Genomic DNA, 461373 nt, shown 5'->3' on the forward strand with positions numbered 1-461373 from the left:
CCCAACCAAAGCAGCAGAGTACTTACTTTCTCTGATGGATTAAGACCCCAACGCTTAAGGATGAGCGCCTTTACCCTCCGGATAAATGTCATCAATTCATCACTCAACCTTCATTCTCTCGTCAAATTGACAAAGCGTTGATAAGTTTTTCACGCCAGATAACGTAAGATAAGCCCCTTATTTTCACGTGGTTGAATAACCCTCAATAAAAACAAAACGCTCTCAATGAAAACCAAAAAATATGGATTGATGATGCTCGCCTTGTTTGTTCTTGGCATCATCCCAATGTCGCTGTTTGGCTCTTATCACGATCTCACCTCACAGGTGCCTGAAAGTCTGGGTATTACTTTTACTTTGCTCACTGATTCTGCTGGCAGCAAAGGCTTTTTAATTACGTTAACACTGCTACTGCTTTCTTTATTTCGCTTTAAGCCAAGTCGCACTGAGTGGATGCAAAAACTCTCAATGTTAGGGTTGTTACTTGTGATTGGCTTTGCCAGCAAAACGGGGCTAAAACTGATGACAGAAAGCCCGCGCCCATACACGGAATTGCTCGCAGCAGAACAATTGATTGAAACACCAGAAACGTTTTATCAGTTAGATACAAAGCAACAAGCCAACGTAATTAACCAGATTTCTGAACACGTCAGTGATTGGCGGACGCGCCATTGGCAAGGCGAGAAAGACTATTCTTTCCCATCCGGCCATACGATTTTCGTTTCGATTTGTTTGGCTTTCTTTGGTGGGTTGTTCTTACAGAACAAGTGCTATATCTCTGCACTGTCATTATGGATGTGGGGAATGAGCGTAGCATATAGCCGCTTATGGCTGGGCATGCATCGCCCTGAAGATTTAATAGGCTCAGTCTTGTTTGTCGCGATTGTATTTACTTTACTCCCGACATTTCAGATTAAGAAACAGATGCCGTTTGTTTCTCTTGCTTCGCGCTAATGTGAACGATTACTAGATAAAAAAGAAGCCAGCGATTCGCTGGCTTCTTGCTTTCAAGCGCTACTTTTTTCTAGCCATTTTTTGGTGGTTCAAACGCTGTTAGTTCTAATTCTGGGCCAGTGTATTTTTCAATACGAACCAGTGCCGAGTTCGCCGCACAGCCGTTTGCAAGTCGAGAGGTCGGAATATCCAACGTTAACACGTTACAACCGCCGTTCTTACAAATGCCGGTTTTCGGATCCAAATCCGGCCAACCGCCTTCATGAATACATACTGAACCTTGCTTGATTCGGTCAGTCACTTCCGCGCCAACCAATACTTGACCACGGTCGTTAAACGCACGAACTAGATCGCCCGTTTTAATACCACGCGCTTTCGCATCTTCAGGGTGAATCCAAATAGGTTCACGGTTTGCAATTGCGTACTCTTCGCGAATCTTCGCGTAGTTAAACTGGCTGTGTAGACGATGCGCTGCGTGCGCGGTCATTAGCTGCAACTCGCCATCTTTTGCATTGCCGGTGTACTCGGTTGGTGCCATCCACGTAGGGTGAGGAGGACAGTCTTCCAACTGGTAACCTTCAATGGTTTTCGAGAAGATTTCAATCTTACCACTTGGCGTACCTAGCGGGTTCATGATCGGGTCTTCACGGAAATCCGCGTAACGAACAAACTGTGCGTTCTTCTCGTTCCACTTCATCTCGATCAGTTGGTTATCCTCCCAGAACTTGCTGAAGTTCGGCATTGCTACGCGAGAGCCACGGCCACCTTGTTGCGCCACCTTGTAGAAGCCGTACAGCCATTCCATTTCGGTTTTGCCTTCGGTGTACACATCACGTCCACCCGGTGCTAGCATCTCCGCCATGTCCGCGAATACATCGAAGTCATTACGCGCTTCACCTTGCGGCTCAACCACTTGCTTCATTGGCACCAAGTGTTGGTTACTGTAGTCACCCGTCATCGTTAAGTCGTTGCGCTCGAACGATGTGGTGATTGGCAGAACGATGTCCGCGTGCTTCGCAGCCGCTGTCCAGTAAGGTTCTGAAATCACGATCAGTTCAGGCTTTTGCCATGCTTTAATCAAGCGGTTGGTGTCTTGGTGGTGAGTAAAGTTCGCACCACCTGCCCACCAAATCATCTTGATATCTGGGAACGTCAGTTCATGACCGTTGTGATGGTAGGATTGACCTGGGTTTTCCAACGCCTCGACAATACGCGCCACAGGGAAGCTTTGCACCGCGCCAGACACCGCCCAGTCGTTACCCGCAGAAGAGCCGCCACCCAGTGATGCTGAAATCGCAGGAAGCACGCCAGCGTCACGAGCAGGGTTACCACCGTTTGAGTAGTGGTAAGAGAAACCAAAACCACCGCCCGGTAAGCCGATTTGACCCAACATCGTTGCCAGTGTAACCAGCATCCAGTGACGCTGTTCACCGTATTGTTGGCGCTGCATGCCCCAACCCGCCATCAGCATGGTGCGGTTTTTACTGAAGATGTCAGCTAAGAGCTCAAGTTGCTTCGCAGGTACGCCACAGATTTGCGATGCCCACTCCGCTGATTTTTCTACGCCGTCTTCTTCGCCCATCAGGTACGCTTCAAATTTGTCGTAACCAGCGGTGTATTTATCGAGGAAGGCTTTATCGTGCTTACCTTGTTTCACCAAGGTGTGTGCGATACCCATCATCATCGCTACGTCGGTCATTGGGTGAGGAGCAATCCACTCCGCATTCTCGCCAAAGAACTCGATGGTTTCAGAACGAATAGGGTCAATCGCAATAACCGTCTTGCCTGATTTTTTTAATTGATGGAAGAACTCAAGACCAGCACAGTCTGTTGAGCTCCACGCGATTTTTAGGGTGTTGATCGGGTTTAAGCCCCAAAGTACAACCACGTCGCTGTGCTCTAGTACCACTGGGTACGTGGTTTGTTGCTCGTACACTTCGATAGAGCCCACAACGTGCGGCATGATGATCTGCGCAGCACCCGTTGAGTAGTCACCCAAGTGGCCTGAATAGCCACCCGCCATGCTCATGTAACGTTGCAGCAAGGTTTGTGCTTTGTGCAGCACGCCACTTGAACGCCAGCCGTAAGAACCAGCAAACACAGAAGCTGGGCCATATTCTTTGCGAATTCGCATGTGCTGCTCGTGGATCAGCTTGTAAGCCTCATCCCAAGACACACGCACAAACTCATCACTACCGCGCACACCTTCTGGCGACGATGGGTTTGCCAAGTAGCCTTTACGTACCATTGGGTACTTCACTCGCGCCTTGGTATGCACTTGGTCAGGCCCAGTAGTTTGTAGACTATTTGGTACAGTTTGTGGCAGAGCATTAGTAGTCGAAACCAACTTACCATCTTTCACTTCACATAACATTGGGCCCATGCGGCCCGCTGTCAAAATGCCCTTGCCACGCTGGTTTGAAGACGCAACAGACATAGGCGCAAAAGAAGTAAATGCCATGGCGCCAGCCGCCATACCTGTGCCTTTTAGAAATCCACGACGGGTTAAATTAGTCATAATCTTATCCTTCTATTTATCGTTAGTGACCAACCACATCTTTCGCGTGGTGCTGGAAGAACTTAGTAAGAATTTCTAGGTTTTCGGCAGTGATGTCTGTTCGATCACCCATACTCTTCGCCACTGGTCCCCATGCGTTCACTGTGAAGTGATTTGAAGGAATTTTCGCGTGACAAGTTGCACAATAAACGTTGTCTAGCTCTTCTGCGTATGACCAAACTGGGTCAAGCGTATCCACAACAGGAGAATCGATCGTGCCTGTTAGTGACACTGCGCGCCATTCGTTGCCGTAAACGTCGGCCTTAAACTCACCGCCCTCAAGAGCTTGCTGACCTTGCTCGGTTAGCGTTGCTACGATGGCACGTTGACCTTCACCCATGTACAGCACTTGCTCTGCGCCTTTCATTTGGAATGCGTCCAACTTAACAGTACGCTCATCACCTTCAGAGCTGATTACTTCTAACTTCGTCGTTGGGTTAATTTTACCCATTTCACCCATTGCGATTTCAGTCACAGGGTAAACGACTTTGGCACCAGGTGATGTTTTTGTGGTGAAGCTCATCAACGTTTCAAATGCCTTGCTGTCTAGCTCAGCTTCTGGTGCAAAGTGAGCAACGCCTTTGTGACAATCGATACACGTTTGATCGTTCGCTTTTGCGTACTCGTGCATTTTCGCTGCATCGCGAGATTGCTCAAATTCTTCCATCGCGTCAAAGTCGTGGCAAGAACGGCACGTTGCAGAGTCGTTTTCACGGAACTGCTCCCACACCATCTCCGCAAGCTCTTTGCGGTGCGCTTCGTATTTTTCTGGCGTGTCGATCTTGCCAGTCACGAACTCATGGTAGATGTCTTTCGATGCACGAATCTTCGTGATCAGGTAGTCCATCGGTTCTTGTGGGATGTGGCAATCAGAACACTCGGCACGAATGCCTTTCGCATTACTGAAGTGCACTGAGCCTTGGTACTCTTTGTAAGGGATTTCCATAGAGTGGCACGAGAGACAGAACTCAGTATCAGAGGTGTAATGCATTACCGCTGCAGTACCACCTAATGTTAACCAGCCCACACCAATGCCGGCAGCAACCAGCAGTGCAACATATCGTTTTTTTATTGACATAATTAGGGCGTGTTGATCTTTCGTGAGTGTTTTTTGAACAGCATGGTAAAGAGTTATAATTTGCTTCGCCAAAAGTAAAACTATAACCAATACCATGCCAAGAACAATGCTAACTGATATTCGCTGGGAACTGCTACTCCAAGTTATGAAAAGTACAGGTCGTATTTACGATAAAACTGAACATCGAATGACATTTGAAGGAATACTTTATCGAATGAGAACAGGTGTTCCTTGGCGAGATCTCCCCTCTGAGTTCGGAGAGTGGAGTAGCGTTTACAGACGATTTAATCTTTGGTCAAAGAAAGGGGTTTTAGATAAACTTTTCAAAAGCTTATCTAGTATGGCTGATTTTGAATGGGTCTTTCTTGATGGCTCTATAGTTCGAGCGCATCAGCATAGTACAGGTGCAGCGACTGAAAGCTCAGAGCAAATAGGAAAAAGTCGCGGGGGCAACTCAACCAAAATTCACTTAGCCGTGGATAGTGGCGGCCTGCCGATTTGCTTTGATTTATCAGAAGGACAACGCCACGATATAGTACATGCCGAAAGCTTAGTTGAGCAACTCGATGAAGTTAATACCATCGTTTGTGATAAAGGATATGACAGCGAACCTTTCCGTACTTTTGTTAAGGAACGTGGCGGAGAAACGGTAATTGCTAAACGCAATTACGGACAAGATATAGACAAAGACAGCATGGATTGGTGTCTATATAAGTATCGTCACTTGGTCGAAAATGCCTTTGGGAGAATTAAGCATTATCGAGCTATTTCAAGTAGATATGACAAGCTAGAAAGGAATTATGCCAGCATGTTATCGCTGGCATTCATGTTAATGTGGCTACCGATGTATTGTTGATCACGAAATGTACAGCAAAGATCAACACGCCCTAGCAACACTTCCAAATAAAATGTAATTATAGATCGCAAAATACTACTTTATGGGTAGTTCTCTCTTGATCCACATCATTTCCGTGTTGCTCTATGTGTCTCAAGTATGAAATTTCGTTATTTTCATCCCATAAATGAATATTCAGTAAGAATTCATTACCCAACCAGGCATTCACCACACAAATCACTTTTGTAAGTGCAACCGTTTGATTAAAGAGATAAGAGGATGAGAAACTGGCTCTCTACATAAATGCTGTAAGGACACGCATGTCAGTTTATATTGAGACTCACCGAAGCCGATTAAGACCTATCGAAGCCAGCGATTGGGAACTATTTCAGCGATTACATTCCGAACCAGAGATCATTGAGCTCTGTTTTGATCGCCCGAGCGAAAAACAAATAAAAGAAAAATTTGCTTCGCGATTATTACCATGGACACCAGACAGTCAGCACTGGCTTTGCCTCGTCATACTCGATAAGCAATCTGAACAACCGATTGGCGTCACTGGCCTTGCCATTGAAGAAGGTAACGCAGAGGTGGGTTACTTACTTTTGCCTGAATTTCATGGCCGACAGTTTGGAACAGAAACCCTTCAAGCGCTTCTAAATTGGGCGAGAGCAACACATGACATCGACCGCTTTTCCGCTACGGTCACTGAAGGGAATATTGCTTCAGAGCGTGTTCTCATGAAGTGCGGATTCGAGCTATCTGAAGTCATTCCTGACGCATACCAAATTGGCGACAAGCGTTACGCCGACAAAATCTACTCACTACAAAAATAAGGATGTATTTTGAATAAAGTAGTCATCGTTACTGGCGCAAGCCGAGGCATTGGAGCCGCAACGGCGAAAAAACTGGCCGAGCAAGGCTATGCCGTGTGTGTTAATTACCGTGCGCAAAGTGAAGCAGCTCACCAAGTGGTCAGAGACATACAAGCAAATGGCGGAAAAGCGATCGCCGTTCAAGCAGATGTATCTGACGAGCAACAAGTGCTCAACCTTTTCGATGCAACAGAAAACGCACTAGGCTCAGTCACCCATTTGGTCAACAACGTTGGCATTCTATTTACTCAGTCACCCTTGGCGGAAATCAGCTTAGAACGCTTTCAGAAAGTAATGAACACTAATGTGAATAGCTGCTTTCTCTGTTGTAGAGAAGCGGCGAAGCGATTCAGTACTGGTGGCGCAATTGTGAACGTTTCTTCCGGGGCATCACGCTCAGGCGCGCCATTTGAATATGTCGATTACGCCACATCAAAAGGCGCAATGGATACCTTAACCAAAGGGCTATCGCTTGAATTGGCAGACCGAAATATTCGCGTCAATGGCGTTCGACCTGGTTTCATTTACACCGATATGCACGCCGATGGTGGAGAACCAAACCGAGTGGATAGGCTCAGCCCTCAAATTCCACTAAAACGGGGCGGTACGGTAGAAGAAGTGGCGAATGCGATCGCTTGGCTACTCAGTGATGAAGCTTCTTATGTGACAGGCTCTTTTATCGATCTTTCAGGCGGTAAGTAAAATGGAAGTCAACATTCGACAAGCAAGTCCCGACGATTTGGATGCAATTTTTGAATTAAACCTACAAATCAACGCACTGCATTTTGCCAATGCGCCTGAAGCTTTTGTAGCACCTTCGGAAGACGACCGAGCGTTCCTCACTCAGGCTCTCGAGAATGATGAACGCTTGTTTTTAGTCGCAGAACATGAAAAGGAGGTAGTCGGCTTTTTAACCGCGATGATCACTCAGAATGAAACCGTCAGCTTTCTGATCAAAGATCCAATTTGTCGAGTAGGAACGATTGTCGTCAATGAAGAACAAAAGCAGCAGGGTATCGGTCGCCAACTACTTGAGGCCTGTGAGCAATGGGCGCGCGATGCCAATGCTACACAAGTTCGATTAGAAGTGATGGAATTCAATCAACCAGCACAGCGGTTTTACGACAAGCAAGGTTTTAAAACTAACTCACGCATTATGCTGAAACATTTGTAACGATAACGACAATTAAGCGCTTTTCACGACTAAAGCCACCTAAATCGCATTTATCGATGCAATTTATCCCCTGATTTTAGAAAAGACGATATGATGTGCGGATAAAGGAGATTCGAACATGATTTATCTTTTCGATTGGGGGAACACCTTAATGGTGGATTTCCCTCACGCACAAGGAAAAATGTGCGATTGGGAACACGTAGAAACGATTCCTCTGGCCAAAGAAACACTGGCAACACTTTCCCAAAATCATGCTATTTACATCGCGACCAGTGCGTCTGATTCCAACATGGAAGAGGTTCAGCGTGCGTTCGTCCGCGTCGACTTAGACCAGCACTTAAATGGCTACTTTTGTTTTGCCAATCTCGGCATCGCTAAAAACCAACCTGAGTTTTATCTTGCTATCGCAAAACAGCTAGGGGTCAACGTGAGTGAGTTAACCATGGTTGGCGACTTGCCCCATAAAGACATTTACCCTGCAATGCAAGCTGGCGTAAATACGATTTGGTTTAATCCAACAGGAGCCAATGCGCCAGCCGATCCCATTCCGAATCAAATTCGCTGTTTATCTGAACTCGTACCTTAACCATCACTAACCTGCACTAATCAAGGAAGATGAATGCAAATTAGACCCATCCAGGTAAGCGATATCGAGCGCTTTACCGAACTGTGGAACCGAGTCTATGCCGAAGGTAAATACCTGCGCAGTCCGGCTCCAGATAAAGACACCCTGACCAATATTTTACGTCGCGTAGAACTTGAATCGATTCCTCAATTTGTTGCTTTGGACCATCACGTTCTGATTGGTAGTGTAGAGATTTTTCCTGCCGAACTGTGCGGTTATGAAGGCGGTCAACTCACTAGCACAGGCATTTTAGGTATTCATATTGATAGAACATTCAGAGGAAAAGGGCTAGGTAAGCAGCTATTGTCTGTCGCACTTAAAAGTGCCTGGGAATATGGTTACGACACCATTGTACTTAATGTTTATAAGGACAACCTTGCCGCGATAGCGTTGTACGAGCGATTTGGATTTGAGTACCGTGGTGAACTAGGAGAAGTCACTCTCCCCAATGGCGAAGTGTTGATGAGTCAGAAGATGATGTTAAGCGCGCCTAACAACCCTCAGTAACGTGCCCTCGGACGATAGACTCTGTGGATGCTTGATTTACATAATAGAAATAGCATGCCTCTTCTGCCAAGGTATACCCTTGCGGCCAAATGTACACCACCCGATCAAGACCTGACTGGTCGACAAATTGATAATCGGGAATAGACACAAAGTGGGTACTATTTGGGTGTTGCTGACCAATAATACAAAAGTCACTGCCTTTGCAGGGAACATCAATTTTGGACACGCCACTCTGCGGCAAATCGATTTCTAATAACGCGCCAATGCTATTGGCGCTCGCTTCTGGCATACCACTTAAGGTTTTTACGTTCCTATCAATATAGTGGACTTGGTTTTGCTCGGCGGCATTGTCTATCGCCACTCGGGCGTTGAAAAATTTAAGCGCGGTACCCAATGACGAATTGGAACTGTGTAACATCGACGCATAGGCTTGGCGATGAATGTGGAGTAGTGTTGGCAACGCAGCCAAAGCGATGAAAGCCAAAGTGGCGAGCACTATGGTGATTTCCATCAGCGTAAATCCCTTTAATCTCACTTTTTTATCTCAGCAGAATGAATGGTCGTTTGCCTCACATCCATGTGAGACCTTGCCAATATATCGCTGATTTAAAACGTTTAAAGCCCTAGTAGATGACAAACAAGAGTCAAGGGCCAAAGTTGAGACCGCTCGCCAAGTTACTATGCAAACGCACACATTTATGTGTCAATTTTAGGACTTTATTTATCAATCACTTATTTACTGAAGTAGATTACCCGAGTAGTGGAACGTTATTACGCACAAGTCCGCGACGTACGTTAGTGCACATCTTCCCGAAACGACGGATCTCATCAAACTGCGGAGTCACACACCGCCCCATTGCCGACTCCCAATAAGTAACCTCTGAATCGACCATTCCTAATAATTTCTTTGGACAACCGATGCACTGCCCTTCCGGCCCACACACAAAAGTTTCCGGTTCGTAAATCGGTAGCTCAGCTTTTACTTGCTCGATGATATTACGCATCGCGGTCATTCGATCTGGCTTTAACGTCATCACTCTGCTCCACGGATTAAGATGAAGCAGAATTGTACTCACTGGCACGTGAATGTCCCTACCCAATTTAGGTATATTCTGTTTGAACCGATTTTTTTATCGTCAGCTCTGGCTTTTTAACCACTAGATAGACCGCAGTGGCCGCCAATGCAAAGCCAGAAATGCCCATCCAATCAAACGACTCACCAAACGCGAGCCAAGCTTGAATCGCGGTTGTTGGCGGCACTAGGTAAAACACAGACGCCACACTCGAAGACGCGCCATTTCTCACCATGTACAGCAGCAGCAGGATGGCCACACAAGAGAGCACGACGACCAACCACAACACGGTCAAAATAAACTCCAGTTCCCACTGAACTTGCATGGTTTCAAACTGCATCGCAACAGGCAGAAACATGATGAGTGCGGCCAAATATTGCACCGTCGCACCACCAACCATATCCACCTGTTGGCAATGTTTTTTCTGATACAGCGTCCCTAACGTTATACCAACCAAAGACAGTAAACAGACTCCAATGGCTAAGAACTTATGTTGCTCAGACTGCCACTCCATGTTTCCCATCAGCACCATAGCGATGCCGACAAAGCCAAGAGCCAAACCTAGCCATTGCGAGGGTTTAAATTCCTCACGAACAAACACCACCAGCAAAGCCGCGGTTAAAATCGGCTGAATGCCCACCAACAACGAACTCAGCCCGGCAGGCATACCCAAATCAATAGCGAAATAAGTGCCGCCTAAATAGAAGCCATGGATCAACACACCCACCACACAGCTGTGCCAAAAATCGCTTCCTGTTGGCAGCCTTCTACGCAACATCGCCACAAGAACCAAAAACAGTAAGACATTGAATGCCATACGGATAGAAAGTAGTGTCGCTGGCTCGGCATACTGCAAACCAAAACGCGCACCAACAAATCCAGAAGCCCAAAGGATGACAAATACAAAAGGGATGGCTCGGATTAACATGATCGCCTCACTCACGCTTGTTTTATGTTTTGAGATACTGTTAATGTAATTAGGTACAGTGTTTTCAAAAAGTGACAGATGGAAGTGTTTTTATGGGTACAGATTTATTGGAAAGCGGTGAAGGGAATAAGTACCTCGTGGTGGAAAAGCACCTTAAACAAGCCATCAATGGTGGCGTTTACCAAGTGGATGATCGACTGCCCTCCATTCGCTCATTGAGCCAAGAATTAAGCGTCAGTAAAAACACCGTGATTCGTGCGTATCAAGAGCTGGAAGCGCAAAACTTGGTGTACTCGGTTCCCAAGTCGGGTTATCGAGTAAAAATCGCCTTGCCGACCTCTCGCTCAATTCCGGATCCGACTCGCGTGGATTTGCTCTCGATCTGCAAAGAAATCCTCACGTACCCTGAATACCAAGAGCGTTTGCCCGCAGGCTCTGCCCACCCAAACATTGACTCCCCCGCGATCAAAAGCTTGTACGCCGAGATTGGCCGCCACAGCCGCCAGCAAACGCATGTACCGAGCCATTACCAATTGCCACCCGGTGATCACCTCTTAATCAAACAACTGGCGAAAATCACACAAGATTTGGGCACGCCAACCAAGTTGGATGAGATCATGGTGACGCACGGCGCGCAGCAAGCCATTAGCCTAGCGCTGCGCGCAACGACACAAAAAGGCGATATCGTCGCGGTGGAGTCCCCTTGCTATTTTGGTAATTTATTGATGCTCGAATCACTCGGCCTCAAAGTGGTAGAAATTCCGAGTTGCCCACGAGACGGTATGTGCCCCGAAGCCTTAGCAAAAGCAATGGCGACATGGGACATAAAAGCGATCATCGTAACGCCAAACTTCACCAACCCAACTGGTGCCATGATGCCGCTAGAAAAGCGCCAGCAATTGCTATTGGCGTCTGGCAATATTCCTATTATCGAAGACGATGTGTTTGGCGGGTTAAGTTATAACAAGCCTTTGCCAAGCTTGAGGTTGCTCGATGACAAGCAACGCGTAATTTACGTGAATTCGTTATCCAAAACGCTCGATTCGCGTTTGAGAATTGGTTGGATGTTGGCGGGGCGATATCGAGATCAAATTGAGCAATATCTACTGTGTGAGAACATGGGCAGTTTGAATCTGATGCAATCTGCCGTGGCAACGTTTCTAACGTCAGGCAAGTATCGAACGCATACTGCGCGAATGGGTCGGGTTTATCAAAACAACATGCGCCGATTTATCCAGATGCTTCATCAATACTTAGATGAATACGAATCTCTAAAAAATCGATACCAGATCAACGCCGTGCAAGGTTCGTTCTTGCTTTGGTTGCGCCTGCCCAAAGAAACGGACAGCTATGCGTTGTATCAAGCGTGTAATCAACACAGAATCAGCCTACTTCCCGGTACCGTATTTGGCACTCAAGGACAATATCGACATTGCGTGCGCCTCAGCGTAGCAAACTTTGGTAGTGAAACCGATTGGATTCACGCGATGCAAACACTGGCAAAGTTGATAGCAAAGCATGTTCGTTAACTCGCTCTTGCTAAATGAACTTATGCCCGCATACGTAGACTGGTAACAACAAAAAACTCCACGCAAAGGTGGAGTTTTCTCGTATCGTTATCGCCCTCAGTGCGACTTAATTTGCCACATTCTCGCGACGTTTTCGGCTAAATTGGCTACGTTGACGTCGGCCTCTTTCATGGCCTCAGATAAACTCATCGCCCTTGGTACACAAGCAAACACCGCATCAATTCCGCACTCATAAACCGCCTGATAGTTGTCGCCCACACAGCCTGCTAATGCAATGACTGGTAAATTAAACTGTTTGGCCACCTTAGCAACGCCCATCGGGGTTTTGCCATGTGCGGTTTGATGATCGATGCGACCCTCGCCTGTGAATACGATATCCGCATCCGCAACATGCTGAGCAAGTTTGACCGTTTCAAGCACAATCTCAATTCCCGGTTGCAAACGTGCTGGCATGTACCCGAGCAAGGCCGCTCCCATACCACCAGCAGCACCCGCCCCTTCACGAGTCAGTACGTGCTTACCCGTCGCTTGTTCCGTCAACTCGCCAAACTTGCGCAATGCGTTATCGAGCAGAGTGACGTCTGACGCTGTCGCTCCCTTTTGCGGGCCAAAGATAGCCGACGCGCCTTTGTCACCACAGAGTGGGTTATCAACATCGCACGCTACCAACACTTCGCAAGTTGCTAAACGAGGGTCAAGACCAGAAATATCGATGGACGCAAGCGCCGCTAACCCGTCTCCATTTGGGGTAATTGCATGACCAGATTCATCAAGAAACGCCACCCCCAACGCGGTCAACATGCCCACGCCACCATCATTGGTAGCGCTGCCACCCAAACCAATGATTAAGCGTTGAATACCTCTGTCTAGCGCGTGTTTGATCAGCTGTCCGGTACCAATGCTGCTGGTCAGTTTTGGGTCGCGAGCATCACTCGGCACAAGGTGCAGCCCACTGGCCTCCGCCATTTCAATAACCGCGGTTTCGCCGTCGCCGAGGATGCCATAAAACGCTTCAACATCATTCCCTAATGGCGCGGTCACCGTTGTGAAGACTTGTTCGCCTTGAGTTGCATCAATCAAAGATTGAACCGTGCCTTCGCCACCGTCTGCGACCGGAACCGTAACAAACTCAGCATCATGCCATACGCGAGCAAGACCTGTTTTGATCGCCTCGCTCACTTGTTTGGCGGTTAAGCTTTCTTTAAATGAATCAGGTGCAATTACCACTTTCATACGTATTTCCAGAGACTTATAAGAGAACGAGGCTCAAAATGTACACCAATGCCATTGCCGTGACACCTTGAACGAGCGTAGCCATGGTTTGCGCGCGGTACGCTAAGCCCACCGACATGCGACTAAACTGCGAAACTACCCAGAAGAAACTGTCGTTTGCATGAGAAACCGTCATCGCACCTGCACCGATCGCCATCACCGTTAATACGCGGCCCATTTCTGAATCGAGCCCCAATTGCGTAAGCATAGGCGCAACCAAAGCCGATGTGGTCACCAATGCAACCGTTGATGACCCTTGCGCCGACTTTAGCGCAGCCGCAACGATAAATGGCATGAAAATACCCACGCCCAGCGCCGATAGCGTCGTACCTAAGTATTCACCTAGCGGCGTGGCTTTTAATACCGCGCCAAATGCACCACCCGCACCGGTAATCAAAAGAATAGGCGCAGCAGCCGTAATACCTTGGCTGATTCGCTCGCCAAATTCTTCAATCTTGTTGTCTGACTTGAGTAGGCGAACAGAAAGGAACAGGCCAATCACCAATGCCGTTAGTGGCTGTCCTAAGAAAGTCAGAACATCAAACACAAAACCTTCGCCCAACGGTAAGCTTGGGAATTTCGCGATAGAGCCAAAACAGATCAATAAGATAGGAACAAAAATAGGAGCGAATGCTTGGCTCGCCGTTGGCAATTTGCCGTAAGACGCTTTGAGTGCTTGCCAGTCTTGCTGAATTTCTTCTACGGCTTCAATGCCATCTGGTTCAACATGTTGGAATCGGTTCGCCCACAGCATACCCGCTAACGCCGCAACCGCTGCAACAAACACACCCACACCAATCACTAAACCAAGGTTAGATTCCAGGCCTAAGTTACCCGCAGCGGCAATCGGGCCAGGAGTTGGCGGCACAAACGTGTGCGTCGCGTATAGGCCAGTAGCCAACGCTACACTCATCGCAACGCTTGAGGTTTTTAAACGCTTCGCGAGTGATTCTTTGAGCGAGTTCAGAATGACAAAGCCTGAATCACAAAATACCGGAACAGAAACGATGTAACCGATGATGCTCATAGTCAATGTTGGGAAACGCTCACCCAACACTTTAATAACCGTATCGGCCATGGTGATCGCCGCACCACTTTTCTCCAAAATAACACCGATGATGGTACCTAAAACGATAACCAAGCCAATGTAACCAAGGATGCCGCCAAAGCCAGAAGCAATGGTTTTGGCAATGCTATCTGCCGGTAAGCCGTAAGCAAATGCCGCAAGGAACGCCGCGATGATCAGCGCTAAAAAGGGATGTAATTTGAATTTGGTGGTCGTGAGCACAATAAATGCGATCACCCCGAGCAGGATTAATATAAGGTTCATGATAACTCCATTTATTCTTATTTTGCTGAGCGAGTCCGTGTTGGCTCACTCAACATGTAGGGACGCATGAATTATTAATCGTTTGCTTTCGAATTCCTTTAGGCGGAGTGACAAATGATGTGGTCAAAAAATGACGCGTATTGTGCAAATGCACAATATCACGCCATTTTTGAGAGCCGAGTCGCAATATAAAGCTCCGCTAACCCCACAAAATTGGTGGTTGGCAGCCCTGTTATCTCGGTGATTTTTTCTAACCGATAACGCAGAGTGTTCCGGTGAATAAACAGCATTTTAGAGCATTCCGTCACATTGCCATTGCATTCAAACAACGCATCTAGGGTTTTCAGTAATTGCCCAGATTTGTCTTTCTCTTTCAACTGTTTCACGCCATCAATAATTTGTTCACCTTGCCAAATATCCGCCAACGGCGCTAACAGCACAGGCAAACGAAGTTCATCGAACAGGTACTTACGTTTCTCTGGGTAGAACTGCTTGCCAATGGCTAATACCTGCTTTGCGCTTTGGTATGACAAAGCAACATCTTTAGGCTCATTAAACAACTGCCCTAGCGCAATGTGAAACGTATGCGAATCGTGATCGCTTAAACGCGACATCAACTTATCAATGCGCTCACTTTCAACTTGGCTATCCCACAGCTTGGCGGAATGACACGGTTTCAACACCACAATTTCATTCACCGAGACAATCGCAACCAGGTTGTTACGCTCTGGGTATTCAAGCAGCTCAACAATATTGCGCACGCTCTTCATGCTTTTTGAAGCGGACGGCGTCGAGACTTCAATCACCGTTGCCACTCGTGGTTGAGTCACATCGATAGAAAGACGCATCGCCCAATCTTTCAGCTCTTCATCGGTCAATTTGCCATTGATCCAAGCCAGAATAAACTCTTCGCGATGACGTCTGTCCCACTGAAATTTTTCCACCAGCGCGGCTTGCTCGATTGTCAATTCAGCGGTCATTTTGACCAGTTTGGCGAAATCTCGAATTTTCTCGGGCTCGCCTGTCACACCAACAATACCGACCACGTCTCCATGCAATTTCAACAGCATATTGATTCCGGGTTTGACACCCTGCAACGTCAAACATTGCTGCTCATTCAGCTCTAGCGAATCGCCGTGATTCAACGCCAATACCGCGCCATCATGCACTTGCCCAACGCGTTTTGGATCGCCACTGCCAATGATGATGCCCGCTGAGTTCATCACATTTACGTTGTGACCAATGATGGACATGGTTCGATCGACAATTTGCTGTGCTAAGGAGTGGTCGAGAATAACCATTTCGATTTTCCAGATTGACAATTTAATCATTCAATAAATCACAAATAGCCAACTATCGCGACGATACAGTTAAAAATAACTGAAGCAGCTCAAAGCATTACTCAATTAACCACACGATAAAAATGGATTAAACCCTCATTTTGAGCTGAGAGTTATATACTTAGAACAAAGGTCACCGATGCATTCGTCACTGTGCATCGATACCGCTCGTCTACCTACAGAGGAGGAAACAACATGGAATTACGTAATAAATCGGGTGAAGTCGCAAAAATTGCAGATAATCTCACATTAAAGGAAATCACAGAAATGGGCTACACCGTAGATTTATGCGATGAAGCATTTGACCCCGGTGAGCATTGGAAAGCGGAAGGTAAAACGCAAGGTATGGGCGAGTACCCAGAGGAGTAAGCGTCCTGACGGGCCAGCGCACAAAGCGCTCCATAAACAGAAAAACCGAGCGACTTAACGCTCGGTTTTTTACTTTTGAACTTCTTGAATAAACAAGCCCATCTCTTCAAGATAATTGCCGTTTGAGCATCCCCAATCGGTGACTTCAATCAGCTCGGTAACTAACTGTCCAGATTCATCATTTTGTACTCGCTGCACAAACGCTTCAAAGCGTTCTAACTGCGCCTGAGTTTTAATGCCATGCACAGCATATTCTACAAGCAAGCCGTTGTATGTCTGCCAGCGCTGTTCACCTGAAACATCACTGCTTAAAATTACGGAGCACTTTTGTTGAATGTTCTCGACCGCATCATTTCTTGGCGGCGTGACTGAAGAGCATCCAACCAAAATCGTACCTAGCGCCAATAGCGTAACTTTTGTCTTATTTATCATATCGTTTCCATATGTACTGCCGCGATATAGAAATATTATTACACATGACAAAGATCATCGAGAGCGCCTCACAGATTAATTAACTGATGAACTGTAAAACCCGTGCCAGTCTTAACACTGCGCACTCCGAACGCGTAACAACTCCTGCTAACTCATTAAAATGTAAACAAATAGTAAAATCACGTTTACGCAGTACACTACCAGCAAATTAATTTGTCCCTCCTTTATTATCAACAAGCGTGCAATAATTAGGGGTCTACTCCCAACCATTTGAAGGATCAAAATGACCGCAACGGATTATCTCAACGACCTCAATCAACGTTACCTCGTGATTCACCGCACCAAAGAAGATTTCTTTTGGGAAACTTACATGGGGATCAGCGATGACCATGATGGCTCGACGCGAGCACAAACCGCATGGACAAGCTTTTTGAGCAACGCCGAGCAAATTACTGCCATCAAACAACAGCTTGAAGCCGCGGACTCAATTACCGACCCACAAGAGAAACAGCAAACCATTACGGGTCTTTCTGGTTGGCTGGCGATGTTTGAATCTCACGCAATCGAGGGCGAAAAAGCACAGGCGTTGAAAAATCAGCTCATTGCTTTTGAAGCTGAGCTGTTCGAGAAAAAACAGAACCACGTACAAACGTTTACCGATGAAAACGGCGAGCAAGTGGAAGGTTCACTGCCAGTATTGAGCTCAACCATTCGCACCAACAATCATGAAGAAGTTCGCCAATCGGCTCATCAAGCGTTGCTGAACCTTGAACAATGGCTACTGCAAAACGGCTTTATAGAACTGATCAAACTGCGCAACCAGTTCGCTCGCTCACTTGGTTATGCGACCTTCTTTGATTACTCCGTGCAAAAAACGGAAAAGATGAGCTCTGAGCAGCTGTTTGAGATTTTGGAAGATTTCGAACAACGCACGCGAGATGCGCACCTAAACAGCTTAGAAAACTTGGCGAAAGAGAAAGGCGCAAGCGCACTAACGGGCTTCAACTTTGTTTACTCGTTCGCGGGTGACGTCATGCGTGACCTTGACCCATACGTGCCGTTCTCTAAATCTCTGAGACGCTGGGTAGAATCGTTTGGTCGTCTGAATATTGATTACTCTGGCGCGACGCTAACGCTGGATTTGTTAGACCGCAAAGGTAAGTACCCGAACGGGTTCTGCCACGGCCCGATCCCTTCTTTCTACAATCAAGGCGAATGGGTCGCAGCACAGGTGAACTTCACCAGCAATGCCAAACCAGACCAAGTGGGCAGCGGCTACGATGGCATTAACACGCTGTTCCACGAAGGTGGCCACGCAGCACACTTTGCGAACGTAAAAATGAACGCGCCTTGTTTCTCGCAGGAGTTTGCGCCGACTTCAATGGCTTATGCAGAAACTCAGTCGATGTTCTGTGACAGCCTGTTAACCGATGCCGATTGGCTAAAACAATACGCACTGGATGATGAAGGGAATCCGGTTCCTGATGAGATCATTCAAGCGATGATCAACAGTCGTCAGCCATTCAAAGCTTATGAAGAACGTAGCATCTTGGTTGTGCCGTACTTTGAACGCGCGTTATATCAACTTAGCGATGACGAGTTAACGCCAGAGCGCATCACTAAGCTGGCTCGCGATTGTGAAAAACAGATCCTTGGTTTGGAATGCAGCCCTCGCCCACTGATGGCGATTCCACATTTGCTATCCGACGAAGCGGCTTGTGCGTATCAAGGTTACCTACTCGCGCACATGGCGGTGTACCAGACCCGTGCATACTTCCTTGAGAAGTTTGGCTATCTGACGGATAACCCAGAAATTGGCCCACTGCTGGCAAAACACTACTGGCACGCAGGCAATCATTTGTCGCACAACGAAACCATTTTCAGCCTGACTGGCGAGGGGTTCAATGCTAAGTACCTAGCGGACGTGTGTAATCTATCCCCAGAACAGGCGTGGGAAGTGCAGCAGAAAAAAATCGACTCACTTGCAACACGAGAACGAGCACCAGTTGCTTCACTGAACGCGATGATTAAAGTCGTCGACGGCAGTAAAGAACTGGCAAGCAACGCCATCTCTGACGAACAAATGTGTGACGATTTTGAACGTTACATCGTAGAGACTTATGGTCGATAACACGCCAAGAGCCAGAAGCCACGCTTCTGGCTTTTTACTATTAAGGCACAACAAAAGGAAGCGCCATGCATCAACAAATCATCAAGTTCTGGTTCGAAGAGCTGACACCTCAAAACTGGTTTGAAAACAACCCAGAACTGGACAAACATATTGCGTCACGATTTGCCTCGGTACTAGAACAAGCCGCTCATTGTGAACTGTTTAATTGGCGTGACAGCGCACAAGGACGATTGGCCGAAATCATCGTCCTCGACCAGTTTTCACGTAATGTGTATCGCAACACCCCAAAAGCATTTGCACAAGACCCACTCGCATTAGCATTGGCTCAAGAAGCAATTCGGTTAGGACACGATCAAGAATTAGCGCTTGAGCAGCTAAGCTTTTTGTACATGCCGTTTATGCACAGCGAATCTCGACGTATTCATGTCGAAGCTGAGAAATTGTTTCGCGCATCAGGGCTTGAAAATAACTACGATTTTGAGCTAAAACACAAAGCCATCATCGACCAATTTGGACGTTACCCACATCGCAACGCCATCTTGGGTAGAGAAAGCACACCTGAAGAGTTAGCATTTTTGCAGCAACCCGGTTCCAGCTTTTAACCATCAATAACAACGAGAACGTTGAATGAAATTAGACGCCATATTGTGGGATTACGATGGGACACTCGTAAACTCTGTACCGAAAAACATCGACATCACCAAAGCGATCTTAGCCATCGTTGCCCCGCATTTAACTGGCGATAATTTACCGAAATATCTCCATTCAGAAGCCAACTATAACTACGCAAACCACGCGGCGAAAAACTGGCAAGAGCTGTACGTGGATTACTATGGCATGTCCCATGATGAAATGCTAAAAGCTGGTGGTTTATGGGCAGAATATCAAGAGAAAAACCAAACACCAGTAACCCTGTTTGAAGGCATTGATGGCGTTATTAAAGAGTTTGCGCAGCTGCCTCACGGCATTTGCTCTCAAAACTCACAAAGCAATATTCGTCGAGTGCTGTCCGACAACGGCATCAGCGCGCCGTTTAAATCCATCGTCGGGTATGATGACGTCTCGAACGGACACCAAAAGCCCGATGCGTACAGTGGCATCAAATGCGTTGAGTCGATTTTTGGTCACGCAGAAAATAGACAGCTGATGTACATCGGTGACCATGAAGCCGACACGCAATTCGCACGCAACATCGAACAGCAGTTGGGTGGCCAAAGTAAAGTGATTGCCGTTGCAGCAGCTTACAGCGGCGCGATGCCAGAGCATTGGAGCGTGCAACCAGATTACGTGGCAAGAACGGTTGACGAGCTGTTTTCGATTATTGCTCAACACACGTAATTTTTGACTGCGGTTTAAGGCCAAAACCTTGAATGCCAGCGCTCACCTTGCCCTTTCAGACATTGGAACAATTTTAGCCACTACACCGGAGGCCCCATGGTTACATGGCCATGTTTATTGAAACTCGATGGCGACGATGAACTTATCTATTTGCGTTCTCATGCCGATCTTGATTCCGAATGCGAAGCGCTCATTTTGGGGCCAGATGATTACGTAATTGACTCAAATGGCAACACGTTCGGGTTGCAATACAACGATTCGAACACCACCGTTTTACAACCGGAAGAACGCACTCTGTCCGTCGAGGAAGTTACGTCACTCATCCAGTCGCATGAGTTTAGTCTCGCACAAAGATGCATCATCAAAATTCACTTCACCTCGGTACAGCAAGCTGTTGAGGCATTAGCCAATTAGCTCGAACCCCGCTCATGATGATTACAAAAAATTATTATTTTTATAACTTATGATAATTTCATGTAATTAAAACCGCACCATATACTCTCCTACATCGAAACAAAACAACGTTTAAGCACACATGTTGGGAGCAAACAAATGAAAATGAATCATGTCGGTATTATGGTCGGAGATATGGATAAAGCGGTTGAGTTTTACACGCAAGCGCTTTGTCTAAAAGTCGTTATGGGCAACACGAAAGTGATTGAAGAACGCGAAACCGCAATTGGCAGAATGTGTATTGCGGTCTTTGGTGAGGGCTTTAAAGGCTTCAACATTGCGCATCTAGTGACAAGTGATGGCATCGGACTTGAATTATTTGAAATGAAAGAGCGTCAAGAGCGCCATGAAGTGGATTTTTCTCGCATCGGAATCTTCCATTTCTGTTTGCAGACGGACGATTTTGAAGGTGCAATCAAGCGCACTGAAGCGTTGGGTGGCAAAGTTCGTATGGACATCATGCGTTACCACCCAGAAGACGATAACAAGCCTGCGAAAATGGTCTATCTAGAAGACCCATTCGGCAACCTGTTCGAACTTTACTCGCACACTTATGAAGAAACTTACGCTTCTGAATACGAGTAATTGCATCAAGCAACACAACCGGGATCAGTGCGTTATCGAACCCGGTTGTTCAAACCGTTTTACCAACCATTGTTACGACTCAATGCCTAACGACTTCATCAACGATTCAACGGTATTGTTAACCCACAATATCAACGGATCATTACGGCGCTTTACGCTGTAAACGTAACCGAAGTTACCTTCTAATTTCGGCAGCGCGTCATCAAATTCAATAAAAGAAAAACGCTTATCTAACTGATTGATCAAGTGACGCGAACAAGGAAACAACACATCGCTATCCGCAACCAAATTCAAAATGGTGTTAATGTGCGTGGTACGCAGTTGAATTCTTGGGACAACTGAAAAAGGCTGTAATAAGCGCGAGATGTGATCTTCTTTTTCATTCCAATGTTGGATGATGTGAACCGCGTACGCGTACTCTGAAATGTCATCCAAATACATGCGTTTGCCACCATGCGGATGCGTCGCGCGACAGGCCAGAGCAAAGTCGTCCCGCCCGCCTTTTTTCTGAACCAGATGCTTCGGCAATTTCATAGGGAAATAGTTGATGCCAAAAGCGATTTCACCCGCATCAATTTTGTCTGGCGTGGTTTCCGTCCAGTCTTCGATCACCAAGTTCATAAACGGCGCTTCTTTGGCTAGCAGCTGAGTAAACGCGGCAGAAAGCCATTGCGCAATGGACGAGTTGATCGCAACACGCAGAACACTGCTTTCGGTCGCGGGATCAAAACCATGAGAAACATTCACCAGCTTGTCGATGTCGTTGATGATCCCAGAAAGCTGCGCTTTGATCTCTTCGGCTTTCGGCGTGAGCTCCATATTGGTGCCCTTGCGCACTAAAATGTCGTCGTTAAACAAATCCCGAATTTTACGCAAGCTTCGGCTCACAGCAGGCTGGCTGGTGCACAAACGCTCCGCAGCCGTTGTGGTGTTGCGTGTTTCAAGAATCACTGCAAGCACCTTGAGCAAATTGTAATCAAAGTTCATCAACGTTATCTCTTTAGCTTTTCTCAGATCATATCACTTTTGATATAGACTAAATACCCACAATTCATTTCTGTAATAAACGGGTTAACGACTAAGCTTAGCTGGAAACATATCCTCACAACCAAATGGATGAAACCAGCCATGAAACAAAAATTACTCGTTACTCTATTGGGATTATCAGCGCTAGGTGCCAGCCCTGTATTTGCGGCTAACACCAATGTTGATCTTGCAGAAGATGCTTATATCTACGGCTACTCTATCGATGAAGCGTACAAGTTTTTCTATCACACGGCGGTAGAAAACAACTATCCGCTCAACCGCTTTCAGAATATTCGAGCTCTAGCTGATGACTCTTACACCTCTCACCCAACCATTAATAACGATACGCTTCACCTTATGGGCTGGTTAGATGTTGCTGCAGAACCTGTCATTGTGAGCGTGCCTGATATGGATAAAGGCCGTTACTGGATCTTGCACACAATGGACATGGGCCATTACACCAACGCAGCGTTCAGTTCTCGTACTCGCGGCACAAAAGGTGGCCAGTTCATGTTTGCAGCACAAGATTGGCAAGGTGAAGTGCCAGCGTCTGTCGACGAAGTGGTTCGCGTAGACAGCAACCTTGTGAAGTTGATGGGTCGCATCATGGCAGTGAATGACGAAGATGCGAAAGTCGCGCTTAACTACATGGACCAATGGAACATTCGTACCCTATCGGAATATTTAGGTAAGAACGGTCCAAAACCAGTACAAAGAACGTATCCAGATCCAAAAAATTCAACATGGCTTGAACGCGTGAACTTCGTGCTATGTGATGGTTCGATGGGCAATGCGGACAAACAGTGGTTGGACAAATACCAATCTATCGGCGTTGAACCATGCAAAACTGACTTCACACCTGAGCAGCTAAAACTGGCAAAAATTGGTGAGAAGAAAGGCATGGAACACCTCGTCGAACTTGCGCCTAAAATGACAGATGCTCGTACGTTGCTTGGTACACGCGATACCTTGGGTGATGCGCCACGCGATATTTTTGCAGAAGGTACTTACCTTGGTCAGTGGGGCTTACCACCTATCGAAGCGTCTTACCGTAAATCAGATTTCGACAGCACTGGTCAAAAACTGGATGGTTCGAAGCATGATTACGTGATGCGCTTTAAAGCGCCGAACGTCAGCGAATTCTGGTCTGTTACTATTTACGGCAACGACAACCGTTTGATGGCGAAAAACGACCTAAACCGTCACAGCCGTGGCGACCGAACCATGAAAGCGGACAAAGACGGTTACTACACCATTTACATGAGTGCGAACGAGAAAGGCCGTGCAGACGATCCAAACTTCTTGCCAGTACCTGAAAAACCGTTCTACGCCATCATGCGTTTCTACGGCGCTGACGATGCAATCCAAAGTGGTGAGTATCAAATGCCTGAGATCAAAGTAGTTAAATAATTCGTTTTAACGAACCACTGCTCTGTCGCCTCCTTAGCTCGTAAGTACGTTAAGGAGGCTTATTTCAAGGTGGGTGTCTAGGGCGAACATCAAGCCCAAAAATCAAAGAGACGCCCACTGAATCTAGTGATTATTTTTATTTAGGTATCGTATGGATTTTAATCTAATCCAAACCTTTTTAATTGTTGCTGAATATCAATGTTTGCGAGCTTGGGCGCGCGACCAATTTGCTACAGGCCTAAACGCCTGACTCGGTCGCACATCAAGGCGTTTCGCCAAAAACTCTTTCTCTCTTCTTAAACGCACTCTTTATGACTAAATGCGCATATGTTAAAAATGGCTTAACGATCAATATGGACGTTCAGGTCGTATACTTTTCCATAACCGCACAAAAGGAGTGAAGCATGCCCACCAACAACCCAATCGCAATCCAAGCCCTTGATCATGTCGTGTTAAGAACGTGCAACCTCGACGCCATGTTGCATTTCTATCGAGATATTTTGGGCTGCCCTGTCGAGCGCGAAGTAATGGAGCTTGGTTTAACCCAGCTCAGGGCTGGTAACGCATTGATTGATGTGGTGACGGTGGACAGCGAGTTAGGGCAACTTGGCGGAAAGCCACCAGTTCAAAATGGTCGTAATATTGACCATTTTTGCCTGCAACTAGCGCCTTTTTCCGAAAATGAAATACTGGAATATCTGCGTTCGAACGGCATTGAAACCGAAGAGTTTGCGAAGCGGTATGGCGCACAAGGGTTCGGTAGATCACTCTATATACATGATCCGGAAGGAAATGTCGTCGAGTTAAAACCTCAAGTGATTGATGAGTAAGCTACACTTAACTGTGTTACTGACCATTTGTTTCTCATCATTGTAGAAGGCTCAAAAAAATGAACGCGATCTCGTTAGTCCAAGGCGACATTACCACCGCACATGTCGATGCCATCGTGAATGCAGCAAACCCGAGAATGCTCGGCGGAGGTGGCGTCGATGGTGCCATTCATCGCGCAGCAGGGCCTGCGCTTATCAATGCGTGTTATGCCGTTGATGATGTCGACGGTATTCGATGCCCGTTTGGTGACGCACGCATTACTGAGGCTGGCAATTTAAACGCGCGTTACGTCATTCATGCCGTTGGCCCGATTTACGATAAATTCGCCGATCCAAAAGCGGTGTTGGAATCTGCATATCAACGTTCGCTGGATCTCGCGCTCGACAAGCATTGCCAAAGTGTGGCACTGCCTGCGATTTCTTGCGGAGTGTATGGTTACCCGCCCCAAGAAGCAGCAGAAGTCGCGATGGCCGTTTGCCAAAGACCGGAATACGCGGCACTCGACATGCGCTTTTACTTGTTTAGTGAAGAGATGCTTTCGATTTGGCAACGCGCCCTAACCCAGCACTAAAATCTGTGTGACAAGAGACATAAAAAAACCGGACTGCCAATACAGTCCGGTTTGTCTTATTTATCACTGAATTATCGTTCGTTAAGCGCTACGAATACTAGGGGGTCATCCAAAGCGCCTAATGTGTGCGATCTAGTTTTTGAAGAATCCGTTGTACATCATGTACAAATGCGCCGCAGACCAAGAGAAGTTCGACGCACCTTGTACCGCGCCCGTCTCTGGGTTGTAGTTTTCACGGATTGGCATGTCACCCGTCATACCTTCTGCGTTGTTAAACAGCTCATTCGCCATCGCAATCGCTTCTTCTTTGTAGCCGTAGTTTTCCATCGCACGGAAGCCAAAGTACACTTGGTCTAGCCACACGCGACCACGCCAGTACACATCTTTACCGTAAGCAGGGTTAGTTTGCGATGCGGTCGGCAAAGGCACACCCGTTCCTTGGAATTTATCTGGCGTGTTGAACTCGTCTTGATCACGCATCACCGCGATCACTTTATCGGCATGCTCTTGCGTTGCTGCACCATTAAACAGCGGCGACCAACCTTCAGGGCCTTTTCCACGCTCTACAATCGGCAAACCCGCACAGCCATTTGCAAGAGGTGCAGGAGTAGTGCCATCTTCAGCCACATTTAAGTGAATGTCGTAGAAGAATCCTGTGCTTTCATCAAACATACATTGGTTAATGTACGTCTTGATTTTTTCTGCGCCGTTAAGGAATTCTTGCGCACGATCTTTACCTTCTACGCCATCGGACACCAACTTCGCCATTTCCGCTAAGTATTTGTTGTCTGAGTACATGTAAGAGGCTTGATCCACCGATTCTTGCAGCATAGAGAAGCCAAGCAGCTCGCCGTCCGCAGCGTTATTGTTGGTGCGGTTTTCTGCAAAACGAACTTCCCAATCTTTCTTCGCTAGATCGAGTTTCGCTAAGTTTTCCGCTGACGTATTGCTGTACACCCACTCTTCGCCTTCCAGCTTGATGCTGTTATCAAAGCCGTACGCACTTGCCGCGTAGCGACCAAGTTGATCCACATTTTTGTCTGGATTGCTGATGTCTTCAGCTTGCGAATTCATGTTGTGGATATTGTAGATAAAACCAAAACGAGCCGCGTTATCCATGCCCGATTCCCAGCCTGCCGCTTCTTGTGCGCCGACGTGAATCGTCATGTAATCCACTTCATCAAGAATCTTATTGTAAGACGCCATGCCTTTTACTTTATAAGAATTACCGTTTTGCTCGATGATGTCTTCTGCCGGAATAATGGTCGTGAAGTTAGGATCGCGCGTTTCTACCCAAACGTACATCACGCCTTCTTCCGTGTTGTGTGCTGGGTCCACTGCCGCGCCGTATTCAGGCACACCATTTTGGTTGTGGTCGCGGTTTGATAGCCACCAATCGTGGTATGCCACCAACTTCGGATACATTTCATCAATGAATTTTTGCGCGTCTTCTGGGCGATCAAACTGGTTCACGAGAGCGTGATACACCTCCATCACAGACCATGCCGCCAACGATGGTTTCGTATTGCGTTCGTTCCAGTTTTCAGAGCCAGCACCACCACGACTAACAGGTTTGGTGTACGTCAATACATCCAGCAAGTAGCCTTTGTCTTGCGAACGAATCTTGTCATCAGCTTGAACTTGCTCTTGGAATACCGTGCGAATGTTGTCCATCGCAACATCTGGGTTGAAATGCGCCATCGCGTACGCTTGTTTCCACGAATCCCACGGCCATGTTAAGTTACCAGAGAACCAACGCGCAGTGACCGATGGCGTGACTGTCGCTTGTTCAATATCGCCCGCCGCAGAGCGCCAGTTACCGTTTAGGGTCTCCATCGCTTTTACCGCTACGCGAGCTTGGTCTGCTGTCGCTTCTTTGTTGATAAGACCATTCGCTAAATAGCCGTCCCAACGCGCTTTCGACGCTTCCATGTATTGAGTTGGATTCGCCAATACATCTTGCAATTTCAACGATTCTGACTGCACTTCTTTCGCATTATGCAGGTTAGAATACGCCGTATAAACCGCCGATGTTTGCTCAGCTGGTAGGCTCATCTCCGCGGTAGAACTGAATGAGGTTTCGTTGGTGAACGTCTTCGTCGGTAGAGAACGAGTAATGCGGAACTCGGCATCGCGATCATTACGGATCGCCCAGTTGTCTTTCATCTCGCTAAAGTTAATTTTAATGCCGTTCTCAATGGTCGAAATTTGGCGCTTGTAATCTGGGTAGTACTGCGCAACGGTTTGGTCTTTGCGCGTCGACAGCGCGTATTTCACCAACTCGCCGTCCCACTCCAACGCCAAGTTCATATCACGATCAGTTTTGTTAGTGATGAGCGTTTCCACCAGCGAAGAGCGATCAGTCACGAAGCGCAGCACCATTTGCACGTGAATATCCTCCAAGTCCAACACCTGCACTAACGCACCTGGAATGGAATAGACTTTCGCTTCTGCGTTCGATAAGTCGTAAGTTTGGCCACTCACTTTGTCGGTCAACGTGAGCTTGTCGAACGTTTGGCCAGACATAAAATGCGCGTACTCTTGCGTCACTTGCATAATACCGCCGAAAGCGCCATAACCCGCCGCATCTTCAGGTAGCAAATGGCCATGCCACGCGCCGTTATCCGTCAACGCGTTGTACTTCAGGTTCGAATAACTGTCGTAATCACGCAGGTAAGTTGGATTACCAGTACGATCAATCACGTTAGTAAATTCCGAAGTTGGCGCCTGTGGTAAACGGATTTCAGTTTTATCATTGGAACCACATCCAACAAGCGAAATAGTAGCCCCGATCAGAATGGCAAGTGTGCTCTTTTTAAACATACTTTTTCCCTATTATTTACGTTATTTTTATATCCTCATTTATATAAATGAGTTTTTAGTGTGCAGAAGCCCGGCTCGCACTAAATAAGCACGAGCTTCCAATAATTATTCTTTTATTTTTCTTTAGCGATAGTGATGGATTTTAATAAATCGCCATTAATATTCGGAATTGTGTCAGCCAAAAATATCTGATTACCAGGCGTAAAAGTGAGTAAAACATTTTTTAGTCGTTGACTGTTTTCACTGGTTTTATTTTGAACATCAAACTCAATTAATTTGTTGTACACTTCATTTGCCAGTTTTTCTTCTTGTTCTTCGGTAATCGCAATGCGTCCAACACAAATTGGAGGTCGAATATCGTGGCTAAACACTTCTTCACGAAAGCGCTGTGCAAATAGCGTGTCTAAATTTGAACCTTCTTCAAAAATAAAGCGGCCTGTATCTTTAAATTGATAGTGTTTATCCCCTTTCAGTTCAATGTAATCCATCATTTCTAGTGCACGTAAATAGAGCGCAACGGAAGTATCACTCAGCTGGTATCTCCGTGCGATCTCTTCTAAAGACCACTCAGGTCGACGCAAAAGATAAAGAAAATCAAATAAGTGAGGATATTGATGAAAAATCTCACTGTTGGTGTCGGTGATAAACTGTTCACTCTCTTGCTGCAGCTGCTTACCTCGCATGGATAACTCAACCAAATCCGTATCTAGGTGCGTGGCGTACAACAAGATTTTATCTAAACCAAGAGACGTATTGTGAAGCTGTCTTTTTATAGTAGAAAGCGGGATTCCAAGTCCAATAGAAAGCTCAGAATATCCAATGCCTTTTTCTTTTATTTTTTCTCGGAAAGCAGCAAGTAAATACGTTGCAGAATTATTCATCTAACAATGCCTGTATTTTATTTATTCAGCATCCATGATGATAAATTCAAGAGAGTCCTACTCTTGTGATTTTGGTCTCAATATTCTATCTTGTTGGCGTAAAACATGTCTTATCCATTAGATTTTTTACTTTTCTTTAACTGGATACATTTTACCCATCCAGAACAAGTTATAGCCATTGCTCTATGGGCTTATCAAGATAATAGTCAGTATAATTGTTTTGAAGAGTAAAATTAAGATAGCAAAGATTTTTACTAAAACTTTTCTGATAAGAGCGCAAATTTTCAGATGAAAAGTATCAAAAAATGACACCAATCGATTTATAAAAGCGTGAGATCACAATTGGAAAGTGAATCTATGGAAATTTTTAATTTCAATGACCAGTAAAAACCTTGTTATATTCTGAAAATAACAAGGTTAATTTATAAAATAATTATTGAAGTAAGATCATGCTATTAAGTCAAAATTATATCTGGCTCACATATTTCTTTTTCTCGCCACCATTGTTTATTTATATGTTCTTGATGAACGTAAAAACTCTGCCCCGGCATTGGCGTCAGCAGCGTTATATGTTCTTTTTTACAATGGGTAAGCAAATCTAAAATCGGTTCGTCCCAGCGGTGAGTAAACAGTTCGTATGTAGCCCAATGTACTGGCAACAGTTTTTTCGCATTTAAATCGCGAAACGCTTGCACGGTATGATGAGCCTGCATGTGCCCCCAGTTTTCGACCGGATAACCTTGGCCTTTCACATCAGCAGCCACTTCCAAACAAGCAATGTCGATTGGTCCATATCTCAGTGCGATCTCGGAAAAGTGCGAATCGTAAGCTGAATCGCCACTAAAATAGAGCGTCTCTTCTTTGCCTTTGATGACCCAAGAAGCCCACAAGGTCGAGTTTTTATCGAAATAAGTACGACCCGAATTATGGTTAGCGGGCGTACAAATCAGTTCGATTCCGGCATAGTGCACGCTATCCCACCAATCGAATTCCACGATGTTGTCTGCGCAAACGCCCCACTTTATCAGATGCTTGCCAACCCCTAAGGGTACATAAAACGTCACGGGTTTATCGGCGTAGAAACGTATGGTCGACGCTTCTAAATGGTCGTAATGATCGTGCGAAATCACGATAATTTCAGGAATCGGCAAACAATCTCTGGCGTGAGTATTGGGAATATTGCGTTCAAACCAAGCTTTTGCGATGAACGGAGAAGCGTAATCAAATACCGGATCGGTCAGAATTCGAATGCCATCGACCTCCACCAGCATAGTGGAATGGCCCAGCCAAGTAAGGCGCATCGATTCACTTCGCTGCGCAAACTGCGTAGGTTGAATTGGGGAATGTGGCAGATGTTCGTTAGGACTCAACGGCGTTCTACCACCAAGATAACTCCAACACACCTGCCAGAATGATTGCGGACTAGGCAAATTTGGCATCTCGTTTTTAACGCGGCCGTTTTCAAATTGAGGCGAGTGGTGAACACGGTGCGCCAGCTGCGCATGGTAGGTTTGAGGCGGAATCAGTGAACTTGGCTTTTGTGTCTTTTGTTCACTCGTTAGGTATGTGCGCTTAAGTATCGTTTCAGACATATCGTAGTTTTGTCTCGCTTGCGAACGCTCAACAGTAGGTTTATTAAAACGTGCGTGTATGTCTATTTCGTGACCAAAATGAGGTGTAAGATGAAGATTCAGTTTCAATCAAACGTCTTCTATTTAAGGATACGGTTCTCAAACCTTCTGAATACTGCGTCGGTTTGAAAGGAGAAAACTATGGTGACTTGCAGCCAATACTATTTTATTGAAATCGCCTGTATGTTTAAGCTCCCGATCGAGATCACACTAAAAAATGGTGAAACTCATCAGGGCAACGCGTTCGACACAGGCTACGACATGCAGCGACAAGAGTGCTTGTTTTTAGATATGGATGGTGAGCACATCGCCTTCCCGACTGAACAATTAGTCGCAATGCGCGCGCTCAAAGCCAATCCGCATTTTGATGAAGTGACGTTTGAGTAAACGTCCGTCTTTCATTGACACCGTCCAATAAAAAACGCCTCTCAAGCTGACACAACTTGAGAGGCGTTCTCTGGCACAGTTCACCTGAACTTGTTGTTATTCACGCGACCGGATGAAAACCAGCATCGGCATCATGATCACGAACATCACTCCCACAAGCTGGAAAGTGTGTACAAACGCAACCATTTGCGATTGCTGCTGCAACATCTGTTGGTATTGGTCTAACGCAACCGGGTCGGTAATAGAAAGCCCCTGATTGGCCGCCCAGTCATGCAAGTTAGGATTATAAGGATTAATACCCTCTCCCAGCGCATGCCATTGCTGCTGACTATCACGATATTGGAACGTGGTGGCGATAGAGATACCAAACGAACTACCAATCGTACGGAACAAATTGTAAATACTTGCCGCCGCGACAGATTGCTCTTTCGGAATCGTTAAATACGCCAAGGTGGACAGCGTCGAGAAGGTTAAACCAAGCCCCATGCCCTGAATCATACTCGGCATCACAATCCAAAATGTATCGATCTGCAGTGAGTATTGCGTCATCAAATAACTACCAATCCCGATGCAGCTCAAGCCAAAGACTATTTTGATTCTGGGATCGAATTGCGGATTGAGCTTAATCACCAAAATCAACATCGCCGCTGACGCCAATCCACGCGGTGCCATTAATAAGCCAGTGGTTGAGACCGGATAATCCAACAAGCTTTCCAACAACATAGGTTGTTGAGTCGTCAGGCCAAACATCGCCATCGACACCACGGCAATCATCAACGACGAGACCATAAGATTTCGGTCTTTAAGCAGCCATAATGGCGCTATTGGGCTTTTGGTTTTCCAGCTGCGATAAATCCACATCACCGACCCCATGACAGCGAGTAATATCGCGGTCTGGATCATACGTGAGTTGAGCCAGTCTTCTTCGTTACCTTTATCCAACACAAACTGCAACGCGCCCACACCTAACGCCATGTAACCGATGATCCACCAGTCAAAGTTAGGTTTGGATTTGTTGTCGATGTGGATATAGCGATAAATCAAAGAGGTACAGATCAAACCGAATGGCAAGTTAATGTAAAAAATCCAGCGCCAGTTGATGTTGTCGGTGATCACGCCACCCACGACTGGGCCCAAAATAGGACCAAGCAAAATGCCGATGGAGAAAATCGCCATCGCTTTGCCTTTTTGCTCGTACGGATAAATCTGCACTAACGTCGACTGCGCCAATGGAATCACCGACGCGCCGAAAGCGCCTTGGATAATGCGAAATAGCACCATCTCTTCAAGAGACTGTGCTTGCCCACAAAGCGCACTGGCAACCACAAAACCGATCACAGAAACCAGCATGACTTTGCGTTCACCAAAGCGCGACACCCAGAAACTGGTCATCGGAATGAAGATCGCTTCCGCCATGCTGTAACCCGTCAGCACCCAAGTAATTTGGTCTGCCGTTGCGCCCAATGCGCCCATCATGTGCGATAGCGACACGTTCGCAACGGTCATATCGATTAACACCATGATGGCAGAAAGCATCACGGCGACGGTGGCAATCCCCCGTTTGTCTGCCGTAATTTGATGACTCATTGCACGCTACTTTGCAAATCAATTGTGACTTCTGAGCTCGCACCCACGCGAAGTTGCGGCGCATCGGCCGGTACTTCTAATGCCAAACGTACAGGGAAACGCTGTTTGATTTTAACCCAGTTACCCGTTGCGTTTTCTGGTGGCATCAAGGAGAACGATGTACCACTCGCAGGCGACAGCTGTTCTACCGTTGCTTTCCACACCACGTCTGGGTACATATCAATCACCACATCCGCATGCATGCCAGCTTTAATATGAGTAAGATCGGTTTCTTTAAAGTTCGCGCGTACCCAATAGCTGTCTTTTAAAATCACAGGGAACAGCGTTTGACCCACGCTAACGACCGAGCCCACGTGCGTATTGATTTCTCCGGCAATGCCATCCACTGGTGACGTAATGTCGGTGTAACTCAAGTTCAGCTCCGCTTGCGCTAACTGCGCTGCCGCTTGTTGAACGACCGCAGCCTCTACGCCTTCTTCACCACGGTTCGCAATGGCTTTTTCTACCGTCGCACGCGCTTGCTCTAGGCTCGCTTGGGCATTAGCAAGTTTGTTTTTCGCCGTATCTAAATCTTGGTCCGACGCCAGTTTGCGTTTCACCAGTGAGTCTGTACGTTTGTACTCCACTTGAGCTTCTGTCAGGTTAGAGCGCGCCGCATCTAAGCCCGCTACGGCTTCAGTTACCTGCTTATCGGCAACGTCATGTTGCTGGACCGCCAATTGGTATGCCGCTTTTGCTTGCTTCACTGCCAACAGATATGGGCGTGAATCTATCTTCAGCAGTAGGTCACCTTTATTAACAGATTGGAAATCTTTGGCATCCACAGAAACCACTTGGCCTTTTACCTGAGGCGCTACCGACAAAATTTTTGCCCTAACGTAGGCATCTTCCGTGCTTGGATGACTGTCAGAATACTGCCAAGACCAATACATCGCACCAAATGCGATAACACAGAGAGTAAAGAAAAGAGTTTTTACCAGCTTAGATCTGGAGGAAGAATGCTTCGCGATGTCGCCGCTCATTTATATTGTCCACTTGTTCAATTATGTGATCAGTGTAGGACTTTTCGATCTTCGGACAATAAAATGATCTGCAAGGTAAAGATCCAATTTTGCGTGTTGCTAAGTTGAGTAAATGATGTGCAATCAAAACGAGGATAAAAAAGAGGGGCAGTCCCCGTAACCGCCCCCAAAGTCATGCCAATAATAGTAATGTGCGTGTAACTACTGGTTTTTCTTAGAACTTGTAACCGCCGCTGATCATAAATACCCAAGGGTTAATTTTGACGTCGGTTTTTTGCTTCGCTCCACCTGCTTTGTAAGTTGCTTCTGTTTCAATGTTTGCGTACCACGCAGCAGCGTTGAGGAACCATTGATCGTTGATCATGTAATCCACACCAATATTCGCTGCTAGACCGAATGAGTCATCCAACTTAAGATCTGAAAGACCAGCGCCTTTACCCGTGCTATTGAAGCCCTCATCAAAGAACATGGTGTAGTTGAGACCTGCACCAACGTATGGACGGAACTTACTTTGTGGCTCGCCAAAGTAGTACTGCACCATTAGCGTTGGTGGTAAATGTTTGGTTTTCGCGATATCACTACCAACCAAATCTGTCGAAATATCGTGGCTGAATGGTGTTGCTGCTAGAAGCTCTAGGCTGATGTTATCTGTGAACATGTAGCCAAACGTCAAACCAAGCTGCGTATTTGAATCCACTTTCAATTCTTCTTGAGAACCAAGAATCTTATCGCTGCTGTCATTAGGAACGACAGACGCCGCACCAACACGAAGAACGAAGTCACCTTGTTTATGAGCGAAAACACTTGGTGACACGAGTGCAGCAACCACTGCTAGACTGCAGATTGTTTTTTTCATTTTTTATTTCCTTTTATAGGGCTTCGTTATGTCGTACCCAAAGGTGTGCCTGCTGACTGGCCTTAGATTTCAAGTAAACTCAGCGCCTTGAAGCACACGGGCATCTATATTTTTTTGAGCTGCGCGCAATCTAGCACATAGAAACCCTACTATTTTGATGGAAATCAATTTGTGAAAAATATAGGTTTTTTGTATAGAGAAACGCCATACCGATCAACAAATTATGCAAATCGGATACAATTCTGTAATGCAAACTGTGCGTGTGAGAAGCCATGCCTACTCAAAAACACGAATCCTCTCGCTAGGGCTCGTAGCCAGCAAAAACTTTTTTCTTCCTCTACGTCTTCTATTTTCAAAAAACAACCCACTTAAAACGCTCGTTTGACCCCTTAAAATTGCGATTTGAGGGGTTTGTAAAACACTGAAATACAAGAAGTTATTTTTCTGGAAGATCAGTCACTTGGAGTGCTAGTCTGCTCGCAGCTAAGGAGAAGATATGTTAAAAACCGATCTCATTTTTGAACGAGAAAACTTTTCTCATCACGATTTTCAGAATGCCACCTTTAAAAACTGCCACTTTTACATGTGCAGTTTCGACCATGCCGATCTGCGCGATGCTAAGTTCATCGACTGTCGCTTTATCGAATCCAAAGCGCTAGAGGGGTGTAGTTTTCGCTTCGCGAACTTAAAAGACGCCAGCTTTACAAACTGTATGTTGGCGATGAGCCTGTTTAACGGCGCAAATTGTATGGGCTTGGAGCTGCGTAAGTGCGATCTCAAAGGGGCAAACTTCCAAGGTGCGAACTTTGCTAATCGCGTCAGTAACACCATGTTTTTCTGTTCTGCTTTTATTACTGGCTGCAACCTCACCTACTGTAACTTCGAGCGAGTGTTACTAGAAAAATGTGACCTCTTTGAAAACCGTTGGAACGGTGCGAACCTCGCAGGGGCAACTCTCAAAGGCTCGGATTTATCTCGCTGCGAATTCTCGCCAGAACAATGGGGAACCTTTAACGTTGAGCAGTGTGATCTGACTCATGTCGAACTAGACGGGCTGGATGTTCGCCGCGTTTCTCTGTTTGGTGTTAAAATTTGTGATTGGCAACAAGAGCAATTGCTTGCGCCTTTTGGACTGATCATTATCTAAGGAAAGGCCATGAACCTGTTTAAAGACTTACCGAATAACCTCGACGAGGAAGTGTTCGAAGACCTGCTGACCCACAAAAACCTGCGTATAGAACGCATTGTCTCAACAGGGCAAACCTCGCCCAAAAGTGGCTGGTACGATCAAGAAGAACATGAATGGGTATTGGTTCTTAAAGGAGCTGGAGAGCTGACTTTTGAATCAGGTGTAGTGAAACGACTTGAGGCAGGCGATCACGTGACAATTCCGGCTCATACCAAACACAAAGTGAGCTGGACTGACCCAACGCAAGAAACCATTTGGTTGGCAGTGTTTTATCAATAAACACAAAACGATCTTAAATCGAAAAATAGGCGCTGAATTTGCTCGATACTACCAAGCCGTCACTGGCACTGTTTGATTTTGATGGCACCATCACCCGAGAGGATATGTTTAGCCTTTTCCTCCACTATTCTGCTTATGGCCTGCGCAAACGAGTAGGAAAGCTCGCTATCATGCCATTTTATGTGCTGTACAAACTCGGAGTGTTACCCGCTCGTCTTATGCGTCCGCTCAGCAGTTTTATTGCATTTTCAGGGAAAGAAACGCAGCAAATTGAAGCGATTGGCGCTCAGTTTGCCCATGAAGTGATCCCGCTGTACTTACGGCCAGAAGCGATGGAAAGGTTGGCGTGGCATCAACACAGAGGCGATACCATTGTGGTGGTGTCGGCATCACTCAATGCGTATCTCAAGCCTTGGTGTGAAGCGAACGGTTACCACTTGCTGTGCAGTGAACTGATCTCAGAGCAGCCAAAACTGAGTGGCTTTTACCAGCAAGGTGATTGCAGTTTAGAAAGAAAAGTCTCACGTGTGAAAGCGGCGTTTTCACTCGACGAGTTTGCATCTGTTTATGCCTACGGTGATACACACGAAGACATTCCGATGCTCAAACTGGCAGACTACGCGATGCTCAACTGGAGCGAGTGGAGAGCAAGCGAATAACGATATGTGCTCTGATTTTCAAGACAACCACTCGACCAAAGTGGTCGTTTTAGACTGAAAAAACAAACCCTTCTCACATGAGAAGGGTTTTATTGATCAGGGCCCGAATAAATGGCTTAACGCCATACACCCCATTGACCCGTTGTGCCTGGTTCCTCACCAGACGTCCACCACTGAGCGGTCCATTCTTTACCGTTGTGCGTCACCACATCACCTTGGTCGTAAACAGCCGTCTTGTCCCACAAGTTGGTTGGTTCAACTGGTGGCGGTACATCCGCTTTGATCAGTGACAACGCATAACTGAAGTCTGCGCTTGGCGCTAATACTTGGTTCGCATTCACGTTCTTACTATCGAACATGTAGTGGTTCATCTCTTGATGCCAAATGCCCACATACCAATCGCCCGTTTGCTGCGCGTTAAATTGATCCGCAATTTCTGCCGCCCAAGTCGTCGTATTGTTTGCGCTGATTGGCAGTGAAATATCAACAATTTCATTGCCTGTCGCATTAAACGTACGGAAACGGATGGTGTCACCCGCTTCTACTGGTCCAAAACCTTGCTGAACAAAGTAGCCCAGAGATGTCAGATTATTACCCGGTTCGGTTGGATCAACGGGGTCAGTCGGCGGCGTCGTACCTGTTCCGTTTAACGTAATGTCACTACAGTTGTAGAAACCTTCACCAGCCACATCAATGCGCTGCCAACGAGTATAAAGCACTGCATCGCCGGAACGATCAGCAGGGAAAGTCACCTGAATACGGTAGCGTTTTTCCGCATCAACATACACGTCACCTGCGGTGTCGATCAGCTCTAAATCACTCCAAGTAAGCGGTTTTGAATCATCATAAGTCGGCTTGGTGAGATAGAATTCCCAGTACGATGGGTTGTGCGGCGCCTTGCCGTAAAACACCAATTCAATCTGGTTGTTTGCATCTGGCGTAACATTGGTGCGCTGCCAGTTTGGAGAAGGAATGTTCAAACCTTTCTTAGCGGCATCGCCGGCAGAACACAGTTCGCCGTCACGGACTACGGCTTTAACATGCTCCATATCTCGGTAATTTGGTACGTTTGCTGCAATTTCACTGCGTTGCACAAACGGGTAAGCACCAGATTCTTCAAAAGCCGCTTTACACGCTTGGTTGGGGATCTCATTGGTCCAAAAACCACCGTCTAAATAACACGTATTCTGACGAGCACTTGGAAATTCTACCCAGCCGTGGGCGTTGACGTTAAATGAGCTCAATGCGGCAACAGCGCTTAAGCTCAAAAGAGGAAGTGTTACATGTGATTTCATCGTTCATCCTTAAATTTGCTGACTCGCCGCTCATGAACACAAGCGGTTTAAGCAAAACTAGCAGGATGAGATTATTTCGAAGGTGAGAATAAAGGTGGAAATTGTAAGAGTGCCATCTGCTTTCCAGCATTTGTTGTGTACTTATCTCATACTCGACTGACTCTTTCGAGTCACTTCAAATTCATGTGCCACAAAACCATGCCAATCTTGACCGACTAACGTTCGTCTTTCGGTGTGTCCATTACCACCATGGTTGTGATCGACTTGACGTGCTCACACTCACCCAGTACATCGGCATGGAACGCTTTATATGCGGCTAAACTTTGCGTTTCTACGCGTATTAAATATTCATTGGCTCCCGTAATATTGTGACATTCCACCACTTCATCCACAAAGCGCACGTGTTCTTCAAAACCAAGCTGTGCTTGCTTAGAGTGCGAGGCCAAACCAATCGACACATAAGCGACAAAACCTACGCCAAGTTGCTGATTATCCAGCACCGCTCGGTAGCCTTTGATCACGCCTTTACGCTCTAAATCTTGCACTCGGCGTAAGGTTGCAGACGGAGATAAACCAACGCGTTCCGACAGCTCCACATTGGAGATTCTTCCGTCTCGCTTGAGCACTTGCAATATTCTTTCGTCAAATCTATCCATAATGATGTTTCATTGCTTATTTAATTTCTAATCATCAAATAAAAGCACAATATTGACCTCAGTTCTACTTATAGTTGTTCTCAACTTATCGAGAACTGATTCAAGGAACAATCTATGGAATATCATCAATTGGGCGCTTTGGCGTTGTTCGCTTTTGTCTCCACTTTTACGCCGGGTCCCAATAACATTATGTTGATGACCTCAGGGGCAAATGTTGGCTTTAAACGAACCATTCCACACATGTTGGGCATTACCTTCGGTTTTGGTGCCATGCTAATTTTGGTGGGCATTGGCTTGATGAGCCTCTTCAACGCTTACCCGATTACTCACTCCATTTTGAAAGTATTGAGCTTGAGTTATTTGCTGTACTTGACGTACAAAATCGCCACGAGCGGCAAAACCGAAGCAAAACACGATTTTCGCCCAATGTCTTTTTTAGGGGCGGTGGCATTCCAATGGGTGAACCCGAAGGGTTGGTCGATGGCGTTGACGGCCATTACGGTATACACCAGTGGCGGTTCTTGGCTTGAACTGACTTTTATCGCCGGTATCTTCTGTTTAGCCAACTTGCCATCGGTAACATTTTGGACTGCGGCAGGCATGCAACTTCAACGCTGGTTGACCACATCTAGGCGTGTAAAAGGGTTTAACTATGGGATGGCAGCGCTTTTACTGCTGTCGACTATCCCAATGATATAGAAGACAAAATAGCCGTAAAACCGTGATCTAATACAAAGTTCAGGTAGATACTGAATCAATAATCACAATCTAACGCCACTTTTGGACAATGCCAGGGTCATAGTAGCGAAGCAATGCGCTATTTATTAAAAGCACACTAATCATAAGCTACAGCTATTTTAATGTTCGTTGCTTGCTCGCAGTAACTGCGATGAATCTATCACCCTGGCCAAAAGCTCATGAGCTTAAGGCCCTTTACACAAGGAGCGTTACACAATGCACACTCGCAAGCTTATTCTTGCTGCCACTTTTGGATTATTATTGGCGGGTTGCAGTCAAACATCCACCACAACCAATGCTGAAATGATTCCACCCGAGTATCCAGTGGATTATTTCTTTAAAAACAGCGAAGTTTCTAGCTATCAAATCTCTCCTGCTGGTGACTACATCTCAATGATGAAGCCATGGCAAGACCGTAAGAACGTCTTTGTTTATCCCACAGATAACCCCGATCAGATAAAACGCGTCACATCCGTAACAGGGCGCGACATCGCATACTACTACTGGGTTGGCGAAGACACCGTAATTTACTCTCGTGATACGGGAGGAGATGAGAACTTTTATCTCGTGACGGTTAATGTCAAAACAGGCGAAGAGAAAACCATCACACCGACATCCGGTGTTGTGGCATACGTTATCGACACACTAGACAATCAACCCGATGACATTTTGATTTCGAGTAACGAGCGTAACCCGCAAGTCTTTGATGTTTATCGACATAATCTAAAAACAGGCGAAAATACTCTCGTCGCGCAAAACCCGGGCAATGTGCGCTCATGGGGTACCGATCACGATGGCAACATTCGTGTCATCACCACATCAGATGGTGTTAATACCTCCGTTTTATATCGCGATACGGTTGAAGATGAATTTAAGCCGCTAAAGAATCTCACTTTCAAAGAGAGCTTTAGCCCCATTTCATTCACGCCGGACAACAAAAACTTATATGTGGCATCACGAATTACGCGTGATAAATCAGCCATCGTTGAATACGATGTAAAAGCCAATAAAGAAATACGAGAAATCTTCTCTCACCCGGAAGTTGACGTGAATAGCGCTCATTACTCTGAAGCGCTTAATAAGCTGGTTTCAGTCTCTTACGTGACAGATAAAAACCACTATCACTTCTTAGATGATTCCTACCAACAAACCTTCGAACGCCTCTCAGAGAAACTGCCAAATGTAGAAATTTCTGTAACCAGTGCGACGCGAGATGAAAGTAAAATGATTGTCGTCACCTACAGCGATGTCGATCGACCAAATTACTACTTCTACGATCGTAAAGCAGACAAATTGGAGAAATTGGCAGAAAACGCTCCATGGCATAAGCCAGAACATATGGCGAAGATGACGCCTATCCAATACACCGCTCGCGATGGAGAAACCATTCATGGGTACCTAACGCTGCCGAAGGGTCAAGAGGCCAAAGATCTGCCTTTGCTTGTGCTCCCACACGGCGGTCCATGGGCTCGTGATCACTGGGGATTTCAGCCTGAGGTACAATTATTCGCTAACCGTGGTATCGCCGTGCTGCAAATGAACTTCAGGGGCTCAACTGGTTATGGTCGCGAGTTTTGGGAGAAGTCGTTCAAGCAATGGGGACAATCCATGCAGGATGACATTACCGACGGTGTCAAATGGGCTACCGAACAAGGTTACGCACAAGATGGCAACGTATGTATTTATGGTGCCTCTTATGGCGGCTACGCAACTCTGGCGGGGGTGACATTCACTCCTGATTTGTATAAGTGCGGAATCGACTACGTTGGCGTATCTAACTTATTTACCTTTATGGACTCCATTCCACCTTATTGGGCACCATTCCTTGCAATGTTACACGAGCAAGTAGGCAATCCGAATGATCCTGAAGACGCGAAAATGATGAAAGCCTACTCACCAGTGTTCCATGTCGACCAAATTAAGGCACCTTTATTGGTTCTGCAGGGAGCACAAGATCCACGCGTGGTGAAGAGCGAGTCAGACCAAATCGTTAATGCACTGCGTGAACGAGGCGTCGAGGTCGAATACATCGTGAAGGAAAATGAGGGGCACGGATTCCGCTCTTTGGAGAACCGTCTTGATGGTTACCAAGCGATGGATAGATTCCTAAAAACACATTTACTTGAGCAGACTCAATAAGCCTTTACATCGTTAAGTTCGAAAGGGCATGTTGGCGTGCCCTTTCTTATTTTTTCTACGTATTTTGCTCGCCCCAGTCCTCAGTACCACTGCAATACTCCAATAATCCAGCTCAATTCACAGTGTAAATTTATATAAAGACACTACCCTCTTATGAGAGATCTTGATAACCTTAAATGAGAAAGAGAATAATTATCGAGTAGAGTCAAAGATGAAGAAGAAGCCTCAACCTAAAACGACTGTTGTCACAGATACAGAGACAATTACCCCAAATATGCAGCGTATTACTTTGCAAGGTGAAGCGCTAAGCCAGTTTCCACGCGACTGCGAAGGTAGCTACATCAAGCTATTGTTCAATGAGATGGGCAGTACCGATTTGAGCATGCTAAACGACGATGACCGACCATTAATGCGAACCTATACTATTCGTCGTTTCCATCCGGAAACACACACCATCGAAGTCGATTTTGTCCGCCACACCACACAAGATTTACAGTGTGGCTTTGCCGCGCGTTGGGCGATGGCCGCACAAAAAGGCGATACGATTAATATCGTAGGTCCAGGCAGTATCTCTAATTTGAATACCGAGGCTGACTGGTTCTTTATGGCCGCCGATATGACAGCACTTCCTGCTCTTTCAGCGAAAATTCGTACGCTACCAGAAGAGGCAAAAGGCTACGCCGTGATCAGTGTGATGTCTGCGGCAGACATCCAGCCTCTGCACGCACCAGCTGGTATAGAGCTAATTTGGCTTACAGAAGGTCAAACCCTAGCAGAAGCGGTACGCGAACAAAAATGGCTAGATGGGGACGCTTCGATATGGTGTGCGTGTGAGTTCGATTCAATGCGTGCGCTGCGCCAATACTTCCGCAACGAGAAAGAAGTTGATCGTGAAAATATCTACATCAGCAGCTATTGGAAACAAGGCGTGTCGGAAGACGGGCACAAAGTGATTAAACGTGAAGACGCGGAATCCAATCAATAGTGGTTCATGTCTTTTCGATTCCAGCTCTCATCCCAATAAAAACGCCCGGCACCACCGGGCGTTTTAGCAACATACTTTGTAATGAGGCACTTTAAACCGCTAATCAACAAGCTCTTGCGCCAAAAAGTCGATCAATAACCGCACTTTTGGCGACAAATTGCGACTTTGCGGATACAGCGCCCAAATGCCTTCGCGATCGTCGCGGTAATCGGTCAGCACCTCGACCAACTCACCACTGTCTAACGCCTCTTGCACGTAGTAGTCCGGCAATTGCACCAAACCCAGACCGCGTTTCGCTGCGTCCACCAAAGCAAAACCGCTGTTGCATTTAATCCGTCCCGACACGCGTAAAGATTTATCGCGTTTATTTTCCTTAAAGTGCCAATAGTCGACAGAGCCAACTAAGCACTGATGCCGTCCCAATTCCGACAACGTATGTGGCTCACCAAAACGCTCCAAATACATCGGACTGGCACACACATAGTTTTGGCGCGACGAAAGACGTTTAGCAATCATGCTGGAATCTTGCAAGCGGCCAAGACGAATCGCCACGTCCACACCTTGCTCAATCAAATCCAGCTTTTGGTTGGTCAGCACTAAATCAAGATCCACACGCGGGTACTTTTCCAAAAACTGATGCAAAAGCGGCGCGAGATTCATTTCCCCATACGTCACAGGAGCCGTCACGCGCAGCAAACCGCGCGGTTCGGTCTGCATTTGCGTTACGGCAAGTTCGGCCAGTTCTAACCCTTCCACCAAATGTTTACACTGCTGGTAATAGAGTTGTCCGGCTTCAGACAGGGAGACTTTTCGCGTCGTGCGATGCAGCAATTTCACCGCAAGTCGTTCTTCAAGTGCTGATACCCGACGACTGATTTGTGCCACCGATGTTTTCAGCTTAGCTGCTGCTCCGGTAAAACTGTTGGTTTCTGCCACAGCAACAAATTCGCTGACCCCTTCCCAATTCGCCATGCTGTATTCCTGTCGACCTCTTTTAGACAAATAGTGATGAAAATGTTCTCGTCGCGCTACGCTTTGAAAACGGGAGAATTTTACGCATCAGGCAACGGACGAAGATCGCCGTACTGCGCATCAAGCTCAATGCCGAAGTATTCTTTCAATGCATCCAAATAGGCTTGGCCCGGCTCTAACTCCAATTCTGTCTGCTCACCTTGGCTGGTGTATTTGAGTGTGTAGTTAAGCAATGTCACCAACCCACTTTCTGTTGCTTTCGCCGCAACTCTTGCGCTGGTAAAACGCGAGTGAGGAGAAGTGGAAGTAAAAAAGTTGCCACACGCGATATCACCCGCAAACACAAACTCTAAATCGAAGCTATAAAGGTTGTTCCATGTGTCCGTTCCATCCGTTGACAACACTTGAAGGAAGTAACCAAACTGAGCATCTTCGACAAAGCGGAAGGTTTGTAAGTCCGTCTGAATCACTTGGTTGAGGATAAACGGCAATGGCGCACGCGGCGTATTGGAGCCAAAGCCCACATCAACAATCCATGCTTGTTCATCTAGCGTCACCAACGTGATTTGATGACTACGGCCCGTTGGTGTGCCCGACACATGCACACGTCCTAGTAAACTGCGTGCTTCAAATCCGAGAGTATTGAGTACCTCAAGCATTAAGCCATTCAATTCAAAGCAGTAACCACCGCGAGAGTGATACACCGTTTTTTGAATGATGTCTTCAATCTCAACAGAGATGCCGCGCTGCAAGGCAATATCAAAGTTCTCAAACGGCAGGCTGCGGTGCTGTGCCGCGTGTACTTTGTGTAATGTTTCTAAATCGGCAGGTAGCTCTCTTGGCAAACCGAGCTTGGTTAAATAGGCATTCAGATCCGTCTTGTTCATAATTACTCTTACTTCGCTGATGGGTTGATTGCGTTCTACTCTAGCCCCTCTAGCTAACTTCAGGTCAACTGCCTTTCCGCTTTCCCTGCCGCGTTGAGGAGACGTCACACTCTTATAATCTGCTTACCTTATCATTATTACGTATATGTAAAAATCATTTTCAAAATGGACGGATTATCATTTTTATTGAAACACCTAGAATAGATACCAACAAAACGACGCAGCGCAGTAAGCAAACCTTAACTACGCTTATTACGTCACTCCATATACTGAGAATATAAAGGAAAATCCAATGACTGTTGAAATCAAACCTGGTCAAACTCACATCAAATCCAAGGCAATGGTTGCATGGGCCGCTGGCGAACCACTGAAAATGGAAGAAGTGGATGTACAGCTTCCTAAAGCGGGTGAAGTGCTAGTGCGCATCGTCGCAACAGGTGTTTGTCATACTGATGCGTTCACTCTGTCAGGCGACGATCCAGAAGGCATCTTCCCTTCTATTCTTGGTCACGAAGGTGGCGGCATTGTTGAAATGGTGGGCGAAGGTGTCACTAGCGTTAAGGTAGGCGACCACGTAATTCCACTGTACACCGCAGAATGTGGCGAGTGTAAGTTCTGTAAATCGGGCAAAACCAACCTTTGTCAGGCCGTGCGTGAAACACAAGGTAAAGGCCTGATGCCAGATGGCACGAGCCGTTTTTCTATCAACGGTGAAACCATCTTCCACTACATGGGTTGTTCTACTTTCTCTGAGTACACGGTACTCCCTGAAATCTCGCTAGCGAAAGTAAACAAAGATGCACCACTTGAAGAAGTGTGTCTGTTAGGTTGTGGCGTAACAACCGGTATGGGCGCAGTTATGAATACGGCAAAAGTTGAAAAAGGCGACACGGTTGCGATATTCGGTCTGGGTGGTATCGGTCTTTCAGCGATCATCGGTGCACGCATGGTGGGTGCAAGCCGCATCATCGGTATCGATATCAACAAAAGCAAATTCGATCTTGCAAAACAGCTAGGCGCAACCGATGTGATTAACCCACAGAAATTCGACAAGCCTATCCAAGAAGTGATTGTTGAAATGACTGACGGTGGTGTTGACTACTCATTCGAATGTATCGGTAACGTAAACGTGATGCGTCAGGCACTTGAGTGTTGTCACAAAGGTTGGGGTGAGTCGGTGATCATCGGTGTTGCGGGTGCAGGTCAGGAGATCTCAACTCGTCCATTCCAGCTCGTAACTGGTCGTGTATGGCGTGGCTCGGCTTTCGGTGGTGTTAAAGGCCGCTCTGAGCTTCCAGAAATCGTAAACCGTTACATGGCTGGTGAGTTTGGCTTGCAAGAGTTCATTACTCATACAATGGGATTGGCTGACGTAAACAAAGCGTTTGATCTGATGCACGAAGGTAAGAGCATCCGTACTGTTATTCATATGGATCAATAATGCTACCTCAGGCTCTCCTTTTGGGGAGCCTGAATTCATTCTGTTGTTAGAGAGTTTATTCATGACCATTGAAAATGTAAGCCAAACCAAAGTGTTTGGCGGTTGGCACAAACAATATACACACGAATCCAAAGCCCTAAACTGCACGATGCGCTTTGCGATTTTCTTACCACCGAATGCCACTAAATCGAACCCCGTACCCGCTTTGTACTGGTTGTCGGGCTTAACCTGCACCGATGAAAACTTTATGCAGAAAGCGGGCGCATTTCGTATGGCGGCCGAGCTTGGCATTGCGATCATTGCACCAGACACGAGTCCAAGAGGCGAAGGTATCGCTGACGATGAAAACTATGACCTGGGTAAAGGAGCTGGCTTTTACCTTAATGCGACTCAAGCACCTTGGTCACTGCATTACTTCATGTACGATTACGTGACTAAAGAGTTACCAGAGATCATTGAAAGCAATTTCCCTGTCTCAGAAGTAAAATCCATTTCTGGGCACAGCATGGGAGGTCACGGAGCATTAACCATTGGTCTGAAAAACGCAGAACAATATCGCTCAATATCGGCGTTTAGCCCTATCTGTAACCCAGTCCAATGCCCTTGGGGACAAAAAGCCTTTACTGCTTACTTAGGCAAAGATATTGAGAGCTGGAAGCAATACGATGCAAGTGAGCTTCTCAAGCAAAAACCATCACCACTTCCTATTTTGGTTGATCAAGGTGATGCTGATGGCTTCCTTAACGAGCAACTTAGGCCAGAAGCGCTGGTTGCTGCAGCAAAAGTGCATGATTCAAACCTGAACTTAAGAATGCAATCTGGTTACGACCATAGCTATTATTTCATCTCAAGCTTTATTGACGATCATCTCAACTTCCATGCGAAGTATTTGTTTGCCTAATTAATAGAAGTAACTTGATGAATTAAAAAATAAAGTCACCTACCTAGGTGGCTTTATTTTTGGTGCGTATTAACATACCAATCTTAAATAACATTGGAATAAAGATAGAGAACAATGTGAGGATGAAACCGGGTTCGCTTATACCTCAACCATTAACCCTTCTAATTCTCATTCACAATACAATTCATCGGTTGAAAATAGGATTAATTTCCATTAAAAATCTGCGAACTGACACGAATTCGTTATAGAGCGAAATAATAACGCATATTTCTGACCTTTTAATTAAGAAGTCACTTAATAACCTTGACGTACAGTAAACCGACAGTTACTTTTCAAACATAACATATTATAAAATCTCATCCGGTTGGCTCTATTATTACAATTACAAATAAAGTACCGCTAGCACCTTTGTCCTAGCTCAGCAAAAAGAATAAAACTCAAAGGGCATATGATGAAAAAGATAGTCGCGCTAGGTCTGTTTTTTGTTGCGCCATTCTTATCTGCAAGTACGATCGTATTTAGCAGTAGCCAACAACCTAGTGTCACATTAAAACTGGAAGAGATTCAATCTTTACCAACCACCAGCTACACAACCACGCTGCCTTGGATCCCTGCTTCTTCTGAATTTCTTGGGGTTAAACTTAGCACGCTCCTCACCCACGTCTATGGCAAAGTGCCAGAACAAGTAGATGTCAGTAGCTTGAATGACTATCACTCGACACTGTCTCGACAAGACATTCTTAGATACCAACCAATACTGGCTTACCAACAAGATCAACACTATATAAAAGTCAGGAATAAGGGGCCATTTTGGGTAATATACTCTCTTAGTCTCTATCCTGAGCTCAACTACAATAAATATCACGCGCAAATGGTCTGGCAAGTAAATGAGATGAAAGCAAAATAATAAGAATGAAGTTATCAGAACCCACCTATCAAAAGCAGAGAGCACCACAATACTCTACAACCAGTAAAATGTTGCTTGTGGTGTTTGCCACTTCTTTGCTTCTCGCAAATGTATTGCTTCTGCAGCAGACACGCGCACTGTCACAAAACTTTAATAATGAGCAAAAACAAGCAACCTGGTTTTTATTCCAACTCTCTAAAGAGCTTTCGGAACTTGTCGGAGAAGCGAGACGAGTCGATGAAAATGTATTAAATATCGAAGGTGCAGAGCTGCAATATGAATTGGCCTGGAGTAGATTCGATTTATTAATTAGTAGTAATGAAGCCTACATTTTTTTCTCTCGAAATAATATGCATCAGTATTTCATTGATCTTTTTGAGGAATTTCAGGGTCTGGAAGCGCAATTAGTTGAAGCAAGAACTGGCGATAGCCAAGCTGCGGCTCAATTTTATCGATCCACTCAAACACTGTACTTAAGCTTGGTCGATTTCGTTAATCAGAACTTTCGCCTAAGCAGCAAAGTCTATGAGGCACAGAAAGGAGAAACGCAACGGTTAATGCAAGCGCAGTATATGCTGTTTGCTACATTCGTTTTGTCGATCCTGTCTCTGACTTATTTCTTTTATCGTGAATCCCATTTCCATAGAAAACTGGCGCTCAGCGACCCACTGACTCATCTTGGAAATCGCAATGCACTATTTATCAACCTGAATGAGCTCACTCAAGAGAAAAGGCCTTTTTCTCTGTGGATTTTAGATTTAAATGGTTTTAAAAGTGTCAACGATACACACGGTCACCAAGTGGGAGACACCGTACTGCGTGAAATTGCTAGACGGCTTAAATCTATGGCGTTGAATGATTTTACCGTCTATCGCATGGGAGGCGATGAGTTCGCCGTCATCCTCGAAGGGGAGCATGTTGATGAAGAAGGCGTTCGTGAGCATATCAATGCGGTATTTGATGCGCCAATACTAAATTCCGACAACGTCGCAACACTATCAACCAGCATGGGCTTAGCGCAATACCCAAAAGACAGTAACAATGTTGACTTTCTTATCAGCATAGCGGATAAGCGCATGTACAAAATGAAATTTCAACGTTAAACGGTATTTATGATGAGAAAGTTCATGCAAGTACTGCTTCTACTGGCAGTCATTGCGGCAGGTGTGTTGGCTTGGGTATTTATCCCATCGCACGAAACCATCGGGCAAAAAACGCTTGAGCAGGCACTCAACGACGGCTACAGCCTCGTTGGGCATCGAATCTACTCAACCGATCCGGATGCTGGCAACCGATTCGGCTACTTCGTATTGGCAACGGGTCAAAGTATTGAAGAGCAAGAGCCGTTTTTGGTCACTTCGGATCAGTTTATTCGCATGGAACAAACGGGTGATAACACCTTATCTGTGACCGTCAATGGCCGTATCTACCAATACCACAACGATTTGTGGGTACCAAAATCGAATGGAAAGTTGCAGCACTTTTTGGTCAGCGCAACCGCTAAGTACGTGCGCTAAAAAACGGGAACATTACTACTCAAAAACAAAGCCCCGCATACACTGCGGGACTTTTTACGTTAACAAGAAAAGAACATCGAAAGGATGAGCGTTACTTCGCTAACACTTTCTCTTTAATCACTTTTAGTACCCCAGCCTCTTGGTTGCTTGGCGCAGAATAACGAGCGATTTTCTTAATCTCTTCATGCGCATTGGCAACCGCGTACGAATGCTCACTGACTTGCAGCATTTCGAGGTCATTGAGGTAATCACCAAACGTCATGGTTTCTGCCGGAGTAAAATTCATCGTCTCTTGAAGATGCTTAATGGCCGCGCCTTTAGACGCCTCGGCATTCATCACATCCAGCCAAATTTTTGCGCTCACCACAACTTTATGCGTTGCGCCAAACTTCGCGTTCATGGTCGGGAACAAGAGCTCTTCCGAACCGTCAAAGTGACAAATTGCTACCTTAATAAACTCGTCTTCGACCTCAAGTAAATCCGGCACGTATTCACAGCGGTGGTAATACTTTTGAAACTCTTCCAGTGATTGCTGATCATGCGTTTCGATGTACGCCGAGCGCTTGCCACACAATACGATGTTCGCCCCGTCAATTTCACGAGCCGCTTTCACAATCTCCGCCACTTCCGCTTTAGGCATGGTGCAACTGTAGAGCTCTTTGTCTTGGTACATCACCAAGGTGCCGTTTTCGGCCACATACAACACTCGATCTTTGATTGGTGCGAACGTGTCTCGCAGGCTGTAATACTGACGACCAGACGCAGCGGAGAACAAAATACCTTGCTCTTCCAATTGCAAAAACAGGTCGAAAAACTCTGGATCCAAACGACCGTATTGGTCAAGCAAAGTGCCGTCCATATCGGAAGCAATAAATTTGATGCGAACTTGTGACATTAACTAAAACTCTAAATGACGCTGCGAAAAATATATCCATGTAAGGTACAGGATCTTGTATGAATCTCAAGTCGGGATGACGACGCCTTTCGCAATTACCAAGGGTGCTGTTTAAAGTAATCTTCACTGTGATCGATGAAGGCTCTCACCGCAGGAGACAAGTGTTTACGCGATGAATAAAGCGCGTAAATGTTGAGATCATTTGGCTTCCAATCCGGCAACACTGACTCAAGCTGACCCGATTGCAGATAGATATTGCTCAAATAGGTTGGCAGCATCGAAATACCCATGCCTTGCAAAGCGCCATGCAATAACGCCGTGGCCTCATTGCTGGTTAGGCGACACTCAATTCCCACCGATTCGAACTGGTCGCCCTGAGACAAATGCCACACGTGACGCTCAAAGTTTTTGTAACCCAAACAGTCGTGTGAAGATAAATCTCGCGGATGCGCGATCGCGCGATGAGTTTGCAAGTATTGCGGCGATGCCACCAACACCGATTCACACACCGCAATCGGCTTACCAATCAAAGAAGGATCGGGATCTGACGCAATTCGGATTGCCAGATCGATGCGTTGCTCGGTTAGATCACTCACTGAATCTTGCAGATCTATGTCGATATGCACTTTGGGGTGCTTTTGCATAAAACTGTTTACTGCTGGGATCAACTGTGAGAATCCAAATGAAGTGCTAGACGCGAGACGGATTTTTCCGGACAGCTCACCATCAACGGCAATGTTCGACGTCAACGTATCTGCCTGTTTTAACCAGCGCTCAATCTGAGGCAAGCTGCGCTCCCCTGCGGTGGTGAGTGACACCTTGCGCGTAGTGCGGTGCAACAAACGAGTTTGTAGCCAGTTCTCCATCGCCTCTACATAACGAGTCACCATTGGCCGAGACATGTCTAACCGTTCTGCGGTCGCGGTAAAACTGCCAGAATACACCACATCCACAAATACTTTTGCTGCCGTTACTCTGTCCATACATTTGCTCGAAATAAGAAATAGTGATGCACATTATTGTGTATTTTTCCGAGCGTATCAATTTTCTAATATAGCTCCCGTTCCCAAGCCATCGTCGCTTGGCCCCAAATTCTTTAGGAGCTTATTATGAAAAAATTCACTTTGATTGCTGCATCCATTTTAATGGCAAGCCCTGCTCTAGCGGCAAACCACTCTCCCCTTACTCTTGAGGTTTACAACGCCGATGGTAACAGCTTCCACGTTAACTCAACCTTGGCATACGGTGAGACTGATGCCATGGTCATCGACACTGGCTTCACCAAAGCTGACGCGATGCGCATTGCCGCCAAAGTGTTGGACTCAGGCAAAACGCTTAAAACCATTTTCATCAGCCAAGCGGACCCAGATTACTACTTTGGCGCAGAGGCCTTACACCAACAGTTCCCTGATGCGCAGATCATCACAACGCCAGCGGTTCAAAAAATTATTAAAGAGAAGTTGGCTGGAAAGTTGGCGTACTGGGGACCAAAGCTTGGCGCAAACGCACCGGTAAAACCAGTAATCCCTGTCGCATACGACAAAACATCATTAGAGCTAGAAGGTCATAAGATTGAAATCCGTGGTAACCATGGCACATCAGCACACCGCCCTTACCTATGGATTCCAGATAACAAAGCGATTCTAGGTAACGTAGCCGTGTACTCAAACGTGCATTTATGGATGGCAGATGCCGCTGACCAAACCGCTATCAATGCTTGGGAGCAGCAGCTTAGCGAGATGCTTGCGCTTAAACCTCAAGTGGTCATTCCTGGTCACATGAAAGCAGGCACAAAGCTGAACGCAGACACCATTCGCTACTCGCAACAATACTTGCAGGATTTTCAGCAAGCGAAAAAACACAGCAATAACAGTGCTCAACTCATTGACACTATGTCAGCGAAATACCCAGAAGCTCAATTGCCAATCGCGCTAGAAATCGGTGCGAAAGTGCATACTGGTGAAATGTCATGGTAACCGTGCATTACTTCTTCGATCCCATGTGTGGTTGGTGCTACGTGGCATCACCACTCATCGAAGCCTTGATGGACACCTCTCAATTTAAGGTGGAGCTTCATCCCGGCGGCATGATTGAGAAGCGCGCAATTGAGCCTGAATTTCGTCAGCACATCATCAACAGTGACGCTCGTATCGCAACCGAAACCGGAGCAACGTTTGGTGAAGCATATCTGCAACGCGTGAAAAGCGAAGATGCGTTTGTTCTTGATTCTTATCTACCCACACAAGCGATCTTGAGTGCGGAGAAAATGGAGCTGAATCCATGGCACATGCTAAAGGCCATCCAATCCGCGCATTATCAGCTCGGGTTAAAAGTGAATGAAGCATCGACGCTCAAAGCCATTGCAGAATCGCTAGGTTTAGCAAACGATGTGTGGGAGCAAAACATGACGTTAAGCGAAGCCGATCTAGATGAGAAAATTCGCTCTAGCCGACAGTTGATGCGCCAGCTACACGTTGGTGGTTATCCAACCCTGATTGCAGAAGTAAATGGCGAGTACCTGACCTTGCCGCACTCGGCCTACTACGACAAACCGGCACAGTGGAAGCTGGCATTACAAAAACTGCAATAAGCTCTTCCCCACTCGCTCTTGTTCTTAATCCAAGAGCGAGTGCCAACACCGACATGGCAATCCTGACTCAAACAGGTACAATCCTCGCTCGATTTTTTACTCGCGCGGATACCCACCATGCACTCGCCTGAACATTGTTTTACTCGTTTTACTGCTGATACTTCTGGTTATGAATTACCGACGCAGTTTACGTTTCCGTTCTACTACACGCCGCATCCTCTTTGCGTTATGGCTGCAAAGCAATTGCAACAGCACTTATTAGCGCAAACCGACTTCGAACACGATTTTGGTTTGGTTAATGAAGAAACGGGGCGAGGCAAAATGTTTGGCGTATTACTAGTAGAAAGCTCTCAAGGCGATCTCGGCTTTTTAAGTGCGTTTTCTGGCAAAATTGCTGACCAAAACTTGATTCCAGGATTTGTCCCTCCTGTGTACGACATGCTGACCGATGAAGGCTTCTTCCGCGCAGAAACGGATGCCATCAACGCCGCCAATGCGGAGTACAAAACCTGTGCTGCGAATTCGGAATTGGCGGAGCTTAAAGCGCAAATCCAAGCCGACCGAGCCGCTTATCAGCAAGAGGAGCAAACACAGCGCCAAGTGATGATTGATGGCCGAGCAGCACGCAAGCGACAGCGCCAACAGGGCAAGCAAACGCTCAATGCCGATGATCTCAAAATCTTGTTGGATGAGTTGGGTAAGCAAAGTGTCGCCGAGAAAAATGTTCTCAAATACTTAAAGCAAGCGTGGGATGAAAAGCTTGCAATCAAAGAAGCACGATTGGCCGAGTTAGAGCAGCAACTTGCTCACCTGAAAGAGCAGCGCAAAACGCTCTCCAACGCTTTACAGCACAAATTGCATAAACAATACCGCTTCCTAAACAGCCATGGCGAAACACGCGACTTGGTGGACATTTTTGCGGACACCACAAACCCAATACCACCAGCAGGTGCAGGGGAATGTGCTGCGCCAAAACTGCTCCAATACGCATTTAAACACAGATTCAAACCGCTGGCGCTGGCAGAATTTTGGTGGGGTGTTTCGCCAAAGTCTGAGGTTCGCCAACACAAAAAATTCTACCCATCGTGCAACAGCAAATGTCAGCCGATTTTAGGCCATATGATGCAAGGGCTGGATGTCGAACCTAACCCATTGGCGGAGAATTGGGCAGAAGACAAAGAGCTAGAGATAATCTACCAAGACGACGCTATGGTCGTCGTCAACAAGCCCTCGGGCTTACTTTCAGTGCCGGGTAAAACCATCAAAGACTCTGCTTATACGCGCCTACAAGCGATGTTCCCTGATGTGGAAGGGCCGTTTGTGATTCATCGCCTCGACATGGCGACCTCTGGCATTTTGGTGTTTGCCTTAACTAAACGCGCGAACAAAAGTCTGCAAAAACAGTTTATGGCTCGCGGCGTACAAAAACGTTATATGGCACTACTCGAAGGCGTATTGAACGCGCCGGAAGGGGAAATTTCACTGCCAATGCGTGGCGACCCCGACGATCGCCCACGTCAGTTGGTGTGTTTTGAACACGGTAAACATGCAGAAACCTACTGGCAACTGATTGAAGTCAAAGATGGACGCAGCAAGGTATACATGTATCCGAAAACCGGGCGAACTCACCAACTACGTGTACACAGTGCTCATCACATGGGGTTAAACATGCCGATGGTTGGTGATGGTTTATACGGCGAAAAAGCGAATCGCTTACACCTGCATGCTGAGATGCTAGAGCTGGATCATCCATACAGCAAAGAGCGCATGGTGTTCAGAGCTGAGTGCGAGTTCTAACTTCTTCCAGATTTTAAATAACAAAAAGGCACTGACTAACAGTGCCTTTTTGGGTTTCTAACAACAGAATAAGCGTGATGCGCGATACCGAAAACCGTTAGCTCACCTTAAACTTGGTCCACACCTGAGAGCGCCAACGCCTTGCCATGATGATACCACGCACCCATTCATCGAGAGCGATTGCCATCCAAGCCCCTAAAACGCCATAACCCATGTGGATGCCAAAGATGTAGGAGAAAAACACGCCTAGTCCCCACATACTCAAAATCCCCATTTGCACTGGGAACTTGATGTCACCCGCGCCTTTGAGCCCCGCGATAAAAATCAGGTTAAACACACGTCCGGCCTCGAGCAAAATTGAGCCCATGACTAACGAACCTGCCAATGCGAGTATTTCTGGTTGATCGGTAAATACGCGCAGAATCTCTTCTCTAAACAGGTAAATCAGTGTGGTTGCCGCCGTTGATGCCACAAATCCCACTAAGAAGTAGATTTGTACGCGTTTTAAAATGCTGCTCACCCAACCTTTGCCGATGTAGTAACCAGTCTGAATTTGCGCAGCCTGACCAATTGCCAACGCGAAAGCAAACGAGAAACGGGCAATGTTTTGTGCATAAGTGAAAGCCGCCAACGATGCCGTCCCCATTTGCACCACAAAGTACACAATGCAGATTTGCGCCACGTTATAAGACAGCACTTCACCCGCGTTCATGCCGCCGATTTTTAAGATCTTTTTGTAAATCTCTGCGGGCACTTGTTTCATGGTCGACATCGGTAGTTCAACGCTGCTGCGAGCGAGAATAAACCATAACATTAACGTACCGATGACTTGGCTGACGACGGTTGCTATTGCTACACCCTGCACACCATACACAGGTAAACCGAATGGCTGGTAAAGCGCAATATAGTTACCAATGATGTTGAACACACCCGAGATCAAGTTCACCACCATTGGAGAACGTGAATAACCATGACTACGCAGAATAGTTGTAAAAACAACGCCAATCGTAACGTTAAACGTCATCGCACCGCTTATCAGCAGATATTCATGAGCGTACTGCTCGACTTGCGCTTCCAAGCCGTAATACGGGAGTAGATATATCGCGCCAAGCACGGCAATCACACTCAAGAACGCACCGACAATCACAGACAGCGCAATACTTGCAACGCCGACGTTCACAGACTCTTGCTCGCGCCCAGCACCGTTGTATTGGGCAATCAAAATCCCCGTTCCGCTGCTGACAAACGTCGAAACGATGATTAAGAAAAAGGTAATCTGCGTGATCACACCAACAGCGGATACCGCTTTGTCTGAGTATCCACTCAGCATGAACACGTCACTGGTTCCTAAAGCCGTCCGTAGCAAAATTTCGACAAGAATCGGCCAAGCTAACGCCACGATGGACATTCGTTGGTTGATGTTCTGGCTTTTAGGCATGTTTGTAACCTTTCCTACAACTAAAAACTGCCTCACAAAATGTGTGAAGCAGTTTGGAAAAAGAGTGACTCGAATGAAGCTCGATATGAGGCCGTGATTTAGCGCGGATTCTAGTCGCATATTGGTCACAACGACAACAATATTTCGCTCTGTTTCGGAAAAATATTTCTAATGCTTTTTCACAACGAAAAACTCATTGCCGGAATTTAGAGATCGTCGATTGACGAACAACGAGCTCAATAGGTAGAAGGTGCCATTCATGCGACTCCCAACAGAGTTGAGTCAGGATAGATCCTGCAAATACGGCGGTGGAAATGCATTACTTTGAATTATTAATCGAACCATCTGAAGCCATAAAGATCCGCCATGGAAAACTTTATAAGCCTTTGTTGCGCTTTGAGCACTCTCACCAAACCACACTTCTAGGCCCATACTAAAAATGACTGACATCACATTTGGAAACTTTGTTGTTCTATTCATCGCTAAAATACCGCCTAGAATAAGCGTACACGTTAATTAAGCAAGGATACGTAATGTCGACATTGGCTGGAGCACGCTTAGAGGAAATGGCGGATATCCGCTCAACAAGAAAAAAGAAAATTGTCTTTTTATGCTCCAGTATCGCCGCGGCATGTTTAACTTATGGCTCCATTGCTCAATTGTTTGAGGATAATTGGGGATTAAGCTTTTTCCATGCTCTGTGTGCCTTAGCCTGTTTAGGTATCAGTTATGTGATAAAGGTTCAACGACATCATCAATATGCCGACCTATGGCTGAGTGCAGTCTTGATGTTCGAAGGGTTATTGCTACTTCTGTATAACGATGCCCCCTCAGGCAAACTGCTATGGCTATATCCCATTGTCGCCACTCTGGTGCTGATCAATGAGTTTAAAGTCGGTCTGCTGTTTAGTGGCACCTATATCTTACTGATCTTTTTTGGCGTCGTTTTTTTAGATCGGCTACCAACAGCCAGTGACATCATAGAACGACGATTTATGCTGACCCTAATAGCGACTGCATTTGTGTGCCACACATTCTCGTACTACTACACAAAAGTCCTCAACTACATTCAAACACTTTATCGTGAAGGGATTGAAGAGTTGGCGTATTTTGACCAACTCACAGGACTTGCCAACCGCTGGAGCTTTGAAACTTGGGCGCGTGCAAAGCTCGATGAGATCAACCATTCATCTGATGACAGTATCACTGCTCTGGTCTTCCTAGATATTGATAACTTCAAACATATTAACGACACCTACGGACACGATATTGGTGACCAAGTGCTTCAAGCCTTTGCAACTCGATTAAAAAACAATGTTCGCCATAAAGACAGAAAAACCGACAAACACGACTACTCCATCGCTCGATTTGCGGGCGACGAGTTTGTGCTCATGCTGTACGACATAAACAGTAAAGATGACCTCGACAGCATTTTGAAGCGTATTGTGAATCTATTCCCAAAAGGCTACCGAAGCTACGATATGATTAACGAGTTAACGATGAGTGTGGGCGCTGCTATCTACAAACAAGATGCGAAGGATTTATCTGAATTGACTCGGTGCGCAGATAAAGCAATGTATGCGGCTAAACACACAGGGAAAAACCAATACGCGTATTACGAGCACTGCAATACCGAAGAGAAGTCAGCCTCTGAAACGCCGGCTGTGTCAGAAGCTTGCTAACGGTTAAGCGAATACATGCATCACCCATAGCCCCAGCACCAGAAATACGATTAGCCACACAGCTTGCAGCACTCTGCTCGGCTTATCTTGCTGGCGACCGAATTGGCCTTTAAACGCACGGTCCTTCACTTTGCCCATTAAGCCTTTTCCTAGAGCACGTCGATAGAATTCACGTCTCTTATGGGCTGCATTGGCGACCTCGGTAAAACGATGTCTTTGCTCATTGGTGAGATCTTTGTCCTCGTAACGAGGAGGGAGATCAGAATGCTTGCGTTGTACTGCCATCACTTCCTCCCTGGTCGATGGGTACATTTTTATTAAGTATATACCCAAATAACCAAAAGATGCGTTATAAGTGAAGGACATAGACGAAAAAACCACCCGAAGGTGGCTTTGTTACAGGCAAAAAGGACGCTTTAGAAGTACTCACATAAATACGCAGTCGCGTCTTTCACTTGAAGCTCAAATGAGGAGTTCCCTTCCACTTCAAAAAACTCACCACTTTGGTAAGTCGTCCAATCACTCTCGCCGACACGCTTGACCACAAGTGCACCTTTTACAACCGTCATACGCTCAGGCGCTTGAGTGCCGAACGTGTATTCACCAGGAAGCATTACACCAACGCTAACGTCCTGATCATTCTGGTTAAAGCCTAGTGATTTTACACTACCTGCAAAATAGCTATTTTCCTTAATACTCATTATTGGTTTCCTTATCAAAAGTCCGCTCTTTTTTACCTTGTTTCTTCCTGTTACTCAAGCTCTGAAAGCCATTAAGCTCAACGTTATAAAGCACATCCTTTGCTACTGAGCGAGGCCACCTTTTTCTAGGCTTAACCAGACGACGTAATTAGTGAGATAAAGTCGGTGAATTAGTTAACGCTAGCAAACAATAAAACCATCAATAAGAGTGTATCCGAATGTAAAAGTGGACATTAGATCATAATTTCTTAGTCTTAATGGCGGGATTGTTTGTTTTTGAGAAGGAAGGTTTCCACCATATTAAAAAAGGGAAGAAAAGTAGACCAATGACGGACTCAGCTCGCCGAAGGCGGAAAACAAGACAGGAACCAAAACTTTCATTTTGGGCTCGCCACCAATCCAAAGTCCTCAAAAGCGCATTTGCCGTTTTCGGGGTGGGTCTTTTGACGTTTTTCAGCTATCAAATCCACCTATCCTATCAAGACCATATTGACCCGGAAAAAGTCTACGGCGAGTGGATTGAGATCGGCGCGCCACCCTACCAAACAGAACGTCTGACTTTCACAGAGGATGGGGTATATCGAAACCATCGACTCATCACGACAGAATTTGAATTCGATGGAAAGGTCATCACGTTGAACACTGGATTAGGAAAAACCGCGTACCAGATCTCGGGCTCTCACCTTTCACCTCAGATTCGCCGTATTGAGCCTCTTATTCCAGATCAACGATTCATCCGTAAGGGATTTGAGCATACCGTTCAAGGCTCAGAAACCGGAGCGGCTTCAAAACGTCGCGCTGCATTAAGTGAACATTTCAGCCGTGACTAGCACGTCTTCACGGCTATTTCTCCTTTCAACTCTCTTTCTACTTCAATGAAACAAAACCTTAATAAACAATGAAATAAGGTATTCATCGCATTTATCCCACCCGATACTGAGTAAACAATAATTTTAGTTTCTGCTGAGATTTTATAAATTATTGACTCAGTCTGACACTTTCTGTGTAACAGAGTGCGAGTTTTAGTTAAGTTCTCTCAAGTGCCTCGAAAACCGTCTTAATTTTTTTTGACGAAAAAAAACTCTCTGAAATGCTGAGTGTGATGCTTTTGCACATGGAGTAAATCCAATCATCTTATCTGGTGCAAGAGCAGCCTATGTTCTAGGTAGAACATGAATCCAAGGATTGAGAGAGAAGTTATGATTCGATTTAACCTATGTGCAGCTGGCGTTGCTTTAGCACTATCAGGTGCTGCAGTTGCGGCTCCAACCGCACCAAGTATCGATATGTACGGTTCCAACAACCTTCAGTTTTCTAAAATTGAACTCGCGATGGAAACCACGTCAGGCTACTACGACATGGTGAAATACCATGAGCAAGCGAAGATCACTGTTAAGTTTAACCAGTGGAGTGGCACGCCAGGTGATACTTACAACGTCTATTTTGATGGTGCAAAAGTAGCAACCGGCCCAATCACTGGTAGCCAAACAACAGCGACATTTGAATATGGTCAGGGCGGCCTATACCAAATGGAAATCGAGGCGTGTGATGCGACAGGTTGTGCGAAAAGCGCACCAGCTGAAATCACGATTGCAGATACCGATGGTTCTCACTTGAAGCCACTGACGATGAATGTTGATCCAAACAACAAAACGTACAATACCGATCCAAGCGTCGTGATGGGTACGTATTTTGTTGAGTGGGGCATCTATGGTCGTGACTACACGGTCGATAACATGCCAGTCGACAACTTGACTCACATCCTTTACGGTTTTATCCCAATTTGTGGCCCAAATGAGTCTGTGAAGTCTGTTGGCGGCAACAGCTTCAATGCACTACAAACCGCTTGTACAGGCGTGCCTGACTACGAAGTCGTGATCCACGACCCTTGGGCTGCTTATCAGAAGAGCTTCCCACAAGCTGGTCATGAATACAGCACACCTATCAAGGGTAACTACGCAATGCTAATGGCATTGAAACAACGTAACCCTGATCTAAAAATCATCCCATCTATCGGTGGCTGGACACTGTCTGACCCATTCTTCGATTTCGTAGACAAGAAAAACCGAGACACATTCGTCGCATCGGTTAAGAAGTTCCTGAAAACTTGGAAATTCTACGACGGTGTTGATATCGACTGGGAATTCCCTGGTGGTGGCGGTGCAGCCGCGGATAAGGGCGACCCTGTAAACGATGGCCCAGCTTACATCGCACTGATGCGCGAATTGCGCGTAATGCTTGATGAATTAGAAGCTGAGACAGGCCGTACTTACGAGCTAACGTCAGCTATCGGTGTCGGTTACGACAAGATTGAAGACGTAGACTATGCAGATGCGGTTCAATACATGGACTACATCTTCGCGATGACTTACGACTTCTATGGCGGTTGGAACAACGTTCCTGGTCACCAGACTGCGCTTTACTGTGGTTCATTCATGCGCCCTGGTCAGTGTGACGGTAGTGGCGTAGATGAGAACGGCGAACCGTACAAAGGTCCTGCTTACACAGCAGATAACGGCATCCAGCTTCTTCTTGCTCAAGGCGTTCCTGCGAACAAGCTAGTACTTGGTACAGCAATGTACGGTCGTGGCTGGGAAGGCGTAACTCCAGATACGCTAACCGATCCAAATGACCCAATGACAGGTACTGCTACAGGTAAACTGAAGGGCAGTACAGCGCAAGGTGTTTGGGAAGATGGCGTAATTGACTACAAAGGCATTAAGTCATTCATGCTAGGTGCAAACAACACTGGCATTAACGGCTTCGAGTACGGCTATGATGCACAAGCAGAAGCACCATGGGTATGGAACCGCACTACGGGCGAGTTGATCACATTTGATGACCACCGCTCAGTGCTAGCAAAAGGTAGCTACGCTAAGTCTCTAGGTCTTGCGGGTCTATTCTCTTGGGAAATCGACGCGGATAACGGTGACATTCTCAACGCAATGCACGAAGGTATGGCTGGCGGTGTGGTTCCTCAACCAAACCGTAAACCAACCGCAGCTGCTGGCGCAGATCAATCTGTAACTGGCCCTGCAAGTGTGGTTCTAGATGGTAGCCTATCGAAAGACTCTGACGGTACTATCGCGAGTTACGCGTGGGAACAAGTATCTGGTACAGCAGTGGTACTAGCAGGCGCAGACACAGCGAAAGCAAGCTTTGATGCAGCAGAAGTTACCGTTGAGGAGCAATTCACTTTCAAGCTAACGGTGACTGACAACGAAGGTGCGACAGCATCTGATCTCGTTGTGGTAACGGTGAAACCAGCAGGTGTGGTTGACCCAGCGAACAATGCGCCAGTAGCGCAAGTTGTTGCTCCAGCAACAGCAAACGCTGGTGACGTTGTGGTTGTAGATGCGTCAGCCTCTAGCGATGCAGACAACGATACTCTTACTTTCAACTGGACGCTGCCTCAAGGTTTGAACGCAACGGTTGAAGGTTCTAAAGTAACTTTCACTGCTGCTGAATACCCGCAAGACACTAGCCTAAGCTTTACCGTAAGTGTGAGCGACGGCAAAGCTTCTTCAACGGCAAGCGCAACTGTGGTTGTTGCACAGCATACCACCGATCCAAACCCAGGCACCTGTGACAACGCATGGGATGCAAGCGCAGTGTACACAGGCGGCAACCAAGTCACTCATGCAGGTAAAACTTGGGAAGCGAAATGGTGGACTCAGGGTGACGATCCTCGCCAATCTGGCGAATGGGGCGTTTGGAAAGAAGTTGGCGTAGCTAACTGTAACTAAGCCCAACCTTGCAGACTTTCTGTAAAGTTAACGATCAAAGGACAGCTTCGGCTGTCCTTTTTTGTTTTTATCTCATAATGAGAAAAGCGATACCATAGACGAAAAACAATCCGAGGTATTACTTTCAAATCTAATTGGCCCAAAACGGCTCGAGCCGATTAGTAAGCATGAAGATTACCAAGCACGATCGAGTAAACGGTCAAAACTACTGAAGACTTGTGCACACTTCATCACTCGGCCATGGCCTTGACCTTGCGTTGTCACTAACTCAACATTTTCAATCTCTTCAGCGGCTTGTGCAGAAATACTGTACTTCGTGAACTTATCCTGCTCATCATGAACAATGATGGCTGGAGACGAGCGCTCAGCCAAACGCTTTAGCGGATCAATTGACTGTAATGGGTAACCAAATTGATCTTCAACTTCTGAAACCACAGCATTAAAAAGCTTCATCGAATAACCTGAACGCGCAATGCTACCGAATAGGTTCTCTACGTAATTCAATACCGGTGCAATAAGCAGTAAAGGCTTGTTTTCTAATTTGCTATGTCTGCACTCAAGAGCAGAAGCGGTGCCCATGCTGTGCCCAACTAGACCAACAATATCGTCTACCGTATCTAACACATCTTCTAACCCTTTGACAAAACCCGGAATGTGCCCATACTGCCCTTCACTCTCACCATGTGCTGGATGATCGTATGCCAAAGCGGTGAACCCTTTCGACGCAATATGTTCCATCAACGGATAAAACTGACTTGCGGTGCCAGACCAACCATGAGTTAACACCCAAATAGGTCCAGAGCCCAAAGTGTAGGTTTTGATAATGCCTGCATGCCCTTTAATTTCACCCTTGGTAAGTCCTTGAGGTTCGGTGTTTTTAGGTGCAGTGCGAGCAGGTGTCAGGAGCAACTTACGCGCGGTATTCTTTGCATGGGAAGGGGCCAGCGTATGGTGTAAACGCGTACTGATGTTCACCAAACTGCGCTTAATACTGAAACGTTGCGATGTATTAAAGTAAATTTTTTCACTCATGATTATGTCCTTAACTATCAGCTAAGCACAAAAATAGAACGGTCGTGCTTTTTATACTGATAAGAAAGAGCGAACTCAGCCGCTCTTTATGATTTATGTCTACAAATCTGGAAAGCGAATAACTGGTATCAGCCTTTCCAGCGAGAAAATAAGTTGTCGATCCCTTGCCAAAACAGGCGCAAGCTTTCTTCCTCACCTTTAATTGAGTAAAAAACATGCGCACTCAAATAAAGACCGTATAAATCAAACGTTGCTTGGCGTGTATCTAAGTCTGCTGCAAATTCTTGCTTCTCTTTGCCTTTCGTTATTTGGATCTCCAAGTAGCTCAGCCAAGTGTCTATGGATTTACGCAGTCCGGCCTGAAGTGGGCAATCTTTATCTGCCGTGTCATTCCAAGCGTCTAGAAACATACAACTTCCTTGAAATGCGTGGTTCCAAGTCATCCAAGAGTCGAGCAACCCTCGAATTTTACGTTCGATATTGCCATCCCCTGCTTCACGAACAGGCTCAATAACTCGGGCGGCGAACACTTTATTGGCGTGCTCCAATACCGATAGTTGTAAATTCAACTTCGAATTGAAGTGGGCAAACAGACCACTTTTCGACATACCGCATTGCTTGGCTAACTCACCAATCGTAAGACTTTCTAATCCGTCTTCGCTGGCGATCTCAAAAGCCCGTTGCAGAATAAACTCTTTTGTCACTTTTCCTTTTTGCATAATCTTATTTTTAGCACGATCGTTCTTTTTTGCAATCTAGAGTTAACTGGTCTAACCATACATTAGTGTCATTTTCGACTCGCTAATCACGTATTGAGTTGGTTAATGGGTTAATAATTAAGAAGTTTGAAGTAAGTCTTAAATTTAAACACAGCTTCAGTGTAAGCGTGAGTCTGTTGACTTTTTCACGCATTAATTCAGCCACAACCTGCTACTTTCACCTAAGTTTTTTTATTTAGGTAAGTAATGTAATGGCAAAGAAACAAAAAATAGCCAGCTTAGAGTTTGCGCGTATTATTGCGATGTTTGCAATTATAGGATTGCACTGCCAGATGGCCCTGACATACTGGCAATGGGATGGAATACCGTGGGTTGGCTATATACTCAACCAATTGGCTCGTTTTGCTGTGCCACTGTTTTTTCTCATTTCTGGTTATCTTATCCAGCCCAAGTTAAGCCGCGCACCTATCGAAACACTAAAAAACTACGCCAAGCCACTGATGAAGGTTTGGCTCATTTGGAGCGTGATCAGTTTATTGATGCCATTCCAGTGGCAAACTGTCGCTGAGGCGGGGTATCTCGCCGAAAGGCAGGGCTACTGGAGCTACTTAATGTCGACCCCGTTCAATTCACTCGTCGAAGGCGGGCTCGTTCACCTGTGGTTTATTCCAGCTCTGGTCATTGCCGTTGCCTTAATTGCCTTCCTCGTGCATATCAATATGGCTCAATTGGTACTGCCAACCGCCGTATTGCTATACATATACGGCGTGTTTGCTGGCAGTTATTCGACCATTACCGATCTGCCAGCGCCTTTCTTTACTCGTAATGGGCCGTTTTTCAGTACGTTGCTGGTAACACTGGGTTATCTAGCACGAGAAGAACAGTGGCGATGGTCGCGAAACAATACGATTCGATGCATTCTTCTTGGTATGGCGCTGCACTTTGGTGAAGCTTATTGGCTAATGCAACACGAGGTCGCTTTTAATTCTCACGACTTCCTGTTTGGTACTGTTATCTGGGCCGTGGGTGTCTTCATGTGGCTGTTAGTCCACCCACATTTTGGCGATATGCCTTGGGTATTCAAACTATCTCCTAGCGTGTTAGGCATTTATGTTAGCCATCTGCTTGTGATAATTATTATGATGAATGTCGCTGGATTTATCGGGTTGCAACACCTTGAGAAAGATGTGTTTATTTATCCTGCAACGATTGTCGCAACCATACTGCTTGTGAAAGCAATTGAGGCTTCACCGTTGAGAAAATGGCTGCTGCGCTAAATCCATTCAGCGCTCGATATAGCTAGCTCTAACTCAAAAGGGTTAGAGCTAACCAGTTAAAAATGAGATTTCTCTCTCACTGACCAATTTTTGACTTTCTAATCCTTCAGAATTTGCCGTCACTCACAAAAAACATTGTTCATTTCCTTTAAATTGGCCCGACTATTACAACATTGCTCATTAAACGGAGGCTGTATGTGGGCAGGTCAAGGACTCGTTCCTTTTTTAGAGATTAGCCATTGGTTAACTTACGGTTTATATGCCGCTGTGGTTTTATTTGGCGCAGCAAGCATTGCGTCACTCAGAAAATAGTGGCGCACACTATCATTTCCTAACTCCTACTGTTAATTCGAGCTCTCTCACAACTAACTCATTAATTTGTGGCTAATATTTCTCCAACCAGACAAAGGAGAAATGTCTATGCCAATCTATCCAATTGTAGCTTTCTGCTGTTTGTTGTTCTCTAGCGCCACCTTTGCTGCCCCCACCAATGAACTGAACCTTGTTAATTCTGGTGTCGGTTACGCGGCTCTCATTATCTTTTCGATTGCTTACATACTGGTTATGTTGGAAGAGTATCTGAAAATGAGAAAATCCAAGCCTGTGCTACTCGCTGCAGGGTTAATTTGGATTCTAATTGGCTACACCTTTGCTCAACACAACCAGCCAGAAATCGCCAAATCCGCACTAGAGCACAACTTGTTGGAATACGCGGAACTGCTGCTGTTTTTGTTAGTAGCGATGACTTACATCAATGCTATGGAAGAGCGCAAACTCTTCGATGCCTTACAGGCGTGGATGGTCGGCAAAGGCTTTGGCTTCAAAAAGCTGTTTTGGCTGACGGGGTTTCTCGCCTTTATTATTTCACCGATTGCCGATAACTTAACCACAGCCCTCTTGATGTGCGCTGTGGTGATGAAAGTCTCTGGTGATAATCCTAGATTCGTGAATCTTGCCTGTATCAACATTGTTATCGCTGCCAACGCTGGCGGTGCATTCAGCCCGTTTGGTGACATTACGACCCTGATGGTGTGGCAAGCCGGGCATGTCAGCTTTGCTGAATTCATCCCGTTATTCGTCCCGTCACTGGTGAACTATTTGGTTCCTGCGTTTTTGATGTCACTCTTTGTTCCAAACACCAAACCGAATACGATTCACCAACACGTAGAACTGAAACGCGGCGCGAGACGTATTGTCGCACTATTCATTCTGACGATTGCCACCGCAGTCTCTTTCCACGCTTTACTGCACTTCCCACCCGTTATGGGCATGATGATGGGCTTGGCTTACCTACAATTTTTCGGTTATTTCTTACGCCAAACACTCAAACATTCTTTGGCAAAAAAAGCGGCCATGGCAATTGCCAATGGCGACGATCACGCATTAAAACGCTTAGGTTCAGTCGTTCCGTTTGACGTGTTCCACCGTGTATCTCGCGCAGAATGGGATACCTTGCTGTTCTTCTACGGCGTAGTGATGTGTGTCGGCGGTTTGAGCTTACTTGGCTATCTCGAACTGGTTTCAAACGTCATGTACAACCAATGGAACCCTATCTGGGCCAACGTGATGGTTGGTGTTCTATCTGCCATCGTCGATAACATTCCGGTTATGTTTGCTGTACTGACCATGGAACCAAGCATGTCGATGGGGAACTGGTTACTTGTCACATTGACTGCGGGTGTGGGGGCAGCTTGCTTTCAATTGGCTCTGCGGCAGGTGTCGCATTAATGGGAGCCGCGCGTGGACAATACACCTTCTTTGGCCACCTAAAGTGGGCTCCCGTCATCGCCTTGGGTTATGCCGCCAGTATTGCAGTGCATTTGTGGATGAATAGCGGTTTATTTACCTAAGCACCGCAACTCACGTTCTTCACTTGCTATGCGGCCTAACGGTCTGATGGGTGGTTAACGCCATCCATCACTTCGATAGTTCCCAATTCATATGGGTTGACGCCCTCTAAACAGCCGACATTGTAGCCGTATTCACTCGGGTCAGAGCGACGCTGATGGTGCGTATAAATACCACATTCGCCACAGAAAAAGTGCTTCGCTGTGCGAGTGTTAAATTGATACAGCTTCAAAACGTCTTCGCCTTGCACGATACGAATACCATTCAGAGGCACAGATGCCACAATCGCGCCGCGACGTCGACACATGGAGCAATCACATCGCCTCGGCTTCTCAATACCATTAGGTAAGGCAAGTTCCAGCTCAACTTTTCCGCAGTGACAACTCAGTCGATGTAATGCGTTGATTTGAGTAGTGCCGACTTTCTTAATCATAACTTTTCCTTGTTGTTTTTCTACCTGTGTACATTATGTTAAACAGGCTAGCATCAGCACAATCTTGTCCAAAAACTCGACATTCATCACTTTTCGCGACATTTTATTGGCCGATTTGTTAGTTGCTATTTTGGCAACTGTTTATCTCGTTGGATGGACGTGTTGTCTCCGGCGCGGTTTTTAAACCAAGGAAAAAATTTTATGGATAAAGATCATAGCCTAAGAGAGAACCTCTTGGCTCTGACGCTCGGCAGTGCGTTAGTGTCGCTTGGGGTAATATTTTTCAGCAAAGTAGGATTGCTCACCGGCGGTACGGCTGGTTTGGCGATCTTCCTTACCAAAGTGAGTGACTTCAGCTTTGGTCAGATATTTTTCGCTCTCAACCTCCCTTTTTATATTTTGTCTGTAATGCGCATGGGATGGCGCTTCACCATTAATACTTTCATTGCGGTCTCGATTGTTTCTTTTGCGGTCGATCATCTGCACCATGTGATTGAAATTTCACGAATCGAACCTTTCTATGCAGCACTTCTAGGTGGTGGGTTAATTGGAATAGGTATGTTGGTGATTTTCCGTCACAAGATGAGTTTAGGCGGTTTTAACATTCTAGCGTTGTACCTTCAGGAACGTTTTGGGATTCGAGCTGGTAAAGTTCAGATGGCGCTCGATTGTGCCATCGTAGTGATGTCGCTGTTTATTGTGGATGTGCACCTTATCGCTCTATCCGTCCTAGGTGCCGTGGCGACAAACTTGATTTTGGCGATGAACCATAAACCAGGACGATATCAGGCAAAAGCGCAAATAGCATAATCAACATCGTGTAATGAGTGAACTTACAAAATATGAGCCCCGAGCCATTCGCTCGGGGCTTTTTTATTCAACGTTGAGATCATGTCAACTAACTCGTTGTGCAGTATTGCTGCATCCCCACATCCACTTGAGCTTTATATTTCTGGCTAAGATGGAAGTGCACTTGCATCAGCAAATCATGCGCATGAAACAGCTCAAACGCGTCACCACCATTTTGCTGACAAATGGCTTCGCAGCGCTCGGCATGCTGCTTGGCTTGTCCGGCTTCACCCGCTTTGAGTAAACTCATCGCTAAGCGATACTCAGCACGTTCTTCTTGCATCCAACCACCCGCCACTTTCCAGTAATCCAACGCGAGCTTCGCCGCTTCTAGCATCCTCGATTTTTCCACATCCGTGCGCTCAGCCAGCGCTTCATACTGACACGCCAAGTTGTTTGCTGTGATTGCGATAGAGCGTGCTAGCGGCCCTTCAGCATCTTGTGGCGTCATACCTAGCGCGGCTTTCTCCAGCCATTGGCTCGCCAGTTCAAGCTGAGCAAGCGCAGAAAGCTCATTCGAAATCAGAGCGTAAACTCGGCGTTGGTCTTGCTCTGCTAACAACCCCACACAGTCAGTGCCATCTACGAAGTAGCGCGCAACGGCAATACTGCGTTGCAATGCCGAACTCTCGGCAACCTTGCGTTCATCAAAGTGCTCTAAACAGGTAAGAAACTGTTCTGGGCACTGGAGGTGACCAATCGCGGTGTGCAGCATCAATGCGAATATTCGCTCGATGTGGCTAACGTTTTCCACCTCACTCAGAGCCGTTTCCAATTGAGCATAAGTTTGTTCGGGCTGTGCTTCGTGATGCTGCCAACACTCACTTATGAATGCATCAAAATCCGTTTTGAAAGGCATGTCCTTATTATCCTTTTTCTATTCGTATAACGAATATGAAACTCTACACTATCGTTTCCCCTGTGCAGCACGCTTAGTCACAATATGAGAATCGCCTCACTTAAAGCGGTGTACCTTGCTCCAACGCAAGTAAACGTTGCTTGCGCTCTACTCCACCAGCATACCCTGTCAATTTACCGCTTTTGCCAATAACGCGATGACAAGGCACCACGATAGAAATAGGATTTTTTCCGTTTGCCAACCCAACAGCGCGCACAGCTTTAGGGTTGCCAATCGCGTTGGCGAGATCTTGATAGCTCCACGTCTCGCCGTATGGAATGGTCGTTAGTGCCTGCCAAACTTGATTTTGAAAATCCGTGCCTGTAGCCGCCAAAGGCAGCTCAAATTCATTGCGTAGGCCAGAAAAGTATTCATTCAACTGGGTAACAGCTTGGCGCAAAATCGGGTGTTGATCGTCTCGCGCTCCCAGTTCACTCGGCTTAGTGGTGCATGTTTCAAACCAAATGCCAAGCAAGCCCTCTGCGTTAGATTGGATGGTCACCGTTCCTAATGGGCTCGGCATTTCGGTATAAAATGTTTTCATGATTGATTCCATAAGTGAAACGTCGCGTAGCTTCCCCAAGGGGCCGCAGTGTGCATATTCAGTGATGGGTAACGCTGCATCGCCTTTTTCACCACCAAGTCTTTATCTAAAAAGCAATCGGGTTGAGATTGCCCTCGCAGTTGAGCATAACTGACTGTCCAAGGTCCAATGCCTTTCAAAGCTAGCCACTGCTGGGGGTCGGTTTCTGAGTTGTCCTGCATGAACTGGGCGAAGCGCACTAGCGTCTCTTTACGGCTTTGCGGCATGCGCAAAAAGCTCACGTCGGTATTAGCTATCGCATCTGGTGTCGGGAAAAAGCGTTTTTCTGACTCTCCACTAAGTGTGGTCACCAATAAGTTAAGTTGACCAATCGCCGCTTTAACCGACACTTGTTGGCCTAAAATCGCTCGAACTCCAGCCTCCCATGCATTCCATACACCAGGAATCCGAATACCTTTACTCGACACGAGCCCGGGAGCAACATAATCCAAATGCTGCTCGACAGTACAAATATCGGCGTCAAGATCGAACATACGACGAATGTCAGACACCAAGTTTTGCAGCTTCGTTACATCTTCAATTTCAAACGCTAGCTCTAGGTACCCTTCACCTTTGGTCGCTTTAAACCATGCTTTACTGGTATCCAGACAAACGTTGCGCTGATAACTCTCATCACTCACCAGCTCAACCCCCTCAATCGCTCGTAAACGGTAGAAGTTCAACATGTGCTGCCAATTCAATTCACCTCGATAAGGCAAGGCAATTCGATTGCTACCCATACCGTCAAACTCTTTGCGACGGACTTGAGAAGGCGTCAATTTGAGAAACTTTTGGAAAGCATCGTTAAAGCGGCGTGTACTATTAAAACCGGCGGCGAAGCCTACTTCCGTGACCGACATAGAACTGGAATGAAGTAACTGTTTGGCGAACATTAATTGTTGATATTGCGCATACTGCTTGGGTGACATGCCTAGATACTGCTCAAACAACATACGTAAGTAGCGATCCGAAATCCCAACACGCCCTGCTAGCTCAGACACCGAGTGGTGATGCAACTCCCCTCGATCAATTAACGAAATCGCTCGTTGAAAGGTCGTTTCTACGCCTTTCCATGCCCAGGAACCCGGCGCGCTATCAGGTCGACAGCGCAAACATGGACGGTACCCCGCTTGGAGAGCTTGCGCTTTATCGGTGAAGTACTCTACATTTTCTTCTTTAGGTAAATTAGCCGGACAAATTGGGCGACAAAAGATCCCCGTTGTTTTCACAGCCACATAAAATCGCCCATCAAAGCGGCTGTCTCGCGCGACTCGCGCCTTATGACACTGCTCGAAAGTCAGTGAGGTATGGGGGTGAATAAACATAGTGCTTTCCTTGCTCATGCCTTTTGTCATTTATTGTTCATAGGCATCGTTCAATATAGTGTTATTGTAGCTTGCTTAAGCGCCTACCATTAGCCATTTTCGGAACTCAATATTGAGATTTATTGGCATTAGCGCTTTTGTACACTAAAGTTAGATTCAGAACATCACAACAACGTCGGCTAAAGGGAATTGGCATGGACTTACACACTTGCGTAATTGTACTAAGAAACCAAAAGGTTATTACCAGTAAATCCGTAGATCATTCAATTGGAATTATCGAACGAGACTCAGATAACGAGATCTCAGAAATTCAAATTAATGCCACGGATGGACGTAATATTCGAACCTATCACTACAACAATGTAGAGGAGTCACTAGAGAGCTTAATGAACCTCTGACGGTTTTCTTTAACACACCTTTCTCCCTTGTTAATAGCGAAAGCAATAGAGCACAGCAACCTGTGCTCTTTTTTTGTTTAACAGCAAAAATGTTTATCGAAAATAATGATGGAGCCTGATTTAAAACACGACAAAACTGGCATAAAAAAACTCATAAAAAACACTCAAGCAACTGATTAAAAATAACAAAAATCCATTATTCAATTTTTTAGAACGAGTTTATCAAAATACTCCCGTTATTTTTATTCTCACCGCCACCTAAACTGTTCTCAACAGCACGGGAGCACACGCTTCCCACTCATTGAAAAGAGTCAGAGGACAGAATCATGAAAGCACTATTACAGAAAATTACCACATCAAACGCAGGTTACAGCGCACTATCACTTCGCGTTCCAATCGGCATTATCTTTATGGCGCACGGCGCACAAAAGCTGTTTGGCTGGTTTGGTGGCTACGGGCTAGAAGGCACAGGTCAGTGGATGGCATCTATCGGTTTAGGTCCTGGCGTGCTAATGGCATTCCTTGCTGGCAGCGCAGAGTTCTTTGGCGGCTTGTTCATCTTGCTTGGCCTACTAACTCGCCCAGCAGCCGTTGCTTTAGCGTTCACGATGGTGGTAGCGATATTCTCCGTCCACTTTGAAAACGGTTTGTTCATGGCAAACAACGGTTACGAGTTTGGCTTGGCTTTACTGGCAGCAAGTGTTTCACTGGCGTTTTCTGGCGCAGGTAAGGCCGCGCTAGATAACTTCTTGAACAAAAAGCTCTCTTAGGGAGGCCTTATGATTACGGTAAGACATTCAGCAGACCGAGGTCGAGCAAACTTTGGCTGGCTTGATAGCAAACATACGTTTTCTTTCGGTAGCTATTACGATCCTCAACATATGGGCTTTTCTGAGCTGAGAGTCATTAATGACGATGTAGTCCAACCTGGCGCAGGTTTTGATACACATGGCCATCGTGATATGGAGATCATCAGCTATGTGCTGGAAGGTGTTATCGCGCACAAAGACAGCGAAGGTAACGTGAAAACATTACCTGCCGGGGAATTCCAACTCATGTCGGCAGGGAAAGGGATTTACCACAGTGAGTACAATGCGTCGAACAGCGACACGCTGCGCTTCCTACAAATTTGGATTCAGCCAAATACATTTGGAACCAAACCAGGTTATCAGCAAAAAGACTTTGGTCGCACGCCTGGACTAACAACTATCGCGACTCCAACAGGAGAAAACGGTACGCTACTTATTAAGCAAGATGCCACATTACATCAGTTAATTCTTGAACCAAATAGCGAACTTAACTTTGAGATAGAATCGGGTAGAAACTTATTCGTTCACCAAGTAACGGGAAGCCTTAGCATCGACAATACCACCTTGACGGCGGGCGACGGCGCGAAGGTCGAACAGCAAAGTAAGGTTGTTTTACGCAATACATCAAACGAGAGCACAACCGCCCTGCTATTTGACTTGCCATAACTATCGATTCATCGAGATAAAAAGAAAGCCGCCTGGATTTTCCAAGGCGGCTTTTTAATTTCTCTGACTTTTCACTCAACGCTATTCGTCGGAAGTGCCGGAACCAATTTGCTGAAAACTGTAAGCCGTCAGTGGATCGATCTCTTTAACAATTTCTTCCACTTGCTTAATCGCGTCTACCGACGAGCTAGCTTTACGATAGCTCAAATAGATAGGGCGATACCAATCTTCTACGCCAGACACCTTGTGAAGCTGCCCATTGGCGATAAAGGGCTCTACCAGAGAGATGGGTAAGTAAGCGGCACCGCCCTTCTCCAAAATAAAGTCCAATGCAATGCGCGCCGTTGACGTGCGCAGATACGGAGCCGGGATCTTAGGGTGACGTTCAGAATGTTCTGATGAGAAGCGCGTTCCCCAATCCACATACACGTATTTGTTTTCAAAAACGGTATCTAAAGAGTCTTTCTCAGTCGATACCAGAACGAGAACAACATCGGCCACTTTTTTGCAGTTAAGCTCATCAGCTTTGATTTGGTCGAACGCAAATGCCATATCTAACGTGCGCTCTAGCAAGCTGCGACTGAGCATTTCCCGCCCCATTACTTCTGCCATGAAGCCATAACCACCAAATGAATCTGTGACGACACTTAAACAGTTCTGCAAGTAAGCGTCCCAAATATTTGGCGTACCGCCTAACGTTAATTGCAGCGCTTTGCCATCTTCAAGCGATAACTCTAGCTTCGCTTGTTGCAATGTGGTGACCATCACCTCTGCATAACTTATTAAGCGCTCACCTGCAGAGGTCAACTTTATGTTATTTCGATCACGAATAAACAATTGCGTATCGAAGTAACTTTCCAATTGTTTGATACGTGCGCTCACTGCAGCTTGGGTAATATAAAGATTCTCAGCGGCGCGTCCGAAGTGACGAACCCTTGCCAGCTCTAAAAATGTTCGAAAGACTTTTACATCCATAAACCATCTCCTGGTTAATATAAAACCAGATTAACAACTAATTAAAATCATGACGACAAAAAAGTTTTGTTTTTCTTTTGTTAGCTTTACGCCTAATTTTCGCCGTAGTTCACTACATTCATCAATAACGGTTACAGAGGCTGTTGACATGTCTGACACTGAATTCCGTCATGGCAAAAAACGTTTTTACGACAACGTAAAATTCCCACGCGGCTTTGCAAAGTCTGGCGATTTTACTCTCTCGGAAGAGGAAATCCTAACAATTTATGGGGATACTATGCTTGGCTTAGAGTCAGGCGAATTAACACCTGAAAATAGCGAAGAGAAACACTTCATCAAGGTGCTAGAAAACCCAGGCAAAGCAAAAACAAAACTTGAGCGTACGTGGCTAAAGTACACCCAACTTGCTCGTGGTCGCAAGCGCTTCCACACGCTAAATGGTCGTAATAAGCCTGACGCGACAGAAGATTACATTGAAGAGAGTTTGGTCGAAGACGATTAATAACCAAATAAACTAATTCTCGCCTTTTTCTAGCAGTAGGTAATAGGCGAAAGCTCGTTTGGTTTGACTGAGCGAGCAAAAACAAGCTCATTTCTTCTCCTAAAGCCCAAGGGCGCGTTCTCCCAAGGGCTTTTTTAGTATTTAGTGCTAGTCTACTTGGCAAGCATCGCGATCTTTTTCAAAAAGCTCTCTTTCAAGTGCTCTTGGTCGTACTCCAATTGATAGGTATTGTGGAAGCCAACCTTTAGCTCAACACCATTCCCTCGTAAGAAAACGTTGTACCCGTCGTAATCGGAAAACGCTTCTACACCTTCATACATTTTGCCAAATTCGGTTGGTGTACCGTTGTTCATCACACATTCGTAAGCCTGTAGTACTTTGCTCGGATCTAACTCATTTTTCATACCGAATTCCTCACTGGTTTACACATTTCAATTATGGTTAAGGAATGAGCGTCGTGCCATGTCCATCCCATAATATTTGAAGTTCGTGTGCGGTTTCACACTCTGTAGGTTGTTAAAAAACAAGGTTAAGTGCGAAGACAGAACTTAATTTAGATCATAAATTTTATCTATCAATTCGTCAGTTTCATAATGCAATTTCTTTGTAAAAAATCGGCTTATAAAAGCATTTAGATATAAAAACAGTCGATAAAATCAACACTGGTTAAAGAAAAAGCAAAATTTTGACCTAAAACAATAGCAGTTCGTCATTACTTATTTTATAATGCGAATTAATGTTTCGGTACATCGTAAATTCCAATAACTAGGGGCACAAAATGAGACTTATCCCGTTAACTCGAGCAGCACAAGTAGGTAAGTGGGCAGCTGCGCATATCGCTAAGCGTATCAACGACTTTAAACCTACTGCTGAGCGTCCATTCGTTCTGGGTCTACCAACTGGTGGCACTCCTCTAGCAACCTACAAAGCCCTAATCGAGCTTTACCAAGCCGGCGAAGTGAGCTTCAAAAACGTCGTGACTTTCAACATGGATGAGTACATTGGCATCCCTGCAGATCACCCAGAGTCTTACCGCTCGTTCATGTACAACAACTTCTTTAATCACATTGATATCCAAGAAGAAAACATCAACCTACTGAACGGTAACACTGACGATCACGACGCAGAATGTAAGCGTTACGAAGACAAAATTAAGTCTTACGGCAAGATCAACCTGTTCATGGGCGGCGTGGGTAACGACGGTCACATCGCGTTCAACGAGCCAGCGTCATCTCTTTCTTCTCGTACTCGCATCAAGACACTGACTGAAGACACTCGCATTGCGAACTCTCGCTTCTTTGACGGCGATATCAACCAAGTGCCTAAATACGCACTGACTATCGGTGTGGGTACACTGCTAGACGCAGAAGAAGTGATGATTCTGGTAACAGGTCATAACAAAGCTCAAGCACTTGAAGCAGCAGTAGAAGGTTGTGTAAACCACCTATGGACGGTTTCTGCACTTCAACTTCACCCTAAAGCAGTGATCGTATGTGACGAGCCAGCTCAACAAGAACTGAAAGTGAAGACAGTGAAGTACTTCTCGGAGCTAGAAGCGGAAAACATCAAAGGTTTTTAATCCATAGAATGACAGCCTAGATGCACGCTAAAAATACGAAACCCGTGATCAATCACGGGTTTTTTCTTATCTGAACAGCGGGCTTAAGTCGTTAATAAGCTTTAATACCAAACTGACGAAGACGCTTAGGCAGCACTTCATCTAACTTGTCTAGTTCACTCGGTTCGACTTCGATAAGGTTAAAATGATGCTGCTCATAAACAGTACGAATGGTCTCACGGTCAGCCTCAGCCATCTCCCCAGTATCACTTCCCCAAAACTGTAAATAGACTTTACCGCCTGGCAAATAAAAATCACTGGTGACATCTTGGTCAATCGGCAGCTGACGTTCATAAGCGTGCACCACACCAGCCAAGTACAGCCAGTTGTCGATGAGCAACTCTCCCTTAGAGCGCACGTAATGCCCATCTAATGTTCGGTGTTTGGCTTCAAACTTTTGGCGAAAGCTTGAGTACGATTTATCCGTGGAGTGTGACTCCGCATCTTGCCCTAAAAATTCAATGACAGACTGCTTAAGACGCTTATTACGCAGCACCACATCGTGCCATACGACAAAGGTATTTTTTGTCTCTTTATCGGTTCTTTGCTGGCCACCAGCGCGTATACCAGCTTCAGTGACACTCCAACCTTCTTCAGATTTGGCGATCCACCCCAACTCACTCAACAGTTGGTTCATGCGCTTCGCATTCAGTTTCAGCTTTTCACCCAGCTGCGTGGCGCTTAATGTTTTCCCTGAGCTGGAAGTCAGCTCAATATGTAAATTGGTCGGCCAGACGATGAACTGGCCAAATTTAGGGTGATCCACATACTCGCCGCCAAACTTGGCGCCTTCTTCCGTCAGAATCCATTTTTCGTCTTGGCGAACAATGTAGCCAGCACGTTTGAGATCGGCAAACAACAGCTTGGCTTCAACCTTACGCATTTTCGCTAATGCCGACGTCGATATTTTTTCAGACATGTGGGTACCTCATGCTGCTGTAAAACTGAACACTATGTCATCATAGTAACGTATTGATTTCACGGCTTGAAGTCAGAGAAACAAGATTTCGTGTTACAAATAACAAAGCCAATCTCAAGGGACTGGCTTTGTTATGTTAAGTTGAAAGAAGCGGGGGCTATTTAATAAAAGCAATACAGCCTTGCAAAATCACTAAGTTCACAATGTCGATGAAGAATGCACCGACAATTGGTACCACCATAAATGCTTGTGGTGATGGACCATAACGACTCACGATAGAGCCCATATTCATGACCGCAGTCGGTGTGGCACCTAAACCGAAACCACAATGTCCACTGGCGATCACCGCGGCATCGTAATTACCGCCCATCATGCGAAATGTTACGTAATAAGTGAACACCGCGAGTACGGCAGACTGAATAGCAAGAATAATAAGGAATGGGATCGCAAGATCAAAGATATTCCACAATTTCAAGCTCATCAGAGCCATGGCAAGGAACAGCGATAGCGAAACCGTACCAAGAATATCAACGGTTTCTAAATCAACCTTGCGCACCTTGGTCACTTCCATGATGTTGGTGATGACAACACCAATAAACAGCGCATAAACAAAATCTGGGATCATCAACCACTTGATGCCAAAACTGCTCACCCAACTCTCCAGATAGCTCGCGCCTGTCACGCAAAGCAAAATAATGGATAAGCTTTCGACGACTCTTTTCGCCGTGACACGATCTTCTTCATGTTCGTTATAGGTCACCAATTCAGGGAAACTCTGATGGCTTTGGTTGGTGCGTCCGTATTCCGATTCTAAGTTGTGCTTGTTGAGTAACTTTTGCGCGACAGGGCTGCCAATAATCCCGCCCATGACCAAGCCAAACGTAGCAGAAGCCATCGCCACTTCTAGGACATTGTGCAAACCATACATTTCTTGAAAAGTTTGCGACCACGCCGCACCAGTTCCATGTCCGCCAGAAAGCGTAATAGAGCCGGCGATCAACCCCATGAGTGGATCTAACCCCAATGCGGTTGCTAAGGATACGCCGACCGCATTTTGGATAAGAATGTAGACCGATGCCACAACAAGGAAGATGAAAACCTTCGCACCGCCTTTAATCAGTTGGGTGTAATTCGCGGCTAAGCCAACCGTCGCAAAAAACATCAGCATAAAGGTGTTTTGCAGTGGCAAATCAAATGATACATCCACACCATTTAAGTGCATGGTCGTGATCACGCAAGCCACCACTAGACCACCAACAATTGGCTCTGGGATATTGAATTTCTTTAAGGTTGGTAATTTGGTGTTAATGAACTGCCCTAAAAATAACACGCAAATTGCGACGAGAAACGACTCTTGTGGGCCGATAGATATTACCTGATTCATGAGACCTCTTTACTCTCCTCTTTCTCATTCATTGAGCAAGCGCTCAACGTGAGATAGGTGCCTAAGTCAATCAGATTGCCTCTCGAACCTTTTGTTTTCTAGGGTGTATTTGCCACAAATTCTCATCAAGTAAGAAATTGATTTACCCAAAATCCCACTGATTATCATTATATGAGAATACCAATACCAAGCTAGTGGTAAATGCCTTGATTGGATTAGAAAAATAACACTTCTCAACTTATGAGAAGTGTTTAATTTATGTTCACAATAAAGTCTTCAAAATAGCTATCACATAGGTAGATATTTAGGGAAAGCGAAGGCTGGAACATACGCTTAATTTTAAATTATTACTTTCTCTCCGGCGCACTAGGTGTTATACCTATATATAACACCATTTCAGCCAAGAGATTCACTCATGACCAATTGGCATGATCGCCAACCGATTTTTCGACAGTTGGCTGACCAGATCACTCAACAAATACTGCAAGGTATCTGGCAAGAAGGCGATGCTCTGCCCTCTGTTCGTAGCATCTCTGCGGATATGAAAATTAACCACCTCACCGTCATGAAAGGCTATCAATTGCTTGTTGATGAGGGGTTAGTGGAGAAAAAACGCGGTCAAGGTATGTTTGTCGCTTCAGGGGCAAAACTCAAATTGCTCGCAGACGAGAAGGCACGTTTTCTTCAACAACAAATTCCGCAGATAGCCGACACAATACAGCGTCTGGATATGTCACTCGACGAATTCATTCAACAACTAAAACCACACTTGAAAGGTGACCAATGAGCGCATTAGTCAGTGTAAACAACGTCTCCAAGCAATATCAGCAACAAGGAGAAGCACTGCATGAAGTGAGTTTCGACCTACATGCAGGACAAGTACTTGGCTTACTCGGCCATAATGGCGCAGGTAAATCAACGCTTATTAATGCCCTACTCGGCGCACATGAATATCAAGGCACTGTTCGTATCAACGGATTTGAACCCATTATGCAACGCGACAAAATAATGCAGAGCTTGTCCTACATCTCGGATGTGAACGTTCTGCCAGATTGGATGACTGTCGCTCAACTGCTTAACTATACCGAAGGCGTGCATCCAGGGTTCAATCGCGCTCAAGCAGATACGCTGCTTCGTCAAACGGACATCAAACCTCGTGCGCGCATCAAATCTTTATCCAAAGGGATGAAGGTACAATTGCACCTCGCGATTGTAATCGCGACTAACACCCAAATCCTCATATTGGATGAACCGACACTCGGGTTAGATCTCGTGTATCGTGATACGTTTTATCGTCACTTATTGGAATGGTTTCACGACGGCGAGCGCGTGTTGATCATCGCCAGTCATGAAGTATCAGAGATTGAGCATTTACTGACTGATGTGCTGATTCTCAAGCATGGCCGCCCTGTACTACAAACCTCGATGGACAGTATCAGTGAAGACTACTTCATCCTTGAGGCCAGCGACGAATACCGCACACAAATTGAAGCGATGAACCCACTCTCGTCACAAAAAGGCCTCGGTTCAACGAAATGGTTACTCACTGCCCAGTATGCCCAACAAGCAGAAACAATGGGGGCCATCCATGGGGTGAAGTTAGCGGATCTATTTTTAGCATTGCAGAAGGAGGCAGCGTAATGCGTTCAGTTGTCGCGATGTTGCAAAAAGAGTGGTTGGAAAACCCTCTTGTTTTACGTATTCCACTGTTTGTGTTGGCATGTGGACTTATTCTCTTTGTCAGTTTAATGAGCAACGACACTCTACAACACAATATGTTTTTCCAAATGAGCTTTGGTGGCGATGTCAGTGACATTCACAAAGAGCTTGGTGACGATGTAAACATGTTGATCACCGGCGGGGCGGGACTGCTGTCTATCTTATTAGCCGTTCAATACTTCCCGAGAACACTGCGCAAAGAACGCGCGGAGGGCAGTATTATGTTTTGGCGTAGTATGCCGGTCAGCGACATAAAAACTCACTTAGTGAAGCTAGGGTTTGGCTTATTGGTGATTCCGCTCGTTTGCTCGGCGCTTGTGCTCGCAGCAGATTTGATGTTGTGGTTGCTGAACATCTCTACCGATCACCAATTGGCTTTATTGTACCGCCAAGCCTCGTTAGGTTACGTGCTGCTGCATTGGGGAGAGTTTTTAATCAGAATGTTGTTCGCCGGTATTCTACTGTTACCGCTGGCATTAACCGCAATGGCTATTTCTCAGAAAGTGAACTCACCACTGGTCATTTTGTTTATCGCCATTTATGCGCTGCGCTGGATGCCAATCGCACTATTTGGCTATTACGGCCTAGATCAGTTCTTCTCCGAAGTGCTTTACCTTCCACTGCACGCCATTGTTGCACCAAGCCCATTTAATGCAATTCCTCAAGCAGGTTGGTTAAACGTTGGCATTTACGCTTTCGTCGGCGTTCTTGGTTGGACAGCTAGTCTCAAGTTCAGCCGAACCATTCAATAATCCGTCGTTCGATAAACGGCCAAAATCGAGCCATAAAAAAACGGTCACAACCTGTGTTGTGACCGTTTTTATTTCGACCTCAGGAGATCATGAACTTAAATTTAACCAAGGAATGAAATGTAACCTTGTAAAATGATTAAGTTAACGATGTCGATAAAGAAAGCCCCCACAATTGGCACCACCATAAATGCCTGCGGCGACGGGCCAAATCGGTTAACGATAGAGCCCATGTTCATCACGGCTGTTGGGGTTGCCCCCAAGCCAAAACCACAGTGACCACCCGCAATAACCGCAGCGTCATAGTTGCGTCCCATCACTTTGAACGTAACGTAGTAAGTGAAGATAGCTAAGACCACAGACTGCACAGCCAAAATGACCAAGAATGGAATCGCTAAGTCAAAGATATTCCATAACTTCAAGCTCATTAATGCCATCGCCAAGAACAATGACAAAGAAACGGTACCGAGCATATCGACGGTTTCTGCATCTAACTTACGAAGCTTGGTCACCTCTAAGAAGTTCGTGATGATCACACCAATGAACAGCGCATATACAAAGTCTGGAATCATCAACCATGAGATTTCATACGTGCTAACCCATTGCTCAACATACTTCGCCCCCGTAACACAGATCAGTAGGAAGAAGAGTTTCTCCACCACTTTTTTCGCCGTTACTTTATCTTCTTCGTATTCGTTGTAGGTCACCAACTCAGGGAATTTTTCGTGAGTTTTGGCATCTCGACCACCACGACCATACTCCGATTCAATGCTGTTTTTTTCTACGAGGCGCTGTGCCACTGGGCTACCAATGATACCGCCGATGATCAAACCAAAAGTGGCTGATGCCATCGCTATTTCCAAAACGTTATCCAATCCATACACGTCTTGGAAGGTTTGTGACCACGCAGCACCTGTACCATGGCCACCAGACAGAGTAATCGAGCCAGCAATTAACCCCATCAAAGGATCTAAACCGAGCGCTGCCGCGAGTGAAACGCCAACGCCGTTTTGTATGATGATGTAAAACGATGCGACAGCTAAGAAGATAAAAACCTTCGCACCTCCTTTCATCAACTGAGTGTAATTTGCGGCCAAACCAACCGTCGCAAAAAACATTAACATAAACGTATTTTGTAACGGCAAATCGAACTCCAAGTCGATGCCGTTGAAATGAAGAGCAGTAATCATGCAGGCCACAATAAGGCCACCTACAATCGGCTCAGGTATGTTGAACTTCTTTAAAATCGGTAGCTTAGCATTAATAAAATGCCCCAGGAAAAGCACACTGATTGCGACCAAGAAGGACTCCAGTGCACCTACAGATATTAAATGATTCATATCGCCTCTTATTATTGTTCTCTTCATCCTCCGTAATGATCGAGTGTTAATTTAACCTTCATTCAATAGCAAATGTTCTCGCTTTACTGTTTCGAAAATACTCAAAAGTTGGTGTAGATGCGCCTTAGGCTAGTTTAAGGGACGCTCCTTTAGCGATGTGTCAGTTTTCCGCTGTTAGCCAGCCCTTAAATGTGAAAGGAGCCGATATAGCTCCTTCAAATGCCCCCTCGCAATACCTGTGCGTGACTGCTTGGGGTATAGTGTTGTGAGTAAATTCTGGGTGACACTTTCTGAACCACGTTGGGCTCCTTACTTAAACAGAATGTGTCAATTACTATCAAACAAAGTTCCTTCCCGTTGTAACCTCTAAACGCCGAGATCGCGTTCAAAACAATTGGGTTTGCTTGTTCCTGTCGTAGTTTTTTAACTCTGGCTCATGGTGTGTAAACGAGCCGAATCCAAGGAAACTCTCAAGCTGCAACAAACGTTTTCGTCACAACGGAGCCGGATTATAACATATTGCTGATAATTTTCTTCAATTCAGTGACATTCACCAACCCTATGGTTTCTTTCCATAATGATTAACTGCTGAATAGCATTTTTACAGACAAAAGAGCGAAGCGAATTCAGCTTAGCCTCACCAAGAAATAAACCTTAAAAGCCAATCACTTATCTATGGTCTCCTGAGTACAACGTGTTTTGATAGGCTTTCTGGAGGGCCCAGCAACCAAAATGTACGGTGTTGTCATGATAGTCTTTCGAGGCTAACTACCCGATTCTGGGTGATAAAAACAATCCCAATTATGCATCACACAAAAACATGTATAATTTTTATGTAAGTTATTCAAATAACAAGAGCCCTACATGAAAATTCATTCGCTTTTCCCTGTGCTATTACTCTGTGCCATCTCATCTGCCACTGCAGCGGAAAATATCCGTATTGAATATTCTCCCGTGGAAACAACCCATGAAAACATCGCCCTGCAATCTATCCAAAACAGCGATGTAAACCCAATTTTTCTTGAGCTATCTCAGATCCACTTTCCATTTCGCAAACCACTCACACTGGTTTACGGCGGAGAAGATGGCCCAATGTACGATCCCGATACGCACACGATACACATTCCCTACACTTTTTATTTGGAATCACTCAATTACTTCTCCAATAACCAGTATGAAGAACGCCTTGGAAAATCCCCAAAAACAGGGGCGTTAGATACGTTATTACACACCTTGCTGCATGAAGCCGGGCATGCTTACATCGAAGATCAAAACATCCCTGTTCTCGGAAAAGAAGAAGATGCCGTCGATAATTTTGCCACGATCTTAATGATTGACTTCCTAGAAGATGGCGCAGAGATGGCCATTAGCGCCGCCGACATGTTCGCATTTGAGTCCGATGACAGACCGGACTACTACGACTTCGGTGAGTACATTGATGAGCACAGTTTTGATTTGCAACGCTACTTCTCTACCTTATGTTTGGTGTACGGCAGTGATCCGGAACAGTACAAGTCGCTTCTCGATGAAGTTGAAAAAGACTACCTACGAGATCGCAAAGACTTTTGCCAATACAACTACGAGAACATACGCGCGAATTGGAACGACTACCTGCAACATAATGAACCAAAAGAAAAATCGCCACGTAGAACTCAGTAAGACAAATCAAATAACAAGACGATCGCAATGACAAAACTCACCATATTTTATGACGGAACTTGCCCACTGTGCGCCAAAGAAATGCACGCACTTAAGCAACGAGATGTAAAACAAGCGATAAAAATCGTCGATATATACAGCGATGACTTTTCTGATTACCCACAGATAGACGCGCAAAAAGCCAACACGATTTTGCATGCGCTGAATGACAACAATGAACTGATACTTGGTCTTGATGTGACTCACCGAGCATGGCAGTTGGTCGGTCGAGGTTGGCTATATGCACCACTACGTTGGCCATTACTCAAACCAATTGCCGACTGGCTTTACCTACGCTTTGCCAACAATAGGTATCGTGTCTCATACTGGCTTACTGGTAGCTCCCGCTGCAACTCGGGCCAATGCTCTCGCTAATTGTGATCCTGCTTAAAAATGTGAGTCTCTCTCGTCCACGATCACCAACTTCCTGTACTTCTCACCCGCCAACTCGGTTAATCTGCAATCAGTACAAAAATAATTATTAACACTTTTATTTGGTAAAGCTATTGAAGTTTACCAGTTTGTAACGCTGCGCCGAGACGTAAGGAAGTACCTATGAATCTAACGATAAGAAAGCGACTTTATATTCTTTCCATCATTCCCGTGTTAACGATTGCTTTGGGTATGATGTGGTTTACCTACCTCCAAACCAGTACCTACAACCAACAACAAATCAATCATACGCACACGACGATGATGGCGATGAAGAAAGCGGAACTGAAAAACTATGTGCAGATGGCTCATTCCGCACTCAAACCGTTATTGGATCGTAATGCCTCATTGCAAGAAGCTATTCCAGTGCTCAAAGAGCTAGAGTTCGGCCAATCAGGTTATATTTTTGCGTACGACTCAAAAGGCGTGCGTGTTGTTGTCGGAAAAAACAACAAAGGGGTTGGAGAAAACTTCTATAACCTTCAAGACAAAAAAGGCAACTACCTGATCCAAGACCTGTTGAAAAACGCCAAAACGGGTGACTTCACAACCTACTACTTCCCTAAGTTAGGGCAAACCGAAGCATTACCAAAACTCAGCTACTCCATGTTCATTCCCAAGTGGGATATTATGATTGGCACAGGTTTTTATACTGATGATATCGATGCGATCATTACAGAGATGGAAAACACAGCAAACGATGAGCTAAACAATACCTTAGCCGCTATTGCTATGTTTTGTGTCTCTATTGCCGTTGTCGTGGCCATTTTTGCCGTACTCGTCAACCGTAGCATTATGCGCCCTATCGAACAGTTTGACAGCTCAATCCAATCTTTCGCGCAAGGTGACGCCGACTTAACCGCGCGTATGGAAGAATCTAGCGTGCCAGAATTTAAGCAGCTCGCGCATAACTTCAATATCTTCGTTGAGAGCTTGCAAGGAATTATTAAGAGCGTCAGCCATGTCGGACAAGAGGTAGTATCAGAAACTAACAACATGTCTCAACGCGCCTCACAAGTGGATGAATTGGCTTCTGGTCAACGTGAGGAAACGGAACAAGTCGCGACAGCAATGACAGAAATGACGGCCACCGCTCACGAGATCTCTGGCAACGCAAACCAAGCCGCCGATTCCGCTAAAAACGCCGATGACAACGCACAACAAGCGAAGCACATCGTGGACTCCGCCGCTAACTCCGTTGAAGCCCTAGCGAATGAGGTCTCTGAAGCAAGCACTGTAATTTCACGTCTAGAGAGTGACGTGCAGAACATCTCATCATCACTTGAAGTCATCCAAGATATTGCTGAACAAACCAACTTGCTTGCGCTAAATGCCGCCATTGAAGCAGCACGAGCGGGCGACCAAGGACGCGGATTCGCAGTTGTAGCGGATGAAGTGCGTAAGCTTGCAAGCCGCACTCAGGACAGCACAGGTGACATTCACAAGATGATCGATCAACTTAAAGCAGGTTCGGATGCCGCAGTAAAAGCGATGGAATCTAGCCAAGCACGTGGCGAAGCGACAGTAGAAGAAGCACGTGCTGCATCGGTTGCGCTGCAAGATATTCAAGCAGCGATTGCGAATATCATGGACATGAACACGCTGATCGCTACTGCGACCGAAGAGCAAAGCCAAGTTGGACAGGAGATTTCACAACGCATCGAAGTCATTTCTCAGCAAAGTAGTCAATCGGCGCACCTTGCCAATCAAAATCGCTCGGGCAGCCAAAACCTCAATCACAAAGCCAACGAGCTGTACGACTTGGTGGGACGCTTTACGGTTTAACTTCCTTAATCATATTTAATAGTAGAAACAGCGACGCCAAAACGTCGCTGTTTTTATTTCTGCTATCCTCAAACGACTTAGTTATAATGCCGCCAACATAGCACCCACAGGGGCAAACAAGATGATTATTATGACCACCAATTTCGGTGACATCGAGATTGAACTGAACCTAGAACGAGCGCCAGTTAGCTCAAAGAATTTCAAAAAATACTGTGAAGATGGCTTCTACGACGGAACCATTTTCCACCGCGTTATCGATGGTTTTATGATCCAAGGTGGCGGTCACACCGAAGACATGGCAGAAAAGCCAACGCGCGCCCCGATTGCGAACGAAGCAAACCGTGGTCTAAAGAACCTTGTTGGCACTATCGCAATGGCGCGTACCGATGCACCGCACTCTGCAACGGCACAGTTCTTCATTAACTTGGAAGACAACGATTTCCTAGACCACACCGCAACCACCAACTTGGGCTGGGGCTACGCGGTGTTTGGCAAAGTGACTGCGGGTATGGATGTCGTAAATCGCATCGCGAAAGTGAAAACGACCTCTAAGCTTGGTCACGATGATGTACCATGCGATCCAATCATTATTGAGAAAGTGACAATCAGCGAATAAGCCCATTTGCCTCTTCGGATAAATCGTCGCTATAAAACGAAGAAAGCGCCTAATGTCTGATGACTTAGGCGCTTTTTGTTTTATGACTCAGCCTATGAGTTTGGCTTGTGCCGGAGTTATTGATAGAAAAGCTCGGCTTTTGCTCCGACTAAATCAAGCTCAGAGCCTTGAAAGTCCACCAGATATTCAGCGACAAGGTTATACCCAACCCAATACCCCATGTATTTCGGCCAGCGGCTTTCATCGCTGCCAAGAAAGTAAGCGTCGAAGTTGTAATCTAAGCTGGTCAACTTGTCTTTCATCTCAGCATAGAAAGGACGCCAATCTTGATCTTTGATTTGCTCAAACAAGCTCGGAGTGATGCCTCCATTCACCTTACGTTCGAAATGACAAGCTAACCCTTCCATAATCAGCACATCACCAAGCGCAACGCCATTCTCTCCCGATCGCATACGGAACAGGTGATGCAACTCATGCGCTAGCACCGCAGCCAGTTCTTTCTCAATAACGTTTTTAATATCTGCACGTTGAGTATCAAGCAGAATCTCTACACGATAGGCGCTTAAGCAATAGCCACCAATCCCCGTCTGCGGTACATCATTGCGATCAAACGGGCTAACGGTCAGGTCGATGTTACTGAGATCAAAGTAACTAGAAAGTTGTGAGCTCAGATCATCAAGTTTCTGATGCAAATACTCAGCGAGTGGAGACAACTCTCTCGTCGCATTTAGCAGGGTTACGCGATAGCTCATTTATCTTCCTTGATAATGTGGGTTAAGAGCTGCGAGTTTACAGTGTAAAGAGTGAGCAGTTCTAGCGATTACATCCCTTTGAACAAACTTTGAGATGCACGGCTCACGGGGAGCTTGTTTTCCCCAACATGCACAAACATTCTTCCGGCAAAGTCTTTGTTTACTTTGCTAATTTTACACACTTGCACCACGCTTGATCGGTGCACTTGCCAGAACTGTTCTGGGTTAAGCTGCCCTATCAACTCTTTCAACGATGTACGAATCAAATACTCCTGCACTTTGCCTTGTCCTTGTTGGGCATACACAGAAACGTATTTTTCTTCCGCTTTGAAATACAACACATCAGACGTAGCAATCAGATGAATATCTTCCCCTTGCGTCGCTTTGATCCACTGAAGATATTGCGGCGTTTGTGGGGCGGATAATTGCTGCAACTGTTCTAACAGGCTGCTCATCTGCACATTGCTGCTTTCTTGCTCTCGCTTAGCAAGGCGTGCTTTCACTCTTTCACACGTCGTCAGGAGGCGCTCATCCGAGATAGGCTTGAGCAAATAATCGGCGGCATTTTGCTCAAAAGCTTTGATGGCGTAATCATCGTACGCAGTGACAAACACAATCAAAGGTGGATTGGCGAGTTGATTGAGTTTTTGCGCTAGTGTCATGCCATCCAAAACTGGCATACGAATATCAAGAAACACAATGTCAGGTTGGTTGTGCTTAATAGCTTGCAACGCTTGTTCACCATCCGCGACTTTGGCTATTACCTCTAGCTCTGGCCACACTTCAGCTAGGCTTTTATCAAGATGACGCCTCAATAACGGTTCATCATCAGCAATAATGGCAGTAAACCCTGTATTCATTCCTTTCTTCCTTGCTTACGATTCCATTGGCCAGCTCAAGCGAACACAAACGCCACCCTGAGCAGACTCACTGATAACAACCTCTCCTTGCCCTGCGAACAAAGCTTCAACTCGCTGCTTGAGATTACTCAAACCCACGCCGGAGCCCATGTGCCCACTAACATGATTCAAGCCAACACCTGTGTCTCTAACTTCAATCTGCAAGTTCTGTTGTTCGCGCTTGATGAGTAAACTGAGTTCGCCGCCTTCTCGCTTTGGCTCAATACCGTGAACAATGGCATTCTCCACCAAAGGTTGCAACATCATCGGTGGCAGTTCTGTTGTTCCTAAACCGTCTTCTACTTCAATTTTGTAGCTTAGGCGTCCATCCAGACGTATCTTCTGAATACTCAAGTAGGCTTCAATTAAGGCAATTTCATTCTCAATCGTGGTGTGCTCTTCACGTGAGATTTTTAGCGTCGCACGTAATAGTGCGGTAAGTTGATCCAACATCTGCTTGGCCTTATCAACGTCCTGGGACATCAACGCGCTGATATTTGCCAAGGTATTAAATAGGAAATGCGGTTCAATCTGGCTTTGCATCTGTTTAAGCTGACTTAGCAACAGTGCACGTTCCTGCTCTGCCTTTTCACGCTTGATACTCTCTAATTCACGCTGAGCAATCGCTTCTTTCTCTCGTGAGTGGAAATAAAAGTAACACATGCCGCTGAATAACAAGCCCATCAGCAACACTGGCAGCATGCCCGAAATGCCGAAGTATTCACCGAGCCAAAACTGCGCATTAATGACGCCAAACAACAAACAGGCGGTCAGTGACAAAGCAATTTCTAGTCTACGAGGGATGCTAGGAAACAACTTGTCGACTAACCAAGAGAAGAACAAGGCGGAGTAACCAAAACCAAAGCTCACCAATACATGTACATAGTAAGGACCACCCCAAACAGACAATGTCATTACCGAGATAAACAAACAGAATAAAGTCGTGACAACCACACTGCGTAGCCATCCACTTTCTACCATTAACTTAGCTGAATACATTTAGAATTTCCCTTTGATGTTAAATACAATCATATGCTTATCATTGATTTGTGCGTAAGCAGATTGGTCGTCTCCGGTTAAAAAGCGTGCGGCAACTTCCACTTCTACACTTTGATCGCCGGTATCAATCCATTGGTAGTTAAGCCACTGCGTGACAATCACACCACCATCTTGTGGCGACAGCATCACATCCAACGTAGGGGTTACATCACTTAGCCAGCCCATATCCGCTTTGCCGTTCCAAGAAGCCCACGCTTCCAAATCCCAACTCCAGTGCAGCATTACGTTATGCTGAACGATATTGGCATGCTGAAACCCTTGGGCGTAGCTTGTTGCAAGTAGAGACGTTTGGGGATTAAGGGGTTGAGAGAGAAATTCGCCACGTTCGATTGCTTGTTGCCACTCGCTTTTCGACCATGCTCGGCTGTCGTACCAATATTCAGCAATCACGTTGTGTCCGGCTTGGTTTGCCCAGTTCACCCCAACTAAGGCTTGGAATGCGCTTCCCTGCTCCTCAACTGAAACGGGTTGGTAAAGATCGTCTTGCTGAAACTGATAGCCGACACTTTGCTTTTGCCACAGCATTGATCCGTGCATGGCGATGGACTCATCCCACACGGCAATGGCACTGGCGCCAAGTAAACCTCGGCGCACATCATCGTAATAACCAATAAGTTGATACTCGGTGTCACCCACCAGCGCATAACGACGGATACCAATACCTCGTTGCTCTGCGGCTTGATCAAGTGCACTTTGGTCTTGTTGCCCCCAGCTTGAATCCGTCGCAATCACCGTCCACTCGCCTGCCATATCATAGTGTGAAAGTGAAAACACACCCGCACCCTCTTCTGCGACTAAGCCAACAGGGTTTTGTCGATACGGCTTAAACAGATCCAATGGTCGGTAGCCATAACCCACGCCCCAATCCACGCGCAACTTACCTAAGCTCACATCAAGTGTGGTATCACCGACTTGCCACTCCCCTAGCCAAGCAAGCTCTCGAATCAGCAATTGGTTATCAGCTTCACTCCACCACTCACTCTCTCCCCGTTGGCTGAGGTACAAACCTTGGCTGTACAGAGCAAACAAACCACTGAAGTTCTGATAATTCACCTGCACATCCAACAGTGCATTAAGTGAATCACGAGAACTGCCCTGCGCCTGCATAAATGCGCTATCACGCTGCTTGGCAGTTTCGTAGCTGACAGCCCAATCCCACTCAAAACTCAGCTCATCATTGGCAAAAACTGGGGCTGCTGCGCCACACACAACGACGCAGCAATCAACAAACTGGTGCTTTTGTTAAGGTTAGACTGGTGCGATTTCATGTGACTTCCTTGCTCGTTTTCATGGTTCTATTTACGGAGTTCAGGCTAAAGCTGAGTCGTATTGGCTTTCGGCAAATAGCTTGGGTTGTAGAACTTGTTATCCAGCTGCCAAGGCACGATCTCTTGATACTCGATAACGGTCTTTTTGCTCGGCTGAATGCTATCAAGCAAGGTCATCTCACTGACGTAGTCTTCACCGTTGTCGGTTGCACGCCCGTATAGCGCTTGCTTGGCGAGTTTGCCAGAGCGAAAATAGAGATCGGCTTTGATTGGAAACGCATCTTGCTCAGACAACCACAAGTCGATCTTCTGATAGCTCGCCCCTTTGGTTTTCGCGGTTAACGCAAGGTGATAAGCCACTACACTTTCCCCGTTTACCGAGACAGTTTCTGTCGCTTTCCATTCACCTTGATAATCTTGGCTCCACGTCAGCGTTGAGATGTCGCCAATAGACGCTTCACCAAGCAGCTTTTGCATTGGCGTAATGCGAATCGGACGGCGGCTCTTCGGCATTTGTAGCCAATAGTTGTCGCCCATCATCAACATCTTTTGCCCTGCTTCAACCGCCGATTTGAACACCACCAACGATTCACGATTTGGACGCGTGTACACGTGGTAAAGGCGGGTTTTATCTAATTCTTGGTCTTGATATAAGCGCACCAGAGAAACCACTTTGGAGGAATCATCTTGCAAGCGGTAGCTGTCGGCTTTTTCAATCAATTGCGCGACTTGCTGTGCATCTAACGCTGTTTCATTCGCACTGGCATTCATGCTTGCCATGCCGCTTACCGTCAGCAGTGCAATTGGTAATAGTGATTTGAAATTAAACATAAATCAGTGCCTCCGTAATTGGCTTGTTCACCCCTTTGCGCGCCGAGAAAAACGCCGCAACCAAACAAATCATCAATACTGCAAATCCTGCGACAGCCACCAGCTCCCAAGAGAAGTAAATCGTCAATGGGTAACCTTCTGTGCGTCCTGGCGGTGGCGGCATTTGTACATCCACGACCATCAGTAAGATGGTCACTAGCGCCGTAAACAAAGCGCCGATTAAGCTGCCAATCACCGCAAGTAACCCTGCTTCGCGCAAGAACCCAGCAATGATTTCGCGAGGGTAGCTACCAAGTGCTGACAAGGTGCCGATTTCACGAGTACGCTCGGTGACCGACATGGTCATGGTGTTGAACAGCGCAACAAAGACTACCAACGCCATTACTGCGCCCATGATGCCGAAGATACGGTCGTACAAATCTTTCACTTTGAGATAGAAGAACGCGCGTTCTTGCCAAGGCGTAATTTCAATATTTTGATCACCAAAGTTCTGCTTTTGCTTACTCAGGACCGAAGCCACTTGTTGCTCGACTTGGTTAGTTAAACTGGTATCGAATAGGAAGACCGATAACGCACTGACTTTGTCTGAGCCCAACAACGATTGCGCGCTGTTGATATGCACGTACAGTTGGCGTTTATCAAGCTCAGGTACGCCGGTTGAATAGATGCCACGAACTTTGAAGTCATACGCATTCAATGCACCGTCGGTTGTGGTCGCCAGCAAGGTAATCCAATCGCCAACGTGCACGCTTAGGTTGTTCGCTAAATCAACGCCGAGCATCACTTCTGGCTCTGCTGGGTCATAACGCGATGCATGAATGTTGGACAGCGTCTGCCCTTCGCGCACATCCAAAAACGGTCCTTTCATATCGAATTCGCGTTCGTTCACGCCAATGCCGATAAAGATCGAGGACTTGTTGCCGTTGGAAATCAAACCGCTGAACTCAACTCGTGGCTGCACGCCTCGCACTTCATTCAACCCAATCAATTGCTTGGTGATGTCGTCTGCGTGAGTTAAACCGTTACTCAGTGGCATCTCTTCTTCTTTGGCGAAGTAACCCGGCGTGGTTAACGTCAGATGCCCCGTGTCACGTGCTGTCGACTCTTTCAAACTGTCGTAGGTATACAGACCAAAACCACCCGCACTGGTTAAGGCAAACACGGCAATGGCGATGATCAGCATCGACAACAAACTGCGGCGGCGATTGCGTTGCAGGTTCAACCAAGCAAGGCGAACGGAAACAGGAATTAGCTTGCCCATGAAACCTCCTCCACACTTGCGTGCGTTTGGGTAATTTTGCCGTCCACCAACTCAATGGTGCGGTCACAGCGGGATGCCATACGAGGGTCGTGTGTGGCGACAATAAAAGTGGTGCCTAGCTCGTGTCCGAGCCCTTTCATAATGTCGATGACCTTGTTGGCAGTTTGGCTATCAAGACTTGCGGTTGGCTCATCAGCAATCACCAACGCTGGTTTGTGCACTAAGGCGCGCGCAATTGCCACGCGTTGTTGCTGACCGCCTGATAGGTTATCGGGCATGTGATGAATAAACTCGCCCAAGCCAACGTGTTCTAGCATTTGTGTAGCGAGCTCAGTTTGTTCTGCTTTTGAAAAGCCGTTGAGGTGCAGCGGATACGCCACGTTCTCTAACGCCGTCATCACGGGCATAAGATTGAATTTTTGAAATACAAAGCCAAGCTTTTCACGGCGCATTTTCGCCGCCTGCATTTGCCCAGTTGGGTATGGGCTGCCTGAAAATGTCACCTGACCTTGGTATTGAGTATCCAGCATGCCAAGCACGTTAAGTAAGGTGCTTTTGCCTGAGCCAGACGGCCCGCACAGAGCCACCATTTCGCCGGAAAACACTTCACCAGAAACGTCTCGCAATGCACGCACCGTTTGGCTACCAAGGGCGTAATCGCGGCTAAGTTGATTAAAAACGATCATGACGCCTCCCTAATACTTGGCTAGCAGCGCTTTCGCAGTTTGCGTTTCTAGATTGCTGTCGCCCAATTGCTCCATTTGCGCTAACCATGTTTTGGCTTGTTGAACATCTTCAGCTCGTAGTGCTGCTTCAATGGCGTAGCGATAAATCCAAGACGTTGCGGCGAAAGGTTGCTGACTAAAACTCGGCTCAACGAGCAATGAAAGGTACAGCTCGTAGCCACGCTCAAAGTGATTGAACATGTCAGGTAAAGAGGTAAACGTAGTGGCTGCCATGGCGGTGGCTAGTTGGTATTCCGGCAAGCCTTGTAAACGTTGTTGTTCTTGCAGTGGTACTGGCTGATTCGCCATTAAATCCAAACCCTTTTGGATTGTGGCAAGACCGCGCTCGGTGAACTTCATCTTGTTCCAAGGCATAAACGCCTCACGACCTTGCAACGTCTCAGCACTGCCTAAATACACCAAGGTCACCGGCGTTGCGCCCTGCTCTTCGAGTTGTTTGGATAGTTCGCCGTAAACGGTATCAACCAAACCAGAATCACCCTGCGCTGCTTGGTTGAACTGACTGAGTGTGCGCTCGCTTGGGTTAGCTAGAGCCAGATTGCTGCTGAGTGCAAATGCGGCGATAAACGTACTTGCCAGTTTAAGAGCTTTGACTGAGCGAGATTGAGAAACCATCATGTACTATCCTTAGTTGAACGTGATTTGATGGTTTCAGATTAATGGAGAAGATCGCACACTGCTTTTGCATGCGACCAATGGCAGTTATTTAGAATGAACGGTTGTTTGCTGCGATGAATGACATTCCCTTCTTAAAGAGAGCATATATCCCTGCTTGTTTGTAAGCGTCCATCTTTCACCACAATAGGAATAAAAATACTGGCTTAAAACCTGCGTCTAGTGTATTTATCCATTCCACAGCTTTCCAAGCAGCTTACCCATAACAGACGACATCGACGCTCCTCTCATACACACCTTTGCATGGTGTCTGTTATTTCCAAATAGGATTCTTAGCATCGGAATAGTTCGAACTCTCGAGTTCTGGTTGTTTTCGCGCTCGAACTGGGTGCGTTATTAGGTCGTAGAAAATGAATAAGCGTTTTTTCCCCAGGGTCGATTTGCCACTGCTGATGGCGATCATTCCGATCATGCTATTGAGTACACTAACACTTTGGAGTGCCAGTGGCTTTAATGAGGCCATGCTCTTCAAGCATTTAGCACGCTGCGGACTGACCTTGGTTTGTATATTGGTCATGTCATCGATTCCCGCCGCTAGCTATCAACGCTCAGCTCCATATCTCTACATTATTGCGGTTGCGCTGCTACTTGCTGTCGCTTTGTTTGGCGATAGCACTAATGGCTCTCAACGTTGGCTCGATATTGGCTTTTTTCGCTTTCAACCCTCGGAGCTAATCAAACTCTCGATTCCAATCATGATCGCGTGGATGCTACATATTGAAGGTGGCAGACCAGATAGTAGGAAAATCGCATTCTGCTTACTCATCACAATGATTCCTGCTGGGTTAATCGCGCTACAACCGGATTTAGACGGTGCAGTTTTTACCGTCATTTACGCCTTATTCGTTTTATTTTTAGCTGGCATGAGCTGGAAAATAATCGGTGGCTTTGTCGCGAGTATATTAACGTTGGCGCCTATTTTGTGGTTCTTCGTCATGGAAACGTATCAAAAAAGCCGCGTTACTCAGTTCTTGCACCCAGAGTCGGATCCGTTAGGTTCGGGCTACCAAATCATCCAATCTTTAATTGCGATAGGCTCCGGCGGAATGAAAGGCAAAGGTTGGATGAATGCTACGCAAGGAACACTTGGCTTTATTCCAGAAAGTCATACGGACTTTATTTTTTCGACTTATGCCGAGGAGTGGGGTTTTGTTGGTAGTTTAGTCTTGCTCGCACTGTACTTGTTTATTACCGCGCGCGTCATGTTGCTTGCATGTCAGTCTGACCACTTTTTTAGTCGGCTTGTGAGTGGCGCATTAGCGATGAGCTTTTTCCTGTATGCTTTTATCAATACAGGTATGGTGAGCGGCTTGTTGCCAGTAATGGGAAGCCCTTTGCCGTTCTTTAGTTACGGCGGCACGGCCATGCTGACGCAAGGCATCTGCTTTGGTGTGATCATGTCACTGTGTTATTCCAAATATCGCAACGCATAATGCTGCTAGCAAAAAGTGCGATCAAAAAAGGCTTCCCTCGGGAAGCCTTTTTACAACGGTGGAAGCTAAGAAATTATAGCTCTGCGTTGTGGTAAACCTGCTGAACGTCGTCACAGTCATCTAAAAGATCTAGGAATTTCTGGAACTTCTCAGCATCTTCACCCGCTACTGGAGTGTGAGTTTGAGGAACGAAAGTGATTTCTTCCACATCGATCGTTAGATCTGGGAACGCACCATTTAGTGCTGTTTTCGTCTTGAAGAACTCTGTATGAGGAGCGAATACAGTGATCACACCGTCTTCTAGCTCAACGTCAGTTACGTCTACATCTTCCATCATTAGCGTTTCTAGGATGATCTCATCATCGTCGCCTTTGAACTGGAATACCGCTTGGTGATCGAACATGTGAGAAACTGAGCCCTCAACACCAATTTTCGCACCCACTTTAACAAAGCATTGGCGTACATCTTGGAAAGTACGGTTGCCGTTATCGGTCAGACAGTCAACGATAACACTAGTACCGCCAGGGCCGAAGCCTTCGTAGCGCGCTGGTTGGTAATCTTCACCACCGCCGCCACTCGCTTTGTCTAGTGCTTTGTCGATAACATGCGCTGGTACCTGATCTTTTTTCGCTTTCGCGATCAGGTGGCGAAGAGACAAGTTCATGTCTGGGTCACTACCGCCGTTTTTCGCGCACATGTAAATTTCTTTACCGTATTTGGAATAAACTTTAATTTTCGCGCCTGCAGTTTTCGCCATAGAGGCTTTGCGCACTTCAAAACTTCTTCCCATCGGGATGTCTCTCTAAATTCAAATTTAATGCGAAGGATTTTAGCAAAAAGCGAAACCTTTTCAATTTCGCTTAGCAAAGGAATGGGGAGGTTACCTCATTCGCCACATAGTTTTATACCGTTGTCACGATTCGCGTTAAGCGACACCCATTACTCGTTTGTACTTTTCGACCGATTGCTGAAAAAACGCTTTTTCATCAGCATCGTTAATCTTGGACAACTGTTCTTCTATTGCTTCAGGACCAGATTTGGCCTCTCTGAGCTTCCAAACCAAAAACGACGCTTGTTTATCCAGTTCGATTTTGTTTTTTTCATCAGGCGGCAATAGGGATAGATTGAACGACATTTACAGCCTCAAGGTACTTTAAATACTAGCCGCGCACTATAGCATACAGAGTTACAATTGCAGAATAGAAACGCACTTAACTTGATCAATTTCAAGTTAACTATTTAGGACCCGCACTGATTTTCAGCGCTTTTGGTAAAAACTGCTCGAATATTTGATGCAACCGATCTTTGGTCACAGGTTTGGCGACAAACTCATTCATACCGACGTCAAAGCAATGTTGTTGATCTTCTTTAATAACATTGGCACTCAACGCAATAATGGGAACGTGTTTCCCCCACTCTCCCATTTGTCGAATACGCTCAGTAGTAATGAAGCCATCCATCACTGGCATTTGGCAATCCATAAACACTAAGTCAAAAGCTTGCTTCTCACATAGTTGAAGCGCTTCTTCACCATGATTTGCGACGCTCACTCGAACGCCGAGCTTTTCCAACATAATACGCACGACTTTCTGGTTTACGATGGTATCTTCAACAATCAATACCCAAGGTTGATTGTCATGCTGGAGGCTGGTTTCATTATCTTCAACTTTTGGAAACGTCAAAACATTAGGTCGTTCCGTGTAGGTAGACCGTGCTTTTACTACAACTGGAATCGAAAACTCAAAACAACTACCAAGCCCCAACTCACTTGTCAGTTGGATTTCTCCTCCCATTAAGTTCACCAACTGAGCACCAATCGCCAAACCAAGGCCGGTACCACCGTACTTTCTGGTTGTACTGCCATCGGCTTGTTGGAAACGTTCGAAGATCGCTTGTTGGTTCTCTTTCGCAATACCAATGCCAGAATCAACGACGCGAAATCGAATCATGGCGACATCATGCTCTTGACGTGTTAACTCAACAAGAAGCTTCACATGACCACGATCAGTAAATTTGATCGCGTTGCTCAACAAATTGTTCAATACCTGTTTTAAGCGCGCAGCATCGCCTTGCACTTCCGCTGGCAAGTGAGGATCAATATCGCTAAGCAATTGCAGATTCTTCTGCTTGGCTTTGACGGCGTGTAAGCTGATCACATCATCCAAAATACGGCGCAGATCATAGCTTGCATTTTCTAATTCGACTTTACCTGCTTCGACTTTAGAAAAGTCGAGAATATCGTCGATGATCGTCATTAAAGAGTGAGAAGAACTATCGATGATCTCTACAAACTCTTTTTGCTGAGGATCGAGTTTGGTGTCACCCAGTAATGAAGCGACACCAATAATGCCATTCATTGGTGTTCGAATTTCATGGCTCATGGTGGCAAGAAATTCACTTTTTTTGCGGTTGGCGACTTCCGCTCTATCTCTTTCTTCTTCAAGCTCAGTCTGATGCTCACGGACCTTCTCAACGCTTCGGTTGTATTTCTCCGCCAACACGCTCACTTCATCAAAACACCAACGCTTTGGGAGCGTAACTTTGCTTGGGACCTTCCCGCCACTAAAATCGCTCACGGCGCCGGAAAGCAGTTGGAGAGGATTGACCAAGAGGCGGAAGGCGACCCAAAGCACGCCAATTATGAGTAATAGGATCTTGATCGCTTCTGTCGTGAGCAAGAAAAAAATTGTTGCCAAAGATCTTCATAAATCGAGCTCAGATCCGCCTGAACAGTCAATGTCGCCAGATCATAGGTTTTATCACCAACACGATATTGCATCGGCCAACTTCTTTCTACGACATCCTCAGAAAGAGCGGTTCCCAATTCGACGATAACTTCATCTTCATTAGCGATACGTAAATAATCCACAGAGGGCATGCGCATTGCGCCCTCTGCTTGAGTGAGTAACAGCTCCCTATCCTCCACCCATAAGCTGGCAGAAAAGCTCGATAAGTAACTGGATTCGACCTGCTTTAGCTCGACGTGCAAATGGGCTAAATCTTCGTTAAAAACTCGATATAAACTCACAGCGGAAATGATGACAGTAAAGATTAAACTCAACGTTAACACCGCCAACATAAGTTGGTTGCCGATACTAAATCGACGTTGAGATCGCTCTTTTTCATCCATATGAAATCGCTCCGATAAACTTGCGCTACTCTAAATATAGCCACGCGCAAATAATAATCGAGGATACGATGAAAAGACTTCTACTTAGATTGGCTTTTAGTTTTATTGCGGTAGGAACTTATGCTACTGCCGCTGAAGTGAACTATTACGTTATCGCCGACCAAGCAAGGCCATTTCAAATAGAACAACAGGGGCAAATGCATTCCGGGATTGTGACTGACATCGTCAGTGCCATTTTCGCTGAATCGGATTATCAGGTGAATTATCATACTTATCCGTTTAAACGAATGATCTCCATATTAGAAGAAGGTGGCGAACCAAACTGGCTAACTTACGGCAGCCCAAATTGGGGCAAGGTGCAATCAGAAAACTTGTCTGAAGAGCCCATTTACACTGTAAAACATGTATTGGTCTCTAGTAGTGAGAAACCGTTAGAGTTCAAGAATATGGACACCATGCATGGCCGATCTATCGTATTACTACTCGGTTTTGATTATCCGAATTTAATCCCATTCTTTGAGGATGGTAGTGTGAATGAAATACGCGTTAAAGATTATGATGCCGCATATCGAGTGATAACCCGAACACCAGGAGATACAGCCTTCGTCGAAATGGAATCACGCGTTATGTACAACTTAAAACGCCTCAATTTGTCGCTAGAAGGTTTTCAGATCCAATCTTTCGACTCAGTTATCCCTGACTACTCGATCTATTTGGCCTTTTCGCCCCAAATGCAGCCAGAAACTCAGGACTACATTAATACACGTTTGGCTGAGTTAAAAACATCGGGCGAAATTGATGAGATCATTCAAAGGTATCAATAAATGACCTAACGAATGAAAACGCCAACGATAGTATCGTTGGCGTTTTCATCTATTGAGACATAGATGATGCTTTACTTGGTGTGATTGACAAACTTAGGATCAAACATGTGCCCTAATTTACTCGCCTTAGTTTGCAAGTAGTGTTGATTGCTCGGATTATTACCTTCTTGCAAGGGCACACGCTCAATGACGTTGATATCAACCGCTTTTAACGCAGCCAGCTTACGTGGGTTGTTCGTCATTAGTCGCACCGCATCAATGCCCAAATGCTCTAACATCCCTTTACAGAATGCGTAATCACGCATATCGGCAGCAAAGCCCAAACGTTCATTGGCTTCTACAGTATCGGCGCCATCGTCCTGGAGGTGATAAGCTCGAATTTTATTAATCAAGCCAATACCACGTCCTTCTTGACGCAAATAAAGCAGTACACCACATCCCTCTTCGACAATATTTTGTAGCGCCCTATTGAGCTGAAAACCACAGTCGCAACGCGTACTAAACAAGGCATCGCCAGTAAGGCACTCCGAATGCAACCGAATAAGTGGTGCAGCGCTGTTTGCAGGCTCTCCATACACGAGGGCAAGATGCTCTTTGTTCGTGGCAGTTTCAACGAAGCCATACATCATAAATGTGCCCCATTGGGTTGGCAATTTGGCTTTATCGATGAACTTCACGAGATTGTAGGGCTCGACATGTCTCAGCTCAGCCCGAACGTTCATCAGAATTTCTCCTAAATGATTTTCTCCTTTACCGTCTCCCCCATCCCCCCAAAAGGCATCTTTGTGAGAATGCTCTGTAAGACAAGCGTTACCCGTTCTCATTAACTGCTGCGCTAAAGGTGGATTTTGCAGAAACTTTTCTCTAACGATGAAAGCCATAACGGCCAACTTCATATCCTCCCAGTCACTTCTGACAAAATGTTCGTATTTTCGACTTAAGGCGAATGCTTCATCGGGAGTGCTCGCGTGTTGAATTTTGCTCTGTAACTGCGCATCGAGGAACTTTTGGGCTTGATAATAATGTTCGCTGGTGGGCCAAGTTTGGGAGGATATATTGACTGGGGCATGGCAAAAATTGGAAAGAAAACCGTGGGGCTCATCGGGCTCATAAAAAAGGATTTGGTCAACCATACTCGCGCTCCTTGCTTTGTGGTCGCGATAATCAACAAAAAGCATATCGCTATTGATATATCTTTTAGTAACGCTAGGTAAGATTGTCAAACTTCTACATAGATGAAAATGAGTTTGGATCTAGAACTTTTTAGGTGAAAGAGAGGTGAATTAGAACGTTTGGATAAGAAAAATAAAGAGATGTGAGATGTTGTAGTAAGACGCAATGGCTAAAATGGAGCGAAAAATAAAAAGGGCAGCCCGACAACTACCCTATGGATTGCTATACCAAACTAGAGCAATCAGTGTATCAAGCCAAGCTCCCTTGCTTCTTCAATGGTCAATCCACTTTCACGGATTTCACGTAGCGCTTCAATGCGTCTTCTGGCTTCTGCTGATTTCACTGTTTTCTCAGGCTTCACAACGGCTTCTTCATCAGGTAATTCCCATTTGTGAGCGATGTTGGTCATCTCGTCATGGTCGATAGAATTAATGGACATATTTCCTCCGAACACACCATGTTTTCGATGCGTAATCTATAGCAAAACAGGAACGAGGTGGTAAGAAAAACTGTAGGGAAATGTGACCCCTCCCGCCCTTTCGTTAACTCCTTAATAGATCCATCATTTAAGTTTTGCCAAGGGGCAAATTTACGATTAGATTTGAATAATTCCCCTAAGAAAAGTGTGCTGATCCAGCTCTCAATTCTCGTCTTCCTTGACTTCATTAACAACGCCGGATACCACTTTTTATTTCGCCTAACTTTCGAGTCACTTCACTGATTCACCGCTTGCCACTTTCTAAAAACCATCACACCTGATAATGATAATAATTATCTTTTACATTGGTAAGGTGTTTATATGGATGGTATTAACTTAAATCATGCATACCACAATAATCCGGTCATCCAGATCCGAGATTTATGCGTCGATTACATCACCGATCATGGTGATTTCAATGCGGTAAAATCCGTCAGCTTCGATATCGGCAAAGGAGAAGTATTTGGACTTGCTGGTGAATCGGGATGTGGCAAAAGCACGATCGCATTCTCGATCAACCGTCTCCATAAGCCGCCAGCGTTCATTTCTGGCGGTAAAATATTGTTTGATGGCAAAGACATTCTTAGCCTCTCAGATTCTGAGCTAACCGCTCTGAGGTGGAGTGAAATCGCCATGGTGTTTCAAAGCGCGATGAACTCACTCAACCCTGTCTTAACGATCCAAGAGCAATTCGCAGATGTATTGCGTCATCACCAAGGACTCACCAACGCTCAAGCGAAAGATCGAGCAGAAAAACTATTGGACTTGGTCAATATTCCACGAGAACGGTTAACGGAATACCCTCACCAATTTTCAGGTGGAATGCGTCAGCGCTTGGTGATTGCTATTGCTTTGTCTTTGAACCCTAAGCTGATCATTATGGATGAGCCCACAACCGCTTTAGATGTGGTGGTACAAAGAGAGATTTTACAACAAATCTATCAGCTTAGAGATGAATTTGGCTTCTCAGTACTCTTTATTACGCACGACTTGGCGCTGATGAGCCAATTGTGTGATCGCATTGCCATCATGCGGCATGGAGAAATCGTCGAAGTCAATCAGGCATACGAAATTCGCAATAATCCTCAACATCCCTACACACAAAAGCTATGGGCTTCTTTCCCAAACATCCACGATGTCCACAAACAACCAGAGCAACCAGAGCAACCAGAGCAACCAGGAGCGTAATCATGAATCAGCCTATCATCCAAATGAAAAACGTGATTAAAGAGTTCAGAGTAGGCGGTGGTTTAGCGAAAGAGGAAACCTTCCGTGCGCTCCAAGGCGTGAGCTTTGATCTGTATGCAGGAAAAACGTTGGCTTTAGTTGGAGAATCAGGCTGCGGTAAAAGTACGTGTGCTCGCTTGATCACTAAAGTCTATCCGGCAACAGAAGGCGAGATCCTTTTCAATGGCACTAATATCAATGAGATTACGTCACGCTCAGCGCTCCAAGAGTATCGCAGTAAAGTACAAATGGTGTTTCAAGATCCGTTTGGTTCACTCAATCCAACTCATACCATTCGCCATCACCTCACACGCCCTTTAAAGATTCATAAGCAAATCAAAAGCGAGCGTGACATTCCTGTCCGCTTGGAAGCGCTTTTAAAGCTGGTGGAACTACCTGAAGAGACATTAAATAAGTTTCCTCACGAGCTTAGTGGTGGACAACGTCAGCGAGTAAACTTAGCACGTGCTCTCGCCGTCGGTTCGCAAGTCATTCTTGCGGATGAGCCAACATCGATGCTGGATGTCTCCATTCGCCTCGGGGTACTGAATCTAATGCAGCGCATGAAGCAAGAGCTAGGAATCGGCTTTTTGTACATTACTCATGATTTGGCGACCGCACACTACATCGCGGAAGAAACAGCTGTGATGTACAAAGGGCAAATCGTCGAATGGGGTGATACACACTCAATACTGAAGAATCCGCAGCACCCGTACACCAAACTATTGATTTCAGCCGTTCCCGATCCAGATCTTCCTTTTGGTAACTTAGTGAAAAGTGAACCAAACTATTCGATAGATGCCGATGAAATTCGTAGTCGTAGCAGCATCATTGTCGACGAATTTGATCAAATAGGACCCAATCACTATGTAAAACAATGGACTGAGGCTGCGTAATGGAATTGAGGACTTGGCAAGATCAGATCGCCATGTGGTATGAACATCGGAAGCATGATCAACTTGAAAAACTGGAAGCGATCTTATATCAAGCGCCCGACGGCGTATTTGGCCCAGAACTGAACGAAGTTCAAAGCAAAGCGATTGCTTGCTGGCTAGACGGTTGTTTACGTGTGTTTCAACATGCTAGGTACCGAGATCCTCAAAAAGCGTATCAAACCTTGCTTTACACGAGCGCAAAGCTCGAGCAAGCGGCATGTCAGGTATCGACCGATATTCTGATCAAAGATTGGTGTTTAAAGCGACTTCAGCACCTTACCGTTTTAGCGTTAGAGTTTTGTAATCAGCAATGCGATCAAAATGAGTGGCAACAACAAGCACATAACTTGATCGAGTCGCATGTTGCTTTGATGCGTTCTTTACACTGGAATGAAGCCAAGAAGCATGATCAAGGTTTATCTCATTAATCTGGAAAAATGATCAAGGCTTACTTTGAGGAATTTGAGGTAAAAAAAGCGAGTTTCCTGAGGAGAAACTCGCGAAGTCTATTCAGAATGAATGTAACAATATGAGCCAATCTATTAATCATCAGAAAGGACAAAAGGTTGTCTATTCGTGATAAATAGTAGTCTCAGGCTTGGCTCCTAATGTCAGTGATTTGTTAGAGTTAAGTCTGTTTTTTATCATCGAAAGACATTGTTACATTTCAAATCAATACGCCACGCCTATTGCTTGATGTGTATCAAGCAACGCTTTTAAATCGCCATTTCATCCAGAGCGCGGAATACCATTTCATCCATGTGGCCATCGAAGATTTGACGGCACACCTTCCGACGTACCGCTAATCCAGCAATCAAGCGCTCAATGGTAAGATGCTTGATATCATTTTGAGTGTTAAACAGCTCGACGGTTTTGCTTAATGTCTCATAAGGAATTGGCTCATCCCCTACCCTTAGCCAATCAAGCTTCTCTATGTAATCAGAACACTCTTCTTTGATTGAGGCATACGAGTGCCCTGTCATCGCAGATAAAGCCGTTATACTGCGTTCTAGAGCCTCTGGTGAGGTATATTTAGATAAAGTAATGGTGATCTCGTCTGCATTGATCTCTACCAGGTGTTTTCTTTGCTTCACGCGGCGGCCTAAATTCCCTCTTGGAGATGGCGCTTTGCGTTGGATAGGCTCAAATTCGCCGTCTATGATGCCTGAAAGCTCTTCAAGCTGTTGTCGGGTAACCATCTCATTACGAAGTGGATTTGGCAGCGTAGGCGCCATGTTACGCTTTCCTGCGTTGGTTGTTCGCGCACGTGAATAACGTAAGACTTCTTCCACATCGCATTTTATATCGATCTGGTAGTCCATCACTTTGTCATTCTCGATCATAGTTTCGATCGTCAGGTGATAACCCCACAAATTCACCACAAACAGCTCATCCGTTCCCTTACCATCCGATAAACGCTTCAGCTCTCGGATCAAATCCATCGAGAATCGTCGCCATTCGATGTTGCGTGCCAGCTTCTGGTTTAATTCACTCAGCAGCATGCAGTCAGTATGACGACGCACCATGCGGCTACGGAAGAAAGAATACAGTTGGAATACCAAAGTATGTTGCTTCAAGATCTCTGGTGGGAACAAGAAGAAATAATCACGTGTTAATAGTTCTTCATAAAACGAAGGCTCCCAAACCAAAATGTACAAGTTTGGCTTGATACGAATTTCACCATCGCTTCCCTCTACAGGCGCTTCTTCAGACGCAGTGATGGTTCGAGCAAGAAAACGAAAACGATCACTTTTGAATCCTTCTGGCATGTTTTCACTTAGCCAACGACCAGTAAGTTCATGCAGCTGGAAATCGGTAAACTCAATACGATCAATGCTGTCGCGAATAGAATCACGTGCTGGACCACTGTCTTTTTTGCCTCGAAGCGACAAAATATCAGTAATGTATAACGGCGTCTTGTTCGGCACGTGTGCTGCATCGAGTTGATACTGATCTTTGTGATGATCATGGTATTGCACGGTCAACGTGAACAGAGCAAACAAGGTCATCAGATCATCCACAGTCATGATATTTTTGGATGATCGCGTTTCAATAACCGCTTTGGTACCAGAGATCGACACCATGGATTTCTGATAACTTTTTCGAGTTCTTGGTGGTGCAAGTGCTTGGTCAATGATCCCAGCCCAATTCGTTGGAGACACGACAAATTGATCGGCTTCATCTTTCATCGTTGGAGGGGTATTCAACCCATGTTCATTCAACAAACGCTTGTTGACTTGGGTTTGAGCCAATGCTTTTGAACGTTTTTGCTTTTCGTTTTGGCGTACTTTGTCTGTAACAAGACTTGTTGCACCCAACACTGAAATAAGCTGATTAGGATTAACAAACTTATGTAACATCGTCTTACCAGCAAGTCCTTCTTCAAACCGCACTGGAGTTTGAGTAAACAAACCAATGTTTACTGCTGCACGTAAGCGTTGTTGCAGAGCTGCACGAGTGAGTTGTCCGTCCGTTGCTTCCACAATCTCTGTGGTTGAAACCAATCCATCTTTGCTGCTGAAACCTCGCAATGAGATCAGATTAAGCAACTCTAAGATGCTTTTGGTCACCCCTTTGAAATGTTGGTACTGCTCTACCCAATCTGCAGAGGATTCATGTACCTCAAAAAGATGGCCATCCTTATGGCTTCTAGGTGCTTTAATCAGAATTTTTTCATCAGCCGTCATTTTAGATCCAGATCACACTAGCCGTAGTTGTGCTATGGTTCCGAAGAATAAAGAAAAACAGATCATAAATAAAGAAAAAAGATTGTTTTTTAAATAACTGATCTTTTTGATTAATCTGATCTTAATTGATTATATGATCTAATGATCTGGCTATCGTTTTGCCGCTAAGTGCATGTTCTATAACGTGATTATTTTCATGCATGTCGGAACTATGATCATGTTAATTCTGAAACTATGATCAACAATAGCCTGAAAGCATGATCACATTTGCTCGTAAGCATGATCATTAAGTTTATGAAAAGATGATCAAAAGAGTCTTGAAACGATGATCATGATGTTTTTACAGGTTATCCACAGATGCTGTGTTTAATAATGATCTTAATGAGAATTTTATTGAGCATTGTCGATGTTATTGATACTCGGATCGATGATCAAGAGCTGAGATAGCTATCGTTCTGGAGACAATATTGATGATAAATTACTCATGTGATGAAAATGCATCCAAGTAGCTCTTATTCCGCAGTAAAACCTAGTTTCGGACTATTCTTAGGAAGCATGATCATGAGAGTAAGATTTATCATAGTAACTTGAACAATTTCATTGTTCCGGCTTCTCTATCCACTAATTTCTTCTCCATCCCCCATTCTGACTGCATTCAACCGTAAATTAGAGACAAAAACTCATGCTTCCGAGAGATTCTATAGCTTGATCATATTTCCGATTGATGGATCTTATTTAATCCGCGTGTTTACACCCTCGTCTACTCTATTTTTCCATGATCATGCTTTCGTATTTGTGTTTTATCATGGAAGCATGATCATAAGCATACCTTGATCATACTTCCATAGGAACATCACTTGAACTGCCCTTTTTGGCTCGGATACATGATCAAGGTTGTTATTAGCGTTCATGTTGAAAGATTGCTTTCTATTTTTTGTTTAAATTAGGTTGGCCTAACATAATCCGTAATTTAGCTTAAGAATATAATCGTTCCGGTAGAAAATTGATTTACATTGTAAATGGGTGACGCTGTAACACTTTTATTTTTAAGTTTAAGGTGTCCATTTATTCGAAGATTATTTAATTAAAAATAGTTATGTTTTTTACCATAAATCATAAAAGCGTCGATTTGAGTGTTTTTTTATGTGATGGTCACTCAAAATGTTTGTGCACCTTTTTGTTGTTTTTGGTCTTTACTGCTGTACAATTGCAAGCATAAATCCTTCCAACGGAATTTGGCATGAAAAGAGAAAAAACGATTGAAAACCTTCTTGAGTTGGCGGAGCTGACTCAGCAGGTTCAAGCTGACCGTATTGAAATTGTTTTAGAAGAGCGAAGCGATAACTATTTCCCACCAATGTCTAAGGCGATGATGGAAACCCGTTCAGGTTTAACTCGTCGTAAGCTCGATGACGCGATTGGTAAGATGGAAGCGGCTGGCCATCAATTTACTAAAAATAACGCGAATCATTATTCAATTACGTTAGAAGAAGCACATATGCTTATGGATGCGGCTGAAGTGCCTAAATTTCATGAGCGTAAGAAGAATTCAGGTAACAAACCTTGGATTATTAACGTGCAGAACCAGAAAGGTGGTACAGGTAAATCAATGACAGCGGTCCATTTAGCGGCATGTTTAGCGCTAAATTTGGATAAACGCTACCGTATTTGTTTAATCGACTTAGACCCACAAGGCTCGCTACGTTTATTCCTCAACCCACAAATCAGCATGGCAGAGCATGACAATATCTATTCTGCTGTAGACATTATGTTGGGTAATGTGCCTGATGGTGTAGAAATTGACAGTGAATTTTTGCGTAAAAACGTATTGCTGCCAACGCAATACCCGAACTTAAAGTCGATTTCAGCGTTTCCAGAAGACGCAATGTTTAATGCTGAAGCATGGCAAACGCTATCTGAAGATCCATCACTTGATATCGTTCGTCTGCTAAAAGAGCAACTGATTGATAAAATTGCTGATGACTTCGATATCATCATGATTGATACCGGCCCACACGTTGACCCACTAGTATGGAATGCGATGTATGCATCAAATGCGTTGTTAATCCCTTGTGCGGCTAAGCGTCTGGACTGGGCTTCAACAGTAAACTTCTTCCAGCATTTGCCTACGGTATATGAAATGTTTCCGGAAGACTGGAATGGTCTTGAGTTTGTTCGCTTGATGCCAACCATGTTTGAGGACGACAATAAGAAGCAAGTTTCTGTTTTAACTGAAATGAACTATCTTCTAGGTGACCAAGTTATGATGGCTACTATCCCTCGTAGCCGTGCGTTTGAAACCTGTGCCGATACCTACAGCACAGTATTTGATCTGACAGTAAGCGATTTTGAAGGCGGTAAGAAGACGCTAGCCACCGCACAAGATGCTGTTCATAAAAGCGCACTGGAATTAGAGCGTGTGCTGCATTCTAATTGGCCGTCATTGAATCAGGGGTAATAAGTAAATGGCTTTGAAAACGTCTGAATTAAACGCGAAATTATTTGGCAAAACGAATAAACGTCGTGTTGTGACTCCACAAGAGGCGCAAACCGCGGCAAAAGAAAAAGCTCAAACGATTGAGCTAGCTGTCGCAGGTGAAAACATTGTTCAGTTTGAACTTGTTCGTATTCCTGCAGAGAAAGTCGCGACAGAAACAACGGTGTTTGTTGATAACGCTCGTGAGCAATCGTTCTTAAACGAACATGCTTTATCTGATGTTTTAGTCACACTCAAAGAGCGTGGCCAACAATATCCAGCGGTGGGTCGTAGAACTAAAGATGGCAAGATTGAAGTTTTAGATGGTAGCCGTCGTCGCATGTCTTGTATCCTCGCGGAGCAAGATTTTTTGGTTTATGTTGCTGACAACATCAATACTGACCATGCAAAGTTTTTGTCTGATGTGGCAAATGCTCACAAGCCGCTCTCTTTGTACGAAAAAGGTAAAGAGATGCAGGCTAAACTAGATAGTGGTGAAGCTGAAGATCAGAAAGCATTGGCGAAAATGTTCCAGTGCAGTGAAGCGTTAGTAAGTGGCGCTTTAAAAGCGGCGGCATTACCGTTAGAACTGCTTCAAGCGTATCCCAATGTCGGCGATCTTGGTCGTCCAACTATCGTGAAACTGCACAAACAGTTTTCAACGTTGACGCCAGAGCAGCAGCAAGAGCTGTTAGATAAGTGTCGCTCCAGCGAAGGATTTTTATGGCAGCGAAGCACAGCTCAAGGCGTTGCTCGTCTGACAAAAGAAGTCACGGAAAGCATCGAAAACTGGATTGCTGAGCTTGCACCAGCAAAACCTGGCAAGAAGACCGAAAAAGTCGACTTAGTAAAAGGTCGAGCAAGCTACAGCCGAAAAGGTAGCAGTCTGGCGTTGAACTTGAAGAAAGTTGACGACAGCTTGATGGAAGAGATTCTTGCCTTTGTGCAAAACAAGCTGCAATAACAAAAGATGATTGAATCAACCGCCTCCGGGCGGTTTTTTTATATCTGAGAAGCGTCAAATTAAAGATGTGATACCATTGCGTCAGTTCAACGTTGGATAGACAAAATGCAGACACAATCTGATTTCCTTTCATCACTTCAACTACAAGCTCACCAATCTTTCCAAAGATTCGGCATCGTCATTCAAGGCGAGTCTTCTTGGCAAGATGCATTGGTGTCAGAGTTCCATAAAACACAAATGTATCAACGTTGGTTTTGTGTCGGCGATTTTGGTTTGGAGAACGCATACAGTGTTTCGCCTAAACAAGGGCACATGTTGTTAGGCAGAGAGTGTGACGTTCTATTGTTTGATGCTCGAAATGGTTTTGACGCAAATAGCTTTACCGCCGCGCTTGGCACATTGGTTGGCGGTGGCCTTCTTATTATCATTACTGAGCCGCGACAAACTGCGAACTTTGCTCAGCAATGGATGCACAAACAATGGGAGAAGCTCGTTGTTATTGAGCAAGACAAACCATTGCCAACGGCTCCAGACATCAAGCAAGCAGAAAAAGAAAGCCACTACACGGAACAAGAACATGCCATTTCTCTAATTGAAAAGGTGGTGACAGGACATCGAAAGCGACCATTAATTTTGACCGCTGATCGTGGGCGCGGAAAAACAAGTGCCCTCGGCATTGCGTGTGCGAACTTATTACAGCAGAAGCCACTTAGAATCTTAATTACGGCACCATCTATAAAAGCTGTTGAGCCTGTTTACCAACATGCTTTGCGGTTACTTCCTAATGCGCAGCGTATTAGGAAGGACAGATTAGAATCAGGGCAGGGAGCCATTCAATTCATTGCTCCTGACGAACTTCTATCGAGCCGACCTGAATGTGATTTGTTACTTGTCGATGAAGCGGCTGCAATTCCAGTTCCTATGCTCAAAAGCATTACCGAACATTATCATCGACTCGTTTTTTCTACGACTATTCACGGTTATGAAGGTTGTGGCCGGGGCTTTACGATTAAATTTGTTGATTGGCTTCAGAAACAGCGTTCGGGGATGAAAACATGGCACATGACACAGCCCATCCGCTGGAGCATGAATGATGCGCTCGAATCATGGCTCTATGACGCGTTTTTGTTGGATGCGGAGTTAACGCACCATCAACTTAACCAGGTCGACTCAATTTCCCTTTCTAAAGCCGATAAGGACGATTTGATATCGCAGCCTAGTTTGCTGCGCGAGGGCTTTGCTCTTTTGGTTAATGCTCATTATCAGACCTCGCCGAATGATTTGATTCACCTTTTGCAAGACGACAACAGTCAGCTCTATTTTGCTAAGCAAGATAATGTGGTTGTGGGGGTAATATTAGCGGTCGAAGAGGGTGGGCTTGACGCCGAATTGGTTGAAGAAATTCAGCTTGGTAAGCGTCGTCCTAAAGGACACTTAGCCCCAGTTACGATTGCAAACCACCTAGGATTTCCGAATGTCGCGAATCTATCGACGCTGCGAGTCATGAGAATTGCTGTTCATCCGGAATTGCAAGGAAGAGGAATCGGTCAAAAAATGCTGCAGCAACTTGATCAAATGGCGGCTAAGCACATTGCTTACTTATCCACGAGTTTCGGTGCGACAGAAGAGTTGGTCCATTTCTGGCGACAATCGAACTTCCGTGCAATTCGCTTAGGATCAATGCGCGATGCTGCTAGCGGTTGTTATTCAGTCTTGATGGTCAAAGCTTGTGATTCCAAACAGACGGCTTGGGTCGATGAATCTCAGGCGCTATTTGAAGAAATGTTGTCTAACAATGTGGCTGACGTCTATCCAAAATTAGAAGCCTCAATTTTTCGAGCTCTATTACCGCAACCTTTGGGAATGAGTCCACTTCATCCCGCTAAGTTATTACTAATTGAATGCTATGCTGATGGTGGTAACAGTTATGAGTCCGTGTCTGCTTGGCTTCAGCAGTGGTTACTTAACTTAGGTTTGAACTCCGCTTCCGACTTGATGATCAGTAAGCTTTTTCTTAACCGTAGTTGGACTGAATGTGCTCAGCAATTTGGGCTACCTGGAAGAAAGCAAGTTGAGCAGCAGCTAAGGGACGAAGTAAAGCACATTTGGAACGATTTACACTGTAAACAATAAGGTGAGATTTACACTGTAAATGAAATTATTAGGAGCTGATTTTACACTGTAAATCCAGCTCCTTTTTATTTCAGTGTGTATTTTGATTGAGCTTTAGGTTAAATCGAAATGCTCTCTTAATATCTGTTTAACCGTTATTGATGGATTACTTTCTTTAGTGACGTGAGCCCTATAATAAGAAATGCGAGGTTTGTTCAGAAAACGGATTTGGTTAGACTGAAAGTGTTGATGGGAAGCAAAGTGGTAAGGGTATGTGGAAGTTGTGTCTTGAGTTGTCTGAAGATAAGACCAAGGTGATAGCCCGTCTTCCGGGGGAAGTGGATCTCGGTGGTGAGCTAAATCAAAATGAATTAAACGAGCAGCTCGTCGCAATGAACGCAGAAAAGCTGTTTGTTGTAGAGGGGGAAGTCGTTAGATTCATTAACTGCGCCAAAGAACGTAAAGCCGAAGCTTACGAAGGCATCGTCATTGCGGAAAAACGCAACGCGCAAGTTGAGGTTGAATTATCGAATAATGACATGCTCGCCAGTATGAACGTTGTCGGCGCGTACGGAGGCCGAGGTTTACGTGGCCCCGAGATTGTTCAAGCCCTTGCTCAAGCGCGAGTTTCGAAAGGCATCAACAAACTGGCTTTGAAGAAAGTATTGGTTGTCAGCACTCAGCTCAAACCCGGCGAAACTTTTTCTCAACCTGTAGCGGTTGGTAAGCAACCTATCAAAGGCAAAGACGCTCTTTTTACTCCTCTCGTTAAAGACATCACCAAACGTATCCTCAAACCCAAAGACGGCCAATCTGCTAGCGACAAAATTGATTTACGTAACCTCGGTGAAACTATCGCGGTTGACGTAGGCGATGAGGTGATGCGCCGCACGCCTGCGACCAAAGGTACGCCAGGTTTTACTGTTCAAGGGCGAGTGATTCCTCCACAAGCTGGAAAAGACAGCCCAATGAAGCCAGGCAAGGGCACCGAGATAAGCAAGCACGACCCAAACCTATTGATTGCATCGGTATCCGGTACGCCTCTGATTAAAGACAAAACCATTGAAGTTGATAACGCACTTTGCCTCAATAGCGTTGGTGTGAATACAGGCCACGTGAAATTCAAAGGGAATGTGATTATCGGTGGCAACATTGAATCCGGCATGATTGTTAAAGCGACGGGCTCTATTACTGTAGGCGGCTTCATTGAATCGGCTGACGTACAAGCGCAAGACGACATTCAAGTTGGTAAAGGTATCATTGGCCACACCGTGAGTGATGGCCAGCCAAAAAGTTGTCACGTCAAAGCCAAAGGTTCGATTCGTGCCAGCTACGCCCAATATTGTGATTTGCAAGCCGGCGAAGATATTGAATTGGCGGTGCACAGCATGAATAATGATATTGTTTGTGGGCGCAATCTGACGGTGCTGGATGCGAACGGTAGGAACGGCACGCTCAGCGGCGGAGATGCAAAAGTCGGTGACAAAGTTGTGTGCTTACAATTGGGCGTAGAAGGCGACACCGTCACTAAGGTAGAAGCGTTCGCGCGCTATTCTGCATTTAAGGAGCGATTAGCAGAGCTCAAAGATCAATATAAACGCGCTCAAGAAGGAACGATGGATGTGATTCGTAAAGAGCTCGAATTTAAGAAACGTCCTAAAGCCGAACGTACCGACGAAGAACAAGCTCAGATTGATGTGATGAAAACACAAAACAACGAGCAGCTTGAAGCGATAAAGCAAAAGCTAGAACAAACGGAACATGACTTTGAAGTCGCGTTAGAAGAAAATATTGTCGAAGCCAAAGAGCGTGTCTTCACTCGCGTGACGGTGCAGTTTGGCGACGAACAAGTAACGACAAAGCGCACTCATGGCGGTTGTTCGTTCCGTTTCAATCAATACGAAATTAAAGTCTCGGCGAACTTGGAAGAAGAGGACGTCGCTGCGGTTTAAGCTTTCTTACTCACTGAGCCCACACGCCGCAACAAGATGTGTGGGCTTTTGTTTATCTACAATACAAATCGACAATGTGCTCTTGATAGTAGTCCGCAAGCGCACCGACTTGGCTGCTACACATTACTTTCATTGCTTGTTTAATGTGTTCTATTGGCCAGTTCCACCATTGGATATTGAGTAGAGTTTCAATCTCTTTATCGCTAAATCGTTGACGTACGACTTGGTTGTTTCCAACCACCACCGAATAAGGTTGGACGTCTTTCGTCACTACGGTGCGTGCTCCGATGACGGCTCCATCGCCGATGTTTACTCCGGGCATGATCATCGCCTCGCTGCCAATCCAAACATCGTTCCCCACCACCGTGTCTCCGGCACGCTCGAAACCGTCTTGTACGCCTTCTCCAAATTCTTCAGGAGAGAAGGGGAAGGTCGAAATCCAGTCAATGCGATGACCTTGGTTTCCTGCCATCATGAAGGTGGCTCCAGAAGCGATGGAACAAAACTTGCCAATGATTAATTTGTCGATGCTATCGGGTTCTCTACTTTGCCATTCTTGAAGTGTGACGGGGTCACCCAACAAGTAGCGTACTGCTTGCTCTTCGAAGCTTTTTTGATGATAGAAGCCGAGTAATAGCTGTAATCGCCAACGATGATATTGGGATTAGTGATGTGATCTTTAATGACTTGACCTTTTAACCACGTGTCGAAAACACTCATAACTCATCCTTTCAAATTTAGGTTGTACAGAGTTTAGAGGCTTTCTATTATTTCCAGTAGTTTGATTTTAGAGATTCAGAATTACTGTATGGAAATAAAATGGCTCAGCTACGTACCACTTTACGTCGCTTTGTGCGAGGAGCGAAGTATTGCTGGCGCAGCAAAGCGCCTGAATTGTTCGAATGCGCATGTAAGTCGGCAACTTAAACAGCTTGAAGACATATTGTCGGTGCAGCTTATTCAGCGAACTACGCGCCAGTTTAATTTGACCTACGATGGTTTGCGGTTTTATCAGCAGGTAAAGCAACTGCTCGAAGGCGCTGAGCAGATCAATGAGCAAGTCATGGCAAACGAGATCGTATCGGGAAAATTGAGAATAGCGGCGTCCGCTTCTTTCGGAGCTGCGTTATTCAGCCAAACATTGATCGAGTTTCGATTGCAACATCCACAAGTGAGCGTCGAAGTGATCTTCACAGAGACACCTCTCGACTTGATTGAGGCTGGGTTTGATATCGCATTCTACTTTACCGATACTCCCCCAGAGGGATACGTCGGCCATCAGCTACGCACTTTACACTGTAAACCGATCGTTCATCGCTCGTATTTAGCTGATAAACCAAATGTAAGTACGCCAGAGGAGCTTGGTGACTTAGAGCACATCCTTTATAAAAGTCGTGACTTGGTGTTAGACAAGTGGACGTTTACGCATAAGCAAACTCAGCAGCAGTGCAGCATTGAGTTAGAAAGTACGCTGAGTTTTAATCTTGTCCAGTCCATGTTGGATGCTACTTTGGCTGGCTGTGGTGTTGCCATGTTAGATGAATTTGCACTGGCCAAGCTTGAACCAGCACAAAAAGAACAACTCGTGAGTTTGCTGTCAGTATGGCAAACGGATGCGATTTTGCCGCTTTATCTGCTTTACCCAAAACGTAAGCACTTACCAAGAAGAACGCGAGCGTTCATTGATCACTTTAGGAACATATATTCTGTCGGCGAATAGCGACAACAAACTTAGCAACAATTGAGGAAGCAAAGGAATGCGAAAACACTGTCACCAGCTTTCCTGATGTAGGCGTGTTGGTCAAAACAGGTAACGAAGAAAACATATAACGAGGGTGAGCTTCTTCAAATCAGCATTAAAGGCAATAACTACTGACCGGACACAGAAGAAGCTCATGGATTCAGCTAACTTACATTAAGTATCGTGCTTACAGCTCGTAACGTAGACCTAAGTGGTAGTAGCTTTCGTCTGCGTGCGCACCGCCAAACGAGACTTCTTGTCCATTGCTGTAGCCACGCGAGCCGTTACGATCAACGTAGTTTGTGTAGATAGAAGAACGAGGCGTCAGTTTGTATTGCACTTCTAGCGTTGTATCTTTCAGCTCTAGCTCGTCACCATCACTGTTTTCTAAAGAACGATAACCAGCACGCAGTACCCATTTGTCATTTACACTGTAAACCGCCGTTAGTTCCATCACTTTGTCGGTACTGGTTTGTGAGTAATAGCCCTCTAGTTCATCTTCCGAGTACAACGCACCCAACATCAAATCACCTAGGTAGTAACGCGTACCTGCGCCCCAGAATGTGTAATCGGTGTCGTTGCTTTCACGTGCATCACCTTTATTCTTCTGCATCGCTATCACTGGTGCCAAGGTACCCAAATTCCCCATGTCTAGCGTATAACGCAGTGCAGCGTTGTAACCGTAGTCGAGCTCAGAAGTGTTGTTTCCTAAAATGTACGCGACAGAAAAATCGACATTACCTAGGCTGTTTTGGTATTGCAGCGTGCCATCTTGACGGAAAACTTGCGTTGCGGTTTTGTCGACTTTATTCGCTTGGCGCGCCATAGAAACATCGGAAGAGGCGAACACATCACCAATGTCGGTAAACATAATCAACCCAGATGCCACGCGACCACCAGTAATGCGACCATAATCTTTCGCATCAATACCCGCCAATACATAACGTGCGGTCAGAGACGGTTTGTCGTTTACTTGGTTTGCGTATTCAGCGGCACCCACTTGGTATTGCGCTTGGCCGATGAGCGACGCGTACTCGTTGATGGTTTGTGAACCGTTTAAACCAATACGGCCATCAAACTCGCCATTTGCATCGCCGTGCTCGTCATTTTTACTGGTGACATTAAAACCAAGACGAGAGTAAATATTTAAAACTGACCCATCTTCCGCTTGATACAGCTGCGCTGCCATTGCGTTTGATGCCATCAATGTTGGGAGAAGTAGAGTCAAAATGTGCTTTTTCATGATTAACGACCTTTCATTTCTATTGTTTTAGGTACGACAAAGCCCCTTCCGAGTAACGGAATAAGAAAAATTGTCGTGAAGTAGAGAGAGGTGCGCCCTTGTTTGCCAAGGGCGCGAGCTAGTCCATTCCTATAGGGGAAGAATGATTTAGCTTAAATCGACGTCTTTGCAGCCAAAGAAGTAAGTCGCGAGGAAGCCGACGATGTAAGAGATAAGCAGGCCAGCAACAAACACCATCATGCCCGGGAAGATGCCATTTTCTGATGTCATGAGAGGAATCGCCACGATACCGGATGGGCCAAACACCGTATTAAGACCAACTGGTAAGCCAAGGTAAGAAACTAAGCCGATAAAGAAGCCGCCCGCAGCGCCACCAATACAAGCGGTAACGAATGGTTTTACGCGTGGTAATGTCACGCCGTAAATCAATGGTTCGCCAATACCTAGAAGACCAGGAATAATAGCGCCTTTAACTTGAGTACGCAGTAGAGCGTCTTTTTTGGCTTTGAAATACAGCGCCATTGACGCGCCAACCTGACCGCCACCAGCCATCGCTAGGATAGGAAACAGCGAGTTAAAGCCCTGTGCTTCCATCAATGCGAAGTACACTGGAACAAAACCCTGGTGGATGCCAAATACCACAGAAATTAAGAACAAACCTGCCAAGATTGCAGCGCCTAATGGGTTATCGTTTAAGTTGAGGAACAACCAAGACATCCCTTTAAATAACTCGCCGCCGATCGGCATGATGATCAAGAAGGTTACCGCACCCATGATCAATAGAGTGATAACGGACGTTAAGATCATATCTAGATCATCTGGCATGTATTGACGAACCTTACGCTCGACTTGCGCACCGATGATCGCCGCCAAAAGTACGCCGATAATGTTGCCGCGCGGATCAATCGCAAAGCCGAAAAACTCGTTCATGCCAGAGTAAATGCCGGATGTCGCCTCAGGGTTGTAACCCAGCACAAACAAAGAGGCGAGAATGGCACCATTAACACCAGAGCCGCCAAATGCTTGCTGCGCGTTGTAACCAATCAGAATACTTAGGAAAGCAAACAGACCCTTACCAAAGACTTTCATGTAGGCGATCAAATCCAACATAAACTGGCTTGGTGTCTGGTCAAGAACAAACATCTGCTCCAATAACGTCGCAAAACCTAGCAACAAACCAGCGGCAATAAAGCCTGGGATCAACGGCGTAAAGATAGTGGCAAACTTGCTTAAAAAACGCTGAACCGCACTGGTTTGCTTACTCTTCATCTGTTTTTTCTGCTCGGCTGCGACGGCAGAAAGATCTTGTTGCGGCATATCTGCTTCTTCACTGTCACCAGAGGTTAAGCTGTCGATCAATTGATTCATCATCTCAGCCGCTTGTTGAGCTTTTCCGGGACCGAGAATGATCTGAAACTGCTCATCGCTTTCCACCACACCCATTACGCCGGGAATTTGCTTGATAACTGATTGATCAGCCAAGCCATTGTTGGCGAGCGATAAACGCAAACGCGTCATACAGTTACCACATTTGCTTACGTTGTTACTGCCACCCACTGCGGACAGCAACTGCGATACTGTGTTTGAAGTTATTTTTGCCATAGGGTCTATCCTTCAGAACTCGGATTATTTAGTGCTGCGCGAATAAAGCCGTTGTGCGCGGCGAGGCGTGATTTGGCTTGTTCGGCATCCAAATCGGCCAAAATCATTAAGATGGCGGTTTTGCAGTGGCGACCGCAGGCATTTAATGCTCGCTCTGCTTCTTCTTTTGATGCGTCGGTTGCTTCCACAACAATGTTGGTTTGGCGTAGGATGAGCTTGGCGTTAGTGGCTTCTACATCCACCATTAAGTTGCCAAATACCTTACCGCTACGAATCATTGCGCCTGTCGTGAGCATGTTTAGCACCAGTTTTTGTGCGGTGCCGGCTTTCATGCGAGAAGATCCAGTGACAACCTCTGCGCCAACTATCGGCAGAATCGCGATGTCGGCCGCTTCGGCCATGGTACATTCTGGATTACAAGCGATAGATGCGGTCGTGGCTCCGATGGATTTAGCGTACTCCAAACCACCTAGCACATAAGGTGTACGGCCACTTGCAGCGATGCCTACAACCACGTCATTCTTGGTGAGGTGAAGTGCTTTTAAGTCGTCTTGACCCATTTTCGCGTTGTCTTCTGCGTTTTCTACCGCTTTTAAAATCGCTTGATGTCCACCAGCAATTAAGCCAATCACCATATCTGGATGCGTGCCGTAGGTAGGAGGACACTCGCTCGCATCAAGAATGCCTAAGCGACCTGACGTACCAGCTCCCATGTAAATTAAACGGCCACCATTTGCAAAAGCTTGGGTAATTGCGTCAACTGTCTCTGCAATTTGTGGTAGCACCGCTTTTACCGCGAGCGGGACTTTTTGATCCTCTTCATTAATGACTTGCAGCATCTCGATGGTCGAAAGCGTATCGATCTCGGCACTGGCTGGGTTACGGCTTTCTGTCACCAATCTGCTTAAATCAATTTTCATGTTTTGCACTCTTCGTAATGTTCAATCTGAGGGCGATTTTATGGAATAAAATATTCAGGTTTGGTGATAAAAATCACACTTGAGGTTATTCTTTATGCAGGAGAAATTTGGAATAATGAGAGAAAATATACGTCTATTACATGCGGGAACAACTGTCTTGGTTAGAATAATCTGGGGGTTAAATCAAACGCCTATTATTTCTGTTTTGGAATAATTTATTTAAAATTTTTGAGGTTTTTGTTGTGTCAGTTATCAATAGGATAGTCGCGAGGCGTACTCAGCTTTCGCAAAGTGGTCGTTTGGTTGGCGATTGGATTGTTGAAAACGCAGAAAAGGCGGCGCTGCTCACCAGCCAAGAACTTGCGGCGCAAGTAAAAGTGAGTCAATCGAGCATTGTGAAATTTACTCAGCGTATCGGCTTTAAAGGTTACAGCGAGTTTAAATTAGCTCTGAATGAAGAGATTGGCCGTAAGCATGCGATGCAGTCGACACCGCTGCACAGTGATATTTTGGCTGACGACCCCATTGCGGTTATTTCACAGAAACTGGTGAAAGCGAAAACCGATGCTATGTTTCAAACCACCAATACGCTGTCTTACGAAGCGTGTCACCAAGCGGTGAAATGGTTGAGTGAAGCGCGTCGAGTGCAAGTGGTCGGGATTGGGGGCTCTGCACTGACCGCGAAGGATTTAAGCTTTAAACTGCTTAAACTTGGTATTACGGCGCTTTCTGAACAAGACAGCCACGTGCAGATTGCTGTTGCCCGCACGCTCTCTCCAGAAGATGTTCAGATCGCAATCTCGTTTTCGGGTGAGCGCAAAGAAATTCTCGTCGCGGCAGAAGCGGCAAAAGAGCAGGGCGCGAAGGTGATTGCGTTATCTGCTCCTGGGAGAAGCCGCTTGCGCGGTATTGCCGATATTACGTTTGATACGATTGCCAATGAAACGGAACATCGCAGCTCATCCATTGCTTCACGCACCGCGCAAAACGTGATCACCGATTTGCTGTTTATCATCTTGGTTCAGCAAAGAGACGACAGTGCCCGTCAGTTGATCAGCGATATCAGTACCGATATCAAGCAGATCCTCACATGATCGCTTGTTCAACAGCGGACTAAAGATCCGGATCGTGCCTCAGCAAAGCAATAAAGGCGGACAGATGCTTTTCAATGGTGAGATCGGTAGAAATTGCCGGTAACTCCAACGTGATGCAAGGTAAATTACGTTCGCTACACCAAGTGCCGAATGAGCCGGGCGTTTCGTAGTCGACATCGTCTACGATTGGGAGTTGGAACTGCTCGCCGAGCCATTTGGCAAGGACGGAATGTTTGGGATCATCCACAAACGCCAGCGGTTCATGAAACGACACAACAAACTTTGGCTTGCGCAGTTCAATCAAGTTAATTAATGCGCTAACTTCTGGCTCTAGCTGGTTTTTAGTGCCCGTTTTCACTTTTACGTCTCGAACGGGTGTGTGAGAACTCCATCGATACACTGTGCCATGCTCAGTCCAATTTTGGGTTGGAAACGCGCGATTGAGATCCACTTGGTTTGCATTTGCGCGTGTGCCTAGCTGGTTGCCGTCCGGATTCAGTGACAGAATCACATCATGTCGTAAGTTTTCAGCTGGCAAGCTTCTTAGCGCACAGGACAAACCTGCAATCGAGGCCGTCTCATCCCCGTGAGTGCCTGCCAAAATCAAACCTCGCGAAGCACTTTCGACTTGTGCCGGAAAATACAGTAATGGCGCACCAAGCACGGATTGACCGTATATAGTTGGCCGAATTAAAAATGCCGCTCTTTCCGTTCTTGGAATTAGACTCACCGTAATCTCCTGATTGATGAAGTAGTATCAATATCTAAGCTAATTACACCTAGCTAAACTGAACCGTTTAAACTCGTCAACGGTTGAAATGTTAATTGTGGCACTTGCTTCACAAGACGCGTTAGGAGAACGAAAAACGATATGGATTTTAAAAAACATTCAACGGCGTTGCTGATTTCCTCTTTATTCACCCCTTTTCTTGCTACATCAGTTGCTGCGGAGACCTTACCTAAAGGCATTCAACTTGCCGCAGAACAGCATTTAGTACGTGCGAATGACGCAGAGGCGGCGACGCTTGACCCTGCGAAAGCCGAAGGTCTGCCAGAAATGCATGTGATTCGTGACTTATTTGAAGGGCTTGTGATTCAAGATCGTGACGGAAACATCATTCCCGGTGTGGCAGAATCATGGGAAACCAACGACAACCAAACCTTTACTTTTCACTTGCGCAAAGAAGCGAAATGGTCGAATGGCGAGCCTGTGACGGCGGAGGATTTTGTCTATTCACTGCGCCGAGCGGTAGATCCGAAAACCGCTTCTCCAAATGTTTGGTATCTCAAACTCACCAAGATCAAAAACATCGCCGATGTAGCAGAGGGCAAAAAGCCTTTGGACGAGCTCGGTATCAAGGCGGTGGATAAATACACCCTACGTTTTGAGTTGGACAGTCAAGTTCCGTACTTTGTTGCCATGACTGGGCACACGTCCATGATGCCAGTGCATCAAGCGACAGTGGAAAACCGCGACAAGCCGTGGAGCGATCCAGACCAATTTGTTAGCAACGGTGCATTCACATTGGATAAGTGGGTCGTGAATGAGCGCATTGAACTGGTTAAGAGTCCAAGTTACTGGGACAGCGCAGATACGTATCTAAACAGAGTGACTTACATTCCGTTTGAAAACCAAAACGCTTCGATCAATCGCTATGCGGCAGGAGAGCTGGATATTACGTCAGATGTGCCGACTCATATGGCACAGAAGCTTCAACAAGATTACAAGCAGGCTTACACGGTGGTGCCATTACTGTGCACGTATTACTACGCGTTCAATACCACTCGTCCGCCATTTGATGATGCACGAGTGCGTCAAGCGGTGTCGTACTCCATCATGCGTGATGTGATTACGAATGGTGTCACGCAAGTGGGCAACCTTCCTGCTTATACTTTTGCGCATCAGTACACCGCAGGGTTTGATGCAACGCCCCCTGAGTATAGTAAGTGGAGTCAGCAACAACGTGACGAGAAAGCGCGTCAGTTGTTAAAAGAAGCGGGTTACAGCCAAGACAAGCCGCTCGATTTTAAATTGCTGTACAACACCAGTGAGGCAAACAAATCGATCGCGGTTGCGATAGCGTCGATGCTACAAAAAAATCTCGGTGCAAACGTGGAGTTAGAAAACCAAGAGTGGAAGTCGTACTTAGTGGCGCGTAAACAAGGCAATTTCGATGTGATGCGCGCTTCCTGGTGTGGTGATTACAATGAAGCGTCTACTTTCCTGAGCCTACTTCGCTCAGGTTCTTCGGGTAACTTTGCACGTTACAGCAGTGAAGCGTATGACAACGCGATGAACAGTGCATTGGCTGCAACCAATGAGAAAGCGCGCCAAGGATTTTACGACCAAGCTGAACAGTTGCTGGCGACAGATATGCCTATCGCACCGATTTACTACTACATGCAAGCGCGTTTGGTTCGTCCTACGGTTGGCGGTTTTGCCAAGAACAACGTAGAAGGTCGTATCTACTCGAAAGACCTCTACATCAAGAAGTAGCGCTCAAAACAAGCGATAAATATGAAGCCCCGAAGATGTATCTTACGGGGCTTCTTTTTATTGTTAGCGAGTGGAGAGCTTGTTCACGAGCATAGCGACTCGTTTGCCAAGATACTCTGCTGTTGCAACATCAGAAGCATGCAACTGACCACCTTCACCACCTTGTGCAACAATACCACCTTGTACACCATAACGATTCAGGTTTTGCTCCCCAGAATTGCTGATCTTATCCAACCCGACCCACATCATGCCGTGTTGGTTAGCGAGCGTTTGTAGATATTGTAATGTGCAAGATTGGTCGCCATTCATTGCCCCACCACTGGTAAAGCCAGCCGCGATTTTGCTCGCCCATTTTTGGTAATACCAAGATTCACTGCTTGCATCTGCAAATGCTTTAAACTGCGCTGCTACACCGCCCATATAGGTCGGTGAGCCAAAGATAATCGCATCACACTCAGCAAGTTCATCCATTAGTTTAGGGTTCACAAAACGTCCCTCAATAATCTCACTGCCTTCAATTCGGTGAGAGAGGATTTCACATTCATCTTGCTGCTTAATGCCTTGTTGTTCAACGCCTGCGGCAATCGCGCGAGCAAGCTGACCAGTAACGTCGGTTTTAGAGAAATAAATAATCGCAATTTTGGACACAATGGTTCCTTTTTTCATTGTTGATTTTTAATCGTGCGACTAAGGCTAAAACCTCAAGCTAAGTTGAGGTCAAGAAGAGATTTGAGATAGATAAAGTACGAATTGGTATCTAAAGAGCTTTCTTATAGGGTAAGTCGACGGCATAACTACAGTGAATGCAACGACGATGAATGTCGTGTATAAAAGCGTTAAAGGAAGATCTTAAAGATGTAGAAAACTCTCTTGGAAACAATGATAAAGGTACCGATGCTAGTGATGATTAATAGGCGGAAAAATAGATTAAAATATGTAAACTCAGACCTGATCCAAGGCGGGAAAAGTACATTTCATCGTTTCTTAAGGCGAGGGATTATTATCATTATGGTAGGAGGCCTTTCTACAGCCTCTTCCACGGTATTTGCACACTTTATAGGGGGGTTGATGTGGATATGAATGTTCATCCAGAGAGCTTAGAAGAAAAAGTGCATGCACTACTTTTTGTTTCGGTCAGTCTTGTTTTTTACCTCTTTTCTGCCCTTATCTCGCTAAATATTAGTGGGTGGCTCATAATGAAGCTAAAAATATAAGCTTAACTAAAACCATGTCCTTGTATTTTAAGGAAGATGGAACTAGTGACGATTTTTTCTTTGCTTGCACCATCTCTATTTTTTGTATTTATTTAAGGTTCGTAAAGAAGAAGCTTACTTTGGTTAAAGTGGCGCTTTTGGTTTCGGCGATGTGTCATGTGTTTATCATGAAAGAATACAGCGGTGACCTTTCAGTTTATACGTTTTGTCTCTTCACTGTTGTTCTCCATTAACTTTGGGTTATTTCTTTCTGCGAGTATAAATCCGAGATTTTGCTTTACTTGGCTCTGGCTTGTTTTTCGCCAGCTTTAGTACCGCTTTTTGCAAAATCTGGTTGTTTGGGTAAGTGATCAAGTTACCGTTATCGTGCTTAATTAACACGTGAAACATACTGATTTCTTGAATCTCGCCGCTGATGTCTTCGTCTTTGTCTACGACTTTAATGCGATCGCCCACTCGGTATGGGAAGACAAAAAAGATCAAAAAGCTGGCAGTGATGTTGCTCAGAATTGACCACTGCGCAATAAACGCCACACCCAATACGGCGAAAATGGACGATAGGAACAATGACACATCGCCATAGCCAATCCCGGTGATAATGGCAAAAACAGACGCGGTTAAAAATAAAAGCACGACGTTAAAACAACGCTGAATAAAACTCAGGCGGGCCTTTTTTACACCTTTTGAGGTCGCTAAGTTTAAAATGGCTCGATTGACGATTCTCTTCAGAATGCGATAAGCAATCAGGACAATAATGCCCATTAAGACTTTGTACCCGAGAGAGCCAGCGGTGAAATACTGGCTCACTTGATCTAGATGGATCCAATCATTCATTTCTTCAACTCGACGATATTAAGAAAACCGCTGTTATAGCTGATTTTCTGATATAAGTAATCACAAATTTTTCTCTCCATTTTCGTCTCTCTACCTAGGAATTTCGCCCTAGAGCCTACGGAGAGTTGTAGAGTTTTATCAATAGTGTGCAGAGCTTTACTTCTGTTTGCGCTCACCGCATATATTCAACCAAAGTTGATGCGGTTTTAAAGTGTTTAATGTTTGAGCTGTATCTCATATCCGGTATTGTATGAGGCTAGGAGCGTATAAACGTGCTGAATATGATTTTTGTCCTGATAACCTAAGACGTGTTGAGTGAAATGGCTTGCTAGGATATCTATCAAATGGAAGAAGATGAAAAGGCGATTATGATGTTGGTAGTGATTGTGGGGCTAGTGCTCGTTTGGATAGTGCTTGAAGAGCTTAACTATCTTGGATTCTCAATAAAATAAGCCCCGTTAAACATGAGTCAAACGGGGCCTTTCTCTTTTGTAAATGCTAATTTCGGTTAGCTAACCGCACGTACTTTGCCTTGCTTCAGGTCATTCAGCACTTGCGCTTTAGGACCATCAGCAATGATGCTGCCTTTCTCCATCACAATCACTCGATCAACGATGTCGAGCATCGACGTTTTATGCGTAATCAGTATCAATGTTTCGCTCGGTTTGAGCTGAGATAGCTGGTGCTTAATATGCATTTCAGAGCGGTTATCCATCGCGCTGGTCGGTTCATCCATAAGTAGGACGGGAGGACGGCCCAAAAATGCACGAGCAATCGTGACGGCTTGACGTTGACCACCAGAAAGCATCGCACCTCCTTCACCAACTTGACGTTCTAAACCAGCTGGATCCGATTGTGTAAATGCGGTCACGCCTGCACGGTTTGCTGCATCAAGCACGTCTCGGTCATCCGTTAGTGGGCGACCCAAGGTAATATTGTCGCGAATCGAACCGAAGAATAGATTCGAATCTTGAGGCACACAGCCGATGTTACGTCGAACATCAACGTGGTGAAGCTGTGCAATATCAGTATCATCGATACGTACGTGCCCCTCTGTTGGCTTATACAAGCCCATAATCAAGCGCTCTAACGTTGTCTTACCCGAACCAATCCGACCGATGATCGCGACTTTTTCACCAGGATTTATCGTGAGAGAAATGTTACGTATAGACGCGACAGGAGAGTCTGGGTAATGAAACGTTACGCGATCAATTTCAATCTTACCTTGGATGATTGGGCGATGGATATAGCGTTTCCTTTCTTCTTGCTCGTCCGGCATTTCCATGACTTGATTGATAATCGTCATAGAAGACTTCGCCTGGTTGTAGCGCGTTGAGAGCAAAGACAACTGAACCAAAGGCCCTATGGCGCGACCACTCAACATGGTTGCGGCAATTAAGCCACCCATGGTGAGTTCGCCTTCTGCAATCAGATAAACGCCGAGAATGATCATCCCAACGTTACTACTTTGTTGCACGAAGCCTGCCGCATTCTGGATGCTGTCGGTAATGCGGCGGCTTTTGATGTTCCAGTTCGCCATGTGCGCCACCGCTTCTTCCCAACGGTATTGGAATTGGCTTTGCGCGCTGAGCATTTTTACGGTTTCTAGCCCCGCTAGACTCTCAATTAAGTTGGCGTATTTTTGCGATGCTAAGCGTGACCCTTCCTCTATAGAGCGACGCAGCGGTCCTTGAATCAGTAGTGAATGAACAATCAAAATGACCACGCCGACCATTGGAACATATACAAGATCGCCAGCCATTAGCCATATAATCACTAAGAAAAGAATGGCAAAAGGCAGGTCAATTAGGGCACTGACGGTTGCAGACGTGAAGAATTCTCGAATAGATTCAAACTCTTGAAGATGGCGAGCGAATGCGCCGACCGAAGGCGGCTTGGACTCCATTCGGATGCCCATCACTTTGCTGAACAGTTTGGAGGAAATCAGAATGTCAGACTTCTTTCCTGCGACATCAATAAAGTAGTTTCTCAACGATTTGAGTATGAAATCGAATAGAAAGACAACAAATATGCCGCTTGCCAATACCCATAAGGTTTCAAACGCGAGATTCGGTACCACTTTGTCGTACACCAAACGAGTGAACAGCGGGGCGGCAACGGCAAAGAGGTTGATGAGAAGTGAGGCGATTAAAACATCGCGGTAGATACGTTTTGACTGCCACAAGGTTGACCAAAACCAGTGACCTTCGTTGGTTTTGAGCACCTCGGGAGAGCGCTCATCGAAACGGAATTGCTTTTTAACTAAAAAGTAGCGACCAGTGTACTGCTCAAGTAGGTCTTCTAATGGAATGGAGATTGGCACCATTCCACTTTCTAAGGTGGTGACTTCGGCTTCGCGTGTCTCCGCGTTAATGCTGTTGAGAACGCATGAGTCACCGCCTTTAAGAACTAAGATTGCCGGCAGAATCAGGCTGGAGATGTTCTCCAGCTCTGCACGGTTTTCCTTGGCAACCAATCCGGCCCTTTCCGCTGCTCTTGGTAGCAAAAATGGAGTTAGCTTGCCGTCTGAAAGCGGAAGGCCATTGACCAGCGCTTCTGGCGAGTTAGCTAACCCATAGTAACGGCTAACGTAGATGAGCGAATTCAGTAAAGGGTCTTTCATCTGTGGTAAACCTTTTTATTCCTTGTCGACGATGAATCCTTGGAATACCTCAACAAAATGCTCGGTGAGGAAGTCCAACTGGATTTGAGTTTCAATACGCGACGCGATAGTCGTAATGCCTAGGTTATGGGCAGTACGAGAAATCGACGTTAGCGTGAATTTCTGTTTTTCGTCGTGTAAGTTGTGTGTGAATAGGTAATCGAGCTTCACATAGTTAGGGCGGAACTCTTGGATGTACTCCAATGATTGGAAGTTACGTCCATAGTTATCTACGCCAAACTCAGCCCCGGATTGGCGAATGGCATTACATAACAGCGCCGTGTGGTGAGGCTGATCAATAAAACACTCCTCTGGAATTTCAAAGTGTAGCTTAGAGGCCACTTTTGCGTGTTTTTCCAACATGCTGGTGGTCCAGCGAATGAACGATGGCTGAGACAAGCTGCTTTGCGCAATATTGATCGCGACAGGATCGGTTAGCTCGCCACTTTCTAGCATCTTAATCATCGACTCAATAACGTATTGGTCGAAAATATTGGTGGCGTCTAACTGCTCTAGTGCGAATAAATATTGGTTGGCACGGAACGTTTCGCCCTCTTTTTCGATGCTTGAGAACACTTCGTTATGGAACACTTTACCCCAAGTGTTCTTCGCTGCTTGGAAGCGGAATTTAACCCAATCGCTATGAATCGCTTCTTCAACCAGCGCTTTCCACTGCTGTTTACCCATTAAGTTAGAAGGTGTGTCACTGCCGATAAAGCCGTAAGCTTTGTCTGGTTGAGCTTTGGCTTTCGAGAGCGCATTATCCACCATAGATAAGATTTCAGAGCGCGTTTTTTGGTCTTTACTATGCGCAACACCTAAGGCTGCTTTTGGTTTGGCTAGACCGGTTGGGTCAGTGTTCAACCCGTTAACGCAGTTCACGATGCTGTCCGCCAAAATGCGTAGTTCGCTTTCATCCATGTGTGGGAAAAGCAGGCCAAACTCATCACTAGACAGGCGCGCAATGGTAGCTCCCGGCACATCAATGGTGTTCTTCAGACGTTGAGACAACTCTTTTACGTGGGCATCGGCGCGTTGGTAGTCTTTTGTCTCGTAAATGTCACCAATGTATTCTGCATGGAGTAGCGCGATACCCCCTTGCGTTTGCTCTGCAAGCCATTGGTCTATTTGGTTGATGTAGAACGAGCGATTACCCAGTTTGGAGATAGGGTCGAGGTAAGCTTGAGCACGCAGTCGTTGTGCCTCTTTCGCTTGTTCTTTGAATGACAGCTCAATTTGAGCAGACATCATGTTAATGCCATCTACCACCGCGATCAGATCTTTAGTTCTTGGACGAGCAAGTGGTTCACCAAATTGGTTATTAGCGATTTCATGCATTTTCTTCACGATGGCCGCTAATGGTTTTAGTGAGCGACGGAGGATGTACGAAATCGCAATTAAACCAGCCAGGAAAATGACACTGAATGCAGATAACAAACCAATAAAGCCTTGCCAGAGCTGCTCGTAAGCTGCTCCTGGGTGGCTAATGATTTCCACTTCAGCAAGTTGCATCCAACCACTGGTCACTACGCGCTTATCGTGAATGGCTTTGAATAGATTCATGTCGATAAACCATTGTGGCACCGTACTTGGTTTAACCGGGTAAGTGCGCACGATTTGGTAGTCAGAATCTAAAGCGGTCAGGCGAACAACCGAGTAGGTGCTGCCGTCAAACAGAGCATTAATCACGGATTCTACCGCGACTTTATCTTTGTCTTTAAGGTAAGGAGCCAATGCCAAACCTACGGTGTTAATGGTGTTGTTGACCTCTGAACGTTGCTGTTGTTCCAAGCTGTCTCGAGTCGTGTTGAATTGGATTACGAATACTGATGCCAACAAGAGTATAAAGACCGTAACCATTCCCACTACAAGCTTCTTATATAGGGTCATGTTTCTCACTCGTCATAGTTAATTTTAGGTTTATTTAACTGCAACTTACGTTCGCGCGAGCGTAAGTCATTCCAAAGGCTCAACCGTGATGCTTTCCCTGCCAGCTCTCCAGTGCTAGCAGAAGACTTCATCAACCACAGGTTTGTACCATTAAAACTGTATATCGGTAGCAAGTCGCTACGTTTAGAGGCTCGGACAATATCAGGGTTGATATTGTCGAGAATGAGCGGCTCAGAGCTTGGGGTTGGGTAGTAAGCTAATACCATGTGAAACTGATTCAGTTCGATGGCTTTTACGTAGATCAAACGCATCTTAGAATCTGGTATTCCTAGCTCGAGTAACGAGAAGTACTTGGCGATGGTGAAATCCTCACAATCCCCTGCATTACTCCCTAAAAATTCGAGTGGCGTAGCCCAATAATCTGTCTTTCCCCACAGTTTTATGTCGTCAACAAAATACAGCTGGTTAAAAAAGTCGTTGACGCCAGCGAGCTGTTCATGTGTCTCTAATTGTTTAAATAAGTCGAGGTTTTTTCGCCATGTATTTACGCGCAATCCCGCACGTTCGCCGTACACCGCTGTGACCGTATTGACCCATTGTTGTTCTTTACTGCTTAACGCACCAATTTGGAACGAAAAACAACTTAAACTGATTAATAATGTAACTTTACGCTTCAAATTGGATCGCATATTCGACTCATATCACAAGTATACTCTTCTAAAGGGTTCGTCAGTGAGAAACAAGTGCTTTTTATTTAATCACTTATCGCTCAATACTCGCCGTTGTGAGTACCTTGGTGTGATTTACTCCTTCAAGGCGTTCGTTTTGGCACTTAAAATCGGTTTAAGTAGATATTCCAAAACGGTTCGCTTCCCTGTGATGATATCGACCGATGCCGTCATTCCTGGAATGATTGGTAAATCTGCATCTTGACCAAAATTCGTTTTATCGGTGCGGACACGAACGATGTAAAAGCTATTTCCTTCTTCATCTTGGGTTGTATCTGCGCTGATGTGCTCCAATTCACCCTCTAAGCCGCCGTACTTAGTGAAGTCGTAAGCCGTAAACTTCACGATGGCGTGTAGGTCCGGGCGCAAAAATGCAATGTCTTTGGGCGCAATTTTCGCTTCTACTAATAACGTATCTTCAGTTGGTACAATTTCGACGATATCCATGCCAGGCTGGATAACACCCCCAACGGTGTTGATGTTCAGCGTTTTGATTTTGCCTGTTACTGGCGAGTTCACAACGGTTCGATTAACTCTATCTTCTAAACCCACTGCTGACTCAACCAAGGCAGATAACTGGTCTTGGGCGCTGTTGAGTTTCTCTTGCTGTTCAGAGCGGAATTTGAGCGCAACATCGATGCGATTAAGCATGGATTCTCGAATCGCTGACTTTAATACCGGGATTTTGAGCTCACTGGAAGTCATTTCGCGGCGGGTGTCGTTGACTTGGCGTTGTAACTTGAGTAATTCAATACGAGGCACAACACCTTCATCAGCCAACGGTTTGGTGATGTCTAATTCTTTCTTCGCATATTGATAGCTTTGACGTAAGTTCCTTACTCGCGCTTCAATCTCTACTAAGTCCTGCTGCTTTTGCTGAACTTGTTGGTCAATCACCGAAAGTTGATTGCGTAAATTGTCTAAATCTTCGCGGTATTCTGCTTTCTGGCGCTGAGTGAGTTTCGGCTGAGTTTCTTCTAAAGTTGGTGGAAAGGTCAGTTTGCCATAATCGAGTACTACGCTTTGGCGCCAGTTTTCCGTTTCAAAATCACGATTCACGGCAACACTGTTGATTGAAGCTGAGAGTTGCAGCACAGACGCAGTTAGGTTGGCAACTTGTTGTTCACGCTCACGAAAATCAGAGCGAAAGCGAGTGTCATCGATAAGAAGTAACTGCTGACCTTTTTCAACCAACTGACCTTCTTTGACTAAAATTTCTTTGACTAAGCCACCTTCTAAGTTTTGGACAACTTGAATCTGTGAAGAGGGAATGACTTTTCCCTGACCAACAGTGACCTGGTCGATTTCGGCCCAAGATGCCCAGCCTATTGCAGCAATAAAAAACAACACCATCACCCAGAGCATCAAACGTGCGCTGTTGGGGGTGTTGAGGAGCAATGCTGCAGTTTTGTCGTCAACAAAATCCAACTCTTCATTGTTGAGTTTGTTGTAGTTATCTCGGCTCATCACAGTCCCTGCTTATATAAATGCTGATTATCTTTTTGATCTTATTATTATTAACCGATCATGTCAGTATGCTCGGCGAATAAAAATATGAGACGAAGACCATTCTCTCTCCGAATGAGCGTTTTCAATGCTTCTCTAGCAAAAGAAAAATGAAGATATCGTCAGAGTATGGCTATTGCGCCTTGAACTTGGTTTTATCCAACTGATGTTTTTTTAGTTTGTCGTACAAGGTTTTGCGTGATACCTGTAATTCTAGTTGAACCTCTTTGAGTCTGCCTCGGTGTCTTTGTAGTGCATCGAATAATAAGCAATATTCAAAGTATTCTGTGCGCTGAGTCATACTCTGAATTTCGATACTTTTTTCACTGTTCCAATCTTCCATTCGGAAGGTATCTGGCTTGAGCGCGCGAAGTTCTGCAAATTGGCGCAGCTGCTTAATATTTTCTGGCCATTCTAAATCGGTCAGATGTTTGACTTCTTCTAAGCTAATGTGTGGCGGTTGAAGCTGGTAACGACTCGCAGCGTGGCGTACAAAGTGCTTATATAAAGGTCCAATGTCTTCTTTTCTTTCATCGAGTGTCGGCAAGTGAATTAGACTAGCTAGGGCTTTGATAGACGGATCGACTTGGGTTGTTGCACCAAAAACACGCTCAAGTTTCGGGTGGTTAAACAAGCATTGCCATTGTTCATATGACACATGCTCAGCACTATGTAAGTACAAGCTGCAATGGCTTTTTCCTTCAATCAAGCGATGTATGGCTTTATCGAGGGCTTCTAATGAAAGCTCATAGAGATCCTCACCAGAAGCGGCGATTAACTCGCTGTCTGGCGTTGCATGTATGTCGTGGGCAAATTGTGCGGCGAGCCGGCGACCTGTGCCATCTTGACCAACAAAAATGATCGGCTGGTTCGTTGGTGCGCTGATCAAAGCGCGACGAATGCTCACCATGGCTTTACTGTGACCAATCATTTTCGGACCAACGTGAGTTTGCATGTCGAGCTCTTTTTTAAGCCAGATGTTTTCCTGCAATAGATTCAACTTATCGCCAGCATTATTGAGCGACTTCATCAGTTGTTCCGTTGAAAAAGGCTTTTCGAGAAAGTCGTACGCGCCGCTTTTCATCGCATCCACCGCGGTTTTCACATCTCCATGTCCGGTAAGTACGATAAATTGAAAGTGATCGTTTTTGCTTCGCAACGTTCGCATGAACTCCAATCCATCCATCACAGGCATATGGATATCGGTAATGATGATCGCTGGCGTATTTGGGTCGATAACGCGTAAGGCTTCCACGGCGTTTGGTAAGCAGGTGACGTCTATCCCTTCAATAAGCAGTGCTTGAGCGACGGCATCACGAATATGTGGTTCATCATCAACAAAGAAAACGGGATTATTCATGGTTGTTTTCCACTTCTGGGTTGCGTTGGTTTTGGATAGCGATTGGCAGTGTCACGATAAAGGTCATGCCTCCTGCTTGTTGTTCCGTGTTCTGATGTTTATAAGCACTGAGTGAACCGTGATAGCTTTCTAAAATGCGTTTGGAGATGGTCAAACCTAATCCTAAGCCCTCTGGCTTAGTCGTAAAAAATGGGTCAAAGACTTTTGCTAAGGCTTCGTCCGACATGCCGGGCCCGTTGTCAGAAACAAGAATGTCACAGCTGTCATCATGACACTGAACGGCAATAGATATTTGCGGATCAATGCAGTAGTTTTCCATCGCTTGTGCAGCATTATGGAAGAGATTGATCAGAACTTGCTCTAACTCAACGCTGTGAATTGCTAGCTTCACATTATAATCGATAGCTGGGACTTTTAATGTCACCCCTTGTTTAATGAGTTTGTTGCTCAAAATGCTGGTGGCAGTATGTACTGCGTCGTGCAGTACCGCGATTTCATTGTGTGAATCGTGCGTGGCTTTCCGAGTGAAGACTTTTAAGCGTGCGATCACTTCCGAAATGGTGTCATTGAGTGTTAGCATTTTGCCCAAGTTGTCGGCGACCATTGGGTATTTTTCCATTGCCAACAAACGCTGCGAGTTTTCGGTATAGGTTCTTAGTGCGGAAAGTGGCTGATTTATCTCATGATTAATACTGGCAGACAGCTCACCCAACAATGCCAATTTCGCGGCTTGGGTCAACTCTTGTTGCGTTTGTTTGAGCTCTTGCTGGCTTTGCTCATATTGATGAATGGTCTGTTGTAGTTTTTGGTTGGCCTTACTCAACACTAAGGTTCGTTGCACCACTTTTTCTTCTAGGCTCACATTAAGGTCGGCTAGGCGTGCCTTGTTCACTAGTGTTTGGAACCACGCTAACGCAATGAGCGCAATGAGCGCATATAGAATCAGGAAGACGATATCAGCCTGTAAAACGGCGGCAAGGACGGTGTGGTGGTTTATCAAGGCAACGACGCGAAATCCTTTATCCAATAAATGTGTCGCGTATGCGAGGTAATTGGGTGAGAGGAGCAATTGATTATCAGCAAACTCGCTGACGCCACTTTGCGCGGTAAGCTCACCAAAATACTCTGGTAAGGTATCGCCATACTGACGCGTTTCGGTAAGCTCGTTTATCGCACTCGGTGACAGCGGGAAAAGTGCACGATAGCGCCAGTTAGGCAAATTGCTCATAAACACGACATTGTGTTTATCCGTGATGAGTACGTCCGTCGTGGTTTGCGAAAGACGCTGTTCTAACTGCTCCAAATTCACTTTTACCGTGATCACGCCAACGACCTCATCATTTACCCAAAGCGGAGATGAGAAGAAGTACCCACGTTTATTTGAACGAACGCCTAACCCGACATATTGAGCTGGTTCACCGCGTCGCGCATTTTTAAAATAGGGACGATAGCTAAAGCTGGAACCAACAAACGTATCTTCTTGCTGAAAGTTACTTGAGGCAATGACTAACCCTGTGCGGTCATGAACGTAAATCGTATCGGCCAAACTTTGTTTCAACCAATCTGCTAACAATAGGTTGAGCTCGTGAGAGGGCGATCCGCGTTCTACTGCTTTGAGTAATCTCGGATCGTGACTTAATAGGTTTGGTATCTGTTCAAACTTTGCCAGCTCGTAGTCGACTTCTTGCGACACTTGCGCCGCTTGCCTCTCTAGCTTTTGTTGCCACTGATCATGTTGGTATTGAGTTGCGTAATGATGAGTAAGCGCAAGCCCTGAAATGCCAACGGCACACAGCAGCAGTAGAAAATGGCGTAGGGCTTTAGGGTTGAGTAAGTTCACGATCAGCTCACTGTTTTTTTGTGTCATGGTATCAAATGACACACTGTGATGCTGTGAGCGGCAACGATAACAAGCACAATGATGTCCTTGTATTTCCTCAGTATCGGGAGCACAATCGACAAAAACGAGTGAAGGAGTAAAGATGGAACTTGCTGATATTCGTCGTGAGTACACCAAAGGTGGGCTACGTCGTAAAGATTTGAAAGCTGATCCTATTGATCAATTTAATCTGTGGCTAGAGCAAGCAGTTGAAGCGGGTTTAACGGACCCGACTGCGATGACAGTTGCAACGGTTGATGAAAATGGCATGCCGTTTCAACGCATTGTTCTATTAAAAAACGTCGACAAAAATGGCTTTGTATTTTACACCAACCTAGGCAGTCGCAAGGCCCAGCAGCTTGAGCATAACAGCAATATTAGTTTGCACTTCCCTTGGCATCCGTTAGAGCGCCAGGTTCATATTACTGGTGTGGCGGAAAAGCTCACCGCCGTAGAAAATATGAAATACTTTACTTCTCGTCCAAAAGAGAGCCAATTAGCCGCAATCGCGAGCAAGCAAAGTAGCCGTATTTCTGCTCGAGGCGTATTAGAAGGTAAGTTTTTAGAGCTAAAACAGAAATTTGCTAAGGGTGAAATACCGGTTCCAACCTTCTGGGGTGGCTTTCGCGTAAAACCACAGAGCATTGAGTTTTGGCAGGGTGGTGAACACCGTCTTCATGATCGCTTTCTTTTCTCCCAACATGATGGAAGTTGGGACATTGACCGTCTAGCGCCATAAACTCTCTTGCCTCATGAATAAACAAACACCGCCACTTGGGCGGTGTTTTTGTAGGTGGAAAGTGGCGCGAATTATCGCTCTCCATTCAACACTACCGATAATTGATGCTTAAGCAGCGTTTTGGGTACAACAGAGCCGTAGCCAGCTTCCATTGCTTTATCTATTAGTTCGTTCTTGCTGTTCGCTGCAAACTTATTACGTAAGCGTGCGACGTGACCTTCAACGGTTTTTGTTGATATGCCCATGACCTGAGAGATGAATTGTGGCTTCTTGCCATAAAGCAAGAGGAAAAGCGTTTCTTGCTCGCGACATGTGAGCTTCTCAGGTTTTGGCTGTAAATCAGAGAAACGAAAGATGGATTGCTGATTAGGGTTGGTGCTGATTGCACGACAAACCCAATACCCGACTTCAATCACGGCGGTGTCGGTGAGCTCTCTTCCGTAGAAAATGGTCCCTACGATGTTACCATTGTCATCTCGCCACGGTGTTTTAGTAAAGATATGCGCTCGCCAGTGGCCATCTGGATAAGGATGGATATCAAGAATTTTGAGTGACTCACCAGTTTCGATGACGTGTTTATCTTGGCGTTGAAATTCTTGTGCACATTCAGTGGTTGGGCTCGCCATCTCAAAATCAGTTTTACCGACGCACTCCTCGGGCGACGTGTGTCCCAACAGTTCTGCGTATTCCTGATTTACGTAGCGGAATACCGAATCTTTATCTTTGCATCCCCAACAACCTGGTAGCTGTTTAAGGACGGATTGTTCTATGGTATCGACTGAAATATTCACAAAAGGACTCACTACATACTGCTTTTACCAATACAGAGACGTCCGTGTTGCGTTGTTAATATTGACATTGCCAAGTAGGCAGTCATGTTGCTAGAACACGTTCGTTGATTGGCGCTCAATCCAATTAAGTTCATGGTGTTCGATATTTTCGTCACACAGTGATAAACAACAACGAAATTGAACGAAGAATTTAATTGGGAAAATGGTCTGTTTCATTACAGATATGTGCGCTCACGGATGTCCGCCTGATGTTCGGCTTACAACTCGTATCGTCCTTGATCATGCTTCCTACAACTCAGTTGTAATTTAGTTGGCGTTCATCATCGAGAGGGAGAACGGCGCCTAAGTCATATGAGAGGGACAGTGAGACGAAAGCTATAATATCAGCTTATGCCATTGTTTTCATTGTTGAGAAGCGAAAAAAAGCCAGCCTGAAGACGGGCTGGCAACACAAGATATAATCTTGTCGACGTGTAGAAGAGGTTCTAAATTACCTAGCGAGGGTCTGCTAAGTAAGTTAGAGGTATCAATGAGATACCGAGAGCTTTAGATCGTATGCATCTTAAAGCTCGAGGACTAATGTATTGAATCAGAAGCATATTAGTAAGGGGGAAATCCCTCTATGTTGATTTCAAGAGGTGGCTTTGATCTGTTTATGAGGCGATTTATCTATTTTGAACCGCAGTGTTCTACCAAATAACGGATTGTTCGGTAACAAGGATCTTTATATCTATTGGTTATGTATACGTAAGGTGCTTCTATCTATCCGTTTTTGTTAAGAAAATTGGTTGCTCATTGACCGTAAGTTAACCTCGCATGATCATCGTTCCGGAACTATGATCATGTAAACGAGCTTGATCATGCTGTTTTGATCTTGTGCGATTGAGTTGGGGAAAAGTTGCAACCCAACAAGGAAGGTATATGATGCCAAGACGTAAGCTGACCGTGTAAAGACGACTGTTTAAAATGAGTGATTCAGATAACCCCAAAGCCCCGCCATATCAAGAGATTATGCTGCCTAAGCCAGCAGAACTGATCACACTTCCGTCTTATATGGATTGCCATGATCATTCTTACACACAGATCGTGATTGGTTTAAAAGGACAAGCCGAATTTGAAGTGCGTGGACGAGGTAATCTTGTCGGTCCTGGTCAAGGTTGTGTGGTAACCGCATGCTCTGATCATGCTTTCGGTGGCGTCATTAATCAATCGGATATTTTGGTGTTGAATATGCCAAAACCGACAAATGATGATCCTGAAATGCTGCAGAAAATCAATAATCTGGAGAGAGACCATGTCTACTTTCAGTTAGACGGTCAAATTCAGAAGCTGATACAGATGTTGGTTCAGGAAATGCGAAACCATCCGGATGATCTGCTGTTAAGTCGCGCGTGCAATGACACCGTGATTGCATTAATGCAGCGCCATATCTCGGCATTTGAGACTAGCCGAAAAGAGTCACGCTTTGATTTGGAGGCGATTGATCGCTACATCGAGCAGCACCTTAGCCATAAGATCAGTGTGGCTCAATTAGCGGGACGAGTGTTTCTTGGGGAAAGTCAGTTCCATTGCTTGTTTAAGGAGCAGATGGGGATTACACCTCATCAATATGTTCTCGGAAAGCGTATCGACATGGCTCGTGAATTAATCGAGCAAGGCCACCTTTCTTTAGGGCAAATTGCCGAATTCACTGGTTTCTCAAGCCAGAGTACGTTTACTCATACTTTTACTCGCTTACAGGGAATCTCGCCATCCCGTTATAAAAAACAAGTTGGATAACAACGCGTATTTTTAGGTCAAATTAGCAGCAATCAGAATAAAACCATGCAATATGCATGGTTTTATTGTGTTTTATTCACGTGACCTATCTCTCGTTTTGTTAAATTCTCTGTCCTTTGGTGTGACTGATATGCCACTTGATCCTACATTTTCTCTTAGAGCGGACGCTTCACAAAAATCTTATTGATATTCTTGACATTTTGTTGTGATTGCAATGAAAAAATTAAAATTTACAACACAAAATATTACCTATTTGAATGTGACTATGTGGATGTTTTGTTATAAAAGCGAGTTTTTGGCAAAAATGTCGTAGTTTTTGACAAGTATTCTTATCGGCCTCAAAATACACTGCCAGCCATTGATAATCCTCGAAGCGGTTTTCGAGGAGTGAGATTGAGGAACACACATGTTTACAGCTACGAACGTGTTGACACCGGAATTTATCGGGCAGCCGCTTGATAAGTTGTGGTCACTGATCTCGCCATTGTATATGGTGGACGAGTCTCAATGGCTAGAGCAACTATTGCCACTAGCGACGCCGACAGAGGATGAAAAATCGGCGATCACTACCCAAACGACCCAACTTATCGAAGCCATTCGTGCCGATAAGAAGTCAATCCAGATGATTGATGCTCTATTGTTGGAATACAGCTTAGATACTCAAGAAGGTATCTTGCTGATGTGTCTTGCAGAAGCATTAATGCGCATCCCAGATGCCGCGACAGCAGATTCTTTGATTAAAGATAAGTTGAGCGTCGCAGACTGGAAATCTCACCTGAAAAACTCTGACTCTGTGTTTGTTAACGCATCAACATGGGGACTTATGCTAACAGGTAAAGTGGTTGGTCTTGGTGAGCAAGGCACCCAGAGCCCAGGTCAGGCTGTAAACCGTCTGGTAAATAAATTCTCTGAGCCTGTGATTCGTAAAGCCATGTATCAGGCAATGAAGATCATGGGTCACCAGTTTGTTCGTGGCCGTACGATCGAAGAAGCGCAAAAGAACGGTCGCCCAATGCGCGACAAAGGTTTCACCTACTCATTCGATATGTTAGGTGAGGCTGCGTTAACCACAGCGGACGCGAACAAGTACTTCAAAGATTACCTAATGGCGATCGAAGCGGTAGGTCGAGAGACTTACGGCAATGACACCAGTCCTGCGCCTTCGATTTCCATCAAGCTTTCTGCATTACACCCGCGCTACGAAGTCGCAAATGAAGAACGTGTAATGACAGAGTTGTATGACTCACTAATGCAGCTATTGAAACGTGCAATTGAAGTCGACGTTGCAATCACAATCGATGCAGAAGAAGCGGATCGCCTTGAGCTTTCTCTGAAGCTATTCGAGAAAGTGTACCGTAGCGATCTTGTGAAAGGTTGGGGCAAGTTTGGTTTGGTTATTCAAGCCTATTCAAAACGTGCTCTACCAGTCTTGGTGTGGCTAAACGCACTCGCAAAAGAGCAGGGTGACCTTATTCCGCTGCGTTTGGTTAAAGGCGCGTACTGGGACAGCGAAATCAAGTGGTCTCAACAAGCGGGTTACGCTAATTACCCGGTATACACTCGCAAAGAAGCGACGGACGTTGCGTACCTAGCTTGTGCTCGTTTCCTACTTAGCGAAGGTGTTCGCGGTAATATCTACCCACAATTTGCAAGCCACAATGCCCACACGGTGACGGCAATCGCCGTTATGGCTGAGCACAAAGAGTACGAGTTCCAGCGTCTACATGGTATGGGTGATTCACTGTATAACCATGTTATGGAAATGTATGGTCAGCCAGTACGTATTTACGCTCCTGTCGGTAGCCATGCTGATCTTCTTCCGTACTTGGTTCGTCGTCTGCTTGAAAATGGCGCGAACAGCTCGTTTGTACACCGTCTGGTTGATGCGCGTTGTCCGATTTACGAGTTGACTCATCATCCTGTTGATGTGTTGACGGGTTTTGACACGCTACACAACGACAAGATCCCATTACCTGCCGATATCTTCCCTGAGCGTAAGAACTCATACGGCGTCAACATTGATATCGACAGTGAGGCGAAGCCATTTGAAGCGCAAGTAGAAAGCTTCATGGACAATCAGTGGGTTGCAGGCCCGATGATCAATGGTGAGCGTTTTGCCGAAAGCATGATCAAGGAAAATGCGGCTGAGATCATCACCGCACCGTACGATCGACGAATTGAAGTCGGCAAGGTGGCATTTGCAACACTTGATCATGTTTCCGCTGCAATTGATGCGGCGCAAACTGCTTTCTCTGATTGGAAAGGTGTTCCTGTTGAGCAAAAAGCGGCTTGTTTAGAAAAGCTTGCTGACTTAATGGAAGAAAATCTGGCTGAACTGGTGGCGATTTGTCACAAAGAAGCGGGCAAGACGATTCACGATAGCATTGATGAAGTTCGTGAAGCAGTGGATTTCTGTCGTTATTACGCGAAACAAGCGCAAAACCTACAGCCATTTGAGCTAGAAGGTTTTGACGGTGTGAAACGCATTTCTAGCCGTGAAGGTCTTGGTGTGTTTGTATGTATTAGCCCTTGGAACTTCCCGTTGGCTATCTTCCTTGGTCAGGTAACGGCAGCATTGATTGCAGGTAACACTGTGGTTGCAAAACCTGCTGAGCAAACAAGCTTAATTGCCGCTCGCGCTATTGAACTAATGCTTGATGCGGGCTTCCCTACTGGTGTGATTCAGTTACTTACTGGTCGCGGCGCTGAGATTGGTCATGCACTGACTTCTCATGATGCTATTGCTGGTGTGGCATTCACTGGTTCAACGGCAACTGCGCAACGCATTAACGTCACGCTTGCGGAGCGCAGCGCGAAACCGGTTCCGTTTATTGCGGAAACAGGTGGTCAAAACGCAATGATCGTGGACAGTACTGCATTGCCAGAGCAGGTGGTGCGTGATGTGATTCGTTCAGCGTTTGCATCTGCCGGTCAGCGTTGTTCTGCCCTTCGTGTTCTATTTGTACAAGAAGATGTAGCAGACCGTATGATCAACCTGATTCAAGGTGCGATGAACGAGCTGCATGTTGGTTTACCTTACCTACACAAAACGGATGTTGGTCCGGTTATCGACAGCAATGCAAAACAAAAACTCCTTGCTCACCTTGAGCAAATGAGTAAAACACAGACTAAAGTCGCTCAGCTACAGCTGGATGAATCGTGCCAGCATGGTGACTTTGTCTCACCAAGTGCGTTTGAAATCTCGGGCATCGATGTGCTGAAAGAAGAACAATTTGGTCCAATCTTGCACATTGTTCGCTTTAAAGCGTCTGAATTACCGAACGTGGTTGCGCAGATCAACAAGACGGGTTTTGGCTTGACGATGGGTATCCATAGCCGTAACGAAACCACGTACCGTTGGATTGAGAAACACGCTCGAGTGGGTAACTGCTACATCAACCGAGACCAAGTTGGTGCTGTGGTTGGCGTACAGCCGTTTGGTGGTCAAGGCTTGTCGGGTACTGGCCCGAAAGCTGGTGGTCCACACTACCTATTCCGCTTTACTCAACATCTTCTTGCTCAAGCAGAAAACGCATAAGGAGTCGCATTATGGTTCATCAGATCACCTATTTTAAAGATGCATTCTCTGCGTGGGAGCAGTGGAATCTGACTGATTTTGATTACAAATGCGAGCATGTTCTGGCATTTAAATCTGCATTAGAAGGGCAGCAGTCTACCGTTGCCAAAGTGGTTTCTTACCACTTGCAACAAGCATCAACTCTTCTTGCAGAAACTCACCAGTTAGTTGGCCCTACAGGGGAAACTAACGAACTGTATGCCGCAGGACGCGGTGTGGCTTTGGTGATTTGTGAAAACAACATCGAGCCTGCTGATAATGCGTTATACAGTGCTTTTGCGATGATCACCTGTGCCTTAATTGCAGGCAACAGTGTGGTCGTTTGCAGTGACAATGCAGAGCTAAACCAACTGGTTAAGCAAGCTGTAGCGTTGGCAAACTTCCCATCTAACTTAGTCCAGGTTGTTGCGTACGATGCGTCTGCCCCGTTGCTTGAGAGCGATGTACGTAGTGTGGGTTATGTTGGGCGTTCACAGGTTGAGCATGCGCTCAATCTTCAACTAGCTAAGCGTGACGGTGCAATCGTCGGCTTAGTTTCTGAAACGGATTTAGAGTCACCGAAATTGGCTCATGATCCTCATCTCTCGTTGCGCTTCATTACCGAGCGCACTCGAACGATAAATATTACCGCGGTGGGTGGTAACGCGACTCTACTCGAGTTGGGGAACGAAACTCACTAACCTGACTTGTGATACCAATCTGGAGTAACTGGACTGAGAGCCGGTCCAGATTGGTTTCTTATACTCTGATGTATTGCTGAGACGGTAAAATATCAGGGCAGGCAAGGAAGGAAATAATTATAACGAGGACTATCTAATGATAGAAAATAGCTTTGCTATCACGTCCACTTTTGTGGCGTATTTACTGATTATGGTTGCTATTGGCGTTTACGCGTATAAGAGGACTTCCAATTCATCTGATTACTTCCTAGGTGGCCGTAGCCTAGGTCCGTGGCCTGCTGCATTATCTGCAGGTGCTTCAGACATGAGTGGTTGGTTGCTGCTAGGCTTGCCTGGCTATGCGTACGCTGCGGGTATCGAGGCCTTCTGGTTAGCCGGCGGTCTACTTCTTGGTACATGGGCAAACTGGCTCATCAGTGCAAAACGCCTACGTACCTACAGTATCCAAACTGACGCGTTAACGTTGCCAGAGTTCCTGTCACGTCGCTTCAACGATAAGTCGAAACTGATCCAGACAATCTCTGCGTTTTTCATTCTTCTATTTTTCCTTTTCTACACCAGCTCAGGTTTGGTCGCAGGGGGCAAACTGTTTGAGACGGTATTCGGTCTAGATTACACCTACGCTGTTATCATCGGTACGGTGTGTGTCGTTTCTTACACACTATTCGGTGGTTTCCTTGCGGTATCTTGGACTGACTTAGTGCAAGGTCTGCTAATGGCCGCTGCGCTAATGATTGTTCCTGTTGCTGTTATGGACGGTGGTCTAGGTCAGCTAACTTCTGATCTGCATGACATCAATCCAGAACTTGCAACGCTATGGAATGACGCCAAAGGTGAACCACTGTCTGCGATTGCTATCATCTCTTTAGCGGCATGGGGTCTTGGTTACTTTGGTCAGCCACACATCCTAGCGCGTTTTAAAGCGTCTCGTTCAAACAAAGATCTAACGACTGCACGTCGTATCGCTGTGATTTGGACTGCACTATCTATGGTTGGTGCAATGCTTGTTGGTCTTGTCGGTTTGGTTTGGGTTACGGGTCATCCGGGCACTCAACTAGAAGATGGCGAGAAGATCTTCATGCTATTGGTTAACGCAGTATTCCACCCTGTCGTTGCGGGTATGTTGTTAGCAGCAATTCTAGCGGCGGTAATGAGTACAGCAGACTCACAGCTTCTTGTTTCATCTTCAGCGCTTGCAGAAGATTTCTACAAGCAAGTATTCAAGCCAGAAGCCTCTTCTGAAGAAATCGTAATGATTGGCCGTATCGGCGTTATCGTGATCTCGCTTGTTGCGCTATTCCTAGCAATGACACCAGATAGTTCAGTACTTGGTCTTGTTTCTTACGCTTGGGCTGGCTTCGGTGCTGCATTTGGTCCTGCGGTTGTACTTAGCCTTTACTGGAGCGGTATGAACCGTAACGGCGCACTAGCAGGTATCCTTGTTGGTGGTATCACTATCGTTGTTTGGAAGCAGCTAACTGGCGGTTGGTTTGATGTGTACGAAATCGTACCGGGCATCATCTTCTCTACGCTTGCTATCGTTGTTATCAGCAAAGCGACAGGCGGTGCAGCGCAAGACGTATTAGACCAACATCAATCGTACGAGAAGAAACTAGTTGAACTAGACTAATTACTTCCTTTTACGAACACAAAGCCCGCTTATACAGCGGGCTTTGTTTTATCTGAATTTAATAAACGTTAATGGTGATTGCTTGAGGCCAGACTGTCACGTCGCTTTATTCTTTGTGAGTGTGTCAGTCACGACGAACTTTGGCGTAAATGACGGTGTTACTCAGCTCGCCAGAAGGCGCACGCCGAGCATTGCTTAGCTCACCTTCAAACTCATACCCACAGCGCTCAGCAACCGCACGACTTTTGCGGTTATTCGCATCGGCTAAAATCGCGATTCTTTTCGCGTCCAACGCTTCGAATGCATAGTTTTCAATCGCCGCTACCGCCTCAGAGATATAACCGTAGCCTACCGCGCGATCATCAAGCCAATAGCCAATCTCAAATGCCGGTATCTCTTGATCATGGATCATTAACCCAATGGCGCCGAGTAAACGATCGCTTTCCTTGTCGATTAGGTAGTAGCGCAACTCTTCTTCGAAGTTTTCAAAGTTTGCGATGGCTTTCTCTGTCCCTGCAATCATCGCTTCTAAAGTGAGCACGTGAGGTACCCATGGCAGGTAAACTTCAAGCGTTTTTTGGCTACGAACAACGGCCTGATGTGCTTCTTCTGCACGTTCCAAGCAAGCTGGGATGAGCTTTAAACGTTTGGTTTCCATGTCGAATCTCCTAGGCTTTTATACTCCAATCGTCTCGTAATGCAGGATTCAGAGCGTTATCACTAAAAATCATTTAAACAGAAACACTTAGAGACATCTAGCCTTCGCAAGAACATTATTCACTTGGTTTGTAAGGGAGAAGCTGAGAGAATTGAGGCGTTATAAACATAAAATGGTTTAATATGAAACTTCTAGTAAGAAACTTAGCTCGTGAGACGACAGAGCAAGACATCCGTACTCTGTTCTCAAACTACGGCAAAGTTGAGCTTTGCACCGTCGTGCTTGATCAAGAGACGGGTTTATCAAAAGGGTTTGGTTTTGTGATCATGCCGGATGAAGCCGAAGCCGTTGCGGCGTTGGAGGCACTAAACCTGTCTTCAGTACACAAGAGCAAGATTCGTGTGAAAGTCGCACAAGACTAGTATTTATGCCTTTCAAGGTGAAAGATAAAACCAGCTGAGAGGCTGGTTTTTTAGTGCCTTAATTTTGAGAGGTCGCTACGGTTACTTGAGGCGAAAATATTTGTTGGTATACACAGACTTCTCGTTCTTTTCCCTGCATTTTGATGATGTGATTGTCGATATACGTCATGCCCAACTTTTGAATGACTGATTGGGATTGTCTGTTTTCGACCAAGTGCATCGCTTTTAGGCCCGATAACTCAAAATGTGGTCTGGCGAATTGAATTAAAGCCATTGACGCTTCTTGAGCCAACCCATTCCCCCAATAATCGACGCCAAGCCAATACCCTAATGTGCCGACTCCCTCGGAGATGTTTAGCAGACTAACAGCACCAATTAACGCATCGTCTTGACGTTGAGTAATGGCATATATGACCCCACTACGTTGGTGATATAGGCCAACATGGCTCTCAATCCAAATTTGTGCCATCGGCTCTTCATAGGGATGAGGAATATTTGCCGTCATATCTGCAATGCTCTTGTCTCCTGCGAGTCGTGCGACTTTTTCGCTGTCTGTCGGATGAAATGGGCGAAGAATAAGCCTTTGTGTCGTGAGTGTTGGTTGAAGCGTCATCGTGCGTCCTTGAGATGCGTCAGTATCGTTGAAATTGCAGATTCACACTGTAAATCAGGTATGTTTAAACAACCAAGTAATGCCTGAATAGGAAATGTGAGTGAAAGCCACATTTAAAACGCCATAGAACTGTTCATTGCAGATTGAAATAGCGAGTAGCAACAATTGCTTATGTGTGATGTGTCGTATTATTACACACATAAGTGCGTTCGTTCATAATAATGGTACAAAAGTTGAGGTCTGACCAATGTCTCAATTTTTTGATACTTTCGTCCAATTTTTTGAAGATAGGACACAAAAAATTAAAGGGGCTTTTTTATTGTGGAATTATTTTGAACAAAATATGTCAATTGTCAGTAGTACTGAAAAACAGGGAGAAGAGAAATGCCGGATATATATTGCGCAGCTTGTAGAAAATCAACGCAACATAAAGTGATCATGAAGCGTTGCGAGCCACAGCCCGTTGATTCGTTGACAGGTAAAGTGGTGAGTTTTACACAGCTGATGGCGAAATTTGTATCAGGTGAACACTACTACGAGATGGAACCACAATACTACTGCCGATGCTGTAATCATCGTGCAATTGGAGAAGTGATTCCTCATCCTACCAGGCATACGTCGGCAGCTCTCTAATTCAGAGCGATAGCTATGATTAATAGCTAAACAGGGCGGCTTGTCCCGCACGCCAGATCTATAAAGGCGTATCACACGCTTTCAAATTTGCGACTCTACGGGAGCTGCTAGATTACTTTTGTTCTTCATACTCGGTTATGGAGAGAGCGGCAGTAATCGCAGCCCTTTCCTTCCTTAGTTATTTTCTAATTATTCTCTGCTGAATTTCACATGCTGTGCATTTGATGGTTTGCAATTGTTTAAGCAACGATTAATGTGATGCTTCCTGAGTGGTTACAAGGATGTGGTTAATGAGTTACCAATTGGACCGGATTGATTTACACATTTTGAGAGTGCTTCATTCAAGAGGCAGAATTCCAGTTGTTGAACTCGCAAAGCAGATCAACTTAACGACCTCGCCGTGTTCTGACCGCGTGAAGCGGCTAGAAAAAGAGGGGTATATCAATGGCTACCATGCGGAGCTGAATGCGGAAAAATTAGGGTTGGATGTGCAAGTATTCATCCATATTCGCTTAGACCAAACCAGTTTTTCCATTTTTGAAAAGTTTGCGAAAGCCGTCGAATTGATGCCGGAAATTGAAGAGTGTTATTCGCTCTCTGGGGACTTCGATACCATGATAAAGGTTCGTGTTAAGAGTATGAAAGCGTATCAGGAGTTTATGTCGAGTAAGTTAGGCACACTTCCGGGCGTGATCCAGACTCGTAGTGAAGTGGTAATTGAAGAACATAAAACAGGATTTGGCGTGAACCCGGAGCTCCTTGGTTAGGCGAGGCTGATGTCTATGACTGCAGCGCTTATGCATTGAGCATATTATTTAACGTGACTTGGCGTATTACTTTTTCAAGATCAAAAAAGGAGCCGAAGCTCCTTTTTGATAAATCGGTGAGCGACTATGCGCCGATAAAGGTGCTGATAACACCAATCAAACCACCAAATACGCCACCCCAAACGACTAGCCAGCCAAGGTGTTCTTTAATCATTTTTTGCACCATTTCTTTGACCAGTGCGGGTGTTAACTCGCTCAAGCGTTGATCAATGATGCCTTCAATGTTTTGCTTTATCTCATCCATCATAGCAGGAGATTCGAACTGCTCTTTCAGTGCTTCTTTGATGTTATCGCTCTTGCTCAACTCAATAATGGATTCTTGCATCTTTTCGACGAAAGGCTGCCGCATAGGTTGTAATGCCTCCGCGCCGCCAAACATCGCTAGCATGCCGCCAAATTGAGAGCCTTCGATCACTTCTACCAAAGAGTCAAACGCTGGGTTTAAATCCACTTTCTCAATCACAGGTTGAAGATCGATGTTTACACCGCCCGCCATTTCTTTGTTCAAGAATCGATCGATGTTCGCTTCGGTAAAGAACTGCTCCATCATCAAGTTTTTGATAGCCAGTTTAAACTCTTCAAATCGCGCGGGGATCACGCCAGAACCGTATAATCCAGGCACTTTTTCAAACAGCATGTGGATGGCAAGCCAGTTAGTGATGGCGCCTGAGAACGCAAACAGCCCCGCATACCAAAGGTAGTCGTTTTGTAATTGATGACCTCCAGCCATCAAAGCGATAGCGAGGACATTCGTTAGCAAACTTTTGTTCATAGTGACCAGTTATATGTGAATATCGGAATAAATAAGTGGGCCTGATTCTATACCTAAGTCACATTGAGATGCTAGGTTTTGCCGTGATGAGTGACCGTGTTGCGAAGGGATAAAAATGGATGTGCAGAAAAACAAAACCCGACAATTACTGTCGGGCCACTGCTTTTTCTTAGAAAAACTAAGATTCTATTTTTAATTTTAGATGCGGTAGATCTTACAACAAAGTTGGCATTTCCATCTTTCTGAGTAGCCGAATAGCTTGTCAGCCCAACTTGGTTTGAGTTGTACGATCTGCATTGAACCACATTTACACATAAGCTAATTACCTTATTGTTAATCTAATAACTAAGCCATCTATTGAGTATAGCTGTTTCTCAAAAAGTGAAATGACAAATGAAGACGGCTCAAAACTCTGTATTGTGTTCATTGCAATGGATACGCAACGAGGCGGTATATTAGCAGAAAAAATGTGAGCTTTATCATGGAGGGTGTTTCATATATGAGAAACTATAATGGCTATATGAGTATAGGTTTATTAATAAAAATGAAAAACGGCGCTTCATGCGCCGTTTTTATTGGGTTTCTCGCTAATTAAGAAACGTGTTGATTTTCTAACTCTTCAGCGATAAATCCGCCAGTTTGATGCGCCCAAAGCTGGGCATAAATACCGTTGTTCGCGATGAGCTCTTGGTGAGAACCTTGCTCAACAATACTGCCTTTATCTAGCACGATGAGGCGATCCATTTGTGCGATGGTCGACAATCGGTGCGCAATCGCAATAACGGTTTTTCCTTGCATTAACTCATTCAAGCTTTCCTGGATGGCTGCTTCGACTTCTGAATCCAGAGCCGATGTTGCTTCATCCAGTACCAACAATGGTGCATCTTTGAGTAGCACACGAGATATTGCGATACGCTGACGTTGGCCGCCAGACAGTTTCACACCACGTTCACCAACTTGCGCATCGTATCCGACATTACCAAATGGGTCGGTCAGAGTTTCAATAAACTCATGGGCATGCGCTTGCTTAGTGGCTTTCAGCAAATCTTCTTCTGTCGCATCTGGGTTGCCATACAAAATATTGTCGCGAATAGAGCGGTGCAGCAGAGAAGTATCTTGGGTCACCATACCGATCTTTGAACGCAAAGAGTCTTGTGTGACTTCAGAGATGTTCTGTCCATCGATCTTAATGCTGCCGTCTTCGACATCGTGGAAACGAAGTAACAAGTTCACCAGAGTTGATTTTCCGGCGCCGGAGCGCCCAACCAAGCCGACTTTCTCTCCTGGTTTGATGTTGAGATCGAGGTGGCTAATCACGCCTTTGTTCTCACCGTAATGGAAGCTGACGTTATCAAAGTGAATGCCACCTTCAGTGACAACTAAGTCTTTTGCGCCTGGTTTATCTTTAATATCAATTGGCTTAGAGAGCGTTTTCATTCCATCGACTACGGTTCCCATATTTTCAAAGAGGGCGCCAACTTCCCACATGATCCACATCGACATACCATTTACGCGTAATGCAAGGCTAACAGCAATCGCAATCGCGCCAACGCTGATGGCACTATCCAACCACAGGTAAATCGATAAAGCAGCAACGGAAAAGACTAAAATATAGTTTGAGATCTCTACAGCAACGTCAAAGCCGGTCACTAGGCGCATTTGACGATAGACCGTATTCAAAAATCCCTTCATGCCTTGCTCGGCATATTGGGTTTCGCGCTGGCTATGAGAAAACAGTTTGACGGTTTGAATATTGGTATAGCTGTCGACGATGCGTCCTGTCATTGTCGAACGTGCATCGGCTTGCGCTGAAGCGACATCTTTGAGCTTAGGAACGAAATAGATTTGGATAGCGATGTAAGCGAGCAGCCAGACGATCATTGGGATCATCAAACGCCAGTCTGCCGTCGCTAACATAATGATCATGCTGGTGAAGTAAACCGTAACATAAACAAACACATCCATAGCTTTCATGACGGTTTCGCGCACAGCTAGTGACGTTTGCATGACTTTAGTTGCAACTCGGCCTGCAAAATCATCTTGATAGAAGTTTAAGCTTTGATTGAGCAAATACCGGTGTGCAAGCCAGCGGATAGACATTGGATAGTTGCCCAATAATGTTTGGTGAACGAGCAACGAATACACGATCACCAAAATGGGCATGACAACCAACAATAAGGTTCCGTAGAAAATTAAATCTGCTTTATTGTCTTGCAAGAACGTTTCTGGATTGCTGGTAGACAACCAATCAACTAATTGTCCCATCGCGCCAAACAACATAACTTCAACGACAGCAACAATCGTGGCCATCAAAGACATGATGATCAAAGGCTTTTCGTAGCCGCGGGTATAATAACGTAAAAAAGCGAGCATCCCTGAAGGAGGCTGATCTGGTGTAGATTTGGGGAACGGCTCTGTAAAGCCTTCAAATCGTTTAAACATAACTCATCCTAAAGTTAAAACAGTGCCATTTGGGGTGGCTAAATCCATCGATTCACGCAGCTTTGGACGAAGTCGCGTGTATAAGGGTTTTTGGCTGCTCCTCGAGAAAGCAGACGGATTGACGAGTGGGGCGAAAAAATAGTCTAACCGATTGTGTTTTAAATGTAACTAGTTGGTTATGGGTGTGGTTGTCTATGGTTCTGATTCTTATGATGAATTCTTCGCATGTTCATCGCGATACCATAAAACCTTAAACCTGCATAGTGACAATAAAATTTCGGGAGAAATAAGCTAAGTTCAGTGAAAATTACTTCTAGATAATTAAATTAATTGTGAAAACAGCAAAACTGAAGTTAACAATAAATTTACAATCTCCTCATTCTAGTGATAAGGAATGTATTGGATGCTATTACACGAATCAGTGACCCAATTTGCTAATGGGAAAGAAGAAAGCACGCAAAGTGCTCAGCGCCAAACCGCAAACTGCGTAGTGATGGTGCCACCGAAAGAGTTTCGTTTTAATGAAGAAACCGCACAAGATAATGAGTTCCAACATAAAGTGTCACTCAGCCAAGAAGAAGTCTCGCGTAGAGTGATGGCCGAGTTCGCGAGTATGGTAGCAACGCTGCGTCAAGAGGGCGTTCAAGTTGTTGAGTTTGATTATCCGGCTTCAGATGTTGCGACGCCAGACGCGGTATTTCCAAACAACTGGTTTAGCACTACGCCAGATGGCACGTTGTACACCTTTCCAATGGCCTGTGAAAACCGTCAAAAAGAAGTGCGTCCCGATGCGCTTGTGGCGGCACTAGCGCAAGCTGGGCGAGAAGTTCATCGACGTAGCAGCCTAACTGAATATCTTGATGAGCAAGCGTATTTAGAAAGCACGGGTGTGATGGTCTTTGACCACTTAAATAAAACGGTCTATGCCGCACTCTCACAACGTTGTGATCGTCTGGTTTTAGAAGATTACGCCGATCGTATTGGCTATGAACGAGTGATCTCTTTCCAAACTCGTTTGCCATCTGGTGCGCCTATTTACCATACCAACGTGATGATGGCTGTGGGTGAGCAGTTCTGCGTGATTTGTGACGAAGTGATCCCAGAATTTGAGCGTCGTTTTGTGATGAAATCTCTCGCTAAAGATAAACAAGTGATCTCTATTTCGATTGAGCAAATGAACCACTTCTGCGGCAACATTCTTCAGTTGGAAACCATCAATGGAGACAAAGTCATTGCGATGTCGCAATCGGCATACGATGCTTTCTCTCCAGCACAAAGAAATCAACTTTCGACGCACGGTAAATTGCTGCCATTCGATGTTTCTACCATAGAATCTATTGGTGGTGGCTCGGTTCGCTGTATGTTGGGTGAGGTATTTTTGCCTAGTCGACAAGCGGTGTTATAAACAATATTGCGCAGTTTTGCTTGCAAATGCAGGTGACGTTCATTCTCTCCCAAATAATAAAACCGTTAGCCTCGAGGCAGTACGAGGCTGACGGTTTCACTTTCTAGCTTCTTCCTAGGATATTCCGAGCTTAACCCATACTCTCGCGCAAAGACTTGATGTCTTTGGATGGTGGCGCACCAAATAAACGGCTGTATTCACGGCTAAATTGAGAAGGGCTTTCGTAACCCACTTTAAACGTAGTCGCCATGGCATCGAGGTTTTCTGTCAGCATTAAACGCCGAGCTTCGCTGAGTCTTAATTTCTTTTGAAATTGCAGTGGCGTCATAGATGTCATAGAACGAAAGTGGGTATAAAACGCCGATTTACTCATGCCACTGTAGGCGGCTAACTCACTGACACTTAACGGCTTTACGAAATTATTCTTCAACCAATCAATGGCCTTCGCGATTTGATGGCTGTGACTTCCTGCAGTCACGATTTGATTAAGACGAGCGCCCTGTTCGGTGATTAACAGTCGATAAAAAATCTCTCGTTTAATGATCGGCGCTAAAATTTTGATGCTTTGTCCTTCATCCAGCAGCTCTATTAAACGCAGAAAGGCGTCAAGTAATGGCTCCGATAATTCTCCAACCGCTATGCCTTTTTGCGCTTCTTTGCTTTGATTAAACGTCAGCTCACTATCGACAATAAGTTGAGATATTTCAGTCAGATCCAGCTCCATGATCACCCCTAAATAAGGTTTATCTTCACTGGCTTCAATGATATTGGCGATAATCGGCAAGTCGACAGAGGAGATTAAAAAGTGGTTCGCATCGTAAACAAAGCTATCTTCACCCAACAACACGCGCTTTCTCCCTTGAGCAATTAAGCAAATACTTGGGTTGTGGGTGTAGCTTGTCGGTGGTGTTGGGGTTGTCCAACGACTGAACCTTAATCCTGGAATTTCTGTGTCATATTGGTTCGCGCCATTTGCCCATTTCTCAATGTGCTTGGCAAGCTCTTCTATTGCACTGGCCAGGGTTGACGAAGTGTTTGACGGTACCTCTTGCATAAGTCAGTGCTCTCCTCTGGTTGGCCTCAGGTTCGGTGTTAACGGCATGCGATTTCTGCCTTTGTAGTTAACGCCTCTTCGGAGTCAATTAAGCGACTTCATTAAGCATAGTTATAACAGTTCATTTCTTTAAGTAAAGAATATTGGGCAAGTGTCTATTTCGAGGTTAAGCGATCAGAGAGTGATCTTTCTGGTTGGTTTTTGAGCGGGTTAATTGTCTGTCATGAATTTTATTATTTAATAGTCAAATGCTTATGTATAGATGAGTTTTTATTCCGTTTTTTCTAACCGGTCTCAAGTATGGTTGTCTTTTGTATTGGTTTGGAATATTGGGCAAGTATTAGCAATGAATAGGCTAACGGTCATCTATCAAAGCGCAATACAGTGAACCTATGGTTTGGTGAGTTGTAAGCACTCAAGAACACTATTTGGAGTCATGATGAATAACAAAAGCAATACTCAAATCCCTGACGTACTGCAAGCCGGTGTATTTCAAGGTCGAGGCATTTTCGAGTTTGGTGAAAAGAATGAAGCGTATGCGGATTACTTTACCGGTACGAGTTATCTGGCGTTGCTCAATCAGCCTGGTCTTATCGTGGCGAACGTAACGTTTGAACCAGGGTGTCGCAATTTTTGGCATATTCATCATGAAGGTGGGCAGATTCTGTTAGCGACAGGAGGGCGAGGTTGGTATCAAGAATTTGGCCAACCAGCACAAGAGTTGAATGTTGGCGATGTCGTGCATATTGCGCCAGGTACTAAGCATTGGCATGGCGCAGCTAAAGACAGTTGGTTCTCACATGTAGCAATAGAAATACCGGCTGAAGGCGCAAGTAATGAATGGTGCGAACCAGTCTCTGATCAAGAGTACATGCAACTAAAGTAGCCCGAGCTAAGTTTTCAGTGAGAAAAGGGAATATCGATGAGATAAGCATACCGTTTCAATCAGTGGGTGAGATGCGTTTTGGTGAGTAGTGCCTGGATGTTCCCCTGCATTGTAAACGCAGAAGTTAATAGCGCTGGATTGGAGGAAAATATGGTGAAAATTCGTTTTATTTTCGATGATTGCAGTGTTTCAGGCACATTGAAGAGCAGTGCGAGTACAGACGATTTTGTTCGTCAATTGCCTCTAACATTAGATCTACAAGACTACGCAAATACAGAGAAAATTGCTTACTTACCGAATAAGTTAACTCGCGAAGGCGCACCTTCTGGAACTCAATCAAAAGCGGGTGACATCTCTTATTACGCCCCTTGGGGAAATTTAGTTATCTTTTATAAAGACTTTGGTTACGCGTCTGGGTTAATTAAATTAGGTCAAATCGATGATGGGATTCATTGCTTTATTTCGAAAGAAACAAACAGTGTCACGATCGAAAAAGTCAATTAATGACCTAGTTAACAATGTGAATTATTAATGTAGAAATCAGAACGCTAATAAATATATTTCTAGAACTTCTATGGATTAGAACACCGTTACATAATGGAATTTTGATATGAAAGCATTAAACAAATCTGTTAAATCAATATTAATATTGGTGCTCACTATGGCAACACTATGCACAACGAATATCGCTTCAGCATCAGAAATATTCAGTGATAAAGAGCGAGCTATTATTCCTATTTCTGCTTTTACTGCGAGTGGTGAAATAGAAAAACTAACACAAAGCCTTAATGATGGGTTAGACGCAGGCCTAACGGTCAACGAGACAAAAGAAGTGCTGGCTCAGTTGTACGCGTATGCTGGATTTCCGCGCAGTTTGAATGGACTAGCAACATTTATGACGGTGTTGGAGGAACGTAAAAGCCGAGGTATTACCGATATCTTAGGGCGAGAATCAAGCGCGTTACCTAACGATAAAACCAGCTTAGAATTTGGCGCTGAAAACCAAACACAACTTGTTGGTGCAGAAGTAAAAGGCGCGCTATTCGATTTTTCTCCGCAAATTGATGAATACCTAAAAGCACATTTGTTTGGTGATATTTTTGAACGCGATGTGCTCACTTGGAAAGAGCGTGAAATTGCTACGATTGCAGCATTAGCAAATATGAACGGTGTTAATAGCCAATTAGCAGCTCACTATAATATCAGTATGAATAACAATGTTTCTATTCAAGAGTTAGAGGAATTTATTGTTGTATTAAGTGAGTGCTGTGGTGAAAGTGTGTCGAACAATGCTCAATCGGTCCTAAAAACAGTTTTGGAAAAATAAATATTATTTGGCCAATCATATCAATTAGAAAGGAATTCGTTTTATGAAAAATAAATCATCATTGCTTATTTGGTCTGTGCTGTTGTCGACGGGATTTATGCTTCCAATTGCTCAAGCAGCCGATGGTAACTCATCTTCGCAGCAAGTTTATCGCTCTGCTGATCAGAAATCGTTTCAAGGACCTGAAAACCTATTTACCGGGAAAGTTAACGTCGAGATGTTGTTTCCTGAAAACGAAGTTGCAAACTACAGCGCCGCCTATGTCACTTTTGATGCAGGAGCTCGAACCGCTTGGCATACTCACCCAGCAGGACAACACATGATCGTCACTTCCGGTACCGCACTTACAGGAACGCGTGATGGGCATGTAATTCGATTTGCTGCTGGTGATAGTGTTTGGTGTCCGCCTGGTATCGACCATTGGCACGGTGCTACACCAAATGCGCCAATGACTCACCTAGTGGTTACGGCGTCAAAAGACGGTGAAAACGTTATCTGGAAAGAGCAGGTCACCGATGGTCAGTATGCAGCAGGACAGTAATAACCAAGGCCACGTTTTTATAGTGAGCGCAGAGCTTTTACTCTGCGTTTTTTATTGTCTTGTTGGGCCAACCAAGCGCATTTCCCAATCCTCGACTTCGCCAGTTTCTAGGCGGCGCTCGACCAACTTGCCCCAAGACTCGACTAACGGCAGTTCAGACAGCTTAGTGAGTTCTTCTCTATCTAAACAGCCAGTGAAAACCGCGCCCATGATGCGAGCCAATGGCCATTCTGGATAAGGTCTTTCACACAGAATAATCTCGTCACCTGCACCGATATCGCCTTCTTCCAATACTCGGAAATACCAGCCTGTTCGAAGCGTATCTTGCAGTCTTCTCGCCATGTCGTGTTGGTCAAATCGTACGTTAAGTTTCCAACAAGGCATGCGACCTTGCGACACTTCAAGTAGTGTTGAGCCGATGCGAATTTTATCTTTCAAGCAAATCGTGGATTCGGTGACGCCCTCGGAGCTGATGTTTTCGCCAAAGCCGCCAGCGGATTGGAAAATAGTTCTTTCGCCTAATTCTTGTTGCCAGATTGGGTAGTGCTCGCTTGGGTAAATATGAAGCGCTTTTTGAATTCCACCATGAAAGCGTGGATCGCCTTGCTCATCACTGATAAAACCAAGCTCTGTTGCGTGCTGGCGCTCGGGCAACACTTGTTTGTTGATTGCGCTTTGCACTCCATGAGCATAAGGGACAGTTTTCCCTGCTAGCAAAGCTTTTACGACGCCGATTTTCTTCATGTAACCTCCTTATTATTTGAATGAGAGATAAAGTGTTTACCTTCATTCGCGATGCGGAGCATGATAGCCTAGTGAACTTGTGTCGGAGTAGGGATGAAAAGACAATCAACAATGCTAACTCGCCAAATTGATTCGAAGTCAGGCGTCATGACCTCCAATGAGATGATGGTCGCTAATCCCCATTCTCCTGTTTTGGTGAAAACCATCGACATGCCAAAAGGTTACATTGATGCGCAGCATCAACACACTTGGCATCAAATCATCTTTCCTATCAAAGGGTTATTGCAAACGCAAACGGAGCATTATCAGCATTTGGTTCCGCACACTTCTGCGTTATTTGTTCCTGCGGGTGTTCAACACGAGTCGATTGCTCTGAGTAACACGATCTTTGTTGGCATTTACCTTAACCCTGCGTTTGGCGCAATGTACGAGCCACAAGTGAGAACCATTGCCCTAACGCCGTTTTTAAATGAGCTTTTACAAGAGATCCGCAGACAGTGTGAAAATGAGACAAGCCACGAAGAAGTACTGCATTTGCTGGCGGTGTTGCATGATCAAATTTTGAAAAGCAACGTGCAGACATTTCAGTTATTACTGCCACAAGATCGCCGACTAAAACTGATTTTCGAGCAACTGACTGACGAGCCCGCGTCGAGCTGTTCGCTAAAAGAGTGGGGGAGAAAATTGGGGCGTCTGAGCGCACTTTATCACGGTTGTTTGCCAAGGAATTCAACACTTCATTTCTGCTTTGGCGGCAACAAATTCGGCTGATTTACTCGCTTTCTTTGTTAGATGAATCGTTGCCAATCCAAGCCATTGCAGACCTAGTGGGTTATCAAAATGACTCATCCTACATCAAAGCATTTAAAGCCTATTTTGATATGACGCCACAACAGTTTAGAGTGAACGGCGCATCGCGCAGGTAGAAATACAGAGCTTCGACTTCACTTAGTGCTTTTGAGCAGAAGTCGCGAAACTTCCTTTTTGAATTTCAATTACATGGTATGAATAACAATGGCACCAACGATAAATACTCGAGTGAATCAATTCTGTTTTGGTCAGTCCAAAACGTCGCTGTCGTTGGAAAAAGAGCCCCTCAAATCGCTTGTTCAGGGCAAGATTCGGGTGAGGCTCGAAGCTACAAACATTAACCCAAGTGACTTGCTTTCCATTTATGGCGTTGGGCAATACCGCCGCGTTCACGTACCACCTCGCGTGCCGGGATTTGAAGCGGTTGGGCGTGTGGTGGAAGTCAGTGCTGTCGGTCACGCTGGCCTTCAAGTTGGGCAAAAAGTGTTGGTGGCGATGAGTGGTACTTGGCAATACTACATCAATGCTTCGCCCGAGAATCTTTTTCCGTTACCTGAACGTTTGGATAACGGCTATGCCTGCCAGTTGTACATCAACGCGTTAACCGCGTGGGTGATCACCACTAAAGTGGCTAAGTTGAACAAAGAGGATGTGGTGATCATCAATGCGGCGGGTTCGGCGATCGGTAAGATATTTGCCCAGCTCGCCCACTCCCTGGGTTTTACACTGATTGCTGTCACTTCAAAGCCAGACGAGTATCCGTACGATACGATTCCAGTATTGGACGCGAAGCAAGACTTACATGCGCAACTGCAAACGCGCAAACTGCCACAACCAACGGCCGCTTTGGATGCGATAGGCGGTGAGGCTGGCACGTATCTCATTCGTACCTTGAAAGAAAACGGTCAATACATCAACTACGGAACGTTGTCGTTAGCGCCTTATACGCCTGCGTTTTTTAAATTGATGAAGACCAACAACATCGACTTTAGCACCTTCTTTTTGCGGTATTGGGAAGAATCGGTAGGTAAAGGCGGGAGAAAGGCGGTATTCGCTGAAATGTTAGACCACTTTATTGCCAACGATATAAAGTTAAGTGTAGCGTCTGAGCTGCCGCTAGAGGATTTTCAAACTGCGATTGAAATGGTTGAGCAACGCTCATCGGCGGTGTCAGGAAAAATCATTTTGACGCTATGAATTACAGTGAGTCTGTTGAGAAAAGGGAGGATAAAATCCTCCCTTTTTTGATGGGTTATTTGTAATGATGGGACTATTTTAGATGGAAAATTTGTTCTGTTTCGAGCGATGTCATCGTACGTACTTGACGCCAAATGTAATAAAAAATACCGAACATCATCAACATACTTGGGATGGCAATCATTGGGTAACTGTAAAGCGTCATCTTACCCAACTCTTCATTAAAGGCAGCCGTGCCCGAAGGACTGGTCACGATCCAAGTCGCAAGGAAGTAGTTCATCGCGGATGAGAACGCAAAAGTACTCGCAAACAGATAGTTTGATGACATTAGACAACGTTCAAATGCCTCTGATTGACCGTTCTCTTTCAAGCGTTCGTTAATCAGCGATAAATTCAATACCGTGTCATTCAGTACTAACTTCTGCATCAGAGGGTAGCGGGTAAACGTTGAGCCCAAAACCGCTAAACCGATCAGGCCAGGGATCAGGGCTTCTTTCAAGGCTAACCAACGTGTATCGAGCTCTAACAAGCCAATGCCGCCAGTTAATAAAACACTGATAAAGCCAAGTGCAGAAATAAAGTTAAATTTCTTGTTCCGGACAAGGTCCATACCGCCGTAAATGATAGGAAATAGCAAAGCGACAACCAGCGCCATTGCTGTTCCTAGGTGTTCATCGCCGCTAAACTTCATCAAGATAAAGGAAGGGATGAATACGTTAAAAAGAATCTCGAATAGGGGATTCGGCTTTTTCGCCGTTGTGTTACTCATAATGTTTTACTGACTCTACTCTATGTCGGCTGTTATTGTACTTTGACGAGAAGTGTTCATCTAGTCGCGCTTGATGTAAAGCGTTAAAGCGCCGAGTTGTGTAACGACTTATGAAATAGACCGGAGCATAGCCAGTTAGTTGACATGATTGACTACTTTTTTTGTGTCTTAATCGCGCTCCCTCTGCGCAATGATCTGATTGCGTGCTCTGAATAATCGAGTCGCCACGGTGTTGTGATTAAGCTCTAATACTTGAGCAATTTCATTATGATTAAACCCGGCTACGAGTTTTAAGACCAATGGCTCTCGGTATTTGGGTTCGAGAATCATCATTTGTTTTTGAAGCCAATCTTGTGCCATGTCGTGGTCACTGCCAGGGTAGGTTTTTGCCTGTATTACACACTCATCAATATCGACAAAATCGTACTGCTTTTTATCAAAGCGCCGAGCATTCTCACGACGCAAAATGGTGATGAGCCAAGGCTTCGCGGCATTGGGATCATTTAAGTTATCAAAGAATCGCCACGCTTTCAGGAAGGTGCCTTGCGCCAAATCTTGAGCAAGGTGATGATCTTTGCATAGCCAATATGCGAGACGATAGATATCTTGGTATCGCTCCTTCGTCAGTGCTTCGTATCGTTTGTGTTTTTCCATAGGATTAAGATCAGAAGTGTAGAGCTGAGTAGCAAGGTAACCTCTGAAGCTCAAAGGTTACCTGCGGTTTCGTCCTTGCCCGCTTAAAATTGCTGGGTAGAAAAACGTGAGTATTGAAGGGCGTCTGCGACTTCTTGAGCTTTAGATTCCGAAGTCATGAGATGCAGCAATTTAAGGGCGGCTTGATAGCTAACTAGGCTGCCGTTTGAGGTGATGACGCCCTCATCAACAACAAAATTCTGGTCGACCTGTACATCAACTGCTGGATAGTCTTTTTGTAATCCGTTTTCACCTCCTGCCCATGTCGTCGCTTTCTTACCGTTTAAAAGGCCAGCCTCGGCCAATAGATACGCACCAGAGCAATTACTTGCCATCCAATCTGCCGCCTTTGATGTGGTTTGAATAAAGTGAATGAGATCCTTGTTTTCGATTAGCGCATCCATGTCGTAGCTGGATGTTAAAACCAGCACGTCGAGTTCCGGCTGATCGCCAATCCAAGCATCCACACCAATTTTTAATCCCTCTTCAGTGGTAATGGTTTTCTGATCAGAGACGGAAATAGTGAGCACTTCATAATCGCTAAACCAAGTCAGCCGACTTGCGACGCCAAAGACCTCTAAAGGCGCAGTAACATCAGAGGTCAATACGCCGTCGTAAACCAGAATGCCAATGCGTTTATCCGCCGCATGTGCCGTTTGAAGCATCCCAAAGAATAGGACTAAGGTCGCTATCAATAGTTGTAGTGCATTCTTTAATCCATTTTTACCCATTGTTTTTTCCTCGCTAACAGAGCATCAAGTTATTGAGATTCATTATATTTGGGCTGATTGGTTATTGAAGAGCCACTTTGTCTTTACTAAAGTGAATAAAGTTCACGAATGGAATGCACGAGTTTTATGGATAAGATACGGTCCCTACGATTTTTTATTGCCACTTTAGAAGGTGGCAGTTTTGCTGCGGCCGCCAAAGCGTATGGCACAGACCCTTCTACGGTGAGTAAGGCCATCCATCGTCTTGAAAGCGACCTGGGAATACAGCTGTTCCAGCGTTCTACGCGACAGATCCGTCTGACAGAAGCCGGTCGTCGATACGCAAATACCGCTAGGTTTGTACTGGACGAACTGACGGCGTGTGAGGATTCATTGAAAAGCCACAATGATGCGCTTTCAGGACTGCTTAAGATTAATGTGCCGGTCTCCTATGGTCGCCTTTACATTCGCCCTTTATTAAAAGAGTTTTGTCGCCGCTACCCCAGTATCACGATCGATATTCATTACGATGACGCCTACGTTGATATTATTGAGCAAGGGATTGATGTGTCGATTAGATCTGGTGTCGTTCAGGACAGCCAGTTGATTGTGCGCCAGCTGAGTCCTATCGATTTTATTATTTGTGGCAGTCAGGATTACTTAGCGAGGCATGGTGTTCCGAGTGGCCCAGACGCATTCAATGACCATTCTTGGGTTCGTTTTCGTTTTAAACAAACGGGGAAACTGTTGACGATTCAGATGCCTGAATCAGACGGTGCAAGTGAGTATAACCCCGAGAGAAATTTTATTGTAAACGACGGCGAATCCATGGCAGAGCTTTGCGCAGAAGGCTTAGGGTTAACTCAGATTCCTCACTTTATCGCGAGAGATTGGCTCAAAGCGGGGCGTTTAGTGCCGATATTTCCGAGTATGCGCCAAGCAGGAAATGGCGTGTATCTTCTCTATGCCAACCGGGAATATGTGCCTGCTCGAGTGAGGGTGTTCATCGATTTTATCACCCAAGCGATACAGGATATGGATGAAACGCCATTCCATACGTGGGCTGAAACGTTGCCGATTTACCAACCGAACCAAGGAGATTGAAAACTTCATGTGAGTCTTTGGTTAAAACACTCCAAGCCATATGGTGCTTTTATGGGTTTTTGTTAGGTTATTGGGCGTTATTATCGACAAGCGCAGTTTGCTCTTCGTCACTCATAAAGGAAAGACAATGCCAACTAAGATCTTAGTGCCTGCTTTGGCCCTACTTCTCAGCGCATGTGGCGGCGACGGGGAGTCGTCAGCACCTGTAGAAAACGGCTCTCAAAACACAGGTTCCACATCGTCACAGGGCACATTTGCCGAGCAGATGCTTGCAGTGGTCAACAGCGCTCGCTCTACTACACAACAGTGTGGCGCAACCACCATGCCACCTGTTGGGGCCCTGACTTGGAGCTACGATTTGGAAAGCGCCGCTTATCGACACTCAAGCGACATGGCGAACAGCGATTTCATGAGTCACACAGGCTCTGACGGCAGCAATATGTCAGATCGAGTCAACGCAACGGGCTATGCTTGGAGCGCCATTGGTGAGAATGTCGCCGTAGGGCAAAGTTCCATCAACGCCGTCGTTAATGCTTGGTTATCGAGCGAAGGTCACTGCCTCAATATCATGAGTGCGGATTTTGATCAGATGGGCGCGTCGCTTGTCGAAAATCACTCTGCAAGCTACGGGTATTACTGGACTCAGGTTTTTGCCAAACAGCGCTAATGCGATAAAGAAACCTGATAGATAAACTAAAAAGCCAGCAGTCACCATCTGCTGGCGTTTTATTATTTACGTCTCTTTTAGCTTGTCAGGTTACGAAGTTTTGGATCATCCGTCAGGTATTCAACGAATTCGATCTCAAAACCTGCAGGGTCAACAAAATATACATTCTTGCGATATGGCTCATCAGCCCCAGGTTGGGCAATCGGATAACCGGCATCGGTCAGTCTTTTTATGATGGCATCGACGTTATTGGTCACATAAGCAAAATGCGCTAGCCCTACTTGGTGGCCGCCCAACTCGCGGTTCTCACCTTCACCGTGGTCACTCATCGCAATATATTGATACTCGTCGCCAAAATGTAGCCAGTTTCTTGGCTTGCCACTCCATTCGCCTTTCCCCTCATCACGCACGTACCAATGTGGAAATGCAGTTTGATAAAACTTCAGCATTTCAGGGATGTTTTTCACGACTAAATTAATATGTTCTAGTTGGATCATGATGTGCTCCTTTTTTTCATTTCCTAGCCAACGATGAACATGCTAAAACCTCAAGTTAAGTTGAGGTAAAGGGCTTTTTTAAGTTTTTTAGGGTTGATGTCTTTGGAGCTTGGTACATGGAGAGATTCGGTGGGGTGGTACTTTGAATCTGTGAGTTGGGTTAGGTGCTTGCAACCCTCTTTCATCTTTTGTTCGTGCTAATCATTTTCGAGCGAGTTTGTGGTGAGTAGATTCCCAGTCTCACCTAGGTTCGCGGGAATGACGTGAAGAGAGCGCTAAACGAACAGCGTCATTCTGAAGGAGCCTAAGCGAGTATTCAGAATCTATTTGCAGCGCGTTTCGATGCTGGTGGTGTGAATTGAATTATCCGCGATTGTAGAACTTGCCACCTTGAGCTCGGAGTGTTGAGATCTTTAGAGTTTGATACAAGCGAAGGTTAGGTGGGGTTGGTGGTTTGAGGTTGAGAGGAGGATTATGTTCAGAACCCTCTAACCGTTGATGCGTCACGTGTATGTGTGTGAATTTCTTTCGTTCAAGCTTACGATGGATAGATTCCCAGTCTCACCTAGGTTCGCGGTAATGACGTGAAGAGAGCGCTAAACGAACAGCGTCATTCTGAAGGAGCCTAAGCGATTATTCAGAATCTATTCGCAGCGCGTTGTGATGCTAGTGGAGTGAACTGAATTATCCGCGATTGTAGAGCCAGTCTCTCCAGTTTGAACTCGGAGTGCTGGAGGATGTACTTACACCCCTCCCCAAAACCAAAAAAGCCAGCAGTTAATACCTGCTGGCAAAGTCTTTGGGCTTCTAGGTCTTTTGATTTTATTTCTTGTTCCTCATCGCTGTCACGGTGCCCCGATTGGTTTTCCGGGGAAGAAAACACAGCACCGTGCGCTTTGTGCTCAAGAAATTGGAGATTAACCTTGCTTACGGATTAGGTAGTCAAACGCGCCTAAGCTTGCTTTTGCACCTTCACCCATCGCAATGATGATCTGTTTGTAAGGAACCGTCGTTGCGTCACCCGCTGCGAAGACACCTTCTAGGCTGGTTTCACCACGGCTACCAACTTCAATTTCGCCGCGCTCAGATAGGGCTACTTCTGAATCTTTTAGCCATTCTGTGTTTGGTACTAGACCGATTTGGACAAAGATACCTGACAGTTCAATTTCTTTGATTTCATCTGTGTTGCGGTCTTTGTACTTCAAGCTTGTTACGCGAGTACCGTCACCCACAACTTCAGTAGTTTGCGCCATCGTGATGATGTCTACGTTTGGTAGTGAGTTCGCTTTGTCGATAAGCACTTGGTCTGCGCGAAGTACGTCTGCGAATTCAAGAACCGTTACGTGTTCTACGATACCAGCAAGGTCGATAGCTGCTTCGATGCCTGAGTTACCGCCACCGATAACCGCGGTTTTCTTGCCTTTGAACAACGGGCCGTCACAGTGTGGGCAGTACGCGACGCCTTTGTTGCGGTACTCTTGCTCACCCGGAACGTTCATTTCACGCCAGCGTGCACCAGGGCTAAGGATGACACTCTTACTTTTCAGCGTTGCACCGCTTTCAAGTTGGATGTGAATCAAGCCATCATCTGTGTGCGCTGCGCCCATCAGTTTTTGCGCTTGTTGCTCAGTCACAACGTCTACGTCATATTCTTTTAGGTGTTCTGCTAGGTCAGTTGCCAGTTTTGGACCTTCAGTACGTTTTACCGAGATAAAGTTCTCGATTGCCATGGTGTCCATCACCTGACCACCGAAGCGTTTAGCGACAACGCCAGTGCGAATACCTTTACGCGCTGCGTATAGTGCTGCTGCACTACCACCAGGGCCACCGCCGACAACTAGCACGTCGTATGGGTCTTTTTCGCTCAGTGCTTTGGCTGCTTTCTCGCTCGCGCCGTCATCCACTTTGTTTAGGATTTCAGTCAGAGACATACGGCCTTGTCCGAATAGCTCACCGTTCACGAATACGCTTGGTACTGCCATGATGTCACGTTGTTTCACTTCATCTTGGAATAGTGCACCATCGATCATGGTTGCTTTCACTTTCGGGTTGATCGCCGCCATCATGTTGAACGCTTGAACAACGTCTGGACAGTTTTGGCACGACAGTGAAATGAACACTTCAACATCCAATTCTTTATCTAGCGCTGCGATTTGTTCAATCACTTCCGCCTCTAGTTTGATTGGGTGGCCACCAGAGTGCAGCAATGCCAATACCAGAGAGGTAAATTCGTGACCCATTGGTAAGCCAGCAAAGCGAAGTGCTGTGCCTTTTACTGGATTGGTCACCGTCATCACTGGTTTACGTGCGCTTGCGTTGTCGTCACGTTCAACGGTGATGAAGTCGCTCATCTCTGCGATTTGGTTCGCCAGAGACAGAATGTCATTCGATGCTTTGCTTTCATCTAGACTAACCACTAGACGAACGTCTTCTTTTACATTAGCCAGATATTGTTTGAGTTGTTGTTGGATCGCTTGGTCTAACATAGTTGTTGTTACCTTAAATAAACAAAAGAGTGGTTACTCTGGATAAAATCAGTAGGGAGAGAGCAAACCAGGCAGAAGGTCGTCAAGGTATCTAACCTGGAATGCTCTCTAAGTTAAGCGTCAATTAGCATGTCAAATTGAGCTTAAATTCAGTGGCTTAGATTTTGCCTACTAGGTCTAGAGAAGGAGCTAGCGTCTCTTCGCCTTCTTTCCATTTCGCTGGGCAAACTTCACCTGGGTGTGCTGCTACGTACTGAGCTGCTTTCACTTTGCGTAGTAGGTCTTCTGCGTCACGACCGATACCTTCAGCAGTGATTTCCATTGCTTGGATAGTACCTTCTGGGTCGATTAGGAACGTTGCACGGTCTGCAAGACCTTGACCTTCACGCATCACACCAAAGTTGTTTGTGATGTTGCCTGTTTGGTCGCCAAGCATGTAGTACTGGATCTTGCCGATTGTTTCTGAGCTATCGTGCCAAGCTTTGTGAGTGAAGTGTGTGTCTGTTGATACTGAGTACACTTCAACGCCGCGTTTTTGTAGCTCTTCGTAGTGGTCTGCTAGGTCACCTAGTTCTGTCGGACATACGAATGTGAAGTCTGCTGGGTAGAAGAAGAATACAGCCCATTTGCCTAGAACATCTTGTTCTGTTACTTCAACGAATTCGCCGTTTTTGTATGCTGTAGCTGCAAATGGTTTGATCTTTGTATTAATCATTTTTACTTTCCTCAGAATGTTTTAGGGTGAGCAGTTCTTGCTTTCGGAAAGTATATTCGCATTGGATTGTGTTTAAGGAAAATCGCTTGTAACTATCCTATTGATAGTCATTTCCTATCTTTCTTAATAGAGAAACCCGATGTAAGTGAGTTTGCTTTGATAGGTTTTATTGAAGAGGAAGGCCAAGTGGTAATAGAGAATACTGATGATGACCTTTAAGATATCGTCTGGCTAAGATCGAAAGAACCTGCATCTCGGCAGGCTCTTTCTAATAGGAAGTGGGGAAGCTGATGCTTTTATTTTTTAGTTCAGATTGTCGAGCACCTTGCCGCACAACTTCTTCAGCATGATCATTTCATCCAGCTCTAACGTGATTTTACACATCATGGCGTTTGGCACTGACTTGGCTTGCTCTTTGAGGTCACGACCTTGCTTTGTGAGGTTGAGTACGCGTACGCGCTCATCGGTGTCACTGCGACCACGTTCTACATAGCCTTTTGTTTCTAATCGTTTAAGCAGCGGCGTGAGCGTGCCTGAATCCAAATGCAGTTGCGAGCCCAATTCTTTAACGCTGGCGCCGTCTTTCTCCCACAACACCATCATCACTAAGTATTGCGAATAAGTCAGATCAAGTTCGTCCAGCAAAGGGCGGTAAGCTCGGATCACCGCATTTGCTGCACTATAGAGCGGGAAGCAAACTTGGTTTTCGAGTAAGAGTTTATCGTCGTTGGTCATGGTGTTGTCGGTGTAACACTGGCTCATTGGCGTTGCCTACCTGCTCACAGAGAAAGAGAGTAACAAAATAAATTGTGCACAATATAGTTGCAAACGATCTTTACTTCGATATAAGATTGCAGGCAATTAAATTGCGCACAATTTAAATTAAGAAGGACAATCGCATGACTACTCTATACAAAACTCAAGCTACTGCTTTGGCTGGTCGTAATGGTCAAGTAAAAACAGATGACGGTCTTCTCGATCTAGAGCTGTCATACCCGAAGGAAATGGGCGGCACAGGTGCGGCAACTAACCCTGAGCAGCTTTTCGCAGCGGGCTATTCAGCATGTTTTTCTAACGCTATTCTGCACGTAGCACGTGAAGGTAAAGTAAACCTGAAAAGTGCACCCGTAACAGCGGAAGTGGGCATTGGTCCGAACGATAACGGCGGCTTTGCACTAACAGTGAGCTTAGCGGTAGAGCTAGATATGCCACAAGAACAAGCATTAGAGCTAACGCGCATTGCACACCAAGTTTGCCCATACTCAAACGCCGTTCGGGGCAATATTGATGTTGCTGTTACAGTAAACGGCGAAGCGATCTAATCGATTTAGACATTATTTCTAATAGAAGGAAAGCCTGCGAACGTGCAGGCTTTTTTCGATTATTTGATGGCAGTGCAGAAGCTGACGTCTGCATGGTGCGTTTGTGGATCGTAGCTATGATAAAGTTCGAAGCAAGGTCGACAGTCGTTCTCAATACCAGATTCAACCACTTTGCTCATCAAATCATCCCATGCTTTAGGGTATTGGCTGAATTCGGTAATTTGCTGGCGCATCACCGCATATTGACCGCCGGGGAAGTCTTGCAGCTCAATGCCTTTTGGTACTTCGGTATCTTCTGGCACCATTAGACAGATGTCAGTACGACACTTCTCGTCTGGCGTGATTTCTGGGTTATCGTGATAAATGAAGATACAGGTATTGCCCGCCAAACCTTTCATTCCTGCCCATTGATACAAGCGACCTGATGGTTCTTCATAACCTTGGCCATAAGGGCCGTTAACGCGAATGTAAGCCAATTTTGCTTTATCAAAGTTTTGCGTTTCCATATTGTTGCTCCATGTTGTGAGTTCAGAGTCAGTATATGAATTGCTTAGGGTTCGTTCGTTTCCATTCTTGCGCAGTGCGTGTCCAATCTTGCTGTTTCGCGCGAGTTCAGAAAATTGCTGGTAGTTTTTACAGTCGCGAAAGGCGGTTGGTGTTACGCCATAATGCTGCTTAAACGCTTTAGCTAGGCTTTGCGAACTAGAAAAACCGTACTCTAACGCGATGTTCAGCACTGGTTGCTTTGATTTGAAAAGGTCGTCTGCTGCCGCCTCTAGCCGTAAACGTCGAATGAAGTCGGCTAATGTTTCGCCTTGTACCGCCTTGAAGGTACGGTGAAAGTGATAGGGAGAGAGGTTGGCTAGCGCTGCCACTTCGAGCAAATTGAGAGGAGCGTTAAAGTGCTGTTCCAGATAGCGAATAACAGGAACGAGTCGTTGGTGATAATCGACACGCATGAGAGGGGCCACCCTTGTTTGATTTGCTCAAAGCGTACCGCAATGAAGCAAGGATTCAAGGCTAGTATCGAATAAATGCGTCGTAGTCATTTATTTCTGATTGTGATGCATTCTGTTGCGGGTAGGAGATAGTTCTTAAGATGGCTTCTCAACGGTAATTGAAATCCGTTAAGAGCGCTTAATATCCCGTCAGCTCCATATAACCAGTCCCAGAATGAGAGCCATCAATATGCACTGGACCTTCCCAATAAGGCACAGAAAGGGGCATTTTCGCATTCGGGTTGAGTGCAGAAACCGTAAGCTCAACTTGCTGGTTAGGAATCGACACTTGCCACTGGGTTGGATACTTTCGCCCTTGGATTTCTGTTTGCTTAGTCGCCTTTAACTGAATGTCTTTTTGAGAAATGGCGATGCCAGAACCATCTTGCTGCATCAGCCTTGCGCTGGAGTAGCTGGCTGCTCCGGTTTTGGAATCCCGCAATTGGAACACTACCAAGCTGGTTTCGTCACTTAACCTTAGGGCAAACCAGTCCCAGCCTTGTTGTGAGTCGAGTAAGAATTGCGAGCTCCACTCTCGATCTATCCAGCCTTTGCCCGAAACTTGATGGGTTTCGCCGTCGATGGTGACTTCACCGGAGACATCAATAAACGGTTGGCTGTAGTAATACGAAGCCACCTGACCATCGGCACTTTTGGTGCTGTAACCTTGCTCGCCTTGCTTTTGATACGGTGCGCTGCTGGTAAGAGTGAGCGAATAGCCAAACTGTTCGGAGTTCGCCTTCAATGTGGCAGGGAAGAGGTCGGTGGTTGAAGAAGTCCACTGCCAATCATCGAGGTAAACACGAAACGGTGAAGTGTCGACGCCGGCTAGAGAGGCTTGAGCGCGTGACCATTTTTCATCGGCGTAATGTTTGTCCGTTGTAGTGACCGCGCTGTGCGCCATGTAGATTTGTTGAGCTTGCCACTCGGTTTTCTTCACGTCATCTTCGCCCGTTGGCGGCGCAGCAGCAAAGCGAAATTGTGTCCACTGAACGCCAAGTTGAGTGCCATCTTCATCAATTAAGTTAGCGGTTAAGTACCACCATTCATGACGAAAGTCTGGGTGCGCTTGATGGTCTGCTGGGAAGGTGAGTTCAACCCCTTTTTCTACGGGTGTGAATGGGTTGCTCTCGCTTTGCGTATCTCCGCTTCCCAGCAACGTGCCCATACTTTGTTGCTGCGTATCTTCACAACCAAACAGGAATAAGCTGCTTATGAGTAGAGTAAGCTTGCTTGCCAATCGAACCATCACAACACCTCGCTTTGCAAACTGGACACGACAGGCTTACTGACCAATCGCCACAGCGGAATCAAGGTGGCAATCACCGCCACCAAGATGGTGATCGCCGCAATGCTGAGGGCATCACTCCAATTCCACAGATAATTTAAGCTCCAACCAAAAGCGCGCAAGGTGACGATATCTGTCAGCACATAACCCACCATAGCTCCTAGAGGTAAGGCGATAACCAGAGTAAAACTCACCAAAGCAATGATCTGTCCGACCACCATGGTCATTAATTTACGACGGCTGACGCCAAGTGCATACAGTCTTGCAATGGCGGCTTTGCGCGCGTCAAGCAACATGAAGCAAGCACTGAACAAACCAATCACGGCGACCATCAAAGTCACGCCGTTGAGTGCGCGCGTAATGGCGAAGGTCTGCGAGAAAATATCCAACGCGATGGATTTGATTTGCGCCTGATCGTAGAGCTGACTTGGATGCAGATTCAATTGATCGCGCAGTTGCTCGTAGACGATTTGTGGGTCCCCCGAGACTTTTATGCCAAGGCTTGTCGGCAGGTCGGTAAATCCGCTCTCTTTCCATAACTTTGGTGCTAATAACACTTCACCATTGGGTGAGCCGTAATCGTGGAATATCGCACCCACAAGCAGGTTCTTATTTGGAATGGCATCAAGCTTAAGTTCGCTACCCAGTGATAAACCCAGTTTGACCGCGGTTGGTTCACTGATCGCGACTGATTCACCTTGGTAAAAACGCTGCCAGAAGTTCTCCAAATGCGATTTGAACACCATGGTTTGTTCTAAGGTGTCTTTGTCTTTGGTGCCAAGCAAAATCGGTAAGCCTTGCAGGTTATCGTCGACGTAGTATTGCTTGTAGACGGTCTCAACCTTGTCGAACTGCCCTAACGCGCGCTCTACATCTGCGATTTCCCCTTGCGCAGGGCTGACGTAAATATCGGCATGTAGCCTCTGTTCTAGCCACTGTTTTAGGGTGGATTCGAAGCTGCCCACTAAGGTATTCATCCCCATATTGGCAGTAACGGCGAGTAGCAGTGCCATCATGGCGAGAGAAAGCGGAGAAATCAGCTCACGCAGCTCTGCAAACAGATACTGCATCAAACCAGAACTGGTGCGCTTTTCACACCAATTTGCTAAGACGCTGAGTGTTTTGGGTAGATACAAAGGAATCGACACCACAAGCACGCCGAGCCACGCCATGGTGAAGCGGTGATGCTCACTCAGCCATAACCCTGCAAGTGCGAAAGCCGTCAACACAGCACCTATCACGAACAATTGGTTTTCGTTAGAGGCTTCAGGCGCTTGATAAAAACCGCCATGAGAGGAAAGCGGCTGGCGCACTCGCTGTTTAAAGTGCTGCCAACATGCCAATAGGGTTGCGGCTAACGTGAGCAGCAGCGCTTGCGCCCACCATTGCCACTGCCAAGTGCCGGGCAGCAGTGTCGCACCATAAAGTTGTTCTAAAGTCAGTGCCACGGTCGGATGCAACCAATGGCTGAGCTGCATGCCCAATACAAAACCGAGGGAAGCGCCGATGGTAACGAGAATAGTGAGTTCAACTAACAGCGCAGAGAACACAATGCTCGGCGCAACACCCGCCTGTTGAATTTGCATTAACAGGCGATTGCGTTTCAGCAAGCTGTACTTAACGCCGTTGTAAGCAATGAACAGCCCGACTAAAAAGGCGAGTAAGCTCATTGCTGTGAGATTGAGGTGAAAGCTGTCGGTCAGCGAGCCAAGGTCGGTACTTTGATTATTGGAAATCCATTGTCCTTGCTCACCAATGATGCTTTGCCAATTTGCTTGCGTGTCTTTATGCCCTTTATCACCCGAATGGAAAACCGCAATGTAACTGAGCTGTCCTTGTTTATTGAGCAGTTGCTGGGTAAAGCCAATGTCCATCAACATTCGGCTACCTAACTGCCATTCGTCTGGTAGCACCACCACTTGGGTTGGAATGTCGTCCAGAGTTAGGGTTTCTACCTCTCCTAAGTTTTGATGTTGAGATTGGCTCATCATCACGATGGGCTTGCCAGCCAAAAGCTCAGGTAAAGGCAAAGCACTGTCGAACAAAGACACGTTCTGTTGGTTTTCTGAAGAATAGCGCGAACGTGAAGAGATGGCGGCAATTAACTCGCTACCTTGTACTGACCAGCGACGCCCTTGTTTGTCTCTCACTCTCCCTTCGATTATAGGTAGCGCTGCACTGAGTCCGTTTTGTCTAAGGGTGAAGTAGAGCGATTCGGGCAGATAGTTTTGCCCTGCTGGTGGAATAATTAAGTTCTGAGCTTGTGCGCTAAGCTGCTCGGTAGACTCAGCATAACTGCGCTTGGCATTGAGGTTGATGGATTGCACCGCAACAAACAAGGTCACAGCCAGCACAATACCGATCAGAATCGCGGCGGCTTGCAGTGGGGCCTGCCGATAGTGCGCCGCAAACAGATTCAGGGCGAGTCGAGTATGAGTGAATCTGGTGTTTGGTTGCTTAGCTTGCTTCATGATGTTGCTCATTTACATCGCGCTGATTTTGCGTCAGTCCGCTTTGCAAACGACCATCCTTTAAACGTAATTGGGTTTGCATAAACTCGGCACACTCAGGGCTATGCGTCACCAAGAGCACAGCGGTATTGCCTTGGGTGGTGATTTCATTCAACAGTTTCATCACTTCTAAGCCCGCTTTTTGGTCAAGGTTGCCTGTGGGTTCATCGGCAAGCAGAAGTTTGGGTTTGTGGGCAAGTGCACGGGCAATCGCGACGCGTTGTTGTTGACCGCCTGAAAGAGCAGAAACATGCCTGTCGAGAAGCTGGCTGATGCCTAACGTTTCGACCAGATAATCGCACCAGTCATTCCATTTCTGTTGATTCAAATTGAGAGGAAAGGCGATGTTTTGCTGTACGTTGAGTGGCGTTAATAGATTGAATTGCTGAAAAATAACCCCGAGTTTTTGATGGCGGAAGCGGCTCCATTGTGGGTCTTTCCAAGCCACCGTGTTATCGCCATCTAACCACAACTCACCTTCGGAAAGCGGCTCAAAGCCAGCGATGATATTAAGCAAGGTACTTTTGCCGCTACCACTTGCGCCTGTCAGTGCGACACTCGCTCCCGAATTGAGGGTGAAGTCGACGCCTTCCAGCACACGATGGCTCTCTTTGCCATCGACAAAGCTTTTGCTGGCGTGTTTGAGTGTGACAAGTGGGCTTTCCATTTCCTCTCCCTGTATTAAAAAGGTGTCGTTTCTTTTGGCAATGGTTATTACAGTAAGTTCTATAGAAACTTTAGCCAACAATCAGATAAAAACAGCGATTTACATCGATTTCTTAATAACTTGTACTGAATAGAGGAGGGAATAGATTAATCGAGAAAGGGATATAACAGGCATTAAAAAAGCCCGAGTCAAACTCGAGCTTTCAAAGAAATTCAGCTTGGTCAGCTTATACGTAGTACGCTTCAACTTCGCCTTTAAGTTTGATCAGCATTGGGTTACCAAAACGGTCTTTTGCTTTAGGAGAAGCAATTTTCACCCAACCTTCGCTCACGCAGTATTCTTCTACGTCTGTGCGCTCTTTGCCGTTAAAACGGATACCGATTTGGTGATCGAAACATTCTTTGATGAAGAATGGGCTACGTGGGTTACCTGCTAGGCGATCTGGTAGAGCTGGTTTAGCTGTATCTGTCATGTTTGTGACCTAAATTCCGTAAAAAGTGCGCCATTGTAGTCAGTGCACAGTGAGTGTTCAAGATATGTTGAGAGTCGATACGTTGTTTAACTTTCAAGTAACGCCTACAACCCCTTTAAATACTGCGCGTTGGCTGTTGGTTGAATCATGGCATTCAGCGTTTGGACGGCTTGTTCACTGTGATCTTCAAGTAGAGCTAAGAACGCGTCAATCAACTCAGGTTTGCTTGCTGAGACTTTAGTTTCGGTCTGGATATCACGCAGATCGATCAACACATCGGTAAACAATTGCGGCAGATCGTGCAGCACTTGCAGGTTTAAGACGTTGTGCTCGCTGTAGATTGAATTGTGGCTGCCTTTCTGTTTTTGCACCACGTAAGGACTGTCTTTTAAGTTGATGATAGACGTGCGTTTATCACAGCGTTTCAAACAACCTTTGTTGACCTTCACCTTACGGCATCCTTCGGTTTGTTGGAACAAACATTGGCGGCTCGTGAGTAGGGTATTTGGATGATAAATGCTGTAGAAGCTGCGCATGTTTTTCGGACGCTTGATATGGCGCATCTGCTTCATATTCAGCTCGTTAGAAACAAACGCGCCACTTGCCGCGAACTCGTCTTGAAGGCATTTAAACGCGTATGAGTTCACCGTGTTCATTTGTGGGCCTGCCACCCAGCCTAAGCCGAGCTCTTTTGCGATCATGCCGACGCCTGAGTTGTTGGTGATCAACAACTCAGGTTGGATGGTTTCCAAAAATACGCGCGCGGCGTGGTAGTCTTCGCCAATCAAAATGGCTGGGAACCAAGGTTTGAGCATTGGGTTGGCTTGGAACAACTCAATCATCGCGCTCAGTTCGCCAGACAATCCCATTGGCAATTGATAGTAAACATCAATGTCGTGATATTCGCACAGCATGGCTTCTTGTGCTGACGAGATCAGAACCGATAATTTTGGCGCACCTTGGCGAGGGTCTGGTTGAGGTAACGCTGGCAGAGTTGGTACATCAATCGACCCTTTCAAGCTGCTGCCGGATACTTGTGTTGAAGTGACATCGAACGACTTGGTTTGCTCTGCCACTTTCTCAATGATCGCGGTTTTGTCATCGTACAGTTTCTTTTTCACCGCTTGCACATCATCAGCAGACTGGCATTGATAAACCTTCGAAAAATGCTTTACAGCGTGGTCGCGCGGGTTGTCGATGTACATCGCCTTGCCGAAATCACCTTGCAAAAATGCGTTGGAGAAATCACGGTTGAACACCGTGTACAACTCGGTGGTGTCTTCAGAGAGTTCCAAGCCTTCGCACAAGCGATCAATTTGCTGACGCCAATTGTCGACCACGGTATAGACGTAGTGCGATTTCTTGATTCGACCTTCCACTTTTAATGAATACACGCCAGCATCGGCAAGCGCTTTCAAGTCCCCAAAGGCGGAATTGTCTTTCATATTTAGTGGGTAGTTGTTGCCCGTTTTGGTCGTTTCGTACTGTTCGCGACAAGGTTGGCTGCAGCGTCCACGGTTACCTGATGCACCATTGCGAGCGGAACTGATATAGCAAATTCCGGAGAATCCGATGCAGTATGAGCCGTGGACAAACACTTCCATCATTACGTTGTGCTCGCGGCCAAATTGCGCCAGATGTTTTATTTCATCGATGTTAAGTTCGCGAGATAAGTTTACTCGGCTTGCGGTGAGCTGGTTGAGAAAGAGGATCTGGCCTTCGTTATGCGTGTTTAGTTGCGTTGAAGCGTGCACATCCAAATCGGGAAAGTGATGTTTGAGAATGTAGGCCAGACCGAGATCTTGCACGATCACGCCATCGATTTTGGTGGTGTTCAGTTGGCTGAGTAAGCGAACAATCGCCGGAATTTCACTTTCTAAAATCAGCACATTCAACGTTAGGAAAATCTTACAGCTGTGCTGATGGGCCAACGTTAACACGCCATTTAAGTTATCTAAGGTGAGGTTGGTCGCTCGGTTACGAGCATTGAAGCGGTCGAGCCCACAGTAAATTGCATCGGCGCCAGCGGCAATGGCGGCTTTGATGGAATCTAAATCACCACCGGGTGCTAATAACTCAAATTGATCGCGTGTCACTACTTTTCTCTTTCTTACTAAAATAGGCTGCAAATGTTACGTATTTCACGCTTTTGATGCTCGGCTAGTTAATGCTTTATTAATCTGAATCAATTAATCCGTGTTACACGGTCGACTCTTGAGTGGGTAGAGTGCAATTCGCGATAGCGGAATCTGACTTCTATAGTTTTCCTACACTTGGTTTTTCTATATCTAGTTTTCGACTCAGAAAGAGGAAGGGACGACAAATGAAAAAAGTAATCATCGGGTTGGTCGTGGCGTTGACGTCATTGAGTGCGTTGGCTGGTGAGGGCGTGGTAACCGTTGCGAGCACGCATTCAGCAAAAGGTACGGCGGATAAATTTGTCGCTATCGCGCAAGAAAAAGGGTTGAACGTCTTTGCGCGCATTAACCATCAAGAGAATGCCACGAAAGTCGATATGACGTTGCGACCAACTGAAGTTATCGTGTTTGGAAACCCTAAAGTGGGCACACCACTGATGATCTGTACGCAGGAGGTGGCGCTCGATTTACCCCAAAAAGTGTTGGTGTATGAAGATGCTGAAGGCAAAACGTGGTTAGCTTACAACGATCCGATGTATTTAAAACAGCGCCATCATATTGAAGGCTGCGACGAGGTATTGAACAAAATCAGCGGCGTGCTGGGCAATTTAACCAACGCGGCGGCGAAGTAGGGCTGGTTATTGGCTTCGCTTTTTTTACTCCGAAAACGAAAAAGCCAACCTCACAAGGAGGTTGGCAAATCTTACCTAGATTGGGGGAGGTAAGATCAGGAGGTGGCGAGTACGCTGTGCACTTCTGACTTAATTGAGTCAGACTGCGTACCGAAAATCGCTTGTAAACTGTCGCCAATCACTAACACATCTCGCGCGCCGAGCGCTTTTAGCTTAGCAACATCAACGTTGGCAATGTCTTTCACCGAGACGCGCAGACGAGTAATACACGCATCGACTGACTTGATATTGGCTTTGCCGCCCAATGCAGCTACTACATCAACCGCAATTTCATCAGGTTGCCCGGCAATCTTCACTTCTGCAATGTCGGTTTCACGACCCGGCGTTTTTAGATCCAACTTCACAATTAGGAAGCGGAACAAGCCGTAGTACAGCGTCGCCCAGATTGGACCGATGATGATGAACATCCACGCGTTGGTCGACATTGGGTAGTAAAGGAAGAACTGGATCGCGCCGTGCGCAAAGTCCGTACTGTGTTTGATTTCCAAAAATGCGGTGATCGCAAACGCAATACCGGTAAGGAAAATATGGATCACGTACAGCACTGGCGCGACGAATAAGAAGGTAAACTCGATTGGCTCTGTGATACCAGTTAACCAAGAGGTCAACGCCGCAGACATCATCAAACCGCCGACGATTTTCTTACGCTCAGGAGACGCGCAGTGGTAAATCGCCAGTGCCGCTGCTGGTAGCGCCCACATGGAGTACATAAAGCCACCAGACAGATAACCTGCGGTTTTATCGCCTGCGAAGAAGCGAGTGAGCTCACCGGTAAACTCTTTGCCGGTTTCTGGGTCTACATAGCTGCCGACTTCAAAGAAGAACGGCGCATTCCAGATGTGGTGCAAACCAACCGGGAGTAAAGAACGTTCGCCCGCGCCGTATACCGCCCACGCGAGTACAGGGTTTTGGTACGCTGCCCAATGAGAAAATGCATCAAGAAGTTGTCCGACAGGTGGCCATGCAAACGCGAGAATCGCACCAACGACGATCGCCGATAAACCGGTGACAATGGGCACAAATCGCTTACCCGCGAAAAAGCCCAAATATTCCGGCAGCTTGATGTTGTAGAAGCGGTTGTACATGATTGCCGCGACCGCACCGATAAAGATGCCGCCAAACACCCCGGTTTGCAGCGTCTCAACGCCCATGATGGTGGCGTCAGTTTCTAGGCCGCGCAGGCCAGTCACGATACCGAGCGATGCGTTCATAATAATTAGGCCAACTAAGCCTGCGAGCGCAGCGGCACCGTCATTGCCTTTTGATAACCCGAGCGCCACACCGACCGCAAACATCAACTGCATGTTGCCGAACACGCCTTCACCGGCAGCGAGCATCACTTTGTTGACCGCGTCTGGAATAAACGCAAAACCCGCGTTACCAATACCCAGCATTAAGCCGGCTACCGGTAACACCGCCACAGGCAGCATCAACGACCGCCCTATTTTTTGTAGTTGTCCAAATATACTTGCAAACATGGTTTCCTCCTGACGAATGCCAGTGTTGTAGGACCTGATTCCTTCAGATCATGTTGTTTCACGTAAGGTCAGGATGATCATAGCGAGCAAGGCGGCGCCTAAGGTTACAAAAGGCAATCAGTTTGTAAGTGGCCGCTTACAAATCTCTTACACCGAGAAGTGAAAATTGTAATCGGCTCGATTGTGAATGTGCGTTTAAGAATGCATCATATTGGCCAGCGCCAAACTCAGGGGCAGGCACAGGGAAGGACACAGGGAAAGTAGGATGGAAAACAAGCAGATACTGGTCGTCGATGACAACCTCGACCTTCGCGAAGCGTTGTCGGATTACCTTGGTCGCGCTGGGTTTGAAGTGCTTTGCGCGGAAAACGGCGGCGTGATGTGGCAACTGCTCAACGATCACCATCCTGATTTAATCATCCTCGATATTATGATGCCCGGTGAAGACGGCTTTACCCTGTGCCAAAAACTGCGCAAAAACTCCGATATCCCGATCATCATGCTGACCGCCGTCACTGAAGAAGCCGACCGAGTCGCAGGGCTAGAAATGGGCGCTGATGACTACATCACCAAATCATTCAGCCCGCGTGAACTGCTCGCGCGTATCAAAACGATTCTGAGACGCAGCCAATCGACCGCCAATAGCAAACTGACGCGTAAAGTGCGTTTTGACGATTGGTTATTAGATACCGTAACCCGGCAACTGACCCACGTTGCTAGCCGCGAGGTTAAGCAACTGAGTGGCGCGGATTTGTCGCTGCTCGGTTTATTCGTCAACCACGCGCAATCAATATTATCTCGCGATGACATTGCGCGCGAGATCTGGGGACGCGATGCCGACCCGTTTGAACGCGGCATTGACGTGCAGATCAGCCGCTTGCGTCATCACCTTGAAGATAAAGACCGTTCGCTGATCCTAACGGTGCGCAACAAAGGCTACATGCTGACCACGGACGTGCATTATGAGAATTAAACGCTGGACGGGATCACTGGTCGTTCGTACCAGTGTGTTCCTGTTGCTGGTGATCATTCTGGCGCAGGTATTATCCGGGATTATCTGGTATCAACACGCCAACGAACGCGATAAAGAAGGCCTGACCACCACGGTCAAAAGCTTAGCACTGAGCGCTTCTTCCACCATCGCTTTCTTTCAAACCCTCCCTTCTGAATATCGCCACTTGGTGCTCAATCAACTACGCAATATGGGCGGCACGCGCTTTTTCGTCTCACTCAACAACCACCAGATTGACGTCGACCCACTGCCAGAAAGCGAACGCAAAACGTTGGTCATCAACCAAGTTCGCGAGGTATTAGAAAGCGAGTTGAGCGGCATTCCTAATATCGAGGTGGAGTTCACCCAGCGCGACAAACTCAAAGTGTTCAACAACGAGCTACCTATCGATGAACTGCCACTATTGTGGGCGCATTATTCGCTTTCGTTTGGTGACCTCAACCCACCCATTCTGGTGATGCAGGTCGAAGTCGCGCAGAACGAATGGTTTTATCTCGCGGCGGTGCTACCCGCGCCTTACATCAACCTAGAGACTAACTATTTTGAGCTGCGCCAATGGCTGACGCTATTGCTGTCCGCGCTAATGCTGTTGCTGTGTACCTGGTTTATCGTTCGCAAAGAAATTCAACCAATTCGAGAGCTGGCAAAAGCCGCAACCCTGATGTCGAGCCGACTAGACGTGCCCGAAGTCTCTGAGCGAGGCAGTAACGAACTGAAAGCGGCGGTACGTGCGTTTAACAAGATGAATCGACGCATCGACAGCCATATTAAAGACCGTGAAATGTTGTTCAGCGCCATCTCCCACGATCTGAAAACGCCGATTGCCTGCCTAAAACTGCGAGCGGAGATGCTGGATGACGACGCCGACCGAGAACGCTTTATCCGCCTGAGTAACGACCTAGATTTGATGGTCAAAGGCGCATTGCAATGCATTAAAGAGACCGATATCCACGAGGAAATCGAGCCGATCAATTTCACCCAACTGATTCAGCACATTTCCGCCAATATCGCCGATGCGCCGGACACAATTCGCATCCACGGTGAAATCCGCACCCACTTTGCTGGTAAACCGTTAGCGATTAAGCGCTGCATTCAGAATCTGGTCGATAACGCGCTCAAATACGGCCATCAAGCGGACATTACGCTGAGTGAAAGCCCAGAGTCGATCCAGATTGAAATTGAAGATCACGGTGACGGCGTTGACGATTTATTACTTGAAAAGCTCTGCCAGCCATACTTCCGCGCTAGCAACGATAAAGAAGGCAGTGGGCTGGGGTTAACCATTTCACAGAGTATTGCAAAGGCTCATGGCGGCAACTTGCTGCTGAGCCATTCTCAGTTTGGCGGCCTCTGCGCCACACTGACTTTCCCGAGAGACTGACTATGAACAAACTGGCATTCTTGTTCCCACTGTTGCTCGCCCCTTGCGTCGCTCACGCTGAGTCTCCACAAGGGGTAGAGTTTTTACATTGGTGGACTTCTGACGGCGAGCAGCAAGCGCTGCAAACACTTAAAGCTCAGCTAAAACGGCACGATATAGAGCTGCTGCAAAGCCCGGTGTTAGGCGGTGGTGGCGACAGTGCGATGACGGTACTGCAAGCTCGTGCGCTGGCGGGCAATCCACCCAGCTTCGCGCAAATCGAAGGGCCAAGTATTAAGGCGTGGGATGCCATCGGTATTTTGCACAACGTCAATGCGGTAGCGGATGAGCAGCGTTGGGACGAGGTGCTCTACCCGCTGTCTATCGAAATCAATAAAACACAAAACGGCTATATCGCCCTGCCACTTACGCTGCACCGCTTAAACTGGCTGTGGGTCAACCACAAGCTGCTTAAACAACTGAATCTGTCCGCGCCGAAAAACTGGCAAGAGATGTTCGCCGCCATGGAGCTTGCTAAGCAAAATGGCATCGTGCCGATCGCGGTCGGTGAGCAGCCGTGGCAAGTCGCCCAACTTTTCGAGAACTTAGTGATCTCCACTGGCGGTGTTGAGTTCTACACCAATGCGATGGTTAAACTTGAGCGAGACAGCATCGACAGTGATATCCTGCGCCAAGCGTTAACGCAATTTCGCCGCCTGAGTTTGTTGTTCGACAACCAATTACCCGACAGTAAGTGGGATACGGCGACCCAAGCGCTAGCCGACGGTCAAGCGCTGTTTCAAATCGGTGGAGATTGGATTTTAGGTGAGCTGCTCGCCAATCAAGTCTCAGTCCCGCAAGAGGTCGGCTGTTACCCAACGCCTGACAGCGATGGTGTATTCCTCTACAACATGGACAGCTTGGTGTTTATGTCGAGCAAGTCGTTTTCTTCCGAGGCGGCTCAGCAAACCGCAAGCGCGCTGGCAGACGTCGAGTTTCAAGCTAAGTTCAATAAGGTAAAAGGCTCGATTCCGGTACGTACCGATATCGACATCAGCGATTTTAATCCGTGTCAGGTCCAGTCATATCAAGACTTTCACTACGGCGTAAAACAGAACCTCGCAGTACCGAGTATGATTGATTCGATGGCGGTCAATCCGGTTGCTCAGCAAGCGATAAACTCGGAAATCTTCCGTTTTTACCGCAATCCCAAAATGGAACCCGACGAGCTGATAAAACGCATTATTGCTATTTCGCAAAGCGGTTAATGGCAATGAATTTGTGCCGAGTGGAATAAAAAAGCCCCAATGATTGGGGCTTGAGTGAAGCGAAGTATGCCGTTTAGAAATAGTGGAAGATCGGCGGCTCATGCATCAAGAAGTTTTGATGGGAGATGTTCCACGCATAGGCGCCCGCTAAGGTAAACACAACATAATCACCAATATCGACGTGGGCGACGTGTTGATTGCGTGCCAGCACATCTTTGGGCGTACAAAGCTGGCCGACAAAGGTCGCTTGTGCATGCTGAATTGGGTGAGAAATCTCGTGGTGTTGCTCGTTTTTCAGAATGACGAATGGATGGTCATGACTCTGCGCCGCTGGCGTACGGAAGTGGTGAGTTCCTCCGCGCGCGATGACAAAGTTTTCGCCAAGATTTTGCTTAATATCCAGCACTTCCATCACGTAATAACCGCACGCCGCCGTGATGAACCGTCCGCATTCAAAACGCAGCGTCCAATGTTGCAATTGCTCTTTGGCGATCAGGAATTCCAACTTGTCGCAAAACTCCATCCACGGAAAGTGTTGCTCAGGATTTTGGTAGTTGATGCCCATGCCGCCGCCCAAGTTGATCATCAGCTCACCGAGTTCGAACTCCTGCTGCCACGCCTTCACGACCTGGAAATAGTGCTGCATTAACGCTAAGTGACGTTCAACATCGAGCTGATGCGACATCAAGTGAAAATGGAAACCTTTCAGCGACACTTGCGGGAAATCGCGCAGCAACATCAAAGCATTGCTCAGTTCGGACTCGTCCAAACCAAAAGGAGTCGGCTTGCCACCCATCGCCAACTTACTGAGCGTGATGTCGCCAATATCAATGTTCATACGCAAAAAGATCGAAGCAGGGCGGTTGAGGCGCTCGGTTAGTGCTCCAATGCGTTGTAGCTCGATGAGGCTTTCGACATGAATTGCATCGACATCCAGCTCAATCGCTTGTTGCAATTCACTTGGCATTTTTCCTGGGCCGCCGAAGATCAATGGCTTATCGAGTTGTTGCTGGTGGAGGTGTGCCAACTCCCCACCAGATGCCGCTTCAAAACCATCGACATACGGCGCGAGCGTTTTAAGAATCGGGCCTGATGGATTGGCTTTGGCTGCGTAAAATAGCTCGACATTTTTCGGCAAAACGTGGCGCATTTGTTTGATGTGTTCTTCTAAGGCGTTTAGATCATACAAGTACGCGCACAAGGGTTGATTTTGCTGCTGTGCGAGCGTGTGAATTTGCTGGCTAACGCGTGTCGGTAGGGCATGTGAATTAGACATGTTGCGCTCCTTTTTCGTGTTGCTGCCAAGGCGCGGCGACTTGGGTATAGCTCGACTCCTTATCGGCTTTTTGCATCAAACGCGTGGTGAAATTATTTTTGCTTGGGAAGTGACCGCCATTCAGCAACGCTTCTAGTTCCGGCTGTTTTCCATTCACTGATTGCCAACGCACAATGGCACTTTGCACCGCATTCCACAGCGTTTGCTCTAGTGGCTCATCACCTTCTGCGATGAAGAAAATCGCTTCGCTGATGTTGTTGATAAAGGTGCAGTATCCGATGCGATTCCAGCCTTGTTCGCGACTGTAGTAAACCGATTGTCGTGCACGTTCAGACAGGTCAGTTAATGTTTCTGCTGGCCAGAACTCCGGCAGTAATTTGGTGCCTTCCAAGTCACGAATCCAAACACAACACGGCATCTCTTGCTCAAAGCCAATCAAGGTATTTTGCAAATGCGGCTCAAACGCCACCCCGTGTTTGAAGTAGTAATTAAACACGCCCGGGATCAGGCAATGCAAATAGCGTTCGAACCACAGTGTCGCGATGTCGGAATAGCGATTTTGCGTTGTACGCGCTTTGTTTTTAAGGCGTTGAGCAATGCAACTGTTGCCGTTTTTGTCGTAAGCAAATAGAGCGCCGGCGAGGGTTGGTTTTAAGATATCGACTTCGCTCAGCGAGAAATTTTCGCGATACAAAATCCCAAACGATTCGCGCGCTTTGGTGTTGTCGTCCCAATTACGCTCAGCGACGCTTTCTAGATTCAACGTGGTGGCGTAAGGCTCTGTCATCACTTTAAATACGGGGTTGTGCAGCTGTTCGTTTTCTCTAATTGGTTTAAGAATCGACGTGAGCTGCACGGCGCTGTCGAGTTCGTACCACGCGTTTTTTCGCACGCAATTGGTTAATCGTACGTTGATGGAGAATTTCGCAAACCAATCCATATCTGGGTGGTAGAGGGTACGAACTGAAGAGGTCGGCTGCATCTTTTCACCACCTAAACCCAGTGGCGTGATCTTGCCGTGTTCAATGGCACGCTTCACGCTTGGGTTGCTCAAAATGGTGTAGCTTTCCCAAGGATGGCAAGGGTAGAGTGTCTTCCCATTGCTGGTGGTGTGTTGTGGCGCGAGCTGTTGTAGCATGCGCTGCGCAGGGTTAGCTTCTCCGTCGGAACTCAGCACATCAAGTAAGGACGTATCCACTTCAAACCAGTATAGCGGGACTTGCGCGCCGACTTCTGGAGAAAACGCCAAGAGATCATCCATGGTGACGCCCGAACGACTTTTTGGGGTCGGATGGAAAGTATGACCCCAAATCAGAGACTGTTCCGAAGCGATAAATTCGTTGTGATGCGATTTGGGCGCGACGTTGAGAAACTGCTCGGTAACCAGCACGCTATTTTCCAGTTGTTCGATCAGCTCATGGTTAAACGGGATCGCCAATACCTGCTTGAGATAGTTAAGCAAAAGCGTAAGAGTTTGCGTGGCATCCAATTTTGCCCAACCAGATCCCGGCATTTTCGCCCAAGGCAGTTCTGCCAATTTGATTTTGCCCAGTTTGCTCGCGTAGTGAATCGGCAAAACCAGCACGCCATTTTGTTGAGAAAGATGAACGGCTACCCGCAGCTTGGCGGAATAGTTGCGTTTTAACGTTTGGGGTAGCGATGTCGATTGGTAGTGCCATTCCACTTGTTGATTCGGTAGCGCAAATTCACGTAAGTAACAATTAAGAACACCCATTATCGTGTTGAGTTGGGCCTTCTCCCGATTGAGCTGCACATCATGCGCGCGCAACTCGCTAGTCTGAGAGGATTGAGTTTGTAACATGTTGATTTCCAAATTTTGAATGGAGAACCAGCGCGATCAAGGTGATTACGCTGACTATCGCAGAAAGTAGGAAAGGAACCTCAAGTAGCCCCAAGCTAGAAATGAAAGAAGCGCAAAATCCCGCCGCCACGCCACCCCATTTGGACATGGCATCAAAGCGAGAAAATACTTTGCCACTGAGTTTGCGATCCAGATTGCTCGCAAGATGCTGATGCAATCCGTGATAACAACACACCATCGCGATGCCGAAGACAATTCTCGCAGCAATGAGTGCGGTTTCGGACGCAATCAAATGCAAAGCAGAGCTCACGGCAAGCAATGCAAACCCAAGCCACAACGTGCGCAGCGGTTGATGGCGATTCAGCCCATCTGACAACACGTGGATTTTGCCTGCCAGCAACAGATAGATACCATGCGGCAGTGCGTACAAAAAACCGATCCATGCGTGGTTAGTGATGCCATATTGCTGCACAAATGGCGAGAAATAAGGAAAGGTCACTACCATGGAAAAAGCAAACCCGAACTGAGCAAAGAAGATCCAACGAATAGCATGCATTGCGTTTTTCTGTGCAACAGGTTGTTCTTGCTGAGATTCTGAGTTTGGCTTTTCGAGGTTTTGTTCGGCGGGTTTATCCTCAGGCAGTGTTAGCGTGATGCCCATAGCAATTAAAGGCAAAACGCATAACCAAAGGTACGCGTTGAGCGGATTGGTCTCTGACAAGCTCCAGCCGAGCCCAATGGGCGCAACGATCAGCGCCAAGCGAGCAGATAGTTGGGTTTTATTGAGTGACTTGCCGAGTGTTTTGGCTTCTTTAATTTGACTAGATAAGTAGCTGTTCGAGGCAGCCATGGTGCCACCAAAGGTTCCTTGAACAATAAGACCAAACACAAACATGGCGAGGCTGTCTGCCAAGCCGCACAGTGCAAACCCTGCTGCAAGGCCAAGTTGCGCGCGCAAGAGTGAGCGGCGGCGACCGTAGCGATCGGCAAAGTTGCCCCAAAATCGCGCCGCCAACGCAGTACAAAACGTGGGTAGGATAAACAATACCCCTGCCCAGTCCGCATCAATGTTTGCGCCTAACGTTGGCAACACGACGGGTAGAAATAGCGGCATACCTAACGCGGCAAACGCAGCGATAAAGTGGCACAACAACACACTGTAGATGAGTTTGGTCATAATCGTTTAACGTACGCTTTTTTTGATGGCTTCTAAGTAGGCGCGTTGCGCTTCTTCGCTAGAAAGCAGTAAGAAGTTCGGAGCCGACAAACCATAGAACTTATTGATGTCGCTCGCGCCGGAGGCCTCTTTCGAGAGCAAACTGCCAGAGCTCAACAAGTACTTGGCATACAAATCAGGCGCCTCTTGCAGTAACTCGTGTGCCAGTTTTGTTTCTAACCCTTCGCCTTCTAATCGGTTGAGTTGCTCTGCAATGCTTTTGGCCACGATGGCGTAAAGCGATGCTGAAGAGGCAATGCCCTTCGCTGCCATAGATTCTACAATCGCTGCGATATCCAGTTGCAGTGTGATGGTGGTAAACATCTGACCGAGTGCCAATTCACTGTCGACTTTGATGCGTTGATCGAGCAGTTCATCGCAATCCACTGGAAGTGTTTTTGCGCCGTGTTTTTCGGCAGCATGGTCTGTTGCAAAGCGGAAGCGCTCTGGCCAAACTCGCGCCGCGTCGTTGTCTTTCATCGCGAGCGTCATTTTGCCCTGTTGATCAAATGCAATGATGGCGTTTTGCTGGTTGGACTCCAATGCGATGCCATAACGAAGCCACAAGGTGAGGTGCACTTGGCATAATAGGTCGACGTAATCTTGGAACCAAGCCAGCGTATCTTGTTGATAGTACTGCTCCGCCAAATGTTCTAAAAACAAGCGACCGTCAGGCATTGGGCTAGCCAGTGCTGCAACCGGAACTAACGCTTTATCTTCGCAATGAGTAAGTGGGTACTCACGTACGATGTACGCGAAGGTTTTATCCTCGCCGACGTGCCCACCGTGTTTTTCGTTGCAATGGAACAAGCGAGTGTTTAAGTCGGCATCCGTTTGTTCAAGGTGGCTGAGTAGACGTTCAAACCAGTGGCCGTCATACAGTGTTGAAGGCTTGATTAAGCGAATGTTTTTCGTGCCTAGCGATCGCATGATCAGCGGAACTTTGATGTGAATATGCGGCGCTTCGTTGACTACCACAGTACGAACGGAAAGCGTTGGCGTCACGTCTAGGTACGTAAACGGCGCTTCTATCATGCCTTCGGGTAAGGCTTCTAAAGAGCGAAGGGTGAGCGGATGCGCAGGGAACAGTACGTGGCTCAGTGTAAAATCAGCAGGAAGCCCAACTTGCTCCATTGTCGGCCAGCAATCAGGTTGTTCGCTGGTTAATGTCACCAGTGATTTTTCAATCGCAATCCAATGCAGAGCAAAGCTTGGTGCGAACTCGGGCGCGTACTTAGCAAGGTCTTCATCGCTCAGACCAAACTTCGCACGCGCAGTTGGATAGTACGGGTGGTCAAGGTAAGAAGCGATCTGGTCGGCAAGCAGTAGCTTTTTATGCCAAGAACCAAGCTCGGATATTGGTTGAGAAATGTGGTCGGCGTGATGATGAAACGCTTGGTCACACAGCGCTTTGTGTTTCTCTGCACATTCCAGCTCTTGAAGATACCCCGCCAACAATTCGTGAGAGCTCTCATGCGCCAGTGTCGTTAGGAGTGCAATCCACTCTTTGTAATGTTGTTGATGTTCGACTTGGCCATTTTTCTCCACCCACCAACCTTGTGGTGTTTCGTCATTGGCATGACCGTAGCGCCAGTGCTGCATGTAATACGTTGGCGCAACAGGTAAATACAACGTGAAACCAGAGTTGGCAAATATCAGCCAGACTTGCTCATTTTTAGCTGTAATCGCTCCTTTTGGTGTGGTGTTGCTGAACTTGGCCTTCGACAAAATGCCAAACATGTCTTCGCGTAAGCAAGTGTCGATCAATCGTTGCGTTAGATACAAAGCGTTGTCATTCATGCTGCCACCTCACGAGTCGGAGCTAGATCGAAATTGCTAAGTGCGTTCTGCAGCGCTTGGTCGAGGTTTCGCCCTGATGGTGAGACAATCGAAATTCGGGCGAGATAATCCTTATTGGAATAACTCTGTTGGAAGTGTTCTCCAGCGGTTTTTAGTACCTGTTGCTGGGTGATGATATCGTCATCGTGTTGGATGAACGACGTCGAACCTCCGTCAATCACACCACTGTGTTCCGCAACTACGTAGTGCACGTGCGCTGACCCATGAATTTGGTAATCGCCGTCCAATCTTCGACCCAGATGCAGACCCAAAATCGTGCTAAACCAACCGAAGGGAGCGAGATTGTTGAGCAAGAATTCGCGGCCATCTCCAATACTGCGGTAGTTAATTTCCACCAGAACCGGGCCACTTTCCGTAATGATAAATTCGCTGTGACAAACTCCAAAACCAACGCCGAACGCTTTCAGTTGAGCCAAGCAAGCTTCTCGATGAGCAATGCCGTTTGGTCCGTTCCAGTCTGCGGCGGTTTCGATGAAGTAAGGCGGCTCAGAGAGCGACACATCAAAACCGCCCACGGCGATAAGTTGGTTACCGTCTCCTAAAGTTTCGAGCGTAACCAACGGTCCTTGAAGAAACTGCTCCACCAGAATGGTGGCGTTTGGGTGCTTTTGCCAGAACGTATCGCAGTATGCATCGAGCTCGCTTTGGGAGTCACAGCGCTGTACATCTAAACTTGCCACGCCTTCTTTGGGTTTCGCTACGACAGGAAAGGCCATGCCTAATGCCACATTCGAATGGCGGTGCAGCAAACAGCTTTGTGTGTTGGGTAGGGCTTTTTCATTTAACACTTGTCGAGTTAAGTGTTTGTTTTTGGCCTTTAACGTGACAGACCAATCTTTGGCTGGTAGACCAAAAAATTGCGCGCAGATGGCGGTGGAAGTTTGTAAGTGATCACTATTGCTAAAAATAGCGTCTGGCTTTAATTCATGCTCCGTGATGGTTTCGATGAGTTCTAATGGGTTGAAGACATCACATTCTAGAATGGTATCCGGATTAAAGTGACTATCATGACTCGCCAGCTCTAAATGGCTGAGCTTATGGTCGGTGATAAGAACGACGTGAAGGTCCATCGCTTTAGCTGCAGGCACGAAGCCGTGAGTGACTGCATCGTTAACGACATGACTTACGATAATCATCGTAGATTTCATGAGCTTTCCTAATTTTCTAACATTTTCTTCTAACGTTGATAAAGTCGCTCACGGTCGTCTTCCAATGTGCCTCTCGCGAGACGGAGGGCAGAAGTTTTAGTGTTTATTGTTATTATGTTTGTTTTTTTTGTTGTTAGTTGTGTTTTTAGGGTAAATAAATATAGAGCATAAAATTAATATTGCAAATAGAAATAATATTTGTTCTTATTTCCATCCGTTGGCTTTATAACAACTAAACGGAATTATGGAATGAATAAATTATTGACCCTGACCCCCTTGGCGGTCGCGATTGGTTCTTCACTAGTAGCACCAAGCGCAGTGGCTTCAGAAGAGACGAACTCAACCTCATCAGCAACTGAAACGATTCAAGTCTTCGGGCATCAGTATGAAGGTTATGCTGAACACATGCCTCAATCAGGCACCAAAACCGATGTGGAATGGCTTGATGTGCCACAAGCGGTATCCGTAGTAACGAAAACAGAAATGCAAGATCGAGGCGCGGTGCGTTTAGTGGATGCGCTAGATGGGGTGGCCGGGGTCAATAACACCTTGGGCGAAGGCAGCCGTGACCAGTTCATGATTCGCGGTTTTGATTCACTCAACGATATGTATCGTGATGGCTTGCGAGATGACGGTACGTTGCAGTCTTACCGCAGCTTAGCGAACGTTGAACGCGTTGAAATTGTGAAAGGCCCAGCGGGTGCTTTGTATGGCCGTGGTTCGGCTGGGGGCATCATCAACTTGGTGACGAAACGCGCTAACGGTGAGAATTTTACTCACGTAAACGGCAGTGTAGGCAGCAACAACCAGTATGTTGGTCAGGTCGACAGCTCAATGGCGTTTACAGATAAGGTCAACGGGCGTATTAACTTGGAATACCGTCAAGCCGACTCGTACGTTGATCATGTTGATTCAAACGATTTCTTCATTGCACCGACCATTCGCGTGTTGCCAGCGGACGGTCACACCATTGATATTGACGTTGAATACGCCCATCAAGAATTAGTGCCATATCGTGGTGTGCCATCAAAAAATGGCAAGCCAGTTGATTTGCCAGTGAGTACTTACTTTGGTGGCACGAACGATTATCAGGAGTCGGACAGTCTTCGCGTTGCAGTGGACTACGAATGGCGTTTGAACGATCAATGGGTATGGAACAACCGAGCGGCGTTCAACCATATCGAACTTGAGCAAAAAGGCACGCGTCAGGGCAAAGTGACGGGCAATGAAGTGTCTCAAACCGTGAATAACTTTGGCTACGACCCTCGTACTACGACCACTTTGCAATCTGAGCTGATTTGGGAAACCAACGACAACCAATTGATGTTGGGCGCGGATTTCAACCAAATTGATATCGACCTGACGTTGGCAAGTGACAAAACGCTTCCTCCGCAAAATATCTACAACCCAGTTGTGGGCCCAACACCCGATCCGGGCTTCAAACCATTCCGTGACAATACCACCACAACCACGGGTGTGTACGTACAAGATGTGTACACGTGGGGCGACCTTTCTGTGATCGGTAACGTGCGTTACGACTCGATGGATCTCGAACAGCAAAAAGCGGGCGCAGGAAAGGAAAAATTGGACGATGACAAAGTCAGCTATCGCGCTGGTTTGGTATACCGCATCAATTACGACACATCCGTTTACGCCAGTTTAGCGCGCTCTTGGCAGTTGCCGTACGCAGGCATCTACATCAATCCAAAGTTGGCGGAATTCTTCCATACCGACTTAAAAGAAGTGGGGGCGAAAGCGTACCTGCTGGAGAACGCATTAATGTTGAATGCGGCACTGTTCCAGATCGATCAAGAGCAGCCACAAACCAACGTGGACGGCGATGTCATCGACAAAATTGAAGTACGTCACCAAGGCATTGAGCTAGAAGCTCGTGGCCAAATCACCAAACAGTGGGATATCTCTGTTGGTTACAGCTACTTGGACGCAGAAGACAAAGCCACAGGTAAAAAGCCGAACGATGTGTCAGACCACTTGTTCTCCCTTTGGAGCACTTACCAATTGGATGACAACTGGCGTTTGGGTGGCGGCGTGAAATACGTGGGCGACCGTTATGCAGGTAACGACGAAGCCGTCGCACTTGGCGATTACACCACGGTGGATTTGATGGCGGCGTACACCACTGGTCGTCACAAGATCCAAGCGAACGCTTACAACATTTTGGATGAGAAATACATTCTTGGCGCAACAAACGGCACGTCTGGCCTAAACCAGATTGGCTACGGCGCACCAGCCGAGTTCATGCTTAGCTACGGATACCAGTTCTAGGCTTGTTGTGCGTAGTTGGCGCACGTTAGCCGATTTTTTGCCTCTTATTGAGGATGTTTTAGCCCCGAGAGCCTACGGGAAATGTTCTGCCCGAGGCTCAATTTCTCGCAAAGGAGACCTTAATGTCTTACCAGAATTTGGATGGTAAAGTGCGTGTACGTGCTGGTTTGTCTACCACTTACAGTGTGCTCGCGATTGCTATCGCTTCTGCCACCTCCATGAACGCGGTTGCCGCTCCTGCCGCAAAAAACGAAACCACCGTGATGGAAACGGTGGTTGTCACTGGCAGCGTGATTGGCAACTCTGACATTGAAGACGTCAAAGAGTACCCAGGTGCTCGTACCGTCATTACCCGTGATCAAATTGAGAAAACCGCCGCAGGTTCGATTGATAATGCGCTACAGCGCGTTCCGGGTATTAAAGTTCAGGATGAAAGCGGAACAGGCGTATTGCCTAACATTTCTGTACGTGGTTTGAAAGCAAGCCGTAGTGGTCATGCTCAGTTCTTGATGGATGGTGTACCGCTAACACTTGCGCCATATGGTCACACTGGTCAGTCTATCTTCCCAGCAACACTGTCGATGCTTGATCGTATTGACATTGTACGCGGCGGTGCCGCAGTGCAGTACGGTCCAAACAACGTCGGTGGTGTGATCAACTTAGTGACCAAACCGATTCCACACACTTGGCAAACTGAAATCAGTAACCGCCTTACCGTGTTTGATGGCGGTGATGCGCCGCTGAATGATTTTTACCTACGCACGGGCGGTTGGTTAAGCGACACATTCGCGCTGCAGTTGGAGGGTAACTTCCTAAAAGGCGAAAGCTTCCGTGAACATTCCGATACGGACGTGAAGAATTTTCAAGCTAAAGCACAGTGGCTATTGAGTGATACTCAAGAGATTCAAGCATTCCTGCAACGTTACGATGCTGAAACGCAAATGCCGGGCGCACTTTCGCCACAAGATTACGAGCAAGATCGTCATCAATCGAAACGTCCTTACGATGATTATGAAGGTAAGTCGACGCGCTGGAGTGTTAAGTACATCCACGATTTGCCATTTGCCGACAGTGCCGAGCTAGAAGTGCTAACGTTTGGTCACAAGTCAGAGCGTCTTTTTAAGTGGGGCTTTAACAGCGCGGGTGGCCATTGGGCGGATCCGGCTCTGCCTGCGACGGACGTTCGTACCTCTCCACGTGAATTTACCGTGTATGGTATAGAGCCAAAAATGGCGATGTACTTTGGCGAAGGTAAATCCGTTACTCAAAACTGGATCGTGGGTACCCGTTATGTTAATGAAGACATTGACTACAAACTCACTCAGACTCCAATCGCCGGTGGTGCAACCAGCGTTCCGCGTGATTGGCATCTAGATACGGACGCGTTTGCTGGATACGTTAGCAACGAAATTGGTTTGTTCAATGATACATTGAAGGTAACGCCTGGGTTGCGTGTTGAGTCGGTTCGAATGACGTTTACCGATCGTGGTAAAAAACAAACGGCAGACAACACCGTGACGGAATGGTTGCCAGGTTTGACGGTGGCATACAACTTAACTGACCAGTGGGTGACGTATGCGAACGCGCAAAAATCACTTCGTGCGCCACAAATTGCCTACATCCGAGGTTTGGGTGAAGAAGGTAGCGAACTGGCTTGGAACTACGAAGTCGGCGCGCGTTACACCCAAGATGCGACCAGCTTTAACGCTGCACTTTATCGCATCGACTTTGAAGATCAATTGCAATGGCAAAGCTCAACGCAGACCTTCGATAACATCGGAAAAACACTTCACCAAGGCATAGAGCTTTCTGCTCGTTACGTGCCTGAAGCACTACCTGCACTGAGTTTAGGCGCAAGCTACAACTATCTAGACGCTACGCTTGAAGAAGAAGGCGCGAATAAAGGTAATCAACTGCCTTACACCTCTAAGCATCAGCTTGGTTGGGATGCAACCTACGCATTTTACGGCATGGACACCACGCTATCGGGTTTCTACTTCAGTGACTCGTATACCGATAACGCCAACACTAGTGCCGAAGATGCAACAGGCGCAACGGGTAAAGTACCATCTTACATGGTGTGGAATTTCAACTTGGGGACGGATTTATACAAAGACGACAAAGGCAAGTTACGCATGAATGTTGCGGTGAACAACTTGTTTGACGAGGAGTATTACTTCCGCGGGATTGATACAAGCCCAGTTGGTCGGTACCCAGCTCCGGGACGCTCTTACACACTGGATCTGAACTATCAGTTTTAAGCGTTTCGTTCACCGAGTTTGAAAAGAAAAGTCGCCAATTTACCTTGGCGACTTTGCCGATCTTAGGTACTGGAAAACTCTTAGCACTGGAAAAAAGCAAGATGAAAAATAAAAAACAATTTACGATCAAACACTTTTCAACCGTTTTGCTGATGCTACTGAGCTCAGCTTTGATGTCATTTAGCGCATTTTCTCAGGCGCGCAGCGTGCAAGATGAGCAAGGCACGTTTGAGCTAGAAGCGATACCTCAACGTATTGTGGTTTTAGAGTTTTCGTTTGTCGATGCATTAGCGGCAGTCGATGTCTCACCGGTAGGCGTTGCCGATGACAACGATGCCACACGAGTTATCCCTGCTGTTCGAGCCAAGATTGAACCTTGGCAATCGGTCGGCATGCGCTCACAACCGAGTTTAGAGGCGATTGCGGTGCTCAAGCCGGATTTGATCATTGCTGATGCAGAACGTCATCGTGCGATTTGTCAAGATTTGCAGCGAATTGCGCCAACCTTGCTGCTAAAAAGCCGTGGTGAGACATATCAAGAAAATCTCGAATCCGCACACAAAATCGGCGTGGCAATTGGCAAACAAGCGAAAATGATACAACGAATTGAGCAGCACAAACAGACAATGGCGGAGTTCAAACAGCATTTTGCGACACAAGAAACCATTCAGTTTGGTGTGGTTTCTGACAAAGGGATGTGGCTGCATAGCCCGGTTTCTTACGCTGGGGGCGTTTTGAGTACGCTGGGCATCCAAAGCCCGCTGGCTCCATCTGAGCAAAAAGCGTATATCCCAACCAGTTTCGAACTTTTACTAAAAACCAACCCTGATTGGTTGTTAGTTGGACTTTACTCTCAACCAAATATTGTGGATGAGTGGCGCAAAAACCCATTGTTTAGGTTGCTAACTGCTGCGAAAAAACAGCAACTTGTTGAGGTTTCTCCTGAACTGTGGTCGTTAAATCGCGGCATGTTGGCTGCGGAAGAAATTGCCCGCAATCTTGAAGCGTTATTGGAGCGCTCATGAGTGCGGCGATAAGCTCGGAAAGCGCGTCTTCGGTTAGCAAATCGCATTGGAAAGCGAGCTTGTTTGTCTGTGCTATGGCGTTGTGTACGCTCTCAGGCTATGCAACCTCAATGATTGGCTGGTCTAACTTTTCCTTGAGTGTTAATGACCTGACAAGCTATTGGTTTGCATTTGATGAGGGCAATATGCTGCATCAAATTCTTGCGACGTTGCGAGCTCCTCGCGCCTATGCGGGGTTATTGATTGGTGCTTCGCTTGCGGTATCTGGCGTGCTGATGCAAGGGTTAACTCGTAACCCTTTGGCGTCGCCATCCATTCTCGGCATTAATGCTGGTGCGGCGTGTTTTATGGCCTTGGCCTCCATCGGCGCACCATTCTTTAGTCAATTGAACCCAATCATCAACGCAGTATTCGGCGCGCTACTAAGTGGTGGTGCGGTCATGTTGTTGGGTGGTTTTTTCTCTGCGCGTTCTCACCCGTTGCGTTTGGTGTTGGCGGGCATTGCCATCAGTGCGCTACTGATAGGGTTGACTCGTGCGTCGGTAATCTTGGCAGATGACATGGCTTACAGCGTGTTGCATTGGTTAACGGGTTCACTCTCTGCGGTAGATTCTCAGCAGTGGCAGCAACTGTGGCCTTTTGCGACTTTAGGTTTGGCGCTCGCTATGGGCTTAGCGCGAAACTTAAATTTACTCGCGTTGGGGGACGAAGTGGCTGTCGGGTTGGGTGGTAACATTCGTCTTACGCGATTAATCAGTGGTTTAGCGGTTGTGCTGTTGGCGGGTACTAGCGTGGCGATTGCTGGGCCAATTGGCTTTGTCGGGTTGTTAGTGCCGCACTTGGTACGCCCGATTGTTGGTCACAACTATCACATTCTCATTCCGGTTTCCGCTTTGTGTGGCGCGGCATTGGTGACGTGGTCAGATGCTTTGTCACGCGCGATTGCCTTTCCGGCCGAAACGCCGGTGGGCGTGATTACCGCACTGTTGGGCACTCCTTGCTTTATCGCGATTGCAATGAGGAAATCATCATGATGAATCAAACCAAACTGATGGCACTGCTTGGGCTTTTGCTGATTGCGTCTTCTCTCACGTTGTTTGTTGGCGCGGCGAATCTATCGGCTCAACAGGTTTTTGCATTGCTGTTTTCTTTCTCTGATTCGGACTTTGTGATTCACCAATATCGACTGCCGAGAATGTTGCTCGCCATTGGCGTGGGCGCTGGGTTAGGGCTATCAGGCGTTTTAGTGCAAGGCGTCATCCGTAATCCACTTGCCTCCCCAGATTTAATGGGGATAAGCGCAGGTGCAGGGTTGGCGGCTACCGCTTGTTTGGTGCTGTATCCAAATGCGCCAGTGGCAATGTTGCCGATGGTCGCCATGGCGGGAGGTTTGCTTGCTGCAGGCTTTATTGCTGTTCTGGCTTATTGGTCGAAGCCAACACCTGCGCGCTTGGCGCTGATTGGTGTTGCTGTCAGCGCATTTTTAGCCAGCGGTATCGACTTTCTTCTGATTGTGCACCCTATCGAAATCAACACGGCAATGGTATGGCTAACCGGCAGTTTGTGGGGACGAAACTGGCAACAAGTGCCGTTTATTTGGAGTGCTCTATTGCTGCTACTGCCATTGGCGTTTTGGCTGGCTTGGCGGCTAGATGTGATGGGACTGGGAGAAGAGAGCGCCACTACGCTTGGCACGAAACCAAGACAGATCCAAATTCTTGCGTTGATTGCTGCCGTGCTATTGGCGAGCATCAGTGTGTCTGTGGCAGGCACGATCAGCTTTGTTGGCCTGCTTGCGCCGCATCTTGCGCGTTTGCTGTTTGGCCACAACCACAAGTTGTTGATTCCAGCCGCTGCAACCCTTGGCGCTTTGTTGGTGATTTGCGCCGATGGTTTAGCGAGAGGCTTACAGCCGCCAATTGAGCTACCAGCGGGAGTGCTGACATCTGTTATTGGCGCACCATATTTCATTTTTCTTTTGTATCGTTATAGAGGTTGGTAAGCATGTTACGAACGCAGAACTTATCCGTCGCGTACGGCAAACAGATCATCATTCCAGATCTCTCTTTGTCGATTCCTCAAGGTAAAATTACCGCACTAGTTGGCCCAAATGGTTGCGGTAAATCGACATTATTAAAAACCTTGGTACGCATTAACAAGCCAGCTTCCGGCCAAGTGTTGTATGACGAAAAACCACTAAGCAACTACGGCGATAAACGCTTGGCGCGTTCGTTGTCTTTGCTGCCGCAAATTCTTGTCAGCCCTGAAGGTATTACCGTCAGAAAACTGGTCGAATATGGCCGCTCGCCTTACCTCTCTCATTGGGGCCGGTTAAGTCAACAAGACAAAGCCTTAGTCGAGCAAGCAATGCAAGATACTGGCGTGATAGAGTTTGCTGACAAGCCAGTTGAATCGTTGTCTGGTGGTCAAAGACAAAGGGCGTGGATTGCGATGGTAATGGCGCAAGATACTGACGTAGTGATGCTTGATGAACCAACCACTTACTTGGATCTCTCTCACCAAGTTGAGCTGATGAAACTTATGAGGCAGATGAACGACAAAGGCAAAACTGTGGTGGTAGTGCTGCACGATCTAAACCAAGCTTGCCGTTACTGTGATCATTTGGTGGTGTTGGAAAAAGGTCAGTTAGTCACTCAGGGAACGCCGCAAGAGGTACTAACAGAGGGCATGTTGGCATCGGTGTTTGATTTACAAGCGAGAGTATTTAACGACCCAATCTCAGGTACGCCGATGTGTGTGGCGGTGTAGGTTTACGTCTTTCGAAAGCTATCTGCAATAAAAACGTCGAGCCATAAAAATAAACCCCGCTAGTTATACATTTGCTAGCGGGGTTTGTTGTTTTTAAGTGCGTTCCTAACGTGGCGTTTAAGCCAGTTTAAACGTCGCTACTTTCGAGTTGAGATCCTCGGCTTGTGATTTCAGCTCAGCAGATTGATTCATCGATTCTTCGGCACCAACCACCAAGTGATCAGTCACATCTTTAATTGACGTGACGTTTTGTGTGATTTCATTGGTTACGTGCGTTTGCTCTTCGGCTGCGGTCGCGATTTGCGTTGCCATATCGCTGATCAGCGCAACGGCCGCGTTGATTTCATCCAGAGCCAGTGCTGCGCGATCGGCATCTTCCACTGATCCTTGGGCAAGTTGAGAGCTTGTATCCATGATGGTCACAGCGCGTTGTGTGGTCTGTTGTAAAGTCTCGATCGTCGAGCGAATCTCTTCGGTTGAGGTGTGTGTGCGTTGTGATAGCACGCGCACCTCGTCTGCAACAACGGCAAAACCGCGACCTTGCTCACCTGCACGCGCCGCTTCAATCGCCGCATTCAGAGCCAGTAAGTTGGTTTGCTCTGCGATGTCTCGAATCGTTGATAGTACTGTAGAGATGTCTTGCGCGTGCTGGTTGAGCTCGCCGATGACAACGCTCGCTTGGTTGACTTCAGAAGACAAATTGTTGATGGACGATTTGGAGTTGATCACCAGTTCATGACCATTTTGTGTGCTCGCTGAAGAGTCTTGTGCGGCTTTGGCCGTCTGCTCTGCATGCGCTGCAATCTCTTGCGTTGCCGATGCCATTTCAGTCACAGCGGTCGCCACCATAGTAATTTCTTGTTGCTGATGGTTCAGATCAGAAACCGACTGATTCGCGCGAGTCGTGCTCAGCTCCGATTGTTGGCTCAGTTCTTCCGCTTGGTGACGAATGTGACCAATAAGTTGCTGCAAACTTTCAACGAACTGGTTGAAGTTTTCAGCCAGTTCACCAACTTCGTCACGGTTTTCTACTTTGATGCGTTGAGTCAGGTCGCCGCTACCGTTGGCGATTTGCGCGAGCGCATTCGAAACATTGTAGAGCGGACGGAACAAGATGTTACATAGCAGGTTAAACAAAGCCACACAGATAACGACGACGATAGTGGTTGCGATGATTTGATCCCAAACAGCATCGTAAAGTGGGGCAACCAACGAGTTTTGATCTAACACTGTGACCGTTGTGAGTTTGGTGCCCTCAATTTGGCGCGCGTAAACCACATATTCGGTGTTGTTAATCGAGACGCGACGCTCTGTACCGGAACGTGCGGCAGAGGTAATATCGCTGTTGTTTAGGCCCAGCTTGCTAACAGGTTGATTCAGCAGCTTACCGTCGTTATGAGTGAAAATATTGCCCTGTTCATTGGCAATAAACATATAACCTTCACCCGGTAGGATCACTTGGTTGAGGCTGTTTAAAATATCTCCAATTTCGACATCTGCACCCAGAACGACGGTTTGACCATGTAGTTGCAGGGCTTTACCGAGCGACACGACGTTGGCCCCCGTGGCCGCTGCGACGGTTGGGTTATCCATAAAGACTTTCGATGGATTGGCAATGGCGTTGGTGTACCAACCCCATTTGCGTGGGTCGTTATTACCTGGTGGCAAAACCACCCCATTGGCGTTGTCTTGTGAGCCGTCTGGGTAAGCGAGAAAGACGTTATCAAACGCGCCAGAGTCTCGGACTTGTTTCAAGTGCGTAACCAGAGAACGCTTCTCTGAATCGGAAGAGAGTGACGTCAGTGCTCGCTCTTTTGAGAGTAACCAGTCCTTTACGTATTGATTGTAAGATGCGCTGGTGCTTTCTAGTCGTTGCGCGACTTCGACATCCAGTCTGTTTAATGAATCTCGAAAAGACAGCCCTTCTACCAGCACTCCCCCGAGAATGATGGCAGCACTGGCAGAGATTGCCAGTTTATTTTTTAATGATAGATTTTTGAACATAAAGCGAATAATAGATCTTTGAATAATAGTTGTTGTGTTTTTATTCTCATCAGGACTCACCGAGCCGTTGAATATGCAGCAGAAAGTCAGATTCGAATCTGTTCAATAATTATATTTTATTGCTCAAAATAAATACTGACTCCATGTCGCGATTTTGAGTTTTACATCAAATAAGAAAAAGGCTTTTAAGCTGTGTTATTTATCTATTTGTAAAGTAAGGATTTGTCTATTTTTGTAAATGATAATTGATTTCATTAAAAGGTGATTTACGTCACGTTTGAGTGGTAAATAATCCATTAAAAATGTGAAGGTCATCGAACGAGGATTATATTGATCGGCTTAATCATTGTTATGGACAATAGTTATGCGCAGTATATTGTTAGTCCCCGCGTTATTACTGTCAGGGTGTGCTCTGACACAACAGTCGACGCCGATTCAGCCTGACGCCAACTGGCATGTCGACCAGTTATCGAACGGTATGAAATACCATCTTTACCCAACAAAAGACCAAGAAGTATCGGTCCGTTTGGTTCTGAATGTCGGCTCATTCCAAGAAGAAGCCAATCAAAAAGGTTACGCTCACTTTGTTGAGCACATGGCGTTTAATGGCAGCACGCATTTTACCGGCAACGACGTTGTTAAACTTTTCGAGCAATCTGGTGGTAGCTTTGGTGCCGATATCAACGCCTTTACCACTTATCAGCAAACTTCTTACCAACTTGATCTTGCCAATAATACAAAGCTGGAAGATGCCCTGAAGTGGATGAGAGATATCGGAAACGGACTTCAGTTTGCTCCTGAACAAGTAGAGAAAGAAAAAGGGGTGATTCTTGGTGAATGGCGACGTGCTAACCCGGATGATAAGTCCTTTTCTATGCATGCTTATCAAGCGTCGATTGAAGGCACTATGTATGGTGAACACGACCCAATTGGTACTCGCGAAGCGATTCAAAATGCCTCATCAAGCAAGCTAAAAGCGTTTTACGACAAGTGGTACCAACCACAAAATGCCGAGTTGGTTGTGACCGGTAATATCGACGTGGATTCACTGTCCAATATTATCAAAAACAAATTCTCGAACTGGGAAAGCACCTCGGATACCGTAATAGAGAAGCGCCGCGATATTCGAGTGAATAACCAAAACCGAATCTTGCCAAGTAACACGATGGAATCACCAAGCCTTCATTTAGTGATTGAGCGTGGTCTAAGTGGCAGCACTACGATTGAACAGCAGCATCAAGTGTGGCGTGATGAAGTCGCAACACAGCTAATTCAACAACGTCTGATTCGTGTACTTAATGATGCCGCTGAACCTTTTCAGTATGCTTATGCCCAGCCTTACTATTCCAACTACCAGCGCATGATGTCGGCAGGTATTTCGTTTGGGCCTGAGCGTCGTGAACAAATGCATCAAACTTTCATCAGCACGTTGGCGTCACTGAGAGATTATGGTGCGACCCAATCTGAGTTAGAGAGCATCATGTCAAATTGGCAAGGTGAGCTCGCAAATATTGATTCAGACTGGGACCAACGTAAGCCAAACAGTTATGCAGAAGCGCGCGTTTTTCAAATTGACCAAGGCAGTGTGAGTCAATCAAAAGAGAGTTACGCCCAGAGTTTGTCTGAATTCATCAACAACGAGAACCTAGAGAGCATTAACACGCAATTGAATGCCTTGTTGTCTGAGCAACCAATCTTTGTGATTGGGTTAGGGAAAAGTGAAACGTCAGCTCAGTTCAATGATGTATTTACCGATCTATACAGTGCCTACCTCCAAACGGGCGAAAAACCGTTAGAGATGTATGACAAAGTGGATGGATTCTTACAGCCTACTCAAGAAGGTACCATCACCAGCATGCGTCAGGAAGCGGGTGGCTTTCAAGTTTATACGCTATCAAACGGTGTCGAAGTGTGGTTCCAAAAAGATGCCAAAGCGGGTGGTCGAGCTTATATTTACTATGCGAGCCAAGGCGGTAAAGCCGCCGTTGATCCAGCGTTATATGCTGCGTATGAAATCGCTGCAACGACGGCGATACGCAGTGGGTTAGGGGCATTTTCTGGTTCAGAGTTAGACAGTTACTTACGCAAAAATAACATTGCGCTTAGCGCGATTCTTGATGCGACCAGTCACGGTTCACAAATTACCGCGCCAACAACGCATTTAACTTACGCGTTGAATGGACTATACAACCTAGCGACGGAGATTAAAGTCGACGAGCGCCAGATGGCGGCAGCAAAGCAAGAGTTTAAACAGCAGAGTGGCGCTTTTTTTGAATCGCCGATGGGAAAACTGATTCAGAAAGCAAACGGTAATTCTTATTTGCCGGGTAGTCGTCATCGTATAGTGTCCAGTGACGATGTGGAGCAAGTGACTTCTGAGCAAATATTGGCGGTGCATGAGCAACTTTTCAAAACCAATGATGGTTTTAAGATGGTCATTGTGGCAAATGTCGAGCCGGAAGAAATTACGCCACTCTTGCGTAAGTATGTGGCCTCTATCGAGATGAAACCGGGTCGTTCGATTGATTACCATGTTGCGTTCAACACCGACGTGCCGGCGCGAACAGTCGTTGCGGATGGTCATGAACCTTCATCGTTGTACGTAATGCGTTTGACTAACACGAACGATTACCAACGTACGGCAAGGGATACGGTTATCGAAGATATTTTGCAACGTATCAGTAATGCGCGTGTCTTGGATATTGTGCGAGAAGAGTCTAGTCTCGATTACAGCCCAAATATTTACACCGTGACGCAAGATCGCGAACCAATCTCTGATTGGCTCTTGGAATCTCAAGTTGAGCCCGAAGACGTGGCAGTTTTAGATAGCAAGTTAGGCAAAATGTTTGATGACCTAGCTTCGAACATCACGCAAAAAGAAGTGGATACGGCAGCGAAGCAATTGGCGGTAGCGATGCAAGGATTAGATGATAACCCTGCTCAGCGCGCATGGTCGTATACACGCTACTTGGTGCATGATTACGGCGTCGATGTGTTACTTGACGTTGAAAACGCGGCTAAGAGTGTGACATTAGAAGAAGTGAAAGCGCATGCGAGAGCGGCTTTTGGTCCACAAGCAAAGCGCTCGGTGATGATTTTAAACCCGGCCGAATAATCACTGTAGCTTCTGACGAAGCTCGTGTCTCTAGTAATAAAAAAGACGGCGTGAAAGCCGTCTTTTTTATGCACTTTAACCAAAGAGTTTACGCTGATTTACGCGTAGGCCGCTTTTCATTGTTGGTATTGTTTTCTTTCGTGCTGGCGTTTTCTTGAGCCTTTCCTTTCAGTGTCACCACTTCTTTTTCAGGTAATTCGGCCGCTTCACCAAAGAATTTACCACCAGGTTCGATGCTGAGGTTATTACTCCAGATCCTCCCACTTACACGTCCCTTGGCAAGTACTTGAATGTGTTCTGCGTGACAGTTACCATCCATCATGCCATTGATGATCAGTTGCTTAGCGTAGATCTCACCGTTTACTCGGCCGCTTTCTGCAACGACGAGAGTGCCTTCTACATTAATTTGACCATCGACGATGCCATCAATCTGGACATCGTTTTCTACTTTGAGTTCTCCGCTAACAGCACAGCCTTTGGCGATGAGAGTTGAAGCTGCTGAGCTACTCGTTGTTCCACGGTTTTGATTAAAGATTCCCATCGTATTCTTCGCTCCTTAGTAAAAATGTCTTCGAAATCATTGAGGCTCCAATCGACAAATGGCTTCGGATTCAGTGCTCGCCCAACAAAACGCACCTCGTAGTGAAGGTGAGGGCCAGAAGAGAGCCCACTGTTGCCGGAAATTGCAATCAGTTGCCCTTTTTTGACGAACTGACCGCTTTTTACTTTGAACTTTTTCAAGTGCGAATAAGAACTCGAAAAACCGAAAGAATGTTGCAGCCTGAGGAAGTTACCAGAGCCTTTATTGCTGCGGCGGGTGACTTCCACAACCCCATCTGCTGGGGCATAAACCTTAGTACCGGTATTCACGGCAAAATCGAGCCCGCGATGCATCTTAGCGACTTTTGTCACCGGATGAATGCGCTTACCGAAGCGAGAAGAGAGCCGCGCTTTACCGACCGGAGACCCGCTTGGTATTTGGTTTAACAACACCATGCGAACGTTCGACGTAATCGCCGCCGCATCAAGTCGGGCATCCAAATTATCCGTGGTAGTATGTTCTCCAACTCCAAGGACTTTCTCTAACTCTCCCAAACGCTCCGAAACAAGTTGTACTCGTTCTTCTCGCTCTGAGAGATCACTTTCCAGCTCGGATTTTAATGCTTTCAGTGTGCTGAGCTCTTCACCCATAGTGCGCGAATGTTCTGTCAATTCAGCTTGTTTTAACGCGGCATTATCGACGCGAGTGTACAAGTGATGAATTAAGATTGCGGTTGCGGCCAGAGCAATGACAAAAAAGCATAAAAACGTTTTTAGATTGCGTTGCATCCTTTTACTGAAGTACCAATGTCTGGAGCCATTGATGGTTGATATAGAGATCGTCAACTGGTCTTTCATCGTCTTCTACTGCTCGTATCTGGTATACGTCTCGTCACTGAGTTAATGGGAATGTAAGGAAAACGAACGGGGACCGCTAGAGGCAAATTGGAAAGAAGTGTCAGGCCGTGAGGCGTTTTCAGATATTAGATAAAAGACTCAATAAAGATTTAATATCCTAGCGCTTTTGGTCGTAGTTACTCCAAATCGCTTTATTGAACTGAAGATTTTGATTTGTAAGGTGGTTATCCGAGAAATTAGATTGTGAATATTGCCAATAGCATCCTCACGCAATTCAACTTACTTCACGGTTTACCTTATAAATGTTGGATAATTTATCAAACCGACATTCATTATATCGATAACTTGTTTATGATAGCGGTCGATATAAAAGTGCTATTCAAAGGCTTTAAACCTAAGCGTGATCTTTCGCTTAGGAACACATAACTATGACAACGGAGTTGGTCGTGAAAAAACTACTATTGGCTACAGCAGTGGTCGCAGCTGCAGGGGGCGCTGGCTACCTGTACCAAAACAATACTACCCCGAGTGATTCAGTATCACTACTTTCGCAAGTTCCTGCGGATTCGCTCATGGTGACGTATCAGACGGAACCTTTTAATCATTATAAATACATGAATGCATTTGGCACGGCTAACCAAGGCTCGATTGCTGAACTTTTTGCCGATGAATCACTTTCTCCACAGCAACAGTTTGCCGTTAACTTGTTTGATGGATATCTGGAGAGCGCTGCATCGCCAGAAACGTTAAAAGCCTATTTAGGTACCGGAGAAAACATTAATCCTGTGTTGTACACAATCGGTATGGTACCAGTGTACAAATTGAAGATTGAAGACCCTGCCGCGTTATGGAAAACATTGGATCACGAAGAGCAGATGAGCGGTGCTAAGCACGAGCTGGTTAAACTCGGTGAAGTTGAGTTTCGTCGTTACGAGATGACAGATTCGGTTGACCCGCAAGATGGCATTGGCTTGGTTGTTGCCGTGGTTGACGACGTACTTGCGTTAACGGTTGATATTCCGCAACTGGGTGTTCAAAACCCGCTTAAAATGGCATTGGGACTTGAGTCACCAAGTCAAAACATTGCGGAGAGTGGACGCCTAGCGGCGTTGCAGGCTAAATACGGCGAAAACAATAACTCTTTCGGTTACTTTGATCACCGTGAATTGGTTAAGGGTTTGACGACGAAAGATGGCAATATCTTTGCGCGTCAAGTCAGCATGCTGGATGCCATTGATCCTGAGCCGACTATTCAGGAGATGCGCTCACCAGCTTGTCATACTGAACTTACTAAAGTTGCAGAAAACTGGCCTCAATCCGTCGCATTTGCGGAATACAAGCTGAAAGGCGAGCAGGCATTCATTAAAGGTGCTTTTGTTGTTGAATCGAAAAATAAAGTGATTCTAGATGCGCTTAAGTCGATTCGTGGCGTTTTGGCAGAATCGAACAATGATAAGAGCTTCTTTAGCATGGCGCTTGGTTTAGACATTAATACGCTAGCGCCATCGATTGGTCAGATTTGGAGCGACTTGACTCAGCCTCAGTACCAATGTTCTTTATTGACTCAAATGCAGCAAGAGATGGGGGCCAAAACCCAGCCGCAGCTGTGAGCATGGGCTCCGGCATGGTTAACGGCCTGAAAGGATTAAGCCTGCAAATGTTTGATATCCACGTTGACACTAATGCTCAGCACGGTGAAGTATTTAGCCAGCTAGATGGTATGTTGTCTCTATCTGCCAATGATCCAATGATGCTGATTCAAACCGCGCAAATGTTTGTCCCTGAACTTGCTCAATTACAAATTCAGCCGGATAACCAGCCAGTTAATGTCAGTGATCTGCTAGAAATGCACACAGGCTTGAAGATGGATGTGTTTGCTCGCTTAAACGAAAACCATTTTACGCTCTACAGTGGTGAGAATGCCGAAGACGCGAGCAAAGAAGTGATGGCACAACCACTTTCTCCAAATGGCTTGTTCAGTTTTGACTTCGATTCAGAACGCATTTTGGAAGTGTTGGAAAGTGCGTCAGCCGTGACTGGTGAACCGCTACCTGATGATGTTATGAAAAGCTTACAAGGCGAGCTTGTTGGTGGTATGACGATGGATGTAACAGATCAAGGTATTGGTTTTGAGTTTGATTACCGTGGTGCGACCAAACCCGTGACGGTTGCACAGCAGTAAAACATCGAGTAGAAAAAGGCGGCACTGTGCCGCCTTTATTTCATCGTCGAACTCAGGTTTGTTTACCATCGAGTCAGACATTCATCAAGACTATGACTGCAACCAAACAGGGTTACTCCAGGCCGTGCTGCCGTCTTTATCTTCGACTTCTAAACTTATCCATCCCTCTGCGTCGCTAGGTATAGGTAGCGACAGCTCTATGCGTTGAGTATCAACTTTCGGGTTAATCGTCAGGGTATTCAGCACTTTGCCGCCTTTACCGATCAATCGAATTTCTTTTAGACCATCGGCTGCAACGACGTGGATATCCCACGTATCGCCAGCTGTTGCTGTTTCACCAAACATAATGTTTTGCGGATAAAGAATAGGGCCTTGTGTTGCGTAGCCATGGCCGGCTTTAAGTGCTTGCGCAAACTTCGACGGCGTTAGCTCGCCATCGACTCTTGCCATCATTCGAATCTGCCCCGTGAGTTGGTTCCACGCATCGTGGGTGTCGGTTCCCGCTGTAAAGTACATTGCTTCACCCAGGTCCCAGAGTTTATGCGCTTTCTTCAACGTTGGTTCATTGTCTACGCGCGCATTAAGCTCCATAAGGTCGAAGCGATCCGTTTTACCACCAGGGACTGCATTTTTAGCGATATTCGTAAAGTAGCCATAATCGTTGTATGGATGGTTCATCGGTACGACTTCAGCCCCCATCTCATGTACGGCGTTAAGTAACGTGTGAACGTCAGCAGTGCCAGGATCGACCGTTAGCTCGGCGCCATTATCGATAGGAAATGGATTCATATGTCCCCATGATGGCGAAACTTCGATCGACGGAATAAAAGGCACGCCACGTTTCGCAGATAGTTCTGCAAACGTTTGGTGGTTAATGGTTGAGTCATGATCGCTAATGAAAGTCAGGTCAAGATCCGTTGCCAACTGAGCGCGCACAACAATTTCTGGCGGAGTAACGCCTTCCAACACGTTGCCATGATGGTGTAAATCTGCGCCATACCAATGCTGACGGTTAGGAAACGTCACTTGAGGCACTTCTACTCGTTGCTTCGTCGTTTTACCGGACGTTAGAGTTACGTCTAATGTTTGGGTTTTAGCTGTAAAGCCTCCACCAGAGTTGATACCTAATTTGTATTGACCGGGTGCCAGTTTTAGCTCCGCATGACCTGCAGGCAGCAGATCGGTAAAGAAGGTGCGTTTACCCAAAAATTCAACCGGTGGCGCTTGACCTTCAAGGATGGTGATTCTCGCATCTTTGGCCAGACCTGATGTGGCCTCTTCAACTTGAAGTGAGAGAGTTGCTGGGCGTTTTAGAGACGTAAAATCGAGTGTTTGCTCGCTATTTCTCGCCACTTGAATCGATTGCAGCTCGCTGTTTGCGTGACCAGTCGCTGTGCCGTAGATTTGGTACTCACCCTCAGGCAGCGCCATGCTGTACTGGCCATCTTTGGCCAATGTCCAGGCATAGGGTTGTCCTTCTTTTTCGATCATCACGATAGCATCTTCAGGAACACGACCATTATCTGCGCGTAATTGGCCGTTGATGGTGCCTGTCGCTTGTCCTAGTCGGTCAGCTTCTGCCTTGACAATGGGGGCCATGTCTCCATTTGGAACCACTTGTAATCGGGATTGGAAAGTGCGGCTTTCACCTGCTTTCAAGGTATGCCCTAGGTACATGTCACGACCATTGTATTTGACGCGATCAAAATAAGGAGCATGAAGTGCAAAGGCCCAGTCTCGATCATAAGCGACCATGCGATCGGCGAGGGCATGGTCGGCCATGGATTCTTCTTTCCCTTCCAATCCCGGCACGGCAAATTGGTAGCCAGTGTCTGGCCAAATGGTGTGCCCTGATTCTAACGCGAGATCTTTTTTACCTTGATTGGTCATGACCGTTTTAAGCGCAATTGAGTCAGATCCAGAAGCGAGTGTATACCATGTTGTGATATCAACGTTATCGAAGTTGCGGCTCACTTTAATGACCGCTTTATTGTCGCTGTCTTCGATAATTTCAATGGATTTGCGATCATTCGGCCATGCAGACCAGCTGTTAGGAATGAAGTCAGCAAAGGCAACACGGTCAAGGTCTACTTTGCCATTCTTTACTGCTGCCAAATCGACCAATGTTCCTCGCGGTACTCCCCATGGTGGTGCTGATTCAACAGCGAGAGCGAAGGCGACATGTTCGTTTTGAACGGTAATGTCTTGAGCGTGTGTAGCTTCGCCATCGGGGATCGTGGTCTTTCCTTGTGTGATACTCACTCCCGCATTCGCTGAAGTTCCAAGCAAAAGGCCAGAGATTAAAGTTGCCACTGCACTTTTTGAAAAATTATGCATGAAGACACTTCCTTTTTTTCATGATTTATTATGTGAGTTGTCGATGGCATTGTGCGTTAACTTGATTAGACGTTCAATTAAAAAAGCGAAAGAAATGAAGAGGTCAACTCGTTTCTATTATTGTTTTACAATTGATTTCTGAATCTTAAGTTTTGATTTTAAAGGTCTTTTGTTGTTTGATTCGTTTTTGTATAGAGTAATAAAAATATTTAGAACACTAATTATTTTGGGAGAGATGTGAACGATTTTTGGCAGCATTGAGCAAACAAAATGATAACAATTACACTGTGTATGTGAGAAAAAAGGTCAAGATAGTTCTGAGAACGCATATAATATTTTGAGTTCAATTTGACTTTTTATTCTTTATGTTTGGGTTTTTATCTTGTCTCTGACTAAAAGGCCTCTAATAAAGATTAGAGCAAACATAGAGACACTATGTTTTTTGAGTGAACTATATACGGTGGCAATATGTCGAAAACATATCAATTGATTGCTTGAGGTTTAGATGGGGTTTATTCGTAAATATAAACTGAGCATAGTTTTGTTTTTGAGTGGTGTGGCATGTTTAATTGCGTACCACGCTCAGGGCTCTTACGTAGATGAAAATGGCTTATTAGTAGAGTCATTTGGGTTTATCCCTTTGTTTTGGCTCTTTTTGGGGTTAGCCTTCGCCTCTTTTGTGGGCACTTTTTTCAAACACCGTAATCGTAATTAAAGAGCAAACGTGAAGTTTACTCCTCTATCTGAGGATGGGAGTATTGCTGATATTTTGGTAACTCTTTCCTTAGATTACTAAATGTTGCTCGTGCACTTTGTTTTGATAGTTTGTTGATTAGCCAGATTGGCAAAAGGCCTCCGGGGTCAGCAAACGCTTTGTAGTCAATGAGTGTCGTGCCATTAGTGAGCTTTTGTAATTCCCAAGTTGCAGCAACCGAACGAATGCGAACATAGCCCTTTTTTTCAGCAAGATATGAGTCTGGTGCGCTTTTGATTTTTATCGTGAACCCAAGCTCATCGACCCAATATTCAGAGTAGGTGAGCATATCACGATTTTTTGCAGGCCATGGCGCCGTAAATTGGGTATAAACGATGTTTTCGGTGGCTGATATTTGATTTAAAACCCGGCTATGACTGGCATTGTCAATCCAGTTCGGGATATTGTCACTATCTTCCAATAGCGTTAAAAATGCGCCATAGCTGGTGGGTGTGAACATCCGAGCACGAATCTCAACTAAACCGTCGGTATGCTCTCGAGAGTAGATAGTGATTCCGTTATCGTCACTATCAAATTGCCAGTACTCGTTGGCTTTCGCGGTGGTGCCAGCGGATATAAAAGTGGCGACTAGTAGTGCGCCAATTCGTAAATGCAACATCATGTTAGTACCCGCCAACTTATCCTTAGTTAAAGCTTATACGATGTGTTCTTAATTGTAAGAACAATAGTAAGTCTTTTCGTTACTGTTCTGAAGGTTGCTCTGCTCCAAAACCTCGTAGAATGTTGGTGAGCGTTATTGCTGCAAACACCACAATAACGATTGATAGATGCCAGGCTTGGCTTAAACCAAGCTGTACCAATGTTAAGCTGACCAATGAGGATACAATCATTTGTCCACCTCCAGACATGGCTGCTGCAGCACCAGCCTGCTTTTTGTAGGGTTGCATTACCATGGCTTGCGCGCAAGGTAGGGCAATGCCGTTACCTAAGATCATTAATAGTTGCCCCAACATTAAATACAGCGGTTCTACCGGGCAGAAGAACAACCATATTGCAGCACTGAGATGCAAGAATGGACTACAAAGTAGCATTCTTTTGTTGCCGATAATTGGCCTTACTCGGTTACAAATCGTGGTGCCGCCTAACATACCTAAAGCGGGAATGAGTGCCCACATTGCGTATTGATCGGATGTCATGCCAATTTGGTCTTGCATGATAAATGGCATCACGGACACGGTCGTTATCATCAGGCTGAAGTTTAACCAACTGATGCTGGCAAAACTCATAAAGTAACGTGACGTCACCAAGTCTCGATACTGGAAAAGCATGTTGCGTGGTGATGGAATAACAGAGCGTTTTGCAATGGTTTCTGTAAACTTAAAGGCGATGATTACCCAAGCGAGTGAGACATAACCTAACAGTGAAATGAACACCATACTCCAACCAAAGTGGAAGTTGATAAAGCCGCCAATCACAGGCGCAATGAGTGGCGTGATCGAAGCTGCCATAGCGATATAAGACATGGCGACAGGGAGCTCATCACCGCTAAATCTATCTCGAGTCGATGCTCTTGCGAGTACCGCGCAGCACCCAGTTCCTAAGCCTTGTAGAAAACGCCCCATCACCATGCCTGTGAAGGTGTCACTAAGGAAAATGATCATTAATAGACCAGACATCGCGATGAGCAAACCCGTCAGTAGTACTTTTTTTCGACCCAAAGCATCCGATACCGGACCGTAAATGAACTGAGAGGGGCCAAAGCCTAGTAAGTAAATACTCACGAGCAGTTGGGCTTGATCAAGGGAGATAGAAAAGTCTTTTGCGATCCATGGCAAAGAGGGCATAACAAGCCCCATGCTCAATTGGCCAACACTGATAATAAGACAGGCAAGTAAGATAGTGCGAAAGTTGATTGGGCGACTCATGATGGATCACCATCAGAATAACCTCTTTGCTTTCGTGTTCTGAGGCAGCCTTCATCATCCACTTCATTTAACTTAGATTTGACGCGTTTTACGGTAGATAGGCTGACATCACATTGCTCCGAAACACTCTTCAACGTATAGCCTTCTAACAGCAACGTTGCGATCTGTTGGTGTTTAGTTTTGTCTGCTGGGCGTCCGCGAAATTTCTGTTTCCACAAATCTGGTTGATCTTTAATGGCTTGCCGTCCTTGCTCTGCTGCAAACAGGCGATGTTCAGTCTGCACTTTTCCATATCCAGATAACACGGTGAGTAGCGTTTGAGTTTGAACAGAATCCGGTTCAAATGTGAGTGGTTCACAAACGGTTTTCAGTGTGACCCCTTTTGCTAGTAATACTTTGATTGTATTTAACGCCTGACTAAAATCGCGACCAAATGCCGTTAGCCACCAGAGCACAATCGTATCACCTGCTCTGACGGAATCGAGCAGTTGTAAGAATGCCTCTCTCTCGGTTGGAGGCATGCAACCACGAACCTTATCCTCAAAATGCTGAGCTTCGGGCGCAAAAGCTTTTAGAGTATTAAGGTGCTCTTGGTAAGCTCGATTTTTTGGCGAATAACGTGTGTAAAGATAAGTAGCCATATGGACTATACGCCTTTTTAGTTTGGTTCATATACTGTAATGGCTCATAAATATACAGAGGTTCATTAATGCTTACAACACTAAATGGACCCGAAGTCGTTAACGGACTTCGGGTCTTGTGCTATTAAAGTCGTGTATATAAGCTTTCCGGGTTATTGTTCTATGATTGATCTGATTTCGGCTGGTAATGCAAAATCACCATCGAGGTGGGTGACAGTAAGACTTCGCCTTCAGCATGCCCTGGGTTGAGGTTACGTACGTTTGTGTCGCAGATCGTTACCCATTCTTGCTTTCGCTCATTGGGGAGCTTAAAGCGCGCTGTAGCGTTAGTTTGGTTGATGAGATAGACCAGCTCTTGTCCTTCTTTACCGATGCCAAGGTGAAGTGCGACAGAGCTTAAACGGTTCCAATCATCATGCTCCATTAAGCGACCGTCTGTTCGGCGCCAGAAAATGCGGTTGTTATTGCGGTTTTCGCCACTGAAAGCTCGGATAAATGGCACCATGTATTGATTTCGGTTGGCGACCATTTGTGACATCCACGTTTTGAAATGTTGCTTACGCTCCGTTTCTCCCCAGTTAAGCCAACTGGTTTCGTTATCTTGGCAATAGGCATTATTGTTACCGCCTTGGGTGTGAGACAGCACGTCAGCAGTGAGGATGTGTGGGATTCCAAAAGCAAACAGCAAGCTGGCAATAAGGTTGCGTTTTTGCTTCTCACGCGTGGCGATGATCATCAGATTTTCTGTCTCGCCTTCGATACCGTAGTTTTCTGAGCGATTGTCACCGTGGCCGTCGCGATTTTCTTCGCCATTAGCTTCATTGTGTTTGTGCTTGTAAGACACTAAATCTTGCAGTGTGAAGCCATCGTGATACGTGATGTAATTTACGGTGAGTTTGTATGGCCAGTTCGCTGCACTATAAATATCACGAGAGCCCATTAATCGAGTGGCAAACTCTTTTAAATAGCCTTGATCACCGCGCCAAAAACTGCGGGAAATATCACGCAGTTTGTCATTACACTCGTTCCAACCAAATGGAAAGTTACCCACTTGGTAGCCATTTGGACCAATATCCCAAGGTTCGGCAATCAATTTGGTTTCACGCAAAATTGGGTCTTGCGCGACGGCTTTAAAGAAAGCTGCTTCTGGGTTGTAATCATCACCCTGTCGACCTAACGTTGCAGCCAAGTCAAAACGGAAGCCATCGACTTTAAATTCGCTAACCCAGTAGCGCAATGTATCCATTACAAGGTTTAAAGCGGGTTGATAGGTGAGATCGACCGTGTTGCCACAACCAGTGTAATTTGCGAAGTGGTTGCCATGTTTGATGTAAAAACGGGAATCGAGCGCTTTCAGGTTGAAAATTGTAGGCCCTTCCCCCCTCTGCGGTGTGGTTGTAAACTACGTCGAGAATCACTTCGATGCCGTTTTTGTGCAGTTCTCGAATCGTTGTTTTGAGCTCTGTGACGGCGTCTTTTTCTGCATAGCGCGGATCAGGCACCATAAAGAGATAAGGGTTGTATCCCCAATAATTGACCTTTTCCATCTCTAGTAGGTGAGGCTCATGCATACACGCTGCGACAGGTAGCAATTGCAGTGTGTTGATGTTTTGCTGTTCATAAAAGGCCAGCATTTCAGGTGATGCAAGACCTAAATAGCGCCCCTTCAGTTTGTCCTCAACTTCTGGGTGGAGTTGGGTAAGCCCTTTGACGTGTGTCTCAAACAACACCATCTCTTCTCTTGGTATACGCGGATGATCCGTATCTTGCCAGTCAAAATTATCTTCGATAACGATGCACTTCGGCATATCGAAACTTTTGGCTGGAGAGTAGGGAGGGTGGTAGTGGAGGGCTTTATCAATTGACTTTGCGTAAGGGTCAGAAATTAATAGTGGCTCTTCCTTGTGGGAGACAAGGTAACCGTATTTTTGCCCCGGCTTAATATCCGGAATAAAAGTATGACGTATGCCAGCGTATTCATTCGGTAAATCATGAAGCGCGTAACTGCCATCGTCTGCAAACAGGGCGAGTTTTATGTCTTTATTCCCTGGTGCGTGAATAGAGAAGTTACAACCTTCTTTATTTACAGTTGCACCCAAGGGGTATGGGCGAGAGAGAAGTCGTGTCATCGGAGATACTTTATTTAATATTTATTGCTACCTTTAGGAAACTATAAGTTAAAAACTTTGTCTTACTAAGGTCAACCACCCTAAATATAAAAATATTCATGTAATTTAATTACTTTATGTGACGGCTTAGAGTCAAAAATATGAAATGGCTATCACTTTGTAGCGGCTCAAAACCGAATAAACTTACTAATTCCTCCCTAGATTGGTGATCTGACTCGAAAAAACACCATTCGGTAAATTTTCTACTCCCTTCTCATCCCCCCTAAATTAGTTTGGGGCGGAGGAAGTCATCCTTGTACGCCTCGGGTAATCTCATAACTGTTGAAACAAACGGGGATTCGTTCCCATCTTACCTCTCTTTCTTTAGGTGTATTTTTACTGCCTATATTCACCTAAAAGAGTGAGCAGGGAAGACAGAATTATAAATACCCTTAATGGAGTTAAGAATGAAAAAAGTAAGTGCAATTGCAGCGGCTGTTGCTGCAACTTTAGCTGCTGGTTCTGCTTTCGCAGTGGACTTTAATGGTTACATGCGCGCTGGTACTGGTATTAGTGGCAACGGTGAAGCTGATGTGTCTTTCATGAAGAATGGTATTGGTCGTCTAGGTAACGAAAACGACAACTACTACGAGATCGGCCTTGCTGAAGACCTTAAAACTGGCGACCAAACTTGGCGTATTGAGTCTATGATTGCTCAAGGTAACGACGGAGCAGCTGGCTGGGAAGATGGCGATTTCAACGTTGCGCAATTCGCAGTTAAAGCGAAAGGTCTGATTGCTTCTGATAAAGACGCAACCATGTGGGCTGGTAAAACTTACTACCAACGTAAAGATATCCACATCACTGACTTCTACTTCTTAAACACTTCTGGTACTGGTGGTGGTATCGAAAACCTTTCAGTAGGTAACCAAAAACTATCTCTTGCTCTTATCCAAGATGGGGAAGATGACAACGGTAGCGGCTACATTTTTGATGCTCGTCTAGCAAATATCGGTCTGTGGGAAAACGCAACACTTGAACTAGCAGCTGCGTACAACTTTTCTACTGAAAAAGATGACAAATCAGTTGATGGTGATGACGGCATTCTTGCTACAGCAATCGTTCACCAAGGTCTAAGCAACGGTTTCAACCAAACTGTTCTTCAATACGGTACAGCAGGTTACGGTGTTCAAGCTGCTAACTTCTGGGGTGCTGGTGCATACTACGACCGTTCTGGCCTTCAAAACGACGCAACAGGTTATCGCTTGATCAACTGGGGTGTAATGAACTTGGGCGAAAGCTGGGAAATGGGTCACCAACTAGCTTACCTAGCAGGTTCTGACATCGGTTACAGTGGTGGTCAAGGTGATTCAGATCAGTTCTCTGTTGTAGTTCGTCCAATGTACAAGTGGAACGACACAATGCGTACTGTTTTCGAAGCAGGTTACAATGCTGGTGAAAACGAGAAAGGCGAAGACTTTGGCGGTCATAAATTTACAGTTGCTCAAGCTTGGGCAATGGGTGACAGCTTCTGGGCACGTCCAGAGCTACGCGTATACGGTTCTTACATCACTGATGAAGAAGGCACTACTTTCGGTGATAAAGGTGACTCAGACTTCGTATTCGGTATCCAAGCTGAAGCTTGGTGGTAATCGAGTAATCTCTTAGTTATCTAGCAGTCCTAGTCAAATAGCCGACATCTGTCGGCTATTTTTCTAAGGGTTTTCGAAAAGTTAGACGTTTCACCAAAGTCACTCTAAGATGCTTTAGTGCAAAAAACCTTTAGAAAAATAACTAGAAGGAAAAAGTATGTACTTCCGTGCCCTTATGTTAAGTGGATGTGTCGCGCTTGCTGGCTGTCAATCCACTGAAGTAATCGAACAAGTTCAAGTTGCTCAAGCACAGCAAGTTGATGTTATCTCTGAGCTTCAAGCTGTAAAAATGAAGCTTCCTAGTTCTGCAATTGTAGATATCACTACTCAGAGCCAAGTGCTGAAATACAAAGATATCGACAGCCGTGTTGCGGTGTTTGAGTTGCCTGCTGACCGTGGCGAGTTTGCCATTAAAATCACTAGTTTTATCGAAGACACTGCTTTCGTACCAAGAGCGATTATCGTAGATAAAAACGGTAAAGAAATTGAAAACTACGGCAAAGCGGAGTTTGAGTACACAAAACCTCGTCTTCATCTTGGAAACCGTCTAGTCGCTGAAAAAGACTTCTTCCCACCAGTGGGTTTAGATTCTGTTTACCTAATTGTTTACACTGATCAATCGGATCTAGGTGGATTTACGGATGTGATTCACCCTGCGCGATTGGATGCAGAGGGACGAGGCAATTACTTGCCAGAAGTAAAAGATATTCCAATTCCAAACAGTGATACAGGTAAGATTGAAGTCTCGATTGACCGTGTGAGTTTCTTCTCAATCGGAACATCAAGTAGTGGACCAACAGCGGCTCCAGTTGCGGTCAAGGCGGTTGAATCAGTACAGCCTGAAACACAAACTTACTACCACAACGCAATTAAAGCGGCGGTAAAAGCAGATGATATCCCTAAAGCTCTGAGCTTACTTGATGAAGCAAAAGCGTTAGGAATTGAAGGTGCGCAAGAAGTATTTGTAAAAGCAGTGAATAGCAAATAGGTAATTTCAAAAAGCCGGCTAAGATAGTCGGCTTTTTTATTGCGCATTTAGTTATCTTTTTCACACATTATATTATTTCTATTTAAAGTTTATTTTACTTAGAGTCATAATATATATGTTCTAATTTAATTAGTACTTGGTATAATAAAAATAAGGATATAACGTGAAAAAATTAATTATAAATACAGCGTGTACGTTAGCTGCTGTGTCTATCTTGTCTGCTTGCTCGTCCACATCATCAGAAAATACAACCCAAGATGAAGTACATAATGCGGTTGCATTTACGAGCACTCAGATTGATATGATGACAAATTGTAGTTTGCCGGATTCGGCAGAATCAGGCCCATTGTCTAAAGACATTTTTGTTGTAGGTAGTTTCCCAAATGCAGATTGGAAGCACACTGCCGAGCGCAAGCTGACCTATAAGGGGAATAATGTATATCAAGTGATTACCGATGAGGTTTCAGGTAATTACAAAATGCAGTATGCCGCTGAACAATGGAAACCGCAGTTCACTGCCAAAGGTAAAAAACTATCGGTAGGACAATTAAATGAACTGACTTACGGTGGTTACGGTACAGATACAAAACTAGAAATTAAAGAGCCTGGTAAATATCTTTGGAGTTTAGAATTTAAAGATGATGGCTCACCTTATTCAATTATGGTTAATAAGTGTCAATAATATTCCATTCAGTTATTTAAAATCTGTTTTTATTTATTAACCCCTACATGGGAAGCATGTTGGGGTTAATTTTATTACTCAAATGTTTTTACTTAATTTGAGTAAGTTAGGGAGAGTAAAATGCGTAACGTCCGACGTAACCATCGCCTGTTTCGATCGTTGCTTGCGTTAAGTGTGATTGGTGCTTTATCTGCGTGTAATTCTTCTGGTGGTGGCGACACTAATAGCAGCACTCCGCTACCGGATACCAGTTATGCTTGCCAAGCCAATGTCATGGCGAAAAGTAACCAACTTCGTACTTATCAAATCATGGTAGAGAGTTTTGTGGATGGTGATGCGAGCATTGGTCACGGTACAGGTTATGGCACCAGCCATCATAACGGCGATTTGCAAGGAGTGATTGATTCACTCGATTACATCCAAGACTTAGGGATGAATGCGATTTGGTTGACGCCAGTTTTTGAGTCTGAAGCGATAGCAGGACAAGATCACTGGGCCGATCGTTTGGATGCCACGGGCTATTTTGCGACAGATTACTTTAAGATCGATCCAAAATTTGGTGATTTAGCGACCGCGAAAACTCTAGTCGAAGAAGCACACAAACGCGGTTTATACGTATTTTTTGATGGCGTATTTGGTCATCACAAAGATGGCTTGATCAAACCCTCACCTTCCGGCTTGTTGCCTTCTGGCTCAAACAATCCCGTTGATTACCCGGCCAGTCTCGATTTCTACAAAGAAGTGGCGACGTATTGGATCAAAGAACTCAAGATTGACGGCTGGCGTTTAGATCAAGCCTATCAAGTTCCGACAGACGCTTGGACACAACTTCGTAAAGCTGTCGATGAAGCCTCGCAAGGTGTCACGTACACCAATAGCAAAGGCGAACAAGTGAATCCGTTGGGTTACATGGTGGCAGAGATTTGGAAAGGGGAGTCTGAGATCGCGAATGAGGCGTATGGATCGAACAGCGATCCAGCATTGTGCTCTGCATTTGACTTCCCAATGCGCTATCGCATCGTAGAAACACTGGCCGTGAATGAGAGCGGCGTGGGTGGTCGCGATGTGGATTGGCTAGACAACGGTTACAGTACACACAACCAATATCCAACGCATGCGCAGCCGAACTTGATGATCGGCAACCATGATTTAGTGCGCTTTGGTGACTTGTTGCAACGCGGAAACTTAGCGGATGTAAATGATGCAGAATATTGGTTACGCCATAAAGCCGCGTTTGCCTTCCAAGCTGCGTACACCGGACCAATCACGCTGTACTACGGCGATGAAATCGGGGATCAAGTGGATGGTTTTGCCGAAAAAGAAGACAACAGCACCTGTGCCATTCAAGGTTTGTGCGATGATCACGTTGCGCGCAGCAGTGCAAAAATTGAAAGTGTGACGGCGACACTTGACGCAAACCAAGCCGATCTCAAAGCTTACGTGAAATCGCTGATGACGATGCGCAGTGCGCACCCAGCATTGTATCAGGGGTCACGCACGAATTTAGTTGCGAGTAACGGCAGTTATGTGGACTTGAAACAATCTGGTACAGACAAAGTCTTGTTTGCGCTAAATACCTTAGAGAGCGCTAGAAGCGTCACTCTTACTCAGGAGAGTGTTGGTACTGGTGAGTTGGTGGATTTGCTCACGAATGAAAAAATTACTCCGAGCAATGGTCAATATCAGATTCTGATGTCGCCACTACAAGGACGATTCTTTGCGGTGAAACCTTAAGGAATTATCCAGAATTGATGCTCACCAGTTGAGCTGACCACAAGCTTTCTTATAAACAAGCCAAGTGTTGTTGCTGACCCCCATAGGCGCACACTTGGCTTTTTTCCGTCCGTTTTACTTTTCCCTTAATGGTTTTACGACGATGTAGCCAACAAGTTGCTTCGCTTTTTGTATTGGCATTTGTTTTCAGCAGATGGATATTTGTGAGATAAGCTGCACATTAAAAAGTAAATTAACACTTGTGCAACGTAAAAATGTGACTGAAGGATTACTTATGCCTTACTAATATGTTTATCGTGTTTGGGATTTACATAACTAATGGAAAAGTATAATGAAATCCATAACGAAACCCCTCTGTCTTCTTGCTGTTATTAGCTCTCCGCTTGCATATAGCCAAATTCTCAATGGTGACTTTGAACAGTGGAATGGCAGTGCGCCTACGCAGTGGTCAGTGATTGACGCTGGCATCGCGGTGTCGCCAAGCAGCGAACAAATCAAATCGGGCGGCCTGGCTGCTCAAGTCGTCGTGAATACAGGTACCCAAAGCAACACTGACCTTTTGCAAACCATTAATGTGGAGCAAGGGAAAACCTATCCGTTTTCTGTCTCGGTTTATCACACCGAAGGAAATGTAAAAGCACGTCTGGTGGTTGATGGTTATCACAATTACTCAGATCCGCAGCAGGTAAACCAGTGGCAAGAGCTGGCGCATAACTATACTGCGAGTTCGAACAAGACCATCAATGTCGGGTTGCGTTTTTATGATGAGGCCGGTTTTGATGGCTCAGAAGTTGTCTACGTCGATAATTTTCAACCGACTGAGACAAGTACACAACCTCCTGTAGAAAGCTGTAGTGATCATGAAGTGCTTCTTACACTCACGACGGACAACTATGGCTCAGAAACTAGCTGGGAGTTGAAAAATAGCCAAGCGCAAGTGCTTTTCTCTGGTCAGGGGTATGAGTCGTCAACCACTGTTGAAAAGACCATGTGTTTAGCCGATGGTAACTACCAATTTACGATTCAAGACAGCTATGGCGACGGCATTTGCTGTGGCAATGGTTCGGGGTCTTACTCGTTGAAGGTGGGGGATAATACGCTTGCTTCTGGCGCTGAATTCTCGAAAAGCGAAACCACCGACTTTACGTTAGGTGACTCAACCACGACCCCACCAGTGGTTGATGGTTACTACCAAGCGGCGTCTGGCAAGACGGGCTACGCTCTAAAAACGGCGCTGTTTAACATCATCAACAACCACACTAGCCGAGGTTATTCTGCGGTGTGGACCTTGGTAAAAGATGCCGATATTGATCGTTATTACGAAAATGATGGCTCTATTCTCGATATGTATTCAGAGAAACCTGCGGGCACTGATGCTATCAGCTTCACGAAAGTGACAGACCAATGTGGTCAATATAGCCAAGAAGGGGATTGCTACAACCGTGAACACTCGTTCCCGAAAAGCTGGTTTGGCGGCAAAGTTGAGCCGATGAACTCCGATGGTCATCATTTGTTTGCGACCGATGGCTATGTGAACGCGAAGCGCAGTAACTGGCCATTTGGTGAAGTTGCCACCGCGACGTACGTGTCTAGTAATGGTTCTAAACTTGGTCAAGCAAGTACTAGCCTAGGTTATTCCGGTACGGTGTTTGAGCCGATCGATGAGTTTAAGGGCGACTTCGCCCGTGCTTATTTCTACATGGCAACCCGCTATGAAAATGTTGTAGGTAACTGGGAAGGCAATTCAAGCAATGCGGATGCTGTGCTTGATGGTTCAAGTTCAACGGTTTTTGAACCTTGGATGTTAAATATGCTGAAACGTTGGCACAAAAATGATCCGGTTAGTGAAAAAGAACAAAACCGCAATCAACAAGTGTTTGAGTTTCAGGGCAATCGCAATCCATTCATTGATCACCCTGAGTTTGTTGAACAGATTTGGGGAAACTAACACCTTCTTGATTTTGGTATCCACCATTTAGTGACGCCAAAAAAACAAAGGGGAAGCGTGATGCTTCCCCTTTTTCATTATGGATGTTTTTAAATGAAACTAGTTTTTCGTTACCGTCACGATTGGCGCCGACTTGTCAGCCGCGTTGAAGTGGAAGTTGTAATTTCCTGCTTCTGCAATCGCAATTTTCAGGTTTGCACTACCGCCACCGACTTCCATCGTTAGCGCTTTACCAAGCTCAACACTGCCTTCGCCACCGAAGTTGGTGTCTGCTGCCCAGTCTGCGCTCGCAACTTTCATCTCGTAGTTGCCCGCCGCTAGGTCAATGTCTAGCGAGTAAACGTCATTTGCTACATAGCTGAACTTCGCAGTTGAGTCTTGCGCTGGAGTATCCCATGTGGTGATAGTGCCACGTAGGTAAAGTGCTGTTTCACCGAACGTTGGTGCATCTGCTGACTTCGTCACTGAAACGACAGGTTTTTCTACGCTTTCATCTTGAACATGTAACGCGTTCAGAGTGAAGTTGTACTTACCAGTTTCAGCGACAGACAACGTACAGTTCCCCGCAGAGCCTAAGTCTAGTGAGCCAGAAGCCAAATCTGCAGCATCACAACCGATGTTTGGATTTGCCCATCCTGAGTCCGCAAATTTGAACTCGTGTTCACCTGCTTCAAGAACGCCAGTTACAGAGTACATGCCGTTGCCAATAAAGGTCATCGCCCAGTCACTGCTATCTGACCACTCGTTCATGGTGCCTTTGACGTAAACCACAGTTTCGCCGTAAGGAGGAATGCTCGATACGTCTTTATTGTCCGTGTTTACTGGTAGGCCAGCACCTTGCGCGCCGTCTTGTGGCTGTACGAATACCGCTGTTGTCAGTGCTGGTACTGTGAATGTTTCATTGGCGAAGCTTGCACCTTTCACGATGTCATCCGCAGAGTTTTGTTGAACTTCATGCAGCTCGAAACCAGTTGCGCCAGCAACTTTGAAAGATTTCTCAGTTGATGTTGAGTTAACAACGGCCACGATAGCATCGTAGTTCGAATCCAAATCGGCACCTGCTGATGTGCCATCGTCGATAGACATCACAATCAAGCCTTCTACTTGGTCTTGGCCCACGTTGCGGAAATCAACACGATTCATCACTTCTTGCGCGGTGTCTAAGCGGAACAGTTCGCTTGTACTACGGATTTTTAGTAGCTCTAGGAATTGTTGCTTCGTCAGCTCGATGTCCGTTGAGTCTGGTTTCGCCGTGCTGTCACCGACGATGGTTTTGATCAACTCCCAGTTTGCACCGTCTTTGTCTTCACGTGGTAGACCAACGTTCCAGTTATTGTCGCTTCCATCGAAGAATACACGGTTGAACCAGTCACCAGAATCGTACGAGTCACGCTGCATTGACTTAGAGCGCAATAGCTCAGAACCCATGTGAATGAACGGAATACCTTGACCTAGCATCACCGTTGATAGTGATACAGACTGCATTCGTGCGCGCTCAGCAGATGAAGTACCTGTCGCAATCTTGTAAGCGTTGTTGTCCCACAACGTTTGGTTATCGTGCTTAGACACGTAGGAAATGTTCTCTGATGGCACTTTTGTGTAGCCTGCTGGAGCACCATTGTAATCAACATTCTTACCAAGTTTGGTTTCGCCTTTGTAATCCAGAAGGACGTAGTCAGCTAAGTTGCCAGCCATACCTAGACGGACCAGATCTTGGTTGTGTAGGCGGCCATTCACAGATTCTGCATCAGTTTTAGTTTCTTCGTTCGGGTAAGCGGCGTTACCAAAGCCTTGGTTGAAGCGAAGTGGGTGCTTACCTTCAGAATCTACACCGCCATCAAAAGGGCTTCCGCCACGAACTGCGTCACGCAGACGATCAGAGAAAGTACCGATTTCTGTCCCCGCCATGTTGACTTGTGTAGCTTGATCGAAGCGAGCGTTTTGCGCGACTTCACCGAAGTCCCAGCCTTCGCCGTAGAATAAAGTATTCGGATCAATTTCACGGACTTTTTCAAGTGCGTAAACCATGACATCTTTCGGCTGGTGGCCCATAAGGTCAAAACGGAAACCATCGACTTTATAGTCATCCGCCCACACCATCAATGAGTCAACCATCAGTTTACCCATCATTAGGTTTTCGGTGGCGGTGTTATCACAACAGGTTGAGTTTTCTACGCCGCCAGTGTTGACGTTTAGGCGGTGGTAGTACCCAGGGACAATTTTATCCAGTACTGATTTTTCGTTCACACCAGATGCATTCGTGTGGTTGTACACGACGTCCATGACCAGTTTCAGATCCATTTTATGCGTCGCTTGCACCATTTCGCGGAACTCAAGGATACGTTTAGACCCGTTAGGATCGGTCGCATAACTGCCTTCTGGTACAGTGTAGTGGTATGGGTCGTAACCCCAGTTGAAGCTGTCTAGCATGCGAAGATCGTTCATCAACGCTTGTGCTTTGCCCGTTGTTGGGTCGTAGCTATTTAATACCTCTTCAATCACTTTGCCGTCATCTTCGGTCTCACAAATGGAGGCTTCTGGCTTGATGCCACAAAGTTTACCCACGGTGTCGGTGATATCGACTCGCTGGTCAGCGTCTTCATCCACGGTTGCAATATCAAATGCAGGTAGGATATGCAGCGTTGTTAGGCCTGCATCTTTTAAGGCTTGTAAGTGAGAAACAGACTCACGCTCAGGTTCTGTAAGCGCCAGATATTTGCCATCAAGACTTGGCGTGCCTTTGCTGTCATTAAAGCTGAAATCACGAATGTGTGACTCGTAAAGGACATGGTCTTCGTCTTTTTTAACCGTTGGGCGCGCGTAGTTTTTCCAATCTTGAGGCATTAAGCTTGGGTCATCTAAATCAACCACTTGCGAGTATCGCGAGTTTTTAGACAAGCTCATTGAATATGGGTCTGTTACCAAACGCGTTTCAACGACCCCAGTTGTAGGGTGGTACACCTTAACTTGGTAGCGATAGTATTTGTTAACAACATTGCTTTGTGCCTCAGAAGCCCAGATACCTGTTGCTGGATCTTCTGTCATTGCAACGGTAGCTTCTTCCGCTAAGTTTTCATCGTAGATAATAAGATCAACATCTTGAGCAGTTGGTGCCCATAGCTTGAAGGTTGCAGCACCGCCTTCCACAATCGCGCCGAGCTCTTGACCAATCGCGTTACCTGCCTTGGAATCGGCAAATACTGCATCAAGAACCCCCGGCTTTTGCACTTCAGTTGCAGAAATGACGTCACCATTTGCGTTGTAAGCTACCATAACGATTTGTGATTTCAGGATCGTGCGTAGGGTCGCGTCATCGACATCAATGCCTGCAGCTTGGAGGCTAGCAAGGTGACGGAAGCGTGATTTCAGACCATCAGATAAATCACCTGCTTTCGTCAACTCAACCGCCGTGCCACCGGAGATTTGCTTGTCTTCATCCATTTTAATGTCGTTGCTGAGGCTGTAGAACAGCTTCATGGAATCCGCATTGGCCGCCGCTTCCCACGCGATGGTGTTGGCATCTAGCCAATGCGCTTTTTGACCATCAATATCAACAGGGCGTTCTTCGATTGGCTCGTAGTAAAGCTCACTGCTGCCGTGGAAGCCAAACAGCCCTTTAGATTCGCCGATTTTCGTCAGCTCCACTTTTGAGTTTGCACTGCCGAATGCTTTCTCATCACCTTTGTGCAGAATGAAGTTCATGCATTCGTGTGGGTCAGAGGCATCTGGGTTCACTTTCAGTACGTAGTAAGCACCGTAGGTGTCGTTGATGCCATCGAATGGATGCGGTGCCGACCAATCTGTTCCTGTGCCAGGAATGCCCATTGCGTCTAAATCTGTGCTGGTACAGCCTTCACCGTTCCACAGGTGCAAGCCCCAACCTTCGTAGTCGCTGGCCGTTGAAGCCGACGCCACATCGCGTTTGTAATAAATGACGACCTCGTTCTCTCCCGCAGGGTACAAGCCTGAGCCTGGGTTCGTCGTCTCTTCGTTCGTGCTATCACTACCACAACCGCTGATGACTGCGACGGAAATCAAAGGCAGTACGGTTTTGGCAATTGTTGATAATTTAAATGTCTTATTGTCCACGTTTACAAATCCATTGTTATTGAATTGATATTGAGCTGCGCGCTGCCTTCGCTGACTCAGTCATCAAGAAGGTTTCGCACACGCTAGAAAGGCAGATGCCGAAAAAGGAAATGTTCAACTAGATGCTAATACACTGAATCATCAGCAAAATGTGAGAGCAGGCAGTTAAGTTTTTTACAAGTAAAAATTTTCTGTCACAGTCGATTTTGTTCACAAATTAAATAATAAAACAGACGCATAGTGAGAGCTTCTGCACATCATTAAAATGTAAATTTTTATAGGAGGAGCAAGGGGGGATGATAGGGGAGGAGAATATCTCAGCCCCAAAACCGTGATTAAGTTCTATAAAAATCGCAGTGATATTTTTTAATTAAAAATAAGTTGCAGTGATATTGAATAAAATACCGCCATTAAGTCTTGGTAAGCTTCAGATTTTCGCTAAGTGGTCGTTATATAATGAAGGTAGTCGGCGTTATGTCGGCGCGTAATCTTAAGATTTCCCTGAGAGGGAGATGAATTGGGCCCTGAAACCAAAAGAGGCTATTTATGAGTAGTATGGGCATTGCCATTGCGGCAACTGGCCTTTCACTCGTCCTGATATTTGTGTGGATGATCTCGTTGTCGATGCGGAAACAGAGACTCGAGGCAGAGAGGAAAGCTCGCGAAGCCGCTTATCGAAAGGCGATGCAAAAAGCGCGAGAGCAAGAGCGTAAAGAGCGTGAGTTCAAAGCAGAAACCGGGCATATCCCCACCATTTTATTTCTAGCGAAAGAAGCCGAGAAGGACAACATTCGTCAAGCGCTGTATTGGTATGATAAAGCCGCTAAGTTGGACAACGTGACGGGAATGTACGGTATTGTTCGCTTGAGTGAGCGCATGCGTGAAGATGTGATTTTAAAAGAGCAGGCAAACTTTTGGCGTACCGCCATTGCCGGAATGGAAGGGGATACCGAAGCAAAATTTGCGACAGGCAAAGCGTTGGTTTTTGGTCGCGGAACGGAAAAAAATATTCCCAAAGGTAACCAACTGATTGAAACCGCAGCCGAGGAAGGCTGCATTGATGCCATGCTTTACATGGGTGAGTGGCAACTTTCACCAGACAATAGTGCAGGACGCAGTGCAGATGCACTTTATTGGTTTATGAAAGCGGCTGAAAAAGACAGTGCGGACGGAAAGATTCAAGTTGGCTTATGTTACCTAAATGGTGTTGGTACAGAAAAAAGCATGGTCAAAGGCTGCTATTGGCTTGAAAGGGCCGCAGAAGGTGGCAGCGCCGAGGCGATGTATCATGCTGGCGAAGCGTGGAAGGACAAAGGTAAAACAGGCAATGCGATTGCTTATGTTTGGCTGTTTCTTGCTGCCAATATGGGGTATCAGCCAGCGCGTACGTTGCGTGACGAAGTGGCGACCAATATTGGTGTTGACGTCGTCGTTGGATTGCAATCTATAGCGAAACCGTTGCAAAGAAAGCTGGCGTCAGGGATGGTAAGAAAGCATTCCATTATTCGGGCGCTGAACAAGGTGTACAAACGCGAAGCGTATTTTCCTGCAGAGGAGGAACTTAACGCGGTGTTGAGTGACGAAAATAAAGACGATGCTAACGCATGGGATGAAGCATCGGCGCCGAACTTCCAGCCTGACATGACGACCGCAACGACGGAGGGACAGACAACCACATCGTCCACCGAAAAAAAGCTCTCTAAAGAGGCGCTCGATTTCACGCAGAATTTCCTTCAACCATAATTTATCTTATCCATAAGCCTCATAATTGAGGCTTTTCTTTTGCCTTTCTATCTCAGTATCTCTGTCGATCACAATTACAGACTGTAAACTTATCTAAGCGATTTATTTACTGGGTTGCATACTATTTATTCGATTTTTCAACACATTTTTAGTACTTCGCTAAGGCGGGATATGTTTATCTTCAAATAGAGGGATTTCCCTCTTTATCTACTTCTCCTGTTGGGCTCAAATCAAGTCTCTTCAATTGATAGTAATAATGATTGAAGAGCAATACTTGATGCCCAGAGTAATAGGTGAATAGTATTCATTACTTTATCTAATAATGTAAATTAAAAATTGTATTATAAATCTTAAATTGTGTTTTTATATTTAGGCATGGATTATTGATTTTATAATTAATTAGGCGCAAGATGACGTACAAAATAAAATAGCATAGATAATATGCAGAATTACACTAGGAAGTAACTTTTTCATTACATGTTTCAGCAGAAATGGAGCGAATTAGTTTGCTCTGTTTTTATTTCTATTAGAGATTTGTGTATGTTGAGAATCATTAGTGCAGATAAATTCATCTCTTCAAGATTTATCTTAGAGTACAGTAAGGCTGAGTTCGCTTCTTTATTAGGCGTTTCCGTTGCTAAGATAAGTAATATTGAAAGTGGAAAATCTTCAATCCCCCCGGTGTACGATTACGCCATTAATTATTTACTTAGTGAGCATCCTTTTAAAGATAGTGCAGTTGACGCTTTATGCTCTCACGAAACGTTAAACTTTGCTCGGCGTATTGACGTCAACACCAAAGTAAAGCGCCTGTCCTGCAAGCGCTGCGATAGCCGAAGGTTGCACGTTATGGCAGGAATGAGTGGGTTGTATTTTGTTGAGTGTATGGATTGTAAACATACCATGTACTCGTCAGGCATGTCTGTAAAGCGTTATCAGCAATGGTCGAATGGTGGAGTCAAGCTAGATAGTCATTTATTCAATTAAGTTGTTTTTTCTTTATATCCAAAGTAAAGAGCCATCAATACATGTGTTGATGGCTCTTTTATTATGTGTTTAAATTTGGTTAAAAGTGGAGTGTTTTAAACTGCAATAATATAATTTAACTTATTATATAGTGATGGAAATCTCAAAACTTTATTTTCTTATAATAACCTTCTTTTTAATAATGGGCGTTGTCACATAATTATTGAAGGTTCTTTCCTTTTAGGTGCGTTTCAATATCATTGAGATAGAAATTGGAAAGTGATGAAAGTCTCTAAATTTTAATTCGATAAAATAAGTCTTTTAAATATGAAAATTTAATCACGAAATTTGTAATTTGAATTTTAAATAAATATTTCGTTTGTAATATCTGTCCTTGTCATTTTTAAAGAACAAAAAAGAGATATTTCAAATGAAACGTTTAATTATAGGTGTTAGTAATTACATGCCTGAAGACTTTAGCTTATTAGCTGAATCTTTAGATGAACAATTTAATCGTCACTTACTGCCTTTAGAACAAGTTGAATTAACCGACGTTGGTGCAGCTATTATTACGTCAGCAGACATTAAAGCGGGTCTGCACAGAATGATCTCGGAAACAGGGTACGGAATTCCTGTTTTCTTAGTGACCGATGAAACTCCAGTTTCGGCAGAAGATTACGTTTGGTTAACGGGGGTTATTGATTTAGAAAGACAATCTATCGATTACTACTGCCGTCAAATTAATGAAGCCGTGACTAAATATGAGTGTCGTCTGCTCCCTCCTTTCTTCAAGCAATTAACGCACTACGTTGAGATGGGTAACTCGGCGTTTGACTGTCCAGGGCACCAAGGGGGTCAGTTCTTCAAAAAACACCCTGCTGGTAAACAATTCTACGATTTCTTTGGCGAAAACCTATTCCGTAGCGACTTGTGTAACGCGGACGTGGACTTAGGTGACTTACTGATCCACGAAGGTTCTGCACACCAAGCGCAAGCACACGCTGCAAAAGTATTTAACGCTGACAAAACTTACTTCGTACTCAACGGTACTTCTGCTTCAAACAAAGTGGTGTGTAACGCGCTAGTAACTGAAGGTGATTTGGTACTGTTCGACCGTAACAACCACAAATCGAACCACCACGGTGCGTTAATCCAAGCGGGTGGTATGCCAGTTTATCTAGAAACGGCGCGTAACCCTTGGGGCTTCATTGGTGGTATGGATGAGCACTGTTTCGATGAAGAGTACATTCGTGCTCAAATCGCGAAAGTATCTCCAGAGCGTGCACGAGATGAACGTCCGTTCCGCTTGGCCATCATCCAGTTGGGTACTTACGACGGTACAATTTATAACGCTCGTTACGTCATGGATAAGATTGGCCACCTTTGTGACTACATCTTGTTTGACTCTGCATGGGTAGGCTACGAGCAGTTCATCCCTATGATGAAAGACTGTTCGCCACTGCTACTGGATCTGAAACCAGAAGATGCGGGTGTGATCGTGACTCAGTCTGTTCACAAACAACAAGCTGGTTTCTCTCAAACGTCGCAAATCCACAAAAAAGACCGCCATATCAAAGGCCAAGCTCGTTACTGCAATCACAAACGCTTTAACAACGCGTTTATGATGCACGCATCGACATCTCCGTTCTATGCGTTGTTTGCTGCATTGGATGTGAACGCGAAGATCCACGATGGTGAAGCAGGCTTACGTTTATGGAGCGACGCGGTTAAGACAGGTATCGAAGCGCGTAAAGAAATTCTCAAAAGTTGTGAGTTAATTCGTCCGTTCATTCCAAATGAAATTGAAGGTCAACCTTGGGGCAGTTACGACACTGATGTGATCGCGACCAACAAGAAGTTCTTCATGTTCGAGCCAGATGCAAACTGGCACAAGTTTGAAGGTTATGGCGAAGGTCAATACTTTGTTGACCCATGTAAATTGTTGCTAACCACGGCAGGCATTGCCGAAGACGGCAGCTACGCAGATTTCGGTATTCCGGCAACGCTATTGGCGAACTTCCTTCGCGAAAACGGCATCATCCCTGAGAAGTGTGACTTGAACTCCATCTTGTTCCTACTCACTCCAGCGGAAGATATGGGTAAGATCCGTCACCTTGTCGCGCAAATCAACCGATTTGAAAAATTCATTCGTGATGATGCACCTCTCAGTATCGTGCTACCAGGCGTCTACGAAGCGAACAAAGAGCGCTACCGTGGTTACACCATCCGTCAGCTATGTCAGGAAATGCATGACATGTACAAAGAGCTGAACGTGAAACAGCTACAAAAAGCGATGTTCCGCAGTGAATACTTCCCACAAATGGTTCACAAACCAGACGTGGCAACACGTAAATACTTCCGCGGTGAATGCGATTACCTACCACTTAAAGAGGCCGTCGGCCGCGTAGCCGCCGAAGGTGCACTGCCTTATCCTCCAGGCATTATCTGTGTGATCACTGGTGAAATCTGGACTCAACAGGTGGTGGATTACTTCTTATCTCTAGAAGAAGGCATCAACCGATTCCCAGGCTTCGCGCCAGAAATTCAAGGTGTGTACCTTGAAGATGTCGACGGTCGCACTACCGCACATTGCTATGTCCTAAAAGATTAATCTACCCGTTCGCACCACGCTCCGGCGTCGGTGCGAACCGCTTATTCGTGGAGAATAATTTATGAGTACTGAAACTAAAAAAATGTCGGTGGTGCAGTTAACCATTCTGACGTTCATCAATATGGCTGGCTCCGGTATTATCATGCTGCCAAGTAAACTGGCGCAAGTGGGCACCATTTCTGTGTTGTCTTGGCTGATCACGGCAGCGGGCTCTTTGGCGTTGGCTTATGTGTTTGCAAAATGTGGTCGCTTTAGTAAACGTGACGGCGGTATGAACGGTTACGCGTCTTACGCATTCGGTAAATCGGGTGCGTTTATGGCGGGCTGGACTTACGGTTTGTCGCTCCTTATTGCGAATATTGCGATCGCGATTACCTGTGTGGGTTACGGCTCCGCATTTTTTGAAGTGACCCTATCTCCGGTCGAAACCTGTTTGTACACCATCGCCATTCTTTGGATTTGTACTTTCGCTAACTTCGGTGGTGCGAAAATTACAGGTCAAATCGGTACCTTCACGGTATGGGGTGTGATCCTACCGGTATGTTCGCTAGGTATTGTTGGTTGGTTCTGGTTTAACCCAACCATGTACATCGAAGCTTGGAACCCACACAGCTTACCATTTGGTGAAGCAGTAAGTGCTTCTATTGCCATGACACTATGGGCGTTTCTTGGTCTTGAATCGGCCTGTGCGAACTCAGAAGCGGTAGAAAATCCAGAGAAGAACGTACCAATCGCAGTATTGGGCGGTACGTTGATTGCTGCGGTGGTTTACATTGTATCGACAAACATCTGTTCTGGTATCGTTGCAAACTCTGAGCTTGCCGCATCTACCGCACCATTCTCAACCGTATGGTCTGTGATGCTTGGCTCAGCAGCAGGTAAAGCGGTTGCTGGTATGGCGGTATTGGCTTGTGCGGGTTCTCTATTAGGTTGGCAGTTCACTATCGCGTCAGTGTTCAAATCATCTTCTGATGCGGGCTTCTTCCCTAAATTGTTCTCTCAAGTGGACAAACGTGGTACGCCAATCAAAGGTATGGTGGCCATCACGGTTATCCAATCGGTGCTGTCTTTAATGACTATTTCTCCAACGCTGAACGAGCAGTTCGAAGCGCTGGTTAACCTAGCGGTAGTAACGAACGTTATTCCTTACATCCTATGTATGGGCGCAATTTTCATCATGCAGCAAGTGGCGCACGTGCCAGAGCGCGAGATGAAAACCACCAACATTATCGCTCTGATTGGTTCCCTATACAGCTTCTACGCGCTATATGGTTCTGGCTACGAAGCGATGATGTGGGGCTCAATCGTAACCTTCCTAGGCTGGAGTGCTTACGGTCTGATTGCTGCCAAGCATGAGCCTTTAGCAAATTAAAAAATAATAATGAAAGAGCCTTCTCAAACGCGGTGTGGAAGGCTCTTTGTTTTTAGGCGCTTATGCCAAGCCCAAGTCAGAACAAGGCTCTTGGGAATAAATATCCAATGATGTGAAAACTCATTTTCGACATTTGGAGGACGAAATATGATAAGTCAACCTGTTAAAATCGGTGACGATACCGCCGTAGTCATTCCAAGCGTAATCCTGACTCAACTCGGGATAAGGGAAGGAGATACCCTAGAAATCGCACTGAATAAAGACAAAATGGAAATCAAGAAGATGGTGTTGAAAACCAGCGCTCCAACTTACTCTGAAGAAGTTAACGAGAATTGAGTTAGAGAATCTTGGTTTGTCGGATACACTACTGGTTTCGCAAAACTGGCGCTTGCCGCTGTCTTTGAACTATCGATAACAACAATAAGAGGTAAGGTACTATGCAAGGTATCCTCTCTATACAATCTCATGTTTCTTTTGGTCATGCTGGTAACAGCAGTGCCGTTTTCCCAATGCAACGCATGGGCTTCGAAGTATGGCCGATTCATACCGTTCAATTTTCTAACCACACGCAGTATCAAGAAGGTTGGACTGGGCGAGCGTTTGCGGCTGAAGACATTAGCGAGTTAGTGCGTGGTCTTAGTAACATCGGTGCATTGGAAAAGTGCCAAGCGGTGTTGACGGGCTACCAAGGCAGCGCAGAGCAGTGCCTTGCTGTTGAAGAAACCGTGACGAAGGTGAAGCAAGCGAACCCGAACGCACTTTATGTTTGCGACCCTGTGATGGGCGCGCCAGACAAAGGCTGTATTGTGGCGCCGGGTATTGCAGAAAACTTGTTAAACCGTCTGATGCCAATGGCAGATGTGATCGTGCCTAACCAGTTCGAGCTAAGCCAATTTGCAGAGATGGAAATCCACTCGTTAGACGATGCGATCACGGCATGCCAACGTGCACTAGCGAAAGGTCCAAAAATAGTGCTAGTGAAGCACCTTTACTGCCTAGAGAATGGCAGCTTCAACATGTTACTGGCAACGCAAGAAGGCATTTACTTAGCGAAGCGTCCTCAGTTTGAGTTTGCCAAACAGCCTGTGGGTGTGGGTGATCTTATCTCGGCTATCTTCACCGCTGGATTATTGAAGGGGTGGTCTCCTAGGCAAGCTTTCCAACACTGCCATGACGCGTGTTACGGGGTATTAAGCGCCACTTACCATGCAGGGGAGTGGGAGCTGCAAACTATCGCGGCACAGCAAGAGTTTGTTGAGCCAAGTAAGCATTTCTCAATTGAAGAGGTGGTTCTGGCCACCGCGTAATTGAGCGCAAATAATTAGTATATAAAAAAGGGGAGCCATCATCGGCTCCCCTTTCTATTTGTTCTGTCAGTCTTACTGAGCTTTTTGCTGTTCTGATTTACAAACTGCTGCTGTGAAGACAACGTCTGTTGAACTGTTTAGTGCAGTTTCAGCAGAATCTTGAATCACGCCGATGATGAAGCCAACCGCTACAACCTGCATTGCTACGTCGTTTGAGATACCAAACAGACCACACGCAAGTGGGATAAGTAGTAGCGAGCCACCTGCAACACCTGATGCGCCACATGCAGAAACCGCAGCCACAATACTTAGCAGTAGCGCAGTCAGTAGATCAACTTCAATACCCATAGTGTGCACAGCTGCAAGCGTTAGCGTTGTGATAGTGATTGCAGCACCAGCCATGTTAATGGTCGCACCTAGTGGGATAGATACTGAGTACGTATCTTCGTCCAGTTTTAGCTTCTCACATAGTGCCATGTTTACTGGGATATTCGCCGCACTTGAACGAGTGAAGAACGCGGTTACACCACTTTCACGTAGGCAACGGAATACAAGTGGGTAAGGGTTTTGCTTAGTTTTAACGAACACGATCGCCGGGTTTACAACGAGTGCGATGATCATCATAGCGCCAAGAAGAACCGCCAGAAGGTGTGCGTAGCTTGCTAGTGCGCTAAAGCCTGTTGTTGCGAACGTTGAAGCAACCAGACCAAAGATACCAAATGGTGCAAGACGAATGATAAAGCGAACAATGTGAGACACGCTGTGGCTGAGATCTTCAAACACGGCTTTCGTTGTTGCAGATGCGTGGTGTAGCGCAAGACCCAGACCCACACCCCAAGCAAGAATGCCAATGTAGTTTGCTTCTACTAGTGCATTTACTGGGTTGTCGACCAGTTTAAACAACAGTGTGCGTAGAATTTCAGCAATACCTTGAGGCGGCGTTGCACCTTCAGCGCCGGTGACAAGCGTTAAATTGGTCGGGAAAAGGAAGCTTAGAACCACTGCTGATAGCGCCGCGAAGAACGTACCCATCAGGTACAGTACAACGATTGGACGCATGTACGTGTGCTGGTTTTTCTTTTGGTTCGCAATTGAAGCGGCAACCAAAATAAACACAAGGATTGGCGCGATCGCTTTAAGAGCACCAACAAAAAGGCTACCAATTAATCCTGCACTTTCGGCATGGCTTGGGGAAATTGTGGCGAGCAAAATACCAAAGACAATACCGACAAGGATCTGGACGACGAGGTTACCACGAGCAAATCGGGCAACGAGGCTGTTGTGTTGCATACATCATTCCTGCAATTTTATGGCAGAGCGAGCAGGGCAATAGTCCATCATTACACGGCGATAATGCCCTTGTATTGCAAGGGGTGAGCATTGCTTCTGGTCACTAAGACACATGATTATCAATTATCCTGTTTTTATAAATTCAGCCATTTTCTTGCTGAATATCACATATCTTAGCTTGGTAATATTTTGTGTCTAGTTTTAGTTTGTTTTTGGATTAAATGTTTGCTCAATGTTATTTAAATAAGATTTTTATGTTGAAAATTATCATTAGTTATGAGTAATGGTTTTTAATAAAGTTGTTAAAAAGGAGACTTTCGTCTCCTCTGATTTTATTGACAACTCAAATGTAACAAATCAATAACTTTGTTGGCGCCTGCGCTTATCACTCATGGCATTTCGAGTGAGTTTCCCGAACTGTCGACTTTGAGCTCGTTGTTCTGCCAAAGTCGCGCCGTTAAAGGCTTGTTCTCGCAATAGTTTTTGATAGTTATTGAAACGACGAACCTTCAGTTTGCCATTTTCAATCGCAGCTTGAACTGCGCAACCCGGCTCAGTTTGATGCTGGCAATCACCAAAGCGACAACGCTGAGCGAGAACCTCAATGTCAGAAAATGCCTCACTGATGCCCACTTCGCAGTCTGCTAGTTGAAGCTCGCGCATTCCCGGAGTATCAATCAAGATGCCGCCATCAGGTAATAGATGGATAGAGCGCGATGTGGTTGTATGTCGCCCTTTGCTATCGTCTTCACGAATATGCCCAGTCGCCTGTTCTTGCTGCCCGAGTAATGCATTCACAAGAGTTGATTTGCCAACGCCTGAAGAACCGATAAAAGCGACGGTTTGTCCTTCTTCGCACCAGCTCATGAGTTTAGAAGCACTCTCTGTTTCTAAGCCGTTGACTGTCTCTATGACTAATAGAGGGTCGAGCTTCTGTACTTGGCTTTTTAGTTCATCAGTATTGTCACACAAATCGGCTTTGGAAAGCACGATGACGGGTTCGACTTCGGCTTCATGGGCCAAGGCGAGATAGCGTTCAATACGACTTAAATTGAAGTCGTCGTTAAGGGAACAGACGATAAAAACGGTATCCACATTTGCGGCGATGAGCTGCTCTGCCACTTTGCTGCCTGCTGCTTTGCGGCTAAAGAGGCTCAAGCGATCCAGTAAGCGAACAAATTGCTGATCGTCATTTAAGATAACCCAGTCTCCGACGGTCATATTGGGTAGAGAGTGGTGGGCATTGAGGTGGACTTGCCCCGTTTCTGTCGCCAATAGGTAACCACTTCGGTGATGCGCAATCACACGTGCAAAGATAGTGTCGTCGTAATCGTCTAGTGTAAGTTGTTGCTGAAAAAATGGTTTCCAACCCAATCGTTTTAGTGGGTTTGAAGTTGAAATTAATGTGTCACAAAAAGTATGTGTTTGATTCATTGTTGAATTATCCCAGACGCAAAAACGCGCCTTAATACAAATCGCATTAGGGTCTAATTCGGATAGAGTTGACCCCGGTGAAGACCGGGCAGAGAAGGGGAATTGTGGCTATGCCACAGAGTTGGTGCGGTTAGGTTTACCCTTGCGATGCCCAGTTAGTGTTATTCAATACAATCATCATGTGTCCTCTTCGTTGGTTAATAAATAAGTGAATTAATTAAGCCAAGAGAGTATAGCCGCCCTTTTTCTTAGAGGGTAGCTATACTGCGAAAATATTAGCTTTGTTTGTTGATGCGCTCTTCCATTATCTGCGAATACGTGTTGGCTTTTAAGCCGTATATGATTTGGACATGACGCTCATCCAGTATCACGACGCCATGTGCGCCATGATTTTTGAGTGCATTTTTATCTATGATGGACGTCGTTCTGAGGGTAAGACGTAGCCGAGTCGCGCATGCTCCAGTTTCTAGCAGGTTTTCTATCCCCCCAATGGCGTCAATGATCGTATCGACGTCTTGTTCGACATTGGGGTTGGTTTGAGTTAGGAAACTGAAAAACTGTTTCAGCACTGACTTAACTGTCATTTGAGGAGCCTTCAGTCGTCAGTTTTGAAATGGCTTCAACAATCGGTGCCGGCGAGAGTGTATGCGGTACCTTGGTGATTAACGTGCCATCCGGCTTCAAGAAGTAAAAGTAAGAGCTGTGATCAAGCGTGTATTTGAGCTCCGAGCCTTCCAATTCGGTTTTTCGGAAAATAACACCATAGTTGTGTGCCAAAGGTGTGGTTACATCAAGCGGTGCCGATAGGCCTTCAATCATTGGATGGAAGTAATGGGCATATTTCGCCGAGGCATCGGCCTCATCACGCTCTGGATCTAAAGAAATGAACATTGGGCGCAGTTGTGCTTTTTGCGTTTCATCGATTTGATTCAGGGCCCCTGCCAGCATAGCAAGCGAAGTTGGGCAAACATCTGGGCAGCGAGTAAAACCAAAATAGACGACTCGAATGCGAGGGTCATTCACATCGAAGATATTGACGGCTTGGTCATTTTCCCCAAACAATACCGTTTGTTGAGAGGTGGAACTATCCACTTGCTCTGGCTTCGTTTTCTGATTATCTAAATAGCTTTTTACGCCAAACCCGAGGGCGAAAGCAACTACGAGAAATAGGGACCAATTGCGGCTCATAACGATTCCTTATCTTTGCATTTTTATAGCAGGGTAAACGGTACTCTCTCCATCACTGAGTTCACCAACCCAGGTCATGGCGTCTTGAGTGCAAACCGGCAGAATGATGTCACCTTGATATTGACCGGAAGCGACTTGCTTCAGTAAAAACTTGGGTTCTCCCATCTCCATTTCTCTTCCTGAAAGGCTTAGGACGAGTTGTTCAGCATCGCTTGTGTGCCACTCAACATTCAGAGTAATAGGGACCAAGGGTTGAGCAGTATCTGCGTTGAGCGTCATCGTAACATTCTCTTGAACGCACGAGGCAGTAGAGAGAAAGCAATACTCATCTATCGGTTTGATCGGAGTGGATGAAGAAAAGCTTTTTAGTAAAGTTGGGGCATAAAATCCCGCAACCAGTGCGGCTGAAACAGCGGCGACTTGTAACACTTTCATTAAGGTTCAGCATTTATCACTTAACATTACCTGCATCGTAGCACAGAAGCGTCATTCGCCAACTCGTGGCCTAGATAAATTGTGCGTTGTGCCTCGATGACAGAGATCAAAATAACCGCGCGGTATAGGGGTTGTTGAATCAAGCCCATAAAGATTTTCAATTGCGATGATTTTCTCTTAGCCAACAAACAAGAACGGAGCCAATTGGCTCCGTTCTTGTTTGTTGATTCCGTATTGATTTGATACCGCAGTTACTTGTCTGAATCTGCGAATTTTTCGAGGCTCAAAACCAGCGCAATGGCAGCAAGCATCATCACAACGGCAAGCACTAACTGAGAAGGTTGTGACGTCACGTGTTCAAATTCAAATGGTGATAGGTTGTGCTGTAGCAAGGGCACTTGCTCACCCTTTGAATTGGTGCGCCAAGTGATGGTTTCTTTCCAAGGCCAAATCTTTGGTAACGTACCAATCATTAAGCCTGTCAAAAACATCAGAGTGAAATCGCGGAACTTGCGTAGTAACCACGACAATAGATGCGAAAAGGACAGCAAACCAATCACACAACCTGACAAAAACAGCGCCAATGTATCGACTTGGAAACCTTTCACGGCGGCTAATACAGGTGCATACATCCCAATCAATAACAAGATAAAGCTGCCAGAGATGCCCGGTAAGATCATCGCGCAAATCGCGATAGCACCAGCGAACAATGTGTTAATGGCCGTTGGTTCCATGTGTAAAGGTTTAAGCACGGTGATGCTGTAAGCAAACCCGACACCAACAAGTAGAGTCACAAAGCGGATAAGATCACGTTGTTCAACCTGACGAACAATGTGATAGACCGATACCAAAATCAGACCAAAGAAAAATGACCAAAGTGGGATCGGGTGTGTGTCAAGAAGCCAAGTGATCAACTTTGCTAGCGTAGCAATGCTGGTGAAAATACCGGCAAACAGAGCGATAAGGAAGAAACCGTTGATGTGATTAAAGGCGGCTTTAACCCCTTTTTTCGCCAAATAGAGAAAAGTGATGGGTTAATGCGTCGAACGCTCTCAAGCAGCGTATCGTAAATGCCGGTGATAAACGCGATGGTGCCGCCTGATACGCCAGGAACAACATCTGCTGCGCCCATGGCGATTCCTTTGAAGAAAGTAATTAAGTAGTTCATTGCTCTAATGCTAAGTCGTTTCGATGGCACAGAGTATACAAACATTGCGACGAAAAAAGTATGAAATAGTGCTGTAGCTACTGGGTTTTATATCCAAGTAATTGCTTATTTTTGTTACAGGTTATGAGGTGATTCTAATGCAACAATATCTTAATGTTTGGTTTACATTATTGAGATGATTAACTGTACTATCAATGGCTACGTTTGTTGCATTATGCAAATGCAATTTGATAATTGAATTTGCGTTTTGCTATATTTTATATAGGCAAATTCACTTTATATGAGATCCTGTGCCCAAAAATAAGTCTTTGCATTTTGGCATGATTAATGCATAATACTGCTCGACCCTTCTTAAGCCGAGGGTCACCTAGCCAACTGACGTTGTTAGTGAATACAATTTGTTCACACTATATATAAGCCAATCGCGATTATTGCGGTTGGCTATTTTTTTATATGAACAACGTTACTTACGTGCTTTGCAAATTGCATTTTCTTCGTTCTAGACTCATAAAAAAGGGCTGACGCATCACGCCAACCCCTTGTATTTCACTTTAGGTTTTAATCTGTTTTCTTGAGCTGATCAGTACCCCATCAACTGGAGTAAATTTTCAGCTGTCACAATGGCCTCTTTACGATTGGCGATATTGAGCTTTTGGTACAAGTTGCGAATGTGGGTTTTAATCGTGGTGCCTGCCACATCAAGCTCTTGCGCGATTTGCTCATTACTGAAACCAGAATAAATCAAACCAAGCACCTGCCACTCACGTTGAGTCAGTGGGCTTGTGCGAACCAGTTCCGGTACGTTAGGGTGGTTTACTAGCTTCTCAATGAAGTCTTCATCAAAGTGAATAGAGCGGCTGCGCTGATTGGAGGAAATATCCTTCATCAATTGTTGAGCGCGGTGACGTTCTAGATCGCCTAACTCATGGCGGAGGCTTAACTTCTCCAGTAGTCCGCCAATGGTGGCGCCATCAATGAGGAAATTACCTACCATCCCCGTCTGGTTTGTCATCACTAACGCTTCTTTTAGCAATGCTTTTGCTTGCTCTTCGTCTTTTTGGCGAGCAGCAAACACTGCTTCGACCACTAAGTTGCGATTAGTATCTGTGATCAGGTTGGTTCGACGAGCTTCACTTTGGAGGAAATCCAATGCTGCGCGCGCTTCGGTATATTGACCTAAGTTGATGTGCGCTCGTGCAATGTTGCGCCATTGCAATTGTGAAAAGTGGTTGCATGCCGATTCAGGACGAACTGCAGTGTTGAGCCATTCTTGCATTGCATCGGTATTCCCGCGCGCTTGCCAAAACAGGATCAACGATAGTGAGGCGTTTGCTGTCCAATCTACGTGGTAAGTCGACTGCTTCATCAAATGTTGAATGTGCTCAATGAATTTACCGGCTTTGTCTAGCTCGCCACGGCCAACCGCAATACGCGCCAGCATCGAGTAGCTGTGTAAGTGCTTACTTGGCGAATGGTTTTCGAGAATTTGTAGACCTCGGTAGGCACATTCTTCTGCTTCATCAAGTCGGTTCCAGCACCAAAGCACTTGCGCTCGAATACGCAGCAAAAACTCGTGCAGAGGAACATGTTGAAGTTGCTGATCTTCAATCAGGCGGAATGCGGAATCTTGCAGCTCAAAGGCGGCTTGTACGTAACCTTGCGCAATCAAAATCTCGCTTTGTTGTAAAATCGCCCATAACGCTTGGTGGTAAACTTGGTACTGACGCGCCAATTTTTCGGTTTGTTGCATCATCGGTAACGCGCGGTCGAGTTTACCTAGCACGTGGTTAACTTCGCCAACAACCGAAGTTGCCACAATGCGGCTACGGTAAATCGTGTTATCAAGTTGGCTAAGTGCTAGCTCCGCTAATTCGAGTGCTTTCTCTGGTTGGTTGCTGTTGATAGCTACTTGAGCAAGCAGCGCGTTTGCTTGACCTTGATAATGAATATCTAACTCGATGTTACGCTTTTTATGCTCCTCTTCCGCTTCTTCAAGCAGGTGGCCTACTTGGTTATAACGGTGCTGACTTTGAGCCAACCAAGCTCGGAGCATCGTAAGTTTTGGGTGGCTGAACAGAAGCTCAGCATCCAACTTATTAATTGAGCTTTCCAGTGTGCTGAGCTCGCCTTGGTTAAACATCTTCCAGCCGAATTCGTTTAGAATTTCTACCACCAAGTCTTTATCGTTCGACTTTTGTGCATGGTGAATCGCTTGGTGCGGTGCTTTTTGTTGTAACCAGGCAACAGCTGCATTGCGGTGGAGATCTTTTTCTTGCTGAGGAATACGCGCTTGGCGCTCATGAGACAAAAACTCGCCAAATAAGTTATGGAATCGGAACCAGTTTTGCTCCCCTTCGAGTGGGTAGATGAATAAGCCGTAGCGGTTTAATGATTCGATCAAACCAAGTGCATCTTCGCGTTGGGTGAGGGCAAACACCAACTCATCATTGAAGTGGTCAAGCACGGAAACTTGCATCAAGAAATGACGAGTTTCGTGATCGAGTAGGTCAAATACTTCTTCGACCAGATAATCCCACAAATGCGCGTGATTGAACTGTGATACAGACTCTACGGTTTGCGCCAATGTGCGGTTTTGATGTTGCGCTTGTAACGCGATCAACTGCATCGCCGATGGCCAACCTTCCACATAGGTTCTGAGGCTGTTTGCCATGTCTTCGTCGATGCCATCGGCAATACGCTGATTAAAGAAGCGAGTCGTTTCTTCGGTATCGAACGCCAACATCTCGTTGCCGATTTCGATCATTAAATCACGAACACGTAAGTTTGCAGTACCCAGAGGCGGCGCTGCACGACTTGTTACCACAACGGTGAGGTTGTCTGGCATGTGTTTTAAGAAGAAACGCATGGATTCATGAATTTCATCGTTGGTGATCAAGTGATAGTCATCCAGCACCACGTAGCACTCTTGATGAAAATCAGCCATTTCCGCGAATACTTCGCTGAATAAAGAACGTAGAGAAGAGATCTGGCGTTTTTCCGCCAGTTTTTGTGCGTTAGAGCAACTGAAGTTGGTGGCTTTGTTTAATGCTTGAAGCAGGTAGTTCACAAAACGAAAGCCGTCGTTATCGCTGTCATCAATGCTGTACCAACCGACGTTTGGTTTATCGGATAGCCACTGCGCTGCCATGGTGGTTTTTCCGTAACCTGCAGGGGAGCGGAATAAAACCAATTTGTAGTAAGGCGCTTGCTGTAGTAAGTCCAACACTCGTGGGCGCACGATGGCATTGTGCAGGCGTCCTGGTCGAGTAAGCTTAGATGGAATCCACATTAGTAATTATGTCCTTATTTATGTATACCCAAGTGATTGCGACATGATCATTTCAGTAAGGCCCCCTCGAAAGCTTCGTCTTACTGAATGATGTCATCAGCATCAAAAACTGCTTGAATGCCGGTTGATGTCGCCTCTTGTTGGGGCTTGCATCCGTCTGAAAAACCATTCCATACGGTCACTTAGATATAAAAGCTAGCGAAAACTAGAAATAACTCACACCGCCTAATTCTAGTTTGTATAAAAAGCGTACAATCCTGTGAGCCGTGTGGGATGTTACGACATCAGAAATGTCCGTTACTTTGATCCACTTCCTAATTCTCAAGGGTTGATGGATTTACCATCAACTACGCCCTTTATTTGTGATTCTTGTCACTTAAATATCTTTTGTGTCGAGTGTATTAAGATCTCGTTGCACATCGATTATGAAAAATCTTTCCATGTTAACCAAGTTAATGTGACCAATATTACAATTTTCACATCATCAGATGAGTGGGCTATAAAAAGAGTCATGAGCGGGTTTTAACCTTTCTCATATTCCATTGTGATCAAAATCACTAAGAACTGGAGCAAAGCTCACTTTGTTGAGATTTGGATCACTAACCTAGCAATGGTACCCCCTCTACGCCCTCAGCCCTCCTCCTTCAAAGGATGAGAATTAGGAGGATGTTTATTCACAGAGGTAAATGCACGATGTATGGCAGATGAATTACCAAAAGACGTGAGAATTTCGTAATGAAACCTACTCAACAAAAACAATTTGACAAGAAGTCGTTCCAAGAAAGCGTAAAGAAACACCTATCTGTAACTTACGCTCACACGATTGAAAACGCAGACAGCCGCGCTTGGTACCTAGCAATGGGTCATGCACTGGCTGAGTTCACTACTCTAGATTTGCTTGCTACTGAAGAAGATCCGCGCATTAAAAGTGCGAAGAGCGTTAACTACCTTTCGCTAGAGTTCCTTATCGGTCGTTTGACGGGTAACAACCTAATCAGCATGGGTCTGTACGAACAAGTAACAGAAGCAATGGCTGAACTGGGTTACAACCTAACTGACCTGCTAGAAGAAGAACGTGACCCATCATTGGGTAACGGTGGTCTTGGTCGTCTAGCGGCATGTTTCATGGATTCATGTGCGGCGCAAGAATTCCCAACCGTCGGTTACGGCTTGCACTACGAATACGGTTTGTTCAAACAGTCTTTTAAAGATGGTCGCCAGCAAGAAGCACCTGATGCATGGCGTGGTGTAGAAGGCTACCCTTGGGAAATTGCTCGTCCAGAACTTGCTCAAGAGATCGGTTTCTACGGTCACGTTGAAGTGGTGAACGAGAACGGTAAAGAAGTTCGCAAATGGGTTCCTGGCATGTCTGTAAGAGCAATGCCTTGGGATCTACCAATCGTAGGTTACGAATCAGACACGGTTTACCCGCTACGTCTTTGGGAATGTCAGGCAATTGCACCATTCTCGCTAGCAAGTTTTAACAACGGTGACTACTTCGAAGCGCAGCACGCACTGATCGACGCGGGCAACATCACTAAAGTGCTTTACCCGAACGACAACCACGAGAAAGGTAAAACACTGCGTCTAATGCAACAGTACTTCCACTCAGCTGCGTCTGTACGTGACATCCTACGTCGCCACGAAGCAGCTGGCTACTCGCTAGCGGATCTACCGAAGCAAGAGACTATCCAGCTTAACGATACGCACCCAACGATTGCGATTCCTGAGCTAATGCGCATCCTGATGGACGAAAAAGGTCTAACTTGGGAAGCGGCTTGGGAGATCAGCTCTCAAACATTCGCGTACACAAACCACACGCTACTTCCAGAAGCACTAGAGACATGGCCGGAGTCGCTAATTCAGCACCTACTACCACGTCACATGGAGATCATTTACGAGATCAACCACCGCTTCCTACAAGACGTACGTGCAATGTGGCCGGGTGATGTCGCGAAACAACAGAAGCTTTCTATCATCGAAGAAGGTTTCCACCGCATGGTTCGCATGGCAAACCTATGTGTAATTGGCTCTTACGCAGTAAACGGTGTAGCGGCACTTCACTCTGAATTGGTTAAGAAAGACCTGTTCCCAGAGTTCCACGAAATGTACCCAACACGTCTACACAACGTAACGAACGGTATTACGCCACGTCGTTGGTTGAAGTTCTGTAACCCAGGTCTTTCTAAGCTAATCACAGAGAAAGTCGGCCCAGAATGGCCAGCGAAACTAGAGCAACTAGAAGGCATCGCTAAGTACGCCACTGACGAGAAATTCCAGAAAGAATTCATGGCAGTGAAGAAAGAGAATAAAGAACGCCTAGCTAACTGGGTGAAAGAGAACATGGGTATCGAACTCGATACTAATGCGATCTTTGATGTTCAAATCAAGCGTCTGCACGAGTACAAGCGTCAGCACTTAGACCTTCTACACGTACTGTCTCTGTACCATCGCATTATTAACGAACCAGGCTTCGAATGTGTGCCTCGCGTTGTGTTCTTCGCAGCGAAAGCGGCACCGGGTTACCACCTAGCGAAAGAAATCATTTTCGCTATTAACAAGATTGCTGAGAAAGTGAACAACGACCCTCGCATCGGCAACAAGCTGAAAGTGGTCTTCATTCCTGATTACCGCGTGAGTATGGCTGAAATTATTATTCCTGCGGCGGACGTATCACAACAAATTTCACTTGCGGGTAAAGAAGCATCAGGTACTGGTAACATGAAGATGGCGCTTAACGGTGCCCTAACGATCGGTACGATGGATGGTGCTAACGTTGAGATTCGTGAAGAAGTAGGCGATGAGAACATCTACATCTTCGGTCTAGACGTTGAAGGTGTGAAAGCGCTGAAAGCTCAAGGTTACAACCCATTTGATTACTACAATGCGGATCACCTACTCAAAGCGTCTATGGACCTACTACTGGGTGAAGAATTCACTCCAGGTCAACCAGGCTTACTGCGTGCAACGTACGACAGCCTACTAGACGGCGGTGACCCGTACTTATGTCTTGCGGACTTCGCATCTTACGTGAAAGCGCACGAAGACATGAGCGAACAATACAAAGACCAAGCTGGCTGGGCGAAGAAAGCCATTCTTAATACCGCCCTTGTCGGCAAGTTCACCTCAGATCGCTCAATTCGCGACTATGTGAACAACATCTGGAAACTAAAAGCGGTTCACCGTTAATAGAACAGAGTTAAGACCAAGGTAGCCAAGCGCTACCTTTGGTCATTTTCCAAAAGAAGTTATTGATAACAATAAAACCCTACATGGAAGGTGTTGGTATTACCTTCGGAGAAAGCGATGAAAGAACAAACAGCATTAAAGAAAGTCGCGGAAATGGCGAGATTGGCTGATAGCTATGTCAGTGCTTGGGGAGATGAGGCAAAAGTGTCTGAGGAGACGCTACGCCGCTTGCTCGCTTCGCTTGGCTACGATACTAGCAGCGATGAAAAACTATTGGCTTCTGCTGAAAAGAAACATAAAAAAGACGTACTAGCCCCTGTTCTTGTTTTACGCGACGGCGAACCAGTCGAAGTGGAACTAAACCTAGGTACGAGTGCTCGTGAGAGTGAATTCAGCTGGCGTTTAGAAACAGAACAAGGAGAGGTACTTGAAGGCTATCTTCAGTCCCAAATTGTTCGTGATGAGCGTGCTGAGGGTGGCCCTCTAGTGTTTGCATTGCCAAAGAACTTGGCTTGGGGTTATCACAAATTGATTGTCAGCCGTAAGCGTCGTAAAACGCCTTACGAGATGTCATTGATCATCACGCCGAAAGCGTGTTTCAAACAAGACGATCTAAACCAACATAAAAAGCTATGGGGTCCTAGTATCCAGCTTTACACACTGCGTACTCAGCACAACTGGGGTATCGGTGATTTTGGTGACCTAAAACAGTTGGTGAGCGATATCGCTTCTCGTGGCGGTGACTTCATTGGTTTGAACCCGATTCACTCACTGTTCCCAGCGAACCCAGAAGGCGCGAGCCCATACAGCCCGTCTTCTCGTCGTTGGTTGAATATCATGTACATCGACGTAAGTTCTGTACCTGAATTCGCACTGAGTGCTGAAGCTCAGCAACGTGTTGGCAGTGCAGAGTTTCAACAGCGTCTACAAAAAGCACGTGACTCTCATTGGGTGAACTACACAGAAGTTTCGCAACTGAAAATGAGCGTTCTTCCGCTGCTGTTTAGTGAGTTTAAAGCTCGCCATTTAGACAAAAACACCGACCGCGCTCGTGCATTCTTGGACTTTGTAGAAAAAGGTGGCGACAGCTTGTTACACCAAGCTGCATTCGATGCGCTTCATGCTGATTTACACGCAGAAGATTCAAACATGTGGGGTTGGCCTGTATTCCCTGAGAAATACCGCACATTCGACGCAGCCGGTACTCAGAAATACATCAAAGACAACCAAGACCGCGTTCACTTGTACATGTACCTACAGTGGATCGCAGACGATCAAATCAAAGAAGCGCAGTCACTGGCAGAAGAAAAAGGCATGGCTGTGGGCTTGTACCGTGACCTTGCTGTCGGTGTTGCCGACTCAGGCAGTGAAACTTGGGCCGACGACGGTAACTTAGTGTTGGACGCCAGCATCGGTGCGCCGCCGGATGTACTTGGTCCTCTGGGTCAAAACTGGGGTCTGCCACCGCTTAACCCTCAAGTTTTAGAAGCGACTGGTTACGACGCGTACATCAAGTTGTTACGTGCCAACATGAAGCACTGTGGTGCACTGCGTATCGACCACGTACTTGGCCTGCTTCGCCTTTGGTGGATTCCAAAAGGCGAGAAAGCGACAGAAGGCGCTTACTTGTACTACCCAGTGGAAGACATGCTCGCAATCCTAGCGCTTGAGTCACACCGTCATCAGTGTTCAGTGATTGGTGAAGACTTGGGTACTGTGCCAGATGAAATCGTCGATATCCTACGCGATGCAGGTGTGCACTCATACAAAGTATTCTTCTTCGAAACTTCGAAAGAAGACGGTGGGTTCATTTCTCCGAAGCACTACGCAGAGCAATCGATGGCGGCACTGTGTACGCATGACATGCCAACCCTGCGTGGTTTCTGGCACTGCGATGATTTGAAAATGGGTCGTGAGATTGGCCTTTACCCAGATGAAAAACAGTTGGAAGGCTTATTTGCTGATCGCTTGAAGTGCAAGCAAGGCATCTTAGACAGTGTTCGCTGGCACGGTTATTTGCCAGAAGGCATTGGTCATGATGCTCAGTACGTACCGATGGACTCGTACCTAAGCGAAGCGCTGCAACTGCACGTAGCAGCGGGTGACTCTGCACTGCTTAGCGTTCAGCTTGAAGACTGGCTAGAAATGGATCAACCGGTCAACATTCCTGGCACGGTGGATGAGTATCCAAACTGGCGTCGTAAATTGTCGATGAACCTAGATGAAATCTTCAGCCGTGAAGATGTGAATCGCATTTCTAAACGCCTCACTGAAGTTCGCGCACAGGCGAGCAAATAAGATGCGTAGAGTGACGTAGGTGAATGAGCGGATTACCAATTTTGTTAGCTCAGAGGTACGAAAGTTCCGTCTAGGTCACTCATTCCGAAAACACAATCCGTTAGGATGAAGTACCGTTATTATGCCCGCGACAATAGCGGGCATTTTTTGTTTTTGACATCGCTTGATGCATACATGTTTTAAGCGAAGTCTTTTGTGAGTTCACAACGTTGGCTGTGGAGAAACCGATGTTTGATTCAGATTTCTGGTCTTGAAAAGGATATTGGCTCTAGGGAGAAAGATTTGAAAACCACCAAAACCAAGAAAATAAAGAAACAACACGAACGCGCATATGAACTGCTTGCTGAGGCGGCTTACTCAGACCCATTTTCGGCGTTGGGGCCATTCATTGATGATGGCGAAGGATCGCTGCGAGTGTGGATGCCGGGCGCAAACAAGGTTGAACTGCTTGTTAATGGCGAACCTCGCGTGGCGCTTGAGCGTGATGGTGACAGCGGTTTTATCTTAAAAGAGCAACGCGACTTACACCTGTCCCACTACCGTTTAGCGGTCGATTGGAATGGTGTTGAACAAATTATTGATGACCCGTACCAGTACCACAATATCTACCAAGAGTACGAGCATCTGCATACACCAAAAGACATGTATCACTACATGGGCGCGCACTTTGTCACGCTAGAACGTGGCGGTGAAAACATTTCCGGTGTTCGTTTCCTTGTCTACGCACCGCATGCATCGGCTGTTAGCCTTGTGGGTTGCTTCAACCAATGGGACGGTCGTCGTCACCCAATGCAACGTTTAGATTATGGCATTTGGGGCTTGTTCATTCCTGGCTTAGAAGAAGGCGTTCAGTACAAATTTGAGCTCAAAGGGCCAAATGGGGAAGGGCTGCCACACAAACAAGACCCTTGGGGTTTCTACTCTGAGCAGTACCCATCGTTCGCGTCCATTACTTACGATCACAAGCGTTACCAATGGCAAGATGCGAAATGGCAAAACCGCGCAGTGACGCAAAAGCGTGATGAAGCGTTATCGTTTTATGAGCTGCATGCTGGGTCATGGAAGCGCAACGAGAAAGGCGATTTCCTCAACTACCGCGAACTCGCGGAGCAGTTGGTTCCATACCTTGTGGATATGGGCTACACCCACGTTGAGCTGATGCCTGTGTCTGAGCATCCATTCTATGGTTCATGGGGCTATCAACCCGTTGGCTTGTTTGCGCCAACCAGCCGTTTTGGCTCACCTGATGATTTCAAATTCTTCGTGGATGCGTGTCACCAAGCTGGTATCGGTGTAGTGCTGGATTGGGTTCCTGCGCATTTCCCATCGGATGATCATGGCTTAGCGAACTTTGATGGTACGCCTCTGTTCCACGACCCGGATCCGCGTCGCGGTTGGCACCAAGATTGGAACTCATACATCTACGATTTAGGCCGTGAACATGTGCGTCGCTTCCTTGTATCGAACGCACTGTACTGGTTTGAACAATTCCATATTGATGGCATTCGCGTGGACGCTGTCGCGTCGATGCTCTATCTCGATTATTCACGTAGCCACGATCAGTGGGTACCGAACGTCGACGGTGGCAACGAAAACTACGACGCAATCGCAACCTTAAAATGGATGAACGAAGAAGTGTACAAGCACTTCCCGAATGCGATGACGATTGCGGAAGAGTCAACGGCGTTTCCGGGGGTGTCTGCGCCAACCTTTATGGGTGGTTTAGGTTTTGGCTTCAAGTGGAATATGGGGTGGATGCACGACAGTCTTTCATACATCAAAGAAGATCCTGTTCACCGCAAATACCACCACAATACCATCACATTCCCGCTGGTTTATGCGCACAGCGAAAACTACGTCTTGTCTCTCTCTCACGATGAGGTGGTGTACGGAAAAGGCTCTATCCATAACAAGATGCCAGGTGATGAATGGCAGCAAACCGCAAACCTACGTGCATACTACGGTTACATGTATGGTCAACCGGGCAAAAAGCTGAACTTCATGGGCGCGGAAATCGGCCAAACGGCGGAGTGGAACCACGATGATCAGTTGCAATGGTTCTTGCTGGAATACGAACGTCATCAAGGCGTTCAAAAGCTGATGCGCGATTTGAACCACTTGTACCGAAATGAAGCGTCGATGCACGATCAAGATTGTGTTCCTGCTGGTTTTGAGTGGCGTCTACAAGACGAAGCGGATGCGAGTATCCTAGCGCACGAGCGTATCAGTAAAGAAGGTGAGCGTATTTTGATCATCACCAACTTTACGCCCGTACCACACGAGCGTTTTCGTTTAGGCGTTCCAAATGCAGGTCAATACGAACTACTGCTGAACACGGACGACAGCAAATACGGCGGCAGCGATTTTAAAGTGCTAACCAGTGTGAAAACGGAAAAAGTCGAAAGTGAATCACTGCCTCAATCACTTGAGCTTCGTTTACCACCACTTTCAACCGTGTTCTACAAGCTGAATAAATAATTCAGTCTAATCAAATTCTAAGCCCGTTTTACATTGTAAATCGGGCTTTTTTTGACCTGTTTTTGACCTCAAAAACTTGTTGTTCCTGATTGAATCAGGCAAGCTCGCTGGTTTGTTTATCATCAATCGCTAATGCATTGGGGAACCACTCATGTTGAAAAGGCTTAAGTCATTTCTATTTAAAATGGTGTTGATATTACTGATTGCCCCAATCGTTTTGGTTGGTGTGGTGAAATATGTCGATCCACCAATATGGGGATGGAAGTTAAGCCGCATTGTTGCGCCACCAAAGAACTATCCAGACAGCAGCCAACATGAATGGGTATCCTTGTCGCGTATTTCAAAAAATATGCAGTTAGCGGTGATTGCGACCGAAGACCAAAAATTCCCTCATCATTATGGTGTCGATTTCGAATCGCTATTCGACGTGATTTCCGAGGCCGGTGATAATGGTCCGTCGAGAGGCGCGAGCACCATTACCCAACAAGCTGCGAAAAATGTGTTTTTGTTTCCGTCTCACTCCTACGCTCGCAAGGCTTACGAGCTTTACTTTGCCTTGCTGATGGAGCTGATGTGGAGTAAAGAGCGCATTCTCGAAGTGTATCTAAATGTGGTTGAATTTGGTCCCGGTATTTACGGTGCAGAAGCGGCGGCGCAGAATTATTTTGGTGTCAGTGCAAAGCAACTCTCGAAGTGGCAAGCAGCGCGTTTAGCCGTGGTGTTGCCAAACCCATATCGAATCAAAGTCTATCCACAAAGTGATTACACTGCTCGCCGCACAAGATGGGCAATGAATCAAATGAGCAATCTTGGCAGCGTGCAACTTTAAGTTCCTAAATCCATTGTGTTTAAATAGAACTACGCCCCTATATCAATAAAATGTGAAGCGTCACACCCTTTGGGGCGTAGGCAGTTAGAATGATGTGTTCAGTTTCTTATCTAGGCACAATTAGTGTGAATAAAACTAATAAATGTGCATGGTTACCATGTGCTACCAATGGACTGAACGATGAAACTGAACCTGATTACCACTACTTTACTGCTTGCGTCGGCAAGTGCCATCGCCGAGCCTAACATCACCATTTCTACCACGACCAACAGCCGTGACTTCCCATTAAGTGCAGAACAGCCTTTGGTTGTGCCTCTAACCAAAGACGGATACACGCTAAAAATCACGGGCGTTGAAGGTGACTGCGTTGCACCCGATGGTCAGAAAGTGAAGTTCAACAAACCTCTTGCGCTGAACTGCAGTAAGCCAACGGAGCTGCCATTAAAAATCCGCTTTACCGGCGATTACTCTTTTGCTTTTGATGCAGAAGCCAAAACACTGCGTTTTAAGCGTGAACCTAAGAAAGCCGCCAAGAGTGAGTTCAAACGCCCAATTCCACAAGTACAATGTGAGGTTTACCAAGGCGGAGAAGTCACCATTGCGTTAGGTGACAGTTTCCCGGATGGCACCAAGTTGCGAGATGCTTACTCGGGGCAAATGGTTGAAGTGCAAGATCAGCAAGTATCGCTGACGCCAAGCAAAGACTCTGGCGGCCTAGTGCTTTTAGAGCCTGTACAGAAAACCAAAGAAGCGGTGCCATTTGATTACCGAAACGCGAACATTTACTTCGTGATGGTTGACCGTTTCAACAATGCTGATACGGGCAATGACAACAGCTATGGACGCAAGAAAGACGGCAAAGAAGAGATCGGTACTTTCCACGGCGGTGACCTTAAAGGCGTGATTGAGAAACTTGATTACATCAAAAGCCTAGGTACAGACGCGATTTGGTTGTCGCCAATCGTTGAGCAAGTGCACGGCTTTGTCGGTGGTGGCGATAGTGGTTCATTTCCGTTTTATGCATACCACGGCTACTGGACGCGTGACTTCACCCAGATTGATGAGAACTTCGGTAATGAACAAGATTTAAAAACGCTGGTGGAAGAGGCACACAAACGTGGCCTCAAAGTCTTGATGGATGCGGTTATCAACCATTCTGGTTACTCAACATTGGCGGATCTACAGTTCGACGGTATTGATGTGTTAAAGCCTAATGCCGAACTGCCCAAGAAGTGGGGCGACTGGCAACCAAAAGCGGGTGAAAATTGGCATAGCTATCACCAGAATATTGATTATCAGAGTCCGAACTGGGCTAAATGGTGGGGCGGCGATTGGGTAAGAACCGGCTTGCCAGGTTACCCAGCTCCGGGCAGTAGCGACATCACCATGTCATTGGCGGGGCTGCCTGACTTTATCACTGAACAAGGCAAAGCTGTAAAACCAGCTCAGTGGCTATTAGATAACCCTGGCACTCGCGTAGAAGCTCGTGACAATTACACCGTCTCGGATTACTTGATTGAGTGGCAAACTGACTGGGTGAAACGCTTCGGCATTGATGGTTATCGCGTCGATACGGTGAAACACGTCGAAGGTGAAGTTTGGAAGCGTCTAAAAGAAGAAGCATCGAACAGCTTAGAGCAGTGGCGTAAAGAAAATGGCAAATCAGGTCAACCGTTCTGGATGATGGGCGAAGTCTGGGGACACACCGCGTATCGCAGCCCTTATTTCGATGATGGTTTTGACGCGTTGATCAACTTCGATATGCAGAAGAAGCTAGACAAAGGCGCGGCGTGCTTTAGCCAAATGGCAGACACTTACCAAAGCTATGCGGACACTATCGCGAACGAGAAAGACTTCAACCCAGTCAGTTACATGTCTTCTCACGATACGGAGTTGTTCTTCTCTCGCTTCAAAGACTACGGCATGCAGCGTAACGCCGCGAATGCACTGCTTCTGAGCCCAGGTGCTGTTCAGGTTTACTACGGTGACGAAGTGGGTCGTAACATTGGTCCTTACGCGGATGATTTCCACCAAGGCACACGTTCAGACATGGTTTGGAAACTATCGGATGAGAAGCAAGCGCTGCTCAAACATTGGCAAACCCTTGGTCAGTTTCGTAAAGCGCACCCAGCGATTGGTGCGGGTCAGCACGAAGTGATTGAACAAGAAGGCGCGTATGTGTTCTCTCGTTCACTTGGCGATGACAAAGTCGTCGTAGCGTTTGTTGGGCGCGATAAGTAACCAAACGTTCTTTATGTCGATAAATAAAAAGCCCTTCCTTGGGTTCTCAGGGAAGGGCTTTGTTGTCTTAGTTCGCCAGTTCTTGGTCGATGACTTTTTCTAGCTCGTCAAACGGCACATAGCCAGGAATGACTTGATCATTAATAATCAACGCGGGCGTGCCGCGTAAACCAAGTTGCGTGAAATACTGATAGTTTTTATCAAGCAGCGCTTTGGTCTCTTTGTCGTCGACAAGCTGCGCTTCTGTCCCCGTTTTGTTCGCGATTTGTTTTAACGAACGTGCATCATGTGCGCCCGGTTTTTTCACCAGTAACTCATGCACTTGTTCGTACTTATCTCGCTGGTTTTGCCAAACATTTAATGCGTAACTTGCCGAGTTGTAGCCGTTTTTCTCGTATTGTTCTTTAAAAGAGACATTGAGGTTAAGCACTTTTATCTGCGGATATTCTTTGCCAACTTTGACCAGTTCTCCTTCTAAACGTTTACAAAAAGGGCAACTGTAGTCCGTTACGTTAATAATGGTTAACTCAGGGTTTTCAGCTCCAAAAGAGGAATGTTTGCCATCACTTAGATAGTGACGAACCTCCTTCAAGGTGTCTCCAAATGACTGTTGATACGCAATGTACTCTTGAAGGTTTTGGTGCAATGAATCAAGAATTTGAGGATTCTCTTTTAGTATCTGAGTAACTTCCTCTAGCTTTTGTTCTGCGGTCTTTTCTGATGCGAAAGATACGGCAGGTACGATAGCCATCGTTAACGTCAAAAGTGTACGAGTGAATGTCATAATATTTCCTAAAACTTTTAGATTTCGTTGTTTGTTATGTGAAGTGAATAAAATACGTACAAAAGTCAGGCGATAAGGTCTTTCGCCTTGCTAGGTTTATTCTCTAAACACGCAAAGTTTTAGGTGAACCCGACACTTTTCCGGTATCGGTTCTGTGTATTCCAGATAACGAATTGCTGTGGATGCCATCGGCAGCGCCACAATCAAAGCAAACAGAAAAAATGGAATAAGAATATGGTCCAACTGGTGTTGGTACGCTTGAACCAGTTTCTCTGAAAGGTCGCAAGATGGTGATAAATTCACACTTTCATCTTGCTGACTCTGTATTTGGTGAGCCTTAGGGCAGCTTTTCGAGAAGCCGGAGTTTTGGCTTAAACATACCATCACCACCCAAAACACGAGGGCGAGTGTCCACTTGGCTATTTTAGGTTGTGAGCGTAACAATGGGCTGCCTAGTCCTGTTGATTCTGGTTTATGCCGTTTGCATATGACCGGATAATCCTAACCTAAATTTCATTATGGAATGTTACTTTCGAGTTAATCGATATCGCCTCAATGCCAAAGTATGAAGTACGTCATGAATGTTGTAGAAAGCAATATTCGTTGGAATCATTAGTCGGATTGATGAAGAAGTCCTGAGGTATCGATATAGATTAATATACCTAATTGTTAGCACAAATTTTTATTATCTTTCAAATGTGATTAAAATCATAAAACAAAACTTCATAACTGAGTCGCTAGGGCGTGTTGATCTTTCGTGAGTGTTTTTTGAACAGCATGGTAAAGAGTTATAATTTGCTTCGCCAAAAGTAAAACTATAACCAATACCATGCCAAGAACAATGCTAACTGATATTCGCTGGGAACTGCTACTCCAAGTTATGAAAAGTACAGGTCGTATTTACGATAAAACTGAACATCGAATGACATTTGAAGGAATACTTTATCGAATGAGAACAGGTGTTCCTTGGCGAGATCTCCCCTCTGAGTTCGGAGAGTGGAGTAGCGTTTACAGACGATTTAATCTTTGGTCAAAGAAAGGGGTTTTAGATAAACTTTTCAAAAGCTTATCTAGTATGGCTGATTTTGAATGGGTCTTTCTTGATGGCTCTATAGTTCGAGCGCATCAGCATAGTACAGGTGCAGCGACTGAAAGCTCAGAGCAAATAGGAAAAAGTCGCGGGGGCAACTCAACCAAAATTCACTTAGCCGTGGATAGTGGCGGCCTGCCGATTTGCTTTGATTTATCAGAAGGACAACGCCACGATATAGTACATGCCGAAAGCTTAGTTGAGCAACTCGATGAAGTTAATACCATCGTTTGTGATAAAGGATATGACAGCGAACCTTTCCGTACTTTTGTTAAGGAACGTGGCGGAGAAACGGTAATTGCTAAACGCAATTACGGACAAGATATAGACAAAGACAGCATGGATTGGTGTCTATATAAGTATCGTCACTTGGTCGAAAATGCCTTTGGGAGAATTAAGCATTATCGAGCTATTTCAAGTAGATATGACAAGCTAGAAAGGAATTATGCCAGCATGTTATCGCTGGCATTCATGTTAATGTGGCTACCGATGTATTGTTGATCACGAAATGTACAGCAAAGATCAACACGCCCTAGAATGTTCGGCAGGCGGATTGATTTTGATCATCTCTCTAGCACATTATTCGAGTGAACATATGTGTCCTGTCCCACATGTGTAGGTAATGTTATGAAAAATCCTGTTCAAACCGAGCGCAAGGTTACGCTGGGGTGCTACGTTGCACTGGCGTTTGCGGTCGTCTTCTTTTCTGGTCTCATGCAATCGAACGAATGGTATGGCGTATTTGATTTCACCACGTTGAATGGCTCTTTCGGCAAGGTGGCTTATGGTGTCACCGAAACGGCTGACGGTGTGCAAGTTGCAACAACGTCGCTTCGTGGTACTGGTGGTAGCGGTGCACGTGACGGTTTCATTTTTGCACTTACTTTGATTCCTACCGTTATGTTTGCACTGGGTATGATCAATGTACTTGAGCACTATGGTGCGCTTGAAGCAGCTCGTAAGCTTCTTACTCCTCTTCTACGTCCTCTAATGGGCATCCCAGGTAACTCTGGTTTGGCTCTTATCGCTTCGCTGCAAAGTACCGATGCAGGTGCGGCGATGACTCGTCAGCTTAAAGATGAAGGCCATCTTACCAAACGCGAAACCGATGTGTTCACTATGTTCCAGTTCACCGCTGGTGCCACCATTGTTAACTTTTTTCCTCAGGGGCGGTGCTGTTTACGCTGACGATGGCGGATGGTTCGCTTGCCGTAACGTCTTCTATTGGTTTGGCGGTTGTGGTGATGTTCTTGTTTAAAATTGTGGGCGCGAACTTATTCCGTATCTACCTAAACATCACAGAAGGTAAAGAAGACAAGCAAGATCAAAACAAATCTGAGAACTTAAAAGAGGAGACGGCGTAATGAGTGACGTAAAAGTAAGTAAGCCGATGGTGACAGATATTTTCGTTGAAGGCGCTAAAAAAGGCTGGGTTATTGCGACAACATCAACTGTGCCTAACGTTCTTATGGCGTTTGTCATCATTAAAGCGTTGCAGATTACTGGCGCGTTGGATTTGATGGGCTCGGTATTTTCTCCAGTAATGGCAGTTTTTGGTTTGCCAGGTGAAGCGGCTGCGGTGCTGATTGGTGCTTGGATGTCGATGGGCGGCGCAGTTGGCGTGGTTATCACATTGTTTGACCAAGGCATCTTGAACGGAACGCACATTGCGATTCTTGCGCCTGCAATTTACCTAATGGGCTCACAGGTTCAGTACATGGGTCGAATTATGGGACCTATCGGTACTGAAGGTCGTTATATCCCAATCATGATTGCGATTTCCGTATTGAACGCATTTGGCGCAATGCTAGTCATGAACTTGTTTGTTTAGGGGGCAATCATGCAGTTTTCTCTCAATGAATATCTCGAAGAACTTCGTCCTCTCATTAATGTCGATTGTGGTACGTACACCACTGATGGCATTGAGTTCATCGCTTCTCAATTTGAAGAGAAGTACCAAGCGATGTCAGGTTGGAGCGTAAAACGCATCGACTGTGGCAGAGCGGGTATCGGTCTTGAAGTTCGAAACAAGCCTGAGGCTGAGCAAGTTGACGTGATGCTGATTGGTCACATGGATACAGTGTTCCCTGTCGGCACCGCAGAGTTACGTCCTATGTCTCAAGACGCTGAAAAAGCGTACGGTCCGGGTGTCTCGGACATGAAATCTGGCTTGCTGAATATTGTGTACGCGATGCGTAACCTCGACCAAGCGGTGTTGGATAAACTGTCGATTTGTATCTGCATGAACCCAGACGAAGAAACCGGATCGTTAGATTCGGTCGACTGGATTCAATCTGTTGCAAAAAATGCGAAGAACGTATTGGTGGCAGAAGCAGCACGTGCAGACGGCGGTTTAGTCAAAGCGCGCAAAGGCATGGCGCGTTACAAAATTACGTTTAACGGCGTGGCGGCGCACGCTGGCAACGAGCCAGAAAATGGCCGCAGTGCAATTACCGAGATGGCGAACTGGATTCTAGCAATCAATGCTATGACGAACTTCGAATCTGGCACCACATTAAACGTGGGTATTGTGTCTGGCGGTAACGGCGCAAACATCGTCCCTGAGCACGCTGAAGCGATCGTGGATGTGCGTTTCTGGAGTAATGAAGAATACGATGATGTCGATAGCAAGCTAAACGGCATGCTGGAAACACCATTTGTTGATGGCGTTAGCATCGAGTTGGTTCGTGAAGCTTACAAACCTTCTATGGTGCCAAGCGCGCAAACTGAAAGTCTGATGGCATTAGTTGAAGAAGCAGCAAGTGAACTGGCTATCGATATCAACTGGAAAGAAGTGGGTGGCGGCTCTGATGCAAACAATACGGCAATTCTTGGCGTTCCAACTTTGGATGGTATAGGACCTATCGGTGCAGGTTTCCACAGTGACCAAGAGTACTTGTTGCTTGAGTCTATCGAACCACGTATCAAAATGCTGATGCGTGTACTGGAGAAGATAGCTCAGTAGCGAACTCGACAACTTAGTTCCCAACATCACGATCCCCAGACTTCGGTTTGGGGATTTTTCTATCTGTGTTTTTGTTTCACTTTACTATCATTTCTTGTTATTAATCTTGCGTTCAGGTTCGATTTATTAATATGTTGGCCACAGTCATAAATTTCGGAGGCAACGATGAGCACAACAATGTCTGTAAAGTCGGCGCCGAAAGACGCCAAAGATCAAACGATGCAAGCGCCAGATGAGAAAACATTCTGGCGCAAAATGAAAGGGTCGGTTAAGAAAGCGGGTGAAGAAATTGCCGTTATGGGCATAAAATCATGGCTCGCGATGACAGATTCCAACACCGCCGTTCGCCATAAGGCGATTTTAGGTGGCGCATTAGCTTACTTCGTATTACCCACCGATATGGTGCCAGATGTGTTAGCAGGCGTCGGCTTTACCGATGACATGGCAGCGCTTACCTTAGCCGCTAACTCAGTCGGCAATGCCATTACTGAAGAACACGAAGAACGAGCCAGAGAAAAATTGAATTCGATGGCGGATTAGAAAGAGCGTTTCTAGACGCGGAGAAAACAAAAGCCCCGATGTTTCCATCGGGGCTTTCTTTTAGACAGGACTATATAATTTCAGAATGGTAATCGTAGAACGATTTAGGCGTCAGCACGTTTCAGGTGCACTTCTTCTTCGGCTACGCCTGCCATTGGATCGTTGAAGCGAGCTTCATCCAATGCGCCTTCTGATTTTGCGACAATGACGGTTACTGCACTGTCACCAGTGATGTTTACCGCGGTACGAATCATATCAAGAAGACGGTCAACACCCATGATGAGCGCGATACCTTCAAGAGGCAGACCAACTTGATTCAATACCATGGCTAGCATTACAAGACCAACACCAGGGACACCCGCAGTACCGATAGATGCCAATGTAGCTGTCATGATTACCATGAGGTAATCGCCCATAGTTAAATCAATATTGAAGGCTTGAGCAATAAAGGCGGTTGCTACACCTTGCATGATCGCCGTACCGTCCATGTTCACGGTTGCACCAAGTGGTACTGTGAACGATGATACGCGGTTCTCAACCCCCATACGGTGCTTAGCCGTTTCCATTGTCACTGGAATCGTCGCGTTTGATGATGCGGTCGAGAAAGCAAACATGATCGCGTCTTCCATCTTACGTAGGAACGTAATTGGATTTAGACCAGTGAAACCTTTTAACATTAAGCTGTAAGTGACTAGGCCGTGCAGGACAAGCGTACCCGCCAGTACTAAGAAGTACTCTGCCAAATTGACGATTGCGCCCAGACCAAGACCAGTAAATAGCTTCGCCATTAAGAAGAACACACCATAAGGCGCCAAGTTCATCAAAATCGCAACCAGTTTCATGATTACTTCATTCAGATCAGAGAAGAACGCTGCAATACGTTCACCAGGTTTGCCTGCTGCGCTGATCGCGATACCAAATAGCACTGCGAACACAATAACTTGCAGGGTTTTACCTTCAGCCATCGCACTGATAGGGTTGGTTGGGAACATATCGATGATCACCTGACCCAAAGATGGTGCTTCTGCTGATTTGAATGAACTTGCTGCGGTTAGGTCAGCGCCAGCACCTGGCTGGAACAGAGTACCCATAGTTAGAGCAAGCGTAATCGCGATAGCCGTTGTTGTAACGTAGAAAGCGAGGGTTTTACCACCCATGCGACCCAGTGTAGAAAGGTCTTTGAGGGAGCTAGTACCACAAACTAGTGAAACAAACACTAGAGGGACTACGAGCATTTTTAAGCTGGCGACGAAGATCTGTCCACCAACTTCAAATAATCCATTAACAATGTATGCGTCGACAAATCCGTTGCCGGCAAAAAGTGTGCGAATTGCAAATCCTGTCAAGATACCCGCTACCATACCCAAAATTACGCGGCTGGTTAGCGACATCGGTTTCTTGGTATTCATGAGAACACTCCTTATAGTTATGCACCTTGAGTTCACTTCAAAGCGGCGAGCAGAGTAGCAGTGGAGTGAGAAAATACGAAAGAATAATCCTCTAAATGGTTAATAGATGTGAACTTTATCACTAATAAAAATAGAGTTTTAACCAAATCTTAACTATTTGACTGGTCGAAAAGTTTGTATTTTAACACTTTTATCGAACATACAACCGATAAGAAGGAGTGTTTACATTTATTTTTGGTAGTAAATGGAGTGCATATTACCTTTAAGGAGTGTTGCTCTTGCATAACTATCTAGATTTTATTCAGGCTAGAAGCCGTCTCTTTTTGATTGTTTTTGTATTGGGCTGAACACAAGGGGCTAACGAGCCGTCTATGCCCCTGCTTATGTTATTTATCCGCTGAATTAATGAAGGTTGGTCAATGTAGATAATTGGAGGTGATCCCAACTCCAATAATTCTGATTGGTATTGCTAATACCCCCAACCCAATAGCATTGCTTCGCTAGCATGAAGCCTTCCAAACAATGCTGACCAGCCTCAGTGATATGGACGCTCTGTTCCCACCAGTCCCTTTCACGTGACTCAATCGTGATTAAAGGCGTTTGACATTGTGCTAGAGGGAGGAGTAAGGCGTAAAACATCACATCGCCCAGGTAAGGTAGAGGTTCACGTTGTTGATATTGCTCAAACCAATCTTTGATGAGAATTGAACGATTTTGAGAACTTAGGACCTCTAATGCAATCTGCTGAGTCAAGCTTAATCCTGTTTGTGAATGAGGTAACTCTTGCATATGGCGTATTAGCACGTTGAGCATATTGGGTAAGCAATCTAGATCATGCTGCTCGATCAAATTAACCATAGAGATGGGTGTCGGTGATGTGACAGCGTGCCAGGAATGTTTAGCCTGACTGAATAATTTGGCTGTCACGGGTTTACGGTATTGCCAACAAGCGCGAATAGCCTCTTTAGGCAACTGCCCCAAACCGATGAATCGCTCAGTGCCAGGGAACTGGTTCAACTCAATGATCTCTATCACCTTGTTTTCTACATTCTCTAACAAGGTTAGGGCACGAAGCAGCATTAATTGGTCATAGCTGTCATGTTCGACCCAAAAGACGATTCGTTCAAATGTATCACTGAGCAGCGTATCAATATTAGCTTGCTCAAATTTGACAATATCTTGCACTGAATCTTCACGCTTCATCACGGGCAGCAGAGTCTCTACGACATATTGGGCACGAATGGCAAGGAAGTTTTGTGGTGTTGCTGGTATGGGGCCAATACAAAGCGGATCTATTAGGGCTAAAAATGTTCCCTCGAATCCGCTGTCTTTAAGCCGTTGCTGAATATCATGCCCACAGCGGACATGGAGCGTTTTTAGCTCGCTATCAAGAGGAGGGAAGTGATTTTTGATGGCGTCTTTGTGAGCTTCTAACTCTTCGACATGCGCTTTTAATTTACTCCAACTTGGTAAACCTAATTCTCTGGCTAGCGAATGTTGAACGTCAGCTAATTGAATTGTATTGGGAGCTAATGATTCTGGTTTGGAGTGAAATCGCTTAACTCGATCCAACATCTCATCATCGTGTTGACGTATAGCTTTGAGCCTTTTTTTAGCAACGGATTTTTGTTGGTTAATGTTGATTAAGAAGCTATTTGTAGAGTTCATTTTTCACCTTTCTTATCTCTTCCACACTCGCCTAAATAGAAGCTAAAAAGAAGGTAAAAACAGATTGTTCCTGCTATACAGAGCAGGGTGGAAGAGTTGCCGTGAACCAAGTTCTTTCCGCGAGTGTTGGGGGCTTTAGGCGTGAGCAGACTGATATTAGGTGGTCGCTATCCTCCGTGCAACCTTTTGTGAGAGTGTAGCGTCACAAAATGGCCGTTTCTCTATATTTAGGTAGAATCAATAGGCGATAACACTAGCGATTCAACTCAATACCACTGTAGCTAGGCTCGAGTTTCTACACTTTTGAGTAAAGTACGATAAAGCGCTTGAGTCGCAGGACCGCTTTTGGCTCCTTTGGGCAAAGTGAGGTGCAGCGCAACCTGATATTGATGGGAGTGTTCGATCTCCAATACTTTAATTTTATCGCTCTTGCGGCCTGCGACTAAGTGCGCTGGTAGCCGACAAAATCCAGCGCCTTGCTCTACGGCGTGAAAAGCGTGGTCGAAGTTATCGACGGTAATACGCTGACGTGCGCGTAACCAACCCACATCTCTTTTCGTTTTGTCTGAATCGCCTAAGTCACGGATGACAATTTGGCTGGTGGTTGCAAAATCGTCGATGGAAACATGCGGCTTTTTAGCGAGTGGATGGTGTGCTGCGATTACAGGCAGCATGGTTGTTACGCCAAATGCTTCGGCAGGGTAGTTGGTTATCGGTAAGTTGATGATTGCGATGTCAGCGAGCTCATTTACGACCATTTCGGTTGTTTTGCTCAGTGACGTTTCAACCACTTGAACGGAGGTCGTGTTGTTGTCTTCCAAAAATTGACTGAGTGGTGCATAAAGCCAACAAGGGTCACAAAGATGATCTACTGCGACCGTGATTTGAGATTCCACACCACTTTTTAACTGCTCGCTGATGACTTCCAGTTCCCGCGCTTGTTCAAGCATGGATTGTGCACGACGCAGTATGGTTTTACCGTGCTCAGTCAAACCTGCTTTGCGCCCTCGTACTTCGATAAGTTGAATACCAAGTTGGTCTTCTAGCTTCCTCACCGAGTAGATCAATGTGGTATGGCTCTTGTTGAGCAGCAAAGCTGCGGATTGAATGCTGCCTTCTTGATCAATCGCTTGTAGCGTTTGCCATTGTTCTAAGGTCGTTTTTAGGGCGTGTTGATCTTTGCTGTACATTTCGTGATCAACAATACATCGGTAGCCACATTAACATGAATGCCAGCGATAACATGCTGGCATAATTCCTTTCTAGCTTGTCATATCTACTTGAAATAGCTCGATAATGCTTAATTCTCCCAAAGGCATTTTCGACCAAGTGACGATACTTATATAGACACCAATCCATGCTGTCTTTGTCTATATCTTGTCCGTAATTGCGTTTAGCAATTACCGTTTCTCCGCCACGTTCCTTAACAAAAGTACGGAAAGGTTCGCTGTCATATCCTTTATCACAAACGATGGTATTAACTTCATCGAGTTGCTCAACTAAGCTTTCGGCATGTACTATATCGTGGCGTTGTCCTTCTGATAAATCAAAGCAAATCGGCAGGCCGCCACTATCCACGGCTAAGTGAATTTTGGTTGAGTTGCCCCCGCGACTTTTTCCTATTTGCTCTGAGCTTTCAGTCGCTGCACCTGTACTATGCTGATGCGCTCGAACTATAGAGCCATCAAGAAAGACCCATTCAAAATCAGCCATACTAGATAAGCTTTTGAAAAGTTTATCTAAAACCCCTTTCTTTGACCAAAGATTAAATCGTCTGTAAACGCTACTCCACTCTCCGAACTCAGAGGGGAGATCTCGCCAAGGAACACCTGTTCTCATTCGATAAAGTATTCCTTCAAATGTCATTCGATGTTCAGTTTTATCGTAAATACGACCTGTACTTTTCATAACTTGGAGTAGCAGTTCCCAGCGAATATCAGTTAGCATTGTTCTTGGCATGGTATTGGTTATAGTTTTACTTTTGGCGAAGCAAATTATAACTCTTTACCATGCTGTTCAAAAAACACTCACGAAAGATCAACACGCCCTAGTCTCATGAGTCAATTTTTTAGACAGTTAATGGCAAAATTATGAACTTTTTTGTCAGTTTTATAAAGGTAATAATCTTGTCATCAAAAGCGAGTCAGTAAGAAGAGGAGACTCAAGATGGCGAAATTATTGCAAGTTGATTTTGAATTTCATGGTCCGTTTGGTGAAGAGATGTCGAATGCTTTGGTCGACTTAGCTAAGTCGATTAACCAAGAGCCGGGCATGATTTGGAAAATTTGGACGGAAAGCGAAAAAGACAAACTCGGTGGTGGTATCTATCTTTTTGAAGATGAAGCCACGGCGCAAGCTTATCTCGAAATGCATGCCGCACGCTTACGAAAAATGGGCGTAGTCGAAGTACGAGGTCAAATCTTCGATATCAATGTGCCGTTAACGACGATCAATCAAGGGCCTACTGGAGGATAAGGAGATGATGACCAACCGCACTTTTCTAACCGTTCATGGTGTCATATATACGGTATTCGCTTTTGCGTTGTTTTTTGTACCAACCATGATGTGGCCGATGTATGCCGTACAAATTAACAACCAATACGCGCTGTTTTTATCGCAACATACGTCGATCTTTTTAGGTGGAATCGCTGCGGTGAGTTTGATGTTACGTGATGTGGAATCTGGTAAGACTGCGAAACAGCTGTTTAAAGCATTATTGATTACTAATGGGTTAGGGGCAGTGATTACTACCTATGCCGGCATTACAGGAGTATTTGTCGGTTTTGGTTGGAGTGACCCAATATTCTTTGTCTCGCTCAGTTTGTTGACGTACAAGCAATCAAGAGTGCAATAGAAAAAGCCCTGCTGTTTCTAGCAGGGCTTTGTCATATTTGGTCAAATTAGCGATCTAGATTAACTCATGATTCGCTTTTGTACGCGTAGTTGTAGTAGCCGTATCCATAGCCGTATGAGTTAGATGCTTTTTTCTCAACCGCATTGAGAATCACACCTTTAACTTCTACACCTGATTGCTCGAAGCGACCACGTGCTACCTCAATTTCTTTCAATGTCGTTTGGTCGAAGCGAGCTACCATCAACGTGGTGCCAGCAAGTGCACCAACGATGCTTGGATCCGTTACTGCAAGTACAGGCGGTGTATCGATGATGACTAGATCGTATTCTTTTGATACTTGTTCTACAAATTCAACAAATCGTGGATGCATCAAAAGCTCTGATGGATTTGGTGGTACTTGACCACGAGTAACCACATCCAAGTTTTCAACTTGACTTGGCTTGATTGCGGTTGCTCGATCAATTTTTCCACTTAGTAAGTCAGATAACCCTTGCTCTGCTGTGAGGCCAAAACATTGCTGTAAATAACCTTTTCGCATGTCAGCATCCACCAAAAGGACTTTTTGACCCGTTTTAGCCGCAACAGCAGCAAAGTTGGTTGATACGAACGTCTTACCAATGGAAGGAGCTGGGCCTGAAATCATTAATACATTGTTTTTGGCTTCCAACATTGCGAAGTGTAAGCTGGTTCGAAGTCCACGTAGTGCTTCAATTGAAAGATCTGCTGGATTGGCATTTGCTAAAAGAAGTAAGTCTTTGTTGTTTTTACGTTTTAGCTTGTTCGCAACTTCCAATTGTTGTGCCGATTTTGGAACACTTGCATATACAGATATTCCAGTTTGCTCAATTACATCAGGAGAAGTCACTCCACGATGAAACGCGGTTTTTACCAGAACAAATGCGACAGCTACCATGCCTCCTAGAAGAGTAGCCAAAACTACAATCAAAGGTTTTTTCGGCTTAATAGGAACGGCGTAAGATTGTGCATTGTCAATAATACGTACATTACCTACGGTGCCAGCTTTTATGATATTTAGCTCTTGAACTTTATTCAAAAGTTGGATGTAGATTTGCTGGTTTACTTCGACATCACGAGTCATACGCAAGACTTCGCGCTGTGTTTTTGGCAGTTTTTGAACTTGTTTGTTAAGACGCTCTTTCTCTTGCAGTAAGGTCTGACGTTTGTCCAACAGTGATTTATAAGCTGGGTGGTCTTGGGTGAATTTTTGACTGATTTCACTTTCTTTAAATGTTAGCTCATTAAGTTGGGCTTCAAGTGCCACCATCACTTTTAGAGTAGATTGTGCTTCGAGATTTAAATCGATAGATTCGTTTTCTTGTCTAAAACTGTTCAATGTATCTTCTGAAATAGTTAGCTTGTCCTTAATCTCGGGTAAATGACCTTTAAGGAAGTTGAGGCTCTGCTCAGCTTCAGCTGAGTTTCTTCTAACATTCTGCAAAAAATAGTTTTGAACAACATCATTTAAAACAAGCTGATTGTGGTCTGGGTATTCACCTTCAATACTTAGAGATACAATACCTGTTTGGCTACCTCTCTCTGAAATAGAAAGTTGTGAGGCTAACTTGTTGATAGCATCTAACTTGCTTATTTTACTTATTGTAAAAGTATCTTCATTTTGAGCATTGAGCTGGTTCACTTTTACACGGTAGCCATTCATCTCAATTAGTTGACCAACTGAACCAGAAAGTACCATTTGGTCTTCAAGCATCAAGCTGAATTGACCTTTCTCGATGTCTGTAGCAATCAGTTTATGAGATAATCCTCTAGCCGTTCGAGGTACTTCAAACGTGGTCAAAGAAATGTAGTTTTGAGTACCGTTGATTCGTGCTAGACCTTTACCAACAAAAGGTAAGTAATCAGGAGTGGCAATGGTTGTTAAGTTAAACTTATCAACGGTATCGCCAAGAATCATTCTCGATTTAATTATTTCAATTTCTGTAGTTGCAGATGATTCGGCAGAAAAGAGTTCTCCCATGTCACCGACCATCGCCGAGATACCACCTGAACTCTTCTTTTCGATTTGTATTAACGCGTCGGCTTTGTAAATCGGAGTTGATAGCAACGCGACCGCGATACCTAATGTTGCAAAAAAGAGTGTAATGCTGATGATAAACCATTTCGCGTCTATCAATATGCCGAAGAGCTTGCCTAGGTCGATCTCATCATCAGCAAGAGCAGATGATTGTATTGTTTGGTTAGCCATTATTTTTTATTTCGCCAAGTGATCTGAATTTATATTTTTTTGCCCATGCATGAGCAGCATTTTCAATCAGAGATAATGCATGCTCAAAGGCTTCTCTACTCTGTCTGTATGGATCTGGAATATCCACGGAACCTATCCAGTGACCAAATAACATTGCTTTACCTCTAGCCTCCGGTACCAGCTCCGTCAAAGCATCGATATGACCTTGTTCCATCACCAATATTAGGTCTTGCTTTGCGCACAACTGAGCGGTTAGCTGCTGTGCTTTGTGGTCTAGCAGGTAGATACCACGTTCTGACGCGACAAGTCTGGCGGTTTCATCTGCTGGTTTTCCGGTTAGGCGACTTTTTTCTACGGCAATACCCGCCGAAGAAATCTGTTTATCTGGGAGTAGTTGCTGTAGTAACCGCTCTCCTGTGGGGGAGCGACAAATATTACCTACACACACGACAAGAATGTTCGAAAACATGTTTTGCTCCTTCTTATAGACAACGTTTGAATGACTTGTTTGTGTTCAAACAAGTCATTCAGAATGCTTTTTCTATGGCCAAGTCCTGACTCGAAGGACGCCTTCTGTAAGTTCATTGAAGCCTGAGATGGTAGGTACTAGCTGTGCAATAACGCGATTCCAACGACTGATAGGCGCCGCAGTGACATAAACAATGTCATACGGTTTGAGAGCAAATTCAGTACCAATAACGAGCGCTGCCGCATCGGAGACATCAAGTTGATATATGTCGCCCAGTGAACCAGCGTCTTGTGACCTCCTAATCACGAATACACCTGTCGCATCCGCTGATATTTGGTTAATACCGCCAACGTTGCTCAGAGCTTCCGTAAGGCTCATGCCAGCGCGATCTATTTTCAGTAGTTTAGGGTCGTTAACTTCACCCATAACGAAAACCTTTTGTGAATCATTTCTTGGCACATGGATGATATCACCTGGTTGGAGTAGCCTATTTTCAGTGAGGTCGCCTTCTTGCATCAGCGCATAAAGAGATATGTTTTCAACTATGCCGTTTCTTGTCAGTGTTACATTTTTCCAGTCGGCGTTTTCGGCTAATCCACCTGCACGGTTAATTGCATCTAACAAGGTGAGTGGGATATTGGTGATTGGTTGTTGTCCCGGATTATTTACCTCACCAGTTATGTAGGATTTTTTCGAACGAAAAGCGGCGACGCTGACATCCACTTGAGGACTTTCTATGTACTTTGCTAATCGGCGAGAAATATCTGCACGAATTTGACGAACGTTTTTACCCGCAACTTCAACAATACCTATATATGGATAGAAGATAGTACCATCAGCATGTACCCAGTTACCCGCTTCAGCGGAGCTGCGATAAGAACCAGCAGGAATAGTTAGTTCTGGGTGATCCCAAATAGTAATGTTTAGTATATCTCCAGGGCCAACCTCATACTCATAAGCGCTAAGTTGGCGATCTGAGATCAGGGTTGGATTTGGCTTCTATCTCCAAACTTTTAAGTTGAGATACTTTATCAAGTGTAAGTGGAAAAACATTGAAATCAGAAGTGCGACTAACATTGCTGTCTTCGACGAAGTTTTTTCCATCTGTGGAAAGGTGACTACCGGGTACAGTACATCCAGAAAGAAGTACTGAGGAGAGCACTAAACTAGCTAGCTTTTTATGTTTGAAATTCATGTTTTTTCATTCATCTGACGTAAAGAGCGAGTTGCTGGTAGCAACATTCTTTTCCAGAAAAGACTTCACAACATAACCTTATAAGCACCACTTTCTTCTATTTATAAAGTGCTCAATAAGAGATTGATTGCATCTGGAGGCATGAACTCTAATGAATTTCAATGATTAGAGCAATAGACAGTAATGCAGCAAGTGTCCAGATAAATATCGTATTTTTATGTTTTCACTTACAAGATTTCATATTGCGGATAAAAAACTTGTTCAATTAGCTCAAATTTTGTTTATTAGCTCTATATGTAGTGTTTTCTTTCTAAAATACAACCAAGAAAATCTACCGACTAATTACCTCGTTGTATTAAATAGGATTATCAACAATGTGACTCATGTCTCGTTTTTGTTTTGTTGTCTTTCGACATGGTCACTTCTTCGCTAACCCCTTCCCATTCAAATACGGAAGGATGTGCGGACGTGATTCGCCAGCTAGTTTACTGGTGACTTCTTGTGACCAAGTGCTTTGTTTTTGATTGCTCGAACGGTTTGCATAGTAGTTTTGCATGGTTTGGTCATAAGCCTGAATATCATCCAAATTTAGGTCTTGATACTGATTCTCATGCACCACGACATGAGCAGGTAGACGTGGCTTAACTTCAGGGGCTTGATCTGGATGACCAAGACACATACCAAATAAAATGGCTGTATTTTTAGGTAAGCCTAGTAACTCGTCGACTTTTTGAGCATTGTTTCGTAAGCCACCAATATACACGCCTCCTAGTCCCATAGACTCTGCCGCAAGTAAGCAGTTTTGGGCCATGATGCCAGAATCAACAGCACCGATAAGTGTTAACTCGGTGAAATCAGCTTGAACATCAGGATTGATAGTGGCGTGGCGCTGGTAATCAATGCAAAACACCAAAAACTCAGCAGCGCTTTCAACGTACCCTTGATTCCCCGCAAATTGTGCCAATAGCGTACGCTTTTCTTTATCAGTCACGCGGATAATTGAGACGACTTGCAACATACTTGATGAAGACGCCGCAAGGCCAGCTTGTAGAATCGTTTCTAATTGTTCGCTTTCAATAGGTTGTGAGGTGAACTTTCGAATTGAGCGGTGATTGAGAATTGTTTGTATCGTACTGTTCATGGTGACTTAACATCCCCTGTTACATGTAAAGGCTGAAGCCTCACCTTAGCGATATTTGATGAGTCGGTAAACTATCTCAAAAGAAAAACAATGCTTAGCGCATAAGTGTGAAGATGAATAGAGAATACATCACTCGTTCTGCTTGAGAGCGTATATACTGTTTTTAGAATCAACAATTTAACTGCAGTGGAAAATATGAAAGAACTCATCGTTCATACAGTCACGGTGTTTATGGGCTTCTTTGCGATCATGAACCCCATCGCCAATATTCCTATCTTTTTGAGTTTAACGGCTGATGAGGATAGGGAAACCGTACGTTCCATGGCGCTTCGTTCGGTTTTTATTGCATTTGTCATCATTGCGATATTTTCGATCGCCGGTAAATTAATTTTTGATTTGTTTGGTATCACGCTGTACGCCTTGCGAATAACGGGCGGTATCTTGGTGTTTTTGATCGGTTTTAATATGCTTCAAGGTGATTCGACGCATCAGAAAACTAAAGAGAAAGCGTATTCTCCAGCGCAGCAGCAGGCGGCGTTGAGCATTGCCGTTTCTCCACTTGCAATGCCGATATTAGCAGGGCCTGGAACGATTGCTACCGCGATGAACTTTGCTACGGCGGGTGGTTTTGATCAAACCATTATTACCATCGTTTCTTTTGCTGTGTTGTGTGTTATTACCTATATACTGTTTTTATTTGGAGACAAATTGGTCAAAGCAGTTGGACCGAGTGCTCTGAACGTCGTGACGAAAATGATGGGCTTAATCCTAGCGGTTATTGGTACTCAAATGTTTATTGATGGCGCGGGCGAAGCCTATAAAACTGTTTTCTCATAGGCGTCTCCATCTCGTCTAAATCCACACCTACATTTCTAGCTGGTGTGGATTTTTTGAACTTTAGTTTTCACTTTCTAAGAAATAAATAGACTTCACCTATTTCAATAATAAGAATATTCAATTGTTTTGATTGCACGAATTTCATTACTCTTTTGGCAAGAATAATGGGGGAAATATGGCAACAAAAGCAATTGTAGTGGAAGGTGGCGCGATGCGAGGTGTCTTCGCAAGCGGAGTGCTAGATGCGTTTTTAGAGCAAAGTTATAAACCGTTTGACTTTGCCATCGGTGTATCTGCTGGCGCATCAAACTTGATTGGTTATTTGACCGACTATCCGCATCGCAGCATTAATGTCATTACTAAGCTGGCAACGAGTAAACGCTTTTTTGATCCGACTCGATTCGTTAAAGGTGGGGACCTCATTGATGTGAAGTGGCTGTTTGAAGAGTCTAATCGTTTGTATCCCGTCGATGAAAATAAACTGTTTAATGGCATTCCTTTTCTGGCAGCGACGACGAATGTAGATACAGGACAGGCAGATTATTATCGCGTGACGCGTGATAATTTTCACCATGCGATTGAAGCGACAACAGCGTTACCCATTGCATACAAGCATACCCCTTGCTTTTCTGGAGGCTGCTATACCGATGGCGGGGTGGCAGATTCCATCCCGGTGCGTGAGGCTTATCGTCGCGGAGCTCGAGACATAACCGTTGTGCTTTCTCACCCGCTAAATTATGCCAAGAAGCCAGTAAAAACCACATGGCTGATGAAGAAGTTATTTGCCGAACATCCTAAAATGGCGGACGCGATGTTAAGACGTGCAGATAACTACAATCAATCGTTGGAATTTATTCGTAACCCTCCACCGGGAACGCATGTCAGAGTGATTGCACCACCAGATAATTTTCCTGTTCAGCGCTTATCAATGCGACAAAACGTTCTATTGGAAGGTTATGAAATGGGGCTGATTGAAGGGCGGGCTCATTTGGCTAATTTGTCAGGTGTTCATGGTTTAGATCGGGAAAACTGCCATTTTTGCGTTTGATAATGAAAGAGCCTCATAGCGAGGCTCTTTTTACTTAACGTTCAAAGGGCGATTTGGTTGACTTTATCCCAAGCCATTTCCCAGTGTGAACCTGTTCCTGGTTCGTATTGGTTTGCGCTTTCTTTCCACTGTACACAGTAACCAGAGTATGGGAAGGGTTTACATTGGTAAATGGCACCGTCGCTTGCAAGCACTTTTGTGCCCGCCGTGTAGCTAGATAGCCCTTCAGGGAAGACAAAATCGTACTCGCCAGATGGTGGTGGCGTTACTGACTCTTCTTTTAAGTGAAAGTCGAGCGTTTGCTGATCCACCAAGTTACCATCTTTGTCTTTAATACGAGTCACGAGCATATGGTGACCAGGCTCTGATTTGCTTAAAGCGAGCGATACAGCCTCCACCGAGCCGTCTTTCATTTCGTCTGCCCAGCTTGCAAGTGGCTCACGGTGGTGATTGTACACGGTGAGTTCTGCGTTTAAATTGCCTTCAGCAGTGAGTGTCAGCTCCAACGTTGTCGGTGTTGACTCAATGATATACTCGTCTGTTAAGCCATCTACTGTGAGTGAGTACTCTGGAGCGGGAGTTTCTATCTTGTAGCCGATTTCTACACGCTCAAGACCGCTATTAGCTTGCAGGTACACCGGGTTAGTACCATAAACAGGAGTGAATTTATCCTCGGCATACTGTCCAGCTTGCAGTTTAGTTTGCTCTTGGTTGATCTTCGTTGCTAGAGCGTAAGACCAGTTTTTCGCTTTGCCCATGACTGCATCGGTAATTTCTAGCTCGGTTCGATAAGCTATGTTTTCACCCGCCTGATCAAATACGCGTGTATAAACCGAATCTCCAACATTAAAATCCATCGTCGGAATAATTTGACCGCCTTGCGTCCAATCTGGAATGACTGGACTGTCACCATCAAATTTCACATCGATCACGTTATAAAATGAAGCCGCTGTGTCACCAACATCCCATACCGCCAGAATGACGTGATACCCCTCTCGCGTAGGCACATTACATTGATGGCTCACCTGTTTTGGAGGTTGAACCATATTGCCGTCGACTACACAGAAAGGAGTCAGATCAAACGAGTCGCGTGATAGTGAGGCATTTGGGTTCCAATCAGGTTTGGTGATGTAATATTTCCAGTCACGCGTCACATGGTTAGCGGTAAATGTCCATTCAAAAGTCTGTGTACCTGATTGAATAGGACGTTTAACCCAGCGGTCGGCAGTTTGTTCATCAAGAGCGGCAGCTAGAGCGGTTTCGGCACTTGCTATTTTTCCATCGCGAGGCCCTGTTTGTGGAAAACCATCAGGACCTTCAACACTTTGTGGCTCGTATTGAATGGCACCGCAGTTATTATTTTTTTCGTTAGTATCAGGTGTTGGATACTTACATAGTGCCGCGCGACTTGCAGCGACACCATCATTGGTTTCTGATACGTAGCCGTGAGCCGCAGCACTTGAGCTAATGCTTGCAAGTGCTAATGCAAGTACGGATTTGGTTGGGAAGGATTTCATCACATGTCCTCTGTTATGGCTGACAAATTAATGTCACACCTCGGCGCATGCTGAGCATGAAGCAACGCTGCATGAATCCATACTTTGGATAATGTAGTGTTGCAACATGGCAACCCCGCTATCATGAGCATTACTTTTGATGATGGAATGCTGACAGACCGGAAGCTTTGCGTCCCACCCTTTCGAGTGGTTTGCCGAAATGTGATTGAGCAGCCAAAATTTAGCTCAAGAATTTACATGTGGAAAAGTAAACGACACTGACATGGAATCATGTTCTCAAATTGAAAGGTAACGGTACGCCAACCTCATTGATATTGTGCTGTTTTGTTTCTAAGGTATTGGTTTTCATGTTGTTTTTGTCTTTTCTATAGCTGGAGTGAATGAGTGATTGGTTGTTGGGTCGAAGGTGGGAAGGGGCAGGATTAAGGATAGAAGAAGCACCGTTTAAAGGGCGGAATATACCGCCCTCTGAATCATTTTATTTAGGCATAATGACGGTATCAATAACATGAATGATGCCGTTTTTAGCTTTCACATCGGTTGCCATTACATTTGCATCGTTGACCATGACTTTATCACCCATGGTTTTAATCATCACGTCTTGCCCCTGAACCGTAGTCGCTTTGTCCAGCTTAACAACATCGGCAGCCATTACTTTCCCTGGGACGACGTGATAAGTCAAAATGGATACTAACTTGTCTTTGTTTTCCGGCATTAAGAGCATATCGATTGTACCGTCAGGCAGTTTTGCAAAAGCGTCATCCGTTGGTGCAAAAACAGTAAATGGGCCTTCTCCTTTGAGTGTATCGACTAGATCAGCCGCTTTCACTGCAGCGACAAGTGTATTGAAAGAGCCGTTTTCAGTGGCAACGTCGACAATATCAGCCTTCATCATGCCATGCTCATGAGCCTTGACGGGAAGCATAAAAGATAAAGTCGCCATCAATGTAGCCGTGATAACCAAGATACGTTTAAACATAATGTGTTCCTTACGAGTTGAGGGTACAACGGTTTCCCTAGAGAATGTCTTTGTTTGTACGCATCTAAATGAAGAGATGATCAACGAGCCCTGCTTTCTTTCGATGGTCTCACGTGTCGCGTTAAAATTCGTTTGCCTTCTTGTTTTACATCGGCCCGTTTGCGCCATGCCCATAGACGCTCCCTTGCGTCTTTAGCTGCGCTATTTAGGTCGACAATAGGCGCTAGGTAACGGCTATCCGGTTTCAAGTGGTACATGACGGTTTCCATATGTGTCATTTTCCAGGGCTCGAACAATAGTGGGGTGGGGACCATTTGCAATTCAGGCACCCATTTATAGATGAACGCGCCATCAGGGTCATGTTCTTGGGCTTGCTTAACCGGGTTGTAAATCCGGATTGTATTGGTCCCAGTTACCCCGGCTTGCATTTGGAATTGTGGGTAATGAATACCAGGCTCAAAGTCGAGGAATAGTTGCGCTAAATGCGTCACGCCAGTTCGCCAATCCGTGTTCATGTGATGAGTGAGAAAACTAACCAGCATGGCACGCATGCGAAAGTTAATGTAACCAGTGTGGTGCAAACAGCGCATGCAGGCATCAATCAAAGGTACGCCAGTATGCCCGGATTTCCATGCTGCTAACTTTTCTTCATCGAAAGTGCTACTTTGTTTAATCAACGGTTCGTAAGCCCGGTTAACACAGTAAAACTCCATGTCGTATTCCGACTCGAATTTCTGCATAAAGTGACAGTGCCAATGCAGCCGTGAAGACAACGCAATTAAGCTGCGACGAAACCCAGCAACTTGCCAGTGTTTCAATAGGTACTGATAAACTTCACGCAAGGATATATTACCCCAAGCGAGATATGGAGAAAGGCGAGTACAGGCTGTACGTGAGGCTGTGGGACTAGAAATGCTTCGATAGTAATCACGACCTCGACGATTGAAAAAGTCCTCCAGTGTTTTCCAAGCGAGTTGGCTTCCTCCCGTTTGCATTCCTTTGCATTTTGATAGCCAGGATGAAGGTGGCGAAAACGCGCAGCCGAGAGATTCTGCATCCAATGAATGCAACAAGTTGGTCTGCAGCTCAAGAGGGCTTATGGAGGCTCTCATGACCAAATCCCAATGTTTGTCCCAACCCTGCCGGTCTTTTGCTCCTCTAATAACAGCACCGTGCTCGAACTCAAACCAAGTGATGTTCTGCTCATGCAGCCAGTCGGCAATTTGCTTATCGCGCTCAAAGGTGCAGTTGAGCCCTATTTCCTGATGAGAAAACACAGCGTTGATTTGATATTGCATTTGAATTGATTGAAAACATGCTAAGGCATCGCCAAACAGAACCGTGATGCGGTGTCCATAGGCTTTGAGCGTTTCATTCATGTCTTGCAATGATTGCCAAACAAATCGCCAGTGACGCTCAGAATAGTGAGGGTTGTTTAACAGCAACGGTTCAACAATATATAAAAGTACCGTTGGGTGCTTTGACGACAATGCTTGTGTTAAGGGCTGGTGGTCAGTTAGTCTTAAATCTCGTTTTAACCACACGACATTGATTGTTTGCATCGGAATCCTCTTTGTTTCCGATGTTGTACGCAAATGACCCGAAGAGATCTCACCTAATGATCGGTTTTGTTCATTAAAACGTAGAGGTTGCTTACAAGGAGGTGAGACATGTCGATACCACTGAGTAAGTTAGAAAAGTTCTTCTACGTAGATAAATTGATCATTCACTCGCTTGATCTCGCATTGTATCAAGCATCTGTCGTAGTTGATGGAAAAGCGCAATTCATCACTGACGACAACGGTATCTTTTTGAGGGCTCATTCCCTTATCGAGATGCAAAAGAAGTGCAAGAATATCAAAGCAAATAAGCAGGTTTTAGTACATCAAAGTGCTTATGATGAGATGGTGGGGCTACCCGAAGGCAAAAGAGACAATCAACTAGAGGTTTTGGTGAGAGATACAAAATTGTATTGAAAGAGTGTTGGTGCATAGTAAAAGCGAGCCACCTTACGGCAGCTCGCTTAAAATAGAATTAGAGTCGAGCTTAGTCTTGTTTACGCTGAGCTTCTTTTTGTGCGTACTTAGCGGCACGTCGAGCTTCTCTTTGTTTGGCACTTTCGCCACCAACATGCTGCTCGCCTCGTTGTTCTGCAAGAACAATTTGTTTTTCACGTTCGCGGAATCGAGCAATTTGCTCTTCTGAGTGCGTGCCGTGACATTTCGGGCAGCTCACGCCTTGCTCGAACAAATCAGACTGTTTGTCTTGTTCTGTGATCGGTAGGCGACAAGCGTTACATAAGTCGTAATCTGCTTTTTCTAGCTGGTGGTTTACTGCAACACGGCCATCAAAAACGTAGCAGTCACCTTCCCACATGCTCTCTTCTTGAGGAACTTCTTCAAGATATTTAAGAATGCCGCCTTCTAGATGGTAGACCTCATCAAAGCCCTGTTCTTTCATGTAAGCGGTAGATTTCTCACAGCGGATGCCACCGGTACAGAACATCGCGACTTTCTTGTGTTTTGCCGGATCCATGTTTTCTTTTACATAGTCTGGGAATTCACGAAAGGTTTCAGTATTTGGGTTTACAGCGCCTTTGAATGTGCCGATCTCGATTTCGTAATCATTACGTGTATCGACAACAAACACTTCAGGATCAGCAATAAGATCGTTCCACTCTTGAGGTTTCACGTAAGTACCCACTACGTGGCGAGGGTCGATGCCTTCGACACCCAATGTTACGATCTCTTTTTTCAATTTTACTTTGGTGCGATTGAATGGCTGGGTCTCAGAATACGACTCTTTGTATACGGTGCCTGTCAAACGAGGCTCGTTGTTTAGCCACTCCAGTAGCGTATCAATACCTGCACGATCAGAGGCAACAGTGCCGTTGATGCCCTCACTTGCCAGCAGTAATGTTCCGCGAATATGGTGTTTTTCCATCAACGCAAGTAATGGCTCGCGTAGTTCTTGATAGTTATTCAGCTCAACAAACTTGTACAGCGCACAAACTACATACTGACTCATGAGGTTTCCTTTAAAAATACAGGTGGTCAACGACCTTAAAATTTTAGCGGCACGAAGTATACCTGACTAAATTAGTCGGAAATACGGACAAATTATGCGGATATTATGGCTAGGCGGGATGTAGTGGTGTTTTGATGCGGCAAAGCGTCACGCGGGTAAAATCGCTATGTGTTCAAATTATAAGCATAAATTGTAGAGAACAAGGTAAGTTGAACTCGACACTTTTGGTTTAAATTTGTACTGTGATTCCTTCTTCGGCTCTTCATTAAAGTTGTGCGCAAGAGCTACAAAATAATAATCGGATCAGTTGGCAAGGAAAGGACATGCAGCAGTTTTATATCAGGCGGCTGAGGGAAGAAGATGCTCCCTTGCTCAAACAATTACTCGTTGAACTCGATACATCGCACTATGAAGCTGAACCGAACTTCTATCGTCCACCCAAGGAATTGGCACAACTAAGAGAATCATATTGCACCTTCGAAAAGTATTTTGATGGGAGCGTGAGCGCTTTTATTGCTTGTTCGCAAAGAAAAGTCGTCGGTTTTATCTCTGGTTCGGTTCGTAACGTTCAGTCGCTGATTTCACCAGAAAAACGCGTTGGTTTTATTAATGAGCTTATTGTTGCAGAGAACCATCGAAACTTAGGAATAGGTTTATCGCTGATGGATAAGATGGAAAGTGATTTGTGTGCTCAAGGAATAGAAGAAATCGGCTTAACCGTGGCGTCATTTAACCATGAAGGTGAGGATTTCTATCATAAAATGGGCTACCGGGTGATGACGAAACGTATGACCAAGCGCGTAAGAGATTCGTAAAAACAAGATGGTAGGAATGAAACGCCTCTTACCTCTAGAAGAGGCGTTTTTATAGTATTTATTTCAAATTAGCGGCGGTTTGATTCCCCATCGCAATTAACTTATCTAAAACGCGCTCACCGTCGGCACGTAAACCGTTGTGCTCGTACTCGTTAGTGATCCACGCTTTTGAGTTTGGGATTAACGCGAGCGTTTCTCGGCTGATATCCATTTCCACAAACATATCATCGGCGTAAACGGCGCAACTGACAGGCACTTTGTTTTGAGCCAGTTGTGTTTGATCGTACAGCGCAGCCCAATCTTCTTTCGCGGCCAATATTTCAGCGGCATCTTTTAGTGGCTTGAGGTTGAAGTATTGATCGAACATCCATGGGAAGACCATTTCCCCCGTAAAGTAAAATGGCTTGCCAGGTTTATAATTAAACTCTGGTCGGGTTTGGCGCACACGGTGAGCACTCCAATTTGACGCAAAGCCTTGGCAATAAATCGATTCATGCAAAATGGCGTAAATCGGGTTGGTTTGGAAGTTTTGCTGCGCCAACATATCGTTCAAGAACTCATAACGAAGTTGTTGTTTGCCGTTCACTTCAATCAATGCACTTTCTAGCCAATAGTAAGTTGGCAAGAAAGTATCACTCACACCAAAGTTGATGCCGATTTGTTGAAATTGTTCCACCGTGAAGCGTTGACCATTTGGTAGATATTCTTCATTTTCCAGCAAGTGATTCGCAATGTTTTGGCAAAGTTGTTGCGCACTTGGAAATTGTTGGAAGAACGCTTGGTTTTTCTCCATGGTGCGTTTGAAAGTGGCTTCATACACATCGTCGGCATGACGCGAGACTGATGGCACGCCACCCGTGATGTAGCTTTGCAGCAAGCTGTCTGGGAACAGAGACAAATAGGTGAGGGAGCAAAAACCACCAAAGCTTTGACCTAAGATCGCCCATTTTTCGACGCCAAATTGCTCACGAATGTACTCCGCGTCGCGCACGATGTTATCGGCTCGGAAGTGGCTTAAGTAGTCTGCTTGTTGCTCTGGCGTGAGGTGAGCCAGAGTCTGATGATTAACCATCGAACTATTGCCCGTACCGCGCTGGTCGAGAAGCAAAACTCGGTACTCTTGCAGCGCGCGTTTTACCCAGCCGTTATTGCCGTTTTGACGCGGAGAGGGAAAGCCTGGCCCGCCCTGAAAGTAAACCAACCAAGGTTTGGTCGATTCTTCATCGCCAACTAGGCAAACCGCACGAGCGAAGACGTCAATGGTGCCTTTACTCACGTTTTGGTAATCCAGAGGAACGGTAAAACTGTGGGGAGTGTAATGCAATCCTGCGTCGATAAATGATTGAGCGTTCATTGTTATCTTTATTTCCTTATTGATGGGTAGCGCTACTTTACTGCGAATGGCGTGAAGAACCAATGCTATTTCCAAATCGCTTCGTCAGTTCTATACCTTGGTCAAATCAATGTAAGTTCAAGAAAATGAAACGATTAGCGACTGGTGCAACTGGTTGAGTGAGCTATGCTCAATAGAGTTGCGACAAAGTGAGAGCATGGAGGAAGTCGGATGAAAGTGTCACTGGCTCGATGGATTATTGTGACTTGTTTAATAAGCGTACCTACTTTTGCCGTTGTTACGCCCAACCCACCTCAATTAAAGGCGAAAGGTTACGTATTAATGGACTTTCAATCCGGTGCCATTATTGCCGAGCATAACGGGCGAGCAGGCCTTGCTCCGGCTAGTTTAACCAAGTTGATGACCGCTTACGTCGTTGGACAAGAAATCAAAGCGGGGCGTTTGAAATGGGATGATGTTGTCACCGTGAGCGAAAACGCGTGGTCGGCCAAGTTTCCCGGATCTTCTAAAATGTTCATCAAACCGAAAGATGAAATTAGTGTTGCGAACTTAATGCGCGGTGTGATCATCCAATCGGGTAATGACGCGTGCGTTGCACTGGCTGAGCACGTAGCTGGCAGTGAACGCGGCTTTGTCGCCTTGATGAATGGTTGGGCTGAGAAGTTAGGGCTGCAAGACACTTATTTTGTAAACTCCCATGGTCTCGATAGTGAAGGCATCCAAACCTCACCCACCGATATGGCAAAACTCATGCAGTCGATCATCAACGATGTTCCCGCTGTGTATGCGCTATATAGTGAGAAAGTCTTCAAGTGGAACGACATTACGCAGTACAACCGCAATAAATTACTGTGGGACAATTCCATTGACGTCGACGGGGGCAAAACCGGTTACACCAGCAATGCGGGATACAGTTTGGTGAGCTCCGCCAAAGAAGGGAAAATGCGGTTGATTTCGGTAGTGATGGGCACGCCAAGTAAACAGGCTCGAACGAGCCAATCCAAGAATTTGCTCAGTTATGGTTTTCGTTTTTATGACACCAAACAAGTTGCCAAACAAGGGCAGGTTGAGTCTAAAGTTCGCGTTTGGAAGGGAAATGCCAATCAAGTTGAGGCGATCTTCGCTAATGATGCCTATCTCACTCTGCCTCGTTCAATGACGGCTGGGCTTGATAAGAGTGTGGTGTTAAATGAACCATTGATTGCACCGATCGCGCAAGGAGATGAGATTGGTAAGGTCGTTTGGAAAAGCGATGACAGTACCGTGGCGAGTTATCCCTTGGTCAGCAGCCAAGTGGTAGAAGAGGGCTCGTGGTTCGCTCAGCTTTGGGACAGTCTGGTGCTGTGGGTGAAATCGTTCTTTAACTAGAATAAAAACGAGCAGAAGTGTCTTTCTGCATTCTTTTGTTGATGGCCGCCCAGCTAAACGCTGGGCGGTGTCTTTTTAACGGTTTATTCCGACAAGGTGATGATTGGTAAATCGTCCCAAATCTTACTTTCATCCGATGCGCCACCGGAGAAGTTCCAAGGGCCTTTGTCTTGCTCTAGCGGACGGTAAGTTGCTGAAAGACCGTCTAAGTCCCAAGTCGTGACATAGAAACGGATACCATCGAGCGAATCTGGGCGGCCTAGTGCATCGCTAGCAAAGTCCATTGAAATGGTGTTGTTGGCTTTGTCTACTGTCACTGTTGGTGCTGGCGTTACGGCTTCTCCCCATGTCGTCGCATTTGCTCTTTTGGTGTTGTAAATAGAGCTTTGCCAGCCAAAAACAACCGCATTGCGACTCCAGGTTCCGCTTGGCATAGAAGCGTTGATCTTCGGTAGCTCAGACAAGTTGGTTGCGGCTTCTTCCGGTAAATCAATAAAGATGGTGAAACCCACGTGGTCGAAGCCGTTTGGTGGCAACCAAGTGTCGGTGATTTTGTCCATAGTGAAGGTCAAACGTACGTTACTGCCAACGGTAAACACTTCTGCTTTGTTGATTGCGAGTTGGCTGTTGTCTTTGTCGAACGTTGGATCGGTTGGTAATGAGTAGTTGCCGTTTGGGCCGCCCACGCCGTCTTGTGCATCGCCCGCATCATCAATGGTGTCGTCCGGCGTGTTTGACCAGCTTAGGTTGGAGACAAAATTCACGTCCTCGATGCCTGCTTTTTTCTCGGTGGAATAAATCGCGAAGCGGTGCTGTTGCTCGCCAATAGCAAAATGACGAGTCGACAGCGTGACACTAAACTGACCATCAGCACCTACAGTAATGGTTTGCGCTGTTTCCAAGTTACCATCGACGACGAGGTTCAACTTCTCGTTGGCGTTCGCACTACCCGCGATAACAATATCACCAGTGATGGTTTGTCCTTCCCAATCCTGCGCTAGTTGGATGTTGAGGTCTGGGGTCTCTACAGATTGGTTGTTGCTTGTTTTTGAGTAAATCACTGCAGACTTGGCTGGTAGCTCAAGGGTTACGTGACCATTTTCATCTGCGACTAACTGCTCTGGAGCGTTTGCCCAGTTCGACATGATTTGTTGTTTGAAGACGGTGCCGCCAACTTGTTCTACATCGAGTTGGTTCATCAACATCGGCGAGTTGGATGTATTCATCACAACCAAGACTTCGTCGTTATCCAACGTTCGAGTAAAGGCGAAGACGCCCGCGCCCGCTTTATCGCTGCCAATCACTTTTATTTCGCCACGTGTCATGACTTTGTTTTCAGTGCGTAGCTTGGCAAGTTCTTGAATAAACAAGTACATTTCACTGTTTTGGTCGAACGAGTCTACGTAGTTGCCATCTTCACGGTAACCGCCAGCAAACATCGCATCACGCGCCGCTGACATCGCCTGTTCTGTACCTTGGTAAATCACAGGAATACCCGGTACGCTCATCATGGTGATCAGTGCTTGTTTCATGTCATTCACGCTACCTTGCGACAGAAAGCGCGGCATGTCGTGGTTATCAATGAAGTTCGGCATGATGTATGGATTCGGGAACATCTCCATCATTTTCTCAAGACGGAAACGCAAATAGTCGGTCGGTTGCCCTGATGCAAATACGCGCGTCATGGTCGCTTGCAATGGGAAGTTCAGTACCGAGGTTAGCTGTTTCGGCGAGCCACTTTCACCGATGTAAGTCAGCATCTTCTCTTCGCCTTCGGTGTTGTATGGTGTAGATGTTTCGAAGACTTCTCCAAAGGTCAGGAAGTTATCGCGACCAGTATCAACCGCTTGCGTCATCACACCATCGTCGGCGTGTAGGAAGTCGTTCCAGAAATCGTGTTCAACAAACTTCACCGTATCGATACGGAATCCGTCGACGCCGACTTCGCGAATCCATTTTCGGTAGCTCTCTTTTAGATAAGCGCGTACTTCAGGATCGGACGTATTAAGGTCATCCAAATCAGAGAGCTGCCAGGTTTTTTCTTGTACCGGATCGTTGTGGTCGGTGATGGTTGGCGTCCAGTGGTAGCTGCCTGTGCCGTCTGTTTTACACTCGTTCATGTTGAGTGGGTACGGCAGTTCTTGTCCGGCGGGTAGTGCATTTTTAATCAAACGGAAGCCTTGGCAAGGTAGGCTTGGATCATAACTGTAAGGATCATCGTAGGTAAAGAAGTTGCCTACATGGTTGGTCACGATGTCCTGAATTAAGAACATGTTACGCACATGCACTTCGCGTGCTAAGGCTTGGTAGCTTTCCATGTCACCAAAGTGTTCATCCACTTTTTGGAAATCGCGCGCCCAGTACCCGTGGTAGCCGCCGTAGTTTTGCTCTGCATCCCACCATTGGTTAGCAACTGGCGGAGTAATCCAGATCGATGTGGCACCGAGATCTTCGATGTAGCTTAACTTATCGCTCACACCAACGAGGTCGCCGCCGCTGAATTTTTTATCCGAAGTTGGATCGAATTCGTTTTGCCCTTGATCATTAAGAGCGCTGTCGCCGTCGTTAAAACGGTCGATCATCAGGAAGTAAATGATTTGATCTTGCCAATCAGGAGATGCCACGTGGCTGCCTGTATCGATTGGTGTGGTTTCGTCGCTTCCACAGCCAGAAAGAGCAAGAGCGATCGCTAAAGGAAGTATTTTTATTTTATTCATTGGGTTAGGTAGAGTTTCAAACACAGTTTTTGCCTCCGTTGTGCAGCAATGCAGAAACGATAAAGCAAAGGTTTGAAATTGAGAGTGTCATTTCACGCCAAAAAAGACGTGAAATGATGTCACGAAGAGACGATTTTGATCTGGCCGACAGTTTTAATTGAGCGGTTGCACAATTGGATATTGTATCGGGTAATGCTCTTTCGCGAGCTCGTTGTCGGATTCATCATAAAGGCGGAAGCGGCACTGCTTTGCAGTTTGAGTGAGCGATAATTGCAGCACCCAACAAGCATAATGTAGCGAGTGTTGGGTTAAGCGCATTGCGTGAGGTGTGGGGTCATCATCGACGTAACAGTCAATCCTCGCAACGTTTTCAAGTCGGCATGCCAGTTCGATAAAGAGCGTGTATTGCGCCCCAATACTAATAAGCTGCCGAGTCGGGACAATGTATTCCGTTGCGCCAATTAAAAGCCCCTTAGAAACCACATAATCACGCTGGTGGTTATTCTCAATGTAACGTTCCCCATCGACTTCATAACACAGGCGAAAGGTAAGGGGATGCGCCACCGGAAGTTCAGTCGTTGTCCAGAGTTCGATGCCATGACTTAAAAAACGCTCGAAGAAGGCGGGATAGCGCCGCCATGCGCCATCACGGTCACGGCATTCTACCGAGACCACTTTCTCAAACGCAATATTGTCCACTTCCATCCAGATTTTGCCGACAGGTTGGTCGATGTGGTTATCGTCGAAGGTATTGGCTTTGGCGTAGTACAAGCGGATCGGTTGCTGATTTAGCTGAGTTCGGTTATCCAAACATTGTTGGCGATACTGCATGGGTGAAAACGGATACCAACGACGAAAAGTGCGGTGAAAGTTCGATGGTTCTTCGTAACCAAGTTGATAGGCGATTTGCTGCGTCGTGAGTTGGGTGTCGGCGAGCAAAGTGAGTGCTTGCTTTTTTTCGCGAAATCAACGCATTGAGAGTAGCTCATTTGCTTTTCTTGCAGTCGACGTTGCAAGGTGCGTTTGGAGACGCCCAGTTGCCTTGCCGCTTGCTCTAACTTGAGCGCGTAATTGCTGTTTTTGATGAACAAGGCGTTCAAAACACTCAGCAATTCTGGTTGTTCAATGGGCTGGTGAGAAAGCAGCAAATAAACATGTTTCACCAGTTCAAACACGCTTGAACTCGTTTTAGAATCTCGCGTTTCCTCTAGAAAAATATCGGCCGCGAGTGGATTGTTGGCGTGAACTTGTACCTGTATTGATTCGCTTAGCTCAAGCATTTCCAACTGCATTTTGAGCAAGCCAAACACCGACTCCGCCCAATTTGGCATATCGGCCGTTCTACATTCGACTTGCAGATGGATTTGGGCATCACCATGTTGAAATGTGACGTACAAACGGCGGTCGAATAATGAGACACTTTTACTCCACCAAAGCAGCCCTTCTTGGAGGTTAGGCGCTTCTTTCAACATCATGCATTGCAAGGCCACCAACTTCTCAATGTGCCAATATTCGCCGGCAATTCGAAGGTGATTGTGACCGAGCTTTTTGCACAGAAAGGATGTAATAACGTTATCTTGAGGCAGCATGAGTTGAGTTTGGTTGCGAGCAAACATGCATTATTGCCGAAAAGATGAAGAAGTTCAGTGAGAACGCTCAAAGCCTTTCTTATCGTTTTATTTTCAAATTTATTTTGAAAATGTTTTTAATCGAAATCGGTTTTTCCCTTTATCTCATGAGGTTATGCTGTTACTCAGCTTAAACTCATTAATTGGAGAACCTCATGGATATCGTACAAGCTGCAAAATCTCGTTACTCAACGAAAGTGTTTGACCCAACACGCAAGCTACCTCAAGAAAAAATCGATGCAGTTAAAGAGCTGGTTCGTTTTAGTCCATCGAGTGTGAACTCTCAACCTTGGCATTTCATTCTGGCAAGCACAGAAGAAGGTAAACAGCGCATCGCTAAAGCGGCACAAGAGAACTACGCGTTTAACGCGGCGAAGATTCTCAACGCTTCTCACGTATTGGTGTTTTGTGCGAAAACAGGCATTGATAACGACTACATTGAAGCGCTAATGGCGCAAGAAGAAAAAGATGGCCGATTCCCAACCGAAGAAGCGAAAGCGGCTGTGCGCGGTGGTCGTAGCTACTTTGTGAACATGCACCGTTTTGATCTGAAAGATGCGAACCATTGGATGGAGAAACAAGTTTACCTCAACGTGGGTATGTTGCTGTTGGGTGCTTCGACGCTAGAAATTGATGCAGTGCCAATTGAAGGGTTTGATCCCAAAGTGCTGGATGAAGAATTTGGCTTGCGTGAAAAAGGTTACACCAGCGTTGTGATCGTGCCGCTTGGCTACCACGCGGAAGATGACTTCAACGCGAAAACGCCAAAGTCTCGCTGGGACGCAGAAACCGTATTCACCGAGATCTAATTCGAGCTTACTTGTAGGTTATGTAGAATCTCGCAATCAATATATAAATCGCAAAGAGTGATAAAACGATGATCCACTTAGTTGCAGAAGTGAAAGCCTATCCAGACAGTAAGGATCAGGTGGTGAATTTGCTTGCTGGTTTACTAGAGCCAACTCGCAAAGAAGAAGGCTGTTGCCAATACGAGTTGTATCTCGACGAAAAAGTTGAGGGCCTATTTATGTTCCAAGAAATCTGGGCATCGCAAGAGGCCTTGGATAAGCATTTGCAAAGCCCGCATATGGCGACGTTTCTTGAAACATTAGAAGAGAACGATTGGGTTGAATATACCCAGATTCGTCCTCTTCGATTTATCGCCTAATGACAGAAGGTTGCTAGCACGTTGGTGCGTTGCTGGCAGCATTTTTGTTGGATAAAGTCGCGGAAAGTCCGAATCGTTGGCGTCAATAATCGACGATCGGCGCACACCATGTAGAGCGGCACTGGGCCGCAATCCCACTCTGGTAACACTCGCACCAATCTTCCCTCGATTAAGTCTCGGCTGATGTCCATCAACGATTTATTCGCAATGCCTTTGCCTTTGATCGCTAACCGATGTGGCAAGTCACTATCGTTGCTCATCAAGTTACCGCTGACCACGACTTGTTCTTTCTCGCCGTCACGCGTGAGCGTCCATTTGTTGTAGACCGAATCCGCGACCATGTAGCACAAGCAGTTGTGTTGCGTTAGATCGGCAGGAGAGGTGAGTTCTGGATGTGTGGCTACGTACTCTGGCGATGCACATAAGATCCGTTCGTTTGACCCACACAATGCCAACACGACCAGATTGGAGTCGGCTGGCTCGCCGTAGCGAATCGCAATATCGACAGGCTTGGTGTACATATCCGTCAAGCTATCGGACAGCTCTAGTTTGATGGAAACATTTGGGTAGAGATCGATGAACTCATCCACCCAATCGAGCAACATATTTCGACCAAAATCGGAGGGCGCAGTAATGTGCAGTTGGCCAGATAACTCACCACGCGCACTTGAGATCTGATCCAACCCCTCTTGCAATGTAGCCAATGCTTGCGTGGTTTTGTCTAAAAACAGTTCGCCTTCTGAGGTTAAACGCAGGCTTCGGGTGGAACGCACAAACAGCGGGAAACCGATTTGCCCTTCAAGACGCTTAATCGATGCGCTAATGGCGGCTGGTGTCATGTCCATGCTGTTGGCGGCTTTTGAAAAGCTGCCTTGGCGCGCTGTTTCGACAAAAATATTGAGGTCGTTGAGGGCTTTCATAATGAAAAGGGCTTTTAAGAAGTTTGGGTTACTATAGGGGAGAGTCGCACGGCAATTCAAGGTTAAAACATTAGGTTGCACGGTGAGTTTGGGTTAGATTAGCGCGCAACTTCACTTTACTGGATTAATAGCATGAACCAACAGCAGCCGAATAACCCTCTGCATGGGTTGAGTTTAGAAAAAATCGTCACCCGACTAGTTGAACACTTTGGTTGGAATGGCCTGTATGAGCGCGTTCGAGTGAACTGTTTTAAGAAAGATCCGTCGATCAAATCTTCTCTGAAGTTTTTGCGTAAAACGCAATGGGCAAGAGATAAGGTGGAAGCGCTGTATATCGAGACGTTCTGCTGATCACTCTATGGTCTGCAGCAAGCGGTAAGTAGATTCTTAGTCTCGCCTTGGCTCGCTAGAATGACGCTAGTTCTCTTATCGCGTAGGTTGGAAGATTAGCCCTACGTTATTCCCGACAGCGCTGAAGAAGCGCTGTCGGGGGATTCTCGCCTTTAATCTCTCGTTTCTTGCTACTCTAAATGATGCGTGCTACCCACAGTTCCTTCCAAGTCTAAAATCGACTGGCGAACGTGGTCTGGAATCGCCGCTTTTACGTTGTTCTTAAAATCAAACATCACACCAGTGGCGGTCGCGATGGTCGCAATCTTACCCCACTTCTTACTCAGCACTTGGTATTCCATCGTGATTCGATCTTCTTGCATGTCGATCACGCGCGAGCCGACTAATAACGTGTCTGGGTAAGTGACAGGCAGCTTGTAGCGGCATTGCGTCTCGCTCAGTACTGGCCCAATTTGCGAGGTTTGCAGGTCGACTAGCAGATTAATTTTGTTGAAGTAATCTAAACGCGCCGTCTCAAAGTAGCGAAAATAGACAACGTTATTGACGTGTTGCAGAGCATCCATTTCACCCCATGCGACTTTGATCTCTGTGATAACGGGAAAGTCCTTTAACAGTGTGTCCATTTTTAGTGCTCCTTTTTCATCTGCATTGCCACAAATTGCGACGCGACTTATCACTTTGAGCATTTATTCTAGATGTAATCATTTAATATGTAATAAAATTGTTTTTAAAATGTGAAATGAAATGGCAATCTTATTATGTAAACTAGAAACTTTACATAATCGAGTTGAAGGCGTAAGTTTAACTAAGAGTAACCAAATAGGAGGTGTCTCATGACTGAGCTGAAAGGTTTCAATCTAGCCAAGGTGGAAAAACGCATTGACTGGACTGGTGAGCTGTTCAGTTTAAGGGTCTCAGGCGCGCCTCTTACCTTTAAAGCCGGCCAGTTCACCAAGCTTGCTTTGCTAGATGATGAGGGCAAGCCGATCAGCCGTGCTTATTCTGTGGTTAATGCGCCAAGCGAACAGTTCGATTGGTTGGAGTTCCTAATAGTAGCCGACCCTCAAGGACAACTTTCCCCAAGGCTCCAAAAGCTTAAATCTGGTGATAGCATTTATGTCGGTGAGACCGCACATGGTGACTTAATCCACGACTCTATTCCTAAACAGGCTCATGATCTGTGGCTGTTATCTACAGGTACAGGTATTGGACCGTTTTTATCGCTACTGGATGATATAAACTTACCACCTCATAATGAGCGAATTGTGCTTGTTCATGCGGTTCGCTACGAAAAAGATCTGGTCTACAAATATCTGATTGAGCAACTACAGCAACGATATGAAGGCAGACTAAAGTACATCCCGATAGTCAGTAGGGAAGTGGTGGATGGTCAGTTACAAGGTCGAATTCCCGAACTCATCGAATCGGGTAGACTGTCCAACGCTGCTGATGTGCCATTCTCTGCTCAAAGTAGTTTTGTCATGATGTGTGGGAACCCGCAGATGATCAAAGATACCTTGCCAGTCTTACAAGATCTTGGGTTGGAAAAGTATCGTCCTAAAACAGGAGGCAATATCATCTATGAGCGTTACTGGTAGCGTTTGGTTAAATTGATATAACCATATTGAACACATGATGATCACCAATACCAAAGTCGTTCAAGCGTCCTAGCTTGTTCGATCAAAAAAGCCACATGAAGTGGCTTTTTTAATATCGATAGAGTTAATCAGACTTATTGTTGATTAACGTACGCTTTAAAGCGAGCTTTGGTTTCTGCGTCTGCTTTTTGGTACCAGAAGTGCAGCATCTCTTCTGCTGTCGAATCTGATTTAGCCGCAGTCGCTCTCGCTTGTTTCATATCTTCAGGAATCTTTGCTGGCAGTGTGACTGGTTGAGCAACGGCTGCACCAGCAACAGCGATAGCAGCAACGCCGCCTGTTTTGTTGTAGCTTTCCACTTCACGTACGTAATCACGACCGATTTGCATACCCGGTTTGATCAATTTGTCTTGCTCAACGGCGACGGTGTTGCCTGAATCATCAACCAGTTTCCAATCTAAGTCCTTGATCTTTTCTTCCGCATCGCGAAGGTTGCGGTATTCTGGCATTTGTAGCGTCAGCTCGGCATTGGCAGCGTCAAATCGTGTAACGATAACATCGCTTTCAACACTTAAACGGTCATTACCTTGGTTAAAGTAAGGGGCGAAGCGAAATACGACTTGGTTAACGCCATCAGGTAACGTTAGTGTTCTTTCCGAGGCGAAAAAACCACCCGAAAGGTCTGCTTTTTCACCGTTAGCCGCTAATACTGAAACGTTGTCAGGAACACTCACGGTTACATCTGCGAATGCCATGCCACTCATTGCGAGAGCAAGCGCACAAGTTAAAGGCTTGATCAATTTCATTGTTTTTATCCTAAGCAAATTAGTGGTCATCGAGAGTGCATCGTTCATTGCCCGATTGCAACTCCCAAGTGTAAGAAGTATGAAAATTTAACAAGAACGTCATTTTTATCGCATTTATTACGGGGAAACTGTGATCCAAATAGAATCAAACCGCTGTAATAGAGCGGTTTGATATCATAACTTATAGATTAAATTTCTTTCTAACTTATTGATTTATTATATGCCAGCACCGTGTCCAGGCTCTGATTGGTCATCAGAAGCGTCTTGTTGTTCTGCCATTTCTTCTTGCTGTTGTGCTTTCTCAATGCTCAACCACCAAACAAATAACTCATACCAAATCGCCAGGATAACGGCACCTAAGAACAGACCAACGATGCCGTAGAAAAGCATACCACCGATGGCACCGAGCAGAATCACAGGCATTGGCACGTCGACGCCACGTCCCATTAACATTGGTTTGAACAGGTTTTCAGAAAGAGCTGCAACTACTACCCAGACAGTAAACATGGTGGCTGTCGTTGTATCTTGAGTCATGTACATAAAGCCGATCACTGGTAGTACGGCAAGCAGCGCTGGTAGCTGAGCGATACACAAGATCATCAGAATCAGAGTGAGCAAACCAGCTGCCGGAACGCCAAATACAAAGAAACCAGCACCGATCAATAGGGCTTGAATCGCCGCCACACCGACTACGCCAAGCAGTACGCTTTTAATGGTTGCTGCGATAAGCGTGGTCCAGCTTTTAGCGTTTTCACCAGCGGTACGAATAGCGATGGTTCTTAGACCTGATGCTGCAGATTCAGAGTACGTCATAAAACCTGCTGCAATCGCAAGTGACAAGATTGAAAGCAATAAACTGCCCAATACACCGCCAAGTGTGCCTAGCAAAGAAGTGAGCGCGGACTTTATCTGCGGCATAAAGGTTTGAATCGCTTGTTCAAGGTTAGTCGCGAATAGGGTCCACACCTCATAGAGCTTATCACCTACGACAGGCCAATCCGCAACGGAAGGTTTTGGACCTGGGATCTTCACTTGCCCGTTTTGCAATACTTCAAGCGCATGCGTTGCACCATCCACAATGGAACCTGACACCATAACAAGTGGTGTGACTAAGAGTGCAATACCAAGTAAAGCAATCGTCGTGGCTGCCAGGCCTCTGCGACCGCCATATGCACGCTCCAGCTTTTTTGTAAGTGGCATTAAAGCGACGGCTATAATTGCACCCCAAATAACGGGAAGAATGAAGGGTTTGATGATGTCGTACGTAAACATCAGCAAGACGAAGATCAAGCCAATGCGTATTGCTGACTCCACCATATTACTGATGAAAAGCTTACTGTCGATTTTTACCGATTGTTTATCCATTTTTGTTTACCTGATGATCAATGTTAGAACTGACGAGACTTGAAACAACAATCGCCATATAGAAAACACCTGTAATGGCCTCTAAATACACCACGACTTGAGCCAATGGCGTTAGAGGGCTGATATCGCCATAACCAAGCGTGGTTAAGGTGACGAAACTAAAATACGCCGCATTAGAGAAATTCTGCCCCCAAGAAATGGCTTCCATCCCAGTGAATGAGGTTGGCGAGAACTCTAGAAGAATGAGATAGGCAATTGCCCACATCAGACCAAGCAGCAAGAAAAGCGCGACTGAGCCAATGACTTTGTTGCTATTGACGTGGCCAGTGAAAAGAATCTGCCTTGCGATGGATTTAAAAGTGCCGAAAAAGAACGCGAAGGTGAGGGAAAGCATCACTACATTCATCTCCCGGATGTTGAAAACGGTCTTGATCACAATCACAAGAACCCAAACGCCAAACAGGGTATAGAGGAAACGAGACCACATTTTGTCGAAGCGAAGGCTGGCAAAACAGACAATGAACGTGAGAACCGTGAACGCCTGTAGTATGTGTTCAATCGTCCCTTCACCCACCACTTGTGCCATCGCACTCCCTAGCAACAAAATCACCAGCGCTAAAGTTAGATAGAAGAAATTGTTTTCTTCATTAATGTTTTTGAGTTTTTTACCAATGACCATGGTTCTTCTCACTTAGTTACTGTTCATTTTCTGCCGATGAATCTTTCATCACCATGATGGACGCAGAAAGCCCGAATCGAAGATCAACATCTTCTGGAAGTTCTTGGATTGAGATTCGCACCGGAATACGTTGTGCCAAGCGAATCCACTGAAATACAGGGTTCACGTTTGGAAGAAGGTTGTAGCCGACCGTGCCGTCTTTCGGCGCAATACCCCAACCGATAGAGTCAACCGTTGCGTCAATTGGCGTGTCTGGGTGAGACATCAAAGTGACACGTGCTTGGCTACCCGGTTCGATTTGCGCGAGTTGGTTTTCACGGAAGAAACCAAACACCCAGAAACTGTTCTTGTCGATCAGCGCCAGCAGTGGCTGGTTTGCGACCGCTTGCGTACCGTTTCGAATATCGAGGTTAGACACAAAACCATCGACGGTCGCATAAACTTTGGTGAAGCTGAGGTTAAGGCGTGCTGACTTTAATTGCTCTTCTGCAGATTTGATTTGCAGTAGCGATTCTTCGTAAGCGATTTCACGACGAATCAGATCCTTGTGAGAAACCGCGCCGCGGTCTTTCGCGCGAATATCTTTAAGGCGGTCGTATTCGATTTTTTTACCGCGAGAGCTAACAATGGCGCGTTCTAGTGCCACTTCGGCTTGAGACAAAGCAACTTCGTAAGTCGCAGGGTCGATTTCAAACAGTAAATCGCCTGTTTTCACTTCTTGGTTGTCTTGCACCGCGACATTTACAATTGGGCCTGATACACGAGGAGCTACTTTGATGACGTTGGCGCGCACTTGGCCGTCGCGTGTCCAAGGGTTATTAAAATACTCTTCAAATTTTTGATAGCCGAGCCAAGCTGCGCCACCAAGAATGACAAGATTGAGTGCGATTACGAATAGTTTTTTCATCTTGTTTGGCACCTAAAATTGAATATAAAAGCTGTCGATGGCCACCACATAACCGACCATGATGGCAATAAACGTCAGAGACGGAAAAGCGATGAAGCGAGACAAACGTGTCTTGTTCAATATCATCACCGTTATCCACGTTGCCGTGACGGCGAGAAAGAGCACCAGTAACGTGGGAGAAAAGTAAATGTCTCCCCAAGAGAGTTCATGAGGCATTAGAGATCCTCCGTTTTGTTCTCATCACTGGTCTCATCCGGAGTTTCGAGGCGCAAAGGCGGCAATACGCGGTTTTCTTCATTTAAATAACCATCCCAGTCAGTTCGTTCTGTCATTTGCTTGGCAATAGATTCACTGAGGAAGGGTTTGCCTGTTTGGGTTTGCCAGCCTCCACCTAGGGCTTTGTAGAGCGCTACAACTTGGTTCGCGACGTTCCCTTTGATCGTTGCGTAGCTGTCTTCCGCACGGGTCATTTTCTCTACCGAGTTGAGCAGACGTTCAAAAGAGATTTGGCCGTTTTCGTACTGTGTCATGGAGATGTTGAATGCACGAATGGAAGAGTTGACTGATTGCAAGCGTAAATCTTTTTGCTGTAAATACAGGTCATACGCTTCGATTGCATTGGTGACTTCATTAACGGCTTGCAGCAGTTTTTTGTTGTAGTTGGTCAGCGTTTCTTGGAAGCGAGCATCTTCGAAACGAATGTTATTTTTCACGCGTCCGTATTGGAAAATATTCCAACTGAACGTTGGGCCAACCACCATGGTGAGCGAATCGCTAAAACTGAAACTGCTGCCATCGGGAACCGTACTGTCGATACCGATAGAACCGAACAGTGAAAAGCTTGGGTAAAGAGCGGTTTCCGCCACGCCAATTTGCGCACTCTGCGCGCGAGCTTGCATCTCAGAGACTTGTAAATCCGGGCGGCGCATCACTAAGTTCGCATCCACTTGGGTATCCAACAGCGGTGGACGCGGCACAATGGAGCGCTCGTCGGTGCCCGATAACGCCGATTTTCTGCCTGTCGATTTGAACTGTTTTTCGTAGTCAGCAATTTGCTTATGCATTCCATCTGATTGCAGCAGCTCGTCTACTTCTTCCGGTAATGCACCTAGTAATAACGCCAACGCGGTACGTGATTGTTTCATCGCGACTTCGAGACTCGGTAATGCCGCTTTGGTGGTATATAGTTGGTTTTTCGCCTGTTGAACGTCCAATTCTGTAACGTTGCCAGAGTCGAACTGCACCTGTGTAATGCGGACGACACGCTCTTGAATTTCGATGTTGCGACGAGACAGCAAAATGCGCTCTTGGAACGTGCGATAGTTAATGTAGTTACGCGCCACTTCGGCGGTGATGGTGACCATGATGTCGTGATACGACGCGATGGATGCGTAATAACCAGCTTCTGCAGATTCGATACCACGAGCGTATTTGCCCCAAATATCCATTTCCCACGCAGCATCAAACGACAGAGCGGCGTTGTTTACACCCTGATCATTCACGTAGGCACGCGCTAGATTTCCTGACACGGTTTGAACTTGCGGGTATTGCAAGCCGGTCGAAATGCCAAGTAATGAACGCGCTTGAACAATGCGCAGCCCCGCGGCTTCTATGTCTAGGTTTTGCTCATTCGCCAACTCGACTAATTGATTGAGCGTCGGGTCGTTAAACTGCTGCCACCACTGTTGTAATTGTTGCTCGGATTGCTGCGTATCTTTGGCTGCTTTTTGCACCGACCAATCGCTTGGTAATGGCGTTTGCGGTGGGTGGACATAGTCTGGCCCCACAGTGGTACACGCACTGAGCCCGAGCAGGGAAAGTATGGCGAGGCTTGGTTTGGTTAGTTTTGGAAGCATCATATCCCCACCTTTAAAACCGCTTCTGTTGTAAGTTCACCCAATCGATATCCTCGTAGGTTTGCTTGCAATACTTGATTGCTTCGAACACGTTCCGTTTTAAATTCAGCAAGATATAAAAACCGGCTATCTCAGAATAAGCGTAGTCAGATAAATCCAACTCACTAAAAAAATCTTCCAGTTTATCTTCGAATGTTTGGTAATCCTGACTGTATTGGTCGAATACGGAGTCGAGTTCTTGTGTTGCTTGGTGGCTGGCTAAAGCGCCCGCCATCAAAGGAATGATGGAATCGCGGTGTTGTTGGCGAAGCTGAGTAATCAGCGGATTGGTCATCAACTTTTTCTCGGCGGCCATTAAGATGTTGATGTGATTACTGAGTACATCACACGCTTTGCTAAACGCGCCAATCGCTTCTGGCGTGGTTTTGTCAAAGTGTTTGTGGTTGATTTTCGAACCCCAGACTTTGAGCTTTTTCGATGAGACGTTGAGCGTCACCAAGTGTAAGGCCCGTTTGAGCGGCGTAATAATCGAACTGGACTGCTTCTGATAGGAGTCAAACAGATCCCGAGTGTGCCTAAAATAGCGCTCTTTTATAGTCAAAAAGAGGTGTTCTGGTCGTGAGCTAAACGGGAAGTAGTGCGCGAAAATGATCATGAATACCACCATGTAGAAAAGCAGCATGATCGTCATGAGGATCCCGAAGTGATAGAACATGTTGTTGTCTAAACCAAGAACAAACAAGCCCACCATGTAGAAAATCGTCACTGGCCCGTTGAACAGATAAAAGCCGATAAAGGTGTAGATAAAAATGAACAGGCCAAGTTCTAACCCGAGATCCAATTGCGGAAGAATGAAGACGTAAGAAGGCACCGCGAACAAGAAGCCGAAAGTGAACAGCACAAGCAACAAAATCGGGTGCACAGGCACGAACGACAGCAAAGACATAAACATGGTCGAGAAGACTACGAACGAGTAGCCGCCTGGTGGATTGAAATAAATCCAAATCAGTCCTGCAACCCAATAGGTGACAAAGGTCTTGACCGCGGTTTTAAAGTTTTCTGCGTCCCACCATAGAAACTTGCCTTTCGGTTTCGGCAGTGGCACGTCAAAGGAGACATTGTTCGTCACAGAGTCAATGCAGCTAATGCTCTCCGCCAAACGCGACAAGTTTTGATGCATGAGCCCCAAGAGGTGCCCCAGCATAAGCGCAGAGCCTTTCTCTAGGTGCGCTGCGTCTTCAAGCAACGCTTGGTTGTATTCGACTTTGAATTCTTGAGCACGAAAAGCGGGCTCTTTTTCGTCCCAGACTTGTTGGCAGGTATCAAATAGCGCGTCAATTTCCGCAACGGCTTGATCAAAGTTGTTGATGCTTTCACGGTCTTGCTGGTGGCTAAAGTGGCTGTGCGCCGCAACGGTCAATTGTTGCGTTACCTGCTTGTTCAAATGAACCGCCAAGCGCCACTCTTTCATGTAGGCCGACACGTCGCTGCATTCCACACTGACTGTAGCAAAACGCTGTTCGAGCGCATTTTGGGTGGCAAACATCTGTTCGATAAGAGAATCCACGCTAGGTTGTGGCTCTCCTGCTTCTGGATTTTCTTCTCCCTCTTGTTGAGGAGAGACTTGTCCTGCCGATTTTTGCTCGAAATTTTGCAGGATAGCGGTGAACAACGCGCGTTGTGCTTGGTTGAGTTGTTCGATGAGCTGTCTTAGATTTTGTTCTGTTTTGGTCGGGAATAAGAAAGTCCCCACGAGTGTGTAAACCACCACCCCAAACACCGTCATATAAGCGCGGTCAACGCCATAAAGAAACGCACCTTCTGCGTCACCGCCATTGGACATCATCAGCGTCATCACACCGGTCAGCATGAGTAACGTTGGATCTTTTTGATAGGCATTACGGAAGTAAAAAATGAAAGAGACCACAACCGACACGCTCAGCATGTACAGCAAGCGGTCTTGAGCAAACAATCCCACCAGTAACAAGCCAACGACGGCGCCAACCAACGTACCGAACACACGTAAGGTACCTTTGGCGAGGGATTCACGACGACTGCCTGTGGATGCAATCAGCATCACTGTGGTTGCGGCCGTCGATGCTTGCGGCCAACCCATGGCAAACGGGATTAGATAAGCCAGAGTCAGGCTAAGCGATACTTTAATAGCGAATTTTATTTTGTCGTTCATAGTGTCAAAGTTTGCTCAGGCTTATCGTTATAAGTTGATGAATTTCTTATGTGAATAATCAGAATATTGTTCTGAATAAATTCGGGGGGCGGAATATAGCGGGTGAAAAAGTGTGCTTTGTAAACCCTTTGTCAAAACACAAAGAGCGTATTTGGCTCGATCTCGCGCTAGCCCTTGGCGTTATTGACGAAACGGCTAAAACGAGCAAAATCGCGATCTGTGACGATTCTCACTTTTGAAACAAAATCGTCGTGTTGTGTGAGCCAATTCTCACCTTATATCCTTCGCCTGATACTAAAGCAGGCCACTCGTACCATCTGCAATGAGCTTTGCTGCTTTAAAAAGCATAGATGATGAATGGGTATTTGAGAGGGAAAGTTATTATTTTTTATCGGCTTGCCGATTGTTCGCTTGTTTTTTTGGATCGAGATAAAAAAACCAAAGCGATACCACCAAGAATGATGCCACTGGTTAAAAGTGTATGCAGCGAAAGAGGCTCGTGGAGTACGACGGTACCTAGCAGCAAAGCAATGGCTGGTACGGAAAGTTGACTGACGGCGGCCTGAATTAAAGAGAGCTTACGCATTACTTGATACCAAAGCGTATAACCTAGGCCAGATGCAATGGCGCCAGACGTGATAGCGAGCAAGATTCCGCCCAGAGAGAGATGGATTGAGGACAGCATCAATGGTGATAAGAATATGCCAATCATAGATGCAGCGATAAATCCCCACGTGATGCCACTACTTGGAGAGGGCGCTTGTTTGCCGAGCGCAGTAAACGCAGCCCAACAAACGCCAGAAATCAGCATGAGAAGTGCAGAACTGATATCGGGGCGCGTGGCAGATGGCAACATTAACCAAACAAAGCCAACAATTGAAAGGCCGATACCGATGATTTCGAGAAACTGAAAGCGCTCACCTTGCCACCAATAGATTGCCAGTAATGTAAGTTGCACGGCACCAAACAAAAGCAAAGCACCGGTTCCTGTCGCCAGTTGTAAGTACGCGAAAGAGAAAAGGGCAGCATAACCAAATAACGCCACGCCAGCAAAAAAGCGAAAGCGAGAAGTTGGCCGATCGGTTTTCCACTGACCTCTCACGACAAGCAAAGCGATTAAGGTAATCGCGCCAGATATCAATCGGACGAGAGTGAAGCTTCCTGCATCAATCAACCCTTCGGCCAATGCAAGTCGGCACAATAATGAATTGGCGGCGAACGCCAGCATCGTAATAGCAGTGAGTAAAAAGGTCGACATCCTTGGCCCTTAACGCAGAAATATGGATTGAGTGTAGCGTCAAACGACCTTTTTCATTAGTTGATAAAGTGATTAGTTATAGCTATCAGAGCGAGAAAACCAGCAAAAATCACCAAAGAAAACCTGACCTTAGCCTGAGTGTTACTGTGGTAGGGATTGTTGTTCGTACAATGACTTGATGGTGTTTTTCAACCATAGCAATTTGGGATTGTACGCATTGCGTTTATGCCAAATCATGGTAAATGGAATCAGTAACTTGTCTTGTTGAGTTTGGTCTAACGGAATTGGCAAGCACACCAAATCGAGATGCAGCTTTTCTGTGTAGCTTTTGCAATAGTGCGGCGCGGTGGTGATCATGTCATGCGTGGGCTGCGCTGCCATAAAAAGGGATTGCTCAAAGTTGGACATCGTCAGCCCGATAGAGCGCTGTAGCCCTAGTTCCGTTAACACTTCATCCAACGCCCAAGTTTCACTTTTCTCCCAAACAATATTGATGTGTTGGTAGCTCAGAAAGGTCTCGAGATTCCACTCTTGCTGTAATGCCGGATGATCTTTATGCAAATACACCATCGGCAGGTCATAAAATAGAATCTCAAAATCCAAGAAATACGGCAGAAGATCCAACGACTCTTTCGATTTCGGGTGACTTTCTCGGCCGGTAAAACCGATATCTGCCTCGCCTCGAATGATGGCGTCGAGTGAATCGTAATCCCAGTTACTGGTTTTTACTTTCGCTTCAGGGTATCGCTGGTGGATAGCGACGATGAGTCTGTCCAGCACCGTGAGCACCAATGGCGACTCAATCGTGATATCAAAACGCACTCCTTTAGGCGTAATATCGCTGCGTTTTTCTGCAATTTGGCTGCCAATTTGCAGCCATTCTGCAAGGTCTTGCTCCATGCTTTGTGCCAAAGGCGTTGGCGCAAGACCTTTAGGTGTTTTGACAAACAAAGGATCATCGAACCAATGACGAAGTTTGTTGAGCGACTTACTTACGGTAGAGGGCGTAACGTTCAGCTTTTTCGAGGCTTTCGAGACGCTTTGCTCTTGCAGCAATAATTGCAGAGTGAATAGTAAGTTTAAATCAAGTCGCGCTAGGGATTTCTTCATAATGGGTATCGTGAACAGGCTTTGGAATCAATAGTATTAGAGCAAGGCTGATTACGCTACCTAACACTAAGATAAACACCAACATATTCAGTGCACTAACGCCGATGAAACCCATAAACCAAATATAGAACGCTGAACTACAAACTTGAGCAATGCCCAGTAGTGAGCTTGCCACGCCAGCTTGTTGAGAGAATGGGCTGAGCGCTTGGCTCATGGCCACGCCAAAGCCACAAGCGAAGCCAGCGCAAATCAGCCCAAGTCCGAATACATAGTAAAAAGGTTGTCCATCATGGAAATGGGCAGCACTGAGCACGATGCCTGCACAAGCGAGCAATACTTGAGAGGTGATCATTAAGGTACGCTGCTTGAAAATCCCCAATGCCAATGGCGCCGAGAACGAAATCAACATACTGATCGTCGCAGTCCCAGCCATGATGGAAGAATAGCCACCGCGATCAAAACCAAGCATGCTCATCACGACAATTGGTGAAGCGTTAACAAAGGTCAGAATGGTGGTCACTCCAAGTGCAGTAATGATCAGCCTACTGATAAAAAATCGCTCGAAGAAAGTCTCTTGATGGCTCTCTGGCGCTGTCTGCTCTTCACCTTGTTGGCTGGGTAGTGATTCCTTGAGAACAAAAATGGCCAATACACTGACGAGAATGCCCATTCCTGCCATTGTGGTAAACAGACTCGGCCAAGGAAACTTCAGCATAATCAAGTGACCAATCACGGGGGCGATCACTGGAATGATACAGGTGATGCCATTGAGCATCGACAATACTTTCGCGCGGCGTTCATCGTCTAACGTGTCGCGTAAAATCGCGAACGCGACGACATAGCAAGATCCAGCTCCGATGCCTTGGCAAAAGCGAGCAATCAAGAAAGCGTTTGGTTGCTCAGCCATCCCGCCGAGAAAAGACGCGAGCACGAAGATCATCGCGCCGACGACGGCAACAGGCTTTCGTCCCACAGAGTCTGCAATTTTCCCCGCGAATAACATGGTGGTAGCCATGCCAGCTAAATAGATCGAAAACGCAATATGCAACTGAGATTCACTGGCGTTGAGATCTGACGCAATTTGAGGCAAACCAACAAGATACAAATCAATGGCAGTAGGGTAGAGTAAAACGAGTGCAAAACTACAAAGTAAAAAACGGGACATGGAAACCTCTCTATCTAATGGCGAGGATAATAGAGTGCTAAACGTTTGCCTGCGAGTGGGAAATACGACACTAGGTATTTCTATTTACGACATACCCTGTATGAATTGAGCATAAAAACAACAAGGAAGATTATGATTACCATTGAAAAGTATTCGCCTGAGCGACATGAACAAACTTGCGAACTTAGCGTGCTAGAAGAGCAATCGCAGTTTACGGTCGCGGATGTGGGTGAAATGCTTACACGTCTTGAACCCACAGAGCTTCCGCATCTGATTCTGGCAGACGATGACGTGGTTGGCTTTTTCTATTTGATGCAGCTTACAGCGAGAAATACGATTTTTGCCCTAAAAACAGTTTAGGCGTACGTGCTTTGCTGGTGGATCACCGTCATCAAGGCAAAGGCTTCGCCAAGCAAGCCATTCAACAGTTTGCCGATTTCGCCAAACGCCATTATCCTGAGTTTGAGGCGCTTTATCTCACCGTGAATTGCCGCAACATACCTGCTTATCAGTGCTATTTAAAATCAGGGTTTGAAGATACCAATGAGCTTTACCACGGCGGCCCCGTTGGACCGCAGCACATTATGAGACAACCGCTTTAACTAGGAAAACACCAAGGATGGGTATATGAGAATTGAAATTGACGATTTAGAACGGCCGCAGGTGCTTGCGTTGTTGGAAGAGCATTTACAGGACATGTACGCTACATCACCACCAGAGAGCGTGCATGCGTTAGATGTAAGCAAGTTGAAGTTGCCTTCAATCACGTTTTGGACGGGCTGGGATGGTGAGCTGCTATTGGGATGTGTGGCAATGAGCCAACTAGAAGATGGTCACGCAGAGTTGAAATCGATGCGTACGACGCCGTCGGCGAGAAAACAGGGTGTGGCATCCCGCTTACTCAATCACGTGATTGAGCAAGCGAAACATCAGGGGATACAACGTCTAAGTTTGGAAACTGGGTCGATGGCATTTTTTGAACCTGCGCATCGCCTATATGAAAAACATGGCTTCGTGTACTGCGAGCCGTTTGGCGACTATCAACCTGATCCAAATAGCCGCTTTATGACCCTAGCGTTGTAGCCCGTCGCAACTAAAAGTTAAAGTAGTAATTAGCTCCTGGCGAGATGAGTGATGCACGCTCACGCGCCAGTTGTTTTCTTCTCTCTCTAATGCGCTTCGCGTTGTCTTTATCTAAGTTTGCATCCAATTGATGATCAAGGCGTGATATCTCCGCATCTAACGCGTTAATGCGTTGTTGACGCTGATATTCTTGATGGCCTAACTGATAGTTTTTAAGGAAAAGATCGTTAGAGCAAACGCCATAGTAGGTTTTTCCTTCTACACCCACCGTGTAACCATTGTCTGGCGAACAGTAAAGAATAGTGCCTTTATCAAAACCGTCTTGCCACTCAACGTGATTTGGCGTTACGCCTGCTTCGCGACAGTCTTTAATGTATTCGTACAAAATGTTTGGGTTGTTGCCTGAGCGGCCATCTTGGTAGCCGACGCGATACCAATCTGCGGTTTGGCATTGTTCTGGCGACATGCTGCTACAACCAGAAAGTAATGCAAACATGGCAAAGAGAAGCGCAATGCGTTTCATGAAGTGGATTCCTTGTTACTGCGTTAGGTTCGCTGATTATAAATGAACAGTGTTCATTTCCAATAGATAAAATTAATAATTACCGACTTATTGATGCGTTGAGATTGTGAGTTTGTCGGCTTGAAGCAAAAATTTTTTGCTTGTGGAACGAGCGTTTTTCGTCAGTAGTGATGTTACGAATAGAGTAGTTTGCGTGAAGGTTGAGGCGAGATTAGTGGTGTGGGAATCTCTTCGTAAGCCGCATCTATAAACAGTTGCCTGCGCGAATGTTACTTTTTCTCAGAGGTTCCCATATCAAAAGCCCCTCGATCGAGGAGGAACGGGACTTTCGATAATTTTATGTTTAACTTTCAAATGAAAGTTTGTTGCCAAACGTGGATTTCCAGTCTTTGTCAAATTGATCGACAGCCGGCTGAACTGCTGGATGAGAAAACATCTGCGCGGCCACATCGACAGGTAAGGTGATCGCTTCAATACCTAACTTCATCACTTCCATCGCTTGTTGGGTATTCTTAAAACTCGCTGCCAAAATTTTTGCAGGCAGTTGGTTTTGATCCAGTAGCAATTGCAGGTCTGCGACCACTTCTACACCGTTTCCGTTCATCGCATCAATACGGTTCACATAAGGCGCAAGATAGTCAGCGCCACACAATGCCGCAAGGAAACCTTGCTGAGCAGAGTAAATAGCAGTGGCGAGTACTTGAATTCCCTCTTTTTTCATTAACTTAATTGCCGCTAAGCCCGTTTCGGTTGCTGGCACTTTAACGACCATATCATAGGGTAATTCTTGAATTTGGCGCGCTTCTTCTACCATGCCTTCTACAGTTGTGCTCACCACTTGAGCATGGAAACGGGGTGTGCCCCCTAACGCTTCTTGCATGCCAGCTAAGGTTTGGTTCAAGCCTTGTTTTGACTTCGCCAAAATACTTGGATTTGTGGTTACCCCTTTCAGAGGTAGGCATTGGTTAAAGCGTTTTACTTCTGCTACGTCAGCAGTATCTAAATAGAGTTCGATCATGGGTTCTACCTTATACAAAATCTTCGTTTTGATGATGGGATCACTATAGATCTGACAATCCGCCGAGATCTTGATTTTGATCAATTGAAATTTCAATTGAAACTATAATAATTTCATAAATCGAAAGTTAAGTGCCAATATTTCATTATCAAATGAAGCTTTAAGAAAAGCGTGAAAAGTAGAAGAGCAAACCAAGAGGCGGACAGCAATGTATTTCAATATTCAGAGGTTCTCGACCCACGATGGTGATGGTATTCGCACCATTCTGTTTCTGAAGGGATGCAGTTTGTCCTGTCCTTGGTGCCAAAACCCAGAAAGCCGCAGTGCAAAGCACTCTTTGCTGTTTGATCAGCGCAGTTGTATGGCGGACTGCCAGCTTTGTGTGTCGGCTTATAAACAAACCGTAAACGGCGACATGGCGAGCGATGGTATCCGACGCATTGATGATCAAATCATCATCAATCGAAAAGCCATGAGCGAAGCGCAGATCATTGCGCTGCGAAACGTATGTCCAACACAAGCACTCAGCATATGTGGAGAAGCGGCGAAATCGGACAACCTGTTTGAAGTGTTGATGAAAGACAAGCCTTTCTACGATCAAAGCCAAGGTGGCGTGACGTTTTCTGGTGGCGAGCCGCTGATGCAGCCAAGTCTTGTGGCAGAACTTGCCGAACGTTTGCATCAAAACCATGTGTCTACGGCAGTGGAGTCGTGCATGCATGTTCCGTGGAAAAACGTAGAAAAAGTCGCGCCGTATATCGATTGTTGGTTAGCGGATCTTAAACACACCGACGAAGAAAAGTTTCTCCGCTGGGCAAAGGGATCGTTAAAACGCATCAAAGACAATTTTAGAAAATTGGCACCGATTGCAAAACGCATTGTGATTCGCGTGCCAGTTGTGCCGGGCTTCAATGACACCATTGATGAGCTCAAAGCGATCATTGATTTCGCTGCTTCATTAGAAAGCTGTCAAGAACTTCACTTGCTGCCGTATCACACCCTCGGCATCAATAAATACCGTTTGCTAGATATGCCTTACGAGTGTTCTGACAAACTATTAAATAATCCAGAACTGCTAGAAAACGCAATGCAATACGCAAGCGAACATACTCAACTTAACGTGATTGTTAGAGGTTAACCATGGACCTACATACCCTTCCAGAGCGAATCAAAGCCCACAAATCTGCACTGGTCAACATCGTAACGCCGCCTATCTGTACTGAGCGCGCAGAGGCTTATACTCGAGCGTATCAGGCAAATGAAGACAAACCTGTGATTGTGCAACGAGCGTTGGCGTTACAAGAGCACTTACGCACTCGCACCATTTGGATTAAGCACGACGAGCTGATTGTAGGCAACCAAGCGAGCAAAGTACGCGCTGCGCCGATCTTCCCTGAATACACGGTGCGTTGGATTGAAGCGGAAATCGACGAACTGGCCGACCGACCTGGGGCTGGTTTTGCGGTAAGTGAAGAAGACAAACAAAGCATTCACGCCATTACGCCATACTGGCGCGGTAAAACGGTTCAAGATCGCTGTTATGGACTTTTTACCGACGAGCAACAAGAGATCCTAGCCAGCACCATCATTAAAGCCGAGGGCAACATGACTTCGGGCGACGCGCACCTTGCGGTGGATAACGAAAAAATCCTGAAGATCGGTATGAACGGTCTGCTGGATGAGGTTCGTCAGCATCGCGCTAATAACGACATGTCGACGTATGAAGGGTTGAAGAAAGAGCAGTTTCATAAGTCCGTCGAAATTGTCTTGCTTGCGATTCAGGAGCACATGGTGAGTTACGCCGATCTCGCTCTGGAAATGGCACAAAACGAAACTCGACCAGAGAGGAAAGCGGAACTGGAGACAATCGCAGAAAACTGTCGTCATGTGGCTTTCCATGCGCCAACCAACTTCTGGCAAGCTCTGCAACTGAGCTATTTTGTGCAGTTGATGTTGCAAATTGAATCGAATGGCCACTCTGTTTCATTCGGTCGGATGGACCAGTTCCTAAACGACTACTACGTGCGTGATCTTGAAAGTGGCGCGATGAACAAAGCGTTCGCCCTTGAGTTATTGCAAAGCTGTTGGTTGAAATTGCTTGAAGTAAACAAGATTCGCTCTGGCGCGCACTCAAAAGCATCGGCAGGTTCTCCTCTGTATCAAAATGTCTGTATCGGTGGCCAAAAGCTGAATGAGAATGGAGAACCTGAAGACGCCGTAAATCCGCTATCTTGGGCGATTTTAGAGTCTTGTGGTCAGCTACGTTCCACACAACCGAACTTGAGTGTTCGCTATCATGAAGGTCTGAATCAAGAGTTCTTGATGGGCTGTATTGAAGTGATCAAATGCGGATTCGGTATGCCTGCATTCAACAACGATGAAATCGTCATTCCAGAGTTCATCAAGCTAGGCGTCGAGAAAGCAGACGCTTACAACTACGCGTCTATTGGCTGTATTGAAACCGCTGTTCCAGGCAAATGGGGTTACCGTTGCACGGGCATGAGCTTTATTAATTTTGCGCGTATTTTACTGGCTGCGCTTAACGAAGGTGTGGATGCAACGACGGGCAAAGCCTTCTTGCCGCATGATAAGTCGCTAGCAAAAGGTAACTTCGAGAGCTTTGAGCAAGTCACCGCTTCTTGGGCGAAGCAAATTCGCTACTACACACGTAAATCGATAGAGATCGATACCGTAGTCGACAGTGTGCTTGAGCAGCAAGCGCAAGATATTTTCTGCTCATCGCTGGTGGATGACTGTTTGTCGCGTGGTAAAACCGTAAAAGAAGGCGGAGCGAAATACGATTGGGTATCTGGCCTGCAAGTGGGTATCGCCAATTTGGGTAACAGTTTGGCGGCGATCAAACATTTGGTGTTTGAAGAAGCACAAATCAGCCAAACGGAACTGGCTAAAGCATTAGAAGAAGACTTCGATGGTATTGAGAACGAACAACTTCGCCAACGCTTAATCAACTTCGCGCCAAAATACGGCAATGACGACGATTATGTCGACCAACTGCTGGCTGATGCTTACCAAGTTTATATCGATGAGTTGGCGCAATTTGTCAACACACGTCATGGGCGCGGGCCAATTGGTGGTGGCTACTACGCGGGAACATCGAGCATCTCTGCCAACGTGCCATTTGGCGCATCCACGATGGCAACACCAGATGGTCGAAAAGCGAAAACGCCACTGGCGGAAGGCGCAAGTCCAGCATCGGGCTCTGACCGTTTGGGACCAACGGCGGTGTATAACTCAGTCGGTAAAATTCAAGCCAATAAAATCCTAGGTGGCGTGCTGCTTAACCAGAAGTTAAGCCCAGCGGCTGTCGCTTCAGAAGGGGATAAGCTCAAGCTTTCAATGCTGATTCGCACCTTCTTTAATCACCACAAAGGTTGGCACGTGCAGTACAACATCGTCTCTCGTGAAACCTTACTGGCAGCGAAGAAGAACCCTGAGCAATATCGTGACCTTGTCGTACGAGTTGCGGGCTATTCAGCCTTCTTTACCGCGCTGTCACCAGACGCGCAGGATGACATCATTGCCCGTACCGAACACGAGTTGTGATGGTCTCAACCCTTGTTAATGCAGAAGGCACCGATTAGTGCCTTTTTGTTTACTCTTCAATGGTTATGTCACTAGAACCGGGAAGCTGCGACACAAAATTGGAGCCCATGAGTTTAGAGGGTGTGTATACACCGGCTTCATGCTTCGTATGTAGCAGGTGTTCTACAATCGCCAGAGATCCCGTTACGGTTAAGCTGTAGCCATTGGCCGTTTGTACTCGTGCTGTTTTGCTTTGTCCGAGTTTGTTACTTGCTTTACCCCACACATATGTGGGTAATTGGTTTCTTTGCTCCTCATTCGGTCCTTTTACGGTTCTTTCAATACGGCTTTTTATGAGGTTTTGTACCCAGGTTATGCCGAGAAGGGGGCGAACCCAATTCGCTCGTTTAGCGTTTTTTATCATGTTCGGCGATCCGGGAATAAAAACATCAATATTCTGAATCCCCGTGGTGTAATAGGCGGTTGAAACATCGCCCCACGGAATGGTCATCGCAAGTTTTTCGCCGTCACCAAAATCAATGTTACGAACTTTATACGCTAGCGGAACGGTGGTGATTTTTCCGTTAAGTCTCACTTTTCCGCCTTGAGCCAAACCTTCGACAGACGTTTTCGCTGTGCCCGGAGAAAAACCAGAGCGAGAGTCAAAACCGAGAGACAAGTGGGTTGCATCTGGTAGCGCAGCTTTCAATGTGGCTGCAATGCAATCCGTTGGAATAACATCAAAACCAACACCAGAGCACAATACGACACTAGCTTCCTTTGCTTGTGATTGCAGCGTTTGTGCAAACTCAAATACAGAGATCTCACCTGTAATATCGAGGTAATGTGCGCCTGATTCTAGGCACGCTTTCATCATCGGTTTTGCCGTCGAAGAAAAGGGGCCTGCGCAGTTTAATACCAGTGAGGAACCCGAAATATGTTGGACCGCGCTGCTTTTATCCTCAAGAGAAAAAGCAAGACTTTGCAGCCCTAGTTCAGCCGCTAGGCTTTGTACTTTCTCTAAACTTCTACCTGCAAGGATTGGGTGGTGACCCCGTTTTACGGCCTCTCTAGCAATCAGCTCGCCTGTATAACCATTGGCTCCGTATATGATCCAACGATCTGGGGATGATGTCGGTGTGTTATCTTTCATCAAAAAGCTCCTATCAATGCCTGCTTAAAGAGGTTTCTGGTCATTGGCTTTTTCTTGTTGAATTGTGGTCAAGCCTTGTTCGAATGTGGTGATTTGAAAATCTGGAAAACGAGTCTGAAACTTATCCGAAACAAAAAGGTTGTCAGATTCGTAGCGAGGCAAAAGCTCGGCTGCATCTCGAATGGTTTGATTAAATCGCCCAGCTAGCCACAATTGCCAGCGCTTGATGACTTTGTATTTCGGTTGAACGTTAAAAACCTTTGCTGCAACAGAGATAAACTCCCGATACGTCAGTCGACGATCATCGCAAGGCAAGTGCCAAGTTTGTCCGTAAGCATCGGGCGTATTCCCAATTAGCGACATCGCTCGGCTTGCGTCTGGCGTATAAATTAAGCTGCGTTTGGTGTCATCACGTAAAAACACTTTTGCGCTCTTTTGGTTAAGTAGATTATCGATAATGGCGGAATTAGTGATGCTTTGCGTTTTCCCCGGGCCGTAAAACTCCGGAGCGCGACAGATAACGGCTTCGATTTCTCCTTTATTCATCGATTCTAGCAGCATGTCAGTAATGACCGCACGAATTCGACCTTTTTCTCCATTGGGCTGAAATGGTGCATCTTCTTGTTGAGGTGTATCCGTTTGCGGGTACATGTAGGTATTATCAAAGTAAACAAGCTTTGCTTGATGAGTTTTACATGCGGCGATGACATTACGTATCATTGTTGGCCACTGTTCCACCCACAGTTGGGTATCCATTGGTAGCCCTGCAGTAAGGTAAACGATACTAGAACCTTTTACGGCATCTGATGTTTGTTTCGCGTCGAGCAAGTCCGCTTTTACCAGTTGATCCGTCTCGTTGACTCGATGTGGATTGCGGCTCACCAATCGGATGTCGCTCGTAAAGTCTCGTTTTAGGCTTAATGCCAGCTCACGGCCAATTTGCCCACTTGCACCCAATATCGTTTGCATTCACCAATCTCCTGCTGTGTTGCTTTGATATTCATCCTAAGATTAAAGTTAGGTTTAAGGTCAACCCGCATTTTGAAGATAAATCAGATTAATTTTTATTGAATATAGAAATAAGGAGATGGCAGACCTGAGCTAAGAGCGAATGGTTTTGACAAACTCAATTTAGTGGCAGGTAGGGAACTTGCGAATCTTTAACTCAACATCAAGAGTAAAGCTTCGCTTGTTAACGTTGCTTTGCTTTGGTGACGGCTTTATTTTTATTTGAAGGGTTTTCTTTGGTCAGAATCGTTTGACCAAGCTGAGACATGACGCGTTTTGCATTCATTGCACAGTCCATGTCATCTGGCTTAGCTTCAATCTCTTTAAGTACTTCTTTTAACTTGCTTTTACTCTGCGCGATTTTTCGCTCAAGCTCGTCGAGCTCTTGGACTTTTTGCTGCAAGGTTGTCAATAACTGATGATGATCCCAGTTAGAAAGGTCGGATGGCAGTAACGCACTTAGTTCATCTAAACTGAATCCAGCTTGCTGACCCGTTGTGATCATGTCCAGAATCATTAATGCTTCTTGCGGATACTCACGGTACCCGTTGGCTTTACGGGTCACGGTTTTTAGCAGCCCGATGCGCTCGTAAAATCGAATACGCGAGGGAGCAAGGCCCGTTTTTTGTGCCAGTTCGCCAATTTTCATATCAAGCATGTCTCATTAGGTTGATAAAATAACCTTACCTTACCATTTCTGAACATTCTTGCCAGTTTGGAGCTCGGTCGATTCGTTGCTTGCTTTCTTACAGTTGCGGTTACAGTTTACGCAAAATTTCTACGCATTTCTTTGTGACGTCGTCGTACTCTTTTGTCATGTAAGCGGTGGTAATGGCGCCTTCTTTCATGATGCAAATGGCATCGAGTAATGATGTGTTGTCTGATTTGAGATAGCGTTGAATTAGCTCTCGAACCTGTTGTTTATGGTGGCGGCAATACGTTGCGATCTCGCCGCTGTCGTCACTGAATTCGGCGGACGTGTTGATGAAGAAACAGCCGCGAAACTCGCCCAATTTTTCCTCAGAACCATGAAACCAGCCGTTAAGCGCGGTAAACAACTGGTCGATCACGTCCGTGCTCGATTGTGCTGGTGATAGTTTCTCCTCTAGCCACGCCATGAAGATTTGGTGGCGTTGTTCTAGTGCGGCGAGGATGAGCGCTTCTTTGCTTTCAAAATGGCTGTACAGCGTGCGTTTAGCCACGCCAGATACTTTAAGGACTTCATTGATGCCAATGGAGTTGATGCCCTGTTTGTAAAACAGCGACAACGCGGTGTCGATCAATAACTGTTTCTTTTTGTTCATAACTACGTCCTCAAAAAGTTCTACAAACACATATTGACAAAGGTAGACAGGTTTGTCTATTTTAATTTGTAGACAATTCGGTCTACTTTGAGGTGTTTATGAATAATTTAATTTTATCGTTGGTCGCGGGGCTTGGTGCGACATTGGCTATTGGTGTGTTGTCTTACGCCGAGGTGTCTCTTACTGAGGTTGTACTTCTCATGGCGCCATTTGGTGCTACGGCGGTGTTGGTGTTTGGGGTGCCTAGCAGCCCTCTCGCTCAACCAAAAAATGTGATCATTGGTCACTTCATTACGGCATCTATCGGTATTGCGTTTAGCCAATATGTTGAGATCACGCCAATCACCCTCGCGATTGCGACTGGGTTAGGAGTGTCAGCAATGCTGATTACGAAGACAACGCATCCACCTGCGGGCGCAAATCCAATCTTGATCATGGCATCTGGGCAGGGGTGGAGTTTTTTGTTCACGCCCGTATTGATTGGCGCGGTGGTGATTGTGCTGGTTGGTAAGGCGTTGCAGTTGCTACAGAGTCAGTACTTAAACCCTCGTTTGAACGGTCAAAAGACCTAATTGGGTTGCAAGCAAGGCCGCATTAGGGGATGACCTCTTTTGCGGCTTTTTCTTTGCGTGGATGCTTAAAAATAAAATCTGATTCTCTCTTGGTATTCAGTCGTATACATAAAGATGTTAGTTAAATTGGTATACCACTATGAATAAAATTCATCCCAAGAAGTTATTGCACAGCAAATGGACGGCGACGTCATCTAAAAATAAAGAGAAGCACTTTGTCGTAACAGAAATGGAGCTGGATGAAGAAGGCAATGTTGTGAAATGTGTCATTGAGGCGGTTATGAGTAAACGTGAGCAAGAGATGAACTGGCAAGACCTGAAAGATCCAGAGCTATGGCGGCAGGGCTGGAAGTAATGCACTTTGTTGAATTTTTCCTAGGTTTGAAATCGAAAGATGGTACTTAGCTGATAGGCAACGGTCTGTGTATCTGCTACGTTGAGTTTGTTCGCTATCAACTAAAAAGGAATGACTATGATCGATTTCGACAATTCATCAGTGTTTAAGCTTAAACCCATTGAGGTATCAAAAGTTAGGGAAGATTTTCACAAGTTTCTTATTGATGGCGAGTCGGTATTTGCGGGCTTTAAAACGGTTCGCGACCAAGTGGTGTTTACCAACAAGCGAGTGATTGCGGCGAATGTGCAAGGGATTACAGGCTCAAAAGTGGATTACACGTCGCTGCCTTATAGCAAGATCAATGCATTTTCTATCGAGACGTCTGGTACTTTTGACTTAGATTGTGAAATTGAGTTCTTCATCAGTGAGGTGGGAAGAGTACGTTTTGAAATTAAAGGTTCGTTTGATCTGATTTCTTTCAACCGTATGGTTAGTGAGTATGTACTAGCGTAAGGGAATAGAAATGAGAGCTTCATTGAGAGACAAAATAATAGAGGTCTGTGACAAAAAGATCGAAAGCAAAGGTGAGCAGGTTGGGCTCTCATTTTATGCGTTTTTCGCCAACAAAAATGATGATCCTGAACAGTTGATGGAGGCGGCTACGTGGTGGATTCAGACCCATCGGCTCGACCACTTCGAAAAAGCAGTAAAAATCAAATCAATGGTGGAGTCTGGTATCTAAATTAAAAAAAGAAATAAAGAAAGCAGACAAATGCCAACAACGTCGCGGATAAAACAGGGTAGATAATATAAGAGTCCTGTTTATTGGTTCTTTGAAAGCACAGAGAAACGAGTAAGACGTTGTAGACGACGAGCAGCATACTGATCATGGTCCCACTGTTAAGCGTTAAACTGGACAGCTGAGTTAAGAAAAACGCCAATAAAAGGTAGTCGAAGACAATTAACCATAAAAAGGCTTTCTTCAACAGATCGCGTTTTTTGTTTTCGGAAGGTGTTATGTGCATATAGAACTCAACTAAAAAGTCACAGTAACAGAGGTTTCAGTTAGAAAGGTCACCATCAGGCGAGGTGACCTTTTGAGGTTATAATTCTTGAATATTTACTTCGTTGGTGGCCGTATCACCCGAGTAATTGATGACTTCTTGTCGAATGACTGGTTGGTTAAATTCGGCTTTATCTTTCGCTTTTTGCAGTTCACTTTCTTGGTGGTTACCAAAAAGAGTTTCGAGTACTTTGGCTGCTGGCGTCGTTAAAACGAACAGCTCGATACGGCGGTTTTCGCTTGAATCTGGTTCATCAGGGTTAAGCAGTGCTCTATCCGACATGCCTGTGACCTGCATGACTCGATCATCCGGCATGCCACCTTCAACCAGCGTATTTCTTGCGACATCAGCTCGAGATGCAGATAGCGCCCAGTTTGATTGACGACCAAAGCGTTTTTTAAATGGAATCGCATCCGTATGTCCGCTGATGATCAGTGGGTTGTTCACACGCTGAAATACAGGCGCAAGTGCAAGTAATAAGTCTTCGAAGAAAGGGGTCAGCTCTGCGCCACCACGACTGAACATATGCTGTTTGTAATCATCTTGAAGGACGATACGTAGGCCTTGTGGGGTCACGGTGACGTTGACATTTCCTTGTGCGTTAATCTGAGCGGTCATTCGTTCAATGACTTTCGCCAACGCTGCAAGTTGCTCCTGAGTATCGAAGTTACCAGGAATCAACGAGTCGATTTCTGGCCCATCGCCGTCACCTCGAAAGTATGAGCTTACCACGTGGTTGGAATTGTGTTTACTTGGCACAGAAGAGTCCTGTGCCAAGTCAATAGGAGAGATACTTTGTGAAGTATCAAATGGATTACCGTAACTCTTGTCGAATACGCTCGAGCTATGTAAGTGGGCGACAATTGCTTTACGCTCTTCTTTGTCTACCACCTGCATAACCCAAAGCACAAGAAACAGCGCCATTAGGGCGATCATGAAGTCAGCAAACGCGACTTTCCACGCGCCGCCATGAGGTTCATCATGGCTGTGTGCTTTGGCACGTTTGAACACTACATGCTCTTGTTTTTGCATTATCCCTCCTGTTCAGCTAACCACTTCTCCATTTGGTTGAATGTTGGTTTGATGTCTAGCTGAATATGTTTACGACCAGCGTCAATGGCGAGCAATGTCGGCTTCTTCGCTACGTAGGCAACCAAGGTTGCGCGTACGCATTCAAAAGCAGTCATATTACGTTTTACTCGCTGAGCCATGGCGTTACTTAGTGGGTCTAAACCACAGTAACAACCGAAAATACCAATGAATGTACCTACGAGAGCTGCTGCAACGTGATAACCAATCATCGCGATTGAGCCATCAATGGCCTGCATGGTGATAATGATGCCACCAACTGCTGCAAGAATACCGAAGCCAGGTAGTGCTTCTGCTGTACGCTGTAATGAGCGTGAAGGCAAAAGCATTTCGTTTTGGATAGCTTCAATTTCTTGCTCTAGCAGTCCCTCTAATTCATGAGGCGACATTTGTCCCATTGCCATTAAACGTAAATTATCAGTAATGAAAGAAATTAGGCGATGATCCTCAGCAATCGTCGGGTAAGCGAGAAACATAGAGCTCTGTTCTGGCGACTCAATGTGAGAGTCAAGAAACTTATAACCACGGTTGCGCGCTGTCTCAAGCAAGTTATTGAGTAGCGCCATTAATTCCATGTAGTACTCATGCTCTTCTGTTGGACCTTTAATGGTCGCAGGCACTTGGCGACGCATTTCTTTCAGTACGTGAGGTGGGTTACCGATGATCAAAGAACCAGCAGCAGCGCCAATGATGATAAGGAATTCGGCTGGTTGCCAGATAGCGCCTAAGTTACCGCCGGCCCACATGTATCCACCGAAGACGCACACCAGGATAGTGAGGACTCCAAAAAACTTTTGCATCTTGTGACTCCTAAGAGGACATTAATTGGTTGAGTTGTTTCAGCGCTTGTTTGTGAAGCTGACATATACGAGGTGGTGTCAGATCCAATACCAGAGCTATTTCGTGTAAGTTGAGTTCATGTTGATAGAACAGAGTAAGCAGCAATTGATCACGCTTCGGCAATTTGCCTAAAGCGCTATCTAAACTGCGACGAATATGCTCATGTTCCATGCCATCATATTGCCCGCCAATATAACTATCACCACTGCTTTCCATTAGTTGGTCAAGGCTTTGCATCTCTCCCGCAAGGGCGGCATTTTGGCGGTTGTAATAGTCCTGCTCATTCGTCCCCAAGGCTTGGATGATTTCTGCATCCGTGGGCATCCGACCTAAAGAGCGTGTGAGATCTCGAGTCACGTCATTGAGTTCGTGAGCCTGCTGGCGAGTTTTACGTGAGCGCCAATCTAGCCGGCGTAATTCGTCTAAAATTGCACCTCGAACGCGACACACGGCAAAGGCAGGGAAATGAGGATCGTCAACATCGCCGTATCGGCGTCCAGCTTCAACTAGAGCGATAAGGCCAATTTGCTGCATATCTTCAATACTACAGTGAGAAGTGGCATGAACACGTAGCTGGTTAACGACGCGTTTCACCATAACTTGATGACGTTGCAGTAGTGCATTTTCGTCAATTGGACGTGATGGCGTCGTCACTTCCTCTTCTGTGGTATAGGTGTCTTGTATATTCATGTCTAACATGGTTGTGCTCCGTTATTGCACAACATATTTAGTCAACAAAACATCGTCTATTTCGCGAACGATGTCTGTCTTAGCAAAAGCCAGTAAAAGCGTTTGTTTTACTTCGTTTTGCAGAATATCAATGGCACCCGCTTGCTGTAACTCATCAAATGTTTTGTCGCTAAACAATTTTAATAATGAGTTTTGTACCATTGGCATGTATTCATCAATGTCTTTGATACGCTCAGGACGGCGTGTTTCAATTGCTAGTTCTAGCATGACAAAGTGAGTTTGCTTTTTACCTTTTACGGTTAAAACGACTTTGTCTAAAGGATGGAAGCTAGGACCTTTGCTTGTCGGTTCTTCTGTGACTAAAAATGACAATGGAGAATCATCGATCAAGGAACCAGAGTCAGGTGACTCTTGAGCGTGTTTGTTTAAGTACCAGATTCCGCCCATAATCGTGGCGGCCGAAACGAGGGCGCTGGTGATGATCATGGCGATAAACAGGGCGATCATTTGTTGTTTGGTCATAACCTTTTTCCTCGAGGATTAACTAGGCTTGAGTGTTCAGCCAGTGTTCTGAATAATTTGTTGTTGTGGTTTGGAATGCACCAGATTCTCGTGCTGCGAAAATAGTGGCGTCTTCTTCATTTGTATGTTGGTCATTGCGACTCTGGCTTTGATCAGAGCCCACGTTGACATCGACATGGACGAAGTTCTGCTCTTGCAGTTCTGTGCGTAGACGCTCAGACACTTGCATTAAAGCTTCTCGTGTTGCGGCTGCATTGGCATTGATGTGCACGCTTAGTCGGTCGCCTTCAACACGTACAAGTAAATCCAGCTTACCTAAATCCGGTGGGTCGAGGCGGATTTTGGCTTCTTGTACATTTTGTTGCGCTTGAAGAGTCACACGGTCATGCAGAACTTGCATCATTTGCTCTCCCCATTTTCCAGCACTGGTGTCAACGCGCACAGCCGCCCACTCAGAGCCTTGAGTTTGAATATGACTCGTGGCAACGGCGGTGTTCGGGGCTTGTGGCGTTGGTGTTTGTCCTTGGAGTGGTGAGGCCGTTGGTTGCCCTTGAGCTGGTTGACTCAATAGGGTCTGAAAGTCGGCACTGGAGATTGATAGACGCGAGTTCGATGACATCGGTTGGCTTTGTTGCACCTCTTGTTGCTTTGGAGAGGTGTTTAGCAAGGCGTTATTTGAGTCTTGTGTTGCAGACTTAACGTCGTTAGCTACCGCTAAAGGCGGAGTTTTTCCGAACTGACCCGGCTGCTTTTCGGCCATAGTGAGCATACTCTGGGTTAGAGCCTGAGCTTGCATAGCAAGATCAGGTGATTCTGTTGAACCCAGTGTACTTGTCAGGTGAGCATCTGCTTCAGAAGCCGAGTGTTCGTCAGTATCCGAACCACGATCATACGCCTTTTCTTCGCTGTCCAAAGCTGGAGCGGTAAGATGAAAACTCGGCACGGTTGAAGCTGAGGCGAAACCTTGGCCGTCATACTGGCTATGCTCAGACATAGGGTTATGAGAAAAACCGTGTACAGCTCTTGCTTGTTTTATGTTGCCTTCATGGCTAGGTGATGCATTGCCGGATATTTGAGTTGAAGGAGATACGATCATTGAGTTAGCTCCATGGTCATCGCTAATTGATAGGCCATAGCGCGCTCTTGATGGTCATTGACCATGTTCATCTCTTTTTCTAACTCGTTCTTCGACTTTTCTAATCTAGCGAATGCATCAGCATGAACGGTTTTGGCACGTTGAATTTCAGGTGCAAGCTTAGGATCCTTCAAAAAAGGTTTGTGACTGATCAATAGCTCTCGCAACTGCAAGTCATAGCGCTTAAGCGCATGCCAATCTGCTGTTTTTGTAGCGAATTGGATGAGCTGAGATAAATGACGAAATCGCTCTGGCGACACTTTATGCTTGTTGTCCAAAATTCATCCAACCTTCACGAATGTTACCCATTACACGCTCGACATTAACCAAGCGATTCGCATCGTTCTGCACGCTGGCGTAATAAAGCTCAACTTGGCAGAAGTCATACAGCTGGCGTAAGTTTTCAGCAATTTCGCCACCATTCTCATCATCTAGAGCGCTTGTGAGCCCAATCAAGATGTTCATGCATTTGTTGATTCCGTTACCTTTCTCAGCCAAGCGATTCGCAGCCAAATGGCCACGAATACGTTCAACTTCATCAAGTAAGCCATCGATCAACATAATGACTAATTGGTGTGGGTTTGCTGCTGCCGCTTGCGCGTCGAGATCGACTTGTTGGTACGAGTCATAGCCAGAGTCCATAAGCATGAGATATTCTCCTAAAGCCTTAGCCAAACATTGACATGGTTTGGTTCATTTGGGTCATTAATGTATTCATTTGAGTGAACTGTTTTAGGTAACGCTTGTACGACATGTCGTATTTACGCTCTAAAGTAGTTTGTTTATCTGAGATGCGATCAATGTTTGCTTGTAGCGATTCTTTACGAGATTTGAACGCTCCAGAAGAGAATTTGAGGAATGGTTCGACCATAGCATCAATAGAGTCGAGCAAAGCGCCGTCGCCATTGAACATCGCTTCCAAGCCCGCACCGTTGTTTTTTTGTGCCTCGGCAAACTTTTCTTGGTCCACTTTCATTTTGCCATTGCGGTCCAATGTCACACCGATTTCGCTCAAGCGCATGCCGCCGTGCTCACCTCGAACCAGGCTGGTTAACTGGCTTTCAATCGAACGCATAGTTGGATCGCTGGCCAAAGCGCCTCGCTTTTTATCTTCGCCGCCGATTTGCGTGTGCTCATCAATCGCAGATATCAATGTGTTGTAGGCTTCTACGAACTTATTGAGCTGCTCTTTTGTTGCTTCGTCGTCAGCTCCGATACCTAAACCAATAGCGGTTTCTCCTGAGGTTTGAGCCTTGGTAACGGTAATATCTACGCCATCGATAACACCTTCAAACGTATTGCTTGAGTTTGTTAGTTTTAGCCCAGTTCCTTCTGCTCCTAACCAAATCACAGCATCCTGTGGAGCACTTATCTGATTGAGGTTTGTGAATGCATCTTCAAACCAGGCTTGGCCAGTACCAGACGCTGATACGTTGATTTGGTTAGCAACACCAGTTTCAGTGCTTGAAAGCATAAAGTGAGTCTGGCCGTTTGAGCGCACTAAGGTTGCATTTACACCTGGGTTATCGCTGTCGTTATTAATTGCAGTCGCTAAGTCACTTATTGTTGCTGTACCATCACCGTCGGTATCGACTGTTGATAGATCAAGTGTCATCGTTTCACCGTTGATGGTGAATTCGAGAGTTCCTGAAGTCGGAACCTCTGTAGTGGCGTCAAGGTCTGCAGGCATGCCTGTAGAGACTTGATGTGATGTTGCAACTTGTTCAACGAAAATCTGGTAGCTACCGGATAGCGCTTTTGCGTCAGCATTAGCTGTAAAGTAACCTTCTTGAGAAATGCTTGTTGAGTTTTTAATGATGCTGCTAGTACTGCTGTTCATCTCTTTGAGAGCAGTTCGGAACTCACGCATTGCACTTTCAACTTTGCCCAAGGCAGATAACTGAGATTGGTATTTATCGGCTTGTAGCTGATAGCGCTGTTTAAATGGTTGAACGTCGTACGTAGCCAACTTAGTTGCCATGGATATTGGATCTAATGAACTCACGAGCTTATTCCCTCTCTCATCGGTAATTGGCGTAACTCTATGCCTGGAATATATGTCTTATCGCAAGATACGTGCCCAATTAAAATGAGCTTTTAAAACATAAACTTACGATGTTATTTGGATTTGAGAGGAAGTAGATTTTCCACCTAGTGTGTTCCGCCTTCCTCTAGAAAACATCTAGTGTTTCCTTATAAGACAAGGCGACTAAAAAACTAAATTATTTAATCCACTTTAGGGGGAGGGAGTTTAAGTAAACTATCAATAGTGCGGTATTTTAGGTTCTTCCTGCTATTTTATTGGGACTATTCCTACATAGTGGGATGTCGCTTTTTGGTATCTTTAACTTGGTATGTATTTGGTGTTTGAAGATATTTTTCCAACGTTAGTTTTACACTTAGATAAGAACGGCAGAAATGAATGAATTTGTTTTGCGGCTGATGAAATGTGCTCGATCTTACGAAACGTTTATTAGTGCTAAGTTACTGAGCAAACAAAATATTAATTCAGATGAACTAGCAAGTATCGCTACAAGAAGCGATATCCAAGTTCCCTGAGTTGAAAACATATCAGCAAGGACAGGGAAGCGAGACAGTTGAGTTGGAGCTATTTAATAAAGTGCTTCATAATATAATGCGGAAAATAGGTTTTAGAGTACCGGAAGAGCAACGTGGGAATAAAAGCTATATTTATATTCGCAGGTGATAAAAAAGCCTCCCATAGGGAGGCTTTTTATTTTGGTATATTTTATTTCTAGTTCGTTATTAACGAAGTAGAGACATTGCCATACCAGGTAGCTGGTTAGTTTGAGACAGAACTGTCGTACCAGCTTGCATTAGCATTTGGTTCTTAGTCATGTTTGAAGATTCTACAGCGAAATCTGCGTCCATGATACGGCCTTTAGCAGCAGAAGTATTCTCAACCATGTTACCCAGGTTAGTCATAGTGTGCTCAAGACGGTTGATGTTCGCACCAAATTGAGCACGAGTAGCACCGATATCTTCCACTAGACCAGCTGCGCCACTGATTTTATCAAGAGCTGCTTTCGCTTTAGTTGTATCACCGATACCGTCTGTGATTGCTGCGTCAGCAAGAGTCGCTGCAACTTTCTGGATGCTTGCAGATGCGTCAACATCTAGAGTTTCAGCAGAAGAAGCACCGATTTGGAAGGTAACTGCACCAGCTTCAAAACCACCACCAGTTGCTAGTAGTTTTTGGCCACCAAAAGAGGTGTTGTCCACGATGTTCTTTAGTTCAGCTGTAAGCTGTTTAAATTCTGCGTCCATTGCCGCGCGGTCTTTATCGCTGTTTGAACCGTTCAAAGACTGTGTTGCTAGGTCGTTCATACGGTATGTGATGTTAGTCATCTCATCCATTGCGCCTTCAGCTGTTTGCATCATAGAGATGCCGTCTTGAGCGTTACGCATTGCTACTGACATACCACGCGTTTGTGCTTCTAGACGGTTAGCAATTTGAAGACCAGCAGCGTCATCTGCAGCTGAGTTTACACGGTAGCCTGTGCTTAGACGTTCCATTGCGGTGTTTAGAAGACCGCTTGTGTTGTTCAGAGTGTTTTGAGTTACAAGCGATGCGTAGTTAGTGTGCATTGATAAAGCCATCTTAGTCTCCTTAGTTAGTCACTATATCTTTCAGGCCTCGGGATATTCCCTAGTCACTAACTAGAGGCGGTCGGTCAGCTTTAATGATTAATTTGAAAATTAAAAAATTCCTAAAAAAGATCAAAATTGATGATTTTTAGTGACTTGTATTCCATGAAAATACAGATATAACATCAAATAACCTGAATAAGCCTGACTTAATCAGGGAAGCAGTCATCTATCAATATTGTCGTTCTTCGTTATAAATAAAAAAACAGCGCGAATAATTCGCGCTGTTTTATAAAGATTAATAGTTAGGATTCTGTCATTCCTCACCAAAAGATTGAAAAGAGAGGGAGGTCGGGATGTCACTGAAATAACCAAAGTAATAATTGGCCCCTAACAAGCGATAGCGGTTTAGCTCTGTTTGGCTCGCTACCCGCCCGGCTACCCAAGGGTATTTGTGCTTTCTTAAGAACTTAGCAATCGGTAGGAAAGCATGTCTTTCTTCTTTATCCTCTAACGTGACTGATAGTTTGATCATATCGGGACTAAAGTCAGCGACTCGTTCGAAGTTCACTTGTGATGTCGCGACTTCAAACCAAAGTGAGTAGGCGTTTTCTCTTAACTTCTCTATCAGCGCTGAGACTTTATCATAGGCGCATAGCGTTTTGTCTGCTTGAAGAGAAGGAATCACATGTTGAAAAGCGGAAGAGTGAAACTGAATCATCTGTTCGAGAAAGTATATGCCTGGTTCCCATAGTAATGCGTCAATTCTTATCGGCACGACGACGTTACTGATTAAGTCGGGGTGAAAGGCTTCTAGCTGAAACTGTGTTTGTCGCAATGCGAGATAAAGGCTGAACAAATCTAGACAGTACTGCATTTGTTCAGAGAGTTCGAATTGATAGACGCTTTGTTCGCCACGCGTGCCAAATCTCAACGTCAGGTGTTGGAATTCTACCTCGCCTGATTGAGTCTCGCGAATGGCTTGGCACGCGTGTTGAATGTCATTGTGCTTTAAAGCATCAAATACTAATTGATCGTCATCCGTGACGATATGTTGTACTGCGAGACCAACCAAATGTTCGTACATCGCATGTGTTGAAATAAGATTAACCAAGGTTTCCTACCACATTGATTTGTTTGTTTTCTGGAATTTCGTTGTAAGACAATACTGCCAGTCCTTGCGTAAATGTGCGTGCGTAACGAGCCAGAAGTGGACGTAACTGAGGCATAACGAGAAGAATCGGAGGTAATCCCTGTTGTTTGAGCTGTTGTCTTATCAGTGGCAAGTTTTGTTGGAACTGACCAAGAATATTTGGCTCAATTGGGAAGCTGTCTAACATTACTGTACCAGAAGATTGTGCTTGTTGTAGCGAAGTCAGTAGCATTTGTTCTAGTTCATCAGAGAGAGCATAGACATTTAATTCGTTTTTCTGTCCCACAATCAGGTTTACGAGCGTGCGTTTTAGTGCGCAACGCACATCAGATGCCAGTAAAATCGGGTCTTTAGTGTTTTCCGCGGACTCCAGCATCGTGTTAGCAATCGTACGAATATCTTTTAGTGGCACTTGGTCTAGTAACAACTGGCGATATACTTTGAGTTGCTGCGCAGGGTTAAGTGCCGCGGCTAGGGCTTCGGCTAACTTCGGTGCTTGCTGTGTCAAACGTTGCGTCATAGCTTCAACATCGTCGTGAGTAAACAACTCAGCAAGGTTTGTTTTCATTATCTTGCTAATATGAGTCGCGATGACCGTGCCATCATCGACCACTTGATAACCCATGTTCAGCGCTTTCGCTTTGTCTTGATGTTCAATCCACACTGCTGGTAATTGGTAAGCAGGATCACTGCCCAAAATACCATCTACTTCACCGTACGTTTCTCCGACTGCAATCGCCATCAAACGTTCTGGCTCGATAAAGCCTTGTTCGATCACTTCGCCATTGAGAGAAATTGTATACTGATTCGGTTTAAGGCTTAGGTTGTCTCGAATACGTACCTCTGGTAATAAAAAGCCGACTTGTTCAGATAGGTTACGGCGCACACCGCGAATACGCTGTGATAAAGGTGCACCTTGTTCTTTGTTGACTAGGTGAACGAGACGGTAACCCAGGGAAAGTGACAACGTTTGAACATGAGGAATATCTTCCCACGTAAGTGGTGTATCGTCCTCTTGCATGGCTTGTGAAAGTGCTTCGACCTCCTCGATTTGGGAGTCTTGCACGGGCTTTTTCGTTTGACGCCAACCCGCGAAAGCTAAAGCACCCGCGAAAGCAAAAAAGGCCAAATGTGGCATGCCTGGTACCATGCCTATCACAGCCATGATGCCTGCGACGGTAAACAGTGTCGCCGGGGTTGCCAGCAATTGTTTTTGCATGGTTTCCGACATGCCATTATCGCTATCATTAATTCGCGTAACGATAATCGCTGCAGCCGTTGCCAATAGAAGTGACGGAATTTGAGCTACTAAGCCATCACCGATTGTAAGTAGTGCGTATGTTTTAAAGGCGTCAGATGCTGCGAGTCCATGCTCAAAGACGCCGATGCTGATACCACCAATGATGTTGATAAACAGAATCAGCAAACCAGCGATAGCATCGCCTCGCACAAACTTTGAGGCACCGTCCATCGAGCCGTGGAAATCGGCTTCGTTAGCGACTTCTTTACGACGCAATCGAGCGGTTTCCTGATCGATAAGACCGGCATTTAAGTCGGCATCAATCGCCATCTGTTTGCCCGGTAAGGCATCCAAAGTAAAGCGCGCTGACACCTCAGAGATACGTTCGCCACCTTTGGTAATTACGACGAAGTTGATGATCATCAAGATAACAAACACCACCATACCAACGACGTAGTTACCGCCAATAACGACTTCACCGAACGCTTGGATGACTTTACCTGCCGCATCCCCCCCATTATGTCCTTCTAGGAGTACGATTCGTGTGGAAGCGACGTTCAGTGTAAGACGCAATAATGTCGCGACTAACAAAATCGTTGGAAAAACTGAGAAGTCTAATGGTCGCTTTGCGGTAGTGCTGACCAGCAATACTAGTATTGCCAAGACGATATTGAAGGTAAATAACGCATCCAATAGCAGGGGAGGCAAAGGTAAAATCACCATTGCCAAAATCATTAGCAAGACAATTGGAATGCCAATGTAGCCTTTGGTTGATGTTTGAAGTTGTTTTAACCGGTTAAGCATACTTTCGTGTCCTTGGATAAACGCGGGTTAATCAGTGCTGCAAATGCTTTGGAATCGAAAAATGAGGCAAAGGAGTTGGCTCGTTTCCTTCACCTTTACGGAAGGCTTTCAATTGCAAAACGTAAGTAAGAATATGTGCCACGGCAATGTACAGTTGGCTTGGGATTGCTTGTTCAATCGCCGTGGTGTGATAGATCGAACGAGTCAACGGTGGTGAGTTGATGATCTCCACCTTGTTTTCTCGGGCGATTCGTTGAATGTGCATGGCTGTTTCGTCTACGCCTTTTGCAACTACAAATGGAGCATCAGAAAGTGAAGGTTCGTACTTCAGAGCGACAGCGTAGTGAGTTGGGTTAGTGATGATCACGTCAGCCGTTGGTACCATCTTATCGATTTTACGGCGTGCAAACTGCTGTTGAATTTGACGGATTCGCTGCTTTACTTCTGGGCGGCCTTCGTTGTTCTTGAATTCCTCCTTCAGCTCTTGTTTGGTCATACGCAGCTCTTTTAGGTGCTCCCAACGTTGGTAGGGAATGTCTACAACACCAAATAACAATAACGCAAACCCCATCAACAGTAAGCCTTCAAAGAGAATAGACATTACTAGAGAAAAACCTTGGCTGAGCGGAAGGTTTTGCATGCCAAGTAATGGCTGTAGGTGGTTGTCTAAATAGCCATATAAGATGCCGAAGATCACGGCTACTTTGAACGTGGACTTTAAGAGTTCAACCACTGAGCGTGTCGAAAAAATACGCTTTATCCCACTTAAAGGATTAATTTTGCTCAGCTTTGGCATAACGTTCGCCGGACGGAACATCCAACCGCCTAGTACAAGGCTGCTACCACAGGTCACGATAATAATGACGGTAAACAACGGTAATAACATGTCGATGATTACCGCTAAACTTTGTCCCAATTGCTCGACAAACTGTTTAGGGTTTTCTAGGTCGGCTCGCGTCAGCATCATGTTGTAGCGAAAAATACCTGACATACTTTCCCAAATGCTATTGAGCTGAGAGTAAAAGTAGAGCGCCACCGCTAGAAATATCACCGCAGTAGTAAACTCTTTAGCACGAGGAATTTGTCCTTCCTGACGTGCTTTTTTTACTTTCTGCGGCGAGGCTTTTTCAGTTTTGTCCTGAGACGATTGATCGCTCATGCGCCCCCCAACATAAAGTTACTCAAGTGTCTGATGGTGTCGTGCACAAGTGCGGTGTAGCGACCCGGCACACCAGATACTGAAATTAATACGCTGAACAGGCCAAGAAGCATCGTCATTGGAAAACCTAATGCATACACGTTGAGTGAGGGGGCGGCGCGATTCATCACACCAAAACTGATGTTGGCTAGGAGCATTGAAACAATGGCAGGCAACGCTAGTGCTAAAGCAGAGGCAAACATCCAGCCGAAAATATTTACAACGCCTTGCAGAGAAAGCGAAGTGATTCCAGAACCGACCGGCCACACGACAAAACTTTGAATCACGATATCAATGACGAGCAAATGTCCTTCTAGCGCGAGAAATAACAAGGTTGAAAATATAAGAAATATGCGGCCCAAAATGGCGACGGAAAGCCCGTTGATAGGATCATTCATCATTGCCATACCCAATCCCATTTGCAGAGAAACGACCTGACCAAGCATGGTGAAAACGTTAAAGAGCATGTGCAAAATTAGCCCAAACATCACGCCCCAAATCGCTTGCTCAAAAGCAAGGAATAGAGACGTCATGGAGAATAATTCGACTTGTGGCATTGGTGGCATCAATGGTGCGGTAATCACGACGATCGAAAGTGCCAGTAAGGTACGGATCCAAACGGGAATGATTGCATCACCAAAGAAGGGCATCGAAATAAATACAGCTCCCACACGAAAAAACGGCCACCAGAGTTGACCGAGTATCGCTGAGAGCTCTGCAAATGTGATGGCCATTAGCCAATCATCCCCGGTATGTTGTGGAATAAGAAATCAAACAGTTCCATGATTTTTCGGAGCATCCAATGACCCGCAAAAATCACCATCAATAGCGTAACGAGCAAACGTGGTAAAAAGCTGAGTGTTTGCTCGTTGATTTGTGTGGCGGCCTGGAAAACGGCGATACACAAACCGACAATTAAGCCAGGAACAACCAGTACCGCAACCATCAAAATGATCAGCCATACTGCATCGGAAAATAACGTTACGGTTAGTTCAGGGGTCATAGCATGCTCCTATTTAACCGAAACTGGCAGATAATGTGCCAACCGTCATTGCCCAGCCATCCACGAGTACAAACACCACCAGTTTAAAAGGGAGTGAAACAATCAAAGGTGATAGCATCATCATACCCATTGCCATGAGCACACTGGCGACAACCAAGTCGATAACCAAGAAGGGGATGAAGAGCATAAAGCCAATTTGAAAGGCGGTTTTTAGTTCACTGATGACAAACGCAGGCAAGACAACCGCAAAAGAAATATCCTCAACGTTTTGGTCGAGTGGTTCATTGGCAATACGCAGCATTTGCTCAAGAGAGCTTTGATGAGTTTGTGCCAGCATGAACTCTCTCACTGGTTTCTCTGCTACAGAGAATGCTTGTATTAGCGTGATTTCACCATTGTCATACGGTTGAAATGCATTTTCATGAATATCGCTCCAAACAGGTCGCATGATCAGCAAGGTCAATGCCAAAGCAATTCCAACCAATACGCGGTTAGGAGGGCTTTGTTGAAGACCAAGGGCTTGGCGCAAAATCGCGAGGACGACGATAATCCGAGTAAAGCTCGTTGCCATCAGAATGAATGCTGGAAGAAAACTGAGCGCCGTCATCAACAACAGAATTTGCAATTTAACGCTGTATTCTTGCTGTGTGTCGCCATCAGAAACGGACAGGATAGTTAAGCCGTTGTCTGCCGCCATGGTTGGGAAAGCAAACAAAAGTGACACCAGTACCAAAAGAGGTAACCAACGGTGCCAAGCGCTCAGATTTTTCATTGTGATGCCTACCTAAGATTATTGACCAACGCCACTCAATGCAGAGTCATGTACATCGATCAGACGAAGTCCGTACTTATCATTAACGACGACGACTTCAGCGTGACCCATTAGAGAGCCGTTTACCTTTACGTCTAAAGGCTCACCATTGAGCTTTTCAAGTTCGATAACCGTGCCTTCTCCGGCTTTCATTAAGTCCCCAAGTGGGATTTCTTTGCTTGCAACTTCCAGCGTGACAGTGACGGGAATACTTTTGAAAAAGCTAAGATCACGTTCCGCAGTTGCTGGTTCTTGTTGGAGCGTACTTTCAGCTTCAAAGTCTTCTAATTGAAAGTCGTCAAAGTTCAATTCTTCTGCGTCGAATGCATTCGTTTCTGGCGCTTCGCTCATCGCTGCGGTTCCTTATCAGGGTTAAAGATCAAAACAAGTTGGCCGTCTTGCTCAGCAATACGACCTGTAAATAAAGATTGGTTACCAATGCTGACTGGAACCGTATTAAGAAGCTCAATTGGTAAAATATCGTTAGGTTGTAAGCCAACAACGTCGCTCAACGGCATCTTCTTTTTACTTAAAACAACATTCAGTCGAACAGGCGTTGCCTCTAAAGAGCGACAGAATGGTTGGTACAAATCCGTATCGGGCTGCAGTTCAAGCTGCTCGATCAGTGTTTGAATAAGGTGGTTATCTAGTTTGAGATGAATTGAGCCTTGGTGATCGTCAAACGCGATGTTTAATTGCACGTTAATTCCAATCCCTCGGGGCGCTTCGTACTCACCCATTTCCCACATCTCACCTGGTGCAAGCCAACCAATAATGATACGACTGATTCGCTCTTGTAAGCGGAGGTCACTTGCTGTCAGTGTTGTTGCTGAACGCTCAGTGCTGGCGCCATAGAACCGATCTGCCAGTTTTATTAACGTGTGAGCATCTCCATGAACAAATACCATGCCGCCCTCTTGGTGTTGATAGGTTGACGTTTGGTCTTTATCCATTTTTATTGGTGTAAAGCGATGCAAGTCTACAGAGGTTAAGCTAGCTTCCACTTTACTCGTACTGAGCCAATTTTGTAATTCAATCGTAAGGCTGGAACAAGACTCTGAAATCAAGCCTTCAAGCTTTTCACGAATGATATGAATAGGTTTGCCTAATAATTCTACATCAAGTAGTTGAATATCAGAAATAGGCTCGCTAACTCTATTTTCCATTTATATTTTACCGTGCGTTAACAATCGAAACTGTTTTAACTTAATGGCGTGTAGTCTACACAGAAATTTTAATGATCTTTTAGTTTCAAACTCTAAGATTGTGACTTTAGTTCACATGTTGCCTTGAGCATATAGTCTTAATCTTTTAATAAAATTTAAAAAGGGTTAGTTTCCTTTATAAATTGCTTAATAAGAAAATATAAAAATATTAAGCGTTTTTAGTTGTTATTAACTTTTTAAAACCATCTTCATGGTGTAACAGCTAATTTAGATAATTAAAATATAAGACATTGTTTTTAAAGCTTAAATCTTGATTTCAAAGGTTTGGCTATGCTCTTGTGAGTATTTTGTAACCAGTTTCAATATTCAGAATAGGTAATTAACATGATTAACTATGCCAGTTATCACGGCTTAGTGGCATATTTAATTAAATTGATAAGGTCATGGAATTGTAAGATATACATGAACCCTAACGGTTTAATAAATTGTAAAATATTTATTTTTGTCAGTTTGCTAGTGTCTAAGGTGACATATTCAGGTGAGGTTGTGACCATCCCCATGGACCTTTCAAAGTGGACATATAAAGGAAACAACTTTGAATGCAACTTATTGCACTCAAGCACGCCGTATGGGAAGTTTTATTTCCGTTCGGAACCTAACAATAAAACTTATTTTATTTCCGATATACATTATGAAAATAATAAATGGAAAACGATTGCTCTAATAAGTCAAAGTGCCCCTTGGTCTAGTGAGCTTTATAGAAAAGAGTTTGCCACCCTTGATTTTACTAAGCCATCCCAACGATTTGTCTTCAGCAAAGGTGCTGATGAACTCATGGATTTAATTGCTACTGGTAATTGGGTGACGTTGTCACTAAAGGGAAGTGATGCTTCCTCTTTGTCGGAGATTGTGATTCCGACTATTCAAATTCAAAACGCGCTCAAGTCATTTAATGCCTGTCGAGCGCGTTTGCCTAAGCTTTCGTTTTCAGAGGCACGAAATCTTGTTCTGTCTTTTGACTTTGGTCAGAAGGCGCTCAGTCGTAAGCAGCAAGAAACGCTCGCAGCGCTAAATAGCTATGTATCTGTTGATGATCGTGTGACCAAGATTCTAATTGATGGCCACACCGATAACGTTGGTTCTAGTTTGGCGAACCTTTCAGTATCGCGTACTAGAGCAGAACAAGTTGCCGAGGCCTTAGTTGAACTTGGTATTGATAAATCGATGCTCGAAACAAGAGCGCATGGTTCTCGTTACCCAATTGCCAGCAATAGTTCGACGAAGGGCCAAGCGAAAAATCGACGCGTAACGTTGCGCCTAGTGAGAGATAACGAGCGAACGGCAGTGAAACACCACCCTGATGTACAACAAAATCAACAAACGAAAGTTAAGGTTCAATGATGACGAAAACGAAAATTTTGTTGGTTGAGCCGAATGAAGCTCTTGCTCAACCAGTATTGGATGTGTTGCAAAATGCAGGTTACACCGCAAAACACACTCGTACTGGCCGAGGCGCATTACTTGAAGAGCGAGCAGAAATCACTCTTGTGAGCTCTACTTTACCGGACATGTGTGTCCGCGAGTTTGTTGCTTGCCACCAAAAGCAACGTAACTCTGGTGTTGTTATCGCTATTGTCGATCAAGAGCAGGGAATCTTGGCGGCTGAGACGATGAAATCGGGAGCAACCGATTATCTATTACGCCCATTTGAAGCGAATCAGCTGCTCAATTTACTGAAGCGCGTTGAAGCGCTAGGTAAGCCAATGGCCAACATTGTTGCGGAATCTTGGCGAAGCAAACAGGTACTGCAATTGGCGCATCGTGCCGCTTGCACCAGCGCCAGTGTGTTAATTACAGGCGAATCGGGAACGGGTAAAGAAGTGCTGGCTCGATATGTGCATGAGCACTCTCCACGTATTGATGGTCCATTTGTGGCGGTTAACTGCGCCGCCATTCCAGAGTCGATGCTAGAAGCGGTTCTATTTGGTCATGTAAAAGGTGCCTTCACAGGAGCGACTAACTCTCAAAGCGGTAAGTTTGAAGAAGCGAATGGCGGGACGATTTTGCTAGATGAAATCGGAGAAATGTCCCCTGCAGTTCAAGCCAAGTTATTACGCGTTCTTCAAGAGCGTGAAGTGGAACGCGTAGGTAGCCACAAGGCGGTGAAGCTTGATATTCGTGTTATTGCGGCAACCAATAAAGACTTACGGGAAGAAGTTCAAAAAGGCACATTCCGTGAAGACCTTTATTACCGATTGGATGTTTTGCCTCTGCACTGGCCGCCTTTGCGTGAAAGAAAAGAAGACATTTTACCGATCAGCCAATTCTTTATTGAAAAGTATCAAGATAGCAGTCGCTGTCATCTATCCCAAGATGCGATCAGTGCGCTGAGTCAGTATCACTGGCCAGGCAATATTCGCGAGTTGGAAAATGTCATTCAGCGTGCATTGGTCATGCGTCATGGTGACTACATTACTGCCCATGATCTGATGCTGCCTATTGAACTTGTTGCGCCAGTTCCATCCGCTGAGCCAGCTTCAAGCTTTGGTCATGTAGAAGCGAAGAAGCAGGCCGAATATCAATTTATTTTAGAAAAATTACGTCAGTTTGGTGGAAACCGAACGAAAACCGCAAACGCGCTTGGAGTATCAACTCGAGCGCTACGCTACAAACTCGCAGCCATGCGAGAACATGGTATTGATTTACAGTCGGCACTAGGCTCGGCTGCCTAATAGGAGAAAAAATAGATGGCAAGTCAACCTACTCATGCGGTCTCGGCAGAGCAACTTATGTTGTCAAAAATGCAGGCGATGCAGGCACAAGTGCAGCCGCCAGAGTTTATCGTGAGTGCAAATCCTTTAGATCAACAATCACTAAACGCACCATTATCGTTCTCACAAGCGATGACAAATGTGTTGGATACAGTGAATCAACATCAATCAGTGGCTAGTCAAAAAATGACGGCCGTAGAAACAGGAAAAAGTGATGACCTAGTTGGTGCGATGGTCGCTAGCCAAAAAGCCAGCTTATCATTTAATGCTTTGATGCAAGTGCGCAACAAAGTCGTGACCTCATTTGAAGATATTATGAAGATGCCGGTGTAATTCATGTCAGAACTAACCCCCAAGTCGCCGGAAATACAGCCATGACCTCCGGCTCAGCACAGACATTTTCTACTGCGAATAGCATGGACGATGTAACAACGAAGCTGAAGCAAATCTGGTCGAGTAGCCAGAGAAACCTAGTGTTATCTGCCGTACTCGCTGCGATTGTTGCGGCAATCATTGTGGTCGCTCTTTGGAGTTCCTCACAAAGCTTCCGTCCACTGTATAGCCAACAAGAACGTTTTGATATCGGAGAGATTGTCTCGGTATTAGAAAGCGAAGGTGTAAGCTACCGTATGCAAGAGCAAAATGGCCAAGTTCTTGTGCCAGAAGGCGAAGTTGCGAAAGTTCGCATGTTGCTTGCGTCAAAAGGTGTTAAAGCCAAACTGCCAACAGGTTTGGATTCGCTTAAAGAAGACAGCTCTCTCGGTACAAGCCAATTTATGGAAACGGCGCGTTACCGTCATGGTTTAGAAGGTGAGTTAGTACGCACTATCATGTCTCTGAATTCAGTGGCGAATGCGCGTGTTCACTTAGCTATTCCTCGTCAAACCTTATTTGTTCGTCAAAACAGCGAGAACCCTTCAGCGTCAGTGATGCTTGAGCTGAAACCTGGCGAAGACCTCAAGTCTGAGCAAGTTGAAGCAATCATCAACTTAGTGGTTGGTAGCGTGACGGCGATGAAGCCTGAATTTGTATCTGTTATCGACCAATATGGCCGTTTACTCAGTGCAGATGTTGCTTCGGCGGAAGCAGGTAAAGTCAATGCAAAATACCTTGAATATCAAAAGAACGTTGAGAAGCAGATCATTCAACGCGCAGCAGACATGCTTACGCCAATTGTGGGTCCGAGTAACTTCCGTGTGCAAGTTGCTGCCGATATGGACTTTAGCCAAGTTGAAGAAACGCAAGAGATTTTGGATAACGCACCTGTCGTACGTAACGAGCACACCATTCACAACAACTCAGTTGACCAAATTGCGCTAGGCGTACCAGGTTCTCTAAGCAACCAACCGCCGGTAACTGGTGAAGAAGTAGAAACGAACGATAGCCAAAACACTAACGCACGCTCTGAAGTAAACCGTCAGTATGCAGTGGGGAGTAGTGTTCGTCGTACTCAATACCAACAAGGTCAAATTGAGAAAATGAGTGTGTCGGTACTGTTGAACTCGAAAGCCTCTCCGGATGGTGTTGCTTGGAGTGAAGCAGATAAAGAGCAGATTTCAAATATGATCATGGATGCTGTCGGTATTTCTGCGGCACGAGGCGACAGCTTAAGCTTGATGAGCTTCAACTTCACTCCAATTGAAATTGATGCGCCTCCTGCGCTGCCGTGGTGGCAAGACCCTACAGTACAGCAGCCAATACGTTACGTTATCGGTGGTTTGTTAGGCTTGGCGATGATCTTCTTCGTACTACGCCCATTGATCATGCACCTCACTGGCGTTGATAAGCCAGTACCAGAGTTAGACTTTGCAGAGCCGCAAGAAGAGCCTGATTACGACAACCTGCAAACGCGTGAAGAGCGTGAGCATGAAGAAGTGCTTGATCGTCGTCTATCAGAAAAAGGTATCTCAGCCTCTTCCGGTTTAGATGTAAACAGCGACATGCTGCCTCCAGCCGGTTCGCCACTAGAGATTCAATTGAAACACCTACAGCTTATTGCCAATGAAGAGCCAGAGCGCGTAGCCGAAATACTGAAACAATGGGTAAACATCAATGAACACAGTTCCATCAAAGCAGACGCTTAGTTATGTAGAACAAACCGCGCTCGTGCTATTAGGCATGGGCGAGGATGCCGCTGCGAAGGTTTTACAGCACTTTAGCCGTGATGAAACCCAGCGGGTGACTCGTGCAATGGCGAAGTTGAATGGCATTAAGAGCGATTCCGCTCGCGGCGTTATTCAAACTTTCTTTGAAGACTTTCGTGAGCACAGTGGCATTCGTGGAGCTTCTAAAGAATATTTGTCTAATACGCTACGTAAAGCATTGGGTAATGATTTGGCAAAAGGGCTGCTGAATACGCTGTATGGTGATGAAATTCGCAACAATATGCAGCGCTTACAGTGGGTAGAAGCAGAAACGCTTGCTCGTTTCATTGTGAATGAGCACCCGCAAATGCAAGCGATTTTTCTTGCCTATTTGCCAGCTGATAGCTCTTCAGCGGTGTTGAAGCACCTGCCACAAGATTACCATGACGAAATCTTGTTCCGAATTGCTCAGCTGCAAGACATCGATCATCAAGTTGCTATTGATTTGCATGAGCTCGTTGAGCGCTGCATTGAAAAAGTATCTGCAAGCCAAAGCACACCGCTATCTGGTGTCAAGCAAGCTGCTGACATCATTAACCGCTTTGAAGGTGATCGCGGGTCGTTGATGGAAATGCTGAAGTTGCATGATGAAGATGTCGTTAATGCCATTGAAGAGAATATGTTCGACTTTATGGTTCTTGGTCGTCAGCGTGAAGAAACCATGGACATGCTGGTGCAGCAGATCCCACTAGAATTGTGGGCAGTTGCACTCAAAGGTTCAGAAATTACGTTACAGCAAGCCATTAAACGTTCTATGCCTCAGCGTATGGTGAAAGCACTGGAAGACGATATGGAAGCGCGCGGGGCTGTTGCGCTAAGTCGTGTTCAAAAAGCGCGTCAAGACATCATGCAAATGGTGCGTGAGTTGGATGAATCTGGTGAAGTTCAGTTGCTTCTTTATGAAGAGCCAACGGTGGAGTAACGTCATGGTAGAGACAAAATCAAGTACGATGCGACTGCCGCCGAGTGGATACCGTTTGCACCGTTTTCCGCCTTTGGCGCAGCCTAAGGCTATAGAAGACGAATTCGGGCTAGATAACCAGGGTTGGCAAGAGCCGCAAGTTGATATTCAACAACAGCTTGAAGCCGGTTTTCAACAAGGTTTACAGCAAGGGCATGAGGAAGGCTTACGTCAAGGTATCGAGCAGGGTAAGCAACAAGGTCTGCTAGATGGGCAAAAAGAAGGCTTCCAAAAAGGCTTTGTGTCTGGTGAGCAGTCAGGAAAACAGAGTTTTCTAGAGGCGGCGAAACCCGTGAACGAGCTCTTTCATGCGCTGTCTCGCTGGCAAGACGAAAAAGAGCAACAGCAACGCCATATGATTTGTGAGCTGGTACAAAAAGTGGCTCAGCAAGTGATTCGTGCTGAGCTCACTTTAATGCCTCAACAGATCCTTGCTTTGGTGGATGAGACATTGTCTTCCATGCCAGGCAAAGCGGAAACCGTAACCGTGCATTTAAATCCGCAGGATTTAGAACGAATTACTCACATTAATGCTGATCTACCACAATCTTGGAAACTGGTGGCTAATACGGAACTTCCGATTGGTGGCTGTCAACTAGTGACCGATGATGCAGAGGCGGATGCAAGTTGCGACTCTCGTTTAGAAGCCTGTATGGACAATGTAAAACAACACCTTTTGGATGAAGTTAGTATTCCGCAGGTAGAATCAGAGCATGAGTAATACCTTAAGCCATGAGCTATTGAGTGAGCGTTTGAGCGAAGCATTGGCTTCGCTCGATTCAATCCCTGTTGCTCGCGTGACAGGGCGCTTGATTAAAGTAAACGGCTTAATGTTACAAGCCGTTGGGTGCCGGTTTAAACTGGAGCAGCGCTGTCTCGTAGAAACCGCAGAAGGCGACATGATCGAAGCGCAAGTGGTGGGCTTTGAGCACACTATTGCTTACCTAATGCCTATTCGGCGCTTAGGTGGCTTATTTGCTGGTGCGAAAGTCATTCCTCTGGACGGTGACAGTACCGTGCAGTTAAGTGCTCAGTGGTTAGGGCGAGTGCTGAATGGTTTAGGTGAGCCGTTGGACGACGGGGCACCGCTAAAAGGGGGAGATCGTGTTTCACTTGAACCAAAACCGATTAACCCTTTGAAGAGACGTCCTGTTGATACCCCACTCAACGTTGGGGTGCGCGCAATCAATGGACTCTTGACCGTCGGAAAAGGTCAACGCATTGGTTTAATGGCGGGCAGTGGTGTCGGTAAAAGTGTTTTAATGGGGATGATCACCAAAAACACCGAAGCCGATGTGATTGTGGTCGGTCTTATTGGTGAGCGAGGCCGAGAGGTACGCGAGTTCATCGAACGAAACTTAACCCCAGAGGCGCGCAAGAAGGCGATTATCATCGCAGCTCCTGCTGATGAATCCCCGCTGATGAGGTTAAGAGCCACACTGCTTTGTCATCGCGTTTCCGAGTATTTTCGAGACCAAGGCAAAGATGTTCTGTTGTTGATGGACTCTCTCACTCGATACGCCATGGCGCAGCGTGAAATCGCTCTTTCGCTTGGCGAGCCTCCGGCATCTCGCGGTTATCCGCCCTCTGTCTTCAGCGTGTTACCGCAACTCCTTGAGCGTGCGGGCAACAGTGAAAATCAGCACGGTAGCCTAACCGCAATTTATACCGTGTTGGCGGAAGGGGACGACCAGCAAGATCCTGTCGTGGATTCTGCGCGTGCTATCTTAGATGGGCACGTTGTATTATCGCGTCAACTTGCCGAGCAAGGGCACTATCCTGCCATTGATATTAATGCGTCTATCAGCCGTTGTATGAGTACCTGTACACAGGAGGCGCATAGCACGATCGCGAATAATTTCCGCCAGATGTACTCCAACTATCTTCAGGTGAAAGAACTGTTGCCGTTAGGAGGCTATCAACCGGGGCAAGATCCTGAATTAGATCAATCTGTTGCTATGTATCCAAACTTACGTGCGTATTTACAACAAGCCGCTAATGAGTCAGTGGATTACCCAACCAGTTTGACCGAGCTCGCGCAGCTTTTTCAAAGTGCTTAACCAAGTGGGAGTGGTATCGTTGAGATGAAATCCAAGTTAAAAGCAGTGGGTAAGCTGCAACAAATGGAAGAAAAGCAACGTGATCGTGTGGGTCAGCAACTTGATGCCATGCGCCAACGTCACTCCCATCTTTCAATGCAGTTGGAACAATTGTCAGCATTGAAAGGCCATGCGGGACAATCAACAAGAACTGTTCCAACACTGACAAGCGCAGCACTGATGAACTTTAATCGTGTCGATCAAATGCTGCAAAAAATGCTTCGCCACCATGAGCATGAACAAGCCGTCATGCAAGCGGAATGCGCGTCTGTACAAAAAACGCTGGAGCACAAACACGCTCGTGTTCAAGGGTTAGAAAAAGTGCTCGAACGATGGCGTACTAAGCAAAATTATGAAAAAGCGAAAAAAGAGCAAAAAATAATAGAAGACATCATCAACTCTCGTGTTAAGCGCAAGATATTATGATGTCTTGTCGAAGCTATTAGGAGCGCGAATAATTTCTGCGGCGTCGTCTTAGCCAACCAAACCAGCCTCCAAGTATGATCACCCCTGCGCCAAGTGCGCCACCACTACTGCCATTATCCTCAAAGCCAGATGTGTTGGTATCTTCTGGTTCAAAGCCGGAATCACCTTCACTATGATAATCTTCTGTGCTTGCTAAGAGGGCATTGTAACGAGTCTTCACTCCCGAACTGGTTTGGGCTTCAATCCATGTTGTGTAGTTTAGAACCTCAGTAAACACACTCGGAATCGCAGCGGATTCACAAACAGAAGAACCATAGCTCACAATACCGATTTGTTGATACATTCCGTTGTTGTCTTGATAGGTGAGAGGGCCACCAGAGTCACCGCTGCAAATACCGGTATAACTGCGCTCAGGAAACCCATTGGCACATAAGCTTTCTTGAGCATTAAACCCCGTCACTAAAGAAGCACATTGCGCATCAGTGAGTGGTTTTACTTCCGCCCATCGCAAATAATTTGGTCCACTTTCATCGTTAGTCGAGGTTTGCCCTAAACCGAATATCTGATAAACCGATTGGCTGCTGTAATCACCAAAATCTTGCGGCAACGTAATGGATTGAACGTTGTCGGTGATCGGGTGGGTAAGTTCAAGTACGGCGATATCATTAATCCATAAATCACTAGGCTCGTAATTTGGATGGATAGTGATAGAGCGAACATCTTTGAATTCCTCAACAAACACATCGTTCATTGTCGGGTTTTTTACTAAGACTCGCAGATCATTGATTGTCCATCCATCAGAAAAAACACTCGGCTCTACACAATGAGCGGCGGTTAAAATGAAGCGGTCATTAACAATCGTGCCGCCACAGATGTTGGCAAATTGATTAGCGCCAGTTTTGTGTAGAATGATTCGTGCGAAAAAGGGCAATTGATTTTGAGTGGCTTGTTGGCCGCCTATGATTGCCGTTGAGATGCCTTGCTCTGAATGAGCGTCTTCACTTTCAGCGACTGCACTCATGGGTACTGTGAGGCAGAGTACGCTTAACCATATTTGATACCGCTTCATAAACCATCCTTGGATGAAAATTGCTCTTTCTAACTTTATACTAATTTTTCAATGAATGTGCTTAACAAAAGGTTTCTTTAATTGAATGATTGTTGCAACCACGAGCGCAGAAGGTGAAACGATTCCAGCTTTAGCTTGTGTGGTGGGCAAACAAAGTAAAACTGTTGGTTAGGATTAATGACGGGTTTACCCAGCTCGATTAACTGGCCATATTTGATGTCATCTTTTACAAACAAGCGATGAGTCACCAATAAGCCTAAACGACGAGTCGTCGCCTGCACGGCTTGTATCGACATATTAAAAGTGATTGGTTTTTTGCTTTTAGGTCGCAGGATGCCAGTCGCATTCTGCCACACGTTCCAGTCATTTTTTCTTCGTTCGTTAGTGACTTCAATGATGGGATACTGCTTTAACAGTTGAGCGATATTTGAGTCATTCGTCTTAGCTATCAATTCAGGGCTACACACCAAAACCAGTTCATCTTCACTGAGCTTTTCACAGTAATAATCTTGCCATTCCTCGGTGTTTCCATGCACGAGTGCTGCGTCGATGCCTTCTTGTTCTAGATTAAACCTGCCAGACAGGTTGGATAAACGAACGTCTAATTGCGGAGCAAAGTCCTGTAAACTCGACATTCGCGGAATCCACCAATGCAGCGCCAAGGAATTCACCATATTAAGCGTAATACGTTGCAAGTTTTGGTCTTGGATTAGCGCTTCTGTGGCATCGACAATTTGTTCTAAAGCTGGCGCAACCTTTCGATAATATTTTTTACCGTCAGCATTAAGTTGAACTTGTCTGCCTACGCGATCAAATAGAGGTTTGTTGACCTGAGTCTCCAGTGATTTTATCGCCTGACTCACCGCCGAGTGACTCACACTTAATATCTGCGCTGCTTCTGTCATGCTGCCAGATTCCGCCACAGCGACAAATGCATAGATGGATTTTAGAGGGACTAATTTACGCATATTTTAGAAACCATAACATGATGAGAGATAAGTTAACCTGTAAGTTTTTCTTACATTAATGGTTAATATTACTCGCTATTTACAATAAGTGATATCTCATAAAATACTCCACATATTAAGGAGTATCGAATGAATGCAGTAAATAAATCTATTCTTTTCATGCTGATGTCTACGTTAAGCTTATCTGTTACTGGGTTGTTAGCAAAGCAGTTGACAGGTGAACTTTCCGTCACACTGTTTAGCTTCTTACGCTTTTTGGCTCCTGCACTTATTTTGCTTGTCTTACTTCGTTTCAAAAATCTTACCTTTCCTAAAGCTGGGACGTTAAAACCGATTTTGCTTCGCGCCTTCTGTATCGGCTTATCACAGTTGTGTTTCATCGCGTCATTACAAACGTTAACGCTGGTAGAAGGGGTGGTATTGTTTGCCACTGGCCCATTATTTATTCCTTTGGTTGAAAAGCTGTTTATGGGAGCACACATTCGCGTTTCAACATTGGCTGCTTTAGCAATGGCGTTTACTGGAGTGGTTATGTTGGCGGGAGTTGGTGGGGAGTTTACTTGGCGCTCGGATTTATTACTCGGTCTAGCTGGTGGACTCTTCAATTCCGGCTCTCAGCTTACGCTATATAAAGTGAGTAAAACTGATATGTCGCCATTAGAAATCAACTTTTGGGCGTTTGGGTTTGCTGCCGTATTTCTGTTACCGCTAACGTTGTTTAACGACATCGATGTTTTACTCAAAGCCAATGTGATGGAATCTACTGTTTCTTCTAATATGCTGTGGCTCGGCGTGATGTCCCTGATGATCATTAACACCCAAGTTTTCCGCTCCAAAGCGTATCAACTGGCAAGCAGCGGCTCTCAACTTGCACCACTTATTTTTACTAACCTACTGTTCACTGCGGTTTGGCAGAGTGCGTTTTTCGATGACCGAATGAGCCAAAGCCAAATTATCGGGATGAGTTTAATCGTGCTCGCAACCATACTGAACACATGTTGGGTTCGCTTTACGGCGCATCGTGGTGGCAGGTTACAAGCGAGAACTTCTTAGCCTGTCGGAAAATAGAGGATTAAGTTAGGCAAATCAGAGGTGTGGTTTGATTTTTTCTGACAATGAACTAGCGTCAAGAAAGGTTCAGGGAGAGAAATAATGCTTACGCTAAATTATTACGTTGAGATTTCGGCTACACCGCAACGGGTGTGGGAAGTGCTAACCGATGCTGAGTTATACACACGCTGGGCACAGGCTTTCTCACCCCAGTCTCAATTTGATGGGATATGGGAAGAAGGGCAAGACATCACTTTTTTTGATCCCGATATGGGCGGAACGCGAGCGACTATCGATATCGTGCAACCGCAACAGCGCCTTGAATTTCATCACATTGCTATTTTTAATCCGGATAATAGGCAGCAACTGGATGGAGATTTAGCATCTAAGTGGATTGGATCACGAGAGATCTATCAGATCGACACCAACAGTGATCGTTTGTTACTCAATGTCACCATTCATACGCACAGCGACTTTGTTTCTATGTTTAATCACGGATGGGAAAAAGCGTTGCCCCTAATAAAAGCCATCAGTGAGGAGCAAGCTTAAGTCTGATACTCATCTTGGGCTGACGGTACGTCACGTGTAGGTATACAATAGCACGCAAGATAGCGCACCTAAGAGAGTGGATGATGGAATTTAAAGTTGATACCCATACACATACGTACGCCAGTGGTCATGCGTACAGCACCTTGATTGAAAATGCAAAATTGGCGAAAGAGAACGGCTTGGATATGTTCTGTACGACTGATCACGCGGAATCAATGCCGGGCGCGCCGCATTACTGGTTTTTCTCCAACCAAAAAATCCTGCCTCGATTTTTAGACGGTATCGCGATCATTCGGGGTGTGGAATCTAACATTCTTAATACCGAAGGCGACATCGATATTCCGCTGAGTGTCGATCGTAACCTAGATTGGGTTATTGCAAGTTTCCATGAACCTGTTTTTCGTCCTGCAAACAAAGAAACTCATACGGAAGCGCTCATTAATGTGATTCAAAACGGTCGTATTGATGCGCTTGGCCATCTTGGGAATCCAAATTTCGACTTTGATTTTCAGGCCGTTTTAGCGTGCGCGAAAGAGCATAATGTTGCGATTGAAATCAATAACACCACGCTAAAAGGGAATAGCCGAGTGGGTAGCGTAGACCGTTGCCACGAGATTGCACAAATCGGTAAAGATCTCGGTGTCTTCTTCACAACAGGAAGTGATGCACATTTCTGCCATGATGTTGGTAATCTGGATTTGGTTGGAGAGCTAATGGATAAAGTGGGTATCGATAGCAAAAAAGTGATTACTCACACCGCTCAGCAGTTTTTGTCTTTCTTAGCTCTGAGAGGCCGTAAGCCAATTCCAGAGTATGACGACATTCGCAACGCATAAACTTGATTACATTTTAGGTATGCACCTGGCGTAAGATTGCTTTACACTGCGACCCGGAAATACTCAACTAAGCTAGTTTGTCGCCTTTTATGGCGTGGGTTATTTGGGTAAATAAAGCCGACACAGAATTCGGCACTATAAATGGAGAAGTGAAAATGTTACGTTCTTTAGTCCTAGGGTGTGCGATTGCGTTTGGCTCAACATACGCAATGGCGGAAGCGGTTGATTTAAAACAAAACATGAAGCAGATGAAGATGGAATTCAAACAGGCGGCAGAAGCGTCGGATGTTGAAACCATGAAGTCTGCAATTGATAGCTTGCAAGCAATCGTCGAGCAATCTAAGCGCGGTAACTATCCACCAGAGAAATTCGATACCTACTTAGAAGGCTTTAATAAACTAACGGTAACGTTAGACAAGATTGAAGCAGACTTAGACGCTGGTAACCTGCAAGACGCGAAAGCACAATTACGTGAAATTGATAGCCTACGTGAAGAATACCACGACAAGCGTAACCCAAGTATTTGGAGTAAGCTGTTCGGCTAATCGTGATAAAAGCTGACAATAGAATATGAAAATAGCCTGCCGTTTGGGTGGGCTTTTTTGTGTCTGTCAATTGCGTTATTGAAGAAAAGCTGTGAGGTGGCAACCACTTATTGATCCTGTTTTTGAGCTAGCACTCAGAATTAGTTACGCTGAATGAAATTTGTTAAGTCACCGTTATGCGTACATTAATTCCTTTTTATCGCTCCATGCTATTTGCTAGTGCTCTAAGTTGGGTGCTAGTGACGCTGATGCCTGTTATCAATGCTCATGGTAACAGCATGGGCGTGTGGGCGACGCTATGTACGCTTAATGGTTTTGAATTGGTTCAAATCGAAGAAAGTGACAATGCCGTCAGCCATAAAGGCAAACCTTGTCCTTTTAGCCACTTTTCGACTTTTCATCATGATTCACTTCCAACTACACCAATACTTCCACAACTGAGCTTGGTCATTTCTGAAAGCTACACTTTTTTGGCTCTAAGTGTACGATTTGAAACGCCAGTTCCTCGTGCCCCACCAAAGTTAGCGTTGATAAATTTCTAGCGGCAAGCCATCTGGATCTTTGAAAAAGGTAAACGCTTTGCCTGTAAATTCATCGATGCGAATGGGCTCTACCTCAATTTCTCTCGCCTCTAAATATTCTTTAACATGCTCGACATCATCCACTTGAAAAGCAAGGTGGCGTAACCCCTGAGCTTCAGGAAAGCTCGGTCTCTCTGGTGCGTCCGGAAAGCTAAATAGTTCAACTTGGCTACCGTCAGGTAAAGCGAGGTCAAGCTTGTAGGAGTCTCTGGCTTCACGATAATTTTCAGCAATGACTTTTAGCCCTAACAATTCGGTGTAAAAGCGTTTTGACCTTGGATAATCACTGCAAATGATCGCGACGTGATGAATGGCATTAAACATGGTTAGTGTCCTCGGAGACTAAATGCTCCTTAACGAAGTCGATAAACACGCGCAGACGAGCAGGCATGTATTTGGTTTGCGCATACTGCATCGCGATAGCACCGTGGTAGTTACTCTTGATCATCCAGTCCGGTAGCACCTCTACCACTTCTCCTTGCTCTAACGCGTCTTTGATCACGAAGTCATGGAAGATCCCAATTCCCAAGCCAGACTTAACCCCGTTCAAGCGCATTTGAGAATGGTTGACGGCGTAACGCCCGCTCACTGCAATGGAGTGGAATGCTTCCTCTTTAAAGAACGACCAGATGTTGTCTTTGTCGTTTTCGGCAAGGTAAATACAATCGTGCTGCTCAAGCTCAGTCGGATGCTCAGGCATACCGTGTTTGGTGAGGTAATCTGGAGAGGCACATAAGACAAGATTGGTCTTGCTGATCTCTTTGAGTACCAAATTCTCATCGGGTTTGTCGGTGAGCTTAAACGCGACATCAATACCTTGGCGGAACAGATCGATCTCACCATCTGCTGCACGCAGCTTAAGCTGTATATTTGGATAACGTTCTAGGAATGGCAACACAAACGGTTGAAGCACCGAATTAAGAAATGCTTCAGGAGCTGCCACTGTGAGTGCGCCTGTTGGCTCGGCATGATCTTCCGCAGATAGCTCAACGGCTTGCTGCGCGGCATTCACCATTGCGATGCTTTGGTCGTAAACCTTTTGTCCTGCTTGAGTGATGATCAACTTACGAGTCGTACGCTCAAACAATTTGACCGAGAGCGCTTGCTCTAGTCGGGTGATCAACTTACTTAAAGCCGATGGCGTCACGCCGAGTTGTTTGGCTGCAGCGGTAAAACTGCCTTCGTTTACCACTAAGATAAACGAAGCAAGATCAGGAAGTAGGGCAATGAGTTTTGGATTAACCATAATTGTTCAGTTCTGCGCAGCGGAATAACGATATTGTCTGGTACGGTTTCACGAGGTTCAAGTGTCACCGTCTCGCTTTAACGATATTTTGCCAAAAATGCATGGAGTGCATGCAAGCCAGATTCACCAGTATGGTATTGCTGCCAACAGTGATAAATGGCCGTTTCGTGGTCTGCAATCAACTCGATAGCTTCTCGCTCAGCGGTTGAATACTGCTGTGAAGCTTTCACTTCTTCATGCCACTCTCGATACTTCACCTCATAAGGTTCTACCCATTTCAGAAGAGTTGCCACCAACTCTTGCCATGGTAAACCAATCCACTTGGTTGCATCTGCCAAGCCTTTATCCAGCATCTCGTGGTGTCGACTTTTGATATCCATGCCATTTGTCAGCAGTACAGGTTTGAGCTTTTCTGCGGTGAGCTCTTCTACATCAATTAAGGTTTGCCACAGTGTTTGTTGTTCACTTTGGGCGTAATGGCTCAAGTAGTGGTTGAAAAAAGCGATGCCGTAGATTTCGCCATAGTAGGCAGACAGAACGTTATGAATCATGGTGAGAATAGTGATTTAAACAGGGAATTCCGCATTGTAGGAGGCGAGAGCGCGAAGTGTAAATACAAAAAGTGCTGCTGACAGAATTCGAACAGAACTTGTGAGAATTTTATGAGAATTCGATGAAGTTACTGATAGATTTGCTCGTCATTCTTAGAGGCAAGAACGCAAAACGTTCGAAACGTAATGCTTAACCTACTCAAGTCACGAACAAAGAAGTAAAGCCGTACACATATGGGCTTGGGTAGTTCAACCCTCATTAAAGGATGGAATCACAATGAAAAAACGTACCCAACTCGGACTCGTCATGACTTCAGTCGCTATGGCACTAGGCTCTGCATCAGTGAATGCGGCGCAATTGGAAATCACCGTGACAAACGCAACCAAAGGCATCTACTTTACGCCACTTATTGTTGCCGCACATGGCTCTGACCTTCAAATGTTCAGAACGGGTCAAGCGGCAACGCCAGAACTAGAAGCAATGGCAGAAGGCGGTGATATCTCTGGGCTTGCTAGTGTGATTGGTAACGCTGGTGGTTCGGTGGTTGAGAACCCTGCTGGTGGTATTTTGAATCCGGGTGTTGCAACCACCTTCACCTTGGACAGTGGCGATCACGGATATCTTTCTCTGAGCGCGATGTTGCTGCCAACCAATGACGGTTTCGTCGGTCTAGATAGCTGGAAGATTCCAACGGAAGCGGGTACATACCGAGCAACGCTAAGAAGTTACGATGCCGGTACAGAAGCGAACGATGAACTTGCGTCTAGCATGCCAAACCCACCTTTCATTACCTTTGGTACTGGCGGCACAGGCGTTGAAGCAACGGTAACTAACGACAAAGTTCACGTGCATCCGGGTAACCTTGGTGATAGCGATCCAACCGGCGGCATCAGTGACCTAGACAGCAGCAGCCATCGTTGGTTAAACCCAGTTGCAACCATCACAATTGTTGTGAAGTAAGGGGGATGTATGAAATACAGAATCTTACTAGTAGCAGCTTCAGTCGGCTTGCTCGCCGGTTGTCCAAGCGATGATGATAATGACGTAGTGAAATCGTACCGTTACACCGTCAACGTGGCGAACTTGACTGCGAATCAACCTATGTCTCCGCTTGCGGTACTCACTCACAATGGTGACTACCAATTGTTTGAAATTGGACAAGCGGCATCTGTTGAACTTGAGCATCTTGCTGAAGGCGGTAGTAACGCCGAGCTGATTGAATTGATGAACAGCAATGACAGTGTTTACCAAGGTATTTCAGGTAATGGATTGGTGTTGCCGGGGGCATCGGACGAAGTCACCATCACGGTTGATCCTAGTCGTTACGGTTACTTGTCTGTGGCGTCTATGTTTGTGAATACCAATGATGCCTTTGTTGGCGAAACGGGACTATCGCTCAAATCGCTCGCAGTGGGTGAAAGCTACGAAATGAGCATGAACGTTTGGGATTCCGGCACGGAACTGAACGATGAACTTGCTGCAACCATTCCGGGCCCAGCAGGTGGCGGTGAGGGTTTCAATGCCGCCCGTAATGACAGCAATGACGTTGTTGCATTCCATGCGGGTGTTGTTAGCCAAGATGACGGATTAGCAAACTCAGCACTCTCTGCGAACCATCGTTTCTTGAATCCAGGTGCGAAAGTCACCATCACTCGAGTCGAGTAACACAGGCTCCGATGACGTCTCCTTTCCAAAGCGCTTGTAGCCGAGCGATTTATCCCTCATGGCGTCATCGGAACCTTTTTATTACCTAAGGTGATACTCGCTGAATATAGCAGTAAGGGAGCACTTGGTGATATGAAAGAAATGTTAGTTTGTTCCGGTCATGTGCAGAGTGGCTTTACGTAAGTTAGGGAAAGGATCATGGAACGACAAGCTAGCTATTTATCGGCGAAGATTTTACTGGTGGAAGACGACGATGATTTGGCAGAACTGGTTCAGATGCATCTTAAGTTTCAAGGACACCAAGTGTCGCGAGCAACAAATGTCGCCGATGCTAAAGCGCAATATCAGCAACACCCCTTTGATTTATTGATCCTTGACCGAGGTTTACCAGATGGTGATGGCCTAGACATCTGCCATTATTTGCGTCAGCAACAAGATTGGATCCCAGTGCTTATGTTGACAGCAAGAGACGGTGAAATGGACAAGGTTGACGGTTTAGAAGCGGGAGTGGATGACTACATCACTAAGCCATTTAGCGTATTAGAGTTCCAAGCGCGAGTACGTAACGTGCTGCGCCGAGTCAGTCAAACCGCAGAGGCCAAAGTAGCAAATGAAGCCCTCGACGAAGCGATGGATTTTGGTCCGCTAAGAATCATTCCGGAGTTGCACCAAGTATCCCTAAACGACAAGGATGTCACTCTTACCGCGACAGAGTTTACTTTGCTGCAGTTTCTCGCGACTCGTCCGGGCAGAGTCTACAGTAAAGATGAATTGCTCGATCACGTATGGAACACCAGTCATTCTGGTTATCACCACACGGTGTGTAGCACCATTAACCGTTTACGCAGCAAATTGTCTTTGTCTGATTCAGATCATCACTTCATCCAAACCGTGTGGGGCGTTGGGTATAAGTTTCAACCAAGACACTAATGCAAAAAAGCAAGTCAAAATATCAAGCCAAGACAGTAAGTCGGCAGTTGTTTTCACCGTCATTTTTCAATCATCACGGGTGTTTCAAAAACACCGCTGTTTAAGGAGGCGATAGGATGAGCTTCAAATCTCGCTTGGTAGTATTTACCAGCTTGTGGTTCTGCCTCGCGGCGGTGGTGATTGCACTGACTTACAATTGGCAAAAAGAAACCATTGAGTTACGGACTAAGCAAAGCCTGCATAAAGAGCTAGCCAGCCACATGCGCGATGATAATCCGCTGATGATTGGTACGGATTACAACCCTAAAGCGCTCAAGTCGATCTTTCATACCCTTATGTTGATCGGCCCTGATTTTGAAATCTATTTCCTCGATAGCCAAGGCAATATCACCACTCATGCTGCGCCAGATGGGGCAAAGCTTATGGATTCGGTGGATCTGAACCCCATTCAGCAATTCTTAAACAACGAACCGCTTCCCATCTTAGGCGAAGATCCTCGTAATCGCGGTGAACACAAAGTGTTTTCTGTTGCGGCGATAAAGGAATTAGGCTCTACGGTCGGTTATCTCTATGTGGTGATTGGCAGTACCCGACATGACGCCATTGCCAATGCGCAAGTCGATACCCCTTACATCGCGCTGGCAGGATTGGTCTTAGTGTCCATTTTAGGCTTTGCTCTCGGGGCTTATGTGCTGGTCAAACGTAGCCTATTGAACCCGATTGAGCGTGTGACCAAGCAACTTCAACAGCAAGCCGAACATGATTTTTACCTGCAACCTGACTTTACTCACCAAGTGCCGGAGCTCGTGCCGATTGCGCACTCTTATCAGATGATGGCGAAGCACATTCAGCAGCAGTTTTTACAGTTGGAGTATCAGTCTTCTCATCGTCGTCAGAGCTTGTTGCAGCTCAGTCATGATTTAAAAACGCCGTTATCGAGTGTGCTTGGTTATTTGGAAACGTGGCGTTTGAAACATCCGGAATCTGATCCTTTGATTGATGTCGCGTTCCGAAATTGTGAGAAGCTCTCAACTCAATTGCATTCTTTATTAGACGCTGCCCGTAAAGAAGCCCCAATGCCAAACTACGAGTACCGCCCCGTGGATCTTGGCGCGTTGATGGCAGAATGTGCCGAGATGATGCAGAGCCAGCTTTCTCGTAAAGAAGTGGTGTTGAAAGTGGATATGGATAGCGAGATCCAAACTGTGGGTGACAAAGGACTCTTAGAGCGGTTGGTATTGAACCTGCTTGAAAATGCGTTGCGCCACAGCCCACTCGGTTCGGAAGTGCATTGCCAAGCGCATTTGAGTGAAGATAAGTCGCGAATCCTGTTCACTTTTGTCAATCGAATTGATAAAGATGCCGTCGGGGGCGCATTAGGAATTGGTACAAAGATAGTGCAGTCAATTTTAATGTTGCACCACAGCTACTTAGAGACGTGTGAGACTGACACTGAGTATCAACAAAAATTCGCACTTCTCGCTACTTGAGGAGAAGCGCGAATTTGGCTTATCGAATGACTACTTAATAACGCCACATACAACGCGCGCACCGCCGCCGCCTAATTTAGCAGGATGGTCGGAATGATTGTCACCACCAGCATGAATCATTAATGCTCGGCCTTTTAAATCTGATAATTTTAGGCGAGGCGCGACAACGGGCTGATTAGCATTGCCATCCATGTCCACGTAGAGTGGAGGCAGGTCGCCTAAGTGATTGTCATCGGTCCAAGGGTAGCCATGTTTCCCTGTGTTGCTGGGGTCATAGTGACCACCTGCTGCACCGCCAAGGACGGTTTTGCCATTCTTCTCCGCGCTATCGCACGATGGATTGGTGTGAACATGGAAACCGTGTACCCCTGATGACAAACCTGATAACTGAGGCATAAATACCACGCCATAGTCACTTTGTGAAATCTCAATGGTGCCAGCGCTCTTCTTGCTGTTGAGATCGGTCATCGCTACAGTCTGCGCAAGTACGTTAGGAGCGGCTACGAGAGTGGCAGCAACTGAAATGCATAGCAATCCTTTTAACATGGGACTTCCTTCTTTTTGGTTGTACGCTCAAGCACATATTAGTGAAAACTTCTCTTCCTTATGTCTGTTGAGCGGTGGGTTTATGTCAGAGAGTGATGTGTCTCACTCTATGGTCTTAAACTGGTATCTATCTGCGAAATCAGCTCTCCATTATTAAGACTTAACATATTGAGTTTGTTCAGATATAAAAAGAATAGACGTCAATCAAAAAATAGCCTGAATATTTTTAAATTAACGCAAAGTTAAATTTTTAATGACTTTATAACAAAGCTCATAATTGTTTTATAAAGAAGTTGTCGGAATTGTCTTCTATAAAAAATAATCAATTTAATGAATATTTTAATGTGAATATGGTTGTTTATAGGTTTGTGGTCAAACTGTTGCTTATATCATCAAATAAGATAAAAAATTGGAACTAAAGTCACTTAATGGCAGAGGAAAAAATTAAACTCTGGTTTTAATGGGTAATAATGTTTTAGTAACAGATAGTTACGCACTTAAAATTAATAATATGGCTAATTTCCGACAAGGATTGAAAAAGATGAAAGACAAGGAATCTATTCAGACTAATAGCAGCCGCCGTAATTTTCTGAAAGGCGCAACAGGAGCTGTTGTTGCTGGTGTGAGTGCTTCCGCTTTCTCGGGCGCAGTTCAAGCACGAGAACAGAAAATTGATTGGAGCAGCCGCGGGCTAGGTAGAAAACACGATAAGCGCTTTTGGCGTAAAGTGCAACGACAGTTCGTTTTGGATAAACGTACGACTTACATGAACATTGGTACAACGGGTTCTATGCCAAGACAAGTTCTTCAAGATTACGAGCATAACAACAAGTTGGTGGCTAAGTATCCTTGGGATATGAAGGGCAAATTTGGCTCTTGGCCTTATGTCTCTGAGATGGTTCAAGAAGTAGCGCCTGGCTTTGGTGCTAACCCAGAAGAAATCATTCTCAGCCGCAATACTACTGATGGTCTATGTTCGATCATTAACGGCTTACACTTTGAACCAGGCGATGTGATTCTAACGACGCACCATGAGCATATGGCTGCAACATCACCGATGAACGTCGCAAAACATCGTTTTGGCGTCGATGTTGTTGAAATTCAACTACCAGTATTTACCGGTACTGAAGACGTTTCTGAACAAGATTACATCCAAGCTTTCCGCGACGCGCTTGATGCGCATCAAAACGTTCGCCTCATCATGTTCTCTCATATCACCTATAAAACGGGAACGGCGTTACCAGCCAAAGCCATTTGTGCTTTAGCGAAAGAATATGGTGTGCCTACGCTTGTAGATGGAGCGCATACTGTCGGTATGTTTGACCTCGATTTCCATGATATGGACTGTGATTTCTATGCAGGTTCTGGTCACAAATGGCAGTGTGGTCCTGGCGCAACCGGTATTTTGTACGTACGTGATAACGCCAATCGCTTGAATGAGTATTGGAGTGATCGTGAAAACCCGTTGTGGTTGATCAACTCTTCACTTTCTCATGCGGATTACTTAGGCAAGCAGTTACAGATGCAGTACATCGGGAACGACAACTATCCTGCGAAACAAGCGTTAGTTGATAGCTGCAAAATGTGGGATGAGATTGGTCGTGACCGCATTGAGGAACGTGTTCTAAGTCTTGGTAGTTTGTGTAAAACCTTACTACAAGAGTACTTGCCACAAGCCCAAATGTACTCGCCAAACGTGGAAGGTTTAACGAGTGGCTTAACCACAGTTAACCCATTCTCTGATGTGACGAATGAAGACATATTGACTGAATTCAGAGATCGTCTGCGTGAAGAATATGGCTATATCATTCGAACAACCAGCTTTAAGCTGCATAAAGATGATGACTTTGATACTTACGCACTCCGTATCTCCACGCACTTGTTCCATGACGAGCAGGATGTTGAAGGGCTCGTGGTGGCGATGACGAATTTGTATTACTCGTCGTTCTAACATCGTTGTTTATCACTCAAGCGCCCATGATTGGGCGCTTTGTGAAAGGTAAGGATATTATTATGTCAGTCAAAACATTCAAAAGAACTTTAGCGGCGATGGCGCTTATGGCGGCCTCTGTTATGTCCTCTTCCGCTTGGTCAGACGACTTACAACAGATCCGTGATCGCGGAGTGTTGCGCCATATTGGTGTGCCGTACGCTAACTTCGTTTCTTATATTGAACAAGGTGAAGTGGAAACCTTGACTGGCTTAGATGTAGAGATAGTCAAAGGCTTTGCCAAGTCGTTGGGCGTTAAGTACCAATATGTTCCAGCTCAGTGGAGCGATATGGTCGGTAAGCTGACGGGCCAAGATGTTCAATACCATAATAAGCAAGCCGTCGTGGGAGAAAGTGTTCCAATCGAGGGGGACTTGATCGCAAATGGCGTTACCATTCTTGACTGGCGTTCTGAAGTTTTAGACTTTTCACAAGATTACTTCCCGTCGGGCGTTTGGTTAGTTTCCAGAACAGATTCCACGCTGAGTCCGATTAAACCCAGTGGTTCGGTTGATGAAGATGTAAAAACCGTCAAGCAGCTTATTCATGGTCGCGAAGTGTTAGCGTTGGAGCACTCTTGCTTGGACCCTAACCTTTATGACTTATATGACACGGGCGCAAAAGTCATACTGCCTGATGGGGCTCGTCTTCTTAATGAGATGGTGCCAGCGATAATGAAAAATGATGCGGAAAGCACATTACTAGACGTCGCCGATACGTTAATTGCATTAGAAAAATGGCCAGGTGAAATAAAAGTCATTGGTCCAGTATCCGAAAATCAGAAAATGGCTGTTGCATTCCGTAAAAACTCGCCGGAATTACGCAAAGCATTTGATCGTTATTTAGATTCAATAAAGAAAGATGGAACCTACGAAAAATTAGTAAAAAAATACTATCCATCTATTTACTACTTTTATAACGATTACTTCATAGAAGATAGTAAGAAAACCCGATGAAAAAGGCCGTTAAAAAAATATCCAGTAAAAAATTTATTGCAATAAGCGCAATATTAGTCTCTATTTATTTAGCTATGCTTATTGTTGTGACAAGTTTGGGGCAAAATAAATTAAAAGAATCCCAACATAGGGAACTTGGTTTAAAAGTAAAAAGTTACGCAAGCACACTCGATAATTTATTTACCATTGCTAGTGAAGATGTTGATAACTTATCTACAGATAAAACAGTACAAACATTCTTTGCTAATTTAGCCTCTGGCATGTCAATGGAGTACGGATTAGGAGCGAGTTTAATTAACTTGAAGCGTCGTTTCGATGAAAAGATAGATGGTAAGTTAATTAATAGCAGCCAAATCTATAAAAAGCTCACACTGGTAGGCAGTGATGGCACAACGATTGTCACGACGGGCTCTGAAGACAACATAGAGCAGAAGATGGATATCCAAACCTTAATGACTCAACATGGGCATCCCGAAGAGGTTTGTGCAACTCGATATAACGACGACGTGCGTATTCAAGTCATTAAGCAGGTCAAGTTCTCTGGAAAGCCAGTTGCCTTTCTAATTGCAGATCTCAATAAAAACATTGTTATTGATCAGCTCACTAATCAAGAGCACGAAGACAGTTATAGCCGGATGGTGCTCAAAATAAAAGACGTTGAGATGGTCGTATGGGATACAATAAATAAAACGTCTTCTCATAATAAAGATGAGAATTATTTAATATCTGAAGCCGTTGATGGAAAAATATATTTTGAAGTGCCTGTTGAAAAACATCACTTCAAACTTATGGCTTGGTTTGAGCCTTTGAGTGAGCGAGATATTTTTACATCACGGATCTTCATTCTCGGTTTGAGTATTCTTGCTGTTATGGTTGTTATTGCGCTGTGTTATGCGTTCATCACAAACAATAATAGAATTGAATTGAAAATTAAACTTGAAGAAGAGAAAAAGCGAAAAGACATACTTTCTCAACAGAACCGAAAACTAACTAACGAAATTGAACGCCGAAAAGCGTCTGAAAAAGAACTCGCCTTCCAAGCTAAATACGATACGTTGACTAACTTGCCTAATCGTAGCTACGGTTCTGAGAGACTGGCTTTGGAGTTGATTAGAGCGTCACGTAGTGGTTCAAAAGTATTGGTCATGTTTATTGATTTAGACCACTTTAAGCAGATTAACGATTCAATGGGTCACTTTGTTGGGGACGAGATCCTTAAACTTAGTGCTCAACGACTTCATCAAGTTGCGAGAAAAACAGACTTACTGGCGAGAATTGGTGGGGATGAGTTTTTATTAGTGATTCCTGACTTGCCTGATAATGACACCGCGAAGCGCGTTGCTTCAAGCGTGCTTTCGGCGTTTAACGATCCATTTGTATGGAACAATCATGAATTCTTCTTGAGTAGCAGCGTCGGAATGTCCGTATTTCCGGATGATGGAGATAATGCCGAGCAGCTCCTCGCCTGTGCTGACATGGCGATGTATCGCGTGAAGCAAGATGGACGCGATGCCTTCTGCTTTTATAACCACAATATGAACCAAGACTTGCAACGCTATTTGGATTTGGAAAATCGACTAAGAAATGCCATCTCTAGTCAATTACTAGAGTTGTATTATCAACCTATTATTGAGCTGAGCAGTGGTAAAATTGTTGGCGCAGAAGCATTAATGCGTTGGAATGATGAGAAGTACGGATTCGTAAATCCTGAAGAGTTTATCTCTATTGCTGAGAAAAATGGCTTGATTCATCAAATTGGTGAATTCGCTATCCAGCAAGCGTGCCGCCAAGCGGCGCAATGGCAAAATCTGACGCCGCTGTTTGTTTCTGTGAATTTCTCCAGTGTTCAATTTAGGTATTGTGATCGCTTACTTGCGTTTATTAAGAAGAGCCTTGAGGAGTCTGGTCTTCCATCAGATAAGTTCGATATTGAGGTGACAGAGAGCCTTCTCTTTAACCACGACTCAGAGCTATTAGACATGCTCAATAACTTAAGAGCGTTAGGCACTAAGCTTACCATCGATGACTTTGGTACTGGCTATTCTGCGTTGAGTTACTTACAGAAATTTCCGTTCGATCGCCTTAAGATTGATCGCAGCTTTATGCAAAATATGTTCGAAAACGACTCCGATCGTGAGCTCGTCAACGTGATCATTGCAATGGCGAAAGCGCTGAACCTTAAGATTGTTGCTGAAGGCATTGAAGAACAGCGTCATGTCGATTATCTAAAAGACTTAAACTGTGAGTTCGGGCAAGGTTTCCACTATAGCCGCCCGTTACCAGCCAAAGACTTTGAAGCACTACTTAAACAACCAACTGGGCGATAACTCCTTTTATTACAATATTATAGGAAAGCATTAATTGAATTCGTGCCTTGGATTCATTAATGCTTTTCCACCTTAAGGGATAATCCTTCTTCCTTCCTTGAATTACACTACAATTAATTGATAAGTGATAGCCCGTGATGCCCGTCACATAAAGGCTCAACCTAATTCTAAACGAGTAGATACTCGCCAAAATAACCAGGAAGGAATTTCAAATGTCTTCTGCATTCTACCAACAGATCCAGCAGCAAATTGAAGAAGTGAAGGCTGAAGGTCTTTACAAATCAGAGCGCGTAATCACGTCTCAGCAGCAAGCGGCTGTTAAAATCTCTACCGGTGAAGAAGTATTAAACTTCTGTGCAAACAACTACCTTGGTCTTGCTAACCATCCTGCGCTAATTGAAGCGGGTAAAGCGGGTATGGACGAACACGGCTTTGGTATGGCTTCAGTACGTTTCATCTGTGGTACTCAAGACATCCACAAAGAGCTTGAGCAGAAGTTGTCTAAGTTCCTAGGTAAAGAAGATACGATTCTTTACACCTCTTGCTTCGATGCAAACGCAGGTCTGTTTGAAACCATTCTCGGTAAAGAAGACGCAATTATTTCAGACGCACTAAACCACGCGTCAATCATCGACGGTGTTCGTCTATGTAAAGCAATGCGCTTCCGTTACTCAAACAACAACATGGAAGAGCTAGAGCAACAACTGATTGCTGCGAAAGAAGCAGGCGCACGCCACATTCTTATCGTTACTGACGGTGTGTTCTCAATGGATGGCGTAGTGGCGAACCTTCCGGCTATTTGTGACCTAGCTGAAAAATACGGCGCACTGACCATGGTTGATGACTCTCACGCGGTTGGCTTCATGGGTAAAACGGGTGCAGGTACGCACGAATACCACAACGTGGTTGACCGTATCGACATCATTACAGGTACGCTAGGTAAAGCAATGGGTGGCGCTTCAGGCGGTTACACGTCTGGTAAAGCGGAAGTGATTGACTGGCTACGTCAGCGTTCTCGTCCATACCTATTCTCTAACTCTGTTGCACCAGCAATCGTAAGCGCTTCTATCCGAGTTCTAGATCTACTAGAAGAGAGCGGTGACCTACGTGACCGTCTATGGGAAAACGCAGCACACTTCCGCGCACGTATGGAAGCTGCTGGTTTCACAATGGGCGGCGCTGACCATGCGATCATTCCAATCATGCTAGGTGATGCGAAAGTGGCAGCAGAATTTGCTGAGCGAGCACTAGAGAAAGGCATCTACGTAATCGGCTTCTCATTCCCTGTGGTACCAAAAGGCCAAGCGCGTATCCGTACTCAAATGTCAGCAGCGCATTCTCGTGAGCAGCTAGATCGTGCAATTGATGCGTTCATCGAAGTTGGTAAGGACATGGGTCTTATTTAAGACTCTAGGTCCTAGATAATAGGGCCTTTAATTAAGGTTACATTATGAAAATTAAAGCATTATCAAAGCTAAAGCCTGAAGAAGGCATCTGGATGACTGAGGTTGATAAACCTGAAGTTGGCCATAACGATATTCTGATCAAAATTAAGAAAACCGCTATCTGTGGTACAGACGTACACATCTACAACTGGGACGAATGGTCACAAAAGACAATTCCAGTTCCTATGGTTGTCGGTCACGAATACGTGGGTGAAGTGGTTGCGATTGGTCAGGAAGTTCGTGGCTTTGAAATCGGTGACCGCGTATCTGGTGAAGGTCACATCACTTGTGGTCACTGCCGTAACTGTCGTGGCGGTCGTACTCACTTGTGTCGCAACACGATCGGTGTGGGTGTAAACCGTGAAGGCGCATTTGCAGAATACCTAGTGATTCCTGCATTTAACGCGTTTAAGATCCCTGACGAGATTTCTGACGATCTAGCATCGATCTTCGACCCGTTCGGTAACGCGGTACACACTGCGCTTTCTTTCGATCTAGTCGGTGAAGACGTGCTCATCACTGGTGCTGGCCCAATCGGCATCATGGCCGCCGCAGTTGCGAAACACGTCGGCGCTCGTCATGTGGTTATCACAGACGTAAACGAGTACCGTTTAGAGCTAGCTCGTAAAATGGGTGTAACACGCGCAGTAAATGTTGCTGAAGAGAAGCTTGAAGATGTAATGGCTGAACTAGGCATGACAGAAGGCTTTGACGTAGGCCTAGAAATGTCTGGTAACCCAGCGGCATTCAACTCAATGCTAACCACAATGAACCACGGTGGCCGTATTGCATTACTCGGTATTCCACCATCAGATATGGGCATTGATTGGAACCAAGTGATCTTCAAAGGCCTAGTTATCAAAGGCATCTATGGTCGCGAAATGTTCGAAACATGGTACAAGATGGCTTCACTGATTCAATCTGGTTTGGATCTATCACCAATTATTACGCATCACTACAAGATTGATGACTTCCAAGAAGGCTTCGATGTCATGCGTTCAGGCATGTCTGGCAAAGTTATCCTTGATTGGGAATAATCTGCTCAAATAAGAAAGCGCTCCGAAAGGGGCGTTTTTTCATTTTTTAAACGCTTAGATTTTTTATTATTTAGCTCACACCCTATCTCTTTTCGTTTCTAAAAGCTGTCTAATTCAGAAAAAACTGCCTTCTTCGTGTTTCAACGTATGCAGAATACACTAAAGACCTTTTATTTAATATGGTTAATTGGTGGTTTTATATTCCAACCTAAAAGAATATCTCGGTGTAAAGCACTGCTTTTCTTTTGACAACTACAATGAACTGACTTCTTTTTATCTTTTTAATCTTGATATGCACTTTGTTTTATTTGTTGAGCTATAACTAATAATACAATCATCTGTATAGAGTTCACAGAGATAGAAATGGAGCTTCATATGAAAATTTTTTGTTTGATTATTCCCTTGTTATTTACAGTGTTGAGCTTACAAACGAGGGCAGAGACAATTAGCGGTACGATAGACGTTTCGATCAATTTAGTGGAAGGCTGTGTCATTAATGGCAACAATGCGGTGAACGGTTCCGGTAATATTGGTTTTGGCTCATTAAATTTTGGTGACGTTCCGGCCATTTTTACTGAGCAAGAAGCAGTCTTGACTGGGGAAGGTGGTACGGGGATCGAAATACTTTGCAGCAATGGAGTCACGCCTACTTTCTCTTTAGTCAGTGGTGCCAACGATCCCAGTTCGACGACAGGTAATCACGCAATGACCAACGGATCCGAGTTTGTGGATTACACTCTCTTCACTGATTCAGATCGTTCTACCCAGTTTACCTCGAGTAACCCTATAGCACTCTCTACATTTAATGGTGTTGATTCAGAGACCATTAATTTGTACGCCACGGCATACGGTACCAGCAGCGTCGCAGGAAATTATGTTGATACACTAAACGTAACTCTGAGTTGGTAAGTGAACTCTATATTACTCAAAGCATTTTTATTCACCGCCTGTGCCACTTTTTCCTATCCTATTTTTGCAGCGCAGAGTGAAAATTTCCAAGTGTCAGCGACCATTGATACGGGATGTCTGATCAATGGTGCGCTGACAGAAGAGAGTAACACTCAAATTGGAACAATAGGAGAGTTAAACTTTGGTGAACATTCTGCTATTTATGCTGCGGAAGTAGAAGGCAGCATCACCTACAACGGTGGGCTTACGTTAAGTTGTACCCCTGGCATAGCCATGAATATTAAGATTGACGGTGGTTTGAACGCTTCGGTAGGGGTACGCAAGCTGAAGCACACAGAAAAGTCGAGTACGGTGGATTATTTATTATTTGAAGATGCAGAACACTCTCAAGTATTAGACATTGATACCCCCTATTCTGTTGGAGCTAATGAAGACCCTGACAACATTCAGGTGCCAATTTGGGCAAAGGCGATATTAAATGGAAATGAAATCGCTGGTATTTATACAGATACTCTTACCTTAACGCTTGAGTGGTAAGCGCTGTTTCGAAGAAATGATAACCTTCGGAGAAATTAAATGGATTTAATAATAAAAAGACTGGTTTTCGTCACTATTTTCTTATCAACGTTAACTTCACAGGCCTATGCTAATTCTCTCCTTATTTGGCCTATTTACCCTAAAATATCTTCTGAATCGAATGCGACATCAATTTGGATGGTTAATCAAGGCACTGAAGATTTTTATTTGCAGGTTCGTATTTTTCAGTGGGGGCAGAAGGATGGGCAGGATACATATGCGCAGCAACGACAACTGATAGCTACGCCTCCTTTTGTGAAAATTGCACCTGGTGCCAAGCAACTTATTCGTATATTAAATCAAGATGGAGCGCTTTCGAATAAAGAGTACGCATATCGTATTATCATCGATGAACTCCCGCCAGCTAAAGGGCCTCAAGATGAAAATAAAGAAAATGATCTGGCAGTAAAAGTGAGAATGAGATATTCCATACCATTGTTTATGTACGGTAAAGGGATGAAAAGACAATCCCAAGGAACAAATGAAGTTTGGAGCGGACTACAGGCAAAGATTATAAAGAGTAAAGATAAGAACCTTATTCATATAGAAAACACCAGTAATCACTATGTCAGATTAGTCAACCTAGCAGTGACCGCGCCAAACCAATCGCCTTTTATCGTTTCGAAAGGGTTAGCAGGGTATATATTACCTGAGCAATATAAAACGTGGCCTATTTCTTACTCCAATATGAAAAATATAAAAGTAAAGGCGGATATTGAAGGTAAGCGTTACGTTATTCCACTCGAACAAAATGAATAAGATTTTATATCTATCTTGTTTATTTACCAGTATGACGCCTGGCGTGGGTTGGTGCGACAACGTAGTGACCCATTTATCGCAGTTACCTAGTCCTGAGAACTTTTCTTATGAGAACTTTGAAAATATTCATTTGTCGTTAGAACTAGTCATTAATCAACGACCGACTGATTTAATCGCGGATGTTGAACGTAAAGGCGAGCGTTACTTCGTGTATAGAGACGATTTACTGTCTGCTGGCGTGGTCGCGGATGTATTACCTGGGACGCAAGAGAAGTTAGACATAACATCAATATCGGGTGTAGAGGTCGATTATTTGCAATCGTCACTGCAATTATTAATCACAGTGCCTCCTAATTGGTTGCCGATGCAACGCTTTTCTGCGCAGAACAGGAGGCGTTTTTCGCCCGCTAAATTCGGAACTGGTGGGTTATTTAATTACAGTGTGTTTGGTGTTTATGATCACGATAGTAGTCAAAAAGAAGTATCTATTAACCACGAATTGAGAGCCTTTTCCGAATTCGGCGTACTTTCTACGACGGGAATATTTAAATCTAACCTTCATCGAGACGTTCAAGCGCAACAAAGTAATAAATATACGCGCTTCGACACGAGGTACGAATATGTTGATCAAAGTCGTCGATTGCGCTTTGAAGTAGGGGATTACATTGTGAGGCCCCTTGCGTGGAGTCAACCAGTTCGAATGGCTGGTATTCAACTGTCACATGACTTCTCTATGCGTCCAGACGTGGTTACCGCACCTTTACCTGCATTTTATGGCGAAGTAACTGCTCCCACGACGTTAGATTTATTTGTAAACGGATTAAAAACCGATTCAATGTTTGTGGGGCCGGGACCGTTTGTTATCAATGATATTCCAATGGTATCGGGAGCTGGTGAAGCGACAGTGATTGCAACGGATGCCCAGGGAAGGCGGACTGCAATGACCAGTCCATTTTTCCTTTCAGCTAACTTGCTGAAGGCTAACTATACCTCTTACAACGCTAGTTTTGGTGCTTTACGCCGAAACTATGGCAACGCTTCAAATGACTATGGCGATGGTGCTGTTGTCGCAGCTGCGAGGCACGGAATGACAAACTGGCTAACGTTGGAGGCACAAACCGAAGCGAAAGATGACTTAATTGTTGCGGGAGTCGGTTTTGTTACCAACCTATTCAATATGGGAACGATTGATGGGGCGGTAAGGTTTAGCAATTATGAGCAGAGAGCGAGTTCCTATTCAGTTGGTTATAGTTATCAATCTCGAATGTTTAGCTTTGCCGCTCGTACCCAAGTTGAGAGCGAGGGATTTTACACGCTCTCCCAAACACCAGAGAGCTTGAGAAGTGACGGCACTAACGAGCGAGAGAATTTGTCTCGGCATGTCTCTCAGATAAATGTTGGCGCCCGGCTGAATGAGTTGGGTTCGTTGTCAGGGGGATACTTTGATGTTCAGCAAACCGACTCTCGATCGAGAATACTTAATGTAACTTACAGCCGCTCGCTTCCGTTCGATATCAACATGTCATTATCGTTTAATCGAAACATCGGTGGGGAGGCCGTTACGTTAGCACAATTCTCATTACCTTTGAGCGGTTTCTCTGGTAGCGCGGGATTAACCATGAAGCGTGAAAGCGATGGTCATCTTAGTGGCCGTGCTAGTGTTAGTCGACTTGCGCCGATTCGAGGTGGTTGGGGAATCAACTTAGCGCATGATATTAATGAAAAGCCTGACAATAGAAAGCAGGCCGATGTTACTTACCGAGCCTCTTGGGCGGAGTTCCGAGCGGGCTTAAACGGGACGAGTGGTAATTACGATTATTTTGCCGAAATGTCGGGTTCGGTTGCGTCACTCGATGGTGAAATATTCCCTGCAAATAATGTGTACGATAGTTTCGCTGTTGTCAGTACTAGCGGTTTTGAAGGTGTGCCCGTCAAATATGAGAATCAAGTCGTTGGATTGACTGATGATGACGGTTACTTACTTGTGCCGTGGGCAATGGCATATTACACCGCAAAATATGAAATTGATCCGCTTAGATTACCAGCCAATGCTTTTTTCCCAACAACAGAACAATACGCGTCGATACATTCTGGGTACGGCTATTTGCTCGAGTTCCCAATAGCTTTGCAAGTTGCGTTAAGCATGGAGGTTGTTGATGAAAATGACGCCTACTTGCCATTAGGAACTTATGGTCAATCAGATACTGGAGTGGTAGGGCAAATTGGTTGGGATGGAGTGACGTATTTTGAGGGGCGTAATGTAGGTGAGTACATTATCTTTTACCCCGAAGGCTTTCCACCATGTAAAGTATTTATAACGGGACTCTATCAAACACGGAGCGAGAAAATACAGACATTAGGTAAACAAGTCTGCACGAAAGAGCAAAAATCAGAGGTACAATTATGAGTCGGTATTCTCGTTATCTTTGGTTTTTTCTTCTTTTTATATCGTCCGGTAACATGGCTTGTGAGCTCACTGCGCCGACGCCTTTGATTCAATTTGGAAGCGTTTCCTCGTTTACCGTTTCAACTATTCAGCAACAGAGCTCAGCCCAGCCACACGCAGGGATAACGTGTGACTTTTCTACACTTGTTTCTTTGTTGAGTGGCGATTATGTGTCTGCAACGTTTAACAGCGCTAACGATGGGCGGTTGCTTAATGCGGCGGATATCAGTTCGGAACTTAGCTATCAGATTTTTGGAGATCCAAGCCTTTCGCAAGAGTACATTTTTGGCCAAACTTACAATTTTTTTGAAATTGGGCTGCTCGATTTACTAGGTTTATTTGGCACTCAAGCTGAATTTCCGCTTTATGCCCGGACAGGAGCTGGTAGTAATCTCTCAGCAGGGACTTATCGAGACCAAATTACGGTGTCTTGGATTTGGAATTATTGCTCAGGAATTGGAGTTGGAGGCGTATGTCTTGGGCGAGAAACAGGCAATGCACAAAGCTTGATTACGGTAGAGTTAGAAGTCACTCCCGATTGTATGATCACGGCGCCAGATATTAATTTTGGTTCATCACCATTGGTGGCAGGTTTTGACCCTGTCAGTCAGGTTATATCATTAACCTGTACCAAGAACAGTGCTTTTACCATTGGTTTAAACGACGGTGTGAATGCCTCCGGAGGCCAACGACGCATGGCATCTGGCGGTAACTATTTGGAGTATGAAATCTATAAATCCTCATCGACGGAGCGGTGGGGGGGACTGGTTCTGAACGTCGTGAACAGAGCGATGTGGATACGGGTGACACCATTTCCGATGGCATCACTCCGCAGAACTTCAATTATCGCGCAGAGATAATAACAAGCCAAACCACCCCACCAGCTGGCACTTATACCGACTCGATAATCGTTGATGTTCAATTTTGAGCATCATATCAATTGCATAACTAGAGGCATCTATTCCAAAAAACTTTTGTAATCATAGTTTTCACTCTATTCCCGCTTAATTCTGTGCGATTAGTATGGTTTTGTTTTCACAACATTTAACTTGAAGGAATAAGGAAACTATGAAGAAGTCACTGGCAGCACTAGGTTTGGCGTTGGTATTTACAGGAACAGCTTACGCAGCAAGCTGGGGTTACGAGGGAGTCACGGGCCTGAGCATTGGGGCGAGTTTGCGTCTGAATGTTCCAAAGGTCAAAACCAAAGCCCAATTAATATTGTCTCCGCAGCAGAAGCGAAGTTAGACAAATTGCAGTTCGACTACCATGGCAAAGCAATCTCATTGCTCAATAACGGCCACACCCTGCAAACCAGCCTAGAGGGTGACAACACACTGTTGATTGATGGTAATGCATTCACGTTAAAGCAGTTCCACTTCCATACTCCGTCAGAAAACTATGTGGATGGCAAAGAATATCCATTAGAAGCGCACTTTGTGCATGCTGATACAACTGGCCATTTGGCGGTTGTGGCCGTGTTTTTTCAATCCGGAAAAGCGAACCCAGATTTAGCGAAGTTACTGGCAAACATACCAAGCAAAGATCAAGATGTAGAGATTAAATTGCCATTTGAAGCGGATGCGTTGCTTCCAAAAGACAAAGCGTATTATCGCTTTAATGGCTCACTAACGACACCACCATGCTCTGAAGGGGTACGTTGGTTAGTGATGAAAGAAGCACAAACCATTTCCCCTGAGCAGATTAAAGCGTTTACGAAAGTGATGGGGAAAAACAATCGTCCCATCCAACCATTGAATGCTCGTATGGTGTTAATGCAACACTAACCAATCCAAGCAAATAAAAATGAAAAAGCCCGCTTGAATAAAGCGGCTTTGTTATTGGTATTAATGGAAATTAGAAGCCGTGATCTTCTTGCTCCTCAGCTTTTATCATTTGAACTGGGTCGAGCTTGAGTGTTTGAGTTGGGAAGGCGATATCTGCTTCGTGTTCTTTAATGATGTTAATTACTTGAAGAAGAACATCCTGTTTAACCTCATGGTATCTCACCCAATTCACGGTTTTTGTGAAGGTATAAATGAAGAAATGCAGTGACGATGGACCGAACGTATCGAAGTTGACGATAAGCGTTTGGCGTGCATCAATATCTTTGTGATTCTTAAGCATCTCTTTCACCGCTGTAATGATTTGCGGCATTTTTTCGGCGTCGTCGTAACGAAGTCCAATTTTTTCGTAGATGCGTCGGTTTAGCATGCGAGATGGGTTTTCTACGACTATGTTGCTAAACACAGAGTTTGGCACATAAAGAGGGCGCTTGTCGAAAGTTCGTATGATGGTCATTCTCCAGCCAATTCGCTCTACCGTACCTTCAATTTGGCGATCTGGAGAGCGGATCCAGTCGCCAACTTTAAACGGACGATCGAAGTAGATCATAAGGCCGCCAAAGAAGTTCGACAGCAGATCCTTCGCCGCTAAACCAACGATTAAACCACCGACACCACCAAAGGTGAGCAATCCTGATAGTGACAAGCCAAACGCCTGCATCACAGTGAGAATTCCGACGGTAATAAAGAACAAGCGCGCGACTTTAGCTATCGCTTGCACTGTGGTTTCATCTCGGTTTTTTTGTTCTAGGACGTACTCTTCAACATTGGTGATGAGTCGCATAACGGTCCAGACGAAGATACTGATCACCAAAATCAGTTTCAGCGTGCTTAACCAGTTTATTTTATCGTTGAGCTCGCTCTCTAATATGATGCCGATAGAGACGGTTGCTGGCCAACACCAAATGAGTGTACTGACTGGCGCTTTTAGCGCATCAAGCAACATGTCATCCCAGTGGAAAGGGGTTTTCTCTACTAGTACTGCGAGACGAGAGCGGATCAGTCGCCAAGCTATCCAAGCAATAAAGCTGGCGAGTGTAATGAAAAGGACACTTCCACTCCAATCTTGATGAGATGTTTCAATATAGCTTTGCAAATCGGTAAACCACTGTGACATATGTAACTTCTTTCTAGTGAACCATGGAAGGAAAGGTAGCAGATATTACTCCTTCACCCCAGTGATTTCCTTTAAATCATTTACTTATGTATAAATCGCCTGAGGTAGGCTAGTTCGTGAGGTGAAAAGTGAGTGGTCGAAACTGAGTGATGAGCCGCCGTTCCATTCGTGTGCGGAGCTTCGTCATCTCCGATGTGCGTTGATATTTGAACGATCAATTATAACTTCTCTGACTTATCGCTAACATTTATCTTAAGTAAGTGTGAGAGTGTATTGGCTCTTGAATTAGCGGAGGCAGATATGGAATTTACAGAGCTGGATCGAAACGCGCTCTACGACATCTGGATGTCACAAAAAGCCAAAATGCACATCACTCAAATGGAAATGGCGAAGCGCCTTGGTTTGAGTCTACACGAGTTTTCTGGCTTGTTACGTGGTAATTCTCCACTGACGCTAGGTTTTGTAAAACAGCTATGCGAGCAGCTACATGTACGTCCTGGTCAGGTGATTCCGTCTTTGACGGAGCGTGATCTATCTGCATCTGGTACGGTTTATTTACAAAATCGTGTGACGGTGGATGGTGATATCAGTAACGTGTTTATCGACGGAAACCAAGTCGTGATTGAGTACGTTCACCAAGTAAGCTAGCTTGCTCGTCAAATTATCGGGTTGAAGAGCAATAAAAAACGAGCCAATTGTGGCTCGTTTTTCGTTTCTGTTTTGCTCGCCTGCAAAGATTATGGGATTTTCACTAGCGAATCTCGAGAAAGATCCGCGATAGACTTCGCGCCTGTCAGCGTCATAGCTACACGCATTTCTTTATCGTACAGATCCAGTAGGTTTTCAACGCCTGCGCCGCCTTGTGCAGCCAATGCGTACACAAATGAACGACCAAGCAGTGTGCAGTCTGCGCCCAGCGCGAGCATACGAACCACATCAAGACCAGTACGGATACCTGAGTCCACAAAGATCTTAAGATCGCCTTTTACCGCATCTGCAATGCTTGGTAGTGCTTTAGCACTTGAAAGTACGCCATCTAACTGACGACCACCATGGTTAGACACCACAATGCCATCCGCGCCGAAACGTACCGCATCTTTCGCGTCTTCTTCGTCGAGGATGCCTTTGATGACCATAGGGCCATCCCAAAAGTCACGAATCCACTCAAGATCTTTCCAGGAGATAGACGGGTCGAAGTTTGCGCCTAACCAGCCGATGTAATCTTCTAGTTTTGTTGGTTCGCCGCGATACGTTGAGATGTTACCTAAGTCGTGCGGCTTACCAAGTAGACCCACATCCAGCGCCCAGCTTGGGTGGCGCATCGCCTGGAATACACGACGCATGGCTGCGTTAGGACCACTCATACCTGAGTGCATGTCACGGTAACGCGCGCCAGGAACTGGCATATCAACGGTAAACACCAGCGTTGTTACGCCCGCAGCTTTTGCACGCTCAAGCACGTTCTTCATAAAGCCACGGTCTTTAAGCACGTAAAGCTGGAACCACATTGGACGTTCAATTGCAGGTGCGACTTCTTCAATCGGACAAACCGAAACAGTCGACATAGTAAACGGGATGCCTTTTTTCTCGGCTGCTTTTGCTGCTTGCACTTCGCCTCGGCGCGCGTACATACCAGTTAGACCAACAGGAGCTAGCGCGATTGGCATTGCCAGTTTCTCACCGAAGATCTCGGTTTCTAGGCTCAAATCTGTCATATCGCGTAGGACGCGTTGGCGAAGAGCGACATCACCTAAATCGTCAGTATTACGCTTCAGCGTGCGTTCGTCGTAAGAACCGCCATCAATATAATGGAATAGAAACGGGGAAGCTTGGCTTTCGCGGCAGCGCGGTAGTCAGTAGAAGCTGAGATAATCATAATGGTGTCCTAGCGGTTATTCTAAGCAAAGTTGTGGAGCAATTTGCTCTTTCGTTGAGCCTTCATCGCAAAGCAGTGAAGGCATCAAAATGAGTATAGTTACCTATGGTTCACTTACTTTTGAACTGCTGATGTTGGTAACTCATTTACATAATTGATTGAAAAATTTTGTTAAATCACTCAATCAGTTATACAAATTGGAAAGGATGACACAGCTGCCGGGGGGATTGATGTAGCAAGCTAAATCAACATGTCGGGGTAGTAGTGCTGACAGCTGTGTCAAATTAGGCAGGGCTACAAACCCTGCGTTTCGCGTTACTTCATCAAGACATCCGTCATTTGGAGGCCGTAAATCAACACCAATCCAATAATGCCCGTCATTACAATGTAGTAGAACGTAGGGATAATCGTCTTACGCAATGTTGCGCCTTCACGGCCAAGTAAGCCTACGGTGGCTGATGCGGCAACAACGTTGTGAATCGCAATCATGTTACCTGCGGCTGCGCCAACGGCTTGAAGCGACACAACAATCACACTCGAAATAGACAGTGTTTGTGCGACTTCGAATTGGAACTGGCTGAACATCATGTTTGAAACCGTATTTGAGCCAGCGATGAAAGCACCCAGCGCACCAACAGTGGCACTCAGTGCTGGGAACGCAGAACCGACAAGGTCAGAGGCAAAGTTCGCTGTTGTGACCGGCATGCTTGCTAGGTCAGCGCCGTTAATACCAGAGTTGATGAAGATACGAACCATCGGGATGGTAAATACCAAGACAAACCCCGCGCCAATCAGTGTTTTGCTTGACTCGCCAAACGCTTCACGCAATGGCTTTGCGCTACCGCTTTGTAACATTGCGGCAAGCAGTGCGACAAACACGAGGATGCCACCTGGCAGGTACAATGGCTGAATAGCGGCACTCACACCAGTCTCACCAAGAATATTGCTGAACGACAAACTTACGCTTTGTACAAAGCCTTTCAGTTCCGGACTTACGCGGCTTGCGACGAGAACTACCGCCAGCATTACATATGGTACCCAAGCTTTTACGATGCTCATTGGCTTGCCTGGATTGTCGTTTAGATCGACTTTTAGCGAGCCCAGCCATTCAGCAGGCCATTTGTCTTCGCTTTCGAAATCCCACTTAGTCTTTGGTACTAAGAAGCCTTTTTTCGCTGCGGTAACAACAATAGAAAGACCAACCAAACCACCGATAAGTGAAGGGAATTCTGCACCCAAGAACACACCAGTTAACGCGTATGGCACAGTGAAAGAGACGCCTGCGAATAAAGCAAATGGTAGAATATCCAGACCTTCACTCCAGCTTCTGTTCTTGCCGAAGAAACGTGTTAACATCATCGCCATTAATACAGGGATCATCGTACCTACAACAGCGTGAATCACAGCAACGTGCGCGGTGATATCTTGCAGGTACATTTCCCATGTTGCGCCTTGTGCAGCCAAAGACTCACTGATGTTATGCGTGTCTAAACCTTTGTTTACACCCACGATGATTGGTGTACCCACCGCACCGAATGAAACAGGCGTTGACTGAATCATCATGCCCATTAGGACAGCGGCTAGCGCAGGGAAGCCGATTGCAACCAGTAGTGGTGCAGCAATTGCTGCCGGGGTACCAAACCCTGATGCGCCTTCAATGAATGAGCCAAAACACCAAGCAATGATGATGGCTTGCACACGGCGGTCAGCTGAAATATCGGTAAATCCATTACGGATAGTGGTGATCGCTCCAGTGTGTTTTAAAGTGTTGAGCAAGAAGATGGCACCAAACACGATCCATAGAACAGAGACAGTAATGCCTAGCCCTTGGAATACAGAAGCCAGTACGCGATTGGCTGACATATCCCAAAACATTAGGGCAATAGCGACGGTTAAACCGAACGCAACAGGCATGGCTTTTTTAGCAGGCCAGTTGAGACCAACCAATAAGATGGCGGCAACAACAATTGGCGAAAATGCCACTAGGGCAAGTAGGGTTTCACTCATTTGTACATCCTTCGTACGCTGACTTCTCGAACGGTGTCAATCCGCTGTAGAGGTGACTTTTTGTTGTAATGGTTTTGTTAATTTGGCGTGAATTTACTCCTTTATTTTTTGTTGATATAGGGAAATAATGAAAATAATTAATTCCAAAAGTGACATAATCGTATGAGAGCAGACGACTTAATCCTATTTTCTCAAGTAATCGAACTGGGCAGTTTTAGTAAGGTTGCAGAAGCAAATAACCTTACAAATTCGGTAGTTAGCAAAAGAATGGCAAGGTTGGAAGAAGAGATAGGGGCGCAGCTATTATATCGAACAACGCGTAAATTGACCTTAACCGAAGCAGGTAAGGTGTTACTCCACAGTGCTAAAAATGTGAAGCAGGCCACTCAGGAGGCTATGGACGCTGTTGCAGGCTTTGGAGAGAATGTGAGCGGTCACATAAAAATGTCCGTGCCGTGTATCTCTGGAGATTTGATACTTGCTGATGCCGTTGCGGAATTTTGTAACCTTCATCCGGGTCTGACCGTGGACATGTCATTGGATAACCGCTTTGTCGATTTGGTGGCTGATGGTTACGATTTAGTCATTCGAACTGGCTACCTAGCCGATTCCAGTTTGATCGCACGACATATTCTCGATTCCCAATGGGTGGTATGCGCGTCCCCTTCATATATCGCTAAAAATGGGAAGCCGATCGAGCCGATTGATCTCACCACGCACAATTGTCTGCAATACGCTTACCAAACCACAGGTGCAACGGATTGGGAGTTTAAAGGAGAAGATGGTAATTACATCGTCAAAGTATCGGGCTGCTTTTCTACTGATAACGCGACCGCATTACGTAAAGCCGCTCTGGGCGGCCATGGTATAGCTTACGTCCCGCGATGCTTGGTGTATCACGATATTCGCAATGGCCAACTGGTGGATATTTTTCCTGAACTAGTGGGTAAAAAGTTGGGTATCTATGCGGTGTATCCGTTTACTCGTCAACCACCGAATAAAGTGAAACTGCTTATTGAGCACATTCGTGATCGTTACTTAACGATATCTCATTATTTCTAGTTCCTTCATAGATTTAAAACAATGTCGTTGAAATCAATATTGGGTGCTCTAAGGTAATCACCGCAATAAAACGATATGAAAATAAACAACTTAATAAAAACAACGGAGTAACACGGACGTTATGCATTACCCAAAAACACGTAAAGATTCTGTCGTGGACACTTACTTTGGTCACGACATTGCCGACCCTTATCGCTGGTTAGAAAATGATCGCAGCGAAGAAACCGCACAATGGGTTTCGGGTCAAAACTCAGTGACCTTCGATTTTCTTGGTCAGGTCCCGTACCGCCAACAAATCCGTGACTTGGTCGCGAACAGCCAAAACTACGAAAAATATTCCCAGCCATTTGTACGTGGTGACTACACCTATTTCTACAAAAACGACGGTTTGCAAAACCAAAGCGTATTGTATCGCCGTAAAGGCGAGGGAGAAGCCGAAGTCTTCCTTGACCCAAATACGTTCTCTGAAGAAGGCACGACCTCTCTTGGCGAAGTCAGCTTCTCGAAAGATTATCGTTTGGTCGCGTATTCCATCTCGGAAGGGGGCAGTGACTGGCGCAAGATCTTTGTTATTGATGCGGAAACCAAAGAACAGTTAGAGCCTGAGATTGTGGATGCGAAGTTTACGTCGATTTCTTGGCTGGGCAGCAAAGGCTTCTATTACTCAAGCTATGATAAGCCGCAAGGCAGTGAGTTATCTGCGCGAACCGAACATCACAAGCTTTATTATCATGAACTTGGTACACCTCAGTCTGAAGATAAAGTGATTTTCGGTGAGTTGGATACGCAGGTTCACCGTTATGTGTCTGGTACCACGACGACGGACGATCGCTTCCTCATTATTTCTGGCGCAGAATCCACATCGGGTAATCGTCTGTTTTATATCGATTTACAGTCTGAGTCCCAAGCGATTGTGACCCTTCGTGATACAACGCAAGGCGACACCTACTTGATTGATAGCCAAGACGAAACCTTGCTGCTTTACACCAACCTAGATGCGCCGAATGGCAAAGTTGTCAGCTACAACACCCGAACAGCGCAATGGATGGATGTGATTGCTGAACAAGAACAGCCGTTAGAAATCAGCAAAGGTGGCGGTTATCTGTTTGCGACTTATATGGTGGATGTACTTTCTAAAGTGCAGCAGTTTAACTACCAAGGTGAATGGATTCGAGATGTTGAACTGCCGGGAGAGGGTACGGCTTATGGTCTAGCGGGTAAAAAAGAAGAAACCACGCTGTATTACACCTTTACTAACTACGTGACGCCACCGACGATCTTCTCATTTGATGTTGAGTCTGGTGAATCGACGCTGTTTCAAGAATCAAAAGCGCCATTCGAGCGCAGTGAGTATGAATCAAAACAGGTGTTCTACACCTCAAAAGATGGCACGCAAGTACCGATGATCATCTCATACAAGAAGGGCATCGCGCTTGATGGCAGTGCGCCAACCATGCTGTATGGTTACGGCGGTTTTAACATCAGCCTCACTCCGATGTTTTCTGGCAATGTGGCCAACTGGCTGGAATTGGGTGGTATTTACGCAGTAGCCAACATGCGAGGCGGCGGTGAGTACGGTAAAGCTTGGCACAACGCAGGCACTCAGCAGCAAAAGCAAAACGTATTTGATGACTTTATTGCGGCGGCGGAATACCTGATTGAAAACGACTACACTAGCTCCGAGCGCCTAGCGATTCGTGGTGGTTCAAATGGCGGCTTGTTGGTTGGTGCGTGTATGACGCAACGTCCTGAGTTATTTAAGGTGGCGCTGCCAGCCGTGGGTGTGCTTGATATGCTGCGTTACCACACGTTTACGTCTGGAGAAGGCTGGAAGTATGACTATGGCACGTCTGAACAAAGCGAAGCGATGTTCCAATACTTGCTTGGCTACTCTCCTGTTCACAATGTAAAAGAAGGCGTGCAGTATCCTGCGACATTGGTGACAACCGCCGATCACGACGATCGTGTGGTTCCAGCACATTCGTACAAGTTTATTGCGGAGCTGCAAGACAAGCAGCAAGGTGCTAATCCAGTATTGATACGCATTGATGTCAATGCTGGTCATGGTGCAGGGATGCCGCTGAGTAAGCAAATTGACCTCACCACAGACGTGTATGCATTTACGTTATACAATATGGGTATTGAGTCGATTTAATGCCTTAGTTGCACGAAGCTTCTGAGAATAAAAAATGCCGCGACACTGTCGCGGCATTTTTCATGGTTGGGGAACTCAATTCATACTGTTTGCCAGTATGTGAGCCAGGTTGACTAAGTCTGACTCTTGAACCAACCAGTCTCGGCGGCCAAACCGAAAGGCAGCTACGCCATTCTTAAGACAAGATGAAATCATCACCTTTTCTTAATCCTAGTTTATGAATATGAAACTGTGATGAACCTAAGCCGCACTGTGCTGATTTTCACTGTTTTCAAGATCAAATGAGGCATCTATCAGCTTTTTCGTGTAGTCATTTTTAGGGTTTTGGAAAATATTTTCGGCTGTACCTTGCTCCATGACCTCGCCTTTTTGCATGACAAGAACACGGTCAGAAAGAGCTTTGACGACTGATAGATCGTGGCTAATAAACAAGTAGCCAATGTTATGCTTTTTCTGCAAATCTTTCAGGAGATCAATCACAGTCAGTTGAACCGAGCGGTCCAATGCAGAGGTCGGCTCATCAAGCAAAATAAACGAAGGTTCAAGGATCAGTGCTCGCGCGATAGCAATACGCTGACGCTGGCCTCCCGAAAACTCGTGCGGATAACGGTTGATGGACGCGGGATCTAAGCGAACCTCTCGAAGCACGTCGCGTGCTTTCTGCATACGTTCTTTTTTACTCAACATTGGCTGGTGGACAGTTAATCCTTCTGTGATGATCTCACCGATAGTCATACGAGGAGAAAGCGAACCATAAGGGTCTTGGAACACCATCTGAACGTCTTTTTTCAGCTCAAAACGTTCTTTGTTTGTCAGCAAAGCCATATCTTGGCCTTTGTATTCGATTTTACCTGTGGATGGCAGGAGGCCTATCAGTGCGCGGCCGAGGGTAGACTTGCCTGAACCGGATTCCCCAACAATCCCGAGTGTTTCCCCTTGTTTGAGCTCAAGAGAAATGCCTTTTACGGCTTCGAAGTACTCATTTTTACTGGCAATAAAATGCGACTTTATCAAGAATTTGACTCGTATATCGTCAGCTTTTAATAGTTGTGTAGCACTCTCGCTAATAGGGGCCTTACTGCCTTTTGGAATAGAGTTGATCAGCATACGTGTGTATTCGTGTTTTGGGTCTTCGAAGAGTGTTTGCGTTTCGCCTTCTTCGACGACTTCCCCTTTACACATCACAATGACACGGTCGGCAAAGTGTTTTACAACGCCTAAATCATGAGTAATAAAAAGTATCGCCATGCCCATCTGAGCCTGAATTTCTTTAATCAGGTGCAGCACTTCTGCTTGAACCGTGACATCTAACGCGGTGGTTGGTTCGTCGGCAATCAAAATATCGGGTTCGTTAATCAGTGCCATTGCAATCATGATGCGTTGTAACTGACCGCCAGAAAACTCGTGCGGATATTTGCTGTACGCTTTCTCTGGCTCTGGCATGTGAACCAGTTCAAACAGCTCTAACACTCTCGCTTTGGCTTTCCGTCTATCCACTGGACGGTGGCACATGATGGCCTCAGCAACTTGGATCCCCACCCGCATGTATGGGTTCAGTGAGGTCATCGGCTCTTGAAAAATCATACCGATACGATCACCGCGAATGCTTTGCATTTCACGCTCCGTTTTATCCAAGATGGAGCTACCCTCAAACATGATGGATGAGTTCGTATGCAAAATAGCGTTGTCTGGCAATAGTTTCATCAATGCATTGGTTGATACTGACTTGCCAGACCCAGACTCGCCAACGATGGAAAGCGTCTCGCCTGCTTTTAAATCGAAGCTAACATTCTTTACTGCATCGACGATCCCATCGTTTGTCGTAAAGCTGACCGATAGGTTATTCACCGAAAGAATGGTTTTAGAAGACATCACAGATCCTTGTGGTTGATAAAGCAAATGATACTCAAGCAATGGACAGCACAAACCTAGCTGGCCTCAATGCTTGGGCTTTAGATTAATTATAAAGGTGAGAAGGCGAAGACTTTGCCGAACTCATCGCTTGCAAATGCAAAAACTGCTCATGTGCGCGCGTCACATGGTCTAGCTCAATCATCCATTGAGCATTGCGTTGAGCAGAGCAAAATGCCGCCATATGAGCTAACAAGTCTTCACTTTGTTGACCAAGTAAATGACCCACACGCTCAATAAGTTCATGATTCTCTAGTTGCAAGAATTGGAATAGTGCGTACGTTTGATTGAGTGTTGAAAAAGCATCGCGCTGCAATCCGAGTTTGTTGAGAATCTCGGATTGCGCGACGCACGCATCTCTCAGCCCGGTGATGAGACAGACAAACTGACAAGGTTTGGTGTGAGCATTTTCGAGCGCCGAATGAATGTGGTTGGGTAGATTGCTGAGTACATCGTCGTATAAACGATGTGCCTCGGGCCAGTGGCCTTGTTCCATCAATTGCTCTGCTTTCAAGTAGCGCATCCAGCATTGCTCAATATTCATGTCCATCTCCACAAGAGTTGATTTGTTTTGATATTAAATGAAATTGATTATCAATTGCAAGTGCGTATTAATATCACTTTTGTGCTCATAAAATGTCCAATCAAACTAGGGTGGAAGGTAAATCACTTAAAATTAAGCAAATAATCTCTACACTCAAATGACGAAAATAAGAAAAAAGGAAGTGGATATGGCAATACTAAGATTGGAAGCTAAGCAGCTATATTCTGTAGCAGATCTAGAGAATATGCCATGTAAGTCGACCAAGGAGTTACCTCCAATTGATGAGATTGTGGGCCAAGAGCGCGCGCAAAAAGCGGTCGAGTTTGCGATGTCCATCAAAGAGAAAGGGTATAACATCTACGCCATTGGTCAGAATGGGCTAGGTAAACGCACCATGATCCTGCGCTATCTGAATCGTCACCAGCACGATGCAGCAGCCTTGTTTGATTGGTGTTACGTTGCGAACTTTGAAGATACCCGCACACCCAAGGTGTTGAAGCTGCCTTGTGGTATCGGGAATAAGTTACGTGTTGATATTGAAGCCTTAATGGGCAAACTACTGAATGCTTTACCCCTAGCGTTCGACAATGAAATGTACTTTAGCCGAGCTGAGCGATTAAAAAACCAATTGGCGGCGAAGCAACAAAACGAGCTGGACCGCATTAGCCGAGAGGCAAAAGAGAAAGGCATTAGCTTGACGCTTACCACACAAGGCGATTATCAGTTTGTCGCCATGAATGGTGACGAGCTTCATACGGAAGAGTCTTTTGATGCACTAAGTAAGAAAGAGCAAGAGCAGTTCAGTGATGCTATTGATGAACTCGAAGTACGATTACGTTCGATGGTCCGTGAACTCACAGAGTGGGAAGAAACTTACAGCGACAAAATCAAAAAGCTTAATGATGAAGTGACGCTCGATGTGATTACTCACTTCATTAAAAAGCTCAAAGTGGATTACGCAGAATATTCTGAAATCAAAACGTACTTAACTGAGCTGCAAAAAGATATTGTTGAAAACGCAGATATCTTCCTTGACCAAAGTGGTGAGCAAGGCGAAATTGCAACGGCGTCGTTGGATAAAAAATTGCCACGTCGTTATAAAGTGAACGTCTTGGTAAGTCGCAACAGCAGTGACTTTCCTATCGTTGTTGAAGAAAACCCCAATTACCATTCGCTCTTCGGTTCGATTGAGACAGCCACTTTCAAGGGAACCGTGTTTACCGACTTTTCGCTGATTCGTGCGGGGAGTTTGCATAAGGCGAATGGCGGCGTTCTGTTAATGGATGCACAGAAAGTGCTTGAACAGCCTTACGTTTGGGATGGTTTGAAGCGCGCACTGCGTGCTCGTCAATTGAGCTTTACCTCCCTAGAAAAAGAAGTGACATTGACAGGGGCGGTATCACTCGATCCCGAGCCTATCCCGCTCGACATTAAAATCATTCTGTTTGGTGACTACCGAACTTATCAATTACTGCAGCATTACGATCCAGAGTTCAGTGAGTTGTTCCGAGTGACAGCGGATTTTGAAGATGAGATGAAGCGAACGCCAGAGTCGGAACTGCACTATGCGCGCTTTATTTCTAGCGTCGTGAACGACAACAATATGCTGCACTGTGATAGAAAGTCCATGGGACGGATTATCGAATACAGTTCACGCTTGTCTGGTGATCAAACCAAGCTATCACTCCACTCTGCCAATATTGCGAATTTATTACGTGAGTCAAACTACGTTGCTCGTCAAGCCAACTCCAACATGATCCGTATCGGTCATGTGGAAGAGGCGCTCAAGAACCAAGAAATGCGAGTGAGCCGATTACGTGACAATGTGATGGAAACGTTTGTCAACGGTACAACCTTGATTCGCACTGAAGGGAAGGCTATCGGTCAAGTGAATGCCCTCTCGGTATTAAGCACCAGCGACTACATGTTTGGCGCGCCGAATCGCATCACCGCGACGACGTGTTACGGCGATGGGGATGTTATCGATATCGAACGCAGTGTGGATTTGGGCGGCAGTATTCACTCTAAAGGCGTGATGATTCTATCGGCCTACTTGTCTTCCGTGTTTGGTAAAACGGCGCGAGTACCATTAACCACAACGATTACGTTTGAGCAATCTTATGGTGGTGTCGACGGTGATAGTGCCAGCATGGCAGAGCTATGTGCTGTGGTGTCTGCTTTTTCAAAGCAACCAAACCGACAAGACATTGCGATTACAGGCTCAATGAATCAGTTTGGTGAAGCTCAGCCGATTGGTGGTGTGAACGAAAAAATTGAAGGCTTTTACGATGTGTGTGTGATTAAAGGTCGTCATGAAGGGCAGGGGGTCATTATCCCGCAATCTAATGTTCATAACTTGATGCTCCGTTCCGACATCGTGAAAGCAGTAGAAAAAGGTGAGTTTAATATTTGGGCGATTGATCATGTCACTGAAGCCATCGAGCTGTTCACGGGGAAAGTCGCCGGTGAGCCAACCGATGAAGGTTCTTATCCAATAGATACGATTTTTGGCCTTGCTCAAGCTAAGCTCAATTCGTTGAGAAAATAGCCTAAAACCGCCCTAAATGTGAATGTATCTCATCATAAGTGATCACAATTTATCATAACGACAATATCCCGACACTACTGTCGGGATATTGTCAATAACAGATTGAAAATGGGGACTTTTTGTACTAGACAAAAGTGTGATCGACCTCTAATATTCGCCACTTGTTTATTCGTCTGGGAACTTTCCCGTCGCAAGGAAGCATAGATATTCAAATAACCGAAATGCAGCTTCAGTATTGAGAGTTGCTTGAGTTCGTTTGGATATAGGCATCACGCATACAACTGAGGTCCAGTCATGCAGTTATCACTGAAAAATTTGTCAGTACGAACGCAAATTTTGGTTCCGGTATTATTTACCGCGATTGTTTTGTTTATTGCTTTGTGGATTACCAAAAACAATCTTCAAGCTGAGCAAGATGTTATTGCTTCCAACCAAGAGTCTTTGGTTTTCCATAAAGACACTTTGGCGCGTATTGACGATGAAATTTATCCACTTCGTATTACAGCGGTTTACGCTATCTACGACGCTTCCCGTCGTGAAAATTTTCTTAATGAATTGAAAGAAGGCTTAAAGCAGGTTGAAGCAGATTTAAGTGCGATTGAAGCTCGTAATCTGTTTCGTGAAGATGCGATTAAAGTTCGCCAAGCGATTGAAGCCTATGTTCGATATTCAGAGCGCTCAGTGGCTTTCTTTAACCAGTACGATCAAGGCTTGAAGTCGGACAGTGAGTACCGTGCATTCATTAAAGAGTACCGTAATGTTGGCCGAGAAATGGTTCAACAAATCAATACTCTGTCGAAGCATGTGAATGACCAAGCAGAGCAGTCGACCATAAGAAGCCATCAACAGAATGAGCGTGTACAAAACAACGCTATGTTGACAGTTCTTGCGGTATTTGCGTTCTCATTGGTCGGGGCGTGGATCTTATCAGGCATGATTGTTACGCCTATTCAAAAACTTCAAGAAGTGATGCGTCAGTTGGCAATGGGCAACTTATCAGTTCGCGCAGATGTAGATGGTGATAACGAAATTGCGAAGCTGAGCAAAGATGTTAACCAAACAGCAGAACAGCTTTATAACACGGTCGACCAGCTAACTCGTATCAGTGAAGAGGTTGCCTCGGCATCGACTGAACTTGCCGCAGTAATGACGCAAGCAGAAGCGAATGCTCAGCTAGAGCTCGCTGAGATAGAACAAGTTGCATCGGCTGTTAATGAACTTGCCAGCACCGCAAACAACGTGAGCGATAACGCAACGTCTGCGGATTCGACAGCTCGCGAAGCTGATGGTCTTGCGCAATCAGGTCTGGCTATCTTCCAAGAGAGCGCAGAAGCAAGCGCACAGATGTCTCAGGCATTGAACGATGCAGCGCAAGTGGCAACCGCAGCCGAAGAGCAGTCTCAAGTCACTCAAGACATTAACCGCAACGTGGTTAACATGTCTGAACTCGTCAACCAGAATGTGGCGGGTATTAGTCAAAGCGCAAGCGCGAGTACTGAGCTTTCATTACTTGCAGAGAAGCAGAAAGAGCAATTGAGCTTCTTTAAGCTTTAATTCGCTATTCGCCTAACAAAATGTATAAATCCCTGAGCTATTGCTTGGGGATTTTTTTGTTTGTGAGAAACTGATTTAAAATCAGGAAGTCTATCTAAAACAGTCATTTAGTGAAAATATTTTGCGAGCAAAATCACATATAATGAGATTGTTTTTACATTTTTTGCGTCAATTTTTTTTGACGCGAACGATTTTTTTACCTCAACCGATAACTTGATGGTTGAGAGGTATTCATATCGTCATTTTACTTGGTGTTTTCTTCTATAAGTGCTGTTTATTCAACGCGTTGCGTGAAAAATAACAGCTGCTACTATGCCGCCAGTTTTCTCGTTGGTACAGAAAAGTCCTGTTTTTCTGGTGAGAAAATACATATAAAACAATGATATGGAAAATAACAATGAAATTAAAAACTTTAGCTGTAGCAGTGGCGCTAATGGCATCAGGATCTCAAGTTGTCGCTTCAGAACTATACAACCAAGATGGCACTTCTCTTGAGATGGGCGGCCGCGCTGAAGCGCGTCTTTCTATGATGGATGGTAAGGCAAAAGACCGTACTCGTATCCGTCTTAACTTCCTAGGCAAACAGGAAATCAATGAAAACCTATACGGTGTTGGTTTTTGGGAAGGTGAGTTCGAAACAAAAGAAGAAGGTGCCGTAGATAACAACAGTGATCTTGAAACTCGTTACGCTTATGCAGGCCTAGGCGGTAAATACGGTGAAGTAACTTACGGTAAAAACGACGGTGCATTATTCGTTCTTACTGATTTTACCGATATTATGGCTTACCACGGTAACACTGCAGCACTTAAACTGCCTGTATCTGACCGTACAGACAACATGCTGTCTTACAAAGGCCAATTCGAGCAACTAGCTGTACGTGCTAGCTACCGCTTTGCTGATCGCACAACAGATGCAAAAGGTTTTACAGACAACGAGGAAGATGGCTTCTCTCTATCTGGTATCTACGCATTTGCTAATACTGGTATTGAACTAGGTGCTGGTTATGCAGACCAAAACGATAGTGATGAGTTCATGCTTGCTGCTGCATACTCTGTAGGTGATTTCTACTTCGCTGGTAACTACACAGGCGCAGACGTGGATGTTGCAGGTGAGTCTGCGGATTACAAAGGCTACGAACTAGCTGCATCATACACTATGGGTCAAACTGTATTTACTTCTACGTTCAACAAAGGTGAGCTAGAAGATGCTGATACTGTAGAAAACCTAGCTGTTGATGTTACTTACTACTTCAAGCCTAACTTCCGTGGCTACGCATCATACAACTTCGATCTAATGGATAACGAAGGCGCTGATGAAAAAGATGAACTAGCGCTAGGTCTACGTTACGACTTCTAAGTCGAAACTGTTATCTAAGATTCTGCCTTATTCTTAGTAAACAAAACCCCTTACTTTACAGTAAGGGGTTTCTTGTTTTCCGGGTATCAAAACTGGTCGCTACTTGGTGCTCGTTATCAAAGCTACCTTTTTAGTGTGAGTTTAGTCCCATCAAATTTTAGGTGACTCAGGAGACTTTTAGCGTTGGTTTTACCAACCTCATCAAACTCCATTCCATAGCGAGCATGGTGTGTCGATTTTTGTAAGTTACAAATACGACCTCTCAATGGCGCGAGCATGTGGCTTTCACCGGGCATGGTTAGGTCCAATGAAACGCGATCACCAACCTGAAGTGGTCGGCTCATTGGTGATGTCACAAAGCGGCACCCACTACGAGATAAATCTCTTATCTCGCATTCAGTTCGATAGGCTTCTAAACAAACGCGCGCTCTCAAATTCACTTCGTAACGTACTTCTTTACGAAGCTGAAAGACCTGCATGGTGTTAGGTAGACTTAGCACTAAAATTGGATACGGGTCGCCGAGTCGGTGCTGCAATTGCGCCCGAAATGGAATGACAGCACCTTCCCCTCGATGAGAGTACGCTTTTACATTGATCCAAAAGCCTTCTTGAAAATAAAATTTCAAGTCCTCATCGGAGATGTTCGGGACCTCTATCAATGCGGTATTATTTGAGTGACAGCCGACAAATGTGCTGGTTGTAATAAACTTGGTACCAACAGGTGTCGTGACGTTTAAACTTACTTCACTGCCATGTTCGACCATTGCCATTGCATCGGTGCTATTTAGTGTACTTGCCTGACGTTCGGGTGCCTTCTTGCTTTGCAGAGGTAGTTTGCCGTCTCTGGCAATAGGGCTCATATTTCTCATTATTATTGTCGTACCTGATTTGAGAAGGTAAGGGCGTGAAGTGACAGAGCACTTCCGCATGGTGTTGATTCTATTCAGTGATATAGTTTGATTCAATCAATCCGTAACAAAAATTAGAGAGCAAGATATGCATAAAGTAACTCATGAAGTTGAAAACAACACATTTTGGGTTGATTTAGAACAAGGTTATAAAGCCAAGGTGGTTTATCAGCTTGAGAATAATGTCATGCACATCACATCAACCGTAGTTCCTGAAGCATTACGAGGTAAAGGGTACGGAAAAGTGATGATGGAAGCGGTATTGCCAGAAATTGAGGCACTCGGTTATCAAATCAAACCAGTCTGTCCATATGTCATTCATTATATGGAGAAAAACCAAGCGTGGTCACATCTGCTTGCATGATGATGAACGACAACCAGCAACGTTACCAAAGCATTGGCCAGGAGCTAAAGCTCGGGAATTATCAATCGGTAGAAGTCATACAATCGCTATGGGGAGGCTATGGTGAGTTAGTCCGAGTTAATTATTCAACTTGTTCGGTGATCATTAAGCATGTAAAACTCCCTAAGCCTTCAGAGCATCCAAGAGGCTGGAATACGGACCGCTCTCACCAAAGAAAGCTGCACTCTTATCAGGTGGAAGTGAATTGGTATACGGATTTTTCCAGAGAAGTGAACACTCGCTGCCGAGTACCACAAGGTCTAAAAACATTCCAATCGGAGAATGAATGGCTCATTGTGATGGAAGACCTCGCCGAGGCGGGCTTTCCAAAAGTCATCACCGATGCAAAGCTAGAACATCTGCGAGCCTGCCTTACTTGGTTGGCGAATTTTCATGCGCGTTACATCGGTGTTCGCTCGGATAAGCTGTGGCATAGCGGCACGTATTGGCACTTGGCAACCAGACCCGATGAGCTTGAGGTGCTGCAAGACACCGCTCTAAAAGATGCCGCTCAATTGATTGATCAAATGCTTTCGCAAGCCAAGTTCAAGACGCTTGTACACGGTGATGCCAAATTGGCGAACTTCTGTTTTGATCGAGAAGAATCAAGCGTTGCTGCGGTCGACTTTCAATACGTCGGACATGGCTGTGCGATGAAAGACGTAGCACTGTTCATGAGTAGCGCCGTCAAGCCAGAACGTTGTGCAGAGATGGAAGTTTGGGTCTTGGATACGTATTTTGCTCAGTTGCAACAGGCGTTAATGGTTTATCATCCGAATCTTGACCCAAATGAAGTCGAGCGCGAATGGCGTCCTTTGTTTGCGGTTGCGTGGGCTGACTTTCAACGATTTGTGAAAGGTTGGAGCCCTGATCACTGGAAGATCAATCCTTACACAGAAGCATTGACTCGCAGAGCGCTGACTCACTTACGAAAGTGAGTAGAAGTTTAAAAAGAAAAGCCTCCAACTAGGAGGTTTTAATTTACTTTTTACTTGGCCTGATACGTGCCATGTAATAGGTATTGATGAACTCGCCATCTCGGAAGGAGCCATCAATCGCTTCGCCCTCAATTTGAAATCCATGTTTTTTGTACAGCCCAATGGCGGCGTCATTATCGGCGTTGACTTCTATTTGAATTCTTCTCACGTTTAGCCAGTTATCCGCCAGTTCAGTGACTGTTTCAATCAACTTGCTACCAATACCCAGCCCGTGGAAACTATCATGCACTCCGATGCCAAATGATGCTGTGTGCATTGTTCTCGGACGCTGCGAGTGGTGAAAGCCAATGTTACCCACTACTTTACCATCGATTTCAGCGACGTAGCTATAAACGCCTGCGGGCATATTTGACAATCGTTCTACCCACATTGCGAGCGAAGGTTTTGGGAGTTGCAGGGTTTCACGTTGTGCTTTTGGTTGTGAATAGATTTCTACGAGTGCCGCTGCGTCTTCAACGGTTGTTGGACGTACGATAATTTCCATGCTTCTCTCCTTCGCTTTTTAGTATTAATTTTCAATCTAACCACAGTTCCTTATTTTGGATAGTATTTTTTGAGGTTTGAGAGATAAACACCTTTTAAATTAGGTTGTTATAGCGATGTTTTTCTAAATTTTAGTAGTCATTTATCTTTGAATTTAGCGAATAGATTGCAAAGGTGTTGAATTATTGTACTGAAAATGGCGTGCACGGCAGAGTATCGTGGTGAATTTCATGTTGGAGGAAATAAATGGAATTATTCAAACTGTGACGACGGCACTGTACATCAGTTGACTTGAATCAATTGAGGGTGGAGTTACCTCTTATGAGGTATGGGGAAGAGGTACGTTTAGCGCTATTTATGCTTAACTTGATAAAGGAGTTTCGTTGAGGAAATAGCATGAAATCCTCTCAGTCTAAAACATCGCAAAGTCGGCGTCGATTTTTGCGTGATACTGTCCGAACTGCGGCAGGCGTTGGCGCAGCGGCGTGTGTGTTGGGCTTACAATCGCTGCAAAGCCAAGCTCGAGAAACGAAAGGTGTGCCTATTCGCCCACCCGGTGCTTTGCCAGAAGGCGATTTCGAATCAGCCTGTATTCGATGTGGCTTGTGTGTTCAAGCATGCCCTTACGAAACATTGAAACTTGCGACATTACTTTCACCCGTCGCGACTGGCTCACCTTACTTTACTGCACGCGATATTCCCTGCGAAATGTGCGAAGACATTCCTTGTGTTGTCGCTTGTCCGAGTGGGGCGCTGGATCCGAAACTAACCGATATTGATGATGCTCGAATGGGTACAGCGGTTCTTATTGACCATGAAACTTGCCTTAACTGGCAAGGATTACGATGCGACGTTTGTTATCGCGTTTGTCCGCTGATTGATGAAGCCATCACGTTAGAGATGGTTCACAACGACCGAACCGGTTATCACGCCAAACTTATCCCAACAGTGAATTCCGAAGTGTGTACCGGATGCGGTAAGTGCGAACAAGCGTGCGTGTTGGATGTCGCTGCTATTAAAGTCGTCCCGACGGATTTGGCGAAAGGCAAAGTGGGCAGTCACTACAATTTTGGTTGGAAAGAGATCGACAAACCACTCGAAAATATCCTCCCTAGTGAGACGCCTGTGCCGGAAGGTGCGCTTGAATCGCTAAAAGGAGGTAAGTAATGGCAAAGAACTTAGCTCAAAATGCTGGCAAAGAAGCGGTTGAAAAGCTTGGCTGGTGGCGCGCGCATCGGTTTTTGATTTTACGCAGACTATGCCAGCTCACCATCATTGCGCTGTTTATGGCTGGGCCGACATTAGGGGCTCTAACTGGTAACCTCTCATCGAGTATGTTGCTCGATGCAGTGCCGTTAAGTGACCCGTTAATTTTGCTTCAAGCTTTGGCGACAGGGCATGTTCCGGAGTTTAATGCGCTGTTAGGCGTAGTGATTGTCGTGGTGTTTTACGCGATTTTAGCGCCGCGCGCATTTTGTGCGTGGGTGTGCCCGTTAAATATCGTGACAGATTTGGCGGCTTGGCTGCGCAGAAAGCTCAACATTAAAGCGAGCTATCGTTGGTCTCCTGCCATTCGTTACTGGCTGATCCCAGTTTTAATGTTGGGCAGTGCGCTGTCTGGCGCGATTCTCTGGACATGGTTAGATCCGGTAGCGGCACTGCATCGCGGATTGGTGTTTGGCATGGGCGCGGGTTGGGTGTTGGTTGCTCTGGTGTTCGTACTGGATTTACTCTTGGTAGAACATGGTTGGTGTGGGCACTTATGTCCACTGGGTGCCACCTATGGGGTGATCGGCCGGAAAAGTCTGTTGCGAGTCACCGCTGTACGCCGCGAAGATTGCACCAAATGCATGGATTGCTTTTACGTCTGCCCAGAACCTGAGGTGCTTCGACAACCATTGAAAGAGGGAGATTGTCGAGTTATGGATCAAAACTGCATTAGTTGTGGCCGCTGTTTGGATGTGTGTCCAGAACATGTGTTTGAATTTAAGAATCGTCTAACAGTAAAGAATATCGATTAAGTTACTGAGCCTCATCACTGGCGTTTTTACCTATTTCTCTCGATATTTCAACATCGCGCTTAACCAAGGAATTGAGTGCGATGTTTATCTTCATAACAATATCCCTATGCCATATCTGCTTGGTTTGGGCTGAAAATAATAATGATATTGCGAATTTGTTACATTTGAAGCTATGATGATGTCTTCATATTTAAAGGAAACATCATGACTACCTCATCGCACGGCTGGAGAACGCCGCAAAATTTCCTCCTGTTAATTTCCATTATCGTGCCCATTGCTTTTTCTACCTGGATGGCGTTGTTGAATAACTTTGTTATCGAGAAAGCGAACTTTGATGGCGCTGATATCGGTTTACTTCAAAGTGTTAGAGAAGTACCTGGCTTTCTCGCTTTCACCGCGGTATTCGTTTTACTTTTTATCCGTGAACAACGCTTTATGCTCGTCTCTTTGGCGATGCTTACGCTTGGTACGGCATTAACAGGTTATTTTCCCACTTTGTACGGTCTACTTTTTACCACCTTGTTAATGTCCACCGGTTTCCACTACTTTGAAACACTAAAGCAGTCTTTGTCTTTACAATGGCTATCGAAAGAAGAAGCCCCGGAAATGTTGGGTAAATTTATTTCTGTTGGGGCTTTGGCTTCTCTGTTTACCTACGGTGCGATTTGGGTTTCGCTCGAACAGCTCAAACTTGATTTTAAAACGGTCTATCTAATGGCTGGTGGTTTAGGTTTTGTGCTTATTTTGGTGATGGCATTTGCCTTCCCTCAATTTAAAACAAAAGTGCCTCAAAACAAGAAACTCATTCTGCGTAAACGTTACTGGTTGTACTATGCGCTCACGTTTATGAGTGGTGCTCGCCGTCAGATTTTCACGGTTTTCGCTGGCTTCTTGATGGTAGAGAAGTTTGGCTACTCTGCCGCAGACATTACCTTGCTGTTTTTGATCAACTATGTCTTTAACTTCTTGTTTGCGAAGCGAATCGGCCGCTTCATCGGCGTTGTTGGTGAGCGTAAAGCGCTGATGTTTGAGTACGTCGGTTTGATCTTCGTATTCGTCGGTTATGGTTTGGTGCAAACCGCGGAGTGGGCTGCTGCATTGTATGTTGTCGACCATTTGTTCTTCGCGCTAGCGCTTGCTATCAAAACCTACTTCCAAAAAATTGCCGATCCTGCCGATATGGCGTCGACTGCTGGGGTTGCGTTTACTATTAACCATATTGCGGCGGTTGTGATACCTGTTACGTTTGGTGTGATTTGGCTGGTTTCTCCTGCTAGCGTATTTTACATCGGTGCAGGTATGGCGGCTGTGAGCTTACTGCTGTCACTCAATATTCCAGCGAAGCCAGAAGAGGGCAATGAGACCCGCTTATTAAAGTGGAGCTAAGTTGGTACTTACTATCTAGCAATAGACGATAATTACTGTTAATAGCTTTATTGACTCGGGTGCTTATGCACCCTTTTCTTTATCCTCATGTTGTGTCTTCTATGGTTGTACATATCTATTGGGTCCGTTAGGGTTTTATACCTAAGTATGTTGAAATTACTCGGGTACAACATGAGTCGAAACACTAAGGAGGGTTTTACAGTGCAGGTACATGGCAGGGAGTTGGATTTAGATCTAGGAAACCGTCACGTCGTTATTCAACGTCGCTATGAGGCGTTAGGTGCTGCCAACGATCTGCTCATAGCTATTTGGTTTTTAATTGGTAGTTTTTTCTTTTTGAATGATTCGTTGATTGAAAGCGGGACTTGGCTGTTCATCGTAGGCAGCGCACAGTTGATCATTAAGCCCCTGATAAAACTGATGAGTTTAGTTCATGTTGGTCGCTTAAATAAGCAACTTTCTGGCACATCAACGAGCCGCTGAGATTACACGCCTATTTTGAGCACCTGCAAGCAAGAGGCTAATGAGCGGGTTATCGAGGGGAAAGAGGGAAACATAACGTGGTCACAACACTAACCACGTTATGTTCAGTTTGAAGCTTTAGAATTTAAAACGGATACCAGAACAGTTGTGTGTCCATAACACGCTTGCTGATCGCAGCAATCACTATCACCGCAATCCCCGCCATGCAGATCATATCGGCTTTGGTTAGGGGTCTTAGGCTGTACCAAGTGCGAGATGAGTGACGGCCAAAACCACGTAGCGTCATCGCGTTTGAGATTTGGTCTGCTCTGTCCAAACTAGAGAAAATCAGAGGGCCAAGAATCTTCGCCACGTTCTTCATACGAGTGAACAACGGAGCCTTCTTACTCAGTTCTACTCCGCGTGCTTGTTGCGCGTGTATGATGTTAACAAAGTCCTTTTTCACTTCCGGCAAGTAGCGCAGCGTTAAGCTCACGGCATAGGCGATTTTGTAAGGCACACCCAAGCGGTTCAAGCTAGCTGAAAACTCCGTCGGGTGAGTGGTAAATACAAACACTAACGCGATTGGGAACATGCTGAAGTATTTCAACGTCACTGTTACTAGATAAAACAACGTCTCTTGAGTGAGCGAGTAATTACCGGGTAATGAGAGTAAAACCGTTGATGAGCCCATGAACTCAGTACCTTGTTGCGGTGCTAACGCGAACATAAACAGGGCATTGATCAGCAATACCGTGCCTGTACCCAGTAAAAGCGGTTTGTAGACATGAAATGGCACTTTGGTCATTTTCAATAAGCCTAAACCAAGCACGATCAACAGAGCGATGATTCGCAAGTCAAATGTGGTCAACACCACCGTCACCCAAGCAATGAAAAGCAAGAACTTAGTAATGCCATTCAACTTATGAAGTGGCGATTGGGTATCGATGTAGTTGATACCAAACTTCATCTTATTGTCTTTCATGCCACTGCTTTCTCTGGTTGGTTTACTTCGCCGCTTTTTTGTTGGCGGTGCGCTTTTTCTACATTGATAAAATGCTGCATAAAGCCATTGGTGTCTTCGATGCCAACTTTCGTAGCCAACTCAAACAGACTTGTTGTGGTGAGGTTCGCTTGGTCTAGTAACTCTGGACTGCTGAATACCTGCGTCATTGGTGCATCCGCGACTAATTTACTGTCTGCAATCACGATAGAGCGCGTAGTGTATTCCAGCACTAAATGCATGTCATGAGAGATGATCATCACGGTTACGCCCAACTCGCGATTGAGCTTTTCGATGAAACTCAGCATAGACGTGTAGTTCCGGTAGTCCTGACCTGCCGTCGGTTCATCAAGGATCAGAAGCTCTGGTTCCAAGACCAGAATTGACGCAATGGTCACGCGCTTTTTCTGGCCATAACTTAATGCTTCGATTGGCCAGTGACGGTATTTGCTCAAACCACACAGCTCAAGGACTTCAAGTACTTTAGCTTCGATCTGTTTCTCTTCAATGCCACGATTACGGAGACCGAAGGCCACTTCGTCGAAAATCATGTGATGGGAAATCATGTGATTCGGGTTTTGCATCACCACGCCCACTTTCTGGCTGCGCTCGAAGATGGTCAGTTCGTTAAGATCTTGACCATTCATGCTCATTGAGCCGCTATCCGCTTCAATAACGCCCATAATCAGTTTGGTGATGGTCGATTTACCCGAGCCATTTTTACCAAGTACAGAGACAAACTCGCCACGCTTGATGTCAAAACTCACGTCTTCTAACGCGTTTTTCTCACCGTCGTAAGAATAGGTGAGGCCACGGACTTCAAGCAAAGTCTCGGCTGGCGTTTTAGGTGGTTGTGCTGTTGAACCATCAAACCATGCTTGTACTGCTGGTTTATATTGCTCCAACGGTAAGGTAGTTAAGCTAGAAGGTTTTGCATCGCCCTCAATCGCGCAGCCTGCTTCTTTCAGAGCCGAAATATAAAGCGGTTCGCGGATGCCGTAATCTTCTAGCAGAGGCGACGCTAAAATTTCATCTGGCGTTGTATCGGCAATGATTTCGCCGCTTTCCATCAAGATAATACGGTCAACTGAGCGATGCAGAACGTCCTCAAGACGATGCTCAATGATTACGATGGTTTTGCCTGTTTCGCGGTGTAGCTCATCGATGATCTCGATGGTTTTTTTACCCGTTTTAGGGTCAAGCGCAGCTAGTGGTTCATCAAACAAAAGAATATCGACGTCATCGACGAGAATGCCCGCCAAAGAAACACGCTGTTTCTGGCCGCCAGATAAATCGTGGGGAGAGCGATCTAACATCTGTTCCAAGTCGACCATTTTGGCCGTTGCTTTGACCAATGGGTACATGTCGATGTTAGAAGTCAGCTGGTTTTCCAGCGCAAATGCGATGTCTTCGCCAATGCTCAAGCCGACAAATTGGCTGTCCGTATCTTGCAGTACGGTGCCAACTTGCTCAGTGTATTGGTGCATGTCGAAAGGGGCGGTGTCTTGACCATTGATGATCAGTGTTCCACTGGTTTCCCCTTTGATTGCGTGTGGGATCAGTCCGTTAAGACATTGCCCAAGGGTAGATTTACCACTACCACTTGGACCGATAATGACGATTTTCTCTCCTTTCTCTATCCTTAGATTGATATTTTTTAGCGTCGGTTTGTCCAGCGACTCATATCTAAAAGAGAAGTTAGAAAATTCGATTGTCATTCGACATTAAGCCTCTGTTAAGTTACGGCTTTGCTTGTTACGTTTAGCGACAGACTTAAGAATGAAGAAGCCAACAATAGCAATAAGAATGGTGTTACCGATCGCGATAATTGAAAGCTGGGTAAACACTTTAGTGAACGGTTCTGCGTATAAAATCGTGTCGAGGAATGCAGAGCAACCGTAACCAAATACGTTGCCTAATAGCGCAAGTACTACGAATAACGCGAAGTCTTTCATATTGAAATCGCCTTTCTCTAAACGGTAGCGCGTTAGAGAAGGGAATAGACCGATAATCAAACCAACAATACCTGAACCAAGTACCCAAGTGAGCCATACGCCCCAACCTGCGAATAGGTCAGTGACCCAGTGGCCAATAAAACCAACCAAAAAGCCAACAAGTGGGCCAAATAGTACTGAGAACAATGCTAATACTGCCATGGCTGGTTTTAGCGTTGTGTTTGCAAACACAGGGATGCCAAACATAGGTAAGCCACCGATGCCGTAAAGAGCAGCACCGATTGCAATAACCACAACGGTTTTAGCAGAAAGATTCATAGATAACCTCAGTTCAATGGTCGATTTTAAAGAACGTTCATTTATATTGTTGGAAAGCATTGGTTATTTGATTGTGTAACATATATCCAAAACAACCAAGTTGCTTATTGTTTGCTCTATTTTTCTTCAGGAAATGTGTGATTTGATTCACGTATCCCTTTGACTGGCTTTGTTTTTTAGCAAGCATTAAAAATAAGGCGCGCATTATACAGAATATTGATAAAAGTGGGAATGCTATCTGTCTGGATGGCTAGAATGAAATCGGAGGCTGATTGTCAGCCCCCGATTACACTTTCTGATACTATTTTCATCGATAAATGAATGAGCTAGCTGTTCATTAATGGTCTAGGTACAAATAGTTCTGCCAGCTCTTCATGCGAATCAGCACTTTGCGCATCACTGACACGTGAGTAAAGCTGTCTGAGTAAACGGCGACTTCAACCGCGGTACCCATTGGTAGGTGGTATTCGTTCAAATCGTCCGTGATTTTCAGCTTCGCAAAGACACGTCCGCTTGTGCGCAGGGCATCGGTACCAAGCAGAGCACCTCTGGCTTGAATTTGGCTTTCACCAATGGCTGGAATCACGTCGATGACTTCGCCACGGAATACCTTGCCCGGAATTGCGCGGAACATAAACTCCGCTTCAAAGCCTGCCTTCAAACGTTGTAGCGAGTTTTGTCTGAACGCCGCGGTGTACGTAATGTCTTCGGTATGCACGAAGGTCATTGCAGGGGCAAGCGGCAACGGCACAGCCATCACACCAGGGCGCAAAGCCAATTGCGTAACGTAACCATCGGTTGGCGCACGAACGACGGTTTGCTCAAGGTTGAACTCTGCTTTACGTAGCTCAGCGAGTAGTTGCGCGACTTGGGTATTCTCACCGCCGATTTCCGACTCTAATGCGATCTGTGCTTGCTCTTGCTGCAAAATGGCAACGTCTAGCATGGCTTCTGCCGCTTTGTACGCTTGGCGTCGAGTATCTAAATCTTGTTCTGTAAACGCGCCGCGATCAAAGCCCCTTTGATATCGGCTAAATTCTCTTTGCGCTTTATCTCTATCGGCTTGCGCTTTCAAAACCGCCGCTTCTGCTTCTCTCAAGTCAGACTCTAAACCCAACGCACCTTGGCTTGCTTCTTTCACTTTCGCTTCAAGGCGTGCGACTTCCGCTTCAAAAGGCACAGGGTCGATTTTGAACAGAATATCGCCGGTTTTGAGCGGTTGGTTCGCTTGAACGGGCACTTCCACAACGCGGCCACGTACACCAGAGACGATAGGCGTAGTTGGGAAGACTTGGTTACCTAACTGAGTAAATGGGTGGTTGTAGTTCATAAGAAGGACGAGTGTGCCCACCAACACTACGCCGCCAAGTACGGCTGTAGGTACGGTCCATTTGTTCAAAGGAATATTAAAGACTTTAAAAATGGCGATACAAAGGGCTGTATAAGTCAGAATCAGCAATAAATCCATTATTCGTCCTCTTTACTTTGTTCAGTCAAAGGCCTTTGCTGAATCTTTTGTTGTTTCAACATCGATACTTCGTTTTTGAGTTCGTTGACTTCGTCGATGAGCTCTTCAAGACGGTGATGAATGTCGTGAGTTTCTTGCTCAAGTTGTTTGAAGCCCCAGCCTCGCTCCTTGCGCCACAATGTTGCCCATATCCATAAAAATGGCCACAGTGCATGTAAAGTGAAAAGGCTAACCCAGCCTGCGTAATGAATTGCGTCTTGATGAGGGTGTTCGCGTTCTTTAGCAATTTCATACGGAATATCGTGAATAACGATAATCCCGTAGAAGATCACCAAAGCAACGAAGATGAGTAACCCAAGTGCAAAATAGTCTAGAAACATCTTACCTGCCTGTGCTTGTTACCTAATGGAAAATCTTACGTAAATGAACAGTTTAAGTATTTGTCTTAACTATCGTTCAATCAAGTTATTTTGTGCTTGAATTATGTTTATGCGATATCCGTATCGATTGCTATTCGGGGACAATAAGAAGTGAAGGCGACTATATTCAAACTAAGTAGTAATAAAGGAAGGAATAGAGAATAAAAGCCACGGTTATGCCCCAAGTGAAGGTTGGGGCACGGTTTAAAGTTCGGTACAGACTTGGTTTCGGCCATTGGCTTTGGCGCGGTACAAGGCTTTGTCGGCGCGGTAGAAGGTTCGTTGGGTATTCTCTCCTTCTCGATGTAAGGTAATCCCGATCGATACGGTCAACCCCCGCTCGCCAAGAATATCGTCCCAACCATATTGATAAATGCGTTCGCGGTAATTCTCGGCATGCATTTCTGCCCGTTCTAGATTGCTATTCTCTAGAATGACAAGAAACTCTTCACCGCCAAAGCGAACGCAAGAAGCGCCTTTAAATTTGAAGTATCCTGCTAATTCTTGAGACACACGTTTAATCGCTTTGTCTCCTACAAGGTGACTGAGCTCGTCATTGATGGACTTAAAATGGTCAATATCGATGACCATCAACGCAAATTCAGTATCGTGCAAAAGCAGGTCTTTGAGTTTGACTTCTAACCAGCGCCGGTTGTGCAAAGAGGTCAGCGGGTCAGTAAAGACATCTTGCTGTAGTTGGGCGACCGTATTCTTATGTTGTTTGGTGGTTTCCTTGAGCTCTTTGTTTTCAAGTTCTGACAAAATGAGTTTGAGCTGTAGCTCAAAACGAGAAAGTCGACGTAATTGAGTAGAACCCAATTCACCAATTGGAATGTGTTTGACAAGGTCAGATTCAATGCGAAACGCTTTTTTTTCACAGTTTAATGCTTTCTGAAATAACCCTTGAGAAGCGTAAACTTGACTCATTGCGTTGTAAAAATGCTGAGCGACAAGAGGAGACGAGTGTTTCTGAATTCGTTTACCGATAGAGTCCAGTACTAAGTTGGCTAAAGAGATGTGTCCGACACCGTTTAGACAATATGCGGTCTCGATTTTGACCATTGTGGACAACCAGTACGTGGTAGCACTGCCCGTCGTATACTGAACATTCGAGATAGCAAGCAATGCGTTAGGGTAATCCTCTTGCAAACGATGCAGTTTGGCTCGGTAGAGATGAATTTGCGCAGCAAGGTTTTTATCACTGACGAGGATACTTAGCTCTTCACACTCACTCAATAATTCTTGTGCATCTGCGGTACGGTTCAAACTGATGTAACAGGCAAGCATGTAAAGTTTGTAGCGCAGACGTAGGGAGCGACTGCTAATGGCGTGGTCGATCGCATCGATTTTTTGGTAATAACGCAAGGCGCGATGGTGATCCCCATAGGCATCGCACAAATTGCCCATTCCAATAATAGCCAGTACGTACTCATCAATATAGCCATATTCGACGGCGATATTCGTTGCAGCAACATACTCGGTTAATGCTGCGTTGTAGTCACCTACTTCTACCAAACGATCACTCAAGCTTGCTTTTACAGACAGAATATCTTCTACATCGTCGGGTAAAACGAGCAACTCAAGGGCTTGTCGTAGTTCTTCGATGCTGTCGTTGAGCTGTTTAATTTCTCGTCGATACTCGGCACTAATGATATAGCAATGTGCTTTTTCTCGGTTCGTGGATGCAATATGTAACCCGATGTGCTCCCACAGCGTAATCGCTTCTTCACCAGAGACGGAAGAAGGATCGATGCCTGCGTCAGTCACCTTGCTAAGCAGTTGTTCCATGCTTCATTACCTCAATATAGCTTTCTTCGAGTTGCTCTAAAGTGAATGGGAAGGTCAGGATATCTTGCAAATACAGTATCGGTTTGGGACCTTTCAGCCCGCGACGTTTCCATGGATAGATGTCTAACATTGCCTGAACCGTACGATAGACATCTTCTGCTGCTTGACCTTTCTCTGCAATTAACATAGCTAGTCTGTCACTGGAAATTCGTGAGATGAGATCACTTGAGGTCGTCAATGCATGAACTAGCTCAGTACAAACATCTAGAAATTCGGGGTTTGCATGCTGAATCATGATGATCGCGTGGTTGGAGCGTTTGAGCTCTGTTTTAAACAGAACTAACTGTTCCCACCAGTAGGTCTCGGACACAACATTAGAAAACTGTTTTTCAGGGTCATATTCATGTTGAGAACGGATACGATTAATCAGCTTACGCGCTCGTTGCTCTAGCTGGCGTTTGGAGCCGCGTGCTTTATCCATACTGACTCGATGAGTCTGTTCTTTGAGCATTTTGAGTGCATGTTTACGGTATTTTTTAAACGCGTTAAACGCTGACTCAAAATCACCTTGCTCTTCAGCGACTCGAGATTGCTGAAAGCAGATCTGACTTAGTAGCTCGCCGTTGTCAAAACTAAGCGCGGACTCTTCTGCTGCGAGTAATAACTTTGCTGCACTATCCGTATTTTTGCGCAAGAGTTCGAGCCTTGCGCGGCTAATAAACGAGTGTGCTTTCATCCAAATTAGATCATGTTCAATAGCGAGTTTATGGGCCTTTTGTGTGGCTTCTTCTGCGGCATCAAGGCGTTCTAGCCCAAGTAGCGCTAGGCCTTTAAAGTCCCAGATCTCGGCTTGCCATGTGCTGTCATCATGATCTTTTAGTACTTCGGTTGCACCATCCAGCACAGTGAGCATTTCGACAAACTTATTCAGTAAGTAATAGTCCCAAGCCAACAGGATACGAGCTTTGCCTTCCAACCAAGCAATACGGACGTTGTTTGCCACTTTAACCGCCAACTCATGAGTGGAAGCGGCAAGTTGATGCTCATTTGTGATGCGCCATACGTTGCCAAGCCCAATTAGAGATTCGATTTGAATTTCAATATCATCAACGAGGGCGGATTGTTCGAGTGCATTAATCCAATATTGTTGGGCTGAGTAATACTTTGCTTGTCCCCAATATTGAAGAGCAAACAAATGAAGAATTTCGGGCAGGTGGTCGTCGGTTTCAAGTTGGGTTTGCTTGCTGTAGGCGTCTTTGACTAGCTTTAAGCCTTGTCGGTAATCCATTAGGCACCAACAGCACTGCGCCATTATCAGCAATGCTCTGATTTCACCATCCACAAATAAAATTTGCTCCGCGCGGATACGGTATTGCTGCGCAATACTGAAGGTGTGTTCAGGGGCCGTTTTTATCTGGCCTTTAAGCTTTTTGAGCTCATCTTCTAGCTGAATTTGGTTTTTATCCAACGTTCACATCCATGACTATCGAACTGGAATTCACACCTAATATTAAGTGGTTAGATGCATGTTTTATTACCAAAACGATGCGGATAACGCTCTGGTAAACGATTAGGTGCCGTAATGTATACTGTCACAGCCCCTAATTACTACATCTAAATGCCAATAGTTACGATAGGAGCTGTTTGATGGTCAAAGGAGCATCAGTGACTTCTAGCCTTTGTGCGGCGGTAAGACCCTGCTTATCCTGATAGCACAAATTATGCCAAGCTCTGAATATATCTAAAAGAGGTAAAATTCCAGCAGGTCGTAATTTGCGACGTGGCTCGTTAATGAAGCTTTCGAAAAGGATCTGGAAGCGATTTTGATAGAACTGCACATGGCGAGTTGTTGCAACGTTAAACCATTTCTCGGGCTCATTTCTATCACCTGCAAGGTAGCAAATGCCTTTGTGGCTTTCGTCTTGAGTGGAGATCGCCCAGCGATCTCGCCACCAGCTCATATAGGCGATATCGACCTTGCCAAAAGGTGTGCTCATGTCCCAATTTGCGTCTTCTTCTACGTACATCAAGTCGACATTTTTCTCTTTAATTCGAGACAAACAAACGCTCAGTGCTGCCGAACGTAGTAGGGGGTCTTGAGGCATATATAGAGATACACGTTTGTTGGGGCAACACATATCAAGTACATGCAGGTAATGAGCGTATGATGTGTAAGGCGGACGAACTAATGCCCCTTTAGATGGGTAATGGAATACGGAAAGATTACCAAGAGGATCTTCCACGTTACCGCGAGCCAAAATGGTTTGGTATTTTTGGTCAATACGCTCACGCAGGAGGTTCGAAGGTTCCGCTGGCGGTTCACTTGCTTCCGCTGTGTACTCTTGGGAAACAAAACGAGAGACCTCGTCGTACGGGTTATGGTCTAGCGTGGCGATTGGCTCTTCATCAGCAGAATAGTTCACATGTTGACAAAGAATATAGCCTGAGTGGGCTTCACCGGAAACAATCCAGTAGACACCATTATTGCTGTTTGGCTGCAATGCAACATAGTTTGAGGCCAATTCATAGTGCGTTGCGTGGTTTACCCAACGAGCATCAATAGTGGCTAATTTACGGCGACAGCGACTCGCAATATGATCAACATGGTCGTAAAAGGTTTTCGGGTTGATACTGAGTTTTCGGCAGATCTCGCGTACAGAGTAACCAGTAAACAATAAGCCCATTAAATTCTCTTGGAATTGTAGCTTTTTGTTCGCGCCTGACCATTTATCAACAAAGGTACTTTGACACGCTTTACAACGGTAACGTTGACGATCACCACTGTAACCGAAAGCGTGGTAGAGGTGTTTATGTGTGTGGACGGATAGTCCAAAGTTCTCGCAATCATCATTGCGGCACGCAGGCAACCCGTCACTGTGGACGTGTCGCAGGCGATGAAGTTCGTTCACGACATCGCGATTGTTAAGTAAGGGGGAAAGCTCCACATTCACGGCATACCATCGCCGGACGTTTAGGGTTAGCATGTTGCAGAACGTAACGCTTTGCATCACTCAATCCAAAGTTGTCACACGCCAATGTTTTACAAAAGTTGAGTTGTAACCCATCTGCGTCTTTTGGCAGTTCGCCGTTAGACACAATCGCCCCCTCGGGATAATTCGGGCAGCCAGCAATAACTCTGGCTGCAAATTATTACTTACTACTTGTTCTTAGATGTTGATTGCGGTTTCTAGCGCAACTTTCATCATGTCGTTGAACGACTTTTGACGCTCTTCTGAGCTTAGTTTTTCGCCACGGATGATGTGGTCAGAAACCGTTAGGATAGTTAACGCCTTCGCACCTAGGTCTGCAGCAACACCGTAGATACCAGCCGCTTCCATGTCTACACCTAGGATGCCTAGTTTTTCCATCTTCTCGAAGATGTCAGCTTCTGGTGTGTAGAACAGGTCTGCAGAGAATACGTTACCAACTTTCACTGGTACTTGTTGAGCACGCGCTTGGTTTACCGCTTCTTCTAGAAGGCCGTAGTCAGCGATTGCAGCGAAGTCGTGGTTGTTGAAACGGATACGGTTTACTTTAGAGTCTGTAGAAGCACCCATACCGATAACAACGTCCATTAGGTTAACGTCGTCACGTACCGCACCACAGCTACCTACACGGATTACGTTTTTCACACCGTATTCTGCGATTAGCTCGTGTACGTAGATACAGCAAGAAGGGATACCCATGCCGTGACCCATAACAGACACTTTTTTGCCTTTGTAAGTGCCAGTAAAGCCGAACATGTTACGAACGTCACAAACTTGCTTCACATCTTCAAGAAACGTTTCTGCGATGTATTTAGCACGTAAAGGGTCGCCTGGCATTAGAACCGTTTCAGCGAAATCACCTGGTTGTGCATTGATGTGTGGGGTTGCCATAAGTGCTCTCCAAAGTTTTGTTTTGATAAAACGCCTCTAGTATAGAACGCTATTACCAATTCTGTTGAACTTGTTCGTTTTCGTTGAAGCAATAATATCGGGACGTACAGTGGCCCCTTGAGAGCTTAGTCACAAAAACCACGCTTTTAGAAACCATGAACATCATTGATAACTAAATCTGTTGAAAGCAAAAGAGCAATCGATTCGCTTTTGAGCGATTTGTCGATTGCGCGCACAAAATGGACATTGAGAACATCAAAAACTTTTGAGAAAGCGCTGATCGAAATGCTCTTGAGAAAAGTAAAACGATTAAATTGTACAATTTATTTTCTTGTACAATCTGAAAAGCCTTGCTATAAGTTATACAACAAAACATTTTGTATAGGGATGCGTCATCATGGAATCTTCAATCAAAGTAGGTATCAGTTCTTGTGTTTTGGGTGAACGGGTTCGTTTTGACTCTGGTCATAAAGTCAGTAACTTTGTGACTAAAGAGCTCAGCCCATATTTTGACTTTGTTTCGGTATGCCCCGAAGTGGGCGTCGGAATGCCAGTGCCGCGACCAACAATTCGTTTGATTTCCGAAGAAGAGCGTGTGGCGCTGGTAGAAACTAAAAATCCAGAAAATGACCATACCGATAATATGCTTGCTTACTCTGCTAACAAAGTGGAGGAGCTACAAAGCGAGCAACTTTGTGGTTACATCGTCTGTGCCAAGTCTCCAACTTGCGGTATGGAGCGCGTCAAGGTTTATAGCAAAAATAACGCAGCGAAAGAAGGCGTCGGCTTGTACACACAAACGCTGATGAAAAAAATGCCTTGGTTGCCCGTCGAGGAGGATGGCCGACTTAACGATCCTGTATTAAAAGAAAACTTTATTACCCGAGTATTTTGCCTGAACGACTTTTATGACTCGATGGACGGAGAGCCAACTCGAGGCAAAATTATCGATTTTCATTCGCGCTATAAGTTGACCTTGATGGCGCATCACCCTGAGTCATACCGCTCTCTTGGTCGTTTAGTTGCCGATGTCGCTAGCTATGAAATCGAAGAATTCTATCAAGAGTATCGCTTAGGTCTTATGAAGGCACTTGCGAATCGTGCTAGCCGAAAAAACAACACTAACGTACTAATGCATTTACAAGGGTATTTTAAGCGCGCTTTAACTAAAGACGAAAAAGAAGAATTAGCAACAGTAATTCATGACTACCGCACTGGTACATTGCCATTGTTAGCACCGTTGACATTGATTAAGCACTACTTAAACACTTACCCAGATGAGTATTTAGCAAAACAGAAGTTTTTAGAACCGTATCCGCAGGAGATGAGATTACGCTATGGTTTGTAGTTCAGAAGAAAAACTATACGCGATCCGAGACGTCGCAGAAATCACGGGTGTAAAGCCAGTTACGCTGAGAGCTTGGCAGAGAAGATACAATTTGATCCAGCCTCAGCGAACAGAAAAAGGGCACAGACTTTATCGACAGCAAGATCTCGATACGATTCGTGAAGTCCAGAGTTGGCTCGCGAAGGGGATTGCAATCGGTAAAGTAAAGGGACTTTTGGGAAAAAGTGCTGACGTAGAAGTCAACAATGAAGTTCGTACTCTCGAAGAAGTAGAAACCATGTTATCAGCACTTTCGAAACTGAATCGAGGCAAAGCGGAGAGCTTACTTGCTTCTGTTCTCAAAGAGTATCCATTGAATTTGGTTATTGAACAGTTTATTGACCCTGTATTTGACGCGCTGGAGATGGTCAAAGGATCGCTGAGATCGTTGCAGATGGGGTTATTTCAAACTTGTTTGATTACTCGTCTTGCCCTTGTTATCGACTCTGAAAACAAAGCCGCTTCCAAAGGGAAGTGCTTGCTTATCAGCTTTGAACAACATAGGGAAGCAGAGAGCTGGATTCAAGCAGCGAAGTTGTGTGAGCAAGGGTATCACACGACGTTGATCGACAAAGTAGATGATGTCTCTGGTTTACTGGAGCACGAAGTTGTTGATAGCTACTCGCTCATTTACCTGTTTTCCAATAAAGCGCTGGCAGCTAAGCAAGTGGAGTCTATCAAAATGCTTCAAACACGTTTTGGCGAACGTATTGGATGTTCTGAAGTGATTGAGAAACTGCACCTAACAGAGTAGACGAAACGAAGGAGACACCATGATCTTAGTATGGTTTCGACGTGATTTACGAACGTTAGACCACACCGCACTTAAAGCGGCGTTAGATTCAGGTCAGCCTGTTGTCGCTTGTTTCATCGCGACGCCAGAGCAGTGGCGAGAACACCACATGGCGCCAATGCAGGCGGATCTCATTGCTCGTCGTTTAGAGTATCTCAACGACGAGTTGGAAAGCCTGAATGTTCCTTTTTTATATAAAGAGGTGCCGTCGTTTTCTGATTGTACCGAAGTGATTAGTGAATGGGCGAAAACACTTGAAGCAACGTCTGTTATGGCGAATATTCACTATGAAGTGAATGAACGAGAGCTCGATGCACAAGTGAGTGAGGCGCTAGCTTCCCATGATATCGATTTTGAACTGTTTCACGACAAATGTGTGCACCCACCAACGACGGTTCTCAATAAGCAAGGTGAGTATTTTAAGGTATTTACACCATTCAAACGTGCTTGGTTGACGCAGTTTCAAATGCCAGCGGTAACAAAGCCTCACGAACAAGCGCCGCTAAGCAGCAAACTATTGGAACAATTAGAGCCGATTCGATTTAGTTCAGACTTCACGTTTAGCTATCCTCGAGAGTCCAGCGAGGATTGGTTTGCTTCGACCAATGATGTTTTAAAGCAGCTTAGGGAATTTGCTCGTGAGCGCAGTGATGCTTACAAGGAAGATCGAGATTTTCCGGCTATTGATGGCACCAGTCAACTGTCTCCCTATCTTGCGATTGGTGCATTGTCACCAAGGCAATGTATTGCTCGCTTGTATGCTGAAAACCAACAAAATGACCTAACAGAAGGAAAAGCAACTTGGTTGAGTGAGATCATTTGGCGTGAGTTTTATCAGCATCTGTTGGTTTTCGAACCAAAGCTCGTTAAAGGCAAAGGCTTTATCGACTGGGAGGATAAAATTCAGTGGTCTTATGATGAGCAGGCTTTTGAGCGATGGAAGACTGGAGCGACAGGGTACCCGATCGTCGATGCAGCAATGCGTCAGCTCAACCAAACAGGCTGGATGCATAACAGGCTTCGCATGGTTGTCGCGAGCTTTCTCACCAAGGATTTACACATTGACTGGCGTTGGGGCGAAGCGTACTTCATGAGTAAGCTGGTGGACGGCGATTTCGCAGCAAACAATGGTGGTTGGCAGTGGTCTGCATCGACGGGTTGTGATGGGCAGCCGTACTTCCGTATTTTCAACCCGATAAGCCAAGGTGAGAAGTTTGACTCTGATGGTCAATTCGTGCGCCACTGGGTGCCTGAAATCAAAAGTGTGCCAAACAAATACATCCATAAACCTTGGACTTGGGAGGGATTTTCTTTACTGGAATATCACAAGCCGATGGTTGATCACAAGACAGAAAGAGAGATAACCTTACGGCTCTTTAAAAGTGCCAAGGAATAAAGTGAAATGCTTAGCAAAAAGCGATCAATGAGTTTCGCAAAACGTACGCTGTTATCTGTATCGTTATCTTTAGCGAGTGGTTTGTCATTCGCTAAAATGTACGAGCTACCAGAGGATGGCAGTCGTTTAATTGGTCGCCTTGAAAACCACGTCGTGCAAGAAGGCGAAACCATGGCAAATATTGCCAAGCACTACGATGTCGGGATGCTAGGTTTAATGGCGGCAAATAAAGGCGTGGATCCCTTCTTGCCAGAAGAGGGACACGTTCTTACTATTCCAACACAACTGATCCTCCCAGATGTACCCCACAAAGGCATTGTCATCAATTTAGCGGAATTGCGCTTATACTACTTCCCGAAAGGGGAAGATATTGTGCATGTATTCCCCGTGGGAATCGGGCGAATTGGGCGAGACACCCCGGTGATGACAACGCGTATTAGTCAAAAGCGTCCAAACCCTACGTGGACGCCGCCAGCCTCGATTCGTGCCGAGTACAAAGCGAAGGGCATTGACTTGCCAACCGTTGTACCTGCCGGTCCAGACAACCCGCTGGGCATGTTTGCATTGCGTTTAGCCTACGGAAATGGCGAGTATCTTATTCACGGTACCAACAAAGATTTCGGCATCGGTATGCGAGTCAGCGCGGGTTGCATTCGTATGGACCCGAACGACATTGAATGGTTGTTTGAAAAAGTTCGTAACGGTGAAGAAGTGAATATCATTAACCAACCAGTGAAAGTATCACTAGAGCCAGACAGAAGTGTATTTTTAGAGGCACATGAGCCATTGACTCGCAGTAATGGTGAGAAAGATCACCTACAGGTACCAAAAGAGTTAAAGTGGTGGCTGGATGAGTTCGGACTGAAAAATGTGAAGGCTAAAGCAGCGATTGCCGCACAGAATGGGGTTCCTGTCGAAATAACCGCGCCTTAACAGGCGTTAAGACGCGGTATCAAATCTTACTTAGTGTAAGACTGAGCGATGTTATCGATACGCTCGTTAGCACGCTCAGCTTCTTCTTGAGCAGCCATTGCTGCTGCACCTGATTTTTGAACGTCAGATTGAAGAGCTTGTACGTCTTGGCTTAGTTGGCTAACTTGGTTGCTTAGTTCGTCTAGTTTTGCTGCATTTGCTGTTGCTGCATCATCAGAAGAAGCACAACCTGCTAGTAGAAGTACTGAAGTTGCTGCAGCTGCGATCAACGTTTTGTTCATATAAGAACTCCTTGCTTATAGTGAAAGTCTCGCTACCAACTATTATTTTATACAGCAGCGAGGTTAAATGTGGATACATTTTATCAGTACATGATGTAGCAAAAGTCAAAAAAACCCAAGAATTTCATGGAGTACCTGACGTCAACTTTTACCTGAGCTTAACAAAGGTGAGTGAATTATCCTCTCCCTTATTCCCACAACAGTTCTCATAGCAGGTGTTTTTGCCACGTTCCTGATATCAATAATTTAGACGATATTGACACAAATGAAAGTTTCTCGGCGCAAATAACTGCCATTTGCGCAGTTTTATTGGAGAACGAGAGGCGCACCTTGGGCTCGCTTTTCTCTAAATCTTAAGCCAAGCAGCTGACCAACAAAGCGAGGGTATGTTCTTAATTGAGCCGCAAATGATGTTTTGTTTTCATCCGTGGGAATTAGTTTGTGTGATCTCTATCTATACTCCTATGATTTGCGGTATTATACCGAGCTTTATTTTTTTGCTGCGTTAGAGCGGAAACGACATTACAGAGCGCTCAGACGCTGACTGATTTATTGGAGAATACTTTGCAATTTAAAGATCTAGGCCTAGACAACCGATTGTTGAAGAACCTAAAACACTACGATTTTAAAAAACCAACTGACATTCAAAAGCAGGCTATTCCTGTTGCGATTGCAGGCAAGGATTTATTGGCATCTTCGAAAACGGGTTCGGGCAAGACTTTGGCGTTTGTATTACCAATGCTTCACAAGTCTTTAAAGACAAAATCGTTTTCTGCCAAAGACCCTCGCGCAGTTATTCTTGCTCCCACTCGTGAGCTAGCGAAACAAGTGTATGGTGAGCTTCGCTCTATGCTTGCTGGCCTATCTTATGAAGCTGCATTGATTTTGGGTGGTGAGAACTTTAATGATCAAGTGAAAGCACTGCGCCGTTACCCGAAATTCATCGTGGCGACACCAGGACGTCTGGCTGACCACTTAGAGCACCGCTCGCTTTACCTTGAAGGTTTGGAAACGCTGATCCTTGATGAAGCAGACCGTATGCTGGATTTGGGCTTTGCACCAGAGCTTCGTCGTATCCATAAGGCAGCTAAGCATCGTCGCCGTCAAACATTAATGTTCTCTGCAACGTTGGATCACGCCGACGTAAATGACATTGCGGCTGAAATGCTTAATGCTCCGAAACGTATTGCTATCGGTGTTTCTAACGAAGAACACAAAGATATCACGCAAAAATTCTACCTGTGTGATCATCTTGATCATAAAGAGGCGATTCTAGATCGCGTACTTTCAGAAGCAGAATATCGCCAAGTTATCATCTTTACGGCGACGCGCGATGATACTGAGCGCCTAACAGCGAAGCTAAACGAGAAGAAACTGAAGGCCGTTGCATTGAGTGGTAACTTGAACCAGACTCAACGCAATACGATCATGAGCCAGTTTGAGCGAGCGGTATTCAAGATCCTAGTGACAACAGATGTTGCTTCTCGTGGTTTGGATATTGCGACAGTGACACACGTCATTAACTTCGATATGCCAAAGCATACTGAAGAATATGTACACCGTGTTGGCCGTACGGGCCGTGCTGGTAACAAGGGTGATGCGATTTCTCTTGTTGGTCCAAAAGACTGGGATAGCTTTAAACGTGTAGAAGCTTACCTACAACAAGATCTTGAGTTTTCAGTATTCGAAGATCTGAAAGGTAAGTTCAAAGGCCTGAAGCCACCTAAGCCAGATTTCCGTAACAAGAAAGCGACAGCTAAGAAATCACGCCCTCAAGCGAAGAAGTCGGCTAAGAAACCTGTTAAACGTGACAAGAGTTTCTACAAAAACGTATCAGTGGGTGATGATGTGTTCATCCCGAAGAAAAAGCCAGCGGCACCAAACTCTGAAGAGTAAAAGTCGCACCAGTTTTCAACTGATTTTAGTTTTTCAAAACCCGAGTGTTCGCACTCGGGTTTTTTTATGCTTATCTCCAGGCGAAATGATGTCTTTCTATACTAACGTGTTTGCTAGGCTTTTATATTTATCTGGTTTTATATAAACAGCATAGATCGCTAATTTAGAGAGATATTAAGTTTTATCACCTCGGTCCAAGCAAACGTTTTTCCTCACATACTAGATAAAAATTTCACATGATTATGAAAATGATAATTGATCTCATTTTTATTTAAGGGCAAAATACGCGCCATTGTATTAATCCTATAAATGAATTCGCTCTCTATATGAAATTTACTCATGTTTTTTTAGGGCTCATAATTACCTCTAGTTCTTGCTTTGCCGTTAATGACTTTAATTGGTTGCGAGATGACGCTCGTAAAGATGAGCGAGTTCTTACCTACCTAACAGAGCAGAACCGTAAGACTGAACAGCATCAAAAAAAATATCAGACGTTGACGCAAGATCTGCTCGCGCAGTGGGAAGCCATGGTGGCAGATAAAGGTGATAAACCATGGTCGATCGTAAATGGACGCGAATGGACGTTAACGCGTCGTGACGGTGGTTATGTGTTGCTATCACGTTCGAACCAGTATGCACAAGAGAACACAGTATTTGATTTCTCTGAACGTCAATCTGCATATCCGTATTATCAAGTAGGGCAGTGGCAAGTAAGCGGAGACACGTTGCTTTTCACTGAAGATATTGATGGAAGCGAGCAATATCGCGCCGTGGTTGTTGATTTACTCTCTGGCCAATCTACGGAGCTGGCTACGCACGTCGATAGCGGTGTATTGCTTTCACCTGATGGTAAGATGGCTTACCTCGTTTCGAAGGAAATGCGTACACAGCGACCTCATCAGATCCTACGCATCTCCACTGAATCTTTGGCTAAAACCGTTGTATGGCACGAATACAAATCAGATTGGTTACTTTCTTTCTACCGTGCGGCAGATAGCCGTTACGTGGTGCTGCAAAGTAACAACGAGTCAACCACAGAGCAGAAGCTTGTTGATCTAGAAACGGGCACCGTAAGCGATTCACTGAGAGTGCCGGAAGCAGGCGTGGAATATTACGCGGATGTGGCGAGAGGGCGCGTTTATATCAACAGCAACCTTGAAGGTACATTTGCACTTTATCAAACCGATCTAGCACCTCTTAGCGCAACATGGCAACGCTTTACGACCCCTCGTGAACCGCTTGACCAGTTCTACCTTTATGATGCAGGAGTTGTGGCACTCAGTAAGCCGAACAACGTAGCGACATTGACGGTGTATTCATACCAAGGTCAGGAAAAAGTGATACTGCCATTAGAACAGGATGGCAATGTCGCTTGGTTGAGCACGTTGGGCGATTTTGAATCAAACAAAATTCGTATACGAAGCATGTCGATGACTACGCCTCCTCAGTGGGAAGAGTTCGATGTAAAAACGCTGACTAAAACCTTGTATTCTCAAGATGCTTACCAAGATTTTGATAGTCAACGTTATGTCTCCCAACGCATTTTTATCAAGCACGATGGTGTTTCTGTCCCGGTCTCTTTGGCGTATCGCAAAGACAAATTACACGCGCAATCACCTGTGATGATTTACGGCTATGGCGCATACGGTTTTACGATGAAGCCCTACTTTATGCCTCAAGTCATAAGCTTGCTCGACCAAGGCGTGATTTACGCTATCGCCCATGTTCGCGGCGGTGGGTACTTTGGCGATGAGTGGCACGAGCAGGGCCGTGGTGTGCGCAAAGCCAATTCTATTGGTGATTTTGTCGCGGCGGCTAAGGCGCTGCAAACGTTTGAACGCGGCAATAGAGAGATTTTTGCCATCGGCTCAAGTGCGGGTGGCACGTTGGTCGCGGGAGCGGTTAATCAAGACCCTAAATTATTTTCAGGTGTCGTGCTTAAAGTACCTTTTGTTGATGTGGTAGCAAGCATGTCGGACACCTCACTTCCGCTGACCACACAGCAGTATGGCGAATGGGGTAACCCAACCAAATCTGAGCAACTGGCGCTAATGAAAGCGTACGATCCAATTCTCAACATTCATAAAGACGCTTACCCACCCATGCTGGTTCAAGTCGGTTTGATCGACCAGCGCGTGCCTTATTGGGAAGGTGCCAAGTATCTCGCCAAGGTTTCTGCGCTAAGTGAGCGCGACGGGCCGTACTTGTTGCAGACCGATTTTAATTCGGGCCACCAAATAGACCCACGACAAGCGCAAGAACAACAAGCAAAAGAATACGCCTTTCTTTTATCACTAATTAAAACATCTAAAGCGGAGCAGTAAATGAAGCTTACCCCAGTGTCAGCGGCAGTACTTTCGGTACTAGCTGCCAGCCCAGTGCACGCCAAATCTGACGTTTTCTCTATGGAAGAGGTCGTGGTGACGGCGAATCGGATTGAACAACCAATGTCTGAATTAGCAGGCAGCGTCGCAGTTGTCACTAGCGAAGAGATTGAACAAAAGGGCGAAACAGAGCTTTATGATGCGCTGCGTCATGAACCTGGGGTAAGTGTGTCGGGCGGCGCTGGGCGTCCACAAAACATCACGATTCGAGGCATGACGGGTAACCGCATTATGATCATTCGTGACGGTATTCGCTCAGCAGACGGTTTTGGTGCGAATGACAGCAATGACAAAGTGGGCCGCGATACGTTTGATCTTTCTAATTTGGAATCATTAGAAGTAGTGAAAGGGGCGAGCTCCTCAGTCTTAGGTTCTGGTGCTATCGGTGGCGCTGTGATTCTAAAATCCAAACAGCCGGGCGAGTTTTTAAAAGATCGTGACTTTTATGTTGATGCCACGGGCACGTACACGGGGATCAGCAATAAATACAAAGGCGCGAGCAATCTGGCATTTCGTTCTGGCGACACGGAAAGCTTAGTCAACGCGGCGTATTGGCAAGGTGAAGAGACGCGTAACTTCAGCCAAGATTTGTACAACCGCGATTTGGATGGTTACAGCGCGTCATACGCCATCAATCATTTCCTCAATGATGAAGTGATAGTCAAAGCGCGTGCCGAACTTTATCGGCAAGACCAACAACGCCTGGAAGGTTCGCCATCTATACAGAAGGATGGCAAATGGCATATCGAAGACTTCGCAGAAGATGAATCGACAAAAGAGTACAGCGCTTATATTGGTGCAGAGGTTACACCGATTAATCCAACTTGGTTCGAAGAGTTAGATACAAAGGTCTACTGGCGCCACACCGAAGTGGTGGAAGACACGAATCGTTTAATGAGACAAGTTGACCACAATGGTTTGACTGTTAGACGTCGCGAGCTAGAACACAAAACCTTCATTGACGAAACAATTGGCTTCCGTGGTGATTTAACCAATACGATTTATGCTGCAAATGCTGAGCACCAATTGGCTTACGGTATCGAGCTTTCTACTGACTATTATGAACGCACAGATAGCGATTCCAAGATTGATTGGAACGGGGTAACGCCTTCGACCAAACAACCTTTCGCTCCTGCTCGCGCTTATAACATTGGTCTGTACGTTCGAGACATGGTGGAGCTGGATAAATGGACCATTACAGGCGGCCTGCGCTTTGATGCGCATCGTCTAACACCGGACGGTGAGGGTGAAGTGGGCGGCTTCCCATTAAAAGACATGGATAGCTCAGAGGTATCTCCAAGCCTATCGATTTCTCGTGAAGTGTTTGCCAATAACATCGCTTATGTATCTTATAACCACGGTTATCGTGCTCCGGAATACGACAAAGCGTATGGCTTCGTAAACCATGACTTTGTGCCGCTAACGCCGTTTGTCATTGCACCGAACATGGACCTAGAGGCTGAAACTTCGGACTCCTTTGAAATCGGTAACAAATTCGATAATGGCCGCGCGCAACTTTACGTTTCTGCGTTTTACAACAAGTTCCAAAACTTCATCGATGTTGTTACCACAGGGCAAGATAACTTCGGTAACTACATCAAGCAATACCAAAATTTACACGGCGTTGAAACCTACGGCGCAGAGCTTTCTGCTGCGTATGCTCTCACTTCGTCTTGGAAGCTAAGTACCAAGCTTGGTTATGTTGACGGAAAGGACGCCGAAGGCGAGTACGTTCGTAGCATCACACCTTTCGAGGGCAATGTTGGGCTGAACTATCAGCAGCAAGACTTTAATGCGTTCGCGACGTGGAACTGGGCTGGTTCGATGGATCGTGTGCCGAGTTGCCAAACGTCACTTGGACAAAAGACCGAGTGCGCACAAACAGATTCATGGAACACGTTCGATTTGGGGGCAAGTTACCAAATCACCAAAGATTTTCGTTTGAGTGCGACCATCATCAACCTGTTCGACAAAGAATACATTCGCTACCAAGACGTTGCTGGCATAGCAGATGAGAGCAAACGCTACTCAACGGAACCAGGTCGTTACTTTACGGTTAACGCGAAGTACATCTTTTAGTAGGAGCCCTGCATGAAACTCAAACTTTTGGCGCTTTCTCTTACGTTGGCAGGCGTTCAAGTGACGAACGCTGCAGAGTGGGATTACCCTAGCGCGGCTATTACGGTCACGAACCAAGCCGAAGCGCTGCGCTATTTACAAGCCAATTACGCTAGCGCTGGCGAACTTAAGTTTCGCTATCAAACCCGTTCTCAGCTCGGAGATCATTACAACTTTGATGTGTGGGTCGATGGGCAGTATCAACCGCAACGCACCATTGTGCTGTCGACTAACCAAGACAGCGAAGTCGAGCGTATTTTCAAAAGCCTTGAAGATACGGTGATTCGTAATGGCGAGGCGATGCCAGCCGGAGAACTGGAGCTGCCTGTTCGATTGGAACTGACTGAGCCGCCAGCATTGAGCTCTGGTGAGTTAGTGACCGTTCCCGTCTCACTCTTTGATCCTGATTTACGTACAATGCAACAACAAGCTGCGCCTGATTCTGCTTGGAATTCGTTAGAGGATTATCCGCAGCCACTTCAATATGTTGAGAAGCAGATTCAAGTTTTGCAGTCTGGTGGCAAGTTCTACCTAGCTAACGAGCGCGTTAAACAGGTGGATGCACTTGCATTACTGTCTTCACCTGCGGTAGGTGCGGAGCCTGTGCGTGATACCAGCAGTATTTTGCCGCCTGAGGGGGTTCAATCTTTTGCGGATGTAAAAGCGATGCAAAGCGCTCAACTTGGCGACAATGCCTTTTTGCAGTTGATGGCGTTTTACCATCTTGATAGCTCACTGCAGTACTTATCGAGCTTGAGCTATGACTTATTTGAAGAGCCGCTTCGTTTTGATGGGCGTGGTTTAGCGCTCGACAACTCTTCTTACTACACAGGTTCGCGTGCGCTGATGTTAGGCGTTGGCGGAGTATCTCCAGATGCTGCAGATGCAGATGTGATTTTGCACGAGCTAGGACACGGGATTCACTATCAAATCGTTCCTGATTGGGCGTATGGACATACTGGCGCGATTGGAGAAGGTGTTGGTGATTACTGGGCGGGCAGCGCGAGCTACCGAACACAGTATTTAGACGCAGCTCGCCGTGGCCAAGAATTCGAGTTAGATACGGTGTTCAACTGGGACGGTATGTTCGGAACACGCAAAACAACTCGTAGCTTATGGAACCAAAGAGCGCGTTACTTCGAGAGCTCAGAGTATCCAGCGCACGTTAGTGTGGGCGGTGAACTAGGCGATGAGCTGTGGTCAACGCCACTGTTCCAAGCGCTTAAAGCATCGGTTGAACGATACGGTGATGATACCGATAACGTGTTCCGCGAGTTTGACGCCATTGTACTTGAAGGCATGTACGGTATTGGTCGTGGCGTGAAAATGCATGATCTTGCGGAATCCACCGTGTTTGCCGCAAGCACTTTGTTCCCAAATAAAGACTATGCCCAATTTCTGACGGACAGCTTCAACAAACACAACTTACTTAAAGCGCCTCTTCGCGTTCGCTATGACGCTCGATACATCGCACAAGGTCAAGGCGTGGGAGTGAGCCTGAGCCAAACTGGCCGTGAAGCGAGCATCAAAGGGCAATGGCAGCTAAGCAACGAATCCGCTTTCGATTTTGATGAAACGCTTTCTGACTCGACCTCAATGAAGGTGGCTTTACCAAGCGGTCTGACATGTGGCACGCAATTCGATTCCTCTATCTCATTGGATTACCAATTTGCTGAGGGCTTAAAGACTCACCAGTGGAGCAAAAAGGTGATGCTGGTTAACGGTACGCCAGAGCTCGATATCCAGCCTCAACCAGTGAACTCCGCTTTGCCGGAGCAGGGCGATAGACTGTTCTCTCAGACGCTATCGGACAAGTCACGCATGATTGATGATTCGTTTGCGGTTTACCTGAACATCGAACATGACTCACTGCAGGATCTGCAAGTGACGCTTGTGTCTCCACAAGGTAAATCGGTTGTGCTACTTAGCCATCAATCAAGCAATACCAATGGGTTTAAAGGTTACTTCACCGCTCAGTATGACGAGGAGTTACAAGCACTTGTCGGTCAACCGAGTTGGGGTACTTGGCGTCTCGAAGTATCTGACCGCGTGTCAGGGAACTCTGGGGTGTTGAAAGAGTGGGGTGTTAGTCACTTTGCTCAGTATCAGTGTAGTGCTGATACCACTAAAGAAAGCAGTGGTGGTGGTTCAGGTGGCAGTGGTTCGCCTTGGACCTTGGTAGGACTTGTCCTGCTTTCAATGGTGAGAGTGATTCGTTCTCGTTAATTAAAATCTAAAGAAGACAAAATTTATGAAGTTTCAATATTCTTTCGTTGCTATGTCACTAGCCCTAGCTGGTTGTGGCGGTGATTCTGGTGGTGACACGTCAACACCGACCTATAATGTAGCTGGCACCATCGTTTCTGCAGGTACACTTCTTGATACGCCAGTATGTATCGATTTAAACCAGAACTACGTTTGTGATACTACTGAACCGAGTGCTAAAACGGATAATGCTGGTAAGTTCTCCCTCACGTCAAGCGACAAGAACATTTTGACTAGCACGATTCTTGCTCAAGTTGATCAAGGCTCAAACCAAACGTTGCGTCTTGCGGCTCCAGGCCAAAACTTAGCCACGGGTAACACAGTAAATGGTGTAACAACATTGCTCGCAGGTCTTGTGGTTGACGGTAAAACCGTTGCTCAAGCTGAAGAGATTGTTAAAGCGCAACTGGCTAGTGTAGGCGTTTCGCTGAATGGTTCGGTGATGTCTAACGCAGAAGCCAGCGAGCTGGACAAGCTAGAGCAAAACACGGTTGCGCTATTAGCTGCGATGCAACCACAACAAATGACCAAAGGCGTAGCGCTGCTTGCTCAAAGTCTTAGCTTCCAAGGTAAATCGCTAGCCTCTGATCTTCTGTCTGAAGCGGAAGTGAGTGCATTTGCTGAAGAGATTGCAGCGGTTGCTGAACAAACGGTTGGTAGTAACGATACGGGTGCCATTCTTCACTTTGCTGATGGCGCTGCAGACGTTGCAGAGGTCCAAGCTTCTTACCCTGGTCAAGATGCGGAATACGGCTTCGACAAACAGGACAAGCAAACGTCGACAGGTGCGGGCTTTAAGTTTGTTAAGCTAGATTCACAAGGCGCTGCTTTAGCTGCAGATGCCACTGAGTGGGCTTGTACTATGGACGAGCGTACTGGTCTTGTTTGGGAAAACAAGAGTGCGGATGCGAGCTCTATTCAATTTAAAGACCGCCTATTTGCGTTTGAGTCTGAAACATTTAAGCCATTTAGCAAAGATGTAGATCTTGCGGGCTGTAAAGAGGTGGGCGATGAAATTTGTACTACGAGCCAATACGTTGAGTACATAAACAAACAATCGTTATGTGGAATCACTGGTTGGCGCCTGCCTACTTACCGTGAAACTTATGACTTACTAGATTTCGGTGAAAAGACACTATTTGCGCCGAGCACAGAATATGAATCGAACAATGTGTATGGTTTTAATGTCAAATACTTCCCACAGCAAACTTTAGGCAGCCCTTATTTAGAAAAAGGTGCGTTTTGGCATGATGGTTTTAGGTTTACGGACACATCATCACAGCTCATGGATGGTGAGATTTATTTCCCCGCAATTGTCTCTCGGGGCGCAGATAGAGGGGCCACTTCATTCGTTGAGATTCGCTCAAGCAGTACAAGTGAAGATGCCTATGATTCCTACCAATTCCCAATCCGTCTAGTAGCAGTTAAGGGACAATAAGATGAAGAAACTAATGACCGCGCTATCTCTTGTGTTGGCTTCTCAAGTAGCAATGGCAGCACAAGAGTGTTCGACTGATTTTGCTAAAACAGCACCTAATACACGTTACACTTATTCAGATAAGGGAACTGTAACTGACTTAAAAACAGGTCTTACATGGATGCGCTGTCCAGTCGGTATGACATGGAATGCAGCAAACGAAGAATGCACCGGAACGCGAGCTACGATGTCATGGCAATTCGCGCTGTCTACGGCCCAACAAATTCGTAATCCGTCCGGTAACCACCCTCTACACAACTTTGCTGGCAAAAAGAATTGGCGACTAGCAAACATTAAAGAGTTGGTATCGTTAACGGAGCAAGCTTGCTATAGCCCAGCGATGAATGGTACAGGCTTTGCGAGCGGTTATACACTGACAGACAAGGACGATATTTTAGGACGTAATATTTGGAGTAACACACCTAATGGTGATGGTAAGCATGTTGCTACTGTTGATACGACTAATGGTGAGGTTTTCAATAGAGATCCATTAGACTCAAGTTTCAAAAGCTCTCTCTTGTTAGTGACAGATGAATAATACTTATTACGTTAATAAAGATTGATAGCTTTGCCTTTATAAAAAGCTCCGCCAGTGCGGAGCTTTTTTCTTTTCTAACCTTTGGCACTTATCGTGTTGAGCAGAATGTTTAAACTTGGAACTGCTTAAGTTGGTGCTTTTGGTTTTCCGCTAAGCCCGAAAGCTCTTGAGCGGCAGCGGCGGATTGCGTAATGCCAGTTACGTTCTGGCTCACCAGCTCATAGATGTTCGTTAAGTTGTTGTTGATATCGGCCGTGACCTGTTTCTGCTCTTCTGATGCGGTCGCCACTTGCGTGTTGATTGAGTTCAGAGCGGCGATAGCATTACTGATATTAGCAAGTGATTGGCTAACTTCTTGTGCCAGAGCTTGGTTGTCTGACAACATGGCTAAGCTAGAGTGCATGCTTTCATTTGCGTGACCCGATTGCTGCTGAAGCTCTTCGATGATGGTTTGGATCTCTTTCGTCGATTCCTGAGTTCGCGCCGCTAACATACGTACTTCATCGGCGACTACCGCAAAGCCTCGGCCACTTTCGCCCGCTCGTGCAGCCTCGATCGCTGCATTCAGTGCAAGCAAATTGGTTTGCTCAGAAATGCCTTCAATCACTTCGATCACGCGACCAATGTGTTCTGATTGATCTTTCAGCGATGTCACGACGGCTGCAGCTTCGTTGAGTTGTTCTGCCATTTTTTCGCTTGCGCGAGTGCTTTCCTCAAACATGCTCAGACTTTGTGAGGTAAGCATGCTTGCTTGATTTGATGCGCTATCGGCTTCTTGTGCATTGGTCGACACTTCAGCTGCGGTCGATTCTAGTTGGTTGATTGCCGAAGCCACTTGCTCAACTTCTTGCTTTTCTTGATCTGAGTTAACGCTGCTTTGAGTCATAACAGTCGCTAACTCGGTCGATGCTGATGCCACATCCTCACTAATTCGAACTAATGCACTCACGGTTTCACGCAGTTTGTCGATGGTTTGGTTTACATCCTGAGCCAGTTGCGACACTTCGTTTTTTCCGATGGCTTCGGCTTTAACCAATAGATTTCCTTTCGCGACTTCTTGCATGGTTCCTTGAAGGTTACGAATCGGTGCAACGATATAGCTGGCTAGTATCCAACTAATAAGCGAAGCGGCACTCAAGATAACTGCAAGCGTGACCGCGCTGTAAGTGAGCGTGGTTGAATGCTGTTCGCCATTCGTTTCGACTTCATCGGTGACGATTTGATTCAATTGCTTAGACAGGTTGTCGATGGCGTTGATCATCGCTTCGCCAGCCAATCGGTATTCTGCCATCGCAGATTCGTACTTTTGATTGAAATCGGATGTGGTGTAGCCAGAAGAGTGCTTGGTGGTGAGCAGAGGTGTCATGGTGACGCGCGTGAAATCAACATAGTGATCCATGGCTTTGCGCATTGCATTCACTTCGGTTTGAACGCCTGGGAGGTTATCGATGGAATTCAGAAAATCGCGGTTTTTGTTTTGTCGTTCAGACAGTTCTTGGTTGAGAGATTGGACATCTTCGGCTCTAAATAGACTGTAAATGGCTTTGATGCGCATGGCGTAGGTGTTGTCTACGATGGCGCTGAGTTCCTCTTTATGAATGATCAGCTTGTTGGTGGAAGTGGAAACCTTATTGAATGCTTGGTCGAGCTTGCCGATTCCGACGCTCAATCCAATGACGAGTAATACAACGGTGAATAGAACAGGCAAAAAGACCTGAAGTTTAATAGAAAGCGTACTAAGAAATTGACGCATGATTGACCCTCTATCGGTTTGATTATTATCTTTTTTATAAATAAGCATCTCGATTTTAATTGCCACATTCGTCAAATCAATGACTTACTCATATCCAATTGTTATGAAATGTACCAAAATCGATGGAGTTATCATTTTGAACGCGCGGCAATTTATAAAAGCGCTAAGCTAAAAACGGTAGAGGGATCAGTCGCGGAATTAATATACAGAAATAACAACGTGTCATAGAGGGTTCAACTAAGTGAAACACAACTGTCATATTCAAATTCTAAAGTGAGCACCGTTCAAGTGAAACACAACGGCAATAAAGCCACTTAAGGAAATTGTGATGAAAAAGACAGTAATCGGTGCAATCGCACTTCTAGGCGCAATGGCAGTGACTCCTGTTTCTGCTAAAGAAACTATCTCTGCAGTGGGTTCTAGCAGCGTAACTCCACTGATGGAAGTTTTCTCTGAAACGTACATGAAGAAGAACCCTAACGTATTTATCGAAGTTCAAGGCCCTGGTTCTTCAGCTGGTGTTAAAGCAGCAAAAAATGGTTCAGCAGACCTTGGTATGTCTTCTCGTAATCTAAAAGACTCTGAAAAAGAATCAACACTAATCGAAGAAGTGGTTGCTCGTGATGGTATCGCAGTGGTTGTTAACCCACAAAACAAACTGCCTGGCCTAACAGCAGAGCAAGTGACTGCAATCTACAAAGGCGAAGTATCAAACTGGAAAGAAGTCGGTGGTGCAGACAAGCCAATCGTAGCAATTACTCGTGACACGGCTTCAGGTACTCGTGGCGCATTTGAAGACATCATGTCTCTTAAAATGAAGATTTCTGGTAAGAAGGTATCAGCTATCTCTCAACGTGCTCAAGTTGCAAACGGTAACGGCGCACTCAAAACAATGGTTGCATCTAACCCATACGCAATCGGCTACATTTCACTAGGTACGGTAGACAACACAGTTAACGCTCTAGCAATCGACGGCGTTGATGCAACAGTGGCTAACGTGAAAAACGGTTCTTACAAAGTAGCTCGTCCATTCCTTGTTCTTTACAAAGAAGGCAAGCCATCAGCTGAAACGCAAAAATTCCTAGACTGGATGCTAACTGAAGATGCGCAAAAGCTAGTTGACCAAAACGGTTACATCTCAGTTCACTAATTTTATCGGGACTCTTAAGTTTGCTCAGCCCACCATTTAGGGCTGAGCCTTTTCTATCCATAGTGTTCACCGGCAAAACGCCCAGAACCGTGAGATTTTTTAAATGACCATCGCAACAAATAGTGAAAAGCTTATGAATACTGACGCTAAAGCTATCAGCAAGCCCGGCCTGCGCGAGAAACGTCGCGTAGACTGGAAAGAGCGTATCTTCCACGGCTTGTTCCTAACCAGTGCCGTTATCGGCATCGTCTCATTAGCCGTTATTGCATACTTCATTGTTCGAGAGAGTATCCCGGCATTCCAAGAAGCTGGTGTATCGGGCATCGTTCTTGGACAAAACTGGCTGCCGCCTGCACTTTACGGTGTTGCGACAATGATTGTTGCTTCTATTGTATCGACGGCAGGTGCGGTAATCGTCGGTGTGCCAATTGGTGTGCTGACGGCTATCTTCATTGCCGAAATCGCACCAAAGCGTCTTGCGGATATTATTCGTCCTGCAGTTGAGCTTTTGGCAGGTATCCCGTCTGTGGTTTATGGTTTCTTTGGTTTGGTCATCATCGTACCGCTGATTCAAAACATCTTTAATGTCCCTGCGGGTAACACGATTTTGGCAGGTATCATCGTGCTTGGTGTGATGATTCTACCGACCGTAATCACGGTATCTGAAACGTCTATTCGAGCTGTGCCTCGCGCATACAAAGAAGGTTCTTTGGCACTTGGCGCTTCGAAAATCTACACAATCTTCAAATTGCTCGTTCCAGCGGCTCGTTCAGGGATCATGACGGGTGTGATTTTGGGTATTGGCCGTGCTCTAGGTGAGACAATGGCGATCATCATGGTGATGGGTAATGCACCTGCTATGCCAGAAGGCATCCTAGATTCGGCACGTACGCTAACCGCAAACATCGCGATTGAAATGTCTTACGCAAGCGGTATTCACGCCAACGCTCTTTACGCCACCGGTGTTGTACTTCTGGTCTTCATCATGTCGTTGAACGCTGTACTTCTTTACCTAAACCGAGAAAAAGCGAAGTAATCGCTCGTTAAAGGTGACTATTATGGATCGCGCAAAACTAAAACAAGCTCGCCAGTTCAAAGATAACGTCTTTAACGCTTTGGTTTGGATTTCGGCAGCACTAACGGTAGGTTTTTTGTTCTGGATTATCTGGTACATCCTATCAAATGGTCTACAACACGTAGATTGGAACTTCATTACTGATAACTACACACGTACTGGTGAAGAGCACGGTATCTTCCCGATGATCGTCTCGACCATCTACATGGTTATCGCATCCATCGCGGTAGCGGCGCCACTGGGTATCATGACGGCAATCTACTTAACCGAATACGCGAAAGTCGGTAGCCGATTGGTAAAGATTATCCGATTCTGTACTGAGTCGTTGGCGGGTATCCCATCGATCATCTTCGGTCTATTCGGTATGACGTTCTTCGTGGCAATTCTTGGTCTGGGCTTCTCTATTCTGTCGGGGGCACTGACTCTAAGTATTCTTATTCTGCCAGTGATCATCCGTACTACGGAAGAAGCACTGATGGCAGTGCCTCAAACGTATCGTGAAGGCTCTTACGGCCTTGGCGCTTCAAAAATTTACACTATCTGGCGTTTGATTCTTCCGAGTGCAATGCCAGGGATCTTAACCTCGGTCATTCTTAGTATTGGTCGTGTCATTGGTGAGTCTGCTCCTGTATTTCTGACAGCAGGCATGGTTGCTCGTATTCCAGATTCTCTGTTGGACTCCGGTCGTACATTAACCGTTCACCTATACAAACTGACTACCGAACTGTTTACCGTTGAAGAATGGAATCAGGCTTACGGTACCGCAACAGTGCTTATCGTGGTTGTTCTTCTGATCAACATGGTAACGAAACTGATTGCTAGACGTTTTAACACCGCAACTTACTAACAACACTAATTAAGAACGCACGTTAAAAGACACGAATTCAAGATTTAAGAGATTAAGAAAATGAACAAATTTGATATTGAAAACCTAGACTTATTCTACGGTGAAAACCAAGCACTGAAATCGATCAACCTACCAATTCCAGTTCGCCAAGTAACGGCACTTATCGGCCCGTCAGGTTGTGGTAAATCAACGCTTCTACGTTGTTTGAACCGCATGAACGACCTAATAGAAGGCGTGAAAATTACGGGTAAATTGGCGATGGACGGCGAAGACATTTACGGCAACATTGATGTCGCGGATCTTCGCATCAAGGTTGGCATGGTGTTCCAGAAGCCAAACCCATTCCCGATGAGCATCTACGAAAACGTGGCTTACGGCCTACGTGCTCAAGGTATCAAAGACAAGAAACACATTGACGAAGTGGTAGAGCGTTCACTACGCGGCGCAGCACTTTGGGACGAAGTGAAAGATCGTCTGAAGTCACACGCATTTGGTCTATCGGGTGGTCAGCAACAGCGTCTTTGTATCGCACGTACGATCGCGATGGAGCCGGACGTAATCCTGATGGATGAACCAACGTCGGCACTTGACCCAATTGCGACACATAAAATCGAAGAACTGATGGAAGAGCTAAAGAAGAACTACACCATCGTTATTGTGACCCACTCAATGCAACAGGCGCGTCGTATCTCTGACCGTACTGCATTCTTCCTAATGGGCGAACTGGTTGAACATAACGATACTCAAGTGATCTTCAGCAACCCTCAAGATGACCGTACTCAAGGCTACGTAAATGGTGATTTCGGTTAATTCGCCATATTTACAAGCATAACTAAATAACTATAAGCGATGGTAACTTTGCCCCTCTTTTTGAGGGGCCTTTTTCTTTTCAAGCTGCAGATTTATAACACCAACCTATACCAATAATTCTTGCAAGGAAGCACAAATATCCCCCTTTTTATAGAACATGTAACTTATGTGAAATACGGTTATAAAAGTGCTGAAGGGCTCTCGAATGTGAAACTAAGTCTGATAATTTTGCGAATGACTTAACAGCTCAAATTTGATTGTATTGATTGCATATGATGGCCTAAGTAGTTTTTTATCGAGAATAAAAAAGTAGATTAGGTTGGTAGGGTGAGTTTAAGAAGTTTTACAAGAAAAGTGTCTTCAACGAGGGATCATCGCTTATTAGCGGAGGCGATATTTGATCATTTAGAGAGTTTGTTCTCCCCTCAAGCCTTAGCCATTTTTGAAGATCCTTCAATCAATCCCCGTTATTCTGTGAGTTTCTCTCGCGGGGAGCTTTACCCAATCCAAAGCTATCCTGACAGCTTCTGGGAGTGGGCGAGTCAGTTTGACACTTCTGAAAGCATCATTCCTCTGGCGATCAATACTGTAACTGGAATCACACCAAAGATTTAGGTGGAGATAGTTACATAATGATGCTCGATAACACGCCTATCAAACGCACCTACCTACTGATTCAGTCTGTTCATGCTCGCACGGCACACAATATCTATGAAGAAAGCTATGATGCAATGCAGCTTGCAGCGGCGCGTTGGCAGTGCATTCGCGCCGAGAAAAATGCGTCGCAAGAGATGAGACACAGAGACATTCGTGAAGCGCAATATGTCGATGAAATTAACCAACGCGAGCGCTTTATCGAGAACATGAAGTTAGTTCAGCAAGTTGCACTCGAGATCTCCAACCCTGATTCCTTAAAAGATTTGTATTACAAAGCCGTCGAAGCGCTACGTCAACGGTTGGGGTTTGACCGCACCACACTGATGCTGCTGGACATGAAAAAGCGAAGTTTCAGCGGTACATACGGCACGGATGAGTCTGGTATTACGATCGATGAATTCCACACGCAGTACGACCTTCATCAACTGAGTGAGGAATACATCGCTGCGCTGTCAAGCCTTGAGAGCAACCTAGTGAGCGTGGAAGATGCGCCGATATACACAGCAGGTAAAGTGGTTGGGCAGGGGTGGAACGCGATGTTGATTCTACGTGATGGCAATGAGCCATTTGGTTGGTTCGCGCTTGATAACTTTATTCACCGCAAGCCGATAACTGCGTATCAAAAACAGATGTTGGACTCGTTTGGCTCCTTTTCTCACAAATTTACATTCGAAAGCGCCAAGAGCAGAACGTGCGTATGTTGCATTCAAGCATGGTTGAGTTATCACGCTGTACAACCGTCAGTGATGTATGTAAATCGGCCGTCACTTTTGCCATCAAAAATCTTGGTATTGATCGGATGGCGGTGTTTTTGACCGATGAAAATTGCTCATACATGCAAGGTACTTGGGGGACTGACATTCAAGGCAATGTGGTGGATGAGTCTTATTTCTTTGGTGAGACACAAGACTTTTCGTTGATCAATTTAGCTCGCGCCGTGCCTAGTGAAGTGGCATTTGAGGAATCCGTTCCTATTTATCATGACTGTAATATTGTCGGCTTTGGCTGGGCTGCGATGACGGTTTTGACTTCGAATAGCAGCGGGCCCATCGCTTTTATTGCCGTTGATAACTTATTGACGCGCGCGCCGCTGACTTCTCAGCTACGTGAAGTGATTCGTATGTTCGCTTCCAGTCTAGCGGAGGTTTTGCAGCGCACTCAAGCGCAAGAGGCGATTCGCGGATTAAACGAAAACCTGGAGTTAGAAGTACAGAACCGAACCAAAGAGTTGGAAGAAGCCAACCGACAGCTTGAGGTACTTTCTAAACTTGACCCTCTGACACGTCTTGGCAATCGCCGTATGTTAGAACATGTGATGCAGAAATATTGCGCGCTAGAGTGTGAGGAAGCGATGTCCTTTGGTCTTATCCTGATTGATATTGATCACTTTGGGTTATTTAACAATCACTATGGCCATCTCGAAGGGGATATCGCACTAATGCGCGTGGGTCATATCTTGGATCATCATACCAAAGGTGAAGACGAGGTTTTCTGTCGCATTGGTGGAGAAGAGTTTGTGTTACTAATGATCGGCTCTGATCAAGAGGCGGTAAAGCAGAGAGCGGAACGTATTCGTCAATGCATTGAAGATGAAGGCATCAAACACCAACACAACCCAGAAGGGGAGTTGCTCACTGTGTCAGTCGGTTATTCTTGCTACAAAACGAAAGGCAAAGACTTTAATTTCGACCATCTTTACCAGCTGTCGGATAAGGCACTCTATCAAGCGAAGAGTCATGGTCGAAATTGCGTAAGGCGATATGAGTACGATCATCAAGCTTTTGTTGAATAAGTGATGCTCATAACATCAAAGTTACTGAGACAGTTTGGTTGATTTTTAGATAAAACTGCTAAAGTGAGTTTGGTCGCACAAGAAAAATGGCAGCTCACTTGAGCTGCCATTTTTATTTATAGTTTTTCTAGCTGGTGGTCGGTTTTCGTTACGTTTGCTTTGCCAAGGTTTTGAATTTTTGCCAGTAGCGAGTCTGGATGCCAAGATTGTTGATTGGCACTAAAACGCGCTTGGTTCATGGCGTCAAGCTCTTGTTTTACTGCCTGCACATCACCAGAGCTTAACCTGTCTCGGTGAGTGTTTAGATACTCGTTTACTGAGCGTTCAATTTTAGCAGCGTCCCCTTCATTGATGACTTTTTTCAACGCATCAACGCAAAGAGGTTGCTCGGTATTCGAAACCGTTTTACTCGCCGTCATAGGACGCTTCTTCCATGCCCAAATCGCGATTCCTAACGTCGCCACCCAAAGCCCAGCGAAAACAAAGGTCAGGGTTTGCCAGAGGCTGCTCACTCCACCGTTTGGTTCGGGACTGATGGCTGACTCAGGTGGTGTTGGCAGAGGCGATTCCGGCAATGTGATAAGCCCGGTGTCACTTTGCTCTATTTCTAATTGTAGCTCTGGTAACGTCGCTTTTTTCGCTTCATCATTTTGGCTGTCCCACCAGTTCAAATGGTATCCCGGCAAGGTATATGACCCAGCCTCAGTGGGGATAATGACTTGCTTCACGGTCATGATAACGGTGCCATCTCTCGCGCTGTCGAATTGAGGCTGTTCTGGGTAGACCCGTAGTGAACTTGGATAATCAATACTTACTCGTGGAAGGTATTCGGCTTGTGTTCCGCGAGCTTTAATTTGAATGGTTCGAGTGAGTGAAGAGCCCTGTTTGACAGTGTTGAGCGCATTAACCGACAGTAGATTACCTTGATCGTCTTGCCAGCTCTGCGTCATTTCTAACGCTGAAGCTGGAAGCCATTCCCCTTCAAATTCACTTGGAATTGGTTTTACCTCGATAGGCATTTGCTCAGCTTTGGTGTTGATTGGCATGATCTTGGTAGAGCCCGTCAAGCTGTCGCCATAAATGTAAGAGCCTGTCAGTCTAGGACCTATCAAGGTGTAAGTACCCGGCTGATTCGCCGTTAAGCGAAACGACTGTTCAATGACCGCTACTTCTAATCCATTTAAGATCTTTTGTCCCTGCTGTAAGCCACCAATCGCTTCAAGCTTCATGCCTTCAATCTGTGGAGGCACAATTTGTGGGTTATCAAGACGGCGGGTATCTGCTTTGATCAAAAGCTGCATACGTAATGTCGCAGATTGTTGAGGGTACAGCGTGCTGTTGTCGACACTGATATTAAAGCTAAATAGGTCATCGAGATTGGGTTCAGCTTGGCTTGCGGTGACACGAAGCTTTATTGGCTCCGTTCTCATACCATCTGCGGAAAAGCTCGGAATAGTCAGAATACCTTCTTTCATCGGCGCAATCGAGATACTCCACTCAGTACGTACAGATTTTCTTCCGTTAATGTTATTGCTGGAGCGCCCATAACGAGGTTGACCCAAGAAAAAGTCGTTCTCAAGTACATTAAAGTCAATTGCATCTGAGCTGAGCTCAGTATCTGCCATGATTCTGAGGTTGATCACTTCATTCTTAGCAACTTGTGTTTTATTGACGCTTGCTTGAAGCGTCTGTGCCATCACCGAGAAGCTGGATAATAGGCTGGCCACAAGAATAAAGATCAGTTGTACGCCTTTGTTCATCATGGGCTTACCACTCCTTTTGAGATTGTTGTGGAGGTTGTTTTTGTTGAGCTTGAAGCTGCATTTGTGCACGAATCAAAAAGCTTGGATCGCGAGCGCTTTCGACTGCTTCTAGACGACGGAATTCAGGATCATCCCGATGCGTATTTTTTGGCTGTACTTGAGCCTGCATTGGTTCACCTTGTTCCTGAGCCTGCTTTTCACCTCGTTTCGGTCGATGTTGCTCTGTTTTTTGCTTTTCTGTTTTATTTTCAGATTCTTGCTGATTTTGTGACTGTCGTCCTTGCTCTTCCTTCTCACCGTTTTGAGACTTTTGTTGCTGTTGCTGTTGCTGTTGCTGTTGCTGTTGCTGTTGCTGTTGCTGTTGCTGTTGCTGTTGCTGTTGCTGTTGCTGTTGCTGTTGCTGTTGCTGTTGCTGTTGCTGTTGCTGTTGCTGTTGCTGTTGCTGTTGCTGTTGCTGTTGCTGTTGCTGTTGCTGTTGCTGTTGCTGTTGCTGTTGCTGTTGCTGTTGCTGTTGCTGTTGCTGTTGCTGTTGCTGTTGCTGTTGCTGTTGCTGTTGCTGTTGCTGTTGCTGTTGCTGTTGCTGTTGCTGTTGCTGTTGCTGTTGCTGTTGCTGTTGCTGTTGCTGTTGCTGTTTCAGCTTCTGTTCCACAACCGACAAGTTTTTCTTTGCAGCTTCAAAGTTGGGCTTTTCTTCAAGCAGTTTTTTATAAAGCTCTGCCGCTTCTTCTAATTGACCATTTTGCGCCAGAGAGTTGGCAAGGTTATAGCGGCCGTTAGGAGAGGCGTCATGAGAAAATGCTTCGATAGCGGCTTCGTAGTCACCTTTTTGGTAACTGGCTGCCCCTTTCCAGCTTGGGTTTGTAAATAGATTTTGCGCCTGTTCATACTCACCTTGCTTGTAGAGTTCCGCTCCTCGTTGGTCGGCATTTAAGAACGGATTTGCTTCGGCGTGTTGTGTCCAAGTCATCGGTATTATTGTGGCCACAAACATCCAAATCAGGCCGCGTCGGAACAGTAAAGCTGCAGGCAGAAGTAACAGCGGCAGCAACCAAAAGCCACCGTTTAAGCGAGAGTCAGTGCTCACTTCTTCACTCTTCTTGGCCGAAAGTTGACTGCCAACGTTGCTCGTAAAGGCCGAAATGTTCTCAACATCGCGATTGGTGTGCTGAATAGGAACAAAAATTCCACCTGTTTTCTTTGCTAGTATTTGTAAATTCTTCAGATTTGTTTTCGCTACGACAGTTGTGCCTTGTGCAGTCTTTAAAAGAGAACCATCGGGTAGGGCGATGGGAGCACCATTAGCGGTTCCTACTGCAAGAACAGAGATCCGAATGTTTTTACCTTCGACCAAATTCAACGCGCGAGACAGTTCTGACTCATCGAGGTCATCAGCTAACACGATGATGTCGCCTTGTTGCACACCTGCTTGAGAGAACTGGTTGAGCGCTAATTCAATTGCGGAAGGCAGGTTTGCCCCTTGAAAAGGCATTAGCTCTGGTGACAAATTCTCGATAATGCCGGCAAGCGTACTGGAATCAGTCGTCAGTGGACTTAAGTTATAGGCATCGCCAGCGTAAGTAATAAGACCCGTAGCCCCTTCTTTCCATTTAGGAAGTAAGTCCAGCGCCTTATAACGTGTTTGCGCGAGTCGATTAGGCTTGATGTCCGTAGCGAACATCGAGCGAGACATATCAAGCACTAAAATGCGGTTTTGGTTTAACTCAAAGCTTGGGCGAGCGTTGGATTGCCAGCTTGGTCCCGCTAGCGCAATACAGGCAATCGCCCAAGCTACGCCCCAGAGAATAAAATAGTGTTTGGACTGCGTGTTTTGTCCGAGCACTTTAGCTAGGTGAGGGGCAATCAGTGTCGATTTTTTTGCTCTAAATTTGTGATTGAGCAAGAGCGCAATAGGGATTGCGATAAGCCCAAAAAGCCAATAAGGGGTAAGGAAAATAAACTCAGCCATGTTTTCTCCTCAGTAGGAATAACAATACCGACAGTACGAATGCAGCGCTTAATGGGTATGGGAACCATTCTGACTGCGGACGCCAAGTTTGCGTGTTGCTTGACACGGGCTCGAGCTGGTTGATCGTGTCGTAGATCTTTTCGAGCTGATCAGTATCTCGCGCCCGAAAATATTGTCCACCAGTAATCTCTGCCACTTTAGTTAGTGTTTGCTCATCCAAGTCGGCTGCGGTGTTAACCTTACGAGTCATGAAAAACTCTTTCACCATCATTTCACCAGCACCTACGCCTACGGTGTAAATGGTCGCTTTGTATTTTTTTGCGATTTCCGCTGCTTCGAGCGGTTCGAGCACACCGGCAGTGTTGCTGCCGTCACTAAGCAAAATCATGACTCGTTGCGGAGCATCACTGTCTACAAAGGTTTTCGTGCCTAGACCAATGCCATCACCAATGGCGGTTCGTTGACCAACCAGGCCGATGACGGTTTGATTAATCTGCTGCATGACGGTTTTACGGTCTGCAGTGAGTGGCGTTTGCAAATACGCGTGATCGCCAAACAAAACAACCCCGAGACGGTCGCCTTTTCGCTTTGCCACGAAATCAGACAGAACTTTTTTGACAGCGGTGAGGCGGTCGATGTATTCGCCGTTGAGCTCCATGTCTTCTTGCTGCATCGAGCCAGATAGGTCGACGACTAACATCAAGTCCCGATATTTGGGTTGGAACTCAACTGGATCACCAAACCAAACTGGACGCGCACAAGCAATGATAAGAAGAACCCAGATCGCCATTGATAGTGATTTTTGCAGGGCTTGCCTAGGCTTGCTGCCATTCTCATTAGTTGGTAAGTACGCCAATTTGATCTCGGCTTGTTGAGATTCTTGTGGCAGGAGCTTGTATACCAGCCAGGGGACAGGCAGCAAAAATAGTGCCCACCACCAGACAAATTCAATGTTTAGCCATTGGGCAAGATCGGTTATGAGTGTTTGCTCAGTCACGGTTATTTGCCTTTTTCTTTGGTGGCAAAGCGTGAGTTATCCAAAAGACACAATCATCGACCAAGCTTTGATGATTTTCTTGAGAGGATTTCTGATACAGCGCTTCTTGCCACTGATGTTGTTTGTCTACGAATCGAGTTTCTTTGGTATGGCTATCGAGAAATTCATACCAAGCGATTCCAGTTAATGGCGCGATTTCCTCACGCGGAAAGTAACTCAATGCCGCCTGACGCAATATTTCTAGAGCAGAGGAAGGGGTATGAGGTGTGACAGATTGAGTTAAAAGTTTTAAGGCTGCCTTTTGCGCGCGTAGGCGTTTTTTACGCCACTTCGTATAAAGATAAATGCTGAAAACGAAAAGTACGGTGGCCGCAAGCACTGCCCACCATCCCCAAGCGAGCGGAAACCAATCCGGAGCGTTTGGTAAAATCAGAGGTTCAAGGTCTAGGCTTTGGTTGTTTGTTGTCATTATTATTACTGCTTAATAAATGCTGCTTGTACAGTTTGTTAGCTTAATTGTGAAATCAAGGGCCAACCACTTGATAGCGTGTTAAATGGAATCGCCATCGAATGGCATTGCTGTTTAATGGTTTCTTGGTGTTGAGTAAAGTGTGTTTCGAGTTCCTTTCTTTGGCCCTTGGAGCCAAAGTTGAACCATTGACTACGTTGTCCATCCGAGGCTTTTACTTGACCTCTAAAGTTTGTTTCACCTCTTTCTAAAGGATCATAAAACTGAATAGCCCTCACACTATTGTGCTGTTTTAGTCGACGTAACTGCGTCAACTCTGCTGCGCTTATGTGGGCAAAGTCGCTGAGCATAATCAGTTCGCTGCCCTTAGGTGTCAGTGTATGAAGTGTTTCTAACACCTGAGTATACGGCAGTGTACGAGCCTCGTTGTTGGCAGTACGAGCCACCTGCGCGTTATGTGTATCGACGATAGCATTAAGAATCCGCAGCCCCTGTTTTTGTAGAGAGGAAGGGCGAAACTCAAAACATTGATGTCCATCGTCAATCACCGCACCGATGCGATCCTTTTTAGCCAAAGTGAGCCAAATCAACACGCTGGCAAAGTGGGCCAATTGAACCGACTTAAGCATATACTTAGACCCAAAATGCAGGCTAGGACTCAGGTCAAGGTAAAGAATCACAGCTTGTTCTTTGTCTTCTGCAAATAGCTTCGTGTGCGCTTTCCCGGTACGAGCAGTTACCCGCCAATCAATACTGCGGATATCATCGCCAGGTTGGTATTGGCGTACTTCCATAAAATCCATACCTCGTCCTTTTTGGCGGCTGGTATGGTTACCGCTCATTTGCGACCAGATACTTTGTGCTGGTGGCAACCAACGTACAGATTGAGTGCGGTATTGCAGCAGCTCTTCAAGAGTTAATGTCACCCCATTTGCATGAGGTGGTAGTGGATGCGTTGTGGACATATCACTCACCCGTCTTATGCACTGCCAACGAGATTTAGCAGCTTATCGATGACTTGGTTTGCCGTAATGCCTTCCGCTTGAGCGTGGTAACTCAGTAATAAACGGTGGCGCAAAACCGGATAAGCCATGGTTTGAACATCTTCTGGGGACACAAAATCACGACCTGCAAGCCAAGCGTGCGCGCGGGCACAACGATCCAGAGCGATGGTGGCACGTGGACTAACGCCCATTGACAACCACTTATCCAGCTCAGTGTCATATTCGCTGGCTCGACGTGTTGCCATAACTAAACGGACGATGTACTGCTCTATCGTTTCCGCCATATGAATATCCAACACTTCTTTACGCGCAGTGAAGATATCTTGTTGGCTTAACATTGGGCGCTCGACGGTAGTTTCGCCTTTTGCTTCACCGCGGTTAATACGCAAGATAGATAGCTCATGCTCCGCATCTGGGTATTCCACTTCTAAATGTAATAAAAAGCGATCTAGCTGTGCTTCAGGTAGTGGATAAGTCCCTTCTTGTTCAATCGGGTTTTGAGTCGCCATGACCAAAAACAACTCTGGCAACGGGTAAGTATGGCGACCTGCTGTGACTTGTTTCTCTGCCATTGCTTCAAGCATCGCCGCTTGTACTTTGGCCGGTGCACGGTTTATCTCATCCGCAAGGATAAGAGAATTGAAGATAGGACCAGATTGGAAAGTGAACTCTCCGGTTTCGGGGCGGAAGATATCGGTGCCGGTTAAATCGGCTGGCAGCAAGTCAGGGGTAAACTGAATTCGGTGGAAGTCGCCTTCAACACAATCTGAGAGTGATTTTACTGCACGGGTTTTTGCCAGTCCAGGAGGGCCCTCAACCAAAATATGTCCATCTGCCAAAAGGGCAACAAGCAGTTGTTTGACTAGATCTTGCTGACCAATGATCTGCGACTCTAGGTATTGCTGAAGAGTTTCGAAGTTAGATTTATGCATGCTTTGGACTCTCGATATCCATTTGATTTTTGTGTTGAGTATTGGTCATTTTCCAGATGGAAAAAGTTCCAATGCGCTTTCGCAATTTATCTTTTCAATATTGGGACTCTGCAGAGAATTGCAAGTACTTGCTATCACTGAAAGTTCTTATCTGACAGAGCGTTACATTTATTTTTCATAATATAGTGAGAAATGCCTCTAGTTTTGTATATGTGAGCCGATAAAGTTTCTGTGATGTGCGTGTCATGAGATATGCACCAGATTCCCCTTATGGGGCCAATAACAAGTGATTCTTTTAAAAGGTCCGAATATGTTGAAACTTCATTCCTTGAGCATCAAACAGAAGGTTGTACTTGGTATTACGTTTGCTGTTTTAGCATCAACAATTATCGTTGGTGTTATGGCTCAGCGTCATGCAAGAGATGTGTTGAGCCACCGTCTTATTGATATCGAACTACCTGCGATGCTGCAGCAAATCAATACAGAAATTGACCGCGAAGTTGTAGAGATGCAACAAGCCGCAAAACAGCTCGCAACAAACGAGTTTATTGTCGAAGCTCTATCTAATACAGACCGCGATCCGTCGGTAGAAGTTCAGTTAGTTCAGCAGCTCAATAACGTTAAATCCCAGTACGGACTTAATGATGCGTCGGTAGCCAATCGTCAAACGGCATATTACTGGAATCAAAACGGGTTCTTGCGTCAGCTTAATCGAACTCAAGATGCTTGGTTCTTTGGCTTTACGTCTTCTGGTCAAGAAACGTCAGTGAGCGTTTTCCAAGAGGCAAACGGCGAAGTAAAAATGTTTGCCAACTACCAAGACTTAAATGGTACATCAATGTCAGGTCTTTCAAAGTCGATGGACGACATGGTTGCGCTGCTCAATGGGTTTAAAATTGAAGATACGGGTTATGTGTTCCTCACTAACGAACAGGGTGAGATTCAAATACATCGTCAACAAGGTAAAAACCAAACTTCTATCACCAAGCTATTTGGTAGTGATGCGAGTGCACTGCTGAATAAAAACAGCTTCAATTTGATTAATGTGGACTTTGAAGGGCAGGACACGTTTGTTTCCAGTTTGTATGTTCCTTCAATGAATTGGTTTGTCATTGGTGTAGTTCCTGTCGATGAAGTCTTCGCGGACCTAAATGCTACTGCGCAAAAAATGCTGTTTACGACCATCATTGTCGCCGTTGTATTCATTCTGATGGGCGTATGGTTGGCAAATAGTATTACTAAACCAATTCGACTGATTGCCGATCGTTTTACCGACCTTGGGCAAGGTGAAGGCGACTTGGCGCAGCGCATTGAAATTCAGGGTAATGATGAAATTGCTCAGCTTTCAAAAGGCTTCAACGGATTTATTGAGAAGATCCACGCCACAATGAAAGAAGTTGCTTTAACCAGTGGCTCATTAAGTCAAGCCGCAGAAAGTGTTTCGACGAAAGCAACATCCACACATGACAACAGCCAAGAGCAACGTGATCAAACCATTCAAGTTGTTGCGGCGATTAACCAGATGGGTGCGACCATCAGCGAAATTGCATCGAACGCGGCTACTGCTGCCGATACGGCAAATCAGGCTTCTGATAATACTCAAACGGGTCGTGAAGTGGTTATGAAAGCCAAAGAGGTGATTAGCCGCCTAGCTGATGACGTAGAAACGACCAATATTGTCGTCACGCAGCTGGCATCGACAACTAAAGATATTGGCTCGATTCTGGGCGTAATTCGTGACATATCAGAACAAACCAACTTGCTTGCGTTGAACGCCGCGATTGAGGCTGCACGTGCTGGAGAGCAAGGTCGTGGTTTTGCGGTGGTTGCTGACGAGGTCAGAAACCTAGCGTCACGCACAGCTGACTCAACAGAAGAGATCCAACGGATGATCAACCAACTTCAAAGTGACGCACAAGACGCAGTAAGTGCGATGGAAGCGGGTAAAGCGGTCACTATTGAAGGGGTTGCTTCAACCGATGAAGCCGTGGAAGTGTTAGTCAATATTTCTGAGCGAATTACAGACATCTCTGATCGTAATACGCAAGTTGCGACGGCGACGGAAGAGCAATCCACTGTGGTGCATACCATTAACCAAAACATTGAAGAAATCAACGCGATCAATGAAATGACAACGGCAACGGCAGAAGAGCTGGCGGATGCAAGTCGTGATCTTCAAGCGCTCTCTTCACGTTTGGACAAGATGGTTGGTAGCTTCAAGCTATAGAGTTGGATAGAATAGCCGAAGTTTAAAAGTTCACTAACTAAATTTAGGTAAGTACTATGAATGACTTCGAAAAAGAACTAGAGCAGATTTCTCAGGAAGCCGCTCAGGAGCCAGAAGTAAAACTGCCGTCGCTAGAAGAGCAAAAAGCGATCGTCGCTGAGCTAAAAAAGCTGGAAGCAGAAGGTAAGTTGACGCCAGAAGTGCTAGAGCAACACTTTGGTAAATTTAACCAAAAAAACTCTGTTCCAGTTCACTAAGCTAGGGTGAGGTTTCGGCTCTAACGGGCGCGACAAAATCACCAACTCAAATACAAAAAAGGGAGTGTATGCTCCCTTTGTTAATGCCTGAAAAATGCTAATACCTCTTACAGACTTGCCACTTAAAAATTATTGACACTTCAATGAGTTATTAATTAGTACTAGTTATTTTCATACTTGACAATACTACTGCTCTATCTAAATCTATTGCGTATTTCAATAAAAGCGACCAAGGGAATGCGATCAGGATGGAGCAACAAAAAACAAGAAATGTCATTTTAATCACGGAGGGCAGTCTGCAGTCATCTCTGCTGAAAGATGTATTGGAGACCAAACTCGGTATTAGTGTTGCTCTAATCATACCAGACTCTCTTATTCAAGGAGCGTTAGATTCGCCTTTAGCGTCAGCCATTATTGTTGATTGCAGCGTGATCACTGATGAAATATTTCGGCGTTATTCGGAATTTAAAGAGTCGCAACAGAAAGATACGCTCGAAATCTTAATTAATTGTGATCAATCCATTTCGACTGAAGATCTTTTTACTTGGCGTACTCTAGCAGGTATTTTCTATACTTCTGATGATATAAAAACGCTGCAAGTTGGGATTGGTAAGGTGCTTCAGGGGGATATGTGGTTCAGTCGTAAGTTTTCTCAGCAATACATTACTCACCTTCGTCGCCACTGCAAACCGATAAATAAGAATGTTCCCGCTATTTTGACCAAACGAGAGCAACAAATAATTACCTTTCTCTCTATGGGGGCTTCCAATCAACAAATTGCCGAACAACTATTTGTGAGCGAGAATACGGTAAAGACTCATTTACACAATATTTTCAAGAAGATTGAAGTAAAAAATAGAGTCCAAGCACTTATTTGGGCGAAAGAAAATATTTCGGATAACTCGTTAACAGTGTAATGTCCTTGAAATATTGCGTTATTTAATTTAGTGAATTCTTAATCATTACTGTGACCTAAATGTGTTAAAAGTGTTTCTTTTATGAGAAACGCTTTTTTTGATTCTCTTTTTAATAACTTTGGAATTTAAAAAAGTAGCAAATAACTTTACTCTGTGGACTAGCACTTACATATCACACTAAGTGCGGGCGATTAACGACGAATTTAAGAATGTTAAGTCACTGAAAGTATGAGAAACATTATGGAACAGTATATGGAAAAGCCTGAAGTCCTAATGCTCACTCAACAAAGTTTACAGAGTGAAAACTTTAAGGAAATGCTTTCTAAAAATATAGAAACTAAAATAACGATCATAGATACTAAAAACCCTAGCTATCACGAACTCATTCCGGAACGCTACTTTTTGCTTGTTGATTTTTCAGTTGAGATTCCATCCGAAACTTTAGTTTATTTAAAAGATAGTAATAAAGTGCTAGGAACCATAATGCTTAATTTAGGTTATGACTTAGACACAGAAGAACTCGCCTCATGGCCGCATGTAAAGGGTATATTCGGTCCGGGAGACTCCATGGACAAGGTGTGTCAGGGGTTAAAAGCAATAATAAAAGGAGATAATTGGCTGTCTCGGAGATTACTGGATCAGCTGGTTAATTATTATCGAGGAAAAGATGCGAATAGCATTATTGAGCCTGCTATCGAGGTAGAGCTTACTCGGCGTGAAATTCAAGTTTTAAAAATGTTGAAAGAAGGAGGCTCAAATATGGAAATTGCTGATTCTTTATTTATCAGTGAGCATACTATTAAATCACATCTATACAATATTTTTAGAAAGTTAGAAGTAAAGAACCGTACGCAAGCAACAAGTTGGGCTAGGCGAAATCTGTAGTACTAGTATTAACTCACTGTAATAAAAAGAAAATACTCTATAAAGTACTAAGTTTTATATTTATTATTAAAATGTCAGTCTGAAATATCATCCCATATTCAAACTTATTCCTATTCGGTTGACTATTAGACTTCTCATGTCTGTTACAAATCTACTCAGACATAGAATAAAAGGTCTATTCAATTATTGAGACAAGAGGGAATAAAAATGAGCACAAGTGACAATGACACGTATCTAGGCGATGCAGGTGTAAATAACCAATTTGCTGATTTCGATGGCGGCGATGACTTGTTTATTGGTTTTGGTGGTAATGATTCGTTTGTTGGCGGTGGCGGTAACGATTATGTGATCGGCGGCGACGGTGATGATCGCCTAACTGGTGGTGCTGGTGATGACATCCTAAGGGCTGGTACAGGAAACGATTACCTCGGCGGTGGTACAGGTAATGATTTGCTTTTGGGTTTGTTGGGTGACAACAAACTAAATGGCGGCGTCGGTGAAGATATTCTCGTAGCTGGTTCTGGTGATAATGTTCTAGTAGGCGGCAGCAATGGCGATAAGTTTGTGTTCACGGATAAGTTTGGTGGCCATGGCGAAGCAAAAGTTGTGGATTTCACCATTGGTGAAGATTCTTTGCACATTATTAGCGACTCGGTCACAGACTTCGGTGATTTAAGCTTTAGCTATGATGCTGTAGGTAATGCCGTGTTTACCGATGGTGTCGATCTAACCGTGAAACTCATTGGCGTTACCGAAACTGATATCAATACTTACGGTGCGGATTTATTTGCAATCTAAATGACTTAAATCACTCAGAATGGGATCAGTTTGTGTGGCTCTGTCACGCTGAGGTGAACTAACTCGGTCATTCTAGAGTGTATTTGAGGCTGTCTTAAGTTAGGTGCTAGCTTTTGCTAGCGCCTACATTTTCAATTTAAACGGAAATAGTCGTGCAAAAAACGGTTTTCAAAGAAGTGAGACAAAAACTATGCACGCTTGCGGGCTTGCTAATCGCTTTTAGCCTTTTTATCAACATACTAGTCCTCTCGATTCCCTTGTACATGCTTCAAGTGTACAACCGAGTGATATCCTCCTATTCAACCGATACTCTACTTTTGCTCACTATTATCGTGATTGTCGCGTTACTAACCATGTCGATTATTGATATCGCTCGCGCGCAAATGAGTAAATCATTTGGTTATTGGATGGACACCAAACTGTCCACTTTTATGCTTAAGCGCAGCATTCAATACCAATCGCACACAGGGAAGAGTTACACCTCGCAAACGCTGCGAGACATTCAGAACCTCAAAAGCTTTTTGAGCAGCCAAGCACCCTATCCACTATTGGATGCGCCTTGGACACCGCTGTTTATTTTGTTCGTATATTTATTGCACCCAGTATTGGGTCACATCGCGTTACTCGGGTCTATCGTATTGTTTAGTCTCGGGCTACTCAATGAGCTAATGACGCGTAAAACCATGCAAGAAAGTGAAGTTAGGGCGATCTCTCATATCAACAACGCCGAGCTAGCCACGCAAAATGCCAACTCAATTCTTGCGATGGGGATGATGAACGCGTTTTTAGAGAAATGGCAGTCGCGCGTGAATGAAGTCAATGTGCTCGAAGAGCGAGTGGCAGGTAAGTCCATTTACATGGCTAACTTTTCTAAGTTTGTACGTGGTTCACTACAGATCTTTTTGTTGGGAGGCGGAGCATGGTTAGTGATCCAACATGAGATTACTGCGGGAGCGATGATCGCGAGTTCCATTTTAATGAGTCGGGCACTCTCGCCGATGGAGCAGGCGATTGGAACATGGCGAAGTGCTATGTCTGCTAAAGGCGCGTATAAACGACTAAAAGAAATCGACGCAATCGTGCGCCAAGATGAATCGAATATGCCACTGCCAAAGCCAAAAGGACACTATGAACTTACTGGACTTGCTTATCGCCATCCTGGTACAGCAGAGCCTGTACTCTCATCGATCAACTTATCTATTCCTCCCGGAGTCGCTGTCGGAGTTATTGGCCCTTCTGGTACTGGTAAATCGACGTTTGCTCGGTTGTTATTAGGTACGATCAAGCCATTAGCAGGTAAGGTTACGCTTGATGGTATGGAAGTGTCTACTTGGGCATCGGAAGACCGCGGCGCCCATTTTGGTTATCTCGCTCAAGAAGTAGAGTTGTTTCCTGGCACAATTCGGGAGAACATCGCGCGCTTCAAAGAGGAAGACCCCGCTAAAGTCATCAAGGCGGCGCAACTAGCAGGATGTCATGAATTAATACTCAAGAAAAACAAAGGCTATGATTTCGTTATTGGCGAAAATGGCCGTGGTTTATCTGGAGGAGAAAGGCAGAGAATCGCACTTGCAAGGGCCGTTTATGGCGATCCATCTATTGTGATTTTCGATGAAGCTAATGCCAACCTTGATGGTGAAGGAGAGGCTGCATATCAACGTTTGATTGCCCATTTAAAGGCGCAAGGATCAACGATTATCGTCATTGCCCATAATCCGAGTACATTACGACAAATGGATAGATTGCTGTATTTGGCTGAAGGTCGAGTCAAATTATACGGTGATAAAGATGAAGTATTAAAACGCTTGATGGGCGAAGAAAGAACAGATATTCCAAGGGTAAGAAATGAGCAATCAACTGCCAGCCGTTAATCAGCATCCGTCTGAAACCGTTTATCGTTTTAGTCCGCAAGCGAAACTAAGCTTTCGAAAGCCAATTTTACTTGGTGTGGTGACGCTAAGTGTTTTTCTTGGCGGTCTAGGCTACTGGGCTGCGACAGCGAAATTAGAGAGTGCTGCGATTGCTTATGGCGATTTGTCTGTTCTCACTAAGCGACAAGAAATTCAACATCTAGAAGGCGGCATTATTGAAAAGCTTTACGTGCAGGAGGGGGACTTAGTTGAAAAAGGTCAATTATTAATTCAACTCTCTAAGCGACAAGCTATGGCGAAGTTGGATTCATTAAGTGGTCAGTTTATTCATACTCTAGCGAAGGAAAACCGTCTAAGTGCTGAGCTAGATGAATTGCCAACGATCGTATGGTCTGATGATCTTGAAAGTATTCCTCGCGTCGATATCGTCCAAGAAGCTCAACTGGTTCAAAACAAGATCTTTGAAGCGAGAAAGCGATTCTTTGATAGTAAGCTGAGCATCATTGAGCAGAGTATTTCTGGGGCAAATTTGGAGCTGGAAAACCTCCAGCAAACCAAAGTAATTGAGAGAGAAAGACTCAATTTTATCGCCGAAGAAATAGACAGTAACCAAGCTCTAGTTCAAAAAGGCTTTTCGGGTAAATCCACCTTACTTCAACTCAAACGTCTTGCGGCGGAAGTGCGGAGTACCTTAAGTCAGTTAGATAGACAATCACTCACAGTAAGCAAAAGGTTGGATGAAAACCAAGCGCAAATTGAAGAGTTGAAGCTTGAAAGACTAAATGAGATTGTCGAGGAGCTACGAAACACCAAAAAGGAAATCGTCGCCATCCGTGAAGAGTATCGCTCAGCCCAAGATATTGTAGCGAGAACAACCATCAATGCACCTATTGCAGGCCGTGTGGTCAACATGCAGGTGTTTACCGAAAAAGGTGTGATTGGTTCGGGTGAAACGCTATTAGAGTTGGTTCCTCAAGACGATAAGTTGTTAGTCGAGGCTCGCGTGAATCCTCAGGATATCGATCTAGTTAACCCAGGTCAGCAGGCGCATGTTCGTCTGACCGCTCTGAATGCTAGAACGTTGGCACCATTAGACGGCACGGTGTTAACGATTTCTGCGGATAAGCTTTCACAAGAAAACCAAGAGGATTTTTACCTCGCTAGAATTGCAATTTCGCAAGAAGATGTAGCCAAACACCGCTTAACTTCAGGAATGAACGCGGAAGTGCTTATTTTATCTGAACCGCGAACGCCTTTAAGTTATTTAATAAAGCCAATCACTGAAAGCATGAATCGCGCCTTTAGAGAAGAGTAATCTCAAAAGTACTTGAGTGAACACGGACAACTGACAAAATAATTTGTTATGGTTACCCGTTACTAGGCCGTATTTTAATTCTAAGGGAGCCGTGGAATGGAGAAAGTGCAGTTAGTCGTCGATTTTCTTCTCACTCATAAACTGATTTTTACCGCACTGATCTTTGTGATTATGTGGTTAATTCGTCGTACCATTTTATCGATGATTCGTGGTGACCATGCCTTTCTTTCTGAAGATCAGCGCAGCTGGATGTCCAGAACTAAGAACGGCACCTTTGCCGTTACATTACTGATTTTATTTATTTTATGGCAATCAGAAATAAACGAGTTTGCTCTAAGTGTCACGGCGATAGCGGTTGCCATTGTTGTGGCATCCAAAGAGATAATTTTGTGTTTTACAGGCTCGATTCAAAGAGCAAGCTCACGTTCTTTTCGTGTCGGTGACTGGATTGAGGTCGGTAAACTGTGCGGCGAAGTGATCGAGCACAATATGATGGCGACGGTGATTCAAGAGATCGACCTGCACCATGGGCAATATCACTACACCGGAAAAACCGCGACCTTACCCAATAGTATGTTTTTTACTTACCCAGTAAAGAACCTCAATTTTATGAAGCGCTACGTCTACCACAATTTTTCTATCGTGGTGAAAGACTTCGTTAATTTGTATCCTCTGTTACCAATCTTGACCGACAAGATTGAAGAGCATTGTAGCTACTTCAGTGATGTTGCGCATCGCTACAATGCGATGATTGAAAAACACGCGGGGGTCGATCTTCCCGGTGCAGAGCCACATATGCACATTTCTAGTAATATCAATGGTGAGCAGATTTTGCATGTTATGATTTTCTGCCCGACCGATAAAGCTAACCACTTGGAGCATTTGATTCGTAAAGACTTTATGGAACTTTATGAGCAGCGCTTTCCTGTGGTGAGTGAAAAATAGAGAAGTGTCGTACGCCAGTTAAAACAAACCCCGCTATCAAACATAGCGGGGTTTGTTTTTCTAACGGTATTTCCAGCTCTAACTATATTCCCTGGATACTTAGCTGAATTTACTTTTCAACATTAAAAACAGAAAGTAAGTACTGCCTAAAATAGCGACCAATGTGCCAGCTGCGACCTGACTTGGATAAATAGCGATTTGTCCCAGCCAATCTGCCCACAACATTAGGGTTGCACCAATTAAGGCTCCGACACTTAGTTGCTCTTTCACTTTTCTTGCTCCTAACATCATCGCCATATGGGGAGCGACCAAGCCAACAAAAGATATCGGACCAACTGTAGCGGTAGAAAAGGCGCATAATAAAGCAACGATGGTGAGCATTAGCGTATTGGCTACGGTGGGGTTAAGTCCTCGTGCATTTGAGAATTGTCGTCCGATGGAAATTAATGTTAGCCAGCGAGAAATCGAGAATACAGCGGTAAGCAGAACCATTATTGCCAAACATAGCATCAGTGTGGTGTCGGCTGTGACTCGATAAATTGAACCAGTTAGCCACAATAAAATTTTGTAACTGTCACCAGAACCTTGAGCTAGTGAAAATTGAACAAGGGCTTCTAATAGTGCCGTTAGTGCGATGCCGGACAACACGAAGTTAGATGGATTAAAATGGCTTCGTTTACCGATAATCAGCAATAACATCAAGACGGACATACTTCCGAAAAAAGCGATGCCCCAGTTGAATGCGGAGAGAAGTGACCCAGTGATGACTCCGGTCGTAATAATGGCAAACGTGGCTCCGGAAGACACACCGAGAATATCGGGACTTGCCAGAGGGTTGTAAACAATGCGTTGCAAAATGATTCCGGCAACGGATAGCGCAATACCGACAGAAAGTGCGGTTAACATTCGCGGCCAGCGCAATTGCCATTGGAACTCACCTGGCACGGACCATTGAATTCCGTTCATACCATGGGTAACGAATGAGTAAGCTAGAATCCCAACCAGACTGAATAGCGCAATGCTGCATACCGCGCGTTTAGAAAGCGCCGTTTTTCCTTGGCTCATTGAAAGGTTAAGTTGATCGGTTGCCGTCAGCTTTTTACGAGTAAACCAAATTAAAGCGGGAGCGCCAATAGCTGCAGCCGCTACGCCGCTAGGAATGGTTTCCTCTAACCATAAGCTCAGCGAGATAGCGGCAGAGTCTGTGATGATTAGTAGCATTGCGCCCAAAAGCATGCTGGTGATCAATTCGTCGCGCGGTGTTCTTGCCCCCATAGCTCTGGCAATATTGGGTGTCAGTAATCCGATGAAGCTGATAATGCCAACTGCGGTGATTGAGGCTGATACCAGCCAAATACCCATCACCATTAACGTGCTAAAAGCAGGTAATACCGCTAAGCCTCGGGCTGCTGCGCCTTCTTGTCCTAGTTTCATTAAGGTCAGAATACGTGGTGCGACGATCAAAATTACGATAGCGATAGCGCAGCGAGGCAATAACCACTCAAACCAATCCCAGCTGTATTGAGAAAGGTCTCCTGCCCCCCACATAAAGATATTCTGTGCAAACTGAGCGTTTAAAATAATAATGGCTGTGGCGATAGAACCGAGCAAGATATTGATCACCATCCCCGAAACGACCAACGGCAAACCTGTCATATTACGCACACCGGCAATTGATACGATCAGGCCAAACGCCACTAAAGCCCCCGCCATTGCGGCTAATGCAGAGTAATCTGCTACCCAATCGACGAACCAAATATTTACCACAACTAATGCAAGCCAAGCGCCAGAAGAGGTGCCAAGAGTCAACGGCGAGGTGAGGTTGTTCTGCGTTAATTGCTGCATTAAGCTGCCGGTGAGACCAAGCATGGCACCAACAAGCAGAGTAATACTTAACCTAGGAAGCTGAGCTTGCGTAAAAAATACGTCACGAAATTCGCTCGCTACCTCTGGTTTTGTTAATAATTGCCACTGTTCGAAGAGTGATAAATTAGTGTCAATTTGTAGACTAAAGACGCTAAGTAACGTAATCAGCGCCAGATAACCAATATAATGTTTCGTTCTCATTGCTTTGGTGCCAACTCTATTAGACTGTCGGTAATCGCTTCAGCGGTGTATTGCAAAGACATAGCACCGCCATACGCCCACACTGCTCTGACTGAATTTACCCGCTGCTTCTTTACAAACGGCATCGCTTGCCAAAGTGGCGAATCTTTCAGTTTGCGTTCTTCTGGGAAAGGTTGTACGTAGAGAACATAGCTGTTGTGAAGGTTTTGAAGTCGATTAATCCGATCTTGCTTTACCCCCACGCACGTGGGTCCTCTTTAATTGGAGCCAGTAATCCCAGCTTTCTGACCACGTAGTCTGTGGTGGAATTTTCGGTTGCAAGAAACACCGTATTCGGCGTTGAAAAACGCATCACCAGAACACTGAGTGGTTCAGAGTAATAGTGGCGAATTCGCTGGCGCATCTGCGCAAATGAAGCATCTAATTCTGCCAGTTTCTGTTCAGCAAGTGCCTCTTTATTGAATAGCTTGCCGAGCGTACGAAAATGACGAATGGCCGTTTCAGCTGCGGCCTCACTTTCAGAAAAATTAGGTAAATAGATTACCGGAGCAATTTGTTTGAGTAACGGAATCAAGTCTTGCTGTGGAGACGCAGTAAGGATGACATCTGGCTTCAAGCTGGCGATTTTTTCTAAGTTGGGCTCTGCTCGGGTTCCAATATCTTCAATTGACTCTGGTGCAGTTGGATTGACGACCCATTGGCGGTAGCCTGGTAAATTTGGGGCTGCGATTGGTTCTACGTTTAGCGCCAAAACTTGTTCTAAGATGTCCCAGTTTAAGGCAACAACGCGTTGTGGCGCTTGCTCAAAACTATGCTCACCATATTCATCGGTAACGGTGATGACTGCATTTGCATTAGTCATAAAAAATGCCAACAGAAAAGCAGATTGTGTAACCACAGTAAGTAAACGAGCTATTATGCACATACAACAGCCACCTTTTGGCTCGCCAATGTGTTGGCTGGAGTTGGATGATCAATGAGCTTAATCGGTGACTCATACAACTCAGAAAGGCGCTCCTCATCTAGCAACATGTCGGCGTTGCCTTCGAACGCAATTTGACCTTTTTTGAGCGCAACTATGTGGGTTGCGTAGCGCAGTGCTAAGTTCAAATCGTGCAGGATCACGATAATGCCTACGTTCTCGGTTCGATTCAGTTCTGCCAGCAGCGCCATTAGTTGAAACTGATGGTGAACATCGAGCGCCGAGGTTGGCTCATCGAGAATTAAAATTGGCGATTGTTGAGCCAGTAGCATAGACACCCAAGCACGTTGGCGTTCGCCGCCTGATAAGTCATCCGCCAAAGCTTGAGCAAAAGGTGTAACTCCTGTTCGTTCCATAGCCTGCGTGATGATCTGTTTGTCTTCTGTTTTCCAACGACCAAGTGCGCCACGCCACGGAAAGCGGCCTAAGCGCACTAGCTCTTCTACCGTTAAACCAGCTGAGGAGGGCAGCTTTTGTGGCAAATAGGCTATCTGCTTTGCTAGCTCTTTGGCTTTGAGTGATGAAAGGGAAGTGTCGTTTAGTGTTACCGTGCCTTTATCTGGTGACATTTGACCAGAAAGCAGGTTCACCAGTGTCGATTTGCCTGAACCGTTATGGCCCAAAACGACAGTTAGTTCATTCGTTGGGATGTTAAGTTGGTCGATGCCGAGGATCTGACGTCCACCTCGAACGATCTCAATATTAGACAGTTGAAACATGGATGGCTCTCAGGAGAAAACTCCCCTCAAGAGAGGGGAGTAGGAAGTTCAATTACCAGCGGTAGTTTGCGTTTAGCATGACAGAGCGAGACTGGCCGTAGTAACACCAGTAATCGCAACCTGAAACAAACTCTTTATCCAGAATGTTGTTCACGTTTAGCTGTGCTTGCCACTGTGAAGTGATGTCGTAAGTAATTGACGCATCCCAAAGAGTCACTGAAGGAACAGTTAGGTTCGAGCTCTTAGGGTTATCTTTTGATTCACCTACGTAGCGCACACCAGTACCGATATTGAGGCCTGGAATCAGGCTGTAGGCGCTGTAGTCTACCCATGCTGAAGCTTGGTGTTCAGGAATAAGTGCGGCTTGTTTTTTACCTTGGCCAAAACTCTCATCTGTTTTCGCTTTAGTGTAGGTGTAGCTTGCCATCAGTTTTAGATCGTCGGTTAGCTGCGCCGTGCTTTCTAGCTCAATACCTTGAGATGTCACTTCACCTGTTTGTGTCGCGATCCATGTTGAAGGGTTAGTCACCAACGCGTTCTTTTGCGTAATGTCGAACCATGCAAGGTTGATAAAGCCATCCATAAAGCCTGGCTCATACTTCACACCTACTTCTACTTGTTCGCCTTCTAGCGGTTTGTATAGTTCATTGGTTGCCGCATCAATAGTGCTGATCACTTCAAACGACTGAGAGTAGTTTGCGTAAGGTGACAGGCCATTGTTTGCAAGGTACATCACACCCGCACTTAGAGAGAGCTGACCATCATCACGAGATTCACTTTGATCAACGGTAGCGCCTTTGCCAGAGTTTTCTGTTTTCACCCAGTCGTAACGAGCACCGATGTTACCAATCCACTGTTCATGCAGTTTCAATTGGTATTGTGAATAGAGACTTGCTTGAGATTTCTCAATCTCACGTTTCACGTTGTTGGCAGGATCAAGCGGGGTGAAGTTGCCGTAAACTGGGTTCCACGGATTGATGGTGCCAAATGCGTAGTTGTCTTGCTCGTCGCCATCGGTTTTGTGGAATTGCAGATCCATACCGATAAGCACTGTGTGCTCTGCGTTGTCTGTCATCCAGTTGCCGACAGCATTGTTATCGAACGTGATGCTCTGGTTTTTTCCGTCACGGAATACGATGCCTTGCGTTAACTCTTCTTTCGCTGGATCGTTGTTTGAGAACGCGTAAGAGCTGCGCAAGTACAACTCATTGGAGCCGTAGTTGAGGTTTTGCGAGAATGACCACGTGTCATTGATGTCGTGCTCTAGTAAGTAACCTAGAGAAAACTGCGTGCGTTCGTATTTATCGTAGTTTGGCTGACCAAGGTTAGTCGAAGGATCGATTTTGCCAAAGTTAGAACCAATCAGAGTACCTGCTGCCGGGAAGAATGGGTTAGTTGGTACACCGTCATCATGAAGGTAAGTAGCCAAAACGGTCAGCATTGTACGGTCAGAAATGTCGAACTCGACACTTGGCGCTAGGTAGAAACGCTCGTTATTTGTGCCGTCCAGTTCACCGTCTTGGCTTGTCATCAAGCCAACCAAACGATAGCGCACGGTGCCTGCGTCGTTTGCTTCGTCAGCAATGTCAAAACCTACGGATTGGTGTTGGTTGTTGCCAACTTCGACTTTTACTTCGCCTTGAGGCGTAAACGTTGGTTTTTTCTGCACCGCATTCACGATACCGCCTGGTGCCGATTCACCAAACAGAATAGCTGATGGGCCTTTAACGATTTCTACACTTTCTAGGCCGTAAGGTTCGACTAACCATGTGTAGTAACCATCGCGGAATAGGCGGTTGCCGTTTAGGTAAGTCGCTGCATCAAATCCACGAACTTTGAACCAATCAGTGTCGTTGTCTGCGCCATAAGGTTGAGCGGTTACACCAGACGTGTAGCGTAATGCTTCGTCCAATTTTTGCGGTGCACGAACACGAAGTTCATCTTCAGAAATGATAGATACGCTGCGCGGCGTTTCTGCCGCAGGGGTTTCTACTTTAAGTGCTTGCGCGGTGACCGTAATGGTCTCCATTGCAATAATGTCATCTTGTACAACGTCTTCTTGAGCTTGTGCTGTGAATGCAACCACTGCTGCTGTTGGTGCCAAAGCACAGACCAACGCGTTACGGATCGCGATGGTCAGTAAGTTATTCTTTGTCATAAATATATTCCCGACAATTATGATTAACGCTAAGCTTAATTGTAATTATTATCATTTGAACTTTTGTTTCGGTATTTTACTGACTTTTGTATCAAAAGATAGTAAAACGTTCGCAAATTCATTCGCGGTACTTAAAGTCGTTGTTATGTTCAATTGGTTTGAAAAACTGACCCAACCCTTTCCCCAGATGGAAACCGAAAAGCCACCGAAGACACTTTTTGGCTTCTGTCGCTTTTACACTCGTGGCTTTGAAGCCCCTTTACTTGTCATGGCTGTGTTCAGTGCGCTTATTGCCATTACTGAGGTGACGCTGTTGCGTTATATGGGTGAGCTCGTCGATATTCTCTCTAATCAGGATCGCGCAACATTCTGGCAAGATCAGGGTGATCGCATGCTAATGATGCTGTTCTTAGTGGCGGTTGTGATGCCAGCTCTCGGTTTTGTCCACTCAATGGTGATGCACCAAACGTTATTGGGTAACTACCCGATGTCTATCCGTTGGTTGATTCACCGTTACTTGCTAAAACAAGCGGTTGGATTTTTCCAACGTGACTTTGCAGGCCGAGTTGCGACCAAAGTGATGCAAAGTGCGTTAGCGGTACGAGAAACGGTCATGAAGTTGGTGGATGTACTGGTTTATATCAGCGTTTATTTTCTTTCGATGCTTTGGATGATGGGCGAAGCCGATGGTTTGCTAATGTTGCCTATTGTGATTTGGATAGGAATGTACGCGGTTATCCAGTTCTACTTTATCCCTAAAATGAAACAAGTAGCGACAGAGCAAGCGGATGCTCGCTCTGTAATGACTGGACGCATTGTCGATTCTTACACCAACATTTCTACCGTAAAATTATTCGCTCATTCACAGCGAGAGTTGGAATACGCAGAAAGCAGCATGAAGCAATTTTTGGTGACGGTTTACCGCCAAATGCGCATGGTGACTTGTTTGCTGTTTAGTGTTGATGCCATCAACTATTTACTGCTGATGTCTATCAGTGCCATTTCGGTTTATTTATGGCTAGATCACGCTGTAACAATTGGTGCTATTGCGATTGCCATTAGTATTGCGTTGCGCGTACAAGGAATGTCGAAGTGGATCATGTGGGAAGTTAGCGCACTGTTTGAAAACATCGGTACGGTAGTAGACGGTATTAATACGATTTCAAACGACGTTGAAGTGAAAGACATACCAAATGCCAAGCCTCTGCAAATCTCTCAAGGTGAGATCTGCTTTGATCACGTAGGTTTTAACTACAGTGATGAAAAGGCGGTATTTGAGAACTTGAACCTGACCATCAAACCGGGCGAAAAAGTCGGTATTGTCGGTCGTTCAGGGGCAGGCAAATCCACGTTGGTTAACCTGTTGCTGCGTTTTTACGACGTAAATACGGGGAAAATTTGTATTGATGGACAGGATATTTCTCAAGTCGAACAAGAGTCGCTGCGCCAACACATTGGTATGATCACGCAAGACACCTCTTTGCTACATCGCTCAATTAAGGAAAACATTCTTTACGGTGATCCAGATGCTTCAATGGATGCCGTTATCGCAGCTGCTGAAAAAGCACACGCTCATGATTTCATTCAATCTCTAAGAGACGAGCAAGGTAACGTTGGCTATGACGTTGAAGTGGGTGAACGCGGCGTGAAGTTGTCTGGCGGTCAGCGTCAACGTGTGGCGATTGCTCGCGTGCTGCTGAAAAACGCACCAATTTTGATCATGGACGAAGCAACGTCTGCACTTGATTCAGAAGTGGAGTCGGCAATTCAAGAAAACCTTGAAGTTCTGATGGAAGGAAAAACAGTGATTGCAATTGCTCACCGTTTATCAACGATTGCCGCGATGGATCGTTTGATTGTGATGGATGACGGCAAAATCATTGAGCAAGGCTCACACCACGAGCTGCTGCAATTGGGTGGTGTTTACGCTCAGTTGTGGAAGCATCAAACCGGCGGCTTTTTGTCTGAGCAAGGTGATGCTCAACTGCAAGTCATCTAATATGACGCTACACGAAAGAGGGCAAATGCTCTAATGCCGATCAGGTAACGGATTAATCGGCAGATCAATTGCACGCTCTTCCTGTATGTAAAAATCCGATAGACTACGTTTATCGGATTTTTATGCACGTTTCCCAAGCCCTCAACATCATCAAACCAAATCAAGTTGAGATTCTCGCAGATCTCCTGCCAATTGAACTCATCAATAGTGCTTATGAGCTGACTGACACCGTTACTCTAAGAAAACGAAAGCTAATTTTAGAGTCGATGTTGTGGTTACTGGTTGGCATGGCTATCTATAACGATAAATCCATGGCAGATATTGTAAACATGCCCGATATTGCTTACCGCACATGTAAGCCATTTGTTGTTCCAAGTGCATTACCACAGCGAAGAAAAAATTCTCGGAGAATCAGCCGCTAAAGCGCTCTTTGAGTGTACGCAGCGTCATTGGTTCGCTCAGGCTAACTTGCCGAATTGGAATGGTGAGGTTACTCTGCGTCGATGGGGTTTTATGGCGAGCAGAAGACTCGAAAGACAATGCTGAAGCGTTTGCTAAGCCCACGAACAAGGATGGCCAAGAGACGCAGTATCCACAGTTACATATGGTATGTCAGATGGAATTGAGCAGTCATTTGATCACAGGCAGTGCATTCGACTGCTATACCGTGAACGAAATGAAGTTAGCCTAGCAACTTATAGAGACGACCCCCCAATAAAAGCCTAACGCTCTTCGACAAAGGTTTTTGCTCCCTTTTTAGTTATCAAGTATCCGTTATTAAGCTCAGGTTGAGACAGAAGTTTATTTAAGTTTCTGGTGAATACGGTAGCCAACAACAAAACCTATGTAGAATAGCGCTGCGAGAGTAAGCATTGCTGTCGCGTACGCCAGTAGGCTGTTTAACCCTAAACCAAAAGCCAGAGTGAAGGCGATACCATGAATGGCTTCCGCAGGGATTCGGTACCAAGCAGCGTGGACGGAAGATCCAAAGAGGATAAAGGTACTAAGTAAGACAATCGTGCCGCCTATAAAGCCGACCCATCTGCTGTTGTTCATGTTGTAATCTCAGGTGTTACCTAGGTAACGTAACAAAATATTTCAGAGTCTGTATTATACAACCGAGAGAGGGTATAGGTGGTAGAAATATTTGCCTCACAAACTAAGAGGCCATCTAAGTGGCCTCTTTTTAACCGATTTAACGGCATCCGTTGTGATGCAAAGGTGTGAGGCTTGTAAGAAACCTAACCTTTGGCATTCGTGTCGGGTTGTGCTTCTGGTTGTAGCGTCCAATCACCACCAAGCGATTTGTAGAGCGCAATCGTAGCGTGTGCGGTTTGTAACTTTGCTGCGACTCGCTGATCTTGCATCATGCGTTGCTGACGTTGCGCATCTAAAACCGATAAGTGATCAATCAAGCCTGCTCGGTACAGTGACTTGGCTTTGTTGACGGCGTTATTGGTGGCTTTCAATGCATCACCGATTCGGCGCTGATTTTCTTGGCTGCGACCATAAGCAAACAGCGAGGATTCGGTTTCTGCCAAAGCTGCCTCGACCGTATGTTGATAAGACAATGTCGCCGAATCAAAACGCGCTTGGTTGATGGCTTCAATCGCCTCCCACGCCCCCCATCGAACAAGTTCCAGCTTACGCCTGCCGCGCCCATCCAACCGAAAGAATCGCTACTGAAAAGATCGTCAAAGCTTGACGCCGACAACCCCGGAGCGCCTGTCAAAAAGAACTTCGGATATTGATCAGCAACACTTGCTGCTAACTCTTCATTGAGCGCGGCCATTTCGCGCTCTGCTAAGCGGATATCGGTACGACGTTTCAACAGATCGGAAGGTAAACCGACCGGCACCATGTCTTGCATGACAGGTACACTATGCTGCTTAGACAGACGGATTTCGACTTGCGTTAGCGGCTCACCAAGCAATACTGCTAAACGATGTTTGTGCGCTTGTTGTGCAATTTCTAACTGCGGAACGAGCGATTCCATCGCCGCAAGCGTGGCCTTTGCTTGGGCTAAATCGAGATCAGAACCGTAGCCGCTGCGCACGACTTTCTCGACGAGGTCGAGTGTAAGTCGTTGATCTTCTAAGTTCGACTTTGCCAACTCAAGGCGCTCGCTTGCACCTTGGTATTGCAAGTAGTTGTGAATCAAATCCGCCGTGATCACTGTGTTCAAGCCGCTTTGATAAATCTGAGCTTGTTCGAGACGAATATGCGCCGCGTTCGCTTGGCGGTCAATGCGCCCAAACAGATCAACTTCCCAAGCGATACTCGCGCCTGCAAATACACCATCGTGCTGATTATCCATTAGGGTGACGTTACCAATTTGAGGTGGCAGACCCGACACGGAATCACTGAGTGGATTCAATATCGGACCGAGTGAAGAGTCATTTTTACTGAACTGATAGTTCATGTAACCCGCACCGAGACTAATTGTCGGCACCTTGAATGACTCCACCATGGTTTTATAGTTGTTGGCCATTTTCACCCGCTCGGCCGCCACTTTCAGCGGAATGTTTTGGCTCTGCATGTCTTGAACCATTTGATTCAACACCGGATCGTGAAACTTAGTCCACCAAAACTCAACGTGTTGTGAATCGGTACTCAACCCTGCATTTTCGGCGTTCAAGTAGGTTTCTGCCATGCTGGTGGTCGGTGCTTGGTAGTCTGGCCCCACTGCACAGCCCGCTAAACTTAGGGCTAGAACGACAGGCGTTAGAATGAATTTTTTCACGATGACGCCTCCTCTAGCTCAGCGTTGGTTTGTATGGATGGTGCTTTTTCTTTATAAGCAAGGCGATACAGTGCCGGCATGACAAACAGTGACAATATGGTTGCGGCCGCCAAGCCTCCGATGATGGTTGCCGCCATTTGGTCAAACAGCAGATCTGACAGCAGCGGGATCATGCCGAGCGCGGTCGTTAACGCACCCATAGAAATGGCCATAGTACGGTTGACCGTGGCTTCTTTGATCGCGTCAGACAAGCTCTTGCCATTTGTGCGTTCGAGCTCAATTTGATCCATTAGTACGATGCCATTTTTGATGATCATCCCGGTTAGTGTGATAGCTCCGATCAGCGCCATAAAGCCAAATGGTTTATCGAATCCAAGCAGAGCAAACACAGCCCCTGATGCTGCCAGTGGTAGCGTTGCGAGGATGATGATTGGTTGCTTAAAGCCGTTGAACATCGCGACTAAAATGATCACCATGATCAGCATTGCTTTTGGTTGCTGCTTCATGATGTCGGTGACCGCTTTGTCTTCATCGTAATATTCGCCTCCCCATTCCATGCTGTAACCCGCCGGAAGTTGGATAGCTTCAACCTGATCTTTAATGGCATTTCTTACATTCGCTGGTGTGGAGTCTCGGCTCACACCCGCTTGAACCGTGATGGTTTTCACGCGGTCTCGTCGCCAAATCATGCTCTCTTCGGTGACCAGTTCGAATCCATCCACCACTTGACCAAGTGGAACGCTGTTAAAGCCAAGTAGCGAGCGCACAGGTAGCGTTTCTAGTGACGCCATGTTTTGCGATGTGCCACGTAACTGAATTGGAATCAGCTCATCATTCAGGTTCATTTGTCCGAGCGGCATGCCGTCTGATGCGCGTTTTAGCGCGAAAGCGACATCGGCGCGGTTAATTCCTGCTTGACGCATTTTGTCTTGGTTTAGAATCGGCTTGAGCACTTTGCTTTCTTGGCGCCAATCATCGCGAATGTATTTTGCATCAGGGTTTGAAGCAAAAATCGTTTTCGCTTCCGCCGCTAGTTGATGTAATACGGTTTCATCCGGACCAGAAAAACGCACCTCAACCGCGAACTTATCTTTGGTTGCCAGCTTCAGCGCTCGAAAGCGAGGTTCGGCATCCGGAAACGCCTCTTTCAGCCAATCATCGCCACGCGTTACCAAGTGACTGATGCTCTCGTAGTCTTTGGTGTTGATCAGAATCTGCCCGTAGGCAGGGTCGAGCGGCTCAGGCTCTACCGTTACCGAGAAGCGAGGTGCACTGGTGCCGACATAGCTAGAGATACTTTCCACTTCTGGTTGTGCGACCAACCATTCTTCAACTTTGCGCATGTCTGCCGAGGTTTGTTCAATCTTGGCACCATTTGGTAGCCAGTAATCGAGAAACACAATTGAACGATCCGACTGAGGAATAAAGTTCACGGCCACATACGGGATTGCCACGGCGGTGACTAAAATTAACGGAACCAAAGCGGCTAATGCTTTACGCGGGTTGTCCACCGTCCAGAATACCAACTGTTTATAACGGCTCGGTTTGGTCTCTTCGTTGTTAGCTTTTGGCTTGATGAACATCCACGCCATTAATACCGTAAACGTCATCGCGACGATCCATGAAAGCAACAGTGACGATGCCACAATGTAGAACACAGAGCTTGCAAACTCGGCGGAGTCGGTTTTGGAGAACAATACTGGGCTTGCGCCCATAATCGCGATGACAGTTGCGCCTAAAAGTGGCACGGCGGTTTCTTTGACGGAATCAATCGCGGCGCGAGTTCGCTCGATACCTTTGTTGAGCTTGGCGATCATCATATCGGTGATCACAATGGCGTTATCCACCAACATGCCCAGTGCGAGAATAAACGTACCTAGCGAGACACGGTGCAAATCGATGCTGGCGATGTTCATGTATACAAGCGTGAGCAAAATCGTCAGGAGCAAGCTTGCGCCAACGATGGTCGCACTCTTAAAACCCATGAAGACCAACAACACCACAAAAACAATCGCGACACTTTCAAGCAGGTTGCCAACAAAGTCGTCGATAGACTTTTGTACTTCTTCAGGTTGATAAGCAACGGTCGAGATGTCGACACCCAGCGGCAGTGTTGCTTGGTAGTTAGCGATGATGTCTTGAATCGTATCGCCAAGTGACACCACGTTAATGCCTTGAACTGGGCTCACCGCCAAGGTGACAGCGGGCTCTCCATTGTAGCGGTTTTCTGCCAATGCTGGTGTTTGATAACCCATGGTGATATCGGCGATGTCACCAAGACGAATCAATCCCGAGCCAAACTCGCCGGTGCCACCATTGATGATTAAATTGCGAATGTCTTCTAGAGACTGAAACTCACTGGTTTGCGCAATACGAATACGCTCTGTACCTGCATCGAATTTTCCCGCTTCGAACGTGCTGTTTTGTGTGCTCAGTTGGTTCCAAACTTGTGCGATCGACAAACCATATTGAGCCAAGCGCTCGTCTGGCATATCGATATGTACAACGCGAGGTTGAACGCCGTGTAGCTCGATCTTTTTGATGCCGTCGACGGCTTTGATTTGGCGTTGCAGCTCTTCGGCGTAGCGACGCAACTCTTCTGGCGCAGCATCTGTGCTGTGGATAGAGAAAAGCATACCGTAGACTTCAGAGAACTCGTCTTGTACTACGCTGATCTGCGCGCTGGAAGGTAGCTGCAGTTTTACATCGTCCACTTTGCGTCTCAATAAGTCCCATTCCTGCGGAAGTGCTTTGGAGTTAAGGCTCTCTTTGAGGTCAACAAAGACCATAGACAAACCTGGGCGAGACAATGAGCGCAAGCGATCCAACTCTGCCATTTCCTGCAACTTGGTTTCCACGGTATCGGTGACTTGGTGCTCGACTTCTTCGGCAGATGCACCCGGATAAAGGGTCACGACTACCGCAGTTTTTACTGTAAAGCTCGGGTCTTCTAACTTGCCTAAGTCGAAGTAAGAATAGATGCCAGCGATCACGCTCAATACGATAAAGAACAGAACGAACTTACGTTGGCGAATCGCGAATTCAGCTAAATTGATCATGGATACGCACCTACAACGTCTTGATAGTCAGGTTTGGGGCGGCATCGCCCTCGCTCAGATAATGGCTACCGCTGATCACCACATAATCGCCATGCTCAAAACTTCCGGTCACACACGCTTGGTATGCGTCGATAGAGTCAAGATTGACCGGCTCTGAATGAATAACCGCATCACGAACCACATTCACGTGCAGAGTTTGTTTCTCCCCCAAAATTGCAGAATAAGGGAAGCAATGGCTTGAGTTGCTGGTGTTGAGAGCGGTATTTACCGTGACTGCTTTACCGTTGAATAGCGCACTGGAAATCGAATCGATGTCTAGCGTGACGGTATAGGTTTGTTTGAGCAGGTGCTTTTTCGGCGCGATTTCTGCAACGGTTGCTCGGTAGGATTGCTCCGAATCATACCAAGTCAACGATGCTGGCTGACCTAGTGCGAATTGCGCAATCATATTTTCCGGCACGTCGATGTCGACTTCCCAGCTGCCTTCTTGCTGAATTGACACAACACTGCCGCCCGGCAAGGTTTGTTCATGTGGATCAACAGAAACGTCAGCAACAATGCCAGTGAATGGTGCACGTAGAGTGGTGTAACGTAGGGCATCTTTTGCACGTTGGATGTTTTTCTCAACCACTTTGACGGCAGAGACGCTACGTTCGTAGCTGCTGATGGCTCGATCTAAGTTTACGCTGGCAATGGCATCATCAGAAGTTGCTTGTTTTACGCGCTTTAACTCGGCTTTCGCGAGTTTGTGTGCTGATTGCGCTTCTAACATGCGCGCTTGTAATTCTTCTAGTGAGACTTGGTAATCGTGCTTGTCCAGCGTGGCAATGACTTGGCCTTTTTCTACCACGCTGCCTTTATTTACGAACACGCTTTCCACGGTGCCAGGTACACGAAAAGAGAGTGAGGCGGTTTCTTTTGCTTTTACGATCCCGCTGAATGATTTGTTGAGTTCTTCATTCCTTTCATTGACTTCAATCACTTGAATGGGTCTGGATGCGCTTGGCTCCTCAACCTGGGGTTGAGCTTGATTACAGCCGAGTAGAGAGAGCGCGATAGTGCTCAGCGCAGCGGTTTTGATTTGATGATTCATAAGATGGCTCCATAATTTCGGCGCCATCTTATAATTCACAGATGTTCAGATAATCATGCGTACGCATGATTCAATGTCACAAAATTTATGACAATAAATGTAAACTACAAAAGTTTTGGTATTTTATTGCACAAGTGTTCAATAAGTAACCGGCTAGCTTGGTTCAGCGTTTTCGGCTTAGGGTAGAGCAACCACCCCGTTTCTTCTGTGACGGCATATTGAGACAATACTTGCACCAATGCACCGGATTCGAGCTCATTTTTTACCAACAGTTTTGGGATATAACTAATGCCGCGGTCAAGCACTGTGGAGCTTTTGATAAAGCCGATGTTGTTGGAAATGAGTTTCGGTTTGAGCGCTACGTTTTGTTCCTGAAAATGCCAAAGGTTGTCGACATTGCCATTTGGCCAACGAAAACAAATGCACTGATGATCGCTCAACTCTTCTAATGTGGCTGGTGTGCCGTGAGTTTGAAGATAGTTCGGTGAGGCAACGACACATCGGTCTAGCGTTAAGATCTTTCTGGCGACAATGTCTGAATCAAACAGCATGCCGCCGTGCAGCGCGATGTCCAACCCCTGCTGAAACATATCAATAAAGCCATTGTTGATATTGCGAATGTCGAGCTCAACCTGCGGATATTGATCCTGAAATTCAAACAAAATGGGTTGAAGAGGTTCATAGGTTTCTGGCAGAAGGCCAAGTTTGATTTTGCCTCTGACTTCGATGCTTTCGTTACTGGCTTGCTGGTTTGCCGAATCAAGCAAGGTGAGCACTTTTTGCAGATCTTGGTAGTAGGCATCGCCTTTGTTTGTCAGCGAAAGACTGCGAGTGGTGCGGTGAAAAAGTTGCGTTCCGAGGTAACGTTCCAGTTCTCCAATGCGTCGGCTAACATTTGCTCGTGGTAAATCCAAAGCATTTGCTGCCGCTGTAAAGCTGCCAAGTTGGACGACTTTGGTGAACAGTTTTAGATCGTCAATTTTCACTCTTGAACTCCATACTCTTTGAGCGCCGTGCTAAACCCTGACACTCTAGAGTATTGATGTGTGGTATACAAAACTTATTATTAATTATCGAAATATAAATAAGGACTTCAACATGTTGAGATTTATACAACGTCGCCGCATTAAGAAAGTAATTAAGCTAATGAGTACCAGATTGGTGGTGGGATATGGCAGTCGTGAGTACTTTTCCGTCGGTCAGGTAAAGACGAGCACCAGTGAGTTAAGCACGTGCCAACAAAAAATTGCGTTGGCGTTGTACGCGAATCCGCAAGAACTTGATTTGGAAAACCAACCCGAGTTGCAAGCCATCCGCTCTGATGTGGCGCATGACTTCTTTGCTGGTGCTGATTATACCGCTCAAGATGTGCTTAATTTATTCGGTGCTGGTGGCTGGAAAGGCGGCCGAATGGAAGATGGAATGTCTCATCATTTTGGTATGCACAGCCGATACTAGAGCGAGCTAACCTTATAAAGTCTTGTCAGTTAACTCGCTATATCACTTTGCCTTGTGAGGTGTCACTACGATGCTTTGTTAAGCGGTACGCTTTACGAGGCAGAAGTGCTTTTTACCGCGTTGCAGTAACCAGTATTGGTCAAACAGTGGGAAGCTTAAACTCGGGTTATCAGCCGACACTTTTTCACCGTTTACACTGATGGCGTTGTTGCTGATGTGTTCGCGCGCAACACGTTTCGAGCTTGCTAAACCCGACTCAACCAGCAGCTCAACCAAATCTTGTTGTGCACTCTCAATGCTTGGTAAACCATCCAACTCCAATTGTTTTAATTCACCCAAACTCAGTTGTTGCATATTACCGCTGAATAAAGCTTGCGTGATGCGTTCGGCACTGGCTAGACCTTCTTCGCCATGAACAAATCGCGTCATTTCTTCAGCGAGAATACATTGTGCTTGTGGCTTGCCTTGGCTTACTTGGTCTTGCGCTTCAATGCTGGCAATTTCTTCGCAGCTCAAGAACGTGTAGTAACGCAAGAAGTGGTAAACGTCGGCGTCTTCTGCGCCAAGCCAGAACTGGTAGAAGGCGTAAGGAGAGGTTTTGCTAGGATCTAGCCATACTGCACCACCTTCAGTTTTGCCAAATTTGGTGCCATCGGATTTGGTGATCAGCGGCAGAGTTAAGCCAAATACTTGCTCACCATTTTGGCGACGAGTTAAATCGATCCCGCTGACGATGTTTCCCCATTGGTCATTGCCACCGATTTGCAGACGGCAACCGTATTGACGGTTTAGCTCGGCAAAATCGTACGACTGCAGCAGAGCGTAGCTAAATTCGGTGAAGGAGATACCTTGGTCAGGTCGTTGCAGGCGTTGTTTTACCGATTCTCGGTTGATCATGGTATTGATCGAGAAGTGCTTACCCACATCACGGAAGAAGTCGATGACGTTGATCGCTTTCATCCAGTCAGCATTGTTCACCATGATCATTGGCTTGGTCAGTTGGTGATTCATCAACTGCTGAATTTGATTAGAAAGATCGTTAACCCAACCTGAGACGATTTCTGAAGAATTCAGGCTGCGCTCGGTCGCTTTAAAGCTCGGGTCGCCAATCATGCCCGTTGCACCGCCAATCAAGGCAACAGCTTGGTGTCCGGCATCTTGAAAGCGCTTAAGCATGATCAAAGGCACAAGGTGGCCGATGTGCAAGCTGCCAGCTGTAGGATCGAAGCCGCAGTAAACGGTTTGTGGCTGTGAGAGAAGTGTCTGAATTTCTTCCAAATCGCTGGCTTGTGCGATCAAGCCACGATCTTGTAAATCTTGCAGTAATGGTGTCGTCATTCTTTTTGTCTGTCTTAGTGGTTGTTGTATTCAGACTAAAACGAGACACCTTTTCTCTATATATCCCTTAAGGGACAGTTTTTTATCTTGAATGGAGAATAAGGTGATTGAGGAAAAGCTGGAATAACTCACTCAATGAAGACACATTTAACTGCGAGTAAATGCGTTTTCGATGATTTTTGACTGTGCCTTGAACTAAGTGTAACCGCGCGGCAATTTCTTTGGTGTCAAACCCTTGAGCGAGAAGTGAAGCCACCTCTTGCTCGCGACGAGTGAGTGATTCTACGCCAAATGTTGCTAAAGCTTGCTCAATGGCTAATCGCATACTGCCAGAATAAGCACTCTGGGCAAAAACAGGCTCAGAAAAGGTAAACTCCGTTTGTTTCCAGTGCTGCTGACAAAGCGATTGAATTATCGGGAAGTAGGGCTTTAATTTATTGATTTGCTGTTGAGAAAAGTATTTTCCATCATTCATATACCCGAAGTACAGCATGACCCAACGGCCAGGTTCGACTTCGACTAGCATGCTCAGTTCGTCTTTCCACCCGGTCTGATGGTAGAACTGTTCGCAGTAGGAAGTAAAATCAACGCCTTTGCGTGCTACGTCTTTGAGCGTAAATACGCCTTGTTGCTTTGTCTCGTTTAGTTTGAGAAAAAAGGGTCATTTTGAAATGAATCGGTAAGGTAGCGTTGAAAAAGTAATTCTCGCTCGTTCTCAATCGAGTCGTAGAGATAAATAGGATGTTTACCTTCTCGATAACCTAAAATAACCGCGCAATCAAAATGAAAAAGAGTGCGAATGACACGCATAAGCTTAGGAGTAAAGTTAGGCGTATTAAGAGCAGAAATTGCTTCTGCCAGCAGATTATTAAAGTTATTGTCAGGCATGGGATACCGAATCGCAGATGGTTTTGGGCAAGCATAACGAAAAGCTATCCAACGAGAAAGGGAAGTCACCATCTTCTGGTGACTTCCCATGAGAAAGTTGCACAAGTACTCAGTTTTGAGGAGTCATAGCTGCGTTAACTTATTGATAAGGGTGCATAACAACCGTTCTGTTTAAGCGATTAGTTGCTATGCGTTACTGCGAGTTGGTGAGCTCTTCGTTAACCCAATATTTAGAACCAGACACGTTGGCATCGATGAGCAAGCCTTTTGCATTCAATTGATAAACGGCGACGCCACTGTTAAATTGCTTTGAAAGTTGCTCAGAATCTTCGCCAGCTACAGCAGAGGCTTCACTTGTGGCCTCCCATCCTTCGTTGACGAACGTATCAAAATCTTCTTTGCTCTCAAACAGAACCACTTGTTGGTAAAATTTGCCGCCAGCCCCAAGTGCAACGCCCAAACCAAACATATTCATATAAGTGCGTTCTTCTGTTTCCTTATTCACTGCGACTCCTGACCCTGAGTTGGTGTGAAACAATAAAGACAATTTACGAGAGTCAAAGACCGCGTAGCCGTAAGCGTTGTCGTAAATGGCTTTGGCCTCCGGCTTTTCATTAAACAACTTGAGCAAAGCACTATCCGCCATTAAGTCTACGGCTTGGCGAGCTTCTTCTGGCGTGTCGCCTTCCATCAGTTCATCAATTTTCTTGTCGGCTGCATCTATCCATTCTTTGCTTTTCTCGATACTAGCTTCTGTCCACTCGCCCGCGGTATTGATTGCTTCCTCGGACCAGTTCGTGAAATCTTGCCACGCTTGTTTTGAAAAGGCTTTGGTATCGTCCCAAGCATCTTGCGCAGTATCAGAAACCGCTTCGCCTAGCTCAGACATTTTGTTGGAAATATCATCCCAATCTGCGTAAGCGGGAGAGGCTAGGATCATCAATGTGGTAATGAGTGCGATAGACTTTTTCATCAAATTCTCTCTGGAGTTGTCGATACATCATTCATTCTAGGTCATCAGACTTTGATAATGAAATTGACTAAATGGCGATCTTGAGAGAGGAATCACGAACTGATTGCGAAATGACGTATGAATAACAAAGCCCTCACAAGGGGAGTGTGAGGGCTTAAGTTTTTAGCGCGTTACTTGCTGCTAACTTTACCGAGCTGTAACCAAGTATCGATAACGGTGTCTGGGTTTAGTGAAACAGAGCTGATGCCTTGCTCCATCAACCATTCCGCCAAATCTTCATGATCTGATGGGCCCTGACCACAAATACCCACGTACTTACCAGCTTTGGTTGCTGCGTCAATTGCCATTTTCAGCATGATTTTCACCGCCGCGTTACGCTCATCAAATAGGTGAGCAACGTCGCCAGAGTCACGGTCCAGACCAAGCGTTAGCTGAGTCATGTCGTTTGAACCAATCGAGAAGCCGTCAAAGTACTTCAAGAACTCATCGGCAAGTACCGCGTTGGATGGCAGTTCACACATCATGATGACTTTAAGACCTTGGTCGCCACGGCGCAGATCAAACTTCGCTAGCAAATCAATCACTGATGCAGCTTCGCTTGGTGTACGCACGAATGGGATCATTATTTCAACGTTCTTCAGACCCATTTCGTTACGAACGCGCTTGATAGCTTGAGTTTCTAACTCGAAGCAATCTTCAAACACTGGAGAAATGTAACGAGACGCACCACGGAAGCCGAGCATTGGGTTTTCTTCATGCGGTTCGTAGGCATTACCACCAACCAAGTTGCTGTATTCGTTCGACTTAAAGTCAGACATACGAACGATGACGCGTTTTGGCCAGAAAGCAGAAGCGATAGTCGCGATGCCTTCAGTCAGCTTGCTCACGTAGAAATCGATAGGATCTTTGTAACCACGAATGCGCTGTTTAATTTCTGCTTTTAGCTCATCGCTTTGCGCATCAAAGTTAAGTAATGCTTTCGGGTGAATACCGATCATCTTGTTGATGATGAACTCTAGACGAGCAAGACCAACACCTTCGTTTGGAATCTGAGCAAAGTCGAATGCGCGATCTGGGTTCCCCACATTCATCATCACTTTGGTCGGCAGTAGTGGCAGTTCATCAACAGAAGAGCGTTTTACATCAAACTCAAGTTCACCTTGGTAAACGTAACCCGTTTCGCCTTCTGCACAAGATACTGTCACTGTTGCGCCATCAGTCAGTTTGCTTGTCGCATCGCCACAGCCAACGATTGCAGGAATACCAAGTTCACGAGCAATGATTGCTGCGTGACAAGTACGTCCGCCACGGTTGGTAACAATAGCAGAAGCTTTCTTCATCACTGGTTCCCAGTCTGGATCAGTCATGTCTGTAACCAACACATCACCTTCTTGAACCAATGACATTTGGTCCAGAGAGTCAACCAAACGTACTGCACCTTTACCGATACGTTGACCGATTGCACGACCTTCAATCAAAACATCTGCTTTGTTTTGTAGCTCGTAGCGCTCAATCACATTTTGTTCCGTTTGTGAACATACGGTTTCAGGACGCGCTTGAACAATGTACAGCTTGCCGTCGATGCCATCTTTTGCCCACTCAATGTCCATTGGACGCTGGTAGTGCTTCTCGATGATCATCGCTTGTTTGGCGAGCTCTTTGATCTCTTCGTCGTTCAATGAGAACGTGTTGCGCTCTTCATCAGAAGTGTCAACGATATCAACTTGTTTGCCGATCTCTTGGTTGTCAGAGTAGATCATTTTGATCAACTTAGAACCAAATGTTTTCTTAACGATCGGGTGCTCACCTGCTTCAAGCATTGGCTTATGAACGTAGAATTCATCAGGGTTTACTGCGCCTTGAACGACCATTTCACCTAGGCCCCATGAAGAGGTGATGAAGACAACTTGGTCGAAACCAGACTCAGTATCAAGCGTAAACATTACACCCGAAGAAGCTTTGTCTGAACGCACCATACGTTGGATACCCGCAGATAGCGAGATACCACGGTGGTCGAAACCTTGGTGTACACGGTAAGAGATCGCACGGTCGTTAAATAGAGAAGCGTAAACGTGCTTAGTTGCTTCTAGTACTGCGTCGATGCCTTTCACGTTCAAAAACGTTTCTTGCTGACCAGCAAAAGAGGCATCAGGCAGGTCTTCTGCCGTAGCAGATGAACGAACTGCGACTGAAAGCTCAGGGTTGCCTTCAATCAGTTCTTGGTAGTTTTCACGGATTTCTTGTTCAAGGTCCGCAGGGAAAGGGGCCTCTAATACCCATTGACGGATGGTTGCACCTGTCTTACGCAGAGCTTCCACATCCTCAACGTCTAGTTCATCAAGTAATTGGTGAATACGCTCATCCAAACCTTCGTGGTCAAGGAATTGGTTAAACGCGTATGAGGTTGTCGCAAAACCATTTGGTACAGAAACGCCTGCGTTCGCTAGGTTAGAAACCATTTCGCCAAGTGAAGCATTCTTACCGCCGACTTTGTCGACATCATCCATGGATAGGCCATTGAACCAGAGGGTGTTCTTTTGCATGTCTTTCTCCAGAAACATTGCAGCTTAGTAGGGGGACTTAAATCGCTCTAAACAATCGCATGTTGGCTGTTATTACACTTTGACCATATATTGCTTCATTTAGATTGATATCAAAGGCAAACGATTACGTTCCGGCTGAAAAAAATTCAAAAGAATTTTTAAAGCTGTGGTGAACCTAACTGAAAGCCAAACTGATTTATTAATATTATGTTTACCATCCTACTCAAAAGATTTTGAAAAATTAAACAGAAATGCAAATAAATAACCAAAGTCGTGATGTGTTCTATGTTTCTGACGGTACGGCGATAACATGTGAGACATTAGGGCATGTTGTTCTCGGTCAATTTCCGTTCATTCCTAACGAAAAAACCTTTCCGTTCGTAGAAAGCCAGGACAAAGTTGCTGACGTTGTAAAAGAAATTGAAACTTCCTACCAACGCAATGGCGTCAAACCTCTGGTGTTTTTCTCTATCGTGGTGCCAGACGTACGTGAAATGCTGTTGGAAGCGCCTGCATACAGCTACGATGTGTTGGAAAGCATTGTACAGAAAGTGCAAGACGACATTCAGATGGCACCAAAACCCAAGTTGCAGCGTTCTCGCAGTGTGGGAAAGATTCCGATACCTATTTCGACCGTATCGCGGCCATTGAATATACATTGGCGCATGATGATGGCATCACGCTAAAAGGGTTGGAGCAAGCCGATATCATCCTGCTGGGAGTATCGCGCAGCGGGAAAACCCCACCAGCCTATATATGGCGATGCAGTTTGGTTTGCGTGTCGTGAACTATCCGTTCATTGCGGAAGATGTGAAGATGATGCGTTTGTTACCTGAGTTTGAGATCCATCGTCATAAGTTGTTTGGGCTGACTATCGATCCCGAGCGCTTGACTGAAATCCGTGAGAATCGTTTGTCTGGAAGTGATTACGCCAGTACTGAGCAGTGTAAGCTGGAGCTAGACACCGTAGAGGCGTTGTTTAGAAGAGAGGCGATCCCATATATCAATACGTCCTCTCTCTCTGTGGAAGAGATCACCACGCGTATTCTTGAAAAAGCAGGGATGAAGCGCCGTTTGTTTGGTTAACAAGGGGCACCAACATCGTCGTGTGCAAGAGGAGGCGAGTAACTCCTCCTCTTGTGCATCTAAAGATGCCTTACACAGAATGATTTAATAGTATTGGAACATCTTTTGGATGTCTTGATAGTTTTTGGTTTGAGTCAGTGACAGCATCAGTAAGATACGTGCTTTTTGTGGGTTTAGTGTGCCTGAGGCAACAAAGCCATATTTGTCGTCATCAATTTCAGCATCCAAAGTGGTTGAGCCGGTTGGTGTGCGAGAGCTCCTTACAACAACAACGCCATCTTTGCTCGCTTTTTCTAACTCATCAAAGACCGTGTGGTATAAGTTACCATTACCGACACCAGCACTTACGATGCCGTCAAACTTCGCATCCACAAAGGCTTTGACTGGTAAGCTCGACGCATTTGCATAGTTATAAACAATGCCTACTTTAGGTAGTGTGTTGAGTTTTGATACATCGAATGGGGTTTCTGTCGTATGTTTACGCTCTGGGCTTCGTTGATATTTGGCATCGCTATTATGAATGTAACCGATAGGACCAAAGTTAGGTGATTGGAAAGTACTGACGGAAGTGGTGTTTGTTTTAGTTACGTCTCGCGCATCGAATATAGTGTCATTCATCGCGACTAACACGCCGCGCCCTTCAGAATCTTCATCGGTGGCTGTCACGACGGCGTTGTATAAATTAACTGGGCCATCAGCACTCATTGCGGTGGAAGGACGCATTGCACCGACAATCACGACTGGTTTTTTGCTCTTGACGGTCAGATCAAGGAAGTAAGCGGTTTCTTCTAACGTATCGGTACCATGCGTGATGACGATACCGTCAACATCATCTTGAGCGAGCAGTTCGTTGACGCGTTTGGCTAATTTAAGCCATACCTCATCATTCATATCTTGTGAACCGATACTGACCACTTGATCTCCAGAAATATCGGCAATGTTGGTCATACTCGGCACCGCAGAAATCAATGATTCAACGCCGACTTTACCTGCTGTGTAGTTTGACTCGGTTGCAGATTGACCTGCTCCAGCTATGGTGCCACCAGTGGCAAGGATTTTAATGTTCGGAAGATCGGATTGCGCAAAAGAGAACGAACTGATGCATAAACCGAGAGTTATCGTACTGAGGCGGAAAAGATTTTTCGTCATAGGAATCACCTGCTATTAGGTTGGATGTTGGGGAACTCATCTATCCTAAAAACAGCGGGTTAGATTTTTTGAGCACTAGTTCAACAAATTGCAGATGAAGATCGTGATCAAGCAATCAGTTAAAGAACATTAATTCAAACAATTAACTTAAATAACGTGCTTCTTTAACAAGTGAGATGTACTAATAACGTGCACAATGCGTTATATGCTCTAATCTATTGATTGATAAATAAAGAGGGAAGGGAGGCGCGATTAGGTTACTAAACACGAATTGAGAAGTGCAACTTCTTCAAAGTTTACAGTGTAAAAAAAAGCGGCTTTACCCCGGAACAGATAAAAGCCGCTTGCCAATGATGTGTTAATTCACATCTTATCGCATAATCATTTGTTCACGACCAGGACCCACAGACACCATTTTTACTGGTACGCCCATCAGTTCCTCAATGCGTAGAACGTATTTCTGTGCTGCTACTGGAAGCTCTTCAAACTTACGACAACCTGTGATGTCTTCGCTCCAGCTTTCCATCTTCTCGTAGATTGGCGCAAGAGATGCCGTTTGAGGCCAGATTGGGTTTTCGCTGTGGTCGCCTTCGTAGCCAACACAGATTTTCAGATCGTTAAGACCAGTCAAACAGTCTACTTTCGTTAGTGCAATTTCAGTTGCGGCTTGCAGTTCAACGCCATTCTTCGTAGCGACTGCGTCGAAGTAACCCATATCGCGCGGACGACCTGTAGTTGCACCGAACTCGCCTGCAAGTTCTCGGAAAGCATCTTGCTCTTCCATTGCAGTGATCAACGTACCAGTACCTACTGATGAGCTGAATGCTTTTGCAACCGCAATAACGCGTTCAGGACGAAGTGCTGGAAGACCACTGCCGATACCCGCGTACATTGATACAACGTTAGAAGATGTTGTCCAAGGGTACTCACCGTAAACAAGGTCACGACCCGCGCCAAGCTGCGCTTCGAACAATAGAGTTTTGTCTTTCGCTTGTAGTTCTTTTAGAGGAAGCGTTACGTTGCAAATTGAATCGCGCCAAGGTGCAGACACCTCTAGCAACCAGTTCGCCATTTCTTCAGCGGTTTGTTCAAACTCGAATGTTGGGTAAAGCGCACGCAGTTGCGGAAGTTTCCAATCCATCATGAATTGAAGGCGTTCAACCAATACTTCTGGTTGCTTCAACCAACCAACAAGGATGCCTTTCTTCATTACGCGGTCACCGTACGCAGGTGCAATACCTTGACGAGTTGAACCGTATGCTTTGTCGCCTAAACGTTGTTCTTCTAGCGTATCTTCTAGTGCGTGTAGAGGTAGACACAGTGTTGCGCGATCAGAGATGCACATATTCACTTTTACGCCCGCTTCTTCAACTTCCGCAATCTCCTGAGACAGCAACGCAGGGCTGATAACCATACCCGGACCTAATACTGCCAAACAGTCTGGGTTGAAAACGCCACTTGGTAGCTGGTGCAGCTTGAACGTACCTAGGTCGTTAACCACGGTATGACCCGCGTTGTTACCACCTTGGAAACGAATGCTCGCAGAAGCTTGCTCTGCCAAAAAGTCAACGATGCGGCCTTTGCCTTCATCACCCCAGTTTGCACCCACAACAACGATAGACGACATAATTTAATCTCCAAAAACAGATGCAAAAATCTTAAGGCGTTCGCCATAATAAGAGAAATTAATTATACTCATTAACTTGATAAGAATCTCATATCGGAATTGGCAATGTTAGATTTGAACTGGCTGCGAACCTTCGTAACTCTTGCAGAGGTAAAGCATTTCGGCAAAACAGCGACGGAACTGCACATGACGCAACCGAACGTCAGCTTGCATATCAAGCAGTTGGAGCAGGCCACGCGCACGAAATTGATTGAGCGAAATCCTGTGCAGTTGACGCAAGCGGGAAAGCGTTTGTTAGATACGGCGCAGCGGATGCTTAATGAGCTGCAAATTTGCCAATCGGATCTCAATGCCATCAACGATCTTACGCAGGGGACGCTTTCTATTGCGGCGAGCGATATCGTTTCACGTTTACTGCTTATCAAACCGTTCCAGCAATTCAAAAGTGAATACCCGGGTATCGACTTGGCATTGTTCAATACCACGTCTTCTCAAGCGGTGGATTTGGTGAAAAGTGCGCGTGCCGATATCGGCTTTGTTATCGCACAAAAAGAGAGTCAACCGCTGCATTTTACGCCTCTCACGCAAATTCACTGGTGTGCGTTTGGCGATAACATTTTTGAGTGGCAGGACAATCGAAAAGAGAGCCAGACGTTGATTCTGCTAGGGCACGACACGCGAACCCGTGAGCTGATAGATGCGTCTTTACCTGAGTTAAATCTGCCTAAGCATCGCGTGATGGAAGTGGGCAGTGTGGAAGCACAAATCGACTGGGCAGAAGCAGGATTTGGGACCGCCATTGTGCCGGATTTCTCTCTTGATCCGAGGTTAATGCTTTCCCGAGAAGTCACGCCTTTGCCTAGTTTTCCAAACACCGATTTCGGCTACATTGTGCGCCAAAATCAGGTGCTCTCCAAAGCCGCCAAACAGCTACTCACTTGGGTTGGAGAGAATGTGTCAGTGGTGGGAGAGTAACGGATGAAAGATGACGACATTATTGTTTCGCTGCCCTCTCTGATTCATCGCATTGGCGGTGAGAATGCTAAACGCATTAAAGTCATTGCGGCGGATTGCGGGTGTGACGTTAAGCGAGTTAGGCGTTCTCGTCATTGGCAAGTTTCTGGAGAAGCTTTGAACTTAAAAGCGTTACTTGATCAGCTAAAAGCAGGACAGTGTGAAGAGCTAAGGTTTGTGATGAATAAGTTGGAGAAAGGGTTATCCGTTCATCAGGACAAACTGGAACCGTTGGAAGAAAAACTGATTCGGTTGGTGGTGCAAAACCCAAATATCACCTTGGCGGAGTTGATGACAGAAACGCACTGTACGATTGCGCAAGCCAGAGCAGCTCGGTTTGAAGCGGAAATGCTTTAGCGTAGAATTTTTATTTACTCATTCTAGCAGCCAATGTTACGGTGCGGGCTATTACTAAAAATTAAGGCCATTTTTTATCATGGATATTTGGAAGCTCCTCCTTTTTATTCCCGCTTGCTTTGCTCTGAATATGACTCCAGGCCCAAACAACTTATTGGCAATGAATAATGCGCGTTGTTA

385 protein-coding genes, 23 pseudogenes and 1 riboswitch (2 of these 409 only partly in view) are annotated in these 461373 nt (G+C 45.7%); of the genes and pseudogenes, 205 read left to right on the forward strand and 203 right to left on the reverse strand.

Going from position 1 to position 461373, the window contains the following annotated elements; all coding sequences use genetic code 11:
• Positions 1-43, forward strand: partial view of a thiamine phosphate synthase gene (thiE, locus tag P4S59_RS16315; protein ID WP_005459945.1) — the 3' end only. 572 nt of this gene lie to the left of the window's left edge; only the last 43 of its 615 coding nucleotides appear in the window; the start codon falls outside the window, past its left edge; the stop codon is at positions 41-43.
• Positions 44-225: 182 nt separating this feature from the next.
• Entirely contained in the window at positions 226-951 is a 726-nt protein-coding gene (locus P4S59_RS16320; protein ID WP_005487073.1) for a phosphatase PAP2 family protein, read from the forward strand.
• Positions 952-1021: 70 nt separating this feature from the next.
• Here the strand turns inward: P4S59_RS16320 and P4S59_RS16325 are convergent, their stop codons facing one another.
• Complete coding sequence (locus tag P4S59_RS16325; RefSeq protein ID WP_337168682.1) at positions 1022-3469, reverse strand: trimethylamine-N-oxide reductase 2; 2448 nt, start codon at positions 3467-3469, stop codon at positions 1022-1024.
• 22 nt (positions 3470-3491) lie between these two features.
• On the reverse strand, positions 3492-4586 hold the full coding sequence (locus P4S59_RS16330; RefSeq protein ID WP_005391870.1) for a NapC/NirT family cytochrome c: 1095 nt from the start codon (positions 4584-4586) through the stop codon (positions 3492-3494).
• 94 nt (positions 4587-4680) lie between these two features.
• On the opposite strand from P4S59_RS16330, the gene P4S59_RS16335 reads away from it, so the two are divergent.
• From P4S59_RS16335 to P4S59_RS16360, 6 genes are all read left to right on the forward strand, one after another.
• Positions 4681-5442, forward strand: a complete 762-nt coding sequence (locus P4S59_RS16335; RefSeq protein WP_110176700.1) for an IS5 family transposase — start codon at positions 4681-4683, stop codon at positions 5440-5442.
• Positions 5443-5741: 299 nt separating this feature from the next.
• A complete protein-coding gene (locus P4S59_RS16340; RefSeq protein WP_047009770.1) occupies positions 5742-6257 on the forward strand; it encodes a GNAT family N-acetyltransferase in 516 nt (171 codons plus the stop codon).
• A gap of 9 nt (positions 6258-6266) precedes the next feature.
• On the forward strand, positions 6267-6998 hold the full coding sequence (locus P4S59_RS16345; RefSeq protein ID WP_006740993.1) for a glucose 1-dehydrogenase: 732 nt from the start codon (positions 6267-6269) through the stop codon (positions 6996-6998).
• A 1-nt stretch (position 6999) separates the two neighbouring features.
• A complete protein-coding gene (locus P4S59_RS16350; RefSeq protein WP_225461492.1) occupies positions 7000-7470 on the forward strand; it encodes a GNAT family N-acetyltransferase in 471 nt (156 codons plus the stop codon).
• Positions 7471-7588: 118 nt separating this feature from the next.
• Positions 7589-8056 (forward strand): HAD family hydrolase, encoded by a 468-nt coding sequence (locus P4S59_RS16355; RefSeq protein ID WP_104972190.1) that lies wholly within the window; start codon positions 7589-7591, stop codon positions 8054-8056.
• 33 nt (positions 8057-8089) lie between these two features.
• Positions 8090-8602, forward strand: coding sequence for a GNAT family N-acetyltransferase (locus P4S59_RS16360; protein WP_337168683.1), 513 nt, complete (start codon positions 8090-8092; stop codon positions 8600-8602).
• On the opposite strand, the gene P4S59_RS16365 is transcribed toward P4S59_RS16360, so the two are convergent.
• The 3 genes from P4S59_RS16365 to P4S59_RS16375 form a co-directional block, all read right to left on the reverse strand.
• Positions 8586-9113 (reverse strand): hypothetical protein, encoded by a 528-nt coding sequence (locus P4S59_RS16365; RefSeq protein WP_054866721.1) that lies wholly within the window; start codon positions 9111-9113, stop codon positions 8586-8588. The genes P4S59_RS16360 and P4S59_RS16365 overlap by 17 nt on opposite strands.
• 238 nt (positions 9114-9351) lie before the next feature.
• Positions 9352-9636 carry a hypothetical protein gene (locus tag P4S59_RS16370; protein ID WP_337168684.1) on the reverse strand — a complete coding sequence of 95 codons (285 nt, stop codon included), beginning with the start codon at positions 9634-9636 and terminating at the stop codon, positions 9352-9354.
• Positions 9637-9703: 67 nt separating this feature from the next.
• Positions 9704-10603: a DMT family transporter gene (locus P4S59_RS16375; protein ID WP_150917253.1), complete on the reverse strand. Its 900-nt coding sequence runs from the start codon at positions 10601-10603 to the stop codon at positions 9704-9706.
• Positions 10604-10695: 92 nt separating this feature from the next.
• On the opposite strand from P4S59_RS16375, the gene P4S59_RS16380 reads away from it, so the two are divergent.
• On the forward strand, positions 10696-12132 hold the full coding sequence (locus P4S59_RS16380; RefSeq protein WP_186437921.1) for an aminotransferase-like domain-containing protein: 1437 nt from the start codon (positions 10696-10698) through the stop codon (positions 12130-12132).
• A 96-nt stretch (positions 12133-12228) separates the two neighbouring features.
• Here P4S59_RS16380 and P4S59_RS16385 read toward each other — a convergent pair whose 3' ends face one another.
• The 3 genes from P4S59_RS16385 to P4S59_RS16395 form a co-directional block, all read right to left on the reverse strand.
• On the reverse strand, positions 12229-13365 hold the full coding sequence (locus tag P4S59_RS16385) for a glycerate kinase (protein WP_337168685.1): 1137 nt from the start codon (positions 13363-13365) through the stop codon (positions 12229-12231).
• Between the two features lie 16 nt (positions 13366-13381).
• Positions 13382-14734, reverse strand: coding sequence for a GntP family permease (locus tag P4S59_RS16390; RefSeq protein WP_005391886.1), 1353 nt, complete (start codon positions 14732-14734; stop codon positions 13382-13384).
• A 158-nt stretch (positions 14735-14892) separates the two neighbouring features.
• Complete coding sequence (locus tag P4S59_RS16395; RefSeq protein WP_337169192.1) at positions 14893-16035, reverse strand: sugar diacid recognition domain-containing protein; 1143 nt, start codon at positions 16033-16035, stop codon at positions 14893-14895.
• 234 nt (positions 16036-16269) lie between these two features.
• Between P4S59_RS16395 and P4S59_RS16400 the strand changes: the two genes are divergently transcribed.
• Positions 16270-16443, forward strand: coding sequence for a hypothetical protein (locus P4S59_RS16400; protein WP_005391896.1), 174 nt, complete (start codon positions 16270-16272; stop codon positions 16441-16443).
• A gap of 69 nt (positions 16444-16512) precedes the next feature.
• Here the strand turns inward: P4S59_RS16400 and P4S59_RS16405 are convergent, their stop codons facing one another.
• The gene (locus tag P4S59_RS16405) at positions 16513-16875 is read right to left on the reverse strand and encodes a hypothetical protein (protein ID WP_047009761.1); all 363 of its coding nucleotides are present in this window, start codon (positions 16873-16875) and stop codon (positions 16513-16515) included.
• A 283-nt stretch (positions 16876-17158) separates the two neighbouring features.
• Here P4S59_RS16405 and P4S59_RS16410 point away from each other — a divergent pair, with 283 nt between their 5' ends.
• The 5 genes from P4S59_RS16410 to P4S59_RS16430 all read left to right on the forward strand — a co-directional run bounded on the left by P4S59_RS16410 (position 17159) and on the right by P4S59_RS16430 (position 21382).
• Entirely contained in the window at positions 17159-19006 is a 1848-nt protein-coding gene (locus P4S59_RS16410; RefSeq protein ID WP_337168686.1) for a M3 family metallopeptidase, read from the forward strand.
• A 65-nt stretch (positions 19007-19071) separates the two neighbouring features.
• Entirely contained in the window at positions 19072-19608 is a 537-nt protein-coding gene (locus P4S59_RS16415; protein ID WP_337168687.1) for a DUF924 family protein, read from the forward strand.
• Between the two features lie 25 nt (positions 19609-19633).
• Positions 19634-20344: an HAD family hydrolase gene (locus tag P4S59_RS16420; RefSeq protein WP_337168688.1), complete on the forward strand. Its 711-nt coding sequence runs from the start codon at positions 19634-19636 to the stop codon at positions 20342-20344.
• 96 nt (positions 20345-20440) lie between these two features.
• The gene (locus tag P4S59_RS16425) at positions 20441-20758 is read left to right on the forward strand and encodes a DUF4144 domain-containing protein (RefSeq protein WP_025506254.1); all 318 of its coding nucleotides are present in this window, start codon (positions 20441-20443) and stop codon (positions 20756-20758) included.
• Positions 20759-20896: 138 nt separating this feature from the next.
• Complete coding sequence (locus P4S59_RS16430; RefSeq protein ID WP_337168689.1) at positions 20897-21382, forward strand: VOC family protein; 486 nt, start codon at positions 20897-20899, stop codon at positions 21380-21382.
• A 72-nt stretch (positions 21383-21454) separates the two neighbouring features.
• Here the strand turns inward: P4S59_RS16430 and P4S59_RS16435 are convergent, their stop codons facing one another.
• Positions 21455-22369, reverse strand: coding sequence for a LysR family transcriptional regulator (locus P4S59_RS16435; protein WP_337168690.1), 915 nt, complete (start codon positions 22367-22369; stop codon positions 21455-21457).
• 141 nt (positions 22370-22510) lie between these two features.
• Between P4S59_RS16435 and P4S59_RS16440 the strand changes: the two genes are divergently transcribed.
• From P4S59_RS16440 to P4S59_RS16450, 3 genes are all read left to right on the forward strand, one after another.
• On the forward strand, positions 22511-23818 hold the full coding sequence (locus P4S59_RS16440) for a DUF1254 domain-containing protein (RefSeq protein ID WP_337168691.1): 1308 nt from the start codon (positions 22511-22513) through the stop codon (positions 23816-23818).
• Positions 23819-24222: 404 nt separating this feature from the next.
• Entirely contained in the window at positions 24223-24648 is a 426-nt protein-coding gene (locus P4S59_RS16445; protein ID WP_005391937.1) for a VOC family protein, read from the forward strand.
• Between the two features lie 59 nt (positions 24649-24707).
• Positions 24708-25220: an O-acetyl-ADP-ribose deacetylase gene (locus P4S59_RS16450; RefSeq protein WP_046875590.1), complete on the forward strand. Its 513-nt coding sequence runs from the start codon at positions 24708-24710 to the stop codon at positions 25218-25220.
• A 132-nt stretch (positions 25221-25352) separates the two neighbouring features.
• Here P4S59_RS16450 and ygjK read toward each other — a convergent pair whose 3' ends face one another.
• From ygjK to P4S59_RS16465, 3 genes are all read right to left on the reverse strand, one after another.
• Positions 25353-28043 (reverse strand): alpha-glucosidase, encoded by a 2691-nt coding sequence (gene ygjK / locus P4S59_RS16455; protein ID WP_337168692.1) that lies wholly within the window; start codon positions 28041-28043, stop codon positions 25353-25355.
• Between the two features lie 113 nt (positions 28044-28156).
• Positions 28157-28924, reverse strand: a complete 768-nt coding sequence (locus P4S59_RS16460) for a transcriptional regulator (protein ID WP_337168693.1) — start codon at positions 28922-28924, stop codon at positions 28157-28159.
• A gap of 455 nt (positions 28925-29379) precedes the next feature.
• Complete coding sequence (locus tag P4S59_RS16465) at positions 29380-30516, reverse strand: MBL fold metallo-hydrolase (RefSeq protein ID WP_337169193.1); 1137 nt, start codon at positions 30514-30516, stop codon at positions 29380-29382.
• Between the two features lie 180 nt (positions 30517-30696).
• Here P4S59_RS16465 and P4S59_RS16470 point away from each other — a divergent pair, with 180 nt between their 5' ends.
• The gene (locus P4S59_RS16470) at positions 30697-30942 is read left to right on the forward strand and encodes a Rho-binding antiterminator (protein ID WP_337168694.1); all 246 of its coding nucleotides are present in this window, start codon (positions 30697-30699) and stop codon (positions 30940-30942) included.
• 96 nt (positions 30943-31038) lie between these two features.
• Here the strand turns inward: P4S59_RS16470 and P4S59_RS16475 are convergent, their stop codons facing one another.
• The 3 genes from P4S59_RS16475 to ompW form a co-directional block, all read right to left on the reverse strand.
• Complete coding sequence (locus tag P4S59_RS16475; protein ID WP_337168695.1) at positions 31039-32529, reverse strand: MDR family MFS transporter; 1491 nt, start codon at positions 32527-32529, stop codon at positions 31039-31041.
• A complete protein-coding gene (locus P4S59_RS16480; RefSeq protein ID WP_193447619.1) occupies positions 32526-33551 on the reverse strand; it encodes an HlyD family secretion protein in 1026 nt (341 codons plus the stop codon). The genes P4S59_RS16475 and P4S59_RS16480 overlap by 4 nt, the downstream gene beginning before the upstream one ends.
• Before the next feature lie 214 nt (positions 33552-33765).
• Positions 33766-34407 carry an outer membrane protein OmpW gene (gene ompW, locus P4S59_RS16485; RefSeq protein WP_054575255.1) on the reverse strand — a complete coding sequence of 214 codons (642 nt, stop codon included), beginning with the start codon at positions 34405-34407 and terminating at the stop codon, positions 33766-33768.
• Positions 34408-34903: 496 nt separating this feature from the next.
• Here ompW and P4S59_RS16490 point away from each other — a divergent pair, with 496 nt between their 5' ends.
• The 3 genes from P4S59_RS16490 to P4S59_RS16500 are packed head-to-tail and all read left to right on the forward strand — an operon-like array spanning position 34904 to position 36534.
• Positions 34904-35554 carry a Qnr family pentapeptide repeat protein gene (locus P4S59_RS16490; RefSeq protein WP_005391967.1) on the forward strand — a complete coding sequence of 217 codons (651 nt, stop codon included), beginning with the start codon at positions 34904-34906 and terminating at the stop codon, positions 35552-35554.
• 9 nt (positions 35555-35563) lie between these two features.
• Entirely contained in the window at positions 35564-35875 is a 312-nt protein-coding gene (locus P4S59_RS16495; RefSeq protein WP_085344444.1) for a cupin domain-containing protein, read from the forward strand.
• Positions 35876-35913: 38 nt separating this feature from the next.
• The gene (locus tag P4S59_RS16500; protein ID WP_337168696.1) at positions 35914-36534 is read left to right on the forward strand and encodes an HAD family hydrolase; all 621 of its coding nucleotides are present in this window, start codon (positions 35914-35916) and stop codon (positions 36532-36534) included.
• 116 nt (positions 36535-36650) lie between these two features.
• On the opposite strand, the gene P4S59_RS16505 is transcribed toward P4S59_RS16500, so the two are convergent.
• Positions 36651-37829, reverse strand: coding sequence for a lytic polysaccharide monooxygenase (locus P4S59_RS16505; protein WP_100088169.1), 1179 nt, complete (start codon positions 37827-37829; stop codon positions 36651-36653).
• 215 nt (positions 37830-38044) lie between these two features.
• Positions 38045-38485, reverse strand: coding sequence for an Lrp/AsnC family transcriptional regulator (locus P4S59_RS16510; protein ID WP_029862756.1), 441 nt, complete (start codon positions 38483-38485; stop codon positions 38045-38047).
• Positions 38486-38599: 114 nt separating this feature from the next.
• On the opposite strand from P4S59_RS16510, the gene P4S59_RS16515 reads away from it, so the two are divergent.
• The 3 genes from P4S59_RS16515 to P4S59_RS16525 all read left to right on the forward strand — a co-directional run bounded on the left by P4S59_RS16515 (position 38600) and on the right by P4S59_RS16525 (position 42347).
• Positions 38600-39184, forward strand: a complete 585-nt coding sequence (locus P4S59_RS16515) for a LysE family translocator (RefSeq protein WP_006740964.1) — start codon at positions 38600-38602, stop codon at positions 39182-39184.
• Positions 39185-39439: 255 nt separating this feature from the next.
• Positions 39440-41362 carry a S9 family peptidase gene (locus tag P4S59_RS16520; RefSeq protein WP_301948086.1) on the forward strand — a complete coding sequence of 641 codons (1923 nt, stop codon included), beginning with the start codon at positions 39440-39442 and terminating at the stop codon, positions 41360-41362.
• Between the two features lie 211 nt (positions 41363-41573).
• A complete protein-coding gene (locus P4S59_RS16525) occupies positions 41574-42347 on the forward strand; it encodes a siderophore-interacting protein (protein ID WP_337168697.1) in 774 nt (257 codons plus the stop codon).
• 99 nt (positions 42348-42446) lie between these two features.
• On the opposite strand, the gene P4S59_RS16530 is transcribed toward P4S59_RS16525, so the two are convergent.
• Positions 42447-43319: a LysR family transcriptional regulator gene (locus tag P4S59_RS16530; RefSeq protein WP_005391982.1), complete on the reverse strand. Its 873-nt coding sequence runs from the start codon at positions 43317-43319 to the stop codon at positions 42447-42449.
• 80 nt (positions 43320-43399) lie between these two features.
• Positions 43400-44206 carry an arylamine N-acetyltransferase family protein gene (locus P4S59_RS16535; protein ID WP_065645258.1) on the reverse strand — a complete coding sequence of 269 codons (807 nt, stop codon included), beginning with the start codon at positions 44204-44206 and terminating at the stop codon, positions 43400-43402.
• A gap of 292 nt (positions 44207-44498) precedes the next feature.
• Between P4S59_RS16535 and P4S59_RS16540 the strand changes: the two genes are divergently transcribed.
• From P4S59_RS16540 to P4S59_RS16560, 5 genes are all read left to right on the forward strand, one after another.
• The gene (locus P4S59_RS16540; RefSeq protein WP_337168698.1) at positions 44499-45647 is read left to right on the forward strand and encodes an S-(hydroxymethyl)glutathione dehydrogenase/class III alcohol dehydrogenase; all 1149 of its coding nucleotides are present in this window, start codon (positions 44499-44501) and stop codon (positions 45645-45647) included.
• A gap of 61 nt (positions 45648-45708) precedes the next feature.
• Entirely contained in the window at positions 45709-46548 is an 840-nt protein-coding gene (gene fghA, locus P4S59_RS16545; protein ID WP_046875601.1) for an S-formylglutathione hydrolase, read from the forward strand.
• Positions 46549-46999: 451 nt separating this feature from the next.
• Entirely contained in the window at positions 47000-47455 is a 456-nt protein-coding gene (locus P4S59_RS16550; protein ID WP_005391987.1) for a hypothetical protein, read from the forward strand.
• 5 nt (positions 47456-47460) lie between these two features.
• Positions 47461-48558 (forward strand): GGDEF domain-containing protein, encoded by a 1098-nt coding sequence (locus tag P4S59_RS16555; RefSeq protein ID WP_337168699.1) that lies wholly within the window; start codon positions 47461-47463, stop codon positions 48556-48558.
• Positions 48559-48582: 24 nt separating this feature from the next.
• On the forward strand, positions 48583-48972 hold the full coding sequence (locus P4S59_RS16560) for a hypothetical protein (protein ID WP_337168700.1): 390 nt from the start codon (positions 48583-48585) through the stop codon (positions 48970-48972).
• Between the two features lie 91 nt (positions 48973-49063).
• On the opposite strand, the gene P4S59_RS16565 is transcribed toward P4S59_RS16560, so the two are convergent.
• Together P4S59_RS16565 and P4S59_RS16570 are read right to left on the reverse strand one after the other, a co-directional pair.
• Entirely contained in the window at positions 49064-49867 is an 804-nt protein-coding gene (locus P4S59_RS16565; protein ID WP_337168701.1) for an HAD family hydrolase, read from the reverse strand.
• Between the two features lie 95 nt (positions 49868-49962).
• Positions 49963-50850: a LysR family transcriptional regulator gene (locus P4S59_RS16570; RefSeq protein WP_005391995.1), complete on the reverse strand. Its 888-nt coding sequence runs from the start codon at positions 50848-50850 to the stop codon at positions 49963-49965.
• Between the two features lie 126 nt (positions 50851-50976).
• Between P4S59_RS16570 and P4S59_RS16575 the strand changes: the two genes are divergently transcribed.
• From P4S59_RS16575 to P4S59_RS16585, 3 genes are all read left to right on the forward strand, one after another.
• Positions 50977-51843 (forward strand): MBL fold metallo-hydrolase, encoded by an 867-nt coding sequence (locus P4S59_RS16575; RefSeq protein ID WP_337168702.1) that lies wholly within the window; start codon positions 50977-50979, stop codon positions 51841-51843.
• Positions 51837-52457, forward strand: a complete 621-nt coding sequence (locus P4S59_RS16580; RefSeq protein WP_337168703.1) for a DsbA family protein — start codon at positions 51837-51839, stop codon at positions 52455-52457. Before P4S59_RS16575 ends, P4S59_RS16580 begins: the two co-directional genes overlap by 7 nt.
• A gap of 117 nt (positions 52458-52574) precedes the next feature.
• Positions 52575-54254 carry an RluA family pseudouridine synthase gene (locus P4S59_RS16585; RefSeq protein WP_337168704.1) on the forward strand — a complete coding sequence of 560 codons (1680 nt, stop codon included), beginning with the start codon at positions 52575-52577 and terminating at the stop codon, positions 54252-54254.
• Between the two features lie 97 nt (positions 54255-54351).
• Here the strand turns inward: P4S59_RS16585 and P4S59_RS16590 are convergent, their stop codons facing one another.
• On the reverse strand, positions 54352-55692 hold the full coding sequence (locus P4S59_RS16590; protein ID WP_199804124.1) for an MATE family efflux transporter: 1341 nt from the start codon (positions 55690-55692) through the stop codon (positions 54352-54354).
• A 533-nt stretch (positions 55693-56225) separates the two neighbouring features.
• On the opposite strand from P4S59_RS16590, the gene P4S59_RS16595 reads away from it, so the two are divergent.
• Positions 56226-57374 (forward strand): GGDEF domain-containing protein, encoded by a 1149-nt coding sequence (locus P4S59_RS16595; RefSeq protein WP_048625526.1) that lies wholly within the window; start codon positions 56226-56228, stop codon positions 57372-57374.
• Positions 57375-57377: 3 nt separating this feature from the next.
• Here the strand turns inward: P4S59_RS16595 and P4S59_RS16600 are convergent, their stop codons facing one another.
• Positions 57378-57659, reverse strand: coding sequence for a hypothetical protein (locus P4S59_RS16600; RefSeq protein ID WP_041853103.1), 282 nt, complete (start codon positions 57657-57659; stop codon positions 57378-57380).
• Between the two features lie 131 nt (positions 57660-57790).
• A complete protein-coding gene (gene ppnP, locus P4S59_RS16605; protein ID WP_005392006.1) occupies positions 57791-58075 on the reverse strand; it encodes a pyrimidine/purine nucleoside phosphorylase in 285 nt (94 codons plus the stop codon).
• Positions 58076-58401: 326 nt separating this feature from the next.
• Here ppnP and P4S59_RS16610 point away from each other — a divergent pair, with 326 nt between their 5' ends.
• Positions 58402-58905, forward strand: coding sequence for a DUF2850 domain-containing protein (locus P4S59_RS16610; protein WP_054866862.1), 504 nt, complete (start codon positions 58402-58404; stop codon positions 58903-58905).
• Positions 58906-59274: 369 nt separating this feature from the next.
• Positions 59275-61821, forward strand: a complete 2547-nt coding sequence (locus P4S59_RS16615; protein ID WP_337168705.1) for a glycosyl hydrolase family 18 protein — start codon at positions 59275-59277, stop codon at positions 61819-61821.
• 174 nt (positions 61822-61995) lie between these two features.
• Here the strand turns inward: P4S59_RS16615 and P4S59_RS16620 are convergent, their stop codons facing one another.
• Both P4S59_RS16620 and P4S59_RS16625 read right to left on the reverse strand, forming a co-directional pair.
• Complete coding sequence (locus tag P4S59_RS16620) at positions 61996-62853, reverse strand: alpha/beta fold hydrolase (protein ID WP_337168706.1); 858 nt, start codon at positions 62851-62853, stop codon at positions 61996-61998.
• Between the two features lie 128 nt (positions 62854-62981).
• Positions 62982-63572, reverse strand: coding sequence for a TetR/AcrR family transcriptional regulator (locus P4S59_RS16625; protein ID WP_005392013.1), 591 nt, complete (start codon positions 63570-63572; stop codon positions 62982-62984).
• Positions 63573-63823: 251 nt separating this feature from the next.
• Between P4S59_RS16625 and P4S59_RS16630 the strand changes: the two genes are divergently transcribed.
• Together P4S59_RS16630 and nhaD are read left to right on the forward strand one after the other, a co-directional pair.
• Positions 63824-64849, forward strand: a complete 1026-nt coding sequence (locus P4S59_RS16630) for an acyltransferase (protein WP_337168707.1) — start codon at positions 63824-63826, stop codon at positions 64847-64849.
• 420 nt (positions 64850-65269) lie between these two features.
• A pseudogene (nhaD, locus tag P4S59_RS16635) lies at positions 65270-66699 on the forward strand (sodium:proton antiporter NhaD).
• 35 nt (positions 66700-66734) lie between these two features.
• Here nhaD and P4S59_RS16640 read toward each other — a convergent pair.
• Positions 66735-67130, reverse strand: coding sequence for a GFA family protein (locus tag P4S59_RS16640; RefSeq protein ID WP_006740934.1), 396 nt, complete (start codon positions 67128-67130; stop codon positions 66735-66737).
• Positions 67131-67331: 201 nt separating this feature from the next.
• On the opposite strand from P4S59_RS16640, the gene P4S59_RS16645 reads away from it, so the two are divergent.
• Positions 67332-67940 carry a YitT family protein gene (locus tag P4S59_RS16645; protein WP_006740933.1) on the forward strand — a complete coding sequence of 203 codons (609 nt, stop codon included), beginning with the start codon at positions 67332-67334 and terminating at the stop codon, positions 67938-67940.
• A gap of 88 nt (positions 67941-68028) precedes the next feature.
• Here P4S59_RS16645 and P4S59_RS16650 read toward each other — a convergent pair whose 3' ends face one another.
• The 3 genes from P4S59_RS16650 to P4S59_RS16660 all read right to left on the reverse strand — a co-directional run bounded on the left by P4S59_RS16650 (position 68029) and on the right by P4S59_RS16660 (position 70785).
• Positions 68029-68838, reverse strand: coding sequence for a hypothetical protein (locus P4S59_RS16650; RefSeq protein ID WP_337168708.1), 810 nt, complete (start codon positions 68836-68838; stop codon positions 68029-68031).
• Between the two features lie 100 nt (positions 68839-68938).
• Entirely contained in the window at positions 68939-69421 is a 483-nt protein-coding gene (locus tag P4S59_RS16655) for a methylated-DNA--[protein]-cysteine S-methyltransferase (RefSeq protein WP_006740931.1), read from the reverse strand.
• The gene (locus P4S59_RS16660; protein ID WP_337168709.1) at positions 69418-70785 is read right to left on the reverse strand and encodes an AlkA N-terminal domain-containing protein; all 1368 of its coding nucleotides are present in this window, start codon (positions 70783-70785) and stop codon (positions 69418-69420) included. Before P4S59_RS16660 ends, P4S59_RS16655 begins: the two co-directional genes overlap by 4 nt.
• Positions 70786-70979: 194 nt before the next feature.
• Between P4S59_RS16660 and P4S59_RS16665 the strand changes: the two genes are divergently transcribed.
• The 3 genes from P4S59_RS16665 to P4S59_RS16675 all read left to right on the forward strand — a co-directional run bounded on the left by P4S59_RS16665 (position 70980) and on the right by P4S59_RS16675 (position 72658).
• Entirely contained in the window at positions 70980-71183 is a 204-nt protein-coding gene (locus tag P4S59_RS16665) for a hypothetical protein (protein WP_017633816.1), read from the forward strand.
• A 326-nt stretch (positions 71184-71509) separates the two neighbouring features.
• Positions 71510-71953, forward strand: a complete 444-nt coding sequence (locus tag P4S59_RS16670; RefSeq protein WP_005392037.1) for a DoxX family protein — start codon at positions 71510-71512, stop codon at positions 71951-71953.
• Between the two features lie 9 nt (positions 71954-71962).
• Positions 71963-72658 (forward strand): pirin family protein, encoded by a 696-nt coding sequence (locus P4S59_RS16675; RefSeq protein WP_337168710.1) that lies wholly within the window; start codon positions 71963-71965, stop codon positions 72656-72658.
• An 81-nt stretch (positions 72659-72739) separates the two neighbouring features.
• Here P4S59_RS16675 and P4S59_RS16680 read toward each other — a convergent pair whose 3' ends face one another.
• Positions 72740-73633, reverse strand: coding sequence for a LysR family transcriptional regulator (locus P4S59_RS16680; protein ID WP_006740927.1), 894 nt, complete (start codon positions 73631-73633; stop codon positions 72740-72742).
• 148 nt (positions 73634-73781) lie between these two features.
• Between P4S59_RS16680 and P4S59_RS16685 the strand changes: the two genes are divergently transcribed.
• Positions 73782-74135 (forward strand): DUF413 domain-containing protein, encoded by a 354-nt coding sequence (locus P4S59_RS16685; RefSeq protein WP_005392041.1) that lies wholly within the window; start codon positions 73782-73784, stop codon positions 74133-74135.
• A 152-nt stretch (positions 74136-74287) separates the two neighbouring features.
• On the opposite strand, the gene P4S59_RS16690 is transcribed toward P4S59_RS16685, so the two are convergent.
• Positions 74288-74539, reverse strand: a complete 252-nt coding sequence (locus tag P4S59_RS16690; protein ID WP_005392042.1) for a DUF3081 domain-containing protein — start codon at positions 74537-74539, stop codon at positions 74288-74290.
• Positions 74540-74913: 374 nt separating this feature from the next.
• Here P4S59_RS16690 and nagB point away from each other — a divergent pair, with 374 nt between their 5' ends.
• Positions 74914-75714 carry a glucosamine-6-phosphate deaminase gene (gene nagB, locus P4S59_RS16695; protein ID WP_006740926.1) on the forward strand — a complete coding sequence of 267 codons (801 nt, stop codon included), beginning with the start codon at positions 74914-74916 and terminating at the stop codon, positions 75712-75714.
• Between the two features lie 91 nt (positions 75715-75805).
• Here the strand turns inward: nagB and P4S59_RS16700 are convergent, their stop codons facing one another.
• Both P4S59_RS16700 and gltS (P4S59_RS16705) read right to left on the reverse strand, forming a co-directional pair.
• Positions 75806-76672, reverse strand: a complete 867-nt coding sequence (locus tag P4S59_RS16700; protein WP_182019705.1) for a glycerol kinase — start codon at positions 76670-76672, stop codon at positions 75806-75808.
• A gap of 157 nt (positions 76673-76829) precedes the next feature.
• Positions 76830-78056: a sodium/glutamate symporter gene (gene gltS / locus P4S59_RS16705; RefSeq protein ID WP_167427134.1), complete on the reverse strand. Its 1227-nt coding sequence runs from the start codon at positions 78054-78056 to the stop codon at positions 76830-76832.
• Between the two features lie 415 nt (positions 78057-78471).
• Here gltS (P4S59_RS16705) and P4S59_RS16710 point away from each other — a divergent pair, with 415 nt between their 5' ends.
• Genes P4S59_RS16710 through P4S59_RS16720 form a run of 3 tightly spaced genes read left to right on the forward strand, consistent with a single transcriptional unit; the run spans position 78472 to position 80527 of the window.
• The gene (locus P4S59_RS16710) at positions 78472-78843 is read left to right on the forward strand and encodes a GntR family transcriptional regulator (protein WP_005392046.1); all 372 of its coding nucleotides are present in this window, start codon (positions 78472-78474) and stop codon (positions 78841-78843) included.
• Positions 78840-79697, forward strand: a complete 858-nt coding sequence (locus tag P4S59_RS16715; protein WP_065645244.1) for an ABC transporter ATP-binding protein — start codon at positions 78840-78842, stop codon at positions 79695-79697. Before P4S59_RS16710 ends, P4S59_RS16715 begins: the two co-directional genes overlap by 4 nt.
• The gene (locus P4S59_RS16720) at positions 79697-80527 is read left to right on the forward strand and encodes a hypothetical protein (RefSeq protein ID WP_114322669.1); all 831 of its coding nucleotides are present in this window, start codon (positions 79697-79699) and stop codon (positions 80525-80527) included. The genes P4S59_RS16715 and P4S59_RS16720 overlap by 1 nt, the downstream gene beginning before the upstream one ends.
• Before the next feature lie 101 nt (positions 80528-80628).
• Here P4S59_RS16720 and gltS (P4S59_RS16725) read toward each other — a convergent pair whose 3' ends face one another.
• Positions 80629-81864, reverse strand: coding sequence for a sodium/glutamate symporter (gltS, locus tag P4S59_RS16725; RefSeq protein WP_006740921.1), 1236 nt, complete (start codon positions 81862-81864; stop codon positions 80629-80631).
• An 864-nt stretch (positions 81865-82728) separates the two neighbouring features.
• On the opposite strand from gltS (P4S59_RS16725), the gene P4S59_RS16730 reads away from it, so the two are divergent.
• From P4S59_RS16730 to P4S59_RS16745, 4 genes are all read left to right on the forward strand, one after another.
• The gene (locus P4S59_RS16730; protein ID WP_337168711.1) at positions 82729-83523 is read left to right on the forward strand and encodes a DUF4344 domain-containing metallopeptidase; all 795 of its coding nucleotides are present in this window, start codon (positions 82729-82731) and stop codon (positions 83521-83523) included.
• Between the two features lie 27 nt (positions 83524-83550).
• Positions 83551-83937, forward strand: a complete 387-nt coding sequence (locus P4S59_RS16735; protein WP_152813725.1) for a thiol-disulfide oxidoreductase DCC family protein — start codon at positions 83551-83553, stop codon at positions 83935-83937.
• A 180-nt stretch (positions 83938-84117) separates the two neighbouring features.
• Positions 84118-85779 (forward strand): methyl-accepting chemotaxis protein, encoded by a 1662-nt coding sequence (locus tag P4S59_RS16740; protein WP_005392065.1) that lies wholly within the window; start codon positions 84118-84120, stop codon positions 85777-85779.
• Between the two features lie 121 nt (positions 85780-85900).
• Positions 85901-86395, forward strand: coding sequence for a peptidylprolyl isomerase (locus P4S59_RS16745; RefSeq protein WP_005374458.1), 495 nt, complete (start codon positions 85901-85903; stop codon positions 86393-86395).
• Between the two features lie 116 nt (positions 86396-86511).
• Here the strand turns inward: P4S59_RS16745 and P4S59_RS16750 are convergent, their stop codons facing one another.
• The 8 genes and pseudogenes from P4S59_RS16750 to P4S59_RS16785 form a co-directional block, all read right to left on the reverse strand.
• A complete protein-coding gene (locus P4S59_RS16750) occupies positions 86512-87147 on the reverse strand; it encodes a DUF2268 domain-containing putative Zn-dependent protease (RefSeq protein WP_337168712.1) in 636 nt (211 codons plus the stop codon).
• Positions 87148-87215: 68 nt separating this feature from the next.
• Positions 87216-88007: a LytR/AlgR family response regulator transcription factor gene (locus tag P4S59_RS16755; RefSeq protein WP_337168713.1), complete on the reverse strand. Its 792-nt coding sequence runs from the start codon at positions 88005-88007 to the stop codon at positions 87216-87218.
• Positions 88008-88022: 15 nt separating this feature from the next.
• Entirely contained in the window at positions 88023-89045 is a 1023-nt protein-coding gene (locus tag P4S59_RS16760; protein WP_337168714.1) for a sensor histidine kinase, read from the reverse strand.
• Positions 89046-90373: pseudogene (locus P4S59_RS16765) on the reverse strand (hypothetical protein).
• Between the two features lie 45 nt (positions 90374-90418).
• Positions 90419-91204, reverse strand: a complete 786-nt coding sequence (locus P4S59_RS16770) for an outer membrane lipoprotein-sorting protein (RefSeq protein ID WP_337168715.1) — start codon at positions 91202-91204, stop codon at positions 90419-90421.
• Positions 91197-92465, reverse strand: coding sequence for an ABC transporter permease (locus P4S59_RS16775; protein WP_337168716.1), 1269 nt, complete (start codon positions 92463-92465; stop codon positions 91197-91199). The genes P4S59_RS16770 and P4S59_RS16775 overlap by 8 nt, the downstream gene beginning before the upstream one ends.
• Entirely contained in the window at positions 92453-93151 is a 699-nt protein-coding gene (locus tag P4S59_RS16780; RefSeq protein ID WP_337168717.1) for an ABC transporter ATP-binding protein, read from the reverse strand. Before P4S59_RS16780 ends, P4S59_RS16775 begins: the two co-directional genes overlap by 13 nt.
• 9 nt (positions 93152-93160) lie before the next feature.
• Positions 93161-93829 carry a hypothetical protein gene (locus P4S59_RS16785; protein ID WP_226421212.1) on the reverse strand — a complete coding sequence of 223 codons (669 nt, stop codon included), beginning with the start codon at positions 93827-93829 and terminating at the stop codon, positions 93161-93163.
• Between the two features lie 407 nt (positions 93830-94236).
• On the opposite strand from P4S59_RS16785, the gene rodA reads away from it, so the two are divergent.
• Positions 94237-95319: a rod shape-determining protein RodA gene (gene rodA / locus P4S59_RS16790; protein WP_046875633.1), complete on the forward strand. Its 1083-nt coding sequence runs from the start codon at positions 94237-94239 to the stop codon at positions 95317-95319.
• 73 nt (positions 95320-95392) lie between these two features.
• On the opposite strand, the gene P4S59_RS16795 is transcribed toward rodA, so the two are convergent.
• From P4S59_RS16795 to P4S59_RS16805, 3 genes and pseudogenes are all read right to left on the reverse strand, one after another.
• Positions 95393-96109, reverse strand: coding sequence for a YebC/PmpR family DNA-binding transcriptional regulator (locus P4S59_RS16795; protein WP_005392082.1), 717 nt, complete (start codon positions 96107-96109; stop codon positions 95393-95395).
• A 135-nt stretch (positions 96110-96244) separates the two neighbouring features.
• Complete coding sequence (locus P4S59_RS16800; protein WP_005374484.1) at positions 96245-96454, reverse strand: DUF3283 family protein; 210 nt, start codon at positions 96452-96454, stop codon at positions 96245-96247.
• Between the two features lie 100 nt (positions 96455-96554).
• Positions 96555-98449 (reverse strand): annotated as a pseudogene (locus P4S59_RS16805) (ATP-binding protein).
• Between the two features lie 68 nt (positions 98450-98517).
• Between P4S59_RS16805 and P4S59_RS16810 the strand changes: the two are divergent.
• Positions 98518-99273, forward strand: a complete 756-nt coding sequence (locus tag P4S59_RS16810) for a substrate-binding periplasmic protein (protein ID WP_048625506.1) — start codon at positions 98518-98520, stop codon at positions 99271-99273.
• A gap of 71 nt (positions 99274-99344) precedes the next feature.
• Here the strand turns inward: P4S59_RS16810 and ribA are convergent, their stop codons facing one another.
• Positions 99345-100406, reverse strand: coding sequence for a GTP cyclohydrolase II (gene ribA, locus P4S59_RS16815; RefSeq protein ID WP_006740907.1), 1062 nt, complete (start codon positions 100404-100406; stop codon positions 99345-99347).
• A 281-nt stretch (positions 100407-100687) separates the two neighbouring features.
• Complete coding sequence (locus P4S59_RS16820; RefSeq protein WP_005392088.1) at positions 100688-100885, reverse strand: PA3496 family putative envelope integrity protein; 198 nt, start codon at positions 100883-100885, stop codon at positions 100688-100690.
• A 360-nt stretch (positions 100886-101245) separates the two neighbouring features.
• On the opposite strand from P4S59_RS16820, the gene P4S59_RS16825 reads away from it, so the two are divergent.
• The 3 genes from P4S59_RS16825 to P4S59_RS16835 are packed head-to-tail and all read left to right on the forward strand — an operon-like array spanning position 101246 to position 103514.
• Entirely contained in the window at positions 101246-102112 is an 867-nt protein-coding gene (locus P4S59_RS16825) for an ABC transporter ATP-binding protein (protein ID WP_337168718.1), read from the forward strand.
• 2 nt (positions 102113-102114) lie between these two features.
• Complete coding sequence (locus tag P4S59_RS16830; RefSeq protein WP_048625504.1) at positions 102115-103047, forward strand: ATP-binding cassette domain-containing protein; 933 nt, start codon at positions 102115-102117, stop codon at positions 103045-103047.
• Positions 103047-103514: a hypothetical protein gene (locus P4S59_RS16835; protein ID WP_048625503.1), complete on the forward strand. Its 468-nt coding sequence runs from the start codon at positions 103047-103049 to the stop codon at positions 103512-103514. Before P4S59_RS16830 ends, P4S59_RS16835 begins: the two co-directional genes overlap by 1 nt.
• 288 nt (positions 103515-103802) lie before the next feature.
• On the opposite strand, the gene P4S59_RS16840 is transcribed toward P4S59_RS16835, so the two are convergent.
• Positions 103803-105773, reverse strand: a complete 1971-nt coding sequence (locus tag P4S59_RS16840) for a replication initiator protein RctB domain-containing protein (protein WP_005392102.1) — start codon at positions 105771-105773, stop codon at positions 103803-103805.
• A gap of 1240 nt (positions 105774-107013) precedes the next feature.
• Between P4S59_RS16840 and P4S59_RS16845 the strand changes: the two genes are divergently transcribed.
• The 4 genes from P4S59_RS16845 (at position 107014) to P4S59_RS16860 (ending at position 113277) form a co-directional block, all read left to right on the forward strand.
• Complete coding sequence (locus P4S59_RS16845) at positions 107014-108231, forward strand: AAA family ATPase (RefSeq protein WP_005374503.1); 1218 nt, start codon at positions 107014-107016, stop codon at positions 108229-108231.
• 7 nt (positions 108232-108238) lie between these two features.
• Positions 108239-109213 carry a ParB/RepB/Spo0J family partition protein gene (locus P4S59_RS16850; RefSeq protein ID WP_006740903.1) on the forward strand — a complete coding sequence of 325 codons (975 nt, stop codon included), beginning with the start codon at positions 108239-108241 and terminating at the stop codon, positions 109211-109213.
• A gap of 105 nt (positions 109214-109318) precedes the next feature.
• The gene (locus P4S59_RS16855; RefSeq protein ID WP_337168719.1) at positions 109319-111346 is read left to right on the forward strand and encodes a tRNA(Met) cytidine acetyltransferase TmcA; all 2028 of its coding nucleotides are present in this window, start codon (positions 109319-109321) and stop codon (positions 111344-111346) included.
• Positions 111347-111597: 251 nt separating this feature from the next.
• On the forward strand, positions 111598-113277 hold the full coding sequence (locus P4S59_RS16860) for a DUF342 domain-containing protein (protein ID WP_337168720.1): 1680 nt from the start codon (positions 111598-111600) through the stop codon (positions 113275-113277).
• Between the two features lie 52 nt (positions 113278-113329).
• On the opposite strand, the pseudogene catC reads toward P4S59_RS16860, so the two are convergent.
• Positions 113330-113997 (reverse strand): annotated as a pseudogene (gene catC / locus P4S59_RS16865) (type C chloramphenicol O-acetyltransferase).
• Positions 113998-114085: 88 nt separating this feature from the next.
• Here catC and P4S59_RS16870 point away from each other — a divergent pair.
• The gene (locus tag P4S59_RS16870; RefSeq protein ID WP_337168721.1) at positions 114086-114997 is read left to right on the forward strand and encodes a LysR family transcriptional regulator; all 912 of its coding nucleotides are present in this window, start codon (positions 114086-114088) and stop codon (positions 114995-114997) included.
• A 208-nt stretch (positions 114998-115205) separates the two neighbouring features.
• Here P4S59_RS16870 and P4S59_RS16875 read toward each other — a convergent pair whose 3' ends face one another.
• The 3 genes from P4S59_RS16875 to murQ form a co-directional block, all read right to left on the reverse strand.
• Positions 115206-116261 (reverse strand): porin, encoded by a 1056-nt coding sequence (locus P4S59_RS16875; RefSeq protein WP_337168722.1) that lies wholly within the window; start codon positions 116259-116261, stop codon positions 115206-115208.
• Positions 116262-116408: 147 nt separating this feature from the next.
• On the reverse strand, positions 116409-117863 hold the full coding sequence (gene murP / locus P4S59_RS16880) for a PTS N-acetylmuramic acid transporter subunit IIBC (protein ID WP_062730872.1): 1455 nt from the start codon (positions 117861-117863) through the stop codon (positions 116409-116411).
• A gap of 5 nt (positions 117864-117868) precedes the next feature.
• Complete coding sequence (gene murQ / locus P4S59_RS16885) at positions 117869-118783, reverse strand: N-acetylmuramic acid 6-phosphate etherase (RefSeq protein ID WP_337168723.1); 915 nt, start codon at positions 118781-118783, stop codon at positions 117869-117871.
• A gap of 242 nt (positions 118784-119025) precedes the next feature.
• Between murQ and P4S59_RS16890 the strand changes: the two genes are divergently transcribed.
• The gene (locus P4S59_RS16890; RefSeq protein WP_005383578.1) at positions 119026-119877 is read left to right on the forward strand and encodes an SIS domain-containing protein; all 852 of its coding nucleotides are present in this window, start codon (positions 119026-119028) and stop codon (positions 119875-119877) included.
• Positions 119878-119896: 19 nt separating this feature from the next.
• On the opposite strand, the gene mpaA is transcribed toward P4S59_RS16890, so the two are convergent.
• A complete protein-coding gene (mpaA, locus tag P4S59_RS16895; protein WP_337168724.1) occupies positions 119897-120607 on the reverse strand; it encodes a murein tripeptide amidase MpaA in 711 nt (236 codons plus the stop codon).
• Between the two features lie 141 nt (positions 120608-120748).
• On the opposite strand from mpaA, the gene P4S59_RS16900 reads away from it, so the two are divergent.
• The gene (locus tag P4S59_RS16900; RefSeq protein WP_337168725.1) at positions 120749-122374 is read left to right on the forward strand and encodes an ABC transporter substrate-binding protein; all 1626 of its coding nucleotides are present in this window, start codon (positions 120749-120751) and stop codon (positions 122372-122374) included.
• Between the two features lie 63 nt (positions 122375-122437).
• Here the strand turns inward: P4S59_RS16900 and P4S59_RS16905 are convergent, their stop codons facing one another.
• The 8 genes from P4S59_RS16905 to P4S59_RS16940 form a co-directional block, all read right to left on the reverse strand.
• A complete protein-coding gene (locus tag P4S59_RS16905; protein WP_017821885.1) occupies positions 122438-123022 on the reverse strand; it encodes a flavodoxin family protein in 585 nt (194 codons plus the stop codon).
• A gap of 806 nt (positions 123023-123828) precedes the next feature.
• Positions 123829-124422, reverse strand: a complete 594-nt coding sequence (locus tag P4S59_RS16910) for a mechanosensitive ion channel family protein (RefSeq protein WP_012842403.1) — start codon at positions 124420-124422, stop codon at positions 123829-123831.
• Between the two features lie 508 nt (positions 124423-124930).
• A complete protein-coding gene (locus tag P4S59_RS16915) occupies positions 124931-127045 on the reverse strand; it encodes a type I secretion system permease/ATPase (protein WP_337168726.1) in 2115 nt (704 codons plus the stop codon).
• Between the two features lie 15 nt (positions 127046-127060).
• Positions 127061-128974 carry a bifunctional diguanylate cyclase/phosphodiesterase gene (locus tag P4S59_RS16920; RefSeq protein WP_031780239.1) on the reverse strand — a complete coding sequence of 638 codons (1914 nt, stop codon included), beginning with the start codon at positions 128972-128974 and terminating at the stop codon, positions 127061-127063.
• 5 nt (positions 128975-128979) lie between these two features.
• A complete protein-coding gene (locus P4S59_RS16925) occupies positions 128980-129663 on the reverse strand; it encodes a transglutaminase-like cysteine peptidase (protein ID WP_005392134.1) in 684 nt (227 codons plus the stop codon).
• A gap of 114 nt (positions 129664-129777) precedes the next feature.
• Entirely contained in the window at positions 129778-131169 is a 1392-nt protein-coding gene (locus P4S59_RS16930; protein ID WP_005392136.1) for an HlyD family type I secretion periplasmic adaptor subunit, read from the reverse strand.
• Positions 131170-131341: 172 nt separating this feature from the next.
• Positions 131342-132568 (reverse strand): sigma-54-dependent transcriptional regulator, encoded by a 1227-nt coding sequence (locus P4S59_RS16935; RefSeq protein ID WP_150917357.1) that lies wholly within the window; start codon positions 132566-132568, stop codon positions 131342-131344.
• Positions 132561-134435: a sensor histidine kinase gene (locus P4S59_RS16940; RefSeq protein WP_337169194.1), complete on the reverse strand. Its 1875-nt coding sequence runs from the start codon at positions 134433-134435 to the stop codon at positions 132561-132563. The genes P4S59_RS16935 and P4S59_RS16940 overlap by 8 nt, the downstream gene beginning before the upstream one ends.
• Before the next feature lie 115 nt (positions 134436-134550).
• On the opposite strand from P4S59_RS16940, the gene pdxH reads away from it, so the two are divergent.
• On the forward strand, positions 134551-135186 hold the full coding sequence (pdxH, locus tag P4S59_RS16945; protein ID WP_005392142.1) for a pyridoxamine 5'-phosphate oxidase: 636 nt from the start codon (positions 134551-134553) through the stop codon (positions 135184-135186).
• Between the two features lie 71 nt (positions 135187-135257).
• Here pdxH and P4S59_RS16950 read toward each other — a convergent pair whose 3' ends face one another.
• Entirely contained in the window at positions 135258-135977 is a 720-nt protein-coding gene (locus P4S59_RS16950) for a helix-turn-helix transcriptional regulator (protein WP_337168727.1), read from the reverse strand.
• 966 nt (positions 135978-136943) lie between these two features.
• Here P4S59_RS16950 and P4S59_RS16955 point away from each other — a divergent pair.
• From P4S59_RS16955 to putP, 4 genes are all read left to right on the forward strand, one after another.
• The gene (locus tag P4S59_RS16955) at positions 136944-137756 is read left to right on the forward strand and encodes an AraC family transcriptional regulator (RefSeq protein WP_006740882.1); all 813 of its coding nucleotides are present in this window, start codon (positions 136944-136946) and stop codon (positions 137754-137756) included.
• Between the two features lie 406 nt (positions 137757-138162).
• A complete protein-coding gene (gene putA / locus P4S59_RS16960; protein WP_114322688.1) occupies positions 138163-141294 on the forward strand; it encodes a bifunctional proline dehydrogenase/L-glutamate gamma-semialdehyde dehydrogenase PutA in 3132 nt (1043 codons plus the stop codon).
• 11 nt (positions 141295-141305) lie between these two features.
• Complete coding sequence (locus P4S59_RS16965) at positions 141306-142013, forward strand: 1-pyrroline-5-carboxylate dehydrogenase (protein ID WP_006740880.1); 708 nt, start codon at positions 141306-141308, stop codon at positions 142011-142013.
• Between the two features lie 136 nt (positions 142014-142149).
• Entirely contained in the window at positions 142150-143643 is a 1494-nt protein-coding gene (putP, locus tag P4S59_RS16970) for a sodium/proline symporter PutP (RefSeq protein WP_005392162.1), read from the forward strand.
• 124 nt (positions 143644-143767) lie between these two features.
• Here putP and P4S59_RS16975 read toward each other — a convergent pair whose 3' ends face one another.
• Positions 143768-144301: a GNAT family N-acetyltransferase gene (locus P4S59_RS16975; protein WP_337168728.1), complete on the reverse strand. Its 534-nt coding sequence runs from the start codon at positions 144299-144301 to the stop codon at positions 143768-143770.
• Positions 144302-144483: 182 nt separating this feature from the next.
• On the opposite strand from P4S59_RS16975, the gene P4S59_RS16980 reads away from it, so the two are divergent.
• Positions 144484-144723 (forward strand): RNA recognition motif domain-containing protein, encoded by a 240-nt coding sequence (locus tag P4S59_RS16980; protein WP_005392166.1) that lies wholly within the window; start codon positions 144484-144486, stop codon positions 144721-144723.
• Positions 144724-144781: 58 nt separating this feature from the next.
• Here P4S59_RS16980 and P4S59_RS16985 read toward each other — a convergent pair whose 3' ends face one another.
• Positions 144782-145336: a GNAT family N-acetyltransferase gene (locus P4S59_RS16985; RefSeq protein WP_337168729.1), complete on the reverse strand. Its 555-nt coding sequence runs from the start codon at positions 145334-145336 to the stop codon at positions 144782-144784.
• Between the two features lie 384 nt (positions 145337-145720).
• Between P4S59_RS16985 and P4S59_RS16990 the strand changes: the two genes are divergently transcribed.
• Together P4S59_RS16990 and P4S59_RS16995 are read left to right on the forward strand one after the other, a co-directional pair.
• Positions 145721-145969, forward strand: coding sequence for a hypothetical protein (locus P4S59_RS16990; RefSeq protein ID WP_012842405.1), 249 nt, complete (start codon positions 145721-145723; stop codon positions 145967-145969).
• A gap of 290 nt (positions 145970-146259) precedes the next feature.
• Positions 146260-146736, forward strand: a complete 477-nt coding sequence (locus P4S59_RS16995; protein ID WP_006740877.1) for an Lrp/AsnC family transcriptional regulator — start codon at positions 146260-146262, stop codon at positions 146734-146736.
• Between the two features lie 124 nt (positions 146737-146860).
• On the opposite strand, the gene P4S59_RS17000 is transcribed toward P4S59_RS16995, so the two are convergent.
• Together P4S59_RS17000 and P4S59_RS17005 are read right to left on the reverse strand one after the other, a co-directional pair.
• Positions 146861-147568, reverse strand: coding sequence for a DUF445 domain-containing protein (locus P4S59_RS17000; protein WP_005392172.1), 708 nt, complete (start codon positions 147566-147568; stop codon positions 146861-146863).
• Between the two features lie 591 nt (positions 147569-148159).
• On the reverse strand, positions 148160-150010 hold the full coding sequence (locus P4S59_RS17005; RefSeq protein ID WP_005392176.1) for an ABC transporter ATP-binding protein: 1851 nt from the start codon (positions 150008-150010) through the stop codon (positions 148160-148162).
• Positions 150011-150413: 403 nt separating this feature from the next.
• On the opposite strand from P4S59_RS17005, the gene P4S59_RS17010 reads away from it, so the two are divergent.
• Positions 150414-151415, forward strand: a complete 1002-nt coding sequence (locus P4S59_RS17010) for an arginine deiminase-related protein (RefSeq protein ID WP_253644173.1) — start codon at positions 150414-150416, stop codon at positions 151413-151415.
• 130 nt (positions 151416-151545) lie between these two features.
• Here P4S59_RS17010 and P4S59_RS17015 read toward each other — a convergent pair whose 3' ends face one another.
• Entirely contained in the window at positions 151546-152469 is a 924-nt protein-coding gene (locus P4S59_RS17015) for an AraC family transcriptional regulator (protein ID WP_337168730.1), read from the reverse strand.
• 436 nt (positions 152470-152905) lie between these two features.
• On the opposite strand from P4S59_RS17015, the gene P4S59_RS17020 reads away from it, so the two are divergent.
• The 4 genes from P4S59_RS17020 to P4S59_RS17035 all read left to right on the forward strand — a co-directional run bounded on the left by P4S59_RS17020 (position 152906) and on the right by P4S59_RS17035 (position 155223).
• Positions 152906-153355 (forward strand): cupin domain-containing protein, encoded by a 450-nt coding sequence (locus P4S59_RS17020; RefSeq protein WP_086015559.1) that lies wholly within the window; start codon positions 152906-152908, stop codon positions 153353-153355.
• 150 nt (positions 153356-153505) lie between these two features.
• A complete protein-coding gene (locus tag P4S59_RS17025) occupies positions 153506-153859 on the forward strand; it encodes a cyclophilin-like fold protein (protein WP_239073825.1) in 354 nt (117 codons plus the stop codon).
• A gap of 157 nt (positions 153860-154016) precedes the next feature.
• Complete coding sequence (locus P4S59_RS17030) at positions 154017-154682, forward strand: carboxymuconolactone decarboxylase family protein (protein WP_258664599.1); 666 nt, start codon at positions 154017-154019, stop codon at positions 154680-154682.
• Positions 154683-154725: 43 nt separating this feature from the next.
• Entirely contained in the window at positions 154726-155223 is a 498-nt protein-coding gene (locus tag P4S59_RS17035; protein ID WP_054866778.1) for a (R)-mandelonitrile lyase, read from the forward strand.
• A gap of 51 nt (positions 155224-155274) precedes the next feature.
• On the opposite strand, the gene P4S59_RS17040 is transcribed toward P4S59_RS17035, so the two are convergent.
• Positions 155275-155967, reverse strand: a complete 693-nt coding sequence (locus P4S59_RS17040) for an MOSC domain-containing protein (protein ID WP_337168731.1) — start codon at positions 155965-155967, stop codon at positions 155275-155277.
• A gap of 111 nt (positions 155968-156078) precedes the next feature.
• Here P4S59_RS17040 and P4S59_RS17045 point away from each other — a divergent pair.
• A pseudogene (locus P4S59_RS17045) lies at positions 156079-156893 on the forward strand (AraC family transcriptional regulator).
• Between the two features lie 88 nt (positions 156894-156981).
• Positions 156982-157974: a zinc-dependent alcohol dehydrogenase family protein gene (locus P4S59_RS17050; protein ID WP_337168732.1), complete on the forward strand. Its 993-nt coding sequence runs from the start codon at positions 156982-156984 to the stop codon at positions 157972-157974.
• 73 nt (positions 157975-158047) lie between these two features.
• Here the strand turns inward: P4S59_RS17050 and P4S59_RS17055 are convergent, their stop codons facing one another.
• From P4S59_RS17055 to P4S59_RS17065, 3 genes are all read right to left on the reverse strand, one after another.
• Positions 158048-158743, reverse strand: coding sequence for a VC0807 family protein (locus P4S59_RS17055; protein WP_046875662.1), 696 nt, complete (start codon positions 158741-158743; stop codon positions 158048-158050).
• A gap of 168 nt (positions 158744-158911) precedes the next feature.
• Positions 158912-159397, reverse strand: coding sequence for a sigma-70 family RNA polymerase sigma factor (locus P4S59_RS17060; RefSeq protein ID WP_337168733.1), 486 nt, complete (start codon positions 159395-159397; stop codon positions 158912-158914).
• Positions 159398-159480: 83 nt separating this feature from the next.
• Positions 159481-160167 carry a DJ-1/PfpI family protein gene (locus tag P4S59_RS17065; RefSeq protein WP_337168734.1) on the reverse strand — a complete coding sequence of 229 codons (687 nt, stop codon included), beginning with the start codon at positions 160165-160167 and terminating at the stop codon, positions 159481-159483.
• A gap of 126 nt (positions 160168-160293) precedes the next feature.
• On the opposite strand from P4S59_RS17065, the gene P4S59_RS17070 reads away from it, so the two are divergent.
• Both P4S59_RS17070 and P4S59_RS17075 read left to right on the forward strand, forming a co-directional pair.
• Entirely contained in the window at positions 160294-161250 is a 957-nt protein-coding gene (locus P4S59_RS17070; RefSeq protein ID WP_337168735.1) for a LysR family transcriptional regulator, read from the forward strand.
• 127 nt (positions 161251-161377) lie between these two features.
• The gene (locus P4S59_RS17075) at positions 161378-161917 is read left to right on the forward strand and encodes a CAP domain-containing protein (RefSeq protein ID WP_337168736.1); all 540 of its coding nucleotides are present in this window, start codon (positions 161378-161380) and stop codon (positions 161915-161917) included.
• A gap of 77 nt (positions 161918-161994) precedes the next feature.
• On the opposite strand, the gene P4S59_RS17080 is transcribed toward P4S59_RS17075, so the two are convergent.
• The 4 genes from P4S59_RS17080 to P4S59_RS17095 all read right to left on the reverse strand — a co-directional run bounded on the left by P4S59_RS17080 (position 161995) and on the right by P4S59_RS17095 (position 166377).
• Complete coding sequence (locus tag P4S59_RS17080; protein ID WP_025793617.1) at positions 161995-162414, reverse strand: VOC family protein; 420 nt, start codon at positions 162412-162414, stop codon at positions 161995-161997.
• 917 nt (positions 162415-163331) lie between these two features.
• Positions 163332-164900, reverse strand: a complete 1569-nt coding sequence (gene ahpF, locus P4S59_RS17085) for an alkyl hydroperoxide reductase subunit F (RefSeq protein ID WP_048625474.1) — start codon at positions 164898-164900, stop codon at positions 163332-163334.
• Between the two features lie 157 nt (positions 164901-165057).
• Complete coding sequence (gene ahpC / locus P4S59_RS17090) at positions 165058-165615, reverse strand: alkyl hydroperoxide reductase subunit C (RefSeq protein ID WP_005395542.1); 558 nt, start codon at positions 165613-165615, stop codon at positions 165058-165060.
• A gap of 303 nt (positions 165616-165918) precedes the next feature.
• Positions 165919-166377, reverse strand: coding sequence for a MarR family winged helix-turn-helix transcriptional regulator (locus tag P4S59_RS17095; RefSeq protein ID WP_104970387.1), 459 nt, complete (start codon positions 166375-166377; stop codon positions 165919-165921).
• 137 nt (positions 166378-166514) lie between these two features.
• Here P4S59_RS17095 and P4S59_RS17100 point away from each other — a divergent pair, with 137 nt between their 5' ends.
• Positions 166515-166937: an organic hydroperoxide resistance protein gene (locus P4S59_RS17100; protein WP_005374640.1), complete on the forward strand. Its 423-nt coding sequence runs from the start codon at positions 166515-166517 to the stop codon at positions 166935-166937.
• 59 nt (positions 166938-166996) lie between these two features.
• Here the strand turns inward: P4S59_RS17100 and P4S59_RS17105 are convergent, their stop codons facing one another.
• The 6 genes from P4S59_RS17105 to P4S59_RS17130 all read right to left on the reverse strand — a co-directional run bounded on the left by P4S59_RS17105 (position 166997) and on the right by P4S59_RS17130 (position 174968).
• The gene (locus P4S59_RS17105) at positions 166997-167896 is read right to left on the reverse strand and encodes an AraC family transcriptional regulator (protein WP_253651921.1); all 900 of its coding nucleotides are present in this window, start codon (positions 167894-167896) and stop codon (positions 166997-166999) included.
• Positions 167897-168074: 178 nt separating this feature from the next.
• Positions 168075-169184 carry a lipocalin-like domain-containing protein gene (locus P4S59_RS17110; protein WP_337168737.1) on the reverse strand — a complete coding sequence of 370 codons (1110 nt, stop codon included), beginning with the start codon at positions 169182-169184 and terminating at the stop codon, positions 168075-168077.
• The gene (locus tag P4S59_RS17115; protein ID WP_337168738.1) at positions 169184-171694 is read right to left on the reverse strand and encodes an ABC transporter permease; all 2511 of its coding nucleotides are present in this window, start codon (positions 171692-171694) and stop codon (positions 169184-169186) included. The genes P4S59_RS17110 and P4S59_RS17115 overlap by 1 nt, the downstream gene beginning before the upstream one ends.
• On the reverse strand, positions 171681-172400 hold the full coding sequence (locus P4S59_RS17120; RefSeq protein ID WP_337168739.1) for an ABC transporter ATP-binding protein: 720 nt from the start codon (positions 172398-172400) through the stop codon (positions 171681-171683). The genes P4S59_RS17115 and P4S59_RS17120 overlap by 14 nt, the downstream gene beginning before the upstream one ends.
• Positions 172401-172626: 226 nt before the next feature.
• Positions 172627-172872, reverse strand: coding sequence for a DUF3297 family protein (locus P4S59_RS17125; protein ID WP_005383498.1), 246 nt, complete (start codon positions 172870-172872; stop codon positions 172627-172629).
• 104 nt (positions 172873-172976) lie between these two features.
• Positions 172977-174968 (reverse strand): U32 family peptidase, encoded by a 1992-nt coding sequence (locus P4S59_RS17130; RefSeq protein WP_337168740.1) that lies wholly within the window; start codon positions 174966-174968, stop codon positions 172977-172979.
• 227 nt (positions 174969-175195) lie between these two features.
• Here P4S59_RS17130 and P4S59_RS17135 point away from each other — a divergent pair, with 227 nt between their 5' ends.
• Positions 175196-175642: a DUF302 domain-containing protein gene (locus tag P4S59_RS17135; RefSeq protein ID WP_337168741.1), complete on the forward strand. Its 447-nt coding sequence runs from the start codon at positions 175196-175198 to the stop codon at positions 175640-175642.
• 95 nt (positions 175643-175737) lie between these two features.
• Here P4S59_RS17135 and ptsG read toward each other — a convergent pair whose 3' ends face one another.
• Complete coding sequence (gene ptsG, locus P4S59_RS17140) at positions 175738-177180, reverse strand: glucose-specific PTS transporter subunit IIBC (protein ID WP_025500127.1); 1443 nt, start codon at positions 177178-177180, stop codon at positions 175738-175740.
• Between the two features lie 265 nt (positions 177181-177445).
• Between ptsG and P4S59_RS17145 the strand changes: the two genes are divergently transcribed.
• The 3 genes from P4S59_RS17145 to P4S59_RS17155 are packed head-to-tail and all read left to right on the forward strand — an operon-like array spanning position 177446 to position 180820.
• Positions 177446-178153, forward strand: coding sequence for a response regulator (locus P4S59_RS17145; protein WP_005383484.1), 708 nt, complete (start codon positions 177446-177448; stop codon positions 178151-178153).
• Entirely contained in the window at positions 178143-179573 is a 1431-nt protein-coding gene (locus P4S59_RS17150; RefSeq protein WP_193228631.1) for an ATP-binding protein, read from the forward strand. Before P4S59_RS17145 ends, P4S59_RS17150 begins: the two co-directional genes overlap by 11 nt.
• A gap of 2 nt (positions 179574-179575) precedes the next feature.
• On the forward strand, positions 179576-180820 hold the full coding sequence (locus P4S59_RS17155) for an ABC transporter substrate-binding protein (protein ID WP_337168742.1): 1245 nt from the start codon (positions 179576-179578) through the stop codon (positions 180818-180820).
• A 73-nt stretch (positions 180821-180893) separates the two neighbouring features.
• Here P4S59_RS17155 and P4S59_RS17160 read toward each other — a convergent pair whose 3' ends face one another.
• From P4S59_RS17160 to P4S59_RS17180, 5 genes are read right to left on the reverse strand one after another with little or no spacing between them, the layout of a single operon-like run.
• Positions 180894-182096 (reverse strand): type III PLP-dependent enzyme, encoded by a 1203-nt coding sequence (locus tag P4S59_RS17160; RefSeq protein ID WP_337168743.1) that lies wholly within the window; start codon positions 182094-182096, stop codon positions 180894-180896.
• Positions 182089-183918: an IucA/IucC family protein gene (locus P4S59_RS17165; protein WP_337168744.1), complete on the reverse strand. Its 1830-nt coding sequence runs from the start codon at positions 183916-183918 to the stop codon at positions 182089-182091. Before P4S59_RS17165 ends, P4S59_RS17160 begins: the two co-directional genes overlap by 8 nt.
• Entirely contained in the window at positions 183890-185095 is a 1206-nt protein-coding gene (locus P4S59_RS17170) for an MFS transporter (RefSeq protein WP_337168745.1), read from the reverse strand. Before P4S59_RS17170 ends, P4S59_RS17165 begins: the two co-directional genes overlap by 29 nt.
• 6 nt (positions 185096-185101) lie before the next feature.
• On the reverse strand, positions 185102-186934 hold the full coding sequence (locus tag P4S59_RS17175; protein ID WP_337168746.1) for an IucA/IucC family protein: 1833 nt from the start codon (positions 186932-186934) through the stop codon (positions 185102-185104).
• On the reverse strand, positions 186931-188142 hold the full coding sequence (locus P4S59_RS17180) for an ATP-grasp domain-containing protein (protein ID WP_337168747.1): 1212 nt from the start codon (positions 188140-188142) through the stop codon (positions 186931-186933). The genes P4S59_RS17175 and P4S59_RS17180 overlap by 4 nt, the downstream gene beginning before the upstream one ends.
• 249 nt (positions 188143-188391) lie before the next feature.
• On the opposite strand from P4S59_RS17180, the gene P4S59_RS17185 reads away from it, so the two are divergent.
• The 6 genes from P4S59_RS17185 to fecE all read left to right on the forward strand — a co-directional run bounded on the left by P4S59_RS17185 (position 188392) and on the right by fecE (position 196483).
• On the forward strand, positions 188392-190428 hold the full coding sequence (locus P4S59_RS17185; protein ID WP_150917443.1) for a TonB-dependent receptor: 2037 nt from the start codon (positions 188392-188394) through the stop codon (positions 190426-190428).
• Positions 190429-190550: 122 nt separating this feature from the next.
• A complete protein-coding gene (pvuA, locus tag P4S59_RS17190) occupies positions 190551-192689 on the forward strand; it encodes a TonB-dependent siderophore vibrioferrin receptor PvuA (RefSeq protein ID WP_337168748.1) in 2139 nt (712 codons plus the stop codon).
• Between the two features lie 101 nt (positions 192690-192790).
• Positions 192791-193714, forward strand: coding sequence for a Fe(3+) dicitrate ABC transporter substrate-binding protein FecB (locus P4S59_RS17195; protein WP_337168749.1), 924 nt, complete (start codon positions 192791-192793; stop codon positions 193712-193714).
• Positions 193715-193788: 74 nt separating this feature from the next.
• A complete protein-coding gene (locus tag P4S59_RS17200; protein WP_443089051.1) occupies positions 193789-194748 on the forward strand; it encodes a FecCD family ABC transporter permease in 960 nt (319 codons plus the stop codon).
• Entirely contained in the window at positions 194745-195716 is a 972-nt protein-coding gene (locus P4S59_RS17205; protein WP_225461400.1) for a FecCD family ABC transporter permease, read from the forward strand. The genes P4S59_RS17200 and P4S59_RS17205 overlap by 4 nt, the downstream gene beginning before the upstream one ends.
• A 2-nt stretch (positions 195717-195718) precedes the next feature.
• Positions 195719-196483, forward strand: coding sequence for a Fe(3+) dicitrate ABC transporter ATP-binding protein FecE (fecE, locus tag P4S59_RS17210; RefSeq protein WP_337168751.1), 765 nt, complete (start codon positions 195719-195721; stop codon positions 196481-196483).
• A gap of 117 nt (positions 196484-196600) precedes the next feature.
• Here the strand turns inward: fecE and P4S59_RS17215 are convergent, their stop codons facing one another.
• Positions 196601-198487: a methyl-accepting chemotaxis protein gene (locus P4S59_RS17215; RefSeq protein WP_301660143.1), complete on the reverse strand. Its 1887-nt coding sequence runs from the start codon at positions 198485-198487 to the stop codon at positions 196601-196603.
• 364 nt (positions 198488-198851) lie between these two features.
• On the opposite strand from P4S59_RS17215, the gene P4S59_RS17220 reads away from it, so the two are divergent.
• The gene (locus P4S59_RS17220) at positions 198852-201602 is read left to right on the forward strand and encodes a M16 family metallopeptidase (protein WP_337168752.1); all 2751 of its coding nucleotides are present in this window, start codon (positions 198852-198854) and stop codon (positions 201600-201602) included.
• Positions 201603-201690: 88 nt separating this feature from the next.
• Here the strand turns inward: P4S59_RS17220 and P4S59_RS17225 are convergent, their stop codons facing one another.
• Complete coding sequence (locus P4S59_RS17225) at positions 201691-202143, reverse strand: bactofilin family protein (protein WP_170892482.1); 453 nt, start codon at positions 202141-202143, stop codon at positions 201691-201693.
• On the reverse strand, positions 202047-203000 hold the full coding sequence (locus P4S59_RS17230) for a M23 family metallopeptidase (RefSeq protein ID WP_005395595.1): 954 nt from the start codon (positions 202998-203000) through the stop codon (positions 202047-202049). The genes P4S59_RS17225 and P4S59_RS17230 overlap by 97 nt, the downstream gene beginning before the upstream one ends.
• Positions 203001-203428: 428 nt before the next feature.
• Between P4S59_RS17230 and P4S59_RS17235 the strand changes: the two are divergent.
• Positions 203429-205182: pseudogene (locus tag P4S59_RS17235) on the forward strand (hypothetical protein).
• Positions 205183-205272: 90 nt separating this feature from the next.
• Here P4S59_RS17235 and P4S59_RS17240 read toward each other — a convergent pair.
• Positions 205273-207519: a CehA/McbA family metallohydrolase gene (locus P4S59_RS17240; RefSeq protein WP_337168753.1), complete on the reverse strand. Its 2247-nt coding sequence runs from the start codon at positions 207517-207519 to the stop codon at positions 205273-205275.
• Positions 207520-208024: 505 nt separating this feature from the next.
• On the opposite strand from P4S59_RS17240, the gene P4S59_RS17245 reads away from it, so the two are divergent.
• Entirely contained in the window at positions 208025-208234 is a 210-nt protein-coding gene (locus P4S59_RS17245) for a DUF3955 domain-containing protein (RefSeq protein WP_006740828.1), read from the forward strand.
• A 16-nt stretch (positions 208235-208250) separates the two neighbouring features.
• Here P4S59_RS17245 and P4S59_RS17250 read toward each other — a convergent pair whose 3' ends face one another.
• The 4 genes and pseudogenes from P4S59_RS17250 to glgX all read right to left on the reverse strand — a co-directional run bounded on the left by P4S59_RS17250 (position 208251) and on the right by glgX (position 212929).
• Complete coding sequence (locus P4S59_RS17250) at positions 208251-208895, reverse strand: START domain-containing protein (protein WP_337168754.1); 645 nt, start codon at positions 208893-208895, stop codon at positions 208251-208253.
• A 79-nt stretch (positions 208896-208974) separates the two neighbouring features.
• On the reverse strand, positions 208975-210159 hold the full coding sequence (locus P4S59_RS17255) for a multidrug effflux MFS transporter (protein WP_237284497.1): 1185 nt from the start codon (positions 210157-210159) through the stop codon (positions 208975-208977).
• Positions 210156-210800, reverse strand: coding sequence for a recombinase family protein (locus tag P4S59_RS17260; protein ID WP_124008131.1), 645 nt, complete (start codon positions 210798-210800; stop codon positions 210156-210158). The genes P4S59_RS17255 and P4S59_RS17260 overlap by 4 nt, the downstream gene beginning before the upstream one ends.
• Positions 210801-210960: 160 nt before the next feature.
• A pseudogene (gene glgX / locus P4S59_RS17265) lies at positions 210961-212929 on the reverse strand (glycogen debranching protein GlgX).
• A 446-nt stretch (positions 212930-213375) separates the two neighbouring features.
• Here glgX and lamB point away from each other — a divergent pair.
• The 5 genes from lamB (at position 213376) to P4S59_RS17290 (ending at position 219912) form a co-directional block, all read left to right on the forward strand.
• On the forward strand, positions 213376-214560 hold the full coding sequence (gene lamB, locus P4S59_RS17270) for a maltoporin LamB (protein WP_337168755.1): 1185 nt from the start codon (positions 213376-213378) through the stop codon (positions 214558-214560).
• Between the two features lie 157 nt (positions 214561-214717).
• A complete protein-coding gene (locus P4S59_RS17275) occupies positions 214718-215548 on the forward strand; it encodes a MalM family protein (protein WP_031848920.1) in 831 nt (276 codons plus the stop codon).
• Between the two features lie 163 nt (positions 215549-215711).
• A complete protein-coding gene (locus tag P4S59_RS17280) occupies positions 215712-216230 on the forward strand; it encodes a glycosidase (protein WP_258622353.1) in 519 nt (172 codons plus the stop codon).
• A gap of 120 nt (positions 216231-216350) precedes the next feature.
• A complete protein-coding gene (locus P4S59_RS17285) occupies positions 216351-217964 on the forward strand; it encodes an alpha-amylase family glycosyl hydrolase (protein WP_337168756.1) in 1614 nt (537 codons plus the stop codon).
• A gap of 331 nt (positions 217965-218295) precedes the next feature.
• Entirely contained in the window at positions 218296-219912 is a 1617-nt protein-coding gene (locus P4S59_RS17290; RefSeq protein ID WP_337168757.1) for an endonuclease, read from the forward strand.
• A 99-nt stretch (positions 219913-220011) separates the two neighbouring features.
• Here the strand turns inward: P4S59_RS17290 and pulA are convergent, their stop codons facing one another.
• On the reverse strand, positions 220012-224001 hold the full coding sequence (gene pulA, locus P4S59_RS17295) for a pullulanase-type alpha-1,6-glucosidase (protein ID WP_337168758.1): 3990 nt from the start codon (positions 223999-224001) through the stop codon (positions 220012-220014).
• Positions 224002-224547: 546 nt separating this feature from the next.
• Here pulA and P4S59_RS17300 point away from each other — a divergent pair.
• From P4S59_RS17300 to pdxY, 6 genes are all read left to right on the forward strand, one after another.
• Positions 224548-225744 (forward strand): tetratricopeptide repeat protein, encoded by a 1197-nt coding sequence (locus tag P4S59_RS17300; RefSeq protein WP_046875696.1) that lies wholly within the window; start codon positions 224548-224550, stop codon positions 225742-225744.
• A gap of 540 nt (positions 225745-226284) precedes the next feature.
• Complete coding sequence (locus P4S59_RS17305) at positions 226285-226731, forward strand: helix-turn-helix transcriptional regulator (RefSeq protein WP_031780583.1); 447 nt, start codon at positions 226285-226287, stop codon at positions 226729-226731.
• A 409-nt stretch (positions 226732-227140) separates the two neighbouring features.
• Entirely contained in the window at positions 227141-229321 is a 2181-nt protein-coding gene (gene speF / locus P4S59_RS17310; protein WP_031780582.1) for an ornithine decarboxylase SpeF, read from the forward strand.
• 61 nt (positions 229322-229382) lie between these two features.
• On the forward strand, positions 229383-230693 hold the full coding sequence (gene potE / locus P4S59_RS17315) for a putrescine-ornithine antiporter (protein ID WP_104970420.1): 1311 nt from the start codon (positions 229383-229385) through the stop codon (positions 230691-230693).
• A 147-nt stretch (positions 230694-230840) separates the two neighbouring features.
• Positions 230841-231029 (forward strand): AbrB/MazE/SpoVT family DNA-binding domain-containing protein, encoded by a 189-nt coding sequence (locus P4S59_RS17320; protein WP_005396772.1) that lies wholly within the window; start codon positions 230841-230843, stop codon positions 231027-231029.
• Between the two features lie 101 nt (positions 231030-231130).
• Positions 231131-232000 (forward strand): pyridoxal kinase PdxY, encoded by an 870-nt coding sequence (gene pdxY, locus P4S59_RS17325; RefSeq protein ID WP_337168759.1) that lies wholly within the window; start codon positions 231131-231133, stop codon positions 231998-232000.
• A gap of 72 nt (positions 232001-232072) precedes the next feature.
• On the opposite strand, the gene sstT is transcribed toward pdxY, so the two are convergent.
• The 7 genes and pseudogenes from sstT to malT all read right to left on the reverse strand — a co-directional run bounded on the left by sstT (position 232073) and on the right by malT (position 240804).
• Positions 232073-233290 carry a serine/threonine transporter SstT gene (gene sstT, locus P4S59_RS17330; RefSeq protein ID WP_005396770.1) on the reverse strand — a complete coding sequence of 406 codons (1218 nt, stop codon included), beginning with the start codon at positions 233288-233290 and terminating at the stop codon, positions 232073-232075.
• A 357-nt stretch (positions 233291-233647) separates the two neighbouring features.
• Entirely contained in the window at positions 233648-234724 is a 1077-nt protein-coding gene (gene rsgA, locus P4S59_RS17335; RefSeq protein WP_337168760.1) for a ribosome small subunit-dependent GTPase A, read from the reverse strand.
• A gap of 275 nt (positions 234725-234999) precedes the next feature.
• On the reverse strand, positions 235000-235308 hold the full coding sequence (locus P4S59_RS17340; RefSeq protein ID WP_046875700.1) for a PTS transporter subunit EIIB: 309 nt from the start codon (positions 235306-235308) through the stop codon (positions 235000-235002).
• Entirely contained in the window at positions 235298-235912 is a 615-nt protein-coding gene (locus P4S59_RS17345) for an SCO family protein (RefSeq protein ID WP_134646170.1), read from the reverse strand. The genes P4S59_RS17340 and P4S59_RS17345 overlap by 11 nt, the downstream gene beginning before the upstream one ends.
• A gap of 9 nt (positions 235913-235921) precedes the next feature.
• Positions 235922-236347: a hypothetical protein gene (locus tag P4S59_RS17350; RefSeq protein WP_337168761.1), complete on the reverse strand. Its 426-nt coding sequence runs from the start codon at positions 236345-236347 to the stop codon at positions 235922-235924.
• A 251-nt stretch (positions 236348-236598) separates the two neighbouring features.
• A pseudogene (locus P4S59_RS17355) lies at positions 236599-237515 on the reverse strand (DUF368 domain-containing protein).
• Positions 237516-238095: 580 nt separating this feature from the next.
• Positions 238096-240804: an HTH-type transcriptional regulator MalT gene (gene malT / locus P4S59_RS17360; RefSeq protein ID WP_005396763.1), complete on the reverse strand. Its 2709-nt coding sequence runs from the start codon at positions 240802-240804 to the stop codon at positions 238096-238098.
• A 735-nt stretch (positions 240805-241539) separates the two neighbouring features.
• On the opposite strand from malT, the gene P4S59_RS17365 reads away from it, so the two are divergent.
• The 5 genes from P4S59_RS17365 to P4S59_RS17385 all read left to right on the forward strand — a co-directional run bounded on the left by P4S59_RS17365 (position 241540) and on the right by P4S59_RS17385 (position 251839).
• Positions 241540-243993, forward strand: a complete 2454-nt coding sequence (locus P4S59_RS17365) for a glycogen/starch/alpha-glucan phosphorylase (RefSeq protein ID WP_005396762.1) — start codon at positions 241540-241542, stop codon at positions 243991-243993.
• Between the two features lie 117 nt (positions 243994-244110).
• Positions 244111-246291, forward strand: coding sequence for a 4-alpha-glucanotransferase (gene malQ / locus P4S59_RS17370; RefSeq protein WP_005396760.1), 2181 nt, complete (start codon positions 244111-244113; stop codon positions 246289-246291).
• 282 nt (positions 246292-246573) lie between these two features.
• On the forward strand, positions 246574-248769 hold the full coding sequence (gene glgB, locus P4S59_RS17375) for a 1,4-alpha-glucan branching protein GlgB (RefSeq protein WP_256965374.1): 2196 nt from the start codon (positions 246574-246576) through the stop codon (positions 248767-248769).
• A gap of 151 nt (positions 248770-248920) precedes the next feature.
• Complete coding sequence (gene mtgA / locus P4S59_RS17380) at positions 248921-249598, forward strand: monofunctional biosynthetic peptidoglycan transglycosylase (RefSeq protein WP_301612520.1); 678 nt, start codon at positions 248921-248923, stop codon at positions 249596-249598.
• 180 nt (positions 249599-249778) lie between these two features.
• Entirely contained in the window at positions 249779-251839 is a 2061-nt protein-coding gene (locus P4S59_RS17385) for an alpha-amylase (RefSeq protein ID WP_301612518.1), read from the forward strand.
• Between the two features lie 67 nt (positions 251840-251906).
• Here the strand turns inward: P4S59_RS17385 and P4S59_RS17390 are convergent, their stop codons facing one another.
• Positions 251907-252623 carry a DsbA family protein gene (locus tag P4S59_RS17390; RefSeq protein ID WP_258459264.1) on the reverse strand — a complete coding sequence of 239 codons (717 nt, stop codon included), beginning with the start codon at positions 252621-252623 and terminating at the stop codon, positions 251907-251909.
• Positions 252624-252719: 96 nt separating this feature from the next.
• A complete protein-coding gene (locus tag P4S59_RS17395; RefSeq protein ID WP_182034891.1) occupies positions 252720-253007 on the reverse strand; it encodes a hypothetical protein in 288 nt (95 codons plus the stop codon).
• A 445-nt stretch (positions 253008-253452) separates the two neighbouring features.
• Between P4S59_RS17395 and P4S59_RS17400 the strand changes: the two genes are divergently transcribed.
• The 5 genes and pseudogenes from P4S59_RS17400 (at position 253453) to P4S59_RS17420 (ending at position 257218) form a co-directional block, all read left to right on the forward strand.
• The gene (locus P4S59_RS17400; protein WP_110176700.1) at positions 253453-254214 is read left to right on the forward strand and encodes an IS5 family transposase; all 762 of its coding nucleotides are present in this window, start codon (positions 253453-253455) and stop codon (positions 254212-254214) included.
• Positions 254215-254340: 126 nt separating this feature from the next.
• Positions 254341-255077, forward strand: a pseudogene (locus P4S59_RS17405) (nucleoside recognition domain-containing protein).
• Complete coding sequence (locus P4S59_RS17410; RefSeq protein ID WP_005458317.1) at positions 255077-255544, forward strand: YjiG family protein; 468 nt, start codon at positions 255077-255079, stop codon at positions 255542-255544. The pseudogene P4S59_RS17405 and the gene P4S59_RS17410 overlap by 1 nt, the downstream one beginning before the upstream one ends.
• 9 nt (positions 255545-255553) lie before the next feature.
• Positions 255554-256678 carry a M20 family metallopeptidase gene (locus P4S59_RS17415; RefSeq protein WP_337168762.1) on the forward strand — a complete coding sequence of 375 codons (1125 nt, stop codon included), beginning with the start codon at positions 255554-255556 and terminating at the stop codon, positions 256676-256678.
• Between the two features lie 165 nt (positions 256679-256843).
• A complete protein-coding gene (locus P4S59_RS17420) occupies positions 256844-257218 on the forward strand; it encodes a YkvA family protein (RefSeq protein WP_074190348.1) in 375 nt (124 codons plus the stop codon).
• A 104-nt stretch (positions 257219-257322) separates the two neighbouring features.
• On the opposite strand, the gene P4S59_RS17425 is transcribed toward P4S59_RS17420, so the two are convergent.
• The 4 genes from P4S59_RS17425 to P4S59_RS17440 form a co-directional block, all read right to left on the reverse strand.
• On the reverse strand, positions 257323-258627 hold the full coding sequence (locus P4S59_RS17425) for a dicarboxylate/amino acid:cation symporter (RefSeq protein WP_005397791.1): 1305 nt from the start codon (positions 258625-258627) through the stop codon (positions 257323-257325).
• Positions 258628-259029: 402 nt separating this feature from the next.
• On the reverse strand, positions 259030-260295 hold the full coding sequence (locus P4S59_RS17430) for a DUF1835 domain-containing protein (RefSeq protein WP_114322748.1): 1266 nt from the start codon (positions 260293-260295) through the stop codon (positions 259030-259032).
• A 281-nt stretch (positions 260296-260576) separates the two neighbouring features.
• Positions 260577-261485, reverse strand: coding sequence for a LysR family transcriptional regulator (locus tag P4S59_RS17435; protein ID WP_337168763.1), 909 nt, complete (start codon positions 261483-261485; stop codon positions 260577-260579).
• 7 nt (positions 261486-261492) lie between these two features.
• A complete protein-coding gene (locus P4S59_RS17440) occupies positions 261493-262254 on the reverse strand; it encodes an IS5 family transposase (protein WP_110176700.1) in 762 nt (253 codons plus the stop codon).
• A gap of 207 nt (positions 262255-262461) precedes the next feature.
• Between P4S59_RS17440 and P4S59_RS17445 the strand changes: the two genes are divergently transcribed.
• Positions 262462-262770: a monooxygenase gene (locus P4S59_RS17445; protein WP_042764473.1), complete on the forward strand. Its 309-nt coding sequence runs from the start codon at positions 262462-262464 to the stop codon at positions 262768-262770.
• A gap of 7 nt (positions 262771-262777) precedes the next feature.
• Positions 262778-263149: a hypothetical protein gene (locus tag P4S59_RS17450; RefSeq protein WP_337169195.1), complete on the forward strand. Its 372-nt coding sequence runs from the start codon at positions 262778-262780 to the stop codon at positions 263147-263149.
• Positions 263150-263213: 64 nt separating this feature from the next.
• On the opposite strand, the gene P4S59_RS17455 is transcribed toward P4S59_RS17450, so the two are convergent.
• From P4S59_RS17455 to nfsA, 4 genes and pseudogenes are all read right to left on the reverse strand, one after another.
• Positions 263214-265373 (reverse strand): polysaccharide biosynthesis tyrosine autokinase, encoded by a 2160-nt coding sequence (locus tag P4S59_RS17455; RefSeq protein WP_024701002.1) that lies wholly within the window; start codon positions 265371-265373, stop codon positions 263214-263216.
• On the reverse strand, positions 265366-265842 hold the full coding sequence (locus tag P4S59_RS17460; protein WP_031830954.1) for a low molecular weight protein-tyrosine-phosphatase: 477 nt from the start codon (positions 265840-265842) through the stop codon (positions 265366-265368). Before P4S59_RS17460 ends, P4S59_RS17455 begins: the two co-directional genes overlap by 8 nt.
• 72 nt (positions 265843-265914) lie before the next feature.
• Positions 265915-267037, reverse strand: a pseudogene (locus tag P4S59_RS17465) (polysaccharide export protein).
• A gap of 418 nt (positions 267038-267455) precedes the next feature.
• The gene (nfsA, locus tag P4S59_RS17470) at positions 267456-268178 is read right to left on the reverse strand and encodes an oxygen-insensitive NADPH nitroreductase (protein WP_337168764.1); all 723 of its coding nucleotides are present in this window, start codon (positions 268176-268178) and stop codon (positions 267456-267458) included.
• Between the two features lie 195 nt (positions 268179-268373).
• Between nfsA and P4S59_RS17475 the strand changes: the two genes are divergently transcribed.
• Positions 268374-269015, forward strand: coding sequence for a MarC family protein (locus tag P4S59_RS17475; protein WP_046875716.1), 642 nt, complete (start codon positions 268374-268376; stop codon positions 269013-269015).
• A gap of 175 nt (positions 269016-269190) precedes the next feature.
• Positions 269191-270063, forward strand: coding sequence for a patatin-like phospholipase family protein (locus P4S59_RS17480; protein WP_048625429.1), 873 nt, complete (start codon positions 269191-269193; stop codon positions 270061-270063).
• Positions 270064-270104: 41 nt separating this feature from the next.
• Here P4S59_RS17480 and gbpA read toward each other — a convergent pair whose 3' ends face one another.
• From gbpA to P4S59_RS17495, 3 genes are all read right to left on the reverse strand, one after another.
• Positions 270105-271580 carry an N-acetylglucosamine-binding protein GbpA gene (gene gbpA / locus P4S59_RS17485; RefSeq protein ID WP_337168765.1) on the reverse strand — a complete coding sequence of 492 codons (1476 nt, stop codon included), beginning with the start codon at positions 271578-271580 and terminating at the stop codon, positions 270105-270107.
• 105 nt (positions 271581-271685) lie between these two features.
• Positions 271686-271786, reverse strand: a riboswitch (cyclic di-GMP riboswitch).
• Between the two features lie 272 nt (positions 271787-272058).
• Positions 272059-272559, reverse strand: a complete 501-nt coding sequence (locus P4S59_RS17490) for a fasciclin domain-containing protein (RefSeq protein WP_145533874.1) — start codon at positions 272557-272559, stop codon at positions 272059-272061.
• A gap of 80 nt (positions 272560-272639) precedes the next feature.
• Positions 272640-274121, reverse strand: a complete 1482-nt coding sequence (locus P4S59_RS17495) for a cryptochrome/deoxyribodipyrimidine photo-lyase family protein (RefSeq protein ID WP_337168766.1) — start codon at positions 274119-274121, stop codon at positions 272640-272642.
• 108 nt (positions 274122-274229) lie between these two features.
• On the opposite strand from P4S59_RS17495, the gene P4S59_RS17500 reads away from it, so the two are divergent.
• The gene (locus P4S59_RS17500; protein ID WP_006740792.1) at positions 274230-274535 is read left to right on the forward strand and encodes a DUF6482 family protein; all 306 of its coding nucleotides are present in this window, start codon (positions 274230-274232) and stop codon (positions 274533-274535) included.
• A 70-nt stretch (positions 274536-274605) separates the two neighbouring features.
• Here the strand turns inward: P4S59_RS17500 and trhO are convergent, their stop codons facing one another.
• Positions 274606-275586, reverse strand: coding sequence for an oxygen-dependent tRNA uridine(34) hydroxylase TrhO (gene trhO, locus P4S59_RS17505; RefSeq protein WP_258643734.1), 981 nt, complete (start codon positions 275584-275586; stop codon positions 274606-274608).
• 323 nt (positions 275587-275909) lie between these two features.
• Here trhO and P4S59_RS17510 point away from each other — a divergent pair, with 323 nt between their 5' ends.
• Positions 275910-276401, forward strand: coding sequence for a GNAT family N-acetyltransferase (locus tag P4S59_RS17510; protein WP_048625423.1), 492 nt, complete (start codon positions 275910-275912; stop codon positions 276399-276401).
• 58 nt (positions 276402-276459) lie between these two features.
• On the opposite strand, the gene P4S59_RS17515 is transcribed toward P4S59_RS17510, so the two are convergent.
• Positions 276460-277755, reverse strand: coding sequence for an alpha/beta fold hydrolase (locus tag P4S59_RS17515; RefSeq protein ID WP_337168767.1), 1296 nt, complete (start codon positions 277753-277755; stop codon positions 276460-276462).
• A 210-nt stretch (positions 277756-277965) separates the two neighbouring features.
• Here P4S59_RS17515 and P4S59_RS17520 point away from each other — a divergent pair, with 210 nt between their 5' ends.
• Positions 277966-279123: a D-alanyl-D-alanine carboxypeptidase family protein gene (locus P4S59_RS17520; protein ID WP_337168768.1), complete on the forward strand. Its 1158-nt coding sequence runs from the start codon at positions 277966-277968 to the stop codon at positions 279121-279123.
• An 83-nt stretch (positions 279124-279206) separates the two neighbouring features.
• Here the strand turns inward: P4S59_RS17520 and P4S59_RS17525 are convergent, their stop codons facing one another.
• Entirely contained in the window at positions 279207-281864 is a 2658-nt protein-coding gene (locus P4S59_RS17525) for an alpha-amylase family glycosyl hydrolase (protein ID WP_337168769.1), read from the reverse strand.
• Positions 281865-281993: 129 nt separating this feature from the next.
• A pseudogene (locus P4S59_RS17530) lies at positions 281994-283456 on the reverse strand (helix-turn-helix domain-containing protein).
• 167 nt (positions 283457-283623) lie between these two features.
• Between P4S59_RS17530 and nfsB the strand changes: the two are divergent.
• Both nfsB and P4S59_RS17540 read left to right on the forward strand, forming a co-directional pair.
• The gene (gene nfsB / locus P4S59_RS17535) at positions 283624-284277 is read left to right on the forward strand and encodes an oxygen-insensitive NAD(P)H nitroreductase (RefSeq protein WP_337168770.1); all 654 of its coding nucleotides are present in this window, start codon (positions 283624-283626) and stop codon (positions 284275-284277) included.
• 68 nt (positions 284278-284345) lie between these two features.
• On the forward strand, positions 284346-284636 hold the full coding sequence (locus P4S59_RS17540) for a putative quinol monooxygenase (protein ID WP_021822050.1): 291 nt from the start codon (positions 284346-284348) through the stop codon (positions 284634-284636).
• Here the strand turns inward: P4S59_RS17540 and P4S59_RS17545 are convergent.
• Complete coding sequence (locus tag P4S59_RS17545) at positions 284633-285556, reverse strand: LysR family transcriptional regulator (protein WP_114322756.1); 924 nt, start codon at positions 285554-285556, stop codon at positions 284633-284635. The two genes, P4S59_RS17540 and P4S59_RS17545, sit on opposite strands and share 4 nt — an antisense overlap.
• 132 nt (positions 285557-285688) lie before the next feature.
• On the opposite strand from P4S59_RS17545, the gene P4S59_RS17550 reads away from it, so the two are divergent.
• On the forward strand, positions 285689-285907 hold the full coding sequence (locus P4S59_RS17550; RefSeq protein ID WP_048625418.1) for a VF530 family DNA-binding protein: 219 nt from the start codon (positions 285689-285691) through the stop codon (positions 285905-285907).
• Between the two features lie 170 nt (positions 285908-286077).
• Here the strand turns inward: P4S59_RS17550 and P4S59_RS17555 are convergent, their stop codons facing one another.
• The gene (locus tag P4S59_RS17555; RefSeq protein ID WP_005374933.1) at positions 286078-286530 is read right to left on the reverse strand and encodes an acyl-CoA thioesterase; all 453 of its coding nucleotides are present in this window, start codon (positions 286528-286530) and stop codon (positions 286078-286080) included.
• Between the two features lie 210 nt (positions 286531-286740).
• On the opposite strand from P4S59_RS17555, the gene P4S59_RS17560 reads away from it, so the two are divergent.
• Positions 286741-287505, forward strand: coding sequence for a ferredoxin--NADP reductase (locus P4S59_RS17560; RefSeq protein ID WP_006740782.1), 765 nt, complete (start codon positions 286741-286743; stop codon positions 287503-287505).
• A gap of 134 nt (positions 287506-287639) precedes the next feature.
• On the opposite strand, the gene P4S59_RS17565 is transcribed toward P4S59_RS17560, so the two are convergent.
• The 10 genes from P4S59_RS17565 to P4S59_RS17610 all read right to left on the reverse strand — a co-directional run bounded on the left by P4S59_RS17565 (position 287640) and on the right by P4S59_RS17610 (position 298839).
• Complete coding sequence (locus P4S59_RS17565) at positions 287640-288311, reverse strand: DUF2057 domain-containing protein (protein WP_237311376.1); 672 nt, start codon at positions 288309-288311, stop codon at positions 287640-287642.
• A gap of 216 nt (positions 288312-288527) precedes the next feature.
• A complete protein-coding gene (locus P4S59_RS17570; protein WP_005396613.1) occupies positions 288528-289676 on the reverse strand; it encodes an AI-2E family transporter in 1149 nt (382 codons plus the stop codon).
• The gene (locus P4S59_RS17575; RefSeq protein WP_337168771.1) at positions 289669-290355 is read right to left on the reverse strand and encodes a potassium channel family protein; all 687 of its coding nucleotides are present in this window, start codon (positions 290353-290355) and stop codon (positions 289669-289671) included. The genes P4S59_RS17570 and P4S59_RS17575 overlap by 8 nt, the downstream gene beginning before the upstream one ends.
• A gap of 16 nt (positions 290356-290371) precedes the next feature.
• A complete protein-coding gene (locus P4S59_RS17580) occupies positions 290372-291262 on the reverse strand; it encodes an HlyD family secretion protein (RefSeq protein WP_006740779.1) in 891 nt (296 codons plus the stop codon).
• Positions 291263-291274: 12 nt separating this feature from the next.
• Positions 291275-291478, reverse strand: a complete 204-nt coding sequence (locus tag P4S59_RS17585) for a DUF1656 domain-containing protein (protein ID WP_005462724.1) — start codon at positions 291476-291478, stop codon at positions 291275-291277.
• Complete coding sequence (locus P4S59_RS17590; RefSeq protein ID WP_337168772.1) at positions 291478-293121, reverse strand: TolC family protein; 1644 nt, start codon at positions 293119-293121, stop codon at positions 291478-291480. The genes P4S59_RS17585 and P4S59_RS17590 overlap by 1 nt, the downstream gene beginning before the upstream one ends.
• 10 nt (positions 293122-293131) lie before the next feature.
• Positions 293132-295306: an FUSC family protein gene (locus P4S59_RS17595; protein WP_337168773.1), complete on the reverse strand. Its 2175-nt coding sequence runs from the start codon at positions 295304-295306 to the stop codon at positions 293132-293134.
• Between the two features lie 388 nt (positions 295307-295694).
• A complete protein-coding gene (locus tag P4S59_RS17600) occupies positions 295695-296564 on the reverse strand; it encodes a DMT family transporter (protein ID WP_258662032.1) in 870 nt (289 codons plus the stop codon).
• 141 nt (positions 296565-296705) lie between these two features.
• Positions 296706-297674, reverse strand: coding sequence for an HTH-type transcriptional regulator YidZ (yidZ, locus tag P4S59_RS17605; protein WP_337168774.1), 969 nt, complete (start codon positions 297672-297674; stop codon positions 296706-296708).
• Positions 297649-298839, reverse strand: coding sequence for an MFS transporter (locus tag P4S59_RS17610; protein WP_337168775.1), 1191 nt, complete (start codon positions 298837-298839; stop codon positions 297649-297651). The genes yidZ and P4S59_RS17610 overlap by 26 nt, the downstream gene beginning before the upstream one ends.
• Positions 298840-298971: 132 nt before the next feature.
• On the opposite strand from P4S59_RS17610, the pseudogene P4S59_RS17615 reads away from it, so the two are divergent.
• Positions 298972-299441, forward strand: a pseudogene (locus P4S59_RS17615) (GNAT family N-acetyltransferase).
• A gap of 25 nt (positions 299442-299466) precedes the next feature.
• Complete coding sequence (locus P4S59_RS17620) at positions 299467-299922, forward strand: GNAT family N-acetyltransferase (RefSeq protein WP_337168776.1); 456 nt, start codon at positions 299467-299469, stop codon at positions 299920-299922.
• A 10-nt stretch (positions 299923-299932) separates the two neighbouring features.
• On the opposite strand, the gene P4S59_RS17625 is transcribed toward P4S59_RS17620, so the two are convergent.
• Together P4S59_RS17625 and P4S59_RS17630 are read right to left on the reverse strand one after the other, a co-directional pair.
• Positions 299933-300445 (reverse strand): DUF2799 domain-containing protein, encoded by a 513-nt coding sequence (locus P4S59_RS17625; RefSeq protein WP_005484189.1) that lies wholly within the window; start codon positions 300443-300445, stop codon positions 299933-299935.
• A 343-nt stretch (positions 300446-300788) separates the two neighbouring features.
• Entirely contained in the window at positions 300789-301463 is a 675-nt protein-coding gene (locus P4S59_RS17630; RefSeq protein WP_025515279.1) for a fructose-6-phosphate aldolase, read from the reverse strand.
• A gap of 208 nt (positions 301464-301671) precedes the next feature.
• Here P4S59_RS17630 and P4S59_RS17635 point away from each other — a divergent pair, with 208 nt between their 5' ends.
• Positions 301672-302601 (forward strand): glycyl-radical enzyme activating protein, encoded by a 930-nt coding sequence (locus tag P4S59_RS17635; RefSeq protein WP_337168777.1) that lies wholly within the window; start codon positions 301672-301674, stop codon positions 302599-302601.
• A gap of 2 nt (positions 302602-302603) precedes the next feature.
• Positions 302604-305027: a formate C-acetyltransferase/glycerol dehydratase family glycyl radical enzyme gene (locus tag P4S59_RS17640; protein WP_337168778.1), complete on the forward strand. Its 2424-nt coding sequence runs from the start codon at positions 302604-302606 to the stop codon at positions 305025-305027.
• A gap of 49 nt (positions 305028-305076) precedes the next feature.
• On the opposite strand, the gene P4S59_RS17645 is transcribed toward P4S59_RS17640, so the two are convergent.
• The 4 genes from P4S59_RS17645 to P4S59_RS17660 form a co-directional block, all read right to left on the reverse strand.
• Positions 305077-306159, reverse strand: a complete 1083-nt coding sequence (locus P4S59_RS17645; RefSeq protein WP_337168779.1) for a saccharopine dehydrogenase family protein — start codon at positions 306157-306159, stop codon at positions 305077-305079.
• Positions 306160-306183: 24 nt separating this feature from the next.
• Positions 306184-307128 (reverse strand): SDR family oxidoreductase, encoded by a 945-nt coding sequence (locus tag P4S59_RS17650; RefSeq protein ID WP_337168780.1) that lies wholly within the window; start codon positions 307126-307128, stop codon positions 306184-306186.
• 223 nt (positions 307129-307351) lie between these two features.
• Complete coding sequence (locus P4S59_RS17655) at positions 307352-307825, reverse strand: MerR family transcriptional regulator (RefSeq protein ID WP_254662720.1); 474 nt, start codon at positions 307823-307825, stop codon at positions 307352-307354.
• A gap of 100 nt (positions 307826-307925) precedes the next feature.
• On the reverse strand, positions 307926-308471 hold the full coding sequence (locus tag P4S59_RS17660; RefSeq protein ID WP_046875741.1) for a TetR/AcrR family transcriptional regulator: 546 nt from the start codon (positions 308469-308471) through the stop codon (positions 307926-307928).
• Positions 308472-308569: 98 nt separating this feature from the next.
• On the opposite strand from P4S59_RS17660, the gene P4S59_RS17665 reads away from it, so the two are divergent.
• The 4 genes from P4S59_RS17665 (at position 308570) to P4S59_RS17680 (ending at position 310122) form a co-directional block, all read left to right on the forward strand.
• Complete coding sequence (locus P4S59_RS17665; protein WP_005462762.1) at positions 308570-309043, forward strand: HPP family protein; 474 nt, start codon at positions 308570-308572, stop codon at positions 309041-309043.
• A 139-nt stretch (positions 309044-309182) separates the two neighbouring features.
• Entirely contained in the window at positions 309183-309398 is a 216-nt protein-coding gene (locus P4S59_RS17670) for a TIGR02450 family Trp-rich protein (protein WP_337168781.1), read from the forward strand.
• Between the two features lie 117 nt (positions 309399-309515).
• Entirely contained in the window at positions 309516-309893 is a 378-nt protein-coding gene (locus P4S59_RS17675) for a PH domain-containing protein (RefSeq protein ID WP_145533813.1), read from the forward strand.
• Positions 309894-309903: 10 nt separating this feature from the next.
• Positions 309904-310122 carry a DUF6500 family protein gene (locus P4S59_RS17680; RefSeq protein WP_054866829.1) on the forward strand — a complete coding sequence of 73 codons (219 nt, stop codon included), beginning with the start codon at positions 309904-309906 and terminating at the stop codon, positions 310120-310122.
• A 1-nt stretch (position 310123) separates the two neighbouring features.
• Here the strand turns inward: P4S59_RS17680 and P4S59_RS17685 are convergent, their stop codons facing one another.
• From P4S59_RS17685 to fliD, 9 genes are all read right to left on the reverse strand, one after another.
• Complete coding sequence (locus tag P4S59_RS17685; protein ID WP_337168782.1) at positions 310124-310405, reverse strand: hypothetical protein; 282 nt, start codon at positions 310403-310405, stop codon at positions 310124-310126.
• Positions 310406-310483: 78 nt separating this feature from the next.
• Positions 310484-311476, reverse strand: coding sequence for a flagellar motor protein MotB (locus P4S59_RS17690; RefSeq protein ID WP_005396581.1), 993 nt, complete (start codon positions 311474-311476; stop codon positions 310484-310486).
• Positions 311476-312333 carry a flagellar motor stator protein MotA gene (gene motA / locus P4S59_RS17695; protein WP_005396580.1) on the reverse strand — a complete coding sequence of 286 codons (858 nt, stop codon included), beginning with the start codon at positions 312331-312333 and terminating at the stop codon, positions 311476-311478. Before motA ends, P4S59_RS17690 begins: the two co-directional genes overlap by 1 nt.
• A gap of 10 nt (positions 312334-312343) precedes the next feature.
• The gene (locus tag P4S59_RS17700; RefSeq protein ID WP_005396579.1) at positions 312344-313072 is read right to left on the reverse strand and encodes a FliA/WhiG family RNA polymerase sigma factor; all 729 of its coding nucleotides are present in this window, start codon (positions 313070-313072) and stop codon (positions 312344-312346) included.
• 12 nt (positions 313073-313084) lie between these two features.
• Positions 313085-313585, reverse strand: coding sequence for a flagellar basal body-associated FliL family protein (locus tag P4S59_RS17705; protein ID WP_005398533.1), 501 nt, complete (start codon positions 313583-313585; stop codon positions 313085-313087).
• A gap of 22 nt (positions 313586-313607) precedes the next feature.
• Entirely contained in the window at positions 313608-314681 is a 1074-nt protein-coding gene (locus P4S59_RS17710; protein ID WP_167427771.1) for a flagellar hook-length control protein FliK, read from the reverse strand.
• On the reverse strand, positions 314678-314998 hold the full coding sequence (locus P4S59_RS17715; protein ID WP_005398525.1) for a hypothetical protein: 321 nt from the start codon (positions 314996-314998) through the stop codon (positions 314678-314680). The genes P4S59_RS17710 and P4S59_RS17715 overlap by 4 nt, the downstream gene beginning before the upstream one ends.
• The gene (fliS, locus tag P4S59_RS17720) at positions 314982-315368 is read right to left on the reverse strand and encodes a flagellar export chaperone FliS (RefSeq protein ID WP_005375014.1); all 387 of its coding nucleotides are present in this window, start codon (positions 315366-315368) and stop codon (positions 314982-314984) included. The genes P4S59_RS17715 and fliS overlap by 17 nt, the downstream gene beginning before the upstream one ends.
• A 19-nt stretch (positions 315369-315387) precedes the next feature.
• Positions 315388-316725, reverse strand: coding sequence for a flagellar filament capping protein FliD (fliD, locus tag P4S59_RS17725; RefSeq protein WP_104970451.1), 1338 nt, complete (start codon positions 316723-316725; stop codon positions 315388-315390).
• A gap of 413 nt (positions 316726-317138) precedes the next feature.
• Here fliD and P4S59_RS17730 point away from each other — a divergent pair.
• Positions 317139-317427 (forward strand): annotated as a pseudogene (locus P4S59_RS17730) (hypothetical protein).
• Positions 317428-317486: 59 nt separating this feature from the next.
• On the opposite strand, the gene lafA reads toward P4S59_RS17730, so the two are convergent.
• The 9 genes from lafA to P4S59_RS17775 all read right to left on the reverse strand — a co-directional run bounded on the left by lafA (position 317487) and on the right by P4S59_RS17775 (position 325704).
• Complete coding sequence (lafA, locus tag P4S59_RS17735) at positions 317487-318341, reverse strand: lateral flagellin LafA (protein WP_053807553.1); 855 nt, start codon at positions 318339-318341, stop codon at positions 317487-317489.
• A 304-nt stretch (positions 318342-318645) separates the two neighbouring features.
• Complete coding sequence (locus tag P4S59_RS17740; RefSeq protein ID WP_046875750.1) at positions 318646-319416, reverse strand: EAL domain-containing protein; 771 nt, start codon at positions 319414-319416, stop codon at positions 318646-318648.
• Positions 319417-319435: 19 nt separating this feature from the next.
• On the reverse strand, positions 319436-321526 hold the full coding sequence (gene flhA, locus P4S59_RS17745; protein ID WP_337168783.1) for a flagellar biosynthesis protein FlhA: 2091 nt from the start codon (positions 321524-321526) through the stop codon (positions 319436-319438).
• Between the two features lie 31 nt (positions 321527-321557).
• A complete protein-coding gene (flhB, locus tag P4S59_RS17750; RefSeq protein ID WP_337168784.1) occupies positions 321558-322685 on the reverse strand; it encodes a flagellar biosynthesis protein FlhB in 1128 nt (375 codons plus the stop codon).
• Positions 322682-323458: a flagellar biosynthetic protein FliR gene (gene fliR, locus P4S59_RS17755; protein WP_006741982.1), complete on the reverse strand. Its 777-nt coding sequence runs from the start codon at positions 323456-323458 to the stop codon at positions 322682-322684. The genes flhB and fliR overlap by 4 nt, the downstream gene beginning before the upstream one ends.
• Positions 323458-323727: a flagellar biosynthesis protein FliQ gene (gene fliQ, locus P4S59_RS17760; protein WP_005375036.1), complete on the reverse strand. Its 270-nt coding sequence runs from the start codon at positions 323725-323727 to the stop codon at positions 323458-323460. Before fliQ ends, fliR begins: the two co-directional genes overlap by 1 nt.
• Before the next feature lie 13 nt (positions 323728-323740).
• Positions 323741-324499, reverse strand: coding sequence for a flagellar type III secretion system pore protein FliP (fliP, locus tag P4S59_RS17765; protein ID WP_005398045.1), 759 nt, complete (start codon positions 324497-324499; stop codon positions 323741-323743).
• 18 nt (positions 324500-324517) lie between these two features.
• Positions 324518-324889 (reverse strand): flagellar motor switch protein FliN, encoded by a 372-nt coding sequence (gene fliN / locus P4S59_RS17770; RefSeq protein WP_005398044.1) that lies wholly within the window; start codon positions 324887-324889, stop codon positions 324518-324520.
• The gene (locus P4S59_RS17775) at positions 324886-325704 is read right to left on the reverse strand and encodes a FliM/FliN family flagellar motor switch protein (RefSeq protein WP_170902723.1); all 819 of its coding nucleotides are present in this window, start codon (positions 325702-325704) and stop codon (positions 324886-324888) included. Before P4S59_RS17775 ends, fliN begins: the two co-directional genes overlap by 4 nt.
• 384 nt (positions 325705-326088) lie before the next feature.
• Here P4S59_RS17775 and P4S59_RS17780 point away from each other — a divergent pair, with 384 nt between their 5' ends.
• Genes P4S59_RS17780 through fliJ form a run of 8 tightly spaced genes read left to right on the forward strand, consistent with a single transcriptional unit; the run spans position 326089 to position 334105 of the window.
• Positions 326089-327105, forward strand: coding sequence for a MotY family protein (locus P4S59_RS17780; protein ID WP_337168785.1), 1017 nt, complete (start codon positions 326089-326091; stop codon positions 327103-327105).
• A complete protein-coding gene (locus tag P4S59_RS17785) occupies positions 327105-328436 on the forward strand; it encodes a sigma-54 interaction domain-containing protein (RefSeq protein ID WP_006741978.1) in 1332 nt (443 codons plus the stop codon). Before P4S59_RS17780 ends, P4S59_RS17785 begins: the two co-directional genes overlap by 1 nt.
• A gap of 15 nt (positions 328437-328451) precedes the next feature.
• The gene (fliE, locus tag P4S59_RS17790) at positions 328452-328808 is read left to right on the forward strand and encodes a flagellar hook-basal body complex protein FliE (RefSeq protein ID WP_005375045.1); all 357 of its coding nucleotides are present in this window, start codon (positions 328452-328454) and stop codon (positions 328806-328808) included.
• A gap of 41 nt (positions 328809-328849) precedes the next feature.
• Entirely contained in the window at positions 328850-330559 is a 1710-nt protein-coding gene (gene fliF / locus P4S59_RS17795) for a flagellar basal-body MS-ring/collar protein FliF (protein ID WP_005394837.1), read from the forward strand.
• The gene (locus P4S59_RS17800) at positions 330528-331541 is read left to right on the forward strand and encodes a flagellar motor switch protein FliG (RefSeq protein ID WP_005394839.1); all 1014 of its coding nucleotides are present in this window, start codon (positions 330528-330530) and stop codon (positions 331539-331541) included. The genes fliF and P4S59_RS17800 overlap by 32 nt, the downstream gene beginning before the upstream one ends.
• Positions 331542-331545: 4 nt before the next feature.
• Positions 331546-332301, forward strand: coding sequence for a flagellar assembly protein FliH (gene fliH, locus P4S59_RS17805; protein WP_152813198.1), 756 nt, complete (start codon positions 331546-331548; stop codon positions 332299-332301).
• A complete protein-coding gene (fliI, locus tag P4S59_RS17810; RefSeq protein ID WP_005394843.1) occupies positions 332294-333640 on the forward strand; it encodes a flagellar protein export ATPase FliI in 1347 nt (448 codons plus the stop codon). Before fliH ends, fliI begins: the two co-directional genes overlap by 8 nt.
• A gap of 24 nt (positions 333641-333664) precedes the next feature.
• Positions 333665-334105 carry a flagellar export protein FliJ gene (fliJ, locus tag P4S59_RS17815; RefSeq protein WP_005394844.1) on the forward strand — a complete coding sequence of 147 codons (441 nt, stop codon included), beginning with the start codon at positions 333665-333667 and terminating at the stop codon, positions 334103-334105.
• 16 nt (positions 334106-334121) lie between these two features.
• On the opposite strand, the gene P4S59_RS17820 is transcribed toward fliJ, so the two are convergent.
• Together P4S59_RS17820 and P4S59_RS17825 are read right to left on the reverse strand one after the other, a co-directional pair.
• Positions 334122-335126, reverse strand: a complete 1005-nt coding sequence (locus P4S59_RS17820; RefSeq protein ID WP_443089052.1) for a S1 family peptidase — start codon at positions 335124-335126, stop codon at positions 334122-334124.
• Between the two features lie 125 nt (positions 335127-335251).
• On the reverse strand, positions 335252-336142 hold the full coding sequence (locus P4S59_RS17825) for a LysR substrate-binding domain-containing protein (RefSeq protein ID WP_006741976.1): 891 nt from the start codon (positions 336140-336142) through the stop codon (positions 335252-335254).
• Positions 336143-336271: 129 nt separating this feature from the next.
• Between P4S59_RS17825 and P4S59_RS17830 the strand changes: the two genes are divergently transcribed.
• The 5 genes from P4S59_RS17830 (at position 336272) to P4S59_RS17850 (ending at position 339664) form a co-directional block, all read left to right on the forward strand.
• Positions 336272-337195: a DMT family transporter gene (locus P4S59_RS17830; RefSeq protein WP_337168787.1), complete on the forward strand. Its 924-nt coding sequence runs from the start codon at positions 336272-336274 to the stop codon at positions 337193-337195.
• Between the two features lie 99 nt (positions 337196-337294).
• Positions 337295-337741 carry an SRPBCC family protein gene (locus P4S59_RS17835; RefSeq protein ID WP_337168788.1) on the forward strand — a complete coding sequence of 149 codons (447 nt, stop codon included), beginning with the start codon at positions 337295-337297 and terminating at the stop codon, positions 337739-337741.
• A gap of 83 nt (positions 337742-337824) precedes the next feature.
• A complete protein-coding gene (locus P4S59_RS17840) occupies positions 337825-338577 on the forward strand; it encodes a phosphatase (RefSeq protein ID WP_193621603.1) in 753 nt (250 codons plus the stop codon).
• Between the two features lie 155 nt (positions 338578-338732).
• Positions 338733-339122: a cytochrome b562 gene (locus P4S59_RS17845; protein WP_337168789.1), complete on the forward strand. Its 390-nt coding sequence runs from the start codon at positions 338733-338735 to the stop codon at positions 339120-339122.
• A 176-nt stretch (positions 339123-339298) separates the two neighbouring features.
• Positions 339299-339664, forward strand: coding sequence for a hypothetical protein (locus P4S59_RS17850; protein ID WP_443089047.1), 366 nt, complete (start codon positions 339299-339301; stop codon positions 339662-339664).
• Here the strand turns inward: P4S59_RS17850 and gloA2 are convergent.
• From gloA2 to P4S59_RS17865, 3 genes are all read right to left on the reverse strand, one after another.
• Positions 339644-340027 carry an SMU1112c/YaeR family gloxylase I-like metalloprotein gene (gloA2, locus tag P4S59_RS17855; RefSeq protein WP_337168790.1) on the reverse strand — a complete coding sequence of 128 codons (384 nt, stop codon included), beginning with the start codon at positions 340025-340027 and terminating at the stop codon, positions 339644-339646. The genes P4S59_RS17850 and gloA2 overlap by 21 nt on opposite strands.
• A complete protein-coding gene (locus P4S59_RS17860; RefSeq protein WP_124008081.1) occupies positions 340020-340949 on the reverse strand; it encodes a LysR family transcriptional regulator in 930 nt (309 codons plus the stop codon). Before P4S59_RS17860 ends, gloA2 begins: the two co-directional genes overlap by 8 nt.
• Before the next feature lie 77 nt (positions 340950-341026).
• Entirely contained in the window at positions 341027-341500 is a 474-nt protein-coding gene (locus P4S59_RS17865; RefSeq protein ID WP_337168791.1) for a hypothetical protein, read from the reverse strand.
• A 277-nt stretch (positions 341501-341777) separates the two neighbouring features.
• On the opposite strand from P4S59_RS17865, the gene P4S59_RS17870 reads away from it, so the two are divergent.
• From P4S59_RS17870 to P4S59_RS17885, 4 genes are all read left to right on the forward strand, one after another.
• Positions 341778-342461 (forward strand): spondin domain-containing protein, encoded by a 684-nt coding sequence (locus P4S59_RS17870; RefSeq protein ID WP_337168792.1) that lies wholly within the window; start codon positions 341778-341780, stop codon positions 342459-342461.
• A 9-nt stretch (positions 342462-342470) separates the two neighbouring features.
• A complete protein-coding gene (locus P4S59_RS17875) occupies positions 342471-343166 on the forward strand; it encodes a spondin domain-containing protein (RefSeq protein WP_005383999.1) in 696 nt (231 codons plus the stop codon).
• Positions 343167-343364: 198 nt separating this feature from the next.
• Positions 343365-344096: a response regulator transcription factor gene (locus P4S59_RS17880; RefSeq protein ID WP_048625388.1), complete on the forward strand. Its 732-nt coding sequence runs from the start codon at positions 343365-343367 to the stop codon at positions 344094-344096.
• Between the two features lie 116 nt (positions 344097-344212).
• Positions 344213-345586: a sensor histidine kinase gene (locus tag P4S59_RS17885; RefSeq protein WP_256949555.1), complete on the forward strand. Its 1374-nt coding sequence runs from the start codon at positions 344213-344215 to the stop codon at positions 345584-345586.
• Between the two features lie 30 nt (positions 345587-345616).
• Here the strand turns inward: P4S59_RS17885 and P4S59_RS17890 are convergent, their stop codons facing one another.
• Positions 345617-346132, reverse strand: a complete 516-nt coding sequence (locus P4S59_RS17890; RefSeq protein ID WP_005394862.1) for a superoxide dismutase family protein — start codon at positions 346130-346132, stop codon at positions 345617-345619.
• 541 nt (positions 346133-346673) lie between these two features.
• Between P4S59_RS17890 and P4S59_RS17895 the strand changes: the two genes are divergently transcribed.
• The 11 genes and pseudogenes from P4S59_RS17895 (at position 346674) to P4S59_RS17950 (ending at position 360364) form a co-directional block, all read left to right on the forward strand.
• Positions 346674-348083, forward strand: a complete 1410-nt coding sequence (locus P4S59_RS17895; RefSeq protein ID WP_006741963.1) for an aminotransferase class V-fold PLP-dependent enzyme — start codon at positions 346674-346676, stop codon at positions 348081-348083.
• Positions 348084-348145: 62 nt separating this feature from the next.
• A complete protein-coding gene (locus tag P4S59_RS17900; RefSeq protein WP_005394865.1) occupies positions 348146-349078 on the forward strand; it encodes a transporter substrate-binding domain-containing protein in 933 nt (310 codons plus the stop codon).
• Positions 349075-351405 (forward strand): putative bifunctional diguanylate cyclase/phosphodiesterase, encoded by a 2331-nt coding sequence (locus P4S59_RS17905; RefSeq protein ID WP_256949556.1) that lies wholly within the window; start codon positions 349075-349077, stop codon positions 351403-351405. Before P4S59_RS17900 ends, P4S59_RS17905 begins: the two co-directional genes overlap by 4 nt.
• A gap of 212 nt (positions 351406-351617) precedes the next feature.
• Positions 351618-352811: a glycine C-acetyltransferase gene (locus tag P4S59_RS17910; protein ID WP_005394869.1), complete on the forward strand. Its 1194-nt coding sequence runs from the start codon at positions 351618-351620 to the stop codon at positions 352809-352811.
• 44 nt (positions 352812-352855) lie between these two features.
• Complete coding sequence (gene tdh / locus P4S59_RS17915; RefSeq protein ID WP_005394871.1) at positions 352856-353887, forward strand: L-threonine 3-dehydrogenase; 1032 nt, start codon at positions 352856-352858, stop codon at positions 353885-353887.
• 375 nt (positions 353888-354262) lie between these two features.
• Positions 354263-354796 (forward strand): Csu type fimbrial protein, encoded by a 534-nt coding sequence (locus tag P4S59_RS17920; RefSeq protein WP_337168793.1) that lies wholly within the window; start codon positions 354263-354265, stop codon positions 354794-354796.
• Positions 354797-355333 carry a Csu type fimbrial protein gene (locus P4S59_RS17925; protein ID WP_337168794.1) on the forward strand — a complete coding sequence of 179 codons (537 nt, stop codon included), beginning with the start codon at positions 354797-354799 and terminating at the stop codon, positions 355331-355333. It begins immediately after the preceding gene.
• 39 nt (positions 355334-355372) lie between these two features.
• The gene (locus tag P4S59_RS17930) at positions 355373-356131 is read left to right on the forward strand and encodes a fimbrial biogenesis chaperone (RefSeq protein ID WP_109169221.1); all 759 of its coding nucleotides are present in this window, start codon (positions 355373-355375) and stop codon (positions 356129-356131) included.
• Entirely contained in the window at positions 356124-358538 is a 2415-nt protein-coding gene (locus tag P4S59_RS17935; RefSeq protein WP_443089048.1) for a fimbria/pilus outer membrane usher protein, read from the forward strand. The genes P4S59_RS17930 and P4S59_RS17935 overlap by 8 nt, the downstream gene beginning before the upstream one ends.
• A pseudogene (locus P4S59_RS17940) lies at positions 358535-359505 on the forward strand (Csu type fimbrial protein). Before P4S59_RS17935 ends, P4S59_RS17940 begins: the two are co-directional and overlap by 4 nt.
• Positions 359506-359645: 140 nt before the next feature.
• Positions 359646-360364, forward strand: a pseudogene (locus tag P4S59_RS17950) (carbonic anhydrase).
• 70 nt (positions 360365-360434) lie between these two features.
• Here the strand turns inward: P4S59_RS17950 and P4S59_RS17955 are convergent.
• Positions 360435-361538 (reverse strand): mechanosensitive ion channel family protein, encoded by a 1104-nt coding sequence (locus tag P4S59_RS17955; RefSeq protein ID WP_046875767.1) that lies wholly within the window; start codon positions 361536-361538, stop codon positions 360435-360437.
• Between the two features lie 300 nt (positions 361539-361838).
• Between P4S59_RS17955 and P4S59_RS17960 the strand changes: the two genes are divergently transcribed.
• Positions 361839-362186 carry a helix-turn-helix domain-containing protein gene (locus P4S59_RS17960; protein ID WP_005375109.1) on the forward strand — a complete coding sequence of 116 codons (348 nt, stop codon included), beginning with the start codon at positions 361839-361841 and terminating at the stop codon, positions 362184-362186.
• 89 nt (positions 362187-362275) lie between these two features.
• Here the strand turns inward: P4S59_RS17960 and lldD are convergent.
• Together lldD and P4S59_RS17970 are read right to left on the reverse strand one after the other, a co-directional pair.
• A pseudogene (gene lldD, locus P4S59_RS17965) lies at positions 362276-363414 on the reverse strand (FMN-dependent L-lactate dehydrogenase LldD).
• A 315-nt stretch (positions 363415-363729) separates the two neighbouring features.
• Entirely contained in the window at positions 363730-365421 is a 1692-nt protein-coding gene (locus tag P4S59_RS17970; protein WP_237309167.1) for an L-lactate permease, read from the reverse strand.
• A gap of 162 nt (positions 365422-365583) precedes the next feature.
• Between P4S59_RS17970 and P4S59_RS17975 the strand changes: the two genes are divergently transcribed.
• Both P4S59_RS17975 and P4S59_RS17980 read left to right on the forward strand, forming a co-directional pair.
• Positions 365584-366483, forward strand: coding sequence for a LysR family transcriptional regulator (locus P4S59_RS17975; RefSeq protein WP_005375112.1), 900 nt, complete (start codon positions 365584-365586; stop codon positions 366481-366483).
• A 121-nt stretch (positions 366484-366604) separates the two neighbouring features.
• Positions 366605-368638, forward strand: a complete 2034-nt coding sequence (locus P4S59_RS17980; RefSeq protein ID WP_337168796.1) for a prolyl oligopeptidase family serine peptidase — start codon at positions 366605-366607, stop codon at positions 368636-368638.
• 240 nt (positions 368639-368878) lie between these two features.
• Here P4S59_RS17980 and P4S59_RS17985 read toward each other — a convergent pair whose 3' ends face one another.
• Both P4S59_RS17985 and P4S59_RS17990 read right to left on the reverse strand, forming a co-directional pair.
• A complete protein-coding gene (locus P4S59_RS17985) occupies positions 368879-370510 on the reverse strand; it encodes an ABC transporter ATP-binding protein (RefSeq protein ID WP_337168797.1) in 1632 nt (543 codons plus the stop codon).
• A gap of 85 nt (positions 370511-370595) precedes the next feature.
• Positions 370596-371093: a hypothetical protein gene (locus P4S59_RS17990; protein WP_085342565.1), complete on the reverse strand. Its 498-nt coding sequence runs from the start codon at positions 371091-371093 to the stop codon at positions 370596-370598.
• A gap of 187 nt (positions 371094-371280) precedes the next feature.
• On the opposite strand from P4S59_RS17990, the gene P4S59_RS17995 reads away from it, so the two are divergent.
• The 3 genes from P4S59_RS17995 to P4S59_RS18005 all read left to right on the forward strand — a co-directional run bounded on the left by P4S59_RS17995 (position 371281) and on the right by P4S59_RS18005 (position 376552).
• Positions 371281-373641, forward strand: coding sequence for a Lon protease family protein (locus tag P4S59_RS17995; RefSeq protein ID WP_005394880.1), 2361 nt, complete (start codon positions 371281-371283; stop codon positions 373639-373641).
• A 294-nt stretch (positions 373642-373935) separates the two neighbouring features.
• Entirely contained in the window at positions 373936-375195 is a 1260-nt protein-coding gene (locus P4S59_RS18000; RefSeq protein WP_337168798.1) for a methyl-accepting chemotaxis protein, read from the forward strand.
• Between the two features lie 397 nt (positions 375196-375592).
• Positions 375593-376552 carry a porin gene (locus tag P4S59_RS18005; protein WP_005394882.1) on the forward strand — a complete coding sequence of 320 codons (960 nt, stop codon included), beginning with the start codon at positions 375593-375595 and terminating at the stop codon, positions 376550-376552.
• Positions 376553-376674: 122 nt separating this feature from the next.
• Here P4S59_RS18005 and P4S59_RS18010 read toward each other — a convergent pair whose 3' ends face one another.
• Positions 376675-377421, reverse strand: coding sequence for a flagellar brake protein (locus P4S59_RS18010; protein WP_043884593.1), 747 nt, complete (start codon positions 377419-377421; stop codon positions 376675-376677).
• A 127-nt stretch (positions 377422-377548) separates the two neighbouring features.
• Between P4S59_RS18010 and P4S59_RS18015 the strand changes: the two genes are divergently transcribed.
• Together P4S59_RS18015 and P4S59_RS18020 are read left to right on the forward strand one after the other, a co-directional pair.
• Positions 377549-377824, forward strand: coding sequence for a GNAT family N-acetyltransferase (locus tag P4S59_RS18015; RefSeq protein WP_006741945.1), 276 nt, complete (start codon positions 377549-377551; stop codon positions 377822-377824).
• Positions 377824-378801, forward strand: a complete 978-nt coding sequence (locus P4S59_RS18020; RefSeq protein ID WP_337169199.1) for a phosphotransferase — start codon at positions 377824-377826, stop codon at positions 378799-378801. The genes P4S59_RS18015 and P4S59_RS18020 overlap by 1 nt, the downstream gene beginning before the upstream one ends.
• Before the next feature lie 43 nt (positions 378802-378844).
• Here the strand turns inward: P4S59_RS18020 and P4S59_RS18025 are convergent, their stop codons facing one another.
• Positions 378845-379345: a GNAT family N-acetyltransferase gene (locus P4S59_RS18025; protein WP_006741943.1), complete on the reverse strand. Its 501-nt coding sequence runs from the start codon at positions 379343-379345 to the stop codon at positions 378845-378847.
• Between the two features lie 395 nt (positions 379346-379740).
• Here P4S59_RS18025 and napG point away from each other — a divergent pair, with 395 nt between their 5' ends.
• From napG to P4S59_RS18045, 4 genes are all read left to right on the forward strand, one after another.
• Positions 379741-380511, forward strand: a complete 771-nt coding sequence (gene napG, locus P4S59_RS18030) for a ferredoxin-type protein NapG (RefSeq protein ID WP_006741942.1) — start codon at positions 379741-379743, stop codon at positions 380509-380511.
• Positions 380511-381365: a quinol dehydrogenase ferredoxin subunit NapH gene (gene napH / locus P4S59_RS18035; RefSeq protein ID WP_337168799.1), complete on the forward strand. Its 855-nt coding sequence runs from the start codon at positions 380511-380513 to the stop codon at positions 381363-381365. The genes napG and napH overlap by 1 nt, the downstream gene beginning before the upstream one ends.
• Positions 381366-381569: 204 nt before the next feature.
• Entirely contained in the window at positions 381570-382751 is a 1182-nt protein-coding gene (locus P4S59_RS18040) for an MFS transporter (protein WP_337168800.1), read from the forward strand.
• A 171-nt stretch (positions 382752-382922) separates the two neighbouring features.
• Positions 382923-383234 (forward strand): YrhK family protein, encoded by a 312-nt coding sequence (locus tag P4S59_RS18045; protein WP_043884592.1) that lies wholly within the window; start codon positions 382923-382925, stop codon positions 383232-383234.
• A gap of 124 nt (positions 383235-383358) precedes the next feature.
• Here P4S59_RS18045 and P4S59_RS18050 read toward each other — a convergent pair whose 3' ends face one another.
• The 9 genes and pseudogenes from P4S59_RS18050 to deoD all read right to left on the reverse strand — a co-directional run bounded on the left by P4S59_RS18050 (position 383359) and on the right by deoD (position 394042).
• A complete protein-coding gene (locus P4S59_RS18050) occupies positions 383359-384198 on the reverse strand; it encodes an energy-coupling factor transporter transmembrane component T family protein (protein WP_337168801.1) in 840 nt (279 codons plus the stop codon).
• Positions 384195-385934, reverse strand: a complete 1740-nt coding sequence (locus P4S59_RS18055; RefSeq protein WP_337168802.1) for an ABC transporter ATP-binding protein — start codon at positions 385932-385934, stop codon at positions 384195-384197. The genes P4S59_RS18050 and P4S59_RS18055 overlap by 4 nt, the downstream gene beginning before the upstream one ends.
• A 6-nt stretch (positions 385935-385940) precedes the next feature.
• Positions 385941-386489, reverse strand: a complete 549-nt coding sequence (locus tag P4S59_RS18060) for an ECF-type riboflavin transporter substrate-binding protein (RefSeq protein ID WP_005375133.1) — start codon at positions 386487-386489, stop codon at positions 385941-385943.
• Between the two features lie 337 nt (positions 386490-386826).
• Positions 386827-387957: an HlyD family secretion protein gene (locus P4S59_RS18065; protein ID WP_337168803.1), complete on the reverse strand. Its 1131-nt coding sequence runs from the start codon at positions 387955-387957 to the stop codon at positions 386827-386829.
• Entirely contained in the window at positions 387957-388337 is a 381-nt protein-coding gene (locus P4S59_RS18070; protein WP_006741936.1) for a DUF3302 domain-containing protein, read from the reverse strand. Before P4S59_RS18070 ends, P4S59_RS18065 begins: the two co-directional genes overlap by 1 nt.
• A gap of 243 nt (positions 388338-388580) precedes the next feature.
• Entirely contained in the window at positions 388581-390164 is a 1584-nt protein-coding gene (locus tag P4S59_RS18075; RefSeq protein WP_006741935.1) for a diguanylate cyclase, read from the reverse strand.
• Positions 390148-391632 carry a tetratricopeptide repeat protein gene (locus P4S59_RS18080; RefSeq protein WP_047009573.1) on the reverse strand — a complete coding sequence of 495 codons (1485 nt, stop codon included), beginning with the start codon at positions 391630-391632 and terminating at the stop codon, positions 390148-390150. The genes P4S59_RS18075 and P4S59_RS18080 overlap by 17 nt, the downstream gene beginning before the upstream one ends.
• A gap of 160 nt (positions 391633-391792) precedes the next feature.
• A pseudogene (locus P4S59_RS18085) lies at positions 391793-393260 on the reverse strand (transposase).
• Positions 393261-393331: 71 nt separating this feature from the next.
• Positions 393332-394042, reverse strand: a complete 711-nt coding sequence (deoD, locus tag P4S59_RS18090) for a purine-nucleoside phosphorylase (protein ID WP_005394915.1) — start codon at positions 394040-394042, stop codon at positions 393332-393334.
• A gap of 397 nt (positions 394043-394439) precedes the next feature.
• On the opposite strand from deoD, the gene P4S59_RS18095 reads away from it, so the two are divergent.
• The 4 genes from P4S59_RS18095 to P4S59_RS18110 are packed head-to-tail and all read left to right on the forward strand — an operon-like array spanning position 394440 to position 398551.
• A complete protein-coding gene (locus tag P4S59_RS18095) occupies positions 394440-395390 on the forward strand; it encodes a YbgA family protein (protein WP_046875782.1) in 951 nt (316 codons plus the stop codon).
• Positions 395380-396183, forward strand: coding sequence for a MerR family transcriptional regulator (locus P4S59_RS18100; protein ID WP_047009571.1), 804 nt, complete (start codon positions 395380-395382; stop codon positions 396181-396183). Before P4S59_RS18095 ends, P4S59_RS18100 begins: the two co-directional genes overlap by 11 nt.
• 19 nt (positions 396184-396202) lie before the next feature.
• Complete coding sequence (gene phrB / locus P4S59_RS18105) at positions 396203-397618, forward strand: deoxyribodipyrimidine photo-lyase (protein ID WP_337168804.1); 1416 nt, start codon at positions 396203-396205, stop codon at positions 397616-397618.
• A gap of 6 nt (positions 397619-397624) precedes the next feature.
• Positions 397625-398551, forward strand: a complete 927-nt coding sequence (locus P4S59_RS18110) for a L,D-transpeptidase family protein (protein ID WP_104970479.1) — start codon at positions 397625-397627, stop codon at positions 398549-398551.
• Positions 398552-398577: 26 nt separating this feature from the next.
• On the opposite strand, the gene P4S59_RS18115 is transcribed toward P4S59_RS18110, so the two are convergent.
• The gene (locus tag P4S59_RS18115; protein ID WP_005375145.1) at positions 398578-398832 is read right to left on the reverse strand and encodes an Lpp/OprI family alanine-zipper lipoprotein; all 255 of its coding nucleotides are present in this window, start codon (positions 398830-398832) and stop codon (positions 398578-398580) included.
• 552 nt (positions 398833-399384) lie between these two features.
• Here P4S59_RS18115 and P4S59_RS18120 point away from each other — a divergent pair.
• The 6 genes from P4S59_RS18120 (at position 399385) to P4S59_RS18145 (ending at position 409510) form a co-directional block, all read left to right on the forward strand.
• Entirely contained in the window at positions 399385-400728 is a 1344-nt protein-coding gene (locus P4S59_RS18120) for a DEAD/DEAH box helicase (protein ID WP_047009779.1), read from the forward strand.
• Between the two features lie 326 nt (positions 400729-401054).
• The gene (locus P4S59_RS18125; protein WP_337168805.1) at positions 401055-403052 is read left to right on the forward strand and encodes a prolyl oligopeptidase family serine peptidase; all 1998 of its coding nucleotides are present in this window, start codon (positions 401055-401057) and stop codon (positions 403050-403052) included.
• On the forward strand, positions 403053-405191 hold the full coding sequence (locus tag P4S59_RS18130; RefSeq protein ID WP_337168806.1) for a TonB-dependent hemoglobin/transferrin/lactoferrin family receptor: 2139 nt from the start codon (positions 403053-403055) through the stop codon (positions 405189-405191). It begins immediately after the preceding gene.
• 12 nt (positions 405192-405203) lie between these two features.
• Complete coding sequence (locus P4S59_RS18135; protein WP_337168807.1) at positions 405204-407456, forward strand: proprotein convertase P-domain-containing protein; 2253 nt, start codon at positions 405204-405206, stop codon at positions 407454-407456.
• Positions 407457-407481: 25 nt separating this feature from the next.
• Positions 407482-408933, forward strand: coding sequence for an Lcl domain-containing protein (locus P4S59_RS18140; RefSeq protein WP_337168808.1), 1452 nt, complete (start codon positions 407482-407484; stop codon positions 408931-408933).
• 1 nt (position 408934) lies between these two features.
• Positions 408935-409510 carry an Lcl C-terminal domain-containing protein gene (locus tag P4S59_RS18145; protein ID WP_337168809.1) on the forward strand — a complete coding sequence of 192 codons (576 nt, stop codon included), beginning with the start codon at positions 408935-408937 and terminating at the stop codon, positions 409508-409510.
• A 109-nt stretch (positions 409511-409619) separates the two neighbouring features.
• On the opposite strand, the gene P4S59_RS18150 is transcribed toward P4S59_RS18145, so the two are convergent.
• Complete coding sequence (locus P4S59_RS18150) at positions 409620-411263, reverse strand: methyl-accepting chemotaxis protein (protein WP_258674764.1); 1644 nt, start codon at positions 411261-411263, stop codon at positions 409620-409622.
• 328 nt (positions 411264-411591) lie between these two features.
• Here P4S59_RS18150 and P4S59_RS18155 point away from each other — a divergent pair, with 328 nt between their 5' ends.
• From P4S59_RS18155 to P4S59_RS18175, 5 genes and pseudogenes are all read left to right on the forward strand, one after another.
• The gene (locus tag P4S59_RS18155; RefSeq protein ID WP_005397879.1) at positions 411592-412413 is read left to right on the forward strand and encodes a phosphate ABC transporter substrate-binding protein; all 822 of its coding nucleotides are present in this window, start codon (positions 411592-411594) and stop codon (positions 412411-412413) included.
• Positions 412414-412516: 103 nt separating this feature from the next.
• Complete coding sequence (gene pstC / locus P4S59_RS18160) at positions 412517-413449, forward strand: phosphate ABC transporter permease subunit PstC (RefSeq protein ID WP_006741921.1); 933 nt, start codon at positions 412517-412519, stop codon at positions 413447-413449.
• A gap of 22 nt (positions 413450-413471) precedes the next feature.
• On the forward strand, positions 413472-414335 hold the full coding sequence (pstA, locus tag P4S59_RS18165) for a phosphate ABC transporter permease PstA (RefSeq protein WP_005397882.1): 864 nt from the start codon (positions 413472-413474) through the stop codon (positions 414333-414335).
• Between the two features lie 60 nt (positions 414336-414395).
• The gene (gene pstB / locus P4S59_RS18170; RefSeq protein ID WP_005397884.1) at positions 414396-415145 is read left to right on the forward strand and encodes a phosphate ABC transporter ATP-binding protein PstB; all 750 of its coding nucleotides are present in this window, start codon (positions 414396-414398) and stop codon (positions 415143-415145) included.
• A 327-nt stretch (positions 415146-415472) separates the two neighbouring features.
• Positions 415473-417594, forward strand: a pseudogene (locus P4S59_RS18175) (GGDEF domain-containing protein).
• 116 nt (positions 417595-417710) lie between these two features.
• Here the strand turns inward: P4S59_RS18175 and P4S59_RS18180 are convergent.
• Genes P4S59_RS18180 through P4S59_RS18205 form a run of 6 tightly spaced genes read right to left on the reverse strand, consistent with a single transcriptional unit; the run spans position 417711 to position 424725 of the window.
• Complete coding sequence (locus P4S59_RS18180) at positions 417711-419357, reverse strand: BatD family protein (RefSeq protein WP_337168810.1); 1647 nt, start codon at positions 419355-419357, stop codon at positions 417711-417713.
• A gap of 4 nt (positions 419358-419361) precedes the next feature.
• Entirely contained in the window at positions 419362-421323 is a 1962-nt protein-coding gene (locus P4S59_RS18185; protein WP_337168811.1) for a VWA domain-containing protein, read from the reverse strand.
• Entirely contained in the window at positions 421316-422320 is a 1005-nt protein-coding gene (locus tag P4S59_RS18190; RefSeq protein WP_337168812.1) for a vWA domain-containing protein, read from the reverse strand. Before P4S59_RS18190 ends, P4S59_RS18185 begins: the two co-directional genes overlap by 8 nt.
• Entirely contained in the window at positions 422313-422789 is a 477-nt protein-coding gene (locus P4S59_RS18195; RefSeq protein WP_047008481.1) for a DUF4381 domain-containing protein, read from the reverse strand. The genes P4S59_RS18190 and P4S59_RS18195 overlap by 8 nt, the downstream gene beginning before the upstream one ends.
• Positions 422790-422827: 38 nt before the next feature.
• Complete coding sequence (locus tag P4S59_RS18200; RefSeq protein WP_005392395.1) at positions 422828-423754, reverse strand: DUF58 domain-containing protein; 927 nt, start codon at positions 423752-423754, stop codon at positions 422828-422830.
• A gap of 14 nt (positions 423755-423768) precedes the next feature.
• The gene (locus P4S59_RS18205) at positions 423769-424725 is read right to left on the reverse strand and encodes an AAA family ATPase (RefSeq protein WP_005392397.1); all 957 of its coding nucleotides are present in this window, start codon (positions 424723-424725) and stop codon (positions 423769-423771) included.
• Between the two features lie 310 nt (positions 424726-425035).
• Between P4S59_RS18205 and P4S59_RS18210 the strand changes: the two genes are divergently transcribed.
• The 8 genes from P4S59_RS18210 to P4S59_RS18245 all read left to right on the forward strand — a co-directional run bounded on the left by P4S59_RS18210 (position 425036) and on the right by P4S59_RS18245 (position 433940).
• The gene (locus P4S59_RS18210) at positions 425036-426952 is read left to right on the forward strand and encodes a methyl-accepting chemotaxis protein (protein WP_005392399.1); all 1917 of its coding nucleotides are present in this window, start codon (positions 425036-425038) and stop codon (positions 426950-426952) included.
• 56 nt (positions 426953-427008) lie between these two features.
• The gene (locus tag P4S59_RS18215; RefSeq protein WP_005392406.1) at positions 427009-427209 is read left to right on the forward strand and encodes a restriction endonuclease subunit S; all 201 of its coding nucleotides are present in this window, start codon (positions 427009-427011) and stop codon (positions 427207-427209) included.
• A gap of 248 nt (positions 427210-427457) precedes the next feature.
• A complete protein-coding gene (locus P4S59_RS18220; RefSeq protein WP_337168813.1) occupies positions 427458-428126 on the forward strand; it encodes a LuxR C-terminal-related transcriptional regulator in 669 nt (222 codons plus the stop codon).
• Between the two features lie 228 nt (positions 428127-428354).
• A complete protein-coding gene (locus tag P4S59_RS18225) occupies positions 428355-429011 on the forward strand; it encodes a LuxR C-terminal-related transcriptional regulator (protein ID WP_316684268.1) in 657 nt (218 codons plus the stop codon).
• 207 nt (positions 429012-429218) lie between these two features.
• Positions 429219-429809 (forward strand): calcium-binding protein, encoded by a 591-nt coding sequence (locus tag P4S59_RS18230; RefSeq protein WP_337168814.1) that lies wholly within the window; start codon positions 429219-429221, stop codon positions 429807-429809.
• 152 nt (positions 429810-429961) lie between these two features.
• Positions 429962-431680 carry a type I secretion system permease/ATPase gene (locus P4S59_RS18235; RefSeq protein ID WP_337168815.1) on the forward strand — a complete coding sequence of 573 codons (1719 nt, stop codon included), beginning with the start codon at positions 429962-429964 and terminating at the stop codon, positions 431678-431680.
• Complete coding sequence (locus tag P4S59_RS18240) at positions 431655-432995, forward strand: HlyD family type I secretion periplasmic adaptor subunit (protein ID WP_047008476.1); 1341 nt, start codon at positions 431655-431657, stop codon at positions 432993-432995. Before P4S59_RS18235 ends, P4S59_RS18240 begins: the two co-directional genes overlap by 26 nt.
• A gap of 96 nt (positions 432996-433091) precedes the next feature.
• On the forward strand, positions 433092-433940 hold the full coding sequence (locus P4S59_RS18245) for a mechanosensitive ion channel family protein (RefSeq protein ID WP_005392418.1): 849 nt from the start codon (positions 433092-433094) through the stop codon (positions 433938-433940).
• Between the two features lie 99 nt (positions 433941-434039).
• Here the strand turns inward: P4S59_RS18245 and fhuB are convergent, their stop codons facing one another.
• From fhuB to P4S59_RS18265, 4 genes and pseudogenes are all read right to left on the reverse strand, one after another.
• Positions 434040-436007 (reverse strand): Fe(3+)-hydroxamate ABC transporter permease FhuB, encoded by a 1968-nt coding sequence (fhuB, locus tag P4S59_RS18250; protein WP_337168816.1) that lies wholly within the window; start codon positions 436005-436007, stop codon positions 434040-434042.
• A pseudogene (locus tag P4S59_RS18255) lies at positions 436004-436932 on the reverse strand (iron-siderophore ABC transporter substrate-binding protein). The gene fhuB and the pseudogene P4S59_RS18255 overlap by 4 nt, the downstream one beginning before the upstream one ends.
• Positions 436923-437708, reverse strand: a complete 786-nt coding sequence (locus tag P4S59_RS18260; protein ID WP_047008474.1) for an ABC transporter ATP-binding protein — start codon at positions 437706-437708, stop codon at positions 436923-436925. Before P4S59_RS18260 ends, P4S59_RS18255 begins: the two are co-directional and overlap by 10 nt.
• Before the next feature lie 52 nt (positions 437709-437760).
• The gene (locus P4S59_RS18265) at positions 437761-439866 is read right to left on the reverse strand and encodes a TonB-dependent siderophore receptor (RefSeq protein ID WP_337168817.1); all 2106 of its coding nucleotides are present in this window, start codon (positions 439864-439866) and stop codon (positions 437761-437763) included.
• 145 nt (positions 439867-440011) lie between these two features.
• Here P4S59_RS18265 and P4S59_RS18270 point away from each other — a divergent pair, with 145 nt between their 5' ends.
• On the forward strand, positions 440012-441865 hold the full coding sequence (locus tag P4S59_RS18270) for an ABC transporter ATP-binding protein (RefSeq protein WP_046876143.1): 1854 nt from the start codon (positions 440012-440014) through the stop codon (positions 441863-441865).
• A 122-nt stretch (positions 441866-441987) separates the two neighbouring features.
• Positions 441988-442620: pseudogene (locus P4S59_RS18275) on the forward strand (IS4 family transposase); the annotation flags it as partial.
• Between the two features lie 46 nt (positions 442621-442666).
• Here P4S59_RS18275 and P4S59_RS18280 read toward each other — a convergent pair.
• The 5 genes and pseudogenes from P4S59_RS18280 to P4S59_RS18300 all read right to left on the reverse strand — a co-directional run bounded on the left by P4S59_RS18280 (position 442667) and on the right by P4S59_RS18300 (position 449746).
• Positions 442667-442921, reverse strand: coding sequence for a hypothetical protein (locus P4S59_RS18280; protein WP_046875806.1), 255 nt, complete (start codon positions 442919-442921; stop codon positions 442667-442669).
• A gap of 185 nt (positions 442922-443106) precedes the next feature.
• Positions 443107-444608 (reverse strand): annotated as a pseudogene (locus tag P4S59_RS18285) (efflux transporter outer membrane subunit).
• Positions 444605-447667, reverse strand: a complete 3063-nt coding sequence (locus P4S59_RS18290; RefSeq protein WP_337168818.1) for an efflux RND transporter permease subunit — start codon at positions 447665-447667, stop codon at positions 444605-444607. Before P4S59_RS18290 ends, P4S59_RS18285 begins: the two are co-directional and overlap by 4 nt.
• A 10-nt stretch (positions 447668-447677) precedes the next feature.
• Positions 447678-448760 carry an efflux RND transporter periplasmic adaptor subunit gene (locus P4S59_RS18295; protein ID WP_248379446.1) on the reverse strand — a complete coding sequence of 361 codons (1083 nt, stop codon included), beginning with the start codon at positions 448758-448760 and terminating at the stop codon, positions 447678-447680.
• Between the two features lie 104 nt (positions 448761-448864).
• Positions 448865-449746: a LysR family transcriptional regulator gene (locus tag P4S59_RS18300; RefSeq protein ID WP_005392703.1), complete on the reverse strand. Its 882-nt coding sequence runs from the start codon at positions 449744-449746 to the stop codon at positions 448865-448867.
• Between the two features lie 112 nt (positions 449747-449858).
• On the opposite strand from P4S59_RS18300, the gene P4S59_RS18305 reads away from it, so the two are divergent.
• The gene (locus tag P4S59_RS18305; RefSeq protein WP_012842376.1) at positions 449859-450218 is read left to right on the forward strand and encodes a DUF6559 family protein; all 360 of its coding nucleotides are present in this window, start codon (positions 449859-449861) and stop codon (positions 450216-450218) included.
• A gap of 78 nt (positions 450219-450296) precedes the next feature.
• Here P4S59_RS18305 and tyrS read toward each other — a convergent pair whose 3' ends face one another.
• From tyrS to ppsA, 4 genes and pseudogenes are all read right to left on the reverse strand, one after another.
• Positions 450297-451556, reverse strand: a complete 1260-nt coding sequence (gene tyrS / locus P4S59_RS18310; protein ID WP_337168819.1) for a tyrosine--tRNA ligase — start codon at positions 451554-451556, stop codon at positions 450297-450299.
• 82 nt (positions 451557-451638) lie between these two features.
• A pseudogene (locus P4S59_RS18315) lies at positions 451639-452444 on the reverse strand (response regulator transcription factor).
• Positions 452445-452637: 193 nt separating this feature from the next.
• Positions 452638-453417, reverse strand: a complete 780-nt coding sequence (locus tag P4S59_RS18320; RefSeq protein ID WP_337168820.1) for a hypothetical protein — start codon at positions 453415-453417, stop codon at positions 452638-452640.
• A gap of 170 nt (positions 453418-453587) precedes the next feature.
• Positions 453588-455960 (reverse strand): phosphoenolpyruvate synthase, encoded by a 2373-nt coding sequence (gene ppsA / locus P4S59_RS18325; RefSeq protein WP_085343270.1) that lies wholly within the window; start codon positions 455958-455960, stop codon positions 453588-453590.
• A 251-nt stretch (positions 455961-456211) separates the two neighbouring features.
• On the opposite strand from ppsA, the pseudogene ppsR reads away from it, so the two are divergent.
• A pseudogene (gene ppsR, locus P4S59_RS18330) lies at positions 456212-457046 on the forward strand (posphoenolpyruvate synthetase regulatory kinase/phosphorylase PpsR).
• Positions 457047-457130: 84 nt separating this feature from the next.
• Here ppsR and ansB read toward each other — a convergent pair.
• A complete protein-coding gene (ansB, locus tag P4S59_RS18335; RefSeq protein ID WP_337168821.1) occupies positions 457131-458195 on the reverse strand; it encodes an L-asparaginase 2 in 1065 nt (354 codons plus the stop codon).
• A 370-nt stretch (positions 458196-458565) separates the two neighbouring features.
• Positions 458566-459822, reverse strand: a complete 1257-nt coding sequence (locus tag P4S59_RS18340) for an adenylosuccinate synthase (RefSeq protein ID WP_104973443.1) — start codon at positions 459820-459822, stop codon at positions 458566-458568.
• 105 nt (positions 459823-459927) lie between these two features.
• Here P4S59_RS18340 and P4S59_RS18345 point away from each other — a divergent pair, with 105 nt between their 5' ends.
• The 3 genes from P4S59_RS18345 to P4S59_RS18355 all read left to right on the forward strand — a co-directional run.
• A complete protein-coding gene (locus tag P4S59_RS18345; protein ID WP_006741384.1) occupies positions 459928-460797 on the forward strand; it encodes a LysR family transcriptional regulator in 870 nt (289 codons plus the stop codon).
• A 3-nt stretch (positions 460798-460800) separates the two neighbouring features.
• Positions 460801-461193 carry a ribosome recycling factor family protein gene (locus P4S59_RS18350; protein WP_048624767.1) on the forward strand — a complete coding sequence of 131 codons (393 nt, stop codon included), beginning with the start codon at positions 460801-460803 and terminating at the stop codon, positions 461191-461193.
• Positions 461194-461272: 79 nt separating this feature from the next.
• A protein-coding gene (locus P4S59_RS18355; protein WP_006741386.1) for a LysE family translocator crosses the window boundary here: on the forward strand, positions 461273-461373 show its beginning. The gene runs 514 nt beyond the window's last position; only the first 101 of its 615 coding nucleotides appear in the window; it begins with the start codon at positions 461273-461275; its stop codon lies beyond the right edge, outside the window.

This window comes from Vibrio sp. M60_M70 (genome assembly GCF_037162085.1).
Classification (GTDB): Bacteria; Pseudomonadota; Gammaproteobacteria; order Enterobacterales; family Vibrionaceae; genus Vibrio; species Vibrio diabolicus.

Bases quoted from the DNA above. Each gene is read 5' to 3' on its own strand.
- ygjK (WP_337168692.1), bottom strand. From the start codon at position 28,043: ATGTTTAAAAAGAGCACACTTGCCATTCTGATCGGGGCTACTATTTCG.
- ppnP (WP_005392006.1), bottom strand. From the start codon at position 58,075: ATGAGTATTAAGGAAAATAGCTATTTTGCAGGTAGTGTAAAATCACTA.
- P4S59_RS16975 (WP_337168728.1), bottom strand. From the start codon at position 144,301: ATGGAAACCAAACGTTTAAAGCTCATCCCAGCTTGCTTGGAACGTGCA.
- P4S59_RS17440 (WP_110176700.1), bottom strand. From the start codon at position 262,254: ATGCCAAGAACAATGCTAACTGATATTCGCTGGGAACTGCTACTCCAA.
- P4S59_RS18295 (WP_248379446.1), bottom strand. From the start codon at position 448,760: ATGAATCATCAAATCAAAACCGCTGCGCTGAGCACTATCGCGCTCTCT.
- malT (WP_005396763.1), bottom strand. From the start codon at position 240,804: ATGTGGATTCCATCTAAGCTTACTCGACCAGGACGCCTGCACAATGCC.
- P4S59_RS17245 (WP_006740828.1), top strand. From the start codon at position 208,025: ATGGGGTTTATTCGTAAATATAAACTGAGCATAGTTTTGTTTTTGAGT.
- P4S59_RS16560 (WP_337168700.1), top strand. From the start codon at position 48,583: ATGCAAGTACTGCTTCTACTGGCAGTCATTGCGGCAGGTGTGTTGGCT.
- P4S59_RS16370 (WP_337168684.1), bottom strand. From the start codon at position 9,636: ATGACGTTAAAGCCAGATCGAATGACCGCGATGCGTAATATCATCGAG.
- P4S59_RS17850 (WP_443089047.1), top strand. From the start codon at position 339,299: ATGCGTACATTAATTCCTTTTTATCGCTCCATGCTATTTGCTAGTGCT.
- P4S59_RS18185 (WP_337168811.1), bottom strand. From the start codon at position 421,323: ATGGCTGAGTTTATTTTCCTTACCCCTTATTGGCTTTTTGGGCTTATC.
- P4S59_RS17880 (WP_048625388.1), top strand. From the start codon at position 343,365: ATGGAACGACAAGCTAGCTATTTATCGGCGAAGATTTTACTGGTGGAA.
- P4S59_RS16365 (WP_054866721.1), bottom strand. From the start codon at position 9,113: ATGGAAATCACCATAGTGCTCGCCACTTTGGCTTTCATCGCTTTGGCT.
- P4S59_RS16690 (WP_005392042.1), bottom strand. From the start codon at position 74,539: ATGAAAAATGAGTTAGATCCGAGCAAAGTACTACAGGCTTACGAATGT.
- P4S59_RS17920 (WP_337168793.1), top strand. From the start codon at position 354,263: ATGAAAATTTTTTGTTTGATTATTCCCTTGTTATTTACAGTGTTGAGC.
- ptsG (WP_025500127.1), bottom strand. From the start codon at position 177,180: ATGTTTGCAAGTATATTTGGACAACTACAAAAAATAGGGCGGTCGTTG.
- P4S59_RS17985 (WP_337168797.1), bottom strand. From the start codon at position 370,510: ATGTCTTCTAAAACCATTCTTTCGGTGAATAACCTATCGGTCAGCTTT.
- P4S59_RS16585 (WP_337168704.1), top strand. From the start codon at position 52,575: ATGCACTCGCCTGAACATTGTTTTACTCGTTTTACTGCTGATACTTCT.
- P4S59_RS18305 (WP_012842376.1), top strand. From the start codon at position 449,859: ATGTTGAGATTTATACAACGTCGCCGCATTAAGAAAGTAATTAAGCTA.
- P4S59_RS16445 (WP_005391937.1), top strand. From the start codon at position 24,223: ATGCCCACCAACAACCCAATCGCAATCCAAGCCCTTGATCATGTCGTG.
- putA (WP_114322688.1), top strand. From the start codon at position 138,163: ATGTTTACAGCTACGAACGTGTTGACACCGGAATTTATCGGGCAGCCG.
- napG (WP_006741942.1), top strand. From the start codon at position 379,741: ATGAAATCCTCTCAGTCTAAAACATCGCAAAGTCGGCGTCGATTTTTG.
- P4S59_RS18245 (WP_005392418.1), top strand. From the start codon at position 433,092: ATGGAGAAAGTGCAGTTAGTCGTCGATTTTCTTCTCACTCATAAACTG.
- P4S59_RS18115 (WP_005375145.1), bottom strand. From the start codon at position 398,832: ATGAACAAAACGTTGATCGCAGCTGCAGCAACTTCAGTACTTCTACTA.
- nagB (WP_006740926.1), top strand. From the start codon at position 74,914: ATGAGACTTATCCCGTTAACTCGAGCAGCACAAGTAGGTAAGTGGGCA.
- P4S59_RS18125 (WP_337168805.1), top strand. From the start codon at position 401,055: ATGAAATTTACTCATGTTTTTTTAGGGCTCATAATTACCTCTAGTTCT.
- P4S59_RS16910 (WP_012842403.1), bottom strand. From the start codon at position 124,422: ATGAATGATTGGATCCATCTAGATCAAGTGAGCCAGTATTTCACCGCT.
- P4S59_RS16915 (WP_337168726.1), bottom strand. From the start codon at position 127,045: ATGAAAGACCCTTTACTGAATTCGCTCATCTACGTTAGCCGTTACTAT.
- P4S59_RS18205 (WP_005392397.1), bottom strand. From the start codon at position 424,725: ATGCATAAATCTAACTTCGAAACTCTTCAGCAATACCTAGAGTCGCAG.
- P4S59_RS16580 (WP_337168703.1), top strand. From the start codon at position 51,837: ATGGTAACCGTGCATTACTTCTTCGATCCCATGTGTGGTTGGTGCTAC.
- P4S59_RS17015 (WP_337168730.1), bottom strand. From the start codon at position 152,469: ATGCAAGAGGTACCGTCAAACACTTCGTCAACCCTGGCCAGTGCAATA.
- fecE (WP_337168751.1), top strand. From the start codon at position 195,719: ATGTTACGAACGCAGAACTTATCCGTCGCGTACGGCAAACAGATCATC.
- P4S59_RS16870 (WP_337168721.1), top strand. From the start codon at position 114,086: ATGGAAATAAAATGGCTCAGCTACGTACCACTTTACGTCGCTTTGTGC.
- fliQ (WP_005375036.1), bottom strand. From the start codon at position 323,727: ATGACCCCTGAACTAACCGTAACGTTATTTTCCGATGCAGTATGGCTG.
- P4S59_RS17860 (WP_124008081.1), bottom strand. From the start codon at position 340,949: ATGGTTAATCCAAAACTCATTGCCCTACTTCCTGATCTTGCTTCGTTT.
- fhuB (WP_337168816.1), bottom strand. From the start codon at position 436,007: ATGAGAACGAAACATTATATTGGTTATCTGGCGCTGATTACGTTACTT.
- P4S59_RS18135 (WP_337168807.1), top strand. From the start codon at position 405,204: ATGAAACTCAAACTTTTGGCGCTTTCTCTTACGTTGGCAGGCGTTCAA.
- motA (WP_005396580.1), bottom strand. From the start codon at position 312,333: ATGCAAAAGTTTTTTGGAGTCCTCACTATCCTGGTGTGCGTCTTCGGT.
- P4S59_RS17110 (WP_337168737.1), bottom strand. From the start codon at position 169,184: ATGGTTCGATTGGCAAGCAAGCTTACTCTACTCATAAGCAGCTTATTC.
- P4S59_RS17145 (WP_005383484.1), top strand. From the start codon at position 177,446: ATGGAAAACAAGCAGATACTGGTCGTCGATGACAACCTCGACCTTCGC.
- P4S59_RS16935 (WP_150917357.1), bottom strand. From the start codon at position 132,568: ATGAATAATCCCGTTTTCTTTGTTGATGATGAACCACATATTCGTGAT.
- P4S59_RS17620 (WP_337168776.1), top strand. From the start codon at position 299,467: ATGAGAATTGAAATTGACGATTTAGAACGGCCGCAGGTGCTTGCGTTG.
- P4S59_RS18260 (WP_047008474.1), bottom strand. From the start codon at position 437,708: ATGTTTCAACTGTCTAATATTGAGATCGTTCGAGGTGGACGTCAGATC.
- P4S59_RS17025 (WP_239073825.1), top strand. From the start codon at position 153,506: ATGGTGAAAATTCGTTTTATTTTCGATGATTGCAGTGTTTCAGGCACA.
- P4S59_RS17160 (WP_337168743.1), bottom strand. From the start codon at position 182,096: ATGTCTAATTCACATGCCCTACCGACACGCGTTAGCCAGCAAATTCAC.
- P4S59_RS17220 (WP_337168752.1), top strand. From the start codon at position 198,852: ATGCGCAGTATATTGTTAGTCCCCGCGTTATTACTGTCAGGGTGTGCT.
- tyrS (WP_337168819.1), bottom strand. From the start codon at position 451,556: ATGACGACACCATTACTGCAAGATTTACAAGATCGTGGCTTGATCGCA.
- P4S59_RS17545 (WP_114322756.1), bottom strand. From the start codon at position 285,556: ATGAAAGCCCTCAACGACCTCAATATTTTTGTCGAAACAGCGCGCCAA.
- P4S59_RS17705 (WP_005398533.1), bottom strand. From the start codon at position 313,585: ATGACCAAACAACAAATGATCGCCCTGTTTATCGCCATGATCATCACC.
- murP (WP_062730872.1), bottom strand. From the start codon at position 117,863: ATGGCAAAAATAACTTCAAACACAGTATCGCAGTTGCTGTCCGCAGTG.
- gbpA (WP_337168765.1), bottom strand. From the start codon at position 271,580: ATGAAATCCTTCCCAACCAAATCCGTACTTGCATTAGCACTTGCAAGC.
- P4S59_RS16900 (WP_337168725.1), top strand. From the start codon at position 120,749: ATGGATTTTAAAAAACATTCAACGGCGTTGCTGATTTCCTCTTTATTC.
- P4S59_RS18225 (WP_316684268.1), top strand. From the start codon at position 428,355: ATGAGAAACATTATGGAACAGTATATGGAAAAGCCTGAAGTCCTAATG.
- P4S59_RS17830 (WP_337168787.1), top strand. From the start codon at position 336,272: ATGAATGCAGTAAATAAATCTATTCTTTTCATGCTGATGTCTACGTTA.
- P4S59_RS16465 (WP_337169193.1), bottom strand. From the start codon at position 30,516: ATGTCTGAAACGATACTTAAGCGCACATACCTAACGAGTGAACAAAAG.
- P4S59_RS16800 (WP_005374484.1), bottom strand. From the start codon at position 96,454: ATGTCGTTCAATCTATCCCTATTGCCGCCTGATGAAAAAAACAAAATC.
- P4S59_RS16660 (WP_337168709.1), bottom strand. From the start codon at position 70,785: ATGTTTATTCACCCCCATACCTCACTGACTTTCGAGCAGTGTCATAAG.
- P4S59_RS16840 (WP_005392102.1), bottom strand. From the start codon at position 105,773: ATGACGGCTGATGAAAAAATTCTGATTAAAGCACCTAGAAGCCATAAG.
- P4S59_RS17105 (WP_253651921.1), bottom strand. From the start codon at position 167,896: ATGCGTGTCGATTATCACCAACGACTCGTTCCTGTTATTCGCTATCTG.
- P4S59_RS16400 (WP_005391896.1), top strand. From the start codon at position 16,270: ATGGAATTACGTAATAAATCGGGTGAAGTCGCAAAAATTGCAGATAAT.
- P4S59_RS16795 (WP_005392082.1), bottom strand. From the start codon at position 96,109: ATGGGAAGAAGTTTTGAAGTGCGCAAAGCCTCTATGGCGAAAACTGCA.
- P4S59_RS16320 (WP_005487073.1), top strand. From the start codon at position 226: ATGAAAACCAAAAAATATGGATTGATGATGCTCGCCTTGTTTGTTCTT.
- fliI (WP_005394843.1), top strand. From the start codon at position 332,294: ATGAGTAATACCTTAAGCCATGAGCTATTGAGTGAGCGTTTGAGCGAA.
- P4S59_RS18350 (WP_048624767.1), top strand. From the start codon at position 460,801: ATGAAAGATGACGACATTATTGTTTCGCTGCCCTCTCTGATTCATCGC.
- P4S59_RS17785 (WP_006741978.1), top strand. From the start codon at position 327,105: ATGACGAAAACGAAAATTTTGTTGGTTGAGCCGAATGAAGCTCTTGCT.
- P4S59_RS16380 (WP_186437921.1), top strand. From the start codon at position 10,696: ATGGGTACAGATTTATTGGAAAGCGGTGAAGGGAATAAGTACCTCGTG.
- P4S59_RS17305 (WP_031780583.1), top strand. From the start codon at position 226,285: ATGTTGAGAATCATTAGTGCAGATAAATTCATCTCTTCAAGATTTATC.
- P4S59_RS16495 (WP_085344444.1), top strand. From the start codon at position 35,564: ATGAACCTGTTTAAAGACTTACCGAATAACCTCGACGAGGAAGTGTTC.
- P4S59_RS17600 (WP_258662032.1), bottom strand. From the start codon at position 296,564: ATGTCGACCTTTTTACTCACTGCTATTACGATGCTGGCGTTCGCCGCC.
- P4S59_RS17670 (WP_337168781.1), top strand. From the start codon at position 309,183: ATGAATAAAATTCATCCCAAGAAGTTATTGCACAGCAAATGGACGGCG.
- P4S59_RS17395 (WP_182034891.1), bottom strand. From the start codon at position 253,007: ATGGTATGTTTAAGCCAAAACTCCGGCTTCTCGAAAAGCTGCCCTAAG.
- P4S59_RS17895 (WP_006741963.1), top strand. From the start codon at position 346,674: ATGAAAGACAAGGAATCTATTCAGACTAATAGCAGCCGCCGTAATTTT.
- P4S59_RS17135 (WP_337168741.1), top strand. From the start codon at position 175,196: ATGAAAAAAGTAATCATCGGGTTGGTCGTGGCGTTGACGTCATTGAGT.
- P4S59_RS16710 (WP_005392046.1), top strand. From the start codon at position 78,472: ATGACCAATTGGCATGATCGCCAACCGATTTTTCGACAGTTGGCTGAC.
- P4S59_RS18200 (WP_005392395.1), bottom strand. From the start codon at position 423,754: ATGTCCACAACGCATCCACTACCACCTCATGCAAATGGGGTGACATTA.
- napH (WP_337168799.1), top strand. From the start codon at position 380,511: ATGGCAAAGAACTTAGCTCAAAATGCTGGCAAAGAAGCGGTTGAAAAG.
- P4S59_RS17775 (WP_170902723.1), bottom strand. From the start codon at position 325,704: ATGGAAAATAGAGTTAGCGAGCCTATTTCTGATATTCAACTACTTGAT.
- P4S59_RS17660 (WP_046875741.1), bottom strand. From the start codon at position 308,471: ATGAACAAAAAGAAACAGTTATTGATCGACACCGCGTTGTCGCTGTTT.
- lamB (WP_337168755.1), top strand. From the start codon at position 213,376: ATGAAAAAAGTAAGTGCAATTGCAGCGGCTGTTGCTGCAACTTTAGCT.
- P4S59_RS18055 (WP_337168802.1), bottom strand. From the start codon at position 385,934: ATGACAATCGAATTTTCTAACTTCTCTTTTAGATATGAGTCGCTGGAC.
- P4S59_RS16875 (WP_337168722.1), bottom strand. From the start codon at position 116,261: ATGAAAAAGCACATTTTGACTCTACTTCTCCCAACATTGATGGCATCA.
- murQ (WP_337168723.1), bottom strand. From the start codon at position 118,783: ATGAAAATTGATTTAAGCAGATTGGTGACAGAAAGCCGTAACCCAGCC.
- P4S59_RS17680 (WP_054866829.1), top strand. From the start codon at position 309,904: ATGAGAGCTTCATTGAGAGACAAAATAATAGAGGTCTGTGACAAAAAG.
- P4S59_RS18025 (WP_006741943.1), bottom strand. From the start codon at position 379,345: ATGGAAATTATCGTACGTCCAACAACCGTTGAAGACGCAGCGGCACTC.
- P4S59_RS18110 (WP_104970479.1), top strand. From the start codon at position 397,625: ATGCTTAGCAAAAAGCGATCAATGAGTTTCGCAAAACGTACGCTGTTA.
- P4S59_RS17125 (WP_005383498.1), bottom strand. From the start codon at position 172,872: ATGACAGATACAGCTAAACCAGCTCTACCAGATCGCCTAGCAGGTAAC.
- P4S59_RS17560 (WP_006740782.1), top strand. From the start codon at position 286,741: ATGACTGAGCTGAAAGGTTTCAATCTAGCCAAGGTGGAAAAACGCATT.
- P4S59_RS16780 (WP_337168717.1), bottom strand. From the start codon at position 93,151: ATGATCGTTTTTAATCAACTTAGCCGCGATTACGCCCTTGGTAGCCAA.
- P4S59_RS16525 (WP_337168697.1), top strand. From the start codon at position 41,574: ATGAAGAAGAAGCCTCAACCTAAAACGACTGTTGTCACAGATACAGAG.
- P4S59_RS17290 (WP_337168757.1), top strand. From the start codon at position 218,296: ATGAAATCCATAACGAAACCCCTCTGTCTTCTTGCTGTTATTAGCTCT.
- trhO (WP_258643734.1), bottom strand. From the start codon at position 275,586: ATGAGTCAGTATGTAGTTTGTGCGCTGTACAAGTTTGTTGAGCTGAAT.
- ansB (WP_337168821.1), bottom strand. From the start codon at position 458,195: ATGACGAAAAATCTTTTCCGCCTCAGTACGATAACTCTCGGTTTATGC.
- P4S59_RS17835 (WP_337168788.1), top strand. From the start codon at position 337,295: ATGCTTACGCTAAATTATTACGTTGAGATTTCGGCTACACCGCAACGG.
- pstB (WP_005397884.1), top strand. From the start codon at position 414,396: ATGAACAAATTTGATATTGAAAACCTAGACTTATTCTACGGTGAAAAC.
- ompW (WP_054575255.1), bottom strand. From the start codon at position 34,407: ATGAAAAAAACAATCTGCAGTCTAGCAGTGGTTGCTGCACTCGTGTCA.
- P4S59_RS16390 (WP_005391886.1), bottom strand. From the start codon at position 14,734: ATGAACCTTATATTAATCCTGCTCGGGGTGATCGCATTTATTGTGCTC.
- P4S59_RS18150 (WP_258674764.1), bottom strand. From the start codon at position 411,263: ATGCGTCAATTTCTTAGTACGCTTTCTATTAAACTTCAGGTCTTTTTG.
- P4S59_RS17460 (WP_031830954.1), bottom strand. From the start codon at position 265,842: ATGTTTTCGAACATTCTTGTCGTGTGTGTAGGTAATATTTGTCGCTCC.
- pvuA (WP_337168748.1), top strand. From the start codon at position 190,551: ATGTCTTACCAGAATTTGGATGGTAAAGTGCGTGTACGTGCTGGTTTG.
- P4S59_RS18240 (WP_047008476.1), top strand. From the start codon at position 431,655: ATGAGCAATCAACTGCCAGCCGTTAATCAGCATCCGTCTGAAACCGTT.
- P4S59_RS16565 (WP_337168701.1), bottom strand. From the start codon at position 49,867: ATGTCACAAGTTCGCATCAAATTTATTGCTTCCGATATGGACGGCACT.
- P4S59_RS18270 (WP_046876143.1), top strand. From the start codon at position 440,012: ATGTTCAATTGGTTTGAAAAACTGACCCAACCCTTTCCCCAGATGGAA.
- P4S59_RS16410 (WP_337168686.1), top strand. From the start codon at position 17,159: ATGACCGCAACGGATTATCTCAACGACCTCAATCAACGTTACCTCGTG.
- gloA2 (WP_337168790.1), bottom strand. From the start codon at position 340,027: ATGTTTAATGCCATTCATCACGTCGCGATCATTTGCAGTGATTATCCA.
- P4S59_RS16750 (WP_337168712.1), bottom strand. From the start codon at position 87,147: ATGAGCTATCGCGTAACCCTGCTAAATGCGACGAGAGAGTTGTCTCCA.
- P4S59_RS18010 (WP_043884593.1), bottom strand. From the start codon at position 377,421: ATGAGAAATATGAGCCCTATTGCCAGAGACGGCAAACTACCTCTGCAA.
- rsgA (WP_337168760.1), bottom strand. From the start codon at position 234,724: ATGAATCAAACACATACTTTTTGTGACACATTAATTTCAACTTCAAAC.
- P4S59_RS17645 (WP_337168779.1), bottom strand. From the start codon at position 306,159: ATGAAAGATAACACACCGACATCATCCCCAGATCGTTGGATCATATAC.
- P4S59_RS17260 (WP_124008131.1), bottom strand. From the start codon at position 210,800: ATGGCTACTTATCTTTACACACGTTATTCGCCAAAAAATCGAGCTTAC.
- P4S59_RS16860 (WP_337168720.1), top strand. From the start codon at position 111,598: ATGTGGAAGTTGTGTCTTGAGTTGTCTGAAGATAAGACCAAGGTGATA.
- P4S59_RS17000 (WP_005392172.1), bottom strand. From the start codon at position 147,568: ATGAACAAAAGTTTGCTAACGAATGTCCTCGCTATCGCTTTGATGGCT.
- flhA (WP_337168783.1), bottom strand. From the start codon at position 321,526: ATGCTTAACCGGTTAAAACAACTTCAAACATCAACCAAAGGCTACATT.
- P4S59_RS16425 (WP_025506254.1), top strand. From the start codon at position 20,441: ATGGTTACATGGCCATGTTTATTGAAACTCGATGGCGACGATGAACTT.
- P4S59_RS17020 (WP_086015559.1), top strand. From the start codon at position 152,906: ATGATGAATAACAAAAGCAATACTCAAATCCCTGACGTACTGCAAGCC.
- P4S59_RS16385 (WP_337168685.1), bottom strand. From the start codon at position 13,365: ATGAAAGTGGTAATTGCACCTGATTCATTTAAAGAAAGCTTAACCGCC.
- P4S59_RS17555 (WP_005374933.1), bottom strand. From the start codon at position 286,530: ATGGACACACTGTTAAAGGACTTTCCCGTTATCACAGAGATCAAAGTC.
- P4S59_RS16730 (WP_337168711.1), top strand. From the start codon at position 82,729: ATGAAAATTCATTCGCTTTTCCCTGTGCTATTACTCTGTGCCATCTCA.
- P4S59_RS16475 (WP_337168695.1), bottom strand. From the start codon at position 32,529: ATGAGTCATCAAATTACGGCAGACAAACGGGGGATTGCCACCGTCGCC.
- P4S59_RS16510 (WP_029862756.1), bottom strand. From the start codon at position 38,485: ATGGATAGATTTGACGAAAGAATATTGCAAGTGCTCAAGCGAGACGGA.
- P4S59_RS16820 (WP_005392088.1), bottom strand. From the start codon at position 100,885: ATGTCCATTAATTCTATCGACCATGACGAGATGACCAACATCGCTCAC.
- P4S59_RS17060 (WP_337168733.1), bottom strand. From the start codon at position 159,397: ATGGAAAAACACAAACGATACGAAGCACTGACGAAGGAGCGATACCAA.
- P4S59_RS17550 (WP_048625418.1), top strand. From the start codon at position 285,689: ATGAACCAACAGCAGCCGAATAACCCTCTGCATGGGTTGAGTTTAGAA.
- fliF (WP_005394837.1), top strand. From the start codon at position 328,850: ATGACCTCCGGCTCAGCACAGACATTTTCTACTGCGAATAGCATGGAC.
- P4S59_RS16330 (WP_005391870.1), bottom strand. From the start codon at position 4,586: ATGTCAATAAAAAAACGATATGTTGCACTGCTGGTTGCTGCCGGCATT.
- P4S59_RS17640 (WP_337168778.1), top strand. From the start codon at position 302,604: ATGGACCTACATACCCTTCCAGAGCGAATCAAAGCCCACAAATCTGCA.
- P4S59_RS17455 (WP_024701002.1), bottom strand. From the start codon at position 265,373: ATGGCTAACCAAACAATACAATCATCTGCTCTTGCTGATGATGAGATC.
- P4S59_RS17205 (WP_225461400.1), top strand. From the start codon at position 194,745: ATGATGAATCAAACCAAACTGATGGCACTGCTTGGGCTTTTGCTGATT.
- P4S59_RS17300 (WP_046875696.1), top strand. From the start codon at position 224,548: ATGAGTAGTATGGGCATTGCCATTGCGGCAACTGGCCTTTCACTCGTC.
- P4S59_RS17500 (WP_006740792.1), top strand. From the start codon at position 274,230: ATGTCGATACCACTGAGTAAGTTAGAAAAGTTCTTCTACGTAGATAAA.
- P4S59_RS18180 (WP_337168810.1), bottom strand. From the start codon at position 419,357: ATGATGAACAAAGGCGTACAACTGATCTTTATTCTTGTGGCCAGCCTA.
- P4S59_RS16325 (WP_337168682.1), bottom strand. From the start codon at position 3,469: ATGACTAATTTAACCCGTCGTGGATTTCTAAAAGGCACAGGTATGGCG.
- P4S59_RS17425 (WP_005397791.1), bottom strand. From the start codon at position 258,627: ATGAATACCAAGAAACCGATGTCGCTAACCAGCCGCGTAATTTTGGGT.
- P4S59_RS16920 (WP_031780239.1), bottom strand. From the start codon at position 128,974: ATGACCCTATATAAGAAGCTTGTAGTGGGAATGGTTACGGTCTTTATA.
- P4S59_RS16930 (WP_005392136.1), bottom strand. From the start codon at position 131,169: ATGAGCCGAGATAACTACAACAAACTCAACAATGAAGAGTTGGATTTT.
- P4S59_RS17490 (WP_145533874.1), bottom strand. From the start codon at position 272,559: ATGTTTAAACGTATCTTGGTTATCACGGCTACATTGATGGCGACTTTA.
- P4S59_RS17450 (WP_337169195.1), top strand. From the start codon at position 262,778: ATGACCAACCGCACTTTTCTAACCGTTCATGGTGTCATATATACGGTA.
- P4S59_RS16680 (WP_006740927.1), bottom strand. From the start codon at position 73,633: ATGGATGTAAAAGTCTTTCGAACATTTTTAGAGCTGGCAAGGGTTCGT.
- P4S59_RS17185 (WP_150917443.1), top strand. From the start codon at position 188,392: ATGAATAAATTATTGACCCTGACCCCCTTGGCGGTCGCGATTGGTTCT.
- P4S59_RS17165 (WP_337168744.1), bottom strand. From the start codon at position 183,918: ATGTTACAAACTCAATCCTCTCAGACTAGCGAGTTGCGCGCGCATGAT.
- P4S59_RS17200 (WP_443089051.1), top strand. From the start codon at position 193,789: ATGGCGTTGTGTACGCTCTCAGGCTATGCAACCTCAATGATTGGCTGG.
- P4S59_RS17475 (WP_046875716.1), top strand. From the start codon at position 268,374: ATGAAAGAACTCATCGTTCATACAGTCACGGTGTTTATGGGCTTCTTT.
- P4S59_RS17340 (WP_046875700.1), bottom strand. From the start codon at position 235,308: ATGACAGTTAAGTCAGTGCTGAAACAGTTTTTCAGTTTCCTAACTCAA.
- P4S59_RS16375 (WP_150917253.1), bottom strand. From the start codon at position 10,603: ATGTTAATCCGAGCCATCCCTTTTGTATTTGTCATCCTTTGGGCTTCT.
- P4S59_RS17665 (WP_005462762.1), top strand. From the start codon at position 308,570: ATGAATAATTTAATTTTATCGTTGGTCGCGGGGCTTGGTGCGACATTG.
- P4S59_RS17225 (WP_170892482.1), bottom strand. From the start codon at position 202,143: ATGGGAATCTTTAATCAAAACCGTGGAACAACGAGTAGCTCAGCAGCT.
- P4S59_RS18020 (WP_337169199.1), top strand. From the start codon at position 377,824: ATGATGAACGACAACCAGCAACGTTACCAAAGCATTGGCCAGGAGCTA.
- P4S59_RS17095 (WP_104970387.1), bottom strand. From the start codon at position 166,377: ATGAGCCAGTGTTACACCGACAACACCATGACCAACGACGATAAACTC.
- P4S59_RS17515 (WP_337168767.1), bottom strand. From the start codon at position 277,755: ATGAACGCTCAATCATTTATCGACGCAGGATTGCATTACACTCCCCAC.
- P4S59_RS16720 (WP_114322669.1), top strand. From the start codon at position 79,697: ATGCGTTCAGTTGTCGCGATGTTGCAAAAAGAGTGGTTGGAAAACCCT.
- P4S59_RS17055 (WP_046875662.1), bottom strand. From the start codon at position 158,743: ATGAGTAACACAACGGCGAAAAAGCCGAATCCCCTATTCGAGATTCTT.
- P4S59_RS16700 (WP_182019705.1), bottom strand. From the start codon at position 76,672: ATGTCTGAAAAAATATCGACGTCGGCATTAGCGAAAATGCGTAAGGTT.
- P4S59_RS16520 (WP_301948086.1), top strand. From the start codon at position 39,440: ATGCACACTCGCAAGCTTATTCTTGCTGCCACTTTTGGATTATTATTG.
- P4S59_RS18130 (WP_337168806.1), top strand. From the start codon at position 403,053: ATGAAGCTTACCCCAGTGTCAGCGGCAGTACTTTCGGTACTAGCTGCC.
- P4S59_RS16640 (WP_006740934.1), bottom strand. From the start codon at position 67,130: ATGATTAAGAAAGTCGGCACTACTCAAATCAACGCATTACATCGACTG.
- fliS (WP_005375014.1), bottom strand. From the start codon at position 315,368: ATGCTTATGGACTCTGGCTATGACTCGTACCAACAAGTCGATCTCGAC.
- P4S59_RS16645 (WP_006740933.1), top strand. From the start codon at position 67,332: ATGGATAAAGATCATAGCCTAAGAGAGAACCTCTTGGCTCTGACGCTC.
- P4S59_RS16965 (WP_006740880.1), top strand. From the start codon at position 141,306: ATGGTTCATCAGATCACCTATTTTAAAGATGCATTCTCTGCGTGGGAG.
- nfsA (WP_337168764.1), bottom strand. From the start codon at position 268,178: ATGAACAGTACGATACAAACAATTCTCAATCACCGCTCAATTCGAAAG.
- potE (WP_104970420.1), top strand. From the start codon at position 229,383: ATGAGTACTGAAACTAAAAAAATGTCGGTGGTGCAGTTAACCATTCTG.
- P4S59_RS18155 (WP_005397879.1), top strand. From the start codon at position 411,592: ATGAAAAAGACAGTAATCGGTGCAATCGCACTTCTAGGCGCAATGGCA.
- P4S59_RS17955 (WP_046875767.1), bottom strand. From the start codon at position 361,538: ATGTCACAGTGGTTTACCGATTTGCAAAGCTATATTGAAACATCTCAT.
- P4S59_RS18265 (WP_337168817.1), bottom strand. From the start codon at position 439,866: ATGACAAAGAATAACTTACTGACCATCGCGATCCGTAACGCGTTGGTC.
- pstC (WP_006741921.1), top strand. From the start codon at position 412,517: ATGACCATCGCAACAAATAGTGAAAAGCTTATGAATACTGACGCTAAA.
- P4S59_RS16600 (WP_041853103.1), bottom strand. From the start codon at position 57,659: ATGGCAGTACAACGCAAGCATTCTGATCTCCCTCCTCGTTACGAGGAC.
- P4S59_RS17390 (WP_258459264.1), bottom strand. From the start codon at position 252,623: ATGACATTCACTCGTACACTTTTGACGTTAACGATGGCTATCGTACCT.
- tdh (WP_005394871.1), top strand. From the start codon at position 352,856: ATGAAAATTAAAGCATTATCAAAGCTAAAGCCTGAAGAAGGCATCTGG.
- P4S59_RS17365 (WP_005396762.1), top strand. From the start codon at position 241,540: ATGAAACCTACTCAACAAAAACAATTTGACAAGAAGTCGTTCCAAGAA.
- P4S59_RS16985 (WP_337168729.1), bottom strand. From the start codon at position 145,336: ATGACGCTTCAACCAACACTCACGACACAAAGGCTTATTCTTCGCCCA.
- P4S59_RS16570 (WP_005391995.1), bottom strand. From the start codon at position 50,850: ATGGACAGAGTAACGGCAGCAAAAGTATTTGTGGATGTGGTGTATTCT.
- P4S59_RS18005 (WP_005394882.1), top strand. From the start codon at position 375,593: ATGAAATTAAAAACTTTAGCTGTAGCAGTGGCGCTAATGGCATCAGGA.
- P4S59_RS16685 (WP_005392041.1), top strand. From the start codon at position 73,782: ATGTCTGACACTGAATTCCGTCATGGCAAAAAACGTTTTTACGACAAC.
- P4S59_RS16610 (WP_054866862.1), top strand. From the start codon at position 58,402: ATGACGGACTCAGCTCGCCGAAGGCGGAAAACAAGACAGGAACCAAAA.
- P4S59_RS18340 (WP_104973443.1), bottom strand. From the start codon at position 459,822: ATGTCGTCTATCGTTGTTGTGGGTGCAAACTGGGGTGATGAAGGCAAA.
- P4S59_RS16450 (WP_046875590.1), top strand. From the start codon at position 24,708: ATGAACGCGATCTCGTTAGTCCAAGGCGACATTACCACCGCACATGTC.
- P4S59_RS16550 (WP_005391987.1), top strand. From the start codon at position 47,000: ATGAAAAAGATAGTCGCGCTAGGTCTGTTTTTTGTTGCGCCATTCTTA.
- P4S59_RS16540 (WP_337168698.1), top strand. From the start codon at position 44,499: ATGACTGTTGAAATCAAACCTGGTCAAACTCACATCAAATCCAAGGCA.
- P4S59_RS17385 (WP_301612518.1), top strand. From the start codon at position 249,779: ATGAAACTGAACCTGATTACCACTACTTTACTGCTTGCGTCGGCAAGT.
- P4S59_RS17070 (WP_337168735.1), top strand. From the start codon at position 160,294: ATGGATAAGATACGGTCCCTACGATTTTTTATTGCCACTTTAGAAGGT.
- P4S59_RS17195 (WP_337168749.1), top strand. From the start codon at position 192,791: ATGAAAAATAAAAAACAATTTACGATCAAACACTTTTCAACCGTTTTG.
- P4S59_RS17875 (WP_005383999.1), top strand. From the start codon at position 342,471: ATGAAATACAGAATCTTACTAGTAGCAGCTTCAGTCGGCTTGCTCGCC.
- P4S59_RS17250 (WP_337168754.1), bottom strand. From the start codon at position 208,895: ATGATGTTGCATTTACGAATTGGCGCACTACTAGTCGCCACTTTTATA.
- P4S59_RS17035 (WP_054866778.1), top strand. From the start codon at position 154,726: ATGAAAAATAAATCATCATTGCTTATTTGGTCTGTGCTGTTGTCGACG.
- P4S59_RS17345 (WP_134646170.1), bottom strand. From the start codon at position 235,912: ATGAGCCGCAATTGGTCCCTATTTCTCGTAGTTGCTTTCGCCCTCGGG.
- malQ (WP_005396760.1), top strand. From the start codon at position 244,111: ATGAAAGAACAAACAGCATTAAAGAAAGTCGCGGAAATGGCGAGATTG.
- P4S59_RS17435 (WP_337168763.1), bottom strand. From the start codon at position 261,485: ATGTACAGCAAAGATCAACACGCCCTAAAAACGACCTTAGAACAATGG.
- P4S59_RS17510 (WP_048625423.1), top strand. From the start codon at position 275,910: ATGCAGCAGTTTTATATCAGGCGGCTGAGGGAAGAAGATGCTCCCTTG.
- fliP (WP_005398045.1), bottom strand. From the start codon at position 324,499: ATGAAAAATCTGAGCGCTTGGCACCGTTGGTTACCTCTTTTGGTACTG.
- P4S59_RS17905 (WP_256949556.1), top strand. From the start codon at position 349,075: ATGAAAAAGGCCGTTAAAAAAATATCCAGTAAAAAATTTATTGCAATA.
- P4S59_RS17115 (WP_337168738.1), bottom strand. From the start codon at position 171,694: ATGAAGCAAGCTAAGCAACCAAACACCAGATTCACTCATACTCGACTC.
- P4S59_RS17275 (WP_031848920.1), top strand. From the start codon at position 214,718: ATGTACTTCCGTGCCCTTATGTTAAGTGGATGTGTCGCGCTTGCTGGC.
- P4S59_RS16735 (WP_152813725.1), top strand. From the start codon at position 83,551: ATGACAAAACTCACCATATTTTATGACGGAACTTGCCCACTGTGCGCC.
- P4S59_RS18145 (WP_337168809.1), top strand. From the start codon at position 408,935: ATGAAGAAACTAATGACCGCGCTATCTCTTGTGTTGGCTTCTCAAGTA.
- fliH (WP_152813198.1), top strand. From the start codon at position 331,546: ATGGTAGAGACAAAATCAAGTACGATGCGACTGCCGCCGAGTGGATAC.
- P4S59_RS17180 (WP_337168747.1), bottom strand. From the start codon at position 188,142: ATGAAATCTACGATGATTATCGTAAGTCATGTCGTTAACGATGCAGTC.
- P4S59_RS16825 (WP_337168718.1), top strand. From the start codon at position 101,246: ATGGATGGTATTAACTTAAATCATGCATACCACAATAATCCGGTCATC.
- P4S59_RS17080 (WP_025793617.1), bottom strand. From the start codon at position 162,414: ATGATCCAACTAGAACATATTAATTTAGTCGTGAAAAACATCCCTGAA.
- P4S59_RS16855 (WP_337168719.1), top strand. From the start codon at position 109,319: ATGCAGACACAATCTGATTTCCTTTCATCACTTCAACTACAAGCTCAC.
- P4S59_RS17990 (WP_085342565.1), bottom strand. From the start codon at position 371,093: ATGAATATTGAGCAATGCTGGATGCGCTACTTGAAAGCAGAGCAATTG.
- P4S59_RS16715 (WP_065645244.1), top strand. From the start codon at position 78,840: ATGAGCGCATTAGTCAGTGTAAACAACGTCTCCAAGCAATATCAGCAA.
- P4S59_RS17980 (WP_337168796.1), top strand. From the start codon at position 366,605: ATGCATTACCCAAAAACACGTAAAGATTCTGTCGTGGACACTTACTTT.
- sstT (WP_005396770.1), bottom strand. From the start codon at position 233,290: ATGCAACACAACAGCCTCGTTGCCCGATTTGCTCGTGGTAACCTCGTC.
- P4S59_RS17040 (WP_337168731.1), bottom strand. From the start codon at position 155,967: ATGAAGAAAATCGGCGTCGTAAAAGCTTTGCTAGCAGGGAAAACTGTC.
- P4S59_RS17150 (WP_193228631.1), top strand. From the start codon at position 178,143: ATGAGAATTAAACGCTGGACGGGATCACTGGTCGTTCGTACCAGTGTG.
- pdxH (WP_005392142.1), top strand. From the start codon at position 134,551: ATGGAACTTGCTGATATTCGTCGTGAGTACACCAAAGGTGGGCTACGT.
- P4S59_RS17075 (WP_337168736.1), top strand. From the start codon at position 161,378: ATGCCAACTAAGATCTTAGTGCCTGCTTTGGCCCTACTTCTCAGCGCA.
- P4S59_RS17970 (WP_237309167.1), bottom strand. From the start codon at position 365,421: ATGAGTGAAACCCTACTTGCCCTAGTGGCATTTTCGCCAATTGTTGTT.
- P4S59_RS17690 (WP_005396581.1), bottom strand. From the start codon at position 311,476: ATGCAAAAACAAGAGCATGTAGTGTTCAAACGTGCCAAAGCACACAGC.
- P4S59_RS18050 (WP_337168801.1), bottom strand. From the start codon at position 384,198: ATGAAAGACAATAAGATGAAGTTTGGTATCAACTACATCGATACCCAA.
- P4S59_RS17030 (WP_258664599.1), top strand. From the start codon at position 154,017: ATGGCAACACTATGCACAACGAATATCGCTTCAGCATCAGAAATATTC.
- P4S59_RS16490 (WP_005391967.1), top strand. From the start codon at position 34,904: ATGTTAAAAACCGATCTCATTTTTGAACGAGAAAACTTTTCTCATCAC.
- P4S59_RS16650 (WP_337168708.1), bottom strand. From the start codon at position 68,838: ATGCCTTTCAAAACGGATTTTGATGCATTCATAAGTGAGTGTTGGCAG.
- P4S59_RS17625 (WP_005484189.1), bottom strand. From the start codon at position 300,445: ATGAAACGCATTGCGCTTCTCTTTGCCATGTTTGCATTACTTTCTGGT.
- P4S59_RS17650 (WP_337168780.1), bottom strand. From the start codon at position 307,128: ATGCAAACGATATTGGGTGCAAGTGGGCAAATTGGCCGTGAGCTGGCA.
- P4S59_RS18040 (WP_337168800.1), top strand. From the start codon at position 381,570: ATGACTACCTCATCGCACGGCTGGAGAACGCCGCAAAATTTCCTCCTG.
- P4S59_RS18140 (WP_337168808.1), top strand. From the start codon at position 407,482: ATGAAGTTTCAATATTCTTTCGTTGCTATGTCACTAGCCCTAGCTGGT.
- P4S59_RS17410 (WP_005458317.1), top strand. From the start codon at position 255,077: ATGAGTGACGTAAAAGTAAGTAAGCCGATGGTGACAGATATTTTCGTT.
- P4S59_RS17840 (WP_193621603.1), top strand. From the start codon at position 337,825: ATGGAATTTAAAGTTGATACCCATACACATACGTACGCCAGTGGTCAT.
- P4S59_RS17580 (WP_006740779.1), bottom strand. From the start codon at position 291,262: ATGAAAAAACTATTCGTAATCGCACTCAATCTTGTCATTCTTGGTGGC.
- yidZ (WP_337168774.1), bottom strand. From the start codon at position 297,674: ATGAAGAAATCCCTAGCGCGACTTGATTTAAACTTACTATTCACTCTG.
- P4S59_RS16620 (WP_337168706.1), bottom strand. From the start codon at position 62,853: ATGAGTGAAAAAATTTACTTTAATACATCGCAACGTTTCAGTATTAAG.
- P4S59_RS17585 (WP_005462724.1), bottom strand. From the start codon at position 291,478: ATGCCTCATGAACTCTCTTGGGGAGACATTTACTTTTCTCCCACGTTA.
- P4S59_RS17415 (WP_337168762.1), top strand. From the start codon at position 255,554: ATGCAGTTTTCTCTCAATGAATATCTCGAAGAACTTCGTCCTCTCATT.
- P4S59_RS17900 (WP_005394865.1), top strand. From the start codon at position 348,146: ATGTCAGTCAAAACATTCAAAAGAACTTTAGCGGCGATGGCGCTTATG.
- P4S59_RS16590 (WP_199804124.1), bottom strand. From the start codon at position 55,692: ATGCCTAAAAGCCAGAACATCAACCAACGAATGTCCATCGTGGCGTTA.
- P4S59_RS16990 (WP_012842405.1), top strand. From the start codon at position 145,721: ATGCCGGATATATATTGCGCAGCTTGTAGAAAATCAACGCAACATAAA.
- P4S59_RS17170 (WP_337168745.1), bottom strand. From the start codon at position 185,095: ATGACCAAACTCATCTACAGTGTGTTGTTGTGCCACTTTATCGCTGCG.
- ahpF (WP_048625474.1), bottom strand. From the start codon at position 164,900: ATGTTAGACCAAGCGATCCAACAACAACTCAAACAATATCTGGCTAAT.
- fghA (WP_046875601.1), top strand. From the start codon at position 45,709: ATGACCATTGAAAATGTAAGCCAAACCAAAGTGTTTGGCGGTTGGCAC.
- putP (WP_005392162.1), top strand. From the start codon at position 142,150: ATGATAGAAAATAGCTTTGCTATCACGTCCACTTTTGTGGCGTATTTA.
- P4S59_RS17595 (WP_337168773.1), bottom strand. From the start codon at position 295,306: ATGAACGACAAAATAAAATTCGCTATTAAAGTATCGCTTAGCCTGACT.
- pdxY (WP_337168759.1), top strand. From the start codon at position 231,131: ATGCAAGGTATCCTCTCTATACAATCTCATGTTTCTTTTGGTCATGCT.
- P4S59_RS16335 (WP_110176700.1), top strand. From the start codon at position 4,681: ATGCCAAGAACAATGCTAACTGATATTCGCTGGGAACTGCTACTCCAA.
- P4S59_RS16430 (WP_337168689.1), top strand. From the start codon at position 20,897: ATGAAAATGAATCATGTCGGTATTATGGTCGGAGATATGGATAAAGCG.
- P4S59_RS18210 (WP_005392399.1), top strand. From the start codon at position 425,036: ATGTTGAAACTTCATTCCTTGAGCATCAAACAGAAGGTTGTACTTGGT.
- P4S59_RS16515 (WP_006740964.1), top strand. From the start codon at position 38,600: ATGGAATATCATCAATTGGGCGCTTTGGCGTTGTTCGCTTTTGTCTCC.
- P4S59_RS17255 (WP_237284497.1), bottom strand. From the start codon at position 210,159: ATGAGTCGCCCAATCAACTTTCGCACTATCTTACTTGCCTGTCTTATT.
- P4S59_RS17430 (WP_114322748.1), bottom strand. From the start codon at position 260,295: ATGAACTCTACAAATAGCTTCTTAATCAACATTAACCAACAAAAATCC.
- P4S59_RS18220 (WP_337168813.1), top strand. From the start codon at position 427,458: ATGGAGCAACAAAAAACAAGAAATGTCATTTTAATCACGGAGGGCAGT.
- P4S59_RS17175 (WP_337168746.1), bottom strand. From the start codon at position 186,934: ATGAATGACAACGCTTTGTATCTAACGCAACGATTGATCGACACTTGC.
- P4S59_RS18075 (WP_006741935.1), bottom strand. From the start codon at position 390,164: ATGGAACAACTGCTTAGCAAGGTGACTGACGCAGGCATCGATCCTTCT.
- P4S59_RS16555 (WP_337168699.1), top strand. From the start codon at position 47,461: ATGAAGTTATCAGAACCCACCTATCAAAAGCAGAGAGCACCACAATAC.
- P4S59_RS16670 (WP_005392037.1), top strand. From the start codon at position 71,510: ATGAAAGCACTATTACAGAAAATTACCACATCAAACGCAGGTTACAGC.
- P4S59_RS16775 (WP_337168716.1), bottom strand. From the start codon at position 92,465: ATGGGCAAGCTAATTCCTGTTTCCGTTCGCCTTGCTTGGTTGAACCTG.
- P4S59_RS17575 (WP_337168771.1), bottom strand. From the start codon at position 290,355: ATGGTCATTGGTAAAAAACTCAAAAACATTAATGAAGAAAACAATTTC.
- P4S59_RS18060 (WP_005375133.1), bottom strand. From the start codon at position 386,489: ATGAATCTTTCTGCTAAAACCGTTGTGGTTATTGCAATCGGTGCTGCT.
- P4S59_RS17590 (WP_337168772.1), bottom strand. From the start codon at position 293,121: ATGATGCTTCCAAAACTAACCAAACCAAGCCTCGCCATACTTTCCCTG.
- P4S59_RS17520 (WP_337168768.1), top strand. From the start codon at position 277,966: ATGAAAGTGTCACTGGCTCGATGGATTATTGTGACTTGTTTAATAAGC.
- P4S59_RS18290 (WP_337168818.1), bottom strand. From the start codon at position 447,667: ATGATCAATTTAGCTGAATTCGCGATTCGCCAACGTAAGTTCGTTCTG.
- P4S59_RS17845 (WP_337168789.1), top strand. From the start codon at position 338,733: ATGTTACGTTCTTTAGTCCTAGGGTGTGCGATTGCGTTTGGCTCAACA.
- P4S59_RS16760 (WP_337168714.1), bottom strand. From the start codon at position 89,045: ATGTATTCAGCTAAGTTAATGGTAGAAAGTGGATGGCTACGCAGTGTG.
- P4S59_RS17350 (WP_337168761.1), bottom strand. From the start codon at position 236,347: ATGAAAGTGTTACAAGTCGCCGCTGTTTCAGCCGCACTGGTTGCGGGA.
- P4S59_RS18345 (WP_006741384.1), top strand. From the start codon at position 459,928: ATGTTAGATTTGAACTGGCTGCGAACCTTCGTAACTCTTGCAGAGGTA.
- nfsB (WP_337168770.1), top strand. From the start codon at position 283,624: ATGGATATCGTACAAGCTGCAAAATCTCGTTACTCAACGAAAGTGTTT.
- P4S59_RS17570 (WP_005396613.1), bottom strand. From the start codon at position 289,676: ATGGATAAACAATCGGTAAAAATCGACAGTAAGCTTTTCATCAGTAAT.
- P4S59_RS16350 (WP_225461492.1), top strand. From the start codon at position 7,000: ATGGAAGTCAACATTCGACAAGCAAGTCCCGACGATTTGGATGCAATT.
- P4S59_RS18280 (WP_046875806.1), bottom strand. From the start codon at position 442,921: ATGAACAACAGCAGATGGGTCGGCTTTATAGGCGGCACGATTGTCTTA.
- P4S59_RS18100 (WP_047009571.1), top strand. From the start codon at position 395,380: ATGGTTTGTAGTTCAGAAGAAAAACTATACGCGATCCGAGACGTCGCA.
- P4S59_RS16395 (WP_337169192.1), bottom strand. From the start codon at position 16,035: ATGGTTATTCTCGACCACTCCTTAGCACAGCAAATTGTCGATCGAACC.
- mtgA (WP_301612520.1), top strand. From the start codon at position 248,921: ATGTTGAAAAGGCTTAAGTCATTTCTATTTAAAATGGTGTTGATATTA.
- P4S59_RS16435 (WP_337168690.1), bottom strand. From the start codon at position 22,369: ATGAACTTTGATTACAATTTGCTCAAGGTGCTTGCAGTGATTCTTGAA.
- P4S59_RS16980 (WP_005392166.1), top strand. From the start codon at position 144,484: ATGAAACTTCTAGTAAGAAACTTAGCTCGTGAGACGACAGAGCAAGAC.
- P4S59_RS17540 (WP_021822050.1), top strand. From the start codon at position 284,346: ATGATCCACTTAGTTGCAGAAGTGAAAGCCTATCCAGACAGTAAGGAT.
- P4S59_RS17800 (WP_005394839.1), top strand. From the start codon at position 330,528: ATGAACACAGTTCCATCAAAGCAGACGCTTAGTTATGTAGAACAAACC.
- P4S59_RS18065 (WP_337168803.1), bottom strand. From the start codon at position 387,957: ATGGATTTATTGCTGATTCTGACTTATACAGCCCTTTGTATCGCCATT.
- P4S59_RS16360 (WP_337168683.1), top strand. From the start codon at position 8,090: ATGCAAATTAGACCCATCCAGGTAAGCGATATCGAGCGCTTTACCGAA.
- P4S59_RS17975 (WP_005375112.1), top strand. From the start codon at position 365,584: ATGAGAGCAGACGACTTAATCCTATTTTCTCAAGTAATCGAACTGGGC.
- P4S59_RS16925 (WP_005392134.1), bottom strand. From the start codon at position 129,663: ATGCGATCCAATTTGAAGCGTAAAGTTACATTATTAATCAGTTTAAGT.
- P4S59_RS17685 (WP_337168782.1), bottom strand. From the start codon at position 310,405: ATGCACATAACACCTTCCGAAAACAAAAAACGCGATCTGTTGAAGAAA.
- P4S59_RS17910 (WP_005394869.1), top strand. From the start codon at position 351,618: ATGTCTTCTGCATTCTACCAACAGATCCAGCAGCAAATTGAAGAAGTG.
- P4S59_RS17005 (WP_005392176.1), bottom strand. From the start codon at position 150,010: ATGTTTAAACGATTTGAAGGCTTTACAGAGCCGTTCCCCAAATCTACA.
- fliJ (WP_005394844.1), top strand. From the start codon at position 333,665: ATGAAATCCAAGTTAAAAGCAGTGGGTAAGCTGCAACAAATGGAAGAA.
- fliR (WP_006741982.1), bottom strand. From the start codon at position 323,458: ATGGCCATCACATTTGCAGAGCTCTCAGCGATACTCGGTCAACTCTGG.
- P4S59_RS16995 (WP_006740877.1), top strand. From the start codon at position 146,260: ATGAGTTACCAATTGGACCGGATTGATTTACACATTTTGAGAGTGCTT.
- P4S59_RS16340 (WP_047009770.1), top strand. From the start codon at position 5,742: ATGTCAGTTTATATTGAGACTCACCGAAGCCGATTAAGACCTATCGAA.
- pstA (WP_005397882.1), top strand. From the start codon at position 413,472: ATGGATCGCGCAAAACTAAAACAAGCTCGCCAGTTCAAAGATAACGTC.
- P4S59_RS17400 (WP_110176700.1), top strand. From the start codon at position 253,453: ATGCCAAGAACAATGCTAACTGATATTCGCTGGGAACTGCTACTCCAA.
- P4S59_RS17065 (WP_337168734.1), bottom strand. From the start codon at position 160,167: ATGGGTAAAAATGGATTAAAGAATGCACTACAACTATTGATAGCGACC.
- P4S59_RS16615 (WP_337168705.1), top strand. From the start codon at position 59,275: ATGATTCGATTTAACCTATGTGCAGCTGGCGTTGCTTTAGCACTATCA.
- P4S59_RS16355 (WP_104972190.1), top strand. From the start codon at position 7,589: ATGATTTATCTTTTCGATTGGGGGAACACCTTAATGGTGGATTTCCCT.
- P4S59_RS17890 (WP_005394862.1), bottom strand. From the start codon at position 346,132: ATGTTAAAAGGATTGCTATGCATTTCAGTTGCTGCCACTCTCGTAGCC.
- P4S59_RS16770 (WP_337168715.1), bottom strand. From the start codon at position 91,204: ATGTTTAATTTCAAATCACTATTACCAATTGCACTGCTGACGGTAAGC.
- P4S59_RS18045 (WP_043884592.1), top strand. From the start codon at position 382,923: ATGAGTCGAAACACTAAGGAGGGTTTTACAGTGCAGGTACATGGCAGG.
- P4S59_RS17630 (WP_025515279.1), bottom strand. From the start codon at position 301,463: ATGATCGAACTCTATTTAGATACTGCTGACGTAGCAGAAGTAAAACGC.
- P4S59_RS17050 (WP_337168732.1), top strand. From the start codon at position 156,982: ATGGCACCAACGATAAATACTCGAGTGAATCAATTCTGTTTTGGTCAG.
- P4S59_RS18015 (WP_006741945.1), top strand. From the start codon at position 377,549: ATGCATAAAGTAACTCATGAAGTTGAAAACAACACATTTTGGGTTGAT.
- P4S59_RS17655 (WP_254662720.1), bottom strand. From the start codon at position 307,825: ATGCTTGATATGAAAATTGGCGAACTGGCACAAAAAACGGGCCTTGCT.
- ribA (WP_006740907.1), bottom strand. From the start codon at position 100,406: ATGGTTGACCAAATCCTTTTTTATGAGCCCGATGAGCCCCACGGTTTT.
- P4S59_RS17215 (WP_301660143.1), bottom strand. From the start codon at position 198,487: ATGTTCAAAAATCTATCATTAAAAAATAAACTGGCAATCTCTGCCAGT.
- P4S59_RS16625 (WP_005392013.1), bottom strand. From the start codon at position 63,572: ATGCAAAAAGGAAAAGTGACAAAAGAGTTTATTCTGCAACGGGCTTTT.
- P4S59_RS16810 (WP_048625506.1), top strand. From the start codon at position 98,518: ATGAAAAGACTTCTACTTAGATTGGCTTTTAGTTTTATTGCGGTAGGA.
- ahpC (WP_005395542.1), bottom strand. From the start codon at position 165,615: ATGATTAATACAAAGATCAAACCATTTGCAGCTACAGCATACAAAAAC.
- P4S59_RS16655 (WP_006740931.1), bottom strand. From the start codon at position 69,421: ATGAAAACATTTTATACCGAAATGCCGAGCCCATTAGGAACGGTGACC.
- P4S59_RS17445 (WP_042764473.1), top strand. From the start codon at position 262,462: ATGGCGAAATTATTGCAAGTTGATTTTGAATTTCATGGTCCGTTTGGT.
- speF (WP_031780582.1), top strand. From the start codon at position 227,141: ATGAAACGTTTAATTATAGGTGTTAGTAATTACATGCCTGAAGACTTT.
- P4S59_RS16835 (WP_048625503.1), top strand. From the start codon at position 103,047: ATGGAATTGAGGACTTGGCAAGATCAGATCGCCATGTGGTATGAACAT.
- P4S59_RS18070 (WP_006741936.1), bottom strand. From the start codon at position 388,337: ATGTTTCTAGACTATTTTGCACTTGGGTTACTCATCTTCGTTGCTTTG.
- P4S59_RS18195 (WP_047008481.1), bottom strand. From the start codon at position 422,789: ATGACAACAAACAACCAAAGCCTAGACCTTGAACCTCTGATTTTACCA.
- P4S59_RS17155 (WP_337168742.1), top strand. From the start codon at position 179,576: ATGAACAAACTGGCATTCTTGTTCCCACTGTTGCTCGCCCCTTGCGTC.
- P4S59_RS17675 (WP_145533813.1), top strand. From the start codon at position 309,516: ATGATCGATTTCGACAATTCATCAGTGTTTAAGCTTAAACCCATTGAG.
- P4S59_RS18320 (WP_337168820.1), bottom strand. From the start codon at position 453,417: ATGAAAAAGTCTATCGCACTCATTACCACATTGATGATCCTAGCCTCT.
- gltS (WP_006740921.1), bottom strand. From the start codon at position 81,864: ATGAATCATTTAATATCTGTAGGTGCACTGGAGTCCTTCTTGGTCGCA.
- P4S59_RS17740 (WP_046875750.1), bottom strand. From the start codon at position 319,416: ATGTACGAACATTTGGTTGGTCTCGCAGTACAACATATCGTCACGGAT.
- P4S59_RS17230 (WP_005395595.1), bottom strand. From the start codon at position 203,000: ATGAAAGACCAGTTGACGATCTCTATATCAACCATCAATGGCTCCAGA.
- P4S59_RS17480 (WP_048625429.1), top strand. From the start codon at position 269,191: ATGGCAACAAAAGCAATTGTAGTGGAAGGTGGCGCGATGCGAGGTGTC.
- phrB (WP_337168804.1), top strand. From the start codon at position 396,203: ATGATCTTAGTATGGTTTCGACGTGATTTACGAACGTTAGACCACACC.
- P4S59_RS16575 (WP_337168702.1), top strand. From the start codon at position 50,977: ATGAAAAAATTCACTTTGATTGCTGCATCCATTTTAATGGCAAGCCCT.
- P4S59_RS16675 (WP_337168710.1), top strand. From the start codon at position 71,963: ATGATTACGGTAAGACATTCAGCAGACCGAGGTCGAGCAAACTTTGGC.
- P4S59_RS17495 (WP_337168766.1), bottom strand. From the start codon at position 274,121: ATGCAAACAATCAATGTCGTGTGGTTAAAACGAGATTTAAGACTAACT.
- P4S59_RS17995 (WP_005394880.1), top strand. From the start codon at position 371,281: ATGGCAATACTAAGATTGGAAGCTAAGCAGCTATATTCTGTAGCAGAT.
- P4S59_RS16595 (WP_048625526.1), top strand. From the start codon at position 56,226: ATGTCGACATTGGCTGGAGCACGCTTAGAGGAAATGGCGGATATCCGC.
- rodA (WP_046875633.1), top strand. From the start codon at position 94,237: ATGAATAAGCGTTTTTTCCCCAGGGTCGATTTGCCACTGCTGATGGCG.
- P4S59_RS17885 (WP_256949555.1), top strand. From the start codon at position 344,213: ATGAGCTTCAAATCTCGCTTGGTAGTATTTACCAGCTTGTGGTTCTGC.
- P4S59_RS16480 (WP_193447619.1), bottom strand. From the start codon at position 33,551: ATGAGCGGCGACATCGCGAAGCATTCTTCCTCCAGATCTAAGCTGGTA.
- ppsA (WP_085343270.1), bottom strand. From the start codon at position 455,960: ATGCAAAAGAACACCCTCTGGTTCAATGGCCTATCCATGGATGATGTC.
- P4S59_RS17960 (WP_005375109.1), top strand. From the start codon at position 361,839: ATGGAATTTACAGAGCTGGATCGAAACGCGCTCTACGACATCTGGATG.
- P4S59_RS16745 (WP_005374458.1), top strand. From the start codon at position 85,901: ATGATTATTATGACCACCAATTTCGGTGACATCGAGATTGAACTGAAC.
- gltS (WP_167427134.1), bottom strand. From the start codon at position 78,056: ATGAATCAGGTAATATCTATCGGCCCACAAGAGTCGTTTCTCGTCGCA.
- P4S59_RS17820 (WP_443089052.1), bottom strand. From the start codon at position 335,126: ATGAGTGCAGTCGCTGAAAGTGAAGACGCTCATTCAGAGCAAGGCATC.
- P4S59_RS16850 (WP_006740903.1), top strand. From the start codon at position 108,239: ATGGCTTTGAAAACGTCTGAATTAAACGCGAAATTATTTGGCAAAACG.
- P4S59_RS16830 (WP_048625504.1), top strand. From the start codon at position 102,115: ATGAATCAGCCTATCATCCAAATGAAAAACGTGATTAAAGAGTTCAGA.
- P4S59_RS16755 (WP_337168713.1), bottom strand. From the start codon at position 88,007: ATGAATACAGGGTTTACTGCCATTATTGCTGATGATGAACCGTTATTG.
- P4S59_RS17285 (WP_337168756.1), top strand. From the start codon at position 216,351: ATGCGTAACGTCCGACGTAACCATCGCCTGTTTCGATCGTTGCTTGCG.
- P4S59_RS16630 (WP_337168707.1), top strand. From the start codon at position 63,824: ATGGCAAAGAAACAAAAAATAGCCAGCTTAGAGTTTGCGCGTATTATT.
- P4S59_RS17320 (WP_005396772.1), top strand. From the start codon at position 230,841: ATGATAAGTCAACCTGTTAAAATCGGTGACGATACCGCCGTAGTCATT.
- P4S59_RS16740 (WP_005392065.1), top strand. From the start codon at position 84,118: ATGAATCTAACGATAAGAAAGCGACTTTATATTCTTTCCATCATTCCC.
- P4S59_RS16535 (WP_065645258.1), bottom strand. From the start codon at position 44,206: ATGAACAAGACGGATCTGAATGCCTATTTAACCAAGCTCGGTTTGCCA.
- P4S59_RS16530 (WP_005391982.1), bottom strand. From the start codon at position 43,319: ATGGCGAATTGGGAAGGGGTCAGCGAATTTGTTGCTGTGGCAGAAACC.
- P4S59_RS17825 (WP_006741976.1), bottom strand. From the start codon at position 336,142: ATGCGTAAATTAGTCCCTCTAAAATCCATCTATGCATTTGTCGCTGTG.
- P4S59_RS17930 (WP_109169221.1), top strand. From the start codon at position 355,373: ATGGATTTAATAATAAAAAGACTGGTTTTCGTCACTATTTTCTTATCA.
- P4S59_RS17010 (WP_253644173.1), top strand. From the start codon at position 150,414: ATGCTATTACACGAATCAGTGACCCAATTTGCTAATGGGAAAGAAGAA.
- P4S59_RS17865 (WP_337168791.1), bottom strand. From the start codon at position 341,500: ATGATTCATAACGTTCTGTCTGCCTACTATGGCGAAATCTACGGCATC.
- flhB (WP_337168784.1), bottom strand. From the start codon at position 322,685: ATGAGCGATCAATCGTCTCAGGACAAAACTGAAAAAGCCTCGCCGCAG.
- deoD (WP_005394915.1), bottom strand. From the start codon at position 394,042: ATGGCAACCCCACACATCAATGCACAACCAGGTGATTTCGCTGAAACG.
- P4S59_RS16470 (WP_337168694.1), top strand. From the start codon at position 30,697: ATGGTGACTTGCAGCCAATACTATTTTATTGAAATCGCCTGTATGTTT.
- P4S59_RS18095 (WP_046875782.1), top strand. From the start codon at position 394,440: ATGGAATCTTCAATCAAAGTAGGTATCAGTTCTTGTGTTTTGGGTGAA.
- P4S59_RS17100 (WP_005374640.1), top strand. From the start codon at position 166,515: ATGACTACTCTATACAAAACTCAAGCTACTGCTTTGGCTGGTCGTAAT.
- P4S59_RS16845 (WP_005374503.1), top strand. From the start codon at position 107,014: ATGAAAAGAGAAAAAACGATTGAAAACCTTCTTGAGTTGGCGGAGCTG.
- P4S59_RS17610 (WP_337168775.1), bottom strand. From the start codon at position 298,839: ATGTCCCGTTTTTTACTTTGTAGTTTTGCACTCGTTTTACTCTACCCT.
- lafA (WP_053807553.1), bottom strand. From the start codon at position 318,341: ATGGCTTTATCAATGCACACTAACTACGCATCGCTTGTAACTCAAAAC.
- P4S59_RS17565 (WP_237311376.1), bottom strand. From the start codon at position 288,311: ATGAAATTGATCAAGCCTTTAACTTGTGCGCTTGCTCTCGCAATGAGT.
- P4S59_RS17120 (WP_337168739.1), bottom strand. From the start codon at position 172,400: ATGGAAAGCCCACTTGTCACACTCAAACACGCCAGCAAAAGCTTTGTC.
- P4S59_RS17240 (WP_337168753.1), bottom strand. From the start codon at position 207,519: ATGCATAATTTTTCAAAAAGTGCAGTGGCAACTTTAATCTCTGGCCTT.
- P4S59_RS17420 (WP_074190348.1), top strand. From the start codon at position 256,844: ATGAGCACAACAATGTCTGTAAAGTCGGCGCCGAAAGACGCCAAAGAT.
- P4S59_RS16955 (WP_006740882.1), top strand. From the start codon at position 136,944: ATGAGTGATTCAGATAACCCCAAAGCCCCGCCATATCAAGAGATTATG.
- P4S59_RS16940 (WP_337169194.1), bottom strand. From the start codon at position 134,435: ATGACACAAAAAAACAGTGAGCTGATCGTGAACTTACTCAACCCTAAA.
- P4S59_RS16785 (WP_226421212.1), bottom strand. From the start codon at position 93,829: ATGATGGTTTCTCAATCTCGCTCAGTCAAAGCTCTTAAACTGGCAAGT.
- P4S59_RS17935 (WP_443089048.1), top strand. From the start codon at position 356,124: ATGAATAAGATTTTATATCTATCTTGTTTATTTACCAGTATGACGCCT.
- P4S59_RS16460 (WP_337168693.1), bottom strand. From the start codon at position 28,924: ATGAATAATTCTGCAACGTATTTACTTGCTGCTTTCCGAGAAAAAATA.
- P4S59_RS16405 (WP_047009761.1), bottom strand. From the start codon at position 16,875: ATGATAAATAAGACAAAAGTTACGCTATTGGCGCTAGGTACGATTTTG.
- P4S59_RS18000 (WP_337168798.1), top strand. From the start codon at position 373,936: ATGCAGTTATCACTGAAAAATTTGTCAGTACGAACGCAAATTTTGGTT.
- P4S59_RS16440 (WP_337168691.1), top strand. From the start codon at position 22,511: ATGAAACAAAAATTACTCGTTACTCTATTGGGATTATCAGCGCTAGGT.
- P4S59_RS17635 (WP_337168777.1), top strand. From the start codon at position 301,672: ATGTATTTCAATATTCAGAGGTTCTCGACCCACGATGGTGATGGTATT.
- P4S59_RS17710 (WP_167427771.1), bottom strand. From the start codon at position 314,681: ATGATCGTATCTCCTTCAACTCAAATATCCGGCAATGCATCACCTAGC.
- fliE (WP_005375045.1), top strand. From the start codon at position 328,452: ATGGCAAGTCAACCTACTCATGCGGTCTCGGCAGAGCAACTTATGTTG.
- P4S59_RS16420 (WP_337168688.1), top strand. From the start codon at position 19,634: ATGAAATTAGACGCCATATTGTGGGATTACGATGGGACACTCGTAAAC.
- P4S59_RS16665 (WP_017633816.1), top strand. From the start codon at position 70,980: ATGGACTTACACACTTGCGTAATTGTACTAAGAAACCAAAAGGTTATT.
- P4S59_RS18230 (WP_337168814.1), top strand. From the start codon at position 429,219: ATGAGCACAAGTGACAATGACACGTATCTAGGCGATGCAGGTGTAAAT.
- P4S59_RS18215 (WP_005392406.1), top strand. From the start codon at position 427,009: ATGAATGACTTCGAAAAAGAACTAGAGCAGATTTCTCAGGAAGCCGCT.
- fliN (WP_005398044.1), bottom strand. From the start codon at position 324,889: ATGAGCGAAGCGCCAGAAACGAATGCATTCGACGCAGAAGAATTGAAC.
- P4S59_RS16505 (WP_100088169.1), bottom strand. From the start codon at position 37,829: ATGAAATCACATGTAACACTTCCTCTTTTGAGCTTAAGCGCTGTTGCC.
- P4S59_RS17780 (WP_337168785.1), top strand. From the start codon at position 326,089: ATGATTAACTATGCCAGTTATCACGGCTTAGTGGCATATTTAATTAAA.
- P4S59_RS17870 (WP_337168792.1), top strand. From the start codon at position 341,778: ATGAAAAAACGTACCCAACTCGGACTCGTCATGACTTCAGTCGCTATG.
- P4S59_RS16415 (WP_337168687.1), top strand. From the start codon at position 19,072: ATGCATCAACAAATCATCAAGTTCTGGTTCGAAGAGCTGACACCTCAA.
- P4S59_RS17700 (WP_005396579.1), bottom strand. From the start codon at position 313,072: ATGTTAGACATGAATATACAAGACACCTATACCACAGAAGAGGAAGTG.